Raw genomic sequence first — 461,373 nt, 5'->3', positions numbered from 1 at the left:
TAAGGAGTTGATAGATTGTACCTGTCCTTTTGTTTCCAATGCACAGAAGTGGGCGAAAAAGTTTTATGAAGAAGGTTATGTTGTTATTGTAGTGGGCAAGAAGGACCACCCGGAGGTTGTTGGAATTGTCGGTCATACTGAAGGGAAGGCTATTGTGGTTTCTTCCTCACAGGAATTGGATGTCAATCTTATAAGGAATAAGAAAGTTGGGGTTGTTGCACAAACAACATCAAGGCTTGACATGATTCAAGATGTTATGAATAGGCTTGTTGAAGAGGCCAGTGAAGTTCGTTTTGCCAACACCCGTTGCAATACAACACAAAAAAGGCAGGAGCAGGTTGAGAGGCTATCCAAGGAAGTGGACGTGATGGTTATTGTCGGTGGGAAAAACAGTTCTAATACCAGAAGACTTTATGAAATTGCTTCAAAGAATTGCAAGAAGGCTTATCTTGTTTCATCTCCTGATGAAATATCAGGGGATTGGTTTTATAATGTTAACTCTATCGGAGTTTCAGGTGGGGCTTCAACACCCCCTGAGATGGTAGAAGAGGTTTATGAGAAAATAAAAAATCTTTTGGGAGGAGGAGGATATGGCGGAGGAAAAGTTGATGCAAGACAGTGAGTTCGAAGAACTCTTGCAAAAAAGTATAGTGGTGCCGAGGGAAGGGGAAATTGTAAAGGGTACCATTGTAAAAGTAACACCACAGGAAGTTTTCATAGACATAGGTACAAAGTCAGAAGGTGTTTGCCCCAGGGTTGAGTTTAAAGAGCCAGATATCAAGCCAGGGGACGTGGTTTATGTATACATTGATGCCATTGACGGGAAAGATGGCAGGACCATTGTTTCCAAGCATAAAGCTGATTTTCTAATGGTTTGGGATAGGATTAACGAGGCCTATAAGAATGAGGAGATCATTGAGGCGAAAGTTCTAAGGCAAATAAAGGGTGGACTCATCGTTGAGGTTTTTGGAGTGGATGCCTTTTTGCCCGGTTCACAGATTGACGTAAAGAAGGTTAAGAACATCGGTTCCTTTGTAGGGAAGACGATCCAGGTTAAAATCATTAAACTCAACAGGCAGAGGAAGAATATCGTAGTTTCGAGGAAAGAGGTAATAGAGGCTGAACTCGAAAATCAAAAAATGAAACTTATGTCCATGAAAGTTGGTGATACTTTAGAGGGAGTTGTGAAAAATATCACCGATTTTGGGGTCTTTGTGGATGTTGGCGGTGTAGATGGCTTGATTCACATTTCTGATCTTTCCTGGACAAGAGTTGAAGACATCCATAGCATAGTGAAACCGGGTGACGTAATTAAGGTAAAGGTTCTGGACATAGACTATGAAAATAACAGGTTATCTTTGGGATACAAACAACTTCAGCCCCATCCCTTTGAAAAAGTTGCGAGCAAGTATCCCCTGGGTTCGCTCCACAAGGGAATCGTCAAAAAGATTTTGGACTTTGGTGTCATCGTTGAACTGGAACCCGGCGTTGAAGGCCTTGTTCACATAACGGAGATGAGGTGGGGAAAGCCTCCTGTCCATCCATCTGAGATGGTAAAGGAAGGCGATAAAGTCGATGTGGTGGTCCTTAATGTTGATGTGGAAAAACAGAGGATTTCACTGGGAATGAAGCAAGCTACTCCAGACCCCTGGTCCATGATTGACGAAAAATATCCCGTGGGTAGCATTGTAAAGGGCACTATTAAAGATTTTGACAGCCAGGGTGCCTTTGTAGAGCTGGAAGATGGGATTCAGGGTTATCTCCATGTTGGCGATATTTCCTGGACTAAGAGGTATAAATCGCCAGAGGAAGCCCTTAGACGGGGTCAGAAGCTACGCTTCAAGGTTCTTGCTACGGATAAGAAGGGAAGGATGGTTATGCTCAGTCTTAAGCATACAAGGCCCAATCCATGGGAGGAAATAGAGAAGACCCTGCTTCCAGGAACGGAAATCAAAGCAGTGGTTACTGAGATTACTGACAGAGGAATATATGTTGAAATACAAGGAGCACTTGAAGGTTTCGTACCTGTCAATCAGCTAAATAGAAAGGGCAATCCTGCCGAGGTTTATCAGGTTGGAGAGGAATTGAATCTAAAAGTGTTCAAGGTAGAACCTGCGAAGAAGAGAATTTTACTTTCTGAAAGAGAGTTTTACAGGGCGAAAGAAAAACAGGAAGCGGCTGCAAAGGCTGAAGAGGCAGTAACCCCAACCTTTAAATCTGAACCCGTGAGACTCAACCTTGGAGAGATTTTAAGACAGGAACTCCAGAAACTTGAAGAACTGAAGAATATAATGGAAGAGCCCGAGGAGTAGAAAAGTAGGTCTTTAGAGCCTTTGAAGTTCTTTATAAAGTCTTTTGGATGTAGATTAAATCAGTATTACGCAGACTATTTTGCTAATTCGGTAGTTGAGAGCGGCTTTGAGATCGTTAAAGAAGAGCGAGAGGCTGATGTAGTAGCTATTGCAAGTTGTGTAGTTACCCACAGAGCCGAGAGAGATTTAAGACATTATGTAAGCCATATAAAACGCTTAGTCCCCAAGGCGAAAATTGTGGTTTTTGGTTGTTATCCTAAATACGGAAAAGAGGTTGATGCGGACGTTGCAGGAGAACTGAGGGAGATTCTGAAAGTTCTCAATTTAAAGGACCCCGGTCATTTAGTTAGGCCTTTTTTGAGAGTCAGGGAAAATGTGAGGGTTCAAGAAGGTTGTAACTTCCGCTGTTCCTATTGCGTTGTGCCTTTCGTGAGAGGTCCCTCTCGATCAAGGCCTGAGGATGAGATCTTAAAGGAAATAGAGAGTTTGTATGCGAGTGGCGTTGTTGAGATAGTGCTTACTGGCATTCAAACGGGGGCCTGGGGTCGTGAATGGGGAGATAGGCTTTCAAATTTGATTTTAAGGATTAAGGATCATTTTCCAGAGCTGAGGTTAAGACTCTCTTCCATTTCACCGATTCATATCGACGAAGGCGTAATAGAACTTTTGAAGGCAAAAATTGTATTGCCTCATTTGCATCTTCCAATGCAGCACGGGTCAGAGAAGGTCCTTAAGGAGATGAAAAGACCTTATAAATTGAGTTATTATGTGAACCTTGTAGAGAAGCTCGTGAGCAATGTTCCTGAAATTGCCATCGGGTCCGACATTATAGTGGGTTTTCCCACGGAGACCGATGAGGATTTTGAGGAATCGATTAGATTGATTGAGGAACTTCCCTTTGCTTATCTTCATGTCTTTGAATTTTCAAGGAGGGAAAAGACGGAGGCTTATTTTATGAAGCCTTTACCCTCTGCGGTGGTGAGAAGAAGAAAGAATATTCTCTTGCCCATCGCAAGGCGAAAGAAGCTGGGGTTTTTAAGGAAGAACCTTGGAAAAGAAATCTTCTGTGTAATCGAAAGGGAAGAGGATGGGTTTTTTGAAGCCACCACCGACAATTATATTAAGGTCAAAATCCGTAGCGACAACTTGAAAATTGGAGAGGTGAGGAGGATAAAATTAATTTCTATTAATGAAGATAATGCTACCATGGTGGGAGAAGTTGTAGAAGGTTGATTTAACTTTTGTAAACTTTTTCCATTTTTTCTACTATCTTTTCCCACGAGAAGTTTTCAAGGATGTGTTTTTGCCCCTCTTCAACGAGTCTTTGCCTGAGCTCTGGGTTTTCAATAAGTAAGGTGATTTTTCTTGCCAGGTCCTCGTGGTCACCAGGCTCGAAAAGGAGTCCCGTTTTTCCATCTATGATAATATCGGGAATGCCTCCAACCTTCGAGCCAATAACGGGAATACCATATGAAAGGGCTTCAATTAGAACCACTCCTAAACCCTCCGTTTCGCCCGTCTTAGTTATTATAGATGGTAGGACAAAGATCATTGCCTGTTCGTAGATTTCAAGCAGAGGTTGTCCGATTAAGAAGCCCTTAAAATGGACCTTTTTATCAAGTTTTAATTCTTGGACGAGCTTGACAAGTTCTGACTTCTGGGGGCCGTCTCCCACGATTAATAATTTGGAAGATGGGAATTTTTCACTAACTTTAGCGAAAGCTTTTATTAGTACCGGAACCCCTTTGACTTCGACAAGTCTTCCAACGAAGAGGATGTTTATTTCGTCTTTTCTTTTGTATGGCCTAATTTCAGAAGAGTGAGGGTTGGAAAGGGGGATTATCTCTATTTTTTTCTTGATCCCCAGGCTAACGAGTCTACTTTTGTTAAAGGAAGAGTTTGTTATCACATGATCAGAGAAGATATTGATTAGACAGATGAAAGCTGTCCTGGTGATTTTGCTAAGTTTTTCCAGCATGCCGATTTCTGACCCGTGGAATTGGGCGATGATCTTCGAATTCTGAAAAATCTTAAAGGGGATAGCGAAAATTATGTGGGGCATGGGCCAGTGTACGTGGACTATTTTGAAACGTTTTGAGAAGGAAAGGTAGATGGCATTGGTTAGCCCCAAAAAGATATATAAGAGCGTTAAAAATTTGTAAATTGGGCCCTGTTTTAGTCTTTCGTAAACGCCGGTGTCGTGGGTAAGGAACTCTATCTTTTTGGGGGCATATCTGAAACGATAGACGTTAAACCCTTTATACTTTCTTTGTTTTAGTCCCTTATATGATGATGTGAAAACCGTGAACTTAAAGCCACGTTTTTCCAGGTGCTCCATAAGCTTCACAAGCCAGGGAGTGATTACATCTTCTTCATTTCTGGGGAAGGCGGTGCTGACAACAAGGACCTCTTTTTCCATCGCTTTTAGAATTATAAAGGCACTTTCCTGGAAAGTTTGTTGTGAGGCCATTTTTATTTAGATTTGACTTTTTGCAGGTGCACGGTTAAACTTAATGGGCTTATGAAGATCAAAATTTTCTTTATTTTTATTCTATTCGTCGGTACAACTTGGCCTGCAAGGATTCTCTTTGACTACACCAAAAGTGAGACGGCGGGCAACGCTGATTGGGTTGTGGACCACGATTATCCCTATCCTTATCCGCCAAATCCAACCTCTCCCACTTCCTGGGATGGTGCTATTTCATCGTGGGGGTATACTCTCTATCGCGCTGGACATCAAATTGCAACATTGACAAGGACATACGGAATTACTTATGGCAATTCTAACAACCCCTTTGACTTGTCGAAGTATGATGTTTTCATAATGGTTGAGCCTCAAAATCCTCTTACTACCGCCGAGAGGGACGCTATACTTAATTTTATAAATAACGGCGGCGGTTTTTTTATGGTTGCGGATCATAATTCTTCTGATCGTGATAACGATGGTTGGGATTCTCCAAGGGTATTGAATGCAGCTTTTGAAAACTATTTGGGGGTCCATTTTAATGTAACGGGTGAAAGTCCAAATGACTCGAGTGGAGAGTCGAGCAATATTAATCGTAATCCATCCAATCCTATTTACAATGGACCTTTCGGGTATGTGAATTCTATTGGTTTTTGGAGAGGCACTTGCATAACTTTGAGGCCTAACATAAATCCTCAGGTTTATGGACTTGTCTGGGTTTCCGGGGCTAACAGAGACAACGATAGTATAATGTTTTTCTACGGATATTATGGAAGGGGAAAGTTTGTCGGATTGGGAGATTCATCCCCTTGTGATGACGGGACAGGTGATCCCGCTGATCATCTCTACAATAACTGGGGTATGTATAGTGATTCAGCTTTGATTTTGAATGCTACGGTATGGTTGATAGGGAGTACAACGTCTGTTGGCGAATGTTCCTCCACGGGAGAAGGTATTATAATGAGGAAGTCCGATTTTGATCGGTTTGTAAATCTGAAAAATGTAAGGGTTTTTGATGCTTTTGGTCGTGAGGTAAATTCCGTTAAAGAAGGTCTTTATTTCTTGCAGGATGAAGAAAGTAAGCAATTGCGAAAGGTTGCGGTTGTTAAATGAGGGGCAAGAGAGTTGCCATTAAGTTGCTATTAGTTTTGTTAACTTTTACAAATATTAGGGCGGGGCAGTCTGGTAGCTATTGGACGGTTTATTTTGACTCTGATACCCTTGATGTAAAACTTGCGAGATTTATTGGCGGAGCACAGTATTCCTTAGATATTTGTTTCTACGAGATCTTTAGGGACACCGTAGCTGAATCGATTTTGAATGCAAAAAGAAGAGGGGTTAAGGTTAGGGTGATAACGGATTCCACCTATTTTTACAGGGCCTATTTGGACAGTCTGAGAAATGCGGGTATACCTGTAATTCACGAGGGAATAGGGCCAAACGAGACTTCCCACATCATGCACAACAAATTTATAGTGCGAGATGGGAGAGACCAGGATACGACTAATGACTACGTTTGGACAGGAAGTTACAATGCATCGGATTACACAAGGTTGAATGCGGAGAACGCTATCATAATAAAGAGCAGTGGTGTAGCAAATTGTTACCTTCAAGAGTTTAATCAAATGTGGGGAAGTTCAGGTGACCTTCCCGATTCTTTGAACTCACGAACTGGCACAAGAAAAACCGATGTGTGCTTTCAGCACCTTTTTGTAATAGGTACGGATTCTATCTGGGTCTACTTTTCGCCACAAAATAGGCCAATTCAATACTTGATTAATTTTGTTAATCAGGCGACAGATTCAATTGGTTATCTTATCTATTCTTATACGAGGCGAGACTTGGCAGATGCAATGGCCTCCGCCTTTAGGCGCGGCGTATTTATTGGCGGGGTTCACGATGCCTCTGATACCGGTTCATACTATTCTCAGTTCCATTATTTAAGGGACACCGTTGGGATACCTGTTTACGGCGACCGGCTGCCATCCAATTATAGTCTATTACACCACAAGTTTATGGTTATAGACAAAAGGGTTACGATAACGGGTTCAATGAACTGGAGTAACAACGGAAATCAGGAGAATGACGAAAATGTTATTGTCATTAAGAATAGCCAGATTGCGGAGGCCTATTGGTCGGAGTTCAAGAAAAGGTGGGGTGAAGCAACGGGAATTAGGGAAGAGTTTAATGAAGGCAGAACTTTCATCTTCAAGGGCCCCGGGTTGATTTTTAATTTTAGTGATTTTAAGGTCTTCTCGGCCGATGGCAAACTTTTGAAGGAAGAGCGCAATAATTTCTGGGATGGTAGAGATTCAGAGGGAAAAGAGTTACAACCAGGGATTTACTTTGTTGTTCCTTTAAGGAGCGGCTCACCTATTAAAGTTTTAAAGCTACACTAATTCCTGTGGATCCACATCAATGGTCAGATTGATGTTTGAAGGTGTTTTGTATTCTCTTAGAAAGTTTAGTCTGTAAACAGTCTCTTTAGATTTGTATTTTAGGATGAGCCTTATAAAATAGTTACCACCTTTCTTAGAGATTGGAGAGGGGACGGGGCCCATGATTTGAAGGTCCTCAAGCCCTAAACCGTTAATCCTTTCCTTGATTTTGTTTGCCTCGATAACGATGTTCTCCATGTTTTTTCCTGAAAGCTCAATTAGGGTAAGATAGGAGAAAGGTGGATAGTCATACCTTTCCCTTTCTGAAAGTTCTGATTCCGCAAAACCTTCGTAATTGAGTTCTTTGACGAATTTTATTGCTCTGGAATTTGGATTGTAGGTTTGAATTAAAACTTTGCCACCAGTTCTTATTCTTCCCGCAATCTGAAGAAGTAATTGAAAAACCCTCTCTTCTGCCCTGAAATCCGGCATCCCAAGGCCAATATCCGCATTCACTACGCCGATGAGACCAAGCCCTGGAAAATCGAAACCTTTGCCAACCATTTTCGTACCTACGAGTAGTTTAAGCTTTCCTTCGTAGAACTCCCTGAAGGCATTTTGGTTGACCCCCTCTTTTAGGAAGGAGTCAAGGTCAAACCTTTTTACCTCTAAGCTTTTGAAGAACTTAGATACCGCCTCTTCAACCTTTTGAGTTCCCGTTCCGCGGAGCTGGAGTTTTATTGAACCGCAAGAGGGACAAACTTCTGGTACATCAAGGGTTTTACCGCATACATGACAGTGCATTTTGTTGTCAGTTTTATGGTAAACCATGTTGACAGAGCAGTCTGGGCATTGCATTATGTAACCGCACTCAAGACACATCAAAAAGGTGGAATGCCCCCTTCGGTTAATAAACAAAATTACCTGTCTATTTCTTTCCAGAGTTTTGTTTATTTCACTAATCAAATCGGGAGAAAGAAGGTACTCTCCCTTCACTTTCCTCAAGTCTATAATTTCTATTTGTGGAATTTTGTAGTGTGGTACTCTGTGTTTTAGCTTGTAGAAAGCAAAATCTCCCTTCAAGGCGTTGTAATATGATTCTAAGGAAGGGCTTGCACTTCCAAGTATTACAGGGATGTTGAGAATTTCTGATAATTTGATGGCTACATCTCGAGAGTGATAGGCTGGTATTTTTTCACTTTCTTTGTAAGATGAATCATGCTCTTCATCGATTATTATAACCCCTAAGTTTTGGAGCGGGACGAAGAGGGCAGAACGGGGCCCTACAAGGATTTTCCTCTTTCCTTCCTTTGCCTGCTTGAAAACCCACCTTCTTTCTGCATCTGAAAGTCGTGAATGATAGAACATTACCTCTCCATGAAAGATGTTGATCAAGTAGTTAAAAATTTGAGGGGTGAGTGCAATTTCTGGTACCAGAATGAGGGCTGATTTTCCTTCCTTTATGAATTCTTCGACTATCCAGGAATATAGCCTGGTTTTTCCACTTCCTGTTACACCGAAAATTAAGGAGACTTTTGGCTTGTTTTTAAAGAAGTCCTCGAGAATTTCCTTTTGTGAAGGGGTTGGAATTGCCGGTATTTCTATAGGAAAGGGGGTGTAGAAGTCCAGTTCTCTGTAGCTTTTGACTTTTATGTTGTCGGTAAGGGTGATGAGTCCCTGCGCTTGAAGATCCTTGAGAGTCCTGGAAACGCCGGCTCCAAATAGCTTTTGAAGCCTTTTTAATGAAGCACCACGCGGATGGATCTTTAAGAGGTAGGAGATAACAGGATTGTCTGTAGGCAAATCCTTTTTTCTTGATAATTTGTATATATAAGCCCCTCTTTCCACTACTCCAGGGGGAAAAAGAAGGGGTATTATGTCCGAAAGAGTGCAAAGGTAGTAATCCCGCATCCATTCGGCAAGTTTAAGATAAGGTTCTGCTAATGAAAATTCGGAGCTTATAACTTCCTCTATCGGTTTAATCTTCTCTTCTGGTAAATCGGGAGCATCTATGATATCCCAAACTACCCCCTTTGAACGCGTTTTTTGAAATGGAACAATCACAACAGCACCCGGATAAATTTTTCCTAATAGGTCCTCCGGTATAGAATAGGTGAAGTGGTCCAGATTTGTTCTTGGTATTACAATGTGGGCATATTTTTTAGAACTCATACATATAGTCAAGTCCAACGAGAAGCCTTCGCTCCTCATCTCTCTCCGCGAAAATTCCAAAGTTATTGTTGACTTTATACCGTATTCTGAACATATCTTTCGTTATGTCAAAGATGTCATGAGAGTACCAGAAATAAAGTCGAGGGTTAAGATAGAAACCTATGAGGAGTGATGGATTTTCCGTGGTTTCAGTAGTTGTGAGCCTTAATTCCTGAAATCTTAATGTTCTTCTTAAATTTTGTGATATGAGCGTGCTTGCGAGGGTAAGGGCCCTATTTTTGATCTCTTGAAGTTCTTCTCCTCCTGCTGAAGTTGTGTCACCGTATAATCTCCCGAGAGTTAAAAGGTATATTATGTTTAATTCATCAAGGGGCGGTTCTGAAGTTAATGTAATTTGAGGGTTTCTCATGGTGCCAGATAGTGCTAAATAAACATTAAAGGTATCCACCTTTGAAAAAGCTTTCAGATTAAACTCAGGCTCTGAGCTCACTGAGGAATTGAAATTCACATACCCTGATTGAATTTCAAAGATCCTATCTAAGTAGAGGAAATATCCCTTAACGACATTGGCAGTCCCATCTAAGAGCATTCGTCCATCAGCAATCTGAAAGACAAGATCGCCCTTTATCTCAATGTCTGCCAACTCGTTTACAAAGAAGGTATTACCCTCCGACCTTAAATTCAGAACAAGGTTCAGGTTTTGAGGAAATTGGGAATAGGCCCCTCCTGAAGGCCTTATGCTCTGGAAGATTGTCGCCTCTTTGATGAGTGCATCACCTTTGACGGTGATGCCATTTTCATTGATAAGTAGATTTATTTTAGTATCCCCTGAGGCAAAGATATTGTAGGTTGGATAAAGGGTAACATTGGTTCCAGCAAAAGTGAGACTTATTTCTCTTTCTTTTTTGAATAATCTTTTCCCGTAGCCGTTAATTATTACCGTTCCGTGATCTATGGAGGCAATCCCTCTTCTGATTGTAAAGCCGTCTTTTTCGAGTTCAGCAAGAACTTCACCCCTGCTGAATTCAAGTTGAATTGGAGCGTAAACTCCAGAGACTTTTTCGACTTTTAAAAAACCTGAGAGGTTAGGTACCGAATTGTATGTCCCCTCAATCTGAATATCTCCGTAAACATCCATTGAATTCAAAATTAGCTGTTTCTCCGTAAATTCGTTAATTTTTTCTATTGGCAGACCACTTATCTTCACTACAATTTTGTAATGCTCATTATTGTTGGGTTTCATGTTAAAAGGCAGTAGCGAGAAGGTGAGTGGTAAGAATCCACCCCCCTCAATGTGTAATGAAGGGCCCTGAATTGAAGTGCTATCGACTATTAACCCACTGCCTGAAAGCCTAACAGATGCATAAATGTTTAGGTCCTTATAATCTTTGTATCTAAGGTTTTCTGCATTAATCCATGAATCTATGCTTGGATTTTTCAGGTTTCCTGCAATGTTAATCATGCCTGAGAACGATAAGCTTATTCCAGCAAGGTTCCTAATCTTCAGTTCGTTAGCAGAAGCTTGCATGTTAATCTCTTTGGTTGCGAGGTTTAAGTTTCCCTTTAATGAAAGGGGCTTTGAATTTATTAAGATTTCACCATCGTCAATTAAAACTTTGCTGTCCCTCTTAGTAATCCTAAGTGGATCTTTTATCTCCACGGTATCGGAATCTCCCATCGATAGTTGTAGGTTTCTCACCTGGAAATCAAAATTATTACCTTCCAAATAGCTAAGGAAGAGATCACTGCTTAGAGCTGAGTACCTTTGAAATGCTAAGAGGTTCATTGTAAAACTTTTAAGATTTGCAGAAGCTACTAACGCTTTTAAGGAATCAAGCTGAAAGTCGGCTGCGTTAATTCCCTGGGCCTTTATCTTAATAGTATCAGTTTGCCCTTTTGAGTATAGATTTAAGAAAACTTCTTTTAAACCTATTTTTTTGAAAGTAAGTGCTTTTCCGGAGAAATATGCTTGGCCACTTCTTCCGTCTTTTTTAAGAGCATAATCGATGTTGAAATCGATGAGCCCGTTTTGTTCTCTTAAAAGGTCTGAAACAGAAAGGATGCCTTTCGCATAAATTTTCAATGTTTGATTAAAAAAAGTGACTTTTCCTGTGAGGTTGGAATTCAGTGATTTTAAATGTTGAATGGAAATCTTAAGCTCACCGTTTTTGAAGGAGAAGGCACATAGGATTTGGAAAGGTTCAGAATCTAAATATCTTAAATTTGTCGAAATTATTTTCCCTGAGAGGTCTCCATCATCAAAGTCCATAGACGATGTAATATCTCCTTTTAAGCCTTCCTCGTTTATGGAAATGTCCAGATTTTTGATGGAAAGTCTTCGCCTTTTAATCAAATAGATTCCGTTCCCGTTTATCAAGTTCTCCTTGTATTTAAAGGTAGCTTTTTCAATTAAGAGAGATTCTGGTAATGCCTGCTGAATCTCGGCGGTTACTTCTTTTATAGTGTGGCCATGTAAAATAATTTCTGGTGTGCTGATAAGAAGTTTTCCTTTTTGCATTAAATAGAGAAGACTGAGGTCTCTTGCATTATTTTCTTGCAATTTAAGAAGACTGATTTTGATTTTTACCGAATCTGGAAAGTAGATTGCTCCTGAGGTCCCAGAAACACTCAGTTTTTCGTTTTGAATTTCACAATCCTTTATTAAAACCGAGTTGTTTTTGAGGATTATGTCGCTATAAAAATAAAGGTTTTCACCATTGTATGTGATGCTGTTTATGTAGCTTCTAATTCGATAGGTATTACCTGTTCCTTCTCCAGCAAGGTAGATGAAATTTAGATCAATTTTGTTTGAGTCGAGGATGATGCTACCTTTGTTTATTTTAATTTCGTTAAACTGGATGGGAATCGCAAAGGTCGTAGGGAAGGTGGGGCTTTTACCCTTGCCAGATTTTTTGAATATTTTTGAATTGATTGAAAATTCTTCGGCATGGATGTAGTTAATCGTTCTAAATAGTATAAGCGAAAGAGGATTGTAATTTATGGTTAAATTTTTTATGAAAAGCGCATCTCCTGATTTTAATTCTTTGAACTTCAAACTGCCAAAAAGATTAAACTGATAACCTGTAATTGTGCATTTATCCTTTAAGAGCTTTCCAATATAACTTTGAATTAAGATTTTTGAATATAAGTTGAAAAGGAAATAGGTCGCCCCAGTTAAAGTAAAAACGACGAGGGCGACTATTCCGATTTTCTTAATTTTTTGTAGCACTTTGAGCAAACTTTAGCTTTCACTACATACCCGTCAATTTCTAATTCTACTTTTCTTAAGTTTGGAAGCCAGCGTCTTGGGCTCTTTTTGTTTGCATGGGAAACATTATTTCCAGATAAAGGACCCTTTCCACAAATTTCACATCTCCTTGCCATTTAATCTCCTCCTGTGTGCGTAGGAGATTTTAAAACAAAAGTCTTGAATAATCAAAGCTCTTGATTTTTGAGTTCCAATAAGTGTACCTCTTTTCAATTGACTATCCGTGGGTCTTACTATAAATTTAATATACTATCAAAGGTAGTTCTTTGTTAAAGATGCTGGCGTAGCTCAGTCGGCAGAGCAGGTGATTTGTAATCACCAGGTCGGGGGTTCAAATCCCTCCGCCAGCTAAGGGATTTGGAGGGGTACCCAAGCGGCCAAAGGGGGCAGACTGTAAATCTGCTGGCTTTAGGCCTTCGGTGGTTCAAATCCACCCCCCTCCATATTTTAAAAAAGTTCTTTAAAAATTGGGACAAAAAGCGGGAGTAGCTCAACGGTAGAGCATCGGCCTTCCAAGCCGGTGGTTGCGGGTTCAAATCCCGTCTCCCGCTTTTGTTTTTTATTTGAAGTGAGAAGGGTGAAAGCACCGAAGGGGGCATAATTCAAATTCATTGCCCTGTGGCTTCGGTTTAGCAGCCCTTCAAGATATGCAAATTTGGTATTGAACGAATTTTAAATTGCTTGCTAAAGGCGATGAAAAGAGAAGAAATTTGGAGTAGCTCAACGGTAGAGCCTCCCCTGTCCAGGGGATGGTTGCGGGTTCAAATCCCGTCTCCCGCTTTTGTTTTATTTAAACTGAAAATGGAGGTAGAATTCTCATGACTATTAGCAAAGAAGAGAAGGAAAGGATAATTAAGGAATGGGCAAAACACGAAAAAGATACGGGTTCCGTTGAGGTGCAAATTGCTCTATTAACAAAGAGAATTAACGATCTAACGGAACATCTTAAAGTACACCGTAAAGACGTACATTCCAGGATGGGACTTGTAAAAATGGTTGGTAAGAGGAAAAGACTTCTAAATTACCTTAAGAGAGAAAACTTCGCTCGCTACTCTGAGCTTATAGAGAAGTTGGGTATCAGAGGATGATCTATTCTTTAGAACGCGAGATTGCAGGTCGGATATTAAAAGTTGAGGTTGGAAGGGTAGCAAATCAGGCGACTTCTTCTCTCTTAATTTCCTATGGCGATACTGTACTACTGGTAACAGTTGTAACCCAAGAATCTAAAGAAAAAAGGGATTTTCTTCCACTTCTTGTCGAGTATAGAGAGCAGTCTTACGCTGCCGGCAAAATTCCTGGTGGATATTTAAAGAGGGAGGGTAAGCCTACTGAAAGAGAAATACTACATGGAAGGGCTATTGATAGGGCTATAAGGCCGAGATTTCCCAAAGATATGATGAATGACATAGAGGTCATAGCTTATCTATTATCCTACGACCTTGAAAACGAGACCAACTTCCTTGGAATAATAGGTGCCTCTGCCTGTCTTCACATTTCAGAAATTGAGTTTGATGGGCCTATAGCGGCCTGCAGGGTTGGCAGAATTAACGGTGAATTTGTAATAAATCCAACGAATTCCCAGATTGAGCAAAGCGATTTTGATTTGCTCGTGGCGGGTTCTTCAGGCGAGATCAATATGATTGAATTTGGAGGCAAGGAAGTCCCCGAAGATATCGTTTTGCAGGCCATCGAGTTTGCCATGCCCTATCTAAAAGAGATCGAGGATTTCCAAAATGAGCTTCGTGAGAAAATCGGAAAGGCTAAGGTCCCCTATCAGAAGCTTGTTATTCCCGATGATTTCTACAATAAAATTAAGGAACTGGTTTATCAAGATATCGTTGATGCGATGCACATTACCGAAAAGAAACTCCGTAATGAAAACCTTGATGCGATAAGAAAGAAAGCGGAAGAATTTGTCAAGACTAATTACCCAACGGAAGACTTAACTAATGAGCTTAATCAAACCCTTTATGAACTTGAAAAGAAAGCACTCCGGGAAATGACATTGAATGAAGGTAGAAGGGTTGACGGTAGAGGATTTGAAGAAATAAGGCCAATTTCCTGCGAAGTGGGGGTGCTCCCAAGAACCCACGGCTCTGCCCTTTTCAGGAGAGGAGAAACCCAAACCCTTGTAGTAACAACGCTCGGGACAAAGGAAGATGTCCAAAAACTTTCTGAGCTTGAGCCAGAGGAAGAAAAACGTTTCATGTTGCATTATAACTTTCCTCCCTTTTCAACGGGTGAGGTTAAGCCATTGAGAGGAGTCTCAAGGAGAGAAATTGGGCATGGAAACCTTGCAGAAAAGGCTTTAGCTCCTTTAATACCGTCAGAAGAGGAGTTCCCTTACACTATAAGGGTAGTATCCGATGTTTTGGAATCAAATGGTTCCACTTCAATGGCCACTGTTTGTGGTGGTTCTCTTTCGCTCATGGATGCTGGAGTTCCAATTAAGGCTGCCTGTGCTGGAATTTCCACGGGACTGATTAAGGAAGGCGATCAATATGTTTTGTTAACAGACATTGTGGGTGCAGAAGATCACTACGGCGATATGGATTTCAAAATTGCTGGTACCTCAAGGGGGATTACCGCTATTCAACTCGACCTTAAGATTAGAGGTTTGCCTTTAAACATCATAAAAGAAACCTTTGAGAGGGCTCGGAGAGCCAGGCTATATATCCTCGATATTATGAATGCTACAATTTCGAAGCCCCGGGATAGTGTTTCCGTTTACGCTCCGAAGGTCTCATCGATTACAATACCTACGGATAAGATAGGGCTTGTAATTGGACCTGGTGGTCGAACCATCAAAAAGATAATTGAACAAACAGGGACAAAAATTGATATTGATGATGCCACGGGAAGAGTTTTGATTTCAGGCTATAGTGAAGAAGGCGTTGAAGAGGCCAAGGAACTGATAAGTGGGCTGGTACAGGAGGTTGAACTGGGCAAGGTGTATATGGGCGTAGTTAAAAGGATTGCACCTTTTGGTGCATTCGTTGAGATTTTGCCAAATAAGGAGGGGTTGCTTCATATTTCAGAGATTTCTGACTCGAAAATTTCAAAGGTTGAAGATGTTTTAAAGGTTGGTGATAAAGTTTTGGTTAAGGTAATTGAGATCGATGAAACTGGGAGATTCAAACTGTCAAGAAAGAGGGCTTTAAAAGGCGGTTTGCAGGAACTCGGAGCCGTTGACACTGAATAAGGAATTTAAAATTCCTCTCTTTGAAACCTATTTTGATGAGTCTGATATCGAGTCTGTAGTATCTACACTGAGAAGTGGATGGGTTTCCCTTGGACCTAAAACTGATGAATTAGAAAGGGCCTTTGAACGGTATTTTGGGGTCAATCATGCTCTTTTCGTTTCTTCAGGAACGGCTGCTCTTCACCTTGCTTATATATCTGCAGGTATAGGCCCTGACAGCTTAGTTATCCTGCCGTCATTTACTTATATTTCCACTTTGACGCCTTTGATCTGGATGGGTGCAAAGTTTGTATTTGCAGATATTCAATCTTTGAAAAGGCCTGTTATTTCACCTGAAACCATAGAGAAGGTTAGAGGCAACGCCACTCATCTCGTATACGTGGCATACGCCGGATTTATGGATGGAATTGACGAAATTAAAGCATATTGTGAAGAAAAGGGCCTTATTTTAATTGAAGATGCCTCCCATTGTCACGGTTCCCTTTGGAAGGGGAAAAGAGCTGGAAATTTTGGATTAGTAGCGGGAATGTCTCTATATGCAAACAAAAATATCACAACGGGTGAAGGTGGGGTGATTTTAACAAATGATAAATATGTGTATTCAAGATGTAAGTCTTTAAGGTCTCAAGGAATTTCAAGTACATCTTACGAGAGGTATAAAGGCTTAGAGATAGACTATGACATCCAGGAAATTGGTTTCACATATCGGCCAACGGAGATTCAAGCGGCTCTTGGGTTATCGCAGCTCAGTAAAATCGAATGGATTAATCGCAGGAGGAGGGAGCTGGTTGGGCTCTATAGGGAACTTCTTGCAGATGTTCCAGAGATTATAATCCCCTTTGAAGAATACGAACTTTCTGGAAATTACATTTTTTCTATTTTTACAAAAGTGGACAGGGATGCTTTAAGGTTGTATCTCTTCGAACACGGCATTCAAACAAGCATTCATTATAAACCGTTGCATCTTTTTAGCGCGGTCCAAAAGTATTATCCTTATAAGCCACTTCCTGTAACGGAAGAAGCCTATCATATGCAAATAACTTTACCCCTTTTCCCTACAATGAAGGAAGAGTGGGTTGAGTATATTGTGAAGGTGCTTAAAGATGGAATTGCTAAGTACAAAGGTAATTTCTAATGAATTTCTGGGTGATGGCTTCTTTTTACTGAAAGTAAAAAACTTATGGGGTACTGAGATTTCTCCAGGTCAGTTTTTTCAGATTAGGCCTTCTAAGGGATTGGCGCCCTTCCTTTCCAGGCCCTTTAGTGTGTTTCATGCTGATATTGAAAGTCTTTGGTTTTTGATAAAGTTGGTTGGTTTTGGGACAGAGCTTCTTTTAGAAAAGAAGAAGGGCGATACCATTCAACTTTTGGGTCCCCTTGGTAAAGGCTTTCCTGAACGTTCCGGGGTGACCCTTGTGGCGGGCGGTTCGGGTTTAGGACCTCTTTTTTATTACGCTAAAAGAACTGGGAACTATAAGAGGTTCTTATGGGGGTTAAAAAGTAAGCCCCCAGAGGGATTAGAGAGCCTGCTGAAGGGCCTGAATACTTTTATTGTGACTGAGGATGGATCTAACGGAGGAAAGGGTTTGGTAACGGATTTTGTAGATGATGAGGAAGATAGAATTATATACGCCTGTGGACCAGTGCCCATGTTAAGAAGTTTGAAAAACTTTAAAAAGGCTCAAATATGGGTTTCTGTTGAAACCGTAATGGCCTGCGGAATGGGACTTTGTTTTGGATGCTCTGTAAAGAAGTCTTCTGATACTGGTTATTTCAGGGCTTGCAAGGATGGCCCGGTTTTTAATCTAAGAGACATTAAAATTTAGTTTAGCCTTTTCTGAATTTCTTCCTTTAGCCTTTGAAGAAGTTGTTCCTTTTCTTCTGGAAGAGTAAACCAGCTAACGTTTTCGAAGCTTTTGAAAAACATTTTTTGCCTTCTCGCGTAAATTTTAGTGTTTTTTATGGTCTTCGATATTGCTTCATTAAATGTAAGTTCCCCTCTGAGGTACCTAATGGTTTCTTTGTACCCGATGGTATTTAACGAAGGTAGATTTTCGCTATATCCCATCTCAAGAATCTTTTGAGTTTCTTCTATAAGGCCCTCTTGAAACATTTTCTTGGTACGCTCCTCAATTTTCTTGTAAAGTTCTGGATTTGGTTGAACAATCCCTATGTATTTGGGTTCAAAAATTCTCTTCCTTCTAAGCTTTTTTCTGGCTTCACTGGCAGGAATCCCTGTGTTGTAATAAATTTCGAGGGCCCTTGTTATTCGGAGCCAATCGTTTGGGTGAAGTTTTGAAGCCGTTTCGGGGTCTATGTTTTTTAGTTCTTCGTAAAGTTTTTCAACTCCTTCTTCCTTTAGTCTTTTAATAAGATATTGCCTAACTTCGGGATCCTTTTTCGGTTCCTCGAAAAATTCTGAAAAGAGTGCCCTGTAATAGAGCGGCGTTCCCCCTATTATTATAGGGATTTTGCCATTATCTAAGATTTTCATGATAGTTTTTTCTGCGTCCTTTGAAAAGTCTCCTGCACTGTATATCTCGTCTGGGTTTCTTATGTCGATTAGTTCAAAGAAATCCCTTATGGGCCTTTCTGGTTTGGCAGTTCCAATGTCCATGAATCTATAAACTTTTCTTGAGTCACAGGAGATGAAATGGATCTTATCTCCGAATTTTTCAAGAAGATATTTAGCGATATCCTTTTTTCCGCAGGCCGTAGGGCCGATTATGCAAATTATCTCCATTAATCTACGGTGAGGGTTTTAGAAATATTCTTTGGAAAGTCCGGGTCTATCCCTTTGTGAATACTCATATGGTAGGCAATAATCTGCATCGGGATTACCGCAAGTATAGGGGTAAGATACTCATTACCGTCTGGAATTGGTACAAAAATATGGCTTTCTTTTCTTAGCTCTTCGTCTTCTGGGGCAATGGTAATAATTTTACCGCCTCTGCATTTTACTTCATTTATGTGAGAGAGTATCATATGCTTGTCCTTGAGGGTGGAAACAAAAATCACTGGGTACTCTTCTTCCACAATAGAGAGTGGACCGTGTTTGAATTCCGCAGAGTACATCCCTTCTGCATGGATGTACACCACTTCCTTTATCTTTAATGCACCTTCGAGAGCAATGGGATAGGTTAGTCCAAATCCGAGTACGTAGAAGTCTCTCCAGGGGATTAACGCTTTAATTACTTCGTTTTTATGAGTCTCGGCGATACTAATGGCTTCACTAAGTTTCCTTGGTAATTCTTCAAATTTTATCTTTGGGTAAGGGAGCCCTTTTTTCTTTGCTATTTCAATTGAAAGGTAAAGGAGGGCAATAACCTGATTTACAAAGGTTTTCGTCGCTGGAACACTAATCTCGAGGTCAGAAAGAACCGGTATTACATGATTACACCGGAGGGCGATGCTTGAACCCAAAACATTTATAAGTCCAATGGTTTTCCCACGATTTCCAAAGGAATCCATCGCGTTTTTGACGTCCTTCGTCTCTCCACTCTGAGTGACTACAAAAAGCAGGTCCCCTTCTTCCACAACGTTTCCATATCTTTCGGAAAACTCAGAGGCTGCCACAGGTATAAAGAGTTCTTTAGCAATTTGTGACATGTAGAAACTTCCCAGAATCCCTGCATGTAAGGAAGTTCCACTGCCAGTTATGAATTTTTTCTTTGATGCGAGGATGTCATCAACTATTTGGTCGATTTCTCTAAATTCTGGTAAGAAATTTATTATGTTCCTCGCCTTTTCAGGTATCTCATTGATTTCTTTGATCATAAAATGAGGAAAATTGCCTTTTTCAGCATCTTTAATGTCAAGTTCGGTATATATAGGGTCTCTTGAGATTTTTTCGCCAGTAGTTAAATTGTAAATGCTATACTCTTTCTCTGTAAATTCTACCAATTCGCCGTCATAAAGGGTCACAATATTTTTGGTGAGATCAAGAAGGGCTACTAAATCACTGGATACGGCAATAAAGTCATCACCTACTCCTAAGAATAGAGATGAACCCTTTTTAACCGCGTAAAATTTGTTTTCGTTAATTGCCGTGATAGAGAACGCGTAGTCGCCCTTAAGAGTTTGAAAAGCTTTAAATATAGAATCTTTAAGGTCTCCTGATGTATTGTAAAAGTCTTCAATTACGTGTACTAAGGTCTCACCGTCGTTTTCCCCAATAAAATGATGCCCTTTACTAATTAGATTCTCTCTTAAAAATGGGGAATTAACAATGTTTCCATTATGGGCACCGATTAGCCGTTTGTGGCAGTCGAAATGGGGTTGGGCGTTTTCAAAGGAAGGGGCTCCGTAGGTTGCCCATCTTAATTGTATAGTACCCCTTTTGCCTTCGATTTCTTCAAAATTTAGATCTTTGTAGACTCTGTGTATTTTTCCAGGGGCTTTTCTAATTTCAAAGAACCCGTTATCTTTTATGTATCCAATACCAACGGTGTCATAACCTCTGTATGCGAGCCTGAATCCTGCTTTTGTTAAAATGTTTCCAAGGTCTTTTCTATCCTCTTCAAATACAATGCTAAAAAATCCACACATATTAATCCTCCAGTTTCAAGATTATTAATATTGCAGTTAATTCAATTAATAGATGGCTCCCGCCATAAGTGATGAACGGTAGCGGGATTCCAACTACAGGAAGTAATGAGAGATTTGACAGTATGTTAACTGTGAAATGGAAAAAGAAGTAGGCGAAAATGCCTGCAATTATCAGTTTTTCCTGCCCTTCTTCTAATTCAATTTTTCTTAAAAGAAAACTGAGAAAAGCCATAAAAGTAGTAAGTATAATGATAAGGCCTATTAAGCCGAACTCTTCACCTATGCTCGAGAAAATGAAATCGGTGTGTGCGGCGGGGAGAAAGGCGAGACCCTTTTGAGTGCCTCTTCCAGGGCCTTTGCCAAATATACCACCAGACCCAATAGCTATTTTTGCCTGGTATATTTGCCACCCTTCTTTGCTCTTACTTTTTTCTGGATTTAAGAAGGCGGTTAATCTGTCTCTCTGGTAAGGTTTAAGAACTTTTTGCCATACGAAGGGTGTTGATAGGCTTACAATGGTGAGGAAACCTATGGTTAAAACCTTTTTGTAAATAGCCTCCTTTGAAATTAAAAGAAAAACCAGTAGAAGGAGGTATAGAATTAGTGTTGATACCAAATGGGCGGAAGCTATCATAGTTACGGGAGTAAGAATTATGAGCCTTGTGATAAAAGGGTCTATTCCCGAAAGCAATGACATTAAAAAGGCGATGAATAGAAAAGTTAAAGCAGTTCCAAGGTCTGGCTGCAGCAATACGAGGATAAAAGGAATCAATGTATAAAAGGAGGCTTTAACCAGTCTGCTTTTCATAGGCTTTTTGTTATCAGATAAGATTTTGCTGAGAATTAGAATAAGACCGAGCTTTGCAATTTCTGAAGGCTGTAGCTGCATAAAACCTAAGTTTATCCACCTGTTGACTTTACCTTTGCCAACTATCAAGACTATCACAAGGAGAATCAAGGAAATATGGTAGAGAAAATGTCCGTAGTTTAGTATGTACTCTTTCTTCATAAAAAGGGAAATAGTACCGAGAATGGCAACAAAAATTAGGACTTTTGATAGTTGAGAAAAGAAGTACGATTTTCCTATGAAATATAACTCTGTAAGCCCGATGGCTATTAAAATCAAAGCAGTGATGATTAGCAGGTTATTTCTCCTCATTCATCATCCTCTTTGCAACATTAATGGCAATTGGTGCAGCTGCCTCACTACCATGTCCTGCGTTTTCTACTACCACCGTTAAAACATATGTGGGGTCATCATAGGGGAAGAAGCAAGTAAACCAGGAATGCTCTTTACCATGGGGATTCTGAGCAGTTCCTGTTTTTCCAGCAATTTTAAAGGATGGGTCATAGAGATATCCTGCCGTTCCCTGAGGGCTTTCCACGACCATCCGCATGCCATCTTTAACGATTTCAAAATATTTCTGAGGAAGGTTTAGGTAAAGGTATTTTGGTTTGTCACCTTTTCTTACTATTGGCTCTGGACATTTTCCATTACCGGCAATCAACCCGGTTACTAAAGCCATCCAGGCAGGGGTTACCTGGATTTCTCCCTGACCAATCGACCAATTGATAACAGAACTTGGAAGTAATAGCCTGTTTTTGAGTAGTTTACTCGTTGGAATTAGAACTGTGTATTCTCCTATAAGGTCGATGCCCGTTTTTTCTGGCAAGTTAAAAGAATCGAGGGTTTCGATGAATTTGTTGGTACCGATTCTTGCCCCAACGTTGTTGAAATATACATTACAGGATTGAGCAATTGCTTCTATGAGATTAAGGGAACCATGCCCTTCTGTTCGCCAGCAAAGCCACGTTCTATTTCCGAAGGTAAACCCTCCTGGACAATAATAAACAGTGTTTTCCTTTAATGTTCCAGTATAAAGGCCCACAAGGGTTGTGATAAGCTTAAAGGTAGATCCCGGAGGATAGAGTCCCTGTAAGACTCTGTTTAATAACGGTTTTTCTTTGTCTGAGACATAATTGGTCCATCGAGTAATAAGGCTTTCGGGATTGAAATAAGGTTTTGAATAAAATATTATTACCTCGCCTGTTTTTATATTCATCCCAAAAGCTGCGCCGCGAGGATATTTTTCGAATAAAGAATCCAATAAGGCCTGCAGTTTTATGTCTATAGTAAGGAATATTTCTTCTCCTTCTGCCGGCTCTTCTGGAGGTCTTGGGTTGAGGCTAACGACGTTTCCTCTGGAATCCAATGCGATAAACCTTGCGCCATCTTGTCCTCGGAGTAGAGAATCGAAACTTCTTTCAACCCCGGCTTTTCCTATGAAATCGCCAGGGTCAAGGTTAAATCTTTTAATTTCCTCCTTAGAGGCCTCACTAACATAACCTATAAGGTGAGCTGCATATTTACCATACGGGGTATATACCCTTACAGGGTCCGCATCAATTACAATACTTTTTATGTTTATCGATTTTTCCAATAACTTTATGGTCTCTTCATATGGGAGGTTTCCTTTAATTTCGACGTAATTTCCTTTGTTCTTTAGGGTGTCTGGGTTTATTGGGAGGTCTCCTAAGAGTTCTTGCAGGGTTTTATAGTCTTCATCCTTTAAGAACTTTGGAATTGCCATTATGCGGAAGGCTGGTTTCCAAGAGGCAAGTAATATCCCGTTTCTATCGTAGATTTTTCCCCTCGGTGCATGAATTTTGTATTCTTTTAGAAAATTGTAAGTTGCCTTTTGAAGAAGGTATCTATGTTCAATGACCTGGAATTGCACTAGTCTTATAAAGATGATGGTTAGAATTAACCAGAGCGAGACTCGCAAAAGTCTTATTTTATTCATGCCAGGAATGTTGTTATTATCGCTAATACAAGAGTTAAGAGAAACTTTATCCAGACTTCTGTAAGAGTCAAGTTCCAGAATAATAAATAAACACAAAAGGATGTGAAAATGAAAATTCCGTCGAAAATTAAACGAGCTGGGGCGAAGTTTAAGTTGAAGTTATCTTTTGCCCAGCTGGTGGAGATCACCAATAATGGGAAAAGAATTGGGGAAACCCAGAGCTTGCTAATATTAAATCCATCGTGCGTTAATCCGCTTAAAAAGGCCCAAAAAAGCATTGCGGATGATTCGTATTTGAGGGATAAGTATAATAGGGTAACTAAGGAAAGATCAGGAAAATTTTGGGGAAGGACAACCATCGAAGCTGAAGCTAAAATTAATATGATTATACCGGTTACACTAAGCTTTTGGTTTTCCATATACAATTACCGTCCTGGAGGTAAAGGGTTTAAAAAATGGTTCTATTTTAGCTCTGAAAAAGATGGGGTTATCCAAATCCCTTTGATATTCCTTTACTATTCCAACAGGGATGTAAGGTTTTGCATAGCTTGAAAGTCTCGATGTAAAGAGCGTATCTCCTATCTTAATGTTTGCATCGGTGGGAATATAGAAAACGTAAGGAATTTCTCCACCCTTCAGAACGCCGGTATAGTATGGTCTAAGACATTCAACTCCTACTTTGAAATTATCGTTATAAATTGTTTTTACTGTAAGTTGTTTACCCTCTTGACTTTCTATGACGCCTACCAGAAATCCATTGAGGTTTACTACAGTGCCTTCAGTCAAGTCTTCTATTTTCGAAGATTTGATCCTTACCACAAGTATCTCCGGTATACCGAGGGGCATGTATTGAAGGATTTCCCCGACATAGAATTTGCCAGTATCGGCTATTTGGATCGCTGAAGTGTCGCTTTTAAGGAGCGTCTCTCTTAGCTTTTGATTTTCAACGGTAAGCTCAATTGAGCGTCTTTCTTCCTGGGAGAGTAATAGAATAAGATTCCGGGTGTATAGAAAAGGGAAATAAAAGGATTTTGATAAAACTACTGCGACTTCCTCTTTTACGCTTTTCAGGTTAACAAAGATTGATAATAGCAAAAATAAGACAAGGAGTTTTTTCTGCATTCAATCAATGAATTCTGTTCTTTTGACCATGGTTTTGGAGGAGGCAGTCAAGATTTGCCTATATTTATCCATATTTTCGAGTATTTTCCCTGCCCCAAGCACTACGCAGTGCCTGGGATTTTCTGAAACCTTTATAAGTATGTTTGTTTCCTCCATTAGGAGGTCGGGAAGTCCCTTAAGGAGTGAGCCTCCTCCTGTTAGATAAATTCCCCTGTCTATAATGTCGGCAAGGAGTTCTGGTGGTGTTTGTTCCAGAGCCTTTTTTAGTGCAAATACAATCTCATTAAGTGCGGGTTTTAGAGCGTTTCTAACCTCTGAACTTGAAATTTCTATGGTTTTGGGAGCGCCGCTTACGAGGTCTCTGCCTCTTACTTCCATTTTTTCTTCTGGGTATGTGGGAAATGCATTTCCAAGGCTAATTTTAATTTCCTCTGCCGTTTGTTCTCCAATGGCAATCCTGTACTTCTCTCTTATGTAAGTTGCTATAGCTTCATCCATTTCGTCACCGGCGGTTCTAATGGATTTGTTCACCACGATTCCGGAGAGGGAAATGACGGCGATTTCAGTTGTACCAGCACCTATGTCAATAACCATGTTCCCCACTGGTTCCTCTATGGGGAGGCCAAGTCCTACAGCAGCTGCAACGGGTTCGGATACCATATGAACCTTCTGGACTCCAGCCAGCAGTGCTGCGTCTCTTACAGCACGTCTTTCGACATCGGTAATACCTGATGGGACAGCAATTAAAACTACTGGCCTAATAAGAATATTTTTCTCTAACACTTTATTGAGGAAATATATTATCATTTCCTGGACCATATCAAAATCTGCAATTACGCCATCTTTCATGGGGCGTTTTGCTACAACAGTCTCTGGAGTTTTTCCAAGCATTTTTTTAGCTTCAATTCCACTGGAGATGACTTTTCCAGTATAGAGGTCCATTGCCACGACCGACGGTTCGTCAAGCACGACCCCTTTCCCCTTCACGTAAATTAAAGTAGTTGAAGTTCCAAGATCAATGGCAATTTCATTTTTAAAAAAACTTGAAAAACTTTTTAAGAACCTAAACATTTATCTACTTCCTCCCTGAGTTTGTAAAGTAAGTTTAAAGCCTCTCTTGGACTTATTCCATCAATGTCTAATGATGTTAGCTCTTCGCAAATCTTACAGCTACTCTTTTTTGCCTCAACTCTTTCAAAAAGGTTGAGCTGCTTGACATTTGATCTTACTCTTTCAAGTAATTCAGCTTCTTTCCTCTCCAGTTGGCCTGCAATTTCCTTAGCGCGTTCTATTATTTCTTTAGGAAGCCCCGACAGGGCTGCCACGTGAATTCCATAACTTTTGTTGGCAACACCTTCGACCAGTTTTCTTAAAAATACAATGTTTCCTTCCCATTCTGCTACTTTCATATGGTAATTTTTTACGTGTGGATGTATCCGAGCAATTTCTGAAAGTTCATGGTAGTGTGTTGCGAAAAGAGTTTTTGCTTTTATCCTTTCCAATATGTATTCAGCGCAAGCCCACGCAATGGCGATACCATCGGTAGTAGCGGTCCCCCGTCCAATTTCGTCGAGGATCAAAAGTGAATCAGAAGTGGCATTTCGCATGATTTCTGCAGTTTCGAGCATCTCTGCCATGAAGGTCGAAACCCCCTTTGTGATGTCATCAGAAGCACCGATTCTTGCAAATATTCTATCGGTAAGGGGTATCTCTGCGTATGTGGCGGGAACAAAACACCCCATATGAGCCATAATAACAATTATGGCAACTTGCCTCAAATAGGTAGACTTTCCTGACATATTCGGTCCGGTTATAATGTACATAATGGTATTCTCTGTGTCCAGCACAGTGTCATTAGGGATAAAGGGAGATTTCAGATTCTTTTCTACTACAGGGTGTCTACCATCCTTTATGAGTAGCCTTTTATTCGTCGTTATTGCGGGCTTTATGTATTTATAATTTCTTGAGACTTCAGCAAAAGCTTGAATTAAGTCTAACTCTTTAATAAAATTGGTCAATGCAACGATCTCTCTTGTGAAGTCTAACACCGAATTCCTGAGGTTCTCAACAATCTCCTTTTCAATTGATACAATTTTTTCTTCAGCGGAGAGGAGCTTTTCTTCAAGTTCCTTTAATTCTTCTGTATAGAATCTCTCGGCGTTTTGAAGGGTTTGTTTCCTAATGAAGTAGGAAGGTACTTTATCGAGGTGTGATTTTGTTACTTCATAGTAAAACCCAAAAACTTGGTTGTATCCGATTCGAAGATTGGGAATTCCGGTCTTTTCTCTCTCTTTTCTTTCCATCTCCAGAAGTTTTTCTTTTGAGTGGGACAGAAGGAATTTTAGTTCGTCAAGTTCTTGATTCACACCCTTCTTCACCCATCCAGGCGGAGAGGCTGTGGGATCATCTTCTATTGTGTATTCGATGGTTTTGATTAGCGATTCAAAATCCTTTGAAATTTGAGGAAAAGCAAATAAATCTTCGTTGCCTAAAAGGTTTTGTATTTCTTTGTATGCCTTTACACTTTCAGCAAGTCTCAAAAAGTCCCTTACATGAAATTTCTGAGTTGAAAATCGGGAAATTATCCTTTCCAGGTCAGAAATCTTTCTCAATATTTCACGGACCTTTTGATGCTTATCCCGGTTTGTAACAAAAAACTCGACCTTGCATAGTCTTTCATTGATTAAATTTATGTCCTTTGGAGGTGTTAAAATGGTTTCCTTAAGATACCGGCTCCCCTGTGGGGTTATAGTTTCTTTCAGGTGCTCATAAAGGGTGTCTTCCAGGTCACCGTAGGGTTTTTGTAATAGTTCAAGGTGTTTTGCAGTTTTGACATCGATTTTTAAAACTTTTTCAGTGTTAATGCGTTTTATCGTTTTCAGGTGATTGAGCATGCCTGGTTTCTTTTCTTCGAGGTAGGTTATAAGATTAAAAATGGATCTGACCTCTAAAGGGTCGTCTTGCAAGTTGATGATCTTGATATCGGGGACGCCGAAAAAATTGCAGATTTTCTCTATCATTGAATCTTTAGCAACGAGCGGTGAAGCGATTCTGGTGTAATTCTGCGGGTATCTATCCCGCAGTTCGAAATAAAGTTCATCTTCAACAAGGACCTCTCTCACATTGTAAGTCTCGACGAGATTCATCAATTCTTCAACATTGCCATTTTCTAAAAAGATCTCACCTGTTCCTATGTCACCGATGGCAATAGAACCCCTGCTCTTTAATGCTGTTAAGGACCCGATAAAGATGTGCTCGGTTTCATCGCTAAAGTCTGGATGGTAAAAGGTTCCTGGAGTTAGAACCTCAACGATTTCTCTTTCCATTAATTTTTTACCTTCTCCCAATTGTTCGCAAATTGCTACCTTGAAACCATTCCTGACTAATTTTTCGAAGTATTGCCAGGCTGCTTTTGCTGGAATGCCTGCAAGGGGGGCTCTGTGATTTTTGTAAAGGGGTTTAGAAGTCAAAGTTATACCAAGTACCTTCGAGGCCACTTGATCATCGTCGTATAGAAACTCGTAAAAATCACCAATTCTGAAGGCTAAGAGGGTATCCTTGTTCTTCTCTTTCAAAGATTTGTACTGGGTAAGAAGTGGCGTCTCGGACATGGGATAATTTTAATTTTTAAATTCGAAACTCGCAAAGGTTCTGATTTGTTTGCTTTTCATATCCTTTGCTTTTGAACTTTTCAATTTAGTGCCTGCTTGAAAAAAGGATGCTCTTAACTTATACTTAACTTAATGCAGAAGATTTAAAAATGGAGGTGGAAATATGTCAGGTCATTCCAAATGGGCTCAAATTAAACATAAAAAGGCAAAGGTTGACGCTCAGCGCGGGAAACTTTTCACGAAAGTGATTAGAGAAATCACTGTTGCCGCTAAACTGGGCGGTGGTGACCCGGAGCACAATCCGCGCCTTAGAATCGCTATTGAAAAAGCAAAAGAAATAAATATGCCATGGGAGAATATAGAAAGGGCTATCAAAAGAGGGACAGGAGAACTTGAGGGTGTTGAATATGTCGAAACTGTATTTGAAGGATTCGGGCCTGAGGGTGTAGCTTTTTTAGTGAAAGTTCTTACTGACAACAAAAACAGAACCAGTGGAGAAATCAGGCACATATTTACAAAACATGGTGGGCATCTTGGGGCACCAGGGAGTGTTGCTTGGCAGTTTGAAGAGAAAGGGATCATTTACATTGATAAAGACAAGGTTTCTGAGGATGCGGTTCTGGAAATTGCCCTCGATGCAGGTGCTGAGGATGTAAAAGATGAAGGGGATACTTTTGCTGTTTATTGCAATCCCAAGGATTTTGAAAGGGTTAAAAATGCTTTTAAAGAGAAGGGCATTGAGATTTCAGAAGCAGACATTACTATGATTCCGCAGTCTACTGTTAAAATTGAAGATGAAAAAACTGCTGAAAAAATACTTAGGTTAATGGATGCCCTCGAAGAAAATGACGATGTTCAAAAGGTTTTTGCCAACTTTGATATTCCTGAGAATGTGCTTCAGACAATTGCCGCAAAATCCTGATTAAATGTTGATTTTGGGGATTGATCCCGGTCTGAGGGCGAGTGGGGTTGCGGTTATTGACCACAATTATGAGATTAAGTTTACTGAGACGCTTTATACCGAAACGGGAAGTTTGAGTGAGCGGCTACATATCCTTTATGAAGGGATTTCTAAAATCCTTGATGATTGGAATCCTGATGTGGTCGTCATAGAGAGTACCATTTATTACAGAAATGTGAAAACTGCCCTTACGCTGGGAGCAGTGAGAGGTGCTTTTCTCCTTGCTGTTGCGCAGAAGGGTGTTGAAGTGGCAGAAATTTCACCGACGAAGGTAAAGTTAAGTCTTACGGGTCAAGGAAGAGCAAAAAAGAAGCAGGTTGCCTATATGGTTAAGAATCTGGTAAAACTTAATAGAGAACTTACAGAACACGAATTTGATGCCGTTGGAGTTTGTATTGCTTATTTGAGGAATCTTAAAAATGCTATACGCCTTAGAAGGTAAGGTAATCGAGAAAAAGGATGTTCATGTTTTCCTCAGTGTGAATGGTCTTGTTTTTGATATTTTAGTGACCCCTACTTTTGCTGAAAAACTTGAGGTAGGGACCATTAAGCTCATCTATGTAAGTATGGTAATTTCTGAGGAAAATGTTGCCCTTTACGGTTTTAAAACCCCACAAGAGCGTGATATATTCAATTACCTCATTAGATTGCAGGGCATTGGACCAAATCTTGTCTTCCGCATAATGTCAGCCTTGAGTGTTGAGGAGCTCATAGAGTGTCTTGAAAAGGGTGATACTAAGAGGTTGTCACAGATAAAAGGCGTTGGTGCAAAAAGAGCGGAGCGGATAATTTTTGAAGCTCAGGGGCTTCCAGTGAAAGCAGTTGAAAGAAGGGTAGAGGAATCTGTAAGGTCAAAGGCTATTTCTGCACTCGTTTCTCTCGGTCTAAAGGAGCAGGATGCCGTTAATCTTATTGATAAAACGATAAAGAGTATGGGTAAATCTGTTACTCTTGAAGAACTAATTAAGGCAGCGCTGGGAGGCAGTGGTGAGGATAACTGATCCCAAAAGAATTTTTGATGAGGATAGAGAACTTGATAGAGCCTTAAGGCCCCTTTCCTTTGGAGAGTTTATAGGTCAAGAAAAGATTAAGGAGAACCTGGAAATTTTCGTTAAAGCTGCCAATATGAGGGGTGAGCAGCTTGACCATGTGCTACTCCTTGGTCCCCCGGGGCTTGGAAAGACTACCTTAGCTTATATTATTGCCAATGAAATGGGGGTAAATATCAAAGCCACTTCTGGTCCTATTATTGAGAGGCCTATTGACCTTGTGGGAATTTTAACTTCTTTGAAGGAAAGGGATGTGCTTTTTATCGATGAAATTCACAGACTTCCCCGAGCAGTAGAAGAGTATCTTTATTCTGCGATGGAAGACTTCAAGATTGACATTGTCCTTGACAAGGGGCCGAAAGCTGAATCTATAAGAATCGATATTGCCCCATTCACATTGATTGGTGCTACTACGAGGGTCGGCCTATTGACATCACCCTTGATTTCCCGTTTCGGAATGTCTTTTAGGTTGGATTATTACAGTGTCGATGAGCTTTACAGAATTATAATCCGTTCTTCCAGTCTGTTAAAGGTGAAAATCAGCGAAGAGGGGGCGCTGGAAATTGCGAAAAGGTCGAGAGGGACTCCACGGGTCGCCAATCGGCTTTTGCGGAGAGTAAGGGATTATGCAGAGGTCAAAGCTAATGGTGTTATAGACAAAGACCTTGCCGTTTATGCATTAAACAATCTGGATGTTGATGAAAGGGGCCTTGACGAAATGGACAAAAGGATTTTGAAAACAATTATAGAAAAGTTTAATGGAGGTCCCGTTGGAATAAAAACTTTATCCCATGCGGTTTCAGAAGACCCTGGGACCATAGAAGAGGTTTATGAGCCTTTTCTTTTACGTGAAGGTTTTTTGAAGAGAACAACCAGGGGCCGAGTTGCAACCCCTTTAGCCTATAAACATTTGGGGTATGACCTAAAAGGTATTAACTTTGAGTTGTTTAAGGAAGGGGAGGTTATCGATGAAAATTAAATTAAGGGAAAAAGACGCATTGATTGTTGTAGATTTGCAGAATGATTTTTGCCCTGGTGGGGCACTCGCTGTTCCGGAAGGAGATAAGATAGTTCCAGTGTTAAACGCCTATATTGAGCGTTTTAGCAATAGCAAATCCTTAATTGTTGCTACCAGGGATTGGCATCCCGAGAATCATATTTCCTTCGCAGAGCAGGGGGGAATCTGGCCGAAACATTGTGTTCAAAATACTAAGGGTGCTGAATTTCATCCAGATTTGAAATTGCCTTCGGATTCCATCATAGTGTCCAAGGCAACGGAGCCAGACAAGGAAGCCTACTCTGGATTTGATGGAACCAATCTGGATAAACTACTGAAAGGTAAGGGAGTAACAAGACTTTTCGTGGGTGGGCTTGCAACGGACTACTGTGTAAGGGCTACGGTCCTTGATGCGTTGAGACTTGGTTTTTGTGTGTTTTTACTATTAGATGCTATAAAAGGTGTGAATGTCCAACCAGAGGATTCTGAGAGAGCCATCGTAGAAATGCTGGAGAAGGGCGCAATTGGTATATTTTTTGAGGAAATTAAGTAACACTTGTTTATTCAATGGCCTCTTCCGTTGTCGTTTTGATGAGTGGTGGTGTTGATTCAACCGTTGCGGCACTTGTATTGAAGGAAAAGGGATACGAAGTTATCGGTGTTACCTTCAATTTTAACTCGAGATGCGGAAATGTTCAGGATATTGATGATGCGAGGAAGATGGCAAAAAAGATAGGAATCAGGCATGAGGTTATTGATCTTGCTGATTATTTTAGAAGGGAAATTATTCAGTATTTTCTTGATGAGTACAGAAATGGGCGCACCCCGAATCCCTGTGCCCTTTGTAACAGGAGGGTAAAGCTCCATTGGGGGGTAAAGGTTGCCGATGAATTTGGATGTGAATTTGTTGCAACGGGACATTATGCTCGAGTCACTCATGAAGAGGGAGATGTCCATTTAAAGAAAGCCCTATGGGAGGACAAATCTCAGGAATATTACCTTGCCTTAATTGAGAAGGAGCATCTCAGAAGATTGGCCTTACCACTGGGTGAAATGTCCAAGGATGAAGTTAGAAAAAGGGCAAAAGAGTTTGGACTTGAGGTGCACGACAAAGAAGAGAGCCAGGATGTTTGTTTTGTGGGTAAAGATTACAGAAGTTTTCTTCTAAAGAGGGGTTTTGAGAGGAGAGAAGGTTTGATAGTAGATGAGAAGGGCAATGTCCTCGGTAAGCACGATGGATATTACTTTTTTACCATTGGCCAGAGGAGAGGTATTGGGGTTGCAGTTGGCGAGAGACTTTACGTAAAGGAAATCATCCCCGATAAAAATATTGTTGTTGTTGCCCCCTTAGAGAAATTGTACAGGGATAGCTTTTTCGTCCAGAACGTTAATTTTTTGGAGGGGCTTAGAGAGGGCGAGATATTAGAAGTAAGGGTCAGGTATAGGGGCAAGACTGCTGAATGTACTCTTCATCCTTATGCTGAAAATGTTTACAAAGTCGAACTCAGGTCGGAATTGTTTGCAATCACTCCTGGACAGGTTGCTGTCTTTTACCGGGGAGATACTGTAGTGGGGGGAGGTATAATAAGTGGCTGAGAGGAACGTAAAGGCTTTGGCGCTGCTTTCCGGAGGACTCGATTCCACCCTTTCCGCTTTGCTTATGAAAAAGCACGGTATAGAGGTTAAAGGTATTGTCTTCATCACCCTCTTTTCCTCTTCAGAAGTGGACTTAGGAAAAGTTTCCGAATCTAAGAAAGCTTACTACGATAGTGTTGGGATTGATACAGATGTATATGAAGTTGTGGATGAGTACTTAGAACTGGTGAAAAATCCCCCACATAGTTACGGTAAACAAATGAATCCCTGTATTGATTGTAAAATCCTTTTTCTCAGGAAGGCCAAGGAATTGCTTGACAAGTATGGGGCAAAGTTTATCATAACGGGGGAAGTCTTAGGTCAGAGGCCCATGTCGCAGATGCTAAATGCCCTTTTACAAATTGAAAAAGAGGCGAGTGTTGAAGGGCTTGTCGTTAGACCGCTCTCTGGGAAACTTTTGCCGCCAACAAAACCTGAGTTAGAAGGTATAATAGAGAGAGATTGGCTGCTGGCTATAAAGGGAAGGGGAAGAAATGAGCAAATCAAATTGGCCAAAGAACTGGGCTTGCAAAAATTCCAACAGCCTGCTGGTGGGTGCTTGTTAACGGTGCCTGATTTTGCTGCCCGCTTAAAAAAAATCTTACTAAGGGACGAACTTGATCCCTTCCATGTATCACTAATTAAGCTGGGGAGGCATTTCTTTGTGAAGGGCACCAGATTGGTAGTAGGTCGAAACGAAAGGGAAAATCATGAATTGTTGAAAATTACTGCTGGCAAATTTGTCATTATAGAGCCTTTGAATACTACTGGTCCCCTTGCATCCTATGAAGGGAAGGGTGTGGATGAGGAGACTTTAAAGACGATACTTAGAATCGTTGCAAGGTACTGCGATAAGAAGGAAAACATTGAGTTTTCTGTTAAGTTACCGTCGGGGGAAGCTTTTACCTGCCTAATTGAGAAAGCTTTCGAACCATTGGAAGTTGAGAAGTTCAGAGATTAGTAAATTCTCAGGAGTTTGAGCTTTTCTCGGGCTTTTTTGAAGAAATCCTTAGCGACTTCAGTTTTGTAATCGGGGTATGTCCAGGGTAACTCAATGAACCCCTCTTTTTTTGAATAGATCAATGTCACCTCTGCAAATATTCCATCGCCTATGTAAATTCTGTGGGAGTAATTCTTAGTCGTAAAGAGAATCACATTTGAGAGAGTAACATAGCCGGGATCAATGTTGATGGTTCGCTTGCCAGAAACGGAAAATTTATCTTCAATCTCATTCGAGAGCAATTTGATTTTATGAAGCCCTTCTAAGGGCCTTAGCCCTTTGAATAAAACCCACGCCCTCAGTAAGCCTTTACCCATTTCTTCCGCATAATAATTTGTGAATTCATCGAAAGAGAGGGGTTCAGAGACAAAGTCTACTTCGCCTAAGGGATTCAAGATTTCTCCAAGCTTGGAAAGGTTACTTTCGCTGGTAATAATCCCACTAAAGAGAATAACCGGCTCTGGAACTTTTACTTTGCCCATAGTTAAATTATAAATCCATTGGTTAAAAAGTAAGCCTGATTGCGTGATAACCTTTATAATTAAAGAGTATGAACGATGACGTTTTTTATATGAAAAAGGTTTTTGAGCTGGCAAGGCTTGGAGAAGGGTTTACTTCTCCCAATCCGATGGTTGGTGCGGTTATTGTTAAGGGTGGTAGGGTTGTTGGTATTGGATATCATAAGAAAAAGGGTGATAAGCACGCAGAGATAAGGGCTATAGAGGACGCTGTTGGACATCTTGAAGAGTCTACTCTTTATATTAATTTGGAACCTTGTATTCATTACGGTTCTACACCCCCCTGCGCACCTGTCGTAGCCCAGGTGGGCATTAAAAAGGTGGTCATTTCCAATGTTGACCCGAATCCCCTTGTAAATGGGAAAGGTATCGAATACCTCAGAAGTAAGGGCATAGAAGTGATTACAGGGGTTCTTGAAGAGGAGGGATATTTTTTAAATCGGTTTTTCTTCCATCATGTTAAGACAGGTTTCCCTTATGTGATTGGCAAAATGGCTTTGAGTCTGGACGGTTTCATTGCAGATAAAAATGGAGATTCTAAGTGGATTAGCGGAGAAGATTCCCGAACTTACGTTCACAAAATCAGAGGTGAGGTTGATGCTGTTATGGTTGGAAAGGGTACTGTGGAGAAGGATAACCCATCCCTTCTTCCACGCCTTGTCTATTCCCCAAAGATACCCGCAAGGATCGTTGTAGCTAAAAAACCTTTTATCAATTTTGATTATCAGATTTTTAATTCTGGCGGGATTATTTATATTATCACGACGAAAAACTCTAAATGGCAAATACCTGGCAACTTGAAAGCTGAGGTTGAACTTATTGAAGTTGATGAATTTGAGGATGGCAGGATTAATCTTAAGGAAGCTCTTTTGACTCTCGGAAGTAAGGGTGTTCAGTCAATCTTGTGCGAAGGTGGCAGTTTCCTTATGGGAGAACTTTTGAAGCACGGCTTAGTGCAGGAACTGGTTATTTTTTACTCAAATTTAATTTTGGGCGAAGGTGTAAAACCCTTTGGTAGTGTGTCTGTTTCGATGAAAGATGCAATTAGAAATTTCAAGCTTTATGAGAGATTGAATTTCCAGAATGACACCATGATGAGATTTCTAAAAAATGGCTGAGAAGATAATTTCATATCTTTCAAATGTTATTAGCAGCAAGGAGTTAATTGTTTTTATTGTTTCAATGCTGCCGGTTGTGGAACTGAGGGGTGCCATCCCACTTGCCGTTTTTCAATACCAATTTCCCCTTTACAAGGCCTTCGCTCTTTCTGCTATTGGAAATATTTTGATTACGGTTCCGCTCGTTTTTTTAATAGATTTTGCGGAAAAACATTTCAGAAGGTTTGCCTTTTTGAGCAGGTTGCTGGATAAAGTTTTGGCGAGAGCAAATAAACACAAGGGTTATGTTGAAAAATATGAGTTTTTGGGGCTATTTATCTTTGTCGCTATTCCTCTTCCTGGAACTGGTGCGTGGACAGGTGCTTTGATTGCCTACCTTCTCTCGATGAATAAATGGTTGGCTTTTCTCTCAATTTCCTTAGGCGTTTTGATGGCCGGAGTTCTGGTGAGCTTTTTTACTTCACTGGGCTTTGTGAAAGGATTGCTACTTGCCATTGTCACATTGCTCGTTGTTGACAGAGTGGTTTCTTATTTCTTGGATAAATTTTATAAAAAGGCTTAAAATATTTAAATTAGCAGGAGGTGATGAATGAGAGCAAATCTGAGTTATAGCTATAGGGATGTGTGGAACAGCATAAAATACAGTTTCAGTTTCAAGAAGCTGTGGACCCAGCTGCAAGGACTTGTCATAGGGGTGATGATCTATTCTGCTTTTGCCTATTTGGCACTGATTGTTAGTGGGTATCCCGTCAAGGATATATGGTACTACTGGAAGTTCTTGCCAATTCCCGTTGGTGAGCCGTTGTCAATTCCCGGCTGGATTCTTTTGATTATCGGCCTTGTGGGTTTAGTGGTGTCGATTTACCTTTATGCTGTTGCCGTCGCCAAGATTACTGTGGAGCAGTTAAGAGGAGATGAATTCTACGAGGTTAAAGATGCCGTAAATTATGCAAAGAAAAAGGGATGGCCAGTTATAACAACCCCATTGAGTATTCTATTTGTAATTCTATTTATTCTCTTAGGTGGTGTCGTTCTCGGTCTTCTTGGGAAGATCCCGTATCTCGGGGAGATAATCCTTTTAATAAGTGCTATTCCTGCTATCGTTATGTGCTTTTTCCTCGTTTACCTTTTCCTTGCGTTTATAATTTCTCTGATCCTTCCTACTTCTGTCGTTTCTATTCAAGAGTCCGATACTTTTGATACTCTTTTTGAGGTCTTCTCTACATTGAACGAACAGCCATTCCGCTTTGTCCTTTATCAATTCTACACTCTGATTCTTGCGATCTTCACGCCATCAGTTTTTGCATGGGCCCTTGGAAGGGCCGTATGGATAATGGATAAGGTACTTTCTGCTTCATGGCTTATGGGTGATAAGTTCAGGGCCATTGAAGAGGCAGCTTTATACTTTTTTACATCTTCACCCTTATTTGGGTCCCTTTATCCTTACCTGAGATTCCTTGGTATCCATGGAATTTTGAATGTTCCATCGACCCTTCCAGCATCAGGGTTCCTTGTCCATTTGACCGGTTTCTTCTTTGGGTTGGGACTTTATATAATGGCTTTCCTGGTTGTTGCTCAGGTGCTGAATTCTCTGAATGTAGGTACTTTAATTTCGTACATCGTTATAGTTAAGAAAAAGGACGATTTGGATCTTTTGGAAATCGAGAAGGAAGAGGAGAAAGTTGAGGAAGTCAGTTCTCAACCAAGTGGAGGTGAAGAGGTTAAGTGATAGGTGTTGAACTCGATTTTGAGACCTTCCGCCTCGTAAGGAGGGAGAGGGGACGAATTCTTGAATTTCTTGAGGGTGAAGTAAAGGCTTTAAACAAATTAAAAGGTGAAGAAGTCTATATAACCTTTTCAGCCCCGAGGGCAGTAGGTAAGTTTTACGAAGATAAGGTTAAACCCAAAACTATCGAAAGTGAATTTGGTATCTCCTTCGAAATCCGAAAAAAGACACTCAAAATTGGGAAAAAGAGCTTAACTTTCGTTGGAGCAGTGGAAAAAGAGACTTATGAATCTGCCATGAAATTTATTGATGGACTAAAAATCTCCAGAATCAAAAGGATAGATTTTTCTCCCTTCGTTTTTCACGATCTTTTGTACCTTTCCAGTTTTGCAACGAAGTTTAAGGATTTTCTGGCTATTCACTTTGGGAAGAAATATTTCTACTATGCTGTGTGCAAAGAAGGTATGGTAAAATTGGTTTCTTCTGCAGAGATGGAGAACTTTTCAAACATTGCAGCTGAATTGATCAAAACTTTCTTCGAGGAAGGCCTCACAACAACCGTTGTTTCTGGCGATCACACTAAGGAACTCACCATGGAATTAAAGGCACTTGCTGAAGACGTTGATATTGAGGTATTAAATCCCTTTGTAGATTTTAAAATCGCCACTCCCAAAGAGGTAAAACAACCTCTTTACGCTCTGGCATTGGGAGTTACTTTATGATATTGAAGTTTGACTTTAGAAAAAAGAAGTCCCCTTTAAGACCACTGTTTTTTTTAGTACTTATTGTGATAATATCGTCGTTGGTGGTGACCCAAAGGGGTGATTTGGTCAAGCTAAGTAAATTTTTAAAATCGGGTAAGCCAAGAATAGTAGGTGAGTCTAATAGGCAAAAGCCCGAGGCGCAGAAAGAGGCAACCACCCCCCTTGAGAAACCATCGGTTGAAAAACAGTTGGTTCTCAGTGGTGTCCTTATAGTGGGGGATGAAAAATATGCTTACCTTAGGTCCTTTGATGGTGAGAAGTATATCCTTCGCGAAGGTGAATATGGGGGTAAATTTACTCTGGAACGTGTATTTCCAGATTCAGTGATTCTGGTATGGAATGACGGCAGACGTGAGGTGATAAAATGGTAATTGCTTGTCTCTTGGGTTTTCTTCTCAGCGGCTTTGTTTCTTTGGAACAAGAAATAAGTGTAGTGGAAATAAAAATTAAAGGAAATTTCATGAATGTAGAGGTTTCCGATTTTCCTTACGAGGGAGTGCTTACCGTTGATATCAAAGGCACCATAAAAGATGGTTTATCCGCGGTGGATTACCCGAATTCCTTCGTTAAAAATGTAGAAGTTAAGAAAAGTAAAGGATTCACCAGGATAATTTTCAGGATGGTTGGCCCCTTTGAGATTAGAGATAAATCAACAAGCAGTACTTCTATAAGCATCAGCTTGAAGCCCTTACGTCAAAGAATAGTTGTGGAACCCATGAAATATTCGAAAACTCAGGCACAACCTTCTGGAGAGGTAAAAGTAGTTAAAGAGACCGTTTTTGTGTCTGAGCCAAAGCCGGTTTACCTAAGGTGCAGAGACCTAATTGGAGAGGAGTTATCGGAGTTTGTTAAGATTGCCACAGGCAGGAGCTTAGATCTGAAGAAAGATAAAAGATTTACCGGGGAATACAATTCGGTTTCTTTGGAAAGATTCTTCAGGGAATTTCCGGATTATTTTGAAAAATATGCAAAGTGAAGAGGGAATCCTTTACGTAGTATCCACCCCTATTGGTAACTTAGAGGATATAACTCTCAGGGCGTTAAAAGTACTAACAGAGTCCGATATCATTCTCTGCGAAGACACAAGGGAGACACTTAAGATTCTGAATCATTACAAGATTTCTGGCCCAAGGCTGTTAAGGTACGATGAACATGTAGAGGCACAAAGAATTCCGGAAGTTAAGAAATATTTGCGGGATGGGTTAAAAATTTCCCTTGTTACAAATGCTGGAACCCCCACCATACAAGACCCGGGTTATAGGTTGGTGAGGGCCCTCAGGGAGGAGGGATTTAGGGTTGTGCCTGTACCGGGGCCTTCAGCCCTTATTGCGGCCCTCTCTGTCTCAGGTTGTCCTACGGATAGTTTTGTCTTTTATGGTTTTTTACCGAGAAAGGAGGGTAAGAGAAAGAAATTGATGCAAACTTTTATTAATGAGACAAGGACCATTATCTTTTATGAGTCGCCAGAGAGAATTGCAAGAACAATTGAGGAGCTTAAAGGTTTTGAAAAACTTAATGACAGGTTTATATTTATTGCAAGAGAAATGACGAAACTTCATGAAGAATATGTATTTTGTAAGCTTTCCGATTTAGACGTAAGTTCGTTGAAAACAAAGGGCGAATTTGTTGTAGTTCTGGAGGGTGCCGGTGAATGAAGAATTGAAGAAGACCGGAAGAAATTTACTTTCTCCGGTGGTTAAGATGGCATTAAAACTTAATTTAAGCCCAAATGCAATCACTTTAATAGGTTTGATTATTACCCTTTTGGCATCTTATTTTTATGCCAAGGGTTCTTTTAGAATCGCAGGTCTTATCCTTCTATTGGCTGGGTTGTGTGATGCAATTGATGGCGAAGTGGCGAGAAAGGCTAATAAAGTGAGTAAATTCGGGGCTTTTTTTGATTCTACAATCGATAGGTTTGAAGAGTTTTTCGTCTTCGGAGGCATTTTGTTTTACTACTCCATGGTTAGACAGGATATTTTACTTTCTATTGTGGTGTATCTAATTTTGTTAGGCTCCATAATGACAAGCTACATAAGGGCGAGAGCTGAGGGAATCGGTTTTTCTCCTACTTCAGGTCCCATGGACAGGCCGGGCAGATATATTTACATCGTTTTATTTTCAATAATTGCAGGGAGTGGGGTGTTGTTCAGTGTTGCAATGGTGGTGTTGCTCTTTTTAGTATACTTGACGGTAGTAAATAGGTTTAAGGAATTCAGGATTTTAATCAGCAAGGAGGAAAAAAATGGGTGAAATCCGAGTAGCCATAATAGGCGTCGGAAACTGTGCCTCCAGTTTGGTTCAAGGGGTATACTACTATAGGAACGCGAAGCCAGGGGATTTTATTCCTGGAATTATGCACGTGGAACTCGGTGGTTATCATATCAGCGACATAAAATTTGTAGCGGGTGTGGATATCAATATTACCAAAGTGGGTAAGGACCTGTCGGAGGCTATCTTTGCTGAACCTAATTGCACTTATAAGTTCACTGATGTGCCAAAGTTAAATGCTAAAGTCTACAGGGGAATGACCCACGATGGAATTGGAAAGTATCTGGAAAATGTTATAGTGAAGGCCCCTGGCCCCACTGATGACTTAGTCAAAATTTTCAAAGACCTTGGGGTTGACGTGGTTGTAAACTTTTTACCCGTGGGTGCAGAAGAGGCTACAAAATGGTATGTTGAGCAGGCCATTCAAGCTGGAGCTGCCTTCGTAAATGGAATTCCCGTTTTCATTGCCAGCTCTCCTTACTGGCAGAAGAGATTTGAGGAGGCAGGCCTGCCTGTTTTAGGGGATGATATAAAATCTCAGGTTGGTGCAACAATAGTGCATAGGGTACTTACTCAGCTATTTATTGACAGAGGTGTAAAACTGGAAAGAACCGCACAGCTCAACGTCGGTGGTAATACAGACTTTTTGAATATGCTGGAGAGAGAAAGGCTCGCCTCTAAGAAGGTTTCAAAGACAAATGCCGTTAAATCCCTATTGCCCTATGATATAGGGGATGAGAACATTTACATAGGTCCTTCTGACTATGTTGCGTGGTTAAAGGACAGGAAGTGGGCTTATATAAGGCTTGAAGGTAGAACTTTCGGGGATGTTCCTTTGAACATAGAGTTGAAACTGGAGGTTTGGGATTCACCAAATTCAGCGGGTGTTATGATCGACGCCATTAGATGTGCGAAAATTGCTAAGGATAGAGGTCTTAAGGGGGCTATTATTGAACCATCTTCTTATTTCTTCAAAACTCCACCTCAACAATTCCCTGACTGGAAGGCTAAGGAGCTTACCGAGGAGTGGATAAGGAAATATGGACACGGTAAAAACGAAAAGAACGATTAATGGGTAAATGGGGCTTTTTTATAACGATTGAGGGTCCGGAAGGAAGCGGTAAGAGTACATTAACAGAGGGGATTCTAAGGTTTTTCAGGGAAAAGGGTTTTGATGTGGTTTACACGCGTGAACCTGGTGGTACACCGGTTGGAGAACAAATTAGAGGGATAATACTAAACAACATTGAAGGGATGGATTCTTTCACCGAGGTCTTCCTATTCCTCGCGGCGAGAAGGGAGAATGTCTTAAGAAATATACTGCCTGCTCTAAGGGAGGGTAAAGTAGTTGTTTGTGACCGATATACTGACTCTACCATAGCCTATCAAGGATATGGGAGGGGCTTGCCCATTAAGTTGCTTCGCAGATTGAATAAGCTTGCAACCGCTGGAATTAAACCTGACATTACTTTGTTCGTTGATGTGGACCCTAAGATTGGCTTTCAAAGGATAAACGGCAAAGAACTTGATAGAATCGAAAGGGAAGACATCCAATTCCATGAAAGGGTTCGAGAAGGTTATCACAAAATAGCCAAAATAGCCGGGAAGAGGGTTAAGGTGCTGGACGGCACGTTACCAACAGATGCTCTTTTAGAGAGGGCTATTGATTTGATAGTCGCGAGAATGCGGGAAAAACAAAAAATAAGAGGTGATAAGCTATGAAACTTAAAAGGGCTTTAATAATTTCAGCTATCGTTCTTCTGTCAGTCTTTCTGGGTTACGGCATCGGAGTATGCAAGGAAAGGGCTTCCTTGCGAACGATGATGCAAATCTATTCGAACGTAATAACCTACATACAAATGTTCTATGTTGAGGAGAAAAATCCGTCGGAATTAGTTGAGAACAGCATCAAGGGAATGGTTGGATCCTTAGATCCTTTCTCAGAATTTCTGAATCCTGATGAGAGTGAAGAATTTTCCATTGCTACAACAGGTAAGTTCGGAGGTATAGGAGCCCAAATCGGCATAAGGGATAATTGGGTAACTATTATCGCACCTATTGAAGGAACTCCTGCCTATCGGGCGGGCCTACTTGCAGGGGATCGTATTGTCGAAATCGATGGCAAGTCAACGGAGGGTATGAAAGTAAACGATGCAGTTAAGCTTTTAAGGGGGGAGCCTGGGACAGTCGTAAAGATAAAGGTTTACAGACCCGTGACCCAGAAGGAGTTTTCTGTAGAGCTGGTGAGGGATACTATTTTTATCGATCCAATACCTTACTACGGAAAATTGGATGACAAAACAGGGTACATAAGGATCTCAAGTTTCCAGGATGGGCTCTCAAAGGAATTTTCCTCAGTTCTTGATACATTGAGGATGAAGGGTGTAAACAAACTGATAATTGATTTGAGAGGCAATCCAGGAGGATTGTTAAACGAGGCGGTGAATTTACTCAGCTTTTTCTTCGAACCGGGGACATTGGTAGTTTCCACAAAGGGCAGAACACCGGATAATAACTTTGAGTACAGAACTACGGGAGATGGAAAGTTTAAAGACATTCCAATAGTTGTCCTTGTGGATAAGGGTTCAGCCAGCGCTAGTGAAATTGTGGCGGGTGCACTTCAAGACTGGGATAGGGGAATTGTCATAGGTGATACAACCTTTGGTAAAGGCTCTGTTCAAAGAGTTTTTAAGCTTCAAGAGGGATACGAATTAAAGTTAACCACCGCCAAGTACTACACACCATCAGGTCGGTGTATCCATAGGAATGAGAACAAGGATTCGACCCTGAAGGATACAACTACTTATTTCACAAAAATACTCGGAAAACCACTAAAAGGTGGGGGTGGCATTTCGCCTCACATTTTGGTCAAGCAAGAAGTTGTATCCAATTTTACTCAGGAAATCTACCCACACTTCTTTGGCTTTGCCGTCGAATATAAGTCAAAGAATAAGGTTTATCCAGGGATGAATAGCACAATCATCGCCGAGTTTAAGGAATATTTGAGGAAGAACAAGGTCAAATTTACTGACGAGGAGTTTGAAAAAAATCTCGAGCAGATAAAGAGGTTATTGGATGCAGAAATTTCCGAAAAATACGATGGAAGCAAAGGTAGGTATGCCAGTCTATTAAGGGACGATGTGACCGTTAAGAAAGCTCAAGAAGTTTTGGCAAATATAAGATCGTTAAAAGATTTGAGAGACTATATTTCATCAAAGTTGTAAGAAAAGCCCGATATGAAGAAATTTGTCCATTTGCATCTTCATTCTGAATACAGTGTATTGGATGGGGTTCTATTCATCGATGAAATTGTTGATGCTGCTCTAAATTTTGGCATGCCTGCTGTTGCACTTACCGACCATGGTAATCTCTTCGGAGCAATCGAGTTCTATAAAAAAGCAACGGAGAAGGGAATTAAACCGATCATTGGAATGGAAACCTATGTTACCGATGGCTCGATGCAGGAGAGAGTCAAGGCAGGGGAAATATATCATCTTACTTTGCTGGCAGAAAATGAGGAGGGATATAGAAATCTTCTAAAGATTTCGACCGAGTCTTATTTAAAAGGCTTTTATTACAAGCCAAGAGTCGACAAGGAGTTCTTAAGGCAGCACTCAAAAGGCCTCATTGCCCTTTCAGGATGTCTGCAGGGGGAACTTCCCAGAAAAATATTACTTGGCTATGATGATACTGAACTTCATAAAACTCTGGAATCTTATCTTGAAATCTTTGGAAGGGATAATTTCTTCCTCGAACTTCAGGATATTGGCCTTGCAGAAAATAAAATTGTAAATCGAAAATTACTGGAGCTCTCAAGTAAGTATAATGTAAAGGTGGTAGCTACCAACGATGTGCACTTTCTAAAACCTAAAGACAAGATTCTTCAGGAAATTGTCCTTTGCATTCAAACTGGGACACGTCTTGACGACCCTAAGAGAATGAAAATAGAAACAGAGGAGATCTATTTTAAAAGTCCAGAGGAAATGTGGGCCATCTTTGGAGAGTTAGAAGAGGCTCTCTTAAATACTATCGAGATTGCTAACAGAGTTAACCTGACTCTTGAATTAGATCCTACGAATATCCATCTACCTCATTTTGATATTCCTGAGCCTTATAGCAGTGGCTTTGAAATGTTGTCAGACCTTGCCTTCAAAGGCCTAAAAGAGAGGTTTAAAGGTAAGGATATACCACAGGAATATAAAGAGAGACTTGAAAAAGAATTGAAGGTGATTAATGAACTCAATTTCTCAATGTATTTCCTGATTATTTGGGACCTGATCAGGGAGGCAAAAAGGAGAGGTATTCCTGTTGGGCCGGGAAGGGGATCGGCGGTTGGTTCTTTAGTATTATATGCCCTTGGGGTTACAGACGTTGATCCCATTAAATATAACCTGCTTTTTGAAAGGTTCTTAAATCCCGAGAGGGTCTCTCCTCCCGATGTTGATATTGATTTCGCCGATAATAGAAGGGACGAGATGATCCTTTATTTAAGAGAAAAATACGGTGAAAGCAACGTGGCACAAATCATAACCTTTGGTAGAGCGAAAGCAAAGCAGGCAATTAAAGATGTAGCCAGGGTTATGGGACTCCCTTATAGTGAGAGCGATAAAATTGCAAAGACTATTACTGAAACGGGTTCTCTTCAATATGAGTACGAAACAAATCCTGTTTTTAAGGAGTTGATTGATTCCAGTGAGGTTTACAAGAAGGTTTTTGAATATGCACGTAGAATTGAGGGACGCGTGAGGAATATCTCAACTCACGCCGCAGGGGTAGTCGTCGCCCCTGTTGAAATTTATCAGATTGCTCCTCTGTACAGATCTGAGGATGAGGATACAGTAACCGTCCAATTCGATATGAAGTCGCTGGAGTTGTTAGGTTTGTTAAAAATTGACCTCCTTGGTCTTCGGACACTCACCATTGTCTACGAGACTGAAAAACTTGTAAAACAAAAAGATCCTGGTTTTTCTGCAGATAATATAGAGTTTGACGATATCAAGACTTATAAACTACTTTCTGAGGGTGAAACCACTGGAGTCTTTCAGTTGGAATCCGAAGGCTTTAGAAATGTATTGAAGCGCGTTAAACCGGAAAAAATTGAAGATTTGATAGCTATCTTGGCCTTATACCGTCCTGGACCAATGAAAAGCGGAATGCTTGAAAGTTTTATTAGGAGGAAGAACGGGGAGGAGCGCATCGATTATATAGACGAAAGGTTAAAGGGAATACTTGAAGAGACTTATGGAGTTATAGCGTATCAGGAGCAAGTTATGCTCCTTGCATCAACCCTCGCAGGTTTTTCCCTTGGACAGGCTGATATTTTGCGGAAGGCGATGGGTAAAAAGCAAAAGGAAGTTATGGAGAAGATGATGGAGTCCTTTGTAAGCGGTTGTGTAGAGAACGGCATGGACAGAGAAAGGGCAGAGCAAATTTTCAACTTCATTGCGCCTTTTGCAGAGTATGGCTTTAACAAATCTCATGCAGCGGGGTACGCTAAGCTGGCTTACATAACTGCCTATTTAAAAGCTCACTACCCCCTGGAATTCATTGTAGCTAATCTTAACGCTGAAATGAATACTCAAGATGCCCAGGAGAAGATTTATAAGTTTTTAAATGAAGCCAAAAGTCTTGGTTTTAAGGTTATTCCACCGTCAATAAACAGAAGTGATTATGAATTCAGAATAGAAGGTGGTGATTCCATAAGGTATGGATTGGGTGCAATAAAAAATGTTGGGAGGGCGGCCGTTGAGGAAATATTAAAGGTAAGAAATTCGAAAGGTGAATTTAAGAGCATTGAAGATTTTCTATCGCAGATTGATACGAGGAAGGTAAATAGAAAAACTCTCGAAAGCCTAATTAAGGCAGGCGCCTTTGACGAGTTTTTCCCCAATAGAAAAGCTTTACTTCAAGCCTTAGACGAACTTTTGCAAACTGCTAAGTCTGGAGTGAGTACAGGTACTTTATTCACCCTGGTTCCTGCACAGAGCCCCTTAGATAAGTACAAAGATCTACCTTTTACGTTGGATGATATCATCTATTTTGAAAGGGATTCCCTCGGTCTTTATTTGAGTGTTCACCCCTTGAGTAAATTTCCGTATTCTAAATTCCAGCCCATAAACACATTGAAGATTAAGGAAGAACTGATGGATGGGGATGAGGTAGTTATGGTGGGCGTCATTAGTGAGATCTCAAAAAAGAAAAATAAAAATGGAGAAGTTTATGCCAGTATTAAAATATCTGATTTTGAAGGCGAAGTGAGAGGTTACGTTCATCCGCAATTATTGAAGGAAAAAGGTGAACTGTTGAAGGAAGATGAGGTTGTCCTGGTCTATGGCAGAGTTTCGGAAAATGGAAATGGGAAAGAGTTAAGGGTTGATGATATTAGTCCCTTCAAAGGTGTTAAGGCTTTAGAAATTGACCTGAGTGGGGTTGATGTAAGTAAAATTTTAGTAGACGAACTTTACAAGCTTTTGAGCAGTTACTCTCGTGGAAGCGTTGCTTTATTTATTAAGCTTGGTAGTAAAAGGTACCTTTCTGAGATTAGAATCGATGAAAATGTTGACTTTTTTAACAAAATTTTGAATATTTTGCCAAGAGAGTATATTAAGGCTATCCTTTCGTAAGTTATTCTATTCCAGGTATTTATTAGTTCATCCTCGCAAATTCGACCTTTTCAATGAAAAAAATCTTGACAAAATGTGTACTATGCTTTATTTATTATAATATCTGCAGAAATGCTTGATAAATCAAAAAAGGAGGTTGAGGTATGAACAAGCAAGAACTGATAAACAAAGTAGCAGAAAAAGCGGGCGTAACCAAAAAGGACGCAGCCCTGGTGGTGAATGCATTCATCGATGTAGTAAAAGACTCACTGGCCAAAAAGAACCCAGTGAGAATCATCGGCTTCGGAACCTTCGACGTCAGGAAGAGAGCTGAGAGGAAGGGCAGAAATCCAAGAAGCAAACAGGAAATTAAGATTCCTGCCAGGATAGTGCCTGTATTCAGGGCATCCTCTACGCTCAAAGAGATGGTGAACAAGGGCAAGTAAGACGCAGCGACCTCTTAAAAAAGAAAGGGGCCCGAAAGGGCCCCTTTCTTTTTTAGAGATCGAAGCTGTTTAATAAATGTTTCTAAAGAGTTTTATAAGTATTGCCTTTTCAGAATGTAGTCTGTTCTCAGCTTGGTCGAGGACAATGGAATGAGGTCCATCGAGAACTTCATCGGTTATCTCTTCTCCCCTATGAGCCGGAAGGCAATGTAATACAGCAACGTGAGAAGGAGCAATCTTCAAGAGTTCTGAATCTACCTTGTAATTCTTGAAAATTTGTCTTCTTTGCTCTGCTTCCTGCTCTTGTCCCATGGAAGCCCAAACATCGGTATAAATGAAGTCAGCATCTTTTACTGCTTGCTTAGGATCTCTTACAATCTCTATTTTTGCACCGGTGGTTTTTGAAATCTCTATTGCCTTTTCGTAAAGATTTTTGTTGGGTTCATAACCTTCGGGACATGCAATGGTAAATTTTCCACCGAGCAGAGCGGTCATTAGCATCAGTGAGTTTGCTACGTTATTGCCGTCTCCAATAAACGCCAGATTTACTTTTGTCCTTCCAGATTTTTCAAAAATTGTAAGGTAATCTCCAACTATTTGACACGGGTGTTCAAGGTCTGAGAGTGCATTTACTACAGGTATCCTGACATTTTCTGCCATTTCTATTAGAGTAGAGTGGGCAAATACTCTTGCCACAATGCCGTCAACCCATTTTTCCAGGTTTCTTGAGACGTCTTTAACAGATTCCCTTTGCCCTAATCTAATATCATTGTTAGAGAGGTAAATAGGTTTACCTCCGAGGTCGTAGATGGCTCTTTCAAAGGTAACCCTTGTGCGAAGAGAGGGTTTTTCAAAGATCAGTGCGAGGACTTTTCCGTCCAGGATTTTTTCGTTTACCTTTCCTTTTTTTACTTTTAGTGAGAAATCGATTAATTCGTGGGCTTCTTCCACAGAGAGATCAAGGATAGATAAAAAGTCTTTTCTCACTTTTTACCACCTCCGTTGTTACCTTTTATTTCCTGTAGCTTTTTAATGGTCTCCATAAGCTCTTTGTTCATTTTGAGTTGATTGTAAATAAGGGCTTTAAAGCTATAAGCGTCCTCGTAGTCAGGCTTTAATTCAATTGCTTTGTCAAAGGCACTTAAAGCTTCCTGGAGTTTATTCTCGTTGTAGAGGCATGCCCCCAAGGTGAACCAAATATCGTAAGCATCGGGCTGTTTTTCCAGGTACTCGCGGAATAATTTTTCTGCCTCATCATACTTGGATAACCTATAATACGAAAGAGCGGTATTTAAGAGAGCGTCGAGATTTTCTTTATCAAGTTCATGAGCCTTCTTGAAATAGTAGGCAGATTTTTCAAATTCTTGATTATCAAAGTATAGGACACCTAAATCGAAGTAGGCCTTTGAGAAGGTAGTATCTTTTTCAATTACCTGGAGTAAATCTTTAATTGCCTCTTCTTTTTTCCCAGCCTGTGCGTTGAATTTTGCTCTATAGTAGAGAGCCTGTACGTCCTTTGGATTGAGTTCGATAGCCTTGTTTGCATAGTTAATGGCTTCTTCATAGTTACCTTGTTTGTTGTGAATTATTGCAATAGCTAAGTAGGCCCTCTCATCCTTAGGGTTAATTTTTGTAACATAGGTGAAGTACTTAAGGGCCTTTTGGTCATCACCCTGCTGGAAGAAGGTTTTTCCGGCTGTTAAAATGGTGTTAAGTTCATTTTCTCCAAATTCCTTGAGATATTTTCCAGAGTCAGCGTCCAGCTCGTAGGCTTTTATAAATTCGTCAGCAGCCTTGATATAATCCCTCACGCCAATGTAGGCCCTTCCGAGCCATATGTGGGCCTCTGGGTTATTTGGGTTTTCAGCAACCCAACCTTGGAATTCTGTGACGGCTTTGTTGTATAGGCCCTGTTGCATGTAGATAATTCCGGAAGATTTATGTGGGGTTGTTGCACATGCCGTAAAAAAGAAAAACAACCCCAAGGGTATAAGCTTTTTCATAAATACCTCCTTTGTTTTTGCATAATTATAAAACTTTACCTGTTTTTATTCAAAGACTTTTGTAATTGCCCTGGTATAGTGGCGCGCATGTATAAAAAAACAGGTTTTACCAAGGTGTCGTACTTCCTCAAAATTAGACCTACTTGAACTATTTTCTATTGAAGTTCTGATATCCATTCGAGCCCTCTTTTCTTGTTGTAAGCCCTGTCAAGCTCCCTTTGTAATTTGATTATCGCTTGTGTTATTTTACTATCTTAATGTTAGCCCTCAAACTCACTACTCTCCTTTTTGCTTCTTCACTTACGCCTTCAACTTTTAATACCCTCTCTCATATCACTCTACCTTTTGCCCTTCTTTTCGGAGTTTCCTCAACTTCGACTATCACACTATTTAAAAAAGAATTTAAGGGGTGGAGAGAAAAGGGTAAGCCGGCTATAAACAAGATTATTGACAACTTTTACCTCTCTTACTTTTAAGCTTCATTTTTCCTGCCTGACAATCTCTTAACTTCATGGAAAACTGAGAGCAGCATTGAAGGCAATGATTGAGTATCTTTCATTCATGTTATACGCTTTTGTTACAATCGTACTGTGTTCCTCCTTGGCTTAAGAACGAATAGATGCATTATTGTGGCCGTCTTTTTACTCTGGCATTTTTGATGGAACAATCCCATTTCGAGTGGATTAATCTTGAGGAACGCGGGATTTTTGACTTTCCTTATTGTTTAAAGTATTATTTATAAAGTGAAAGGGCTTTATTCAGGTGCATTTCAAATAGCTACCCTTCCGAACCTCTTAAGTATTACAAGACTTTTTCTGGTTTTACCCCTTTATCCTTTCCTTAAGGACTCGAGAGTTTTTTTAACGACTCTTTTTCTTATTTTGATTGTTCTAACCGACGTCCTTGACGGTTATTTTGCAAGGAAGTTTCATCTCGAAAACCCCGTAGGCAAGATTTTGGACCACGGAGTCGATAAGGTTGTTTCAATGAGTTTATCTTACATCTTCTATAAATTTTCATTGCTCCCCGTATGGGCTTTCTGGTTTTTCTTTTTAAGGGATTTACTTATATTGTTAGTTGGAGGAGTTCTATATTTCGGTTTCAGAGTCGCTTTGGGTTCACTTTGGCTAGGCAAAATTGCGGGTATTTTTTATTTTGGCATGTTCTTTGCCCTTTTGCTCGGGTTCGAGCACCTCGGAAAGCTTCTAATGATCATAAGTGTCTTCTTATTTACGGTCGTTGTTATTGTTTACCCGATAAAATTTTACCCGAGTTTGAAAATAAAGATTTTTGGCGGTGAAGGAGGGGCAGAGTGAGAAGATCCTACATTTTATTTGAGGATGAAGGGGTGAATGGCTTTTTGCCTCTCGTATGGTTAAATCCCTTTCTGAATTTGCGTATTGGCATTTCAACATTATATGAGAAGTGGGAAAAGGTTCTTACGAATATTGACGGCATAATCGTGAGGGATTTTTTAAAGGATTACGCTCACTCGTTATATCCGCAGGTTAAAGTGAACAGTTTGCCCGGTGGAATTTGCGTGTTTCTTAACTCCAGATTGAACCCTTATCAGAGGATGATTTCTACACTTACTGAGATTAACCCTGGAGAAGGGTATGTTGACGAAGAAGGAGTTGTTCTATCCTTTGCTTTAGAGCTGCCAGATGGGTTAAACTTTTCCGAGTTAAAAGAACTGGTAACGAAAGTTCAGTTTTGGAAAAAGGTTAAGGAAGTTGAGGTTTTAAGGAGGCTTGAAGACCTCATAATCCATAATGGCACATTTATAAGTCAGGATTTTTCAAGATTTTATGAGCGTTCCTATTTAAGGATTCCTGCGGATTTAAGAGTTTTAGGGGATGCCGTTTTTATATCGGACGAGGCAAAAATATTCCCTTACGTATTTATTGATGCTACTGAAGGTCCTGTTGTTATAGAAAAAAATGCAGTAGTTTCTCCTTTCGTGTATATCGAGGGTCCTGCCTTTTTGGGAGAGGGTGTTTTGATTAAGCCCTTCAGTAAAATCTTCAAAAACACAACAATTGGTCCCATTTGTAAAGTAGGAGGAGAAGTTGAGTCATCAATTTTTCACTCCTACTCAAACAAGCAACATGACGGCTTTTTGGGGCACTCTTACGTATCTTCCTGGGTAAACTTAGGTGCTGATACGGTGACCAGTGACCTTAAAAATAATTACTCTACAATAAGATTGAGATACAGAAAGAGCGAATGGGATACAGCTTCTCAGTTTATAGGCACCTTTTTTGCAGATCATGTGAAGACAGGTATAAATACCATGCTAAATTCTGGGACGATTGTTGGAGTGTTTACCAACCTATTTGGAAGTGGATATCATCCGAAGTTTATTCCCTCTTTTTTCTGGGGAGGCGGAAGGGAATGGCAGATTCATGATTTAGAAAAGGCAATAGAAACAGCGAAGAGAATGATGCAAAGAAGAAATATCAACCCCAGTGAAGCATACTTGAAGCTCATTGAAAAGGTATTCTCTCTCACTGAAGACGAAAGAAGGGACTTTTCTCTGTAAATGCGGATTGCAACCTTTTCTCCCTCTTCAAAACCCAATGAGGAGCTTTTAAAGAAAGCTATTCAAAACTTAAAAGGCCGTGGTTTTGAAGTAGAATTGTCTCCTAATTTACTGGGTGAAAGGGGACTCAATGAGAGTTCAGACGAAGAAAGGTTCTCAGATTTTAGATGGGCATTTTTTGAATCCAATTCTTCAGTGATTATACCTTCCAGAGGCGGATACGGATTGTCCCGGATTTTGGAGAGGATTTCCCAATTGAACTTTTCTTCAGTTCGCAAAACTGTAATTGGCTTCAGCGATTTAACCTTTGTTTTAAATTATCTCTCCTCCTTTGAAAATCTTAATGTTTTTCATGGCCCAATGCTGGCGACAAATCTTTCGAAGGGAGAAGATGAACATTTCCTGTACTTGGAGAGAGCTGTTAACAAAATACCTTATGAAGTTCAATGGGAAGGTGACTCTTCTGGCGGTAGGTTTCTTGGAAAAATCTATGGTGGGAATTTGACTTGCTTTTCTCTCCTTGTGGGCACCAAATTTTTTCCGGATCTCGATGACGCCATCCTTTTTCTAGAGGAACATAATGAGGCAGAATATCGGGTGGATAGGATGCTTTATTTCTTAAAATATTCAGGAGTTTTTCAAAAAATAAAGGCTGTAATTGTTGGCTTTAGCGACGTTGGTTATGATGTGTATATAAACTTTTTCAGAAAGAACAATATACCTTTTAGCACAAATTTCCCTGGAGGGCATGGTGAGAGGAATTTGCCGTTCCCCATTGGCAAGGTTTGTGAGTTTGACGCAGATAAAAACATTTTAAAGGTTCATTTTGAGAGATAAAAATCGAAGAGAGTTACCTCTTCTGCTGGAATTGCCTTTAAATTTAAGTCCTGGAGGATGAAAATTTCGCTGACTTTGTTATTTGAGGCTTCTTTTAATGCATTCAATATAAGGAGATCTTCAACTTCATATTTCGAATTTTCAAAGAATGTCCATAAAGACAAGACGTAAAGTGAATTCCGGTAGAGGAAGCTGAGCATTGCACCAACTTCCCACCCTTCTATATGTATGGCGGTGTATTCGAACTTGAAGCCTACGGTTTGGAGTTCTAATAGCATTGTAGTGAGTAGATTTTTTGATAAAAGGGGAAGATCAGTTTTTTTGTTTAAAGCTAAATCTACTCTTTGCTGCACCTCAAGGGGGTCTAATATAGATACCGCTTCGATTCTTCCTTTGGAATATTCTTTTATTATTTTGCTAAATTTCTCTTGATTTTTGGGCTTTACTTTGTACACCCAACGATCGAAATCTTCGGGTACCTGTAATTTCCAGTAATGTTTTACGGTCAGTGATGTGCCTAAGGGTGAGGTTTTAAAAAGTTCAGGGTTTGGATTTTTGAAAAGTACATTGGTCAAAAGGACTTCACCAAACTCTGATTTTATGAGGTTGATGATTTCTTCCATTGAAAGGTTATAAAAGTGAGGAAACTCTGGAGGTATGGGAGTTCTGAAAAGGCTGCTCTGGGAATTTTTAAGAATTATAAAATCTGTAGGTACCTCTTCATCTTGAAAGAATGCTAAGTAGGCCTCTTCTGCGCCTATGGTATCGAGGCAAGCCACGAGTAGGTTAGTATCGGTAAAGGGATTTTTAGCGCCGTATTTCTGTCTGACAGTTTCTATCTTTTCTTTGAAGTTAAGAAGCTCTAAGCTATCGTTGAGAGGGTATTTTATTAATTTTATGGCCATGCAACGACCTCCAGTCTTACTAAAACTGTACCTTTAGTTTTCATATCTAATATTTCTGCAGCCTTTTCTGATAGGTCCACAATCCTTCCCTTTTTGTGTGGGCCTCTATCGTTTATTCTCACTACTACAGATTTTCCATTTTCTAAGTTGGTTACTTTAACATAGGTATTAAAGGGTAGAGTGGGATGGGCAGCCGTTAACTTACCGGGGTCGTATCTTTCGCCCGATGCAGTTTTTCTCCCTTTGAATTCTTTTCCATAAAAGGAAGCATAGCCTACTTGAGTGAAAGTCTTTGGTTTTATTCTCGGTGCACAAGCTGAGGCTAAAAGTATAATTGCGATAAAGATTAAAGGAGAAGTTTTAAAAGATATCATCTATCCTTAATGATAAGATATTTTGGCTGGCTTGTCAAAGTTTCTCGCTGTTTGATTGACCCATTATGTTTATGTATAATTTTGCTATGAAAAAGCTTGGATGGTTTTTTTTTGTAGCGACCGTTGGCCTTTTGGGGTACTTTCTTTACTTTTACCAATTTAAATATATTCCCGAAATCAATCGGCTTGAAACTTTGACCAAAGAAAACCAAGTGTTGAGGGATAGTTTACTTAAGCTGTTGCCCAAAGGTATATCGGAAGTTCGGAAAACCGAAAGGACAGTAAATTTGCCCTATGAGGTAAAATACAAAATTGAGGATTTTTTTGTGAAAAATTCCGATAGGCTAACAAGGAGCGCTATATCGCGTCTTGAAGAAATCTCCAGATCCCTTTCCGCGATCCCTTATGATACCATCGAAATTGTTCTTTTCCCGGGTGGCCAATTGCAAGTTAATAGAGCTCTTGCTATAAAAAGGCAACTAATTTCACAGGGGCTGAATGTAGATAAGGTCTTCGCGCGTATAAATAAAACGGGTGAGAAGGATTTAATCATTATAAGGGTCAAATGATTGCTCTAATTGTTAATCCAATAGCAGGTAGGGGGAATGCTCTTACAAAGCTTCCAGAGGTTGAAAAGATTATTAGAAAATTGGGATTAGCCTATGAAGTGTTCATAACAAAAGCTCCCGGTGAGGCAACGCGAATGGCAAAAGAGATTAAGGATTCTGGAAAGTTCGAAAAGATTTTGGTTTTGGGGGGCGATGGTACGGTAAATGAGGTGGCACAAGCCCTTGTAGGAAGTGAGCTTCCTATCCTACCGTTACCTCTTGGAACAGGGAATGATTTTGTCAAATTTTTTTACCCTCGCCAAAAATATGATACCATTTTAGAAAAACATTTACTTTCTGAGAGGACGCTCAGCATCGATGTGGGGCTTTTAGAAGGCGAGAATATAAAAAGGTATTTCATTAACGGTATGGGGATAGGCTTTGATTCAGAAGTCCTCAATAACATGAAGAAAATCAAGCTACTTAAAGGGGATTTTCTTTATACAAGCGCAGTTTTGCTTACCTTTTTGCAATTCAAAGGTACGGAATTGGAAGTCTTTTTGAATAATGGCGAAATATCCCTTTCTGGCAGATTTTTGCTCTTTAACGTGGGTAATGGGCAATATCTCGGAGGCGGGTTCAGATTGTTCCCTAAGGCAAGTTTAAGGGACGGTAAGCTGGATATTTCCATCATAGGGCCTTTAAGACCGATGAGGTTTTTCACTAATTTTTACAAAGCTTTTAAAGGAAGACACGTCACCCTTCCAGAGGTTACATACTTAAAGTCAGATGTGATTACTGTAAGGTCCAATAATCCGTTTAATCTTCAATTAGATGGCGAACTTGCACAAAATCTGAGAAATATAAAGATTACCGTTAAGCCTGCCTCACTTAAGGTTGTAATATGAAATTTATTGTTCTCGGTGTGGGTTCAGTTGGAGGGTATCTTATATCGAAGCTCGCCTTAGCGGGGAATACAGTTGAAGCCATTGTTAGCAAGAGGTCCAATAAGCGATTGATAGAAGTTGAAGGGATTGAATATTTTCAGAAGGATAAACGTTATGTGATCAAAGTTCCTTGCTATGTTTACGAAGATTTAATGGAGATCGATACAGATTATTTCATCCTTGCGACCAAAACGAGAGAGGCACTTCAAATTCTTGGCGACCTAAAGGAAAGGCATTTTAATTTCAATTACATAGTGACTGTTCAGAATGGCATTGAATCTCACTTTAAGGCCTCTCAGATGTTTGGTGAGGATCACTTAATCCTTTCCATAAGGGAAGGCCTTTATGCCTTTGATTTGCACAAAATAAGAAATGTAAGTGATGGCAATGTAGAAAATGTTGTAACGTCCCTCACTGCGACCCGAGAATCTATGCAGAAATTTGCAGAACTATTAAACTCATCAGGGATACCTGCTACCGTTTCTTTTGGGGCTATGACTGTTTTGTACGAAAAGCTTGTTATAAACAGCGTTATAAATCCCCTTGCCTCGATTTTAAAGGTGAAGAATGGTTATCTCATCAAAATGTTACATACAGAAACAGTACTCGGTTTGATTAATGAGGCCCTAAAGGTGTTATCTTACGAGGGTATTTCATTAAGTCCATCACAAGTACTGGAAGATTTGAAATCAGTTATAAAGGCAACTTCAGAGAACAAGTGTTCTATGCTTCAAGATCTTGAAAAGAAGAAAAAAACCGAGATTGATTACATAAATGGATACCTTCTTCGTTTAGCAAAGAAGCATGGAATCGATATTCCCTTAAATCAGATGATATATGAGCTAATCACCAGGATGGAGGAACTTTATGGGGCGCATTGATAGACTTTTTAAACTCCTTGAGGATAAATCTTTGGATGCTATTTTTGTTCTGAAGCCTCTTAACATCTTTTACTTTACGGGGGCTTACGTGAATGGTTTGCTTTACATTGGTGGCGAAAAGCCTGTACTTTTTGTAAGGAGGCCGAAAGAGAGGTCCCTTAATTCGAAGGCTGAAGTTGTTTACATTAACTCCTTCAAGGATATAAAGCCGTTTATATCACTTCCCCTTAATAATGTAGGGCTTGAGCTGGATTCAATACCTTATAACACCGTATTGAAGATAGTTTCAACCTTTGGAATTAGAGAAGTTTTTGATATATCCAATGAAATCCGCCTTATCAGAATGAAAAAGGTCGAGGTTGAGATTGAAAAAATCAAGAGGGCGGGTGAGATTGTGGGTAGGGTGTTTGAGAGGGCAAGAGAGGTTTTTACCCCGGTAATGACGGAGTTTGATTTACTTTTAGAGCTTGAGTATTTTTCAAAAAAACTCGGGAATCTCGGTGTTTATAGAATGCACTCCTTTGGGAATGAGGCGTCCTTTTCCCACATTATTCAAGGCGATGATGCCTTCTTCCCATCCTATCTCGATGCGCCCACGGGAGGTAGGGGTATCTCGGAGGCCTTTCCACAGGGCGCTTCCCTAAAAAAAATTGAGTCTGGTAAACCTTTTACAGTAGATGTGATGATAAATTACGATGGTTACATCGCTGATGCAACGAGGACCTTTATTTATGGTGAGGTGAGTGACGAGATTAAGGATTATTGGGAGAAACTAATTTCGATTTTTCGATTCGTAAGGGATTTACTCGTACCTGGAAATGTTTGCGAGGATATCTACACCAAGACTTTATCCTACGCAGATTCCCTTGGAATGGGCAATCTATTTATGGGGACTGGACAGGATAGAGTGAAGTTTATAGGCCATGGTGTGGGGCTTGAGGTGGACGAATTTCCCTTTATCGCAAAGGGGTTTTCATTACAATTAGAGCAAAGTATGGTGGTTGCTGTAGAGCCAAAAATCTTCGACAGATCTTTTGGAATAATGGGAATCGAAGATACTTTCCTAATTGAAAAGGAAGGCGCTAAAACCTTAATACCCTTTCCTCAGGAATTAACTGTGTTATGAATTTTTTAATTGGCTATTTGCAATATTTCCCAGAAAAGGGTAATCCTGAAAAAAAAATATTGAAAAGGTTGAGGGTTTGCTAAAGGATAAGGAATTTGATATCCTTGTACTTCCTGAACTGGCCTTTTCCGGTTATTTTTACATAAAACCGGAAGAAATTCTCCCCTATGCTGACGAGGGTTTTAGAAGCAGGCCTGCTCAGTTTTTGAAGGAACTTGCAATGCAAAAGAATGCATTAATCCTATGTGGTTTTCCTGAAAAGGCCGGCGTTAAGCTTTACAACAGTCAATATGCCTTTTTGCCCTCTGGAGAGATTGTGGTTTATAGAAAAAGCCACCTTTTTTTCAAAGAAAAACTCGTATTTGCTCCTGGGGACACGGGGCCGGTCATCGTGGAGCATAAGGGTGCTAAGATCGGCATGATGGTGTGCTTCGATTGGTTTTTCCCTGAGTTTTCAAGAGTACTTGCTTTAAAGGGGGTTCATTTATTTGCACTTTCAGCAAATTTAGTGCTCCCTGGCTTGGGTCAAAAGGGTATGTTTATAAGGTCTGTGGAGAATAGAGTTTTTTCCATTGTTGCAAATCGAACTGGATTTGAAAGGGCTTCTGATGGCGAATCTCTACAATTTACAGGGATGAGCCAAATAGTTAGCCCAAAGGGTGAAATCCTTGCTCAAAGTGGTGAAGGGGATGAGGAGGTAAAAATCGTTGAAGTTGATTTAAAAGAGGCGGAAAATAAGAATGTTACAGCCTTGAATAACGTATTTAATGATAGAAGAATCGATTTGTACGGCGAGATATTGAATGGGTAGCCTGCTTCTTTGCGTAGTTTTATTTGCTCAAAGTGACCCGTGGTGGGCGAAAGATAAGGTCAGGCATTTTGCAACCGCTTATGTTTTGACTAAGTCGTCGATGCAGGCAGGTATAGACAGGAGATATTCCGCTGCTATTGTTGTGACTCTATCTGTGGGAAAAGAAGTTTACGACAAAAAAGTTAAGAAGACCTTTTTCAGTTTCAAAGACCTTATTTATGATCTGGCAGGTGTTGCATTGGGTTTACTTTTATGAAGCCTATTAAAGCGACCTTACTTTATATCGTGAAAGAGGGTAAGATCTTACTGGTTTACAAGAAGAGGGGCCATGGCAAGGGAAAGTGGAATGGAGTTGGTGGCAAGATTGCCGATGATGAATCACCTGTAGAAGGAGTAATAAGGGAAGCAAAAGAAGAGGTTGGAATAGATGTCACGGATGTAAAACTCCATGGGATTATTTACTTTTACAACGTTTACGGGAAAGATTGGGAAGTCTGCGTCTTTAGGACATCCCAGTTCAAAGGTGAAATTTCTGAGAGCGAAGAAGTTTATCCTAAATGGTTCAATCTAAGTGAAATCCCCTACGATGAGATGTGGGAGGACGATAGGGAGTGGCTTCCCCATGTAATTAAGGGGAATTACTTTATCGCAAATTACTACTTCAACGAAGATAAGCTTATAAAATCGGAACTTAATTTGGTTAATGAGAAGGAACTTTTAAAAGAATTTTCAAATTTTTCCGTGGATAAAGGTTAGTAAAACCTCAAGAGCTTGTTCCAACGGGGAAAGCAGCTGCATGTAAGAGATTACCTTGGAGGTGGAATATCTTTGTAATTAGGCCTTCTTTGCCTCCTATTAAAACTTCCCCTTCTGTCGGCGATTTATGTTTTTTTACCGTTGTTTCGCCCACGAGGTTCATTACCTCTTCAGGCGATGCGGGCAAAGCGGGACCTTTAACATATCTCCGGATGTATCCATCGAGAACGTAACTTTTTAACAATTTTTTCTCGAATTTTCTGTAGGTCGAGTTTGAACCGAAGATGTCGCATCCTATGAATTCATCCTTTACGTATGCTAAAAATCCGATGGAATTTTCGATGGTGTCAAATCCTTCCATAAATTCTTCAATCACATCATTAAGGGATTTGTAAATGTCATGGAAGGAACTGGTCATACTACTTATCTTTGTTGCTTTGAGGGTGCTGTCGATCTGTGACCAGATTAGTGACTGGTTGCTCTTAAATCCCTGCTTTTTTTCGAGGGAGGTTTTGACGGTTTGAGCTAAGGTACTTCTTAGGGAGGGGGTTATTGTAAATCCACCTTCGCTGAAAATGGGACTTCCAGACCACCGGTGTTGTTCAATGCAGGTAACCGGAACCACATATTCCCTCTGAGGCTCGATAAATGCATCCACATTTATGATCCGGTTTTGCCTTGCTCCGAGAAGTTCTTCACCGTCAATGGCAAAGACAGGACTTCCTCCACTGTTATGAATGGATATTTGGTCAACACCGTAAATATCCTTGAGAACGATATGGTTCTCTTTAATTGCTTCCTCGAGAGTGGTAAAGCCATCGTGCCCCAGTTGTCCTTCTACAGGGTAAATTTTAACGTTATGTATGAAAAATGGACTACCAACTTTTAAAGTTTTAAATGGCCATATTTCGATTGGTTTCATAGTTAAATATTAGTGTTATTTTTGTGAAGAGTCAACTGGGAAAAGTTTTCTAATCCGTTCAATTTTTCTCTGGAGGCGGTCAATGTCCTGAGTAAAAGAGTGCTTCCTGCAATATTTTAGAAGGTAATCCAGAATTTTAAGAGATACATCGCTTCTTCCGAGGTAGGAAAAGGTGTCAGCTATACCTTCCAAAAAACTTATCCATAGGATAGGTCTAAGATGTGGGTCTGCTTTTTCAAGGATCGAAAGTGCTTTTTGTGAAGCCCCCTTAAAGTCTTCCCTTTGTCCGAGGTACAATTTGAATGCCATTTCGGTGGAGTATGCACCTATTTTTATTTCATCGTAAACACTGTTATCAATAACTTTATTGAGGGCATCGAAAAGTTCTTTAACCTTATTATAATCTCTTGCAATAAGAAAGATTTCTATTGCCTGCAAGTACACTAAGAGACTTGCATAGGTTTTGCTGGGTCCACCAATTTCCTCTAAAACTTCGCTTATAATTGGAATTGCCTTGTCTAAGTTTTTGAATCCAACGGCATAACTGTATGCCATATTTCTTCGGATTGAAATTAAGGCGTCTTTCATCCCGAGTTCGCTCGCAACTTCGTATGCTTCTTGAATAGCTTTTAGTGCCTCCTCATGGTATTCCATGTATCTAAGGGTTACAGAAATGTTGTTTAAAGCAAGGGCAAGAAGATGCCTGTCGAAAATCTTTTTAGATTCCGTGGCTGCCTTTTTGAAGTTGTCGAGGGCTTCATTAAATTTCCTTAGATCAAGGTAAATGGAAGCTTTATTATTAAGAACAGTTATAAGGCCAGGTTTGTATCCAGCCTTCCTGTAGTAAAATTCTGCTCTGTCGTATTCTTTAAGGGTTTCTTCGTATTTTCCGATTCTTGATAAGACAAGCGCTCGGTTTACACAGACACTTCCAAGCCCTCGTATGTTTTGTAGCTTATTTCTAAGTTCTTCTGCTTTATCAAGGAGTTCTAAAGCCTTTTCGACTTGATTTAAATCCATTAGATTTAATGCTTGTACAGTGTAAGCGTCTGCAAGGGTTTTTTCGTCAATGGTAAGATCTTTTCGATTTAAAAGATTCTCGAGGAGGTTGTAAGACTCCTGGATTTTGAATTGCCTTTTCAGTATCCATGCTTTAAGGACGAGAGAGTCTGCGCTTTCTTCGAGTTCTAAGGCTCTCTCAATTGCCTCTAAAGCACCCTTAGGATCACCACTTTCAATTAGAAGTTCAGCCAACTTCCTGTAAGAAAGTGCCGTTACCTTGTTATTCTCGATATAGCTTCTAAGGAGTTGTATCGCCCTTTTCAATTCGCCCTTGAAGGAGAGAAGGGTGACGTATTCTGTGAAGGCTTTTTCCCTCTCTGCATCGTTTTCTTCAACCTCTATGTACCATTGCAAGAACTTTATGGCTTCGTCGTAAGCAAAATTTTTCTTTAGCTTGTCTGCAGCATGTTTTGAGTAAAATTTAACTTTTTCTTTTTCCTGTGCACGCCACGCATGGTAGGCACACAGCTCTTCCTTTCCAGAGAAACTGGGAAGTTTATTTTCAAGGACCTCTAAAATCGTCTTCGAGATATACCTTTTCTTAGCTTCGCTGATTTCGCTTAAAATTGCATCTCTTATAAGACCTTCTTTGAAGGCAAAGTAGTCTTCACCTAAAGGCTCTATTAAATTCTCTTTTAAGAGTTTGTTGATAACCTCGTATATGTAACCACGGTTCAAGTTTGTGACACTTGCTAAAAGGTCAATGTGAAACTCCTGCCCTATTATCGCCGCCACTTCCAGAACCTTTTCACCTGAGAACTTTTTTAGTTTATTCTTTATAAGAACTTCAACAGTTTCAGGTAGAAAGTTTGTGCTTATATCTTTTAATTTCCATTCATCGTCTTCGTAGACTATATGGCCTCGGTCAAAAAGTTGTTTTATCGTTTCCTCAACGAATAATGGGTTCCCACCGGTTTTTTGATAAACCAGTTTCTTGAGGTCTTCATTGACTGAAGCTTGCAGGATTGACTCCACAAGTTCGAAGGTCGAGGCTTCATCAAGGGGTAATACTTCGAGTTCTGTAAGGAGTTTTTCATCAGAAAGCTTAGTGAGTATCTCTTTTACCTTTGATCTTTCAAGTTCTTCAGTTCTGGCCGTTCCCAAAATTTTTATATTGTTCGGCATGTTTCTTACGATGTAATTGATTAAGTTTGCTGAGCTGCTGTCAATCCAGTGGATGTCGTCAATGTATACGATTAATTGTTTATTGCTGGCTATTTCTTCCAGTAATTGCATGAAAGTTTCAAAGAATTTGAAAACCCCTATATCAGCGGCTTGTGGCTGAGTTAAATCTGGGATGATGGGGTTTAAGGCCTGTTTTTGGTAAGGGTCCAATTTAGAGTAGATTTCTCTAAACCCTATTTCATTTTTTTCTCTGTACTTTTTTATAAGCTCCTGGAAGGGTACATATGGGATCTCCGAAAGGCTCCCGTAGCACTGCGTACTTAAAATTTTTGTGTCTTCCAGTAGGTTCAGACTTTCGAGTGCAAATCGAGTTTTGCCAACTCCCACCTCTCCTTTAATTAAAATTATAGAATAGTTTTCTTTAAGCAGGTGAGTCAGTTTTGCTTTTTCCTTTTGCCGCCCGACAAAAATTTTAGATGGAATCTTTGGATACAAAGTTTCTTCGATGTAGACGAGAAATCTTCCTTTGCCTGTCTGCTTAGCCCTATACATAGCTTTGTCAGCTTTTTCAATTAAAATTTCCGTTTCGGTTCCGTGGGTTGGGATTTCGACGATACCAATGGAGCAAGAAATCTCCGAATTTTCCTTTTGAAGATTTTTGATAATCCTTTCGGCAACGCTTTCTGCACTTTCCAAAGGTGTGTTAGGAAGTAGAACAATAAATTCATCACCACCGTACCTTGTGATGGTATCGGATTCGCGCAATGTATTTTTTAAGAGCTGAACAAAGGAGACTAATGCTTTGTCGCCTTCAAGATGTCCGTGGAGGTCATTTAAAGCCTTAAAATTATCAAGGTCGATGAATAATAGAGAACTTTTCCCTCCGTATCTTTTAATTCGTTTTATCTCCTGCTCTAAGAGCGAATATATTGCACCCCTTGCGAGTGCGCCCGTTAAATCGTCAACGAAATTTTTCATGGTTTCAGATATCATTTAAAAAGTCCTTTCCAAATTTTCCTTTAGTAGGGTTAGTCTCACAATTTCAAGATTAAACATTTCTTTTTGGGCATTTTCCATTAATCTGGATATCATTTTTTTCATCCCCTCTGTTTTACCTATGGTTCCAAGAAGGATTGCTAAGTACTCAATATATCGAGCCTTTTCATCTTCTCTTAAATCCTTTCGCAGTAATCCAAGTTTCTTCAACGATTCTGCGTAGGCTTGTTTGTCATGGAATTTGTGGCTCAGAATAGCTTTGATAATGTAATATTTCAATCTGAAGTCGAAGGTTTTTGATTCTTCCAGGATGTTCTCGAACTTTTCGATTAGTGGCTTCGCAAGGTCTATCTTTCCAAGTAATAGCAAGCTTTCTGCGGTCTCGAGGACAGCATCAATAAGGGTGGCCCTCGAGTCAATTTTAGGTAGTAGTTCTTTAATCTCTTCAAAAACTCTTAATGCTGTTCCTTCATCTCTATTGCCCTTGCTGTAAAAGGACATGAGTATTTTTTTGACGTAAATATCCAGCGCTTCGATTTGTAGACTTTTTGACATCTGTTCTGCTTCAGTTAGGAGTTTCTCTACTTTTTCAAATTCACCAATTTCGATATATATGGAAGCCAAATTGCATAAACCCAATATCAAAGACATATCATCTCTGATTTGCCTGGCTATTTTTATTGCATTTTCAAGACCCTTTATAGCTTCTTCGTGTCTCCTTAAGTATCTCAAGGTATCGCTATAGTTGTGAATTGCCGTTAGCATCCCTCTTTTGTCGCCGATGGCGTCGTAAGTTTCCTTAGCCTTTTCATATTCCTCTAAGGCTTTGACATGAAGGCCCTGATTTGCATATAAAGTTCCCAGATTTAAGTGGATATTCGCTACGCCTCTTTCATTTCCGAGTTTTTCCCGCAGTTCTAAAGCCCTTTTAAAATATTTTTCGGCTTCTTCGTATTCTTCCTCCTCCATAAGGAGAAGGGCAAAGGTGTTAAAATAATAAGCCTTTTCCTGCTCTGTGAGTTCCTTCTCCCTTTTCTTAAACTCTTCGAGAATATTCAACGCTTCCCTTATCTTTTCTGCATATAGAAGGAGCCAGGCCTTCCTCAAAATGTAAATATTTTTAGGTTCAATTTTAATTGCCTTCTCAATACTTTCAACTGCCTCGTAAAATTTTCCAGATTTTGAATAGGCTTCGGCTAATTTATCCAATATAGCTGCATCTTCTCCAAATCTCAATAAGTATGAGTTCAATTCGTCAATTGCTTCCGATATGTCTCCAGTAAGCAAAAGTAGATCTGCATATTCAATGGCGGCTTCCTTTGCCTTTTGAAGGTCATCTTCATTCCATAAGTACCATTTGTAATATTTTTTCGCCTCTTCGTAAGCATAGAACTTTTTACATTTTCTCGCTGCATTTAGTGAGTATTTTTTCACTTTTTCCTTTTCACCAGCGTAATATGCATGGTAAGCAAGCTTCTCTTCTGGTATCTTTAGAACTTCCGCGTGTTTTTCTAAAACTGATAAGATGCTCCTGTGTATGAATCTTTTTCGAGGTTCATTTAACTGGGATAGTATCATTTCCCGTGTTAATCCTTCCTTGAAAGCGAAGGTATCAACGTTTCTTTCTACAAGGATTCCACTTCTTATCAATTTGTCGATCGTGTCAAAGATTTCACCTAAGTTCGTTTGTGTAACAAGCTCGAGGATTTTAAGATTGAATTCATTTCCAAGGCAAGCCATTATTTCCAGAAGTTTTTCGCTTTGGAAACGTTTTAATCTCTCAGTTAAAATGTTCTGGATAGACTCTGGAACGTGGTCCTTAAAATCGGCCTTGATATTCCAGTTTTCTCCGTCAAGGTAAATGATTTCATGCTTAAAGAACTCTTTAATCGTCTCCTCAAGGAAATAGGGATTTCCATCGCATTTCTCGTATAACCTTTCCTTTAAGTTTTCAGAACATTTCCTCTGGAGAATAGTTTCGATTAAGTCAAAGGCTTCAGCCCGGCTTAATTCTTTTAGTTGCAACTCTTCAATAAGTCTTTCCCTCGTTACATGGGAATAGAACTTCTCAAAACCCTTGTTTTCATGGTCTTCCTTTCTGAATGCAATTACAAATTTAATTTTCTTCAAATCTGCATGCAGTAAATAATACAAGAGTTCAAGGGTTGTAGAATCTGCTAAGTGTATATCGTCTATGAAGGCAACAATTTTCTGGCGGTCAGAAAGTATCGAAATTAGTTTCACGTAGGCGTCGTAAAATTTATATCTATCCACATTCTCTGGTATGTATCCCAGCTCAGGATAGAGTAACCCGAGGGTTACCCTTTCGGTTTCGTCAAGGGTTTCAAAGGCTTCCTTAAAAGCGAAGTAGTCAAACTCTTTAATTTTTTTCAGAATCGTTCTAAAGGGTGAGAAAGGTCCCGATGATTCATCTATCGATGATTTTGCAATAACAACAAGAGTATCTCTTAGATTCTTTAGCGCTTCTTTGATTAGGGTAGATTTCCCTACTCCAGGGGCACCTGAAACTGCTATCAATGAAACCTCTGAATTGTTGATTCTTTCAATTAGCCAGGCCAATTCCTTTTTCCTTCCAGAAATAACGGGAGCAGGTATGATGGGACTAACAGCGTCCTTTTCCTGTAAGACGTAATATGTCCCTTTCCCAGACTTTTTGGCTTTAAATAGTGCCACTTCCAGTCTTGAAAAAATAGTGTGCCAATCTGTTCCGTTGGTTGGAACTTCAACGACCCCTATGGAACAAGACAGTTTGCTGTTTTTAAAATCTTTCTTTTTGAGTTCATTAATTATCCTTTCACACACAGCTTTTGCGTTAGAGGCAGGGGTGTGAGTTAGAATAACAATAAACTCGTCGCCGCTCAACCTTATTACTGAGTCAGTTTCCCGCAAAGATTTAGCGAGAAACTGGGCAAATTCATATAAAAGTCTGTCTCCTTCCCGATGACCGTAAAGGTTATTTATAAGGTTGAAGTCATCGAGATCAATATAGAGAACGGAGAATTGACCGCCATACCTTCTTATTTTCTTCAATTCCTGGGAAAAGATAAAATCGAGATAGCGGCGGTTGTAAACCTGCGTAAGTTCGTCTCGCAGATTGTCTACAAGTTCTAAAAACATAATCTGGCTTATTATAATAAAGAATACCTTTCTATTTGTTCAAGTTTTTTCTTCAGGTCTAAAAACCTTCTATAAACTCAGTTTTTCCAAGAGCTTAGCGTATTCTATTTGTATTTGCGAAGTCTATGAGCTCAACGGAATTTCAACTTCCTCAATCCTTTTTACAGGAAGAATATCGTAGGTTGTGCCAGCGAGGAATGCCCCCTCAAGTTTTCTGATCTCTTCAAGGGCTAAAGGTCTTTCTTCTATCGGTATTTCAAGGTTCTTCGCGATTTGAAGTACCTTTTCCCTTGTTATAGAAGGAAGTATGTCATGGGTGGCAGGGTGAGTAAAGAGCTTCCCGCCAATAATTCCAAAGAAGGAAGAAGAGGTGCTCTCGGTAATATAGCCATTTTTGTAAAACAGGGCATCAAAAAATCCTCTTTCCTTTGCTTCAATTTTTGCAAGTACATTGGGTAAAAGCATAGTGGTTTTTATATCACATCGGGCCCATCGGATATCGGGGTAGAGTATTAGGGACACCCCTTCTTTAAAGAGCCTTGGTGCAAGCGGCCTGAATTCGCTGGTTATTATGATTATTGTGGGTTTTGTTTTTCTTCTTGGTAAGTGGCTTCTTGGCTCCTTTCCTCTCGTTATCTGCAAGTATATTGCCGCTTCTTTTTTCTTAAGTTTTTTTAGCGATTTTTTAATCACCTCCTCAAGGTAACCGCTATCCAGCTTGAGGTCAATCTTTATCTCCTTCAGCCCTTTCTCCAGCCTCGTGAGATGCTCTTCTAAGAAGAAAGGTTTTCCATTTCTTGCTCGGATTACCTCGTATATGCTATCGGCGAAAAAGAATCCCCTATCTTCAATCGTTGAAAGGGGATTTCTTTTAAACTTACCATCGATAAAGTAGATTCTTTTTGCCATAAGAAAATTTTACGGAATGTTGTCGGAATATGCCAGAAATACTTATAATCCTTGACCTTACACGTAAAAAGTTATATACTGAAAGCAGATGGGAGGTGAGAAAATGTCAACTATTTTGACAGGAACATTCAGGTTAAAGGTTGGGCTTGCTGAAATGCTTAAAGGCGGGGTTATTATGGATGTAACTTCCGCAGAACAGGCGAAAATTGCTGAGCAGGCCGGTGCTGTTGCAGTTATGGCCCTTGAGAGAGTTCCCGCCGATATTAGAAAAGAAGGCGGTGTGGCCAGAATGGCTGACCCTGAGAAAATTATTGAAATTATGGAGGCTGTTTCTATTCCTGTTATGGCAAAGGTCAGAATTGGACATTTCGTTGAAGCACAGATTCTTGAAGCCCTTGGAGTTGACTTTATTGATGAAAGTGAAGTTTTGACACCTGCCGATGAAGAGTACCATATTAATAAACACGTCTTCAAGGTACCCTTTGTTTGTGGGGCAAGAGACCTTGGTGAGGCTTTAAGAAGGATTGCAGAGGGTGCAGCGATGATTAGAACGAAGGGTGAAGCAGGTACAGGAAATGTCGTAGAAGCTGTAAGGCACATGAGAAAAATACAGTCAGAAATTAAAAGGTTAACAACCCTTGGGGAAGAAGAACTGGTTACCGAGGCTAAAAAGCTTGGTGCCCCTTACGAACTGGTAAAGTATGTGCACGATCATGGTAAATTACCTGTTCCAAACTTTGCAGCGGGCGGTATTGCCACGCCAGCAGATGCTGCACTGATGATGCAATTGGGAGCGGAATCTGTATTTGTGGGTAGTGGCATTTTTAAATCTGAAAATCCGGAAAAGAGGGCAAGAGCCATCGTTGAAGCTGTTACTTATTACGACGACCCGGAGATCCTTGCAAGGATTTCAAGGGGACTTGGAGAGCCAATGCGAGGTATTGACGTTACAAAGTTGTCTCAGGAAGAGTTGTTACAAACAAGGGGGTGGTAGTGAAGATCGGAATCCTTGCAATTCAGGGTGATTTTGAACTCCATGCACGTAAAATATTAGAAACGGGTAATGAATATTTGTTAGTGAAAAAGGCTACACAGCTGGACGAGATTGACGGAATAATATTGCCAGGTGGAGAAAGTACGACTATCACCAAAATTCTTGGTAGATATGCCCTGGACGAAATCTTAAGAGAGAGGATTGAAAATGGCCTTCCAGTGTTTGCGACTTGTGCTGGTTTGATAATGCTTGCAAAGAGATTCGAAGGGAGTGAAAGGGAAGTTACTCCCCTTGGTGTCCTTGATATTACGGTGAGAAGAAATGCTTACGGGAGACAAAGGGAATCCTTTGAAGCTCCTTTGAAGTTAACCTTAGACGGTAATGAGGTTGAGATTACAGGTGTGTTTATAAGGGCTCCAAAGATTGTAGAAGTTGGGAAAGAGGTTCAAGTTCTCGGGAGTTTTGAGGGGTCGCCGGTCATTGTAAGGCAGGGAAACATCCTTGCTATGACCTTTCACCCTGAACTGGAAGAAGGCACGGAGATTTACGATTATTTCTTAAAATTAGCAAAAGGGAGAAAGTAGCATGTTTGAGAATTTAAGAAGAACAGACCCTGAGATATTTGAGGCCATTTTTAATGAGCTTCAAAGGCAAAGGAATGGCCTTGAACTTATCGCTTCTGAAAATTTCACCTCCGATGCGGTAATGGAAGCGATGGGCAATGTGATGACCAATAAATACGCCGAAGGATACCCGGGTGCAAGATACTACGGCGGTTGCGAGTTTGTAGATGTTGCGGAGAGACTTGCTATTGAAAGGGCAAAGCAGCTCTTTGGCGCTGATCACGTTAATGTTCAGCCTCATTCAGGTGTTCAAGCCAATATGGCAGTTTATTTTGCGGTATTGAACCCAGGAGACACAATTTTATCGATGCAACTTTCCCACGGTGGGCATCTTTCTCATGGTCATAAGGTTTCTTTCTCAGGGAAACTCTACAATGTTGTTCATTATACCGTCCATCCTGAAACCGAGAGAATTGATTTTGATTTAGTGAGAAAGCTTGCTTTAGAGCATAAGCCAAAGCTTATCCTTGCCGGATATTCTGCCTATCCAAGGATTATTGAATGGGATAAGTTCAGAGAGATTGCTGATGAGGTAGGGGCATACTTTATGGCGGACATAGCTCACATTGCGGGACTGGTGGCCGCTGGAATTCATCCTTCACCAATTCCTTACGCCCATTTTGTAACTACTACTACCCACAAAACCCTTCGTGGGCCAAGAGGCGGTATGATAATGTGCAAGGCGGAGTTTGCTAAGGATATTGATAAAGCAGTATTTCCTGGCGCTCAGGGTGGGCCTTTAATGCATGTGATAGCGGCAAAGGCTGTTGCCCTGAAAGAGGCACTTACGCCGGAGTTTAAGCAATATCAGGAGCAAATCGTTAAGAACGCCAAAAAATTGGCTGAAACTCTTATTTCTGAAGGATTGCGTCTTGTAACAGGGGGTACGGATAATCACCTTATGCTCGTGGATTTGAGACCCTTCAAAATTACTGGAAACATAGCTGAAAAGGCTCTCGAAAAAGCGGGAATTACGGTAAATAAGAATACCATCCCCTTTGATCCCGAGAAACCAACGGTAACCAGTGGCATAAGGATAGGAACACCGGCGGTAACTACGAGAGGCATGAAGGAGGATGAAATGGTAAAGATAGGCAAGTTGATTAGCAAAGTTTTAAGGTCACCCGATGATGAGAAAGTGATCTCAGAGGTTAGAAAGGAAGTGCAGGAACTTTGTGATGCATTTCCTCTATACCAGGAGCGTTATGAGAGTATGAGGAGACTTTTATGAGAAAAATAAGTGCATTGGCTCTTTTTATTGCAGTGGGCACACTCTTCGCATCCCATGAAAATGTGGGAATTACTCCTTACTCAAGGTCAATCTCTGAAAGTGGCGTTGCCTCCATTTCCGGTGTAGATGCACTTTTTATTAATCCCGCAGGTATCTCTTCTGGCTCTAAAGTAGAACTCCTTGTTTCTTACGAAGTTCCATATGGCGATATAGAGGGACTCAAGTCCGCAATCCTCGGATTTAAGTACTCTAATTTCGCGCTCGGGATAAGCGAATACTTTTTAAATTTAGAGGGTGAAGGCAGGTACGCCGAAGGAATGTATATACTGTCCTATGGGAGGAACATAGGTGTTATAAACGTTGGTGGAAGTGTAAATGTATACAAGTTTCAGGATCCGAGGTTTGGTACAGACTATACAGGGGGCATTGACCTGGGCATACAGTCCGCTGTCTCCGACTTCGTCTCCGCTGGTGTTTTCTATAAAAATATAACGAGAAGTAGTCTAAGGGGGAATGAATTACCTCAGTACTTAGACATGGGAATGGGCATATCAATCCAGGGATTAAGCTCAACATACTTGAGTTTTCGCATGAGCCCAGGTAATTCACCGATCTTTATGCTGGGTGAAGAGGTCACACTGGCAAATGGATTTCTTAAAATTAGGGGCGGTTTGAATTACGGAGAGGATTATAAGAAGGCTTCTTTCGGACTGGGGATCAATTTGAAGAATTTCATTATAGATTACGCCTATTCGACAAATTTTGAGCTGTCACCGTCTCATTCCTTCGGGCTTAGCTTCAGGAGGTGATGGTGATTAGATATCTTCTCTTTTTCCTTTTATTTTCCCAGGCTGATGGGAAAATTGATCTCAACAGGGCTAATTTGGATGAGCTTCTAAAGGCCCTACCTATTGATAGTGTGAAAATAGTCAAGCTCTACAACTATCGTGAAAGTTATGGACCTTTCCAGAATATTTATGATGTCGCTAATTTGCCTTTTCTTACCTCAGAAGATGTAAAAATTCTAAAGGAGAAGGTTTATTTCAGTCAGAAGGGAAGGGAAGGCTATTTTTCTTATTATGCTGAGGAAGTAAAGGAAAGAACGGTCACAGAAGAGAGCCCTCAAGAAACGGCACTGGATTACTGGTTTAGTGCCCTTGCTAATCCTATTAATGTAAACAAGGCTTCCATTGATGAACTCTACTCCATTTATGGTGTCTCACTTATTGATGCAGTCCAGACCTATAAAAGGGCAAAGATGGTTGGTTTTTTAAGGCCTTCTCATCTCAGAAGGACCCCGGGGCTTTCCTACTATGGATACCGTAATATGCTCCCCTACGTTACTTTTAGAGACCCCAAACCAATTCCCTTCACAGGCTGGATTACTTTAAATGTTAGTCATTATTCAGAGCTTTTCCAAGAAGAGAGTAGCGACATTGAGGCCCGTCTTGAACAGTTAACTTCCTCAATATCAGATACAACTGTAACTTTGTGGTCAAACCTAAAAGCAGCAGGATGGACTGCCCAGGATAGCCTCTGGCTTGCCAATCAACTTACAAAGGAAAAAGAGGAGTCATCTCTTTTAAAACCAGAGCCTTACCTAAGGTTCAAATTTAACGGTCTTGCCTGGGGTAAATTTAGGATCGGGCTTTCTCTTTATGATAATCCTTATTTAACTAAGCCTTTGCCAAAGTATTATGCATCAGTGGAAAAGTTAAAGTTGCCCTTAGGATTGGTTTTGAACAAGGGAGTTCTCGGATACTACCGCGTTACCCTCGATCAGGGACTTCTCATTGACAATAGCGATGAGGGGAGATCCAGGTTGATGGATAGGGTTTTTGGAATTTTTGGTGACCTTTCGAGGTATGATGCTTTTTCACTTTACGGAGGGGCAATTGAGGCAGTTAAGGGGCCATTTAAAGTCTCTCTTTGGCATTCTTACACATTAAAAAACGGTGTTGAGGATAAAAACGGGAACTTGATCTTTTACTATGATGGGGATTTTATACCCTCCACTTTCCAGGACAAGTTTTATGAGAAGGTTCAGGGATTTAACGTAAAACTCGATGTGCTGGAGAGGGTGCCGGGCACACAAATCGGATTTTCAGGCATGAGGATCTGGTATTCTCGCCCAATGGTTTGCAACTTTTCCTTTATGGATATTCCATTGGATAGGGAGGACTTTTCTGACCCTGTTTTTAACTGGATAGGTGGACAGGAAAAGAAATTTGTCCAGTTTTCAGGTAGAACGGTCCTTTATCCCTTTTCTCTTGAGATGGAGTATGCAAAGGAGATACGGGGAGGCGATGCCTTTTGGGTAAAGGGAAGGATCCAGCAGAGCCTCTTTAATCTCACGATCCTTTACAGAGATTACGATGTTGACTATACGAATCCTTATGCAAGGCCTTTCTATGAAGATACCCGTTTCAGGTACACCATTTTAACTCGGAGTTACAGGCTTATCGATCCTTTGTATGCCAGTCTCGGTAATCTCCCCTTTCCCAAACCTGAGCAGGGTGTTTATATTGAAGCAAGGTATCAACCCTTTGCGAGACTGCTTTTCCCAAGATTATACTTGGATTTGTGGCGGGATAAATCGGATTTACAAAATAATTACAGGGCACAATTCCAGGTGGAATACCGGGTCATTAACCAGTTTAGAGTCCGATACACCAATAGGATGCAGATGAAATCAAACATTAGATATCTCGGAATTTCAACCAGCCGGCTTAACGAAAATTCTTTGCAATTTATGATCCCCTTTGGTGGCACCTTTTTTACCGCAGAATATAGGAATTCTATAATGAAATTAACCGAAAGGGGCATCGATTTCAGAACCTCAATTTATGGCTCTTTCTTGTCTTTCTACGTTGACCGAGATATCACTTCAGGCCTCTCAGTCAAGGCAGGTGCCGTGGTATGGGCAACCAATGGTTATTCACTCTGGCACTTTGAAGATACGGGAATCGATTTTCTCTACGGGGATGGTAGCAAGTGGTTTGTATCGATTGTCGAGAGGCTTAAACCAAACCTTGGTCTTCGTTTTAAAATAAAAGACAAGTTGACAACTTACCCGCATACAGGGTTGTTAGGAAGGAAAATTGTTGACGCAGACGGTAATGAGGTTTATTTACCTTTTGTAGATCAAAGGAGGGTGGTTAACCTCCAGCTGAGTTTAGATTACTCTTTTTAAGATGATTTCCGTGGGAGTTGATATTGTGAGTGTGAGAAGAATTTCTTTTTTGATTGAAAGGTATGGGAATCGATTCCTTGAGAGGGTTTATTCGAAAAGTGAAAGGAATTATTGCAACGGCAAAAAAGACCCTCCTATTTGTTTTGCAGGGAAATTTGCGGCCAAGGAGGCCGTGATAAAAGCTTTGTCCCTTAAAAATGTAAGTTTGAAAGATATTGAAATTTTGAATTCAGACGGTGCTCCGTTTGTTGTAGTAAACGGAGAAGTTATTAATGGCGTTTCAATAAGTGTATCCCATGAAAGGGACTTTGCGGTAGCGGTGTGTGCCTTTATTAAGGAGGTTTGAGATGGAGAAGATCATCATAGCTCTTGGCGGAAACGCACTCAGAAGAAAAGGGGAACCTTTTACTATAGAACATCAATATATGAATGCATCAAAGGTAATCAAGCCCGTTGTTGCTCTTGCTGAAGAGGGCTACAAGATCTGTATAACCCATGGAAATGGTCCACAGGTTGGGGTGGAGTTTTTCAGAAATATTTATTCGAGGCATAAGTTTCCCCCTTATCCTCTTGATGCTCTAAACGCTGAAACTCAGGGCTGGATTGGATATGTAATTTCAAGGGCTGTTAGAAAGCAGTTAAGGGAAGACAAAATCGATAAGGAAGTTGTCGCCCTTGTTACGCAGGTAGTCGTTGATAAGGATGATCCTGCTTTTAAAAAACCAACAAAACCGATCGGTGATTTCTTTACAAAAGAAGAGGCTGAAGAATTGATGAAAAATTTTGGCTGGATTATGAAGGAGGATGCAGGGAGGGGTTATAGAGTGGTTGTGCCGTCTCCCAAACCCCTAAGGACAGTAGAAGCTCCTATCATCTCTAAGCTTGTGGATGAGGGAGTTATCGTTATTGCCTCAGGTGGAGGCGGCATCCCTGTCGTTGAAGAAGATGGGGTGTTGAAGGGGGTTGAGGCGGTAATAGACAAAGACCGGGCCTCTGCCCTACTTGGTAGAGAAATAAAGGCTGATCTTTTTATGATTTTAACAGAAGTGGATTACGTTTATGTAAACTTTGGAAAACCAGATGCAAGACCATTGAAAGAGGTGAGTGTGAGTGAATTGAAAAAATATTACGAAGAGGGACAGTTCCCTGAAGGTTCAATGGGGCCTAAGATCGAGGCAGCCTTTGATTTTCTTGAGAACGGGGGCAGTAAGGTAATCATAACCTCCATAGAAAGGGCCCACGACGCCCTTTACAATGGATTTGGAACGCATATTTATAAGTAAGGGATAAACGGGAGACTTTAAAGCCTTTTTAAAATCAAAGCATTTTAGTGACTGCTTTTAACTAAAATTGAGAACAATTTCCTTAGTTTGTTTGGCCAGATTGAATCTAAATACTTACTCGTTTAAAATTATGCCTGCTATGGCAGAGTTGAAGTTTTTATCTCTAAAGTTTAGGGAAAAAGCCCTCGAGCAAAAGTTTCTGGAAGAATATTCTACAAAATCCTTGCCAATTTTCCGATTTGCGCTTCTTTTCGGAATTTTTTTGTATGCGATCTTTGCCTTGCTCGATTCAGTCATAGTCGGGCCCTTAAAGGATATAATCTGGAGAATCAGGTTTGAATTCGTTATTCCAATCGTAATTATCATTGTACTGTTGAGTCTTTTAAAGCCTCTCAAGGTGCATTTTGATTTCCTTGCTTCAGTTGCTGTTTTAATTGGAGGATTTGGCATTCTCGCAATGCTCGCAGTAATAAAACCCCCTTCAATGTACTTGTATTCTCAGGGGTTGACCCTCGTTTTGTTTTTCAACTTTACTCTTTTAAGATTACGGTTTGGTTACGCAGCGATAAACGGTCTTATTCTTTTAGTTGGCTTCCAGTTTGTTAGTTTAAAATTGAATCCATTACCAAAGGAAGTTTTTATCAATAACAACTTCTTTCTCGTTTCCACTTATGTGGGTGGGCTTTTTGTGGCATATGTTTTAGAGAGATTGGAAAGGGAGAATTTCTTGAATACTTTGCTTCTTAAGAAGATAGCTGAAACCGATGGCTTGACTGGTGTTATGAATCGGAATTCCCTTGTCAGCACACTCAAAATAGAAATACAGAAATCGGCTAACAGAGATAATAGTTTGGTCTTTTGTATGATTGACCTTGATAACTTTAAATAGATTAACGATTATTTTGGCCACTTAAAAGGTGATGAATATTTAAAGAATTTTGGCAAGATATTGGCCAAAAGGTTCCGCGCAACGGATTACGTAGGCCGTGTCGGGGGAGACGAATTTGGTGTGATTCTTGTCGGAATGTCTGATACTGGTAGAATAGTTAATGCCTTCAGAGAAATAAAAGAAGAGTATGTGAATTCTCAAATGGACTTACAAAGCAAATCAACTTTTTCTGTAGGTTGTGTTCTTGTGAGCAGCCTGGAAACAAATCAGGATGAGTTCTTCTTTTATGCTTTAGCAGATTTTGCCCTTTTAAAGGCGAAGGAGGAAAAGGATTCTATTTGTATCGTGGATAAAGTTAATAATTGCCTGTATCTCGGGAGAATTTAAATGTTGTTGAGATAATCAGTTTTTGAAGAGGAGGTGGATAGCTAATGTCGCGTGAATTTCTTTTAGCTTTGCTTGTTTTTCTTATAAGTTGTTCCAGGTTGCCTCAATTACCTGAACATACTACAATGCCTGTAATACCCGTTTTTGAAGTCTTTGGCTACGCAAGGTGCTCCAATTGTCCTGTCGTAGAGAAATCTCTTGATACTTTGAAACAGGAATTTGGTGATTCTGTTGTTGTTTTGCAATATCACATGAGAATCCTCGGCGATACCCTATCTCCCGCTTCTATTTCTGAAAGGCAAGCATTATACAACATAGGTTTTTCGGCACCGGTAACCATCGTCCATGGTGAGGAAAGAATTGAAGGCGCTTCCGGGGTTAGTTTGAGTATGTTTGAAAATTACTACAGGGCACTGAGGAATCGAGAAGATTCGGTAGTTTTGAAACTTACTCACATAGATCAAGGTGACACCGCAAAGCTCATCGTAGGCGTGGAAAATCCCATTGATTTTCAAGGTAAAAAGCTGTTTTTGTTTGTTACAAGGGATAGCGTATTTTTCAAGCAATCAGGAGCACCGGATTCTATTTTCAACAATGTGATAAGGTTTTATCTTTCAGCGGAACCCCAATTCCCTTTCGAATTAAAAATTGCTGAAAATATTTTAACGGGAGGGAATTTTGTGGCTCTCTTACAAGATACAATGAATTTAAAAATATTAAGTGTCGTACAAAGGAGGTTTTGATGGGTAACTTTGTTTTTGCAATTATGGTTTCCATTTTTGCCCTTAGACCACTCGGTTCAACCTTTGTCTATCTCGACTTGAATCAATCGTCAAATTTAAGAATAGAACTGGTAAATGACAATTTGCCACGGAGTTTTGTGTTCCACTTTGTAAGATTATCCGTACCGTCAGATTTCCAGTTTATGCAATGCGTACGGGGGATGTGCTATCCTCTTGATAGCGTGCAAGTTTCCGTTCCTGCAGGGGTTACCGATACCATACAACTTGACTTTTATGCTGGTTCCGAAGCAGGTCCATTGAATGCCATATACAAGGTTTACGACGCCAATAGGCCGCAGGATAGGGATTCTATTTTTATAACAGGGCAGGTGCCCGTGAAGGATTTTCCCAGAAAGGTTTACTATAAATCAGGAAAACTTTATGGCGCAGCAATCAAGAAAGTCGAGGTCTACGATGTAAAAGGGGCGCTCCTTTTTACAAGGGATTTTGGTTCGGTAGGATTTGTAACCCTTAAACTCGAAAAAGGTGTTTATTTTTTGAAGGTCTATACGGTTTATGGAATTGAGAACTTGAAAATAGTGGAGGTCGAGTGATGTTGAAAGTGCTGGTTTTATTGACTTTTACTCTCCTTAACGCGAAAGAGGTGAGGACCCTCAATTACGGCGTTGTGAGTATGGATACGGTCTGGGGCAAAAGGCCCGTATACATCAGCTTCTGGGCAATCTGGTGTACTAATTGCATAAAGGAGCTTGATGAAATTAACAGGATTAAAGACTCCTTGGGTATCTTTGTTATTGCAGTAAATGAGGATGGCTTAAGGAAAGAGAGTCGGGTAGCGTCCTTTGTAAAGGCCAAAAAATGGGATTTTCCCATTGTTATGGACGCGGATCAGTCGCTGATGAAGTCTTATGGTGTAAGTGCCCTTCCTACTTCTTTTTTGTTTTCACCTAAAAGGGAACTCCTAAAGAGATTCACGGGATTTGCACCGAAGGATAAAGAGCTTTTAAAATCAATGGTAGAAAGGGAATAACCTATGAGGTTCCTCTTAACCCTTTTGATTCAGTTTAACTTTAATCTCAATGGCGATTACCTGCTGGATAGGAACTCTCTTGAAGAGTATGCTTTAGCCTTTGGTCAGTTGCAGCATTCTTTTCTTGATTTTAAAATTTCGGCCGATTTTTTAGTGCAGCAGCCTTCTCAATGGGATAAGAGGCTTTTAATGTTGAGTCCTCAATTCTCCTTCAAAAATGCTTTTATAGAACTTGCACTTCTCGATTTTCAAGCACAATTTCAGAAAGGCCTTGTTTTTTCTCAGTTGAGTGATTTTCAGTTCAGGAAGTTGAGATACGTCAGGGGAATTGAACTTACCGGGAAACTCAATGGTTTGAGCCTTACACTTTTAAGTGGTCAATTAGCCTCCTACGATTACGAGAATTTTCTTTTCCTTTTAAACAATGACACATCCGATGTTGTGAGGGCTTTAAACCTAAATTATGGGAAGGGGATTACGGGTTTTGAAGCCACTTATGTGAGGCTTAATAGAAAGAATATGCCGGAAAGTTACTCTTTTCAAGAGATCTACGGTCTCCGCAATAAGCTTTCAATGGATTGGGGAAGGTTTGAAATTAACTTGGCAAGGAAATGGGGTGTTGATCCTATTACCTATTCCAGGATTAAAGGGCTTGGGGTAAACGTTGACCTTGCAGGTAGTTTTGATGGTTTGGACCTTGGCCTGTCTGGTATTTACTATGATTCGATAAATTTCTGGAATTACAACCTGCCACCTGTCATTACAGAAAAAGAGCTTTTACCTAATGCAGGGAATGCTGATAAGGGACTCAGTTTTCTGGGTGCATACGGTTTTGGAGACTACTATTTTGAACTCCAGCTTGCCAGTATCGTAAATTTAAAGGATGACAATTTATTAAATCCTTCCCTTGGTAAGGCTTATCAAGAGGGATATTTCAAGTTCGAAGGTGACTTCGGGAAATTTCACTTTGATTTGAAAGGCGCCCGGGAAAAGTATTTGAGGGTGGAGCCAGAATACCAAAAATTGCTCTCCTATTATTTTGAGACCCATTCAAAGGTGGACGCGAAATTGCCAACGGAGTTCTCTGTGAAAGTTACTCGAAATTATGAGGACAGTTTAAAATACTGGATGACCGAATTTACAGGAGGGGTAGATTTACTTAAAGACCTCACTGCCTCTTTCCAGATTGAATACGCTTCTATGAAGATCCCACGCTTCGACAACGACAATTTCTGGGCAAATTTTGAGCTTTTATACCGGTTTGAAAATGGCAGCGTGTCCTTGGCATACGGTAAAAAACGCGGAGGACTTGTCTGCTCTGGAGGAATGTGCAGAATCCTGCCTTCCTTCGATGGATTAAAATTGGGTTTAAATATTGGTTACTAAAAACCCTTGGTGAGTTTGAATCCACCGTAAATTGCGTAGTTTAATTTCCCTTTGTTGATGCTTGATGTAAAGCCTGTTTCCAGTAAAAAGTTGTTGCCAATTACATATCTGTAATCAAGAAGGAGAGTCAAAGTTTTGTTGTCTGAGTCGTAGAAGACTAAAAGATATGGGATTTCAAAGATCTTCTCGGGAAATTTGATTTCTAAGGCAAGCAGGTTTCTCGTTAAAAGGTAGGTTAAAGGGATTGCTGTAAATTCAGGTTGGCTACGGTGAGAGTACCAGAGGGAAATTAAGGTACTTTTTACCGGGAATTCTATATTAGCCGACAATTTCAATAGGGAATTCTCTAAAAAGCCCTGTATTTTTACTACCCGGCTTCCAAAATACCCTACAAAGGCGCCAAGATTTAATTGTTTTGAAAATTCTGAGTATATCCCTATCTCGTATTTTGAAAAACTTCGGCAAAGTTGTGCTTTTAAATTGTAGGTTAGACTATCAAAAGTGGCAAAGAGGGTCGGTGTTGCTACTCTGCTTGTAAATCTCAAAAAGACGCCCTTTTCACCTTCAAGGTCTGTTTCAACGGTTTCGAAGGCTGGTTTGTTAAAGAAGGGATTAAAAAGCCCGGCAAACCCCGGGATGAAGAGGATTTTTCCGCCCTTGATTTCCAGGTTGTTTTTCTGATACTTCAAATAGCACTGGTAGAGTTTCCACTCTGAGTTTAAAGAATCTTCAGTTTTTATAACCTTTAGACCCAGATCTGAGTAGAATCGGAAATCCTGGAAGGTGAGATTCAAGTTGGCCGAAGGTTTCAACATGCCTGTAAGTCTATGGTCCTTAAAGTCATAAAGGCCAAAGGTAGATAAGCCGATCCTTATGGAGGAGAACAATAAAATAACAAAAAATTTCATTTTTTGAGTTCACTCAGCGAGAAGTACTTATCCGGGATGGGGATATCAAAGTCGACTTCTTTAAAAACAAACTTGGTATAGGAGTCTTTTAGTCTCAGGTCACGCATCGCTATCGAGGTCGGATAATGTTTCCCTTTGATGTTTTTGAACTCAAGGGCTTCAATCTCTTTGATTTTCCTTCCGCTTTTTGTAATTAGCTCCTCTCTAAGCCATATGTTTCTATCTAAGTCAACGACCATTCGAACCCTGTAATAAGGGGCATTTCCCGTGGTATCCTCAAGCTCCAGTATAAAATAAATTTTCCCTTCTAAGGTGGTATCTCTCATGGAGACTGGTTTATAATATTTCAATGGGTCTTCCTGCATTAAATCTTCGTAAGATAAGTCGCTTCCCATAAAGGATTGTTTGAGCATGTCTCCCGATAGTCTTACAACATCGTCAATGTCAGGCAAATAGATGTATAAGTCGCCTTTAAGTTTTAGGTATTTTACACCTTTGTCTTCCGGATTTGTGAATTCAAGATAGAAGTTTTCACCCTTGCTGTAACCCTTGAAGGACTTGTTAAGCACCCTTTTGCCTTTTCTGATTTCAAGCTGGGCAGAAAAGGTAGAGGTGTTATACTTTAGATTCTTTCTGAGGCTTAATAAAACCTCAGAGGGGGAAATTTGCTGAAACAATAGCGTTATGATTAAAGCGATATTCATAATATCCTCCTATAAGGTTCTCAGGGCTTCTTGTGGTGATAGTTTCTTAGCCTGCAGAGCAGGAAGTGTTGAAGCTAAAAAAGACATTGACGTTACAATTACAAAGGCAATTAGCAGAGTCCATGGGTTCACGGAGGGTCTTATTACGTAAGGGAAGGGAAACTCAATCCCCTTGATCATGGATTCAAAGTTCATGCCTTTAATATGCAGAATAGCATTGGTAAAGAGGCCCGCTAAACCACCTGCCAGGCCTCCAGCAGTCCCTATTATCGTCCCCTCTAACCCAAAGAGGAGAAAGATCTCGTTGTCGGTCATTCCTAAGGCTTTTAGGGTCCCTATCTCCCTCATCCTTTCAAAGACAGCGACGGTCATCGTATTGACGATAGCAAAGGCGGCAAGAAGGGTGATCAGAATATAAATCGCCATATAAAAGATGTCTGCAAATTTATAAAAGAAGGCAAAACCTCCAAGTACGAAGGTATAGGGGTTAGCCACTAAATTTTCGGGCAACTTTAAGGACCTTATGAATTTATTAATGTCTCCCTCTTTTTTCAGAAAGACCAAGATTTCATGAGCTCCGTCAGCCATTTTCAAGAGTTTTCTGGCGTTTTCGAAGGATAGTATCACAAGGGAACGGTCAAAGGCAGCATAGCCGATGGTGGCAATTCCTGATATTGGAATTTTAATGGCGGATAACCCTCCATAGACACTACGAGAGAGGATTATTATGGTATCTCCAGGCCTCACCCTTAGAGCCCTCGCTAAGTCGATAGCCAAAACACCTCCCTTTGTAAGGTCATTTTCTCCTTCTACAATCTTCCTACTCAAGTCAAAGGTTTTTTTCTCTTTTTGTGGGTCTATGGCAAAAATGTAGGCAGGTTTTGTAGCACCATTCTTAGTGAAGATCATAGAACCCGCTTTAATCCGAAGGGCGTAAAAATCGACATAATTTGAGTTATCAAGAATTTTTTGAACCTCATCAAGATCTTGAATGTATTCTTCCTGTGGTAAAAATATTCTCCTTTCAAAATACTCCTTTGTCGTTATAAGGACATGCCCGGTGTCCAGTTTTATTATCATTTCCTTTGAGGCATCAAGGGCGCCTCTTAAATAGCCATGTAAGGCAACAATCACAAAGCCTGATACGAAGAGGGATAGTGCAGTCAAAAGGGTCCTTCGTTTGTTCCTTAATAAATTTCTAAAGGCAAGTTTTTTTATATCCATCTTAAACACTCCGCCGGCAATAGCTTCTTTGCCCTTTTTGCCGGAAAATAACTGGCGACCAAAGTGGAAACAGGCCCCAGAATTAAAGAAATCCATATACTTTTAAGATTCCAGGTATTTTTAATTATTCCGGAAACCCTGTAACCAAAATTCATGTTTTTGGGAAGGAGGGGCGACCAGTCGATTCCGTACTTCACAAGGAGATAGTTAACTATTACACCGAGTATAACTCCACCAATGGAGCCAGCAATACCTATAAGTGTGCCCTCGATTATAAATAGTTTCATCACCTCGTAGTCTCTCATTCCAATTGCTTTTAACGTCCCAATTTCCCTAATCCTTTCATACACTGCAATCATCAGTGTATTAGTGGTTCCTATTATACCAATCAGGATGATAAAGAAAAGCAAAATGTTCTGTGAAAACTTCTTCGCCTCACTTATAGAAAGGAAGTCTTTCCCTTCTTCCTGCCAGGTCTTTATGGAAAAATCCGGAAGGGCTTTTTCAATTTCTGCCTTATACTGTTGGACTTTGTTAAAATTGGCTGTTTTTATTGAAATTTCTGATATTTCCCCGTCAAATTCGCCGATTTCGTTGATTGTCCTAAGGTCGGCAAAGGCCTGTAAATTGTTGATAACAAAACTGGGGGCATCTATAATGCCTGCTATTTCGAATTCTTTTGAGACGATTGAACCCTTTTTTCCTTTGAAGGTTAAGTAGAGAATGTCGCCCTCCTTGACTTTAAATCGGTCTGCAATCACCGTGCCAATCCAAATCGATTCGGGTCCAAGTGGTTTCTGAACGTATTTTCGAAGATCAAAAACTGTTGCATCTTTCTCGGGATCTATACCGACGATGATTACAGGGTATTCATCTATTCCGTTGTCGAGGAATCCTGAAATTTTGAGCCTCGGAGCTATTCCAACAACATAGGGAAAGGATTTGAGTTTGTTTTCAACTTCATTATAAGTTGGTATTCTTCCCTCAAAGGTCTCAGGATTGTATTCTTTTGATGTGATCTTGATATGCCCGGTTTCTAAGCTCAAAAAATTTTTTATGGATTCGATTTCAAACCCATCCAGCATCCCTTGAATAACAATGTAATACATTATGGCCACGCTGAGAATTGAAAAGGTTAAAAGCGTTCTTCTTTTATGCCTTAACAAGTTTCTGAAGGCGTTTTTTATCATGCTATACCTCTATTTTTCCGTCTCTGAGTTTAATTATCCTCTTTGCGTATTGCATTATTAGTGGATCGTGGGTGGAAAAGATAAAGGTCACACCTCTTTTTTCGTTTAGTTCTTTCATAAGGTGGACTATATTCTTTCCTGTTTCTGAATCTAAGTTGGCAGTGGGTTCGTCGGCCAGGACAAATTCAGGGTCTTTAACCAATGCCCTTGCAATGGAAACCCTTTGTTGTTCACCACCAGAAAGTTCAAGGGGTTTCGCATCCTTTTTGTCCTTTAAACCGACAAGTTCCAAGATCTCAAAGATTTTGCGCTCCTTTTCCCTTTTTGAGAGTTTGGGATACTTAAGGTTTAAAGCTATTTCAACATTTTCGTAAACGTTTAGAACTGGTATAAGGTTGAAACTTTGAAATATGAATCCGAAGTAGTATCTTCTAAGGTTTGCAAGCTCATCAGGGCTCTTCTCGTTTAAAAGGATATCTTCCATTATAACTTTTCCACTGGTCGGTTTATCGATGCATCCGATGATGTTAAGAAGGGTTGTCTTTCCGGAGCCTGAAGGCCCCACAAGGGCGATAATCTCACCTTTTTCCACCTCGAGGTCAACTCCTTTTAGAGCATGAACCTTTACTTTGCCTGCAATATAAATTTTTTCAACCTTCTCCAGCTTTAAAAGAGGCATCGTACCTCCCGTATTAAACAATAATATAATAATGTTGTAACAGGTGTGTTCTTTCAAGTTCTTGAATGCCAGAATACAGAGTTTTGTAATCAAATATCTACCATAGTTAACGAAGGTTGTACAGTTAAACCCGATACCGTATTCGTTCATGATACCACAAATATAAGCGCCACTTTTGTATGTTTTATTAAATCTTACGGACAAAAAGCTTTTCTTTTCTCAGATCCAATTGCGGACTTAACAGTATCAAAGGTCAAGGTCGAATGGGATACAAATCAAGGAAAACATACAAAGTTACTTTAACCTCAAATATTGGAGGTTGCCAGGGCACATGTGTAATCCCTGATACTACGTACATCATTCAGCCTGTCCGGGAAGATACCTTTAGGGTGGGATATGATATCCTTACGGTGTGGAGAAAGGTCCAAAACGCATCTTTTTACTATTTATATTTCCGGATTTATTCTTTTAACAATGCTGGCTATACAATCCATATAATTCAGGCAGATACCTTTGTTGTAGATACCGTCTTTACATTACCTGCAAGTTTCTTTAGCGATTCTAATGCAGCCTATTATGATGTAGGCTTATATGTATTTACTCTTACTGGACCCGTGATTAGAGCTGGAGCTACGTCTAATATGCAAGGTTTTGTTAAAGGATTTTTGTATGGGGGTAACACTCCTGCATATACATATTTTTACGTTGGCACCCCGCTGATTAATAGAATTACTTCGGTAGCAGAACCTGATGTTGAGAATGCCATCTTGAAACGGCTGGGAGTGAAGTAGGGGAAATAAAGACTGAGAGCTAACTAAGTGTAACATTTAGCCGTACTTTGTCTAAAGTTTCAGAGAAAAAAGCGTAGTATTTTGACCTAAGAAGTTCAAATGGGTACCGGCTTTTAAGTCCCAGGATCATATTAGTCTTCATCATGCGCAGAAATTTTCATACTTCGTCGACCTTTTATTAGTGTTGATTATTTAATTTTATCCCATTATTATTTATCTAAGCACAGGAGGTGTGTATGAAAAAGTTGTTAGTAGTTATTGGGTTAGCACTTGCAGTGCCCCTTTGGGCAGAGGGTTATAATATGCTATTGAATCCAGGCTTTGAGCTGTGGGATACATCATCAACTGGACAAGATTCTATGCCGAAATACTGGCATCTATACATAAGAGGTACCGGAGGTGGTGTCTCAGGGTCAGTAGCGAAGGTTCCTGGTTATGAAGGTTTTGGAGTAAAAATAGCTGTGGTAGGAGATACATCCGGCTATGATGCGAGTTTTTACCACTACGTTAACAGGATAGATACCTTACCTTTTGCAAATGATACTTTTCTTGTAAGCATATGGGTTAAAGAGAACTCAACAAATATTGGTGGGAGGCTTTATTGCTACTGGCAAGATTCTGCTGGAAATAATGTGGGTAGTGCAGTCTACAGTGGTTATAGCGCTAACTCTTCAGAGTGGCAAGAAATTAGTTTTAAAACTGTAAGGCCTGCTGATAGTGCCGTTACCTTTAAGTACGATTTCAGGATCTATAAGTATGCTACCACAGAGGATTCAGTATATATCGACAATGCCTACTTTGGACCCCTTGTAGTCTCGGTCCCTGAAAGGGTGAATTTTGACCTTAGGGTACCTGAGATTGTTTTTAACAGCCTTCCTGTGGAATATTCAGTAAATAGAGCTTTAAATATCAACATCTCTCTCTACGGTGCTGACGGAAGAAAAATTAGGGATCTTTACAGCGGCATGGTAAACGGCACTTATAAAAATGAATTCTCTATGAAAGAACTGAAGAGTGGGGTCTATTTCGTCGATGTGAGGGGAGAAGGGGTTAATAGGCAGTATAAGGTAATAAAGTTCTAATTGAAGAAAGGCAGCTCACTACCCTTGGCTTTCTTAAGGAAGCCAAGGGTAGTTTTGAATTTTATAGTTTTTGTTTTTGATTCTTCCTTGCTTTGTTGTTCTAATGTAACTATCTCCAAGATTGGAATAAAGATACGCTTTCTTTGCATTAAAATATTTATGGGAGGATGATTTGCAGGACTTTAAAGAAGTCATAAGCAAACTCGTTAAAGAATTTAACGAAACCCGAAGCCCAGAGTGTGAAGCAAGTGTGGTTTCGGTAGAGCGAGACTCTCTCCTTGTGGAATTCACAGGGACTACTGCTGCCTGTAGTTGTTGTTTCGACGAGCATGCCCAGGATTTTATTTACTACCTTAAGGATTTTACAGGGATGGACTTTGAAATCACGGAGATGAAAAGGCCTACCTTTGGGAAGTTTTTAGTGAGGTTTGAAAGGCTGGAAACCTAAAATCTATCTCGGTATTCCCCTTGGCGGGATTACGCTGTGGGAAATCTTTAACCCAGCAAGGCGGGCACGTTTGACGGTAAAATCGCCATAGGTATCGTTTATTGTATCCAGGGAAAACTCCAGTCTTATTTCTCTTTCTTTGTTTTCAAAAAGGGAAAGTTGCAATCTCAAGGGTTCGAGGTCAAAGATGGAAACCCCTATGAGCCTTATAGGCTTTATCTCAAGGATTCTGTTGAGAAGGAAGAGTGCGTTTTGGTAAATTTCAGTGCTGGTGATGACGGGTTTTGAGAATTTCTTTGAAATTCCGTTGCCGGTGAAGTCTGAATATCTAATGTACACCGATACCCCATAACCCATAAGGTTGTGTTTCCTCATCCGCCTGCCCGTTTTTTCACACAGGTATAGTAGATAGGCCCGGATTTCATCGGGATTTATTACATCTCTCGGAAAGGTCTCAGAATGGCCTATGCTTTTCATCTGAAGGCCATTTTCTAAAAGGGTGAAGTATCCTGCATCCTTTCCCATTGCCATGTCTTTAAACCATTTCCCCCTGATACCAAATTTTCTCACTAAGACCTCTTCATCGGTTATCCACAGATCCCTTACCGTTCTTATGCCTATAGACCTCAGGGCTTCTGCACTCCTCTCGCCTATACCCGGTATTTCTTCAACGTCCAAGTCCCCCAACTTTTCCAGAATTTCATTTTCCTTTATCTCCATTAATCCATCGGGCTTTGCGAGTTCACAAGCCATCTTGGCTATGACCCTCGAGGGACCAATGCCAACGGTTAAAGGTACGTGAAAATGCTCCTTTATGTATTTCTTTATCTCTTTACCCGTTTCCACAGGGTCCGGGATGTCGCTCACATCGATAAAGGCCTCATCCACGGAAAAGACCTCCACCTTATTAAAGTTTCCCCTGAGGTAATCCATTATAGACTCGGAGATGTAGGCATATTTCACTATATCGGCAGGGATTAATACTATGGAAGGGCATAGGTCCATCGCCTTGTAAGTGGGCATTCCCGCCTTGACCCCGTATTTTCTTGCTTCATAGGATACCGATGCGACAACGCCGTGCCTCTGGGCCCCTGTTACCACCCCCACTGGTTTGCCTTTTAACTCCGGACGCGCTGCGACCTCACAGGATACGAAAAAGGCATCCATGTCTACGAGGAGGAACTTTCTACTCATAGATTATCCCCTCCAATTTCCATTCAAGGGTCTCATGGTTAAAGGCGAGGATATACCTGTTTGCACCATCGGAGGAGGAGAACCGGGTGATGAGATTCCTTCCGACCCTCTCTTTCCAGACGGCATCGGGCTTTCTGAGTTTAACGAGGGAACCGGAAAATTCAATATAGATGGGATATACCTCCCCTGTTCCGTTGAACCGAGCTATCACATTGACCTTCCGGTTGAGGTTCTCCATATATACAATTGTATACTATATGCTCCGTTTTGTCAAGAGGGCGGGTTCCTCAAAATTAATCTACTCGAAATGGGATTGTTTCATCAAAAATAACAACATAGTAAAACGGCGACCATACTACATCTTTTGTTCTTACAGCATGAATAAACGCAATGTAGTTGTAGCAAATGAAGGTGGCAAGAAACACAAAATGAACGGTAGAAAGGTAAAGAGGTATGAGATAGGGGCGCCGTTAAACAGGCAAAGTTAAGAGTCGAAGGCGTATGGGAAGTGAAAAAGAATTTGAGAGATTGAGGGATAACATGAGCATAATAAAATTAACGCAAGCGATAATCAAATTATAAATGGAGTTAGACAGGGCTTACGACAAGAAGAGGAGCCTAAAAGGGCGTCGAACCTGCAATAGAAGATCGTTCAATAAGACTTAATGTCGAGAAAGTAGAGCGGTTTTATCACAACTTAAAACAGGGCTTTTTTTTACCCTTTCAGTTTCCTTTCAAGGATTTCCTTCACCTTGATAGGGTCACCGCTTCCCTTCAATTTTTTCATACACTGGCCGAGGATGGCCTGAAAGACACCGGTTTTACCCGAGAGGTACTTTTCTACCAGTTCCCTTTGTTCTTCCAATACCTCATCGATAACCTTTTCCAGTTCCGTTTCATCAAATTTCTTTGAAGATTCTTCAAATTCCTGAATGCTCTTAGAAATGGAAATACCTTTTTCGAAGAACCTTGTAAGAGCCTCCTTTGCCTGGTTGTTGTTTATTTCACCAATTTCTAAGGCGTGGGCGAGTCTCACAAATTCCACAGGATCCAGGTCTTCAAATCGGTGGGTTTTACCGATGTAGGCAGGGAAAATCACGGTGAGCCAGTTGGCCACCAATTTCTTGTCTTTTACTTCCTTTGAGATCCTATCAAAAAATTCGGAATATTCCCTATCGAAGGCGATAAGCTTGGCTTGTTCCGGCGACAATTTGTAATTTTCAACATATCTTGCGTATTTTTTGTCGGGTAATTCGGGCATCTCCCTCTTTACCTCTTCGATGAATTTATCGTCGAGGATCAAGACGGGCAAGTCGGGTTCAGGGAAGTACCGGTAATCCATACTCTCTTCTTTGGTCCTCATCGGTCTTGATTCACCTAAGTATTCGTCCCACATTCGAGTTTCTTGGTGAATTTTCTTGCCTTCTTTTAATAGTTTTTCCTGCCTCTCCTTTTCAAAAGTCAATGCATCATAAACGGCTTTAAAAGAGTTGAGGTTTTTGAGTTCTACCTTGGTGCCGTAAGTATTTGGATCCAGTGAAAGGGATATGTTGGCATCCACCCTTAGCTCTCCCTTCTCCATATCACAATCAGAGATTTTTAAATACCTTATATAATCGCGGAACTTTTCCAAGAATAGTTTTGCTTCAATGGGGGAACTTATACAGGGTTTTGTAACTATCTCGAGGAGTGGAATTCCGCTACGGTTGAAATCGAGGAGAACTTCACCTTGGGGCGTGTGAATTGAGCGAGCGGCCTCCTCTTCAATATTCATGCGTTCGATTTCAATTCTTTTAGACTCGTCGTGAACAGTGATCTCCAAAAAGGCATCTTCTGCTATCGATTCGCTGTACTGGGTAATTTGGTAGCCCTTGGGAAGGTCGGGATAGAAGTAGTTTTTCCTGTAAAATCTTGATCGTTTGTTGATTCTCGCGTTGAGGGCAAGGGCTACTTTGATGGCCATTTTCACCGCTTCCTGATTTAGCACGGGAAGAACTCCGGGGTAGCCAAGGCAAACGGGACAGACGTTGGTGTTGGGGATGGCACCATACTCGTTTTTGCATCCGCAGAAGAGTTTTGTTTTTGTTTTTAACTGAATGTGGATTTCAAGGCCTATCCGCGTGTAATAATTTTCCTGCATGTAAAAATTTTACAGGTCTTTTGAAAGACTTGAAAAAATCATGTAAAATTAAAGCAGTACAGGAGGTTATATGGAAATTCAAAAACCTTTTGAAATAGAGTTAGATGAGAATGTAGCTCAGGGCGTTTATTCTAATATGGTGATGATCTCCTTTTCACCGAGTGAATTTGTGATCGATTTTGCAAAGATTTTACCAGGGCTTCCAAAGGCAAAGGTCCAGGCGAGGGTCTTGATGACGCCACAGCATGCAAAATTGCTTTTAAAAGCCCTCGAGGACAACATCAAGCAGTATGAAGCTAAATTTGGAGAGGTAAAATTGTTCGGTATGGAACAGCGGAAGCTCGGTTTTGCACCTGAGGAAAAATAGTGAATGGTAATAAAGGGTGTCGTGGAATACGACGGAACAGATTTTTTCGGTTGGCAAATTCAGAAAGACCGAAGAACGGTTCAAGGGGTTTTGAAAGAGGCTTTGAAAACCCTGTTTAGGGACGTTGATTTTCGGCTAATCGGTGCATCGAGGACGGATGCCGGTGTCCATGCAGAAAATCAGGTTTTCAGTGTGCACTTTGATTCGGATTTGCAACTTGATCTGAACCAGCTGAAGAGGTCTTTGAATGCGATTTTGCCTCAAGATGTCCATGTTAAATCTCTGGAGCCTGCCCCGGACGATTTTCACGCGAGATTCTCAGCAAAATCAAAGGTTTATCGATACAGAATTCTGGATGGTAAACGCTCTCCACTCAGGTCAAGGTATGTATGGGAGTTGCCGTATCCTTTAGATGAGAAAATCCTTTCACAGTGTTCGGAGCTTATAAAGGGCGAAATTGATTTTTCCTTCCTTGAGATGGTCAAGGAAAAAGAGGATAAAAGGGTACGGTTTTACAATGCTTACTGGCGTAGAGAGGAGGATGAGATCGTTTTCTATGTGGAGGGAAGTCATTTTCTTTACAGGCTTGTAAGGACCCTTGTTGGCAGTATGGTTTATTCCTTTAAAAAGTTTTGCAGCATTGAATTTTTTCAGAATTTTTTAGAGGGGAGAGAAAGGAAGGTCATCGTTGCCCCTGCAAAGGGTTTGACGCTGTTAGAGGTTAAATATTAAAAGGAGGACTGTAATGAAAATCTTTGTCGATACTGCAAACGTTAAGGAGATTGAAGAGCTTGCTCAGTGGGGGATTATAGAAGGTGCAACAACAAACCCCACACTCCTTTCACAGGAGGGTGGAGACCCGGTCAAGGTAATTAAGAGAATTTGTGAGATTTTAAAGGGTCCTGTTTCAGCAGAAGTGGTCTCCACAGATTATGAGGGAATGGTAAAGGAGGCAAGGGAACTGGCAAAGATTGACGAGCACGTAGTTATTAAGATACCGATGACCGCTGACGGATTGAGGGCAGTGAAAACCCTTTCACAGGAGGGGATTAAGACGAACGTTACCCTTATTTTCCAGCCTTTGCAGGCTTTACTTGCTGCCAAAGCTGGAGCAACCTATGTTTCTCCCTTTGTAGGAAGGCTTGATGACATAAGCCACTACGGCCTTGACATTGTTGAGCAAATTTTACAGATTTATGAAAATTACGGGTTCGAAACGGAGGTGATTGTGGCCTCTGTCAGGCATCCACTCCATGTTCTTGAGGCTGCACTGATGGGAGCGCCTATTGTTACAGTGCCTCCTAAGGTTATAAGACAATTGGTCAATCACCCGCTGACAGACATAGGAATTGAAAGGTTTCTAAAGGACTGGGAAAAGTTAAAGGGGAAATAGAAATTAGATGACCCTTGAAGAGAAGGTTGGTCTAACAATTACCTTTCTCCTTTTCCTTCTGATTGGTGGGCTATTTTTGACGAGAGATTTTAATGTTCGCAGAAACAGAGCATATTACGAAGCGGTCTTTGAAGGTCCAGTGAATGTGAGAAAGGGCGATGTAGTAACGGTTCTCGGCGTTCCAATGGGTAGGGTTTCTGATGTTCGAATCGAGGATAACAAGGTAGTTTTAACCTTTTATACGGAAAGATATAAACTCAATGAAGGATCTAACGTTATTCTTGAAACCGTGGGACTTTTGGGTCAAGTGAGACTCCTGATAATTCCAGGAGACGGCAAACCTGTGCCAAGGAATTACCGATTTCAAGGTATAAAGACCAGAAGCTATGATGACCTTGTGAGGGAGCTTCTGAACCTCTCTGATACCCTTGTAAGTTTCTTAGGAGAGTTGAGAACCAGTATGAAGGAATTAAAACCCGTGATCTCAAACTTAGACAGAGCTCTTGTTGAGGTTGATAAGACCTTAAGGGGATTCCGAGATACAGCCCTTGTAGCAATCTCTCAGCAGAATGAGAACCTTACCGTGGTTTTGAAAAGGTTGGATACCGTTCTCATTGAGGCGGATTCAACAATGAAGATTTTGAGAAAAAATCCACTCCTTGCAAATGATACCCTTTACAGCAAAATCGATTCTGTTTTTGATATGTTGCGGTCGATTTCACAGGAGTTTAAGAAAGGCGTCGAGATTAAGGCGAAGTTGAAACTTTTCTGAAATGGGTAGATCTCAAAAATCAAGAACTTATTTTGTTTGCTCCAATTGTGGCTATGAAAGTGTAAAATGGCTTGGCAGGTGTCCTAATTGTGGTCAGTGGAATACCTTTAAAGAGTTTAGAGATGAGCCTACCGGAGCTAAGACTTCCTCAGGGATAGAGAGGGTTAAGAAGATCAGCGAGATTGAAATCAAGGAGTACAGGAAAGTTCCGACGGGTATTTATGAGTTTGACAGGGTATTGGAAGAGGGGATTACACCTTCCAGTCTTATTTTGATTGGGGGCGAACCGGGTATAGGTAAGTCTACTCTTTTGCTTCAAATTGCAAAGGCTTTAACGGACAAGGGGTTAAAGGTTCTTTATGTTTCAGGGGAGGAGTCTCCTGAACAGGTAAAAGGGAGGGCAATAAGAGTAGGCATTTCCAGTAATTTTCTTTACGTAATAGGCGAGCAGGATGTTTCTGAGATTAAGTCTGTTGTTGAAAAAATTGAACCATTTCTACTCATAATAGATTCCATTCAAACGGTTTACAAACCGGAAATTGACCAGGTGGTGGGTAGTGTAACCCAGGTAAGGGAATGCGGAGCTGAGTTTCTAAGAATGACCAAGGAAAGGTTAATGAGTACAATCATTGTAGGGCACGTTACCAAAGACGGAACCCTTGCTGGCCCTAAAACATTAGAGCATATGGTTGATGTTGTCCTGTACTTAGAGGGGGAAAAGGGTTCAGACTTGAGGATTTTAAGGTGTACTAAGAATCGCTATGGAAGTTCTGATGAGATTGGCATTTTTGAGATGACCTCCAGTGGCCTTAAGGAGGTTAGCGATGCGGCAACTTTGTTTATTTCAAAGGATCATGTGAGAAAAGAGGGTATTGCTTATACTGTACTTATGGAGGGTAAAAGGCCCATACTGGTTGAAATTCAGTCCCTTGTGCTACCAACCTTTTTCCCGACACCTCAAAGGGTTACAACAGGTTTTGATACAAAAAGGCTTTACATGCTTCTTGCTGTCGTGGAAAGGTTTACCGGGGTGAATTTAAGGGGTATGGATATTTTCTTAAATGTAACAGGGGGTATGAGGGTAGAGGACTCCTCTGCCGATTTGGCAGTGGTGGCCTCTGTTATATCTTCCTACAAAAAGAGGGCTTTACCCGATAATGCAGTTTTTATCGGGGAAGTGGGACTCGGCGGGGAAGTTCGCCGGGTTGCAAATCTTCAGAGAAGAATTGAGGAAGCGAAGAGGCTTGGTTTTATAAATGTATTTTCTCCATTAGAATTTAAAAGTGTTGAGGAGGTTGTTAAGCTATGTCTTGGTTAAATATACGGCGTATTATCGTATTTTTGGTGCTGTTCGGCCTTATCACCTTCGTAGGTATAAGGGCCCACTTATCTTACTATTTGGCGGTGACTGTTGCCGCGCTCATTTCCTACTCCGTTATAGCCCTTGAAAAACTTCTCTCCCATAGAACCTTTAGAGAGGTGGCTGTTTTTCTTGCGACTATCATAGCGGGAGCCCTTTTTGGAACCTTTATAGGCTTTTTGATCATCCAGTTTCCCGATTTTAGGCGGCCAGAGACCAGGGGATGGGTCTTTCTCATTACAAATACCGCTGCAATTTATCTTTTTGTCGCTTATGTCTTGTCCAGAAAGGATGAGCTTATTAAGTCTAAGGATAAGATCAAAGGCGAGATGAAAAAGTACACAAAGCTTGTTGATACCAGTGCACTAATAGATGGAAGGATCGTGGATATGGTGGAACTTGGATTTCTGGAAGGCAATCTGGCAGTTCCCGCCTTTGTGCTGAAAGAACTTCAAAACATTGCAGATTCAAAGGATCCCGATAAGAGGGAAAAGGGAAGACGGGGGATGGAAATGCTGGATAAGCTAAGGGATTTATTGAAAGATAGACTGATTATCGTTCGGGAGGATGTTCCCGGAAAGCACGATGTGGATGAAAAACTCATAGAGCTGGCAAGGAAAACTGGCACTAAGCTCATCACCACTGATTACAATTTAAAAAAGGTCGCTGAGGTCCAGGGGGTTTCTGTGTTAAATGTAAACGAACTTACAGAGCGACTTAAATTACCATTAAATTCTGGAGACATTATAAAGATCAAGATTGTTCGTGAGGGCAAGGAAAGGGATAAAAAACAAGGGGTAGGGTATCTTGTGGATGGTACCATGGTGGTTGTTGATGGAGCGAGTTCTTATATAGGTCAGGAGATTGAGGTTATAGTTCACTCGGTATTACAGACGGAGACAGGGCGGATTGTTTTCGCCAGATTAAAGGGGGAGGCTTAGTGTGGACCTTTTCCACATTGCATCAGGTGACGAGATAAAGAAAGGATTAACTACAGACATTTATTTTAAGCGGACGGTAGAAATTTTACGGCATAAAAAGGTAAAGAAATCGGTGTTGGCGGAGTTTACCGTTGGTTCTTTACCAGATAAATACCCATGGGCAGTTTTCGCAGGGTTAGAATATGTGGTTAAGCTCCTGGAAGGCCTTCCGATCACTTTGTATTCAATACCTGAGGGCACCCTTTTTACCCCTCGTGATCCAGAGGGTGTTCCGATACCCGTGATGGCTATTGAGGGAGAATATTCGAGCTTTTCTGAGTTTGAAACGCCTGCCCTTGGCCTTATCTGTCAGGCATCGGGAATAGCTACAAAATCTGCAAGGATTAAGAAAGCTGCAGAGGACTCTGTAGTTTTGTCCTTTGGCGTCAGAAGAATGCATCCCGCACTTGCCCCCTTTATTGACAGGAATGCTTATATAGGCGGTTGTGACGGGGTGTCTTCCATACTGGGTGCCGAAGCCATCGGTAAAAGACCAACGGGCACTATGCCCCATGCTTTAATGCTCATTATGGGTGAAGAAGAGGCATGGAAGGCTTACGATGAAATTATGCCGCAGGATATTCCCAGAATTGCCCTGATCGACACCTTTGGTGATGAAAAGTTCGCCTCCTTAGAGGCTGCATCTAAAATAAAGGACCTTCTGGGTGTGAGGCTTGATACCCCTGCATCTCGCAGGGGGAACATGGAAAGAATTGTGAGGGAAGTTCGGTGGGAGCTGGATTTGAGGGGTTATAAAAACGTCAGAATTTATGTTTCCGGTGGCCTTGATGAGGATGACATACCGCCTTTGAAAAAGGCTGGTGCTTTTGGATTCGGTGTGGGAACGTCCATTTCCAATGCTCCTACCATTGACTTTGCTATGGATATCGTGGAAGTAGAAGGTGTTCCCCTTGCTAAGAAGGGGAAATTCAGTGGCAGAAAGAAGGTCTGGAGATGTAAAAAGTGCAAGGCTCTTTATGTTACTCCGTACGAGGCCGATACAGCCACCTGCCACTCCTGCGGAGGAGAAGGGGAACTTATATTGCAAAAGTATTTAGAGAACGGGAAGTTAGTGAGGCCCTTGCCTTCTGTTGATGAGATAAGGAATTACGTTTTGGAGCAACTTAAACAAGTTGAATTCTCGTTATGAAGAGGCTTGTTGTTCTCGCTTCAGGTAATGGTAGTAACTTTGAAGCCATAGTCAAAACAATAAGAAAAAATTCCTGGCCTATCGAATGTGTTGCGATGATCACTGACAATCCAGAGGCTAAGGCAATTAAACGGGCTCAGAGATTAAAGGTTCCCTATTTTATTCTGGATTACAAAAGTTTTGAAGGCAAAAAGGCTTATAATGAAGCGCTTCTTAGGAAGCTTGAGGAACTCAATCCTGACCTTATTGCCCTTGCTGGTTATATGAGAATCTTGCCCCCCTTTATCGTTGAACGTTTTAGATGGAAGATCGTAAATATTCATCCAGCTCTTTTGCCAGCCTTTCCAGGGCTTAACGCCATTGAGCGGGCTTATAAAGCAGGATGCAAAGTTATGGGAATAACCATCCATTATGTGGATGAAGGAGTGGATTCGGGTCCAATTATTGAACAGGCGTGTATTAAAGTAAGGGAAGGGGAAAGTCTTGAAAGTGTCGAGCGAAGGATTCATAGACTGGAGCATCGCACTTACCCTTATGTGATTATAAAACTTCTTGAGTAGCAAAATGCAAAGATTTGCCCTCATTAGTGTGTATTACAAGGAAGGTATCGAAGAACTGGCATCTGCCTTTCAGGATGCAGGTTATCAAATCCTCTCCACGGGTGGCACCTTTGAATATTTGAGAGGCAGAGGCTTTAACGTTGTAAGTGTCGAGGAATTAACGGGATTTCCTGAATCTCCAGGAGGAAGGGTAAAAACCCTTCATCCTGTAATTTTTGCAGGTATTCTCGCCCGCAGGAATAAGGAAGAGGATCTGCGCTTTCTTGAGTCCCACAACATTCCATTAATTGATTTCGTAGTGGTGAATCTTTATCCCTTTAGAGCGAAATTAGATCTCGAACTGGAGTCTCTTCTTGAATTTATCGATATTGGCGGAATTTCGCTGATTAGGGCTGCAGCAAAGAATTATTTCTGGGTAACTCTGGTGTGTGAACCTGGGGACTACAAGTGGGTTGCGGAAAAAGTCAAAAACGGTACATTGAACATTGAAGATAGAAAATTGCTCGCTTTGAGGGGGTTCAGAAAGGCTATTGAGTACGACAGTGCCATTTACTATGAACTTTCCAGGAGATTCGAGGCAGATGAAAACTTCCTTGTGGGGAGTTTTAAAAAGGCCTTTGACTTGAGATATGGGGAGAATCCCCATCAAAAGGCCTCCGTTTATTTTAATACCCTCTTTGAGGATACCTTTTTGAAGAGAGCAGAACTTTTGTGGGGCGCTGAGCTTTCTTACAACAACATTCTTGATTTTTATTCAGCCTGGCAGGTGGTCAACGAGTTTAAAGAACCAGCTTGTGCCATCATAAAGCACAATGTCCCCTGTGGTGTTGGAATAGGAAACGATCTGGAAGATGCCTTCTGGAAGGCTTTAAAGTCCGATGAGGAATCCGCCTATGGTGGCATTGTAGCCTTTAACGGCATCGTTGACGAAAAACTTGCCCAAACCGTTAACGATTTCTTTTTTGAAGTACTTGTGGCGCGAGATTACGAAGAAAAGGCCCTTGAGTTATTAAAAAAGAAGAAGAAGCGAAGGGTCATCAAAGTAAAAGAGGGGGGTTTCTCCTCTTTTGAGTATCGCTTTATTGATAGGGATCTACTCGTTCAAGAAAGAGATACAAGGGAACTTAAGAGAGAGGATTTGAGAGTGGTTGCGGGAGAATTCGATGAGAACTGGTTTGAAGATGTTTATTTTGGAGACAAAGTGATCAAATATGTGAAATCCAATGCTATTATCCTTGTCAAAGAGGGTATGACCGTGGGTATAGGAGGGGGGCAGACAAGTAGGGTAGAAGCCCTTCGAATTGCTTTAAGCAGAGCAGGTGAGAGGGCTCGAGGTTCCATTCTCGTTTCTGATGGATTCTTCCCCTTTACTGATAGTATTGAACTTGCATACAGTCATGGTATAAAGCTAATTGTTGAACCAGGCGGATCGGTAAGGGATGATGAGGTTATTAGAAGGGCAAGGGAGCTTGGCATCAACCTTGTGTTTACGGGTATAAGGAGATTCAGGCACTAAGTTTGAAGTTTCCCAATCAACCTTTAACCTTGAGATATCATGAATGGTAAAAGGTATCTTAAAATAATCTGGATTTTGGGCGTTTTGGCTTTTGCCACCTATTCCCACTCACAGGAATTAATCACCAACGGAAGCTTTGAGGATTGGAGTAATGGGGTCCCTACAGGCTGGTTAAAGGAGAGTGGAGTAAACCTTTCGCAGGCTACTAACCCTGTATATCACGGAAACTATAGCATTGCGTTACAGGCAACAGGTACAACAAATGCGGGTGTCTATCAGAATGTTTCTGTTACTCCAGGGGTATCTTACACCTTTAAGGTAGCACTTTTTGCGGTAAATGGTACAGGGAATAAAGGTGTTGGTTTTTTAATAAGTTGGTTTACATCGAGCAATTCATTTATAACATCAACAGATGTAAAATATGCAAATGTTCTAAATTCATGGGTGGTTGATTCCATTGTTGCAGATGCTCCACCTAATGCTGCATATGCACTTTTAAGGATAAGGTGTTATGCCGATAATGTCCTTGGGGGATATGCGGACAAGGCCTCGTTCTACCGTACCGATTCTCCTCCTCAGGGAACTCCCCCTAGTTTTACCTCTATAGTGAGGAGTCCTGAATATCCTGAACCAAACCAGCCTTTTAATGTGGTGGCTACGGTATCAGACCCAGATAACGATATTGTAGCTTGTAGCCTTTATTATAGTTTAAATTTTGGCTCTTTCCAGGGTATAGTGCCAGATTCCAGTAGAAACAATTCCTATTATTTTGGTATACCCGGCCAAAACAGCGGATTTTTTGTTAGATATTACCTTTTAGCTAAGGACCAGTATCACACTGTCTTTTCCGATACCTTTGGATTTCAGGTTGGGGGTTTTTCCTTTTCTGTATATTTCGAAAATGATAATTTGGTCGAAAGGCTCGGAGAATTCATACACGGTGCTACATATTCACTGGATTGCTGCTACTACGAAATTTTTAACAGTACAATTGTTGATTCCTTGATTGCTGCTAAAGGGCGTGGGGTCAGGATCAGGATTATAACAGATAGCACATATTACGACGAGGCTGGGGTTCAAAGATTGATAAGTAATGGTATCCCTGTAATTCACGAAGGCGTGGGAGCCAACTCCACTGACCACATTATGCATAATAAATTCATCGTTAGAGATTTTGGCGATTCTGATCCATCAAACGATTTTGTGTGGACAGGCAGTTTTAACGCTGGGGATTATTTACACGTGGACAATGTAGTAACCATAAGAAGTACCGAGCTTGCTGATGCCTATACTAAAGAGTTTAATCAAATGTGGGGCAGTTCTTCAATAAGTCCCGATACCCTTGCATCTCGGACAGGGACGAGAAAGAGTGACGTGCTTAGTAAACACCTTTTCATCTCAGGTAGTGATACAATTTGGCTTTACTTTTCTCCGCAAGATAACCCGATTCAATACGTGTGCAATTTCGCCGCAAAAGCGAGGTCTTCTATTTCTTACCTTATCTATAGCTTTACAAGGTATGATTTGAGGGATACTCTGATTTCACTGCACAACCGTGGAATTTCTGTGCGGGGAGTTCATGAGGATAATGCGGGGATCAATCCCGTTTTTGCTGATCTACAAAATGCAGGGATTGAGGTCTATTGGGCTAATATCTCTTCGCCCTATAATCTTTTGCATGCAAAGGTGATGATTGTGGATACCGCTTATGTTATAACAGGTTCAATGAACTGGTCGAATAACGGTACGAGTGATAACGACGAGAACCTTTTAATAATAAGGAATTCCAGCGTCGCAAGGCTTTATTGGGACTGGTTCAAGGCACATTTTGTGGAAGCAGGTGGTTATCTTGGAGTAAAAGACAGTGGGACAGGCGAGGGTGTTGCAATTAAAACCATTCTGTTTTACGACAATGTGAAGTTCCCAGTTGGGAACCTTGTGATATTTGATGCCAGTGGAAAGGAAGTAAAGAAGGTAGGTTCTGAGAAGTATTGGGATGGAAAGGATTCTCAAGGAAGGCTTGTAAAGCCGGGTATTTACTTTGTTAGGGATGAAAAGGGGAACATTACGGGAAGGCTTATAAAGATAAAGTAATTACACTAAAAGGGCGGAAAGTATTCCCGTCAAGAATATCCCATCAAAGACTCCAGCTCCACCTATACTAACAAAGGTGCTTTTAATTTGTTTTATTTTGTGTAAGTTCATAAGGTCTGTACCAATCAAAGTCCCGAGGGTTCCGGTCACGTAGGCGCAGGCTGCAGGGTTTTCGGGATAAAAGAGGTAAGCCAAAAGGATCGCAACGATTGGGGGAATTAGAGCAGGTATCACAAACCCCCTTCCGGGTACTACCCTGGTGAAGGATTTGCATATGAAGGCCGTAAGGAGAACTGGAATCAAGCATTGAAGGGGATTAATTTTGGTCAAAAGGTAAAGGGAAATCGCAAGGGGAATTATAGCTCCACCTGCGTTAATTCCGACTATCGTTTCCTGAACTTCAGGGATTACAAACCAGAAAGTCCTTCTTATGGTGTAAGAGGTCTGTTTAGCGAGGGGTATGTTGATGAAGCTGCCCAGCAAGGTGGCAAGGTATAAAAATATGGCAGTTTGAGAACTTATGCCAAGTTTTGTGAAGGCGAAGGGGATTAAGCCCAGTATCCAGAGGGTAAAGAAAATGCCTGAAAATAGCAGGATTAGAAGAAAGAGGATGATGCCAAAGGGTATGAAAATCATTCTAAGTTTTTCCTTATTTTTGTATAGGCATCCGGTAATCTAACGTAGAAGGGCTCTGCTTCAACGGGATTAACTGGCTTTAAATGGTCCTTTAATTGAATAAAGGCCTCGTAAAGCACATCGGCATCGGGAAAATCAGGGAAATACTCAATTGTACGGTTGCAATGATTATTCTTTAAGTTTTGAAGGTTATCGATTTTTACTTCTGAAACCTGCTTCCCGTTTTCATAAACGGCATAAAAGACCTCACCCTTTTGAGCAGGCAGACAGGGGATATAACAGCCTTTGTCAGGCCCTTTTGTAATGGCAAGGGCATCGAGGGATTTTATCGTGTAAAGTCTATATTCGGGTTTTTTCAGGTAAAAGGCTTTTGCCAAAGCATATCCAATTCTAAGACTGGTAAAGAGGCCGGGGCCCTCAAAAATGATAAGTTCGTCAATGTCGTTGGAAGTCAATCCTTTTAGTTTGAGAAGGGAATCCAGAAGAAGTATGATGTTTTCCTGGTGTGAGTATTTGATAAAGGACTTTATGTAGTATTCCTTTCTGTAATTATCGCTGAGCAACAGGGAAGGGTAACTGGAAAGATTTCCTATAAAAATTGAAATCATTTTGTTGGGGCCCCTTTCGGGCCCCCCCTGTTTTTTATATTCCTGCTACAAAAGGCTCTTCAGCCAGGTCTTTCAAACCGAGCTGCGACAGTTTGGCTTTGGTGGGAATTCCCTCTTTAGACCAGCCTCTTGCCATATAGTATTCGTCAAGCATACTATTAAACTCTTCTTCAGAAACATAAAGACCCTTGGAAGGTCCAGCAGGTATGGGGGCGTTCATGACTTTCCATGGTAAGTGATCGTCTTTTCTTGAAAATCCCTCCCTCACATTGAACATCTTTGTTACGTTGTAAATCCTTTCACCGGCAACCCAGAGTTCTTCTTCGCTCATATCCCAACCGGTAACGGCTTTGAACATCTCCGGGAAGGCTTCGATAAAGAACATGTGTCTTGAAAATTTGCAAGCGCCTGTGGCGTCGTAAAGGCTCATTAAATCTTCTAAGGTTTTTATTTCGAAGCCTTTCCATTCGCCCTTAGTTCTGTCGACGTTCCACATCTTCCACCATTTACCAGTAAGCTCGATTCCGTAAGCTCCGCCGGTGAGATGGCAGCCACCTCTTGTGGAGACTGCAAAGGCAAGGGCAACACCCTTCAATCCTCTGATATCGTAAGCAGGTAATTCGAGCCCTTTGATATGTACCGCGTATTTCCAGGAATCCTTACCGAGCTTTTCTGCAGCCTCCTTTGAACCGTTAAAGAGGAGTTCTCCAAGTTTACCCTCTTTCTTACCCATCATTTCAATGGCCTTCACGGCGGCTTCGTCGTTTCCGAATCTTAAATCAAGGCCGTCAGTATCCTCTTTTGTGAGGAGGCCGAGTTCATAACATTCCATAGCCCATGCTAAGGTTACTCCAGCAGAAATGGCGTCAAGGCCGTACTCATCGCAGAGCTTGTTCATTTTTGCTACTGCACCGATATCGTCGATTCCGAGGACGCCACCAAGGGAATAGAGAACTTCATATTCAACGCCTTCGACCTCAGTACCGGCATATTTCCCATCGGTTATCCTTATGTATCTACCACAGGGCTTAGTGCAATGTGGGCAAGGCCTGTTCTTCACTGTATATTTTGGAGCCCAGTAATATGGGTCGAGGTGCGATCTTTCGCCCTCTTTGAGCTGATCGTAAACAGGCATATAACCGTATCTCCAGTTGAGGGAGGGGAAGGTTCCTCTTTCCCTGTTTACCCACTCATAGAACTCTCCGCTTCCATACTTCATATCGGCTTCCGTGGCGGGATGCTCTTTTAGAATCTTTCCCCACTTAATTATGAGTTCTTTTAGGAGGTTTTTGTCGTAATATTCAATTTCTCCTGTTCCTTTAACGGCAATAGCCTTTAGTTTCTTTGAACCCATAACAGCACCGACGCCGGCCCTTGCTGCTTGCCTCTCTTCAAAATCTACTTCTGAAATTTTCGAAAGCTTTTCTCCAGCAGGTCCAATAATTCCGGTTCTTACTTTACCATGTTTTTCCTGGAGCTTTTTATGAGCTTCACTGGTCAATGTTCCCCAGAGATCGCTGGCATCTTTGATTTCCACTTTATTATCTTCTATTAAAATGTATACAGGCTTTTCTGACGCACCTTCAATAATAAGGCAATCGTATCCTGCTTTCTTAAGTTCTTCACCGAGGTAGGCACCAACCATCGCCCTTCCATAGCCACCGGTGAGGGGCGATTTGAAGTTGAGTGCAGTCTTTGACATTGTTGGAAGGCCTGTGGCTACAAGGCTTCCTGGTGTTATGATCAGCTTATTTTCTGGGCCAAGGGGATTTGCCTTTGCGGGAACTTCGTCGTAGAGTATTTTTGCACCGAACCCCACTCCTCCGATGAACTTTCTTGCAAATTCTTCTTTTAGGGGTTCGGTTTTTATTTCTTTAGTGGTGAGATTGACCCTTAAAATTTTTCCCGCAAACCCTTTCATGAAGAAGCCTCCTGTTTAGTTAAGAAATTATAACGAAGATTCTTAACTTGTTCAAATTTTCACAGATTACTGCGAGAAAATCGGGATAGACAGGGTGATGGAAATGGGAATTAATTAGATTTTCCCTATAGAAGTTGAATTTGTTGTTTGAATAATGGCAGGCGTTCGATTAAAATTATAGTATGCCAGGGCATTTTTTCTCAATTTCTGAGTTACACAGAAAGTATTTAGCCGGTGAGCTGAGCCCAACGGAAGTTGTAAACGAACATCTTAGAGTTATTAGAGAAAATCAGCCGATTTTGAATACCTTTATCAGCATTCTCGATGAGTATGCTTTGCAGAGGGCAAGGGAACTGGAAGGGTATTTACAAAAATACAGAAAAGAAGGCGTTCTCCCGAGACTCTTCGGTGTTCCAGTAGGAATTAAAGATAATATTAACGTAAAGGGCGTTGGGACTACCTGCGCTTCCAGAATCCTTTCAGGTTATATCTCTCTTTACAACGCAACGGTGGTTGATAGATTGCTGCGGGATGGTGCTATAGTTATGGGAAAACTCAATATGGATGAGTTTGCTATGGGCGCCCTTGGTACCTATTCCTTTTATGGGCCAACTAAAAATCCTGTAAATCCTGAATATCTTGCGGGTGGTTCATCCAGTGGTTCTGCTGCCAGTGTATCCGCAGGAGAAGTAGTAGTATCCCTCGGCTCCGATACGGGCGGCTCCATTAGGTTGCCTGCCTCCTTTTGCGGTGTTTTTGGTTTGAAACCCACTTATGGGACCGTTTCTCGGTATGGCCTTGTTGCCTTTGCTTCTTCCTTAGATCAAATTGGTCCCATTGCAAGGAATGTTGATGACCTTGCCAGGGCTTATGTCTCCATTTCGGGTTTTGATCCAAAGGATTCCACTTCCTTAAGTGTTGAAGCACCCTCTTTAGAATCCCTTCTTAGAGAAATAAACCCATCTGAGATAGTCCTTGGTTATCCAGACCTGGTTAAAAAGGCCCGAATGGACGAAGAAGTGAGGGATAACTTTTTTAAGTTGGTTGAAGTTCTCTCTAAGGTGGGTTTTAAAGTTGTGGAAGTCCCCTTACCCCACTTGAAATATTCCGTAGAGGTGTATCAAATTATCGCAACGTCGGAGGCTTCCTCTAACCTTGCAAGATTTGATGGAATACGGTATGGTTACAGAAAGAAGGCCGAAGACTTAGAAGACCTTTACAATTCAACAAGGAGCAGTGGCTTTGGTGCAGAGGTGAAAAGGAGGATTGCAATCGGAACCTTTGCTTTATCTCACGGATATTACGACGCCTATTATTTAAAGGCCTTAAAAGTGAGAAGGCTAATTAAGAATGACCTCGATGAGGCTTTTAAGAAGGTTAATTTAATAATCCTTCCGGTGTCTCCTTTCCCTGCACCGAAAGTAGATGAAATTAAGGATCCGGTGGAACTTTATTACCTTGATCTATTTAGCATCCATGCAAATTTAGCAGGTATTCCTTCAATGGCAATACCATGGGGTAGGACAAAAAATAACCTGCCCCTCGGTTTTCAGGTGGAGGGGCAGGTACTTTCAGAGCCTTTGCTCTTTAATTTCGCTTATTACTTTGAGAAGAACTTTATTTAGGTCTTGAGAGGATTATCGCCTTTTGGACTTTACCATTAGTTCCGTCAGGTTTTGTGTATTCCAGAAGGAGTATGTAGAGTCCGGCAGGCATTAAGCTTTCTCTTTCATCGACCCCTCTCCACTGGAAAACGGCGGGGATATTCTTGGCAGTAGCGAGGGTCTTTATTAGTCTTCCGGATGAATTGTAAATTTTAAGGTTATAAATCGTTCCTGTGGGAACAGAAACTTCGATGTTTAATGCCTCACCAAGATAAGGAGAGAAAACCTTAGGTGTGATGTTGAGAGCAATTTCACCTACAGAAGCCGGGGGTGTAACCAGCTCGATGTCTTCCTGAAATCTCGGAAGGATTTGGTAACCGGAGCTGTAGGGCGTTGTTGCATCGTATTGACCCACAACTCCCGTAACCTTGTAAATTGAACCAGGGGTTATGGAAGTTAGATTGATGCCAGTGGTGTTGTAAACGTAAACGTCAATGGGCGTCATTCCATTATATAGAGTAAAAGACATCCCTGAACCCGATGCGTAAGGTGAGTTGGCAACTGTTCCTTGAACAGTAACTAAGAGGCCCTCAAGACTCTCATTCAATGCCTTCCCTTCTTCTAACTTCATGGGCTCAACGTTGAAACCGCTTCCCAGTCTTACAAGGTCTGTGGAAAGGGTTGGTGAAATTTCGGTCAGGCCGTTGTACTGTAAAATTGTTCCTTTAACTCTAACAAGTTCGCCTACATTAAGGTCTATGTAACTTCCTGAGTAATAAACATTGATTCCGCCTGTTTCATCTTGAATATACATAGAGGTTCTTGTGGTGGAAAAGATTCGTGGAGGAGCGGTAACAATTCCAACGACACTGAAAGTTCTATTTAAAAAGGCGGGTGTAAAGCCATCTTCGCCGTTTTGTCTTGCATAACCAATAGGGGTTGCAACGTAGAGTATGGGAGGTGTTAGAGTGGGTGCAAGGTAGCCTCCAGAATCTACTGATGTTTTTACATTAAAGGTTATGGATTCGACGCTGTCACTGGGTTTAAGGCCAATAAATCTTAATGTATCAGAGGTTAAATCGATGGTGCCGGAAATTTTTAAATAGACGGTCGTGGAATCTTTGTAGAAGGAATCAATGGCAGGATTCTCAAACCCTGAACCTATGAGCCTGAAGGTGTCTATGGAGGCCCCCGTGAACTGGACCTCTAAGGTTTTAATAGGTGCGAAGGGCGACGAGATAAGAAGGTCAACGTCCTTTGACTGGTTATAATAGGTATAGGGTGGATTCAGGGAAAAGGTGCCCGTTCCATTTCCCTTGGCTGTGATGTCTTTAGTTCTCCTGGGCTGGATGTTGTAGTAGGAATCGAATTGATAAACACATCCTACGACATCCATTTTACCCTGGGGGATTGGCTTATAGGCCAAATCGCTGGTCGATGCAACGTAAATCCGGTACTGATTATTCAGCGAATCTCTGAATACTAAAGCACTATCGGGAATGAAATAGGTTACATCAGGAGGTGGAAGAAGGTTTTCTACTTTTATGAGCATACCTTCGTTATTCTCAGTAGGGGGTGAAGTGATTATCGTAGTGTCAACATGGCCACTACCGTATGAAGTAACGAGCTGTGCCGAATAGAGCTGTGAGGAGTTCTTGTACTCGCTAAATTGTCCCTGGAGTTTTACAACTGTATTTTCTGCAAGGCTCGGTGCTCTATAGGCTATTATTCCACCTGTTGAGTCCTGGATATAAGTTCTGTCACCAATTACACCCGAGACTACACCTTTAATGAGAACTGTTTGCCCCATTAGGAAGCCTTTTGTTTCATTAATATGGAAATATTTGAGTTTAATAGTGCTATCTGGTGAGGCAACGAAAATTTTAGGTGAATTCTGGATGGGGGCGATAGAATCAACCGTTCCAGTATATACAATAAACTGGGATAGACCTTCCTGGGTGAAGGAAAAGTTATTTAAGACAATCTGGCCGCTGCGGAGTGAATCTATGGCAACGCTGTCAATGGTTATGGTATCGCCACTTATCGTGTATATAGCATTCTGGAAGCCATCTCCTGAAAGTATTAAGCTACCGTCCCACTGATAAACGCTATCTGGCAAGAGCAATTTAACCTTTCTCAATGTGCCAAAGTTATTGTTGATGGTTATGCTTACTTGTCCTGGAATGGACAATGGAACGATACTTGGAATTATGCTAGCCGTACCACCTCCAACGATGCTGACGACATTTAGTTTCGGAGAATCTGGATTCTTAGAGAAATTGGCGCTTGCAAGGGTGTAGATTTCAAAACCATAAGTACCAGGTTGTGAGGGGGCATAAAGCCTCGTAAACTGTATAAAACCAGCAGTATCAGGTTTTAATTTAGCATTTTCAACGAGAAGAGTGTCATTAGTGAAATTCCACGTTGCCTGTGAGAAGGCAGGGCCTCCGAGTACAATGTCACCTGTAACATGGAAATTTAGGGGTATCACTATTTTGATTTTAGAAATGGTCACTGGTGCCGATGCTTCCGCCCTTAAAATAACTTCTTTTTCTTCTGAGGTTGCTATGATGTTGTTTTCAAAATAGAAATAGCCTGTACCGTCGCCATTGAAGACAAGGTCTTCATTTCTGCGGGGTACGATTTTGAAAGCACTGTAGGAATAATAATCAACACCTACAACGGAGAGGATGAAATCACCGACTTGTGGTGAGTATGAAAATCCTGCGCAATTTTGGACTATGGTAGTACCTCCCTGTGGGTCTCTGATCTCGAATTGATAATTACCTAAGTTGCTATTGGTTACTGTAACACTATCAACCCGGATAAGGACACCTTCATAGGGTTCTGTATTCACTGCAGAGGCTGAAATTTTTAATGGTCTCGGGATTCTTGCACCTTTCTTTAGAACAACTACATCAGCAGCAGATGAAGGCGAGATTTCAGTTAAGCCATAATACTCTGATACGCGGCCAGTTACTTTTACAGAATCCCCTCTTTCAACATTAATCACAAGACTTCCAGTGTAGACATAGATTCCATGCCACGGAGCTTCAGCATCTTGAATGAAGAAGCCTTTAATGTATCTTGTCCAGTCCTGTACCGTTGCTGTAACGATACCAACGGTGGTAACCGTCCGGTTCACATAGGGAGAACTGTCGCCGTAACCCTGTAATGAATCTATCGGTATTATTTGAGCCGAGAGACTTCCCATCGATAAAATTGCAAACCATTTCATTAAACTCTTAAGCATTTTAACCTTTCCTCCTTTTCGTTAGTATTAGCACTACACATGTTATCATAAGACTAATTATAATGATAAAGTCACCAAATTTCGCATAAGGGGTCTTTTTGTAGAAAACACCGATATGAGAAGATATGAAACCCCATTCAAAAAGTCCAAGGGAGGTTACAATTCGGCCCTTGGGGTCGATGACCGCAGAAATCCCTGTTTTAGCAGATCTGGCAATAAATTTGCCCGTCTCGATAGCCCTAAACCTAAGGAGTTCAAAATGTTCCTTAGGTCCAAGAGATCTACCATACCAACCATCGCTGGTGATGTTAACGAGAAAACCTGCACCTTTCAATGCATATTGACGTGAAATATAGGGAAAGATAGATTCAAAACAGATCAGAGTTCCAAAGGGTATACCTTTAGCGTATAACATTACTACGGAATCTCCTGGGGAGAAATCGCCTTGCCCAAATTCTAATTTCTGGAGGAATTTAACCTTATTTTCATAAGGCAACCATTCACCGAAAGGCACTAAGTGGATTTTGTTGTACTGTCCAATAATAGAGTCTCCTTGAATAAGGAGGGCCGTATTGAAAACCCTTCTTTTTCCATTGAAATCTACATCCGCGCTCCCAAGAAGCACTGGAGCATTGGTAATCCGTGAAAGTGAGTCAATAATGGCCTGTGCTTTTAGAGAGAAACGGTAGTATCCTGGAAGAGCAGACTCGGGAAGTAGTACAAGGTCGTAGGTATCTTTTATTTCTGCGAGGAGTTTAGCATAAGACCTTTCTACTTCGACCCATTCACTGTAGTCGTCCTCTTCCCTTGGCAAGACATTTGGCTGAAAAATCAGTACCTTTAACTCCTTTTCCGGCACTTCTTTTTTGTAATAGAGCATGGCGCCTACAAGGTGGGAAGTCAGAATTAACGCCGCGAAAAGGTAAAGGTAAATTTTCCTGGCTGTTTCCCAGAACTCAAATAATAGAGTTGAGGAGAGGATTAATAAAAACCCTGTAAAGAAGATACCACCAATGGAGTTCAGCATTCTAAAATAAGGATTCTCGAGTTGGGAGTACGCAATATTCAGCCATGGAAAGCCGGTATAAAAAGAGCTTCTCAAATATTCGAAGATAACCCAGAGTGAGGGGATAAGCAGAACCCTCCACTTATTCTTTACGCCGAGTATAGGAATAGCATTAAATAGCGAAAGGTAGGCAGGGAGAATTACAAGGCCGGCAACAAGCCAGGGTCTTGTAGAAGGTTCTACTTCCATATTGAGAATCCAGTGGGTATGGAAAAACCAGAAAGGATAAAAGAAGAGAAGGCCCATTAGAATAATGTGTCTTTTTTTAAGGTCTTTTATGGCTGAGAAGAAGGGCACCAGGGAAAAGAAAGCAAAGGGATACAGTTTAAATGGCGGGAAGGATAAAAGATAAAAAACAAAGGAAAGGAAAACTAAAATAAATCTCTGCATTGAAAAAAATGGGGCCCGAAAGGGCCCCATTTTTTACTTCTGAATTTCTTCCTTTCTAAGGATTGAATTAGAGAAGTTTACTTCCCTGAATATCACTTGCATTTCCATGTACTTCTTGACTGTTCTGTCAATTTCGGAGACATCTGTCAGTTCTGTGTACTTCTCGAAAACAGGAATATTCACAGAGAAGGTATCCTGGAGCTCCATATATTTTCTGAGGATTTCCTGTGTTTTCTGTGGCTCTTTTCTTATGAAATCGATAGCCATGTTAAGAGCTTCTGCCAATCTCCTTACGCCTTCTTTATTGAGTTGAACATTAACCTTAGAGGTATAACCTAATCCACAAAGGAATGGTGACATAATTCTTCTTTCCAACACACCGTCTTCAACTATGTTAACGAGTTTATTCCTTATTAGATAGGTTCTCAAGGGCTCTGTTACAAGTAGAGCATCTACAAAGCGAAGTGCCATTGTGTCTTTCATTTCTGCTGGTGTTAAAGCGACTAAACTGTAATTATCTTCTTTAATGTTCTCAGCTGAAAGCATATATCTTAACATATCCATTTGCCTGGAATCCTTGAGATAGCCAATCTTTATTCCCTTTCTTGCGAGATCCCTGAAGGTCCTTACTGGTTTGTTCTTCGGTGCCACGAGGGCAGATTGGGGGTTATCTATCGATGACTTAGCGTTGTATACAATCCTGAAGAGGTCAGGGCTTGCCGATGCCTTTAATGCGAAAAGATCCCAGGTCGTGCCAGCACCTGCACCAAAGGCTCCCCTTCCGACTTTCTCAACTTCTTCGCCTAATTTGTCGGTTTCCTGGAGAGTAACTTTTAACTTGAGGGAGTCAAAGTATCCGTTCTCCATTGCGACATAAAGGGGAAGTGCATTTATGGATTTGTATTGAACAATGGTAATCTCTTTTACCTTAGCAGCTTGGATTTGAGGATAGGAGAGAACGAACACCAGTACTGCGAAGAGCACAATATCTAAGATTATCCATACCTTCCTCATTTTACCTCCTTATTGTGTTAAATTATAAATCCTTCACCTTTTTCAATCAAAGTTCGAAGATGGTACCCTCACGGGTATCTTTCACCTTTATTCCCAACCGTTCAAGGTCACTTCTTATTTTATCTGCAAGCTCAAAGTTTTTGGTTTTTCTTAATTCCTGTCTTACGTCGAGAATTAAACGGACAAGTTCGCTTATCTTTTCCGTGTCAAGCTTTTTCTTAGTAAAGTCGGTGATGCGAAAACCGAGGATTTCTAAAATAAATAGGATAGTAGCTCCTTCATCGGCCGCACTTTCACCTTTCTGTAGCTTAACGTTTCCTTCCTTTAGAAGTTCGAAGACGATTCCAATTGCCTTCGGGGTATTTAAATCGTCTTCCATTGCCTCTTCGAACTCCTTTACCTTTTCCCCGATTACTTTCCCGTCGGCAGGTGTAACTTGATTGAGAAAACTCTTTAGCCTACCGATTGCCCTTTCTGCTTCTTCAAGGTAATCAGGCACATATTCCGCTGGAGATCGATAGTGCTTTTGTAAGATGAAAAGTCTGATGGCTTCTGGAGTATACTTTTCCAGCAAGTCGCTTATGGCGAAGTAAAGTCCTGTAGACTTGGACATTTTTTCTCCTTTGATTAACATTGGTGCTGAGTGAATCCAATACTTTACAAATTCTCGTTCGTAGGCAGCCTCCGATTGGGCTATTTCATCTTCATGGTGTGGGAATATGAGGTCTTGGCCTCCCATATGGATATCAAAAGGCTGTCCCAGGAAATGAGTAGACATTACTGAACATTCAATGTGCCACCCTGGCCTTCCCTTGCCCCATGGTGAATACCAGTAGGGTTCTCCTTCTTTGTGGGCTTTCCAGAGAGCAAAGTCCATTGGGTTTCTTTTGTTTGGATCTGGTTCAATCCTATAAGATTCTTTAAGGTCTTCTATGTTTTTACCCGATAGTTTTCCGTAATCTTTGAATTTTGCTACCTCGAAATATACGTTTCCATTAGACTCATATGCGAATCCTTTACGAACTAAGATTTCGATGAGTTCTATAATTTCCTGGATAAACTGTGTGGCCTTAGGATAGTAAGTGGCTAACTTAACATTGAGTGCTTCTGCGGCTTTTAAAAACTCTTGTTCGTACTTATCCCCAAGAGCCCGCCAATCTACGTTTTCTGATTTGGACCTCTGTATTATCTTATCATCAATATCGGTGAAATTTTGTATGTAGATGACTTCGTAGCCCTTGTATTCTAAATATCTCCTTAACACATCTCCAAATAGGAATGTTCTCATGTGACCTAAGTGGGGCCTGTCTTGAACTGTCATCCCGCACATATAAATGCCTACTTTTGAATCGGAAAGGGGAATAAAATCTTCGTAATCTTTTCGCAGAGTGTTGTAAATCTTGATTGCCATAACTTGATTTTAAAATTAAAGCCTTGTTCAGTCAAAGGGTTATTATTAATAGAACTCAGGTTTTGGTGGTCTGTTTAGTATTGCATTAATGGCCTCTTGTGGAGATATTTCACCGTTCAAAATCTTATGGACATATTCTACTACAGGGACTTCAACACCAACTTTTTGTGCAATTTCCAAAATTACATGGGAAGTTTCAAGCCCCTCTGCCACCATATCCATCTCTTTGAGCACATCCTCGGGCTTTTTACCTTTTGCGATGGCCTCACCTACTATTCTATTTCTTGAGAAGGGTGAGAAGCAGGTCGTTATGAGGTCCCCAATCCCGGAAAGGCCTGAAAAGGTGAGAGGATTTGCCCCCAATTTCTCACCAAGCCTCATCATTTCCCTTGCGCCTCTCACGATTAGGGCCCCCTTGGTGTTTGCCCCAAAACCTAAGCCGTCAAGGATTCCCGCGGCGATTGCAATTACATTTTTTACGGCGCCCCCGAGTTCACATCCCTTCACATCAGATGAATAGTAAACTCTAAAATATCCCGTGTGGAAGAGATTCTGGATTTCCTTAGCGAATTCAATATTTTCGGATGCCACAACCACAGAGGTTGGTATCTTCTTTAGCACTTCTCTTGCAATGGATGGACCTGTTAATACGGCAATGTAAGACGAAGGGAAAAATTCTTTAAGAATTTCTGAAGGTGTTTTGTGACTTTTCGCCTCGACTCCCTTGATCACAGATACGATTTTTGATGGGTTGAGTTTTGGGGCCACTCTAATCAATAAATCCCTCAAATGTTGTGAAGGTACAGCAAAAATGAGGTATTCAGAATCGGCTATTTCTTGAGGTTCGTAAGTGAATCGAATAGAATCGGGGATTTTATATTCACCGAGTCTTTTGGGATCCATTCTTTTTGTTTCCAATTCAATCTTTTTCTCTAAGCGCCTGCAGAGTACCGATACCTGATGCCCCTTTTCATTTAATAAAATTGCAAGAGTTAACCCCCAGCTCCCCGAACCGATTATTGCAACTTTACTCATTGCTTTAATCTTAATTTGTTTTCTGTTTTATTTAAGAGCCTTCGGATGTTATCTTTATGGCGATAGACAATAACAAGCGGTAGTAAGAAGGAAATCAATAAAATGTCTGTAGTTGCTCCTCTTGTGAGAAATGTTACGAAGGGCACTGCAGAGGCTATCATTGATCCTAAGGATACATATTGCGATACAGCTATAACAAGAACCCAGATTACGAAGGTTATGAGTGCCGCAAGTGGCTCAAGGGCTAAAAGCCCCCCGAAGAAGGTGGATACACCCTTGCCTCCTTTTAACTTAAGATAAGGTGAAAAGCAGTGCCCAAGGACCGCAGTCATCCAGACTAAGTAGGGAAATAAAGAATCAGAGAAAAACTTTCTGGCAAGAATAACGGGAATAAAAGATTTTAAAATATCCGATACAGCCGTTAGTAAGGCTATTCCAGCCCCTGCTGCTCTTAGAACGTTGGTAGCTCCAATGTTACCGCTGCCGAAGGTCCTAACGTCCTTTTTGTGAAAGATTTTAACATACAAGAGTCCAAAGGGTATTCCCGAAACCAAAAAAGTTGCTATTAAATATAGTGGCAAAGTAAAGGGTTGCATAGGATAATATTATCCGATATCCTTCAAACGTTCAAAGATTCTCCCCTTTTAGCTTTTCCGCTTCACCAATCACGACAAGTACATCGTTTTCTCTTAAAACTTCATCAGGCGATGGATTAAAGATCGTTTTTTCCCCTCTTCTTATACCGATCACAAGAAGTCCGTGTTTTTGTCTCAAGCCTGCTTCCCTCAATGTCTTATTAACCAGTGGGTGATGTTTGTCAAGAACCAATTGTTTTATTGCATATTGGACTGGTTCTGCATTAATTATAAAATCTACAATCTCTACAATTTCCCTCTTCGTGAGGTATTCTGCTATTTTTATTGCACCTTCTTCGTAGGGGGTAATTACTTTATTTGCCCCGGCTTTTATTAGTTTTTTAACTGAAGACTCGTTTTCGGCTCTTGAGACGATCACAATGTTAGGGTTTAACTCTCTTGCGGTAAGTGCCACATATAAGTTGTCAGCATCTTCTGTGAGTGTGCAAGCAATTCCCTTTGCCTTTTTTATATTAGCCATGAGTAGAGTTTCCTCTTCCGTGGCATCTCCTTCAATGTAAGGAAATCCCTTTTCCTGCAATATTCTTATTTTTTCAGGGTCCTTTTCAATGACCACGAATTTTTCATTCTTTCCATGAAGTTCCTTTGCTACTATGCTGCCTATCCTCCCAAAGCCACAGATAATGTGATGCCCTTCCATTTTTATTTCTTTCCTCCTTTTCAAAAGTAAATTGCTAAAAGTTGTTTCAAACAAAAGTTCGCCAACTGTAAAGAGGGTATAGGATACAAAGGCAATTCCAGTGATGATGTATAGGATGGTGAATATTTTCCCAGTATCGCTCAATGGGTGAACCTCTTTGAAGCCAACGGTGGAAATTGTTATGATTGCCATGTATAGTGCATCGAGGGGAGACATATTTTCGATTTTGATGTAGCCCAGTGTTCCAAGGGAAATAATCAAAAATATCCCCACTAATAAGACTAAAATTCTCCTCTGTTCAGTATGTCCACCTTTCATATTTCAAATTATAATAAGGGGGTTGTAAAAATCAAACTTAGTTGAGGGTTAGAAATTAATGCATTGGGATACGCTGGAAATTGACGCACTTTATCCGATTGGTTTTTATTAAATTTTCGCTTTACTTTAATTTTTTTCTTGAAGAAGCCTATTTCAGGAGTTATAATTAATTCACTATGATAAAGGCTGTTCTCTTTGACCTCGATAATACCCTTGTTGATTTTATGAAGATGAAGGAGATGGCCGTTGAGGGTGCGGTGGATGCGATGATTGACGCAGGACTAAGTATGTCAAAGGAAGAGGCGATTAAAAAGATTTATGAAATTTATGATAGAGAAGGCATCGAGGATCAAAAGGTTTTTGATAAATTTTTGATGGAAGTTTATGGAGAGATAAACTATAAAATTCTTGCAGCGGGAATTGTTGGCTACCGTAGGGCTAAGGAAGGGGCTTTAGTACTATACCCAAAGGTGTACTATACATTGATGGAGCTTCTCAAACGGGGCAAGAGGTTAGCGGTAGTTTCCGATGCTCCAAGGCTTCAGGCATGGACAAGGTTAGTTCAGACAGGTCTGCACCATTTCTTTGAAGTTGTTGTGGCCTTTGAAGATACCAATAAGAGAAAACCTGACCCCGAACCTTTTTTGTTTGCACTAAACAAGTTGGGGGTCAAACCACAGGAAACCCTCATGGTTGGCGATTGGGCTGAAAGGGATATTGTCGGAGCCAAAACCCTTGGCATGATAACGGTTTTTGCGAGGTACGGGAACACTTTTGGCACTGTAGTCTCTGGGGCTGATTACGAAGTAAATTCGGTCAGTGAAATCCTAAAAGTAATTGAGGAGTTAGATAAAAGTGAAGGCAAGTGACCTTGCCCTTGAACTGGATGGAATATTAGAAGGTAACCCCGATTTTCCAGTGAAGAAGCCAGCGCCCATTAAGGTTGCTGGTCCTGAGGATGTTACTTTTTTGTTTGATGAAAAATTCGATGAAGAAAAGGAATTTGGGTTATTAATTGCTACCTTTAGACCCCGGAAATCTAAATATTCTGCGTTGATCTTAGTAAAAAATAAAGATGAAGCGATGATAAAGGTTTTAAGGCATTTCGAAAAGAAGGATGAGTTTGACATCGCGAATCCTGTTTCACCTGAGGCTGAGATTTCAGAAGATGTTAAAATACCTCCTTTTTGTTTCATCGGGAAAAGGGTGAAGATTGGAAAGGGCACGAGAATCCATCCCTTTGTATTCATAGGAAGTGATTCGGAAATAAGGGATAATGTGACAATCTATCCTTTTGTTTATATAGGTCATGACGTTAAAATTGGCAACAATACTACTATTTTTTCTGGGGCTGTGATTGGCGCAGATGGATTTGGTTTTTATCGAACGCAAAGTGGCTACATTAAGATTCCTCAGGTTGGAGGAGTGATTATTGAAGAAGATTGTGAGATAGGGGCCAATGCAACTATTGACAGAGCGACAATTGGATATACTATTATTAAGAAAGGGACCAAGCTTGATGATCAGGTTCACGTTGGCCACAATGTTGAAATTGGCGAGCATACGGTTATTGCTGGACAAACGGGAATTGCTGGAAGTACTAAGGTTGGTAACTGGGTAATGATGGGTGGCCAAGTAGGTATTGCCGATCATCTTGAAATAGGAGATAACATTATCATACTGGCAAAGGCAGGGGTTGCAAAGAGCCTTGAAGGGCCTGGTATCTACGGAGGATACTTTGCTCGGGAAAGATCTAAATTTTTGAAAATAAGGGCCCTTGAGGAAAAGTTACCTGAGATCTATGAAAGGTTAAAGAGGCTGGAGGAAAAAGTTGAAGGAAAGGACAATAAGGAAAAGGATTGATTTTAAAGGAATTGGATTACATTCAGGACAGGAAAGCACTGTAGTTGTTGAGCCGGCAGAGGAAGGCACAGGAATAATTTTCCATAAGTATCCTGAAGATGTTCAGATTCCTGCTCATTATGAGAATCTCCACAGTATAAACCGAGGAGTGAACCTGGGTAAAGGGAATGCAGTGGTTATGACCGTTGAGCATCTCCTTTCTGCTCTGTGGGGGTGTGGAGTTGATAACGCCTATATAGTTGTGGATGGTCCTGAGATTCCTGGATTGGATGGTTCTGCTTATGAATTTTCAAAGGCGATTATGGATGTTGGAATAATTGAGCAAGCTAAGGATAGAAAATACCTTGAAATAAGAAAGCCAATTAATATTGCCTCAACGGATTTTACCATCTCTGCCTTTCCTTCAAGGGACTTCGAAGTGAGTTACGGCATACAATACTCAGGCCATCCATTACTCTCTTACCAGTATGCATATTTTAGAATTACCCCTGAGACTTACTTTAGCGAGATTAGCAAGGCAAGGACCTTTTTGTTAGAGGAGGAAGTGAATACTATTTTAAGCTCAGGGCTGGGGAGAGGTGGAAGCCTCGACAATGTGGTTGTCGTAGGTAGTAATGAATTTAAGGCTAAGGGCGGACTTTATTACCCCGATGAGCCTGTGAGGCATAAGATTCTTGACCTAATTGGTGACATTGCTCTTCTTGGGAAGAGGGTTCGTGGCAAGCTTGTGCTGGAGAGGGCAGGGCATAGGGCCCATCTGGAACTCGTCAAGGAACTTGATAAACTTTTTGGTGGGGCCAATTTTTCCGTCTACGATATTCTTAAAGTCATGCCCCACAGGTATCCATTCCTCCTTGTAGATAAGATTGAATCACTAACGGAAAAAAAGGTTGTTGGTATTAAGAATGTGACCATAAATGAGCCCTTCTTCCAGGGGCATTTCCCAGAATTCCCTGTAATGCCGGGCGTTTTGATCATAGAGGCGATGGCTCAGGTAGGAGGTTTTCTGATTTTAAAACGTGTTAAAGACGTTAACAACGTTCTTGTTTTATTTGCAGGTATTGACAATGCAAGGTTTCGCAAGCCCGTCAAGCCCGGTGATACTTTGATAATAGAGGCCGAGTTGTTAAGGTTTGGTGGGAAGATGGCGAAGGTAAGGGCTGTTGCGAAGTGTCAAGGTGAAGTAGTTGCTGAGGCAGAGCTTATGGCTCAGATTACGGAGGTTGAAAGGTGAAAATTCACCCAACTTGCATAATTGAGGGAGATGTAGTCATAGGTGAAGGCGTTGAAATTGGACCCTATACCGTGATTAGAGGTAATGTTAGTATTGGAAAAGATACTAAAATTGGTTCTCACGTGGTTATCGAAGGAAATGTGGAGATAGGTGAGAAGAATTTGATCTATCCTCATGCGTATATCGGTGGACATCCTCAGGACCTTTCGTACAGAGGGGAGAAGAGTTTTATCAAGATAGGTAATAACAACACCATTAGAGAGTTTGTGACCATTCATACTGCGTCTGGAGAGGGTAACTTTACTAAGGTGGGTGATTCTAATTATATTATGGCATATGCCCATCTTGCCCATAATGTAGAAGTGGGAAACCATTGTATTATCGTGAACGCTGCGCAGCTGGCAGGTTATGTAAAAGTGGATGACCATGCCTTTGTATCGGGACTTGTTGGAGTGCATCAATTCGCAAGAATAGGCGGTTACTCAATTGTTGGAGGCGGGGTAAGGGTTTCTCAAGATGTTCTTCCCTTTATGATGGTAGCGGGGGACCCACCAAAGGTCTACGGCCTTAATATTGTCGGACTAAGGCGGAAGGGCTTCTCTAAGGAAAGGATAGCGGTTTTAAAGAAGGCCTTTGATATACTTTGCAGAAAGGGCCTTTCCTTGCCTTCGGCAATTGATACAATAAAGAGCGAATTGCCATTGAATGACGATATCAAGTATCTTCTCGATTTTATATCCAGTTCAAAGAGAGGCGTGTTGAGGAGACCAGCGAATGAGCGAGAAGAAGATTAGGATCGGCGTTGTTGGCGTTGGGCACCTTGGCGAAATTCATGTGAGAAATTTGAAAAATATAACCCTCGATACACCTTTCGTAGAATTTTCTGGCATTTTTGATGTAAATCTCGCGAGAGCCAATGAGATTGGAGAAAGGTATAAGGTAAAAGTTTTTCCTACATATCATGATTTGCTCCAGAATGTTGACGCAGTGGTGTGTGTAGTTCCAACTCAATTTCATTACCAGGTGGGGAAAGAGGCCCTTGAAAGGGGTAAACACCTCTTCCTTGAGAAACCGATGGCCAAAACTTATGAGGAGGCCGAAGAAATTTTAGACCTATCTAAGAAGAAAGGGCTTATCCTACAAATAGGGCATGTAGAAAGGTTTAATCCTGCTTTTACGGCCGTTGCGAAATACATTGAGCGGCCTCTATTTGCTGAAATCCACCGCCTTTCAATTTTCAATCCGAGGGGTGTTGATGTGGATGTAATATTGGATTTAATGATTCATGATATTGATATCGTTCTGCTTTTCTTTAAGGAAGAACCAGTCTCCATTGACGCAGTTGGAGCTCCAATTATTACAGAAAAAATCGATATTGCCAATTCTCGCTTAGTTTTTTCGTCAGGAGCTATGGCAACGCTTACAGCATCCAGGGTCTCTTTCAAGAAGATTAGAAAGGCGCGGTTTTTCCAGATTAACTCTTACATTGCTATCGATTATCTTCAAAAAACCGTTGAAATGTTTCGCAGGCATAACGATGAAATTCTACCTTATTTTCCTGAGATTGACACCACTGTAGAACCAATTAATCTTGAATTAAGGGCTTTTATCGATTCATTGCGTGAGCTCAAGCAGCCTCCTGTTACTGGTGAGGATGGGTTAAGAGCCCTTAAGGTAGCTCTCGCCATTAGCAAGAAGGTGAATGAAAACTTAGAAAATTACATTAGAAACCACCCTGAGGAATTCGGAATTACTCCAGGTTAGTGGATCCGCAGGCCCGGGTATACCGTCATTTTCTAATTTACTTTTCTCGATCCAGAATTTTTTCCCTTCTTTCGAAAAAATCAGATTATCGTCAATAATTTGTTCGGGCAATGGGAATCTATAGCGGTATTTCACTAATTCTACAGCCATTCTTTTATTTTTCAGCTTCAAAAAGGCCTCTGCAGCCCAGTAGTTCAGTATAAACCACACTCCACCTCCAAAATAAACATCTTTTTCGGTGTTTATAACAAATCTTCTGAGACCTAATCCATCCGGTGAAAGTTCGTTGTAAATCCCCCTTAACGAAGTTTCTAAAAGGTCTAAATCTTTAATTACGTCGAAGAACGTGAATAGCAAAAGGTTGGATGCATCAATACCTGCAGGTTCATCTCTAAAACTTCTTTTCATTTTTAAGATAACTCCATTTTTCTCGAATTTCAGAATTTCATCATGAAGATGTTCCAGAAAATTTGAGTATTCAACGTGTTTAGCGGGCAATCTTCTTAGTTGATCCTTTCTAACATTGAGGCTGTAGTAGATGGCACCCAGGGTATAGGCATGAAGGTACTCATCATGCATTTCCCAAGCATCTGCACATGGCGTATCATATACTTTGAAAAAGTACTCATCGTAAAGTGATTTTAATTCTTCCTTAAGAACCTGCTCATTTTTTAACACTTCATATTTCAACACTGTTGCGTATGCGAGGGCGATGCCATCATATTGCCTTTCAGACCAGGGGTCGTTGTATTTTTTAAAGTTTGGTGAATATCGAGCCCGTGGGTGGAGTTCTTGATCAAGAAAGTCGGGATCGTTTTTGTTTTTTTCTAAGATAACTCGGATTTTATTTTGTTCCAATTCCAGGATAGTTTTAAGCCATTTAACTTCTTTAGTGAGATCTACATCAAACTCCATCAGTGCAAGGGTTATGAAAGAGTGGTCCCTTAGCCATACTTTTTGGTAAGGTTTGTAGGTGGGAGATGCCAAAAAACCTCCATTTATACAGGAGGATTTTATATACTCAATAAATTTTCTCAACCTGTGCACCAGAAAAATAAAATGTTAGAATTTCCTTATAACTTTTTCCACTTGAGGCAAGCCCGGCGGCCCCATACTGACACATCCCGACTCCATGACCAAAACCGGCTCCTCTTATAACGAAGATATCTCCAACCTTGTCAACATAAAAAAGGGAAGAAGGTAACATATTTGTGTCTAATGCCCTTCGAATGTCAAAGTCTCCTTCAATAAAGGTTGATCCGTTTTCTCCTTCAATAAATACAACTTGAGCTCTTCCTGAGGGTCCTCTCTTTGTGACTTTTACATCTAAGATTCTCCCTAAGGATTTTCCAAATTTGTTCCTGATGTTGAGAGAAAGCTCTGTTGAACTTATTGTCCTTTCCCACCTGAAATATCGGTTTCCCTCATTACAATTGGCAGAAGTCGGATAGTCTATGAAATTTCTAACGTCGGCATCAGAATAAAGATAAAGTGGATTGTCCTTGTTATAAATATCGCGTCTTGCCTTATAGTATGGAAGTTTTTTACCAAAAATTTCTTCGGATGAAGCTAATGCCCCACCGCAACTTGAGTGGTAGAAAACCGAAATTAATTTGTTTTCGCATGTGATGACTTCTCCTCGTGTTTCATATACTATGCTTTTCAAATATGGATTGTTGTTGAATCCTTCATAATTTTGGGTGAATATGTCCGCCGTAGCGTCAAAAGGTTCCGAAAATAGGGTGAGTTTCTTTTTCATTGTAGAAATGGCGTTGGTTCTTGCGGCCACTGCTTGAGCTTTCAGGGCTTCCTTAGGGAAAGATAAAGGTACTTCTCCCTTTAAAACACCTTCAACGTAATCTTCAACGGGTAGTTCGTTAATAACGTATATCTTGCCTGAATTTGATGGTCGTACTTCTAAGATTCCTCCAGCAAGGAAAGGCTTTCGATCAGATCCGCCGTAATACAGGTTTTTCCTCTGAAAGTTCATTATTTTCATCGGGGCTTTTGAGACGATCTTAATTATATCATGTGCCTCATAAGATTTGTCTCCAAAACGCAGTATTAACGTTCCTGATGGTGGGGTTTTTAACTCTTTGAAGATAGTTTTTCTCAATGGAGAAGATTTTCTTAGAGCTTCATCCTGGCTATCAAAAGGGCCCTGATAGACGAGGTAGGAGATGGTTGAATAGGTCCCCTTCTTTGTTTTGAAGGTCATCCCGATTTCTTTTACATTTACTTTTATACCATTTCCAGCAATTTCCCTTCCTTTTTCGAGAGCTTCGCTTAAAGTTTCATAATCGCCATAGCTTACATAGTAATAAAAACTTGCAGGCTTTGACTTTGTAATAGTGACTTGTAAGGGGGACTTGGTGCCTTTGTATTTGAGGATATTTCCCTCATAGACATAAAAGGAATCTTCCAGCATTAAATAGACTTCATTGTATTCTCCAAGTCCCACTCTTATGGTAAGTTCCTTAGTGGGCCAAGTAAAAGGAATTTGGGGAAGTTCGAATTTTTCCAATTCCTCCGGTTTTTCTCTAACCGCTTTTCTTTTCGCACAAGTTGAGAAAATTACTAAAATCGAAAGCAGGATTTTTATTAAATTATTTCTTCTCCAACTCACTTATCCTTTCCTTTGCTTTTCTTGCGTAAATAGATCGTGGTGGAGCTAATGTTAGTACTTTGTAATAACACTCGAGGGCTTCCTTTTTATTTCCAATATCTTCAAGAATTTGCCCTTTGATATAATAAGCGTCGTCAAGGTATATCTTTGGTATGCCCCACTGTATGAACTTATCGAGCATTTCAAGGGCATTCTCATACATTTCCTTTTCCATGTAGTCTTTTGCTAAATTGAAGTAAGCTTCCCCAAGTATAAATTGTAACTCTGCGTCTTCTCTGAATTTTACTATTTTGTCAGAGTTCTTAACAATTTCCTCCCATTGGCCAAGCAGGTAGAGACACTTAATATAGTACTGGGCGATTTCGTCAAAATTTCCGCCTTCCGAAACATATTTTTCGAAAAATTTTTTAGCCTCAATGTAGTTGTCATCATCCATTAGCTTCTGGGCAATTAGCTTTGACCTGCGACCTAAAGGAATATCTGGGGATATTTTGTAAGCCTTGTAATAGACGTCTATAGCCATATCTTTATATTTCAGATTGAGGGCACTATCACCAAACTCCAAAAGAAGCTGAACGAGTTTTGACCTGGTTTTACTATCCTCCGGAGGTTCAATGCCCATCAAAGTTTCATAGGCCGATTTCATATTTTTTCTTAGAAAGTAGATCTTTGCGAGGTAAATTTGAATTGATGGAGAAAATTCGCCTTCTGCCTGGGCTTGGTAGATGAGGTTTTCTGCTTGATCAAGTTTACCCTTTGATATTAATTCTTCAAGTTTTCCGGAAATATCCTTTGCCAAAAGAAGAGAGTTAAAAAGGAGAAACACAAGAGGGATTTTAAAACTTTTCGTCATTTTATTATGGAGCCGGGCGGAACGTCTTTATCGGGTGTAAGTAGTACCGGTTTTCCATCGAGATCACAAGCGAGTATCATGCCATTGGAAGTGACGCCTCTCACCGTTTTGGGTTCTAAATTTACTAAAACGGGAACCTTTTTGTGCAAAAGTTCTTCCTTTGTGTAGGATGTCTTTAAGCCAGCTACCAGTTCTACCACTTTATCTCCAAGATTTACTTGTAGTTTGTACAACTTATCTGCTCCAGGAATGTCTTCCACGGAAACGATTTCCCCAATTTTTAGCTCCAGTTTTTTAAATTCCTCAAATTTTATGTATTCCATAGGCTTTTCCTCTTCTTTTTCTTTCTTTGCATCTGTTTTAATCCCTATCTCTAAAGGCTTGTTCTCAACCTTCTTGTAAAGAATTTCTACATCCTGTGGCTCAATATCTTTCGGAAACCTCCAATTTCCCGCATCATCCCAACTTACGGTAATGTCTGAGATGCCAAGCATTTTTCTAATCCTTTTTGCTGAATCGGGGAGGTATGGTTCTATAACGATACTGAGCGCTTTCACCATCGAAGAGCAAAGGTAAAGGGTTCTTTCCGCCTCTTTATAATCTGTTTTTCTTGTACTCCAGGGCCTTTTGTAATCGAAATATTGATTTCCCTTTTGAGAGAATGCCATTATTTCTTTTAATGCTTTCCTGAACTCAAAGTTCTCGATGTAACTACCTATTTTTCCGGGAAGTGCTTCAATTTCCCCAATTACCTCTAAATCCATATCTTTGAAACCGTTAGTGCCTGCAGGAATTTTCCCTAAATAATTTTTAATGAAGGTGAGGGTTCTGTTTACAAAGTTTCCGAGGTTATTAACGAGCTCGCTGTTAATCCTGGTGTGGAATTCCTCGAGGGAGAAGTCTGAATCCTTTGTCTCAGGGATAACATTGGCGAGCCCGTAACGAATGTAGTCCGGAGGATACTCTTTTAAAAGGTCTGGGATCCAAATGGCCCAGTTTCTGGATGTTGATAATTTGGCACCCATCAAGTTCAAGAATTCGTTGGCCGGAACATTGTCAGGTAAATTGTAATCACCATGGGCCATAAGCATTGCTGGCCATATGAGGGTGTGGAAGATAATATTGTCCTTACCGATGAAGTGGATTATCTTTGTTTCAGGGTCAAGCCAATATTTCTTCCATTCATCGGGTTTTCCAATTTTTTCAGCCCACTCAATTGTTGAGGAGATATATCCAATAGGTGCGTCAAACCACACGTACAGTACTTTACCCTTTGCCTCTTCCAGAGGAACGGGAACTCCCCAAGAAAGGTCTCTGGTGATAGCTCTATCCTCAAGTCCATCTCTAACCCAGGAAAGGGCCTGGTTCAGTACATTCTCTTTCCAGTAGGTTTTTGAAGAAAGCCAATCCTTTAAAGGCTTTTCAAATTCTTTTAACTTGAAATAGTAATGGAAGGAAGTTTTCACGACCGGTGTTGCACCACAGATAGTGCATCTTGGATTAATCAAGTCCTTTGGTTCCAGCCATCTGCCACACTGCTCACACTGATCACCCCTGGCCTTTTCGTTTCCACAGTAAGGGCATGTGCCTTCCACATATCTATCAGGTAAAAATCTCTGGCAATTTAAACAGTAAAGTTGTTCAATTTCCTTCTTGTAAATGTATCCCTTTTCGTAAATCTTCAGAAAAAATTCCTGAGATAATTTGTGGTGTAAAGGTTTAGAGGTCCTCGAGAAGTTATCGAAGATTATATTAAGTCCATCGAAGCTTTCCTTAATGTTCTGATGGTAGTAATCGACTATTTCCTTAGGGGTCTTACCCTCCTTATCCGCCTTGATAGTAATCGCGACCCCGTGTTCATCGGTTCCACAGATATGGATGGCTTCTACGCCTTTTAGTTTGAGGTATCGCGTGTAAATATCTGCGGGTAGATAAGCCCCCGCTATGTGGCCAATGTGAAGAGGGCCATTTGCGTAAGGTAATGCGCTTGTAACTAAATATCTTGGCATGCTTTTATTATAAAGAGGATTCTGAATACTTCAAAGGATTTTGTGTTTTGAAAAATTTAAGCTCTACTTTTGAAGTTTTTCAAGTATGCCCGTGAGCGTTTTTAAATGTTTTCTTTCCTCTGCAATTATTTGGCTAAGCAAGGGTCTATTTTTATCAGGTTCTACTTCCAGTAGGAAAGTGTAGTAATTGATGCTGGTGATTTCCATTTCTATAGCAAAGCTAATAATTTTTTCTGGGGTATTGAGGCCTGCGATTTTTTCCTTTAATTCGTTTTTCTTAAATACGGCGAGGTGACCGATAGCTTTTACGTATTGTTCGTAATCTTCATCGTTTATTCTTCTTTCCTCCTTTCCCTCAAGCCCCCTAAGGATTTCTTCAAAGAGTTCCTTGTGCTTTATCTCTTCTTTCGCAATAAATTCAAAAACTTCTTTAAGATCCTTAGGAGCGATCTTTTCTGCCTCTTTGTAAAACTCTAACCCGCTTTCCTCAACCGCTATAGCTATAGTGATTATTTCAGATTGAGTAAACATGCTCACACCTCCTATCTTATTAACTCAATTCTTTTCATTTTTAAAAATCCTTTCAAGATCTTCGAACTTCACAAGAACCTTTCTGGGTTTTGTCCCCTCTTGGGGGCCGATAATTCCGAGTTGTTCCAATTGATCGATTACTCTTGCAGCCCTCGCAAACCCCAGTTTAAGCCTACGCTGCAAAAGGGTTGCCGAGGCTTTGCCTTCAAGGATGACTGCTTTGGCGGCTTCTTCAAGCATCGGATCCCACTCGCCTTCTTCCACACTAATTTCTTCTTCTGCTTCTGTTATCGGAATTTCTGTCATTTCCGGGATTTTCCTATAGTAATTGTCTCTGATTTCGGAAAGCTTCTCCTTTATTGTTTCTGGTTCCAATTCCAAATAGTCTGAAAGGAACTCGATCGCCTTTTCCTCCAATTCAGAAAGTCCCGGTTCGTCAATCCTAATAAAAGGCATGTAAAGGTTCTCATCCATAAGTTCTTCTACAAGTTCCTTAGCTTTAAGAGCGTCAAGGTCAAAGTAACTCTTAATAATTTGTGTGAGGTAGTGTTGGGTTAAGGTTCGTGAAATTTTTTTGGTCTCTTCCTCGGTGATGAGAGGTCCGTGGAGCCTTACTTTTTCGGAAGTCCCTGGAGGTATAAATAACATATCTCCTCTTCCAAGAAGCTTTTCTGCTCCATTCTCATCTAAGATTGTTTTTGAGTCGACTTTGCTTGGGACTTTAAAAGCGATTCTTACAGGGAAATTTGCCTTTATCATACCTGTAATAACGTCTACTGAAGGCCTTTGAGTAGCCACAATCAAGTGGATTCCCACTGCCCTTGCCATCTGTGCAAGCCTTGCAAGAGGTTCTTCAATCTCCCTTCCAGTAGTGATAATAAGGTCGGCAAATTCGTCAATTATGATAACAAGATAAGGAATAGGTTCGCCACCGGATTTAATCATTTTCTCATTGTAACTGGAAATGTCCCTCGCCGTTTCTTTTGCAAATAATTTATAGCGGTAATCCATCCATTTAACTGCCTTTTTAAGAACCTCTACTGCCAATTTCCTGTCCTTTACAACGGGTAAAAGAAGATGGGGTATACCCTCGTAAAGTGACAATTCTATACGTTTTGGATCAATCAGCACAAACCTAACCTGTTCGGGTTTGTTTCTGAAAATGATGCTGGTAATAATCGTGTTAATGCATACCGACTTTCCACTTCCTGTAGATCCAGCGATGAGGAGGTGGGGCATGTTTGAAAGGTCAGCATATACAGGATTTCCAGCGGTATCGACTCCAAGGGCAAAGGCCAAAGGAGAATCTAATTGGAAAAATTCATCTCTTTCTACTAAGGCCCTGAGATAAACTGTTTTTCTATTTTTATTTGGAATTTCAAAACCCACGAGCCCCTTATTGGGTAACGGTGCTATTATTCTAATTGCATTGGATCTCATCCTTAGTGCGATGTCATCAGCAAGGGATGAGATTTTTGAAAGCCTTACACCGGGAGCAGGTTCGTATTCGTATCTTGTAACGACGGGGCCCGGATAATAGTTTACGACTTTTCCCTCTATGTTAAACTCCCGAAGTTTCTCCTCGATTAGTATCTTATTCTTTTCCAGTTCTTGCTTGGATTCTGTAGCATCGAAGGGTTCGGCAGGTTTTAAAAGATTAATTAAGGTATTTGGGTTTAGTTCTTCTTCATCTACCTTAATTTCGGGCTTTTGTACTTTTGCTGCTGTTTTTGTTTTAATTTCCTTCTTTTTTTGCTCCGACTCTGGAGATTCTTGCACTTTACCGATTTCTTCCTTTATTTCTTCTCTTTTCTTTTTCCGGCTTATGAGTTTAGGAAAACTGATGATGAAGGAGGACATGATGACGAATAGAAGGGAAACGATAATTTTACCTGCTATACCAAGGTTATTTAAGAGGAATATAGAGATTCTTACTGAGAGGCTACCTGCAAGAGGAACGGGCAAATATAATGAAAAGGCGAAAAGAATGACGAAGAGGGCTAAAAGTTCTAAAAGGAGGCTCTTTTTTGCCTTGTTTATAAACACCAAGAAACCGTAAAGGGCGAAGATTAAAGAAATTAGGGCAGAAAGCAAGTAACCCAATTTTGTGACAAGGATCGATCCAACTATGTATCCAATTTTGCCTCCCCAGTTTGTAAGTTCACCTTCGGGAAAGTAAGAGGCTATGCTGATTAACAAGAACAAAAAGGCAAAGGAAAAAATTAAAGAAGCGATACGTTCAGTGATTAGAATTTTGTTTTCTGAGCTAATGTATAGAAGATATCCTGTGAAAGCGAAAAGGAAAAGAAGGCTCAAAAGCTCCATATTAAAATAATAAGCTAAAAACCAGGGCTTATCAAACTATTTGTAAGGCTTTCTAAAGAGGAGTACAAGAAGTTCATACTGTTTCCTGAACTCTTTTTCGCCGTCTGGATTTTTGACCTTCTCGCTAAAAATGTTACTTTTCAGCAGCTCGTTCCTAAACTCCCACGCATGAATGTAAACTTTTCCGTGCAACTTCTTTATTTCTGATAATTCTTCCGAAGTAAACCACTTTATGTTTATTTCCTGGAGTTTGGAGGAATCGACTACAATGGAATCAATCCTCATATGATCAAGGATCGTATAAATCTGGTTTTTATCATAACTTCCAAGACTTAAGAGGGTATTTCTGGCATTGGTTGTGTTTTGAAAGATTTTACCTTTAAGGGGTTTAAGAGGCAATGTGTCAATTCCCAATTTTCCAACTTCTTTAATTACCGAGCTTTCAAGACTGTATCTTATCGGGTGCCTAACGGTAAGCTGGAATACATTCTGTGTGAAGAAAAGCATAAAGAAAGAGAGAATTCCAGCGGAAATGGGAGTTATAATCCATGCGAGAACAATGTCCTTAAGGACTCCAAAGTTTATTAGTCTGCCTGCTCCCCTTGCCATACCTATGCCTATCATTGCACCAATAACCACTTGTGAACTGGAGATAGGGACAAGGGGAAGGGTTGGAAGATGGAGTATTAATAAAAGTTTCCTTATTACATCTGAAGAAAAGAGGAGTAAGACAATAGCCTGGGTCAAAACTACCACGAGGCCGGCTAAGGGCGTGAGTTTTAAAATTCTTTCACCAACAGTTTTTATAACCCTTTCTGAACCTGTGAGAATTCCAAGAGCGATTGAAAGTGATCCAACAAATATTAAAATTTTAAAGGCAGAGATTTCAACAGGTCCAATGTTTAGATTTTTAAAGGGGTTCGAGAAGATGTAAACCCCCACTATATTTGCAATATTGTTCGCTCCAAAGCTGAAGGCTGCAAAGGCGCCAAGGATAATGAAGGCTAACCGGAACAAATAATCCATCGTAAAAAGGTTCATTTTTGCTCTAACCTGCCATCTGTGAAAATATTTGTAAAGTAGAAAGGCAAGGACGAAGGCTATAAGTGGCGAGATAATCCAGGCTTTAAGAATTTGTACCAGTGAATTAACGTTAAGTATCTCTCCAGCGAATAGCGTCCATCCGATTATTCCACCCACGAGGGCCTGTGTAATTGATACTAAGAATCCTGCCTTTGTCATCCATATGACTGTAAGGCCCGTGGCGAGACATACGGTAAAAGCCCCCCCTATTGCATTAATTTTTCCCAGTTCCCCTATACTCTTTGTGGTATTCGAGCCCTGCAGTATGGCACCTAAAATGACCGATAGGGAGGCAACGACAAGGGCTGTGCGAAGCCTAACCATCTTAGAGCCAACCGCTGTACCAAAGATATCAGCAGTATTGTTGGCTCCGAGAGACCAGCCAAGAATGAGGCCACCAGCTAAGAGAATGAAGTTCATGCTATCCTTTTGATAACGTAAATGGAGAGCCTGTCACAGACATCTTCGGCCTTGTCAGAGACCTGTTGAACCATTGAGATAAAGTTTGACAATTGGATTTTACAACAGGGCTCAATGGTGGTGTCCACGAAAATTTTTCTTTTTATCTCGTTTCCAATTTCATCACATTCGTGTTCAAAGTGCATGACTGATTTTATATGGTTTCTTACCTCCTGGATGTTTTTAAAATACATACGGATTGCAGAGACCATCTCTTGAACGGAAAATACGGTATTTTCAATTAAAAGCTCAAAGGATTCTTTCAAAGATTCTGGTATTGTGGGCCTTTGAATATCAAATTCAATCATCACCTGTGACATAGAGTTTAGGACAGAATCTGCGTTCTCGATAATTCCAAGCACATCGCCTCTCGACTCGGGAATTAGAAGCTCCATGTAAATCACATTTTCGATTTCTCTCCTTAAGGAGTCTCCACGACTTTCAAGTTCATCCACTTTTTTTACCTTTTCCTCGAACTTTTCGCAATAATTTTTAAGGTACATAAGTAAGCCCTCTTTGAAATTTAGAGAGGCCTCGATGAAAAAATCAAGGTAGGCATCAATTTTCCCTTCTAATTCTTTAGTTTTTTTCCAAACGCTTAACATATTCACCTCCAGGGGATTGATTGTAAATCCTCTGAAAAATCAAGTCAAATGGCAATTTGAAAGTGCAGAATTCTTGACAATACCGAAGGGGGGCATTATATTAAAATAAAACATTTTGAGAGCAAAGGAGGCTTCATGAGGAAAGGATTTACATTGGTTGAACTTGCAATAGTTTTGATAGTAATTGGTCTCATCATTGTAGTAGTCCTCAGAGGGCAAGGGCTTGTGGAAAATGCAAGGATTTCGAAGTTGACCAGAGATTTTCAGGGGATTCAGGCAGCTTTTTACTCTTACTATGATAGATATGGAATGTACCCCGGCGATGATTCAGCTGCTGGAACAAGGTGGCCCGGAGAGGTAAGCGGTAATGGAAATGGGTATGTAGATCCGGGAGAGGCCCCTTACGTCTGGAGCCATATGTTGAAGGGTGGATATGTACAGGGAATGCCAAGAGGCCCTTATGGAAATTACATATTTGGTAGTATGAATTTTGGCTCTACCTATGGATTTGGAAATTTTGTGGGGGGAACCGGGATCCCGGGTAACATTTCTGAACAAATAGATAAGAAAAATGATGACGGAATTTATAACACAGGTTATATTCAGGGGTCGAGGGCCTATACCTCGGACACCCTGACATTATATTGGAAACTTTAGCGCTTGTCTTTAAAAGGAGGTAACATTATGAGGCGTAAAGGCTTCACACTGCTGGAACTGGCCATTGTGCTGGTGGTCATAGGGCTCCTCATAGCCCTTGTGATGAGGGGCATGACCCTCCAATCGAGTGCGAAGGTTAAGAGGACTGCCGGAGACCTCAGAAATATCCACACTGCTGTGATGGTGTACTACAGCAAGAAGAACATATATCCGGGCGATACTACCGGGGATGGTTATATAGATAGCGACGCAGCCGCATGGGATTCCTTAGCTAAGTATAGCATTGCTTTCAAAAAACCCAGTCCGTATGGAACGAATTACAAACTTGATACTTTAACAGTTAGTGGTACTTTAAGAAACATTATTAAAGTTAAGCTAGTGGATCCTGCCGCGAAATCGGATATTGATAACCTTATCGATGACGGTGACACTACAAAAGGAGCTGTGTTTACACAATCAGCTGATACTACTCTGGTTTACGTCATTGAATAGTTACTATCTCAGGGGCCCCTTTAAGGGGCCCCTGAATCTATGAAAATTGCAGTATTTCTTATAAAACAGAATTTCTCCGCAGATCTCTATATCTTTGAAGATGGAGTTTTAGAAGGGTTATTCTTTTTAAGTGGAGAAGAATTTAAGGCGTCGAAATTCCCCTCAAGGATGAGGGGAGTTGACAAAGTTTATGTCTTATTAGATGACCCGGGTATTTATTATTTAAACCTTTTGAGACTCCCCAATTTGAGGTCTTCTGAATTGAAAAAGACGGTGAATTACGAGCTTATTTCAATTTTGGGCGAGAAGGCGCGCTTTGCCTTTGAAACGGTGGCAGTCAAAGAGGATGAGGCGGGTATTTCCTCTTTGGTTTTGGTTAATGGGATTAAAGAGTCTTATTTTAATGAACTTGTTGAATATTTAAAGAACTATCGTGACCTCATTGAGCTTATAGTTTCCTATCCTATTTCGTACTATAACTTTGACACGGGCAAGAGTGCTTTAATAGTGGAACTTTACGAAGATAAGACTAAGATGACCGTTTTAATGGGTGGCGCCGTGGTTCTTTACCGGACAATTCCCGTTGGCTCTCAAAGGGTAACTCCTGAAGACTTAACTTTAAGGTTAAGGGAGGAGATAGAACGAATTACATACTATGTAAGGCAGAATTACGATAGAACCTTTGAACTAAGAAAATTGTACTATTTTGCGGAAGATAAGAAGGCCGGCACTTTATTTGGCAGGTTTGGCGTGGTTTCAGAAGAAATAGAACTCCCTATTTACCGAGGTGGAGATATTGCACCATACATCGTTTCACAGAAGAATCCAAAGGAGTTTATCTTAAATATACTTCCGCCTATTGTGAGCTATAGGGAAATTTCGCCTTACATTTATTTGATTCTACTACTTTCCTTTCTCTTTTACTCGGCACTTTTTGGCTATTCTTACGGACGCCTTTTAAGATACGAACGTACCCTATCAAGAACCCTTGACAACCTTAGGTCAGGGGTTTATCAAAATCTCACCTATATAAGAGAAAACAGGATGTTGATGTTAACCAGTGGGTTGAGTCAAGCAGATGTTCCTTTGGAGGAACTGCTCAAAGCAGTATCTGCCAGTTTAGAGAGAGGGATGAGGGTATCTTATTTCAAAGCGGAGAGACAAGTTACCGGGCTTAACTTTTCATTAACCTTTGATTTTGAAAATGTTCCAGATTTTAAGAAAGCAGACTTGCTCGAATCCTTTATAAATCGTTTAAATTCCCACGGGACATTTCAAAATCTTCGTTACGAAGTCCAAACCCAGGGGGATAAGAGGGAGTACCTTGTTAAAGGCGTGATGGTTAAGGGGAGTAGCTGAGAATGCTAAGAAGACCGATTTACCTTATAGTTTTCTTGCTTATTTTTGGCACCCTTGGTTATATAGAGTATCAGATTGTTCAGAAGCAAAGTTCAAAGATCGAAAGGATGGAGAATGAACTTATAAATCAGTTCAGGGAGTTCAGTACCTATAAGAATTATGTTTATCAATTCAGCCTCCCTGCGAGTAGGAGCTTTTTGTTTATAGATATGCGTGAGTTAGGCGACGACGGCAGAAAGATGAGTTTTCTTAAAGACTATTTTCAGAGTTCGGCAAAACAATACGGCCTTGATACGGAAGTTAAAGTAGAAAGTGGTCAATTTTTCGACTGGATGAATGTTTTATCTTCGGCAGGTGGGTTGCTCAAGGTTTATAGGGTAAATATGGAAATTCAAAACTATAGTAACCTGCCCGCTTTATTAGAGTTTTTAAAATTTTTAAAAAATTTTCCAGTAGTTATAGACAATTTTGAGGCTGGTACAGGTGGTGAAAAAAAGGGGTATATAAAATTAACCTTTCAATTTGTTGAAACCTATGAGGAGTAAAGATGAAGGGTAAGAGCTTATTAATAGCATTGCTCATATTGGCTTTTGTGATTGGGGTAGTTTTAATTATTACCCTTTTCATTCCAACGCTTCGGAGGCCTGTGCCGCCGGTTCCTCAGGTACAGGTCACAGTCCCTGTTGAGACCTCTAAAAAGGAACAGATTCAAACAAAACCTTACACTTTTGAAAAAGCATCTTCCCTATACGACCCTTTCACCTCTAAGGTTCTTGAAGCCACTAAGTTGCAGGAACAGATGGAATTGAGAAATACCGAAATTGAATTACTTAAATTGGAACTTGAGAAGCTGAGGTTGGAGGCCCAGATTGATAGCTTGAGAAAGGAAAGAGGATATTCGGTCTCAAGTATAGGAGGAGTAAAGGTACTTGCTGTTTCGGAGGGTGGAGGAAGCTTTAGGGCACTTCTTGATAATGGTGCAGAAAAACGCTGGATTAGTGAAGGCGGGAGTTTTAGTGGGTACACGGTGTTAAAGGTCGAGTCTGGATATGTTACTCTAAGGGATCCTTCAGGTAAAATATTGAAAATAAAGTCAGGAGAGTAATATGAAGAGACTAATTTTGATTGCAGTTTTGATGTTTGTTTCCTTTAAACCCATTTTTGCTGAGGAGCCTTCGATTCCGAGGGTGGAGGTGGACGAGGTCAAGACATCCTTATCAAAGAGGATCAGTATCCAGGGTAAATCCATTCCTATTGCATCCATAATGGAACTAATTTCGGAAGAGTCGAATCTGAGTTACTATATAGACCCCGGTATTTCAAATTTGGTTGTTGCCAACTTGAATTTCAAGGATGCAACAATTAAAGAGCTTTTGGATTTTTTAGAGGCTAATTACGACCTTGTCTACAGAATTGAAGGTAATAAAATTCTTTTGAAAAATTATGACACCTGGACCTTTGAGATTGATTTCCCTGCAAGATCGAATAAATCTTCTATAAGCATCGGTGGTAGCGTGATACCTGCGAGTGATTTGTCGGGTAGTGCAAAAGTTAGTAGTGAGTTTAGCAGTGGCCAGGCTGACCTTTACAGCGCTATAGAAAACGATGTTAAAGCCCTTTTATCTCCTGCTGGAAAGTTTTCTTTAAATAGGAGCTCCGGGGTACTCTTGGTTTCTGATAGTGCCTCTGCCCTAAAGAGGGTTAAGTATTATATAAATAAGGTACGGGAGTCCAAGGATAGGAAGGTTCGGATTGAGGTGAAAATTGTTGAAGTTTCCTTGGACAATACAGACTCCTACGGGATTGACTGGAGCTTTATGAAGAACTTTTCCGCAAATTCCACTAATTTTAATCTGAAGCTTGATCAGAATACTGCTTTAACTCAAAAGGTTTTCAGTGTTAACTTAGCAGGAGGTGGGTTTACAACACTGCTCAACTTTTTGTCCACTTACGGTAAAGTAAACCTTCTATCCCAGCCTTCCTTGTTGCTTATGAATGGCGAAAATGCGTTACTTTCAGTGGGTCGTCTGCTTACTTACTGGGAACTTACCGCTCAGGCAGCAGGTGCCCAGGTCGGTACACCCGTAGTTTATCCTGTCCAGAAAAGCATTCTAAAGGGGCTTCTATTCTCAGTTACGCCTTTCGTAAGCTCTGATAGTTCTGTTACCATGGAGATTACGCCTATTCTTGCCGATGTTTCTAAGTGGGAATCTTACCAGTGGCAGGGACAGTTACTTGAAGCACCTTCCGTTGATATTAGGGAAGCCCATACGATGCTAAAAGTTAAGTCGGGTGAGACCATTATCCTTGGTGGTTTAATCTCCAATAAAGAAAATACAGTGGAGAGGGGAATTCCGATTATCTCAAAGATTCCCATTATTGGTCACCTCTTCAAGAGTCAGGAGAAGTTTAAAGAGCGGACTGAACTGGTCATTTTTATTACCCCTCAAATTGAATGAAATCACAAGAACTGATTTATTTAAACGAGGCCATTTTAGAGTTTTTCGGCCTTAAGGTTAATCCTTTTACCAATACCCCAAATTTAGATTTTCACTATGAATCTAAGTCCTTTCAGGAAGGATATTCTGCCCTCTACTACGTGATAAGTAGGAGGTTGGGCTTTGCATTGATCACGGGAGAAGTAGGCACTGGAAAAACCCAGCTTTTAAGGTACTTTTTAAAAACTTCACCTTTTAAGATGTCTTCAGCCTTGGTTTTGAATCCTCTTGTTAAGCCTAAGGACCTTTTTAAATTAATTTTGTCAGATTTTGGCGTGAAAGAGGCTTCAAAAGTTAAAGAAATCAGCGTGTTGACGAATCTGCTTTACGATTTTACTTTGAAGAAAGCTCGGGAGGGGGAAAGAGTCGTTGTTTTTATTGACGAGGCCCAGGACCTACCCCTTGATACTATGGAATCGCTAAGGCTTATTTCCAATTTTGAAACAGAGGATTCAAAACTCATCGACATCATTCTCGTTGGACAACCTGAACTTGAGAAGAAATTGGAACGGTATGAGTTGAGACAGCTAAATCAGAGAATTTGGGTGAGGGTGAAACTAAGGCCGTTGGATATTGACGAAATAGAACCTTACCTGGTAGTGCGTTTTGAAAGGGCTGGGGCGGGGAGAATCTTTGATAATTTTATTGTAGGAGAAGTTTACAATTTCTCAAAGGGGATTCCAAGGCTAATCAATGCGCTAATGGAACGAGCTATGCTTGCTGCATTCGTTGACGAGAACAAGATAATCCGTCCGAGACACATCAAAAGGGCAATTGAGAGTTTGATGGGGGAAGGCTAATGAGCCTCATCCATGAAGCCTTAGAAAAGGCCAAGAAAAGCCCGAGTAAGGTTGAGTTTAAAAAGGTTGAGGCTCGAGAAGAAAGAAAAAGGAGGGTCTTTTGGTGGCCTGTGATTCTTGGTCTTTTATTTTTAGTTGTCATAGCCCTTGTGTTTCTGCTCGATACTGGAGTGTTTAAGAAAATGAGAAACTTAAAAACGGGTATCGCTGCTTTTGTGATGTTACACAGGGCAGAAGATTCAAAAAATCAATCCTTAGAGAACGATTCTTTAACATCAAATCAATTTGTTAGTGCTGTGGACTCAGCTCAGACTAATCTTATAAACTTCCGTGAAAGCTTTAATAGAGCTCTCAACACTGGTAATACAGAACTCCTGAAAGAACTTGCCCTTAATAACCCCGATTCCTTATCCTTTGAAGATTTTAAGAGAGTCCTCGGGATCTTTATGACCCTTGATGATTACCGGGTTGTTAATGAAATAGCTCATAAAGCGGATGAAGCGGGGAAACTCGATGCAGATCTACTGCTTGAACTTGCGAAGTATTTTGAACAAAAAAATGGGGTCGTATCAGCCTATTATTACAGAAGATCATATTTTGCAGGAAATTTTGATCCTATTCTCCTTGCAAAAACGGGCTCTCTTTACGACAACCTGGGCCTTAAGGATAGTGCTATAAAGTATTACAGGGCTTATCTTAATGTTGCAGATACAGGGGATTTGTATTTTAATATAAAGAGGAGGGTAGATTACCTTGCAGGTGGAAAGTAAAAAGTACACCTTAAAACTCGGGGAAATATTGCTCAACATGGGTTTTATTACCGAGACAGAGCTTAAGCTTGCTTTAGAGGAACAAACTCGGACAGGGGAAAAACTGGGGGAGATACTTTTGAGGCTCGGCCTTGTTACAGAAGAGGAAATTTCTTATGCTATTGCCCACCAGGCTGGCGTTGAATTTATAAATCTGGAAGAGGTGATAATTAATCCAGCGGTAATTAAGCTCGTTCCTTATAATGTTGCAAGAGAAAATAAGGTTGTCCCGATAACTACCGATGGTAAATCAATTGTCGTAGCCATCCAGGATCCCTTTAATTTCAAGGCTATTGACACTATTGAGCAAATCACTGGACTTAGAGTCATAGTAAAAGTGGCAAGGGAAGAGCAGATTTTGAGAACTATTGAAAATATTTACGGTCTCCATGTTAGTTCCGATGAAGACTTTGAAGCCAATATAAGAGAGGCTATCAGGATCCAACAACTTGGCGCAGAAGTGGCTCCCATTGCAAATATTGTCAATCTGATCGTTTTAAAAGGAATCCAGTTGGATGCTACAGATATCCACATTGAGCCATCGGATAAGGTTTCCAGGATAAGGTACCGTGTTGATGGGGTATTGCATCCCATTTACACCATTCCAAGGAGACTCCATCCCTCCATTGTCACCAGGATTAAAATTATGTCTAACCTCGATATTGGCGAGCAGAGGGTTCCACAGGATGGGGGGTTTAACTTCCAGTTGGGTATGAAAAATATAAACATAAGGGTATCTACCTATCCAACGCCTTATGGGGAAAGTGTGGTTTTGAGGATTCTCGAGAGGACAAATATTATACTGGGGCTTGAGAAACTGGGCCTTTCCCAGGAAAAACTCGTGAGAATAAGAAATTTGATCCAAAAGTCCTTTGGGATTATTGTGGTATGTGGACCAACGGGATCAGGTAAAACTACGACTTTGAATTCCATTTTGTTAGAGCTAAATTCCCTTGAAAAGAACATTATGACCATAGAGGATCCTATAGAGTACAGGTTATCGCTGATAAAACAGTCCCAGGTCAATGAAAAGGCGGGATTTACCTTTGCCAACGCCCTAAGGAGTATTTTAAGGCACGACCCTGATGTTATTCTGGTAGGTGAAATGAGGGACCGAGAGACGGCTGAATTGGCCTTCCAGGCGTCCCTTACCGGGCATTTGGTCTTAACAACTATTCATGCCAATACGGCGATTCAGGCTATTCCGAGACTTTTAAATCTTGGTGTTGATCCATACATAATGTCAGTGGGGCTCATTGCTATCATCGGGCAGAGGTTGGTGAGGAGGGTGTGTGAAAACTGCAAGGTGGCTCAGCCTGTGGATATTAATTTAGTTAAAAAATTTGGTCTCGAAAAGTACTTTGCTAAGGATGAGAAGGAATACGTTGGTAGGGGCTGCTCCCACTGCTTCCACACTGGCTATCGTGGCAGAACGGGAATTTTTGAGATTCTTGAAATAACAGAAGAGGTAAGGGAACTAATCCAGAGAGGTGCTCCCCTTCATGAGATTGAGACTGTTGTCAAATATGAAACGATGTTGGAGGACGGAATAAAAAAGGTAAAAGAGGGGATTACCAATCTAAGTGAGGTTTTGAGAGTCATAGGTTGATATGGAGTTCGTTTACATTGGATTAAACGCAAGGGGTGAAAAGGTAAAAGGTTATATCGAGGCTGAGAATGAAGTGGTCGCCGTAAAAATCTTGAAGGAGCAAGGACTAACCCCTTTACAAGTGAGAAAGTCTACAATATTTTCCTTTAAGCCAAGGTACAGGGTAAAGCGGAAGGAATTAATTTTATTCACAATGCAACTCCATTCTATTATAAGTTCTGGCGTTCCAATTACGGTGGGACTGGAAAGTTTAAGGGATGAAGCGGTGAGCAAAGACTTGAAAAAGGTTATTGAAGAGATACGTCTTGCCCTTCTTCAAGGAAGTTCTCTCTATGAGGCATTCTCTCGTTTTAAAACAGTTTTTCCGCCTTACTACCTTGGGGCTTTGAAAGTAGGTGAGGAGAGCGGAACTCTTCCCAAGACCTTAGAAAGGATTGTGAATGTTATGCAGAGGGAGGAGGAGCAGAAGGATAAGACCATCAAAGCCTTAATTTATCCAGCCTTTGCTGTTACTACGATATCTATCGCGGCTATTTTTTACCTCTTTTATGTGTTACCGAGGGTGATTGATCTGGTTAAGGGTCTTGGAACCAGCCTGCCTTTTATAACGGTTTTCGTAATCACCGTTGTAGGGTTTCTTAAAAAATTTGTTTTCCTTTTTGTGATCCTCTTGATTGTAGTTATAGGGGCTTTGATTTTAATGTATCAGCAAAAATCTACCAGAGTAATCATTGAGAAGGTTTTGGTGGAAAAGTTGGGCATTCTGTCGGATGTACTTGTTAAATCCTTTTATGCCCATTTTACGACCTTCCTTGCCTTAATGTTGGAGGCTGGAATCGATATGAGCACCGCCCTTGAGCTTTTGACCTTCAGTACAGGGAATTTATACCTTGTCAATCTGATCGAGAGATTAAAAACTCTCGTGACTTCGGGACAGAGGCTCGGGGAGGCGGTGAGGAATCTGGGTTTTCCGCCCCTTTTCTGTTCGATGGTTTCCATTGGTGAGGAAACGGGGACTTTACCTAAGCAGCTTAACAGCCTCTCTTTCTATTATGAATCTGAACTGACCCGCACCGTTGAGAGATTACAGGCCATTTTGGAGCCAGTTTTAATTATTTTCATCGGCGTATTCGCCGCATTGATTTTTGTCTCGGTCCTTTTGCCTATTTACCAGACCATAGGGAGTATAAGGTAATTTGACATCTGCGAAATTTTTTCAAATTAATTAATTGTTATCGAGGGTGTAGATCGGCACATCATTGTTTCTTGTTGTAATTCTCACGTCCACAATGCAGTTACCATTCCAGTCAAGGATTATCGGCACAAAGGCGTTGGTCTGATGAGGGGGAAAGTTTGAAGATATCGAAAGAAGAATTACTTCATTTGGTTTCACATTTCCAAAGATCGCACTGGAGTTGTTATTAATGGTTGTATAACCTGTTTGTAGTTGAGTTGGGAAAGCGTAAATGGTTGAACCGCTGGTGTTTCTTACAATTACGAGGTAATTTGGACAGGTAGATGTTCCACTGGTGATAAGTTCTGCTTGAGAGATTGCTATTAAGATGTCATCAAAATCCCCCGTGCCTTTGCTCTGAAAATACCTATCTGGACTTGATATGTCAGAATTCTGACCGTCAAATTTACCGTTTGGTCCTGCCGAAATTATAACCGCTCCAATACTGCCGATAGGGATGCCGTCTATATAAATTGAATCGGAGGTATTGGTTGTATCAGCAAAGTAAAAATATGGTATCCCATTGATTGGATCGTTTAAGAATTTTGTCGGGATTTGTAAAAGAGAAGATGGTAGTCTGTAATTAGTGGTGTGGGAAGGAAGTTTACCGTAGGTTTTGTAATAGGTTATTATACGCTTTTTGTAGGTTTGAAGTTCCTGTTGGGTTTCTTCGATGCCCTTTGATCTCCTTGTCTGTGTTAAGAGGGGTATGGAAATACCGGCTATTATGCCTAAAAGAATCAGGGCGATGGAAATTTCTATTAAAGTAAATCCGCGTTTCATCTGTATAGATCCCTCGTTATAGCGGGTGGGTCACTGCCCGCAACATTATATTGGTCAGTGTAAATCACCACCTCAACTGTACAGTCGGAGCCCTCATTGTAAGTCGCTATATTAAACCAGTAAGTTCTATTTTGCTGATATGTATTATCGGGTGAAAGTTGAATACAAGCCACAGGCGAGATACCGGTGAGAGTGTAACTTGAAAGATAGGCTACTGAAAAGTTGGTTGTAGTTGTTGAAAGCACTCGGCCATATTCAGTTATTTTAGACCTCTGGTTTTTGTTTCGCACAATAAGAGTATAGTTATTGCAGATATTGGTTGAGGTATTAGTTGTGGAGGGGGCTAAGTCCAACTCGCACACATAATATAAAACATCATCAAAGTCCCCTGTTCCTGTGGATGCAAATCTTCGATCTCCCGGCGTCGCATTTTCACCATCGAATTTTCCATTTGGTCCAGCGCTAATAATCACTGCCGAAAGGCCTCCAAGGGGGATGCCATCGACATAAATTGTATCGTTAGACCCTGATACGGTGTCCGCATAATAGAGGTAAGGGATACCTTTTATAGGATCATTCTTGTATTGGTCGGGAATACCGAGCTTTGCTGTGGGAAGGGTATACGTTGCGTCATGGGATGGGAGTTTACCGTTAACATTGTAAGAGGAGATTATTAACCCTCTAATGTTTTCGAGTTCACTTTCTGCTTGCCTTATCTTTTGATTTCTCGTTACACTTAGAGTTATTGGGATGGCAACGGCGGTAAGGAGTCCCATTACTACTAAGGCGACGGAGAGTTCGATAAGGCTGAAGCCTTTTTTAAAATTTGAGGTAGGAGACATTGGAGATTCTCCTGTATCTTCCTGCATCCAGGTCCCCATCATCGATTTTAGCATCAATCAGAGAATCGGCACTAAGGGGAATTCTATCGGAATAAATGTAGTTCCCGCTGTCACTCACGAAGTTTCTCCATAAAATGGTAAAGGTGCCGCCAAAGGGATTGGTAGTTTTCACATCAAAGCCGCTGGCTCGCAAAACAGGTATCGCATCACTTTCGATCTTACCGTCGCTATTATTATCACCCGGGTATTTTCTGTAAGTATTAAAATAGTTTTCAACGGCGTAGAGATTAACTCTATAAGATTCAACAGTCGCGTTGACCTTAGCAGTGTAATTTGTTTGCATACCCCTCACAACAATTCCGATAAGAATGCCAATAAGTATTAACACTATGGCCAATTCCAGCAGAGTGAATGCCTTCCTTAACCTATTAATTCCAGGTTCCATTTTCCCTCTTTTTAATGTTGTACTTTCTCATCTTTGCAATGAGGCTGGTTCTTGAAATCCCCAGCATCTTTGCCGCCTTCGTCTCATTCCAATCACAGCTGAGAAGGGCATCGATCAGAATGTTTTTCTCATAGTTTTCCACGAGCTCGTCGAGGGAGAAGACATGGGATTCCATGGCTGTAATTTTGGGGGACAGTTTGTCAACGGTAATATATCCACCGTCCTCCGTAAAGGCGATCATTCGCTCAACTTCCTTTTCCAGCTCCCTCACATTTCCAGGCCAGTCGTAGGATTTTAGAAGTTCGTAGACAGCAGGTGTGACCCCTTTTATAATTTTGCCTTCTTCAATGGAGTATTTTTTGATAAAGTAGTTCACCAGTTCAGGAATATCCTCTTTCCTTTCTCTGAGGGGTGGTAACTTTATCACCATTCCAGAGATTCTGTAATAGAGGTCTTTTCTAAAGTTTCCCTTTTTAACTTCCTCTTCAAGATCGACATTTGATGCTGAAATTATCCTTACATCGATGGGTATGAGCTCTGTACCCCCCACTCTTCTTATAGTCTTTTCTTCGATGGCCCTTAGTAATTTTGCCTGCATACCTGGCGATGTGGCTTCAATTTCATCAAGGAACACAGTGCCACCGGCTGCGGATTCAAAGAGCCCAATTTTTCTTGAGGTCGCTCCCGTAAAGGCTCCCTTTTCGTGTCCGAAAAGTTCAGACTCTAAGAGGGTTTCGGGTATTGAAGCACAATCAATTATTACGAAGGGTTTATCCCTCCTCGCACTCAATTCATGGATTTTTCTTGCAACAAGCTCCTTACCCGTGCCAGTTTCCCCCAGTATAAGAACGGTCATATCAGTTTGGGAGGCAATTAGGATCTCCTCCTTTATTTTTGCCATCTTGCTGGAGTTCCCGATAATCTCAACGGTGAAAAGGTTTTCCTGAGATTGTGCCTTTTTGCCTTTAGTAGTTAGTTGTAGTAGAGCATTTAGGACGAATTCGTCGTGCTCTAAAGTGTGTAAGTCTTCTGAATTGATGTATCCAAGAGAAAATTTGCATTTTACAGCAGTGTGGTTTATATGAAAGGATTCAAAATTTAGTGCAGAGCTTAACCTTTCTATGAAGGTTTTTGTACCTTCAGATGTTGTGTGCGGCATCAAGATTGCAAGCTTGTCTAAGTCAAATCTGCATAGGATGTCACTTTTTTTTTTCATTCTTGTGATAAAACGTGCAATATCTCTGATGAGAGCATCGAAGGATTCCTCAGGCAGGTTTCTCGAAAGTTCCTCGAAGTTATCTAACTTTATGATTATTAATGAAAAGTCTTCCTTGTACCTTATTTTCCTCTGAATCTGCTCATCAATGCGGTCGAGGAGATATTTTTTCCCTGGAAGCCCCGTTCCTGGATCCACAAAATGGTAATCGAGAAGGCTTAAGAGTTCCGTGATTTTGGAAAAGGTTTCTGAAGCCCTTTCCAAATAGGCAGATTCGGATCCAGCGCCTTCTGCAACAAAGATGTAACCATAAGAGCCCAGTTTTCCTTTTAATGGGTAAATTTTAAATCCGTTGATCTTGAAGGGAGAGTCCTTTGGAGTGGCGGAAAGTTCCAACTGTTGTATGAGTCCATTTAATTCTGCCTCGTTTATTCCCTTTGAAATTATTTGAATGGGCTTTCCTGTTGGCTTGGTTAAAACGACGCCGTATTTAAAATCCTGGAAGACCTCTGAGAGGAGTTGAAAAACGAACTCTATGAGCTCTGATAAGACTTGCGAATAGGAAGACTCCTCAACTTTTAACCTCTTGAGCATGTGTTTACATAAAATATAACACTCCCTTCAGGAAAAATCAACATTTGATTAAATTCATTGTGGAATTTATAATTTTGCAACAAAAAGGAGGCTATATGCTTCGTAGAACACCACTTTTTGATGAACACGTAAAACTGGGCGCAAAGATTGTGCCTTTCGGTGGTTTTGAGATGCCCTTGCAATACTCCTCCATTATTGAGGAACATAGGTGGGTAAGAAAGAGTGTCGGTATCTTCGATGTCTCTCATATGGGAGAAATCATTATCAAAGGTCCTGATGCCCTCGAGTTTGTATCTTATATCACGTCCAATGACCCTTCGAAGCTTGAGATTATGGAAGCTCAATATTCGGCCCTTCCTACCGAGAAAGGGACAATTGTAGATGACCTTTTAGTGTATAGACTGGAAGACTATTTTATGTTAGTGGTAAATGCTTCCAACATTGAAAAAGATTTTAACTGGATTTTAAATCACAAAAGGGGAAACGTTGAGATTATAAATATGTCTTATGAGATTGGTGAAGTTGCCTTTCAGGGGCCCAAGGCTGAAGAGGTTTTGCAGAGGATCGTTGATGGGGACCTATCACAAATCAAGTATTACTGGTCTGCACGGATTAATATTCTGGGGAAAGAAGCACTGGTATCGAGAACTGGTTACACAGGCGAGGATGGCTTTGAAATTTATACTGATAATAAACACATAGTGGAGATTTTTAGAAAACTTCTGGAGTTTCCAGAAGTTAAACCTGCCGGCCTTGGTGCGAGGGACTCATTGAGGCTGGAAATGGGATATTGCCTTTATGGAAACGATATTGATGAAACAACCAATTTGATAGAAGCAGGACTTAAGTGGATTACAAAACTCGAAAAGCCTGATTTTATTGGGAAAGAGGCACTTGTCGAGATTGATCAAAAAGGCGTTTCCAGGAAGAGAGTCGGATTCGTGGTTAAAGAAAGTGGCAATATCCCAAGACACGGCTATAAGATTTTTGATGAAGCGGGTAATGAAATCGGGGTTGTGACCAGTGGCAATATATCTCCGTCCTTGAATGTACCCATTGGTATGGGCTATGTCATGAAGGACTACTCAAAGGCAGGAACTCAAATATTTGTTGAAATTAGAGGGAAGAAAGTCCCTGCCGAGATTGTAAAACTTCCTTTTTACAAGGAAGGGAGCGTCAAAAAGGCTTAAATTGATTGTCTAAGCGCTATTGTTTATAATATTGCCATTAAAATCAGGAGGTTTCAATGAGGAAGCAGGATATAGTAGATGAAATTTACCAGCAGACAGGTTTACCAAAGAAGGATATTCAGCTCGTGGTGAATCTATTCCTTGACACCGTTAAAAAAGCATTTTTCAGGGGCGAGAGAGTTGAGTTGAGAGGTTTTGGGGTTTTTGAGGTAAAACAAAGGAAAAGCAGGGTTGGAAGGAATCCCAAAACTAAAGAGGTTATCAAAATCCCTGCAAGAAAGGTTGTGACTTTTAAACCATCAAAACTTGTTAAAGGGTTGAAGGAGGAAGAGTAATGCCTTGCGGAAGGAAAAGAAAGAGAAAAAAGATTAAAAAGCACAAACTAAAAAAGAGAAGAAAAAGAGACAGGCATAAAAAGAAATAATGAGGATTGTTATCCTATCGGATACCCACATTCCCCATAGGGCGAAAGAACTGCCAAAGGAGATAAAGGCTGAAATTTCGAGCTGTGATGCAATAATACACGCAGGGGATTTTACTTCCTATAATTTTTATCAAGATCTCCAGCTTTTGAAAAAGCCTATTTACGCCGTTAGGGGAAACATGGATGACGACGACCTTTTTTCTCTACTTCCTGAAAAACTTGTTTTTGCAATTGAGGGACTAAAAGTTGGCCTTTATCATGGAATAGGTGCGCCCTGGGGCATTGAGAAGAAGGTGCTGGAGAAATTTCAAGATGATAAAGATTTGAATTTGATAGTGTTTGGACATTCTCACAGGCCTCTAAAGAAGGAGGAGAAGGGTTTAGTTCTTTTTAACCCTGGCTCACCGACGGATACTATCTTCGCGCCGAGAAGGTCCTATGGAGTTATGGAAGTAGAGAATGGTAAGATATTGAGGTTAGATCATGTATTCTTGTAGCGCGCCCGTAGCTCAACTGGATAGAGCGTTGGCCTCCGGAGCCAAAGGCTGGGGGTTCGAGTCCCCCCGGGTGCATTGTTTTAATGTTTGAAAAAATTTGAGGAATACAGGTCATATTTTCCTATAACGCAGAAGTATATCTATTTTAATCACGCCAGTACCACTCCTTTGAATACTTATTCTCTTGGCAAGACGGAACGTTACCTCGAAGTGCTAAGAGAAGAAGGTGAAGTGGGATGGGATTTGCTTCAAGAAATATCGGAAACCACAAGGAAGTATGTGGCCAACCTGTTAAGAGTCGAATCCTCGGAAATAGCCCTTGTTCAGAATACATCCATTGGGATCAACTTGATAATAGAGTCTATTGAATGGGAGCCAGATGACGAAGTTGTTTTGGTGGGCTATTTCCCTGCTCTCCTTTACCCCTTCAGGTACAATAGACATGGTATAAAGGTCGTTGAGGTTAGTGAAAATAAGCTGGAAGAGGCCATTGGACCAAAAACAAGAATGGTTGCAGTAGAATGGATTGACTATTTTTCTGGAAAGAGATTTGATCTCGAAAGGCTAAGCAGTCTCAAGCAGAAGTATGGCTTTTTTGTCCTTGTAGATGCTATTCAGGGATTGGGAGCTGTCCCCCTATATCCTAAGGAATTTTCAGTGGACTTTTTAGTTGCAGGGGCTTCAAAGTGGCTCTTAGGACCTCAGGGTATTGGGATATTATACATAGATCAAAAGGCCTTTGATAAATTGTCGAAGGCTTTTATCGGATGGCTATCTTGTCCCTGGAGTGGGTTCTCAGATTTTTCCCATTTGCCCGAACCCTTTAATGATGCGAGGGTTTTTGAAACAGGTACAAAGAACTATTGGGGACTTTCTTATTTGAGTGGTAACTTGGAGATGATCCTCGATATGGGCGTGGAGAAAATTTTTTCGCGTATAAAGGGATTTTTAGATACCCTTTTTGAAGAGTTAACCTTTGCTGATGTTATTACTCCAAAAAACCCCGAAAGGCGTGGGGGAATCTTTACTTTCAGATTACCTAACTTATCTTCATTAGAGCTCCATCTTGCCTTACAAAGGGAAGGCATTAGAACATCTTTGCGCAACGGTTTTATAAGGGTTTCTCCCCATTTTTACAACACCGAAGACGAGGTAAACACCTTGATTAATTTATTAAAGAGGTTTTAGAGAATGGAAAGGATTAGCTTTTACAAGGCCGATGTGACAGAGCTTGAGAAAAATTTGATTGAAAACGTTCTTGAGTCAAAGATTTTAACGGCAGGGCCTTTTCTTTGGAGATTTCAGGAAGAGGTACGCCGGTATCTGAAGGCCCCTTATTTCCTTGCAACGTCCAGTGGATTTTCGGCCTTGCACATTGCCATTAAGGTTTTAGGTTGGGGACGTGGGGACGAGGTTATTTTGTCTCCTCTTGTTCATGTGGGGGTGCCGAACGCACTTTGTGCCGAGGGGATAGGTCTTCAGGTCGTTGACATTGAACAGGACCGTTTTACATTAGACCCTGAGAAGGTCAGGGAATTTATTATGGACAACTATGAGAAGGATAAATCTGGTTTAAAGAATAAGGTTACAGGGAGGGTTTTAAGAGGGATTGTTCTCTATCACCTTTACGGTATTCCATGTGATCTTAAAGCTTTTTTGAAACTCAAAGAAGAATTTGGCCTTGACCTTTTAGAGGTGTGCTGGGAGAGTTTTGGTAGTACGTATAAGTTTGCAGGGGAAGCGGTTTTAACCGGTATCACAGGTGATGTCGGTGTTTTCAGTTTTACAAGGTATGGCGCTGTTAATGTTGGAGAGGGAGGTGGTATTGCCTTTAAAAGTAGAGAACACTACGAAGTAGGGGAGAGTCTCAGGTACTATGGAGTTCCCACCGAATATGTAGAGTATCAGGCGATTATTGGAGGTTACAATTACAATTTGGACGAGCTTTCCAGTGCCATTGGACTTGGCCAGATGATGAGGATTTCTGAAATTCTAAACAAGAGGAAAAAGATTCGTGAACTATATGAAAAAGAGCTTAGTAAAATCGAGGGTATAAGACTTATCGGTGCACCAAAGGATTCGGAGGTATCGTGGTATAGTCTAACAGTTCTTTTACCAGAGGGAGTTGATAGGGATGGACTTATTAGGCGTTTAATGGAGATGGGGGTGCCTACAAAGGTATTTTACCCTCTTCTTACTGACCTTAAGTTTTACCGTGAAAATTTTAGGGAATTCGATTCCGCTAATTTAAAGGTGGCGAAGAAAATTTCCTCACGCCTTTTGTCTTTACCTTTCCATGGGGATCTAACAGAATTCGATGTTTCGTATGTGGTCGACTCGCTACGGGAGACCCTTATCGCAAAATGAAAGAAATCATCTATTTTCTACTTCTCGTGATTTCTATCAATCTGGATTGCTTTACCTCTTCGGTAACTGAAGGTTTTCTGCTTAAGTCAATAAATTATAAAAGGTTTCTTCAAATTGGCATCACCTTTGGCCTTGTTCACGCTCTCTTCTTCCTCTTTGGTTTTTTGGGAGGAAGATTTGCAGCAAACTGGATTTTTTCCTTTGACCACTGGGTAGCCTTTTTTGTGTTGCTTGCCATTGGAGTTCATATGATCATTGAAGAATTTCAACAGGAAAAGGAGGCGGAAGGTTTTTCCGGAGATTTTAAGACTCTCGTTGGGGTTGCTATGGCAGTTAGCATTGATGCCTTTGCCATTGGACTTGTTACTTCTCTTTTGTTAAAGACCCTTGCCCTCTTTGCCTTTCTGGTTTTTGCTTTAACTTCTTTGATTAGCTTTACAGGGGTTTTCCTTGGGTCCAGTTTTTCAAAGTTTGCAAAGAAAATTAAGTACTCTCAGGCCATTGGAGGAGTCATATTGATTTTGTTAGGTTTAAAGATTCTTCTTGAACACTTGGGAGTTCTTTAATTCACATTCTATCGTCGAGAAATTTTCCCGTATCTAAGTGGTTGAATTCTGGGAGGTATGTTTTAAAGAGGTCTATTATCTCTTCTCTTGTCCAGTTCTTTCTTTCGATCAGACTTTTAAGCCCTTGAATTATTTGTGGAGAGATGGAATCTGCGTAGCTTTTATCGGGTAGTACCACCGAAAGGTTTTTGAACCTCTGGTGATCAACCTTTTCACTTTCGGAGTAAAGTTCTTCAAGTTCCTTTTCTCCGGTGGTATCTGGAGGAGATAGATAAATGGGCCACTTCTTAGCCTTAATTAATTCTCTAACTTTCGATTTCGCCTCCTTTTCATCTTCAGTAAAGAAAGGTTCAAATCCGTAGAATTCCAATAGTCTAACGGCGATATCAACAAGGGGTACGGGCCTCAATTTTTCCAATTTCATGGTGAAAATTTCGCCTGACTCGGCGAGAATGGCAGTAAGGATACAAAAAAGGGCAGATTCGTCGAGGGTAATAAAGTATCTTTTGATTCCTTTTGGAACAGCGATAGGTTGATCTTTTTCAATCCTTCTCAGGAATCCCCATAAGAGGCTCCCTTCTGAAAAAGCAACGTTGACGAAACGGGCAGAGGAGACCCGCAGGTTGTCCATCTTCGAGATAAGCAGAAGTTCCATCACCCTCTTCGATGCTCCCATAAGATTGACGGGGTTTACTGCCTTATCAGTAGATACAGAAAAAAATCTTTTTGATCCCCTTTGAGGTAGAAGCTCAGTTAAAAACTCCACGTTGAGGATATTTACCCGCATCATTCTCATAAGAGTGTAAGGGTCTTTTTCGCTCCTTACATGCTTTAATGCGGAAAGATTGAAAACAAAATCATAGGGTGAGTTACTGTTAAAAAAGTTATAGAACTCGGGTGAACCCACATCCAGTACGTAGGTTTTTAAATCGGACTTAATATCTATGTCCGAACTTCTTATTTCCCTTATAAGCTCGGTTAAGTTGTTTTCATTGATATCAACCACATGTACTTGTTTTGCTTTTAGTTTTATTAACTCCTTTACAACACTTCTACCGATACTCCCTGCTCCGCCAATTATCAGGAAGGAGGTTGCTTCTATTTCCCTTGAAATTAATTCTTTGTATTGGGATTCCTCTTCCTCAAAGAGGGAATTTTCCCTTCCAATGATTTTCAAGGCATCAAAGTCATGGAACATTCTTACTCTCACGGAGTTTTTTGATAAAACGTTTAACTGCATCTCTCCAATCAGGCATTATAAAACCCGTTTCTTCAACAAATTTTGAGGAGTCGAGGGCGGTAAAGAGTGGCCTTTTTGCGGGAGAGGGAAAGTCTTCGGTTTTTGCCGGCAATAATTCACCTTCCCATCCCCAGTCTTTTAATATTTCTTCAGCCCATTCGTATCTCGAACAATATCCACTGTTGGTAAGGTGGTACAATCCGAATTTGCCTTTGAGGATTAGTTCTGTTATTCCCTTTGCGGCGTCGATGGTATATGTGGGGGAATTTGTTTGGTCTGTCGCCACTTTTATTATTTTTTGTTTCTCAGCCATATCAATTAATTTCAAGGGGAAATTTGTTTTTCCAAAACCAAAAACCCAGCTTACCCTTATGATAAAGTACCTCTTTGCAATTTCCTGTACAAAGATTTCCCCCTGAAGTTTGCTTTTCCCATAAGTATTTATCGGGTTGGGAAGATCAAGTGTGGTATATGGGGCACCTTTTTCCCCATCGAAAACATAGTCGGTACTGAAGTGGACTAGGATGGAGTTGTATTTATTAGCGAGTTCTGCCAGATTTCTAACGGCGTAGGCATTTACCTTGAAGGCTTTTTCGGGCTCTTCTTCGGCCTTATCTACATTGTTGTAAGCTGTAGCATTTATGATTACATCGGGTTTAAAATCTTTTAAAACTTCTTCGACTTTTCGGTAATCAGTGATGTCTATTTCCTCGTGTGAAAAGCCAACTACTTCAAAGTTCCTTTCCATTAAATTCTTAGCAAGTTCCCTTCCCAACTGACCTTTTGAGCCAAATATAACAAATTTCATGTTTCGGAATAATAAAAGTTTATGTCCGCCTCTGCAAGTGGGGGTAATTTGCTGTCTTTTTCTGACAAAATCGGGTCTTTGATAGGCCAGTCAATTGCAATTTCGGGATCGTTCCAGATTATTCCCCTTTCATTTTCCCTGTCGTAAAAGGCGGAGGTTTTGTAAAGCACCGTGGCGGTTTCACTAAGAACACAGAAGCCGTGGGCAAAGCCCTCAGGGATAAAAAGCTGAAGCTTATTAGTGCTTGATAAGATAACTCCAACCCATTTGCCAAAGGTTGGTGAACCTTTTCTTATATCTACTGCTACGTCAAAAATTTCACCATGGACTACCATGACGAGTTTTGCCTGAGCGGAGGGCCTTTTCTGAAAATGAAGTCCCCGTAAAACACCCCTTTTGGAAAAGGAAAGGTTATCCTGGACAAAACGCACTCCTAAGTAATCGTAATATATGTTTTCCTTGAAAATTTCCATAAAGTACCCTCGGTGGTCTTCAAAGGCCTTCGGCTCGATAAGGACTACCCCAGGCAGCTCCATGTTATAAAACTTGAAATTTTCCATACTTTAATTATAGACTGTCTCTAACGTTAATGCTCAGTTTGTAAGCATCAGGCTTTTCCTTATCTCAAAGATGAGTTTGAAGGTTGTCAGGAGGTCGTAGAGATTGTGCCTTGAAACAATTTTCAGGTATTTTTCATCCCCTGTTTTTTCGTAGAGCTTAATTATGGTGGGGAGGAGATTTGAGGGGACATCAAACTCTCTATAAATTTCAATTAGATTGCGCTCGAGTATTGTGAGTTTTCTTGATGCGAAAGTTTCTTTCCAAATTGATCTTGCCAGGGGCAGAATATCAAGGTGGAAGGCGGGATTTACAAAATCTAATTTGTGCAATTCACATCGCTTTTTAACAAAGGGAAGGTCAAAAACTGAACCGTTATAGGTTATAACTTTAAACTTCTTAAAGTGGTTAATAACCCATCGTAAAAGATTTTTCTCTTTGCTTAGCGTTTTGGCTACAAATTGAACGGATATTGACTTTTCTTTTCCTGGGAAGTAAAAACCGGCCAGGAAAATTTGACCGTCAGAAAAAATTCCACGAGTTTCTATATCAAAAATTGCGAGGTCTTCGTAAGATGTTCTATGAAGTTCTTCCAGCAGGCTTAACTTTTGGGAATTCTTTTTAGTGGAAGTCAATAGTTCAAGGGAGTTTATTTCATCCTGAAAAATTGGTATTGTATTCTCAACCTCGATTTTGATAATCTGATACCCTTTGTGCTTGTCTATACTTGAAACTTCAAAGAACCGTTCACCCTGGGTTCTTTCTAAGATCTCCTTGATCAGAGCATCAACTTGCTTTTTCTGGATGCTCATCGGGTTTAATTAGCCTTAAGATTGTCTGTGATTCCCTTTGGGCTTCCTCGTATTTACCCAGTTTAAGATATACGTTGCTAAGGATGGCGTGATATACCGCGTTATCTGGTTCTATCTCGATGGCTTTCTTGATTTCTTCTTCAGCATCTTCGTATTTCTCAAGGTCGTAGTAAATTAGACTGAGGTCTGCATGGGCCTGCGAGAAAGAAGGATTTACTTCAATTGCCTTGTAAAGTTCCTTTAAACACTCTTCCACTTCTCCCTTTTCATAGAGCATCATTGCAAGATTATCATAATACTCGGCTTCGTAAGGGTTTAACTCGATAGCTTTTTTTATTGTTTCGATTGCTAAGTCAATTTGCTCATTTTGAAAGTAACTTAAGGCCAGATTGTTAAGGAGAATTGGATCAAAGGGATCGAACTCAACAGCCTCTTTGTAATATTCGATGGCCTTTTCGAAATTTTCCATATCATAATAAAGATCACCCAGGTCCGCATCGACATTCATTGCGCCCTTTAGTGCGTCTTTTACGCTAAGTAATTCTTTTTCTGCCTCTTCAAGATTACCCATTTTGTAAAGAGCAATTCCCTTGTAATAGTGAGAAAAGGGATCTTCAGAGATCTGAAGCGCTTTCTCTAAGTGGTTTAAAGCATTAACGTACTCCTCGAGATCTATTAGAAGTATGGTATAATCCCTTAAAATTGTGGCTGAATCCGGCTCTTCTTCCAAGGCTTTTTGGAAATAATTTTTTGCTTCCTCAAGCTTTCCGTGTTGATGAAGCTCCTTTGCTAATTCATAGTTAATATTTGCCATGGCTGAATTGTAGAGGTAGAGATGCGAAAAACAAAGTTTGAATTTATTTCATCGTCGCATTAAAATTAAATCATAACAGGAGGAAAGACATGCTAAGCAAAAATATAGAGGAAGCGCTCAATAAGCAGGTAAATGAGGAGCTCTTTTCGGCGTATCTTTACCTTTCTATGGCTGCCTACTTCGCCGATAAAAATCTTATGGGATTTTACAACTGGTTGTACGTGCAGTTCCATGAGGAATTAGAACATGCGAAAAAATTTATCAATTACATCATCGAGAGGGGTGGAAGAGTCAAGTTATTTCAAATAAAAGAACCTCAATTCGAATGGAAAGACCCTGTGGACGCCTTCAAGGCCGTCTTGGAACATGAGAGGTACATCACAGGTAAGATTAATGAGCTGGTTGATCTTGCAGAGAAGGAAAAGGACAGGGCGACCTTCGCAATGTTGCAGTGGTTTGTGAATGAGCAGGTAGAGGAGGAGGCCAACGCTTCAGAGATCTTAGCAAGGCTTGAGATGGTTGGTGAAAGTAAGCAGGGCTTACTGATGCTCGATAGGGAATTGGCCCAGAGAAAATTAAAAGACTAAGTAGAATAACGGCTTTTAGAAAAAGTTTTTTTAGTAGGTGTTTTCGTGTTTTCAGTTAGTCTTCAAATTATTCTGGTAATTGCAATTGGTTTTCTTTTTCGTCATCTTCGGATCTTTAAAGCTGGAGATGAGAGGGTATTTAACGCCTATGTATATTACGTAGCACTCCCGGCCTTTATCTTTCTCGAACTTAATCATCTACCTCTTCGCAAGGAAACATTGAAAGTAGTTGCCGTCGTTGCCCTGCCGATAATAATTATTTTAATGGTTTACTGGATTGTTGTTAGACTCTTTAAGCTCGATAGAAAACTATTCACAACCCTCGCTCTATCGACTGCCTTTGGGAGCACGGCATTCTTTGGCATTCCGTATATTACTTTTGCTTATCCTCAGAGAGAATCTTTGCAGCTTGCGGCTTTAATAGCATCAGTTTCAGGAATTTTTGGACTTTCAACGGTTGTTTCCCTTCTTGAACTTTACTATGTGCCCGGCTTAAAGTTAAAAGAGTTGTTGAAAGTTATCATAAACAGATTTAAACGCAACCCTCTTATTCTATCCATAATAGCAGGGTTCCTTTCCAATGTTTTGGGTTTAAAGGTAGGAGGGGGTATTTATAAAGGCCTTGACATGATTGGGAAATCCACAGCAGTTATCGCTATTTTTATGTTAGGCCTTTTCCTTTATGGTAGAACCTATAAGAAAATCTGGCAGGGGGTTCTTCTTAGCCTTCCAAGGATGTTGCTAATGCCTTTTTTAACTTATGTTTTCGCCCACCTTTTTGGGCTTACCTCCACCTCTTTGTCGATAACTGTATTGCTTTCTGCTATGCCCGTGGCCCTTACATTAATAACCCTTACCCAAAAGTACGATTTTGAGGTAGATTTGTTTGCAAATTTGATCCTTGTAAGCACTCTATCGTCTTTAGCTTATCTTAATTTGCTCAGGGTTCTTATATCTAAGTAGAAGGGACTTGACTATTCACCTAAACCCCGGTATAATTCATACTAAACTAATAGGAAATTATGGTTAAGATTTCGCAAAAGACAAGATACGCTGTGCGGGCTCTTATGAGGCTTAGTAGTTACGGGACCGAAGGGGCTACTTTAAAACAAATTTCTTTTAAAGAAAATATTCCATTAAAATTCTTAGAACAGATATTTGCCGCTTTGGTGAAAGCTGACATATTAGAATCAAAGAGAGGTGCCGAGGGTGGTTATAAGTTGAAAAAGAATCTATCCGAAATTTCCCTTTATGATGTTATGAGGGCTTTAAAAGAAGATGTTAAACTTGCAAGGTGCTTTGAATTTGTAAAACAAGAATGCCCTTTTGCAGAGTATTGCTCTGCAGAGGCCTTTTGGAAAGAATTGCAGGAAAAAATTATGAAAATTTTTGAGGAAACGAAACTGGGGAGAAACTAAGATGAATGTTTATCTGGATAACGCCAGTAGTACAAGGGTTGATGAAAGGGTAGTTGAAGCAATGTTGGGGACCTTTTATGAAGACATTGCACTTCCTACCTCTGAATTTGTTCACACACCTGGTCAAAGGGTGAAGGAATTGGTTGAAGAATCAAGAAAAAAGATTGCCGATTTTGTCGGCGCAGAGCCTTCGGAGATAGTTTTTACTTCTGGTGGAACTGAGGCTACCAATCTGGCTATAAAGGGTGTTGCTTTTGCGATGGCAAAGAATGGGAAGCACATAGTAACGACAGCTGTTGAAGGAAGAGCGGTACTGGACTCTGTTAGGAAGCTGGAGAAGTGGGGTTTCAAAGTGGATATCGTACCTGTTGACCGGTATGGTTTTGTGAATTTAGAAGCTTTGGAAAAGGCCATATCAAAGGAGACTATTCTCGTTTCTGTTCAGATGGTTAACGATGAGGTGGGAACCATTCAACCCCTTGAGGAAGTTGTTAAGATTGTGAACTCCAAAAATCCAAACACCGTCGTTCATACTGATGCTACATATGGAATAGGATGGCTTCCCTTTAATGTGAAAAATTTAGGGGTTGATCTTGCCAGCTTTACTGCCCATAAAATTCACGGACCTAAAGGGGTTGGGGCTCTTTACATTAGAAAAGGTATCGCTATAGAGAAGCAAATGGATGGTGGATATGCAGAATTCAATTTAAGAGGTGGTACGCCAAATATCCCTGGTATTGTAGGTTTTGCAAAGGCAATTGAGATCCTTGATTGGGATGATGTGGAAAAGGTTAGGAAATTGAGGGATTATCTCTATGAGGTGATCATTTCAAAGATTCCAGAGGTGATTTTACTTGGCCCTTCAGATTTTACAAAAAGACATCCTGCAAATCTCAATTTATCTTTCAAATATGTGGAGGGTGAATCCGTTGTCCTCTATATGGATATGAAAGGGGTTGCAGTTATTTCGGGGTCTGCCTGTTTTTCAAGGGGACTCGAACCTTCATATGTAATAATGGCGATGGGTCATTCTCATGAAGATGCCCATGGGTCAATCAGATTTTCGTTAAGCAAGTACAATACTAAGGAGGAGATGGATTACACCGTCTCCGTTTTAGAAGAAGTTATAAAACAATTGAGGGAACTTAGCCCTTTGGGAGGAAATTAATATGAGTTTACCATATTCTAAGAAATTGATTGAATTGTTTATTCACCCTAAAAATGTGGGAGAGATTCCTGATGCTGATGCAAAGGCAACGGAAGGCTCTCCTGCCTGTGGTGACATGGTGCAGCTCTTTTTAAAAGTTGATCCCGAGACCAAAAGGATTGTAGACATCAAGTTTAAATCCTACGGTTGTGCCTCTAATATTGCTACAGCTTCTATCGTAACAGAGCTGGCAAAGGGGAAAACCCTTGAGGAAGCCAAAAAGATTACATGGAAAGATGCGGATGCGGAACTGGGCGGTTTGCCTCCTACGAAGATTCACTGTGCGGTGCTCGCTGTTGATGCGCTCCATACGGCCATAGAGAATTATGAACACCAGCACGGACTGTTAAAGGAGAAGGTTCCAACGACGAAAGAGGTTGTTATAAACCGTCTGAAGCATGTTATAGACCCTCGGAAGGGGATTGATGTTATTAGGGCTAAGACTGTGAAAGATGTAGAAGTTCAGGACGGTGTAGCGAAAATATATCTCGATATGAAAGAGGATGAAGAGTTTGCAAAACACTTGAAAGAAGAGATTATTGAGAGGATCTCACCGTTATGGGATATTAAGGAAGTGGAGGTGATCTTTTCCAATGAGTGAGGCGAGGTACAGCTGTATTGGCGAAGGTTGTGTAACAGAACATATTGTGAAATTTAGAAATGCCTATGTAAAAACTCCCGTTGGAGAATCCTTCATTATGGAAGGTGACAATTTTGAGGGGCTCAATGAGATCCTTAAGATTGCTAAGTTCATGAAAACGAAAATAGAATATGTCAAGAACGATGGTAACCGCTGGGAAGTGAAGTTCAAGAAGGAGTAGGTATGGATCAGGAACAATTAAAGAGAGAAATTCTGAGGCTTAAAAAGGAGAAAAAGGCGGTTCTTTTGGTACATAATTATCAGAGGCCAGAAATTCAGGAAATTGCCGACTTTTTAGGCGATTCCCTTGATCTATCGAGGAAGGCAAAGGAGGCCGAAGCAGACATCATAGTGTTTGCTGGTGTAACCTTTATGGCTGAGACGGCGAAGATATTATCACCGGATAAAAAGGTTTTAACTCCGGAGCCGGCTGCCAGATGTCCTATGGCAGATATGGTTAATGTGGAAAGTTTGCTTGAGTTAAAGAGACAGCACCCTGATGCAGCTATCGTCGCCTATGTAAATACCAATGCCGACGTTAAGGCCATTGCAGATGTTTGTGTAACCAGTGCCAATGCAGTTAAAGTTGTACGGGCTCTGGATGCAAAAAAGATTATTTTTGTTCCTGATAAAAACCTGGCTAATTACGTTTCTATTTATGTAAAAGACAAGGAAATTATTCCCTGGGACGGATATTGTTATGTTCATGATTCTTTCACTGAGGAGGACCTTTTCAAGGCAAAGGATGAGCATCCCAATGCAGTGATTATTGCCCATCCCGAGTGCAGGGAAGAGGTTGTGATGAACGCTGATTATGTCGAATCTACTCAGGGGATGATTAGAACTGCGAAACTTTTGAATGCTCCTGAATATGTTTTCTTCACTGAGGAAGGTCTTGTAGACAGGGCAGTCCGTGAAATGCCAGACAAAAGGTTCTATAAACCGCCAAGAACTGCAATTTGCCAGCAAATGAAAAAAATCACCTTGGAAAAAATTTATGAATCTCTCCTTTACGAGAGGTATGAGGTGGTTTTAGAACCCGAGATTATTAAAAAAGCCCAAAGGGCTTTAAATAAAATGCTTGAACTTTCATAAAATAAAAATTTAGGGAGGTAAAATTATGGGATTTCTCTCAGAAGCCGACAAAAAGGAAATAAGGGCGATGTTCGCCGAAATGGTCCATCCTGTCAAGATTATCAATTTCACCCAGACCCTTGAGTGCACTTATTGCCGCGAAACAAGACAAATTCTGGAAGAGGTAGCGGAGCTCTCCGATCTTATCACGCTGGAGGTTTTAAATCATATGGAAAACAAAGAGGAGGCAAATAGTTACGGTATTGAGGACAAAATTCCTGCTATTATTATAGAGGGAGATGAGGACTATGGAATTCGCTACTACGGTATTCCCTCAGGATACGAGTTCTCAACGCTCCTTGAAGATATAATAATGGTTTCTAAAAGGGATTCTGGATTAAAGCCCGAAACGAGGGCAAAGCTTGCTACCCTGGTAAAACCTGTGCATATCAAGGTTTTTATCACTCCTACCTGTCCTTATTGCCCTACAGCGGCGATCACCGCTCATAAGATGGCCTTTGAAAGCGAGATGATAAAGTCTGAAGTTATTGAATCCATCGAATTTCCATTCCTTGCGCAGAAGTATGGAGTCTATGGAGTTCCCAAGGTTGTGATTAACGAGAAGGTCTCCTTCGAAGGAGCTTTGCCCGAAGAGATGTTCCTCGACTATGTGCTAAAGGCAGTCAAGTAAAGTGGAAATTTTTCTAAAAACAAAAAGGCCCCCGAAAGGGGGCCTTTTTGTTTTGGAGACATTTTTGTGTTATCTTGTCACCATTATCTTCTTTATTTCGCTGGATCTTTCCGTTGAGATCCTAACAAAGTAAACGCCGCCTGCAAGTCCTCCATTGTAGGTTATATTGTGTTTCCCTGGATTAAGCTGGCCCCTGAAGATAGTAGCAAGTTCCCTTCCAGACACATCATAAAGGGTGATTTCAACTTTTTGTTTCTTATCAGAATTGATAGCAAATGTGATTACTCCCTTAAAGATCGTGGGCATAGAGACTGAAAGTGGCAGGTTTTCACCTTCGGTTACGCTTGATATGAAATCTCCAAAGATGAAGTCATCAATATACCAACCGGGTCTTGTTACGGAGGCGTCGGAACCGAAGCGGAATCTTATCCTGAAGGTGTCGTTAGTATGGACTTGAGGAAGGTCAAAAATGGCAAGTTCCCAGCCCGCCGTACTGCCGGAATAGCCGGGCTCATTTCCAAGGCCAACTACACTGTTTCGAGGGTAACCTCCCCGGGGAGTTATCAATGTATAAGGTCCTCCGTTGACAGATAACGCTAAGTTCCCACCATCATAAGCAGTAGTAGTATATGCCTCGAAGTTGTACCAGTGGTAGAAGGCAAAAGAAGGGGTGTCCTGGGTTGCTATAAGTAAAGGTGAATACAGGCTCCAGTTTGCACTGTTAGGGTAGTCGCCGGATAGTACCGTTGCCCAACATTTCTGACCAGAGTGTGCGGAGCCAGGACCGGACGTTGGGACTCCCCACTCCCATTGAGTTCCAGCATCAGCGGAAAAGTCTCCATTATGTTCTTCGAAGTCGTAAAGGGTAGTATAAACTATAAAGTTCTTGTTAATAGAGTTGTTAGTTGAATCGTCGTCGGTATAAAGGATGTTTAGAACAGCCTGATAGTCAAATCCAGTGGATGGTGGTGTAAAGAGCTCGAAAGTAAGGGTATCTATTACATTGGTGTCAATGGTAGCTATCGTTACAGTGTCTACATATATAGGTGCAGTTCCTTTTTTGATTAAAAGTTCGACACCTACATTATTTTCAGGGCTTGCACCAATGTTCCTTATAGTTGCCATAGGTGTAATTTGCTCTATTTGCATAAGATCCGGGATATTTAGAAATGCACCGGCGGAAAGGTCATGGCTGCTTATAGGTCGCTTCCAGTAAATAGTGAGGGAATCATGAACCACTGTCGGGTCACCATTATAAGTGTACTTCAAATACCAGTTGTTTTGCCCACCGTTACCCTGAATACCAATGGTAGACGAGTTTAGTGTGCCTACCATTGATAGGTAACTCATTGCGATGTCACCGTTGGGATACAGGATTACCTGCATATTATAAGTACCAGGTTGGGTTGTGCCGTAGTGTGGCACATTTTCAAAATGGATTACGGCGTAATCTGGGGTAGAAAGGTATCTTATCTGGCCTCCGGCGGATGGATTGAGGTCGTCCCAGAAGAAGGCGATCAAGTAAGGGATAGTGTCATAGGGCAAATCTCTGTTTGAGTACGATGTCAAAGTAGAAGTGGACAAAAATCCATTGGAACAGAGGTTTATCTGCGTTAATGTACGGTCGTAGAAGGGGAAAGCGAAGGGTAAGTTAATGGTTGTATAGGCATCGTCACCTAAACTAATAACTTGTCCCCCCTGAGTATCGTACCAAAGGAAATCTGGACCTGTGGGGTAATCGGAATCCTTGAAGGTATAGCCGAATCCATCAGGTCCACCTGCGTGAACGTTGGTTACAACGGTTATGGTTTGAGAGGGATCAGATTCATGGGGCGGTGTTTCATTATCCACAGCTGTAAGGTAAACGGAAACTCGCCCTGGAGTTACAACAACGGTGTCCCGAAAAGTTACACCCGTGTCTGAGATTGGGTATAGGTGATGGAATGAGTTGTTTATGTAAACTTTGATCCCCGACAAGTCGTCTAAGGGTGTTCCATCCCTTTGGGTTCTTGGAGTGACGCCAACAATTTCGATTGTTGAGTCATTAACTACATTTACTGCGTTCAGGGTTGGAGGCGCTGGCCATGGGTCTCCACCTGCGTACCAACTTATAGAAGCAGGTACGCTCAAAGAGTCATCATAAGTCCAGGTTTGGACAATGTATTTGTATCTGACACCATCAGTGAGTCCCGTGTCCACATATTGCTGAATTCCATTTCGTACAGTATCGACAAATACCGTATCGTTTGGATTAGTTTCTGATACCCTAAGGATTTTTATTCTGAAGCTGTCAAGTGGTGTACCATTCACGCGGGTTGTAGGGTCGGTCCAGGTAATTCTCATGCTTGTTGGCATGTTGCAATCAGAATAAGCCGTTAAATTCTCAGGTGGCAAGGGATCACCAGGGTCTCCAGGCAGTTGAACAATTGCCTCTATGTTCCAGTTGTAATCGAGGTTATAATTTCTCAATTCCCCCCATCCGGAGCTTGCGACATAGACAAAATCTCCTTTGCCTGCTACTGCCGGACCTTGGTCCACGGAAATGGGATACTCTCCCGCTGCATGGGTTATCTCAACGGATACCCAAAGGTCTCTTGTATTGTTTATTGTTACAGGAGTGGTAAGAGGGATTTCTATCCACCCCGCAATGGGTGCAGAATAGGCCTGGGTTGTGATAAGACTGCCAGGAGCAGAGGATGTACCCTGATCGTAGATCTTAACTTGACCATTGTGGCTACCCTGGTGGTGGTAAAATCTCACTTTTATTAACTTCCAGTTGTTGTAGGGGCCGAGCTCTGTTGGAGTTAGTCTTATTGCAGCTTCATAAGTTCCACCGTTAGTTAATCCTATGGCAGTGTAATTTACTGAGAGATAGTAGTATAAGGTGTCCGTTGGTTGTTTCCCAGAAAACTCGGCTCGTGGACGAACTATGACACTGCCTCTCCCAGCTTCGCTGAAGAGAGTAATTTCCTCCTTTTTTACTTCTGCCGGCTTTCCCGCAAAAAGGATGCCGGCTACTATTAGTGTGGACAAAAGAAATCTCATAACACCTCCCGTGTGGCAATTATAACGGGAATTATCAAATTTGTCAAGTTTATTATAAGTTATTGACTTTTAGAAACTTACGGACTGCACTATTGATTTTACTTCCCCTGAGAGATAAAAGGAACCAAAAACGAGGATTGTTTTACCTCTTTTCATTGCAATTTCAAGGGCTTGCTGTACACTTTTTGCACTTTCAATTTTTTCCCTTTGTATGCCGTTTTTTAAAAATACCTCAAGAAGCTCTTCACTTTGGAGTGCCCTTGGGCTTTGAGAGTTTGTAACAATGACATAATCTGGATCCACTCTTATTATCTCCCGTACAATTTTCTCATATTCTTTGTCTCTATTGATCCCAAAAATGAAGATACAATCCTTTCCCACTATTTCCAAGGTAGAACTGAGAAACTTTCTTACCGAGTCGAAGTTGTGGGAACCGTCAATTATAATGAGTGGATTCTCTGAGATCACTTCGAATCTTCCCTCGATTTTTACTTTTTCAAAGCTAAAGTTCTTAAAGCCAAGAACCTCAAGGGCCAGTGCGGAAAGTGCCATATTTTTTGCTTGAAAGGTGCCACCTTGATTCAAGGTGAGAATCTTTTCATCAAAAAGACCTTTGTATTTTATAACCGTTTTGTCCAATTTCGCTTCGATCAGTTTGTATTTAGCTTCTTGGTTTAATAGATACAATTTTGCGTTGTGTTTTTCACTGAATTCCCTTATAACCTTGTAAACTGCTGGATGCTGGGAGGCAACGACCACGGGGTTTGGGTTTTTAATTACTGCCGCTTTTTCCTTAGCAATCTGAGTCATTTTGTGTCCGAGAATATCCATATGGTCATAACTTATGTTGGTAATTATAGTTAGAATCTGATTTACAACATTAGTAGCATCGAGTCTTCCACCAAGTCCCGCCTCTAAAACGGCATAATCGACTTTTTCATCTGTGAAATAGAGAAAGGCCATCGAGGTCAAAGTTTCAAAGACGGTCTTAAAGCCCCTTTTGCCAACCAATTGAGGTTTTATAATTTCTACGTATTTTGCGAAAGTTTTTTCTGGTATCTTGATGCCATTTATTTTTATCCTTTCTCTGATATCTACGAGGTGAGGTGATGTAAAAAGCCCTACCTTAAAACCAAGAGATTCGAGACCTCCTGCGACCAGGTGGGCTGTGGACCCCTTGCCTTTAGTGCCAACGATTAAAATTGGTTGTGGGACCCTTAGGTGAGGGTTGTCAAATTCTTTAAGGAAATCGAAAAACGGCTCTAAAGATTCTACATACCCTTTCTTCTTCTCGTAGTCAATAAGAGAATAGAGAAACTGAACTGCCTCATTAAATTCCATGAAGTTTTTTGATGTATGTGTGAGCTTCCAGTAGGAGCTCCCTTGTGTTTTCAAATTTTAGTTTAATGTAGGCAAGCCTGAGTGGAAACCAACCAAAGTCTAAATGTTCCTTGGACAGTTTTATGGGTTCTTTTCTGAAGCAACGTGCAAGAAAATAATGAACATCCTTAGTAACCTCAACATTATCTTTTACAAAAGTGTAGCTTAGAACTTTGTGAAATCCATCGATGATCTCAAAGTTTTCAATCCCCGTTTCTTCAATCATCTCTCTTTTAGCGGCGGTAATAAGGTTATTATTGTCCTTGTGTTCGATATGTCCTTTGGGAAAACTCCAGTGGGTTGGGTGCCTTAATAGCAAATAGAGAATTCTATCTCTATCGATGGTATAAACTACAAATCCGCTTGATACTTCTTTTACCTTTTTCACTGGTTTCATGATTGGAAGAGCCTTTGAATCCCTATGTTGATTTTTCTAATGCAAACTTCCTTTCCCAGGGCCTCCATCAATTCAAATAAGCCGGGTCCAACGGTTTTACCCGTTAGTATGATCCTCAGGGGGTGAATAATGATTTTAGGTTCGATTTTCTCTTCATTCGCAAAGCTTCTTAAGGCAGTCTCTATATTTTCTTTGGTAAATCCTTCAATGTTTTTTAAGACTTCAGAAAACTTTGTCAGGTAAGTTTTGATTTCAGGACTTGAAAGGTACTTTTTGACACCTTCTTCATCATACTCGATGTCGTCGGTGAAGGCAAATTTGCAGGCGTCGGGGAGTTCTGATAAGATCTTTATCCTCTCTTTGTAGAGTTTAAGCAGGTTTTTCAGAAGGGTTGGGTCTATTTTCTCTATGTCAAATCCTTTTTCAACAAAGAAGGGCTTTGATAGTTCAAAGAGTTCTTCTTCCGTCTTTTGTCTTATATAGTAGGAGTTCATCCAGTAGAGTTTGTTGAAGTCAAATACAGATCCCCTCTTACCTACTTTTTTTAGGTCAAAAAGTTCAATCATTTCCTGGAGGGATATAATTTCCCTGTTCCCTCCAGGTGACCAACCGAGAAGGGCAAGGAAGTTGACAAGGGCTTCAGGGAGTACGCCCATTTTCCTGAACTCAAGTACCGATGTTGCTCCGTGTCTCTTTGAGAGTTTTCCCTTACCATCCGGTGCAAGAATTACGGGAAGGTGGGCAAAAATGGGTGGTTCCCATCCGAAGGCCTCATACATAAATACATGGTATGGAGTACTGGGTATCCATTCATCTGCCCTCATTACGTGCGTGATTCCCATAAGATGGTCATCCACTACATTGGCTAAATGATAAGTAGGATATCCATCGGATTTGAGAAGGACTATATCCTCCAGTTCTGAGCCATGCACTTTAATGGTTCCCCGCAAATAATCTTCAAAGACGATTTCCTTATCTAAAGGCACTTTAAGGCGTATCACGTAAGGCATTCCTTCCTTTGCCATTCTATCGGATTCTTCTTGAGTAAGGTATCTACATTTCCGATCGTATCCCGGTTTGAGTCCTCGTTTCATCTGCTCTTGCCTCAATGCTTCAAGTCTTTCTTCAGAGCAAAAGCATCGGTATGCATACCCTTTCTGCAGTAATATTTCCGCATGTTGCCTGTATATGTTTATCCGTTCACTCTGGAAGTATGGTCCTTCATCCCATTGTAAGCCGAGCCATTTCAAACTTTCCTGGATATCTTCTACAGAGCCCGGAACGTACCTTGTTCTGTCGGTGTCTTCTATGCGGAGTATGAAAACCCCTTTGTTTTTCCTCGCAAAAAGCCAATTATATAAAGCTGTGCGCGCCCCTCCTACGTGTAAATAACCTGTAGGTGAAGGTGCAAAGCGGACCCTTACCATCAATACCTTCCTTTTGTCTAAATTTTAAGGCAATGGCTTACGACATTCAATTCTTATTTGGTTTTTCGAATTTTGAAAAGTATAATTTAAACATGAAGCCATTCAAGAGAAGTGAGCGAGTTGCCCGTGAAATTATGAAGATTTTACAAGAGGCTATTTTGCTCGAAGTTAAAGATCCGCGTTTGAGCAGACTTACTATTGTGAGAGTAGATGTTTCAGGGGATTTGAAATTGGCTAAAGTTTATTATGAATCTTCCGTGGAGGATGTAGAGAAAGGTCTGGAAAGTGCCAAAGGGTTTTTAAGGAGCGTAGTTGCAAGGGAGTTAAATATAAGGTTCACTCCTGAGCTTGAATTTATTAGGGTCGAAAATGGATGGATTTCTCAATATTTATAAGAAAAAGGGCCCCACTTCTTACGATGTTATAAGAGCCATTAAAAAGCATTTGAAAATAAAGAGAATAGGCCATGCTGGAAATCTTGATCCGATGGGAGAAGGGGTTCTTGTTGTTGGCATTGGAAAGGCCACAAGATTTCTTGAATTCATAATGAATGAAACCAAAGAGTATCGGGTCAAAGTAAAGTTTGGCATTTTAACTACTACTCTTGACTCTGAAGGAGAAGTGATTCAAGAGATGCCTGTTCCTACCCTCGATCGTGAGAAACTTTTAAGTGTTCTTGCTCAATTTCAAGGGGAAATTAAACAGGTCCCCCCATCCTTTTCTGCCATTAAGTTTGAGGGGAAGAGACTTTACGAGTACGCGAGAGAAGGTGTATTTTTGGTCCCCAAACCAAGAAAGGTAAAGATCCATAAGATAGATTTGCTCGAGATAGGGAATGATTACATTCTTATTGATGTAGAGTGCTCGTCTGGAACCTACATGAGATCCTTAGCCAGGGATATTGGTCAAAAACTCGGGACTGTGGCGATTGTTGAGGATCTTACAAGGCTAAGGGTAGGGGATTACAGGATTGAGAATGCAGTGCAAATAGACGATGGTAAAAAGTTAATCGAATCAATTATCCCAATACACGAGGGATTACCTATGAAGACTTCAGTTTTCCTTAACCCCTCAGGGGCTACGATGTTCATGAATGGTAATAAGGTTCCAAGACGTTTTATTTCCAGGTTGTCGCAGGAAGCAAGGGCATTTTCCCTTGTAAAAGTCTTTGATAACGAAAATAATTTTTTGGGAGTAGGTTTCCTTACATGGGAAGGTTTAGAGCCCAAAAAAGTTTACATACCTGAAGAATGAAATATTCCTGCGTTACCATTGGTACTTTTGATGGAGTCCATATTGGACATAGGGAAATTGTAAGCACCACTTTTAAAATTGCAGGGGCATTGAATTATGAACCCTTGATTCTTGTGCTTAACTACCCCCCGAAGTTTAACCAGATAAATTCCGAAAGGTTTCTCATAACTACAGAAGAAGAGAAGGTTTCATTGTTAAAGGAAATTGCTGATGGGAATGTGGAAATTCTCGAATTTACGAAGCAGATAGAGGAACTGGAACCTGAGGAGTTTTTAAACCTTTTAAAAAAGCGGTATTATGTCAAACATTTAGTTATCGGATTTAATCACACTTTCGGAAAGAATAGAAAAGGGGATGTACACTACTTATCTCAGGTAATAGACAAATTTGACTTAGCAATGACCATTGTTCCACCAGTGAAGATCGAGGATAAGGTTGTAAGCTCTTCCCTTATAAGAAGTCTACTTTATGCTGGAGATGTTAAGTTGGCCTCTAAGTGTCTTGGCAGATTTTACTCTATTTCTGGCATTGTTGTTAAAGGTGCTGGAGTAGCAAGGGAACTTGGATTTAGAACGATAAACTTAGATATACCAGAAAAAAAGATAGTCCCAAAGAGTGGAGTTTATGCCGTCATTGTCTCCATAGGTGGTAAGAACTTTTCAGGTGCCTGTTATATAGGTGAGAGTCCAACACTGGGCCTTTCAAGGTTCAGCATTGAGGTCCATCTCATCAACTTTGATGGTGAACTGTACGGGGAGCTGGTAACTATTCAATTTGTTGATTTTCTGCGAGATGATATGAAATTTTCCTCTATTGACGAGCTTAGAAGTCAGATTTCAAGAGATATAGCTACTGCTGGGAAGTTAATTTCGCAGTTCCTTTAATCTTTGTTCTAAAATTTTCCTTTTTCCTTCTTCGGTAAGCATGTACTCTTTTCTAGCGATGACTGTTAATAACCGTGCCTTGATGTGAAGAGCATCTTTTTGATACTTTTTATAAGTTGCATCAGTATTGAAAAATTCAATAAGGGCACCTACGTAATGGTAAAGCACATAGGCTAACGCTACGTAAATTATATATCGCAGCAGTTTTTTCTTTTGAAATTTAGTCAAATCGTGCTTGATTTTTTACAGCGTTAAGTCCTGGATAAAAGGCGTTCTTTCCAAGTTCCTCTTCAATTTCGAGAAGTCTATTGTACTTTGCAATTCTTTCCGATCTTGATAGCGAACCGGTTTTAATCATACCGGTATTCATTCCTACTGCAAAGTCGGCAATTGTAGTGTCTTCTGTCTCTCCAGAACGGTGCGAAACTACGGCGGTGTATCCTGCTGAGTAAGCTAATCTCACAGTCTCAATGGTTTCTGTGACGGTTCCGATCTGGTTGAGTTTTATAAGGATGGAGTTTGCTATTTTTTCTTTGATTCCTTTTCTTAGAATATTTGGGTTGGTTACGAAAATGTCGTCACCTACTATCTGAATCTTATTTCCAAGCTTTTCTGTGATTTTTTTCCATCCTTCCCAGTCTTCTTCAGCCAGAGGGTCTTCTAAGCTAATTATTGGATATTCTGATACGAGTGCCTCATAATAGGAAATCATTTCATCTGAAGTCAACTTAGCGCCTTCAAAGTTGTATTTTCCGTTTTCGTAAAATTCGCTGGCTGCCGAATCTATTGCAAGATAAATATCCTTTCCCGCTTTATATCCAGCGGTTTCAATGGCTTCCAGCAGGGTTTCAATGGCTTCTTTTGCGGTTTTAATTTGAGGTGCGAAGCCACCTTCGTCACCGACGGAGGTGACTTGTCCCTTGGACTTTAAAATCTTTTTCAGGGTTTGAAAGACTTCAGCACCGTATCTGAGGGCCTCTGCAAAGGTTGGTGCTCCAGCAGGGACTATCATGAACTCCTGGATATCGAGTGGGTTGTCTGCGTGAACCCCACCATTGATGACATTCATAAAGGGAACGGGCAGGGTTTTCGCATTTATCCCGCCGATGTACCTGTATAACGGGATTCCAATGGAATTGGCTGCTGCTTTCATAACGGCTATGGAAACACCCAAAATGGCATTGGCCCCGAGTTTCGATTTATTCTCAGTACCATCTAAATCTATCATGAGATAATCTATTTCTGCCTGGTCAAAGGGTGACTTACCGACGATTTGTGGTCCTATGATTTTATTCACATTTTCAACAGCCTTTTTTACACCTTTTCCACCATATCTTTTCTCGCCGTCTCTGAGTTCCAAGGCTTCCCGTGTACCGGTCGATGCGCCGGATGGGACCATAGCTCTTCCGATGGTCCCATCATCCAAAATACAATCCACCTGAACTGTGGGGTTCCCCCTGGAATCGAGAATTTCTCTTGCTTTAATTGCCTCAATTTTTACCTTTTTCATTTTTGCTCCTCTTGTTTTCCTTAGTACTGATAAAAATAGCTTCTGTAATCCTTGATATCACTTATGTCTATAAACTTTTGCTGGAACTCTCTGAAGGTGAAATCCCAGATTCTTGAATAAGGACCTACGGAGTACTTAGAATTATTTTTGATTTCTTCCTCTGTAGGTTCTATTCTTTCCAGTAATTTTACAATGTAGCCACCGTAAGGCTTAGAGATGAACGGTCCATAAAGTTCACCGGTTTTCTTTAGAGAGTATATGAAACCACTGAATTTGATGTCTCTGCCGATGAAGGGCGATGGTATGGTTTTGGCTGTAAAGTAAGAAGTAGTTTCTACAACACAAGGGATAGAGAGTTTCCCGGGAATAGAGTCTAAATCTACACCGCTCCTAACAAGGTTCATTGCCTTCTGCAGTTCTGCAGAAATAAGTTCCATCTTTTTATCGGAAATGTACATGCCCTTTATCCTGGCCCTAACTTCGTTGTCTTCAAATTCTGGTATGGTGCCTTTGTCTTTCTTATAGAGGTAAAAAACCTTGTAGGTATTCTCGTCCTTTATTACATCGGAAATACTCTTCTTTCTCGATTCTTTAACGAATCTCCTAACGGTTTCGTTTCGGAAGCTGACATAAGGAATGAAGAATCCATCGACATTGAACTCTTGAGTATCAAAAACCTCTAAGTTAAGCTCTTTTGCCGCCTTTTCAAATCCCTTCTTTTTTGCTAACTCAAGAAATTCCTGGGCCTTCCTGTAGACTTCCGCATAGGTATTCTCCGAAGGCTTAATTGCTGCATATATGTCTTTTACTTTGATGCTATCCCTTGTTTTTTCTTCTACTTTGAATAGATAGAATCCGTCTCTGAATTTAAAGGGTCCCGCTACTTCATTAACTTTTAGTACTGTGAGCGCCTTGTAAATTGTATCGAATTTTGTATCGTTCTTTCTTATCCAGCCAAATTCTCCTTGATCATCGGAGAAATCCCTGATAAGGTTTTCAAAGGTTTCTCCCTGTTTGTAAAGGTCGAGGGCGGTATTAATTCTATCAAGGGCTGTTGCAGTATCTTCAGAAGTGGGGTTTACATTAAAGACTACGAGTTTCATTGCAGCCCTTGGAGGTCTCTTGAACTTGTCTTTATTTTTCTTGTAATATTCCTGGAGGTCCTTTAGTTCAACTGGTATCAGGCTGTCTGGAATCTGAAAGGCTTTAATGCCGAGATACTTGATTTTGAATTTTGTGTTTTCCAGTTTATAAAGTTCTGCTTTCTCCGCTTGTGAAATATTGAAGGACAGCGCTACATCTTGATTTGTCAATTCTTGTAGCAGATCTAACCTTATTTTCATAAGTTGGTTTACCACGTAATCCCTATTTCTCGGGTCCTTTAAAACTTCAATGTATTTGTTTTGATCGAATTTGCCATTTGTGTAAAAGTTGGAGTCGTTAAGAACCTCCGCTGGTGGGTTCATAACCAGGATCTGAGTGTAGACATCGTTGGAAAATATCATTTTTCTGTATTTTTCGTCAAACCTGGATAGCTTTATTCGCCTAACAACGTCATAGAAGTTGTATTCTCTAATGTTGTTAAGTTCGTCTGGAGTTAAATTTTTATTGGGCCTTGTTCTTAAGGTCTCTTGAACGGCAAAGGAAACCATTCTTTCAAAGTCGGTGTAATTGATTTTTACTCCTTCAATTTCTGCCATTACACCTTTTTGCCACGGCTTTTGCCTGCCGCCGAAGCCTGTGAGGGCAGCTCCCAATTCAAAGAATAACCATGCTATAAAGGCGATAACTACGATCCACAGGATAGTCTTCGTCGAGGCTCTCAGTTTTTGCATGAACATAAAAAATACCTCCCTTTGTTGATAAGTATAAAAAGAGAACGGCGCTTAATCAAGGAAAGGTTAAACTTTTTGTATTTTGATTCTGTTTTATTTCAACAATTCCTGGACGCCAAAATCCCTGTAGGGTGAGAACTCTTTTAAAATTGTATTTATTTCTTCGCTGGTTTTGCCTTCTAAGTATTCGCTAATGTAATATCCAAGTCCAGGTCCCAACATGAATCCTTGACCGCACATACCGACAAGTTGGAGGAAGTTTTTATAACCTTTGAATCCAACGATGGGATTCCCATCAGGGGTCATAGGATACACGCCTCTCCAGGTTCTTCTAACTCTTATGTGTTTCAACTTGGGCATAACCTTTATCATACGCTTTGCAACCATTGGGAGAAATGCCGAGGTTTCTCTCAGGTCTGTCCCCCATATCGGTGGGTCTGGGGTTAGGCAAAAGATGATCTGCCCTGTTTTGTGCTGGTAGAAGTAGAAGTTCTTGCTCCCTTTTTCAGGTTTAATATCTACGATCATTGGGTTTACAAATCTTTCTACGGGTTCAGTAACACCTCCTTCATGGGAATCGGGTGTAACAGGCAGTTCAACACCAGCGAGTTTTCCAATTTCTGATGCATTTCCCCCTGCACAGTTTATAACTATATCTGCATTGTAAGTCCCATTCGCAGTTTTAACGGCCTTTATTTTTTCTTTATCGGTTTCAAACCCCGTTACTTTTTCGCGAAATTTAAAAATTGCACCGTATTTTTTTGCATGTTTGTAAAAACTTTCAATGGCAAGGAGTGGAGAGGCACTTCCATCCCGCGGAGAATAGGTTCCTCCCAATAAGCCTTCTGGATTTAGGCCGGGAATGATGTTCAAAATCTCTTCTTTCTCGTAAAAATCAATTTCCAGGCCGAATTGTCTTTGATATTTGACCAGTTCCTTTAAAGAGTTTTTATCTTCTTCCCTGTAGGTTACGAAGGCATAGCCGCCTTCGTAGTACTCAATGTCGTCTCCCGTTTCCTTTTCCCAGTTTCTAAAAATTTCGAGGCTTTTGAGACCCACCAGAATTTTTCCTGGTGAAGAGTGAGTAGCCCTAATTCCACCAATGGCTGCTTTATTGGATCCTTGTCCAGGGGAAGCTTTTTCGTCAATCACTAAGGTTTTGAATCCTTTTTTGGCTAAAAAATATGAAAGGGGACCCCCCACACTTCCAGCGCCTATAATAACAACGTCGAATTTATTGCTCATTTTTCTTCTCCTTCGCACCTGCTAATGTTCCAAGGGTAACTTCCATAAAAAGAGGCCTTTTTTCCCATTCGATGAATTCTCCCTCTTTTACACCCTCTTCTTTGAATAACCTCTTGATGAGATTTGTGCAGGTTTTCCCCTGGCATGCCCCCATTCCTGCTCTTGTTAATGCCTTGATTTCGTTCATATCCCTCACACCTTCTCTAATGAGCTTTCTAATCTCACCCGCTGTTACCCTTTCGCATCTGCAAACGATTGCATCATCAGGGATTGCTTCAACTGGTTCTTCATCAAAGGTTGGTGTTTCAACAATTTTTATGCCGCTCACCTTTTCCGCAATTTCCCGTGGCACTTTTACCTTCACTAATTTGGTTTTCACGGGGATCGTCCTTACCTTTTCCACGAATCTGAAACTAATAACTTCTCCTTTTCCAAGGACATTTCCCAGTCTATCAGTAAGTTCTACAGTGTCACCAACTTTAATTTTGTCATCGCCAAATTCGAAAGGTAGCGTGACGATGGGGTCTTCACCTTTTCTGAAGTCAACGAGTGAAATCGCAAGGCCAGGGCATATAGCAACGCACATCTCACATCCTATACATCCGCCTTTATAAACAGGGGGATTCAAAATACTGCCTTCAATAACGATACTATTTTTGGGGCATATGGTGGTACAGGGGTTGCAGGGAATTTCTTGAACACAGTTTAAAACAGGGTAAACGCCTTCTTTGATTTCGGGGTATTTCATTTCATAGATCTTTCCAGGTCTCGACTTCAAGACCTTCTGGGTTTCATACAATTCCTGAGGAATTTCACCTTCGTATAAGCCAAGTTCTTTTAAGATTTCGTAGCCTTTTATCTTGCCAGAAAAGATCGCTGAAGAGGCCTCGGCAATTTCCTCTGCATCTCCAGCAGAATAAGCTTTAAGGCCAAATTTTATAGCCTTTTCGTAAAATTCGCTTACTGGATCAAGTCCAACGGCAACAAGAACAGTATCGCACTTAAAGGTTTTCTCTGTACCGGGAATTATTTCGGATTTTTCGTTTACCTTAGCGATGGTAATCGCTTCCACCCTCTCAGTTCCATGGACTTTGACAACGGTGTGAGAGGTGAAAACAGGAACCCCCAATTTGAGCAGTTTTTCTTTATGGACACTGTAGCCGCCCACTTCTGGCATTATCTCACACAAGCCTACCACATTGATTCCCGCCTGAAGGGCATGATATGCTGCAATTAGTCCTACATTGCCTCCACCAATTACAAAAAGGTTTTCGGCTGCCTTAACAAGGTCTCTGTTTACAAGGGTTTGGAAGGCTCCTGCCCCGTAAACCCCGGGTAGGGTATTTCCTGGGAACAATATCGACTTTTCCCTCGCACCTGATGCAACGAGCAAAATTTTGGGCTTCACAAGAACGTATTCTCTCTGGTCTTTCAGAATGCCGACTTTTTTATCAGAGAATACCCAGATAGCAACAGAATTTAACCATATATCGATAGATGGAAAGCTTCTTACTTCCTCTTCCAATTTTCTTGCAATGTCAATACCTCTCATCCCCGCGTAGCATGCTTCTACAGAACCGAAGAACTTGTGAGTTTGAAGCACGAGTTTTCCACCCAGCTGATTTTTATCGTCTACTATAAGGGTTTTTACATTTTTTTCACCCAGTACCGTTGCTGCTCTGAGTCCCGCTGGGCCCCCTCCAATGATCAGCACGTCGTATTCGTACTCCGGAATATCCTGGAATTCAACCTTTGCGTCAAAATCCCAGTCTGGCAATTTAGGCAATTTCTCCAAGGGATATACTTCCATTCCTTCCTTTACAAGAGTCATACAGGCTTTAACAGTGATTCCATCGGCAATAACTTTACATTGATCGCATTGCCCGTTGGCACAAAAAATGCCAAGGGGGGCCCCATCCTTTTGATGTTTTCCAAAAACTCTAATTCCATTGGCGTAGAGAGCGGAGGCAATGGTCTCTCCCTCTCTCGCTTCCAGCGTTTCGCCGTTAAATTTAAATTTTATGGTTTTTGCAGGGGTTATTTTTAAGATAGGATGTGCAGTTATCCTAAAGTTTTTCATTAGCTACCTTCCTTTTTAGTAAGCCAGGTAAGTAATTCTTGAGCTCTTTGCCTTACCAGGTGATAAAGTTAAGTGATCGTAACAATAAACCTTTTTAAACCCCGCCTTTTTAAGATATTTTTTAACTTCGTCCGGGTCATAGCCTCTTTCCCGGAAAACGGTGTAAATTTTCTTATAAGTGTCTCCTTTATCAATCCTCACAAAAAGGGTAAAGTAGAGATAGACGATTCCGTTTAAATATCTGGATTTCCAGATAGAGACGGTATTGGCCGTTTCTTCGACCCTGGTCATATTGTACCATTCTGTCTTGAAGGACCAATTGGTGTTGAGGTCGAAAATGAAGGGGCCGCCCTTGCGCAACACTTCCCTTACTTCCCTGAAGGTTTCTAAAAGTTCTTCGGGCTCCAGTATGTTGTTTAGACTGTCGAAAGTCGAAATTACAGCGTCAAACAGGTTTTTCCTGAAGGGGAGTTTACGGAAGTCTGCTATTACCATGTGCATTGTGAAAGGTTTATCCACGATCTTTTTCTTGGCAACCCTTACCATTCCTGTTGAATAGTCAAGTCCGAAGACTTCGTAACCTTGATTCCCCAGTTTTATTGATAAATTACCGGTACCGAAAGCAAGGTCAAGAACTCTCTTTATTGGCTTTAATGGCGCTATTGAGAAAAGGGTCTTTATGTATCGTGCCCATTCGTCGTAATCTACTTTTTCCATTACCTCATCGTAGTATTCGGCAATCAGACTGAATGGGTCATTCATTGCTTTAAGTTTAATGGGATTTGTAAGTATCTTCAAACCTTTAGAGGTTTTGTTTTAACCGTCTCACTTTTTCAAATCCCGTTGTTTGATTTTATAATTAAGCAATGATGCCATGTTTTGATGTTCAAAGTGTCCGCAAAGATTTTCCAATATTGCAAAGGAAATTGAGGGGCAAGCCCCTCGTATATTTAGATAACGCTGCTACCTCCCAGAGACCGGTTCAGGTCATTAAAGCACTGGAGGAATTTTATACACTGCACAATGCTAATATTCACCGTGCCATTCATACATTGTCGAGGGAAGCCACGGAGCTTTACGAAGAAGCCCACGAGAAGGTGAGAAGATTTATAAATGCGAGATTTTTTGAAGAGATTATTTTCACCAGGAATACTACTGAGGCAATAAATCTTGTGGCATATTCGCTCTCTTTTAAATTGAAGCCAGGAGATGAGATAGTTACAACGGTGATGGAACACCATTCCAACATGGTGCCGTGGCAAATGTTAAGAGACCATTTTGGAATTAAATTAAAGTTTGCGAGGCTTAATGGAAAGGGATATCTCGATTTAGACCATCTAAATTCACTTATAACAGACAGGACAAAACTGGTGGCGGTGACCCATGTTTCAAACGTGTTAGGAATCGTCAATCCTATTGAAGAGATAGTTAAAATGGCCCATTCAAAAGGTGCGTTGTGCCTTGTGGACGGTGCACAGAGCGTACCACACCTTCCCATTGACGTTCAAAAACTGGATATGGATTTTCTTGCCTTCTCTTCTCACAAAATGCTGGGTCCGACTGGTATTGGGGTTCTTTATGCCAAAAAAGAGATTCTCGAAAAGATGGAGCCTTTCCTCCGAGGTGGTGATATGATCTCTACGGTAACTATTGAAAGGCCTGACTGGAATAAATTGCCCTGGAGATTTGAAGCTGGTACGTCCAATTTCGCGGATGGTTATGCCTTTGGTGTTGCAATTGATTACCTTGAGAGGGTTGGAATGGATTGCATATTTGAACACGAAAAGGAAATTGCGAAACATACTTTAAACAGGCTTATTAATGAGGTAGAAGGAATTAAAATCCTTGGTCCTGTGGAAGATCGTATAGGTGTTATATCCTTTTATTTTGAAGATATTCCACCGGATTTGGTTGGATTGGCCCTTGATGAAGAGGGTGTAGCGATTAGAACGGGTTGCCATTGCGCTCAACCTCTGCACGAACATTTTGGAATCTCAGGTACTGCACGGGCGAGCTTTTATCTATATAATACCTTTGAAGAGGCAGATTATTTCGTAGATACTTTGAAAGCCATTGTCAAGAGGTATAGGAATCTTTAAAGGAGCAGGTCGTGCTTTATAGGGATTCAGGGGTAGATATCGATAAGGGCGACAGCCTGGTAGATTTTTTGAAAAAGATTATTAAACTGAAACCGGAAAATATAGGGCCCTTTGCGGCGATCGTAGACCTTAAAGTGCTAAAAGAGTATAGTGAGCCTGTGTTGGTGGCATCTACCGACGGAATCGGAACAAAGATCGATCTTGCACTTCAGTGGGGAAAACTGGAGGGACTCGGATACGACCTTTTTGCTATGTGTGCCAATGATATAGGGGTTTATGGCGCAAAACCTCTCTTTTTCCTCGATTATTATGCTACAGGGCATTTAGATTTAGAGGTTTCCAAATCGGTCCTTCGCTCTTTAGTAGAGGCATGTGAAAGTTTCAATTGCCCTTTGGTCGGTGGAGAGACTGCAGAACTTCCAGGACTTTTAGAAAAAGGAAAGTTTGATATTGCTGGATTCATTGTGGGCGTTCAAGAAAAATCTAAACTTCCTAATCCTTCCAAGGTAAAGCCAGGTGACCTTTTGCTTGGTCTTCCTTCTACAGGGGTTCATAGCAACGGTTACTCCTTAGTGAGGGCTATCATAGAAAAATGTGGCCTTCAGGCTGATTACAAACTGGGTGACGGGACTTTACGAGAGATACTGCTTAAACCTACAAGAATTTATGTGGGCCTGGCAGAGGAGGTTTTTAGAGAATTTGATATAAAAGGGGCTGCCCATATTACCGGTGGTGGAATCCCTGGTAATCTCTCAAGGGTTATACCAAAGGATTGCGATGCGGTCATAGATAAGAGCTCTTGGGAAGTTCCTGAGATCTTCAAATTTTTACAGGAGAAGGGTGAGGTTCCCGATGGGGAAATGTGGCGTGTTTTCAATATGGGAATAGGGTTTATTTTCATCGTCTCTAAGGACGAGCTAAAGGACCTTGCTCAGTTTTTGCAAAATAGAGGTGAAAGTTATTACATTATTGGTGAAATAGCGGAAGGGTCAGGTAAGGTGGTTCTGAAATAGTTAGTGGCTGAATTTTTTTAACTTTTTGTGCGCAAATTTTCAAAACTTTATTGTTCAATAGGGCAATTCAGGGTGCTTAAAGCCAGCGATTTTCCTTATACCACATTAAGGTTTCGTAAAGTCCTTCTATGATGGAGTAGTTCGGCTTAAACCCTGTTTCTTCGTAAAGGGGTGTGGGATCTCCGATCCAGTATTTCTCAGCGAGCTCATTGGCCTTGTCGCTGTTTGCGATGGTTGGAGATTTTGTAATTTTGGCAATAGTTTCGCTTAATTTTAACGCGGGTCTAAAAATCCATTCAGATATGGGGATTTTCAAAACTCTCCTTTTCCCAGATAGAGATTTGATGTTTTCGATTATCGAAGATAGGGTAGTGTATTCAGGATTCGCCACGAAATATATCCGATTTATTCCGACGTCTTCTTTTTCTAATAGCATGAGTATAAGCTTTACAACGTCTTTTACGTAAATAATGCTGAGATATTTTTCCCCGTTTGGCATGGGGAAAACTCCCCACTTTACGTATTGGAAAAATCGCAAAGTTTCTCTATCGTGGGGGCCGTAAACCGTGGAGAGTCTCAGGATTGTGTAGGGATATTGAAGGGAGTTTATTATATAGTTCTCTGCCATTAGCTTTGATTTTCCGTACCAGCTTACGGGTTCGGGGGTTTGCTCCACTTTTCTTGGCATTAGCTCTTTTGATGGACCCTGGGCACTCTGGCTCGAGAGGAATATGAAACGTTTAAAATTGTTAGGTTTAGCAATATTTATAGCGTCAACGAGATTTTTTGTTGCATTGTAATTTCCCGTTATAAAATCCTCTTTCCTCAGTGCCTTTATTACACCTGCACAATGAACTACGGCCTCAAGGTCTTTTACAAAGTCAACAAGAGAAGATGGGTTAGAAAAGTCGCCGTAATAGGCTTCAACCTCAGGCCAAAGGATCTTTTGATTTTTGGAACGTACCAATATTCTAATTCTGTGTCCGTTTTTTATTAGTTCAGGGACTAAGTTTTGACCTATGAAACCAGAAGCACCAGTAACGCCTACTATCATTAATGTTTACTTATTATATTGGGTTTCCCTTATAATTCAAAATATGCAGGGCTTTATCTTTGATACAAAGGAGTGGGAAGTTGTTGGAATTGATGAAAATGGGTACGGACCACTGCTTGGGCCAATGGTGGTTACAGGCATCAAGGTCAATGTCAAAGGTACTGATCCACTGACAGCTTCTGAAGTAGAAGGCTATAAATTCCCAATCCCTGTAAGGGATAGCAAGGAGCTTTTTAAAAGGAGTAAGGGTAGTTACCGCATAGGGGAATCGGTGGTTTTGACTATACTCAAAATGCTCGGTAGGGAGGTGAGTAGTTTGCGAGGATTGATTAATGAGTTCTCTTTGGATCTGATCGACCTTTCATCTTATGGCATAACTGATATGCAAATACCAATCTTTGGTGGTTTTGCTAATGAGAGGCTTCTCAATTATTTTGAGAATTGTCAAATAAAGTTCACAGATTTGAAGTTCTTAGTTTTGATGGCCGATAAATTTAACCAGCTGATCAATTCTCTTGACAACAAGGCATTGCTGGATTTTAAACTCTTTACTGAGCTTATGGAGAATTTTGATTCTTCTCATTTTTTAATGGGCAAAATTGGTGGGACTTCGAAGTATGGCAGATTTTTTGAAACTCTAAGTTATGATTATGTAGTATTCGAGGAGAGATTCGATTACTCCGCTTATGAAATTAAGGGCTCGAGGCGTCTCTATTTTATAATGAATGGTGACCAAAAGTATTTACCCATTATGTTTGCTGGTATTGTGGGAAAGTATGTGAGGGAAGCCCTGATGTTTTCATTGTCAAGAACCTTAGGATACGAAGATGAAATCCCTTATGCTTCAGGATACTTCCATGATTCCAAAACCTATGAAGTCATCGAAAAGCTTTCGCCTGAGCTCAAGGATAAATGGATAAGAATTCGTTAATTCTATATTAGCCCTTCAGCCCTGTGCTTTTCACCTACGGTTTTTGCCAGTTTTTGGAGGGATTCGTATGCTTTTTCATCGGGTAAGCCTTTGAAAGAAATCACATCAATAATTTCGCCTTTAAAGTTGGAGAAAATATTTTTTAGGTCTTCAGCGGTTTTTCCACCCCATCCATAGGAATTTACAATAGCCAGATATTTAGTTTTTGGTCTAAGGGCATTGGCGAGATAGGTGTAATAAATTGCAAGTGGGTGGGCACTCGCAAGAACGGTTGGAGTTGCAATGATAAGAGTAGCTGCGTCTAATAGAGCCATAGCTATTTCGCCTGTGTCAGCCACTGGTAAGCCAAAGACCTTTACATTAACACCCTCATCAATGAGTTTTTGTTCCAAGAATCTTACCGCCCTTTCTGTGCTGTGATGCATTGAAACATAAAGGAGTAGCACCAGGTTTTTCACCTTGCTGGAAGCCCATTCTTTGTATGCATTTATTATAAATCGTGGGTTAGTGTGGATCGGCCCGTGGCTTGGACAGATCATTTCTGGTCCAAAGTCCTCTATTTTCTCAATGTTCTTTGGGATCATATTTCTAAAAGGCGCCATTATTTCGGCATAGTATCGTTTTGCAGCCTTGTAGAGTTCGGGAGTACCATTGTTTAAGAATTCTGTAGTTGCAAGGTGAGAGCCAAAGAAGTCGCAGGTAAAGGCTATTTTGTCCTCGAGGAGCAGCGTGGTTTGAGTCTCGGGCCAGTGAACCCAGGGAGTCATAATAAATTTTAATGTTTTTCCACCGAGGTCAATGGTGTCATTCTCTTTAATTACTAAGAACTTTTGGGATGGTATTTGAAGGTGTGTTTTAAGGAGTTCGGCACATTTTTCGTTTGTTACCACAACGGCTTCCTTAAACTTTTCGAGGACTGAAGGGATTGCGCCCGAATGATCCTGCTCTGCATGGTTCGATACGATGTAGTCTATTTTCTTTATCCCGATTGTGTCCAAATCCCTTAGGAATTCTTCAGCCTTTAAGGTATCAGAGGTATCGATAAGGGCTGTTTTATGCTCCCCGATTATCAGGTATGCATTGTAGGTAGTGCCATCGGGTAATGGTATTAATTCGTCAAAGAGCCTCCTTTCCCAGTGTAGAGTGTTGATTAAATAAAGCCCTTCTTTTATTTTCTTTACCGCCATTTTTTACTCCTTCTTTTCCTCTTTTATGTAGGTTGAAGCCGTTTTGGGGGTTTTCCCCTTGACTTCTTTATGATAATAATCGTAGGTCATCGGTGGATTTTCTGATAATATGTCGGCGTCAATAACTTCTCCAAGAAAGATAGTGTGTGTTCCGGCATCAAAGCTGTTTACTACCTTACATTCTATGTAAGCACAGGTGTAGTCAAGAACTATTGGTAAGCCGTTGTCAGAAATTCTATAATTTACGCTTTCAAACTTATTTACATCTCTTCCTGTTTTAAAGCCGAACTTTCCGATGAAGGTAAAGGGGGCTTCCTGTGTTAGCACCGAAACGGAAAATTTGCCGGTCCTTGAAACCATTTCATGGGTTAAATTTAGTTTATTAAGGGCAACTGCAACTTTAATCGGTTCTGCAGTGACTTGAAAGACTGTGTTGGCTATTTGCCCATTTATTTTTTCACCCTCTTTTGTTGCTACAATGTAGAGGCCGTAACTTAATTTTGTAAGTGCAAAAGGGTTCATATTTAATGCTCCTTTTTTTTGCAAAAAGGCTTCAAGTTTTTTCTTATATTCACCTAACTCCAGTTCTGAATCCTTTAAAAAGAGGAAATTTTCTGGCTTATTGCCAGTTATTTTGTAAATCTGGTCAACTATCTTTGCGTTCTTTTCTCCAAACCCTGATACCGAAATTAGAGTGATTATTTTGTTTTTTAAATTTTCAGAGTATTTCCTGAGGAAACTCACCACGGGAGCGGGAAGATGACCAGCCCAAACGGGCGTTAATAAATAAATTTCATCGTGTTCAGTACTTAGCTCTGTAGATAATTTGAATGGAACATTTTTCTTTGTCAGAGCATAAAAGGAGTCTCTAAAAAAGTTCCTCTTTAAACTATCCTCGATCTTTGCAATCTCAATGCCTTTTAAACTTGCGATCTCGTAGGCTATCTTTTCATTATGGCCTGTGCCCGAAAAGTAAATCGCTATTTCGCTCATTTTCTCTCACTCTTTTTTAAACAGCTATTGCAGATGCCTTCGAGATAAAGATCTTGAGCCTTTACAAGGTGACCATCTCCCACCTTTTTGTTGATATAATCAGGCATTTCTATTTCGACGTCGTAGATTTTGCCGCACTCCATGCAGCGGAAGTGGGCGTGAGGTTCGATAATTGCGTCCACTCTAAGTTCCCTTGAATCTATATTTAAAGGCTTTATTATCCCCTTTTCCACAAGCGTTTCGATGGTGTTGTATACAGTAGTCTTCGAAAGGGTTGGGAGTTCAGCGCTGAGACTCCTGTAAATTTCATCAGCGGAAGGGTGGGTTCTGTTTATTAACAGATATTCGAGAATTTTTATTCTTTGAACAGAGGGCTGAATTCCGTGTTTCTTTAAAATATTTTTTGCCTTTTCTGTAATTTCGTTTTTCATTTAAAAACCTCCCCGGCTTCCTTCGCCCATAGAAGCATGTCTAAATGGGCGAAAGGAATGCCAATTTGATTTGAAAAATCCTTCATTTTCTCTTCTATCGCTAAATAGTTTTTTGTGCTTAAGCTTTCTGGAACTTTTTCGATAACCCCGAGTTCAAGAAGGTTACGAAGGATATGCCTGTCGAGGATAGCAAGGTCGAAGTGCCCCGTATTCCGGAGGAAGTGGCTTGCTTCCTTCATGCCAAAACCTTTGAAGTTTTTAACGAGAAACATTCTCTTTTCCTGTGAAGGGGTAGAGGAATTTACAAATTTTTTGAGATCGAAATGGTCCTCTTTTATTTTTCTGAGGTTGTTGGCGACAAATTCTGCTTTGTTATTAGGGAATCTGACCCCCTTCAGGAATTTTTTTATGTTTTCTTCCGTTGGATTTACATAGACCTTGTTATTAAAGAGATTTTCAACTGCTTGCCAGCAGACCTTTGCCTTTGATTGGGGTGTTAAAGTGCAGAACACAAATTCTTTTAAAATCTCAATTTCGTTATCGTTTTTTTTAGCGGTGAACTCTTGCAGTCTTTGTTCTATCTGTTTTTTAAGCTTCTCATAAAGCTTTTTAAGATTCTCTATTTCATTCATGTTTTAACTTTGAATAGATTTTAATGTCAAAAACAGGTTGATTCAAATTCAATTTCAGTTTTATGGCGTAAAGGCCCATGTCCGTGTCCGATGGGCGGAGCATTTTTGATAGCCTGTTGAATGTATCTCTTTGCTATGCATACCGCCTTCTGAACACTGTAATTCATAGATAAAAGTGCAGCTATTGCTGAGGAAAGGGTACATCCCGTTCCATGGGTTGAAGTGGTTTGGATTTTTTCATCTTTAAATTTGAAATGGCCTTCTTTCCCAACGAGGATATCAATTACTTCTTCGCTGTCTAAATGTCCGCCTTTGACTAAAACCCATTTTGGCCCCTTTGAGAGAATTTTTTCGCCGGCTTTTATCATATCCTTTTCCGAAGAAATTCTCATTTCTGCTATTATTTCGGCTTCTGGAATATTAGGGGTCACAAGGAATGCAGTAGGTAACAGGGTCTTTACAAGGGCATCGATTGCATCGTCTCTTAGCAGTTTTGCTCCACTCTTCGCTACCATAACGGGGTCTACTACTAATTTTTCCACATTGTATTTTCGCATACATTTAGCAACAACTTCTATTATTTCTTTTGTGAACAACATGCCAGTTTTTACCGCTCCGGGAACTATGTCTTCAAAAACTGTTTCTATCTGAAGTTTTACAAACTCAGGGGTAACGGGATAAATTCCCGTGACGGAGTAGGTGTTTTGTGCCGTTAGAGCGGTTATTACACTCATCCCATAAACGTCAAAGGCTTCAAAGGTCTTTAGATCTGCTTGGATACCTGCTCCACCTCCCGAGTCGCTTCCTGCAATTGTTAGAGCAATACCCTTGTATGGCTTCATTATCACCTCCCGATTTTACGAGTTTGAAGTTCTGGCAAACTGAAGCATATATAGGTGGTAATACATCCCTCTTTTCTCTATTAGCGATTCATGATTACCTTCTTCTACAATTCTTCCATCGTAAATTACAATAATTTTGTCAGCATCCCTTATGGTTGATAATCTATGGGCAATTACAATGGAAGTTCGGCCCTTTAAGACTTTTTTGATCGCCTGCTGAATCAATTTTTCAGTGTATGAATCTACATTTGCGGTTGCTTCATCAAGCACGAGAATCTTAGGGTTAAAGGCCAGTGCCCTTGCGAAGGAGAGGAGTTGCCTTTCACCGACGGAGAGGGAGGCACCCCTTTCTCCGAGGATTGTGGAGTATCCATTTTCCAGTTTTTCAATGAAGGTATGGGCATAAACACTTTTAGCTGCTTCTATAACTTTTTCATCGCCAATTTTCTCATTGTACAATGTGATGTTCTTCTTAAGTTCACCAGAAAAAATGAAAACATCTTGTAGCACCAATCCCATTTGGGATCTAAGATAATCAAGGTCGTATTCTTCCAGTGGAATATCGTCGATAAGTATTTGACCTTTCTGGTAGGGGTAGAATCCAAAGATCGCAGATATAAGGGAGGTTTTCCCTGCTCCCGTTGGACCGACGATGGCCAAAGTTTCTCCGGGGTTCACAATGAAGCTTATATCCTTCAGGACCCAATTTCCAGAGTTATAAGCTAACCAGACGTTCTTAAATTCCACTTTACCCCTGATTTCCTTTCGTAAGCCTTTTCCTTTAAACTCTAAGGGCTCGTCCAGGAGTTCAAAAATCCTGTCACCCGCAGCCATTGCTGATTGCATTATGTTATATTTTTCTGAAAATTCTACGATAGGCTGGAATAGCATATCGATGTAAGATAAGAAGGCAACCAATGAACCGAAGGTTAACATATTCCTGATAACTTCTCCACCACCAATCCAGATAACAAGGGCGACGGTAACTGCCCTTAGAAAATCAATGATGGGCCTAAAGGTTGCGAAAACATAAAGTTGTTCGATATTCGCGTCGAATAATTCCTTATTGTGCTTCTGGAATTTTCCTTTTACAACATCTTCGAGGTTGAAAATTTGAATTATTCTTATTCCCGAGATGCTTTCCTGTAAGAAGGCGTTAAGTTGCGCCAGCTTGGCCCTCACTTTTCTGAAGGCGTTTCGCAGTTTTAATCGGAACACTATCGTTACGATAAGGAGAATTGGAGATACTGTTAGAACCAGGAGGGTAAGTTTTAAGTTCATTTTGATCATAATTATCACGACTCCGATAATGACAAGGAAGTCCTTTATGAGGTAGATTAAGACCGAGCTAAGCATTTCTGCAATAGCAGAAACATCGTTGGTAGCCCTTGTTACTAAGCGGCCAGTAGGGTTTTTGTCGAAGTAGGAAAGGGGAAGGTTCAAAAGATGCTTTGTTATAGCCATCCTCATATCATACATAACCTTTTGGGTCACGTACTGGAGGGTGTAGCCCTGCAAAAAGGAGAAGATAAAGGATAAAAATAACAGTAATACGAGGAATGTTGCAAGTTTATAGACTTCCTGGATGTCTTCCTTTCGAATTTGGAGTAACTGGAGTTTTGAGAATATGTTGATTTTGCTTTGCTCAACGGCGTAAAGTCCATTTAAGGTTTTTACGAATAGGCTCTCTTTCCCTGGGATTATGTTCCTTGTTAAAATGTATCGCGTGGTTCCAAAGGCCCTTACTCTTTCGAGTTCTGCGGAAATTACCCTTGAAAGGGCTGGTCTTCTTATCAAGACCTTTCCGTTCTCCAACCGCACTACATATTTTTCTAAGTTGTATTTCTTGATTAAAGTCGTGTCGGTAAGCTCTACGTAGGATGGAAGGATATAGAAGTCAATTGCCCTTCTGTTAATAGCAGGTATGGCGATCTGAATAGCGCTGGTTATCATTAAAAATAAAAAGGCTAAAACCAGATTCTTTTTGTAAGGCTTTACGAATTGAAGGGTTCTTCTGAGTACCTTTCTATCGAAAAATTTTCCTGTTACTTCTGCTTGTTCACCGTGACCGTGACTACCGAACAAGTCCCTCCTCCAGTTTTTGTAGTTCGAAGATATGTTTGTAAAAACCTTCTCGGGATATTAATTCTTCGTGGGTTCCCCTATCAACAATCTTACCGTCCTCTAAAACGATGATTTCATCTGCATCCATAACAGCTGAAACTCTGTGAGAAACAATGATCGTAGTTTTATCGCTTAAAAATTCCCTTAGATTTTCAAGAATTCTATTTTCAGTTTCAGTATCTACCGCTGATAGAGCGTCATCGATTATGAAGATAGGTGCATTTTTCACGATGGCTCTTGCTATAGCTATTCTTTGCTTTTGCCCACCAGATAGGGTGATCCCCCTTTCTCCTACTAAGGTATCAAGGCCATTTGGCATCTCCATAACTTCATCGTATATTTCAGCGAGTTTTAGTGCCTTTACAATCTCTTCCTCGGTAGCGTCTGTCTTTCCGTAGGCTACATTTTCTCTTATAGTAGCTGAGAATAGGAGACTTTCTTGTGGGACAAAACTAATGGCATTTCTAAGATTGGTTAAATCGTGATACCTTACATCTACATCTTCGATAAAAATTGAACCTTCTGGTGGATCAAAGACCCTCGGTATGAGGTAACAAAGGGTGCTCTTTCCCGATCCTGTTCTTCCAATAATTCCGAGTTTTTGCCCCTTCCTGAGGGTAAAGTTGATATCTATAAGGACAGGGCGTCCTTCAACGTAAGAAAAGGTTAGATTTTTAACCTCTATGCTTCCTTCTATTTTTACTTTTCTGGGTAGTTGTGGGTTTTTGATTTCAGGTTCAACCTTTAATACTCTTTCAATACGATCCATGGAGGCCGAACCACGTTGTAGCATATTGACCAGGAAGCCTATAGCAATCATTGGCCAGATCATCATTCCGAGATAGCTGGAGAAGGCCACGAAGTCTCCAAGGGAAATTTCGTTTAATATAACTTTTCTTCCTCCGAAAAATAAAAGAATTGCAAAAGATAAAGTCGCACCTAACTGGATGCCAGGTTCAAATAGGCTCGAAACTTTTGCGAGTTTCATATTATTTTTAAAGTATATTTCATTGGTGACTGCGATGTCTTTAATTTGGCCATCCACCTGCGAAAATCCCTTAAGAACACGAATTCCAACTATGGACTCCCTTATCTTCTCAGTGAGGTAGGAGAAAGTTTCTTGTACTTCTTTGAAATATTTGTAGTTTAGCCTACCAGAAAAGGATATAAGGAGACTTATAAGTGGCAATGGCAACAAGGCATAGATTGTTAACATTGGCGAAATCTTGAACATTATTGCCAGGGAGAATGTTGAATAGACAATTATGTCGGTAATCTGTACAAGTCCCATACCTGCTGCCATTCTGACAGCATCAGTGTCGTTAGTTACGAGGGCCATGAGTTCGCCAGTTCTTTCTTTGTTGAAGAAATTTGCTGAAAGTTTAACAAGATGAAAATATATTTCCTCTCGGATGTCCCTTTCCACCTTTCTTGCCGTTCCCATAATGAAGTATCTCCAGAAGAATCTTAGTATGGCGATAATTAGCGTCAATCCAAGGATATAGAGTGCGTATCTGCCAAGAATCATCATTGTAGCGTGGCCAGATTGGATCAGATTGATGCTTTTTCTAATGACAAGCGGGATGATTAGTTGTGCTCCATCAACAATAAGGAGACTAAAAATTCCGAGGAAGATAGATAGCTTGTACTTCCAGAGCCTCTTCAGTATCCCTTTCATAGTAAGCCTCTAAGGATTGCAATTGTCTCAATTACTCCAACTGGTAAAAGGATCGTTGAGTAAACATCCTTGAAGGAGATTTTGTAGTACTCTTTGGTAGTTATAAGGCATAGATGGAAGGGTGAGAGCAAGACGCCAGCGATGGCGGAAATATAAGCCACATAGGGGAATGCAGGATTTTGGGCAAATAATATTGATAAAATTGGTGCTGTAGCGCCGATCCCTGCGGAGGTGATACCTGTTAAAATGGCCATGATCATTGGTAAAATTATAACGGGGACGATAGTTGGTACATTATGCATTGATAAAAAATTTGCAAAACTGCTAAGAATACTTGTATTTTCTACTACTCCTTTGAAAATCAAGACAACGAGGACGATGAGAGTTATCTCTGAAATTATTGAATTTTTAACGGTGTAGATTATTTCTTTGAATTCCACTCTCTCGAAAAGGAAGAGCAATAGGAGAACAACAAGGAGGGTTATTTTCATGTCCACTTTCATGAAAGTTAAGGTGATTATTAAAATTACAGGCCAAAGGGCAGAGATTGAGTATCTTATTATTTCGGAGCCTTTAGCCTTTACTTTTTCACCATTTCCATTTCCTTTTACTCTTGTAAAGAGGAAAAATAGACCGATAAGGAGGGCGAGCCCCATATAGGGTAGTGTTGATACAAGGAAGTCCTTGACGGGAATATTGGCAAGGCCCGCTGCAATGATTAACGCGCCGTATAAGGGCCAGGAGAATTCGCAGACGTGCCTAAACCAGTAATTAAAGAAAAATACCCATTTCCTTTCCGCTTTAAGTTCTTCACCCACCTTTCTGCTGAGGTCCGCCGTTAGCATTGCGCCCGCAGGCATTGGCAAAAGTCCAAAGATAATGGGCGGCACAAGTAATGAAAATCTGATGTCGCCGGAAAGAGATGAGATCAGTTTTAGTACCTTCAAATGAAAGTTCTTAACTTTGAAAGTGGATGTAATTGCCTGAACAAGGATCACAAGAATCAAAAGATTAAAGAATGTGTAGTTAAAAATTTTGGGGGTGTCTGAAACTTTAAAATGTCCAAATAGGGCGAATGTCAGTGCTAAGCCGAATATAAATAAAGTGGTGGAAAGAATCCGTCTGTTTTTTAACATTTTTTGGCAGAGGAATACTCCGGCAGTTTATTCTTCATTTTTGTTAGGAGTTCAAGAAATTTTTCCTTTTCTTCTTCCGTAAAATCCATCATAAGCTTTCTTAAAAAGTCAACTCTTTTATCGATAACCCTCTGGATTACTTCTTCCCCCTGAGGGGTCAGAATTACAATTTCACTTCTTCGATCTGCCTCAACCTTCCCTCTTTTTACAAATCTTCTCTTTTCCAGTCTTTCAACGATACCTGAGATGGTACTTTTTGCGAGATACAGGTCTTTTGCCAGGTTAGTTTGGTTGAGTGGTCCACAAAAGTAAAGGTGAACCATCAGGTTGAATTGAGGCGGTGTGAGGTTGATCTCTTTTAATGCCGTTCTACCTTCCTTCGTTATCTGGGAATAGACTTCCCTCATGACCTTTTCAACTTCTCTTTCTATCATAACTAAGCCTCCTGTTCGTATTGCTAACTATTTTAGGTTAAAATTGGTGGTCAGTCAAAATTTGACTTCTAACTAAACAATTTATCCTTGGCTTTGGATTTTTAATCCATTTTCTGAGTTTTATAATTTTTCAAAGACATGGAGTCGATTAAGCTTATTTTAAAGATTGGATATGGCCCTTCCTCTTCCCATACCATGGGGCCCGTTGAGGCTCTTAGGCTTTTCTTGAGGGAATTTCCCGATGTGGTATCTTTAAAAGTCACTCTTTTCGGAAGCCTTGCCGCCACCGGGAAAGGGCATCTTACTAAGGAGGCACTGAAAAAAGCTTTTAATGGTGATCTTGAAATTATCGAGAAACCGGATGTCTATATGACTCTTCATCCTAATGCTTTAAAGTTTGAAGGTTTTGATAGAATTGGAAATTTTGTAGCCGAGAAAGTCTATTACAGCGTTGGTGGCGGAATCGTAAAAACAGAAGATGATTTCTACAAGAAAAACGATGTTTATCCCTCAGGTACCATGGAGGAAGTCTTAGATTGGTGTGAATCCAATGGAAGAAGTTTGTGGGAATTTGTTGAGATCAATGAGGGGATAGAGATCTGGGATTATCTTAAAGAAATCTGGAAGGTAATGGAGGATTCAATAAGTCGTGGCTTAAAAAATGAAGGTGTCCTACCTGGAGAGTTACATCTTCCCCGGAAGGCATGGTCTTATTACATAAAAGCGATTAATTCAAAAAACATAAACTATACAAAGGGAAAGATTTTCTCTTATGCTCTGGCTGTTGCGGAGGAGAATGCAGCTGGGGGCTTGATTGTTACTGCTCCTACCTGTGGTTCCAGTGGTGTTGTTCCTGCTGTGCTCTTCTTTTTAAAAGAGGAATACAATCTTCCTGAAGAGAAGATTCTAAGGGCCCTTGCTACCGCTGGCCTTATTGGGGCACTTGTCAGAGAAAATGCTTCAATTTCGGGGGCAGAGGTAGGGTGTCAGGGTGAGATCGGGGTTGCTTGTGCTATGGCTGCTGCCGCAGCGACGCAGATTCTTGGTGGAACGATATTCCAGATAGAATATGCTGCCGAAATGGGAATCGAGCACCATCTTGGTCTAACGTGCGACCCGGTCCTTGGGTATGTTCAAATTCCCTGTATCGAGAGGAATGCTGTTGCTGCTGTGAGGGCCTTAGAATGTGCAGTTTACGCGCTACTCTCTGATGGAAGACACATGATTTCCTTTGATTCGGTATTGAAAACGATGATGGAGACGGGTAAGGACCTACCATCGGCATACAAGGAGACTGCCAAAGGTGGACTTGCACTCCACTGGAGAGACAAAAAGAAGAAATGAGTTTTCTATTGGCAATTTTTCTTAGCTATTACATTTTTATTCCGATGGACGGATCCCAATTTGACCACCTTAGGGCCTACGGGGTGGTATATAACTCTCTACGTGCTGGAGTCAAAGCCGAGTGGATACTGAATTACCGTGGAGGCTCTTTTATCCTCGAGGATACGAAAATTGTCCGCGAACTTCTATCCATTACAGGGGTCTCCTACGAATTAATGCCCGAAGAAGAAGTGGTTGACCTTAAAGAACGTTCTAAAAATGAAAACTTTGAGTTTGTTATCCTCGAAAATGCACCAAAGATTGCTGTTTACGCGCCTCCATATTATGAACCCTGGGATGACCCAGTGATTATGCTCCTTGAGTATGCACAAATTCCTTATGAGAGGATATATGATGAAGAGGTTCTAAGTGGACGCCTTAAGGATTTTGATTGGGTTCATTTGCACCACGAAGATTTTACTGGTCAATTCGGAAAGTTTTATGCTACTTACGGAAACGCGGATTGGTACAGAAAGCAGGTAGAATTTAAGAAATCACTGGCCTTAAAGCTCGGATTTAAAAGTGTTGCGGAACTGGAAAGGGCGGTTGCTAAAACCTTCTATAACTTTGTAAATGAGGGTAAGTACCTCTTTGCGATGTGTTCTGCTCCGATCACTCTTGATATTGCTCTTGCCTCAGAAGGTGTTGATATTCTTGATGTTCCCTTTGACGGGACTCCCTTTGACCCCGATTGTAATTCCAAACTGGACTATTCAAAAACTATGGCATTCAAGGATTTTAAACTTTTTCCTCAATTCTACATCTATGAACATTCTGATGTGGATATGACCCAGGAGGTGGCACAACTGGGCGAAGAGAACGCATACTTTGTTCTGCACCAGTTTTCCCCCAAAACAGACCTTATTCCCTGCATCCTTACCCAAAATCACAAAACGGTCATAAAGGATTTTCTGGGCCAGGATACGGGTTTCAGGAGGAGTAAGTTAAAGAAGAACACGGTGGTTCTTGCTGATGTCCTGGGTACCGAATATGTCAAGTATCTTTATGGTGAGCTGGGTAAGGGATTTTTTAGCTTCTTAGGGGGACACGATCCAGAGGATTTTCAGCACTTCGTTGGAGATCCTCCCACTGATGTTGCGAGATATAAAAACTCCCCAGGATACAGGTTGATATTGAATAACATACTATTACCTTCCGCTCAGAAAAAGAGATTAAAAACTTAGTCCCAAATCAAAATCTGGTCCTTTAGAACAATTTTTCTCAGTTTCTTCGTTGGATTTACCGCGTAAAACTTTCCAGCAGCTTCAAGAAAGTGTATGTCTGCATGATGGTCTGCGTAAGTAATGGAAAGGGTAAGGTCAATATTTTCCCTTTTTGCTATTTCTTTCATAATGGTCTCCTTATTTTTACCGAAGGGGACCATTCCCTTTATTCTACCAGTATACTTTCCATTTTTAATTTCAAGGAACGAGGCGTAATATCCGTCAAATTTTAAATGATCATTTATTACTCGAGCGATGAAATCAGGGGCCCCTGTGATAATAAAAAGCTTATAATTCTCTTTCCTTCTCTGTTCTACATGATTTTTTGCCTTCTCCGAGATTGCTTCTATTATTTGATTGTAACTTGCTTCCAGGATTTTTTGCAAGTCTTTAACCCTTATTCCTTGATAGTATGCCTTTGAATTTTTGAAGTTCTTGTATTTGAACAAAGATTCCAGAAACCAGATTATTATTCCTGAGGGTGAGAGGGGGATTTTTCTAAAAAGTACTTTTAGAAATCTTGTTTCTGAGGAGGGATTGGGTATCAAAGTACCATCGAGGTCGAAAAAACAAGCCTTGTTCATTTATTTTTAAGGTATGGCCAGGCGTCCAGAATCACGGGTAGCCCACGCACTATGCAGATTAGGAGAGAGAGCCAGGCAAAGGCAAGGGCGAAACCATGGATGTTGAAAGATAACTTTCCATGGATTGTTAATAGGTCCACCCCCAGAAGGGTGAAGGCAATCGCCTTCGACAGCGCATATCCTGTCCTAAAATAGCCCGATGTTACAATGAAGTTTGCTATCCTGTTTTTGTGCATTTCATAAGGTTTTACGCCTTTCTTAAAGGCCGAACTTCTTATAGTGTCGACGAGGACATCCCTGGTAATAACAATCACTGGAAACCAAAAAGAGATTAATCCTTTCGACGCGAAGAAGATCCAGAAGATGAATTCTACGATTCTGTCGCCAGTTATGTCGAGGATGGCACCGATTTCCGATTCTGCCTTCAGGGTCCTTGCGAGAAAACCATCGAGAAAGTCGGTGAAAATTATGACTACGATTAATATGCACGCTGTGAAGGTTGTCCCATACCTCCCCAGGTCCAAAAGGTAAAGAGTTAAAAAGCTAAGGAGGATTCTAACAATACTTATTATATTGGGCAAATTTTTTTTCATCGGACTACCACTACCTTTTGGGTTGTTTCAAAGTTGTCAGTGTGTATCTGGATAAAGTATACTCCAGGGGTTGCATTTTCAAAAGGAATGGAGGTGTTGAAGTTTTTACTATTCAACGGAATTTCTATCTTTTTCAGGACTCCACCATAGGCGTTGTATATTGTGCAGGATATGGTGCCTGGAATTGAAGATGACAACCTTAATTTTAAAGGCTGGCCCGCTTTTACAATGGAACTTACTATTATTTTTTTCGAACTCAGGCTGTCACCCACATAGGATGAGTCAAGGAGAAGTTGGTAATATTCGTCCGATTCGATATCGCCGTTTTGGGTTCTTGGCATTGGTACCTGCCACTGGAGAGTTCCACCATCTTGAGTTGCGTAGGAACCCACCGCAATGTAAATTACACTTGGATTGCCAAAGGGTGAAAGGTTTATTACTCCTTCGAGGTATCCCTGGTCACTTACATAAGATGCACATTTAAAATTTACTGTGTCTGTAATTAGAGTTCCCGTTGAATCAAACCAGCCAACAAAATCATTGTTGTCTTCGTCGGCAAGGAAAAAGTTAAACCTCCCAACCTGTCCCTGCTTTGCCCAAGGGGCGTTTACCATAGCGCTTGGGTTAAAGGAGATGAAAATGAAATGGTCGTTGTAAAAGTAGCCTGATTGATTAGCTGATGCATTGCCTGCCGACTCCGTTGCCACGTAGAGCCTCTTCGTGTTTCTATCGTAATATCCATAAAGGTGCATATTCTCGTTCTGCGATAAAAGCACGGCAACCCTATCAAGTGCCCCATCCATCACAAAATCCTGAAATCCAACAGTGTATGAATAGTTTTGTCCATTGTTGTTGTCCCAGCTTTCATTTTGATAAGGGGAGTTGTCTTTAGCCCGAATTGCAAAGTACACCCTTGTCCCATTTGGCTGTGGCGGGATGAAAACACCATAAAGAGAAGGGTCTGGTTCATGATTTCCGTTGTAATCTCTACCGAGCCCATCATCAGGTAACATTTGAAGGTCTGTAAAGCTCTGCCAGTTATTGTTTGTGTATCTAACCCACACACCGAGTATTCCAGAGGGGTCTAAGACGTTAGTTGTCACAAGAACACTATCGCTCTCAAGAATGTTGAAATTTGGGCTAAAAGTGGTATTCCAGATTCTTGGCCCTTCTCTATCTCCCGGCCCTGTAAGGTCTATATCAGGACTACCTTTTCCTGCGTAGAAGTAAATAGTATAAGCACCGTTTTTTCCTCCAATTTCAATGAGCTCCGCGCCTGAAGACATCTTACCGAGGAAGTTGAAGGTTAGACCAGTGCCTGAAGGATATAGGAAAACCGCTTTTACTGAATCGTAAAGGCTTTCGTATCCTCCGTAAGTCCAACCATTCTGACTCACCCCGTAAATCGGCCTCATATTGTAGCCTTTGAGTATCTGTTTGTAAAGGGAAGGAGTTACACCTGCCTTAGTCCAGTTGGTGTATGTGGAATTATACGTGACGGAAATGAAGTTTTTATTAGGTGTAATCTTTATTGTTTTCCTTAAGTCGCTTTGAGGATTCCCGCTCCAGTCGTATCTTTCAGTAAAAGTAAGAATCGCCGTGTCTCCAGAGTAAGAAACATTCACGTCAAACCATGAATTTTCACCCTGAGAATCGTTTAAAAGGCCTGGATGACCCCCATCATTATAATCGCCTTCACCACTCCAATTACTCATCAGATTGCCTACGACACAAGATGTATCCGATGTGAAGACCGCAAGGGCACGTCCACCTCTTCTGTCAAAAATCAAACACATTTTGTCATTATAAATAGTGAATTCTTTAACGCCGTCTGCATCAAGGTCTAAACTGTCTATTTTAGGAACTTGTTGAAATCTCAAAGAGTCAAGCCAGATTGCACCGTAGGAAAAGATTCCTCCGTACCTTGCGTGGTTCCAAAGATTTTTTCCCCAAAAAACCAAATAGCCGCCAGGGCCCGTGTGCCATGCAGTTTCGTAAAGCATAGACGAGAGGGTAGTCCAGCCCAGTTTAGCAAACTCGTTGTCGGGAACGTTCATGAGCTTGTTGTAGGCAAATTTCCACAAGTCTTCGTAATCCCCTGTCACTCCGTTTCCGTTTAAATCTGGACCATACTCACATCCCCAGCCTCTTGTGTTTTTAAAATCATTATACCAGTTGTCATAGTTACCACCGGTCCAATCGTGAAGTTCCTGATAAGCTGCATAATTGATAGTAATTACTGGGGGGTCATTATTGGGATCGTTATCATAAATTTTGTCAACCCCCCACCATTTTACGGCTTCGGCTATGTGAACAGGCTGAATCCAGGATTGTTGTTTAATGAATCTGATATTCCAGTCGTAACTGGAGGCTGGTGCTCCCGGGTTACCGAAGTCCCATCCTGCAACTCCCGCTGCCTTTTCCCAATCATCACCGTATATCACTAATTGTTCTTGATCTGGATCGTTTGCAAGGGACAATAGTAACTGATGCAGAGGGTTTGAGGGATTGGAGACATCGTTCCATACCATCTGGTCCCGTGCAACCTTTTGTATGAACACAACAAACACATAGTTACCCTCGTTGTCAAACATCCGGTGTACCTTCCTTGAATTATGACATTCCGTTCCATTAGGATAGGTGTGAGAAAACCACTCGTGGACGTTATCGTCTAACACAATGCATGGTGCAAGGTATCTCCCTTGTGAATCGTATTTCCCATATTCTTCGTTTAGAACCTTTATTAAAGAGTAGGGCATTAATAGTTCTGATTTGAAAACCCTCTCTGGAATCCATATCACATTTGGATAATCCGGCCATCCCACTCCCTTAATCGAGTTTTCGTAAAGGGTTTTTGCATACCAGAGGGAAAATTTGTTTAAACTGCTATCGACATAGGGCATTATATGCTCTGCATATGTTCCTCCCACGATATAGACCAGGTCTCCACGAAGTCTATTTAATAACCCCCTGTCATTTTGCATCCAGGTGTAGGACTGGGTAAGGGTTCCCGAGATGTGGATGTCAATGGGACAATTGTAATATTCGTGAGTATCGAGGGTTCGATGGAAAGAGTTGCCATTGTAACCGTAATCTCCAGGCCTTAGAACATAGGCACCGTTGTCGGAAAAATGTTGATTTCCATGGTGTAGGAAGGCTATTTTTGCGGTTCCACTTAACAACAGTACCTTTATTAACAGATACGTCAAAAGCATGAATTTATTATGTTCCATCGCATGTAAATATTCAAACCCCAAAGCCCGTTTAAGGTTTTTTAAACGCTCGTTATTATGAGCACCTTAGTGCGTATTTTGAATTTTTAAGGTTTTGTTTTAAAATTTAGTACAGGAGGTCCTATGGAGGATATTATCAAAAAGATCAAGGATGCCGAGAAGGAAGCCGAAGAAATGATTAAGAAAACTCAGGAAGAGGCGAATCTAATCATAAGTGAAGCCCAGAGACTGGCAACGCAGAGGATTGAAGAAGCTTTAAGCAAAAGGAAGGAAATTCTCCTTACGGTTGAGGAAGAGGCCCAGAAACAGGCGCAAGAGAAGATAAAAGAATTAGAAAAGGAGTTGGTAGTTGAGGTACAGGAATTGAAAAACAGGGCCGAGAGAAAAGAGAAAACGGCCATTGAATTTTTGTTAAGTAAACTTTCTTGATTTATGGCTAAAATACCTTTAAAGAAGGTTGTTTTTTACGTCCATTATTCGGAGAGGGAGAAGTTACTGGAACGGCTTCAAGACGAGGGACTCATTCACTTCACGGAAATAAGAAAGGATTTAAAAGAGGAATTTGGTGTTACTCATTTGTCTGAAGTTGAGTTTGAATCTCACCTTGAAGCGGTTATCACAAGGCTTTCCAATGCCATAAATTTTCTTGAGAGCTTCGCGAAAAAGAAGTCGTTAATTGAAAGCTTATACGAAGCAAAGAAAGCCTTTGAGAAGAAAGAGTTTTTCAAAATTGCCAACTGTGTTGAGCCTGGTACAATTTTAGTTCAGGTTGAGACCTTAGAACAGGAATTGGCTCAGCTGGCTCAGGAGGAATCTAATCTAATTGCACAGAGGAATTTTATTTTGCCCTGGGTAAACCTGAATTACAATCTTGAAGAAATTAAAAGTACAAATGAACTCATAATGCTCCCTGGTTCTATTCCCAGTAATAAACTCCCGTCTCTTGAGGATTATCCTTTGGCTTACCAGCTCGTCTCTGATGATGGGAAGAGGGCCTATGTTGTTATAGTTTACCATACGAAAGATGAAGATTTAGTTCGTCCTATATTGCAGGAAAAAGAGTTTGAGCAGATCGAGTTTCACGGTTATACGGGGCGTCCTGCAGATATTCTTGAAGAAATTGACAATCGAATCAAAGTTCTTGAAGAGGAAAAGAAAAATTTGAAGCAAGCGATAGAAAAGGTCTCTGCGCATTATGATTCTCTTCTTGTACTTCACGACTATTACCTTGCAATATATAATAGGGAATTGACAGATAATCGAGGGCTTAAGACCGCCTGTATTTCAGTCTATCAAGGCTTTGTGAGAGAAAGAGATCTCTCGAAACTTGACAAAATTTTTTCTGAGTTTGAAACCGCTTATTATGAGGTAGTAAATTTGGAGGACGGTGAAGAACTTCCCGTTGAATTAGAAAACAGTAAGATTTTTAAGCCCTTTGAGGGATTGGTGAGGATGTATGGACTTCCGTCCTATATAGATCCCGACCCCACTGCTTTGATAACTCCATTCTTTGTTCTATTCTTTGGTATTTGTTACGGTGATGCTGCTTATGGACTTCTTCTTGCTATTTTCTCGATCTGGTTAATGAGAAAACTAAAAATTTCGGCTCCTCTTTTGTGGATTCTGTTTAGTGGCGGGATCGTTTCGATGATCTTTGGGGCTTTAACTGGTGGTTGGTTTGGTGATTTCTTTGAACGAGCTAATATTGGACCCCTTAATGCTTTCCGGAAAAAGATGATGCTATTTGATCCCATGACCGACGTAATGACCTTTTTCGCATTGACAATTGCTTTAGGATTCATTCAAATAAATGTAGGGCTTGCAGTAAACGCTTATAAGAGAATAAAAGAGGGTGATACCCTTGGTGCCCTTTCTCAGCCCATCGCCTGGATTGTGATTTTACTCTCCCTTGCGTATATGGGGCTTTTTGCAGGAAAGGTTTCAAACCCGTTATTAAACAATGCAGTGAAAGGGGTTGCTTTGCTCTTTGTTTTATTTATGGTCTTGTTTAGTTCGAGACATAGCAGGAATTTCATCATACGCATTATTAAAGGTGCCTATAATGTATACAATGGAGTAGGTTTTATTGGAGATCTTCTCTCTTATGTTCGTTTGATGGCTCTTGGTCTTACCTCTTCGGGAATTGCAATGGCGATTAATATTTTAACTTTGCTTGTCTGGCAGATCCCAATTGTTGGTTATATATTAGGTCCGATTGTTTTTGTCTTCGGTCATTTGTTTAGCTTTGCGATAAATATTCTTGGTTCTATTGTTCATCCTCTACGTTTGCAATATGTTGAATTTTTCAAACAATTTTATGATGATGGAGGAACACCATTCCTTCCATTGAAGTGGGAAGGGAAATACACTGAAATTGTAGAAATTAAAAAACAGGAGGTGTAAGTTGACTGCAGGACTTTGGTTATCAATACTTGGTGCTGGACTGGCGACTTTTTTACCAGGCCTTGGTTCAGCGATCGGTGTAGGAATGACGGCCAGAGCAGCCGCAGGTGTGTTGTCTGAAGACCCGAGCAAGTTTGGAAGGTTGTTCCTATTAGTTGCGCTTCCGGGTACACAGGGTTTTTATGGATTTATTGCTGCCCTCCTTGTCATTATTAAAGTTGGACTTCTTGGGCAGGTTAAACCTCTCGAGTTTATGCAAGGTCTCCAAATCCTTCTCGCCGTTATTCCTGTGACTTTTCTTGGATATTTCTCGGCGATCCATCAGGGTAAAGTGTGCACTGCAGGTGTTGAAATGGCAGCGAAGAAGCCGGAATCTTCAATGCAGCCTGTGATTTATGCAGGTCTGGTAGAGACCTATGCCGTTCTCGGGCTTCTTGCAACAATATTTATACTAATTGGAATCAGGGTCTAAGGAGGTCGATATTGGGCCTTCAAGAAATATTGAATAAAATAAAAGAAGAAGCTGACCTTAAAAGGCGTGAAATTCTGGATAAAGCAATATCTGAAAGAGACAGAATTCTTCAAGATGCGGATAATAGGGTCAAAGAAATTCTTGCAAAGGCTCAACAGGAAAAGGAAAAGCTGGTTATCCAAAGGCTAAATGCCCTTATCGCCGATTATGAGATAAAGTCGAACGTTGAGATTGCAAAGGTTAAAAGGGATATTTTGAAGGAGATATACGGAAAGGTCCAAAGACACATTCTTGAAGACAAGGGTATTTATAGTGAGATCGTGAAGAGACTCTTTGAAATTGTTGATCTTAATGGTGATGAGGAAATCTTTGTGTCAGAGAACGAGCCTGTGATCACTAAGGATTTTATTGAGAAACTAAACAGGGAAAAAGGCTGGAACTTAAGAATTTCTGAAAAACCGGTAAAAATCAGCGGTGGATTTATTGCGAAAGGATCCCACTCTACAATTGATGCATCGATAGAAAAGTTAATGGAAATTTTGCAGGAAGAAACAGAAGTTCACGTTTCCAATATCTTGTTTTTCTAAATTATGCTAAGACTGCCTTTTACAAAGTATCCTTCCTTTGGAAGGGATAATCCTGAATACGCTTATGCCTGTGGAAGAGTAAAAGCCCTCGAGACTAAACTGTTTGATCGGGTTAGATTTGAACGTTTGGCTTCCTCTAAAGATATAGAAGAACTTTTCAAGATGCTCCAGGATACCGATTATTCTAAGTACTTAAGTGATATACACAAGCCGTCGGACTTTGAAATCCTCCTCAAAAAAGAAAACGAAAAACTTCTGTCCCTGATTTCTGAATTAGCGGTTGAACCTTCTTTAGTCAAGGATTTAAGGTTACCTTATGATTTTTTGAACTTAAAAGTGTTGGTGAAGTCCCTTATATTTGAGCGTGATTTTTCCTATTCATATTCTAAGTACTCCTATTACCCTGTAACCCTTTTCAAAGTTGCGCTGGAATCTGGTAAAGGCGAAATGCTTTCAAAAGAGATTTACGATGCGTACGAAAGCGCCGTTGACTCTTATTATGAGTCAAAAGAAATTTTCAGGATTGATGCTGCTATTGATAATGTGATGTACAGGTATTTTGTCAACTCTTCTGGTTTTGAGTTTTTAAGAGTTTATTACAACCTAAGTGCTGACCTCAAGAATATGTTATCCTTTCTCAGGCTTGAGAGAATGGGTAAATTATCCATTCTGAAAAATGTGCTTCTTGACGCTGGTTACTTACCAAGGGAATTATTCCTTAAAGCTCCTGACTTTAATACCCTTCTATACGAAGTGAGACAAACCGTTTATTACCAAGTTCTTCAGCCAGGATATTCCCTTTATCAGAAGTCAGGGAGTTTTGTAAAAATGGAAAAGGATATCTCTAATTACTTGAATGGGCTTATAAAAGAGGCATCTAAAAAGGACCTCGGGGTGGAGGTTTTGATATCATACTTTTTCAGGAAGAAAAACGAAATATCTTTGCTCAGAATGATTATGGTATCGAAACTGAACCAGCTGCCCAAGGAGCTTGTAATAGAAAGAATTCCGGAGGTGTTATGAAAAAGGTAATTTGCCTTGGAAAATATGAGACCGTTTTCCCTCTAAAGGCAATAGGGATGGAATACAGAGTGTGTAACACCGGAGAAGAAGCTAAGGAAGCATTAAAAAGTCTTATTTCTGAGAATTATGGTTTGATTTTTATAGAAGAGGATTATTTTCAAAGTGTTCAAGAGATCGTGGAAAGCGTGAGGGAACAGGCATCACCTGCAATTACTTTTATACCTGGTGCAGGTGGTAGTACTGGCCAGGCGCGAGAAAAGTTGAGATCAATTTTACTTAAGGCCATTGGCATTGATATCTTTTAGGAGGTAGAAAATGAAAGCTGGAAGGGTTGTTAAAGTTTCCGGTCCCCTTGTGGTAGCCGATGGGATGCTTGGAACCAAGATGTATGATGTTGTTTATGTTGGAGAAATGAAACTTTTGGGTGAAGTTATCGAATTAAAGGGGGACAGAGCGTATATTCAGGTGTACGAAGATACCCATGGAGTAGGTCCTGGTGATCCCGTTTATGGAACGGGTTATCCTTTAATGGTTGAGCTCGGTCCCGGGCTTATTGAGTCTTTCTTTGACGGTGTTCAAAGGCCTCTTGATAAAATAAAGATTTTATCAGGCGATTTCATTTCACGGGGTATCCATGTACCTGCTTTACCAAGAGATAAGAAGTGGTTTTTTGTTCCCAAGGTGAAAAAGGGTGATATTGTAGAGGAAGGGGATATTATAGGCGAGGTTGATGAAACCACTTTAGTGAAACATAAGATAATGATTCCACCGGGAATAAATGGTGTGATTGAAGAGATTAAGGAAGGTGTATTTACTGTCGAAGACGTTGTCGCAATAGTGAAAGATAAAGAGGGCAATTTGCACGAGATCAGGATGATGCAGAAATGGCCCGTCAGGATTCCAAGGCCCTATAAAGAAAAACATTTACCTAATGCCCCTATGTTTACTGGTCAAAGGGTTATTGATACCTTCTTCCCCATTGCCAAGGGAGGGACTGCTTGCGTTCCAGGACCTTTTGGTTCGGGTAAAACGGTCATCCAGCACCAGCTTGCTAAATGGTCTGATGCGAATATTGTTGTTTATATTGGTTGCGGTGAAAGAGGAAATGAGATGACGGATGTACTTATTGAGTTCCCAGAGCTAAAAGACCCTTATAGCGGTGAACCACTGATGAAAAGAACAGTTCTAATTGCCAATACATCTAACATGCCAGTGGCTGCAAGGGAAGCGTCCATTTATACCGGTATTACTATTGCAGAGTATTTCAGAGATATGGGATATTCAGTGGCCCTTATGGCCGATTCTACTTCCAGATGGGCTGAGGCGTTGAGAGAGATTTCAGGGCGTTTGGAAGAGATGCCCGGTGAGGAAGGTTATCCTGCATACCTCGCAGCGAGGGTTGCCAGTTTTTATGAGAGGGCAGGAAGAGTTACGTGTCTTGGAAGTGAGAATAGGGAAGGTTCTCTTACAGTTATAGGTGCAGTCTCTCCACCGGGAGGCGATCTTTCAGATCCAGTAGTTCAGTCAACTTTGAGAGTTGTTAAAGTTTTCTGGAGTCTCGAAGATAAACTTGCTTATCGAAGGCATTTTCCTGCGATTAACTGGTTGACAAGCTATTCACTTTATAGGGAGGATTTGAAAGCTTACTATGAAAGGAATGTGGCCCCTGATTTTTATGACATGGTCCTTGAAGCAATGAAGATACTTGAGAAGGAAGCAGAATTAGAGGAAATTGTTAGACTCGTAGGTGCAGAAGCGCTTTCTCAAGATGACCAATTGCTTCTTGAAATTGCAAGGAGTATACGCGAGGATTTCTTGCATCAAAACGCTTTCCATGAGGTAGATACCTTTGCCTCCATTAAGAAGCAATACCTCATGCTTAAAGTCATTTTGAAACTCTACGACCTTTGTAAGGAGATTATCGCTAAGGGTGAAGCCACGGTTAGAGATTTGAGGAAAAGACCCATCTGGGAAAAGGTAGCAAGGATGAAGTATTTCTCTGAACAAGAATTAAAGGAGATTGAAAAATTGTTAAAGGAGATGGATTATGAAGTTAGACAGCCAGTTAGTTAGGAAGAGGCTCTCTAAGTTTAATACCGTTACAAATATTTCGGGCCCGTTAATGCTTGTTGAAGGAGTTCGTGGGGTAAAATATGGAGAACTTGTGGAGATTGAGCTACCTTCCGGTGAAAGACGTAGAGGCGAAGTTTTACAGGTTGAAGAGGACAAGGTCCTTTTGCAGGTCTTTGAAGGTACTTCCGGGATTGATATTCCTAAAACTTCTATAAGGTTCCTTGCAAAAGGTCTTGAAATAAATCTTTCCTTAGACATGCTGGGTAGGGTTTTTGATGGTCTCGGTCGTCCCATTGACGGCGGTCCCGAGGTTGTTCCAGAAGAGAGGGCGGACATCAATGGAGCCCCTATAAACCCTTATGCCAGGGATTATCCAAATGAGTTCATTCAGACAGGTATATCCGCAATTGACGGATTAAATACTCTTGTAAGGGGACAGAAACTGCCGATATTCTCAGGTTCTGGTTTGCCTCACAACAGGCTCGCTACACAGATTGCAAGGCAGGCAAAAGTGAGGGGAGAGGGAGAAAGCTTTGCGGTGGTCTTTGCAGCGATGGGAATTACTTTTGAGGAAGCCGAGTTCTTTATAAAAAGCTTCAGAGACACCGGAGCTATTGGAAGGGCAGTTCTCTTTATTAACCTTGCAGATGACCCTGCGATCGAAAGAATAGCAACCCCAAGAGTTGCTTTAACAACTGCGGAGTATCTTGCCTTCAAGAAAGACATGCACGTGCTTGTTATCTTGACCGATATGACAAATTACTGCGAAGCGCTGCGTGAAATTTCGGCGGCGAGGAAGGAAGTTCCCGGAAGGAGGGGGTATCCTGGATATCTTTATACTGACCTGGCAACGATTTATGAGAGAGCTGGTAGAATTAAAGGTAAAAAAGGTTCTATTACATTAATCCCAATCCTCACGATGCCCGAGGATGATAAAACCCATCCCATTCCAGACCTTACTGGATACATCACTGAGGGACAGATTATCCTTTCAAGGACCCTTCACAGAAAGAAGATTTACCCACCTATTGATGTATTGCCTTCGCTTTCAAGATTAAAGGATAAGGGTATTGGAAAAGGCAAGACAAGGGAAGATCATGCGGATGTTTTCAACCAGCTTTTCGCCTGCTATGCGAGGGGTAAGGAAGTTCAAGAATTGGCAGTTATTCTCGGTGAAGGTGCGCTTTCAGAAATTGATAAGATTTATTTCAAATTTGCTGATCTTTTTGAGGAAAGGTACGTCGGTCAAGGGGAATTTGAAGATAGAAGCATCGAGGAGACCCTTGACCTTGGGTGGGAATTGCTATCTATGTTCCCAACGTCGGAGCTGAAGAGGATAAGGCCTCAATTCATCGAAAAGTATTTGAAGAAGGCGGGAAGTTGATAAACTTCCTCACGCTACTTACAATTGTGAGGTTTTCCCATGCTTAAGCTATTTTTGAGTTTGTTTATATTTGTGAAGTTTGGATATGTCGTGGAGCTTGATTCCACTTATGAAGTCTATTATCAGAGTGGGATCAGTGAGAGGTTCGAATATCTTCGATACAAAATTTTAAGCGACCAGGTTCCTGAAGGATTAAGTTCTTTAACTGTTTCTTACACCCCTTACTATAACACCGCTGATTTTGATTACGTGAGGATTATAAGGGGTAAAGACACATTGTATCTGGATACGAAGAACATTGTTGATGTTTTAGCACCACCTGATCTTGGTGGAACTATTTTCTGGGGCGAAAGAGAAAAAATTCTTGAAGTCAAAGATTTGAAGAAGGGTGATATCCTTGAGAGTAAAGTAAGAAAATATGGAGGAAACTGGCTCGGGCCAACGGGCAGTGAAAAATATAAGACGCCCTATTTAGGGTATTTTAATCAGATAATGCTCTTTGGGTCACCGGTCCCGATAAAAAAGAAAGTTTACGTGCTGGAGGAATTAAAGGAAAAGCCTGTGAGATATGGAATTTTCAATGGTAAAATTAAGCACCGTATCCTGAATAGGGATGGGAAAAGACTTCACGTGTTTTACCTGAAAAACATTAAACCATATAAGTCGGAGCCTTTTTCGCCAAGTCAATATGACTACCTGCCAAAGCTTATTGTAACTAACATCCCTTCCTGGAGGGAAATGTCCCGCATTGAATTCCAAAGAGCGGAGCCCAATGTTACTCCTGATGAGAGGGTAAAAAGTTTTGCTGACAGCCTATGCCAGGGGATTACCGACGAAAATGAGAAAATAAGGAAACTATTCTATTTTGTAGCGGATGAAATAAGGTATCTCGGTTTGATGGAATCGGAGATGGAAGGGTATGAACCCCACCCGGCCTCCTTGACTCTCGAGAAGAGATCGGGGGTTTGTAAAGATAAGGCCGCTCTGCTTGTTGCACTCCTCAGAGCTCAAGGTTTTAAAGCATATTATGCAACCACAGCAGCGGGAATGAGGATGGAGAATATCCCCGCAGATCAGACTAATCACGCTATTGTGGCTTTGGAGAAAGGGAATGACTACGAATATCTGGATCCAACGATTGGGGCTGGTGGAAGAGACTTGATGCCAGCATCGGAAGGTGGGCAAAGTGTTTTGGTGTCAAGGGAAGAGGGAGATACTCTGAGGACGATTCCCTTGTCCTCTTCTGACAGCAATAAGGTCTCAATTTTCCTGTTTACTGATATAAAAGGGGATACTGTTTATTTTAATTATCTAATGAAGTTTAATGGTGGTTTTGATCAGCAGTTTCGTAGAATTGCACAGGGCGGCAGAAAAGGGATCGAAAGATTTGTCCGTAACAGTTTGAGTAATGTTTATACCGGCACCCTGGTGATCGATTCTCTTAGCTTTACAGAGCCTCAGGATTATTTCGATTATTTCAAAGTGCAGATTTTTGGCAAAGTTTTTAATGAGATTGTTAAGACGCCTGATTTCAAGCTTTACAGGCCAGTAAGTTTTAAAATTGGCAAGAGTTTTGTCTATTTCTTAGAATTCTTAACATTGGAAAGGAAACTGGATTTCAAGATCAGATTTCCCCAATCGGTTGAAGTGACAGAGTATATACCTTACAGCAAAGTGGAGGAACCTTTTGTAAAACGTCAGGTTCTTGGTAAAGAGAATTCTTACCGGTTAGAATTCGTGAGTCAAAAGGCCGATGAGAGAGCCACCAAGGAACTAAAAAATGTTGCAGGGAACAACGGGATCCAAGATTGGTACCTGGTGTCAACTATGCTTAGGTTCGACAAAAGGCAATACTCTCCGGATGAAGTCAGGACAATGTACAGAGATTATAGAGATTTTCAGGAAAATGAAAGCCTTTGGCTGATTTTAAAAGGAGAATAAGGTATGGTGCTTTTTTATATAATTTTGTTTGGGCAATTTATTGCAGGTAGAGGAGATCTTGTAAAGTACAGCTACAAGGAATACCGGCTTGGGGACAGTTTGCTAACTATAAAAGAAGAGAAGAAGATCTTGATAAAGACCGAGGATGCAAAAGAAGAGTTCGGTACTTTGGTTTTCCCTTATGACGATTCAACAGAGAATATCAAAATAATTTATGCTCGCACTATTAGTCCAGATGGTGACACGATAAACGTTCCTGAGAATGCTATAAACAGAGTGGCAGATCCCACCATTGATGCTTATCCTTTCCTTAAAAGCAGAAAAGAGCTTCACATTTCCTTTGTCTCTATTAAACCTGGTTCAACTATCGAATATTGCATAGAGAGAACTGTGCGAAATTTCGAATATGTTGATGGAATCGAGTATTTCAGGACTACTATACCCGTTGAATATAGCAAAATGGTTTTTTACTTTAGTCCTGATGCAGGTTTAAGGTTTCAGAAAGGTAATGTCGAGGGTTACGACCATTCCGAAAGATTAAGAGACTCATCAGGGTGTAGAATCTATGAGTTTGAAGTTAAAGATCTCCCTGAAATCTTTAGAAACCGATGGGGTGGATACCCTCCACAATATTTAATATCGCCCTATGTGATCTTTTCTACTTTTCCCACATGGGATTCCTTAGCCCATTATTTGCTGGCACACTACAAAAGGATTGAGTCTATAAAACCACAGAAATTTGATCTTTGCCGGCTTGAAGAACTAAGTAAAAAGATAAATTCACCTGAAGATGAAAGCTTCAAGATCCAGGGATATGTTCCTTTAAATAGGGAACGTTCTGCATCCTTTAATTCTATGACCTATCCCGAGGAAATTTTAAAACTCATCTCCTCCTTTGAAGGGCTTTCCCCTGCTTTTGTATTGCGTTATGGGTTTGACACTTTAAAGGTAATTCCTGCTTTGTCAGCCATAGAAAGTATAATTCTTTATGATGGTAAAAGCTTTTTATATCCCTTTCAGGGAGAAAAAAAGATACTGAGCACCCCTTACGAAGGCCATGTTGCGATTGTACTTTCCCCCGACTTAAATAGCTATTCTGTTCAGGAAGTGGAAGGAAAAGATGTGTACGCTGAAACACTAATTGTTAATATTCCCAAAAAATTGATCTCGTTTTCCAAGTGGATCCCTTCTTATAGGTTTCTCGGCTCCTTCTCCCGCAGTTGGAGTGAAGAGGAGGAAGAGCTTGAAAACATAAAAAACTTTGTTTCGCCTAATGAGTTTGCTGAATATGGTGTTATCAAAGATTTTAAGGCTGTTCTAAGAAACCAGAAGGATGTAGAGAAACCCTATTATATTAACGGGAAAGTCAGGTTAAAGAGCATTGGTTCACAGAGTGGAAGATATCTAATTTTAAACATCCCGGAAATGCCCAAAATCGACCCCGAGTTATTTAGAAATGGCTTCTATTTGGGCTTTCGGAATGTTTTAAAAAGAGAAGTTTGCTTCATTGTCAAAATACCCAATGGGTACATAATAAAGTATGTTCCTCCATCCGTTTCTTATTCGGATAGAAATCTATCCCTGGAAAGAGATCTGAAGGTTGACCAAGACAGGGTCACGATACAACAGCGTATCAGGTATTTGAAAAGGTATATTGGCTATAGCGATTTGATTAAAATCAATGGGACACCTGAAGTTAAAGATTTTTGGTCGACACACGTGGTTATTCTCGAACGTAAACATTGAATTCAAGGTGATTTAGCATTAAAATTATTTAGTTACCTAAGGAGTATGATATGGCAGGAGTTTCGGTGGAGAAAGTTATAGAGGAGTTTAATAGTAAGAGAGATTTGAGGTTAAAAGCCGAATTGATGAAAGTTGAAAGTTATCGGTTGACAGTAACCTTTTGTACCAAGGGCAATCATAATAACAGTAATTTCGATGAAGATATCGTGGAGTTTGGAAATATCTTAAGCTCCCACTCTGGTACCGACTATGATCTTGTTAGGCTTTTCAGATTGGGAGATGGTCGATTTGTCGGAGTTTTTGTCCCCGATGGTGATAGAATGAAAGAAGTGGTTGATTTTGGGTTCGACCCCTTTGACATGCTTTTATGAGCATCAATTTTTTCCTTGTCCTCCTTTTGAATTTTTCTTTTTATGATCCGGTTTTTTTGAAGGACTATTCTGTTCAGTTTTTTGAGCTTAGGAGAAACTTTCTGTTAAAGGGCACTGATACTTATGTTTGGACCTTCGACGATACCGCTGATAACAAGCCCTTTCTGAAATTTAGTCCGGGCTTAAAATTGGTAAACATAACAAAAAGTAGTGTAAATTATACCAATAGTTACCTTGATCTCGAGTTCGATGCCGGGGTTCGTTTTGACAGCATCCTGGTTTATACACGAGTCAATTTCTTCAATTTCGTAACCCCATACAAATTCAATTTTTACGAACCATTGTCAGATAATAGGTATAACCTCTATAGTTTTGATGAACAGCCAATCGTGGGTGGCACAAGCCTTTTTGATATAAATGTTGAAAAGGCTTACATCAAATATGCCAATGATAATTTTGGTATTCTTGTGGGTAGAAATAATGTAATGATAGGCGAAGGTCTACTCTTTAGTGGGCTTTGCTACCCATTAGACCATGTATACCGCTTAAATTTCCGGTTCAGTAAATTTCAGGTAGTTTCAGCCTTTGCCGTTACCCAGGATACCTTTCCTGAGAAGACCATTTCTTATCAAACCTTAGAGTGGAAACCCTTTAGCAATTTCATGGTAACTTTTTATGAAGCCGTATCCCATACAGGAAAGGATTATTTCAAGTATTTTAATCCCGTTTCCCTTTATTACGAAAGACAGAGAAGAGGCATTTCTAATTCCGATAACCTATTAGGTGGCATTGCCTGTAAGCTTAACTTTAGTAAAAAGGTTAGTGTCTTTTTAGATTTTCTAAACGATGATTTTATCGTCTTCAAGGGAGGGACGAGCAAATACGGAATCTGTGCCGGGGTGGAGGCTTCACCTAACTCCTGCTCCTTCTTGAGATTTTCTTTTGTGGCTATCCCTCGTTTTACCTACACCCATGTATCTGATACCAATGCCTGGCAATTTATGGGGCTCCCGATTGGCTATCCAAGAGGAAATGACCTCCTGGATTTTTATTTTAGCTATTTGAGAAAGTTCAATAATGATGATTATGTGATTCTGAGGGTTGCTCAATTGAATAAGGGAGAGGGAACTTTAAAAGAGCATTGGGAAAATAGCGGCTATCCCAAGAATATGCCTTTCCCTACAGGTAAAGTGGAAAGAGAGCTATTCACAATGCTTGGCTATCAAAGAAAATGCATTTATGCAGGTTTCTTTTTAGATTGGAAATATAAGCTTTCCAGTTCCTTTGGTGCCTTCCTTTATTTTAAGCCTGATGTGTTTAAGGTGGCTTTTTAGTTGATGGATCCCATTCTTCTCGAAAAATTCATTAAGGCCGTGAAGAAGTACAATATGATTCAGAAAGGGGATAAAATTTTAGTGGGTTTTTCAGGGGGGCCTGATTCTGTCTTCCTTGTGGAAATCCTGAAGGAAGTTAGGGACTACTTTGGTATAGGCTTTAGCTGTCTTCATGTGAACCACATGCTCAGGGGTGAAGAATCTTTTAGAGACGAGGCCTTTTGCAAGGAATTTTGCAGTAAGGAGATGATGGATTTGTTTATTGAAAGAGTAGATGTCAGGAGTTTAAAAAGAGATAGAGAATCCATTGAAGAGACTGCGAGGAGGCTCAGGTATGAAAAGTTCAATGAATATTTGGAAAAGGGTGGTTTTGATAAAATTGCTCTCGCTCACACTGCCTCAGATTCCGTCGAGACTTTTCTCATCAACCTTTTGAGGGGCACGGGGGTTATGGGATTAAAAGGAATTCCGCCTGTGCGTGGAAGAATTATTAGACCTTTGATATTTATAACCCGGAAAGAAATTGAACAATACCTTGAGTCGAAAGGAGTTCCTTATGTAATAGATTCGTCAAACCTTGAGACAACTTATTTGAGGAACCGCATAAGATTGGAACTTATCCCTTATTTGGAGACCATTAGGCCAGGGTCCTTTGACAAAATAAGGGAAACTGCAGAAATTTTGGTGGATTTTACTAATTTTCTCGAAATCGAACTGGAAAGGATGGAAAAGGAGGCCCTTAAGAACACCTTTCCATGGGCCACTTTAATTGATTGTTCGAAGTTTAGAAATTATCATTATTTTCTGCAAAAACTTTTTATTCAGCGGAGGTTAAATTTGAGTTTTCAGGAAGTGGAAAACTTTGAAAGTATAATAAATCAAGGGAAGTCTGGAAAAGTGAGAGGTTTTCAAGTTTTTGCGAGTTCAAAGGAAATCTTTGTTGGTCCTGAAGAGAAGAGGTTCCCAGAACTGCAAATTGATTTGGAAGATTTACCTTTAAAACTTTACGATTTCAACCTTGCGATAGAGCGTTCTCAAAGTTTTTCAGCGGGTACTTTTGTGATGGGTTTTAGAAAGGCTGACTTTCCTCTTACAATTAGGGCCTGGAAAGAGGGTGATGTTTACAATGGAAAGAAACTTTCCGATTTATTTTATTCTAAGGGAGTAGAGGCCTGGAAGAGACGATATTATCCCGTTTTTGAAAGTAAAGGCCAAATTCTGTGGGTCCCCGGTTTTAGAAAGGAGGAGGTCGTAGGCGACATTTTTTTGGAGGTAAAGAAAATCCATGAAGGAGAATACTGGATTTTTGATAACTGAAGAACAAATCAAGAAAAGGATTAAGGAAATAGCTTCACAAATAAGACGAGACTACGAAGCCACTGTTCCTATTCTTGTCGGCGTATTAAAGGGGTCTTTTATTTTCCTTGCCGATCTAATAAGGGAGTTAAAGGATATGGCTTTAGAGGTTGATTTCCTCGCCGTTTCGAGCTATGGAAAATCTACAAAGACTTCTGGTATTGTGAAGATTTTGAAGGACCTCTCCACTTCAATCGAGGGTAGGGATGTAATCCTCGTGGAGGATATTTGTGACAGTGGGTTGACCCTGAAGTATCTGATCGAATTGTTGGAGGGAAGAAAGCCGAATAGCTTAAGAGTTTGCGTTTTATTAGACAAGAAAGAGAGAAGGGTGGTGGATATAGAGCTACACTACGTGGGATTCGAGGTCCCGGATAGATTTCTTGTAGGATACGGCCTTGATTACGCCGAGAAATATAGAAATCTCCCTTACATAAGGGAACTTATGCCGGAGGAAATAAGAGAGGTGGAGAATAATGAAAAGTGACATTGTTAGAAATTTGGTTGTTTGGATATTGATTTTTCTTGTGTTTTTGACTCTTTACAATTACCTTTCATCGGAAAAGGACATTGTAGAAATATCCTTTACCGATTTTTATACCCAGGTTGATAAGGGTAATGTATCCCAGGTTCTTATATCTGGAAAGAGCGTGGAAGGTCTTTTTAAAGAGCCTTTTAAAGTTGACAACAAAGAATACTTGAGATTTAAGGTTACATTGCCCTTTGAGGATGCAGAGCTTGTTAAACTTCTTGCCTCGAAAAATGTTCAAGTTTATTCTAAGGAAAAAAGCCTTGGCTGGAATTTGATTGCGGGTTCAATTCCCTGGCTTCTAATGCTTGCCTTTTTCTGGTTTTTCTTTTTTAGACAGATGAATGCAAGTCAGCGAGAAGCAATTCGATTTGGAAAGAGCAGAGTGAAAGTCCTGAAGGAATCAAAGCCTCAAGTAACCTTTAATGATGTTGCAGGTTGTGATGAAGCTAAAATCGAGCTACAGGAGATCATTGAGTTTTTGAAAAGCCCTCATAAATTTGCAAGAATCGGTGCGAGGATTCCCAAAGGTGTTTTGCTTGTTGGACCGCCTGGTACCGGTAAGACTTTGCTGGCAAAGGCAGTTGCGGGAGAGGCAGGAGTGCCTTTTCTTTCAATTTCTGGTTCTGAATTTGTAGAGCTTTTCGTAGGTGTTGGAGCGGCAAGGGTAAGAGACCTTTTTGAGCAGGCTAAGGCTAATGCACCTTGTATAGTTTTTATCGATGAGATTGATGCCGTTGGAAGACTTAGGGGTGCAGGACTTGGTGGTGGACACGATGAAAGGGAGCAGACCCTAAATCAACTTCTTGTGGAGATGGACGGATTTGACTCTTCGGAAGGTATTATTGTCATGGCGGCTACTAATAGGCCTGATATCCTTGACCCTGCGCTTTTGAGACCGGGGAGGTTTGATAGAAGAGTTTATGTCCCCATTCCGGATGTTAAGGGCAGAGAGGAGATTTTAAAGATACATACGCGAAAGATCCCCCTTGGCCCCGATGTGGACCTTAAGTTAATTGCTCAATCTACACCAGGTTTTACTGGTGCTGATTTGGCTAACCTTGTCAATGAGGCTGCTCTTCTTGCTGCGAGGAAGAACAAGCAAGTAGTTGAAATGCAGGACTTTGAAGAGGCCAAGGACAAATTAATAATGGGAATCGCGCGAAGAAGTATGGTTATTTCTGAGGAGGAAAAGAAAAGGATTGCTTATCATGAAACGGGCCACGCACTTGTTGCTAAGTTTTTGCCAGGTGCTGATCCTGTTCATAAAATAACTATAATTCCTCATGGAAGGGCCTTAGGAGCGACCCAATCTCTCCCCAGTGAAGACCGGTATCTTTATACCAGGTCTTACATTCTGACCCAGCTATCTGTACTTCTTGGTGGCCGAGCAGCAGAACTTCTTGTATTTAACGAAGAATCCACCGGTGCGGCCGATGATCTCTCAAAGGCTACCGAGATCGCGAGGAGAATGGTTACCGATTGGGGAATGTCGGAAAAGATTGGACCTGTAACTCTCGGGAAGGAAGAAGAGGAAATCTTTCTCGGTAGAGAGCTTGGTGTGAGAAAGTATTATTCAGAAGAGACTGCCAGATTGATTGATAATGAGATAAAAGAGATTGTAAAAAATGCCTTTGATAAGGCAGTGGAAATTCTCAGGTCAAAAATGGAGCTACTTCATCAAGTAGCAAATTATCTCCTTGAGAAGGAAACTATTACAGGTCAGGAACTTGACGAGATAATAAGTAAGAGTGCTGCTTAGCTTTTAGTGCTCAGCTATCCCGCTCTTATAGAAAGGTTTACGTGGCTTACTTGACATTTTATTTTTCTACATCCATAGTATATGACTGACTGGTCAGTCAGGGGTGTAAATATGGAAACAAGGGAAAAAATACTTATTGCAGCAAGGGACGTCTTAGGTAAAAAGGGGTTCTACGAGACCAAAATGGAGGATGTCGCTAAGGAGGCTGGGGTAGCGAAGGGAACCCTTTATCTCTATTTCCAGTCCAAGGAGGATCTTTATCAGTGCTTGATAAAAGAAGGTATTAAATACTTCATTCAGAGGCTAAAAGAGGCTCTTGAGACTCAGAATTCTTTTGAAAATAAAATTAGGGCGCTTATAAAAACCCTTGTGTTGCTAATCGACGAAAACAGAGATTTTATCATACGAATGATGTATGAAATACCATTGGCAAACTTGTGGAACGAGAGGATAAAAAACGCAATTATTGAGGAACAGAAAGAATTTACGCGGTTTATAAAAGATCTGTTTGAAGATGCAATCAAACAAGGGATTGCCTACGAAGGGAATGTAGAGGTCTTATCTAATGCTTTCGTGGGCATGGTTGTGAGGCCCATTTTTAATAGTGTAATAGAGGGGACGCTTTCTGAAAGCGTCGAAGAGGAAGTGTTTTCAATCTTTAAAAGGGCATTTATTAAAAAGTAAAGGAGTGCACTATGGTTGCGCTAATTCTTCTTATAATTTCCATAAGTGATACACTGTACCTCACTCAAAAAGGTGCAGTAGAAATAGGACTTCAAAGTAGTCCGCTTCTCCAGGCTTCAAAGGCACAGGTCAAAGCTGCTGAATCTCAAAAGTTGCAGGCTCGCTCAGTTTTTCTACCTCAGGTAAAGCTGGATGCAAGCTATAGAAGGGTATCCATTGTTCAGGAGATGAAAAGCTTTCAGCTCGATAGTCTTGTACGAACTCCCTCTGGTGCCTTCATCCCCGTTGGTCATAGTGTTTCGATCCCCTTCGGTCAAAAGGACAATTACAATATAAACCTGGGAATAAGCCAGGTCATTTTTACCTGGGGGACTCTCCTGAGAACCTACAAAATTGCGGCATTAAATCTCTACGATAAGATTCTGTCTGACTCTGCGAGCTCAGAAAATTTGGCTTTCCAGATTAAACAACTCTACAGCTATGCGTTGGTTATGAGGGAGTTTGTCAATCTCTCAAAAAAGGTCGATGAAGAGCTCCTTGAACATTATGAGACAACTAAAAGAAAATACTCCGTTGGAACTGCAACGGAAGTGGAACTTCTCCAAGCCGAGGCTAAATATAAGAACAACAGGGTTCAGGTGATGGATGCTGAGAGGTCTTATAGAGATGTTCTTGATATGCTAAGATTGGTCATAGGCCTTTCTGACTCTGTCGAGATAGTACTCGTGGATTCTCTTACCATTGACACAGCTTACTTCAACACCCTTCTCGGTTCAGAGCTCAATGTAGACTCAAGGTACGATTTAAGAAGCCTTGCCCTAAAAGAAAAGATTCTTGATTTAACAATGAAAAACTATTCTGCAGCCAATCTTCCCAGCGTCTTTTATTCCTTCAATTATCTTATGCAAAAACCCTTTGGCTTTGAAAATATATGGAAAGACTACTGGGCCTTTACCGTCGGTTTATCTTTCCCTATCTTTGACGGTTTAAAGGGTAATTATCAGATGCAAGAGGCTTACTATCAGAAGAAGGCCCTTTCTTACACGATGGCGTATCAAAAGAATGCTGCTGTTCTCGAGTTTGAGAAAGCAAAGAGGAACTTAAAGATAGCTTTAGAGAAGTATGAGGCTCAGAAAGAAAATCTTCGGGTGGCTGAAGCCCTTTATAACACAGTTAAGACGCAATATGAGAGGGGGCTTGCTACGCAACTTGATTTTGTTGATGCTGAAACCAACTATTTTTCTCAGAGGACGTTGCTATTACAGTCTCTTGCGGATTGTATCTTTAAGGCAATGGACCTGGAAAAAACCTTGAAAGGAATAAAATAAGGAGGTAGCTATGAAGGTTTTTAATAAAATTGTAATGTCTCTTCTGATTCTTGGGGTTCTTCATGCCCAAAGTGAAAGTGTAAGGAAATTTCTTGTGAAAGCTGATAAGGTTAAGCTTGGCGAAATTAGCGAGTATATTTATACATACGGTAGAGTTACTGGATTGGAAGAGGCTCCAGTTTTTCCCGTAATGCCTGGAAGAGTTGTTAGCATATTGAAAAATGAAGGTGATAGGGTGAAGAAAGACGAAGTGATTGCCCTTCTTGATAGAGAAATACCCGGTGTGAAGACTGAATACTTGCAGATTACTTCTCCGATTGATGGGATTATTACCTTGATAAATGGTAAGGTAGGGCAGATGGCTTTGCAGACGCAGCCCTTTGCCTATATCGTATCTGAGAAGCAGGCTATTGAAGTTGGGCTTTCCTCGGAAGATTTGGGCAAAGTGCGAGTTGGATCCCTCGCCTATGCAGTTCGTGATAATAAGGTTGTTGCAGGAAAAGTAGTTACGAGGTCTCAGGGGGTTGATCCAATGAGCTTCACAGGGAAAGCGAGGATTGCTCTAAATGAAAATGCTTTTGAGTACGGTTCCGTTGTAAAGGTTAAAATTGTCGTAAGAAGAAAATCTCAGGTTTTAATCGTACCTGAAACTGCTCTGGTGCAGAAGGGTAATAAAACCGTCGTCTATGCTGTCAAGGATGGCATAGCGAAAGAAATTCCTGTCGAGGTTGGTATTGTAAGCGAAGGACGAGCAGAGGTGAAAGGGGATCTTAAGCCGGGTGATTTTGTTGTAACTCTTGGAGCCGAAGGCCTCTACGATGGCGCACATGTTGAAATTGGAGGGAAATAAGTTATGATTAAATTTTCTGTCAGGCATCCTGTAACGATTTTAATGTTCATTGGCGTCCTTTTAGTTCTCGGTGCAGTTTCACTATCGAGGATGGGCCTTGACCTTCTGCCTCAGATGACCTACCCTGCAGTGACTGTCGTTACTCGATATGAAAACGTTGCTCCGGAGGATATTGAGCAGTTAGTAACAAAACCCATAGAGAGCGTGGTTTCGACGGTCTCTGGCGTAAAGAAGGTAACTTCCCAGTCCTTAGAAGGCATATCATTAGTTATAGTGGAGTTTGAATGGGGAACGAATCTGGATTTTGCAGCTCAAGAAGTTAGAGACAAAATCGGTCTAATTGAAAGGTATTTACCACAGGATGTCCAAAAGCCGATTGTTTTTAAGTTTGATGCCTCAATGATGCCAGTGGCTCGTTACGTTGCTACCTCTGACAGATACACGTTGACCCAACTTAAGAAGCTCCTTGAGGATGATATAGCACCCTATCTTGAAAGGGTCGAGGGCGTTGCGACAGTTGATGTTCTTGGTGGAAGGGATATTGAGTACTGGGTCGAAGTAGACATACCAAAGCTCATTGAGGCTGGTGTTTCCTTCTCCCAGATTTCACAGATGCTCCAGCTTAACAATTTCAACTTTCCGTCAGGGAAGGTCGATATAAGACAGAAGACACTCTTGATAAGGACCATAGGAGAGTACGGTGGAGTAAAAGACCTGGAAAATCAGGTGGTTGGTTTCAGGAAAAATGGACTTCCTGTATTCTTAAAGGATATTGCAAAGGTATATTCCACAGAGTCGGAAAGGCTGGGCTTTGCGAAGTCCTTCAAAAATGAAGCTATAATTGTCTCTGTTTATAAGAGGTCTGGTGCAAACACGGTTCAAGTTGTCCAGCGGGTGGATAAAGCGATCAGCAGGCTTTCGAAATGGTATAAGGATATAAAACTGGAAAAGGGATTTGACCAGTCACGTTTTATAACAAAATCTGCTTCAGAGACTATAAACAGCGGGATTATTGGTGCAATTCTTGCTGCATTGATGATTTTCCTTTTCCTCATCGATCTTAGGCCAACGGTTATCATCAGTTTAGCAATTCCTTTCTCGGTTATCATATCTTTTACAATTCTTTATTTCTTAGGCTATTCTCTCAATATGATGACCCTTGCAGGAATATCACTGGGTGTTGGAATGTTAGTGGACGCGGCCGTTGTAGTAGTTGAGAATATTTTCAGACACGAAGAGCTCGGTGAAGACAGGTATAGTGCCGCTATTAGCGGTACTGAGGAGGTCTGGACCGCAATATCTGCGTCAACTTTAACAAATATTGTAGTATTCCTTCCCCTCATTTATATTGGCGGTTTGATAGGACAGTTCACAAAACCCCTTGCAGTAACTGTTACTATTACTCTTCTGGTTTCACTTCTTGTTGCTGTAACGATTATTCCGGTAATAACTTCAAGCTACATTACTCAGACGGTCGCCCTTAAAGAAATGAGAAAGCGTTACTGGTTTACTCCTATCAGAGAGTTTTACCAGAAATTGCTTACAAACTTCGTTTTGCCAAAAAGAGGCCTCGTTTTAATCGGCACTATTGTTCTGTTCCTGGCTTCCATTCCCCTTCTTAAATTCATTGATAAAGAATTTTTGCCTCCAATGGATATGGGAACTGCAGTAATCTCCATTGAACTTCCTCCGGCAACCAATCTTAAGGAGACGGAGCACTACGTGGATCAGATTATTGATATTGCTAAAGAATACCCTGAAGTTCAGAGAGTAATGGCGACAGGTGGATCTTCGGAAACAGGGATGATGTTTGGCACCTCGCAGGGGAGCAACTCTGCAACATTACTTATTAGACTTGTTGACGCTTCAAAAAGAAAGAAGAGCGCAATGCAGATCGCAAATGAGATTTTAGAGAAAGCACCCGTTTATCAGGGCGCTACTGTAAAGTCTATGGATCTTGTTAATATTTTGGTCTTTGGGGGCGCAGGTAAACCGGTGGAAATTTCTCTTTATGGTGAAGACCTTGAAGAACTATCATCCCTTGCAAACAGAGTGGCTGAAGAGATTGGAAAAATCAAAGGGATAACAGGCGTTGAGATTTCACTTAAAAAGGCGAAACCTGAATTAAGAATGAATATTCTTAGAGACAAGGCGGCGTACTTTGGGCTTACTCCCATTCAAATTCAGAGGGAACTCCAGATCGCCCTCCAGGGAATGACCACAACAAAATTAAGATTGAGGGGGAAGGATTACAATCTCGTTTTGAAAGCCGATACGACCTATTTGAAAGAAAATGTCGAAAAGCTCTATTACTTCCCCATACTGACTCCGACAGGGGCTGTAATTCCTTTGAAGGAAATAGCAGATTTTTCCTATGATTATGGGCCAGTACAAATTGATCATGAGAACCAGTCGAGGGTCATAAAAGTTCTTGCTGATATTCAGGGTAGAAAGAAAAGCGAGGTGTTCACTGAAATTAGGGATCGGCTGTTTAAGCTTTCTCTTCCGGAAGGCTACAGCTTACAGATTAAGGGCGAGTTTGAGCAGGTTCAGGATATGATAAAGAACCTTGGAATATCTATCCTTGCAGCAATAGTTCTCGTTTATATGATTTTGGCGGCCCAACTGGAATCCTTAAAAGATCCGATAATTATTATGCTAACTATTCCCCTTGCTTTCATCGGTGTGGTTCTGGCTCTGTGGATATCAGGCACTACAATTTCGGTTTCCTCAATGGTTGGCGCTTTGATTCTCGTAGGTGTTGTGGTAAACCAGGCGATTGTCATGTTGACATTCTATAAGGAGCTAAGGGAAAAAGGCGTTGATCCGCTGGAAGCGGTTATTCAAGGTTCAGTCGTAAGATTAAGGCCTGTACTTATAACAAACTTAACTACTATTTTTGGATTAATACCAATGGCTTTGTCTGGTCATACGGAAGGTGGCGCTTTAAGGCAACCCTTGGCCGTGGCCATGATTGGCGGACTCACCGCTTCAACAATTATGACGTTTTTCGTTGTACCGGTGATTTATGCCTATTTTGAGAAAATCAAGGCGAAGAGGGAAGAGTAAAGAGTTGGCTTGTCGGAGGCTTTGATTAATTGGAACTGGGGCCGCCCCGTGAAACGGGGCGGCCCCAATTTATTAATCTAAGACAAGTTTTTTAAAATTCCTAAGTTTTCTCTTCGGTGGGAGTTTTCTTGAGTTTATTGATTTTAAACTTTTGAAGTCTAACGGGGGCTCGCTTTTCAAAATTCTTTTGAATCATCGAAACCAGTTTGGTCTAAAAAAGTTGTAGAGCTATAAATTTTTACAGTTCAATGTGATGTTTTTAAAAATTTAGGATTTTTTAATTGGTCCGGAAATAAGACTGGTGGAGGTGGCGGGAATTGAACCCGCGTCCAGGGGCCTTGAACCATAGAGCCCTACATGCTTAGCCTGTCTTTGAATTTCTCCCTCTCGCACCGACAGGCAGGTGCTTTGAGGGATAGCCTTCTTGGTTCTCGACCCGAACCCTGAAGGCGTGGGCCCGAGTCCAGCTCCTGTGTATCACGCCCTCTTTTCGGGCAGGAGCACCCCGAAAAGGGACGGCTGCTTTAATTAAGCAGCGTATGCGTAGCTGTAGTTGGCAGTTGTTTTTTGTGGCCTTATTAACGAGGTGGCCACACCCCGGCATGCGCTCTATGATTCAAACCGGCCCTGTCGAATCCAATACACCCCCTCTTGAGTAAGAACAAGTATATTATAATTGCATAAGACCGAAAAGTAAATAGTCATCCCTCGATTAGTTCATAATACGAACAATCTGCCTTACAATAATCATGTGGAGAAGCAGACTGCGTTTAAACTCTATAGCCTTGCGGTGATTCGTGGATTGCAATCTGCAAGCTATGCGATCAGTATTCCCTTTTTAAGCATTTATCTTTACAACGTACGGGGCGTGCCCATGAGCCTCGTTGGTTCTATTATCGGTTTTGCGTCTATACTGGGATCCTTTCTAAGATTTTACGCTGGTAAACTGTCTGATACCCTGCCCACTGATACCGTGATGAAACTTGGTTTGCTTTTCAGGGCAACAGGCTTTTTAGGTTTTTCAATTTTGATTCTACTAAAGGCGAATCCACTTTTGTTTTTCTTTTTCTTTCTACTCAACTCTGGTGGAGCCAGCTTTTTTATGTCTGCCTCCGATGTCTTTGTGGCGAAAAATATCGATGAGCCAGATAGGCCTTTTGCCTACAGCGTGATAAGAGTGGGAGGTAACTTGGGGTTTGCCATTGGTCCATCCATTGGTGGATTTATTTCTCGCTATTCATACGCTCTAACTTTCTTTGCCTCTTTTTTGCTCCAAATAATTTGTGTTTTCTTGATTGTGTACCTTGTCTCCTCTAAGGGAGAAAGTGTCAATGTTGATGTTAAAAAGGAAGTTTCCTTTGGTGAAGTTTTCAAACACAAAAATTTCATTGTATTTATCGCCGGAACTTTCATTCTTTCTCTTCTCATGGGCCAGCTTATCTCTACCCTCTCTGTATATGCCAAGTCTAAGGGTCTGGATAACGTTCAGATCGGTTATCTTTACAGTATCAATGGTTTTATGGTGGTCTTCTTCCAGATGCTCATTATCAAAATTGTTGATTACGTTGGGTACAAAAAGGGCTTGATCCTTGGCTCGCTTCTATATTCTGTGGGGTATTTTTATTTTACCTTTTCAAGGAATTTTGTAAACTTTGCGGTTGGAGTCGTCCTTTTGACCCTCGGTGAAATGCTGGCTATGCCCCTTTTGACCACTATAACTTCGGCAATGGCGCCAGAAGACAAGAGGGGTCTATATATAGGTTTTCTCGGGTTTATTGAAGGTCTCTCATGGGCGGTAGCACCCTTTATCGGTGGAGTTTTAATTGATATGTTCCTTAAGACTCCCATTTTGATCTGGGGTACGGTTGCCTCCTTCGGCCTTTTATCCAGCCTTATATTTATGAAGGTAAAGTTTAATTGACGCACACTTTCCTTTATAATCAAGGAAAGGAGTCAGCATGAAAAAGTTAATTTTATTGGCGCTGTTATTTTCTATGTCCTGTCAAGCAAAGAAGGCACAGCCTCCTGCAACTTCAGATTACCTTTTCAGAAGAGCTAAAGAATATTTTGATAAGAAGAAGTACAATCAGTCTGCGGAGCTCTTCAAGGAGTTTGTTTTTAAATATCCGCTCAGTGACAGCGTTGACGCAGCTCAATATTACCTTGCCAAAAGCTATAAAGAGGCGAAAAACTACGATGATGCAATAACTGAATATATCTTTTTAATCAATACCTTTCCTACCAGTGAGTATGTGGCGGTTTCTTACTTGGAGTTAGCAGAGTGCTATATGGAAAAAAGTAAGACGATCTCAAGGGATACAGAATCCATCAACGAGGCCAAGAGGTATATTGAAGAGTTTAAGAGCAGGTTTCCCGATTCTCCAGAGATGGCAAAGGCAAGAGAACTCGAGAAGACACTATACAGGCGTAAGGGTCTGAAATATTTATACATAGCAGATACTTATTTAAAGATTGGCCAACCAAGGGCCGCCGATGTTTACATAGATCTTGTTTTTGAAGAGTTTCCTGAGGATGACAGTCTGATTACTGCGGCGAAAATCCTAAAAGTAAGGAGTTATTTATTAAGGAAAGAGTGTGATTCAGCGAGGGTTCTCTTTGACGATATTGGAAACTTAAAGGATAAAGGTTTTCAAAAGAGTATCAAGATCTTAGCAAAGGCAATCGAAAAATCATGCAAAAAATAGGTATCTTTGGTGGTGCCTTTGATCCCATTCATATTGGACACATTATTCTTGCTCAAGATGTTTGGGAGAATGTGAAATTGGACAAAATTGTCTTTTTAGTGAATTACAAGCCGCCCCACAAAGGAACCTATGCCTCCTTTGATGATCGCTTTAATATGGTTAAGCTCGCTACGTCCGGCTTTGAATATTTTGAGGCTTCAGATTTTGAAGCTGTGGAGAATATTGTCCCATCCTATACTGTAAATGTGCTGGAAAAATTGAAAGAAAAACTTAACGAGGCAGAATTCTATTTAATAATCGGTGCGGACCAGTATCGAGCTTTGCCAAGCTGGTATAATTATGACAGGCTTCTTGAAATGGTGAATTTTATTGTTTTGAAAAGACCTGGCTGGGAGCTCAAGCCCATATTCTCAGAGAAAGTCATTTTTTTGGACGAAAGGCTCATTGACATTTCTTCAACGGAAATAAGGGAAAGGGTTAAACAGGGCAAAAGTATAAGATTCTTTGTCCCGGAAAGGGTTTCTGATTATATTTTAAGGAAGGGATTGTATCGTTAGTAGATTAGAACACCGGCAGAGCGACAAGACCATAAGCACCGGGACCTACATGAAGGGAGAGTAAAGGTCCAGCCTCATTTACAATTAGTTTTCTGACTGAAAATTCTGATCTTACGAAGGCCTCTAAACGCTCAACAAATTCACTTTTCCCAACGTACGCGATTCCAAAGTCATAAGTCTGGAAAGGATTAAGTCTTTCCTTTGCAATTTTGACGATCTTTTTAAATGCCTTTTCTTCTCCTAAGGCTGTTCCGATGTTTTCCAGTTTACCTTCAGAATTTACTGCGATAATAGGTTTTATTTGCATTAGCTCAGCAATTCCGCCTTTGAGGTTAGAAATTCTACCAGATTTCATAAGATATTTCACGGTTTTCAAAGTGAGGATGAAAAGCGATTTCTTTTGAACTTTCCTGAGGTATTCCAAAATATTCTCGATGTCATAACCCTCTTCAAATTTTTCCAGCGCCCTGAGCGCGAGGAGGGTTGTACCGAGGGATGCCATTTTTCCATCGAAAAGGTATACATTTGGGTGTTTTGAAGCTACTATTCTTATTGCGTTGAAGGTTCCAGATAGTTGGGAACTAAGGGTTACGATCATAATTTTTTCGTGTTTTGAAAGTGCTTCCTTTATTGTTCTTTCAATGGAAATTGGGTCAGGCTGAGAGGTAGAGAGTCGGGTTTTGCCTTCTACCAAAAGTTCAAGGACCTGTTTTTTGTCAATCTCAATCCCTTCCAGATAGGTTTTCCCATTCATAATGAGTTGTAGTGGAATTATATTTATCCCGAACTCCTGGGCGATATCGAGAGGTATGTCCGCTGTTGAATCCACAACCACGCCAAATTTTTTCTTTCTGGCCTTTAGATTCATCTCTATCATATCATCAATCTTTTGTTTTAGTATGATGCCCTTTCCCTTCAGAGCTTCAAAGACCTTGTGAGGCCAATTAGTATGGATGTGAATTTTGAAAAGTCCCCCAGCACCTGCAATCAAGAGGGAACTTCCCAGGGCCCCGAGAATAAGGGCCAGTTTTTTCTTGTCGAGTCCTTCACTTTTGATAACTGCTTCTGTGCAGTATCTATGTTCTATGTTCTCTTCTTCTATTATTTTTCGGGTCTCTTTTGAAGGGACTTTGCTGAGTTCGATTTTGCCTGTATCTATGTACTCCACAATACCTTTTAAAATTAAAACAAAACCAAAGGCTCCGGAGTCCACGACGCCTTTCTCTTTGAGTTTTGGAAGCAAATCAGGGGTTCTGGCTAAGGACTTTTCTGCCTTATTCAGAAGCAGCCTTAAGAATTTGATAAAATCCCTTTCCCTCTCGGAAATTTCCACAGCGTATTCGGCAACTTCTCTCATCACCGTTATGATAGTTCCCTCTACGGGTTTCTCTAAGGAGGCGTAGACTGTGTCTGTTGCGTGTTTTAATGCTTCAGCAAATTCCGAGGTGGTAATGCTCTCTTTTCCTTTCAAAGCCTCGGCAAATCCAGTAAAAAACTGAGACAAAATTGTACCTGAGTTGCCTTTAGAGGTAAAAAGAATTGCCTCTGCGAATCTTCTTACTATTTCACACAACTTGAGACTTGAAGACTCGATTAGGATGTTTACACCACCCGCAAGGGTTTCAGCGAGGTTAGTCCCAGTGTCACCGTCGGGAACAGGGAAAATGTTGATCTTGTTTAATTCATCTTTAAGGTCTTGAACTTTTATGATTCCAGCTAATAGTGCCTTTTTTAATTCCTTTCCCCTTAGCCTTGTTAACTCCATAATGCTATTATTTTAACTTTTGCTCCTCAAATTTTTTAGTACCTTTTATTTCTGGTAGGAAGTCCCAAAGGTAAGCGATTAAGAGAAAGGTTGCGGTATAAAGGAAAAAGCCTGCGGTAAGCCTTTGTAAGGGGGTACGCAAGTGTATGAAATAGCATGGTAAAAGGGAAATTAAGCTTGCCACCATAACCTTGATTACTTTCTGTAAATATTCCGGCGTCATAGGGCTCTCTTTAGAGACCGTTGCAGTCAAAAAGAGTGCCTGCGTTGACATCCCAGCAGATACGGCAAGGGCAAGGGCTGGAAAATCAAGGTATTTTGAGAGTGTAAGTGCTATCGTAATATTTACTATGGTCCCGAGAGCCACGCTTATATTGGGAATCTTGATTTCTCCCTTAGAGAAGTAATAGTTTAGAAATATCTTTGATACACCGATAGCGAATACGTGTGGTGTGTATAAAATCAAGGCCTGGGTGGTGTTGAGAGTGTCAAGATATGTAAAGGCGCCTCTTTGAAAGAGTATTTGAACTATTTCACCGGAGTAAAACATCATGAAAATAGAGGAGGGAAGGGTTAAGAACACTGCATAGAAGAAAGACTTCCATAAAGCTTCTCTAATTTCTTTGTTCCTTGCGACGATCCGTGAAAAGGAAGGCATCGAGACCGTTTGTAGTCCCACTGCAAAGAGGCCTACCGGTACCTGCATCAAACGATAGGCGTAGGTCAGATAAGAAATTGAGCCTTCTCTTAAAAAAGTTGCTATAAGAGTGTTTATAAAGGGTGCAATCTTAGAAAAACCAACGCTTATTAAAACGGGGATGAGTAACTTTCCAAAATCCCTTAAATATGGATGGTGGAAATTAAAGGTAAGTTTCGGGTAAATGCGGTGCACCTCGAGCCTTTGTGCTAAGTATAAAAGTTGCAGCAGGCCACCAAAGAGGACAGAATATCCAAGCACTCTCGTATATTCTTCTACTGGGATAAAGTATTTTGCAGCGATTGTAATTACAATAATTCCGAGGCCGAATAAGGCAGGGGAAAGTGCAGGGTGGAAAAATTCGTTTTTCGAATTTAAAACAGCCTGAAAGAGGGCGGAAATAGAAACGATAATAAGGTAAGGAAAGGTTATCCTTGTGACTTCAACGGTTTTATAAAACTTTTCGGGTATGCTGGTATAGCCGTATGCAGTAACGAGCACGATCTGCTTTGAAAAAATAATACCAAGAACAGTGATTAGGAGCGATGCGAATAAAAAGATGGTGAATATTAAGTTTAAGAAGTGATCTGGGTCTTCGTTTTTTTCTAAGGCCCTTACGTAATTTGGTACAAAGGCTGTTTGCATTGCGTTTTCCGCCAGCATATCCCTCAGAAAATTTGGAATTCTAAAGGCTACGTTAAATATGTCTGCAAATCTCCCTGCGCCTACTAAGTATGCGATCGATGCATCCCTGATAAATCCGAGAATTCGGGAAACAAAGGTTGCAATTGCAAATTGTAAAAGGGACTTGAACTTAATGGCTTTGCTCCTTTAGAAAATTGCTGATTATTTCAGATATTCTTTCCGATGTTTTCCCATCCCAAAATTCAATTTTCGATGGTTTTCTCGCAACCTTTTCACCCTTTGGTTCTCCGCTCAGGATTTTGTCGACGATTCTTTCTATAAGGTCAATATCGTATCCTACAAGGTGATTGGTGCCCTTTTTAAGGGTAATAATCCATTCAGTATTTTCTCGAAGGGTTAAGCAGGGAATGCCAAGGTAAGTAGATTCCGTTTGCACGCCCCCTGAGTCGGTGAGGACTATTCTGGAATTTTTTAAGAGGGCAATGAATTCGAGGTATCCGAGAGGTTCAAGGAATTTGAGCCCTTTTTCAGGTTTATATCCCATTTCCTCGATTTTTTTCCTTGTCCTTGGGTGAACTGGGAAGACGATGGGTATTTTTTGAGCCAATCTTTCTAAGATGTTCATAATTTCCTTTAATCTTTTTTCTTCGTCAACGTTTCCAGCCCTGTGTATCGTTGCAACGGCGTATTGTAGGGGGTTCAACTTCGCTTTATTCAGTACATCTTTTTCGATGGATTCCACTTTACCTTGATATTTCACGAGAGTATCAATTACAATGTTTCCAACGAGAAAGATTTTATGTTGCGGTATGCCTTCCTTTTTTAGATTCGAATTAGCGTATTTGTCAGGGATGAAGAGTAGATCGGAAATTCTATCCACGAGAATCCTGTTTACTTCTTCCGGCATTGTCATATCGAAACTTCTCACACCCGCTTCAACATGGGCAACTTTTATTCCAAGTTTTACAGCGGATAGTGCACCTGCTAAGGTCGAATTGGTATCACCAAAGACGACCACCAAATCAGGCTTGGAGCTGGTATAATGCTCTTCAAGTTTTATCAACATCTCACCTGTCTGTTTACCATGGGATTTGGAACCGACTTCAAGGTTAACATCGGGGATGGGCAATTCTAATTGGCTGAAGAAAACATCAGACATATTCACATCGTAATGCTGTCCTGTGTGGACTAATTCGACTTCAATGGATGGGATTTTTTTCAAAGCATAAAAAAGTGGAGCCGCCTTAACGAAGTTTGGTCTCGCACCTACTACTAATGAGACTTTAAACATTCCAGAAATTCTATGAGATGAGTCCCAGCTCTCGGCCTGCTTTCTTAAAGGCCTCTAATGCTCTCTCCAGTTGTTCAATGGTGTGTGTTGCCATAATACTTGTTCTTATAAGCTGTCTTCCAGGTGGAACAGCGGGGGTTATAACGGGGTTGGTGTATACCCCATACTCCATAAGTTTTTTCCAGAACATGAAGGTCTTCATATCATCGCCTATGATTACAGGTACAATTGGGGTTTGGGTTTCTCCAATGTCAAATCCAAGGCTTCTCAAACCGTTGTGCCAGAACTTTGTGTTTCTCCAGAGGTTTTCCCTTCTCTCGTGGTCATTTTTCATAATTTCGAGAGCTGCTCTGGCAGCAGCTACCTGACCCGGAGCTAAGGCAGCACTGAAAATCATTGGCCTTGCGAAATGTTTAATATATTCAATTACTTTTGCATCTCCTGCAACAAAACCACCGATGGAAGCGAAGGACTTACTGAAAGTCGACATTATTAAGTCTACTTTCTCCGTTAAACCAAAGTGTTCGGCGGTTCCAGCCCCTGTTTTTCCCAATATGCCAACGGAATGGGCATCATCAACCATTAACCTTGCTCCGTATTTTTCCTTTATTTTCACGAGTTCTGGTAGATTTGCAATGTCGCCTTCCATACTGAAAACGCCATCTACTACGATCAGGATGCCCCTCTCCTCGGGAATGGCTTTTAAAATCTTTTCTAAATGTTCCATATCGTTGTGTTTAAACCTTAAAACATGGGCATAGCCGAGCCTTGTACCATCTACAATACTTGCATGATCCCACTTGTCAAGGACCACGACATCGTGTTTGCCAAGGAGTGCCGACATTATCCCGAGGTTTGTTTGGTAACCAGTGCTGAAGACCAGTGCCTTTTCTTTCCCAACAAATTTTGCCAGTTCTTCCTCAAGTTCTTCATGAATATCAAGAGTTCCGTTCAAGAATCTTGAACCACAGCTTCCTGTACCGTATTTTTCAATAGCCTCCTGGGCTTTTTTCTTTACGTAAGGATGGGTGGTGAGCCCAAGGTAATTGTTGGACCCCAACATTACAAGGGTTTTGCCATCCACCACTACTTCTGTATCCTCAGCGGAAGAGACAGGATGAAAATAAGGATAGTAGCCTAATTGTTTTGCTTTCTCCGCTTCTTTGAATTCATAGCATTTTTTGAATATATCCATTATTAAACCTCCTGAGTAAAAAGTTTTCCTGTTCTTATCAGATCTAAAACTTCTCCTATTTTTGAAGGGTCCTTGCCACCGCCTTCAGCCTTTGTTTTACTCCCACCGCCACCACCTTTTATATGTTTTCCGATAATTTTCACCAGTTTTGATGCATCAATACCTTCAATGTTCCCAAGAATCTCTACCATGAAGGAGACGTTGTTTTCTCTACTGCCAATCAGGATCACAACTCCATGGTCTTGGGTTACTCTGATTCTATCAGCTAAGGCCCTCAGCGCATGTATATCCGCGTTTTTAACATATTCTGCAAAAACTAAAAAGTTATTGAATTTTAATGGCTTTTCCAAAATTTTTTTAACTTTTAGGTCCGCCCATTTGGTCAAATAAGTTTTAACTTCGTCTTCTAAGGATTTCATAAGCTCGAGGTTCTTCTCAATTTTTTCAGTCAGCTTATCCGGAGTAGTAGATAGCAATTCGGCTGAACTTATAATTGTTTCCTCCATTTTCTGAACATATTGAAGGGCTTTGAGCCCTGTGTAGGCTTCAATCCTTCTAATATTGGCACTGGAGGCCTCTTCCTTTACTATTTTGAAAAATCCTATGTCTCCGGTTCTTTCCACATGGGTACCGCCACATAGCTCCCGCGAGAAATCGCCGATGTAAATTACCCTAACGATTTCACCGTATTTCCCCTCGAAAAGCGCCATTGCGCCATCTTTAACTGCCTCATCATATTTTAGGTATTTTATCACAACAGGAATATTTTCAACGATCTTTGTGTTAACAATTCTTTCAATTTCTTCAATCTCATCCTTTCTTAGTTTTGAGAAATGTAAAAAGTCAAATCTCAGCCTATCAGGTTCCACCAAGGAACCCTCTTGCCTTACGTGTTCACCAAGAACTTCTCGTAGGGCAGCATGGAGAAGGTGAGTTGCGGTATGGGCTCTTTGAGCACCCTTCCTGAGTTTTTCGTCAACAACTAACCTGACCTCTACATCTTGAATCTTACCTTCAACCAACTTTCCAATATGTATAATTTGATTTTCTAACTTTTTCGTATCTAAAACCTCGACGAAGAAATGCCCTTCAGGACCTTCCCCTTCTATAAATCCCTTGTCACCAACTTGACCTCCACTTTCCGCGTAGAAAGGCGTTTCTTCGGTTATTATGTATATTTTCCCGCCTTTGAACCCGTATTTTAGAATTCTTGAGAGGGTTTCGAGTTTTTCGTAACCTACAAATTTCACTTGACCTTCTCTGAAAGTTACCCATTCCTCGGGCAAATCCACTTTGAATATTTCCGTTTTTCTTGCCTTTTCTCTCTGGATGTCCATCTCCTCTTCAAAGGAGGACCAATCTATTGAGAGCCCCGCATCCTTGGCATACTCTTCGATTAAATCGAGAGGGAGTCCATAAGTGTCGTAGAATTTAAATACCACCTTACCGCTCAAGACACCCGATGGCTTAGCATCTTCGATTTCCTGCTCCAGCTTCGGAAGGGTTCTGGCAATGTTTTCAATAAATCTTTCTTCTTCTCTTTTAATGATAAATTCCAATTCCGTTTTTCTTTCCGTTAATTCAGGATAGGCGTCTTTCATTATTTCCACTACTACGGGGACCAATCTGTAAACTATGGGCTTGTCTCCGTATCCAATCTTCTGGGCAAAACGGTGCGCTCTACGGAGAATCCTTCTTAATACATAACCTCTACCGTAATTGGATGGGTAGATCCCGTCAGAGATAGCAAAGGTCAAAGCACGAGAATGGTCTGCTAATACCCTGTGTGCGCTTCCTCGCTCGTCACAGGAGTATTTTACCCCAGTTATCCTTTCCACCTCTTCGATAATGGGCATGAAAAGATCTGTATGGAAGTTGGAATCTGCACCATTTAAAACCCGTAGGAGTCTTTCGAGCCCCATTCCTGTGTCAATGTTTTTAGTGCTCAGCTTTTCCAGTTCACCCTTTTCATTTCTATTGTACTGCATGAATACGAGATTCCAGATTTCAAGGAAGCGTTCTCCTTCCATTTCAGGTGTCTTTTGTTTAGGATCGGCCTCTTCTCCGAGATCGTAGAGAATTTCTGAGCAAGGCCCTGCAGGTCCTTGTTCACCCATTTCCCAGAAGTTGTCTTTTTCGCCAAGCTTTACGATTCGATTTGCAGGCACGCCAATGATATCTTTCCAGATATTGTATGCCTCGTCATCTTCCCTGTATACCGTAACCCAGAGTTTTTCTTTTTCGAGTCCGTATATCTCTGTAAGAAGTTCCCAGGCAAATTTAATGGCTTCTTCTTTGAAGTAATCATTGAAGGAAAAGTTCCCGAGCATCTCAAAAAAGGTATGGTGCCTTTTGGTAAAGCCGACGTTATCGAGGTCATTGTGTTTTCCACCAGCCCTTAAACACTTTTGGCAAGAGGCAGCGCGGGTAAAAGGTGGTTTAACGACCCCAAGGAAGAAGAGTTTGAACTGGTTCATGCCCGCGTTGGTAAAGAGAAGGGTTGGGTCGTTCTTGGGTAATAATGAAGAACTGGGGACTATAACGTGGTCTCGTTCTCTAAAATATTGCAGAAAAGTTTCCCTGACCTTGTTAGAACTCCACTTCATATTACCAATTCCTTTAAAATTTTAATTTTGGTGTCGAATTCCAGGAGTTCCAGTCGGTTTAGTGCTTCAATCAGGTCTTTTCCTGCAACAAGGACCCCGTGTTTTTGAAGTATTAAAATATAGACCCCTTCCGTTGAACCTTTATCGGCGACGTCTTCTTCAAGTTCCGGAGAGCCTGCCTTTTTATAAGGTATGGAGAGGAGTTTCTGTCCAAGAATGTCAGCCAATTCTGTCATCAATGGTTTTGATTCCACCGGAGTATAGAAAGACGCAGCGGTGGTGTAGGGAGGATGTGCATGGATGATCGCACGAATGTCGGGTCTAACCCTGTACCAGGCGAGATGGGTCCTCAATTCAATAGATGGAATCAGTGTGCCTTCAATCACATTCCCGTTTATGTCAACGAGAAGAATGTCTTCTGGGTTTAATTCGGCTTTCCTTTTACCGCGGGGCGTGATAAGAATTTCTGTCTCGCTTACCTTTACACTAATGTTGCCCACATTAGCCTGGATGAAATCTTTTTCATATAAAATTTTTAAAACTCGTAAAATTTCTTCCCTTTCATTTTGGTAGGATGACATTTTTACCCCCCATGTAGGGTCTCAGCACCTCAGGAATTTCTACACTTCCATCCTCTCTCTGGAAATTTTCAAGGATTGCTATAAAGACCCTCGGCGTTGCAAGTCCTGAACCGTTTAAAGCATGAGGATATTCAATTCGGCCATCTTTTCTTCTGAACCTCATCTTGGCCCTTCTTGTCTGGAAGCTTTCTGTGTTAGAACAGGATGAAGCCTCCAACCATCTTCCAACACCAGGTGCCCAAACTTCTATATCGTAGGTTTTTGATGAGGCAAAGCCCATATCGCCGGTGCAAAGTAAAACGACGCGATAAGGGATCCCTAATAACTTTAAGAGATCTTCAACATCTTGAACCATCTTTTCCAGCTCATCATAGGAATCTTCAGGTTTGGTGAATTTAAAGAGTTCCACTTTGTTGAATTGATGTACTCTTATAATTCCTCTCACATCTTTCCCGTAAGATCCTGCTTCCCTTCTGTAACACGGGGTATAGGCCATGTAATATTTTGGAAGTTCTTCTTCGTTTAAAATCTCATCTCGATGCAAATTCGCTAAGACTGTTTCGGCCGTTGGAATTAAAAAGAGTTCATCTTCCGGGATGTAATACATTTCCTCTTTAAATTTTGGTAAATGCGCCGAAACATACATCGATTCCTCTTTCACTAAGGTCGGTGGTAGTATTTCTTCATAACCTTTTTTCTTGTTTTGATCTAAAAAGAAGTTGATCAGCGCCCTTTCTAGTTCTGCACCTTCGTTTTTGTAAATTGCGAATCGTGACCCTGAAATTTCACCTGCCTTCTCAAAATCAATGATCTTGAGATTTTCGGCAATATCCCAATGAGGCTTAGGTGTAAAACTAAATTCTCTTAGCTTACCGTGTTGCCTTACTACTACGTTATCTTCTGAGCTTTTACCCACAGGGCATGATTCATGAGGAATGTTGGGCAAGTACAATATCTTTTCGTTTAGAATCCTTTCCTTTTCTTCTAATACTTCTTCGAGTTCTTCGAGTTTTGTGTCGATTTCCTTTGCCTGATTTAACAGTTGTTCGGGATTTGAATTTTCTCTCCTTGCCCTGGAGATCTCCTTGCTAATTTTATTTTTTTCCGCTCTTATAGTTTCAATTTCTTTTCGCAGGGTACGTGTATCTTCATCCAGTCTTATTAATTCTTCTAAAATTCCAGTGTCATAGTTTCTTTTTGTAAGGGCCTCTCTCAATAAATTTGCATTTTCTCTCAACAACTTTCGATCAATCAATTGAACCTCCTTTGAGCAGGTTTAATTTTAATATTTAGTGCATGGAAGTTCAAAGTAAAACAGGCTTCTAAAAACATCTTGCCTTTAAGTAAGTTTTGCTACATAATAAAGGCATGGACGCTCAGAGGTTATTGGTCGAAAGAAGGAGTATAAGGAAATACAAAAGAGATCCTATTCCCGATGAAATTTTCGAAAAACTTTTTGAACTCTGTAGATGGGCTCCCACGGCCAGGAATTCACAATCCTACTATTTCATAGTGATTAAGAACCCCGAAATAATTCAGTTTCTCGGCAACATAAGAGAACCTGCAAGGCCAATCCTTGAAGCGCCTTATGCTGTGGCAATTTGTTCTGATCCGTCAAAGTCAAGGCGCTACGTGCAGGATGGTTGCATTGCTGCTTATCATTTTATGTTAGCTGCCTGGACCCTGGGTTTAGGGACCTGTTGGATTGCTGACATGGACAGGCCTGAAGTTAAAGAAAAAATCGGTGTGCCTCTGGATCACTATGTGGCCACGGTTACTCCCCTTGGGTGGCCTATGGAGATTCCTGCAGCCCCTCCGAGGAAGCCAGCCAGGGAATTTTACAGAGTCATTGAATAGGTTGGGTATTTAATATGGGAAAGATTGGCATAAGAATTGTGGCTTCGTTTGTAGTTGTGCTATTATCAGCTGCGACTTTTAAATTGTTTGAGAGACTCTACGATACAAGAAGTATAGGGTGCGGAGATTGTATATTTGTATCTTCTTTTCAAAGTGGCGATTCGACGATTTCGGTACCTTTCTTCTCAGAATCACCAGGGACTCACATTTTTCGATTCAATTTGAGAAGAGTTCAATGTAATAGACCTTCTATCTTCATTCCTTTCATTGATGGAAATTATTTAGCAGTTTATCTTAACGGCCATCTCATAGGGACGTCTGGAAATTTACTGGGTCTTGCTTCGCTTAGGTGGAATAAGCCTGAACTCTTTCTGATGGAAAAGGACTTACAACGTGATTCCAACGAGGTGAAATTAGTGGTTAAAACTGAGAATACTGTTGGGGTCTTTTACCCTATTTTTGTAGGTGATCTAAGGTATGCCAAGACTCGTTACATTTTATTGGGGTTTTTAAATCAGGTTTTGAACCAGTTTTATATAAGTGTCTTTGTGGTCCTTGGGATTTTTATGATACTTTTGCCTTTCATGATTGGCTTAAGAAAACACAGGGCAGTTGTCGGAATTTCACTTATCCTTTTTGCCCTTTATCTTGTTGATTACCTCTACATTCCCTATTTACCTTTGCCATATGCTTTTTACAAAAAGATCGTGGTTTCTAGCCTTTACTTATCAATGTCATTGTATGCCCTCGGTTTTATTTATGAATTTGGCTATAAGGGGGCACTGAGGAATGCTGGGTATGTTCTTGTAATTATCAATGCGGTGCTTTCCCTCCTTCTGCTCGCAACCAAAAACGACAGCGTTATCGTGCGTCGTACTTACCTCAAATTGGATGTGACGGTTTTCCTGAGTATGGCTTTTATCCTGCTTTTATTTTTTAAAAGGGCTTTGGTGCCACCCGAAACCAAATCATCAGATTTTCTGACAACTTTAAGTTTTTACGCAGTGCTCTTTTTACTACTCTATGTTTTCAGGGATGTTTACGTTTTAATCACTAATTCGCCAGTTCCTCTGCTCACGCAGTTTGTGTTACCAGTATTCCTTTTGATCAATGTTTCTTACATAGTGAATGATTTTACCACTCTATACCGTAGGCTCGTTTTGGAAAAAAGAAGGGCAGAGTTTCTGGAAATGGAATCGATGAGGGACCCATTAACAGGTGCCTTGAACAGGAGATTTCTTTGGAAGATCAGGGAAATTGTGCCAGAACTTTATACCGTTTGCCTCATTGATATTGATGGCTTTAAAGAATTTAACGACCAGTTTGGACATCTTTTGGGGGATTGTGTATTGAGAAAGATGGTTTCAAAGATGACAAGTTCACTTAGAAAGGATGATCATATTATTCGCTATGGAGGAGATGAATTCGTTATTTTGCTTTATAAAACATCAGGGAGAGATGCAGAGCAGGTAGTAGGAAAAATTAGAGACCAATTCTTAAGCGAAAAGATAGTCTGTGAGGGAAAAGAATTTACGCTGTCTTTTTCTTATGGAATTGCTGCGATTGGGGAGGGTAATAGTTTAGAAGATCTCCTTAAGATTGCTGATTCGAGACTTTATGAAGCGAAAAATTCAAAAGCAAAGGCTTAATCCCCTATAAAAATGGAAGGTTTACTCGCTTTTGCTCGTTGGAGGTAGTTATCAGTCCTTTTTAATATTCTATAGAAACTGTCATCTTCTCGAACTACAGCGCCTCCAATGGAGGCTGAAACCGATATCTCTTGACCCTCGCAAGTTACTTCTGAACTTTTTATAAGTCTCCAAAGTTTCTCTGCGATTTTTTTAAGTTTTGACTTAGTTACATCCTGTAAAATAACTACAAGCTCGTCTCCGCCGTATCTTCCCACAGTATCTATAGGTTTGATGTTCATCAAAATTGTCTGGCTGATGGCTTTCAATACCTTGTCCCCGCAAAGATGCCCAAATTTGTCATTTATACCTTTGAAGTTATCGAGGTCAATAAAAAGAACTCCAAACTTTTTCCCGTCGTAACGATATCTTTTGAAGGCCTCCCTCAACTTTTTCTCCAAATACCTCCGGTTTGGTATCGCTGTTAAGGGGTCAAGAAAGGCCTCTTTTTCTAAATTTTTTATACTTTCAAGGGTTAATGATGTCCCAAGGTTTATGTTAAATCTCTCTACTGCCCCTATGACTTTACCTTCGGTGTTTTTTACGGGGTAAACTACCACGTGAACTGGAATCCTTGCCCCTTGCTTATCGTGAAGAAAAACGTCAGCTTCCTGAATTTTCCCCGTTTCTACTGCTTTCACTACGGGACATTTGCCCGTGCACAGGTTGTTACCTTTTTCATCTATGTGTCTTAAAATGTTATCATAGCAATATCTTCCTACGACTTCCCTCGCTTTATATCCTGTCAGCGTTTCTGCCGATTTGTTCCAGAAGAGAATTTGTCTTTCAGGGGATAAAAAATAGATGCTATCTACAGCGTTTTGCGCGGCAATCTCAAAAAATTTTTTCGGCAAATTCATATTCTTTAATTTCACTTAAAGGTTACAGCATTTTCAATGGGAGTTCAAGTTTCTCAATTTGTATCTTTACAGTTCGCACAAATTGGCTTAAATTTATGCATGAAAGGAGGAATTTATGTCCATTAAGAAAAATACGTTAAGGATTTCCAATAGGGCGAAGGAGATGCAGGCTTCACCAATCAGGAAGCTTTATCCATACGCAGTGGAGGCAAAAAAGAAAGGTATCACTGTCTATCATCTAAATATAGGTCAGCCAGATGTTCCAACGCCAAGGCAAATATTTGAAGGAATAAGAAATTTTAGTGACCCCGTTCTCCCCTATGGTCCTTCCGATGGTATTCCTGAGTTGAGGGAGGCAATTGCCCATTATTTTGAAAGATTCGGTGTTAAAGTATCGCCTTCTGAGGTCTTTATAACTACAGGAGGTTCTGAAGCGATTTTATTTGCCTTTCTCTTGGTGGGTGACTATGGAGATGAGGTCTTGGTGCCGGAGCCTTTTTATACCAATTATCAAGGATTTGCCCAGCAAGTTGGGATATTCTTAAGGCCTATTCCAACTTCGGTGGAAGATGGATTTCATCTGCCATCCTATGAAGTCATAAAAAAATTGGTGACTGATAAAACCAGGGCCATCCTCCTTTGCTCCCCCAACAATCCTACGGGTACAATTTATGAAGATGAAGAATTTGAGAATGTTATAAAAGTGGTAAAGGAATTTGGGTTATATCTGCTTGTGGACGAAGTCTACAGGGAGTTCGCCTTTGATGGGCGTAAGCCTACGACAACATTAAAATTTGAAGATGTACATGATCAACTAATCGTTCTTGATTCAATCTCTAAGAGGTTTAGCGCTTGTGGTGCCCGTGTGGGCTTTATAGTTACGAAAAATAAAGAATTTCTTGAAGCCTTTTTAAAGATGGGTCAAGCAAGACTATGCCCACCTACCATAGAGCAATGGGGAGCAGTCAACGGATTTAGGCATATCGATGAATTTATAGGACCTATGATAGCAGAATATGAAAAGAGAAGGAATGCGGTTTTTGACGAACTCGCGAAAATTCCCGGAATTGAGGCAAGAAAACCCGAGGGTGCCTTTTACACCGTTGTGAAACTCCCTGTAGAAAATGCGGAAGACTTTGCACTTTGGCTTTTGAAAGATTTTAATGTTGATGGGAAGACATTGATGGTAGCCCCTGCTGAATCCTTTTACTTAACGCCTGGTAAGGGAGTGGATGAGGTTAGAATTGCCTATGTCTTGGAAGAGGATAAATTGAGAGATGCAATTAGAATTTTAGGGACGGCTTTGGAAGTATACAATTCGCGGAGGTGAAATATGTGGGAAGGCAGGTTGGAAAAAATTGACAATTTTAGGTGGAAGATTAGTCAAGATTATAAAAGGTGCATGAGGGTTCCAGGTATCATTTATGCTTCTGAGAAACTTCTGGACTCCATTAAGAAGGACAATGCACCTGAGCAGGTAGCGAACGTAGCCTGTCTTCCCGGGATTCAAAAGTATTCCATTGCTATGCCGGATATCCATTGGGGATATGGTTTCCCCATTGGCGGAGTTGCTTCCTTCGATGTGGAAGAGGGGGTAATCTCACCTGGTGGAGTAGGATACGACATAAACTGTGGAGTTAGAATACTAAGAACAAATCTGAAGAAATCGGATATTGAAAAACATTTGGAAAAGATTCTGGATGCTGTTTTCCACAATGTCCCTGCAGGTGTGGGTAAGGGTGGAATTTACAAAGTCACAGAAAAGGAATTGAGGGATGTGATGCTCAATGGTGCCCGCTGGGTAGTGGAACGGGGCTTTGGCTGGAAGGAAGACCTGGAGAGGATTGAAGAAGGTGGGGCAATGAGCGGTGCAAATCCTGACAAGGTCTCAAGGAGGGCAATCGAAAGGGGACTTCCTCAGCTTGGGTCTCTTGGTGCGGGTAATCATTTTCTTGAAATCCAGGTGGTTGAGAGGATCTTTGATAGGGAGGCAGCAAAAATCATAGGGATTGAGGAAGGTACTATTACAATCATGATCCATACAGGCTCCAGGGGTTTTGGCCACCAAATTTGCGACGATTATGTTAGGCAGCTTCAGAATGCAATGAATAAGTATGGCATTAATGTACCCGATAGACAGCTGGCATCGGTGCCTTTCAAGTCCCCTGAGGGGCAGGCCTACTTTGGTGCAATGGTATGTGCTGCCAATTTTGCCTGGGCAAATAGGCAGTTTATTACCCACTGGATAAGGGAGTCCTTTGAAAAAGTCCTTGGCGAGAGTGCAGAAAAACTGGGTATGCAGATCATTTACGACGTTGCTCACAACATCGCTAAGGTTGAAGACCATGTGGTGGATGGGCAGGTTAAAAAGGTTGTTGTTCACAGAAAGGGTGCTACAAGAGCGTTTCCGAAGGGGCACCCTCAAGTTCCCGCAGTTTATAAGGAGATAGGCCAGCCTGTTTTAATCCCCGGTGATATGGGAACTGCCTCTTACATACTTCTTGGAACCCAAAGGGCGATGGAAGAAACCTTTGGCTCAACGGCACATGGCGCAGGAAGGGTCCTTTCCCGGAGTGAGGCTATAAGACAAACAAGGGGAAGAAATATAATTGAGGAGCTACGAAGACAAGGTATCCTTGTGAAGGTTCATTCTATGGAGACTTTGAGCGAAGAGGTTCCCGATGCTTACAAGGATGTTGACGTGGTGGTCGATGTGGTTCACAATGCAGGGATTTCTAAGAAAGTGGCAAGGATGGTCCCTATAGCGGTTATTAAAGGATAAAAAGGAGGGGAAATGGCTAATTACAGAATTTTATTGGTGGACGATGAGCCTGATATAAGGGCGGTATATGGAGAGATGCTGCGGAGAGAAGGGTATGATGTGGTAACGGCGGAAAATGCTGAAGAAGCCCTTTATAAGATATCAACAGAGCAGGTAGACCTTGTCATCCTCGATATTAAGATGAAGGGAAAGTCAGGGCTTGAAGTTCTTGAAAGCCTTGAGAAAGAAAAGAAAAAGAAGGACATCCCCGTTATCCTGTTTACAGCTTATAGTTCCTATCAGGACGAGTATACCGCCTGGTTCGCCGATGCCTACGTAGTGAAATCAGGTGATCCTACGGAGTTGAAAAACGAAATTAAAAAGCTGCTTCAGAGAAAGAAAGAGACCGCTAAATAACAAATTTCCATAGGAAGTCGTTTAGTTTTTTGAAGTTTTCATTTTTGTCTATTTGATGTGCTTAAAAGGTGTGATTGGGGTGAAAAAGTTTCAAGAATTTCATAATGCGGGGAAGTGTGGTAGATCTTGCGGACGCAGTCATAATTGGTAGCTCCTTCGGGCAGGTCGTTAACCCCTTAATGGCAGATGTACTAACTCCTTTGATTTGTGCCATCTAAAAAAGTCTGACTTTTCTGCTATAATGCGCGGGCCTATGCAAATTGTAAAGTTTATTAATGCGACTACCAATTTTCTACTTGTTTCAGCAGCCATTTACTTTGCAGCAGTTTTCCCAATGCAAAAACTCCAGGAAATCGTGAGGAAAAAGAAACGCCACCTCCAGAGTCCTTGGAAGAGGTAAACTTTTGAGACAGATCCTGGAGGTTTTAAACAAGAAATCCCAAGAGTAAGAGAGACTGGAAAGTAATTAGAAAAGTAAAATTTTTAAAGCTTTTTGCGCGGCATTATAGTGTCAAATCTCGCTGTCCACTTGATTATTGTTCATATTGCTTTTAATATTTACAGTAACACAGGAGTGTCGTTATGAAGTGTATTGTTATGGCAGGCGGTTTTGGTACAAGGATAAGACCTTTAACTATGAGTATACCTAAACCTATGTTGCCACTGGTAAACAAACCGATCCTTGAAAGGATTGTTTCGCACCTTAAAAAACACGGAATTGAAGATCTTATCATGCTCCTTTATTTCCAGCCCGAGGTTATAAAGAACTACTTTGGGGATGGCTCTGATTTCGGGGTTAAGATTACCTATGTAGTACCTCAGGAGGATTACGGTACTGCTGGCGCCTGCAAAATGGCTGAGGAATACCTTGGTGATGAGGAAAGGATTCTTGTAATAAGCGGTGATCTACTTACCGATTATAACCTTAAAGCTATGATGGATTTTCATGAAAAGAAAAAGTCAATGGTTACCATTGGACTCACCAGGGTTGCCGATCCGTTGCAATTTGGTATCGTAATCACTGATGAGAATTCCAGGATTGTCAAATTTCTTGAAAAGCCAACATGGGGAGAGGTCTTTTCTGATACAATAAACACCGGTATCTATTTGCTAAATAGGGAAGTTTTCAATTATATCCCAAAGGGGAACGCCTTTGACTACTCTAAGGACCTTTTCCCATTGCTTCTAAAGGAGGGAAAGCCACTCTATGGCTTTATCGGAAAAGGGTACTGGAGAGATATCGGAGACCCCGATGCCTACCGTTATGCCCACTATGATGTTTTTGATGGTAAGGTGAATATTGCTATTGAAGGGACGAAACTGGACCTTGTGGGTCGCGATGTACGAGTTGGAGAGGATGTTAAAATAGGTGAAGACGTTGATTTTAAGGGTACTGTTATTATAGGTAAAAACACTACTATCGGTGATAGATGCAAAATACAGAGGTCTTCGATTGGGAATAACTGTGTGATAGAGCAGGGAGTGGAGATAGTTGATTCAATAATCTGGGATAACGTCTATATAAAAAGAGGCGCAAAGATACATGGTGCCGTTTTGATGAACGGAGTGAGCGTGCTCGACGAAGCTGAGATTAATGAGGGGGCAGTTATTGCCGATGAATGCATTATCGGGAAAAATGCGGTAGTTAGGGAGAATGTTAAAATCTGGCCTCGGAAGATCGTTGAAGACTCAGCGGTGGTGATTTCTAATGTGGTGTGGGGTGAAAAGTGGAAAAGGTCCCTCTTCCAGGGGTCAAAGATTACTGGTTTGACCAATGTGGAACTTACTCCAGAGATGTGCGCGAAACTCGGTGCGGCGTATGGTGCCTTATTGACCAGAAATTCGTGGGTTATTTTGGGGCGGGATGCCAGCCCCTCTGCACGGAATTTGAGACGCGCTTTTATTGGTGGTCTTGGAGCCAGCGGTGTGAATATCAAAGACGCCCAGATGATTCCATTGCCCATTTTGAGATTCAAACTCAGTACCTTTGGTGAAATCGGAGGTGTATATTTCAGGCAGACTCCTGACGATCCCCCTTCAACGGATATCATATTTTTTGATTCTAACGCTTTTCAAATTTCACCAGACTTTGCTAAATCTATCGAAAGGGTTTTCTATAGGGAAGACTTCCGAAGGGCACATTACAGTGAAGCGGGACAGATTGTAGTTGAAAACAGGATTTTCGAATTTTATCGGGAATCTTACCTCAAGTCATTAAATCTCGATGTAATAAAGGGAACACCCTTGAAGGTGGTTTTTGACTATGCCCACGGTGAGATTGCCGACTTTTTCCCCTATATCGTTAATGAATTTCTCATTGAATATATAAGCCTTAATGCCCATATTGATGTTGAGCGAAAGCCAAAAAACGAGGAAGATTTAAAACGTTCCTTAGAGCGAATCTCCCATTTGATAGTAAATTTGAAATATGACCTTGGTGTCTACTTTTATCCTGGCGGTGAGAGGCTTGCCCTGTTTGACCCCACAGGTAGAGTCTGGAGTGGAGTAGATTTGCTTGTTTTTGTCCTATACCTTGTCATTAGTGCGGGTCTTAAAGGAACCGTTGTCCTACCGCCCTTTGTTCCTGATGAAGTAGCAAAAGTTTGTGAAAGAAGTGGTGTTGAGATAAAATTTGTTCAGTCGTCTTCCCGTATATCGGAGATTGAGGCGGGTAAGCACGATGTTATTTTCGCGGGAACTGGAGAAGGGCATTTGATATTCCCTGAGTTACACTGCGTTTCAGATCCAATGTTTGCCTTTGGGAGGATTCTTGAAATTGTCTCCTCTTCAAAAATCGACATTGCAGAACTTTCCAGAAGTATTCCTCCTTTTGAAATTTATCAAGAGAGAATCCCATGTTCTTTTGAGAAAAAAGGGACCGTCATGCGAGAAATTGCGGAATCCATCAAGGGAGAAAATGCCTCTTTGTAGATGGCATTAAGATCTTTAAAGATAGTGGATGGATTTTGATAAGGCCGGAGGAGTATCATCCTTCTATAAGCATATATGCACAGTTTAAAGATAAAGAGGAATTGGAAAAGGTTTTAAAGACCTATAAGAGGATTATCGAGAAAGCTAAGGAACAATGAGGGTACTTTTCCTCTGGCACATGCACCAGCCTGCCTATTTTGTGAATGAAAATGGCAGACGTGTATACTATTTGCCTTGGGTCCTTCAGCATGCCCTGAGAGAGTACTATGAGATGCCTTATATTCTTTCAAAGTTTGATGAAGTTAAGGTAACCTTTAACCTTGTCCCCGTTCTTATTGAGCAACTTCTTGACTATGCGGAAGGCAAGGCAGAGTGCAAATTTACAAATCTTGCGTTAAAGCCTGCAGATTCTTTAACGGAAGAAGAGATTAAATTTATCCTCTTTCATTTCTTTAACGTAAGCGAAAAGACCAGAATTAGGCCATATCCCCGTTATTACTATCTTTTAAGAAAAAGGGGGAAACCCCATGAAATTGAGTCCCGGTGGAAATATTTTACCCTTCAGGATCTTCGTGATTTGAAGTTTTACTGGCTATTTAGTGCTGTAAGTCCCTTGATTATCGAGAATCATCCCGTTTTAAAAGAACTTGGAAAGAAAGGCCAAAAATACAGCGATGAAGATGTCAAACTGCTCTACCAGGAGATGGTTCCGCTGATTAAAAAGACCGTTGATCTTTATAGAGAATTGCACGAATCTAAACATATTGAGATATCAACGACTCCTTATTACCATCCGATTCTCCCTGTAATTTGCAATTCTAAGAATGCAGAAATTTCAAACCCTAATACCCGTAAGCCCGACTTTACCTTTTCTGAACCTGAAAATGCAAAGAGGCAAGTAGCCAAGGCAGTTCAATTCATGGCTGAAACAATGAAGGTAAAGGTCCAGGGTATGTGGCCTGCGGAAGGCTCGGTTTCTATGGACACTGTAGATATTTACAGGGAGTACGGAATTAAATGGATTGCAACGGACGAGGAAATCCTTTTCAAATCTCTCAGAACCCTTGATAGAGAAAAGATTTACAAGCCTTATCTCGTAAATGGTATAAAGATTTTTTTCAGGGATCGGATCCTTTCAGACAAAATAGGCTTCGAATATACAAGACAGGGTGAGGTAGAAGCTGCCCTGGACCTTTTTGAAAGGTTAAGAGACCTCTCCAAGGTTGAGGATAGGATAGTGTCTATAATTCTCGATGGTGAAAACCCATGGGATAATTATCCCAATGGGGGTCTTAAATTTCTAGAAACATTATACAGTCTTTTGAACAAATGCACCCGTATAAAAACCGCTACCTTCAGTGAAGTAGCAGAGGAGGGGGCGGAGCCTTTACATTATCTGCATCCAGGTTCCTGGATCCGGGGAGACTTTACCACCTGGGTAGGGCATGAAGAGAAGAATAGGGCATGGAAATATTTAGCGCAGGTTAAATCGATGTTAAAAGGTCATTTAAACCCACAGGCAGAAGAGGAATTGATGTGTGCCGAGGGGTCTGACTGGTTTTGGTGGTATGGAGACGACAATTTTACCCTGTATTTTAGGGAGTTTGATGAACTTTTTAGAAAGCATTTAAAAAGAGCGCTCGAACTTGCAAATCTCCAGGTTCCCGATTTCCTTGAAGAACCAATCAAAAAGGAGATTCAAAGTATTACCCCTTCTGTCTTGGCAGTATCTTATATCAATCCCAAAATCGATGGTCTCGTGGAAAGTTATTACGAGTACTTAGGGGCTGGTGAATTTGATGTTTCCACCTTTTCAACAGGTCAAATGGTTGTGAAAAGTTACTTTTTGGAGAAAATTGTTTACGGCTTTAATGATGAAAAGATCTTTTTAATGCTCAGGTTACAACCAGGGCGTTCCATCGAAAGATTGGAGCTCTACTTCGAGGGCGGGAGCGACATCGTTATAGATTTGAAACAGAATAGTTCTAATTATGAGGGCGTTGAATTTGCGTACCGGAAGGTTCTGGAAATTGCCCTGCCCCTGGGTTTGTGCGGTAATTCAAAGGAATTGAAGTTTTATTTAATTGTAAGAGGTGAAGAGGTTGCTGAAAGGTATCCACGAGTTGGCTCCTTTAAAATTAATAAGTTGCAGAAGGATGAAATCGATCAAATCTGGTAGGAGGTGAAATGAAGAAGAAACTGCTATTTGGAGTTCATAACCATCAACCCGTTGGAAATTTCAAACACGTTTTTGACCACTCCTTTGAGCGCAGTTACAAGCCTTTCCTCGATATTATGTATGAATACCCACAGTTCAAGTTTTCGATGCACACAACCGGTCCTCTTTGGGAGTATTTTGAGGCAGAGCACCCTGAATACATCGAAAAGGTAAGGGAGATGGTCTTGAGGGGACAATTAGAGCTGGTGATTAGCGGTTTTTATGAGCCTGTACTCGCCTCTATTCCCCACAGGGATAGGATTGGGCAAATAAAGCTTGCCAAAGATTATATTAAAGACCGTTTCAACTACGATGCAAAAGGCCTGTGGTTGACTGAAAGGGTATGGGAATCAGATATTGTCCAATCCCTCGTTGAGAGCGGGATAAAATATGTCCTTGTGGACGACTTTCACTTTCTCTCTGCGGGAAAAAAGAAAGAGGAGCTGCACGGGTATTATGTAACAGAAGGGGAAGGGAAGACCTTAGCCATTTTTCCCATTGATGAGACCCTCAGGTATTTAACCCCCTTTAGAGAGGTTTATCAAAGTATCGACTACATAAAGAATATTCCAGGCCAAATGGCTATAATCTTCGATGATGGCGAAAAATTTGGGCTCTGGCCCGGGACTTATGAATGGGTTTATGAAAGAGGATGGCTTAGAAATTTTGTTGAGGCAGTTTTAAATAGCGACGATATTGAGCCCATGACCTATTCTGAGGCAATGAAATTTTTCTCTCCTCTTGGTAGGATTTATCTTCCCACCGCTTCCTATTTTGAAATGGGTGAGTGGTCTCTTCCGGCGGATGGGGCCGTGGATTTCATTAAGTTTGTAAACAGGCTACGAGCAGAGGGCATTTTCGATGAGTACAGGAGGTTTGTAAGGGGTGGTATTTGGAAGAACTTCTTAGTAAAATATGAAGAGTCCAACAACATGCACAAGAAGATGCTATATCTTTCAGAACTTCTCTCTACAAGTAAGGTTCGAAAATTAAAGATTAATCTTTACAGAGCTCAGTGCAACGATGCTTACTGGCATGGAGTTTTTGGGGGCTTATACCTTCCCCATCTAAGAAAAGAGATATATTCCAACCTCATTGAAGTTGACAGGAATGTGAAGAGTCCTGAAAGACTGGTGGAGGACCTGAATAAAGATGGTAGGCCGGAGATCAGCATAAAAAGTAAGGATTTGAGGCTTACAATAATACCCCATCTTGGTGGCTCTATTTATGAGATTTCCAGTTTTAAATACCTTTATAATTTCCAGGACACCCTGACAAGGCGTTTTGAGCACTATCATGTGGGTGTGAAAATCGGAGAGCCACCTAAGGAAGGAGTCGCTTCCATTCATGAACAGGAGAAATGGATTGATGAACAAAGTGCCAAAGAGATGGTCTATGACAAGTATCCTCGTTACTCCTTCTTCGTCCATTTCCTTCCTAAGGAATTGGATTTGCAGGGCCTTAGATATAACCGTTATGAGGAGTTAGGCGACTTTGTTGCGGGAGAATTTGATTATAAATTTAATCGAAACGTGCTTCAATTAAGGCGCCAGGGAAGAGTAAAAGGGGAAAGGGAAGTGAAGGTGAGTGTTGTTAAGACTATTGCACCGGTTAAGGGTGGATTTGACTTAGGGTTGACAATAAAGAGCGAGGGGGATTTGGATCACCTTCTTGGTGTTGAGTTGAATTTAAAGTTTGAAGTGCCAACTCTTGTTTTTGATGGCAGTAACGTAAACATAAGCCACAGTGAATACCTTTTAAAGGGTAGGAATCGTTTGGAAATCGCAGATGAGATTTTAGGAGTGATCGTATCCATAGAAGGTTCCCATTTTGAGGATATATACCTTTACCCTATCTTGACTATTTCCCAGTCAGAAAAGGGGTTTGACTTAGTATATCAGGGAAGCTCAATTTTTCTATTAGCTAAACTGATGGGCAAGAATTACAGGGATTTAATCAGAGTGAGGTTCAAAGGAGGGAAAAATGCCTGAGCTGAGATATGATGTCTTCAGAGTTAGATGGACGATTATTTCAACGGAGAGGGGTAGAAGGCCATCAGATTACGTGACGACAAAGGAAGAAATTAAAGGGGGAGTTTGTCCCTTTTGCTATGGGCATGAACACACAACACCACCAGAGATTTTTGTTATTGGTCCGAAGGATCGTGCCCCCAATACGGAGGGTTGGGAAGTAAGGGTTGTACCTAATAAGTTTCCTGCTCTTCGAGTCGAAGGCGAATTAACTCGGGAGGCAGTTGGACTTTTTGACAAAATCAATGGAATTGGTGCCCATGAGGTGATTATTGAAACCCCGGAACACGATAAGAATTTAGGAGATCTAAGTGTTGAACAGATAAAAAAGGTGTTGATAGCCTATAGAGAGCGTATTAAGGATCTACGGAAGGACGTTCGCATTCGTTATGTGCTCATCTTCAAGAATTATGGGAGAGAGGCGGGAGCCTCACTGTCCCATCCCCATTCTCAATTGATTGCAACACCTATGATTCCAACGGTAGTAGTCACTGAGCTTCAAGCGTCGAGGGACCATTTTAGGACCAAGGAAAGATGTTTAATGTGTGACATTATAAGTCAGGAGCTTCAATATGGTTCTCGCATTGTAATGGACAGGGATAACTACATTGTTTGGGAACCTTTTGCCTCATCCTTCCCCTTCGAAACCTGGCTAATTCCTAAGAAACATCTTCACGATTTTGCCCTCCTTGAAGATCATGAACTGGAAGTCCTTGCCAGCGTTTTAAAGGAAATGCTGCTGCGTATTAAAGTGGTTTTGAATGACCCTCCCTTTAATATGGTTCTTCACACTGCGCCAAGCCCCCACGAGAGGCCAGGCAGGCCTGATTACTGGTCAACAATTGAGTACGATTATCACTGGCACATAGAACTTATTCCGAGGATTACAAAGATTGCTGGATTTGAGTGGGGTTCTGGCCTTTATATAAACCCCACACCGCCGGAAGAGGCAGCAAGGTATTTGAGAGAAGCTGACATAAGCTTTTAGGGGAGATTATGGCTAAGAGGGGTTATTTTTCTTTAGTGTTACATTCCCACTTGCCTTACGTTCTTGGGCATGGTATATGGCCCCACGGTGCGGAGTGGCTTTATGAAGCGGCAACGGAAACCTACATTCCACTCCTTATGGCCTTGGAGAGGCTCGTGTCCAAAGGTGTTAGGGTACATTTTACCATAGGGATTACTCCAGTTTTGCAAGAGCAGCTTAAAGACGTGAGGTTTAAAGAAGGAGTTAAAGGTTACATTGAACAGAAGATTGACTCGGCGAAAGAGGATGAAGTCTATTTCTTAAAAACGGGGTATAAACATAGGGCGAGTCTTGCCGTTTTCTGGCAAAGGTTTTACGAACAGGTTGGTGAATATTTCGATAGGATAAATAAAGACATTCTTGATAAATTCGCAACTTATTACAAAGCAGGTCACATCGAAATGATTACCTCTGGAGCAACTCATGGATATCTGCCTCTTTTGTTAAAGGACGAGTCCTGCTATGCCCAGGTTTTGGAAGGCAAGAGGGCTTTTTCAAAAAATGTGGGCTTAGAGCCTTCTGGTATCTGGCCACCTGAACTGGCTTACCGATTTTCCTACGAATGGAAATCGCCCGTAGGAAATTACCCAAAGTATGTTAGGCTTGGCCTTGAAGAAATTTACAACAAATTGGGGATCGAGTATTTCCTCGTTGATCACCACCTGATTGAGGGCGGTAAAGCGGTTGGAACTTACATTGGGCTTTTCGATGCCCTTAAGCTTTTGTGGGAGACCCAGGCCTCTGCCTATAAGCCGCTCGAAATTGAAAAGAAAGACACCCTCCGAAACTACTATGTAGTTTCACCTGGTAAAAAAGCCGGGGCGGGTGTATTTGCAAGGGATCCGAGGACTGCCCTGCAGGTATGGTCAAGGGATATTGGTTATCCCGGTGATTTTGCATATCTGGAATTCCATAAAAAGCACTTCCCTGGGGGCCATCGTTACTGGAGAATTACTGGGAAAGATGTAGACCTCGGAAACAAGGATGAGTACCGAAGGGATTGGGCTGAAATGGCCTTGCAGAGCCATGCAAATCATTTTGTAGGTCTAATCGAAAAGATCATTACTGAGAGTGAACTGGAAAATCCCGTCATTGTAGCACCCTTTGACACAGAGCTTTACGGTCACTGGTGGTTTGAGGGTATAGAGTGGCTTGAAAAGGTTTTCGAAAATATTAGTAAAAGCAACTTGGTAGAAACTATTACCCTCGGTGAATATCATCGGAAATACCCACCCGAAACTGTTGTTAATCTTCCAGAGGGATCATGGGGGGAAGGAGGTTTTCACTGGGTTTGGTTAAACGATTGGACCTCCTGGACCTGGGAAAAGATCTATGAGGTTGAGGACAGGTTTTTTAAAGAGGCCTTAAATGAAGATTTCGCAAAGGAACCGATGTATTTCAGAATTCTAAAACAGCTGGGGAGGGAAGTCCTCCTGCTTCAATCCTCTGACTGGCAATTTCTCATAACTACGTGGAGCGCCAGGGATTACGCTGAACAGAGGGTGGCGATTCACTATGAATACTGCAAAAGGCTTCTTGATATGCTAACTAAATTGAGGGAAAAGCAAGGCTTAAGTGCGGAAGATTTAAATCTTCTCGAGACCCTTGAAGATAAGGACAGACTTTTTGAGGATATTAATCCCATGGATTGGAGACTACAATGAAGGCGGTAATTCTGGCGGGCGGAAAGGGAAAGCGGCTTGAACCCTATTCCCTCGTAATTCCTAAGCCTCTTATGCCCGTTGGTGATATGCCCATAATGGAGATCATTGTGAAGAAGCTGGTAAAAAGCGGATTTACAGAAATTTACGTTGCCTGTGGCCATCTTGCAGAACTTATTAAATCGTACTTTAACAATGGAAAGAAGTGGGGGGCAAACATCGAATATTCCCTGGAAGACAGAGAGCTTGGTACTGTAGGGCCTTTGAAACTTCTAAGGGATAAACTGGATGAATCCTTTCTCGTGGTTAATGGCGATACCCTCACGGACCTTGACTTTCAGAAAATCTATAGATTCCATCTAATACAGGGTAAGCCACTAACCATTGGTGTTGTAAAACGAGAGATTGCAACGGAATTTGGGGTAGTTAAATTTGAGGGGAATGTTCTTAAGGAGTATCAGGAAAAGCCCACCCTTGAATATTACGTTTCCATGGGGGTTTATGTTTTCAATCCTTACATTTTGAGGAGAATCCCTGAAAACCAGAAGTACGACTTTCCTGACCTGGTCAATGACCTTTTGAAGGATAATCTTGAGATCGGAATTTATTTACACGATGGGTTCTGGCTTGACCTCGGAAGGAAAGAAGACTTCGAGGTTGCTCTCGAGGAATTCGAAAAAAGGCGAAAAGAAATTTTACAGGAATAGGGAACTTTATTCTATTTGTGATAGTGGTTAACGATTAGTCCTAAAGAGGCTAAGCTGTTTACACAAGCAGAGTTTTGTAAAGCTGTTATGATCTCTACTCGGGGCGGTTTGTCGGGTAATAACATAAAACTTAATATGCCGCCCTTTTTAGTGTAATATCTAAATCGAAAGTCCTTGGCTTTTCCCCATCCGCCTTTACCCGCTCTTACAATTTGATTTCCATAAATTCCATATAACAGGCCATTGGGTATACATCCCAGCACTATTGCGTGGATCTTATCTGATAGTTGTTCGTGAATAACTTGTACCACATAAGTTAGGGTTATCTTTTCATCCACATACCTGGGCGGGAGGTTTGCTGTGAATGTATTAGGAATTGAATAGCTTGTTTGATTTTGGCCGATGTTTATTACCCCTTTGTAATCTGATTCGTTAGAAATAAGTGCAGTTTTTATGTCAATATGGATTCTAAAACCTTCATCTGAATCGAAAACCAAATCAGAGCCTATAGGAGTAGAGTTGGGGATCGAAAAATAGCTACTCGCCCATTTGTGAAAAACCCTCTCTGAACCTTTGTCAAGGTCACTTTGCTTATAACCTTTCCTTGCCGTACTAAGAAATACATTTACCCAATCACTTTTTATTGGGATTCTCGAGTTTAATTGATTAATTATTTCGTTTATTCTCGTAAGCATGTTTGTTTTAATAGTTACGAAATACCTGTGTTCAGCTAATTCTATGTTATTCAATGAATTCGACATTTCCACATCTTCCCAGGATTAATTTTTTATAGTCGGGATTTATTTCTATTAAGATTGCCTTCCGGTTTAGTTTTTGTGCCACTTCACCAACGGTGCCAGAACCTGCGAAAGGATCAAGAACCGTTCCACCTGGTGGACAACCCAATTTTATGCATCTTTCGACCAGTTTTTTCGGGAAAACTGCAAAATGTTCCCCTTCATAAGGTTCAGTGGGGATTTCCCACACATCCCCAATGTTTTTACCTTTTGGGTGTGGGCGGACTGTAGAAATCATCGCTACAACATCAGTTAAGAGTCTGTCGTATCGGCTATCCAACTTTAAAACATCTTTTAACTTGCTCCAGTCTGAAGGCCTTGGCAAGCTTCCGCCTTTGCCCCAGTGCGAGAAATCCTTTCTGAGCCAATGTGCTGCAGTATAATTGTAACCTAAGAGTTTTTCTAAGGCTTCGATGGTTATATTTGATTTTTTTAGGTGTCTCTTTAGATAGTCTGCAATAAGTGGCTGGGGAAATATCCATTTTCTTTTTAAAACCAATTTTTCTCCAGTAATTGCAAGTCTTCCAGCTGGCGAAGAGGTAAGAAGCTTAGCTTTTTTGTATTTTTCGCTCCCTTTTGCATAGGTCAATTTGCTTTTTGTGGACAAGTTGGTAGAAAAAAACCATTCTCTTTCTTCTTGCACTTCATTTTGAAATTCTGGTATAGGTAAATTAGTTGTCTTGCAGTTTGGACAAAGGAAATTCCCATAATTTGCGTAGGAGAGTAAAATGTCCCAGTAGCTAACTTTGTGCGAACAATTCTCACATCGAAAAGTCGCTTCTTTTTGCTCCTCTGCAAACTCTATGTTCTCTTCCTGACCGTCATCCCATAAAACCTTTATGAATTTTTTATTAACTCCTGTGACAATGCCTTCTCTTTTACCTCTTGATGTTAAGTTGTCTTCAATTTTCCCTGAGAGAAGACTTTCAATGTTTGTGCTAAGGCGCGGGGTAAATAATTCACTCCTTTCATATAGCTCTGCCAGATTGAAATAGAATACCTCTTTCCCCACATTTTTTACGAAAAAGAATACAGCTTCATAAGTGTTGTTTAATCTGTTCCTTGCTGGTGTTGGCATTGCGTTAGGCTTGTACCAGATAATTTTGTTTTTTAACATGTAGCCTAACTTTCTCATTTCAAAGGCAACAAGTTCTGGTATCAGCAAAAATTCCTCATTTTGAAATTTGTAACCTATATTTAAGAAAATAGTAGCAGTGGTTTTTAACTTTGGCCACAATAGCTCAAATACGTATGCAATCTCCTTGGCGTAGTCCTCAGGTGATGTTTCTTGTCCTATTTGCCCCTCAATCCCGTAATCTCGTTGTTGCCAGTACGGGGGAGAGGTAATAACACAATCTATACTATTGTCTTCAAGCAAATTGTAAACTTTTCTAACGTCTCCAATTATCGCTTTTACCATTGTGCGGTAGTCTTAAAAACATTCAATAAACTGACATCCGTTTTTTAATTATACTATTCTTCAGCTGCATCTTCAATGTCTGTTTTAGAGGAGTTTTCTTTTTCCGTTTGAAGGTTTAGTTTCTTTTCAATTCTGCTGACGAGCTGGTTAAATTTCTGTTCTGAGTTCTTACCGAGCAGGGAAGCTAAGAATTGGGAATATCCAAGGATCTTCTCTATTATCTTGGGAGCTGACTCACATCCTGGCCAGTAGGATTTTATTTTTTCCTCGTTGAGGTGTTTCATAAGTCCATTTAAAATATAGGCAGCAAGGAATATATCATCAACATAACCGAGAATGCCAAAAAACATCTCCGAAAAGATATCAATAGGAATAATCCAGTATGCGAGAACTGACGCAAGGCCTGCCTTAAATTCTAAGGGAACTTCCGGATCTCTATAAATCCTGAAGAGAAAGATGAAAAGATCTGGACCTGTGAGGAGGATCTCCACTGCTGTTCTGCCATATTTGCCTAAGATTTTCTCTGCATCCTCAGCGATTTTTCTGCGCAAAAACTTATAAAAACTTAAGTAACCCTCAACACTCCGTACCTTCTTTATGTTTTCCATAGCAGATAAATTATAATATTGCAATAAGAAAAAGCAAAACTCTGGAGGTTGGTGATGAAGTTTTTTGATGCTGTGATTCTTGGTGCTGGACCTGGAGGGTACGTTGCAGCAATCCGCCTGGCACAACTGGGCAAGAAGGTTTGTGTTGTGGAAAAAGATCAGGTTGGTGGAGTTTGCCTGAATGTTGGTTGCATTCCCACTAAAGCCCTTCTTGAAGTTACTTCTATTATAGAAAAGGTTGAAACTTTCAAAGGGAAAGGAATTTGGGTTGATGGCTTTAGATTCGAGCCCGAAAGGATGCGGGAGTGGAAGAAGAGTGTAGTTACGAGACTTGTAAAGGGTGTGGAGTATCTCTTTAAACAGAACGGCGTTGAACTCCTTCGAGGGTATGGTGAACTTTTAAACGAAAGGCAGGTAAAGGTCGATGGTGAGATAATTGAGGCAGATTCCATTATCCTTGCAACTGGCTCTTCTCCAAAGACCATCCCCGGCTTTGACTTTGATGGCGTAAAAGTTCTCGATTCCACCTCAGCCTTAGAAATAAACGAAATTCCCAAGCATCTTTTAATTGTGGGCGCTGGTGTAATTGGTGTAGAAATGGCAACCATTTACAGAAGACTTGGTTCGGAGGTCACTGTAGTGGAAATATTGCCCCAAATCCTGACGGGTTTTGACACGGAGACGGTGAGTGTTTTGAAGAGAAATTTGGAAAGAAAGGGCATCAAGTTCCACCTTAGCTCTAAATTGATTAAGGAGGATGGTAAACTGTTTGTTGTAAAAGGCGAGGAGAAAATCTCTATTGAGCCTGATAAGATTTTGATTGCGACGGGTAGAAAACCTAATACCGAAGCCTTTGTAAATGCTGGTGTAGAACTTGATGAGAGGGGATTTGTAAAGGTTGACGAAAACTTCTCAACAAATCTAAAAAGTGTTTATGCCATTGGTGATATTATTCCGGGACCTCAGCTTGCCCATAAGGCGTCAAGGGAAGGCATTATGGTCGCTGAAATTATCGCTTCGGGTAAGCCTTCTAACCGTGCAAAATTCATTCCTTCCGTAGTTTACGGTGACCCTGAGATTGTTAAGGTTGGCTACACTGAAGAGGAATTGAAGGAGAAGGGTATAAATTATAAAGTAGGAAAATTTCCCTTCCAGGCAAATGGCCGTGCATTGACCCAGGAAAATGTGCAGGGATTTGTGAAGATCTTAGGTGATGAGAGGGATAATGTTTTAGGATTCCATATTGTAGGACCTCATGCCTCGGAATTTGCAGGTATCGGAGCTTTGGTTCTTGAAAATGGCCTTAAGGTTGAGGATATTGCGAAGGTCGTTTTCCCTCATCCAACTCTCTCTGAGGCTATAATGGAGTGTGCTGAAAATTACTACAAAAAGGCGATCCACATCATCAATCGATGATTGAATTAATAGACTTGGGGTTTAAGCATTACAAAGATACTTGGGATTTCCAGAAGGAACTTGTGGAAAAGAGGATCAGAGACGAAATTCCTGATACCCTTATTTTCGTTGAACACGAACCGGTGTTTACACTTGGCAGAAATAGAGATTGGAAAAATCTCCTTTTTCCCGAGGATTATTTGAGAAGGATGGGATATTCCCTTTATAAAGTGGAGAGGGGAGGGGATATTACCTACCATGGTCCTGGGCAACTCGTTGGATACCCCATTTTTAAATTAAACAGCGCCCTTGCCGGTGTTAAAAAATTTGTTTACAATGTGGAAGAGGCCCTTGTAAGAACGTTAAAAAGGTACGGTATTGAAGCCTACAGGCACAAGGAGTACACTGGAGTTTTTACTCCTCAGGGCAAAATAGCATCCATTGGCCTTGCTTTTAGGAAATGGGTTTCCTTTCATGGTTTTGCCCTGAATGTGAATAATAGTCTTGACCCTTTCAAATTCATAATTCCCTGTGGTATATCCCATATTCCTATGGTGTCAATGAGTTTGATTCTCGGTAAAGAAGTTCCTATGGGGGAACTTAAAAAGTGTGTCTACGAAAGTTTCTTAGAGGTTTTTGGGTGATAAATTTAAAGGCAGCGGCCTGTTCAAGTTTTTGTGAAGCCTTTTGGAACTTTTTAATTAGTTGAAAGTTGAGCAATCTTGTTGAATAATTAAAATCAGATGGAGAAATGAAGTTGAAACGAATATTATCCTTTGATATTGGGGGCACCAATGTAAAGTATGGGGTTGTTGAAGACGGAAAGATTTTGGAGAGGGGTTCTTTTCCAACGGATGTGGATAAGGGAAAGGATTTTTTAATCTCAAGACTGGTTGAACTTGCTAAGGAAAAGATTGATAGAATTGATGGGATTGGGCTTGCTGTTGCAGGACTTGTTGACCACGAGAAGGGAATTGTTTACGAACCACCCAATTTACCGGGTTGGAATTATGTCCCGATTAAGGAGATTATCGAAAGTAAGACTGAAAAACCTACCTTTGTATTGAACGATGCCAATGCCTTTGTGCTCGGAGAATGGCAATTCGGAATTGGCAGAAAGGTCTCTAATGTAATTGGAATAACCTTAGGAACGGGTGTTGGCGGTGGAATTATTGCCCATGGAAAATTACTTTTAGGCGGTGTTCATTTTGCTGCAGAAATAGGCCACATGGTCATTGATCCTTCTGGTCCTGTATGCAATTGCGGGCAAAGGGGATGCTGGGAGGCTTTTTTAGGGAGTGCTTATTTTTCTCAAAGGGCAAAGTTATTCTTGCAAAAGTATGGCATTGTCCTTAAGGAATATTCTCCTAAGGAGTTAAGCGAACTTGCAAAGCAGGGCAGTGAACCAGCTAAATTACTGTGGGAAGAGTTTGGATATTTCCTTGGAATTGGCCTTACAAATCTTACCCACATCTTCGACCCAGAGGTTTTCGTTATCGGTGGAGGTGTATCCAACGCCTTTGAACTCTTTATTGAAAGTGCTACGAATACGATGAAGGAGAGGGTTATGGGGTATGCCAAGCGCAGAATAGAAATCAGAAAATCTTCCTTAGGTGATGATTCTGCCCTGTTAGGAGCCTACTATTTTGCCCATGAAGAAGGTAAAGTCTGGTAGGATACTGGCGGTAGATTATGGCAGGAAAAGGGTAGGACTTGCCTGGAGTGATGAGATGAGGGTAGTGGTGTCACCGCTTAAGGCTTATGACAACGATGAAAATTTGCTAAATAAATTGGTCTCGTTGATTACAGAAAACAATGTGACAGAGGTCGTCTTTGGAATTCCTTTGAGAATGAGTGGAGAGGAAGGTGAACTTGCAGAAGAGATAAAAAATTTTGCAAAGGAACTTTCTAACAAATTGCCAAATATTGCTATTTGTTTCTTTGATGAAAGCCTGACTTCAAAGGATGCCGAAGCTCTCTTCAAATCCAAGCACGGAAGGTATCCAGTAGAAAAAAGGGATAAGTATATAATCGACAGTTATTCGGCGGCGATTTTGCTGGAAGAATACCTTAGGAAAGATGAAAACTTTTAAGATTTTTTTAGTGGTCTTTACCATCCTTTTACTTGCAGCATGTATTTATTTTATTGAGTTTTTTTACCCTATTAAAGGGGAGTACGAATTCCTGGTTTCCAGAAAGGTTCCAGCTTCCGTTGTAGCTAAGTCTCTTGAAAAAGGGGGTTTTATAAGAAATGCATACAGTTTCTTGATTTTGTCAAGGATAACGGGCTGGGATAAAAAAATAAAGGCAGGAAAATATAAATTGTCCCGTCCCCTTCCGACCTTCCGGCTTTTATATGCGATGGTATATAACGGACTATATGTTCTCGAGAACCCTGTTACCGTTAAAGAAGGTGAAACCATTGCCGACATCGCAAAAACTCTCGCCACGATTGAAGTTGATACCGCTGAATTTCTGAGACTTACAAGAGATCCTTCCTTTTTTGAGTATCTGAAAAAATACTTTCCGAGACTTGATGCGAGGGAGACCCTTGAAGGTTACCTTTATCCCGAGACCTATATGTTTTACTGGGCCGAAGACCCAAGACAGGTTATTTTTAAGATGGTTTCGCAGCTTTTCGCTGTTATACCTGATTCCTTCTATGACAGGATGAAGGAGTTAAAGTTCACTTTGAATAAGACATTGATTCTGGCCTCTATCATCGAGAAGGAGGCTCAAGTTGACTTTGAAAGGCCCCTTATTTCTGCAGTATTTCATAATCGCTTGAGGCTCCGCCGTCCTTTAGAATCGAATGTAACCTTAGAGTATTACCTGAGAGAACGCCGGGCCTGGCTAAAGGGAAGTGAAACAAGGCTTGATACTCCCTACAACACTTACAAGTATACTGGACTTCCGCCAACTCCAATATGTTCTCCGTCAATCAAGTCGATAACTGCTGCACTCTATCCTGCAATGGTGAACTATCTCTATTTTGTTGCAAAAGGTGATGGTACCCACCACTTTTCCAGGACTTTCGCTGAGCACCGTCTCTACACAATGAAAGTCAGATCACTGTATAAACAAAAAATACAGAATTCACAGTCGCAGTAACCTGTTGTAATATTCCCTTATTATTTTTCTTTCTTCTGGCGGAAGCTTTTCTATTTCCTTTAGAGTTTCGCTGATTTTTTCCGTATTGATGATCTTTTCGCCTTTTGGTTCCACGAAAGGATAGGGCTTTGCCGGTTCAGCATACCTCTTTTGGGTGTACTCCTCTTTCTTATACGTGCCATAGGCGTCGAGAAGGTGTTTCAATGTCTTCCTCTGGGACTCGATGAGCTCATTGTCGAATTCCCGCTTTCTTAATTTATCCTCCACCTTTTGAAGTTCCTTAAGGGCCTGTTCGATTTTTTCTCTAACTTCTTGATTTTGGGATTTCATATAGAGAGAAAGCATCTGGCTCTTCATCTCTGATATTTTATCGAGCATAGAGGAGGTGAAATTTTGAGGAATGGGAATTGGTATTTGCATCATTTCCCCTGTCTGTCTTATCATAGAAGCCTGTTCTTTCATCAATTTTTCCAGCATTTTCATTGCTTCCATACCGCCACTTTGAGAAGTGGATTTTGCCGTAGCCTCCATCCTGAAGAGTTCAAAGATTGCGTAATTTAAGTAATTCAAAGAGGCCCAAGGCTTCACATAGAGTGAATCCATGGCCAGATCGATGAGCTTTGGAACCCTTGATGAAGTTATGAGAATGAGTATACCTGTCTTTCTCAGCTCCTCCCGGCATCGCTGTAGTGACCTCATAACGTAAGGTAAAAATTGTTCATTTTTTAAGTTGTCTTCCAGAGCTAAGGAAGCTATCAGAAGTTTTCTTCTGAGGCTTCCTACCATTTCAATTAATTTCGAGATCTCTTGGTCAATGGCAGATTGCTTTAAATCCTTCATATAGGAAAGCATCTCCTTAAGCTCTTCCTCCTGGGCTTCTTGAGATTTCAATGTCTGCTTCCGATTATTGCTTGCGACCGATTTTAGAATCTCTTCCTGTAATTTCTGTATTTTGCTTAAATTCTCATTTAATTCTTCGGGTGATATCAAGTCTTTTAGGCTTTCCTTAATTTGAAAGAAATTCTTGGAAAGTTCGGAATTGAATTGCTCCTCTAATTTTTTGAGTTCTTTAAGGTCTCCCGTTTTTGCGAGTTCATGCAGGTTTTCTCTCTTTTCCAAAAGTTTCTGGATTCTTTCTGTGGCGTCGTTGATAGCCAATTCTTTTTTCGCCAATTCCAACAGTTGCTCTAAATAGCTGAGCCTTTCCAGAAGCTCTTCACTTTTCTTATTGAGTTCCTCTGCCTTCTTACTATCAAACCTTTTTGTGGAATCGGCTAAGGATTCAAATTTCTTCAAAAGGTCTGGAAGATCTTTCTGCAGAATTGAATAGAGTTCTTCTCCGACCTTCTGGAGCTTCTGAAGAAGCTCGGGGGAGAGGGATAGAGTTTGAAGATTCTCGATAGATTCCTGGATTTTCGAAAACTGCTGAATAGCTGATTGTAGCTCTTCAAGGATCTTATCTGTTTCAACGCTGGTTTCTCCTTTAAGGGACTGGATTTTCAGTGAATCAATGATATCAGAGACTTTACTTTTGAGATTACTGAAGTTTTCTGCACTTTTTTCAAATTCGGCGGTTACTTTTTCCATTTTTTCAAATTCCTCCTGGTAGGTCTGCTCAAGGGTGGGGAACACAACGGTATAAACCTGAGAGGAATCGATAAGTCCCGTTCTATCTTCTGCGATTACATAAAACTTTAACTCATCTCCGGGGAGCATTGCCTCTTTCTGAAGGTCTATTTCGTACCTCAGGAATTTTTCAACCTGGTTTTCTCCGAGGAACTTTATCCTTCTTATGCCTCCCCTCAAGGTGTAGTGTAAGTAAACGACCTTGATGCCATCTTCGTCAAAGATGTGTGATGAAATTTTGAGTTTCATATCCTCTGGAATGTAAGAGTAAGGGTCCTGTGGTTCGAGTACCTCAATCCTTGGGGGAAGATTTGGAACTACCGATAAACTGAAAAGGTGGATTTTGTTTTTAAGCGTTTTATACTCAATTTCTGCCGTGATGTCTAAATCTACTGAAGGGCTTAGGGTAAATTCAACGGATTTGTTTCCTGATTTTATAAGTTTGTCGTTGGCGAATACTTTTAACTTGTAGGAAGGATTTGCAAAAATCTTTATTTTTACAGGTGTCTTTTCCGTGATTGCAATCCATTCAGGACTAAGATAAGATGTTTTGGCAACAAAGACCCGAAAGGAATCAATCTGGGGCTTTTCCAGAATTTTTACTAGGGAGGGTATAGTGGTAAATCCATTAAACTTCCCAAAAATCTTATATGTTCCTGGGGATTGGAAGCTAATCGGCACAGTGGTATCCTTAGCCACAAAAACTGGCTTTGAATTTTCTTTGAGAAGATAAAATCGCACCTTTTTGTTTGCTTTGAATGTTATTGTGGTATCTTTGAATGCTAATGCAAAGCGAGGCAAAATTTCACCTTGTGGAACATTTTTTAAACCGGAATAAACGGAGGGGAAGAGGGTAATCGCTGTGAGAACGAAAAGGATTGAGTACGGCAACAACCTCAGTTCGGAGAGTATATTCACACGTGTTTTGATCTTCCCCTTGAGTTTTTCTTTTATCCGATTTTCGAGGATTTCTAAGTAAGGCGTTTTGCTTTTCTTTAATTCATAGTAAGAAATCAAGGACTCCTGAAATTCGGGGTTTGATTTTTCTAAGGTCCAGAGGAAATTTTTAAAGGTAAGTTTATTTGCCTGATTCTTTGCAAAAAGGGCAAAGATAAAGGCAAGTACAAATTTTGCTAAAGTATATAATGCGGGGAACGGTTTTAAGGTTAAAAGAATCAAGACAAAGGTCAAAAGCAAAAGGGCGCATTTCAAGAGGATTTTAAGGATGTAAACTGTATAAAGCGGAATTAACTTTTTATGCATTAATTAGAATTCTAAACCAGGTGGCGCGTAGTTTTCAAAGCGGGTATACTCTTTGATGAAGGTAAGCTTAACTTCACCAACTGGCCCATTCCTGTGTTTTCCCACAATTACATCCACCACATCCTCTTCTGGAGGTTCTGCTCCACGAAAGTCTAATTCGTCTTCTATGCGGGGTTTGTGAAGGAAAATTACAAGGTCGGCATCCTGCTCGATGGCCCCGGATTCCCTCAGGTCTGAGAGTTGAGGCCTTTTGTCGGCGCGTTGTTCAATAGCTCTGGAAAGCTGAGAAAGCGCTATAACGGGGATTTGCAACTCTTTTGCAAGGGCTTTAAGAGACCTTGAGATTGCTGAAATTTCTTGCTGTCTGTTCTCGGCGTTCTCTGGTCCCCTTATGAGTTGGAGATAGTCTATAAAGATTGCCTTTACGTCGTGTTCTCTTTTGATCCTTCTTGCTTTTGCCCTTAGCTCCAGAATTGGTATTGAGGGGGTATCATCGATGAAGATTGGGGCTTTTTTGAGTGCGCCTGCCGCCATCGTAATCTTTTCAAAATCTTCTTCCCTTATTATTCCTTTTCTAAGCTTTGAGATGTCTACCCGCGATTCCATACACAAGAGTCTGAGTCCTATCTGGTCTACCGGCATTTCAAGGCTGAACATCGCCGTTGGTATACCTTGTTCGACGCTTAAATAACGCATTATGCTCAGAGCAAGGCTTGTTTTTCCTTGAGAGGGCCTTGAGGCGATGATTATCAGGTCTCCGTTATGAAAACCTGTAGTGAGTTCATCAAGGTCTTTAAATCCTGTGGGTAGACCTGTAATAGTCGAACCAGTGTTTTTTATCCTTTCTATGAGTTTGACGTTTTCGCTGACCAGAGTTTCCATTGTGATGAAACCTCGTCGAATTTCTCTTTCCCTCACACTGAGAATCTGTTGCTCTGCGTAGTCCAGGAGTTCTTCGGCAGGAAGCGCTCCTGTGTAGGCTTCCTTTAAAATCTCTGTGGCATTTTCGATGATTTTTCTGTAAATTGACTTCTCGAGGAGGATTTTACAGTGGTTATCAATTAAGGCAGGCGAGATTACGCTTTCGGCAATTGCCATTATATACTCGGGCCCTCCAATTTCCTCTAAATAGCCCTTTTTCTTTAGCTCCTCAACTAATGTAAGTGGATCAACGGTTTTTTTAGTTTCAAAGATCTCAGATATGGTGTTAAATATCTTCCTGTGGGCATCAAGATAAAAGTCATCTTCCTTTAAAGTCTCGAGACCCTTATAAAGAGCCTCTTCACTCATAATCATTGCACCGAGGACCGACATCTCTATTTCCCTTGCAAAGGGGAGTTCCTGGGTTAGATTCTCCGTGGTTTTCTTCTGCTCTTTTTTTCTTCGTTCTGTCATACTATTATTCTCGGAAGTTTTGGTGACAGTTTCGTTACAATTTCGTAATTTATAGTACCGCTTTTTTCTGCTAACTCTTGAACGGTGATCTCTTCTGCCCCGTCACGTCCAATAAGCGTCACCTTGTCACCGATTTTAATATAATTTACAACCTGTGAAGCGTCAAAGATTATATGGTTCATGCAGATTTTTCCCACTACTGGAACTCTCTTCCCTTTTACAATGACTTCTGCCTTTCCTTTAAGATTCCACATATAACCATTGCCGTAACCGAAGGGGATAGTAGCTACATACATATCTCGCTTTGCTTTAAAGAGGTGATCGTAACTAACCCCTTCTCCTTTTCGTATTTTTAGTACATCTATTACAGTGGAGTAAAGGCTCAGGACCGGTTTGAAGTGGCTCGTTGTTGAATTGTTAGTTAAAAGACCATAAAGGGAAATCCCAGGGCGTACACTATTCGTAAAATCGAGGAGGAGTTTGAGAATTCCCGAACTATTTTCCATATGAATTAACAGATCTTGTTTTTGAGGAATTTTCTCTATGACAGATTTGAACTTCTCTGCCTGCTTTTGTGCAAACTTTGTGTTCTCGGGGAGCGTTGCATAATGAGAAAAAATTCCTTCTAACTTTAAATTTTTTGAGTTATAGATGATTTCTAAAGCTTCAGAGAGTTCCTCGGGTGTTAAGCCAGAGCGATTCATTCCGGTGTTGATTTCGAGATGCACCTTTACAGGCCAGGGTAAGCTTAGGGAGTTTAACCATTTTAGATACTGAGTGTTCCCCACAAAAATGCTAAAATTTAACCTCGAAGTTTCAACGATTTCCCTTTCCTCTAAAGGTGGTAGTGATACCATTATTTTAATGTCTCTCGTGTGTTCGTAAAGCTCTAATGCTTCCTCAAAGTCCCCTACAACGAAAGCATCAACATGGTCTTTTAAAATCTGCGCTACCGGTAGAAGTCCATGTCCGTAGGCATTGGATTTTATAACAGCAAGTATCTTTTTGCCTTTTGCTTTTTCTTTTATTAAACTTACGTTGTTTATCAAGGCCTCTTTTGAAATTTCAATCCAGTTTAAGGGCATATCACATCCTCAGGGCAAAGCCTAAGTTGTAAAACGAGAATTTCTTATCAATTCCACGGTAGTTCGAGTAATTTACAGAGATGTACAATTTTAAAGGTTTGTCTGTGATCTTGATATCGGTACCGAGGCTGTACCCTGTAATATAGTAGACATTGGTGTAAGAAGGGTTTTGGATTTGAAAACGAGTAAAAAGGGGCCTTCCTTCAAAGGAACAAATATTTCTTAAAAGAGGTGGGACTAAGGTAATGAGGGGGGCTATGCTGGCCAGTTTAATTTCAGAGTTTCCACTGCCTGACATCACAAAGGAAGAGCCTTCAAAAGAAATTCCTGCTGCCAAAAATCGCCATTGATAAATGGTGGCATCAAATCCCACCGTCCCTCCACCTTTCAGCAGGTTCCTTGTCTCTCCCGAAGGTATGCCAACTGCAATATAGCCCTTTAAATTGGACGTCAAAAAGCTCATAAGAATTAAGAGCAAGTTCATTTTGTAGTTACTGAGATACCGTCAAGTAGAATGTAAGGAATTCTTGCAAAACCGCCTGTCCCCATACTGGGCATTGCTTCCACATTGCTTGATATTTCAATTACTCTCTGATAATCTTCGTAGACGTTGCCGGAAATCATCGTGTCCTTTACCCTGCCGACTATCTCACCATTCTCGATGTAATAACCAAGCCCTACGTTCACCGAGTAGTCTCCCATCATTATGTTTGACTGGCCTGCGCCAATTGGGAAGAGGAAGAGAATGCCTTTATCGAGGTTTTTAATGATTGTGTCTAAATCAGATTTTCCTTCTTTTATTATCAGATTGTGAAAGGCAGGGGTAGGAAGGGATGCGAAGCCCCCTCGCTTACCATTTCCCGTAGGCTTCATATTGAGATCTGCCGAGGTGTCCAAATTAAGCACGAAATTTTTTAATATCCCGTTTTCTACGATGGGCTTTTTCTCCGCTTTGATACCTTCATCGTCAATAGTACACTTACCCGGCATATCGTATTCAGGGTCATCGGTTATTGTGATGCTTTCATGGAGAATCTTTTCATTGAGTTTATTCTGAAGGGGTGACATTTTCCTTGCAATACTAAGGCCATTGACTCCAGAGCCGATAGATAGTCCAAGGGTGGAGCCAACGGCAAAAGGCGAAAAAATCACCTTATATTTGCCTGATTCCAATTTAGCAACGCGGTCGAAGCCAATCAAAGTTTTTTCTAATTCTTTAACCACATTCCATAATTCTTCCTTTGAAAGCTTGCTTTTTGACCATGTCCATTTCCAGGAAAAAGTGAAGCCTGCCTCCGTTATGGTGAAAAGGCTCAAGGAAAAGTCAAAATATTTTATCCTGGAACGTGCTACATTGTTGTTTTTGTAGTTGGTCAAAAGATTTTCCCTACTTATTTCTTCCAGTGAAAGGTCAACCTTGCCGTGGTATTTTCCCTCTAAGTAGGTGATTATTTCTTTCACTTCATAAAAAACGGATTCGAAGTCGATTTCGCTCTGCAGGTTCCCATATTCGAAATTTACCCCTTGTATTTCTGGGAAATCAAATTTTGCTTCCTTTGCATATTTTGCAGAATTTATAGCATAGTCAAGCACATCTACATTGTCCAACTGGTTTGTACTGCTAAAACCTATGTGTCCATCTTTCAGTATTCTAACCCCTACGCCTTCGACAATTTTATGGGAGATGTCTTTAAGCTGGCTTTGCTCAAAATTTATGCTCTTTGTTTCAACCTTAGAGAAGAAAATTTCGTATTTTAAATCTCTTTTCTTTGCCTCGCTAAGGATTTTTTCCATTATTTCCCTCCTATTATTACATTTCTGATGCGGATGTGAGGAGCCCCATCGGAGACTGGAAGGGGCATCTGGCCACCTTTACCACAACCTCCAAGGCCTCCAAAGATTTTAAGATCATTTCCCACTGCATCAATGTTTTTCAGTGTTTCGAAAAGGTTTCCAGAAAGCACCACATCTCTTACAGGTTCAGTAATCTTTCCTTTTTCTATTTTGTAGGCCTTTGCAGCAGAGAAGGTAAACATCTCAAGTTCTGTTTGTCCACCCAGTGCACCAACTACATAAAGGCCCTTATCAACGCCTTCCAGGAGCTCTTCAAAGGTTTTATCTCCATTTTCGATGTAAGTATTAGTCATTCTAACAAGGGGCATGTAGTTGAATCTGATGGCTCTTGAATTTCCGGTAGGTTCCTCGTTCATAAGGGCAGCAGTGTAACGGGAATGGAGTCTACCTACCAATTTCCCATTTTTTATGAGGTAAGTTTTTCTTGATTTTACCCCATCATCGTCATAAGCGATATAGCCTCTCTCTCCTACCATTGAGCCGTCATCAACGACAGATAAAATTTCTGATGCCATCGTTTTGCCAAGGGTCATAATTTCCTTTAACTTTTCATTCCCATAAACATGGTCTGCCTCTGAGAGGTGACCAAAGGCTTCGTGAATGAAAACACCAGCAATCTGAGGGTCAAGAATTACGGTGTAAACACCACCTTCGACTTTGTCGGCTTTCAGGAGGTCCAGAACATCTTTTTTAATTTCTTCAAAATCTTTTTCTCTGTTCAGAACCGTTTCATAACCTCTTAAATCTCCGAAACTTCTATATGCTCTCTGAAGGATGTTTCCCTCCTTGCCTACGACCGTTGCCGCTACACCGCAATAGGGCCTCTCTTCAATAATTTCCGTTCCCTCGGTGTTGAGATAGTATCTTGTGAGCAGTTCCTCACGATATACCACGGATACCGCTGAAAATTTTTCGTTTCCTGTGAAGATGTTGTGGTATCTTTTGACCAGTTCCACTTTTTCGTCAAAGGAAACCGTCTCAGGGTGGATTGAAACGTAGGGGATGACTTTGTCTTTTTTGGGCTTATCAGGATACAATCCTACCTCTTTGTCCGTTTTGATTAGTTTCGACATCTTTTCTGCACTGCTTAAGGCTTTTTCTGCATCCTCTGGCCTTGTGAAAGTTGCGAATCCAAAAGTTCCTTTGTTAAAGAATCTCACTGAGCCTCCGGAAATGATGTTTGTAGAGGAACTTTCAATCCGCCCATTCACCATGCTTATATCGGTTACTTTCCAGATCTCGAAGCGGATATCCGCATATCCACTTGAGACCTTTCCAAGAATATCTCTAAGTTTTTCCAGCATAAATTGACTCCTTTTAATTCAATACTTCAATTCTGTAAGCTTTGATCTCTTCCTTGCCACGGAAGGTTGTTTTCTTACCCTCAACTTTTATTCTCATCCCCGGCAAGAGGTCGTAATGGCCCGTTATAAAGATTTTAGTGCCATCTTTCAAGTATATTATCGTGTAGGGCCTGCCTTTCTTTGAAACCTTTCTTTCAACACTTCTAATAACTCCCGCAAAATAGGATTTTTCAGTCTCGAAATAGGATGGTGCTTTTTCCTCGGACTCTTTCCACAATTTTTCAAAGTACTTTTTGAATTCCTTTGCAAGGGCTTCGCTCTCAATCAGGACATTGCTTTCATTATTTGCCTGTAGTCCGAAGTAGGTCCAATTTGTAGACCCAAGAAGAATGTATTTTGAATCCACAACGATGAACTTTGCATGGGTAGTCTTATTCCTCTTGTCGGTTTTTACTTCGATATTTGCCTGTTTTAAGAGCCTCATGATTTCACTTACAGATTCGTAAAAATCTTTGCCTAAGAAAGGCTCCCCGCCTTCCAGGATTATTTTTATCTTGACGCCTTTCTTGGATTTTTCTATTAATTTTGAAAGGAGCTTATTGGAGAAGCTCTCCGGTTTGTCGGCATAGTAGGAGAATTGGAACATACATATTAAAATCTCTTTCTGAGCATTGTCAATAAGGTTTGATACTACATCACAGTAAGAGGAATCATAGACCGCCTTAACTTTTGCACTTTCATCGGTAAAATTTGTTATAGAATTAGGCTGTAGCGCCAGTTGAAAAAACAAGAACCACGCAAGCATGGTTTAATTTTAAAGGCGTGAATTTGAATATAAAATAGAATCTGAGTTGCAGCTTTTGGAAATGGTTTTGAGAAAGGCTGAATTATAAAGAATTACGGGTTGGGAGTCCTTGTAAGGGTTTTTTAAGCATTCTTCGCCTTCCATATTGTTTGGATAGCACCGTTCTTTAAGTATTCTATGCCTTCCCGGAATTTTGGTTTGATTTGAAAGGAGTGAGCCTAACTTGGCTATTATTTACCGCTAAATTTCGGTGTGGGTTTGATGCTTGAAGAGGGTACTAAGTTCTGTGTTTATAGGACAAGAGACGCTGACAGGAGAGGGGTTATAGGTTCATTGCCTTTATTCAGTTTAACTCGTTTCGGGGGGAAAGAAATGCTTAAATTAGTGGCGATCTCTTTTTATTTAGAGGGAAAACCGATTTATAGGGACGAAAAAGCATTAAAGGTCGCGTGTTAAGACTATTTTGGGGTATCATTATAGACATGCGGGGCTCTTTCGGAGCCCCGCACAAGAGTGTGATTCTTTTTCTCAATCAGCTTCCGGATTTACAATCTCTATTATTCTACTCCCAATACCCCCCTTATCCTCCAGGTAAGGGTGCTCCACATCGCATAAATAAATACCCGGTGTCAGAACTTTAATCTCTTAATCTGCTTTATTAAAAGAAAGTTCAACGATAATCAGTTCACATACGACTTCTGGCTTAGTATACAATCACTATCCTTTCATAGCTCTGCGGGCTCCAATGGCAGGTTATCAAGCCAGCAAATAGCAAAGCTACCTAATCTTCCCACTTGAAGTTATTAGATTGGCATTGAATTTTAGAATGAAGGGATCCCAATAACCAGCATAACTTCCCTGAAAGTAAGCACCACCACCTGGATTGTAAACAGGAAAATCGGTAGAATAAGTATTACCTACCACATAAACATTACCCTGTGCGTCTGTCGCTACAGAACTGGCAACATCAACACTACTTCCCCCACAATAAATAGCCCATTGTAGCTTTATTCTGCGGGGATTAAATTTGAGAATGAAGACATCACAAGAATCTATACAAGCCCTACTTATATAAGGATAAGCACCACGTAGTTTGTAAACAGGAAAATCGGAAAAGTAAGTCTTGCCTACTACATAAACATTCCCCTGTGGGTCTGTCGCTACAGAACTGGCATCATCAACACTGCTTCCCCCATAATAAGTAGCCCATAGCCTTACTCCACCGGAATCGAATTTGAGAATGAAGGCATCCCGATAACCAGCGTTACTTCTCTGGTAATAAGCACCACTGAGCACTAAAAGATTGTAGAAGAATTTAGCCAGGCCAACAAGACTTCTCCTATAGTGAGCACAACTACGTGGATTGTAAACAGGAAAGTCTAAAGAACAAGTCCAACCCACTACATAAACATTCCCCTGTGGGTCTGTCGCTACAGAATAGGCACGTTCATCACAACTCCCCCCATAATAGGTAGCCCATTGTCTTCTTCCACGAAAATTGAATTTGAGAATGAAGGCATCATCATAACCGGCAAAACTTCCCTGATAGTAAGCACCATCACCTGGATCGTAAACAGGGAAATTGGTAGAACGAGTATGACCCACCACGTAAACATTACCCTGTGGGTCTGTTACTACAGAAGAGGCACAATCATTACCACTTCCCCCATAATAAGTAGCCCATAGCCTTGCCCCACTTGAATCAAATTTGAGTATGAAGGCATCATCACCACCAGTTTTACTTCCCTGAAAGTAAGCACCACATCCTGGATCGTAAACAGGAAAATTGGTAGAACGTGTATAACCCACCACATAAACATTACCCTGTGCGTCTGTTACTACAGAATTGGCCCTATCAAAACCACTTCCCCCATAATAAGCAGCCCATAGCCTTACTCCACTGGAATTGAATTTGAGTATGAAGGCATCAAAATTACCACTTTCCTGATAGTAAGCACCACCACCTGGATTGTAAACAGGAAAATCGGTAGAATAAGTGCCACCCACCACATAAACATTACCCTGTGCGTCTGTCGTTACAGACAAGGGCTCCTCCCACAAACCACTTCCCCCATAATAAGTAGCCCATAACCTTGCTAAAGGCGGGTCTATGACAAGATTTTCATTCCTGCTCCAGTCTCTTACATCATAGGCCAAAAGCCCATCATCAAAAACATAGTTCACCTTCACCCTTCTATCACCCTCATAAGCATAAATACTACCATCAAGAATATCTCCTACCGGTGTGGATAAAATGATCTCACTCCCATCATCATTTAACTTTACATCTGCCCACTTCACCTTTAGTTTTATTTCATCAGGATTACCCTCAGGCTTTACCACAAACTCATGGTGTAAGTTCCCATCGGCATCGTACCTGAAGACCCAGTCTATACCAGGATAAACCTCCTTCACTCTTACAACCCTGTAAGTCTTTAGATTTGTTATCCCCTCAGGGCAACTGGGAAGATAGTAGTTCACATAACCCGGCAGTTCATCTTCAAAGACAATCTTTGATCTGTCAATGTTTCCACCTACCAGTTCAAGATCAACACGGGCATAATTTACAGGAGAAGAATCTTCTTTATTGAGCCTCTCTTTCAAATCAAAGCCTTCGAAAGAATTTAATTCTTCTTCTGTTTTTGTGTAAATCACATAACTAACGCCATCTTTCTTAAAGAACAAATTGAGTCCCGGAGCCTTTGTTGAGAAGATGATGTCTTTTACAGGTCTCCCTTCAAAGTCCTGCACCTGGCCATAGTTGGGTTCAAAGCCCCTGTAGACCTTTATCAGTTCACCTGTAGGGACATAGGCATAGAGGGGAAAAAGCCAAAGAAGCACCCCTAATACTACCCCCTCAAGATATTTTTGCATTAAACACCCCCTCATAAGCAAGATAATTATAATTTAGGCTTTTTATGTCGTCAAGTTTTCGGCGTTCCTCAAGGTTAAATCTACTCTCGCAATGGGGTAGTCTCTTGAAAAGTAAAAATAGGAAAAGAGAGAGGGCAGCTGTCCTTTAAAAACAAGAAGTAGCGAAAAGTTCTTACACACAGTTTCTTCAAAAAGTGTTTTCTTGATACAAAAGCGGCTTTAAGTCGTGGTATTGCATTTCAACGTTGGTGCCGGATTTGGTCTTCAAATATTTTGTGCTCTAATCGTTAAACTTCGTGTTTCGAGTAGCTTGGTGCACAAAGTTAACCGCCGGAATCTTTGAAGTTTGGACCCTCGAATTTATAATCTTCCCAAAGGAGGTTGTAATGATTTTTCTTTTAGCTATCTTAATGGCTCAATTCAATCCTGCTTCTTGCGTATCAGACTTTTACTCTGGGCGTTATTTTGCAACGGGTTTTTTGATGAAAGGGCCACAGGAACTCATTCAGGATCCTTCTTATCTGCTTCTTGCAAGGAATTCCTATTTATTACTAAATTTGAGTAATTTTTCCGATAAAAACAAGCTCTTTGTATTCGGTGGAAATGTAAGGACCGAGCAGCTTATGGAAGGTGGTCTTATTAAAATCGGAGAAGAAAAGTTTCCATTAGCTAACGCCTTTGGGACTTCTGGATATTTCAGAAAAGATACACTCCAATATGAGGATGCAGACCTTAACGGCTCTTATGACAGAGCCAAGTTAGTGAAGTTTGAGGTTAATGGAGATTCCACCGTTTTTAACTTGTCTGCCCTTGTTGGCTTTCAGTTTGTTTATGAAAACTGGTTTGTTTCTGCCTCTTTCTTAAAGTCACAATTTAATACCCAATATCAGAAGCCCGGTGATACTTTGAGGAATTTTGGCTACTTCAACTATTCAATGACGGAGGCTACTTATCCTGACAATCGTTTTGTTTTGCAAAGGATTGGGCGAGGGGATTTTGCGAGTAAAATCATAGATAATCTAAACTTTGTCCAGCTTGGTGGTGGCATAATTCTCAGTGATTCATCCTTTGTAAGCTTGCTTTTAGGATATAAGACCTCGGAGGAAAGGAATTTAAGTGATGGATATTTTTCTTGGGCTATTGACTCGGATACTACGAGACGGGAAACCCACGTAGCCTACGATCAGGGCAGGTTAGACGAAGAGACTTCTTTTGCGGGCAGGGGTTATTCTTTAAATCTCGATTATTGTCTTCCGAAGGACCACAATACATACAGAGAAGCAGGGCTTTTCTTTATAAGGGATAACATGGCAGTAGATAACATCTCAAAGGTCAATATGAGCTACTTCGGAAATTTCAACACGGTGGTTGATACTTTTATGTCAAAATATGATAGCGTGACTTACAACGAGGAAAATTTCACAAGTTCAAAGGGCAAAACTGAGGATTACTTTAAGGCTTATTATAGTGAAGTCTTTGAATTAAATCCCTTTGCAAGATTTGCCCTTGGGATCAATGGTTATTACCGTTACAGCTATATGAATCTCTCTTATTCTGGACTGGATTCTTTATACGTGGGGTATTCAGATGGCGATACCGTATTCCATGATTCGGATGACTATGAAAGGGTTGTAATGCAAAACAAAGTTGGCTGGAAGACGACGGAAGAGAAGGAGTATGCAATTCAAATCCCCACTGCAGTTGAAGTAAATCCCTTTAACTTAAAAGGGGTGACTTTGTGGTTTGGTAGTCTTTTTAATTTCACCCACAAATTTTCTGCTGAGGAATTAAAAATTGTCCCCTTGGGTGAGAAGATCGATTCGACCCTTAGAGGCGATTCTACGGTAATAGTGGTTAGGACTCCAATTTCTCAATTAAGGCAGAGAACATCCTTTGTCAAAGAGAATATAATGGTCTTTTTGACTTATGGACTAAGTCTCGAGATTAATGAGAACATCGCTGTTGAGGCTTACTTCAGGAATAAATTGAACCGCTTCGATTCTGTGAACTTTTCAGTGGTTATAAAGTTTTAAGTTAGTCGATTCATATTTACAATTTTAGTTCGCCTTATCAATTAAAACCAATGTTTGGTGCTATTGCTACTTAAATGTCAAGATTTGTAACAAGAGTTGCGTGTTCCATTATGTAATTCTTACGAGGTTCGACTTTTGGCCCCATTAGGATGCTAATTAGCATACTTGCTTGGGCAGCATCTTCAAGGGTTACTTTCTTTAAAACTCTGCGTGCAGGATCCATAGTCGTTTCCCACAATTGTTCGGGATTCATTTCACCAAGACCCTTGTACCTCTGTATGGTTACATTTTCAATCCCGTGGATTCTTATAAATTCTTCTTTTTCTTCCTCGGTGTAAGCGTATTTTTCTTCTTTCTTGGCCTTTAGTTTGTAAAGAGGTGGTTGGGCGATGTAAATATACCCGTGTTCGATAAGGGGCTGCATATACCTGTAAAAGAATGTTAGGAGAAGGGTTCTGATGTGAGAACCATCGACGTCTGCATCGGTCATTATGATGATTTTAGAATAGCGTGAGTTCTCTGGTACGCAGTTGTCTTTAATGCCCGTGCCAATAGCCTGAATCAATATCTTAATCTGTTCGTTTTCAAGGACCTTTTCGAAGGATGCCTTTTCAATGTTTAAAGTTTTACCCCTAAGGGGTAAAATGGCTTGAAATTCTCTGTTTCTTCCCTGTTTGGCTGAACCACCTGCTGATTCGCCCTCAACAATAAATAGTTCTGCCTTGGACCGGTCTTTGGTGGTACAATCGGCGAGCTTTCCTGCAAGCCCGTTCGCATCCCAGGAAGATTTTCGCCTTTCTATTTCCTTCGCTTTTCTCGCTGCTTCTCTTGCCCTCTGGTTTTCAAGGCATTTTCCAATAATAACTTTTGCATCGTTAGGGTTTTCTTCAAGGTATCTTGTGAATTCTTCATAGACTGCAGAAGAAACAAGGCCGGTTATATAAGTGTTGCCCAGTTTTGTTTTTGTCTGTCCTTCAAATTGTGGGTCAGGTAACTTTACATGGATAATGCAGGTAAGTCCCTCTCGTAAATCCTCACCTTGAAAGGCCTGATTCTCCTTTATTAGGTTATTTTTTCTTGCAAAGTCGTTAAGAGCTCGGGTAAGCCCCTGGCGCAGCCCAGTGACATGGGTCCCGTGTTCTGTGGTGTTTATCGTGTTAACAAAAGAGATAAGTACTTCTTCATAGCCTTTATTATATTCTAAGGCAACTTCGACTTCGACCTTTTCATTTTCAAATCTCCTATGGAAGTAAAAAGGCTTTTCATTCAGTACATATTGGCCCTCATCAAGTTCTTTAAGGAATTCTTTTAATCCACCTTCAAATTGATACTCTTTGTATTTCCCTGTTCTCTGATCTTCGATGGATATTTTAATTCCCTTTACAAGGTAGGCAAGTTCCTTCAGCCTTTCACTTAACAATTCAAAATCGAAGTTTATATTCTTGAAGATTTCAATATCGGGTTTGAAGGTGACCTCAGTACCGTGTTCATCGGTTTCTCCTATAACCTCAAGGTCCTTAATCTTTTTGCCTTTAGAGAAGGCCATGTGATAAATTTTCCCGTCTCGGAACACCTTGACTTCGAGGTATTCTGAAAGGGCGTTTACAACGGATGCACCCACACCATGTAAACCACCGGAGATTTGATATGCCTTAGATCCAAATTTTCCTCCAGCATGCAAATAGGTAAAAACTATCTCTACAGCAGGGATTTTCTCTTCAGGGTGCATGTCTACAGGAATTCCTCTACCGTTGTCTCTTATCGTAATCATTCCATCTTTTCTTATTGTCACTTTTATTTCTGTGCAAAAGCCAGCCAGTGCTTCATCTATAGCGTTATCCACAATTTCGTAAACTAAGTGGTGCAGGCCCTGTTTAGACGTATCTCCGATGTACATTGCAGGGCGTGTTCTAACCCCTTCAAGACCTTTAAGAACTTTGATTTCTTTCGCAGTGTAGTTATTTTGCTCTTGCTCAAAGATTTTTTCGTCCATTTACAACCTCCCTACGATGACAATATTTTCTGGGTTATTTTGCAACTCTTTTCCATTTATGATGGAAAGGAGTTCCGCCCTCCTCATAAAAAGTTCATTTCTAAGGACAGGACTTTTAATCTCAATGAAAATTTTTCCCTTTTTAACTTTCACTTTTCCTATGTTTTCCTCCCCGTAAGTTTTTACCAAATATTCTCGCAATTTTTTTGCCTTCTCAGTAAGGTCTACATTTCTTTCAATCCCGAGATTCTCCAAGATTTTTTTTACGGAATCGTCCAGGTTTCTCATAATTTTATGACTCTCGTAATTCTTTGATGCTCTAAGTCAAGATATGGTGCGCTGATAAAGGATTGGTTTCTTAGGCGTGACAAGACCAGCTCGACCCCCCTTTTATCCAGGACACTAAAGGGCTCATCCAGTATCACTATAGAATTTGGGTTGAATATGTTTAAAAAGGTAAAGTAAAAGGCCAGAATTATCAAGCGCTTTTCTCCTTCTGAAGCAAAAATTTTGGCAGGTTTCCCATCAATTAAAAATTCGATCAAGTCCCTGTGCGGGCCATGAAAGGAGTACCCTCTTTCTAATTCTTCTTTAACAAAATTGTCAAAAGAAGCCTCCTCTTCTATAGAAGGGTTGTATGTTATATCTGCGGTTTTGCCTCTCAGGAACTCCTGAGAAGTTGCCGAAAAGTGGTCCTTAATCTTTTCAATGAAATTTTTTCTGTAGCGAATAATTTCATGGGAAAGTTGTTCCTGTTTCTGATTCCAGGGCTTTAGCTCTTCAACTTTGCGATTTCTTAGTAGGTAGTTCTTGTTTTCGACAACCTTTGTGTAATCAAGGATAAGCCTCATGTATTCACTGTTTGTTATAGAAATTAGCCTATTTATAACCCTTCTTCTTTCCCTTGGTGGACCGTCAATTATGTCCTGGTCTCGATCCGATGAGATCAAACTCGGTAGTATTGAAAAAAGAGTTGCCACTCGGTCCAAGGCTTTATTGTTGATGAAAATCTTTTTCATTCCTGTTTCACTGTCGTAAAATACTACAATGTTATGTGTTAATCCATCTTTCTCGAAAGTGGCTTCAATTCTAAAAAAGTTTTCTCCCCAGGTAACTAAATCTCTGTCAGAAACTCTCCTAAAGGATTTGGCCTGTGACAAATAGCAAATTGCTTCCAGCAAATTGGTTTTTCCACTTCCGTTTGGGCCTAAAATTAAATTTATTCCGCTGTCAAAGTCGAATTTTTTGGCTTTGAAATTTCTGAAGGATGACAGAGTTATCTCTTTGATCATTTGATAATTTTACGGCAAAATCCTTGAAATTTCAATAAAAAGACGCTATTATTAGCATATGAAAACGGGATATATGACCCTTCCCCTTCACGGCGGAAAAGCCCCTCACTGGCTGATGGAAAGAATGACTAAGCTTGCGAGGAGCATTATATCCATAATGGTGATGGAATTTGGAAGAGAAGAGGTTCTAAGAAGACTTTCAGACCCGGTCTGGTTTCAATCCCTTGGGTGTCTACTTGGTTTTGACTGGCATTCTTCAGGGGTGACAACTACTGTAACTTACGCTATAAAGTCCGGCCTTAAAGGCCTTGAAGGGGAATTGGGTATTTTTGTAGCAGGTGGGAAGGGTAAGCACTCTTTGTTAGTGCCTGAGGAGGTTAAAAAAACGGGTGATGCCTTTGGTTTCGATGCCGAAAGGATCATTTATGCCAGTAGACTGAGTGCAAAGGTCGATTCTGTGTTGTTGCAGGATGGATATTCTCTGTACCATCATGTGATCATTTATACAAAAGAAGGCAAGTGGAGTGTAATTCAGCAAGGGATGAACGAAGAGTCCCGCACTGCGAGGAGATATCATTGGTTTTCGGAAAAGGTGCAGGATTTCACTTTGGAACCGCATACTGGAATCATTTCTGAGAGAAGAGAACGGAGCGTCCTTGACATAACATCGAGGAAATCAAAAGATGCGCGAAAGGTAATCCTTGACTTAGTGGGGACTGCACCCGACAAAGTTATTTCGCTTTACCAGAAGGCTATTTCTTACAAAATGCCGTCAAGGCACTACATTACTTTAAAGGATATGAGACCGGAAAATTTGAAAAAGGTTCTCATAAAAACCTATGAGACAATTCCACAGGATTTTGAAAGCCTTCTGGCGGTAAGGGGGCTTGGCCCTATGAGTATGAGAGCACTGGTCTTGATTTCGGATGTGATTTACGGTGCGAGGCCAAGTTATGAAGATCCAGTCATTTATAGTTTTGCACATGGAGGTAAGGATGGATATCCTTATCGGGTAAGAAGGGACGTATATGACAAATCCATCGAAATTTTGGAGAAGGCAATCAAAATGGCTAAATTGGGTCACAGGGAAGAGTTGGAAGCCTTAAGAAGATTGCAAAAGTATTTTCTTTAGCGCTTCTTTCTGGACTTTATAAGCTTCCTTAACACTTTTAAATTCTCTTCGTAGAATTCTTCAGCTCCAGGTGTCTCAAGGATCATCGGGTGTTCTTGGAACCTCGGATCATTGACTAAAAGTTCGAAGGCTTTGAGCCCAATTTCACCTTTACCTATGTGTTCATGACGATCTACGTTGGATCCCAAAGGGGTCTTAGAGTCGTTCAGGTGAAAGCATTTCAGATAGTGGAGCCCGATAATTTGGTCAAAGTTTTCAAAGGTTTTATGATAAGATTCCTCGTCTCTTATATCGTAGCCCGATTCAAAGGCATGGGCCGTGTCAAAGCAGACACCAATTCGAGACTTTTCTTCAACCTGTTCAATAATTTCCGCAATTTCTTCAAATCTTCTACCTATTGCATTTCCCTGCCCAGCTGTTATTTCAATAAGAAGAATTACATCTTTTACCTTGGAGATTGTTATGTTGAGCGCCTCGGAAATTCTTTTGATTCCTTCTTCAATATCGGGATTCGAGCCAGGATGAAAGACAAGGTAGGGTATCTCCAGCTGGTAAGCCCGATACGCCTCGTCTATAAAAGCTTCCCTGGATTTTTCATAGGTCTCTTTATTAGCGGAGGCCAAATTTATTAGGTAGGAGTCGTGAACTACGGGTTTTTGAAGATTGTAAAGTTTTATTTTTTCTTTAAAAGTTTTAATCGATTCTTCGGAGAGTTCCTTTGCGATCCATTGTCTCTGGTTTTTCGTAAATATCTGAATTGTGTCACATTTTAATTCATGACCCCTGTCTGGGGCATTTTCAACACCACCTGCAATGGAAACGTGAGCACCCAAGAGTCCCATTTTTATTCCATACTAAATTCTGGAATGTCAAACCAGAAACCTGTTCCTTTTATGTAATCGATTTGAGCCATTATGAGCTCATAATGGGCTTTTTCGGTCTCATAGAGTTTTTTTAGCAAAGCTTTTAAAGAATCGTCATCAACCGATTGGTAATGGGTTTCATAAAATTCCATCGATTTCTTTTCTTGCTCTAATGCTATTTCAAGGGCATCCAGTTCGTTTAACTCAGATTTTCCATGTTTTTTCTTTTCTCTTGCCTTTATGTCTGGGAGTAGTTTTTCAATTTCAGATTTGGGAACTTCAAGGGTCTTTATGTGGACCTCTTTACTGAATAGATCCTTGACTTCTAAGAGAGAAAGGAGGTGCCTAACTTCCTCGCTTGCGAGGGTTATGAACATATTTTTACCACTGGTATCCTTTGTTTTTCTCGCAATTTCCAGGTAAGTAAAAATAGCACCCTTTTCGTTTTCAATGGCAATGTCAACTATTGTAACTTTATCCATTCAACCTCCTTTTTAAAATTTTCATGGATTTTTTGCGTCACTTCAAGTGAGATTATTGAAAATCAACTGAAAGGCGTGATTCAATGCGAATATTTGTTAAGGAAAACCTGCGGGTATTTACTTCACCGAGACAAATTTTCCAGTATATCTGTTTTCCCCCTTTAATACCAAAAGGTACACTCCTGAGGCCAACGGAATTTTGAGGGTTTGCAAGCCCGAGCGATTCAGGGTGGTAGAATAAATTCTTTTTCCGTCGATGGTAAAAATCTCTATGCTTGCTGGAAGTCCAACCTGTGGAGGTACCTCCAATTTTAATGTGCCACTGGAGTAGAGGGCGTTTATTTTAATATTTTTGCAAGAAACACGTTCTTCAACTCTTACCGACCTCTCTCTCAATATGTATATCCCTTTATTATCAGCACCTATAACGATGGTAGAATCATCAATGATATCACAGCTTTCCACGGCTCCGTACCAGGTAGTATCTGGCTGGAAAAATCCTATAAGCTGAAATTCGCCTGCACTATAAAGGTATTTATGGATTCCCTGGACCTCCCAGCATACGTAAAGATAAGGTGATCTGGCTGTGCCTGCGTACGGATAGACCATTCCGTAATCGTGTTCATAGGAACCACAGTTGGTTCCATCCTCCTTGAATAGTGAAAATCCCATCAAGGGAGTCCTTATAACAAATAATGTATCGTGATTCCATGCTCCGACATCGAAATAATCCCCGGGGGAGATAATGGAGTCGAGGACTATGAGGTTTGGAGGATTTGAAGCATCAAAGATTCTCACCATTGAGTATCTATGACTGAGGTAAACTTTTTGAGTAGCGGGGTTGTATGCAATGGTGTAGTTGCGCTCCCCGCTGTCACTCCAGGTATAGGCGACATTAAAGTCGGATTTGTTAATAACCGCAAGCCCTGTTCCTGAAGCAACATATAGGTATTGGTCATCTCCGCAGATGTCGTGGGCTCTTATACCTGAGATAGTGAGGGTTTCTGGAGATTCTGGGTTACTGAAGTTTACAACTTTTATGCCATATTCCCTCATACCTACATAAACAAAGGGAGGGTCTGCAAAAATGCGAGTTGTCCATGGCAGGTTTAGATCAAGTTTAAGTGATAAATTTTGGCTCTCTGGAAAATATTCGATTATTTTAAATCTAAACTGGAGCGGAGTGGTATATTGTCCAGTTAGAGCTATGAAATTTCTATTATTGATTGAAAAGAACTTAACATCAAAAACACTAAACCCTGAATCAGACCAATTGCATAAGGGATAGAAATTAATGGTACAATTTTTTCTTGCGTTGCTGTTATTATCTGCTGTAAAAAGCGATACATCACTTTCAAAATCAAAGGTTTGATTTGTTGAGGTAGAAGGGAAATACGGTGGATTACCTTCTAAAATCAAGGGCTTTGCGCCGGAGACAGGAACTAACTGCCCATCAATGTAGCGGTAAATGTACCCCCATGCGATGGGGTAATCTTTTGCATGCAATATCGAAATTATGGAAGTGATAAGTACAATAGCAAATTTACGTTTTATTTTACCCCCTCACACTCTAATTTGAGTGTACAATGGATTTGCCGAAATGTCAAGGGCTGAATATTGTTCAAATTTTCGATAAAGTTGTTTATTTGCTTTGGAGTTTTCAGCTTTTTGTTTCAAGAGGATTGAAAATTTCTTTGTTTGGATTCGGTTTTTGGCCGTTATTTCGTTAGTACAATAGAAGAGGGTTATTTACGAGCTTTAGGGCTTTGCATTAAAAGAAAAGCAGGTTTAGTTTTGTGTGCCTTCTTACTGCTAAATCAACGTGCAAAAACGTCTCGTAGGTTTTAAAATTAAGATAAAAAGGAGGGTTGGTAATGTTTTTACTTTTTCTGTTAGTTTCTACAAGAACTATCTCGGTTTCAATTCCACCTCTTGCCTCGATGGTTAGCTATTTGGCAGGTGAACGGTACAAGGTGGTTTCTATATTGAATCAAACTCAAAATCCTCATACTTACGAGATTAGGCCTTCGGATTTAAAAACCGCTATTACTTCAGATCTTTATATTGAGGTTGGAGACCATTTAGAGGGATGGGGCAAAAGGATTTGTGAGAAACACAAAAACTGTTTGAGAATTTACGATGAGCTCGAAAGTCGAAATATCAAAGTCTCTAACCCCCATATATGGTTAGATTTAACCCTCATCCACGAATGTGCGAGAATTATTGAGAAGAGACTTGAGAAGACTTTTCCCCAGGATTCTCTTCTTTTTAGAAAAAATCTTAATCAATTTCTTTTAAATTTCGATTCTTTGAAAACAGAGCTAAAAGATCTATTTAAAAATTACTCCGGGACCAAGGTCTTATTGTATCACCCCTCCTGGAATAATTTTGTCGAGCCCCTTGGCTTGAAAGTGGCGGGTGCCCTCGTTCATCATGGAGAGAAAGAGGTCTCAGCCGGTGATTTTGCAAAGTGGGTCCAAAGGATTAAGACTGAAAATATCCGCCTCATTATCGCGGAGAAAAATATGCCTTCTCGAATCTGTGAAAACCTCTCTAAGGAGTCGGGGACTTGTTACGTTCTCCTTAACCCATTGTTTGGTGGTGACTTTCTTGAGGGGTTAAGAGAGCAAGCTGTTTTAATTAAAAAAGGTTTAGAATGCCGGAAATAGTCTTTTACAAAGTTGCAATTGGTTATCCTGGTAATGTTATTGCTGAGGATATTACTTTTACCGTCGAAAAAAACGACTTCCTTATCATTTTCGGGCCAAACGGAGCAGGTAAAACTACCCTTGCGAAAACGATTCTTGGAATTTTGAAACCACTAAAGGGTGAAACTTACATCTTCGGCTGTCCGGTTACTGGAGTGTGTCCTCACAAAAAGATGATTGGATACGTCCCTCAGATTTATAACATAGATAAAGATTTTCCCGCCACCCTTTACGATGTGGTAATTTCAGGTTGCTATCCTCTTTTAAAGCCATTGCAGAAGATTCCATCCCATTTTAAGGAAGAGGCTGTTGAAAACCTTAAAACTGTTGGACTAATTGATTTTAAAGATAAACCCTTCGCCCATCTCTCAGGAGGGCAGCAGAAAAGAGGACTAATTGCAAGGGCTCTGATAGGACCCCCAAAGGCTTTACTTCTGGATGAACCCACTTCTGGTATAGATATGGCCAGCGAGATTCAGGTAAATGAGGTGATTATAAATACTCACAGAACATTTCAGATTCCCGTAATCCTTATTACCCACGACATAAATCCATATCTTGAAGTAGCCACTAAATTTATTTTGATGGGGTATGGCAGGTACTTCTTCGGTTCTTTCGAAGAGGTTATACGACCTGATGTTCTCTCTGAAGTATACAAAACCAAGGTTGATGTTGTAACAAAGGGAGGATTTAAGTTTATCAACGTAAGGGACTTTCACCATGATCGAAATGCTTAAACTTTCGGTCATACAAAGGGCACTCATAGCGATCTTGATTACAGGTGCCTTTCTACCATTAGCTGGCTCTTTTTCCCTTCTCTCTGGTACTTCTTTTCTTGCGGCTGGTTTTGCCCACATTGCTTTTGCAGGAGTTGCCTTAGGGTACCTTCTTCGTTTTGATCCGCTTTTGGGAGCCCTCGTTGTAACTGTGCTTTCTGCCTATTCTCTGTGGTATTTGAGCGAAAAGAAAGAGGGCAAATACGAACAGACCCTGAGTATTCTGTTTTCTTTCTTTATGGCCTTAGCCATTTTGTTTTTTGGGCTCACTAAGACATACACTTCTGATGCCATGTCTTACCTCTTCGGTAGCCCTTTAATGGCGAATAAAATTGATATAACACTTCTTCTTGTCGCCTTCCTTTTTTACCTTGTTTTTGTTATTTACTATCATAGAGTTTTGTTTCTAATTGTTTTTTCAACTGAGCTTTCCTTAGCCTCTGGTGTAGATGTTAGCAGGTTCAGGCTTTACTTTTTCCTGTTTACAGCCCTCGCTGTGGTTTTCAGTATGAAATCCGTCGGTGCCCTTGTGGTTTATGGTCTTATGATTATCCCACCTTCTTTGTCACAAAGGGTCTCAAGGCATTTTAGTCAAATGATTTGGATATCGGTTTTGGTCGGAATAGTGAGTGCATTTGTTGGGTTTATTCTTTCCCTTGTGGTTGATGTACCGGTGGGTGCTGCGGTGGTCGTGACTGCGACAATGTTTTATTTAGGGTCCTTTATATTCAAGAAATGAAGATTTTACAAGTAAGTGACGCCTATCTGCCTTTTCCTGGAGGCGTTGGTGAACATATATATAACTTAAAAAAGTATCTTGAAAGGCTCGGACATGAGGTTTTTGTTCTCACATCAGGGTTTCCTGAACTTACGGAGGAGGTCGATACCAACGTTATAAGGAGGGGTAGGGTAGTACTTACTCCTGCTTTGAAGATTTTTAATAATACCCAGCTCACCTTAACTTTTGATCCTGGACTACCCTCTTTTTTGAAAGAATTTTACAAGGAGAATAGATTCGATGTGGTACATCTTCACGGTCCCCTTGCACCTAATCTTCCTGGACTCGCCCTTCATTATTCACCTTATCCCTCGGTGGCAACCTTTCACACCGCCTTTGTTGGTTTCAACTGGAATAAAGTTGCGAGGATATTTTTTGAAAAAGATGCAAGAAAGTTAAGAAAGTTTATTTTTGTATCAAAAACCGCTAAAGAGGCCGTTATCCCTCCTTATCATGGCGACTGGGTTATCATACCGAACGGGGTTGATTTGGAGCTTTTTTATCCGGAGGAGAAAGGTCGTTTTGTATACGGGAAGATTAATGTGGGTTTTTTAAGCAGGCACGAGCCACGAAAAGGTTTGCATATCCTCCTTGAGGCCTTTGCAAAGGATAGGAAGCTCGGAGAGGACGCACACTTAGTAATAGGAAGTTCGGGGCCCCTTACTGAATATTACAAAGAATTTTGTGAGGAGCACAATATACCTGCCACTTTTCTTGGAAAGATTCCGAAGAGTGAACTTCCAGATTTTTATAGGAAAATTGACATCTTTGTAGCTCCTGCGACGGGTGGTGAAAGTTTCGGTTTGATCTTACTTGAGGCGATGGCCTGCGGCACCCCTGTAATTGCTTCTAACATAGAGGGTTATAAAAATGTTGTTATCGATGGTGAAAATGGCCTTCTTTTCGAAAAGGGAGATGCCTTTGATTTGGCGGAGAAAATTAAAGAGCTTATTTCTGATGAAAATTTAAGATTGAAGATTGTCAAAAATGCTTTAGAATTTGTGAAACCATATCACTGGCTTGAAGTTGCAAAGCAAATAGAGAAAGTTTATATGGAGATTGTTTGAGATGTTGGTGACGTTGATTGCTCAGTTTGTTGCTTTTTTTGTGCCGCAAAAAGTAGCCGAATTTATCGCTGTAATTCTCGCTGATGCCTTCCGAATTTTTGATTGGCGCACAAAGGCTGTTATGAGGAATCTCGAAATCTTCTTTCCTGACAAACCATTAAGGGAAAGAAAAGTGATTATGAGGGATACTTTTCGTAAGTTGTTCCTGAGTTACGTGAGGGTTATGAAGCTCAGTAGAAAAAAGTGGGAAAACTATATGGAACTTACAGACCTTGAGGTTTTTAAAGGCAAAAAGTCCGTAGTTTTCTCTATTCATATGGGCCCCTGGGATATAGCCTCTAAATACATAAACTTGTACGGGTTTGAATTCTACGCGCTCATGGAAAATCTTCCTAAGTTTTATTTGTGGATGTGGTTAAGGTTTCGCAAAGGTATTAAAGTTTTTCTTGTGGGTACTGGGACTATAAAGGCTCTTCAAAGATTGAAGAGGGAAAAGGAGTATGCCCTTGTGGTCCTCGTTGATCGGGTTACCTCCGGGAAATATGTGGTTAGAAAATTCCAGGGACAGGATGTTATTTTTGCCGAGGGGATTTTTAAACTTCCAAAAATTTTGGAGAGTGATGTCTACTTTTTAACTTGCCATTGGGACGAAGAGATGAGAAAGGTTAGGTTTGATATTGTGCCTCTTGAGAGAGAAAATATTGAGAAGCAAATCTTTGAATTATTTGCGGAAAGTGTAAGAAAATACCCCGATCAGTGGTTTAATTTTTACTTTTTCACTACTCAAAGGCCGATCTGAGAATGTACAGTACTACCTCATCGTAAGAGATCCCCATGTGCTCAGCTTCCTTTGGCAAGTCAGAAAGATCTGTCATACCGGGAAGTGTATTTATTTCTAAAACATAGTAGTTATCGCTTTCGTCCACTATCCCATCTACCCTGGAAAAGCCACGACATCCTATCTCTCTATGAAGTTTTACGGAAGCTTCCTGGAAGGCTCTTGTAGTCTCTTCAGAAAGGCGTGCAGGTATTATAAAATTTGTTAACCCCTTAGTATATTTTGCGGTGTAGTCGTAGAATTCTCTTCCAACAACTTCCATTTCAAGAATTGGTAATGGGAAGCTTTCCTCGCCGGTCCCCAATACCCCACAGGTTATGGTTTTACCTTTTATGTATTTTTCAATGTAAAAATCGCCAAACTTCTCGCGGGTTTCGTAAACTGCTTCAAAGAACTCTTGATCATTATGAACTATTCTGACTCCGAGGCTGGATCCTTCATATCTCGGTTTTACAACGGCGGGTATCCCCAGGGTTTTTAAGGCGATTTCTGCTTCTCCCCTTAAGTTTTTTTTGTGCGACGGTATGAAATAATAGGGTGGAGTGTTTATGTTCGCGTAGTGCATGATTTTCTTTGTCATTATCTTATCCATTCCGATAGCCGATGCGAGGACACCTGAACCGGTATAAGGAATTCCCATTATTTCGAGCATTCCTTGAATAGTCCCGTCTTCGCCTGGCTTTCCATGAAGGATTACGAAGGCGACATCAGTGAAGCCAGGTTTAATTTCAGAGATATTCTCCCTGGTTAGATCAAAAAGAGTTGCGTTAAAACCTTGTCTCAGTAAGCTCTCGTAAACCTTTCTACCAGATCTAAGAGATACTTCCCTTTCGCCAGACCAACCGCCACAAATTACAGTTATTCTCTTGTCTTTTAAAATCTCTTTTAGCTCTGAAAAATCCATAAACCTTAGAAACTATTAGGCATCAACCTTCTTACTTTTTTAAGCTCCGTTTTATCCACTAAGGTTGGCTTTCTGAGATTTCTTCTTCTCTTTGCGTTTTTGCCAATAAGAAGGTGGCTTTTGAATGCTTTGAATCTCTTAACCTTTCCTGTGGCGGTCACTTTAAATCTCTTTTGAGCAGAACGTTTACTTTTAACCTTAGGCATGGTCATCCTCCTTTGTTTTCTTTGATACAGCTTTTAGAAGGAAGGTTAAGTTTTTCCCTTCCATTTTTGGGGGTACTTCTACGACGGCTTCACCTTCTAATTGCTGTACGATTTTTTCGTATATTTCATTTCCCCACTCTGGATGGGCCAATTCCCTTCCTTTGAACATAATTATTATACGAACTTTGTTTCCTTCTTCTAAAAACTCTCTGACTTTTTTGAGTTTAACTTCTAAGTCGTGATCGGAGATTCTTGGACTCATCGTAATTTCTCTTACTTCGCCCTGCTGCTTCTTTTTTGCCTCTTTTTGCTTTTTCTGCTCTTCGTATTTTAATCTTCCGTAGTCGAGTATCTTGCATACAGGGGGATTTGCGTTGGGCGAGACTTCCACAAGGTCAAGTCCATATTCATAAGCTAATTTCAGAGCATCTTTTGTCTTCATGATACCGAGGTGGGAACCGTCAGGTCCAATGACTCTCACTTCGTAGGCCTTGATTTTCTCATTTACCCTGTAAGGCTCTTCCTTGTTTCTCTTTTTAAAGTTTGGCGCTAATGGGGGTTGTGTATCTCTGCTAATGGGTGTAACCTCCTTTTATCTCTTCTTTTATCAAGTTTAAAAATTGTTCCAGTGTCATTTTCCCCAGGTCACCAACACTATGTTTCCTGACAGAAATCAAGTTTTGTTCCCTTTCTTTCTTTCCAACAATAACCATATAAGGGATTTTTTCAATTTCAGCATCTCTGATTTTTGCGTTTAACTTCTCGTCTGACCGGTTGATAGTAACTCTTATTTCGTTATCCTTCAGAGCTTTATAAATCTTGTCTGCATATTCTACGTTTTCCTCAGAGATTGGCAGTACAGCGACCTGAATAGGTGCTAGCCAAAGCGGGAAGTTTCCACCATAATATTCAATGAGGGTTGCAAAAAATCTTTCAAAGGACCCTAAGAGGGCTCTGTGTATTAGATATGGTCTTTTGTCAATACCGTCTTTATCTCTATAAGTTACGTCAAATCTCTCTGGTAAATTGAAGTCAAATTGTATTGTAGTGCATTGCCAGGAACGACCAAGGGCATCTTTTATTGTAATGTCGATTTTTGGTCCGTAAAAGGCGCCTGCCCCTTCGTCGATTTTGTAAGGAATATTGAGCTCGTTGAGGGCATTCATCAGGGCTTTAGTTGCTTCCTCCCACATTTCAGGGCTTCCTACGCTGTTCTTCGGCCTCGTTGATACAAAGACTTCGTATTCTTTAAATCCAAATCTGTTCAAAATAAAATAGGCAAATTTTACTACTTCCTTAATTTCGCCTAATATTTGGTCGGGACGTGCAAAAATGTGGGCATCATCCTGGGTAAATCCTCTTACCCTCAGGAGTCCGTGCAAAACCCCAGATCTTTCATACCTGTAAACCGTGCCAAGTTCACAGTATCTGATTGGTAAATCTCTGTAGCTTCTAACCTTGGTCTTGTAGATCATTATGTGGAATGGGCAATTCATCGGCTTTATATAATATTGCTGATTGTCCAGCTCCATTTGAGGGTACATATTTTCTTTGTAATAGTTTAAGTGACCAGAAATTTCCCACAATTTTGATCTTCCTACGTGAGGGGTATATACCAGCTGGTAATCGCGTTTCAAGTGTTCTTTTATCCAGAATTCCTCGATGACTCTTCTAATGGCTGCTCCCTTGGGGTGCCAGAGGATAAGTCCTGGCCCAATTTCTTCATGCACTGAAAAAAGATCAAGCTCTTTTCCAAGGACTCTATGATCTCTCTTTTTTGCTTCCTCAAGTTTATTCAAGTACTCCTGTAGCTGTTCTTCTGTTGGAAAGGAGATTCCGTAAATTCTTTGCAATCTTGCATTGTTTTCGTCGCCTCTCCAGTAGCTTCCCGATGAGCTTAAAAGTTTTATTGCCTTTACATAAGAAGTGTTAGGTAGATGAGGACCACGGCAAAGGTCTGCAAAGTCTCCCTGCTTGTAGATTGATACAATTTCATCTGGAATTTCATTGAGAATTTCGATTTTGTAGTCTTCACCTATTTTTTTGAAATACTCGATAGCCTCACCCTTCGGCAATTCGATACGCTCAATGGGGAGACTTCGCTTGATTATTTCCCTCATTTTATTTTCTATGTTTCTTAAATCTTCCTCGGTAAAGTTGTAACCGTTGGTGTCGAAATCGTAATAGAAACCGTTTTCAATTGCTGGACCTATCGTTACCTTGAATTGTGGAAAAAGCTCTTTAACTGCTTGAGCCATAATATGGGAAGTGGTGTGCCAGTAAGTCTCTCTTCCTATCTCCGAATTAAAATCTAAAAGAACAACTTCTTTTTCATTTCCGGTGAGACGGTAAGTTAAGTCTTTGGGGATTCCGTCCACTAAAGCGACAAAGTAATTTTGGTCTTCACCGGCAAGTTCCAGTATAGACCTCCCTACAACTTCGCTTTGCAAAAAATCCTTTACTTTTTGCCCTTTTACAAGCTTCATACAGTTCTATATATTAACGCATTTTCCTTGTTTTTCAAAATAGGGAAAAACCACCCCCCTCCCGTTTTTCCCGAACTATTTTATTATCAACTGAATCATGAATTTCTCGAAGGTGATTAGAAGTGCGTACTGCAAAATTAAAATCACAAGGCCGGCTTTGAACATATCCACAACTTTAAGTTCTCCCGAGCTGTAGACAATGGCGTTCGGTGGAGTGCTAATGGGGAGCAACATAGATGCGGATGCAGCAAGCCCAATAGCGATCACTAAAATAGCCTGGTGTACGGGATCTAAGTTTAATCCCATGGCAAGAGGTATTATTAGTGCTGCTGTACTGGTATTGGACATGAAGTTGGTGATTATGGCGGTCACACCGGCAAGAAGGGCAAGTTGGGCAGCGAAAGAGAGGTTGCTTATTCCAAGAGAGTTTACTATATAAGTACCAAGTCCGCTTGCCTTGAAGGCTTCACCCAGGGAGAGTCCACCACCCATTAAAATGAGTACATCCCAGCTAAGGCTGTTGAAATCTTCTCTTTTTAGTATGCCAAAGGAGAAGTAAATTAAAACCGGCACGAGGGCTACGTATGCCGCATCTATTTTGTGAATAGACTCAGTAAGCCATAATAAGGCTGTAATGATCGATACGATTATTATAACTTTTACCCGTGGATCATTTCTCTTTGATGCATCGGGGGAAACATGCATTTCAACTTTGTCAACCTTGTGCGGGAAGAGGAAGTATAACACAAGCCATGCCAATACCGTTAAGATTACCACATAGGGAAACGCAAAGAAAACCCATTTAGCAAAGTTAACATTGCTACCAGCCTTTTTGATATAGTCAAGGGCTATTGCATTAGGTGGAGTTCCAATTGGCGTTCCCATTCCACCAATGTTCGAGCCGAAGGCAATAGCTATTAAGAGGGCCTTTGCATAATTTTTATCTGTGAGTTTTCTTACGACAGGGAGAGTTACTGCCAGCATGAGCGCGGTGACTGCTGTATTTGACATCCACATTGATAGGAAGGCGGAGACTGCGAGAAATGCAAAAAGGGTAATTCCGGGTTTTCCACCTGTGTTTTCCAGTATTTTTTCTGCAACAAGTTCGTCTATTTTGTAGGCTTCAAGACCTTTGGCAAGGACAAAACCGCCCAAGAAAAGGAGAATTGTAGTGCTGAAGAAGGGAGATAGGAATGTAGTCGCTTTAGCCCCTTCCATTTTCGGCATTAACCACAGTACTTCGAGAACAAGAATCACAAAGGAGGTGACATAGAGTGGTATGATCTCAAAAATCCACAGGATTGCAGCGACGATGAAAATGATAGCGGTTATTTTTTGTGGAATGGTCATGGATGTCATGACAGGCAATTTATATAATAGCACCGCGATTAAAGCGGTAAGTAGGAGACCAAATAACCTTTTCCAGGTGTTCATATAACCTCCTTCATTTTGAGTTCAAAAATGCCTTATACCCTTTATAAGTCATGTAAACATCAACTTTTGATGCAATTTCAAAGGGTGAATGCATCGAGAGAAGGGGAGTTCCTGCATCTATTACGTCCATCCCGTATTTTGCGAGATATTTTGCAACGGTACCTCCACCTCCTTCATCTACTTTACCAAGTTCAGCCACTTGCCATGCGACGTTATCTGAGTCAAAAATACTTACTATCTTTGCCACAAATTCGGCATTTGCATCGTTTGTAGAATACTTTCCGCCTGAGCCAGTATATTTTGAAATAGCAATTCCATAGCCAAGTTTAGCTGCATTTTTAAGTTCATGAACTTCTTTCCAGTTGGGATCAACACCTGCTGTTACATCTCCTGAAATGGCTTCACTTTTTGCGAGGATTTCTCTGATCTGGGAGTACTCCTCAACTCCGTTTTCTTTGAGGATTTTGCTAATAATATTTTCAATAATTAGTGACTGAGCCCCTGTGTTTCCGTCAGATCCAATCTCTTCTTTATCAAAAAGTACAACTAAAAGGTGTTTCTTTGGGTTTTCTGCGTCTAATAGGGCTTTCACAGCAGTGTAGGCACAAACCCTGTCATCCTGACCGTATCCACCGATCATCGAACGATCGATACCCACATCGAGGGCCTCTCCCTGTGGAACTATTTCGAGTTCGGCAGCGACAAAATCCTTCTCTTCTATGTTGTATTTTTCTTTTAGTATCTGCAAAACATTCTGTTTGACCTTTTCTTTAACCTTTTCGTCCTCCGTCTCGAGGGGAATATGCCCAAAAAGTAAGTCCAATTTCTCACCATGAATGGCTTCGGATATGTTTTTGTTTGCCTGGACATTCCTGGCAAGGTGTGGTAAGATATCCGTAAAAGTAAAGACAGGGTCTCCGGGTTCATCACCTATGTTTACCTTCAGAACCGTTCCATCCCCTTTCACTATAACACCGTGAATCGCCATAGGTTTTGTAACCCACTGATATTTTTTGATGCCTCCATAATAGTGGGTTTCAAGTAGCACGAGATCAGTGTCTTCGTAAACGGGATTTTGCTTGATATCGATTCTTGGGGCATCAATGTGAGCGGCTACGATTTTAAATCCCTCAGAAATACTCTCAGTACCTTTTTTGTAGAGGATGAGGCTCTTATTCTTTATGTTGTACGCTTTAATATCAGGTCTGTTTTTAACAAGATTTTCAAAGAACTCTACTACTTCCCTTTCGGTTTTGGCCTTTGAGAGGAATTTTCTGTAATCTTCGCAGAAAGCAAAAACTTCTTGAAGGTTTTTTCTACTCCATGCGTTTTTAAATTCCATAATGTCTCCTCACTTATAAAATTCTGGTCTCGGGATGTTTTCAAGCGTGCCGTGGGTTAATTCATGCTTTTTGAGGAGGGTTTCCAGATTTTCGTCAACCATTTGCTGGATGTACTCAACCTGGGATTCGTTAAGGTGTTTGAATCTACCCTGAAGCTTTAGGTATTCGATAACCGGGAGTTTCTTCGGTGGTAAGTAGTTTATTGTGTAATTTTTCCCATTTTCGACTTCGTACAATGGAAAAACGCCGGTTTGTGTCGCGAGTCGTGCCACTTGAATGCTTATATCTGATGGCATTTTCCACCCTGGGGGACATGGAGCGAAGATGTGGATGAATCTGAAACCTTTGATCTCTTTGGCTTTTTTCACCTTTCTTATGAAGTCCTCCGGGTATGCAACATTAACGGTTGCTAAATAAGGTATTTTGTGAGCAGCCAGGATCTCATCAATGTTTTTCTTTGGCTTGTCTTCTGGATGTTTTACAGGAGTTGTAGTCGTCCAGGCACCCCATGGGGTCGCACTGGACCTCTGAATTCCTGTGTTCATGTAAGCTTCATTATCGTAAACAAAATAGATTATATCTTCATTTCTCTCTGCAGCACCAGATATTGCCTGAATCCCAATATCGAAGGTCCCACCATCTCCCGCCCAGGCAAAAACCGTAGTGTCTTTAAAGCCTCTCATTGTCAAACCGGCTTTTAACCCTGTGGCGGAAATCGCCGCGGTTTCAAAGGCTGTATGGAAAACGGGTATTTTTAAAGCGTGATAAAGCACATCTCCGGAAATAATCGTCCAACAGCATGCAGGAATTGTTGCAACCGCGTTTTCTCCGATGGCTTTTAAAGCCAACCGCATTGCGAGAGCACCACCACAGCCCTGGCATGCGGCATGTCCACTGTATAACAATTCATCCTGTGGAATGTTCCAGTTTTTCATTATCATAGTTTTACCCCCTTCCAGATTATTTCTACCATATCTTCGCGATTTTTCATGTCGTGGTAGATATCGATGAAGTCCTTTACCGTAATGTCCCTTCCGCCTAATCCCGCAATGTAGCCATAAACTTGTGGCCTTTCTTTGAGTGGATAGAGTGCAGATTTAATTTCCTGGTAGAAAATTCCGTGATGGCCAAAGGAGATATTTCTGTCAAGAACTGCGACTTTCTTCCTGCCTTTAAGTACTTCTCGAACTTTATCGAATGGGAATGGCCTTATGACTCTGAGTTTTAAAAGGCCAACTTTCTCTCCCTGTTTCCTGAGTTCCTGAATGGCTACTCTTGCTGTCGATGTCGTAGCCCCAACGGTTACGATGACGTAGTCTGCATCGTCCATCATGTACTCTTCTACAAGTCCGTAAGTCCTACCAAACATCTCTCCAAAGAGTTTTCCTTCTTTTTCGAAGAGTGTTATGGCTTTTTCCATTGCTTTCTGCATTTTATACCGGAATTCCATGTAGGTGTCCGGAGCAGCAAGAGCACCATACCCAAAAGTCTTTCCAGGTTCTATTGCTACCATGGGTTTGTAGGGCGGAAGAAACTCATCCACCTTTTCCTGATCATAAATTTCAACGGGCTCTGACGTGTGGGAAAGGACAAAGGCGTCAAGGACCACCATACAGGGGAGATAGACCTGTTCTGCAACTTTGTATGCAAGGATTACGCTGTCAAAGGCTTCCTGGTTGGATTCCACATAAATTTGCATCCAGCCTGTATCTCTTTGCGAAAGTGAATCGTTTTGATCTGTCCAGATGGACCACGGAGGAGCCATTGCCCTGTTTATCTCTGCGAGTACTATGGGCAGCCTTGCTCCCGCTGCCCAATGGAGCATTTCGTGCATTAGTGCAAGGCCTTGAGCTGAAGTGGCTGTGAATGCCCTTGCTCCGGCAGCTGAGGCCGAGACGCAGGCAGACATGGCGGAGTGTTCAGATTCGACATTCACAAAAATGGCATCTAAAATGCCATCCGCCACCATTTCTGATAAGAGTTCCACTACCTGTGTCTGAGGTGTGATGGGATACGCAGAGATTACCTGGACCCTTGAAACCATCGCTCCATATGAGATTGCGTGGTTTCCTGTTAACACTTTTTTAATGGACATAAAGGTCCTCCCTTATTTTTCTGGAATAAGTTCAAGAACGCCCCTCGGGCATTCGTTTACACAAACGCCGCAACCTTTGCAGTAGTCGTAGTCAAAAGACGGAAAGTTGTCGATCCACTTAACGGCGTTGTCAGGACAAAATACGTAACAATTTCCACAGGAGTTGCAGGTTCCACAGGAAAAGCACCTCAGACCTTCTTTTATCGCGTCTTCAATGGTTTTTATTTCTTTGACCGCTGTTTCGTGGTTGAAATAGTCGGTAATAACTTCTTTAAAAGAGACAACCCGAGGGAGTTTTTCTTCCTGAAACTCTTTCCCTTCGTCCAAAGAGGTTATAAAATTCGCTACCGTCAGCCCGTTCTTTATGCTTCTTGAGATGTCTTGATCTTCTGCAACTATGAAAACCTTTTCGTCGTTGGTTTTTCCTACCTTTGGATCAACGACGTTTACCTCTGGGGCATCTTCTGCAGAAGTTACAATGTAATTGAATGAGGCTTTTAGCTCTGAAATGGAGGGCGGCTTATCGGCTATTAGTTCAATCTTTGCGTTAATCAATACTTGCTCTTCTTTTTGGAGAATTTCCCCTGGGATGCTCTCTTTTTCATCACTAAATAGGCTTTGTCCTTTAGCAAAAATTGTCACCTCGAAACCGTTTTCGCGGAGCCTGTATGCAGTGCCCATTAAAGAGGTTGATGTTCCAAGAACCGCTACTTTCGTTTTTTTCTGGCTTTTCACTTCGATTTTTTTCTTTTCTAATATGAGGTCTCCAAGGAATCTCTCGAGTTCCCTTATTGATATTTTTTCGTCGTATTTGTTCCTGTTGCAACCAGTTTCACATTTTGCTGGGCAAAGTCTTCCCGTTATGCTTGGGAATGGATTCCACTTTAAAATCTCTAACGCTGCCTTTTCCGGCTCTTTTTTTGTAAGATAATCTATAAACTTGGGGATTCTTATTTTTAAGGGGCATGCATTTTCGCAGGGTGCACTGCGTTCACCTACGACAGGTCTTACGTTCTTCCAGCTCCCCGTTTTTCGGACAAGGGTAATACCTTGGGAAACCGGGGCTTCTGGAAGATCGTTTATGGAGTTAACTTTAATGGGTTTAACGTCCATGAAGCCTCCTTATTTTCTAATCTTAGTCAAATTGTATGCTTCTTCGCATGCCTTTTGATTAGCTTCAGGCTTTATAGGTACTTCCTCGGGTATCGATTCTAATATGGCTTGGAGTGGGATCAAAGATTCCAGAACCCTCGAAAATGCACCGAGTATTGCGGTATTTACTATAGGTTGGGCCTTAGAACCGAGTCCATATTTTAGGGCTATTGCTGTGGCGTCTACGGTAGCAACTCTAAATTTGTCAGGGATGTCAAGTTTTTCTGGGTCTTCAGGAGTATTAACTATAATCCAACCGCCTTCTTTAAGGCCTGCAAAGGTATCTGGAATTGTAAGAAGAGTAGGGTCAAGAACGATTATGTGATCTGGTTCATAAATATTTGACCGAACCGGTAGCTCATCTTCTTTTTCGGCTATCCTTGTGAAAGCTACTACAGGGGCTCCTCTTCTTTCCACCCCGAATTGGGGAAAGGATTGAGCGTACTTACCAACCCTGAAAGCTGCATCAGCGATGATTTTTGAAGCTATGACTGCGCCCTGTCCACCCCTTCCATGGGTCCGTATTTCAACCATCGAGCCCTCCTTGATTTAAAAATAGTTTAATCCCAAAACGTTGTGTATTCAATTGATTGAGGTGTATACCTATCTGCAGCAAAAAGTAGCACTTTATAAGTTTATTTTTTTCGCGTATTTGGGTTTATAATCATTGCAAGTAACAAAGGAGTAGAAATGGTTGAAATTAGGTGGCATGGAAGAGGGGGATTAGGAGCCAAGACGGCAGCTTTGCTTTTTGGGGAGGCCATGATGCATGCAGGTATGTATGTTCAGGCGTTCCCCGAATACGGTCCAGAAAGAAGAGGAGCACCAGTAACTGCTTATAATCGCATTGATACTAAGCCTATTAGAATTCACTATGGTGTTCAAAATCCCCAGGCGGTTTGCGTGCTGGATCCCACATTACTCGCTACTGACCAAGTTAAAGAGGGAACTGATGAGAATACTGTTTTTATTGTGAATTCCTCTTTGGATCCTAAGGTTATCAAGGAAAAGTATGGTCTTCCAGGCAAGGTTTACACGGTGGATGCCTCAGGTATCTCGGAAGAAATTCTCGGTCGAAATCTCCCTAATACACCAATGCTTGGCGCTTTGATGCGGGTGTTAAATCTTATGGATTTTGAAAAATTTATTGAAGCTGTTGAATCGAGATTAAAGATGAAGTATAAACCTCAGGTGGTAGAAGGTAATATAAAGGCCATACGTAAGGCCTATCAGGAGGTCAAGGGGTTATGAAAAAGAAAGGATGGAAAGAATTACCGGAGGGTGGAATTATTAAAAACGTTCCGACATCCCAGGAGCTAAAAACAGGTAGCTGGAGAACGCAAAAACCTGTCTGGGATCCCAACAAATGCACAAATTGTTTTCTGTGCTGGTTGTATTGTCCCGATTCTGCCATAATCTTGAGAGAAGTAAATGGCGAGCCTAAGGTTTCAGGAATTAATTATGACTACTGCAAGGGGTGCGGAATTTGTGCAGAGGTATGTCCGCCAAAGGTGAAGGCCATCCATATGGAAAAGGAGGAGTTGTAAATGTCTGAGATTTTGAAAACAAGACAGGCTTTAACTGGGAATGAAGCTTTCGCTTATGCTATGAAGCAGATTAATCCTGATGTAGTTGCTGCTTATCCCATTACTCCTGCTACTGAAATTGTGCAAATTTTCTCAAAATATGTGGCAGATGGCGAAGTAGATACTGAATTCGTTGCCGTGGAATCTGAACATTCTGCCATGTCTGCGTGTATAGGTGCTTCAGCCGCGGGCGCAAGGGTTATGACCGGTACATCCTCACAGGGATTAGCTTTAATGCATGAGATGTTGTATATTGCATCAGCTCTTAGGTTACCTATAGTTCTTGCAGAAGTGAATAGGGCCCTTTCTGCACCGATCAACATTCACTGTGATCACTCAGATACCATGGGTTCAAGAGATTCTGGGTGGATTCAGATTTACTGCGAAAATGCGAATGAAGGTTATCACTCGCTGATTCAGGCTGTTAAAATTGCAGAGACAGTGAATTTGCCGGTAATGGTAACCCTCGATGGTTTCATTATCAGTCATGGTATGGAAGTTGTAGAAACCCTTGATACCGATGCGGTAAGACAGTACCTTGGTAAGCGTAAGCCTATGTACAATGTTCTTGACTATGAAAACCCAATAATGGTAGGTCCTCTTGACCTTCCCGATTACTATTTCGAACACAAAAGACAACAGATAGAGGCTATGAGAAAGGCAAAAGCGGTAATTGAAGAAGTTGTTACGGATTATAACAAGCGTTTTGGTTTTGACTTTCCTGTTTTTGCTGAGGCTTACAGGATGGAAGATGCGGAGTATGCCATTTTGGTAATGAGCTCGGCGGCAGGAACTATGAAAGAAGCTGTGGATATAATGAGAGAGAAAGGGAAGAAAGTGGGGTTGGTAAGGCTAAAGGTCTTCAGACCGTTCCCCTTCGAAGTGCTCCAGGAACTCTTTAAGAATGTTAAGGCAATTGGTGTTATGGACAGGGCAGATTCTGTAAATACGATGGGTGGGCCTGTTTTCAACGAGGTAAGGTCGGCTCTTTATGACCTCAATTCAAGACCAAGGATAATGAATTTTGTGTTTGGACTCGGGGGTAGGGATTTTCCTCTAAGTGATGCCCTTTATATAATCAATCGGGTTAAGGAACTCAAAGAGGGTAAGTCTTTAGATTTTGTTGAATATGTGGGTGTGAGAGAATAGGAGGTAGAAAATGGCTGATAATTTTTCTATCAGTTTGAAGGAACTCGCTAAGAGGAATAAAGGACTTGCATCAGGTCACAGAGCTTGTGCAGGGTGCCCATTTCCCGCAATTATAAGGATGACTTTAAGTGCTTCCGATTACCCTGTGGTTGTTGCTAATGCTACGGGGTGTATGGAAGTTACGACTTCTATTTTCCCCTTTGGTGCCTGGCCTGTCCCCTGGATTCACAGTGCTTTTGAGAATGCGGCGGCTACAATTTCAGGTGTAGAAGCTGCCTACAAGGCCCTTGTAAGGAGAGGTGAAATTCCATCTGACAAGAAGGTAAAATTTATTGCCTTTGGGGGCGACGGTGGTACCTATGATATCGGACTTCAGGCTTTATCGGGTGCAGTAGAGAGGGGGCACAATTTCCTCTATATTCTTTACGACAATGAAGGTTACATGAATACAGGGATACAGAGATCAAGTTCAACACCTTACGGTGCAAGCACTACCACCTCCCCTGCAGGAAAGGTGTTACCTGGGAAACTGCAGCATAAGAAACCTATTGTAGATATAATGGCAGCTCATGGTATGCCTTATGTCGCACAGGCATCGGTTAGTCACTGGAATGACTATGTGAAAAAGGTACGGAAGGCACTTTCAATCGAGGGACCAACTTTTATCGCCGTTTATTCGCCCTGTGTACCGGGCTGGGGCTACCCAGAAAATAAGAGTATTGAAGTTGCAAAAATTGCCGTGGAAACAGGCTTCTGGCCTCTTTACGAGGTTGAAAACGGTTATTACAAGATAAACTACAGGCCGAGAAATCCTCTTCCAATTGAGGAATTTTTGAAGTCCCAGGTTAGGTTTGCTCATCTCTTAAATCATCCGGAAGCTATTGAAGAGATCAAGAAGTTTATTGAACAAAGGTGGAAGTTCCTTGAGTTCATGGAAAAAAGAAGGGAAATTGAAGGGATAAAGGAAGATGTTTAAAAAGATTCTTGTACCCATAGATTTTAGTGATGCATCGAAGGCCGCTTTAAACTATGCTGTAGAGCTGACTCAGGGGAAAAAGCAAATAGTGTTAATACACGTTTTCCCAGCTAAAATAAGAGAGATGATTGCTTTTCATGATGTCCCTGAAAGGGTAAAGGCCCTTGAAGCGGAGGTAGAGGAGCTCAGGAAAAAGGCGGCCTCGGAACTTGAGAAGATAACAGAATCCCTTAACGAAAGGGGAATCCATGCGAAGTATATCTTCATTGAGGGAGAACCTGCCCAGACAGTTGTTGAAGAGTCTTCAAAGGGATACGACCTTGTAGTAGTTGGGATTCCTTCAAAGAAAACTCATGTTGCAAACACTTGCTACAACATTATAAAAGGCGTCAAGACAAACTGTTTAGTTGTTAAAGAAGAAAAAGCCAAATTTTCTTTGAAGAAGGTACTTTTCGCAGCAGATTTTTCAGAAGCCTCCAAAAAGGCTTTTAACGAATTTGCCATTGGATTCAAAAAAGAATTTAGTGTTGAAATGGCGGTCCTCAATGTATTCGAGCTTTATCCTTTGCCATATTTAGAGCAAGGGATTACCTGGATGCTTGGTGACCTTGAACAGGTTAAAAAGAACCTGGAAAAGAGATTGGTGTCAGAGTACGGTGCAAAGGATGTCTCATATTACGTGATTGAAGGTGCCGACGCGGGAATCGAGATTGTTGATTTTGCGGAGAAAGGGAAATATAATTTAATAATACTTGCAAGGGAAGAAAAAGATTGGATGGAAAAGGCTTTTTTAGGCTCTGTTTCAGCAAAAGTAGTAAGATTAGCGAAAATACCGGTACTTATCTATCAAACTAACTTTAAAGGTTAATGATAAGCGGGTGTAGCTCAGGTGGTAGAGCATCAGCTTCCCAAGCTGAGGGTCGCGGGTTCGAGTCCCGTCACCCGCTTTTTTTGATGGAGGAAAGGCCTTGAGTCTTATTGAAGAGATTTCACAGCATTACAATATTTCTCTTGACTTAGCAAAGGTTTTGGTGGAGAAAGGTGTAAGGAATCTGGATCTTGCTGAAGCGACCTTCAATCCCATCCTTGAAAATCTGCAACCTCCTTCCACTCTTCCTAATTTAATACCTGCTGTAGAAAGAATACTTAAGGCTGTAGGAAAAGGCGAGAGTATAGTGATTTTTGGACACGAGGATGCCGATGGTATAACTTCAACAGCAATTATGGTAAAAACTTTAAGGGCCCTCGGCTCTAATCCTTCACATTACATTCCTTCTAAAAAGAACGAAGCATATGGTCTAACAAAATCAGCAATCGATTACATAAAAGAAAAGTATAATCCGACACTTTTAATTACCGTTGATTCGTGCACTTCCTGTTTTGAGGGCGTTGAATATTGCAAGGAACAGGGTATAGATGTAATAGTTACAGACCATCACGAGATTAAAGAAACACTTCCTGATACACTGGTGATTAATCCCAAAATCGGAGGTGATTCCTTCCCTTATCTTGCAGGATGTGGAGTGGCCTTTAAAGTAGCTTGGGAACTACTTTCATTAAAATTCGGATGGGACCTAAGCCGCATAAGAGATGAAATGCCAGACCTATTCATCTTTGCTGCAATAGGGACCTTAGCGGATCGTGTTCCACTCTTCTGCGAAAATAGGATCCTTTACGAGGAAGGTAAAAAGGCCTTCGAGTGGTACCGAATGAATTTCGTTAAGGCCTTTGAAGAAATAAGAAGGCAAAATGGCTATTCTAATGAAAGGCCCACAATGGAAGAGCTTATTCCCATCATTTCCTCGGGCAAGTCAGTAAATGGTGAGAATTCAGGTGTGCATCTATTGTTGTCTGAAGATGTCGCCTCCGCAGAAGAGCTTTTAAAACCGCTTTGGGAGGCATCTACTAATTGGCAACTGAAGGCTCAAGCATATTTAGAGAAGGCAAAGAGTTTGATAAAAGTTGTTAGAGATTATATTGCTATTGACCTTAAAGATGCAGAACCCCAGTATATTGGTTATGTAGCGAGTCAGTTGAAAGATGCTTTTAATGTGCCCGTGATTGTGATGGGTAGAAGGGAAGACGGAATAGTTGTAGCTGAAGTGAGAGCGCCCTATGGATTTAATTCCCTTGATATGCTTAATTATCTGAGTGACCTTTTTATTGATTATGGAGGTCACAAGCCAGCCAGCGGATTCAGCATGTATGAAAGAGATATTCCCGAGCTTTTCGAGCAGCTTGAAAGTTATTTTAAATTACATCCTTTTGAAAATGTTGAGCTTTTTTACGACCTTTCTTATGATAAGGTCGATGGTAACCTTTTAGAGGAGTTAAACAGGCTCGGTAATGTAGGGGTTGAAATAAGGGTGCTTTTTAACTCCATTAAAATTGGTGAACTACGCGAAGCTCTGAGAAAGTACACCATTGTCGATCCAGAAAATCTCCTGGACCTTTACCACGGAGACACAAGGGTCAAGGCTTTACTGATTACTTCACCTAATGGGTTTAAGGTCGATAAATTAATCCTGGCTTAGCTTTTTAATGTGATCATATCCGAGCCCTGAAATTTCAAAAAATTGACCATTTAGCTTTCCGTAGACTTTTCCTGAACCTTCCTTCACTTCTCCTATCTTTGTTACTTCTGGAGATTCAATTTCATTTTTGCAGGAAAAGCAAACTTCGTATTCCTCCCCACTGGAAACCAGATTCAAATAAAAGTCTTTGCGGTTTTTGTAATAGTTCAACTCCTCAACATATGGTATCTTATCCAGTTCAATTATAATATCGACCCCTGATGCTTCAGCCACGCGTTTGAGATCAATACCCAATCCATCTGAAATATCAATAGCGCCACCCAAAAGGTATTCGTTTTTAATTTTTCTTATTTCTTTAATTCGAGGGGTAGGGTAAGACACTTTCTCACGTAATTTGCTAAAAATTTCTGAGTTTCGATCGGGATTTTTGAGCTCTTCGAAGAAGTAAAAGACCCTTCCTATATCTCCAGTGATGTAAACCTTGTCTCCCGGTCTAAAACCATTTCTTCTTAGAATGTAATTCCTTTCTACAATGCCTATGACTGTGGTTGTTATTCTCCAGCGATTACCGTGGACAATATTCCCACCTCCTATTGAAAAGTGAAATTTGGTCTGTAGGGCACTTATGCCTTTATATATCGATTCAATCTTTTCCGTTTGGGGAGCAGGTATTTCTAAATCTATAAGTATGGTAACCGGTTCTCCACCCATTGCAGCGATGTCAGATAGTGCACCCGCCACGGCCCTGTAACCTATTTCTTCGAAGGTAAGAATTTCTTCGGTGAAGTGAACGTTTTCAAGACTGGTGTCTACCGTTACCAAATATGCTCTATCATCGTACCCAGGAATTGCAAGAGTATCGTCTCCATTGGGAACGATTAGATTGCTTTCGTTACCCCAGTATTTTGAAAGGATCTTAAGCAATTTGTCTTCATTCATGTTGCTCTGGCTTCTGGTAGAGCTTGTAAATTAACTCCAACTTGTCTAAAAACGCCTTTGCGACATCCGGGTCAAATTGTTGACCTTTCATGTCCTTTATGTAATCTGCAGCATCATCAAAGGTCCAGGCGGACTTGTAGGGTCTCTCGGAGACGAGGGCATCAAAGACATCTGCAACTTGAACAATTCTTGCTTCTAACGGAATTTTATCACCCGAAAGACCGTAAGGGTATCCAGTTCCGTCAAAGCGTTCATGATGGAAAAGGGCAATATTTTTCGCCATTTTGAAAAGCGGATATTTAGATTCTCCAATAATTTGTGCCCCAAAGATAACATGTTTTTTCATTAATTCCCATTCTTGAGGGTTAAGCCTGTCGGGTTTATTTAAAATGTAATCGGGGATCGCAACTTTTCCTATATCGTGCATTGGACTTGCGTATAGGATCAACTCGGAGAATTCCCGGCTGGTTTGCAAAGTTCTTGCAATCAAAAAGGACACCTTCGAAATCCTTTTAATATGATCACCGGTGACCTTATCTTTGAATTCCGCAGCGGTCGAAAGCATATATATTGATTCCAATTGTACCTCTTTGAGTTCCTCCATAAGTCTTGCATTCTGAAGGGCGGCAGCTGCTTGGGAAGCGAAAAATTTCATCAATTCTATCGTTTCTTCCTTAAAAGGTACAATCTTATCACCTTCTCGTGCATTTATGAGTTGTAAAACCCCGACTATCTCACCTGTGGAGGAAACGAGGGGCATTGTTAATGAGGATTCTACGGCATAATCAACTCCTGAGAGTGCTACAAGGTCAAAGGCGAATCCCCTTTCATGGGCACTTTTTCTATCTGGAAAATGCAAAATTTCCTTTGTTAGTGCGGAATATCCTGATAGGCTGCTTTTAGAAAGGGGAATTTTTTTAACCGAAAAGAGGTCAGTAATGTCGTCAGCAAAAAATTGCTGCTTTAAAACTTTGTTTTTCGAGACCTTGAATATGAGGTGATTGTCTTTTAAGGTGTAAATCGTTCCTCCATCACATTTCGCAAGCTCAATAGCCTCATCAACTATCCTCTCTAATAATTTGTTGATATCTGGTTGGGAAGAAAGCGATATGCCAATATCGTACAAAATTTTATAAATTCCAGAGTTGTCCATGTACTTAAATTTAACGTATGCGGTTTGGTTTTTCAAACTCAGCGAATTATCATTAATTTGATGGAAGTTCTCAAAGAAAAATATGACGTAATTGTTGTCGGCGCTGGACATGCGGGTATCGAAGCTGCCCTTGCCGCAGCAAGAATGGGTGGTAAAGTCTTAGTTGTTACGATAAATATTGATCAGATTGGTCAGATGTCCTGCAATCCAGCCATAGGAGGCCTTGCAAAGTCGCACCTTGTAAAAGAGGTGGATGCCCTTGGTGGGGAAATCGGTGTCGCTGCGGATGAAACAGCGATTCAGGTTAAACTCCTTAATACTTCCAAAGGCCCTGCGGTTTGGTCATTGAGAAGTCAGAACGACCGAAAAAAATATAGAGAGAGAATGAAGCGTGTTTTGGAAAATGAGAAAAACATAACCATTGTTCAGGATGAGGTTACCGAGATTTTAGTTGAGGGGAGGAAAGTAAAAGGTGTTAGGACAAAATCGGGCATGGAATATTATGCCCACTCGGTTGTTATAACAACTGGAACCTTTTTAAATGGTTTGATACATGTAGGACTTGTCTCTTTTCCTGCAGGGAGGGCAGGAGAGTTCCCCTCCATTGAGCTTTCAAATAGTTTAAGAAATCTTGGGTTTAAACTTGGCAGGTTTAAAACAGGGACCTCTCCAAGGATTGATATCCGAAGTGTAGACCTTTCAAAGATGGAGATCCAGGAAGGGGATGTCCCTCCCCGAGGATTTTCCTTCAGAAATCCGATTCTCAATATTGATCAGTTGCCGTGTTTCGTGACGAGAACCACTCCTGAGACCCACAAAATAATAATGGAATCTTTAGCCTTCTCACCTTTATACACAGGTAAAATTGTCGGAATAGGCCCCCGGTATTGCCCATCCATTGAAGTCAAAGTCGTGCAATTTGCAGATCGCGAATCCCACAGAGTGATTCTCGAACCTGATGGACGGGATACCTTTGAGTATTATTTGAATGGTGTTTCTACATCAATTCCTGTAGAATATCAATTGAGAATGTTGAAGAGCATTCCAGGCCTTGAAAATGTGAAAGTGCTAAGATGGGGCTATGCTATCGAATACGATTATGTTTTGCCTCATCAACTTTATTCTACCTTAGAGTCGAAGCTTATAGAAAATCTCTTTTTTGCAGGTCAGATAAATGGAACCTCAGGTTATGAAGAGGCAGCTGCACAGGGTATAGTTGCCGGCATAAACGCTTTGTTGAAGATAGATGGTAAAGATTTTGTCCTATCGAGATCCGAAGCGTACATTGGAGTTTTAATTGACGATCTTGTAACCAAAGGGACTGATGAACCCTACAGACTCTTTACATCCCGTGCAGAATTTAGATTGGTTCTTAGAATGGATAACGCCTGCGACAGGCTTATGAAGTATGGATATCGTTTCGGCCTCATTAAAGATTCTGAATACCAGCAGTTTTTAAGGCAAAGGGAGACCTGGCTTGGCCTCATTGAAAGATTAAAAAGCATTATATTGAGACCTAAAGAATTTAACCAAAGGCTTGAAAGCCTCGGAAAGCCTGCTTTGGAGAATTCACTTTCCGCCTATGAACTCCTGAAGAGACCTGAATATAGCTATGATGACCTTGTGAAACTCGGTGTTGTGGAGGACTACCCTTATTACATTAAAGAAAGGGTTGAGACAGAAATAAAGTATGAGGGGTACATTAAACGAATGGAGAAGGAGATTGAAAGATTTCAAGAACTTGAAAGATTTAAAATCCCGGAGGATTTTGACTACGACCAGATTCCTGGAATTTCTAAGGAGGCCTTGACAAAGCTTAAGGCGATTAAACCACAGAATCTTGCACAGGCTTCCAGAATTTCAGGAGTTAATCCATCAGACATAATGGTTTTGTACTACTACTTTGAAAATTTGAAAAGTAAGAAAGGATGAAAGACCCCTTAAAGTATGCCTTTACCCTTTTGAAATTCCGATTCAGGAGCGAAAATGAGCTGAGAAAACGAATGAAACAAAAAGGTTTTACCGACGAAGAAATTGAATCTACCGTGAATTATTTAAGGGACAAAGGGCTGTTGAACGAGCGGCTCCTCGCCGAAGAATTGACAGAAAAGTATCAGTCTAAAGGGGTATCACCCAGAAAGATTGAGAGAATTTTAAGGGGTTTAGGTGTAAAGGGCGAAGTAATTGATGAGACACTTCCGGTTCTGGAGATTAATGAAGATGCTTTAATTAAAGTAGTCGAGAAGATAACCCGTGGTTCTAAGAAACTTGATCAGAGAACTTTAAGACGAATTTTGAACAAATTTGCATACCTTGGCTACACACCACAAGAAACCTTCGAGTTTTTGAAGAGGCAGGGTTTCGACTTAAATTTCTCTGATTTCTCGCAGTAAGAAGATAGCACCCACCACAGCGGCGAAGTGATGGGTGAAAAACCTCCAGACAATAACAAATATGCCGAGGATTTCTTGATTCATAAAATCTTTAAAAATAAAATATCCAACACTCTCTGCTATCCCTGTTCCCCCAGGTGTCGGCGTCCATAAAAGTCCTCCTTGAATTAAGGATTGAAAAGAGAAGGCCCTACCAAAATCTATAGGTGAATTAAAGGAATAGGAGAGAAAAAACGGAATGAGGCAGATGGAAAGGTGGGACGCAAAGGATGATAACATCGCCAGAAGAAGGATTTTCTTGTCCGAACTCTTGACAAAGGCAATGGTTGTTTCTCTGAGGGAAAAAATTTCCTTAATAATTCTCTCGCTTTTTATGATTTTTTTGAGTAAATTAGGCAAAAACAAAGCAACAGAATAGAGGAGAAAAATTCCTGCAACCAGTATAGTAGCATAAATGATAATTCCTCTAACAATTCCTGAGGGTGGGGGCCATATGTATTTTAATGAAATTAACACGGCAATTAAAATGGTTAAGTAGCCAATAAAGCCTCGTGCTGCCAAAAGCGCTGTGGACCTTCCCAACCCAATTTTTCTTTTGTTTAAAAGCATAATTTGAACGGGTAAACCAGCGACTTGAAATGGCGAAACTGCTGCCAGGAAGATGCCGACGGTTATAACTTTTATTGCGGTAAGCAAGTTAAGTTTGTGCTCTCCAATGCTTAAACTGGCAAGGGCAAATCTCAGGCCGTCAAAGAATACATAGGAAATCCAGGCTAATAGAGCTAAAAATAAATAGGAAGGCTGTGCGCTTTTTAAAGCCTCAAAAGTTTCCTTAGAGGTCGTTTTTAGGAGGATGATTAGCAAAACCAAAACGATAAGACTTGCTGAAATAATCAAATTCTTCTTTGATAACCCCGGTATTTTCACGAAAATATTATACTCTCGAGATGGCGGTATTCCAAAGAAAGCTTTTAATATTCAAACAGCGGCTAATTGCAATAGGCCCCCCTTAAGGAAAGACGAAAGCTTGACAGAAATTTAAAAAATCTGTATAATCTAAACCGTCTCAAACTTATATCTTGAGTCCCGGATCTAAGTTTGAGGCTAAAGGAGGTTATATGTCAAGGTTAAAGGTACTTATAATAATGGGTGTAGTCTTGTTGTTGTCGAGCTGTATTAAGTTGCCCGATAACACGCCAGAACTTAAAGAGTTGCGGCTCTTGGGTGACGCTGTCCCTCAATCGGATTTCCAGTCCACCGGAAAATTCAATCTTAATGTTATAGCGCTGGATAATGAAGACAATGTGATAAGGCTCTCTGATAATCAAGCTCATGTTATTTTAGATTCAGTTAAACCTTCGATTGGTTCTTATAAAATCCAGCTTGTTGATGTTACCTACGTCCAGCCGAGTTCTACCGGGAAAATAAAAGTGGCCTTGTTACTCGATTCCAGTGGCAGTATGGAATGGAATGATCCAAATAGGGTAAGAGTTACGGCTTCAAAGGATTTTATAAGACTGCTTTTATCGAATAATAACTTACACAAGGCCGGAATCTTCGATTTTGCAGGAAGTAGTGGGGACGCCAATGGTGATGGGATAGATGACTACTATTTGAGAGTTCTGCAGGATTTTGTTTATGTTTCAGATACTACTGGCCTCTTTACTGCCGCCGATAGTGCAACTGAATTAGGTGGGACTCCCCTGTATTTGTCTCTCTGGTATCTTCTCGATTATGTATACAATAGAAGAGAGTCGGGATATGGTCACGCAATTCTTGTGCTGACAGACGGTGAAGATAATGAAAGTGACCCAATTACCAGTGATAGCGTAATAAACAAGGCGAAAAACTATGGAATTCCTATATATGCGGTGGGACTTGGAGATACCGGTAGTGTTGATTTTACTGAATTAAAGCGGGTTGCAAATTCTACAGGCGGTGTTTTCGCTAATGCAGTTGAGGCAAATGCTCTCGAAACCGTTTTCAATTCGATGGGATTTGGCTTATCGCAAGGATATAGCAAGGTGATTGCTAAGATAACTCCCATCCCTGGTACGGGCTCTTCAATATTTGGGAAGATTAAAATTACTTCTGGTGGAAATACGTTGACTAAGATATGGCAATTTGTTGCACCATAAACTTAATATCAACTAAAAAACAAAGGGGAGGGGTTAACCCCTCCCCTTCTATTTTCCACCAAGAATTTTTTATTGTTTCGCTAAGTAATTCTGTATACCCATCTGTTTGATTTGATCAAGTTGCTCTTCTATTTCGTCAATATGGTTTTCCTCGTCGTTTAAAATTGACTCTAACAAGGTCTTTGTCCCATTGTCACCAAGATCTGCACAGAGCTTAACAGCTTTGTTATAGGCCTCGATAGCATCATATTCTGCTTGCCAGTCATTTTTGAACATCTCCTCCACTGTAGAGCCTATCATTACCTTTTTCAATTTTGTAACTGTCGGATTTCCTTCGAGGAAAAGGATTCTCTTTATAAGCATTTCCATATGTTTCATTTCTACTTTTGCTCTATCTTCGATCATCTTGTTTAGTTTCTCGTAGCCCCAGCTTTCACACATTTCAGCATGTACAATATACTGATTTATGGCCGTTATTTCATCGGCCAGTAAATCATTTAGTACTTCCAGTATTTTCTCATTTCCCTTCATTGCTCACCTCCTGTAAAAAGTTTAAGGATTTGGAGCTGGATTTGCAAACATTTTAAAGACTGATGGTTGTAGTTTAATATATTTCTACAGTAAAATGGACCGCGTATCAAAAGTCAAACTTCTCATCGAATCAGCTAAGTATGACTTATGTGGTGACTGTTTCCTTTCAGAAGATGTAAAGAGAGTAAAAGACATATCCCACTCTAAATGGATTTACCCTGAACTTCTACCCGATGGTAAAAAAGTTCGGCTTTTAAAGGTTCTATACTCCAACTACTGCGAAAACGATTGTGCCTATTGTTCTATATCCAAATTTATGAACATAAGGAGAGTTTCTTTTACTCCCCAGGAACTGGCTGACGTTTTCATTAATCTTTATCATAGAGGAATTGTGAGCGGTTTGTTCCTTTCTTCAGGGGTCAAAAGAGATCCTGAAAGGACTATGCAGGAACTCATTGATACCGTTTGGCTTTTAAGAAATAAATATCACTTCAAAGGTTTCATCCACCTGAAAATCCTGCCCGGGGTTTCCATTCAGAGTGTTGAAGAAGCAGTAAAGTTGGCGTCGAGGGTTTCTGTTAATTTAGAAGCACCGGACGATGTTTACTTAAAGAGAGTCTCGTCAAAAAAAGACCTTGCAAAGGATCTATTAGAGAAGCTCAGCAAAATTTCCGCTATAAAAGAGAGTCACCCTGATATTTTGAAGGATGGGTTCACAACCCAGTTTGTTGTTGGAGCTGCAGGAGAAAATGACCTTCAAATTTTTAAAAGGGTTTATGATCTTTATAGAAATCTTAGGCTTTCAAGGGCTTATTATAGCGCTTTCCAGCCCGTTCCAGGAACTCCGCTGGAAAACAAGCCACCTACAAATATAACAAGAGAAGTAAGACTTTACCAAGTAGATTATTTATTGAGGAGGTACGGGTTTAACCTTGAAGAAATTGTTTTCGATGAGGCGGGGTTTCTGCCATTAACGAAGGATCCAAAGGAATTGTGGGCTTTGCAACATATTGATTTCTTTCCTGTAGAAATCACTAAGGCTGACTATTTTGAACTTTTAAGGATCCCTGGAATTGGCCCAAAGACTGCAAGGTGGATACTAAAAGTGAAGGAAAACCTTTCTGTCCATTCGCTGCTTAATGCTTTAAAGGTTTACCCAAACCTGAGGAAGGCTTTGCCTTATATCACTGTTAAAGGCAAAAGACCTGCCAGGATAGCCTTACAGGGTGCGCTTTTCCAAAGTGAAACTCAGGAGGTTTAAATATGTGGCCTTTGATCCTTGTAATACTCATTCAAAATAGTTCATTATTAAAGAAGGCTGATGAAATGAGAGTAGGTGAGTGGGCTAAATTTATTTGGGAGTATTCTGCTCCTGTGGACCGAGCCAATTTTAATGAAGAAAACTTTTTAAAGCACCTTTTAGCGATAAAAGTAAACATGGAGAGGCTCCCCTGGGGGAAAAATTTGACAAAGGAGCTTATTTATCCTTATGTTATACCGCCACGGGTTTCCCAAGAACCTCTGGAAAACTTTACCTGGCTTTACAGAGATACTCTCTATAATCTGGTAAAAGATTGTAGCTCCATAGAAGAGGCAATTCTGAAGGTTAACGAATGGTGTTTTATTCACATGGAGTACAAACCTACCGATCCATGGGATCAATCGGCAACAGCAACTCTGAAAAGGGGATTTGGAAGATGCGAGGAAATGACGATCCTTTTTATGAAGGCTCTGAGAACAGTGGCAATTCCCGTTCGTTATGTTTATACGCCCTGGTGGCCCTTCACCGAGTCTAACCATGCATGGGTAGAGGTCTGGACTGAAAAGGGGTGGAAGTTTCTTGGATCGGCAGAGCCAACGGACCTGAATTTTGCCTGGTTTCGAGAACCTTCTAAGAAGGCGGGAATCGTACTTGCTGTTGCCTTTGGCAATATCAAAGGCTCTACTGATGAAATTATAAGAAGGTACAGAAATTACACGGTGTTGAACATAACAAAGAATTACACAAATCCTTTTGTTTTGAAAGTAAGGGTTTTTGATGGCGGTAGACTCGCAAAGGATGTTTCATTCTCCATTAATGTGTGGAACTATTCTGCCTTTGTACCCGTTTGGGCCTGCAGTTTAAGTAAAGGTGTTGGATCTTTTGCTCTCGGTAGAACCGATTTTCTTCTCTATGCTCAAAAAGGTGATAAAAGGGCTTTTTACTTTTTGAGACCCACGAGAGATACCGTTGAAGTTAAATTAAAACTCGGCAAAAATTTAGAACTTGATACATTGTTTACGATGCGGACAGTTCGGACTCTTCCAGATACTGAGAGGCCTAAGTATTCACCGGATTTAGAGCATCTTCAGCAGGCGCGTGCGGAGTATTTCGAAAAGCTGGAGTTTCCATTCAGGGACTCAATAAACGACACAATTTTAATCAAGATTTTCACCGAATCAAGGGGAAACTGGCCTGCATTGTGGAATTTTTACAAAAATCACGGCAATTTGGCGTCTGTTTTTAAGGTTTATCTATCAAGATTTGAATCTAAGGACCTTGTAATGCTTGATACCGTTGGGCTTTGTGATGAACTCTGCTATATGGATAGCGCTTTAAAATTGTCAAGGGCGCCACAAGTTCTTGTGGACAGCTTTGTTATCCCGCCCAGGATTTATTACGAAGAATTTGGATTTTATAGGAAAGCATTGTACAGCAGGTTTAAAGCAATGTATGATGAAGAGTCTTTTGATAATAAGTTGCTGAGTTGGGTTAAGAAAAACATCAGGAGGGTTAATTCAAAGGAGTTTTACAAGCCTTTTCAGAGCCCAGTTCAGACGCTATTGCTTAAGCAGGGGAGTGACAGGGAAATATATGTGTTTATTTCTGCCGTCTTTAGAACCTTTGGCATCCCTGCAAAGCTAACCGATGATTTAAACGGAGTACAATATTATGTCAATGGGTGGAAAGTTTTTACCTTTGAAGGCAAGACCCCTAAAAAACTTGAGACTGGAAAGATAAAGTTGACCTTTTCCAGAGACGGCATTGATGTGACAAAGGAATTGCAGTACTACTACAACTTTTCTATCCAGAAATTTAAAGATTATCCTGTGAGGCTTGATGTTGAAGGAAGTAATGAAGATTCAGCTGTGTTTTTTGAGCTTGTCCCAGGTGAATATTATTTGATGTACGGTTTTAGGAATGCATTGGGTGATGTTTTTGGCAAAAGCCGGAAATTTAATGTCAAGAAAGATAGTACTCAGTCGATTTTTCTTGATGTCTCCTTCCCCTTGGAATGGCTAAAAGAGGGAGACTTAGTCGTCAGGACCGTAAACCTTGATAGGCTTAAAGAGTTACTTGAGGGTTACGAACTCGAAAGGGGAAATTATTTGATCGCATGGGTTAATCTTGCATCTGAAGCCTCTAAGTCTTCATTAAATTCCGCTGTGACAGAACTTCGAAACTTTACAGGAAGACTGGTGATAATGACTTCGGACACACTTTCTGCTATCTCGTACCTGAAGGATAAAAATCTCTACGGTGATGTGTTCAAAATCGATTCTGAAGAGTTGAGCAAAGCGGGATTTATGAAGGAACCTTCTTTTATCCTCCTCCTTAATGGAAGAGTTGCATTTTTTGTAGAAGGCTTAACGTTGAACTTGGGAGACCTAATTAGAAAATTTACTCCGAGATAAAGAAAATCCACTTTTCTAAAGGTGTAGAATTCGCTTTTTCTTGCCAATCTTTGTCCGTCATCCTTTCTTTCATCGGCTGTTTGAACTCATAGTAGGAAAACATCGCACCTCTATAGGTCTTCCCCTTTCCCTTAACATAAATTTCCAGTGGATACCCTATTGCCACTTCAAGAACTTGTCCTGAATTTACATCAGTGTGTACATCGGCAACTAATGGTAATAGTGCATCTTCTTCATTCTGAGCAAAGGAGGATGGGAAGGTGTAAATTCTGTCCAGTATCTCGCCGAAGGAGTAGAGATACTTGGCTTTATCTAAGGGTAAGGGTTTGTTAGAGGACTGTAATTCGCAAGCTTCCAAGATATTCTGTGTCAGTTCCTTTAACTCGTCTATTTTCTCAAGAATAGTTTCATTTTCAAAGCCATAGGTGGTGAGCTTGTTTTTGAAGGAATCTAAGAAGCTCAGGATTTCGCGATAGCTCTTTGGCAAGGGCTCTACCTTTACATCTGGGATAAGAGGCTCGGGTCTAAAGGCCGTCACCTTTGCTGTATAACTTTGCTTTGCGTAAAGAATTGTATCATGCCTGAGTTCTGCCCAAAATCCCTGCTGAGTTACTAAAAGTTTATCCCGATAAGCAACGGCATTCACATTTAAAGAAGCAGGGAAATGAGGTGTCTCATTCATCGTTTTTATTATGTATAGCCAGTGCCAGTAGGCATTTTTATGCCACTCCTCAATTTTGATGGCCTTAGACCATTTTTCGAGGCTGTCCAGCATCTTTGTATAATTTGCATATTGGTTCTCTTTGTAATAGTTTATGAGTATATCCTTTGCTCTGTCATTCCCGAGAACAGCTAATAGGTCCAATCCCCTCGGGAAGAGGCGTGGCTTTGCTCTTGTTCCGACCTTGGAATAAACAAGATTTTGAAAGATATAGGCATCGGGAATGAATCTCTGAGACATGAATTTACAAGAGAGGAGGACCGCTTCTGGTTTGTCAACATCTCTGAACCATGTCGAATAAATTGAAGGTTTTCTGAGAGTGGAAGCCAACTTCATAAATTCTAAAATCTGAGAATCATCGGAAAACCCTACTGGGAACCCAGGAAACTGTTTATATACAAAGGGTGTTAACTCGATGAAATTCAGGTCATCGCTTTCTCCCACAAGATAGGATGTCATTTCGTAAATGCGACTGTAAAGTTTTTGAACTTCCGAATCCTGAGAGATAACCCATGCCATCAAAATTGCACACCTTGTCAGGAAAAGGTTACGCTTAAAGTTTTCTTTGTCTATGGAAATGTAGAAGGGCATTCTTCCAAGCCACATCATACTGAGGAAATATCTTTTGAGGGTATCACTTCTTGTATAGTGTCCACGAGGAATGTATTGGGAGTAATCCTCAAGAACCTTTAATACCTTTGAGGTGTCAAATCCGGAATGTTCAAAAATTAAGTTTAGTTCCGCTTCAACAATTTCTTTCACGTCATTATCTACCTTAAATTCTGGGTCCAAGAGCTTGTTGGCAACTTCAATGTAGGCGAGGTTTGTCATCGAGGCTTCTTTAATTTCCCGATTTTTTGCCTCTTTAAGTTCTCGGAACCTTGCATCTAATTTGTAGAGTATTGTTTTTAAATCCGCATAAAATTGCTCTGTTTCAAGGGTTCTAAGAGTGAAATCATAAATTAGGTGGACGCCGTGGAGAAGGGGATCGATAGTGATATACATTGGCTCATTTTTATCTTTGATTCGTTTGTAAATTGTGGTGAAATGATTCTCGTTGCTCTTTACTGCTACGAATCCCTTTTCTTTCAGGATGGCCTCCCTTTTACTATCATTGTTGCCTAAAATTAAGGATGCGAAAACAATTATTGCCAGCATAGTGGATAAATTATAATGCTGTTTTTTCGTCAATTAATTTTTGCTCATGCAAGCGGGAAGCTTTAATATTTCTGCATGTTGTTGACCCTTGTACTTGTTTCATACATCTTTAATGCCCGGTATTTTACAAATTTTCACAATGCCTTTTCTTTTGTAAAGGTTGAGGACACGATTTACGCTGCGACGGTTGGTGGGGTTGTAAGTTTTTCCCCCTCGAGTATAAAACTAAATGAATCAACTTTCGATTTTCCTTATAGAGTCTTTACCACCGTTGACGGGCTTCGTCGGAATTATATTTTAGATATCGATGCTGATAGTGGAGGTAATTTGTGGGTTGCTGTGAAGGATGTGGGGATTCAGGTTAAAAGGAGAAATTCAGACAAATTTGAAACCTATGAATTGCCAATTGTCACTTTGAGAAAGGCTAAAATTCTAAAGTACTACGGAGAAGATTATTATTTGATCGGCACGAATTATGGACTTTTAGTTCTTAAAACCAATAGCAACTTTGATCCTTCCGATGACCGGATCTATCCACCTTTGTTAATTCGTGACACCGTTAAGTTTATTTCTAAGGGAAAGAACTTTGCTTACATCGTGACTCCATCTAACATATATGGATGGACACCTGATAGTACTTTCAGGGTAAGTGTGCCTCTGAATTTCGGTGAATTCGGAATTGTGCAGGAATTAAACGAAGGAATTCTTTATTCTTCAGGCATGAAAGTGATTTTCAATTCGGCGGAGACAACTTTAGTTTACGATGCTGGGACAATTTATACTTCAACTAAGAAAGATGAGAAAATTTACATTGGAACTAGTTGGGGAACTTATGTTTTCGAAAATAGACGACTCAGAAAAATTTTGAACTATCCTTCTGCCTGCATTATTCCCGTCGGAGATTCTGAGGTTGTATTTACTTTCTTTTCCTCAAATCGCGAGTTCTCTTATTATGGGCCTCCCTGGAGACTTTTTGACGGAAGTAAGGTCTACCAATTTAGAAGTCCTGTTCTTTTCAATTTGATTACAGCTTTAAAGGTAAAAAATGGAATTTACGCCGCCGGTATTCTTGCCTGGACCTCCGATACCCTTTCTTTACCCTCGAAACTTCTTATTTTTGACGGAAATGAGTTTTATAATGGCGAAAGTTTGAGGACCATAAATCACGCGATCAGAACCTTAGACATAGATGATTCTGGTAACGTTTGGGTTGGTCTTTATTCGGACAACAGCCCGGGGATTTTCATATTTGATAAGTTTGGAAGGCTCACTCACATTATTAACGATTTGCCAACAACAATTATATGCCATATTTCAATTGCAAAGGATACGGTCGTAGCGCTGTGGTTAAACGGTATATACAGGATTCACAAAAAAGGTTCAGAGTTTTCGGCAGAGGAAGTCTATAGAGTTGATTATCCATTTTACATAGAACAGCCAGGTGATGGCTCTTATCTTATTGGAACAGAAAATGAAGGACTTATAGTAATCGACACCCTTGGAACGGAATTATTGAGGCTTACACCTTCAGAACTTGGTTCTTCATTAGTGAGCGTTGCCAAAAAGAAGGGCGAAAAAATATACTTGGGTACCAGTAACGGTTTGTTGGTCTATCAAAGTCAGAATATTAAGAAAATTGCTAATGGTTATGTGAGGGACATGGAATTTTATAAAAATTTTGTGGTGGCTTTGACCGACTCTGCAATTCTTTTAATAAGTAATGATTCGGTTTTATACTCCTTTAGAGATTTAAACTCACCTTTTACGCCTATAGATGAGCCATACTACCAGGTTAGGGATGTTCTCGAAATTTTGGGTGATGGCACAATCGTGGCTGGAGGCGAAGAGGGTATTCTCGAAATTAAAGTTCTGTTTCCAGAACTGCGAAAGAAGACTTTCCGCGTTTTTCCAAATCCCGCGAGAGTTGGAGATAGAGTCTATGTAGGAACAGTAGAGGAGCCTTCAGTTTATGACCTAACCATGAGAAGACTACCCTATAAGGCTCAAAAAGAAGGTGATCTTTTTTATTTTGACACTTCTGGATGGGCAAAAGGAATTTATTTGATCGTTTCTGACGAAAAGGAGCCTGCTAAGATTCTTTTAAGGTAGTTTTTATCCTCTGTGTTTCTTGAGTGTTCGAATCTGTGAATCTATAATTAATTTAAAAGGAGGTTTTCAATGGCGAAGAAATATGTATACTTTTTTGGTGGTGGAAAGGCTGAAGGCAACAAGGATATGAAGAATTTACTTGGCGGGAAGGGCGCCAATTTACACGAAATGACAAATATCGGCATACCTGTCCCTCCTGGATTCACAATTACTACTGAAGCATGCGTATATTATTTTAAAAATGGTTCTTTCCCACCAGGTCTTGAAGAGGAAGTTAAGGAGAATCTTAAAAAGTTAGAGAATTTAACCGGCAAGACCTTCGGTTCTATCGACAATCCATTACTGGTTTCCGTGAGATCTGGTGCCCGCACATCGATGCCAGGCATGATGGATACTATTCTAAACCTCGGTCTTAATGACCAGTCGGTCCAGGGGCTTGCGAAGAGGACCAATGATGAGCGTTTCGCCTATGATTCTTACCGTAGGTTTATCCAAATGTTTTCCGATGTGGTTTTGGGTGTGGATAGAAACCTATTTGAAGAGCGGCTAAGAGCTAAGAAGGCGGAGGTTGGTGTACGGGAAGATTTTGAGTTACAGGCAAAACATCTTAAAGAACTTGTTGAAGAGTTTAAGGACATAGTTAAGAAGGTCACGGGTAAGCCATTCCCTCAGGATCCTTATGAGCAGCTCTGGCTTGCCATTGAAGCGGTCTTTAAGTCTTGGAACAACAAGAGGGCTATTGAATACAGAAGACTTCATAAGATCCCCGATGATTGGGGTACTGCTTGCAATGTACAAACAATGGTCTTCGGAAATATGGGATTCGATTCAGCGACAGGTGTCGCCTTTACCAGAGACCCATCCACTGGTGAAAAGACCGTTTACGGCGAGTATCTTCCCAACGCTCAGGGTGAAGATGTAGTAGCGGGAATAAGAACTCCGAAGAAATTACAGCTTCTTGCTAACGAGATGCCAGAGGCGTATAAAGAGTTGCTCGAAATCTTTGATAGACTCGAAAAGCACTATAGAGACATGATGGACATTGAGTTTACCATCGAAAAAGGAAAAGTCTATATACTTCAAACGAGGGTGGGGAAGAGGAGTGCTCGTGCGGAAGTTAAGATCGCTGTTGACATGGTGAAGGAAGGATTAATTACGAAAGAAGAGGCAATTTTAAGAGTTGATCCCAGAAGAATTGAACAGCTGTTGCATCCGATGATTGATCCTAAGGCTGAGAAGGTTGTGCTTACCAAAGGACTTCCTGCTTCACCTGGCGCAGCCTGGGGTAAGGTAATTTTTGATTCTGATGAAGCTGCTGACCTTTCCGAGGCTGGGGAACCTGTTATTCTGGTCAGGGATGAGACTTCTCCCGATGATATTCGCGGAATGGCGAGGTCAAGAGGCATTCTCACCGCGAGGGGTGGAATGACATCCCATGCAGCGGTAGTGGCCCGTGGTATCGGAAAACCTTGTGTAGTGGGGGCAGAGGAAATCGAGGTTGACTATGAAAATAATCTGTTCAAGGTGAGAGATGTAGTTGTTAAAAAAGGTGACATAATAACCATTGATGGTTCAACTGGCGAGGTATTGTTAGGCAAAGTGCCCACGGTAGACCCTGAACTCTTCGAAGAATTTAATGAACTTCTTAAGTGGGCTGATGAGATCAGATGGATTGGCGTACGTGCCAACGCCGATACTCCTGCAGACGCTCAAAGGGCGAGAAAATTCGGAGCAGAGGGGATAGGCCTTTGCAGAACTGAGCATATGTTCTTTGAGGGCGAAAGAATCTATGCTATGCAGGAAATGATTCTGGCGAAGACTAAAGAAGAAAGAGAACGGGCTCTTGCCAAATTACTGCCTATGCAAAGAGAAGATTTCAAAGGCTTGTTTAAAGCTATGGACGGATTCCCGGTGACGATCCGCTTACTGGACCCACCACTCCACGAGTTTGTACCAAAGACAAGGGAGCAAATGGAGGAGCTTTCCAAGAGGACGGGGATCCCGGTAGAGGAAATTGCAGCGAAGTCTGAAGCTCTCCGTGAGGCTAACCCTATGCTGGGTCATAGAGGTTGCCGTTTGGGCATAGTTTACCCTGAAATAACAGAGATGCAGGCAAGGGCAATTTTTGAGGCGGCTTGTGAATGCATTAAAGAAGGAATAAAGGCGATACCAGAAATAATGGTCCCGATAGTCTCCATGAAAGAGGAGTTGGACAATCAAAAGGCGATTATTGATAGGGTTGCAGAAGAGGTGATGAAAGAGAAGGGCGTCGAAGTTGAATATACTGTTGGTACAATGATTGAGTTACCCAGAGCCTGTGTGACTGCTGATAAAATAGCACAGACAGCAGAATTTTTCTCCTTTGGAACCAATGACCTAACACAGACGACATACGGCTTTTCAAGAGACGATGTGGGTAAATTTGTACCGAAGTATATCGAGCTTGGCATTTTGAAGGATGATCCATTCCAGGTCCTTGATCAAGAAGGAGTCGGTGCGCTTGTGAAAATTGGTATCGAAAAGGGGAGATCCACAAGGCCAAATCTAAAAGTGGGTATCTGTGGTGAACATGGTGGCGAGCCATCTTCAGTGGAGTTCTGTCACAGAGTTGGAATGGATTATGTCTCCTGCTCGCCCTTCCGTGTACCCGTGGCCAGGCTTGCTGCTGCTCAGGCTGTTGTGAAAGAAAAAATGAAGAGACAGAGGTTACCACATTAAAAATACTAAAAAAGCTGGCGTAGCTCAATCGGCAGAGCAGCGCATTCGTAATGCGCAGGTTGGCGGTTCGAGTCCGCCCGCCAGCTTTTTTAATTAATTATGGAAAATAAAGCTTTGTTTTCAGTGTCTGGTCTAAGGGGTATAGTCGGTGAAAGTCTCACCGTTCCTCTCATAATAAAGTACACATCAGCCTTCGCAAAGCATAATGGCGGCAACCTATATTTTGTTGCCCAGGATACAAGACCCCATAGTTTTGCAATAAAACTTGCGGTAATTTCAACCTTGCTTTCGATGGGTAAAGAAGTCGTGGATCTTGGAGTGGTGCCTACTCCCACACTTTTACTCACAATCCGCGAGAAAAAAGCGGATGGCGGAATAATGATCACTGCCAGCCATAATCCGATTGAATGGAATGCCCTGAAATTTGTAAATAAAAATGGGCTTTTTATCTCAAAAGAAGATATCGATGAAGTTGAGAAGTTAGCGCAGGAAGAGCCTACATGGTCAAAGTTTGACGAATTTAAACCATTGAGGCAGAATGTGAATGCTATAAAGGACCATATAGAAAAAATCGTGGAAAGCCCTTTCATTAATGTGTCATTAATAAGGAAAAAGAAGTTTAAAGTTGCCTGTGATTGTATCAATGGTGCCGCTTATCAAGCTATACCGACTCTGCTCAAAGAACTTGGTTGTGAAGTTGTGTGCATTAATTGCGATGATTCTGGAGAATTTACAAGGAACCCAGAACCAAAGAAAGAGCATTTAACAGAGCTTGAGAATCTACTCTTTGAAAAAGATGCAGATGTTGCCTTTGCTACTGATCCCGATGGGGATAGGCTCTTAGTTGGTTTTAGAGATACGGGACTACTCTCTGAAGAGTACACCGTTCCATTGTGCGCTTATCAGATTTTAGGCAAAAAGAAAGGGGATATTGTAGTTAATCTTTCAACATCTATGATGATAGAACATGTGGCTGAAGCCTTCAAAGTGAAAGTCTACCGTACCGCTGTTGGGGAGGCTAATGTTGTTAATACGATGATGGAAAAAAACGCCATCATTGGGGGAGAAGGTAATGGTGGAGTCATCTTCCCATCTATAAATGCCTGCAGAGATTCTTTAACAGGAATAGCGATAATTCTTTCCCTCCTTGCGGAAAAGGACATTTATTCTGTTTATTCCTCTATACCTAAGTTTTGTATGAGAAAAAAGCAGGTAAAATTTGACTCAGAATTGCCAAAAGAGAAGTTTGAAAAAGCCTTTAAAGGTTTCAAGATAGACCTCACCGATGGAATTTATTTAAGGAAGAAAGATGCATGGGTTCATATCAGGAAATCCAATACCGAGCCGATTGTTAGGATTTATGCTGAATCTCCTACAGAGGAGGAAACTCTTTCTTTGATTGCCAAAGCAGAAGAAGTACTTTCTTCGTAGTTTTTTATTTTCCCTTGATTATGCGTGGTTTCCGTTGTAAAATTTAGAAGTATGGACGAAATTTTAAAAGTTCTAATAGCAATTCAGAATTTGGACAGTGAAATTGAAAAGTTGAGACACAAAAAAAATAGCCTTCCTAAGGAAATTCAGGAGCTGGAGAACGAAATTCGGAAACTGTCAGCGGAAAAGGAAAAGATAATAGCGAGTTTCAAAAAGGAAGAGATTAAACTGCGAGAGCTCGAAGTAGACCTGAAAGAGATTCAGGAAAAGATCAGGAATTTTCAGGAAAGATCGAGGCAGGTAAAGAGCAACGAGGAATACCGTGCAATGATCTCCCAAATTGAGCATGCGAACATGGAAAAGTTAAAAAAGGAAGAGGAAATAGTTGTACAAATGGAGTTGGTTGAAAAACTTCAAAGGGAGTTACCGGAGAAGACGAAATCTTTAGATGAAAAAAAGCAAGAATTGGAAAAAACCGCAAATATTTCCAAACAGCAATTGGCAGAAATAGAAGAGCAACTAAAATGGAATGAAGAAAAGAAGAAGGTGCTTCTTGAAAAATTACCAGACAAGGAAAGGCAATTGTATCTTAAACTACAGTCCCGTTTTGGAAGTTATGCGATTTGCAAGGTCGTTGAAAATGATGTGTCCAAATCTGAAAAAGACTATGTGTGTTCAGGATGTTACAGTGTATTGCCCCTTTCCTTTGTGCAAGAGTTAAAATCAAAACACACTTACTCCAGATGCCCAAATTGTGGGCGTATTATTTACTATCATGAGGAAATGTGAGCTTTACATTGATGGTTCCTCCAGAGGTAATCCCGGTGAGGCAGGGTGTGGATTCGTAATATACTCTGAAGGTAAGAAATTACTTGAGAAAAGCATCTATCTTGGTGTTAAGACAAATAACGAGGCTGAGTATTTTGGCTTGATTGAGGCTTTAAAAGCTGCAAGGGAAGTGGGGTGTGAGGAGATAATGGTTTATTCAGATTCAGAGCTTCTTGTAAATCAGATTAATGGTGTTTACAAGGTAAGGGCATTAAACCTAATACCATTAAGAGATGAAGCTTTAAGTTTGCTAAAATTTTTTAAAAAATGGCGGATAACCCATATAAATAGAGAGCAAAATTTTGAAACAGATTTTCTTGCAAAAAAGGTTTCCAAGGAGGGAAAGGATGGTAAAGAGTAAATTCAGAGTTCTTGATGAGTTAAAAGAAAGATACGGTTCAAGGTACTTAGTTATTCTGCTTGCCTCTAAAGTTGCTAAGGTAATATCGGATACCAAGCAAGAGAAAGAGGTTGCTGCGAGGCTCGGTATTAGTGACGAAGATGTTAAGCCCACGGTCCTGGCATTATATAGAATCCTCCGCGAAGGTGTAAAGTTTAGACTTGAACAAGAAAAAACAGCCGAAGAATAGGATAAACTAAGTGGCCAAGGTATTAGTTGGTCTGACTGGCAGTGTTTCAGTCTATAAGTCTATAAATGTCCTTCGTCTTCTTGAAAAAAGAGGGCATAGCGTTAAAGCGGTTTTAACTGAATCAGCGCAGAAATTTGTTAACCCTTTGCTTGTAAGTTCCACTATTAAAGGGGAAGTTTATACTGATGTTGATTTCTGGGGAAAAGGCAAGAGCATTCATATTGATCTTGCGAGATGGGCTGAGTTGATTGCGGTAGTGCCTTGTACTGCGAATACAATTTCTAAGATACGTTACGGAATAGCAGATAATTTATTGACTTCTACAATCCTTGCCTTTAAAGGGCCTTTGCTAATTGCCCCTGCTATGCACCAGGAGATGTGGTTAAATCCCGAAATTCAGAATTCTGTGGAATACCTCAAAGAGTTTAGGGGAGTTTTGGTTTCGGGTCCAGAAAGAGGAGTGTTGGCATCCGGAGAAACAGGTTGTGGCAGGCTTTTACGGGAGGAATTCATTGTTGAGGATATTGAAGCCGCTTTAAAAGGGTCTCCTTTAAAGAGTTATAAAATCCTTTTGTGTTATGGAAGGACTGAAGAACCAGTCGATGCCGTGAGGGTTATAACGAACAGGTCTTCAGGCTTGATGGGTTATTACATAGCAAAAGCGGTTAAAGAATATGGTGGGAAATTGATTCAAGTAGTGGGTGAAACTTCAGTACCCCCCTATGAAAGAGACGAGGTTGTAAGGGTAAAAACGGCAGAGGAAATGTTAAACTCCGTTGAAAAATATTTAGAACAGGCTGATGTTTTTATCATGGCGGCCGCGGTTTCCGACTATCGCTCAGAACATCAATATTCAGAGAAATTGAAAAAGGGTGAAAAATTAACAATTGAACTTGTGCCTACAAAGGATATTTTGAAAACAGTTGCACCTTTAAAACGGGAAGGGCAGATTTTTGTGGGGTTTGCCCTTGAGACTTCGAATCTTGAAAGTTACGCCAAGAAGAAGTTAGAGGAAAAGAATCTTGATATTATTGTTGGAAATTATGCGAGTGCGATGGGCTCAGAATTCTCCAGTGGTTTAGTTATTGATAAGAATGGGGGAATTGAAGAATTCTCGAATTTATCCAAAGAAGCCCTTGCGATAAAAATTGTTAAGAAGATCATCAAATTGGTAAAATGAAGGACCCACGGGTTATTATTTACAAGGAAGCTCTTGGATTTGACAGGGTTTGGCTTCCGGATTCCAATAAAAATTTAAAATTGTTCCTTTTGGAACAGCAAGCAAGTAAATGCAGGAAGTGCCCACTGTACCGTACACGGGATAAATTTGTGTTCGGATGGGGAAATCCATATTCTGGAATTATGGCTGTTGGAGAGGCTCCTGGGCCAGATGAAGACAAACTTGGAAAGCCTTTCGTAGGAAGGGCAGGGGAATTTTTAAACTATGCCCTTAAGGAGGCAGGTATTGACAGGGAGAGGGATATATACCTCGCAAACGTTTTAAAATGCATACCCGTTGAATTAGCAACGGGTTCAAATGGAAATCCTGTCGCGTTAGTTAATAATTATGGCAAAAAATCTTTTAGGGCTCCGAGCAATTCCGAGATTGAAGCCTGTTCTCAGTGGCTTGAGGCCCAAATTTCCATAATTAAACCCAAGTTCATACTCGCTATGGGAAACCCTTCTGTTAGGTACTTTCTGGGTAAGAATGTAAATGTCACAGCAGTTTTGGGTACACCCAGAAAAATAAGGGATGGGAGCATAACGGTATTTCCTGTCTTGCATCCGTCCTATATTATTCGTAAGAAAAGCCCTGATCTCGAGAAAATGTATATTGAGCAACTTAAAAAGTTTAAAGAATTGATCTCGGGGCTCATTCCAGATTGAGGTTTTCCGAGTTTTAAACCCTCTTTATCTTACTAAATTTTTCGGATTCTTAAAAGGTTTATTTATCGAGACTTTCAGCCATTCGAGATGAAATTCTTGACATAATCAACAGATGCCATTAGAATTTTGTTATACAAAAAGGAGGTTTAAAAGTGAAGGTCCTAAAATATGTGCTAACAGGTGTGGTTGCATTGGGTTTCATAGCAAACCCAATAGTCATCAATGCCGCTGAGTCTGAAGTACTTGCCAATGCTTGTAAGCAGGGTGAATTCGATGCCCATAGGGATGTCAATGGGACTTTGTGGTTGGCAATTGGTTTCTTTGGAGGTATTTTCGGCGTTGCAGCCGCTTATTTGATTGAGCCTACGCCTCCGGCATCGAGACTTTTGGGTAAGTCTCCAGAATACATCCAGGCATATACAGACTGTTATACAAGTGCGGCTAAAAGCATTCAGACCAAGAAAGCAATAACTGGCTGTGTAGTAAGTGGTTTAGTTGTAGTCGCTTGGGAAGTGCTCTGGTGGCTTGTTTGGGCCGGGTCTGCTTCCACTGCGTACTAAAACTCGAGTTTGCTTTACACAAAGGGGCCCGTAGGGCCCCTTTGTGTTTTAAAGAGACGTCATGTTTTTATCGGTTTTACTTTTTTAGTGATTCACGTTGATACCTTTATCGTATTTGATTTTACCCATATTTTGAAAGACCAGGTAAAATCAGATACAGCTCGCGGCCAAATTTATAAAGGCGACACTCTTTTCTACATCAGCGTTGAGTATCCTTTAAAACAAGTAATTTATTTTTCCACTGATACAATGATCGTAAATTACCCGGAATCAAAGCGAGCTTTCAAGGTGAAATCAGGTATTACTTTTAAATTCCAGACTCCAGGAGGCCCTTTAGGAAAAACTGGCTCCAATCTTAAGAAAGCCGGCTTTATGTTTTTAAAAAGGGAAAGAAATGGTAACCGGAAAAGTGAGATCTGGATTCATCCGAAAACCAAATTGAAGCTAATTTACACCTTTGAAGGGGAACACTTACTTGAAATGGCTTCTCTTTCAGAGAAGGGGGACACTTTGATTAAGGTGAGTTATGGTGATTATCAAAGGATCAAAGATAAAGACCTGCCAATGATGATGAAGATTACGTCTCCAGACTATCAGGAAATTTACAAACTCTCTAACCCAAGGTTTGTACCCTTTACCGATTCACTGAGGTCTTATCTTGAGGTGGGTAAAGACACAAAGGTAGAATGCAAAGGTTTTGAGAAATGAAAGAATTGCTGCTTTTTCTCACACTCTTAACCTTTGATATTCCTGAGATCTTGCAAAATAGAGCCGATAGTGTTTTAAAATCGGAATACTCGTTGTATTCGAATCCTCTAAAGTTTCTAATCTTAAAGTCAATACGAATTTATCAGGGCACCGTTTCAAAGGTTCAGGGAGATGTTTGTAATTTTATTCCATCTTGCTCCCATTACGGCTATGAGGCAATAAGGAAACACGATATTATCAAAGGGTTACTTATGGCTTCCGACAGGGTTCAGAGGTGCCACGGCTTTGCCATCTTGTATTATCCGGACTACTATGGCTTAAAGGAAGATTCAATAAGAGGGGCCAAGGCTTTTGACCCGGTGAAATGATAGCGCTTCTTTTATTAATTTTTGGACAATCTATTGAGTTTGCAAAGCATTTGGAGGAAGAGGGAGACCTTTTCAGGGCTATTTACGAATATAAAAGAGTCTATTTTGAAATAAAGGATTCAACCTTAAGAGATTCAGCGGCTACTAAAATTGCCTATTTATCCCTTAAGATTGGATCTTTTAACGATGCCCTTTTATATGCTGAACGCATCTCTGAAAAGGATCCATTAAAAAGGATAAAATTAGGCTTTCCCAATTTGTATCTTGGTAACTATAAAATTGCAGAAAATTACTGGCAGGATAACGACACCCTCCTAACCTGGTTATATTTAAAAAGTGGACAGCTTGATAAAGCAAAGTTGTTGTTTCCCAACATTTCTGTTAATAGGAAATCCCCTTTTCTTGGGGGCTTTCTGTCTGTCGTAGTGCCTGGTGCTGGCAAGATTTACGCTGGAAGGGTTTTTGACGGGATTGTTTCACTCATTGTAAATGCCTCCACTGGCTATTCTGCCTATAGGGCTTATAGAAATGGCAGAGGTCTTGAATTTTACCTATATTCGAGCTTGTTTTTGATCTTTTACCTCGGGGATGTATATGGTTCCTATGTGGCAGTTAATGAGTATAACAGTGTAAGCCTTGAAAAGACGGTTAAGGATTTTGAAGTCAGGTTCAATGTATGGAAATACTGGTTTTAATTTCTCTCCTCTCTTTAAACATCGGTGATTCGCTATTTAAGGAAGGTGATTTTTTCAACGCAATAACGGAATACAAGAGGGAACTGTATTTTGCATCTTCAGATTCGAATTTACTTCTTAGAAAGATGGCACTTTGTTATGTAAAAAGAGGGCTTTTTGAGGAAGCGGCAAGCTATTATTCTGATATTCTCTACGAAAACCCTTCTACTGAGGTACAAAGGCTCTTTGCTTTGTGCTTAATAAAAATGAAAAAGTACAGCGAAGCTCGAGAATTGCTTGCAGGTTTAAAAGATAGCTTAGCGATGACCCTGCTAACTATATCTGAAGGATTAAATGGGAATTATTTTGATGCTTTTCGGTCTCTTGACTCTTTTGGCATTAATTATCCTAAATATATGAGCCTAAATAAATTAAAGACTGCCTCGATGATTTTACCAGGTTCAGGCCTTTTATTTCTTGGGGATGTCCCGCTATTTCTCGGAACCCTCACTTTGAGCACCCTCGGAGCCTATGTAGTTTATTATTATTTGAAAAAGGGACTTGTATACGAAGCCCTTTTTTCAGGCTATCCCATTATTGAAAGATTTTACAGGGGCGGAATAAGAAACACTAAGGTTAAATACCGACTTTATTACGATAAATTTTTCAAATCTCTTTTAAGGCAAGTGGAATCTCAACTTATTAAAGAGGAAGAAGCCCAACTTTTCAGCCAATAGTCAAAACAGCAGAGCCGTCTATCTTTGAGTGTTTTACATCTTGCAGTGCCTTATTAGCCAGTTCCAATGGGTAAGTGGTTACTACAGGCCTTATTGGAATTTCAACGGCGAGTTTTATTGTTTCTTCTACATCTTCCCTTGTGCTATTTGCCGTAGATTTTAGGGTTCTTTCTTCATACAGAAGGCTGTAGGGAAAGGATGGGATATCGGTCATATGGATGCCTGCACTTACAACTGCGCCACCTTTGTCAACATATTTCAAGCTTTCAACTAATGTATCTCCAACAGGCGCGAAAACAATTATTCCGTCAAGTTTCTCTGTTAAAGCATCACCCAACTTTCCTGCCCACTTTGCGCCCATTTCCAGAGCTTTTCTTCTATGGGTCTCCGATCTCGAGAATACGTAAACTTCCATATTTTTGTAGAGAGCTATTTGTAGAACGATATGAGCAGAAGAGCCAAAGCCCACAAGCCCCAGTTTTTGACCTTCTTTTACATTAGTTAGTTTTAATGCCCTGTAGCCGATTACTCCACCGCATAGGATGGGAGCGAAGCTTGTAATATCGACAGTATCTGGGATTTTATAAATGGCGGTCTTTTTAGCGACCATATATTCTGCATAACCACCGTTTACGTGGAATCCTGTGAAGAGGATGTTTTTACAGAGGTTGCTGAGGCCCTTTTTACAGTATTTGCACTGGCCGCAGTTGTAGTGAAGCCAGGGAACTCCAACGAGGTCGCCTTTTTTGAAGCCTTCCACTTTTTCTCCGATCTCTTCTATTTTTCCAATTACTTGATGACCTGGAATGAGAGGGTATCTTGGAGGCACAATGTCCCCTTCTACGATGTGCAAATCGGTGTGACATACACCACAAACTAATACCTTTATAAGGACTTCATCTTCCCGAGGTTCTGGGATTTCCAGTTCTTTCAAAACTAAAGGGCTTTTCTCTATATAGTCAGGCTTCTCTAAAACCATTGCCTTCATAAAAGATTTGCCCCTCCTGTTAATTCTCTCAAAATCCACCGTTTTCTAAACATACCCTTTGAGAAGTTAAAAGATGCTGGCTCCATTGTGATAAAAAGGTATGGAACAGGTTCTCCAAATTTCTTTAAAAGTCCCGTTCTTAATGCCACTTTGAAATTTCCGTTCAATATGCTCATAAGGTGATCGAGGGTTAGAAGCATACCCCTTCCAGAGGTGCTATCCGTAGATACATTAACCAGTTCCAGGGTCAAAAAGTTTCTCTCATAAAAGAAGTGGATAATCGCATCATTGCCCCAGTTTATCCTTACAAGGGGTAATGTCATTTTGAGGTCTTCGACGTGTTCTATTTTTTTCGAGTAATGGCAGTAATTTACTCCAAGTTCCCCTGAAATTAGAAGGGTCCGAGCTACCGGTAGTCGAGTGGAGTGGTAATAAGAAGTGGTGAACTTTTTGTTTTCGTATTGCAGGCCAAAAGAATAGGTTTGATGTATATCCGGGTATATTTTTCCCAACAATACTGTCGAAAAACTGCCTCGGGCCGACCAGGGAAATAGTTCTCCATAAAGGTTTATTTGCCTCCAGTAGCCATAATTTCGCACATATAGTATATGCCCTATACCAAGGCCTATGTTATTTCGAATTCCCGAGATAGAGAAGGAGATACTTGTTGCAGGTATGCCGTTGTAGTAAGAGGTAAAAATGCTTTTTCTTAGTTCTCTGAAATTCGCCAATGCTGAGTATTCTAAGAGATTAAGAGGCGAGTGCCCCTGGAATTGAATGCCTTCAATGGATATTTTAGCATTGTACAGGTTCTGCGGATATTCAGAACTAATGTTTATCACCGGTAAAATGAGATCAGGGTAAAGAATTTCTTTGAGATAACTCAGGTTAGTAGTTTTTTCTATAGTGGTAACGAATTCAGTTTGCGTTGATCTCTCGGCGTTTTTAGGGGTTATTTCAAAATCGGTGAAATCCTTTATTGATGCTGTTTTTATATATTCTCCATCGATGTCAACCGTAACATAGTAGACCGTTTGAGAATCGAGGGCAGGGTAATAGGCAAGAATGGGTTCATCAAAGATCTTCAATCTATGGTTTTCCGTGTCAAAGGTGAATAGGCTCCATTTTCCGTCATAATTACCAGGGAATATGAATTCCTTTCCCTTCCTTTCGAAATATCCAATTTGAAATGGTAGGCTGACAACTTTTTCTACCCTTCCCTCCGAAAGTCTGTATATTTGATTACCTTCTAATTCCTTTTGGGCTAAGAAATAGAAATCCTCGCCCTCACGCTTAACCTGCTGAATCTTTAAGTCTTTGAATTCCGCTATTTTTTCTTTAGTTCCATCCTTGTATTTCCATAGAGAGGAGCCTTCAGTTTCATCAATCACATAGAAAATGGTGTCATTAGAAACATCAAAGGCCCTTATTCTACCGCTTAAAAGATATTTGGGCTTTCCTGAGCCGTCAACTTTTACTATGGCATTGGTAAATTGGAGGCCATAAAAAGAAATGTTTGAGTTCCCCTTTTTTACATCAGAAATTCCAAGGTATATGGAGGTTCCGGATACTACAGGTGGTAGCGAAATGTCACCGGTGTAAATTTTCTCAATTTTTACATATTTAGGGTCAAAGACGCATAGGACCGATTCGTAGTAAGTGTCATTCCAGGAAAGCCTCTTGTAATTTGTTTTAACATAGTAAATTTTCCCGTTAAAGTTTCTGAGGTACTTGATGTAATATCCCCGATCCACATAAAATCTAAGTGGAAGAAAATATTTTTTGTGGAATCTTAAATCTTTCTGCCATTCCCTCCAAATAGAGCTCAGTGGCTTTTTAAAGGTTAAAAGTGCGGGAACATCAATTAGGGGGACAGTAAAAGGCATCCTTCCAATGGTTGTATAGTATTCTTTTAGCTTTTGTTCGCCATATTTCTTCGCAATAAATTCCGTGAATTCTGAGCCCATCAAGTAAACAATTTCGCCCTTTGGGTAATCCACCGGGTCATGGTTGAGATAAACGCCTTGTCTCAATTTGTTTCTCGCATTTAGTATCTTTAAATAAGCGTCAAAATAACCTTCATTAAGCCTACCATCATCAGGCTCGAGGTTAGACTCGTTGTAAACTGCAATCCCTTCATGCATATATCCTGGCAAAAACAGCATATTGGGTAAATATATTTTCCCAAAAATGAGCCTCAGAAGGCTTGCAGGAAAACCTATATTAGAGAGTTGGGCATGGTGTGTGTATTCGTGCACTGATACCGTTCTCCACCAGGATTTCATTGTTCCAAAGTGAAAGTCAGGCTCTGGCGTGTGGTTAAAAATTGAGATGGTCTTAGATGTGGGATCGGAATAGCCGTTGGACATTGTACCCATATCCTCTATGAAAATGTAAGGTTTTGGAGGATTTCCTCCGGTAATATTTAGAATTTGATCTCTGTTTTGTTCCAGATAGTTGCAGATTTTAACTGCGTTTGTAGAATCTTCACGGTAGTACACAATGAAATTCTTGCTCTTTAAGGCGTTAACAAAAAGGTAATTAGTTACGAACAATATTAACAGCATTTTTTGAGCCCCTTTTAGTATGAAGATATTCCTGAAGAAGCACCCCTGAAATTATGAGGACAAGCCCTATGATTGTTGATGTATAAATTTTCTCCTTTAGAACTAATGAAATGAACAGTAACGAAAGAAAGGGGGCAAAATAGATAAGATTGCTTACCCTTGCTGTGTCTTTGATGGTGCTCAAGGCTTTAAGCCACAGCAAAAAGGTGATCCCCATCTCAAAGAGTCCAACATATATTCCCCCAAGTAAGGCAGTGGTCGAGCTTATTTTAACGGGCCTTAAGATAAGTGTAAAGATCAACAGGTAGAGATCGCCGAACAAGAAGTTATAAAAGAGTTTTGTTTCTGTTTCCCTTTTATCGGTCATATTTAGAAGCCAGTAAAGTGCCCATATAACTGTACTCAATAGAGCTAAGATAACTCCCAATGGGTTTTTAAAGGAGAGGTTTTTTACGTTACCCTGGGTTATTGTTATGAAGGCACCAGAAAAACTTAAAAAGAGAGCAATTAGCTTTACGGGGGTCAAAGGCTTTTTTAAAAGTACAGAGCTCAAAATAGTTAAAACTATTGGCCATAAATAATTGAGGACGAGGGCCTCTTGAGCCTTTAGCAAACTATAAGCGGTAAAGAGGACGATATAATAGAGGAAAGGGTTTAGAAAGCCGAGGATTAGGGATTTTGTATTTCTTCCAAAGTTTTTGACCTGATCGGTGAACTTGTTCGTAACTGTAAGCCATATTAGATAAACTATTAAAGATGTAGAGGAAGAAAGGACAAGCAAACCAAACTGGTTTGTATACCTTAGGGTAAGCTTAAAAGCGGTTGCTTGTGTCGACCATAAGAGAACAGAAAGTATAGCATAGATCATTTATATGAAAGTTAATACTTAAGTTTTTTTAAGCACCTATATGGAAGCCGGGCCACTCAACCTCGTAATCTTCGAATTTCTTTGCATAGTCTCTTTCTATTTCCAGGAGCTTGTAATGTGAAAGCTCAACGGTCGAAATATATTCTAAGGTTTTCCTTATCATCTCATCGGAAAACAGTTCCATCATAGATTTGTAAAACTCAGAGGCTTTTAGTTCTGCTTTCATTGCGATTTCAAGGACCTCAGAAATGGGTAACTTTTCGACCTCGGGTCCGATTTCTGGGAGTGGGACAGGGGATTTATCTGGGAGCGCTACTGTTTCGCCGGGAAAGTTTTGTGTGAACATTTTCTCGAAAAAGACTCTGTGTTTTTCCTCTTCCTTTGCAAGGAAATCGAATTTGTCTCTCAGTACGAAATTTGAGACCCTATTTTTCATTTTTTCATAAAGGTCTTTCGACTCCACTTCGCTTTTAAGCGCCGTAAGAATGATATCCTTTAATGTGTATTTGCTCAGATCCATAATGCCTCCTTTTCTTAACTTAATTATAACCTCAAAATTGTGAATTTTTACAGCAGGGTGTTTAAAATCTTTGCCAACTCCTGGGCGTTTTTTAACATTGCATAGTCATTGTTGAAAAATACATAAACCTTTTCAGGATTCGTCTCGAGGATTTTTGTAGCCACTTCTTTTAATTCCCTTTCTGAATATTCGTAGGAATACCACCTATCACGTCCATGCATTCTTAAATAGACAATACCATTTACATTGAAAATTGTCCTCGGTAAATTTGGTGCATCGACTGAAACCAATGTTATACCAAGGGATTTCGCCCAACCAATAGTCTCATCAGAAAACCATGTTAGGTTTCTTGGCTCAAGGGCAAACCTTTGACCAAGATTCGCAAAAGTGGCAAATTTCTGGATTTTATCAATTGAATCTATTTTGAGAGAGGGCGGAAGCTGAAAGAGATAAAAATCAACGCAAAGGTCAAGTGGTTCAAAAAGCTTTTTAAAATCTTCCCATATACCCAAAGATTCGTCGTTGAATTTATGTATATGGGTTATCCTTCGGGTGACCTTTACTGCCCATCTCAATTGACTACAAGTTTTTGACCAGCCTTTAACCTGTGACGGGAAGGGGAACCTATAAAAGGAGGCATTTAGTTCTACCGCGTTGAGATTGGAGTTCTTAATGTACCAATCTAAGGAATTACCAAGGTTCCAGGAATATCTCCAACCCGATGTTCCTATGAAAATTTGCATAAAAGAATTTTTAATCAAATTTTTCGTAAAGTAAACTGCTTGTTAATTTATTGGCGTACCTTGGCTCAGAAGTTCAGCCTCACTATCTCTCCGTACCTTGCCAGTTCATTAAGATTTAATTTGGTGCTGTCCCCCACTACGACAAGGGAAATTTCGTCGGGTTTTAGATACCTTTTTGAGGCCTCTTTAATGTCATCCAAGGTGATTTTGTCAATGGCCTTTTGCATTTTGACAAAGTAATCATCGGGGAATCCAAAGAGGCTTCTTAATGCAAGTCTTTGCACGTAGGCCCAATCACTTCTTATGGAAGTAACAGTTGAATTCAAAAAAGAGTCTTTGGAGAATTTAAGTTCTTCTTCCGATATTTGACCGTTCACCATTTGATTTATGGCGTCAAAGATATAGTAAATCGAGGTGCCCACCGCATCGCTCCGCGTAGCCGTGAAAGAGTAGAATCCTCCCTTTATGTTGCTCAAAATACTGAAATAAGCGTAAGTTTCATAAGCTAATCCCAGTTCATTCCTGACCTTTGAAACTATTTTGGAGTTAAAGCCACCTCCGAGAATGTCACCGAGTATAAATAATTTGAATACATCTTCAAAGTAGCCATTTGGAGCTTCGCCCACCAGCATAACATAACCTTGCTCTATGGGTCTCTGGCAGAAATAGACCTTCTTACCTTCGACAGGTAAAGCCTTTGGTGAAGTTAGCTCGAGGGTATCATTTAGCGAATCACTAAAAGCGAATTGTGCAAAGGCTTGTGGCCAGTCTTTAACGAAATCTCCAACAATGGAAACTGTTATATTCTTTGGCTGGAAGAGTGTTCTGTGAATTTTCAACAATTCTTCGCGGGTTATATTTAGTACTTTCATCGTATCGGGTGGACTTTCAAGGGTTGTGCCTTTGTATAAGATCATTGTGCTAAGAGTGTTTATCACTTCATCAGGGTCGTCAAGGGTTCTCCTCCAATCGTCCATTAATCTCGATTTTTCTACTTTCAATACCTTTTCGTCAATCCTTGGTGCGAAAAGGATTTCGTAAATAAGCTTTTCAGCGATGTCTTTAACCTTTGGATCGAAGGTAAAAGTAATAGAGCAATATTCATTCTCCGCACGGTGATTAATTTGAATAGCGTTGTACTCTATGGAGTCGATCAATTCTTCGGGGCTGAAACTTCTCGTACCGCCCTTTAGCATATTTCTTATTAGTAGTTCTGGGATTAGCCCATATCCCTCGGGTAGATAGGCTGGTCCACCTTTAACAAAGACGGTAACTTCAATGAGGGGAAGGGTATGATTTTCCTTAGAATAGACGGTCACACCCGAAGGAAGCACAATTTTGTTTATATCTTTTCCAACTTCAGGAACCTCCCACTTTAACGGTTTGAATTTCATTTTTTTGATTTCTCGTGACATCGGAGATTCCTGATTTCCACCGAAAACAAAAGAAAAGAGAAGTAAAACACCAAGCAAAATTCTAAACATCACTCACCTCCTAAGGTTACTATGGATGCATTGTCTTTTCTTAGGTACTTTTTAACGGCGTTTATTACGTCCTCAGACTGAATGGATTCAATAATTTCGATTTCTTTCTTGTAAAATTCAGGGTTGTTGAATAGCCTTACGCCCCTTGAGATCGTAAAGGCAAAGCTTAGAGGGTTTCTTTGCCTTGTTACATAATACATCTTGTAGTTATTCTTCGCCTTTTTAAGCAAATGCTCATCGATCCCGGCATTTTTGAGGGAATCTATGAGTTCGAATACTCTTTTTTCTAATGAATCCATTGAAATTCCTGGGGCAGGGTAGAGGTAGATGCCGAATAGGGAAGGACCTTTCCCGTCCCAATCTATGTTGAAAGAGTAGGTATTTGAGGCCATTCCTTTCTCCTCAAGGGACTTTTTCATAATTGATGCGTCGGATTCGCCAAATATAAAGGAGAAAATAGAAAGGGCGTAGTACTCCTTTTCGGGATAATATGGCCCTTGAAAGCCGATTGCTATTGTGGGTTTTCCATAAGATTTTACGCTAACACGCCTCACACCCCTTTGAGGAGGTTCCTTCGTATATCTTGAGATTTTGAGTTTTTTACCGCTCCAGTCTCCAAAGTATTTCTTAATAAGTTTAATATCTTCTTCTGGTTCCACATCTCCAACTAAAACGATGACACAGTTGTCAGGAGTATAATGGGTTTTGTAGTACCACATAACTTGGTAGGGCTTGACATTCATTATATCATCTTCCCATCCAACAACTGGCCACCTCAATGGCGATGCATAGTACACCGTAGCCATCAGAGCATCCCATATCTTATTGTAAGGATTGTTTTCTCCCATCCTCCTTTCCTCATTTACAACGTCCCTTTCGGAGTAAAATTCGCGTAATACGAGGTTTTTGAACCTATCCGATTCCACTTTGTACCACAATTCCTTTTTGTTCGATGGTAGCATTACATAATACTGAGTGCTAACCTTTGATGTGGATGCGTTCATCATTGAGCCGCCGTGGGATAGATAAATTCGCCAGATTTCTTCAGAGACTATATATTTTTTAAGTTCCTGTTTAATGCTGTCGATTCGCGATAACAAAACCTTCTTAGAAGAGTCGTCTTTTGCAATCTCTAACTGCTGGTAGAGCTCATCCAATTTGCGGTTCAGTTTTTCTTCTTCCTTATAGTTGGTGGTTCCCAGTTTTTTTGTCCCCTTAAAAAGCATATGTTCCAACAGGTGAGATGTACCTGTGAGTCCAGGGAATTCGTCGGCAGAGCCGGTATTGAACTGAATAAAGCCTAAGAAGACCGGGAGTGTCCTGTCCTGCACGAAGACCACTCGCAGGCCGTTTTCTAAGGTATACATAGTTATGGGTTTACCAGAGGTTGTAAGTGTTAGTAAAAGAAGTAAAATCCTCATTTAGCCTCCTTTTGCTCTAAATTATATTGTTTGTATCACGAACTATCTTTTAGGGCTATTCGATGGTTAATCATTATAATAAATTACAACAAGGAGGGATTATGGTGAATTTTGATGAACTCAAAAAAATTGCCGAAAAAATCGAAAAGGGAGAATATGAAAAAATTGAACCTTCGCGCCTTGCTAAGATGATTGACCACACGAATTTAAATGCTTTTGCAACGAAGGCTGATATCGAAAAACTTGTAAAAGAGGCAATAGAGTATGGTTTCTTTAGTGTCTGTGTTAATCCTGTCAATGTTAAACTGGCAAAGGAACTTACTAAGGGGAGCGAGGTAAAAGTTTGTTCTGTTGTGGGCTTTCCATTGGGCCAGAACACTATGGAATTGAAGATTAGGGAGGCCGAAAGGGCGGTAGAAGACGGTGCAGATGAAATTGATATGGTGATCAATATAGGTAAGCTGAAGGAAAGGGATCTTGACTATGTTTCAGCTGAAATTGCGGGAATAAAGAAAATCATAGGGGATAAGATTCTTAAGGTCATTATTGAAACGTGCTATTTGGAAGACGAAGAAAAGGTGATAGCAACGAAACTTTGTGCCGATAGTGGTGCCGATTTTGTGAAGACCTCAACGGGTTTTGGGAAGGGTGGTGCAACGGTGTACGATGTGTTAATTTTAAGCAATACTGCGGGTGACAGGGTAAAGGTAAAGGCTGCAGGTGGCATCAGAACCTACGAGGATGCTCTCAAAATGGTAAAGGCGGGAGCCTCCAGAATTGGCGCTTCAAAGAGTGTTGATATCGTCAGGGGGACAGGTAGTTCCTCAGGGTCACAGTATTAAGGAAGTTAACAGCTGCATCTGAGTTAATACTTTACCAGCCCAGCGATCAAAATGAGCTTTGATTAATTAGTGCCTTTATCCGTCTGGACTTTTAAAGTGCCTTTAATTTCGCATGTCGAGAAATTTCAAAACGGAAAATGTCGTAAAAAGGTTTCGATAATAGAACCCTATTTTTGTTTCTTTTCAGGCAACTGGATATTAAATAGTTGCCTTACTAAGTTGTCGTTTTCTTTTTCTAATTCCTCAATTTCTTTTTCTTTGCCTTCAGCTTTAAGCTCGTGGCATTTTTTGGAGATCTCGGCGAGTTTTTGGTGAAGCGGATTTTGGGGGTCAAATTTTGGAATGCCAACATGCTCCATCACCGAAGGTGTGCCAAAACCCCGACCAGCAGAAGAAAAGGATTTGATAAAATCGCGAACCGGTTTTGAGTTGATAATGGCACAGAGATAATGGGCTTCGGATTCGGAGTCAGTGGCAAAAAACGCTGAAGGATCAAGTACAACTACTGTTTTGTATCCAAATGGGGTTTTATGTTGAACGACCACGGCCGCATTTATATCGTTGGCTTGTCTTCTCCATACAACTTTATAAGGAGAGAATATATGCTTCCCGATATTACGCTCACCATAAAATGGGCCACCCACAGGTTCATGGAAATGCTTATAGAGAGCCATCTGCATTAAGATATCCTTAAAATTTAGCAGATAGCTGTAAGTTTTCGGCCACTTATTTTTCATTGTTGTCTCACTGTATGGAATTTGTGATGCTGGATGAGTAATTAAAACAAAAATTTCTGGAGTCGCTGACCATCTATGAATATCAGAACTTCTTATTGCAGGAAAAACCAAATCTTGCTCAACTATTGCTTCAACTTTTGGAATTTTGACTTTTCCCTCTTCGTTAAAATTTTCTATCAGTAAATCGCCATTCGATAGAACCTGTTTTACATTCAACCAAAATACTCCATAAGGGGAAACAACGACACCTATATTAGCTTGATAATAATTTTTACCTTGGATTTTTAGTAATTCTTCTAATTCTGATAATTGTGTTTGCCAAGGACCAACAAATGAACCAATCGGTTGCGCAATGAGTCTTTTCTTTTGTAAAAGCGGCAATACTTCATCTAATAATTTGTCAGTAGCAATTTTGCCAACACCTTTCTTTTTGGTCCAAAGAATATAAGGTACAGGGTATTCTGTTTTCTCTCCTTTTTTAAGAATAATTGCAGCGGTTTTATTAGCTGGTCCCTCGAATGGTTGGATAGAAACCAAATCGTGAGCCTTTAATACCTTTAGATATTTACCTTCGCCAAGTTGGAATCTTCTAAATCCCTCACCAGCACCTTTTGATTTAAAAACTTCTTGAGTTATAAGAAATCCTAATTTTGCGCCATCTTTTAAGTAATAATCAGCAGAAGTGTAAACAAAAAGCATTGAAAAATCTCTTCTGCCCCTAATGAGAACATTTCGTGTTTCTCCAATTTTAGTCAATCCATAATTCTCCCATAGATTTTGTGTAGCTTCTCTATATTCTTTCGATAAATATTGCCACATAATCCACGGCGGATTGCCGACAACAAAATCAAATTTGCCAGCGATCATTGGCGCAAAAGCGTTTTTCAGAAATCTTGCCCAGATGCCGTTTTTATTTTGTTTTTCGAGTTCTAAAATTTGATTATAAAAATCCCTTACAACTTGTTTATTGTATGGTAAAACTAATCCTTCTTTTTCGAATCTTTCCATTGCTTCATCAACCGAGTATTGATTCTTTACCATTTCTTCAACAAGCGGAGCAGCACGGTTTAATGTAAAACTATCTTTTACCCATTCCGCTGGTATCCTGAATTTTCCAACAGAGGTCGAGACAAGTAAAGATTCTCCGTAAATTTCTCTGGTTATCGTTGTTGGTGTTAAAACAGAATCACAAAGATAAATTGGAATCTCTATCGTTCCTCCTTTATCTAATACTTCATTCACTAAATCTCCCAAAGCAAACAGGTAATTTGTACGTGCAGCAATAACAGCCAGAGGATTCAGATCGAAGCCCCAGATATTGGCTTTTATGCTTTTTGCTATTTCTAAATCTGGTCGACCATTTTCTCTTCCCCACTTTATGGCTCTTTGTATTGCTAAAACTAAGAATGTCCCTGAACCGCAAGCTGGATCTAAAAATCTTTTGAAGTTATTTCCGTCATAACCTACCTCGTTTAGTAACAATTCCGCTAACCAATCGGGAGTATAGTACTCACCGAGGCGATGGCGGACTTCTTGTGGAACTAAATACTGGTAAAGTTTTTTGAGAAGATCTCGGGTTGAGATGGGCTCTAATGTGCTGGTCGCCGGTTCAAATTCAGAAAGGGTTCTGGCAGTTTCTCTTATTGCATCTCTTAATTCTGGCGAATCAAAAGCGTCAAGATACCAGCGGAAAAAGTCGCCTTCCAAAAAATTGGTAATCCCTTTTTGGGCATAAATTCCACCGTTCTCTATATCTTCAAGCTTTCTCTTGAGTTCGTCATCAGAAATATGGACGAGTTCGTAAGCGAGGGAAGAGCTAAAAGATGTTTCTCTTAAGGTTAAAATTTCTGCGGCGATAAGTTTCATTAGAAAGGCAAAGTAAGTATGAACAGAAAATAAAAGTTCTTGAAAATCGGTATCTTTGCCGACTTTGTAAAGTTTCGAGAGTGTTTCGTATTCTTTCCCTTGTTGGCCGCTGGTAAATTGTTCGCCATAAACGATACCAAATATTCTTTTCCATTCGTTAAAAAATGTTCTAATATGTGTTTGATTTCCCCAGTATTCTAAAGCGTTGGCAAGAGCAGAAACCATTTTAGTTGCCAGTTCACTTTGGGGACCAAATCTTTGTGCAAGGTTCTCAGCAGTAAGGGGAAGCCGCGATAGAGCCCTCAAATGTATCAAAAATGTTCGGGCACTTTCGGGATTAAAGTCATAGGGCCCTCGTCTAATAAATTTGGTTCTATCTATTGTTTTCCAATCGTTATCTTGATATTGAACAAAGAAAATCTGTTCACCATCGAAGCCCACTCCCACTAATTGAGTTAATTTTGTTTCTTTTGCTTCGTCTGATAAGTAATTTACCAACTGCTCGTAGGCATGCTCTACATTCTTCTTTGATGAAAATGATCCTGGAGGCTCGTATTCAATTATTACCTGCCCATGTACCGCATCGGAACGGCCGCTATAAACCGACTTTTCATATTTAGGGGTTGATTTTAGATTTAACTTTGACCTAATCGGTTCCAAAAGTTTTTCAAAGCCTATTCTTAAATCTTCTTCAGTTTTAGCTTCACGGAGTAAATTTCTTGTTTCAGAAACAAGACTATCAGCTAATTTAATGAGTGAATCGTGATTTGAATTTTGTAAAGATTTTTTGTCCATAGCCTTTTACTTCGTTAAATCATCAAAAAAAATAAGGTTCTTTGCTAATTTTTTGAATGTGTTAATCTGAAGGGTGGTGATGCCAGCAGAAGCCGACTCTTTCGCTGCCTTATAGGAGACAACAGCCGATTTAGGAAATCGGGCTTGCAAGAGGCCCTTTTGTTTTCGTAATTTTCTTATATTTTGGGCGATGTCCGATTTAACATTTGAATAAGATCTCATTGTTTTTTGATGATTTATAATACTATAACAGAGGCGAAAAATAAAATCAACGAAACGGCGTTCTCAGAACAGTTTGCTTGAAATTCTATAGTCTCTTTGAAATAAGGAAATTGGAAAACGGCACGCTGAACCTTTTATGCTCTCGATGCTAAAGGAGGCCGTTCACCAGCTGGACTTGCCAGGTCAGCAGCCCTGATGCCATTGGGGGATTACTACCCAATATAGTGTTACATGTATTTTTGAATAGTGACTTTTATGCACGATGCGACTATCTTGTTCGAACTAAAAACTTCAATTCAATTTGACCGCATACGGTCATTGTATTAATATTAAATGCTTAAAAGGAGGGCTGATGTACAAAACTTTACGTTACCTTATTATAACCACGATTTTCCTGAATTTCCTTTACGCGCAAGGGAAAATTGTGGGGAGGGTTTATGATGCGGTAACAGGAAAGGGCCTCCCCCTTGCCAATGTTCTAATTCAAGGGACTAAGATTGGTACATCCTGTGATCTCGAGGGAAACTACATTATACCAAAGGTTCCCCCTGGAGAATATCTTCTTGTCGCTTCAATGGTGGGATATAAGCCGCAAACGATAAAAGTTACTATTCGCGGTAATGAAACGAGGGAGGTCAATTTCTATTTGCAGGAAGAAGTTTTTAAAGTTGAGGAGATCGTCGCTGTCGGTGAGAAGCCTGCAATTGAAAAGGAAGTCTCGTCATCAAAGACTGTAGTGAGGAAGGAGAGGTTAGATATTATACCCTCAGAAGATGTAAAGGGAATCCTTGAAAAACAGGCGGGTTTTCAAGGACAGGGTACCGATATTCATGTAAGGGGTGGACGCTCGAACGAAGTTATGGTCTTAATTGACGGACTTCCTATCAAAGATGTTCTCTCTGGCAGTGCTTTTGGCCTTTATATTCCAAGTTCTGCTATTGAAGAGCTTGAAGCCTTGACTGGTGGGTTTAACGCCGAATACGGTCAGGCGATGTCAGGGGTAGTGAATCTGAGCTTAAGGGAAGGCTCATCACGGTTCACTGGAACCGTTGATTATGTAAGGGACAACTTTGGACAGTATAATGACCTATTGAGGATTAAGAACCACCAAAATAAAGATGTGCTTAATGTTAGTTTGAGCGGTCCAGAGCCTCTCTCTTTTGCCCTCAAAAATTTCTTGAAAGTTAATATTCCCGGTAATATCACTTACTATGTGAGTTTTCACTCTGACCTTGAAGATACCCATTTGCCCCATGCGGATAGCCTGTACACATCGATTTATAAAACCTGGAAGCTTTCACCACGGGAAGAAAACGACTATTCACTTCTTTCAAGAATTTCCTGGAAGGTCACGAACAATTTCCGCGTTTATTTTATGGTAAACAAATCCTTAGAAATCAATCAGGGTTATTACCTATCTTCTTCCGACTATCCCTTTGCCAATGGATTTCCTTATCGTTATATCTATAACCTTCAGAATTATCTAACCTTTACAAGAGATGCTATTCAGCAGGCCATTTCTATAAATCATGCCCTTTCCCTTAAAAGCTTTTACGACCTTAAAATTTCGAGGTTTTTTACGAATCTAAGAGCAGATGTGAATGGTAAACATTGGTCACAATACGTGGAAACCGTTGATACTATACCTCAGGATTTGTTCTGGGATTACGGGGATGCACCTTACTGGCATGACCATTATGTAGAAACCTGGACAGCGAAATTCGATTTTACTCGGATCTTCTCTAAGATCTGGAAGATCAAAACCGGCTTTATAGCTAATAGAAATGAATTGCAGTGGCTTGACATCCATTATCCCTGGTATGGCACACAAAATGGGCTTGGCCTCAACTACGACCTTTATAAGATTTACTCCTTTGATGGTGGTGCTTACGCCCAGACGGAAATAACCTTTGCAGGGATGATAGCAAACCTTGGAATTCGTGGAGACTTCTGGGTACCTGGTAAGTATGTTGACGATGCAGTCAAAAGAATCCTACAAGAACCTGATTTACCTCCAGCGATTAAATCCGAATATACAAAATATTTGAACGATAACGCTTCAATCCGGGGAAGGATTGTAAAGTTCCATGTAAGCCCTCGTCTTGGTTTCGCATATCCAATTACTGAGAATACAAAGTTTTTTGCCTCTTATGGCCATTTTTCTCAGCTACCCGATCTGAAGTATGTCTATTCTAAACTGGGGGTGAGGGCTTCATCCTCTTACGAACTTGTGGGAAATCCCAACTTGAGACCTACGGTTACCGTTGCCTATGAAATTGGTGTTGAACAACTTTTACATCAGAAAAGTAAACTAAAGGTTACCGCTTACTACAAGGATGTGTTCAATTATCCTACTGCGAGAAAAGTCCCTGGTATACCTCCCAATCCATCCTTCTGGATGTACTTTAACTCCGACTATTCACGCTCGGTGGGGCTCGAAGCAGACTTGAGTTATTATACCCCTTATCACATCTATGGCTCTCTATCTCTTACCCTTTCTCAAAGTAAGGGTAGGTCCTCTTCCTCTGAAGATTGGTACTGGAGTGGTGGCGTAGAAACGCTAAAAGAATGGTATTTGAAGTGGGATAGGCCCGTTAAATTTTATGGGGATATCGCTTATTCATTGAGAAAGGGAGAATATTTAAGGATCTCTAAGTTAAAAATAGATGATCTGCTCATTTCTGCTGGTTTGTCTCTTCAATCCGGCGTAAGGTACACGCCTCAGGATACCCTTGGAAATACAGGTGAGATAAACTCAAAACTCGGGCCTATGTGGAAGAGGGCAGATATAAAATTTGAAAAAGGTCTTTTCAAGACTGGAAAAGTAGATTTCCGATTTAAGTCAGAGATCCGGAACGTTTTCAACTGGCGAGATCATAGAATAATAAATCCTGTGACTGGCAGGGCGTATGAACCTGGCGACCCCCTTCCTCCAAGAACCACTCCTGAAAGCATGTTGAATCCAGCAAGATATGGCGAACCAAGGGAGATTTTTGTGGGGGTGTTGATAAGATGGTAAAAAGAATTCTTGTCCTACTTCTATTAGCAAGTGGATCACTAAAAGCCCTCACTATTTTCGAATTCTTAGGAGGGCAAAAGATAGGTACAACCACGATGGCATTTCTTAAGATTCCAGTGGGGGCAAAGCAAGGAGCCCTGGGAGAAACAGGGGTTGCCATTGCCAGTGATGCTACCTGCATGTACTGGAATCCATCAGCGATTTCCTTTATTCCATCGGGAAAGAGTACTGCTTTATTCTCTCAACGGTGGATTGCAGATGCTTACTATACTTTCGGTGGAGCAGTTTATGAATTTGGGAAATTCACAAGGGCGGGTATTATGCTCGGGAATCTTCACTCTGGGTACATACAGAGGACTGATGAGTATCATCCCTTTGGCCTCGGTACCTATTACAGAGTATCGAGTTCCTATGTAGGAATTTCCCTTTCAAGGAAGTTGATCGATAGATTTGCCTTTGGGATTACCGTCAAATACTTAAATGAAGTTCTTGACGACTATACCCAGTATACCGTTGCACTGGACGTTGGTACTTTTTACCTCATAGGTTATCGAGACCTTAGCCTCGGTATTTCCATCTCCAATATAGGGCCTGACCCTATTGTTAAAAGTCCAAATCCAGCGGAGACGCCTTCTACCTTTTCATTACCCGTGATATATCGTCTTGGATTTTATGGAAGCCCCTTTAGTACCTTTTATATTTCGGCACAGCTTGAAAAGAGTACTGACAATGTTGAAATCTTCAGGGCAGGCGTTGAATACATTATCGGTGAGGTTTTGGCTTTGAGGTTTGGCTACAGATTGAATGCCAATTTGCCTGGAGAATATTCTGGATTCACAGCCGGAATTGGACTCACAAAGAGCATTGGATTTAAAAAGGATATTCACATTGACTATGCGGCCACCTCTATGGGGTTTGCAGGGATTGTTCACAAGGCGCAAATGGGGGTGAATTTCTGATGAGATACTTAAAATTTGGTGCGTTTATTGTCTTTATTTTGGGCTTGAGTTGTGGGTATAAATATCCCCTACCACCAGAAAATCCAGGTTCATTACCTTACGAAGAGGATTACATCGAAGTGAGGAACACCTCCTGGGATAACCAGACCTTTAATGGGATAAGGGACATCATCGTGGGAAAGGATGGTTACATCTATGTTCTTGAAGCACACGCACTTTTAAAATTAAACTTTAACGGAGACCTTGTTGATACCTTTTATTCAGATTTTGTGAATGCAAAAAGTGTGGCTCAGGATGTTAGCAGAAATCTTTATATCACAGATTCTTGTATGATCTATGTTTTTGACAGAGATAAAAACCTTTTGCGAGTTATAAATTTTGCCGATACTTTGAAGCCCTATGGGATAGATGTGGATAGCCGCAAATACCTTTACATCACAGAGCCGGAACTTCATAAAGTTGTAAAACTCGATTCCCTCGGAAACTTTGTTGAACTTATTGCCTCTTATGGAAGCGGAATTTTGAGTGTTAATAACCCTCATGGGTTATTTGTTAACGAAAAGATGGGAGCTGTTATAGTGGCCAGCACAGGAAACAACTGGGTTGAGGCACTCTCCATAACAACTCCAAGGGTGAATATAGTTCACTTAGGTGGTACAACCCACGAAGGTGGTGATACGGCTGGAGTTTTCAATACACCAACGGATGTTTGGTCAGATACCCTTGGTAATATTTATGTTCTGGATTACGGAAACAATAGAGTGCAGAAGTTTAGGCAAACAGGGGAATTCGTGACGCAGGAAGGATTTTCGGTAGCGCCGGTGAGCCTCGCTACATCAAAGGATGGAGCCTATCTTTATGTTGCTTTTTCAAACAAGGTATTGAAGATGAAAAAACCTGAGCTTCCCCAAAATCCAGGAGGTGGAAAATGAAGAGGACATTATTTGGCTTATTGTTGACTTTTGGCCTTTTGAGTAGCAAAATCGTCTCCTTTAAATATACATCCATCGGTAATATGCGACTGAATGTTACGAATTTTGGCCTCTTTGGTACGAGCTTTTCGCGGTACATCGATCCCTCCACAGGGCAACCCTATCCTTCAATGGAATATCCAAAATTCAGCAAAATAGAAAGACTTTACAAGGGGGGACTTTGGGTAGGTGCAAAGACACCACTGGGTAAAACGGTAACAACAGGAGCGGTGGATGAGACCAGCGTTACACCAGGTTCAACCCAGGGGTTTGAGTTCCTTCCGTCACCCTCCATTTCCGACACGATTATTGAAAAGTCAAGTATTATAACATCGCCTTACTATTCCCCCGATGCCATTTCGGAGCAGGATTTTTACTGCTCTTATACGGATTACAGAGACTTCACCACCTTTCCACCGGAACATATCCCCCTGGGTTTAAGAGTTTCCCAAACGGTACTGGTTTGGAGCTATCCTTATATCGACGATGTGGTGATAGTGAAGTTTGTTCTATACAACGACGGCTACGCAGGTGACTGGGATAGCGTGTACATAGGATTTTATGGAGAACTTGCCTCAGGATCGAGGGACTTCTGGGGTGACGATTTTGGAACAACCCCTTATTTCCAACATAAAAGGCTGTTTTACGATCCTCAAAACTATCTTGTTTATGAAAGAAATGATGGATACGATAATCTGGCAACGGGCTATGGCGCCTTTAAGTTTCTCGGTATGTACTGGGATAGTGTACGGGTAGATTTTGACACGATGAGAGTAAGTTATAACTGGTGGACCTGGAGGGATATGAGAGGAACAGTTCCGGACACAATTAGATATAAAATTATGTCCAATGGCGAAAGAGACCCCGATGTGGACGATAACTATGTTTATACGAGGGGTTACCCAGATCCAATTCCACTACTTTCTGTCGGTCCTATACCCCATGTAAATATTGGCGATTCCATTGTATTTGTAATGGCTTTCATAGGTGGGATGGACTTGCAATCTTTGTATGAAAACGCTTCCTGGGCTCAAAAGGCCTTCGAAGCCAATTTTATTTTGCCTGCTCCACCCCCGTCTCCAAATCTTGTGGCAGTACCCGACAACAGAAAAGTTACCCTCTATTTTGACAATATACCAGAGTTTTCCCGGGATCCCTTCCCTCCCCATTTGAGGGACTTCGAAGGATATAGAATTTACAGGGGAACGACTTACAACATTGAAGATACATCCTGGAAGTTGGTTGCAGAATTTGATAAGACGCCAGATGATTCCATCAGGGATGTGGATCATTCCATAGGTTTCAATACAGGACTGCCACAGGTAGAGACAGAGGGTCTATTCAAAGGCTGGTATAAGTTTGAAGATACAGGGGTTAAAAATGGTTTTACCTATTACTATGCAGTTACATCCTACGATGTAGGTGATACTTTACTCGGCTTACCCAGTCTTGAAAGTTCTAAATTGCTAAATATGGTAAAGGTAATCCCTGGTACACCTGCAACTTCTGAGTCTCCTGTAGGCGTCTATCCTAACCCTTACCGATTAAGCTCGGTATGGGAAAAGGGGAATGAGAAGATTATAAGGTTTTACAATTTACCCAAGAAATGCACTATCTACATTATGAATGTTGCAGGGGATGTGGTAAAAACTATAAGTCACGATAGTGATTACGGTGAAGAAACCTGGGATTTGCTCTCCGATAAAAATCAACCAGTTGCCACAGGGCTATATTACCTCGTTGTCAAAGACGAAGACACGGGTAATGTGAAGATTGCAAAGTTTACCATTGTGAGGTGAGTTATGAAGAGGCTTTTTATTCTAAGTATTGCTCTAACTTTTGGGCTTCTTGTATCATCCTGTATTAAGAAGCCCATTGAAAGCCCCGTCGGAAATCTACCACCTGAAACCTATTGTTTCATAGCCCACGTGGATACCGTTGATACAGTGCCTGCGAAGGTTACACTTTACTGGATGGGTAATGACCCCGATGGTGAAGTGGTGGGGTTCTACTATGCCATTGATGGAAAGGATACCACTTTCACTACGAAAACCAGTGAAACCTTTACATTTAATGTGCCCAGCGGTGACACCTTTGCGACACATACCTTTGAGGTATGGGCAGTAGATAATGAAGGTGCAAAGGACCCTACACCCGCAAAGGTTACAATACCTGTGAGGAACACTCCTCCTGTTGCCTTTTTCATTACGGAAAAACTTCCACCCGATACCACTTTGCCCGTCGCCACCTTTTACTTTGGCGCTACCGATGTTGACGGCGATTGGACCGTCATTGGTTTCCTTTATAGACTTGACTATGAGCCCGATACCGTGATGCATTTTGTAAGTAAAGACAGTGCCTCAGTGTTCTTGACTGACATTCCCGAAGGTCAGAGAACGATATATTTGTGGGCGGTGGACGAGTCCTACGCCCTCTCTGATACGGTATCTCATAACTGGTATGTGAAGCCGAAAGTTGGTGATATTTTGTTGATCGACGATGCAAATGTGACACAGGCGGATCAATTTTACACTGCCTTTCTTGATGGCTATTATCCTGGGAATTATACGGTTTTCATGGTGGAGAATGGGTTGCCATACTCTTCCTTGGATGTAGACTATATGATCAATGGAATGGGATTTAGGCTTATAATCTGGTATACTGCCGATCAGACTGAGCATTTCTCTCCTGCTTTACCTTCCTTTACACGATACATTGACAATGGAAACAAACTGGTGCTTATCAGCCCCCAAATCCTCGATGTACTTTTAAACCCTGCCTTTACTCCTTCTCCCTTTGCAAGAAATTACTTGGGTGTCGATACGGTGCTGGCATGGAATAAGCTTCTTTTAAGAAATGAAAAACTTTACCCCATGGCAGTGGGCTACGATACCCTTAGTTGTGGATCTCCCATAATTTCAAGGTTTGATGGATTTTTAGCAGATCAAAATTCAAAGGTTCTTTATGTGCTTCCAACGGTGCCTTCTCGTTGGCCTGGTAATCCACCCGTGATCATTGCCTATCCTTCCTCTAATCCGAAGGTAATCTTCTCTTCCATTCAACTTCATGCTTTGAATGGCCGCGGAAACGCCTTCACTATCCTGCACAAGATGATCAGCGAGGAACTGGGATATACTAAGTAACTGGATATGGCTATTGAATTTAAATTGCGCCAAACAGACGATCATTTTAAGCAGCAGAGGATTTGTAAACGGGGCCTGACATATTCTTAACACATGTTTGAAATTTTAACTTTACAATTTTTACAAGTCAAAGATTCAAAACATAAAAACAGGAGGTGTTTATGAGGGTCAAAAGTATAGTAACAGTACTCCTCCTGGGCTTCACAATGCTGAGCGCCCAGGCGGTGGATACCACCATATATGCGATCCAGTACGAGAGGGATCCAAACACCCAGGCTTCCCTTTGGGTATATCAGACCGTTACCCTAAGGGGTATTGTTGTTGCTAAGACGGGGGTTACAGGCACTCGTAACATCTTCGTCGAAATGAATCCAGGAGGCCCTTGGCGTGGTATAATGGTTTACTTCCCAGCCTCTGCTGGAACTTTGCCCCCAATAAACGTAGGTGACAGTGTGGTTTTCACAGGCGGTGTATTAGAGTATTATGGTAATACGGAAATTCAAGTTAACAGTATAAGCGATTTTCAGATTGTTGATACAGGACATACACCACCTGCACCAGCACTCATTACCTGTGCCCATCTTGATACAACATCCACTTCTGCTTTCCCTGTCGACTCCGCTGAGGCCTACGAAGGTGTTCTTGTGAGAATTGAAAATGCCTACGTAACGAGAACTGGGCTTGGAACCAATAACGAATTTGAGATCTCTGATGGCACTGGTTATGTTATTGTAAGGAACAATTACTCATACACTCCTACCGTTGGCGATGCGATGAACATTCAAGGGATTGTAGAAACCAGAACACTTGGTGGTATAACCTATTACATGCTGAGGCCAAGGTCTATTGACGATTATGAATTCTTACTCCCTGGTGTCGCTGACATTTACTCCATCGATAGAAACAAGGTATTGATCAAGTTCAAGACCCCAATGAGACCTTCTACTGCTCAAGATCCAACAAAGTATATTTTGCAGGATAGTGCAACTTCAACCCCTCTCAATGTGATTTCAGCGGAGGTATCAACCAGTGATAGCCATTATGTGACCTTGACAACTGACAACATGGTTGATGCACTTAAATATAGATTCTTTGGACAGAACCTAACAGACACCTACGGACAACAAGTTACCGATACAGCCTATTTCTACGGTGGCTTTACCCCGATAACTTTAATTGAGTCTGATACTATGCCGAATGATTCTGCCAATGGTTTCAGGAGTAACTGGATGGGAAGAACTGTGACGATCACAGGTATAATCACGGGCTGGAAGGACAAATTCCTTTATCCAATCTTCTTTGTGCAGCAGGGTGAAGGACCCTGGACGGGTATTCACGGATTTGATAGCCCCAATTTCATCCCTGTAAATGCGATGCAAGAAGGGGATTCGGTGATAATTGCAGGTGATGTTGCTGAATACGGTGCCAATGCAATAACAGAACTTATCAACATAAGGTATTATAGGGTTGTAAGTAGTGGGCATACTGTAAATCCAGTAGTGGTTCCTTTACCGGATCTTAGAAACGAAGCGGGTGCCGTTTCTGAACAATGGGAACACGTATTGGTGGCTGTTCAACCACCGGTGTTTGTGTATGATGTTGGTACTGGTGGCGATTGGAGAGTATATACTTATGTTGAGCCAGATACCTTTGTCTTAACGGTCGAGGGGGATCAGGCGATTGGATATACCTGGAGGCCCACTGAAGTTCATCAGCAGATTGATATGCTCGTAGGTATTTTAAGGTACAGAGGGACCCTCTATCCGAGAACTGATGCAGATATTGTACCTTCCAGTGTTAGAGAGACTGGCTTAGTGACATTGAAAAACTCGATTGCAAAATCAAGCTTAGAGCTTAGTATACCGACAAATGCGAACATGGTAAGGGCTGAACTTTACAATGTCGAAGGTAGAAAGGTGATAACGCTTTATGAAGGCAAAGGGTTTGGAAAGAGCGTGAAGGTTGATGTATCCAATGTGAGACCTGGTGCCTACTTCTTAGTTGTCAATGCGGATGGTAAGGTGGCTACTCAGAAGGTAGTGATAGTAAAGTAAGGAGTGTGGCTTTTGTTTTCAATTTGCGCGCGCCCCTTCGGGGCGCGCGCAAATTTTTGAAAGAGTTTTTTTAAATCCCCTTGTAATATCAGAAAGAGCCAATTCACCGACAATTTTAAAGAAGCCTTTTAAGGCAAAATTTTGGGATTTATATAAACATTGCGGCTGTGTTTGCGGACTTTTAAAATTTTAAAACCGGTTAGACCAGCTACTGCCGATGCAAGGTGAAAGCAGATCTTCTATCCGAAAGCTTCACAAGAAGTTGTAAGTGCCAGCCATAGTCGATGCACGACGAAGTGGCTCTAATTTAATTTTAACCTTTTGAAACCATTAGTTTTGAAAGATGTTTTTCTTAAATTTGAATCATAAGGTTTCAAAAGATGCCTTGGCCTGCATTACTAAATTGCCAATAAATCTATGGCAATCTAACTTGCAATTATACAGTTATTAGTTTCATGATAGCTCATCCACTAAGAGTAACTTAACTTTACTGGGCTCCCATAAATTTTTTCCTTTAAACTCCAAACACCCCCTGATTTTGAACTTCTCCCTGCCCCATCTATTTGCTGGCCCACTTGCCTTTTCCTTTCCCCTTTCAAACCCTATAATTTTACTGCTTTAAAAAGGGAGGTTTTTATGTTATTTTTTCTAATTCTTTCATCTTTTTTCAATTTAAATTCTGTGGCTCTCTCTGAGCGGAGTCTCGCAACTACAGTTAATCCGGCGGGCCTTGCTTTCTCTCAGGGCTTTGAGTTATCTTATTTTGGCAATAAAGATAATTACCGTTTAAACCTCTATTCAGGAACCCTTGGTTTTTCCTGGGATAAAGGTTCGAATTCCTATTATGTGGCTGACGGCATCAAACTTGCGGAGAATGTATACTTAGGATTGGGCTTAAAATATGCAAAAGACTCTGGATACGGTTATTACGGTGGAATACTTTTAAGACCCGCGGATTTTCTGTCCTGTGGCTATACATACAATAACTATAAAAATAATAGATTTGGCCTTGCTATAAAACCCTTCAAGGAATATGTCAAGGTCTATGTTGATGTTACAAATGGCAAGCATTTCGAAGGCGGGATTGAGCTTGAGCCGGTGAGCGGAATTAATTTATATGCAACAACTGTTAAAGATGGAAAACCTTCTTTTGGAGTTGAAATAAGCCTTGGAAACCTCGTGTTCTCTGGATCGCGGGAAGATAATAAAACCACTTATGGTGCCATAATATCTGCCAACCCTTACCCTTCTCTCATGAAGATGCCAAAAGTCCATATTGTTCGTCTGAGCGGGGAATATGATGAAATGAGGGCGGAGGGTTCCTTCGCAATGAGAAGAAAAATGTCCTTTTTTGATTTAGTTACTGCCCTTGATTCCCTTTCTTCAGATAAATCGGTAAAGGGTCTTTTCCTAATTTTAGACAATGTTGCCCTTTCTATTAATCAGATCGAAGAACTCAGGAATGTCATTTCGAAACTCAGGCAAAATGGAATTAAAGTTTATACCTACTCCGAAAACTATTTCTTAGGTTCATATCTTCTTGCAAGAGCTGGAGATAAGGTCTTTCTAAACCCTTCGGGCGACATTTTTATACCCGGTTTGGGCACAGTTAGTATGTATTTCAAGACCGCTTTAGAAAGGCTCGGTATCAAGCCGGAGTTCCAGAGAATTGGTGAATACAAGTCGGCGGCGGAACCCTTTATTATGGACACAATGAGTTCTTATAACAGAGAGCAGCTTATGGCTTATCTTAATACAATCTACGACTATGCAAAGGAAGCCATCCCGGAGATTGATTCCATTTTTGAATACGCTGTAATTAACGCAGATAAGGCTAAAGAGAAGAAGTATGTTGATTCGTTAATTTTTGAAAGCGATATTCAGGACATTATAAGGAAAGAATTTGGAAAAAAGGTTCAAATTGTACGAGGATTAAGAAATCCTTGGCAACCCGTGAGAACAGCCTGGTATGAACCAAAGTATAAAGTTGCCTATGTAGTGGCAGATGGGAGCATAGTGGAGGGGGAGAGTAGTGACAATCCACTCCCACTTCCTTTTATCGGCGGAAGAAACCTCGGCTCTTCGACAATTGAAAAAACCTTTTCGAAGCTCGAAAAAGACAGGAGAGTAAAAGCCGTAATTCTCAGGGTAAATTCACCCGGCGGTTCTGCCCTCGCTTCCGATATTATGTGGAATGCAATAAGAAAGGTGTCCAAAAAGAAACCTGTGATAGTAACAATGGGCTCTGTTGCTGCATCGGGAGGATATTACATCTCCTCAGCAGGAACAAAGGTACTTGCTTCTAAAACGACATTAACGGGTTCAATAGGCGTTCTCAATGGTAAATTTGTGACCACGGGGCTCTTTAACAAATTGGGAATAAATTTATATTCCGTTAAAATTGGAAAATATGCCCTATCTTTTTCATCCTATGAAGAGCTCGGACCTGAGGGTGAAGAGATAATGAATAGAGAAATCCAATGGGCATACCAGAAATTCCTGAAGAGAATCCAGGAGGGTAGGGGGCTTGATCCGGATAGCGTTGACAAAATTGGAAGGGGTAGGATATGGAGTGGAAGAGATGCAAAAAGGATTGGAATTGTTGATGAGAATGGTGGAATTTTGGATGCGATAAAACTTTCTAAAGTTCTTATAAAATGTGAGGACGTTAAAGTTATCTATTACCCGACTCGCAAGCCTTCCTTGCCCTTTGCTAATCTGATGCCTCAAACAACGGTTTTGGATATGCTGTTAGAGGGACCATCTTACATTGAGTTTACAAAACCTTTGATTGTAAGATAGAAAGGAAGTAAAATTTTACTATGGAAAAAATCGTTATTGACACCAGTGTATTTACAAATCCTGATGTTTACAGCCTCTTTGGTAAAAGCGCAAAGGATGCCTTCAGGAATTTTTTAGAACTCGCAAAGAGCTTTAAGAATGAATTTGAATTTTATATGCCTCCTTCGGTGTTTGAGGAGTTGAATCTCATTCTGGGAGAAGATAGTATACCCCCTGAAGCGGACCTGACTATAAAATTGAAATCCCCTAAAAGGTTCAATATTGAGGTCCCCGGATTCCTCCTTTATGAGCTAATTGAAGAGGTCAGAAACCGAATTAATAAGGGTTTAAGGGTTGCTGAAGAAGCGGTTCAGGTTGCCGAGAAACAGAGTAAGGAAAAGATCATCAATCGTTTAAGGAACAAGTATCGTGAGGCACTAAGAAGTGGCATTATAGATTCAACGGAGGATGTAGATTTGATTCTTCTCGCTATGGAACTTGGTGCTGCCATTGTCTCTGCCGATGAGGGTGTAAGAAAGTGGGCAGAAAAGCTCGGAGTAAGATATATCAACCCAAAGGCGTTAATTTCAGTACTTCTCTCTAATCGTAAAGAGGATAACCTCTGATAAGCCTGTAAAGCCGTGAGGTTGCTTTAAGGAAGGTTTTCTCGATGGTAACTTTGTATTTGTTTTGTTCCCTTTCGACTCCAATGAGTTTTACTTTAATCAAGTCCGAGGCCCTGTTTTCCAGTTTCAAAAATTCCTCAATGTTTTCCTCTTCATTGAAATAGAGCACGTATTGGCGCGATATTTTACCTGACTCTTTAAATTCCTGTACAATCTTCTTGAAGTTTTCAATGAAAATTTCACCCAATCTATTAGCCATTTCTTTTCCATCGTAACCAAGTTCAAGGGATGAGAGGGCAAACCTTATGATTCTTTGAATAAAAAATTCACCGGGGAGTTCAAGGAGTAAATCTACATCGGCTTCAATGTCCTTAATGTTGATAATGGGGGTGGCGTACTTGAAATATCTTAAATGCCTTTGGGCGGACTTGATTACAACTCCCTCAATCTCTTCAGCGTTGAGTTTTAATATAAGTTCCTTGATCCTTTCAATATCCCCGGTTGTGTAAAGTCCGTACCTGGTAACCTGTGGTATCTGAAAGGTATCAGCAATTTTATAACGCTCTTCAGGTAGTAAAAACCTATTTTCTTTCAAATCATAGATGTCAAATAGCCTAAAGGCAACGTCAAAGGTGATGTAGGGTGGATGCAATTCCATATAAGGGTTATTGGGGCCTACGATTTCTCCACAGAGGACAAGTTCTGGGTATTTTCTAAAAAATTCATTGAAGTCATAAAAATCTTTAAGTCTGTCAGTACTAAAGGGACAGATGAAGCCTCCTCGGGTAATGGCAAGAGGCCTCTCTTTGTAATATATTACCCTTATATTGTAACCATCGGCCTTTTCCTCTATGTAGAAGGGCTCTTTGAAAAAACGCTTAAGACCTTCTTCTAAAACAAAAAGACGCCCAATTTTAGGGTAAGGAGGAATAATTGTGTCCCCAATTACTATAGTGCCCCGCTTAAAGATTTTCGAGTCATCAACGAAACGAATATATTGAATATCTCGATAGGTTTCGTAGACGGCCTTTTTCAAGTCAAGGGCTTGCTTGACCGCTTCTTGCATGAGCTATTCTTTTAGACCGCTTCTGGCATAACTTTCGATTATCTGTTTTTGGGCAATGAAGAATAAAATCACAAGAGGCAGAATGGAAAGGGTTGAAGCTGCCATAAGGGCAGGGTAGTTTGTGGATTCGCCCTGGGCAAAGTATGCAAGCCCAACCTGAATGGGTCTCAGATTGTCTTTGTTTATAACCATAAGGGGCCACATAAAGGTGTTCCAGCTGGAAATGAACTCGAAGATGACCATCGTGGTTATAGCAGGTTTAATAAGAGGAACAATTATTTGAAACAGAAATCTCAGTCTACCGCACCCATCAATGACCGCTGCATCGTATAAATCCTTGGGAATGGAGCGCATATTCTGCCTGAGTAAGAAAATGCTAAAGATACTTACTGTCCAGGGGACTATCATAACCTGCAGGGTATCGAGCCAGCCAAGTCTCTGTACTATGAGAAAGAGCGGTATAATGTAAACCGGCATCGGCACCATCATTAGAGATAAGAAGCCCATAAAAATAGTATCTCTACCCTTAAACTGAATCCAGGAAAAGGCATAGGCGGCAAGAAGCGCCGTTATAAGAGAGCCAAGGATGGTGAGAATAGAGGTGATAAGGGAGATATACATGTACCTGAGAAAGTGAATTTTAGTAAGGACGGTTTTATAGCCTAAGAGGGTGAAGGTTTTTGGAATCCATGTAGGAGGAACGGCAATGGATTCCGCAGGCGTCTTAAAGGAGGTTGTTAGCATCCAATAAAATGGCAATATAGAAAGTATAGCAAGGGCAATGAGGATTGAATAGACAATGATTTTCCAGATTATGACACTTCTAAACTTCATAATAGACCCTCTTTTCGCTCACTTTACGCTGGAAGAGAGTTATTAAAAGTATAATTACGAAGAAAACGAAGGCAATTGCAGAACCGTATCCAACCTGGTACTCTTCATATCCCTTTCTATAAAGGTAGTAAACCACTACTGATGTTGTACCAAGAGGACCTCCCGTTGGAGGCCCCGTCATCATCCACACAGGGGCAAACACCTGAAAAGAAGAAATGGTAGTCATTATAAACACATAAAAGGTCGTGGGAGAGAGAAGGGGCAACATCACGTGCTTTATTATCTGCCATCTATTCGCCCCATCAATCCTTGCAGCTTCATAATAAGTTTCCGAAATATTTTTGAGACCCGCGATAAAAATCACTATATTGTAACCAAGGGATTTCCATACGCTTAAAATAACGAGAGAGAATAAAGCCAGGGAAGGCCCTTCAAGAAGATAAGGCAAGTCTTTTCCCGTTAAAAGTTCAAAGATCCCTCGTGGTTCTTCAAGCCATTTTAGGGTTGGAAGTTTTAAGAAGGCAAGGATAGCGTTAAAAAGGCCCCTCTGGGGATTGTATAACCATTTCCACACCACAGAAACAGCGACCAAAGATGTAATAACTGGTAAGAAGAATACCGTTCGGAAGAGTCCAACGCCTTTTATATTTTGGTTAAGGAGATAGGCGATAAAGAGGGCAAGTACAATGCTAAGGGGAACGGAAAATATGGTATATAAGACGGTGTTCCACAAAGCTTGCCAAAAGTACCTATCCCGGAGTAAAAACTTGTAGTTCTGGAGGCCAACAAACCCCTTATCCCCTGCGATTCCCCATTCGTGGAAAGAGATGTTAAAGGCAAAGAGGATAGGCAGAACCTTAAAAATAAAAAGGATTACAAGGGCAGGAAGCAGGAAAAGAAGACCATAAATAATCTCCCTTCGTTCGTTTGGCATTGTTAAATTTTACCTTGAAATCTGCAAAAAATCAAACATTTAAGTGTCGTTGGAATTTGTAACAACATGGGAAGAAATCTCGAGAATATCTGCAAAACAAATTGAGAGATTGGCACCATTACCAAACAGGAGGAAATTTTAAAATCCTTGTGCAGTTCCTACAAGCCCGTTGGAGCTGGTAAAAACACGTAGTCTAAGGAGAATTTTTCTTTGAGATGTTCAGCTAAGGCAATAAGTCCAAGAGTTTCCGATTGATAGTGGCCAAGGAAAACTACATTGATATGGTTATCTATAGCAATGGAGTAGGCATAATGCCTTGGCTCACCAACGACTAAAACGTCAAGACCCTTTTCTATTGCTTCTGGTAGAACTGATACCGCATCGCCCGAGACGAAGGCGCCCCTTACAATCTCTTTATTTCCAAAATCCCAGTAAAGGAGGACCTTTCCGATTTTGGACTCTAAAAGCGAAATGAAATCTTTGAATTTTAAAGGCTCCTTAAGTTGAAATTCCCTTCCTATTTTTATCCCATGGTAGTCTCCGAATTCCTTATGGTCTTCAATACCCAGCAATTTCATTGCATAGGCGTTGTTTCCGAATTCAGGATGCATATCAAGGGGGAGATGTGAAACATAGACTGCAATGTCGTGCTGAAAGAGAAGTTTGAATCTTTCATACAATGCTCCTACAAAGGGTAGAGGAGTGCCCCAAAATGGTCCGTGATGGAAGAGAACCATATCAACCTTTTCTTCAACTGCTTTTCTGATGGCTGGAAGATTGAAATCCACCGCAAGGCCAATTCTTCTTATGTGATTGGAATTTTCGAGAATTAAACCGTTTAGCGATGCATCTTGAATTTCCTTGGTTCTTAAGATACTATCAAGGTATTCAGCGATTTCTCTTGCTCTCATTTTGCCCCCCGAAATTAAGCAAAGGTTTTTTCTCATAAAAAACAGGGCCCCTTGCGGGGCCCTGCGAGGGTTCTTAACCTTTGGATTTATTACAGTGCACCATAGGCAAGCATAGCCTTGGCCACTTTAACAAATCCAGCAATGTTGGCACCCGTGAGATAGTCACCTGGTCTGCCGTAGGCGGCAGCAGCATCGAGACAGCTCTGATGTATTCTCTTCATGATTTCCTGGAGCTTAGCATCGACTTCTTCTCTTGTCCACTGGAGTCTAATGCTGTTTTGTGTCATTTCGAGTCCTGAGGTTGCAACGCCGCCTGCATTGGCAGCCTTAGCCGGCCCGTAGAGAATTCCGTGTTCCTGGAATACTTTAATAGCTTCAAGAGTAGATGGCATGTTGGCACCTTCTGCAACGGCGATAACACCATTCTTGACAAGGGCTATAGCGTGGTCCTCGTAAATCTCATTTTGAGTCGCGCAAGGCAGGGCAATATCTACTTTGATACCTTCGTCTCTTATGACATCCCATACTGACTTCTTTTCGTAATATTTGGCCTTTGGATATTTTTCAGCGTATTCTTTAATTCTTCCTCTTCTTACGTTCTTGAGCTCCATAACATAGGCGAGCTTATTGGCATCAATTCCTTCCATATCTACGATGGTGCCATCGGAGTCAGAAAGGGTTATAACCTTTCCACCAAACTGGGTTACTCTTTCACAAGCATACTGGGCAACATTACCAGAACCACTTATGGCAACGATCTTCCCTTGGAGATCCATGCCCTTAGTCGCAAGCATTTCAAGGGTAAAGTAGGTTAATCCGTAACCGGTGGCCTCTGGCCTTATTAAGCTTCCACCATATTCAAGCCCTTTACCCGTCAAGACGCCTGTATGCTCATTTATAATCTTCTTGTAGAATCCATACATGTAGCCAATTTCCCTTGCACCGACGCCGATGTCACCAGCCGGAACATCTGTGTCGGGACCAATGTGTCTATAAAGTTCACTCATAAAGGCATAGCAAAATCTCATTACTTCTGCATCTGACTTGCCCTTAGGATCGAAGTCCGAACCGCCTTTTCCACCACCCATTGGGAGTGTAGTAAGGGCATTCTTGAAGATCTGCTCAAAGCCGAGGAACTTGATTATCCCAAGGTTAACGGAGGGATGGAATCTCAAGCCACCCTTGTATGGACCTATGGCGTTATTGAATTGTACTCTGTAGCCCCTGTTAACGTGAATGTTGTGGTTGTCATCTTCCCAGACTACACGGAATTGAATTATTCTATCAGGTTCCACAATTCTTTCGAAGATCTTCGCTTTTACAAACTCTGGGTGCTTCTCCTCTACAGGTCTGAGGGTGGAGAGCACTTCCGTTACAGCCTGTATAAATTCAGGCTGATCTTTATCCTTCTCCTTTATTTTTGCTATGACATCATCTATTTGAGACATTTTTGACCTCCTTTCAACTAGATTATCTCTTCTATTTTGTATCCTTCCTCATACACTGCTTTGTTAATCTTAATGGTAATACCTAAATCATTGATAATGGTCCCCTCTTTGCCAGCAACGGAAAAATAGGGGACCTCAATGTCTGCATATTCGCTCTTTCCAAAAACAACTGTCATTCCACCCAGTTTTTTATGTAAGTTCCCAAACACAATATATAAGGAAGCTTGAGGTAAATCCTCGTCGAACCCAGATTTTAAAAGGCCAGTTTCGTTATATTTATTATGAAGAACAATTGTAGGAACCCTTGATTCATTAGCTGGTGCCTCGGTTATTAAGAGGTCTTCGTCTGAATCGACAATTGCAGCATTTCTATATTTCCTTAGCTGGAATAGTAACACTTTAAGGTAGGGATACTTGTTTACATCGCATGTTAACTTTATTTTTTTTGCGTTGAGCAATTCTTGTAATGATGCTGTTGAAATTCCTTTGTCAACAAGAACGCCGAATTTAATTCCCCTGGTGTGGGCCAATTCTCTCAATTTTTCAGCTTCTTCAAGGGTCACATCTCCAGTAATCACAATCGCTAAATCGCTGTAATTTTTGAGAATGAGGTCTTTCAATTCTTTAAGACTCATTGCGCTGTTTTCTATCTTATTTATAATTTTCTCTACTCTATCGGCCCATGGTTTTGCATATCTTCCAAAATCACATATGTGGCCGTTATTCCAGGAAGGTAGTTTTGATGATGCCCTAACAACCATATTTTCGTACACTTCGATGTTGATTTCGCATCCTAAACCGCATCCGTTGCACACAGAAGCGACCGGTTTTGTTTTCCACGGTCCTGGTTTAGAGAAGTTAAGTTTATCCTGAAAACCTCCGGTTGGGCATACATCTACCAGATCTCCAAAATAGAGGCCATCCATATCTGCAAGTTTCTTATCAAAGGGAACGGAAATCCTCGTAGAAAATCCCCTGTAGAAATAATCGACGATCCCCTCTCCTGTGAGATCTTGAGTCAAATTGACACATCTACCACACAGAACGCACTTATTGTTATCAAGCAGAACATTTTTGTGAGATTTGTCAATTTCAAACTTGTTCAACTTACCTTGGAACTTCGTTTGTTTTGCATTGTATATGGTCGCATATTCCCTTAATTTGCATCTGAAGACCTCCGAACAACCGCAAGACATACATCTTTCAGTTTCCCGCTTAATTTCCTCTTCGCTTAAAGGTAATTCCACTTCATTGAAATCCTTTCTACGCTCTTCGGCTGGTCTATATGGAGTTTGTACTCTTGGAATACGATTTACATCTTTGTAGTCTTCAGGAGTGACCGCTTTCCAATGATTATAAGGCTTCAGATCAAAGAACACCTTTTTGATTTCTTCATTTTCAACAATGTCGACCAAGTTTTGATCGGGAGCTATTAGCGCCTCCCTCAATTTTTCCAGATTTCCCTTGAGATATTGGTCAATCATCAGCGCTGCAATTCTTCCTTGAGCTATAGATTCTATAACGGTTGATGGACCTAAAACAAGGTCTCCGCCTGCGAAAACACCTTTAATATTAGTCATTAATGTTACTGGATCAACAACGATTGCGCCTTTCTTCACCTCTAAGCCATTTTCTTTCAGAAGGTTTTCATCTGCGTACTGACCTATGGCAAGAATAATGTTGTCGCAATCTATCGTAAATTCAGAACCCGGTATTGGCTCTGGAGCTCTCCTTCCGCTTGCGTCAGGTGCGCCAAGTTGCATTCTAATTAGCTCCACCTTTTCAACCTTATCATTACCAATCACCTTCACCGGGTTAGTAAGAAATTCAAATTTCACTCCTTCCTCAATAGCTTCTTCAAACTCGATTTTGTTAGCTGGCATCTCGTCCCTTGATCTTCGGTACACTACGGTCACATCGCAACCCATTCTAATACATGTTCTTGCCACATCCATAGCCGTGTTTCCACCGCCAACCACAACCACCCTCTTGCCAATTTCAACCGGCTCATCGCTGTTTACTTTTCTCAAAAATTCTATTCCGTGAATAACTCCGGGAAGCTCTTCACCTTCCACACCCATTTTCCTTGATTTCCAAGCTCCAATACCCAGAAAAACTGCATCATATTGCTTGGTAAGGTCTTCAATACGGAAATCTTTTCCCAGCTTTTTGCCTGTTTCTACTTTTATTCCAGTTCCTATAACGGTATCTATGTCTTTATCAAGAATATCCTTTGGTAATCTGTATTTTGGTATACCATATCGAGTCATTCCACCCAGTTTAGGCATAGCCTCGTAAATGGTTACATCGTGCCCCATTGTTCTTAGATAGTAAGCGGCTGAAAGACCCGCAGGACCACCTCCAATAACTGCGATCTTTTTCCCTGTGGAAGGTGGAATTTCAGGCATCCAGGGTCCGTGTTCTAAATCGTAATCTGCAGCAAACTTCTTTGCTTGTCTAATTGCAACTGCACCGTCTACAAGATTCCTGCGGCATTCATTTTCACAGAAAGCTGGACACACTCTGCCAAGAGTCGCTGGTAAAATGTATTTTTCTTTCATCAATTTTACTGCCTCATGATATTTACCCATATTTATGAGAGCAAGATACCCCTGGATATCACTGTGGGCGGGACATCCCTTTTGACAAGGACCAATGCAATCGCCGTAGTGGTCCGAAAGCATAAGTTCTAAAGCAGTTTTACGCATTGATATGATTTTTTCAGTCAATGTGTTTATTTCGAGATTTGGTTGAGGGGTTAATGTACAAGCAGTGGATATCCTTCCATTTGCTTCCACTAAACAAAGGCGGCATGAACCGTAGGGATCAAGCTCAAAGTCATAGCACATACCAGGTATGTGCTGATTGTTTTCCCTTAGAAACTGGAGTATGTTTTTGGATTTAACTTCAACTTCTTTATTGTTAAGTTTAATTTTGCTCATTTTTCACTCCCTGGAAAGCATCTACAATCTCTATTGCGTTGAACCTGCACACTTCATAACAAGTACCACACTTGATACAAATATCCTGGTTTATGTAATGGGGTTTTCTAACCTCCCCTGTGATTGCTTTAACAGGGCAATATCTTGCACAGGCTGTACAACCGGTGCATTTGTCGGTAATTATTCGATAAGCAATTAAAGGCTTACATACCTTAGCACGACACTTTTTATCAACCACGTGTTCTATATACTCGTGCTTAAAGTATCTAAGGGTTGTGAGTACGGGATTCGGAGCAGTTTGACCCAGGCCACAGAGGGAACCAGCTTTCACTTCGTATGCCAATTTTTCAAGATTTTCAAGGTCTTCTAAAACACCATTTCCCTTTGAAATCTTATCAAGAATTTCCCACATTCTCATTGTTCCAAGCCTGCAGAAGGTACATTTCCCACACGACTCTTTGACTGTAAAATCCAGAAAGAATTTAGCAACATCAACCATACATGTGTCAGCATCCATCACCACCATCCCACCTGAACCCATGATCGCTCCCGTTTTGTTTATAGACTCGTAATCGACTGGAATATCAAGCATTTGTTCGGGAATACAACCACCTGAAGGCCCGCCGAGTTGGACTGCTTTGATTGGTTTTCCTGTTTTCGTCCCTCCACCGATCTTTACCAGGATATCGCGTAAAGAGAGTCCCATGGGGACCTCTACATTACCGCCCCTGGAGATTTTCCCAGCCAAAGCAAAAACTTTAGTTCCCTTGCTCTTTTCAGTTCCAATTGAAGCGAAAGCCTCTGGTCCATGTCTTATTATCCAAGGAACATTTGCCCACGTTTCAACATTGTTTATGTTTGTCGGTTTGCCAAAGAGTCCCTTCTGAGCAGGGAATGGTGGTCTTGGCCTTGGCATTCCCCGTTTTCCTTCAATAGAGGCTATTAAAGCTGTTTCCTCTCCACAAACAAAGGCGCCAGCACCTTCTTTTATTTTTATATCGAATGAGAAATTACTTCCCAAAATATTTTCACCAAGGAACCCTTTTTCTCTTGCCTGAGCAATTGCTATTTTAAGTCTCTTAATTGCAAGCGGATATTCAGCACGCACGTAAATGTATCCTTCACTGGCACCAATTGCATAGGCCCCAATGATCATTCCTTCTAAAACTCTGTGTGGGTCTCCCTCTAAAACGTTTCTGTCCATAAAAGCACCAGGATCGCCCTCATCAGCATTACATACTACGTATTTCTTTTCTCCTGGTGCTTCTCGGGTAAATTTCCATTTTAAACCCGTTGGAAACCCCGCGCCTCCACGGCCACGAAGCCCTGATTTTTCAATGATTTCTATTATCTCTTCAGGTTTATGCTTTAGGGCGATTCTCAATGCTTCATACCCATCCCTTGCAATATACTCATCAATATTTTCAGGGTCTATGTATCCTGAATTTTCAAGAACAATTTTCTTTTGCATAGCAAAGAAACCATCAACATCCCAAGTTTCAAGGATTTTTGTACCATTGATTTTATCGGTTTTGACTATCCATTCTTGAATGGGTACATTGTTTATAATATGAGAATCAATCAGTTTTTCAACTTTTTCTTGAGTCAAATTCCCGTAAGTAATGATAGTATCTTCGTATATAATATCGACCAAAGGTTCTCTATAGCACATTCCAACGCACCCTGTTACCTTCAGAGGAATATTGATATTTTTCTCTTTTAAAAACCTCTGAAGGGCATTAAATGTTTCCTTTGCCCCTGCAGCAATTCCACATGAATTCATACCAACAGCAATTGCCTTAATCATTAAGCTCTCCTTTCTTTAATTTTCTAATTAACTTTCTGACAGCTTCGCCGTTAAGCTTACCATAAACTTTATCGTTAATCATAATAACCGGAGCCAAACTGCAACATCCCAAACACGCGACTCTTTCGATCGTTATAAGTCCATCAGGAGTTGTTTGTCCTTCATCGATGCCTGTCTCCTCACGAAGCGCTTGTGCAATATTTTCAGCACCATTCACATGACATGCTGTTCCGTGACAGATTTTGATAACATACTTACCTAAGGGTTCAAAGCGGAATTGAGCGTAGAAAGTTGCCACTCCTAATACCCTTGTAAGGGGAATTTCAAGATGACGCGAAATTTCCTCCAGAGCCTCTTTTGGCAAGTATCCAAATGTTTCCTGAGTTTTTTGGAGGAGTGGAATCAGTGAGCTCGGACTTTTTTCGCTGGTTCTAATAAAATTTAGTTTATCCTCCATAATACCTCTCCTGTGTTTTTACCTCTGTGGTTGTATTAGTTTGCATTTTTGCTGAACATTTTTGAACTAAGTATATCAGAAATTGCATTGTTAAAATTATACCTTCGGTTATTAAAACAGTCAAAAAAAACAGCGTTCCTCAAAATTAATCTAATCGAAATTGGATTGTTTCTTCAAAAATAACAAAGTAATAAAACGGCGACCATACTGCATTTTTTATTCTTCAAACAAGGAGGAACGCAATGTAGTCATAGCAAATGAAGGTAGCGAGAAACACAAAATAAACGGAGAGAAAGGTAAAGTGGATATGAGATAGAAACGCCGTTAAACGGGTGGAGTTAAGAGTTGAAAGCTTATGTAAAGAAGTAAAAAGGAGAATTGAGAGTTTGAGGGATAACATAAAGATAGTAAAATTAACACAAGCGATAATCATGTTGCAAAGCGAGCTTGACAGGGCTTACAACAAGAAAAGGAGCCTCGAATGGGCATCAGAACTACAATAGATGATCTTTCAAGTAGACTTAATTTTGAAGAAGTACTAAAATCACAAGAAACTTCTAATCCCTGCAAGTTTGCATAATTTGTATTTTGCAGTAGAAGGTTTTTAGTTTAAAATTAATCCTAATATGCGAAGGAGGTGGCAATGCTTTTAAAAACTATCCTTTTTATGCTATTCCTGTCACCACCAAGGGTCTTTAGCCCTGATGGAACAGGTAAAAAACTCACTATAGTACTGGATATACCTGATACAATTCGACCTCAAATTACTACTCTAAATCTTGTGAGAAAATGTAGCGATGGAAAGATTGATACTTTAGATATTTTACCATTTCTAAAGGCGTATACAGATAATAGCCTCAGCCACAAAAAGGATTACCGGTATAAGATCCTTGCTTATTCCAATGGGAATCTCATCTTTGAAAGTGAGTGGAGTGAATATACCAGGCCTACCGCAAAGTGGTTTGACAAGGACAAACTCCCGCTATTTATAGCAATGATGCTATTTACAATTATTATGATTTATTACATTGCACAGGCAAGGGCAAACAAACCGCTTTATCTACGACCAATAGCGGGATTAGAGGCTGTGAATGAGGCAATTGGACGTGCCACGGAAATGGGTAGGCCTATAATTTATGTAAACGGATTGACGGGCATTTCAGATATTGCTACCATTGCAGCCCTCAATATTCTCTCGCATGTGACGAAGAGGGCAGGTCAATTTGAGACAAGAATAGTCGTACCATGTTACGACCCCGTCGTTTACACCATAGCGAGAGAAATAGTGAAGGAAGCATACACAACGATTGGCAGGCCAGACTTATTTAATCCTGATGATGTTTATTTTGCCACTGATAGCCAGTTTGGTTACGCAGCCCATGTTGCTGCAAGGATGGTAAGGGAGCAAAGTGCTACTAACTTCTTTATGGGATATTACTATGCGGAATCCCTAATTCTATCCGAAACTGGCGCCTCAACGGGGGCTATTCAGGTTGCAGGTACGGATTCGGTTGCTCAGTTGCCATTCTTTGTCGTTACCTGTGACTATACACTAATCGGTGAGGAGCTTTACGCAGCAAGCGCATATTTATCAAGGGAACCTCTTCTCACAGGTACTATTAAAGCCCAGGACCTCGCTAAGTTACTTCTGGTTGTCGTCATGGTTTTGCTAAGTATATTAAGCCTTTTTAAAGTGAATATCACCTTAGGTTTGTTCTAAGGAGGTTATGAGATGAGACCTTTATTAGAAAAGAAAATACCTTTGGCCCTTGTTTTCATAATAGGTATTATTATGACCTTACAGTATTTCGTACCGCACCCGATATCTCAGACTATATATGACAACTCACTTATGTGGGACCGAGCAATAGCTTCAATGGCTTACATAATGGCTATAGTTAGCTTTTTAAGGTTCCATTCGAGAAGACTCAAAGACAAGAATTACGCCCCCTACAGTTTGGTAGCCATTCTATCTTTTGCAGCAATGGTGTTAATCGGCTTTATTGGCGGTACAGGTTCCGATTCCCTCTTCCAGAAAATGTATAATAACATGATGGTGCCTTTGCAGGCAACGACCTTTTCCTTGCTCGCCTTCTACATGTCCTCTGCGGCATATAGGGCATTCAGGATTAGGGGAGTTGAAGCGACGGTCCTTATGATTACTGCTTTTATAATAATCTTCGGAACAACTACCATAGGTAACTATGTTCCAAAGATGAATGAAATAGTTGAATGGATTATGGCTGTCCCCAATTTGGCTTCTAAGAGGGGTATTATGATTGGCGTTGGACTTGGAGTGGTAGCAACTTCCATCAAAATAATCCTTGGAATTGAAAGAAACTGGGTAGGAGGTTGATATGTCAGTAAGGGATTTCTTTATTAAACTTAGCAAGATTGACAGAAAATACATTTATCTTGTGATTTTAATTGGACTCATAATTCCTTTAATCTTCCCACCGCATTTCCCTCAAAAAATGTCACCCCAGGTGAAGAGGGTATTTGAATATATAGATACTCTTCCCAAAGGCTCTTATGTTATCTTGTCCGCTGATTATGATCCCTCGGTTGCTCCTGAAGTACACCCAATGTATAAGGCCGTTGTAAAACACTGTATCCTAAGAGGGGTAATTCCTATCGGCATGACCTTAGGAGTTCAAGGAGCCGGCTTAGCACTGGATGCCTTTACCGAAGCCGAGAGAGTTCTTGGGGCTCGTCGAGATACTGACTATGTCTTCTTAGGCTACCAAGCTGGTGGTGCTGTAGTGATTTTAGGGCTTGGAGAAGACATTAAAAGCGTTTATAAGACAGATTACTTTGGAACTAAGACCACAGATATTTACGCTCTAAAGCCTGTAAAAAATTATAGAGATATTGCCTTAGTTATAAGTTTTAGTGGATCAGCAATTCCTGCTACATGGGCAGTTTATGCTTATACAAAATACGGGGTTAAAGTTGCAGCAGCAGTAACTGGTGTTAGCGCAGGTGATTTTTATCCATATATACAGGCGGGCCAGTTTATAGGCATGCTGGCTGGGATGAAAGCAGCAGCCGAATACGAAGATGCCGTTAATCGCATTTTGAAAGAGAAAGGAATAGGTAAATTTTCTACTTCAGCGATCAGGATGATGGATGCTAATTCAATAGGGCAATTACTCATTATCTTGTTCATAATAATTGGCAACATAGGTTACTTTTTATCAAGGAGGAGGAAGTAACATGCACATTTCGACAAACCTTTGGATATGGATTCAGGCTTTGCTCACTTTAGCAATTTTCACTTTTTTGTATAAGGATAATCCACTCTTCAGGATGGCCGAGCACTTATTCGTTGGGCTTGCTACAGGGTACGGACTTGTGGTGGTTTATAAAAATGCCTTTTATCCTAATGTGTGGGTTCCCCTATTTCAAGAGAAGCAATTCATTTTCATAATACCATTTGTTCTCGGACTTCTTTATCTCACTTCGGCTTTCCCAAAGATTTCCTATATGATAAGGTGGCCCATGGCTGTTCTACTCGGTATTGGTTCGGGTTTAAGTATTCCTTTAACTATTCAAACTTACATAATAGAGCAGAGCAAAAGTTCAATTTTGAGACCTCCTTACCCTAATTTAATAAGTTGGATCAATGCTTTGATTCTGTTCGTAGGAGTAGTTTCTGTACTGGTCTATTTCTACTTCTCAATTCCCCATGATAGGCCGGGCGTAAAACAGATTTCCAAGGTGGGGCTATTCTTGTTGATGCTTGGATTCGGTGCCTCCTTCGGTTATACGGTAATGGCGAGGTTCTCCTTACTTGTAGGGAGACTTGATTTCTTATTGAACAAATGGCTCGGAATCAGGCCTTTTTAGAATGAACTTGAAATTCTTTTAAATCCCTTTCCGAGGACCTCACGGACGTGAGTTATTGTAACAAAGGCCGTGGGGTCCTCTTCTTTAACTATCTCCTTAAGTTTCACTATTTCCCTTGGAGATTTTAAAATAACCCATAGGGCAAGTCGCTCTTCACCGGTAAAACCACCTATCGCTCTTATCAAAGTTACTCCTCGTCCTATCTCCTTTAATATCCTTTCTTTAATGGCCTCGTGCTCCTTTGATATTATGAAGGCCTGGAAGGACGTAGTTATACCTTCAAGAACGTAATCAATGGTGTTCGTATTTATAATGACGGCGAGGAGCGAATACATCCCAATTATCTTACCAAAGAAGATTCCTGCAAAGAGAGTGATAGTGAAATCTATTACCATAAGAGCTTTTCCCATATCGATGTTGGTGTATTTCTTAATGATCATTGCCACAATATCGGTTCCACCGGTGGAAGCCCCCCTCGAAACGACCAGGGCAATCCCAAATCCCGTTAAGAGATCACCAAAGAGTGTTGCTATCACAAGGTCATTAATATACAAGGACTTTGGAAGAAGGTACTCCAGTAAATCGACGAATACACTTAGCATGACTGTGGCATAAATGCTTTTCAATCCGAATTCACTTCCAAGGAGTACAAAGGCGATTACAAACAGAATAGCATTTATTATGAGCATTGTGAGTCCTATTGGAAAGTGGAAAAGGTGAAATAATATAATGCTTATACCTGACACCCCACCTGCTGCGATCTTGTTAGGTGCCAGGAATAGAACGATCCCAACGGAGGTAATGAGTGTCCCGAGGGTAATGACGGCGACATCCGCCCAGTTTATTTTCAGAAATAGACTTTTATTCCACTCTCTCAAGTTTTGCATACTCGATCACCAATGTTTTTAAACCAACCTTAAAAAAGTTCACTTTGATTTTATCCTCATAGACTTCTACTACCTTACCCATGCCAAAAACTTGATGATGCACTAAGTCACCAGGTTCAAATTCACCTCTCTTTTTTTCTTTAAAATGGTATTTTTCTATGACAGTTTCAGCCTCTGACTTTCCGACGTAATCAATTACTTCTTCTGGCAGTTCATAAATAAACCTTGATGGTTCGAGGAAACCCTTGCGCAAGTATCTATTCTTTGTAAAGGTAATATATACCTTTTCTTTAGCCCTTGTCAAGGCAACATGAAAAAGCCTCCTTTCTTCTTCAAGTTCGAGGGGGTTATCTTTTGATCTATAGTGAGGGAAAATTGACTCTTCTAATCCGGTAATTATAACTACTGGAAATTCTAAACCTTTTGCATTGTGTACCGTCATTAACGTAACAAAATCAGGGGATGCATTATAATCATCGATATCGGAGCGCAGGGAGATCTGAAGCACGTAATCCATTACACTCTTTGAGTTTTCTTCAGAAAACTTCTTAATCTCCCCAATTAGTTCCCTAACATTTTCTATCTTTTCCTGAGCCTTTTCAGGTTCGGTAGATCTAAGAAGGTAATCATAATAACGAATTTCGTCCACCAGAAAGGTAACCATTTCGTAAGCACTAAGTTCCGAAACCTTTGACTCCAGGGCGGTGATTAAGCCAAGAAAATTGTCTAAAGCCCTGTGAATCCTCGAATTCAGTGAAATTTCCTGATGGTTTTTAATAATTTCAAAGAGTGGTAAGCCGAGTTCATGAGATTTTTCCTTTAGAACTTTAATGGTCTCCGGACCTATTCCCCGTGGTGGAACGTTTAATATTCTCTCGAGGGAGATATCGTCCTTTGGGTTGACAAGAAATTTTAGGTATGCGAGTATATCTTTTATCTCTTTTCTTTCGTAGAACTTTATTCCACCAACGATCTTATAATTAATTCCGTTTCTCTGAAGTGCAGATTCCAGTGACCTTGATTGGGCATTTATTCTGTAAAGGATAAGAAAGTCACCAAAAGGACGTTTTGAAGCCCTAATTATTTCAACCACTTTTTGTGCCTCCTCATCCTCGTCTTCTGTCTCTATTATAACAAGATTTTCTCCTGGTGGGTTTGAAGTCCATAAGGTTTTTCCGATTCTGTATCTATTGTTTTTAATCACGGTGGAGGCTGCGTGTAATATTTTTTGAGTGCTTCGGTAGTTTTGTTCCAGTTTTATAATTTTGCAATCAGGGAAATCCTTTTCAAAATTGAGAATATTTTGTATGTCTGCTCCTCTGAAGGAGTAAATAGACTGGTCTTCATCTCCGACAACAAAAACGTTTCTGTGAATATGAGATAGGGCCTTTATGAGTAAATACTGCAAATGGTTTGTATCCTGGTACTCATCTACCAGAACATGCTGAAATTTAGTTGAGTAGTATTCAAGAACTTCTGGAAATTCCTTAAAGATCCTCAAGGGAAGAAGGAGAAGGTCATCGAAATCAAGGGCATTGTATTCCAGTAATTTTCTCGAATAGTGTTTGAAGAGGGTTAAAAAATATTGATCTTCCGCTTCAAATAAACCTGTCTTATAACGGGAGATGCTTTCTGCTAAACTTTCGAGTTTCGAGCTTTCTTCGCCGATCTCGCCCAGGACCTCTTTTAAAATCTTCTTCTGATCTTCTCGATCCAAGATTGTAAAGTATCGTGTGTAAGTTCCAAGTCTCTCAATCTCCTGCCTAAGAATGCGTGCACAAAGCGAATGAAAAGTACCTATCCAAAGGTCTCTTATATCGGAGCCAATAAGGTTTCTTATTCTTTCCTTCATCTCATCAGCCGCTTTATTGGTAAAGGTAGCAACAAATATCCTATGAGGAGGAATTCCCTTAACGCCTATTAAATAGGCGACCCTATGTGTTAGAACTTTCGTTTTACCCGAGCCTGCACCTGCAATTACAAGAACTGGTCCACCTTCAACGGTAACAGCTTCTCTTTGTTTTTCATTTAATCCAAGGAATAAATCCATGACAGATTTAAGCCTTTCCCTGAGAGCCAAACAACCTGATTTTTTCTTTAACTTTTTCTTTAACTCTTAGCCTTGCCTCTTTTAGATGAGTTCTTGGGTCAATATCCGAAGGATTTTCTTTGATCTTTTTCATAAATCCTATGAGGTAGCTGATTCTTAGGTCGGTATCGATGTTAATTTTTCTTATCCCCGCTGTAATGGCGAGCTTTATTTCGTGATCCGGTACGCCCTTCGCTCCTGAAAGGTTAAAACCGAGGGAATTGGCCTCATTTACCATTTCCTCAGATACTCCAGAGGCGCCATGTAAAACTAAAGGGATCTTCACGAGCTCTTTGATTTTTTTGATTCTTTCAATATCCAGCTTAGGTTCACCTTTAAATTTATAGGCCCCATGGGATGTTCCACAAGCGATGGCAAGGGCATCACAATTTGTCAGTTCAACAAATTTAACTGCATCTTCAGGTTCGGTGTAAATTGCTACTTTACTTTCGACCTCTTCCTCCTTTCCCAGTAGGCGCCCGAGTTCTGCTTCAACAGTAATATTGAGTGGTCTTGCAATTTTAATTACTTCCTGGGTAATTCTAACATTTTCTTCGAAGGGCTTGTCAGAAGCATCAATCATAATTGATGTAAAACCATGCCTGATTGCAAGAAGGATTTTTTGAAAATCCTTACCGTGGTCAAGATGGAGAGCAAAGGGTACTTTATACCTTTTCACCCCTGCATTTACAATGGCCTCAATGAACTCTATCCCCGCATAATTAATAGCGCCCTCAGAAACGGCGATAATAACCGGTGATCTCTCTTCTTCAGCAGCTTCCATGATTGCTTGGAAAAACTCCATGTTATTTATGTTGAAAGCCCCAACGGCATAACCCTGTCTGTCTGCTTCTAAAAGAAGGTCTTTCATTGATAAAAGTGGCATTTTAATCCTCCCACTTTATAGTATCCATCATTTTTAGCAGGGATTCGTCGAGGGTTTTCTTATGAGAGACCACTTCTTCGAGTGGAATTTCAGTAACTAAGCTATCCTTTTTCGCGACCATAACCCCAAATTTTTCTTTTTTAATTAACTCGATGGCGTGAGCTGCAAATTCAAGAGCAAGCTTCCTATCTCTGAAAGTAGGAGAACCTCCCCTTTGCAGGTGGCCTAAAACGGTGACCCTCAACTCATATTTTACCCCTTTCTTTTCAAGCAATTCCTTGACCTTGTAACCTGAGCTGTATCCTTCAGCTACAATGATAATGGAATTGGATCTACCTTCAATGAATCTCTGGTTCAACCTCTTTACTACTTCATCAATATCTGTTTCGTATTCCGGTATGAAGCAAGCCTCTGCTCCGGTTGTAACAGAGGAATTTAGAGCCAAGTAGCCTGAAGTGTGCCCCATTACCTCTATGATAAAAGCTCGGTCAAGGGAAGACGCGGTATCCTTTATTATATCAACGGATTTTACAATGGTATTTAGTGCTGTGTCTGCGCCGATGGTCTCATCGGTTCCATAGATGTCATTATCAATTGAGGCAGGTATCCCGATGACCTTCATACCCATTTGACTTAGCGCGTGTGCTCCGTGCATAGAACCTTCTCCGCCAACAATTATGATTGCATCTATTCCCATTTCCTCGAGATTTTTTACCGCCATCTTTTGAACTTCTTTCTTTACGAAATCAGGATATCTCGAAGTACCAAGAATAGTCCCACCTTTTTGAATTATACCACCCGCATCTTTTTTAGAGAGTTTCTGGTAATTCTTTTCAATTATACCTTTGAAGCCCTTGTAGATGCCAAAAACCTCGTAGTTCTCGTCAATAAGGCCTTTGATTAAAAATCTAAGGCACGCATTCATGCCGGGAGCATCACCGCCCCCAGTTAATAGACCTACTTTCTTTATGGCCATTCTCTTTCACTCCTTTTTCTTACCTACAATAAACCTTATCTTTTTGGTCACAGATTTACCATTGATATCAAAAATCGCCTTTAATGTATAAATGTCAGTTCCAAGGTCTCCCACATAAATGGGTTTTTCTTCAACAACCTCGCCATTAAAAACAAAACTTGCTTCCTTGACCTTTTTCCCGGAGAAGTCATAGATCTTGACATCAACTTTCCCACCTTTTAGCGCTTTAAATCGGAAAGTAATGTATGGAACAAAAACAGGATTAGGGTAAACGTAAATAAGGGAAACCAGCTCGTTTTCGGCGGGAGGCAGATTGGCCTCAGTAGGTAAGGATATAAATGGATTATGTTCCGATGTGTGACCATAATGTCTCCATGAGCTCCGCAGGGTGGGTAATGGATAGGCATAGATATAGCCATCTGCAGTGATGTACATGAGCTCAGGTTTATTGTCTTTATTTATGTCTTCTATGAATGGCGAAGAGTTAAGCCCCTTTGAGACAGGATAGTAGTTCAAAGAATCACTTTGCAAGTAACCATAAAGGTGTATACCTTTATCTGTGGGCAATATAATTTCCTCGAAACCATCACCATCTACGTCCGCCAATAACGGTTGAAAAGTTGTTGTAGAGTCGATTCTAACTGGGAACTTACTAATGAGCGCCAGCTCTTTGTTAGTAGCCACAAGATACTTTTCCGTTACATAAACGATATCCTCATTTCCATCGGCATCAATGTCTCCAATTGCAATGCCATGGAGGGGTTTTTCGGCGATTTTGCGTGTATTGATAGTGGCACCCCGTTCATTATAGATAGTAAGATAGCCGAGACCGTTTACAGATATTACTTTATAACCTCCGCTTGTAGAATCGTAAACTAAAACGGGCGAGCATGCCGAAGAAGTCAAATTAGAAGTACCGACTGTGTAAACATCAAATCTGTCAGTTAGGATAAGCAGCCTACCATCTACAGATTGGTAGAATAGAATCGAACCATTCGTGGCTGGTACATTTTGAGCGGGGGCACCTGTATTCAAAACAAAAAGGGTATCACCATTGGAACGAAGAATATAGTATTTGTTGTCAAAGAGCCCAACACCTAAGACTTTCTGGCCATTGAAGGTAAAAAATGATGGCACGCTAACTATTTCTTCGGGCAATACCTTGCTAAACAACATATCAGGTCTTCCATTGCCATCAGCATCTTTTGTAGTGTAAAGAATTAATCTTCGTTTATCCGCTGCACAAAGAAAATCTAAATATCCATCGTCGTTAATATCTCCGATGGCCGGCTCTTTTATAAAGCGCGTATTTTTCAAAGTGTCCGTCTGGATCACGAGACCACTGTAGTTAACAACAGAAACCAATCCAAAGGAATCTATTACAGTGGTGTCAAGGGTAGAAAGGTTAATTGATTTTCTGTATATATTTTGCAAAGCGATGAGCAAAGTATCCTTCCCTTCGAGGTAACTTTCATAAGGTTCATCGATAACCATTCGGGAAGAGTTGGAATCCACAACACTGTATCCAATTCTAACAGGGAAGGGTGGAAGGTTTTTTTCAAGCCTCACTTTAAACTTCATCTCGTATCCTTTGGGGGAAATGTCAAAGATTTCGATATATGTTTTATTGCCCTGGTTGTCAACAGAGGAGGGGAGTGTTGTAGAGGAAATTAGGGTATTGTTTCCTTCAAAATACAGGTCGTAAGGGCTTCCAAACCAGCAGTAAGAATAAGGAGTGAAGTCCCAGTTGAATCGCTGAAAATCCTGGACATGATCAGCCTCGAGAATATATACCCCCATAGGTCTAACTGCATTCACAGTGTTTGTTGCGTAGTTATTCCAGATAATCTGATCATCAATGTGAAAGACCAGGAGTCCATCACCTGGTAATAGATAATCATTTTCACCCCTGAAATCAACGACAACGCCGTTACTCCATCTTCCAGATACCTTTATGGTGTCCCCACAGTTTACAAAATCATTAGACCCAATGTTGGTCTCCAAATTTTGTATTAAAAAGTACTCTTTTGAATTTATTGGGATTTTTACAATCCTCGGCTTTGAGTATGGATTTTCTAAAAAGTTCCCATAAACGTAGTAGAGACCTGAGCGCTGTTTCTCCATTACAAAGGAATCAACAGGTATCTGAAGGGGATAGAGGCTTACTTCCTGAAATACTTGTCCCGGTTCTACCGTAACCACTACATTATTATCTAGGAAGCCCTCTCCATAGATAACCTTCAGAATGAAATCCATGAATGTTCTCTCCCATGCGTTGGGGAGAGGAGGTATGATCCCTGAAGGGACCCCTTCTGCTTCAAGGTAAGGCCCCGTTGTCATTATTCCAAAGGCACCAATGCCTGCGCCCCTTCCATAGGTGTCATAAAGGTCGGGTAATAAAAATAGATTATGCCCACTTTCGTGGAATAAGGTGCCCTGCAACCTAATTTCCAACCCGTCCTGTGACATAGTTTCAGGTAATATACAGGCATCGTAAACTGTATCAACTCCCCCGTTAAGCACAAGATAGCCCCTCCCGAAGTAATACTCCAGTGCCCCGGGCGGTATGGTTACCGCAGCAAGGTCGTAAGGGGAGTCTCCAAGGATATCGGTTTGCCATGCAGAACCTGCGTGAAAGATTATATATCTAACCCATACACCTTCGAGGTAATCTTTAACACCGTTTCTATCGAGGTCTTCAAAAGAAATAGAGGGGTCTTCGTCTGCACTTCTAAAAGCATCCCTCACGAAGGTCACGAGACCGAGCTCCATATTATTGGGGTCCCCATAATAAGAAATGGGATGGGGCACTTTATAAGGAGGCAAGCCCGAATCGGGTTTCACTATCCATTCAAGCCTTACCTTGCCGTAGGTGGCTGCGTATACATAAGAGGCAAGGGCCCGCATCTGATTATTGAAATAGGTCCAATCGTGTGGCGGATCGTAATAGGGATTGTAATAGGGTCGTCCATTACAATCTAAACCAAGAATAGGATCTTGTCCATTCGAATTATTTCTAAAAAGGCCATTACCTGTAGTCCTTGGATCATCTGGATTTTCCTCTTCAAATTCGACTCTTAGAGCCAGAACCCTCATTACAATTTGCTGTTTATCTTTGCGGAATTTAGCATATTTTTTTACCTTCTGAAGCTGGGGATGAAATTCAGGATTTGTTAATCTAAATCTTGAAAATACACTTTGAACTCTGGCCTCTTTTTGATAAAAGTTTGGTAAAAGCCTTACTTCCCGATAAAGGTCATAGTTCTTGTGAGGCATAAACCAATAGTTTGCAATAAGAAGTAGCAAAAGCATCAAATCCCCCTTTTTAAAACTTAATTTTAACTCACTTTGCCTGTAATTCAAAACTTCAAAACCATTGATTTTTAGAGGAAAATGCCTTAAAATTTTAATATGGCAAAGTTTGAACTTGTTACGAACCTGGTGCCGAAGGGTGATCAGCCGAAGGCCATAAAGGAGATTGTCGAAAATTTTAGACAAGGGGCAAAGTATCAAGTTCTTTTAGGAGTAACGGGTTCTGGTAAAACCTTTACCATGGCTCATGTCATAAAAGAGTTGGGCCTTCCAACTCTTGTGATTTCACACAATAAAACACTCGCAGCACAATTATTCGGAGAATTTAAAAGCTTGTTCCCTCACAATGCCGTTGAATATTTCATCTCTTATTATGACTATTACCTACCTGAGGCGTATATCCCAGAAACCGACACCTATATTGAAAAAGAGGCTGATATCAATGAAGACATTGAACGTTTAAGATTGAGAACAACTTCTTCTTTGCTTTCCAGAGACGATGTGATCGTAGTAGCCAGTGTTTCGGCGATTTATGGACTTGGTGATCCTGAAGATGTGTTAGAACTTTACCTGGTTTTAGAGAAAGGACAGGAGATTAACATAAGGGACCTGGTCGAAAGGCTTATAGACCTTCAATATACACGAAACGACGTAGATTTGAGGAGAGGAAACTTTAGAGTGAGGGGTGGAAGGATAGATATTGTGCCGGCATACGAAGATTATATTGTGAGGATTGAAGTTCCTGAAAAGACCATTGATTCCATAAAAATAGTTGATATCCTGACCAACAAGGTACTGGAAGTAAGGGATAAAATCGTCATTTATCCTGCAGGACATTGGGTTACAACCAAAAGCAAGCTTGAGAGGGCAATTGAGTCAATAAAGCAAGAACTTGAAGAAAGGCTTGAAGAACTTTACAGGCAGGGAAAGATACTGGAAGCTCAGAGATTGGAAAGGAGAACGAAGTTTGACCTTGAGATGCTGAGAGAGGTTGGGTATTGTCCGGGGATTGAAAACTATTCCAGGCACTTATCAGGCAGAAAACCAGGTGAAAGACCTTTCTGTCTTATTGATTACTTCCCTGACGAGTATTTAACAATAATTGACGAATCCCATGTTACAATACCTCAGCTTATGGCTATGTACAATGGTGATAGATCGAGGAAAGAAACCCTCGTTGAGTATGGATTCAGACTGCCCAGTGCCCTGGACAACAGACCATTAAAGTTTGAAGAAATTGAAGAGCTTTGGGATAAGGTCTTATTTGTTTCCGCAACCCCCGCTGAGTACGAAATTAAGAAATCCAACGGGATAGTAGTTGAACAAATTATCAGACCCACTGGCCTCGTAGATCCGGAAATAGTAGTAAAGCCATCATCCAATCAAGTAGAGGACATGATCGAAGAGATTAGGAATGTGGTAGAACGTGGAGAAAGGGTATTGATATCGACAATCACAAAAAGAACAGCAGAAGATCTCGCAGAGTATCTTACTTCGCTGGGGTTTAGGGTAAAATACCTTCACTCAGAGATTGATGCCTTAGAAAGAGTAGAAATAATCAGGGGACTAAGATTGGGAGAATTTGATGTACTTGTAGGTGTAAACCTGCTCAGGGAAGGTCTTGACCTCCCAGAGGTATCCCTCGTTCTTATTACAGATGCAGATAAGACGGGATTTTTAAGGTCGGAGACGGCACTCATACAAATGGCAGGAAGAGCAGCGCGAAATGCCTGCGGTAGAGTAGTTCTTTACGCTGATGTGGTGACGGAAGCAATGGAGCGGGCAATTAAGGAGACTAATCGAAGAAGGGAAATACAAATGGCGTACAATCGTGAACATAATATTATACCTCAAACGATTAAGAAAACTCCGGAAGAGATTATGAGGACAACCATTGTGGCGGATGAGAGGATTATGAAGAGAACGGAAGAAGATGATATCGAAAAAGAGGTAGCTGAATTGCGCTCGATGTTCACCATATATGAGGTCATAGAGGAACTCGAAAGACGTATGTTCAAGGCTGCCAGTTTATTGGACTTCGAAAAGGCTGCAAAATATAGAGATACAATAAAGCAGATAAAAAACGAGTTAGAGAAGAAGGAGAAAAAAGTTGCAAAAGCTTCGAAAAGGGGAACAAAATAATTCTATTGAAATTTCGATAGTTGGCGGTGGATTTGACGTGGTTGCATTGCCGTATCATGTGGATTTTTCCCCGGGTAGCTATATCTTTTTGAAATATCCAGAAATAGAAGAGGAGATTTTGGTAAAAGTGAGGGGGTTCTCCAAAAAGGTTGCGGATAAAATATTGGATAGGTTCAGGATTGCTGGTAACGACGAAGTTATCTCGACAATGAAAAAAATAACGAAAGGATTCCTTTTTGAGAACAATCTAAGGGATATCAAGATTGTTAAAGAAGACTTCGACGTAGGCAAGGGGATAATCACCTTCACATATACAGCTGAAAGAAAAGTTAAACTCGATAAGGTCGCAGCAGCGCTTTCAAAAATTTTGCATGTTCGTGTGGAATTTCAGCAGATAGGCGCGCGGGATCTTGCAAGGGTTATGGGTGGGGTTGGTGTTTGTGGATTTGAGATATGCTGTAAAAGGTTTCTAAATAAACTCCCCTCGATCACACTCGAGACTGCAAAGGAACAGTTCATCTTTGCCTCCCCCGACAGGATTTCGGGTATATGCGGAAGGTTAAGATGTTGTTTAAGGTACGAACTCGAATACTATCGAGATCTTAAATCAAGATTTCCAGAGGTGGGAAGCGTTATTGAAACTGACAAAGGACCTGGCATAGTAACGGAAGTAAACTACATTACAAAGAAAATAAAGCTTGTTTTTGAGGATGAAACTGAGGAAGAAATGTACTGGATACCTACGGAAGTAGAGAGTGGTGAGGAAGAAGAGGATGAAATTTAAAGAAGCCTTTAAGAAATTCGAAAGTAGCAAAGTGGGCAAGATCTTTTTTACGATCCTTTTTACTGGTCTATTCCTGCTAATTTATTCGCTAATACTTGCTATTTTTGTTGACCGGGTAATTCTTGAAAAATATGTGGGTTCGCGGAAAACTACTGAAGTGCCATATTTAGCAGGTCTTAAGGTAGAAGAAAGCATAAAAATACTGAGTGAGAGAAAACTTAAATGGAATATGGTTGGTTCAGGTAAGTATGTTTGGAAAACGGAGCCTCCCTCAGGGATGCTCGTCAAAGAAGGCCGGATAATTCACCTTTATCTCAGCGATAATCCTCGCGGAGAAACTCCTTAACCATCTCGTCGATCCGTTTGATCTGTATGAGGAGCGATTCAAGTTGATTAAGGGGCAGCATACTTGAAGCATCTGATAAAGCATTCTGAGGTTCTGGGTGTGTTTCAATAAATATCCCGTCAATGCCTATGGAAACCCCTGCCCGTGCAAGGGGGAATATAAATTCGGGATTTCCACCTCTCGGGTCCTTAGAGGGGATTCCATAAACTCTTACAGTATGAGTGACGTCAAAGATAACCGGATAGCCGGTATCCCGCATTATCTTCATTGATCGCATATCTACAATGAGATTGTGATAGCCAAAAAAGGTTCCTCTTTCGGTAAGTAAGATTTTTGTATTTCCCGTACTTTCAATTTTTTTTACCACATTTTTTATATCCTGTGGAGCAAGAAATTGACCCTTTTTCACATTGACCACTTTTCCCGTCTTTGCGATTTCTAAGGTTAACCTCGTCTGCATGCATAGAAAGGCGGGAATCTGGATAACATCAAGGACTTCAGCAGCAACCGGTACCTCATCAGGGTAATGCACATCAGATAAAACGGGGATGTTAAATTCTTTTTTTACTTTTTCGAGGATTTTTATGCCCTTTTCGACACCAGGACCATAGTAGTATTCTACAGAGGATCTGTTGTCCTTAGCGTACGAGGACTTGAATATGAATGGTATTTTTAATTTCTCGGTGATTTTTTTGATCCTCTCTGCGGTCTTGAGAGTTATCTCTTCGCTTTCAATCACACATGGTCCTGCTATCAAGACAATTGGATTGTTTCCGCCTATTTTTACATTACCAACCTCAATGACTTTTGTCATATTCTCGCTCCTATAAGCTTATGAATAATTTCCTCTGGAACAGAATGTTTCTTGTATTCGCTGACAATCTTTGAAACATCATATTCAACATATTGGATTTTAAACTGCCCATTTTCTAAGATCGCATAGCTTGGGTACCTATCTTTTCCCCTTGGAAAACCCAGACTACCGGGGTTAAAGATTGTAACGTTATTTATCTTTAACATGCCAGACTGGTGGGTGTGTCCGTAAAGAATTACATTTACAAGTTTATCTGGGAGCATCCTCTTTTTTATAATCTCTGGATCCTGATCAAACGTCACATAGTCACCAAGGGGGTCTTCGGCAGAAGAATGGAGCAATAGGAAAGACTGGCCTTCAATCATAACCTCCTTAGTAAGTGGAAGAGTTTTAAGAAAGGCTATATTTTCTGGCGAAAGTCTATATTTAAAGTAATTTCTTATCTCATATGTAATTTTGCGAAACTCAGGTGTGGTACCGGGGCAATCGTCGTCAAAGGCAAAGCTGTAATCGTGGTTCCCCAGTACACAATAATTTGCCTTTTCTCTGATTATGGATGTTACTTCATCGGGAAAAGGTCCATAATCCACAAGATCCCCGAGACAAATCATAAGGTCATAAGTTTCTGTTTTTAAAACCTTTTGAAGGGGATAAATATTTCCGTGGATATCGGATATTATAAGTATTCTCATTTCTACTCCCATTCTATGGTTGCAGGAGGCTTTGTAGAAATATCATATACAACTCTATTTACGCCCTGCACACTATTCAGGATGCTAGTTGAAATTTCAGCAAGCACTTTGTAGGGCATCCTGTACCAATCGGCAGTCATGCCATCAACGCTGACAACCGCTCTTATAGCTATTACGTTTTCATAACTTCTCTTGTCTCCTTTGACGCCAACGGTTTTTACCGGTAGTAGAACCGGGAAAGCTTGCCAGATTTCATTATAAAGTTTGTGTTTCTTTATGATACTTTCTACCAAGTAATCGGCTTCTTGTAGTATTTTTACTTTCTCAGGTGTTACTTCGCCGATAATCCTTACGGCCATTCCAGGGCCTGGGAAAGGGTGCCTCTGTAAAATTTCGTCGGGGACATTCAAAAGTTTGCCTATTTTTCTGACTTCGTCTTTAAAGAGCTCTCTAAGCGGTTCAATTAGCTTAAGGTGCAACTTTTCAGGGAGCCCACCCACATTATGATGAGACTTTATTACCTCGGAGGGACCTACCACCGATGTGGATTCTATAACATCAGGATAGAGGGTGCCTTGAGCCAGGTATTCGAATTTTATCCCTATCTTTTTAGCTTCATTTTCGAATACTTCGATAAACTTTTTACCGATGATTTTCCTTTTTCTTTCAGGATCTTCAATACCTTTGAGGGCGTTGAAAAATTCGTGAGATGCGTCAACAATTCTGAGATTGGGATTATGGCCAAAATATCTGTGGATACGTTCTTTTTCTCCCTTTTTGAGAAGCCCTGTATCGACAAATATGGGGTAATAGTTATTGCCAATAGCCTTGTAAAGCATATAGGCAACGACAGAGGAATCAACCCCACCCGACAAGGCTAAGAGTACTTTGGAATCTCCGACTTCCTCTCTGATTTTCTTGATCTGTAAAGTTAGGTAATCCTCTAAGTTCCAGGTAGCCGATGTACCGCATATCTTTTTCACAAAATTGCTAAGCAGGACAAGGCCATCTTCAGTGTGTGCTACTTCTGGATGGAATTGAACCCCAAAGATTTTCTTTTCGGGATTTTCTATAACAGCGAAGGGGGAATTTTCTGTGGATGCTGTAACAACAAAACCTTCTGGGATTTGCTTTACTATATCTCCATGGGACATCCACACTGTGCCGCCGTCTCTCACATTTTCTAAAAGTTCTGAATTTTTAATAATTTTCAACTTCTGAAATCCATATTCTCTGTTCTCAGCAGGCTCGACCTTCCCACCAAAAAGGTGAGCTATTACTTGAAGCCCATAGCAAATACCAAGGATCGGTATACCTAAACGAAATATCTCTTCGCAGGGTAACGGAGCATTTTCGTCGTAAACACTGGAAGGGCCCCCAGAAAGAATAATTCCCTTTACGTTGTCACCCAAATCCTTTGGTGTTAGCCAGTAAGGTAAAATTTCCGAATATGTCCCGATTTCCCTTATTCTTCGGGCAATTAGTTGAGTATACTGAGACCCAAAATCAAGAATTACTATCTTCTCTTTCAATACCACCTTCTCCCTTTTGGTAACTGATTTTTAACCTTGCCGTTGACATATAGACCGCTTCCCAAATAATCATCTCCGCATTTTATAATTACTTGACCATTTTCCGCATTGCAAGAACCTACTGAGAGGTCTTTCCCCTCAAGATAGTCTTTGACCTGCTCAGCACTTATTTCCATTACATTTTTTGTAGCATATTTACCAAAAATCTGTATTCCCGCTGTCGTTAGCTTGTATCCATCACGGTATACTCTCACCAACCTAATACCTTTCCTGGAGAAATTCTTTATAGGAAACTTGAACGCCTCTTCAGACATTATCCACAAATCCCCAGCTTCAACTATTTTCCACTTAGAAAAAACTTCTTCAGGTATTCCAAATCGATTCCTTATCTCTTTAAGGATTTTCTCAACCATCTTTATTATTTGTCTATTTTAAGGCAATTTACTTGTTTATTCTATTTCCGTCTCTATGTTTGACATTTTAAAACTTGACGTTTAAAATTCAGAATTGATAGAGGAGGTGAGTATGGCATTTCCGACTGTTAGACCGGGTATCGGATGGTTTACCATCCCCGAAATGTTTGAGAGGTCTCATAGGCTTTATAAAGACCGGATGGCTCTCATGATGAGGGAAGGGGATGAATGGATTACTTTTACATATGATGAGATGTATGATCATGTTACCCGTCTTGCTAAATACTTAAAAGAAGAGCTTGGGCTTAAAAAAGGCAACAAAGCAGCGATTATTGGAGATAACTCTCCCTATTGGGCTATTACTTATTTTGCTTACCATTGGTTGGGTTTAACGGTTATTCCTGTTGACGCTCGCCTTAAAACCCCTGAAATTAAATATATTTTGAAGGATTCAGAGGCAGTGCTTATAACCGCTCAGGACAGATTCCTTGAGGACCTCTTGGAAATACAGAAAGAAGTTCCGACATTGAAATACATTATTTCTAAACAGCCCAACAAATTTAACATTGTGTCTCTTAAAGATATCTTTCAGAAAGTCAAAACTGGAATTCCTAAAGAAAACGTCGCCTTTGAAGACCTTGCAGTTATCCTTTACACATCAGGAACAACTGGAGTTTCTAAGGGTGTAATGCTTTTACACAAAAACATTATGTCCGATGTAGATTCTCTATATCAGTGCCTTGAGTACGGGCCTGGCGATACCTTCTTCTCTGTTTTACCAATTCACCACGTCTACGAACAGACTTGCGGACTGGTGGTTCCAATAGCTGGAGGAGCCGCAATTGCATACGCAAGTTCACTCAAGTCTAAAGTAATGATAGAAGAAATGAAGTATGTTAAACCTACCGCGATGTTAGTTGTTCCTTTACTGCTTGAGAAAATTGTGGAAGGAATTTTCAAAAATATTGAGAAATCAGGCATTTTAACAAAAGCTGTCTTTAACGGATTGAGAGGGACTTCAAAGGCGCTGGATACCTTTCTCAAAGGCAAAGCTTCCAAAGCACTGTTTAAAAGTGTTAGAGCAAAACTTGGGATGGATAATTTGAGATATCTTATTTCTGGTGGTGCAGCCCTCCCCAGGTGGGTATCGAGGGCCCTCGAAGAAATGGGATTCCCGATTCTCCAGGGATATGGTCTTTCTGAAACTTCTCCTGTTATAACTCTGAATCCCATCTGTTGTCCTAAGAACGATAGCGCAGGCTTACCTGTCCCTTATGCAGAGATTAAGATTTATGAACCTAATGAAGAAGGAGTCGGCGAAATCGCCGTTAAGGGGCCTATGGTAATGGCTGGATATTATAAAAACGAGGAAGCCACTAAAGAAGTATTTACCGAGGACGGATGGTTCCTTACGGGTGACCTGGGCTATATCGACAAGGATGGCTATGTATATATTACGGGTAGGAGGAAAAATGTAATCGTAACCGCTGGCGGAAAGAATGTATACCCTGAGGAGGTTGAAACTGCACTTCTACGCTCACCATACATTGCCGAGGTTCTGGTACTTGGTGCCTACGACCCCGACACCAAAAAAGAAGAGGTTCACGCTATAGTATACCCGAACTTTGAAGCAGTCCAGCAATACTTCGAAGAGCAGGGCATCAAAAATCCAACTATCGACGATATTTACAAACTTATTGACAGAGAAATTGACACCTACTGCAATGATCTGGCTGAGTACAAACGGGTAAAGAAGTTTACTATTCGTGAAGAAGAATTTCCCAAAACAACATCGATGAAGATAAAGCGTTATCTATTCCAGCAACAGTATAGAGATACTAAGAAAAAATAGCATTTAAACAGAAGCCAAAGTTATAAATACTAGTCACACTTTTACAAATCTATAAAGCTTACAAATTGTAGAATCTGCTCTAATTAATTGCCTTCGATACTGCTTATTACAAGCTTTATCTCATGTAAAAGGTGCGCGGGATTTTTGATTGGGAAATGCAATTTTTCAATGACCTCTTCAGAAGGAAGATTCTTAATCTTCAAGCCCGTTAGTCTCTCTTTGAGGACAGAGCCTTCTTCGATTGGGTATTTTATTCCTTTTGTGCATTTAAGAACAGCATATGCCCACGGTATATCAAGGGCCTTTGCCACATCTTCAGCAGCCAACCCATAATATTGAACGAGAGTTTCTGCATCATTCCCTTCTTTTACCATCTTGTAAGCGAGTTTTGCTATCCCACCAGCAGTGTGCACCTTCATCTCCCTGATCTCTTCCTTGGCAAGTTCTTCAAGCTTTTTGATCTTCTCCATGGCAAGGGTTGGATCGGCTCTTAGTATATTCCTAACGGTATTTCTCGTAAGCCCAACCCTTTTTGCTATTTCGTCTTCCGTTCTTAGATATTCATCTCTTAGAACTATTACGTATGCTGCTCTTGCTAAGCTTGGAAGCCATGTAAGAGTCCTGAATTCCGCAAGTTTATTTAGTCCACCAAGAAGGTCTATAGACTTGAAAAAGACCCTACTGACAAGATACTCAAGGTCCTTTTCATTCATTTCTGCTTGTGGTAACCCCGTAATTTCTATCACCATTGTTACCCTCCTATTGGTTCCTTAATTATAAGCAAACCTGTATCTGTAATTTCTAAAAAATGGGTTCTTGTATCATGTCCCGACATTCTGCATCCATCGATTCTAAATAATCTAACAATGTCACCCAATGGTTTTCTATATAACCGTGCTTTATAGACCGAATCCACTAATTCCTTTGCCAGTACCATCGTTCCATCTACTATGTGCCCCACAGCATATCCCCCAGCTGCCTCAGCCGTCAGTTCCTCATGTCCACTTCTTTTCTGCGATACAAAAAGGGCAGTTTGATACCACTTTTTCATGTAGTTATACATTCTTCTCACCACTGCACGAGCCATCATTTCCTTATTCTCAAAGAGTCCGGTAATTGAATCTACAACAGTGAACTTAACTTTATAAGTCTTTATCACGTAGGTTAGAGTTGCAAGTAAGTCTGGTATATTCTCTCTGATTCGAGTAGAAGAGGCAGCATCAATCAATATTATGTTATCTTGAAACTGGTCAAAATTCAACCCCATTGCCATAGCCCTTAATTTCAGTGAGGCAACAACAAAATTTGCCGGAGATTCTACTGTTATGAAGGCCACTTTGTCGCCCTTGCTTGCTCTGTATACTGTAAATTGCTCAACTATAAGCGATTTTCCTGTGTCCGAAACCCCTGTGATATTCATTACCGAGTAAGCAGGTATACCTTTTAAAGACTTCTTTTCCAGCCGATTCTTTCTGGATTCAACTATATAAAATAGATCATCAAGCCCCTCAATACCCGTTTCTACACCATAAATTTCGGGTGCCTTTTCCAGCGCCTCCGTACCAGTATACACCGCTGATAAATCGGGCTCAATCCTTTGTTCCTCCTGATAATCTTCAGGCATAATCTTACTCCTTTTATTTAATAATAGCGGAGAAAATCTGATAAGTCAAGAATTCGGCGTTCCTCAAAATTAATCTACTCGAAATGGGATAGCTTCTTGAAAAACAATAAAACGGAGACCAAATTGCATTTTTTATTCTTCAAAATCGACGCAGATGAAGGTGGTGGGCAGGGTGTTAAGAGTTGGGGTGTAAGCTAAAAGGGAAAAAGTAGGTAAGTAAGTCTGAGAGGTAATATAAAGGTAATAAAATGAACACAGGTCGCAATTAGGTTACAAAGGGAGCTCGACAGGGCTTACAACAAGAAAAAAGCCTAAAATGGGTATCAAAACAAAAGTAAAAGATCGTTTAAGTAAACTTAATTTTGATAGAGTACGTATTCCCACGAATCCCAAGCCCCAGTGTTTCACATAAAAGTTCAATCTGACAACTAATTGGAATAAGAATCAAACTTAGTCCATCTAATTTGAAAGGTAAAACTCTCTGTTTAAAGGCTTTTTAATTTAATGAATCAATCCTTTACGATTAATCCGTCACGGATTCTTATTATTTTTTGGGCCCTTTTGGCCACTTCAGAGTCGTGGGTTACAACTACGATTGTTCTTCCATCTTTATGTAATTCGTCAAAAATATTCAGAATTTCAGTAGCGGATACTGAATCAAGGTTTCCCGTTGGCTCATCAGCAAGGATTATTTTGGGGTCATTAGCTAAGGCCCTCGCAATAGCAACCCTTTGCCTTTCGCCCCCTGAGAGTTCTGTGGGCTTGTGATTAATCCTGTGGCCTATACCTAATCTTTCTAACAATTTTATTGCTCTGGCCCTTCTTTCGGCCGGCGGAACTTTTGCATATATCATTGGAAGTTCGACATTCTCGACGGCAGTAAATCTGGGTAGTAAATTGAAGTTCTGAAATACAAATCCAACCTTTCTTTTTCTTATTTCAGCCAGTTTGTCCTCATCGAGGGTATGGACTGGAACACCTTCGAAATTATATATTCCCGAAGTAGGGGTATCAAGACAACCAATTATATGCATCAAAGTGGATTTACCAGAACCAGACGGTCCCATTATGGAAATATATTCCCCTTCCTTTATTTCCAAAGAAATTCCCCTTAAAACTTCAACGGGCACTTCGTCAAGAAAATAGGTTTTCTTAATGTCAATTAGCTCTATTAAAGGCTTCATGGTCTTCTCTCGAATCTTCTGCCAGGCTTTTTACCTTCGAAAGACTTTTCCCTTATTTCAAATTTAACTTTTTGGCCATCTTTTAAAGTCCGCAAAACAGTGTAAGGTCCCGTGGCAATGGTATCTCCCTCCGCAAGTCCTTCTACAATCTCCGCTTCGTTAGATGCTATTATTCCGAGTTTAACAGGGGTTTTATAAACTTTTCCACCTCTTATTACAAAAAGATAATCTTCTCCAGTTTTTTCTTTTCCAAGAGCCTGAACAGGTACTTTAAGGACTGAATCCCTTCTGTTTGTGATTATTTCACAGGTTGCAGTCATTCCAGGGTACAATATTCCAGTATCTACTATGGCAATTTCAACAGAATACTGGACTCCACCGGTCGCGGAAGATGTAGTGGTCCCTTGATAAGGGGCGGCAGATATTGCCCGCACAATTCCTTTGAAGTTTTTATCAGGGTAAGCAGTAACATTTATATTGACGGGTTGTCCCTCTTTCACTTTAACAATTTCTGACTCATCTACATAGGCATTGACCTTCATTTTCGAAAGTTCAGCGATCGTCATAATAACGGTTGCAGGATTGTTAACGGTTCCCATCACTACTATTTCACCTGCTTCTTTGTTTAAGCTTACCACTTTTCCAGTAATTGGTGATGTAATAACTGTCTTACTTAGTTGATATTCGGCGTCTTTTAAAGAGTAATAGGTCGATTGATATTGGGCCTTTAAACTTTCGAGTTGAAGTCTGGAGTTTTCATAATCTGTTTCGGCTACAAGACCCTTATCATATAGACTCTTAATCCGTTCAAAATCCTTTTGGGCTTTGTCAAGTTTATTTTGTAAATCGTTCAAACTCATTTTTAAACTGTTGACCTTTGCTTCGTAAGACTGCCTATCAATAAGGCAAAGGGTATCCCCCTTTTTCACGTAATCGCCTAATTTAACATAAATCTTCTCAATCCTCCCCATTATATCGGACCCGATATCTACCTGTTTTTCTGCTTTAATTTCACCATCTGCCCGGACAACTTCCTGAATTCGTCCTCTTGTTACAATTTGAGCTTCAACAGTAGGTGTATTTTTGCCAGCTTTTATAATATTAGCAGCAACTATAATTCCCAGCACAGTGATTACTGCAGCAATAATAACTATTCTTTTTGTTTTCATTTACCAACCTCCATTCCTGTAAGGTAAGATAAGTTTTCAATTGCTATTAAATAATTGTACTTTGCTTCTATAAGACCAACTTCACTTTGCAGATAACTTGTCTCTGCGTCCATTAATTGCAAAAGGGAAATTAAACCCTCTTTGTATTGTTCACTTGCAAGAGAATAGGCTGCCTTAGCCTGTTCAAGCCTTAATCTTGCAAGTTCAAAGGTTTTTGCGTTGTAAAGGAGGTCTTCGTAGGCACTCTTAACCTTTGCTGTTATGTCCAGTATCGTCTTTTTGTACCTATAAGTGTAGGCCCTTTCAAGCTGTGACTTCTGAGCTACAGCAAAGGGATAATTCACAAGGTTTATATAGGCCTGTATTGTCCACTGTTCTTTTTCACTATAATCTTCGAGGCTTTTGGGCAAATCCTTACCGCTGTAATACCAGGTCTTTCCAAAGGAGATCTGTGGAACAAAGGAAAGAGTTGAATACAACAAATTAACTCGACTTGAATTCATAATTGCCGAAAGGGTTTTGACTGTGAGATTGTTTTTCAATGCATTCTCTATGTAAAATCCTCTCTCTCTAACCTGGAAGCTGTCCAGGGATGGTTCGTAATCCGCTAAAATAATAAAACTATCGTCCTTTAGACCGAGCAAAGATTTTAGCTGTTCGAGGCTTTTCTGATAGGCATTCTGTGCATTTAGAAGATTTATCTCAGCGTTTTTTATTTCTATTTCACCCTTAAGAGAGTCAGTTTTGGACACCATTCCCAGTTTATACCGTTCAACAATAAGTTCGTAATAAAGTTTGCTTCTCTCTAACGCCTTCCCATAAGCTTCCACGGTCTTTTTCAACTTTAGAGTGTTTAAAAACAAGGTTTTTAAATTCAGCAAGAACTGGAGCTTTGCATCTTCTTGAGAAGACATGCTATTTTTGAAATCGAGATAAGAGCCCACCACTCTAAAGAGGTTATTTGTAGCAAGTATGCTGGTAGTTAAAGAAAGGGTAGACCCATATTGTGGGGACAAAATTGGAGCAGGGGGATTCTGGTAAGTAATTTCATTCTTGTTAATTGAGAAATCTGCACTTCCAATAGCACTGGCAATGTTAGCTGCAAAGCCGATGGCGGAAGCATTCTGGTTAAACTTTATCTCTTTATATGTCGGTGAAAATTTTTCAGCAAGTTCTGAAAGATTTTCATACCTAACTACGATGGTATCGGGCGTATTAATCAAAAAAAAGAGAGAAAATAAGAAGAGTATCATCTTAACCTCCTTATCATCATTAGCGGATGTACCACGAAAATGTATGCGAGCCATAGAATGCCTACTAATGCTATAGCATTCTCTCTTTTCATTTTTGCATACTTTTCCAGACCAATGGCAGCCACTACAAGGGACCAGATCGTGAAGAGGTCAACCTGACTGGCAACGTTTGCTATATAACTTGTCTTATCAGAGAAAAATATGCCCAAATCAGTTCTTACAAAAGGATTTCTTGTTAGAATCGCAACAGGGAGTTTTATGATAGCAGAAAGGGAGGATATGTAACGGGAGAAAGAGAAAATTGTAAAGGCTTTAAAGTATGGCAATTCCCCTCCAAGAATGGGAGCAGCAATGTTGTAAATCAGCGCAAGCAATGCAATTTTTATTGGATAAACAATAAGAATTGAGGCTGATCCAATGATGACACGTCTCGGGGAATACAATATCTTAAGTGCCCGCGACTGTTGCTCCTCCGGAAGCTCTGCAATGCGTTCTAAAGCGCTTGAGAGAATTTCCTGTTTTAGAAATATTTGTATTGCGATGAAAAACAGAATGCTAATAAGCAAGCCGACAATGAGCGGAGTCCAGGGCTTTTGCTCCTCTTCAAAAACCTTTTCAGGTGCATATATTACCCATAGTAGATTCTTCATAATTCCACCCTTTTTACTCGTACCTTAAAGCCTCAACAGGATTGAGTTTTGAGGCTTTTCTCGCAGGATAAATACCAAAAAATAAACCAACAGCTGATGAAAAACCTAACCCCACAATTACACTCCATAGGGGTATAGAAGCGGGTAGAGGAGTAAGTAAGGAAACAACCTTACCAAAAATGAACCCAAGTACAACGCCAATAAGCCCCCCAATAGTGGTTAATAAAATAGCCTCTATAAGAAACAAGAGCATTATGTCTTTAGGTGTTGCGCCAACAGCCTTCCTCACCCCGATTTCTCTTGTCCTCTCTGTTACCGAAACCAGCATAATATTCATAATTCCAATACCACCTACAATCAGAGCCATTGAAGCAATTGCAACCATTGCGATAAATATTCCACCTGTTATCTGCTTATAGGCAGAAATCAGCATCTCTGAAGTGTTAAGGAAGAAATTATTGTCCTCCGTAAACCTTATGCCTCTTCTTGCCCTCATAAGACTTTCAATGGCGCTCATCCCCTTTTCAAGCGGAACGTCATCCCTTATTTTGGCAACGATTTGAAGACTTCGGAATATTCTGTAAGGACCAAATCTGCCACGCACAGGAAAATATTTTAGTGCTGTTGTGATAGGTATTAATAAAACATTATCCATATTTTGCCCAAGGAGTTGTCCCTTTGGTTTTAAAACACCTATGACGGTGAACTTATATCGATCAATCCAGATTTCCTTGCCGACGGGATCCTCATCGGGAAAGAGCCTTTGCTTAATAAAATCGCCAATGATCACATTGTTAGTTTTATAGAGCACGTCATTCTCGATGAATGGCCTTCCTGAGGCTAACTCGTAACCTGTAATAGCTAAGTAATCCGGCTCCACTCCGGATGGGTCTGCATCAACTGTTCTTTCCCTATACCTTGCAGTGACACCCCTTACAGGCTGAACAGCGGAGACGAGTTCGACCTCATCTAAACTCCTTATGGCTTTAGCATCCTCAATGGTTAAATCCGGTGTATTCATAAGCTTTCTTAACTCTTCCGGTGTTAATCTACCAGTAAGAATCCATTTATATTTCTGAACATACACCGTTGAAGTTCCCAAACCTCCAAGCACTTTATAGACATACTTATTAATACCATCGATTACAGAAACCATAGCGATAACCGTTGAGACACCCACAACAACTCCCAACGTCGTGAGAAGGGAACGAAGTTTATTGCTATTAAAAGTTAACCATGCCGATTTCAATAATTCAAGAATTCCATTCATAAAACCTCCATACTATTAGACGAAATTATACAACAAACTGTTCGCATCTTAAAATATAGTTATGGACATTAGAATTCTTGCAACGGAGAGTTTCGGTGTTAGATCGTTCTGCACCTTCGTGAAGACAAAGGACGTTAAGATCATAATAGACCCCGGTTGTGCATTGGGGCCAGATAGATTCAATTTGCCGCCTCATAGACTTGAGGTCGAATCCCTCTGGGAATGTTGGCAAAAAATAAATGAACACTTAAAAGAATCAGATATTGCCATTATAACTCACTACCATTACGATCATCACCACTACTGCAATGCTTATCTTTATGAAGACAAGATTCTCCTTGTGAAGGATTTTTCAAATATAAACACAATGCAGAGGCGGAGGGCTGAAAAGTTCATAAAGGAATTAAAAAGTCCAAAATCAATAATACCTGCTGACGGCAAAAGCTTCCGGTTTGGAGAAACTGAAATTCAATTTACCCCTGCCTTGTCTCACGGTTATGGGAGAGAGGATATAAAGGTCATTGGAGTTTATATTAAGGAAGACGACGAAAGTGTATTTCACACATCCGACATTTCCGGTGTAATAGAGGATTCGTTATTTGGCTTTTTGAAGAGAAGGCAGATATCGACCCTTATTTTCGATGGATTTCCACTGTATTTAAAAGGTTCAGTGTTAAAGAACAAATGGTTTGTTGAATCTTTAAAGAGACTAGAGCACCTTATTGACATATGCGGAATAAAAAATTTAATTATTGACCATCATTCATCCCGGATTTCAGACTGGAAAAAGTTTTACGAAAAAATTTTAAACCATCGAGGACTTTCCTTTGCAGGAACCGCTGCGGAGTTCTATAGAACTGAACCAAAATATTTAGAGTCAATGAGAAGGGCTCTTTTTTCCAAAGAGTAGATTTTTCCAGCTATTGATGAAAATCTTTATCTGTTCTTTAAGCCGAGACCACTTTAAAACAATGACTACTAATGTCCATATAAGAACCCGAAGAAACCACCCTCTGTCTATTATATAAAGGGCTCTAAAACCCATAAGGATGTAAAGGAAGTGAAAAGCCTGGTTAACTTCCAGGTTCTTGGTAAGGAAAACCGCTAAGAAATTGATCACAAGAATAATGAAGAATAACCTGAAGGAGTATAGCCCTAATGAAGTACTATACAAAAGGGTAGTTACATAAAAAGCACTATCCACCCATCCGTCCCACTTACCAAGATAACCAAGCCTTTTACTCTTACGGGCAAAAAATCCATCAAGGATATCCGTTAACCAAGACCCAAAAACAAAAAACATAAAGGTATTAAGGGATGATCCCCCTTCGGGAATAAGTGATAGCATAAGAAGAACGAATATCAGTCTTAAGAACGTGAGAAAATCGGCAACTTTATAACCGAACTCGTATAAAAAATTCATCTTTTTTTTATTATATTCCTGAGCAACGAAATTGCCAAATAGCTCTACGAACTCAACCAATTTTCCACTTTTATTGCGACACTTAACACAACTAAATTGTATAGTAATTTTATTATCCGCAGCAAAACTTTTAAAATTAACACACTTGAGTTAAGGGCGAAATATGAAAATTGAATTTGGTGTCCGCACTTTAATAATGGGCATTTTGAATGTAACGCCTGACTCCTTTTACGACGGAGGAAGGTATAACCTCACTGAATTAGCGGTAAAGAGAGCAGAGGAGATACTAAAAGAAGGGGCAGACATAATCGATATAGGAGGCGAATCGACACGGCCCGGCGCTGATCCTGTAACTTTACAGGAAGAACTGGATAGGATAATCCCTGTAATCGAGAAGTTAAAAGGATTTCCAATTCCTATATCCATTGACACCTATAAATCCGAGGTGGCAGAGGAAGCATGTAAACAAGGTGCCTCCATTATCAATGACATTTCAGGGCTAACCGCCGATGAAAAAATGGTTGAAGTTGCAAGAAAATACGGCGCTTATGTGATCATCATGCACATGAAAGGTACTCCCAAAAATATGCAGTTAAATCCCACTTACTCAGATGTAGTTGGAGAAATAAGGGAGTTCCTTATTAAGCAATCGAATTACGCTCTATCTAACGGCATACCAAGGGATAAAATAATCATTGACCCTGGTATTGGCTTTGGTAAAACTTTAGAACACAATCTGGAAATCCTAAAAAATATCGACGAGTTCAAAAAAATCGGATTCCCACTACTCGTAGGACATTCGAGGAAGTCGATGATCGGGATGTTATTAGGCAATATTCCGCCTGGGGAGCGGCTTTACGGTACTCTTGGGGTGAGCGCCTATCTTATAATGAGAGGTGTTGATATTATTAGGGTCCATGATGTTAGACCTCATGTGGAGTTAAGGAGAGTCATTGAAGCGTTAAAATGTTGAAATACCTTTGCGTGTTTCTATTTTCAGTTATTATTGTAGACAGCTGTACCAGACCAAGAGATAATGAATATCAAAAAGCCCTTTTAAGGGTCAAAGACTTTTTAGCCTTTTATGATTCTTTAACTAAAAATTCAGCATCTATACACCAGCTGCAATACATTAATGCTCAGGCTAAGGAATCGGTAAAAACAAGAATTATCCCTTACCTTGACTCCATTAGCAAAAAGTTAAAGGAGCCTAAAAGAGAGAATATTCAGATTTTAAAAGCCTATTTAGAACTTTATTTCAAGGAAGCAAAGAGTGCAGAGGAGTACAATAAACTGAAAGCGTTGGAAAAGGATGTTGAAAAGATCTTAAAGGAGGCGCGGGGAAATGAACGTGATTTCAAGAGATGAGGCGATAAAGTGGATCGAGGAATACATAAGTAAGAAAAATCTTATTAAACATATGCTCGCTACAGGGGCTTGCATGAAAGCCCTTGCAAGAAAATTCAACGAAGATGAAAATCTCTGGGAACTTGCCGGCCTTTTACACGACATTGATTATGAAAAAACCGTTGACAATCCGGAGCGCCATGGCTACATTAGCTTAGAAATTTTAAAAGACAAAGGACTTGATAACCAGATTATCTTCGATGCCATTTTGGCCCATTGCAATAAAAAGCCTTTAGAAAAGAATATTGAGAAAGCCATATACGCTGTTGATCCCACAACAGGATTTATCGTAGCATGCGCTCTAATGCATCCTTCAAAATCACTGGATGGTCTCGATTTAGATTTTATGATAAAGAGATTCAAAGAAAAAAGATTTGCAGCGGGTGCTTCCCGCGAGCAAATGAAAAGCATTGAATCCCTTGGAATCTCCCTTGAAGAATTTTTAGAAATTTGCCTTGAAGCAATGCGATCAATCAAGAACGAGCTTGAGCTTTAATGATGCACATAGTAGGCCTAATATTTATTCTCTACAGTGAAAGTTTTAAGAACAGCCTTCTCTCTTTTAGAAATCTGGATTTTGGAAAGGGCGATAGCCTTTTAAACGTTGCCTTTTTTGAATCGGACAGCCTTTTAAAAAATGACATCCTCTTTATAAAGGAAATCCTGACGAGGTATAGAAGCTCCGATGAGGTAAAAAGGCTTGCAGAATACTACTTGAGATTTTATTTTGCATACACTATTAAAAGCCAGTTGCCTGAAAAGTCAGAAGGAAATACAAGTGATTTTCTAAATTATTTGAAGCTTCTTGATAACCTGTCTCAAAAAGATGTAAGTTTCCAAACTTGCAAAAAACTTCTCGACACGATGAGTGACACCCTTTTATTGTTTCACGGGGCCTTCCTGACGGCCAAAAGATTTAAAAGTTACAACAAGGATGAATGCATAAATCTATTAAACGAACTGATAAAAAATTACCCTCAAACTCCTTACAGCGAAATCGCCTCAGGGTATCTGAGGGTAATTAAAGGAAATTAATTGCTTGTTAAAGTTATCATATTTTCTTCCTGAAAGTCCCAGTAAAGGTATACATCTCAAGACAAACTTCAATTCATGTCACAAAGTAAACAAGCACCCCCTTTAAGAACACAATAAAAAGCTTAGAATGGATTAATTATACAAACTAACGCAATTAAAGAGAGAATAATAGAAGCTCGGAGGTAAACCTTTATAGCTCAAATCCTTCTCAAAATAAAGTCTTGAAAGGCGCCAACCTTGATAAACTTCGCTTTCTCGAAGACTTGCTTCTTTCTTATTTTTGCAGATTTTGCAGTGATAAATCTCCAACTTTAGCAAAATTAAACTCTTAGCAATACTATAAATGCCGCAGAATTAGATTCCTTAAGTTTTCAGCTCTTTTTCACGTTACTCGTCAATTCAGATACGAGCCAGGCAAGAAATAGCGTTACGAAAAAGATGGGTACGAGGTTGTAAACCTTAATGTAATTAGAAAGCTTAAATAGGCCCCACAGATAGGTCAAAAGCGAGCCAGAAACTAAGGAGGTGATCACACCCCATTTATTAAACTTTTTATAATGCAGTGCCAGTAAGATGGCTGGCCCAAAGGAAGCACCAAGGGCACACCAGGCATAATCGAGTACGTATCGGTAGATAAATTGGACCTTTAGAAGAGCAAAAACAATTGCTATAACTGCAATTATAGCAATTATAATTCGGATAATTAGGACCATCTTTTTGTCTTCCAGCTTAATTCCGCGTTTCTCCAGAAATTTTTTCAAAAGGTCGTTAACAAAGGCTGTTGCACTGTACATTAACTGGGAATCTGCAGTGGACATAATGGCGGCAGTAATCGCAGAAAGGGCTATACCGGCTATTATAGGATGTGTATATATTCTTACGAAAGTAGGCATTGCTTGTTCGGGATCATTCAAATTGGGAATTAAGGCCCTTGCGATGATACCAATTATAACAGAGCCAAAAAAGGTTATTATCCCCCAGGTGAAGGCTATCAGAGCGGCCTTTTTAGCCTCTTTTACATTTTTTACCGTAATGTATCTTACAACGTAATGCGGCATTCCTATATATCCTAAGGAAATGCCGAGTTCGCCGATAATAAATCCCAAAGCAAAGTGTCCTGTATTATCTATCCATGGATTACCCAGCCCGGTGCCATAAAGTTTTGAAGCAAGCCCTGAAAAGCCGCCTGCTTTAATGACGCCCCATATTGGAAGAATTATAAACAAGGCAGTCATTAAAAGGCCTTGTAGCAAATCTGTCCAGCATACTGATGCATACCCACCCATAAGAACATAAGCACCTACGATGATTCCCCCTATAAGTACGCCCATTTTATAAGAGGCTATCCCCATACTATCCATAGTTTTTCCCGAACCCACAAACTGAGCTATCACATATGAGGTAAAAAAGATGATTATGATCACCGAGGCAATTCCTCTTATCAAAAAAGTATTATCACCAACCTTATCAGCAAGGAAGTCAGAAACGGTATAAGAACCCAGTTCACCAGATTCTTTGCGCAATTTCTTGATAACCAGGACGGCGCTCAGAAAATAGCCGAGAAGGCAACCAAGAGCAGCCCAGAGGGCTCTCATCCCGTGAATATAACCATAACCTGAAAGGCCAAGCATTACCCAGGCACTTTCAGCGGAAGCTGAGGCAGAAATCGCGGTCACGAGAGCACCTAAGCCTTTACCCGCTGCAATAAAATCTTCAAATTTTTTCGAATACTTGAGATCTGCAATGTACCCTATGACAAGGAGAACAACAAGGTAGATAATAAAAACTATTAAAACTACGAGGCTATTCATTGGTATCCTCCTTTAGGTAGGATATTAGAATGATCGCCCACATGAGCAAAGAGGGAAGTAAAAACACGAGCACAAAGTTAATGATGTGTTTTGAAACCATAAAATCCTCCTTTTTAGCCAAACTTTAAGGGCCTACCGAATAGGAAACCCTGCATAAATTCGATTCCAAGTTTCAAAGCAAATTCATAGTCTTCGTTATTTTCCACACCTTCTACGATTAACTTAGAGTTTATCTTTTTTGAAAAATCAAAAATTGTCTTCAAAAGTTCCTGTTTCACCGGATCTTTATGTATGTTTTTAAATAAAACTCTGTCATATTTGATATAATGTGGATTCAGGGAAGCTACCCTTTCAAGGGTAGAATACCCTGTACCAACATCATCTACAGCGATCTCAAACCCCAGTTGTTTTACTACCCTCTTAAGGATATCAAAATAAGCCTCGTTCTCTTCTGAGCTGTATGATAAGAATTTTTCTGTCAACTCTATGACTACAAAGTTTGGAGAAATTTTGTAATTATTTATCTTATCCAAAAATTCATCTGACAGAAGCACCGTAAAAGATGGCGGCGAAAGATTAATAAAGAGCTTTTTATTATCCAACTTTTTACTTTTCTGGGCAAAATTAAAGAACATATCGATGGCATTTAAAGCACAAACCTTTTCCAGATCTTTTAATAAGTTAAGACTTTCTGCCAAAGCAAAAAGTGCTTCCGGTTCATTGTATCCCGAACCCAGAGACCCCCTCGCAAGGGCTTCAAAGCCAAATATCAGTTTTTCCTTAACATTTACAATAGGTTGGAAAACAAAACTAATGTTCCTTTGCTCAATCATCCTAACAAGAGCAGATCTCTTGTCGTAATCTTCTCTTTCCAAGATTTTTCTAGCCTCATATTTTAATTTATCCATTTCTCTTGCAACTTGCCTTTCACTCCTTATAGTTGGTGCAGATTCTATTATCCTTTCAATGACCAAAACAATGGGATTTGGAGCATTTAGTTTTTCCCTCCTGATGTAATTATTAAGCCTCTGTTGCAACTCCTCTCTTATTATTTCTCTGTTCCTCTCCAAAAACTCTTTATCAATCCTTATTTGACCTTTTGTATCGTATACAAGGAGGGCAAGGGCTTCACCTCCCGGTGATAGAGAGGCCAGGATGTACTCTTCGATTCCAATTTTGCTTAACAGAAGCCTTAATTTAGAAGCAGCTTCATAAAGAAGCTGATCGAGATGCTGAAAGGTTAATATCTTCTCCAATTCTTCCCCATTCAGTATGGTGATGTAATAAAAGGCTACAGGGAGCCTTCGATCCAAAATTTTTGATATATCTTTGTAAAAAAGATCAATCAATGGCAAACCATTCACATGATCATAGAGGGCACTTTTTAGCTTCAAATATTCTACGTTCAGATCCACATTTAACTTAGGGTTCATTTTGCCCTTTCTTTCAGAATTTCCTCAACTCTGTTTATAAGCTCATTCGGCAAAAAAGGCTTTACAATGTAGTCCTTGACGCCTTCTTTCAAGCCAATGAGCTTATCTTCTGCATCAGCCCTTGCGGTTACAATTATAACTGGGATCTCTCGGTATTTTTCGCTACCTCTTATCATCCAAAGAAAATCCCATCCATCAATTTGGGGCATCATAATGTCGAGTATTATAAGGTCAATTTTTATCTTCTCGAGAGTTGAAACCGCCTCTTTTACATTTTTAGCAGTGTATACCTCGTATTTGCTCTTTAGGATATCTTTGATCAATTCAAGAATATCGGGTTCGTCATCAACCACGAGAATCTTCCTCATCACAGGCCTCCATTAATGGTAAATAGACCTCAAATTTAACGCCATTCTCGCAATTCAAAGCTCTAACAAATCCTTTGTGGAGCTCAACGGCTCTTTTTACAATGTATAGCCCAAGTCCAACGCCACTTTTTTCCTTTTTAGTCCCGTGATTTACCTGGTAGAAGGGCTCAAATATTTTATTTAAGTCCGATTCTGGGATCTTAGGGCTTGTGTTAAATAAACTTATTTTGAAGTAACCTTTATCTCCAATATTTTCAGAATTGGTTTTAACTTCTATTAGACCGCCATCAGGCGTAAATTTTATGGCGTTAGAGATCAAATTTTCGATGATTGAACGAAACTGATCATAATCAGCACAAACTTCTTTAGCTTCAAATTCGTTAATTAACCTCAGGTTTTTTTTCTTGATCTCATTATGAAAGATTTCTTTCACTTCTGCAAACACTTTTTCTATTTCGATTTTTGAGAGGTTGATCTTTATATTTTCGATTGCTATTTTAGAACTATATAGCAGTTTTTTTGTCTCCTCTTCGAGTCTATTTAAATTTCTGGAGATAATCTCAAGAGCCCTCAATTGCTCTTCGGACAAAGGTCCCATATTTCCAGAAAGCAAAAGTTCTACATAACCCTTACTCGCTGTGAGAGGAGTCCTCAGTTCATGTGAAATATTTGCTAATATTTCATTGCGAGCCCTATCCCTTGCTTCGAGCTCTTCAACCATCGCTTTTAAATTATAAATATAGGTGTTGATTGATTCAAGCATCGAATTCATCGTATCGGAAAGGTACATGATTTCATCGCCTGAATTTATAAAAGCTCTGACCGAATAATTACCGCTTTGCACGGACTCAGCGACTTGTTTTAATTTTTCAATGTTACTTACAAACCGCCCCATCAGAAGATTATCGATAAGTAAAGTGATCAAAAACAATATCGAGTAAATTAAAAATCCAAAAATAGCAATTAATCTTCTAAATTGAAATTCCTTTTCCCGTGAAAAACTATATAGGATGCTATGGACATTTCGCCCGGTTTCGTTTAGAACAGGAACGAGAACATAATATTCTTTGTCCAGTTTATCTTTGATTTCATAGCTTTTAATAAGGCGCGGTGATAGGGGCAAGTCTTCATTTTCCCTCTCCTTGGAAAACAATTGGGTGGTTGAGAAGACCATATTTCCAAGTGAATCAAAAATAACGATTTTAGATAAGTCCGGTATAGAATTTAAAACAAGGTTGATTTTTTCAGCAAATCGTAAGGGATTTGTAGAATAATAATCAAGATAAGTTTCGGAAACCTCTTTAAAGGTTAACTTCACAAAGGAAAGGGCATTTCTTTTCATATTTTGACTAAAAAATCTACTTGCCAATAGGAACAAAATCGAAATCAGTAGGGCATAAAGAACAGAAAAGGTTATACCAAAGGATGAAAGCAATTTTACCCTTATGGAACGGTATTTCATTTCCGTTTTATCCTACTAAGATATATTCGGCCGTCTATCGACGGTGTCCATTCAATATCTCTTTTCGTTCCAAAGTAAGTGCGCTCGAACGTTATTGGGCAGAAGGGCATATCTCTCATTATGATGCCCACAGCCTCACTCACCATTTGAACCCTGACTCTGGAATCTGCTGTTCTCATAGCCATCTCGACCAAAGAATCAGCAACACTATTAGCATAGGAAGATCTGTTAGAGATTCCAAAGGATGTTGCCTCCTTCGGACTGTGATAGTAGTTCAGCAAGTGTGAAAATCCTATACGGCTCTCAAAAACTACAGCAGCAAGGTAAAATTGAAATTTTTTAGCCTTTACCTTCTCCCAGAATTCAGGAGAGGGGAGGGGATTACCTCTAACATTCAACCCCGCCTCTTGCAGTTGACTTACAATCCTATCCCCCAAAGGTTTAACTGCACGTCCATAAGACAAAAGGTAAGGGGTTTGATTGTTGTACTTCTGAAAGATTTTTCTTGCTTTGACTGTATCGTATTCCAAGGGGGGAAGATTCCCAATATGTTCTACTATACTTGGTGGAAATATCTGATTTGCTGATGAAGCAAGGTTTTTATAGTAATCCTTGATGAGTTCTTCCCTGTTTATGGCCATTGAAACTGCATGGCGAAATTCGAGTCGATCAAAGGGATACGTTTCAAGATTGAAGGTAATACCTCTTACTGAAGATTCGGGTGTATAAACGAGTTTCCCATATTTTATTATAGTATCCGAAAGTTGTAAAGGGACATAATCAATAATATCGACTTCCCCAGCGATGAATTTTCTAATGCGCTCTTCCAGGTTTTCAACAAAAATAATTTTCGCTTCATCAATATAAGGTCTTTCGCCCCAATATTTTTCCCATCTTTTTACAGTAACAAAACTCTCACCTGATGCAATAACTCTGTAAGGTCCTGTACCACAAGGAAGACCAGTATCGGGGTTGAATCCCTGGGGGATTATGAAATAACTTATTAAATCGACAAGGAGATATTCATATGGAAACTTCGTTTTAAAAACCACAACAGAATCGTTCAAAGCGTAAACAGTATCAACGAAGACTTCAATTCCTCGAAAGTCTGATTTATCAAGTAACCTCAGATAGTAAAAGGAATAAGCAACATCGAAAGCTGTAAGGGGTTCCCCATTGTGAAATTTAACCCCTTTTCTGATATAAAACAGCCATGTGGTCTCATCTTTTCTTTCCCAAAATTTTGCAAGAAGCGGGCGTATATTATAGGCTTCATCTTCTGTCACAAGTGGTTCATAAATATTGCAAAGTATCGTCAGACTCGCCAATTCTTTGTATCTAAGGGGGTTTAAACTGCGAGGCGTGGATGCAAGTGCAATTACTATTTTTTTCTGGGGAGCCTGACAACTAATTAAAATCATAACTATTAATGGCACCAACATTTTCATCTTATTCATAGTCTAAATTTTAACTCCATACTTGTCGAGCTTCAACTTTTTCATAGAGTGCATTTTTATACTAAAAAGAACCGTAAATTGCAATTTTTTCGAATCTTCAATATAATTTAGTCTGTAAAAAGGAGTGTTGTATGCGTGTTTTGTTCGCTTCATCAGAAATTGACCCATTGGCAAAAACTGGTGGACTGGCTGACGTTGCGTCTTCTTTACCAAAGGCTTTGAAAAAAGCGGGAATCGAAATATTTTTGATAATGCCCTACTACAAAAAATTTGTCGCTAAAAGCGGTGCATCTGTCAACCCAACTGATTACTCAATTACCGCGAATATTGAAAATGAAAAAGTGATTTCGAGAATTTATAAGACAGTATTACACGGTGTAGAGGTTTTTTTAATTGAAAAGGATGATCTATACGATCGAGAACAGTTGTACGGAACGCCGGAGGGTGATTACCCCGACAACTGGAAAAGGTTTGGTTATTTCGCTTACGCCGTTTTAGAACTCGCAAAATTGCTCGGGAATATAGATATAATTCACATCAATGACTGGCAAACTGGACTTGTACCCCTTCTGAAATTAAGGAAATATCCCGAATTGATGCAAACTAAAACCATAATAACCATCCATAACTTAGCCTACCAGGGGCTTTTCGAAAAAGATATACTTCCGAAGCTCGGGATCGGCATAGAAGATTTTACCATGGAAGGTCTTGAGTACTACGGCAAAGTGAACTTCTTGAAGGCCGGGATTATTTATTCTGACTTTATTACTACGGTAAGCCCAACTTACGCTGAGGAAATCCAAACTCCAGAGTTCGGCTATGGTCTTGATGGAGTTCTGAGAAAAAGAAAAGACTACCTCAAGGGCATATTGAATGGGATCGATTACGAGGTATGGAATCCATCTACTGACAAAGAGTTATACGTGAACTTTAGCGAAGACTATGTAATTGAAGGCAAAAAAGCAAACAAGAATAGGCTTTTAGATGAAATAGGGCTTGTGGGTGAAGAGAAGCCACTTTTCGGAATTGTATCGCGACTTGCCGAACAAAAAGGCTTTGATCTTTTCCCAACGATTATCGAAGAAATAGCCAGAAGAAACATAAATTTAGTTGTCCTTGGTGCGGGCGACAAAGTTTATCAAGACATGTTTATTAACATAGCTAAAAGATACAATAATATTTATGTGAAAATTGGCTTTGACCCCATACTGGCTAAAAGGATTTATGCTTCGTCAGATTTCTTCCTTATGCCATCGAAATATGAGCCTTGCGGCCTTGGACAACTGATTGCTATGAGATATGGAACTATTCCCGTTGTTAGAGAGACAGGCGGTTTGAAAGACACAGTAAAAGATATTAATGAAGGTGGATACGGAATTGTATTCAAGGAATACGAGCCTACTGAATTGCTTAACGCGATAGATAGAGCAATTGCTTTTTATTCCGATAAATCCGCCTTCATTAAGGCTGTAAATTATGTTTCGAGACTTGATTTTTCCTGGGAGAGTTCAGCAAAAGAGTACATAAAATTGTACGAGAAAGTGAGAAATGGTTAAATATATCTTTGTAACCGGTGGTGTTGTTTCCGGGCTGGGAAAGGGGATCACAACAGCATCTATAGGGATGCTACTTAAGGCGAGGGGATTCAGGATTCAACCCTTAAAATTTGACCCTTATCTTAACGTGGACCCCGGAACTATGAGCCCTTTCCAGCATGGTGAAGTATTTGTAACGGATGACGGGGCAGAAACCGACCTGGACCTGGGCCATTACGAAAGATTCCTCGACGAAAACCTAACAAGAGAAAATAACGTCACAGCAGGTCAGTTATATTACTCAATAATAGAAAACGAGAGGGAAGGTAAATACCTTGGCGGTACCGTTCAAGTTGTTCCCCACTTAACGGACGAAATCAAAAAAAGAATCAAGAAATTAGCAAAGGAAAACGTAGATATCGTCATCGTCGAAATTGGAGGAACCGTTGGAGACATTGAAAGCCTTCCATTTCTTGAAGCCATAAGGCAAATGAGATTGGAAGAAGGACCTTACAATACCCTCTTTATCCATGTAACTCTCGTTCCTTTCTTAAAATCGTCAGAGGAGCTTAAAACCAAGCCCACTCAACACAGCGTCCAAAAATTAAGGGAAATAGGAATTCAGCCCGACATAATCATTTGCCGAACAGAGAAGCCTTTAGGAGAAGATGTGATAAAAAAGATCGCACTTTTTTCAAATGTTCCAGAGAAAGATGTAATTGAAGCCAGAGACACCAACATAATTTACGAAGTCCCGATTATGTTGTACAATCAGAACCTGGATGTGGAGATCATGTCAAAACTCCACTTGCAGGGTAAGGAACCTGACCTGAGAGAGTGGATCGATTTTATTAAAAGGTTCGATAACCCAACAGAAGAAGTTACTCTGGCTTTCATTGGTAAATACGTTAAGCTAAAAGACGCATACAAGTCAATTATAGAAGCCTTGAACCATGCATCGTCTCACTCAAGGATAAGGATAAAAATAAACTTCATTGAATCGGAAGATCTTGAGAGGGGTAGCCCTGACGTAATATTTTCAGGTGTAAACGGTATACTTGTAGGGCCTGGCTTTGGAGAAAGGGGCATTGAAGGCAAGATCATAGCTGCAAAATATGCACGCGAGCGAAAGATTCCCTACTTCGGAATCTGTCTCGGCATGCAAATCGCAGTTATAGAATTTGCTCGCAATGTATTGAACCTTAAAAAGGCCCATTCAACGGAATTTGATCCAAACACCCCACACCCAGTGATCACCATACTACCAGAAAAGAGCAACGTTACCGCAATTGGGGGAACATTGAGAAGAGGGGCATACCCCTGTATAATCAAGGAGAACACCCTTACTTTCAAAATTTATAATGCTCGGGAAATCTACGAAAGACACAGACATAGATACGAATTTAATCCTGAGTACTTGGACCTTTTTGAAAAAAATGGTTTTGTTCCAGCGGGAATGTCCCCTGACGGAAGATTAGTGGAAATTTTTGAATATAAAGAGCATCCATTTTTCATCGGGGTCCAGTTCCATCCAGAGTTTAAGTCGAGGCCTTTAAGACCCCATCCTTTATTTTTAAGTTTTGTTGAAGCGATGAAAAAACATAAAGGAGGTCTATTATGAGACCATGGGCTTTAATACTCGGTGCCTCCAGTGGATTTGGCAAGGCAACCGCCCTCGAGTTTTCAAAAAATAGTGTAAATATCATAGGAATTCACCTCGATCGAAAGCAAACGATGAAGGATGTTGAAGAACTCATTTCTAATATTCAAAAAAATGGTGTAATGGCCAGATTCTACAACATAAATGCAGCTGACCCCGACTCAATGAACAAAGTATTAGATGATGTAAAGAGCTTCTTTGAGAGTGAGCAAAAAGGCGATTATATTAAGGTCTTGCTACATTCCCTTGCTTTTGGTACTCTAAAAAAGTTTATCTCTGAAGATGAGAATGAAATGATAAATAAAAATCAGCTTGAAATGACCCTTGATGTGATGGCTAACACCCTCGTCTATTGGGTCCAAGGATGTTTCAAAAGAAAACTTTTCGGAAATAACGCAAGAATATTTGCTATGACCAGTTCAGGCGACCAAAGAGTTATGCCTTATTATGGGGCAGTCTCAGCAGCAAAGGCGGCTATCGAATCCTATATAAGGCAGTTAGCCCTTGAACTTGCCCCATATGGAATTACTGCAAACGCAATTAAAGCAGGAGTTACAGATACTCCAGCCCTGAGAAAAATCCCTGGGCACGAGGAATTAATCGAGCTAGCCCTTAGAAGGAATCCCCACAAGAGATTAACAACTCCGGAAGATGTAGCAAAGGCAATAGTTGCTCTCAGTAATAATGACCTCTATTGGATGACTGGTAACGTTATAAACGTAGATGGAGGAGAGGATATTACAGGTTGAATGCATTCCTTCTCTTACTCGTTCTTGAGCAGAGCTATAAGGTGAAGAAAGTAACAATTAGATTTGATGTTGAAGTGCCTTCCTATATACCTGTAAACTCAAGGATTTATATCGCGGGAACTTTTAATGGATGGAATCCCGGCGACCCCAATTACCTTTTAGAAAAAGAAGATACAAACAGGTACACAATTACGCTAGAATTTCCAGAAGGATCACAAATTGAATACAAGTTCACAAGGGGGTCCTGGGATTACGTTGAAAAGGGGGAAAGAGGCGAGGAAATTCCCAATAGAGCACTTAAAATTACAAAAGACACGGTAATTTATACTAAAATATACAATTGGCGCGATTTTGTCGAAAATGTTAAAAGCAAAAAGCACACTGTAATTGGCAATGTGAAAACTTTCACCCTGTCGTCCAAATATTTGAAGTATTATAATCCCAGAACGATATGGATTTATCTTCCACCTGACTACGATTCCACTAATAAAAAATATCCTGTTCTTTACATGCATGATGGGCAGAACCTTTTTGACGAAGCAGAATCCTTTGCAGGAGAATGGAATGTGGACGAAACACTCGAAGCAATGTATAGAGAAAGTAATTTCGGCATAATAGTAGTAGGCATTGAAAATGCCAGAGAACACCGTATGGATGAATATACCCCATTTTTAAACAAGGAATATAAGCGGGGAGGTGAGGCGGATTCTTATCTCAAATTCCTCGTTGAAGAATTAAAACCTTATATTGATTCAACTTATAGAACATTAAAAGATAATACCGCTTTACTGGGCTCTTCCTTAGGAGGACTTGTATCAATTTACGCGGGATTCAAATACCCTGAAATTTTTAAAAAAGTGGGGTCGATGAGTGGGGCTTTCTGGTTTAATCCAGAAATTGTCGATTTTATAAAAAGAGCAAAACAATCTCCAGAGAAAATTTACTTGGACTACGGAGAACGGGAAAGCGAGGATCCACAAAAATACATTGGAGAAAACGAGAAAGTAGTAAAGGCGATTATGGAAAAGAAATGGCATAAAAAACCACAATTTTTAGTAATTGAGGACAAGGAAGGTATTCATCACGAATCCTCCTGGAGCAAAAGATTTAAGAAAGCTGTCGAATTTTTATTCAAAAATTGAATTTTGAAAAGCCTTATTTGATAGTAAGGCCTAAATCCTTTAAAATTCTATAACTATGAGATGGAGTAGGGCGTTAATACCAACATTGAAAGAAAATCCGAGGGAAGCGGAAACTCCTTCGCATAGGCTTCTTTTAAGGGGTGGTTTTATTACCCAGCATCAATCAGGAGTTTATACATTCCTTCCTCTCGGTTGGAAAGTAATGTTAAAAATCCAGAATATTATTAGAGAAGAAATGGATGCTATCGGGGCTCAGGAGTTATTGATGCCGGCTCTCACTACGGGCGATGTTTGGAAACAATCTGGTAGATGGGAAAGTTTTGGGAAAGATATGTTCAAATTGAAAGACCGGAAAGGTAAGGATATAGCCCTCGCACCAACTCACGAAGAAATTATCAGTCTATTGGCAAAGGACTATATCAAGTCTTATAGGGATTTACCACAAATCTGGTATCAATTGCAAACCAAATTCAGAGATGAACCTCGCCCTCGTGGAGGGATTCTAAGGGTCAGAGAATTCATAATGAAAGATTCTTATAGCTTTGATAGAGATTGGGAGGGGTTGGAAGTTAGCTACCAAAAGCATAAAGAAGCCTATACTAAAATTTTCCAGAGGTGTGGTTTAAAGTTTGTAGTTGTTGAAGCCTCTTCTGGACTTATGGGAGGTAAAAAGTCTGAGGAGTTCATGGTCATTACTGAGGCTGGTGAGGATGCCATTGCGGTCTGCGAGAATTGTGGTTATCATGCTAACGTTGAAGTAGCGAAAGCTAAATTGCCTAATAATGTTAAAACGGGGCCATTCAAAACAAAGGAAATGGTTCATACACCTAACGTTAAAAGTGTTGAAGAAGTTTCGGCATTTTTAGGTGTGGAACCATCTTTAATTGTTAAGAGTATTCTTTTTAATAACGCCGAAGGAAGAACAACACTGGTCCTAATAAGAGGAGACTACGAAATAAACGAAGCCAAATTGAAGCAAGTATTAGGAGATGGTTACGAGCTTGCCTCCCCCGATTTTGTAATGCAAAAGTTTGGAGTAGAAGTAGGTTTTGTTGGGCCAATCGGAATAAATGTTGACAAAATAATTGCCGATGAAAGCGTCAGACTCATCGACAACTTTGTGATCGGTGCTAATAAAAGTGACCATCACATTGTGGGTGTCAAAATTTCTGATCTAAAGATCGACGAGTTCGCTGATCTTAGAATAGTGAAAGATGGAGAACTATGTGAAAGATGTGGTGCTCCGTTAAAGGTAAAAAATGCCCTTGAAGTAGGTCACATTTTCCAGTTGGGAACGAAATATTCTGATAGCCTTGATGTCAAATATGCAGATGCCGATGGAACGTTGAAACCTATAATAATGGGCAGCTATGGTATCGGAGTAGGGAGAGTAATGGCAGCCGCCGTTGAACTTTATCACGATGAGAAGGGCATAATCTGGCCTTTCTCCATCGCACCCTATCACATCAACATTGTTGAAATCAATCCCCAAAAAACCGCAGAAACAACGGAAAAAATTTACAGAGAACTAAAAGAGAGCAAATTTGAAACGTTATGGGATGATAGAAATATTTCTGCTGGGGTTAAATTCAAGGACGCTGAATTAATTGGGATTCCAATTAATATTGTGGTGAGTGAGAACAACTTAAGTAGAGGCGAAGTTGAAATACAGGTTAGAAAAGATGGCTCTAAATTCAACACGAAATTAGAAGTATTGCGGGAAACCATCGAAAGTGTTGTAAAGGATAAAGAGCTATGAAGGAAGAGGATGTCAAGAAAATAGAGGAAAAAGTAACGAATATCGTAGAGAAGCTTATTAAAAATACGAATTACATTCTTGTTGATGTCTCTTTTAAAGGTATAGGAGGAAGGAAAAAACTGGAAATAGCCCTTGACAAACCAGGAGGAATAACACTGGACGATTGTGAAAAGATTTCCAATGAAATTTCTCTGATGCTGGACGCAGAAGATTTTATAACAGGGCCTTATATTCTAGAAGTCACAAGTCCTGGACTGGACAGAGTTTTGAAAACTGATAGGGAGCTTAGTTGGGGAAAGGGTAAAAAGGTTATCGTGTACACTGAGAGCGGAGAATATAAGGGTATTTTGAAAGATTTTGATGAAGATACGCTTTTTATTGAGCCAGAAATAAAAATTTCAAGAAAAGAGGTAAAAAAAATAAAACTGAACGAGGTGTAAAATGCAAAGGAAAGAGAGTATAGATCAATTGATCCTTCAGGTTGCATCAAGCAGAAAATTACCAAAGGAATTTGTTATTGAGAAGTTCAAAGAGGCAGTGGTCGAGGTGCTTAAAAAGAAGAAGGGACCAAATTTTGCCTTTAGAGTGAATTACGATCCGAAGGAAGGTTTTACAATCATAACGGAAAAGACTGTTAAGGAAAAGGTGACCGATCCATCTACAGAAATCAGTCTTGAAGAGGCGAAGCAGATAAATCCAGATGCTAAGCCTGAACAAAAAATCGAGATAAAAGAAGATTTTAAAACAATTGGTAAACGTTTTATTAACCTCATATCCGAAGCCTTTCTGAGAAAACTGACGGAGGAGACCAAGAGAAAAGAATATGAAATCCTGGCGAAGAAAATAGGTGAAAAGGTTGAGGGAAATGTACTCAGAATCGAAAGAGACGAAGTCGTTGTAAGTCTTGGTAATGTAGAAGCATCTTTGCCTTTCACTGAACTTCTCCCTGGCGACAAGGTTGCTAACCTGAAAAACGTAAAAAGAATAAAGGCGGTAATCCTGGAGGTACAGGATTGGAAAGAAAAGAAGGATAAAAAGAGGTATACCTCACCCATCATCCTTTCAAGGACTCATCCAAACTTTCTTAAGAAATTATTAGAAGATGAGATTCCCGACATTGCCACAGGACTTATTGAGATAAAACAAATAGCCCGAATACCAGGTAGAAGGGCTAAAGTTTCAGTAAAGCCAAAGAAGCCTGAGAATATTGATATTGGATCCATTATCGGGATAAAAGGGCAAATTATAAAGTCGATAAGTGAGGAATTGGGCGGCGAAAAGATTGATATAATCAGATATAGTGAGAACCCCTATAAGCATGTAGCGAATGCTTTATCTCCAGCAAAAGAAGTACTGTGTGTTTACGACGAAGATGATAAATACATTGCCATCGTGCCCGATTCTGAATTGCCAGTGGCGAAGGGTGAAGACGCCATTAATGCAATTCTTGCTTCAAAATTAGTGGGCAGAGAAGTTTTAGTTTACCCGTTAAAGGAATTCGATAAAGTCAAACCTAAGAAAGGCGTCACCATCCTCGAACTCGGCGATGAGGTTCCTTCAAGTGTTATTTCAACGTTAAGAGAAGCAGGACTTTACTATTTCAAGGATTTAAAGTCTCTACCTACCCTCTCTGAACTAAAAAGACTTGGATTCAGGGAGGACCAGGCAATAAAACTACTTGAAATCCTTGAAACAAAAATAGCAGAAAAGGAGAAAGATGGACAATAAGGAGCCTAAAAAAGTCGGAGATTTAGCAAAAGAGCTGGACTTATCAGCGAAAACGATCATTTCCATTCTTTCAGAAATGAACTTCAAGGTCACTTCGCCTCGGGATCCATTGACCCCTGAAATGGAAAAAGCGGTAAGGGAATATCTTAAAAAAGAAAAAGAAGAAGCCCAAAAGGAGCTTGAAAGAAAAAAGCAAATATGGGGAGAAGTAGAGCAACAAACTCAGATTCCAAAGGCGAAGCACCTTCAGGGACAAAAAACCCAGTTGAAGCCTGAAGAAAAGCTAAAAGAAACAATGGCAAAGATGGTCAAAAAGCACGAAAAAACCAAAAAGAGACCAGCGGAGGCTCAGGAAGAAGCAGAAGAAGAAACAGCGCAAAAACTCGCCCTTTACACCAAATCTATCACCGTAGGAGAACTTGCTAAAATGCTGGGAGTTCCACCTGCTGAGATTATTCAAAAACTATTCTCAATGGGAATGATGGTCACTATAAACCACACACTGGATGAGGATACTATAAATATCATTGCAGACGAATACGGGTACCAAGTGGAGTTTCAGGAATCTACCAGCTTCGTTGAGGTCTCTGAAGAAGAACTAACCGAAGAAAGGCCACCTGTTGTTGCAGTGATGGGGCATGTGGATCACGGAAAAACAACTCTTCTTGATTACATACGACATACAAATGTTGCAGAAAAAGAGGTTGGCAAAATTACGCAGCATATTGGTGCATACCAAATTGAGTATCAAGGCAAGAAAATTACCTTCTTAGATACACCGGGACACGAAGCTTTTTCGGCAATGAGGGCGAGAGGAGCCCAGGTAACGGATATCGTTATACTTGTGGTCTCTGCAGTTGAAGGCGTGAAGGAACAAACTATTGAGGCAATTAACCACGCGAAGAGTGCAAGGGTTCCTATAATAGTGGCTATCAATAAGATCGACTTACCGAATGCTGATCCTGAGAGAGTAAGAAGGGAACTTACCCAGTTTGGACTTATACCGGAAGAGTGGGGTGGCGATACTTTGATGGTAGAAATATCAGCGAAAACTGGCAAGAACGTGGATGAACTGCTTTTGGGCATACTTCTGAAAGCAGAAGAATTGAAACTGAGATCCACTTCAAAAGGTCCAGCGAAAGGGGTTGTTATTGAATCACGTATTGATAAGGGAAAAGGACCGCTTGCAACGGTTCTTGTACAAAAAGGCACATTAAAGGTTAGGGATTTCTTCGTTGCTGGAGTTACTTATGGAAGAGTTAGGGCCCTTTTCAATGAATGGGGCGAAAAGGTAGAAAAAGCAGGCCCCTCTGTTCCCGTTCAAGTACAGGGGTTTGAAGAATTACCCCAAGCAGGCGACATTTTTGAGGTTGTTTCAAGCGACGATGAAGCAAAAAGAATTGCTGAGGAGCGAAAAAAACTTAAGAAAGAACAAATTCAGAGGGGAGAATACACTCTTATTTTAAAATCCATCCAGGAAAAGATCAGGGCTGGCGAACTAAAAGAACTGCCACTTGTTATAAAGGCTGACTGTTACGGCTCCGTAGAGGCAATACAGGATAGTCTATCGAAAATGTCCGTTAAAGATGTTAAACCCGAGATAGTATTTGCAGGTGTGGGAGCTATAACTGAAAATGACGTCGAACTTGCTCATACAGCGCAAGGTGTGGTAATTGGCTTTAATACTGCTATAGACCCTAAGGCGAAACTAAAAGCTAAGGAACTAGGTGTAACCATCAAAATGACCAAGTTAATATATGAACTATTGGAAGACGTAGAAAAAATGCTTAAAGGCATGGTAGAACCTGTTGTGAAGGAGGTCGTCCTCGGTAAGGCGGAAGTACGAAAATTATTTAGAATCGCAAAAATTGGAATAGTAGCAGGATGCTATGTGATAGATGGCGTTATTCAAAGAAATGCAAGGGTAAGAGTGCTGAGAGATGGAGAAGTTATATTTGAGGGAAAAATTGCAAGTCTGAAGCGATTCCAAGAAGATGTTAAAGAGGTCCAAAGTGGTTTTGAATGTGGAATAAAGATAGAGGGCTTTGACAAAATCAAAGAGGGCGATATAATCGAGTGCTACAATATAGAGCAAGTCTTTGAGTTCTAAAAATGTTGGTAGGTATCTTAGTTGTTGATCTTTACTTACCCAATTGCAATTCTCTGAAGGAAAAAAGGAGCATTTTGAAGCGCCTGAAGGACCGAGTTCGCAATAATTTCAACGTTTCAATATCCGAAATCGATGATCAGGATATCTGGAGAAGAGCACAACTTGGTATTGCCTGCATTTCAAACAACGGAAAGGATGCCAATCAACTTCTCAATAGAGTGGTCAATTTCATTGAATCTGAGGCAATTGCGGAAATCCTGGATTACAAGATTAACTTCGTATGAAAGAGGTAAAGCTTCAAATCAAAAATAAACTTGGTATCCATGCAAGACCTGCAATGCTTTTTGCTCAAACCGCCAATCAATTTGAAAGTGATGTATACGTAACCAAGGATGACCTTGAAGTGAACGGTAAGAGTGTACTCGGACTTATGATGCTGGTTGCTCCTCAAGGTTCAGAGATAACCATAAGATGCGAAGGCCCTGATGAAGAAGAAGCGATAAAAGCACTTACAAAAATCGTTGAGGAAGGATTCGGTGAAGAGTAGCCAGGAACTTAAACTCAAAGGCATTCCTATATCACCAGGAATTTTAATTGCCCCGGTAAAAGTAATTAGAAAAGAGAAAGTAAAGATCAAGGAAAAAATTCTCAGAAGTGATACGGAAATAGAAGAAGAAATCAATAAGTTTTTGAACGGAATTGAAGAATTAAAAAGGGTTTTGCTCGACCTAAGGAGGGAAACGCAGGAACAGAATTTGAAGGTACTTCTCGATGTGCAAATCGCCATTCTCAGTGACCAGGATATGCAAAGGGATGTTATTACCTACATACGCAACAAACGGAGAAATGCGGAAAGTGCAATTTTATACGTTTTAAATTTAAAGAAAGAGGCTCTATCAAAACAAGAATCTTCCTATTTTGCGGAAAGGGCAAGAGAATTAGAGAGATTAGCGTGGGATTTAATCTCTGTTATAAACAAAAGTTATACCATCGCTGATTATAATTTCGATGGAATAATAGTCGTTGAAAGCCTTTCCATCGAAGAGGCCCTTAGGATAATTAAAAGCAGTGTAAAAGGGGTAATTACAGAAAAGGGTGGACGGACAGAGCATTCAGCAATAATCCTCAGAAATTTTAAAATCCCAGCCGTATTTGGAATTGAGAGAATTACAAGGTTAGTTGATGATAATGACATCGTGATCCTTGACGGTGGTAGAGGTGTAGTCATAGTAAATCCAATGGAATCTACCCTTCAGAGATATCACCTAATAAAAGAGGGCTACGAAAGATATGAGTCTGAACTTGTTAGTGAAAAAGAACTACCTGCTATAACCACCGACGGGAAAGAAATTGGTCTTTTTGCAAATATTGATGTTCCGGAAGAAGTCGATGAATTGTTGAAAACAGGGAAGTACGGAATAGGTTTATTTAGAACAGAAATGATTTTCAGGGAGTACGCAGAAAATGAAGAAGCACAATATAAAATCTATTTAGAAATTGCAAAGAAGATTTATCCAAACTCCGTTACAATAAGGGCGTTCGACATTGGTGGAGATAAATTATATTCCGACTACCAAGAGGAAAATCCCTTCTTAGGACTAAGAGGCATCAGAGTACTCCTTGATGAACCGGCGATTTTTGAAAAACAGATCCGAGCGGTAATAAGGGCAAATGAACTGAGTAATATACGGTTTATGTTGCCCATGGTCGCAACCGTCGAAGAAGTTGTAGAAGCCAAAAAATTGTTTATTCAAGCCAAAAAGATGTTGGAAAAAGAGTACCAAAAAGTTAATCAGCCCCGTTTTGGTGTTATGATTGAAATCCCATCTGCTGTACTTTTACTGGAACACATAGCAGACATAGTGGATTTTGTTAGTATCGGCACCAATGATCTTACACAGTACACCTTAGCTGTCGATAGGAAGAATCAGCGAGTTTCTAAAATTTTTGACCACTTAAATCCAGCCGTTTTAAAACTAATTAAAATGACTACCGATGTATGTCGAGAAAAAAATATCATGGTTGCATCCTGCGGTGAAATAACTTCCGACCCTTACGGTGTAGTGGCCCTTGTAGGGCTTGGAGTTGATGAGCTATCCTGTCCCCCATCACGTATTCCAGAAGTGAAATCACTAATAAGGAGAATTAACCTACAAGATGCTGAAAATATTGCTTCAGAAGTTATAAAATTTTCCAGCTCAAAGGAAGTGAAAAGCGCAATAAAAAATTATATAAAGAAAATTATGCCTGAGCTTCTCGAATTTTATGATTAAAAGGGAAATTGTAACGAACTCTCCTGAGGAGACAAGGGAAATCGGATGTAGGTTGGCCAGAGTTCTTTTGCCACCTTTCGATGTACTTCTTATAGGAGAGTTAGGTGCAGGTAAAACCGAGCTCGTGAGGGGGTTTTTAAACCACTTCGGGCATAAGATCGTGAGGAGCCCTTCCTTTACCGTGGTAAATTCCTTTAAAACACCCAATTATACAGTCCACCATATTGACCTTTTTCGAATAAAAGACGTGGAAGAGATTGAAGTTAGAGGGATATTGGACCTACTTTCGGAGCCAGATTCAATTAGATTTATTGAATGGCCAGAAATAATTAGAGAGTTAATAAAATCGGAAAATTCTATAATTTTCGACATAAAAGTCACTGGCGAAAGACAAAGGCTTATCACTTTAGAATGTAACTCTTTCGAAATATGTAATAAAATCTTCCAAGATGAAGCTTAGTGACGCCATAAGTAGTTTCTTAGCATATGTTCTCGAGGAAAGGGGACTTTCTTTAAATACTGCAGAAGCATATAGACGTGACCTTGAAAAATTTTTAGAATTCAGGGGCGATGTAGAGCTAAGTGTAATTACATTGGAAGACATCGATGCTTTCGCAGAGTTTTTATCCCACCAAAAGTACTCGCAAAATACCCGCTCGCGAACCTTTTCGGCCCTAAAATCTTTCTGTACCTTTCTTGAAATAGAAGAAAAAACAAAGCTCGCCATATCTTCTGACATTCAGATACCCAAAAAAGAAGTCAAGCTCCCCGAATTTTTAACCATCGAGGAAGTAACCAAACTCCTGGAATCACCAGATACTTCAACTCCCAAAGGGCTAAGAGACAAAGCAATGTTAGAACTCCTTTATGCAACAGGAGTTAGAGTTTCAGAGTTAACTAATTTAAAAGTTCAAAATATTATGTTAGACGAGAAAATTGTCAGAGTTGTAGGAAAAGGCAGTAAAGAGAGAATAATCCCCTTTAACGATTATACGGAAAAATATCTAACCATATACCTCTACGAAGTTAGACCTAAATTACTGAAGGAAAGAGGAGAGGATAGAGTCTTTTTGAACCTGAGAGGGACACCCATCTCCAGGATTTCAGTATGGAAGATCCTTCAGGAATACGCAATCAAGGCAGGAATAAATAAAAAGATCTACCCTCACATTTTAAGACACACCTTTGCAACCCATATGCTAAAGAATGGCTGCGATTTGAGAACACTCCAGATCTTTCTTGGGCACTCATCACTTATGACAACACAGATTTATACACATCTTGACAAAGACTACCTCAAAAAGGTGCACAAGACCTATCATCCCAGGGGATAAGCAACGGTTTAATTAATCTTCGATTTTTATATGTAATTCTTCGAGCTGTTTTTTGTCCACTTCACTGGGAGCGTTCTCAAAGAGTGCTTGAGCGCTGGTCGTTTTAGGAAAGGCTATACAATCTCTAATACTTTCAATGCCCAGTAACATGGCAACAATTCTATCAAACCCTAAAGCAATTCCTCCATGTGGGGGTGCACCATACTCAAGAGCCTTTAGGAGGAAACCGAAATTTCTTTCAATCCTTTCCTCGCTCAAACCTATTATCCGCATTATCTTTCTTTGCAAGTTTACATCATGGTTTCTAATTGACCCTGAGGCTATTTCAACTCCATTCAACACAAGATCGTATTGCTTTCCTATTACTTTAAGAGGATCTGTATCCAAAAGCGGTATATGTTCTTCCTTTGGCTGGGTAAACATATGATGGCAAGGTTCAATTCTCTGTTCTTCCTCGTTCCACTCGAAGAGTGGAAAATCATAAATCCATAAAAATCTAAACCCTGTCTCTTCTGGTTTTAAAACCATACTTCTCAATTTACCTAAGTAGTTGTAAGTTCTGTAATTATCAGGCCCTGCTATTACGAAGTAAAAACCATTTTCGAGATTTATTCCTTCAGGTATAAATTTTGCCAATTGCCCTGAAAATTGACCATCTTGAACCTTAAAATATAGTACACCTTTCGCACCCTCTTTGATCATGGATTGCCTAATATCCTCAATTTCTTTCCTGCTAAAATCCCTGTCAGACCTTATAGCAAGTACCTTTCCACCATCTTCTATAGTCTTCCTCAATATTTCGTTTGAAGTGCCCTTAAAAATACCGGTTAAATCCCTAATCTCCTCCTTAATTCTTAAGTCGGGCTTATCGCTTCCGAAGCGAGTCATTGCCTCATGATAAGTCATTCTCTCAAAAGGAGTTGGCAAGTCAAAATTAAGAAGTTCTTTAAAAATCAGTTTAAACATTCCTTCAATAAGAGAAAATATATCTTCTACTTCTGGAAAACTCATCTCCAAGTCGATTTGTGTGAATTCTGGCTGCCTATCCTGCCGTAAATCTTCATCTCTGAAACACCTCACTATCTGGAAATACCTATCAAAGCCAGCGGACATTAGAATCTGTTTATACATTTGAGGGGATTGGGGCAATGCATAAAACTTCCCCGGAAAGTTCCTGGAAGGCACTATAAAATCCCTTGCACCTTCAGGAGTACTCTTGGTTAAAAAGGGAGTTTCTATTTCAAGGAAACCCTTACTGGAAAGGTAGTTTCTTACAAGCTGAAGCATTTGATGTCTAAAGATCAAATTCCTTTGCATAAATGGTCTACGGAGATCAAGAAATCTCCACAATAATCTCGTCTCTTCCTGCACCTTGATATCGTCTTCCGGCAGGAAAGGTAAGGGCGGAGTAGTGTTCAATACCTCCAGATCGTGCGCTTCAACCTCAATATCGCCGGTAGGCATTGATGGATTTACCATTTCCGGCGGTCTTTTCCTTACGATACCAGAAACTTTTATAACATAATACAAGCCAATATCTTTCGCTTTTTTTATTAAATCTTTTCTGTCAGGTTCAATTACGACCTGAATACTTCCGTATCTATCTCGTAATTCAATGAAAATAACCCCACCAAGGTCTCTAAGACGCCTAACCCAACCTGCTAAAGTCACCTTTTGACCGCAGTGGCTTAAATTTAATTCACCACAAGTATGTGTTCTCAGCATAACTTCACCTTCCGAGCATTGCTGGATAATCTAATCCAAAGCGGGATTTGTAATATTTTCTTAACAAGAAGAGCAAAATTAAATTTATTATCAAAAATATCGGGAATTTTATCGATACTAATAATATGAACAGGAAAGCTGGCACACGGTATGAGAGTTTAGTGATAATCAAATCATCCGTATTATCCCAGAGAGCTAAGACAGAAAAAATCGCTCCAAGTAAGGATGGGACAATGAGCAAAATGTCCATCTCAAGAAAAGCAAAGAGAAGTGCCAATACAAAGAGAGAGGATGATAGAATCAAGGATAATTTGTTACCCAAAAACACGCCCGTTGTGATTTTCCCAGTTTTTTTATCTCCGGGTATATCGGGAAGAGTTGTGTTTATAAAAATGGCGCACACAAGAATAAAATAACCAAAAGAAACAATCAAAGTGTGGAGCGTTAATTTTTCTGCAGTATACCAACCAACAAGAAGGGCAATACAGGCATAGCCGAGTCCATTAACAACAAAATCCAAAAAAGGCCGGCCTTTAAGTTGAAAAGGAGGCAGAGAATAAAGAAGGCCAAGAATTAAGGAAAGTAAATATAAAAGGAATAAGACAAATCCACCCAGGAAAAAAGAGAGAATTAAACTCAAAACTGCTAGCAAAACGGCAACAATAACAGCGTTTCTTACCGAAATTATTTCATAAGGAAGTAAGAATAGCTTTTCGTTAATTTTATCAGACTCCTTGTCAATAATCTGGTTTACAACATAAACAGAGCTCATAAGCAAAGTATAAGTAATCAAAACCAACCAGAATCTTTTAGGAAGAACGAAATGAATCGAAAAAAGCTCAAGTCTGGCACCGTACATATAACCTATGAAAAGGAAGACCCACACCGGGACCCATAAAATGGGCCTTAACAGGAAAAAATAATCATACCACTTCGTTTTTAAGTCAATATTTTCACCCTTAATCATAGCTTAAAGATAACTGAAAAAAGGCGTATATTCAAGCGAGTTATCTTCGCAAACAAACCCGCAATTACTTTTCCAAACTTCCCATAATGTATCTTATGTTAACTAATATAAGTTCGCACAGCATCAGATGTTAGTAAAATATTGAAATGTACCTCTCTCCTCAAAAGCAGATAACTATTTTGTTTAAATTTCGCAAATAAACATTCTAATCCCATTATCATTAAAAAGAATCTAAGCATTACAAATTCTTAATTTGTTTTAACAGTTTTAAGACAATAAAATAAACTCTTGGATGTTGCTTCTACTTCAGTATCATCACATTTCACCAAATATCGCCTTTAATCCAGGAACCGTTCATAAAAGAATATTCGAGAACCACGTTAAATTATTGAAGAACTATGGATTTTTCAATTTGAATTTAGAAAAAGGTTTCGATAAGAATAACCTTAAAAGGCAAGTGCTCTTCACCTTTGATGATGGGTACAAAAGTGTTTTCGATTACGCATATCCTATTCTTAGTAATTATGGATTCACCGGTATTGTGTTTATAGTTACCAAATATATTGGTCAGAAAGGCGATTGGGAGGTTCCACTCCTCTCTTCGCTTCCGCACCTTAGCCAGCATGAGATAAGGACTCTTTACAAGAGCGGTTGGATTATAGGTTCCCACTCTCATACCCATAATGACCTAACAACATTATCAACTACACGACTTAAAGAAGAAATAAGAGCCTCTATTGGAACTCTCGAGGATATATTGGGAGACAAGGTTTATACCTTCTCTTATCCTTTCGGGAAGTATAATCAAAGGGTCAAGGAAACGTTAATGGAATACGGAATCAAATTCGCTTTTAAATCCAGTGGAAAGTTAAAATCTCCTTTAGATCCATTGGAGATTCCACGAAGGTCGATATACCTTATCGACCTCGACCTCTCTTATAAAATTGATACCTTCTACAGCTTCTTTGAATATCCTAAGGAACTTATCTCCAATAAGCTTGCCTACTTAAGTCCTATTGTTTTAAAATTATTAAAGTCTTTTAAGGGTAACCCATGTGATTAAAAGGGAACTAACCACCTGAGCCAATGTTAAATAATCCTCAAACCATTTTAATTTAACTTCAGGGACAAAAATTATATCACCTGGCTGAACAGTCCCAATTTTCCCCTTAGGAACCTTCCTGTTAGCTCTAATAACATAAATCCTGTGAGAAGCCGCACGGTTAGTAAAGCCACCGCAGTAGGATAAATAGGTTTCCAGCGTAGCACCTGGCAAATAAGGAACATATCCCGGATTCCTGACTTCGCCTGCAACGAAAACTTTATCTGTGAAAGGAGGCACATACAATGTGTCCCCAACCGGGAGATAATCATATAGGGTTACTTTTCCTCTTTTACTGCTGTAAAGTTCAGATAATAGTGCAAAAGATTTTACTCCACCTGCTTCATTTATTGCATCTCTAACCCTTAGGCTATCATAAGCTGGCACTTTTATAACATTTGCTTCAAAGGAGACAGTAAAATTACCTCCAAGGGCTTGAATAACTTGCTTCTGGAACATTTTTACCGGATAGCCTTTTACTGCACCAAAAATTACAATGCCCTTTTTAATCTCCGGAACAAAAATTGACTTCACCTTTGCAAGAAGTGGATTATATCGAAGCTCTCCAGTTTTATAATATTTCTCAAGATCGACCTCAAGTGTCTCACCCTTCGAAGTCTCAACCAAAATAGAATTTATATCGGCATCATAACCACAACTATAAGTTTCCATCGAGAGAAGACTTGCTAATCTTGAAGACGCCCTTACATTAGCAGGTCCATTGGTATTCGTATTACCTTTAACAAGGACCGTTAACCATCGTGGAGAGATGACCATCACATCGATTTCATTAACCCTCAGAAGAGAACTATACCATATCCTCAAACTATCTTTCAATTCCTTAATTGAAATATTATATACCCGTTTCAAAGCAACTGGCCTAAATTGAACCGAATCTTTAACAAAAAATGGGACCATCAAGGGCATTACCCCACCAAAGTTAATGGCAGTTAAATATCCCAAAGACAAATCTTTTAGTACAACCATCAAAGAGTCGCCTGGCCCCAAAAGATACTCCTCTTCAGAAAAAAGCTCCGAGGCAAGAATATTTTCAGCACCGCTCTGCTGTCCTCCAATTCCTTGCGATATCAAAACAAGAAGTACTGCGAGTTTAACCATTTGTCCCTCCTTCCGATTGAATCAAATTTAAAAGCTCCTCAATAATTTGCTCATAAGGAACTTTTTTTACAACAACACCTTTTTTAAATATCACTCCTCTACCCGGCTCTGCAGCCACGCCAATGTCAGCGTCTCGAGCTTCACCAGGGCCATTCACTTCACAACCCATTATCGCAATTTTTAACGGTTTCTTAACATCCCTTAACCTTTCTTCTACCTGGTGAACAAGTTCCATTAAATTAACCCTTGTCCTTGCACAGGTTGGACAGGAGATAATAACGGGCCCGTTATACCTCAAATCAAGGGATTTAAGTATTTCCCAGGCAACCCTTACTTCATAGACAGGATCCTCAGTAAGAGAGACCCTTATCGTGTCGCCTATACCCTTGTAAAGGAGATAACCCATCGCAATGGAAGACTTTACTGTTCCCGGAATCAAGGGGCCTGCTTCCGTAACACCTAAATGTAAGGGAAAATCAATCCTTTGGGAAAGTAGTTCATAAGCTTCTATGGTGTCCCTCACCGAAGAGGATTTTACGGAAACAACAATGTCGTAAAACCCATGATTTACGAAAAAATCAACCCATCGAATTGCACTCTCCACTAAGGCCTCCGGTGTAACTCCACCATATTTATTTATCAAATCTTCTTCCAAGGAACCAGAATTCACTCCAATCCTGCAAGCTTTTCCGTTTAATTTTAGGGCTTGTATAATCTCTTTTACCTTTTCTTTTTCTCCAATGTTCCCGGGGTTTATTCTAACCTTATCCGCACCCGCCTCTATAGCGCCAATAGCAAGTCTATAGTTAAAATGAATATCTGCAACTAATGGTATACTAATGGCTTTTCTGATTTCTTTAAAAGCTTTTAAAGATTTTTGATCAGGTACTGAAATTCTAACGATTTCGCAATCCTCTTTAATTAGTGCTTCTATCTGCTTAAGTGTTGCATCAATATCAGTAGTTTTAGTTGATGTCATAGATTGTACTCTTATGGGAAACTCTCCACCAAGGGGAAGCGAACCCACTTTTACAACTCTTGTCTTTCTTCTCATTGTGGATGATTCTAAACTTTGAAGGTGGTAAATTCAAGCAAAATAAGCGGTTTATTTGAATAAATAAGCCTTTGAACTCATAATTAAGAAAAGCCAAGGAGGAAGTATGGTATTTGAAAAGTACGTCCTTATGGAAGAGGAAGACATGAAGAAAACCCTGAAAAGGATAGCCCACGAAATCGTTGAGAAGATCAAAAATATCGACAATCTTGTTATAATTGGCATTAAAACCCGCGGTGTTCCTCTGGCAAGAACAATAAAGGAGGAGATTGATGCTATTACAGGTAAACACATCCCCCTTGGCGCCGTCGATATCACTTTCTATCGAGATGATCTCTCAATGGTGGGTGAAAAACCCCAGGTAAAGGGCACTGACCTACCCTTTAGTGTTGACAATAAAGATGTCATTTTGGTAGACGATGTTTTGTACACTGGTAGAACTACAAGAGCTGCACTGGATGAGATTATGGACTATGGTCGACCCGCTTCAGTGAAACTTTGTGTACTTATCGATAGAGGGCACAGGGAACTTCCTATCTGTCCCGATTTCGTTGGGAAATACATTACCACAACAAAAAGTGAAATCGTTAAAGTAAAGGTCAAGGAAATTGATGGTGTAAATCAGGTGGTGATTTGCGAGAAAAATGATGGTAAGTAAAACTTTTGAAATAATTGTTAAGTCATCAAGAAGAAAGGAGTTTATAGAGATAACATCACAAATCGAAAAAGTTATAAGAGACTCTAATGTAAACAGCGGAATTGCAGTACTTTTCGTGCCACATACCACTGCGGGAATAACTATCAACGAGCATGCTGATCCCTCCGTTAAGACTGACATTGAGGGCCATCTTTCGTCACTCGTTCCAGAAAATAAACATTACAAACACTTAGAAGGTAATGCTGATGCCCATATTAAGTCAGTGTTGGTTGGAAATTCATTGACCCTTCCTGTTGAAAACGGAAAACCTGTGCTGGGAACGTGGCAAGGAATATTCTTTGCAGAATTTGATGGACCTCGTACCAGAAAAGTCCTGGTGAAAATTTTGGGGGAATGAATATGCTTTATACACTAATAACGTTAATTTTTCTTAACTTTCCTTCCTGGTACACAAAACCGGTTTTTCAATTTCACAAAGATACTCTAATAGTTACTGTAAAAACTCAAAATCCCTCTTCAGGGGTGAAACTGGTTTACGGGAAGCTCAGCGATCCTTTAAATTTTAACTTCGAAAATTATAGAACGTCAAGGAGCACAGACACTATACATACTTTCAAAATCACAGGCTTAAAAGAGAACTCTCAGTATGCTTTTAAAATTGCCTTTTTTGACACAGTAAACAAGATTTTTTATGCTACTCAGACATATTATCTAAAACCCAAAAAACATGGTGAAGAATTTACCGAGGGTCTTACTTATGACGTATGGCCTTATTTGTCCATGGTAGATAGCAATTCTATCGGAATATCCTTCTACACCAACAGACCTTGCAAAGCAAAGCTTTATGTCAAGGGCAAAGAAACAATTTTTGATACCTTAAAAATCCTTAAGCACGAATTTATCATTAAAAATCTAAAACCGCAAAAGTACGAATATTACTTGGAGATTTTTGATGAGTACGACACCACAGCCAGTTTTGTTTTTAACTTCTATATACCCCACAAAAATTGGAAAATAGGAATCTTTGGTGATACAAGGGGAAATCCCAATAACATAAATCCGGTCTTCTTTGTTGATGGCGTGAATGAAGAAATAACAAGACAAATAATGCATCTCTTATATGAAGAGCATGCTAATATAGTTTTCGTTTTAGGCGACCTAATAACAGGTCGAATGAAAAGTTTTGAATACGCTGAGGAAGAGTATAAATCGTTTCTCAAATCTTGCTGGCCGTATAGCTCCTATATCCCCATAATGCCAATCCCTGGAAACCACGATATGATTGCGCCGGTAATGGAAGATGATGAAAAAAGATACGATCCTCCTCCACCCTACAGTGCAGAGAATTTGTGGACTAATGTGTTTGTTCTCCCGCAAAATGGCCCTCAGGAAGATAGCGGGATGCCCCCATACCGGGAGAATGTCTATTTTATTAGCCTTGGAGATATTGCTATTTACGCTTTAAACTCAGACTACAATTATGTGCTATATAAAAATAAGCCCAATCCCTCTGTAAGATTGCCAGACCAAAACCAGAGAAAATGGTTGACAAAGGTGAAAACATTAAATAGTTCTAAAAAATACCATGTTTTAATGTTTCATGAACCACTCGTCGGTTTAAGCTCTTACGAAAGGGGCATTAAGAGTACAGAGGTGGATTCCTTTGCATCTTTCCTAAAGAGCTTGAACTTTAACTTTTACATTGCTGGACATGACCACCTCTATGCCCGTTGCACCCTATATAATGGACTTACCCAAATAGTTAGTGCAGGTGGGGGTGCCCCATTGTACGACCTTAACGAAGAACTGTTAAAAGACTCCTCTTTAAAAATACACAGCTGGAAAAAGACCTTCAATTATTTGATCCTTGAAAAAGATAAAAGAGACAACTTAAAACTTACAGCAAAAAATCTGAATAAGGAGATCATAGACACAACAATCTTGAAATGAAAAACATCAGAAATTTTTCGATTATTGCGCACATAGACCACGGTAAGTCCACTCTCGCAGATAGGATGCTCGAATATACCCATACTATTAGACCAGAAAAATTACAGGAGCAATACCTCGATTCTATGGATTTAGAAAGAGAAAAGGGAATTACGATAAAAATGCACCCCGTTAGAATGGAGATGGAATTAGACGGGGAAAGATACATTCTAAATCTCATCGATACGCCTGGCCATGTGGATTTCAATTACGAAGTCTCTCGATCCCTCGCAGCCTGTGAAGGCGCAATATTACTTGTTGACGCCTCACAGGGCGTTGAAGCACAAACCATCACCAACTTTTACCTTGCATTAGCCCAAAATTTAGAAATAATACCAGTTATCAACAAAATTGACCTACCCAACGCACAAATAGAAAAGGTCGAGAAGCAAATTTACGACCTAACTGGGGAAATTCCCCTTAGAATTTCAGCTAAGCTCGGTTGGGGCATTGACGAACTGATGAGAGAGATTGTAAAAAGAATTCCGCCTCCAAAGGGGGATCCAGAAGGGAAAACGAGGGCTTTAATCTTTGACGCGAAATATGAAGATTACAGAGGAGTAATTGTATTTGTAAGGGTTTTTGATGGAGTGATTAAGCCTGGAATGAAGATCATGATGAAATCATCGGGAAAAACTTACGAGGTAGTTGAAGTTGGCTATTTAAAACCCGATATGGTTAAAACCTCTGAATTAAAAGCAGGTGAAGTAGGCTATTTAACCGCAGCAATAAGGGAGATAACGGAGGCCCGAGTTGGAGATACAATAGTAGATGCAAATTATCCCGAAACTCCGGCCCTTCCTGGATACAGAGAACCTAAACCCGTAGTTTTTGCTGGTATTTATCCAACAGTCCCTTCAGATTACGAACTATTAGCCAAAGCAATTAATAAACTTAAATTGAATGACGCCTCACTCCAGTTTACCCCTGAATATTCTCCCGCTTTAGGCCCTGGGTTTAGGTGCGGTTTTTTAGGGATGCTACATATGGAAATTTTTAAGGAAAGGTTAAAGAGGGAGTTCGGGGTTGATATAGTCATCACGACACCTAACGTGGAATATAAAGTGATACTTGAAGATGGAAGGGAAATGCTGGTTGACAATCCTGCCGATTTTCCTGATGTTTTTGAAAAAGCTTTAGAACCTTATGCAAAAGTAGAAATTATTACCCCAAAGGAGTTCCTCGGAGCTGTGCAAAAATTGTGTATCTCACGCCGTGGCACACAAACCAAATTTAACTTTCTCGACGAAGATACCGTTTTCTTCGAATTTGAAATGCCTCTAAGTGAAATAATTTTCGATTTTCACGACAAACTTAAAAGCATCACGAGAGGATACGCCTCTTTCGACTACGAGATAATAGATTATAGAGAATCAGATGTTGTCAGGTTAGATTTCCTTGTAGCGGGAGATAAAATAGACGCCCTATCCTTAATAGTCCATAAAGACAATGCTTACTATGTAGGAAGAAAAATTGCCGAAAAACTCCGTAAGGAAATCCCAAGGCAACTTTTTGAGGTTACTATTCAGGCCGCTATTGGCAAAAGGGTAATAGCTAAGGAAAGGATTCCACCCATAAGGAAAGATGTTACAGCAAAGTGCTATGGCGGAGACATTACCAGAAAGAGAAAGCTTCTCGAAAAGCAAAAGGAAGGTAAGAAAAAGCTAAAGAAAATCGGAAAGGTGGAACTTCCACAAGAGGCCTTCTTAAACATAGTTAAAGTTGAGGAATAAATTATGCGTGTATTAATGGCAACAGACCATTATTATCCTTACCCTGGGGGTATCACAGAGCATACCTATCACCTCTCAAAGGAACTCATAAAACTGGGAATCGAGGTTGAAATCTTGACCTCCAATTTTCCCCATAAATTTGTGGAAGAGCCTCCGGATGCGAAAAGCATTAAAGTCTACAGGGTTGGGAGATCTTATTACATAAGGGCAAACAAATCACAAACCTGTTTTTCTTTCTCGAGAAAAATCACAAGTCAAATACGAAATATTGTGGAGAATGGAAATTACGATATTGTGCACTCTCAAAATTCCGTTGTTCCTACAATACCTTTCCTGAGCCTCTTATACTCAAAATCAGTTAATTTTGCTACCTTCCATTCCTATCATGGATTCTCCTTAGGATACGAACTTTTTAAGCCCCTCCTCCTCCCTATTTATAATAAGCTTGATGGAAAAATTTTCGTTTCGAAACCCGCCTTAGAGGCTATTGCGAGACACTTCCCCGTTGACGAATTTAGAATAATCCCAAATGGCATTGATGTGGAAAAATTCAATCCAGTCGGTGATATATTTACTTTTCCCTTTGGGAGGAGAAACGGAGAAATTTACATCCTCTTTGTTGGAAGACTCGAACTAAGAAAAGGAACAAAATATCTTATCCAAGCATTTAACATCATCGGTAAAAAATATCCCGAAACCAGATTGATAATTGCCGGAGATGGACCCTTGAGAAAGTCACTCGAGAAGATGGTAGACGCGGACGTTGCAGATAGGGTCCATTTTTTGGGCTTTGTCTCAAGCCACCAATTACCTGCTCTCTACCGAACCTGCGACATATTTGTCTCACCAGCTATTGGCGGTGAGAGCTTCGGTATCGTTTTATTGGAAGCCATGGCCTCGGGTAAGCCTGCTGTCGCATCTGACAATGAGGGGTATAGAGAATTGGTCTCTGATGGGGTAGATGGATTTCTTTTCGAAAGAAAAAATGTTCCCGACATTATACAAAAGCTGGAATTACTGATAAGAAATCCAGATTTAAGAAAACAACTGGGAGAAGCGGCACGCCTTAAAGCCCTGAACTATTCATGGTCGAAATTAGCAAGGAAAGTATTGGATTATTACGAGTATGCATTAAAGAAGAAGGCATGAAAATACACATTATTGACGGCTATAACGCCATACACTCTTCACAAGCCTTGTCAAAAATTTTGTCAAAGGAAGAAGGCATAAAACTTGCGAGAGAGGAAATCGTTAGGAAATGCGCTGAAAAATTCAAAAATTCTTTCATTGTTGTATTTGATGGCAAACGTGGAGGAAAAACTTCCGATTATCCCAACACAATATTTACCTCAGAAGGAGTAACCGCCGACGAGGTCATATTAGACCTCGTATCCAGATATTATTCTAAAAAATACGTAGTTTATGTGTACAGCAGGGATAAAAGTTTAAGAGAAAAGGCAAGGTCAAGAGGTGCAATACCCTGTGATCCAGAGGAAATTTTTAATGAAACGAGGAAAGTAAAAGCGGACCAGAAATCTTTAGATATCAAAAGTAAAAAACTAAAAAAGTACAACTGGGAAAAGGAATTTGGAATTTCAGAGGAAAAGTCAAAATGAAAGAGTTTGATGAATTATATGAATTAGTAAAGTATCTGAGGTCTGATAAAGGTTGTCCCTGGGATAGACAGCAGACCTCAGAATCCATTGCCTTCGACCTAATAGAAGAAGCATACGAAATCAACGATGCCATAGAACAAAAGGAAAAAGAAAAGATCCTTGAAGAATTAGGGGACCTTTTATTCCTCGTGCTTATGCATATCCGTATAAAAGAAGAAGAGGGAGCATTCACCTTAGAGGAAGTCCTGAAAAGGGTTAAAGAAAAAATGATTCTAAGGCATCCCCATGTTTTTGGTAATAAGAGTTCAGCACTTTCAGATGTTCTCGAAAATTGGGAAAAATCTAAAAAGAACCCCTTTACCACGATACCAAACTCTTTACCGGCTTTACTAATGGGGCAAAAAATAATCGAGAAAGTAAAGAGGCTGAATAAAGGAAATCAATGTGAATCTGTATTGAGAAAAGAATTAGAAGAGGCAAAACTCCCTGCTCCCGAAGAAATCAAGAAAATATTAGAGGTATTAACTACATATACCTGCAAAGGGCAAAACGCAGAAAAAGAACTAAGGAATTATTTAATCCAACTCAAAAAAATTCTCAGCGATAAATACTCCAACTCTGAGGACCAATAAAGCTTAAAAACCTTATTTTACCTAATAAGTGTATTCTTCGTTTAATCTCTCCAGTTCGAAAACCGTTGGATTGGCGGGATCGTAGCAACAGAGTCTTATTCTATGTTCATTTTCTCCATCGCCTACCTTTCCACCATAGGAAAGCACCCTAATTACAGGATATAGCGTGTTAAAGGCAGCAGGGCAGAGATTGGCGATGGGCCATCCCTGATAAACAAATTCATCGCCCACTTTGTGCCCAAGGGGGCACTTCCCACTTCCCTGAATTTCAACTACTTTAAGCTTTACTTTGTACTTTGTCATATACCCTCTCCTCCTTAATACTCAAAGGAACTCCCACCGATAAATTCGCGAATTATAGACGTTGGTGGGATTTCAAAAGGCATAACTCCCATAAAATGAAACAGAAAATTTAAAAGCCTTAAAGCTTCACTATAGCTTTCATCATCACACTTAACAGAGCGTAAAAGCGGTTCGGCATAATTCTTTAAGACTGCAAGTTCGTAAGTAAGAGCACTGTTGAACATTACATCTGCCTCTTCTTGATAGGGGAAAATATACAAATCCTCTCCCCTCGCAACCTTAGGCCACATAGAAATAGTTTCAGACGCAGAATGATTCCTGTATTTATAATCTCTTACAATTCTTCTTATAATTCTGGCGTCTCTTGTGGGTATTCTATTTAGCCTGTCAATGTTAAGTTGCGTTAGACTGGACACATATATTTTGAATTTATTTTTCTCAGAAATACCTTCAGTGAGCTCTGGATTCAGACCATGGATTCCTTCAACAATGATTATATCATTTGCTCCCAGGGTCATCTCTTCTCGGATTCCGTCCCTTCTCCCTTTAGCAAAACTGAACTTCGGTATTTGAACCTTTTCACCCGCGATTAGTCTTCTTATGTGCTCGCGAAATAACTTGTAGTCCAAGGCATAAAAACTCTCATAATCGGGTTCGCCATTCTCATCTACTGGTGTAAACTCCCTATCGACAAAATAGTCATCCAACGAAATCGTCTTTGGGATAAGCCCATTGACAATTAACTGAATCTTGAGTCTCTTTGAAAAGGTAGTTTTGCCTGAGGATGAAGGACCGGCAATCAAAACTAATTTAATTTCATCTTTACGCTTAGTTATTAAGTCCGCGATTTGGGCTATCTTTTTCTCATGGAAACCTTCCTGTATTTTAATAAGGTCCGAAATCCTGCCATCCTCAATTGCTTCGTTGAGGTGCCCTACATCCTCTACGCCGAGAATTTCTGCCCAGGATTTAGACTCCTGAAAGGTTTCAAATAATTTATCCCTCTTCACAGGATCAGCGAGTTTCATTGGATCGTTAACATCTGGTAGGAATAGGAGAAATCCGTGGTTATAACGTTGTAGCTTGAAAACTTTAATGAAACCTGTGTGGGGAACAAGGGGGCCAGCCATATAAGCCATATAATCATCTATCTTATAAAAAGTAAAGATGTTCTTGGACATGTATTGAATTAATCTAAGCTGTGAGTAAAGTTTCTCCTGTCGCAGGTATCTAATAGCTTCTTGCTTAGTAAGGTCAACCATCTCGATGGGCACTTCCTTCTTTGACAATTCGTAAAGCCCCTTTTCAATAATTTGAACTGCTAAATCAGGATCCACTCCCCTTGCTTCTCCGTAAAGGGCTTCACCAAGAGAATGCTCCATCTTCAGTGCGTTTTTATAACCTGCTTTGGCAAGAAGATAATCACTCAAAAAGGCCAGCGTTCTTTCGTAGGTTCTCCGCCCCTCTCCTTCCGTAACGCTAAGCAATTTTATATTTGGACTTTCTGGAAATTCCATTCCAAACCCTACAAGCTGATTATCAATTATGCATGCGGTATAGGGATAAGAAACCCTGTTTACCATATCCCATACTTTCTTTCCCATAGTTCACCTCTCAAATTTTGATGCCAGCTCCTCAAGGGCAATAAAGTATATAGTGGGTCTTCCGTGCGGGCAATAAAAGGGAACATCCGTGGCTAAAAGCTCATCCACAAGCTTTGACATTTCTTCCCTAGATAACTCATCTCCAAATTTTATTGCAGACTTGCAAGCAACAGTTTTTAGAAAGTTCTCCAGCCTATCAGGCAAACTTGCTGATTCTTCGAGAGATGCTATTAAATCCCTTATGTCTTCTTTGCTTACACTTCTAAAAATAGTTGGAACCTTATCAATTACAAGGGAATTTGACCCCAAAAACCTGTATTCAAATCCAAAGGAGCTGAAAAGTTCCTCATACATCTCAAATAATGCCTTTTCTTTAGCAGAAAGTTCTATAAGTATTGGAAACATCAGCGCCTGACTCGAGTATTCCTTTTTGCGTAATTTATCGTAAAGGATCCGTTCATGAGCTGCATGCTGGTCGATAACCATAACTCCATTACTGGTCTGAACAAAAATGTAAGATTTGTGAGCCTGCCATACATTCAAAAATTCTACTGGTACCTCCTTGGGGGTATTTCTATCCGGTTCCGAACGGAAGGCCTCACCAAATTCAAGCTGCTTTACGGTAACGACCTGCTCGTAGGTCTTGTTAGCCTTTAATGAATCGCTGGAAACCTTCATTGAATCAACAATTTCCTCTGAATATTCTTTAAATCTGCTATCTAAAGCCTTAAATAATTTCTCGGTTATTCTAACATATGGTGCTATCCTTACTTCCCTCTTTTGTGGGTGGATATTAAAATCGACAAATTCTGGCTCTAGTTCGACCTTCAAAATGAACTCGGGTTGTCCATAAGGCTTTTCGTAGGCTCTGTAAATTACTTTTTTCAGTTGATCCCCTTTCACCCTCCTTCCGTTTATCAGCAAAATTTGTTTGTATCCCTTCTGATCAACTACTTCGGGCTTTTCAACAAAGCCCGTAAAATTGAGGTAGTCGTCCCTGTAATCCAAAAAAACCGACTTTTCCAGGAATTCCCTGCCAAATATGGCCATAATCCTCTGAGCGAAATCTCCAGGTGGTAAATCCAGCTTTTTGGACCCATCTTCATAATATTCAAAGTAAACATTTGTATGCCAAAGGGAATAGGATATAACCTCGTCTAAAACTCGTTTGCCTTCTTCTCTTTTAGAGAGTAAAAATTTCCTTCGAACAGGCAAATTGAAAAACAAATCCTTAACAATAACAGTAGTGCCTTTCTTTCTCGGCGCAGGTTTTGAAGAGATAAGCTCTCCGGCATTAAAATTACATTCCCACCCGAGGGTAGCATCATCACTTGTACACGATGTAATCGTGAGATCGGAAACCTGAGCAATGGCGTATAAGGCCTCGCCCCTAAATCCCAAGGTTTTAAGGCGTTTCAAATCTTCAAAAGATGAAATTTTACTGGTAGTAAAACGCTGAACTGCTATTGGAATCTCCTCTGGGGACATTCCAACCCCGTCATCCTCAACTTCAATAGCATCGATTCCACCACCCCAGATACTGATCTTAATGTGTCTTGCACCAGCATCAAGGCTATTTTCAATAAGCTCCCTCACGCAAGAAGCAGGATTTTCAATAACTTCCCCAGCTGAAATCTTCTTAATTACGCCCTCAGGTAACTTTTTTATCACTTTCTCCCCCCAATACCTCCCTAATCACCTTTCCAGTTTCATAACCAAATTTTTTGAGTTTGTATCCCAAAATGGAAGTCTCTATGCGAGTCGGTATTAATCCTCTTTCCTTAACTGAAAAGGTAAAAAAAGGAATGTGTTTACCAAAAATTTGAACAGTCTTTTCTCTATCAATGGATCTTTCTTTCACATCTTCAGTAGTTATCTCAACAATCATTGCAAGTTCGCTCTTAACTTTAACCTTAGAAGGTCCAAAAGTTCTCAAAACATCAATTATGCCAACACCTCGAAGCTCCATAAAGAATTTGAAACGATCACTTTGTGATCCTGTCATCAAAAGTATTGAAGAGGGTGGATAATTTACCAGCTTTATCAAATCATCGGCAATAAAAAGATGACCCCGCTCTACCAGCTCAAGAACGCACTCTGACTTACCTGCTCCTGACTCGCCAATTACCAGTACCCCTTCTCCAAATACTTCAACTGCACTGCCGTGGCAAAGGGCAAAGGGCGAAAAACAGAAATGTAGGTAGGACTTTAGCCTGTTTTTGAAATAGGATGTTTCTTCATTCTTGTAAACGACAACAGGTAATTTCTTGACCAAATCTCCAAACGTATCAAAAGTTTCCTTTAAAATATCAGCGTTCACTACAAGTACGGTAATTTCGCCTTTATTTACCCCATTAATCAACCTTTCAAGTGCTTTCTCTTGTTGTTTCAAAACGGAAAAGGCGCTCGTTGTTAAATACAAAACACCACCTTTGTAAAAGCCTTCGGGTGAGTTTATGACCTCAGGAAGTTCTAATAGATTCTTTTCAAAAATTTTAATCTTTTCGAATTCTCTGTCTTTAAAAATTAACTCGGCGTCATGTTCCTCAGCCAAAAAACTGGCAAAGTCCTTAAAGAGAGCATAATCAGGCTCTTCTATCTTGAAGTTTTTCTTCATACTTAACCATCTGGTGTTTAATACGGTCCTTTATTTCGTCTACTAAAATGTATGGATCCTTTTCTGTAGCCTTTACTGTAAGGGTTTGTCCCTTTACTTTTACGACAAGGGTTCCTGAGTATCTTCCCCTTTGCTCTTCCATAGTGAGTTCAACACTTACTATATAATTGGCAAACTTATCGAGCACCCCAAGCCTCTTTTCGATATATTCCTTGAGTGCATCGGTAACTTCAAAGTTTTTGGCTGCGATTACAATATCCATGATACCTCCTTCTTCGCATTTATCAGAGTTTATTACAAACTGTTTAAAATGTCAAGAATTCTATTCGAAACCCTCACTGGTGAAAGATTATTAATCTCATAAAGATCATTGGCAGAACCTGAAACAGAGTAATTTTCCAACCCAAACTTATAGAGTCTTACAAACTTACCCTTTGAAAGATAAAAGTCAGCAAGAATAACCCCTAGTCCGGTATTGACGTTGTGATCTTCATATACGAAAATTGGCCTGCTTATGATTTCGTCCTTCAATAGAACTTCTTCGTCCAGCTTGAAAGGTGTGGAAATATTAACCACATAAAGTTCTTTTCCATTGCTCTTCAGTATTTCGAATACCTCAAGAGCACGGCCCAAGGTCGGCCCATAGGCAATCAGAGTACCATAATCCCCTTCTCTTATAATATCAGCGACCCCGTATCTAAATTCATAACTCTCACCGTAATATGGAGAACCGTTTTTATCAGTAATCACAGGCCAATTTGACCTACCAACAGCTATGGCAAAGTTTCCATACTCCCGCATGGCGTAATTTAATGCCTTTTGAGCCTGATTAGCATCCCCTGGCACAATCAGCTTAAAATTATAAAGATTCCTCAGCACACCTATATAATCGATACAATGGTGGGTTTTCCCATCTTCTCCAACATCTATTCCAATGTGGGAAATAATTAATTTTAGATTGGTTTTATTTATATCGTTGAGCCTGTGCTGATTATAGGTCTCATCAACTCCAAAAACTCCAAAATCACCGAATACTCCGATCACCCCTTGGGAACTTAGTGCACCCGCAACGGTAGCCGTAGAGTGTTCCTGAACACCAAATTCAAAGAAATAATCGGGAAATTGTTTTGAAAACTCTACAAATCTTAATGATTCAGCCAAATCGCAATCAAACACCGCAAAAGGGGTATAATTTCTATTGCCCAAGTTCGCTTTGCCTATCCTTGTAAGTTGCTCACCAACAGCAACCCTTGTCGCGACCTTTTCATCTGTTTTATAAATCTTGACTTCGGCACCGTTCAAGTTAATTTTATATTCGCCTTTTCTTTTGAAAACTGGAAATTGTTTAAGCTTTCTCCTCTCGGCGTAATATTCTAAATTGTCCTCTACTCCAAGTTCAGAAATGGCCCTTTTATATTCATCGAGGGTTAATGGTTTCCCATGATATACTTCCTTGTCTTCCATGAAAGAAACGCCTTTCCCCATAACTGTTTTAGCAATGATACAAACCGGATTTTCCTTATCATTTAATGCCGTCCGTATAGCTTGATAAATTTCCTGATAATTATGACCGTCAATCTCAATGACTCTCCAACCATCAGCTTCATAATTTGCCTTAATGTTAACAGGCATTATCTCATGGGCATTCCCGGATATCTGCTTATCGTTATAATCTATTATTACAGTTATGTTAGTCAGGTTATACTTTCTCGCAATCCTTCTGGCTTCGGCGACCTGACCTTTTGCCTGTTCGGCGTCACTCATCAACACAAAAACGTGATAACCTTTTTGAAGAATTTTTGCTGCTAAGGCAAAGCCAACTCCTGCAGAAAGACCTTGACCCAGATTTCCCGTCGTCCACTCCACCCCTGGAACTTCCCTTTCAATGTGGCCTTCAAAAGGCGAACCTGCCAATCTAAAATAAGCAATGGCATCATCTATATTAAAAAAACCAAGCCTTCCCAAAACTGCATAGACTCCCGGGGAAGTATGTCCATGCGATACCACAATTCTATCCCTATCTTCCCAGTCGGGATCCAAAGGGTTCACATTGGCATATTTCCAGACCGTTAAATAAATATCACAGGAAGACATAGACCCCCCAGGGTGACCAGACTGGGCAAGGGTGGTCATCTTCAATATATCACCTCTGACTAATCTACCCAATGTCTCAAGTTGTAAAATATCCTCCTGTGATAAGAATTCTCTATCAAAGGGCATAATGACTCCTTTTTGTGTTAATTATAAACTGCTGTTTTCAAACAAAAAAGCCAACTTAAAAACAGAAACAACAAAGGTAAAAGCTAAATCCCATGATTTGCAAAGGATTCGACAAATCTAATTGTAGCTTGACTAAATATGGATTAAGCCTTATAAGTTTAAACATGAACATAGCAATCAGTGTGTTACTCATAATAGCATTAACAATTTTCATCGGAATGCAGGTATACTTAATTGTTCTGCTATTCCGATTGAACGAAAGCATCAAAAAGATTAACAGACTTGCAGATACCCTCGAGGCTCAGCTGCCAGAAATTCTTGAAAACCTCAGGATAATAACCCTAAAAGCAAGGATTATTAGCCAGGATTTTGAAAAAGGCGTAAGACAAGTATCAAAAATTTCGTCCTTTTTGTTACCAGTAAACTCACTGCTGAAGTTTATAAGTGGCTTAATTAAAAAAAGAAGGGAGGAATAAGATGTGTAAAGAAAAAGAAAATCTCGTATTGCCCTTTATCGGGGGCGTGCTGGTTGGTGCAGTTTTAGGTTTACTTTTCTCGCCTGCCTCCGGAAAAGAAAATAGGGAGAAAATAAAAACATTCGCTCAAAACATTGCAGAGCAAATTAAAAGGAAAATCGAAGAAAAAACTGAAAATGTTTAATTTTATAGCAAGGAGGGCAGTATGCCGGTAAAAGTAGCAATAAATGGATTTGGAAGAATTGGAAGACAGGTCTTGAAAATAGGACTTGAAAGGAAGAATCTTGAATTTGTTGCAGTTAACGATCTTGCAGAGCCCGAAATTTTAGCCACACTTCTTAAATATGACTCCGTTTTCGGCAAATACGAAAAGGAAGTAAGGGTGGAAGGGGACTATATTATTATAGACTCCCATAAAATTAAAGTTTTCAAAGAAAAAGACCCTGCTGCAATAAACTGGGGTGAAGTGGGCGCCCAAATCGTTGTAGAATCGACAGGGCTATTTACGAGCCGTGATAAGGCTTCGGTCCACTTGAAAGACACTGTAAAGAAAGTAATAATCTCAGCCCCTGCCAAGGGTGAAATCGACGCCACAATTGTTATGGGTGTAAACGAGCATATTTATAACCCTGAAAAACACCATGTGATATCCAATGCATCCTGCACAACAAACGCCTTTGCCCATTTAGTAAAAGTTCTTCATGAAAACTTCCATATTAAAAGAGGCGTTATGACCACTGTCCATGCTTATACCAACGATCAGAGAATCCTTGACCAACCTCATAAAGATGTACGAAGGGCAAGGGCTGCTGGGCTTTCCATAATCCCTACCTCAACAGGTGCAGCAAAAACCATCTTTGAGATTTATCCTGAATTAAAAGGGAAAATCGAAGCCCACGCTTTAAGAGTGCCTGTTGCAGATGTTTCAATTGTTGACTTCGCCTGTGAGGTTGAAAAAGAAACATCTCCTCAGGAAGTTAACGAAGCTTTCAAAAAGGCAAGTTCTAAATACCTGATGTATTGTGAAGAGCCCCTCGTTTCCATTGACTTTGTAGGCGATACCCACTCGGTAATTTTCGACGCTACCCTCACCCAAGTAGTTAACGGCACGCTGGTAAAGGTCTTTGGATGGTATGATAATGAATGGGGCTATTCAACGAGGTTAGTGGACTTAATTGAATACGTTGGGGAAAGATTATGAGCCTTCAAAAGCTCTCCATTTTAGATGTACCGGATGATGTATTTAAAGGGAAAAGGGTTTTTGTAAGAGTAGACTTCAATGTACCTCTGGGCAGCGATGGAAAGATCGTTGATGATACAAGAATAAGAAAGACTCTTCCAACGATTACTTATCTGGCTGATCGGGAAGCAAATGTTATACTGGCATCTCACCTTGGCCGTCCGAAAGGAAGGGACTTAAAATACTCGTTAAAACCCGTAGCAGAACATCTATCCAAAATTATCAAAAGGGATGTAAAATTCGTTGACGATTGCATAGGAGAAAAGGTTGAAAAAGCTATTCAAGAGCTAAATAACGGCGAAATTTTATTACTGGAAAACGTTAGATTTTACGAGGAAGAAGAGAAAAACGATCCCGAATTTTCAAAGAAGCTCGCCTCATATTTTGACGTTTATGTAAATGATGCCTTCGCTACCGCCCACAGAGCTCACGCTTCTACCTATGGTATGGCAGAACTAATGCAGGTACGCCTCGCAGGTCTCTTAATGAAAAAAGAAATTGAAGCACTTTCAAAGGTCAGGGATAATCCGGAGCATCCCTTTGTAGTAATCCTGGGCGGTGCCAAGGTAAAAGACAAAATAGGTATAATAAAATATCTCCTTCCCAAAGCCGATGCATTGATGATCGGCGGAGGGATGGCATACACTTTCCTCTATGCAATTGGTCAAAACATTGGTAAATCCATCCTGGATAAAGAGATGGTAGAGCAAGTGAAAGAATTCCTTGCAACTGAAAAGATCATACTTCCAGAGGACCATGTGGTAGCTGACAAGCTGGAAGAAGGTTGCAATTACAAAGCGGTAAAAGAAATCCCTGACGATATGATTGGTGTTGACATAGGTCCTACAACAATCACACGATATATCTCTGCACTCCCGGATTCTGGTACGCTATTTTGGAATGGACCTCTCGGGGTTATAGAAATTGATGAGTTTGCAAAAGGTAGCATTGAAGTATTGAAGGCCGTAGCCTATAAAACATCAAAAGGCCTATTCTCAGTTATCGGTGGAGGAGATACTCTCACAATTCTAGAAAAGGCAAAAATTGACGAAGACGCCTTCAGCCACGTATCATCGGGTGGAGGTGCCACCCTTGAATTCCTTGCGGGTATAGATCTACCCGGGATTAAAATTCTTTTAGATAAAAAGTAAGAATAAACCCGAGAACGTAGGCATTTTAGATCATTGAGCTGAGATTTCTTAGGTTTTTGTATATTTTGCGGCTGTAATGCTAATCTTCTTGATATAATTCTCTAAAAAGCTCTACGATACGATCTCCAAACTTCTCTTTAAGCCGCTTCAAAGCTCTATCCCGTAGTTGAGACACTCTTTGCTTTGAAATCCCTAATTTCTCTCCAATCTCCTCAAGGGTGTGTCTTTTCCCATCCTCAAAACCGAAGTAAAGCTTTATTATATCAGCTTCTTTTTTACTCAGGAAACCAAAGATTTCTTTGATAAGTTGTTGCATTTTTATCTCAGCATAGTATTTTTCAGGTGAAGGAAGTGCCTTCTGTTCCAGTATGTCAACTAAATTTTCTTTACTCTCTTCCTCCTCACTTTCAAAACCACGGTCGAGGCTTTTCGAAGTTAGATAAATAGCACGCAGTGCCCTTATTTCATGGGGAGAGAGATCCAGTATTTCCGAAAGTTCTTCATCGGTGGGCTGTTTACCATTTTTTGCCATGAGCTCTGCTTCAGCCTTCCTTATTTTTCTCAACTTTTTGAGAGTAGCTTCTGGAAATTTAACATCCCCAAAGTAACTTCTTATAAATTTCATCATATAGTCCCGTACCCAATACCAAGCATAGGAAAAAAATCTGTTAGACTTGGAAAAGTCGAACTTCTTTATAGCAGTCAAAATTCCCCGGTTTCCCTCGTTTACGAGATCGGGTATTACATCATTGCCTAACTGAAATATATTTGCAAAATATTTCGCTATCTCGAAAACTTGTGGAAGGGACGCTACAACAATCTTTTCAATGGCCTCTTTATCCCCTGCTTTAGCCCTTTTCAGATATTCTCTTTCTTCTTCGGGGGTAATGCTTTTAGAGACATGTTCCAATTCATCCAATAAATATTCAAAGGAACTATCACTCTGCTTTGCCGACATTATTTAAAAGCCTTGCTAAGTGAGCGTATTCTCAAAACGCCTTATCTTTTTAGAAGCCTTTCATAAGGTTCCATTGGGTAGACGTCAAGGGCTCTTACCCAGGAAGATAACTTCTCTACCCTCTCCTTGGGATCAGATGGGATATTTAAAGGCCTTCCACGGCAATCGATTATAACGCCTACAACTCCACCTTCAACTTCTGTTTCTAATCTCTTCCCTTTACCTGCGCCTACGTCAAAGTTCTTAGTGGGCTCAATAATGGCCTTTGCTTTTTCACCCACTCCCAATGGTATTCTTATCAGTTCTCCAAAATTAACGCTTTTTTCTATCTTTGTCCCGTCGTTCTTTGTAATCACAATGTCTATGCATTTCTTTCCTTCTTTATCCAATCCAACAGGGCAAATAGAAGAACCAAGGCGAATTAGGCAATCCCTGTCAAACACTTCAGTAGCAGCCTTTTCATTAACTTCCGACAATACACCAAGATGAGGCATCATAAAGATGGAGTCAACCGATAGCATCGTTACACCCTCTGGCTGGAAAGCATCAAGCATCATAAGAGCAGATTGCACTCTCCTGGGTGCATGGGAAAGCACTCCACCAGATCCTATGATTAAAGCAAGAGACATCATATCCACTAACGTTGCGCCAGATAGAGTTTGTGCAAAGGCTTCGGATATTGTTCTTTCCTGCTGAACTCCTTTAAGTCCCACAGCCATTGTTTTGTGATGTTCAAAGGCTAACCTGAGTGCTTCTCTTGCAATTGCCTGCTCAATTATTAGCTCTTCAAGGGTCTGAGGAATCGTGGTGGGCCTAATCATCTTATTTCTGATTCTGTTCTTCAAATCATTTTCGTCAATGGAGAAAGGTACCCATCTCAATATATTTTCAACGCCAGCGGAGACAAGCACATTAGAAATGGAATAACTCATTCCTAAATTAGCCGAAACGGTCCTGTTAAACACCCCTCCAAAAACTGAAAAGACATCAGTAGTCGCACCACCGATATCAACTCCAAGTACATCTATATTTTCGCTCCTCGCCACTTTTTCAACGAGAAGCCCAACCGCTCCAGGGGTTGGCATTATGGGATGATCAGTCCAGTTCATCAACTTCTTATAACCTGGAGCATGTTGCATCACATGCTCCATGAAGAGATCATGTATCTTATGCCTTGCAGGACCTAAATTCTCACGTTCAAGAACAGGCCTTATGTTGTCAACGATATAGAGAGCTACTTTATCACCAAGGATCTTTTGAATTTCTTCCCTTGCATCCTTATTCCCTGCATAAATTACTGGCAACTTATAACCAGTTCCAAACCTTGGCTTTGGATCTGCGGCCTTGATAAGTTCAGCAAGTTCAACTACATGCTTAATGGTACCACCATCAACACCACCCGCAAGTAGTATCATATCGGGTCTTAACCTTCTAATAAGTTCAACCCTTTCGTGGGGCATCCTTCCGTCATTAGATGCGATAACCTCCATGACAATCGCACCAGCCCCCAAAGCCGCCCTTGCAGCACTTTCTGCCGTCATGCTTTTTACGACACCACAAACAAGCATCTGAAGTCCGCCACCCGCAGAGGATGTGGAAACGTAAATGTCAACGCCTGTCTTTTCATCCTTTTTGGGTTTAATTATCGTTTCACCATCGAGAATTGTAATTCCTGTTAACTCTTCCACTTCTCTAAAGGCATTTAGGACGCCCCTCGTAACGTCTTCATATGGAGCTTCTACCGTAGTGGGTGCCTCTCCCCTTGTAATTAATCTATAACCTTCCTCTTTCTTTTCGATTAAAATGGCCTTAGTTGTCGTACTTCCACAATCAGTTGCGATAATCCTTTCAAGTTCTTTTCCATTTGCCATACTAACCTCCTGAAGTCACATTTAAATATTTACTTGCTTTAATTTTAACGAACGATCCTCAAAATATCAAAAAATGCTATCACAACCATCAATATTAAAAGTAAAGTAAATCCAATAAGCTGAACGATCCTCTTTATTTCTGGTGATAACTCCCTCTTGGTAATTCCTTCAATAAGATAAACCCAAAAATGCCACCCATCTAATGCGGGAAGTGGTATTAGGTTTATTATGAAAAGGTTTATGGATATTAGACCTAAAAGATACAGAAGCTGGAAAAGCCCGTAACTCGATGCGGTGTATATCACCTTCCCGATCATTATAGGCCCACCAAGATTTGAGATAGGAACTTTGCCTATGAATAACCTCAACAGATACACAATGTAAATCCATGTTATCTCAATACTCCTCGTAACAGAAACTTTTACAGCCTCAAAGATGTTCAACCTTTTCTTTATAGACGGTGCAGTAATTCCAATTCTTCCAATTTTCTCATTATCAGGGGTGACTTGAATTTCCGGAGTGAGGAGAAATTCTAAGGTATCGGAACCTCGCTCCACAACTAATTTTATCTCTTTACCCGGATAATTCCTTATAGAGTCAAAAAGTTCCTGCCACAATAAAACAGGTGTATTATTAAATCTTATAATTCTATCTCCCTTTCTCAAGCCCATTTTGTGGGCAGGACTTCCCTTCTCAACCCGATTAACAACCGGTGGAATTAAAAAAGTTACTTTAAGGGAGTCGAAGTTTCTACCACTTAATTCTATGGCCAACCTCTGATCATTACGCTCAACCAATAAAAGGTGCTTATCCCTTTTCGAAAAGTAGTAATACAGGTCTTCAATAGTATTGATATATCGGCCATCTATAGCAATTATGCTATCACCTTCTTGAAAGGGGACTCCAGCATTTTCCACTCTATATATCCTATACAGTGGAATTGTCTCATAACCGACTAAGGAGTACCCGATCACAAAAGCAACAAGGGCAAGGATAAGATTAAAAATAGGGCCGGAAATAACAACTAAAATCTTTTTGTAAAAGGGTTGAACCCAGAAATCGTAAGGTGCTGGGTTATCCGACTTCTCTTCCCCTTTGATTTTTACATAGCCACCAAAGGGAATTATTGATAAACTGTATCTAGTGCCCTCTTTATCTTTAAAAGTTATTATCCTGGGCCCAAAACCTATTGAAAACTCCTCAACCCCAATATGCTGAACTCTGCATGCAATAAAATGACCAAACTCGTGAACGGCGATAAGAATTCCCAAAAACAACAGAACTAAAAGGACCGTTAGCATTTAATCTTTTCTTCCTTCAACAAGGGTTTCTTTCATAATATTCTTCCAGTTTGAAACCCCCCCTCTCAGGATATAGGAATTACTATATCCGAGGTTCTTTAAAGAATCGAGAAAACGCCTATCATCCTCCCTATCTGTTACTAAAACTACTAATGTATTTTTGGGTATCTTCAAGTTTTTTATGGAACTTGTGAATTTGCCCTTGTCCACCCAAACTGAACCCACAAGATGTTCCTTTTCGAATTGGACTTTATCCCTAACATCTATTAATACAATCATATATCTCATAAGTTCATCAGGTGACAATGTCGATTTCACAACTTCACCTTTAAGTTTAAGGTATATCTCCCCACCGCCATTTCCATCGTACTTCACTTTTACAAACTGAACTACATCACCAGAATAACCTTTAGTGTTAAACTGAACATCAACGGCAATGGAATCACCTGGATTCACGAGATTTGATGCTTGCAAAGCATAGGTGCAACCACAGGATGGCCTTATCGAAAGGATTGTAACGGTGTCTTTGCTCTCATTTTTTAGCCAGAATTTGGCTGAAACTAATTCCCCCTCTTCCACTCTCCCAAAGTTAAACCATTCCGGAATAGGAATTAAAGAAAAAAAGAGCAAAATCAAAAAATGCACAATCATAGTTTAATTTTAATGCTTATAAATAGCATCGGCAAATGCCTTAATCCTCACCTTGATTTGCTTATTTTAAGGCAACGTTATACACTATATTTACTAAAATGAAGTGTCCAAATTGTGGGTTTGAAAATGTAGAATCCGCGAATTTCTGCATCAATTGCGGTATCCCCTTAAAACAAATTATGATCCCAGAAAGACGCATCGTTACAGTCCTTTTTGTAGACCTTGTAAACTTCACCAGAATAAGTGAAAACAAAGATCCTGAAGATGTACTTAATATGCTTAATAAAATCTTCGAAACGATCGAACAAATCGTTTATAAATACGAAGGCTTCATAGATAAATACTTAGGAGACGGTGTAATGATCTTGTTTGGTGCCCCAGTTGCACATGAAGACGACATGGAGAGAGCGATCAGATGCTCACACGAGATTTTATCAAACGTTGATAAACTTACAGAGGAACTTAAAGAGGACATTAAGGTAAAAATTTCAATAAATAATGGATATGTCATTAGTGGATACACAGGTGGCTCCAGAAAGCAAATGTACACAGTAATAGGCGACACTGTTAATGTCGCAGAAAAAATGAACGATCTTGCCCCTCCAAATTCCATAATCGTAACAGAAAAAATCGTTGAGTATACAGATCATCTCTTCGAATATAAACCATTAGGGCAGTTTAACATCCCCGGCAGAGAAGAACCTATTTTTCTTTACGAATACGTAAAACCAAAACTCTTGGAATATGGTTCAATCCCTACCTTCAAGGGTAAATTGGTACCGCTTGTGGGAAGTAAAAAAGAATTTGAAAGACTACAGAACCTCTTGACCATGGTTGAAAATGGAAACGGCGTCTCAGCTGCTATAATAGGGGAGGCTGGCGTTGGAAAGTCAAGAATGAAGTACGAAATTAAAAAATTTTGCAAAGAATATAAAGACTTTTTAATACTTGAGGCCCTTTGTAAAAGCCAAAGCAAAGAGTCTGCATATGAACCTTTTATGGAGATAATAAAAGCACTGGCTGAAATAAAACCCGAGGACAGCAAAGAAGTAAGAAAAATAAAACTACACCGCATTTTTGGAAAATACAATGTACCCTCAGTTAGTGAGCAAGTGATCCTAAACCTCTTAGGTCTCGAACATGACTTCAAGTTAAAAGAGAAATCAGACATTTTTGAAGCGTTCTTTGAGATTTTTAAGAGCCTTTCACAAAATAAGCCCGTATTTTTAATATTCGAGGATATTCACTGGATAGATGAAGCCACATTAGATTTACTCAAATTTTTAATCGAAAAAACAGCTAATTTAAGAATATTTTACCTTCTCACTTACAGGCCTACAAAAACAATCCTGCTGCCGGAACTCTCGCTTACAGAAAACATCATGCTACAAAATTTGACAAAAGAAGAATCAGAGGAGCTCATCAAGAATCTTCTTGAGGTGCAAGAGTTACCCGCCGAGTTTGTTAACCTCGTGTACAGTAAAACAGAAGGTAACCCTCTATTTATAGAAGAGCTTATCGAAAGGATTTTCAGGGACGGCTTTTTCCAGATAAAAGATGGAAAACTTTTGCTTACCAGAAGCTTGAGTCAAGCATCAATCCCTGATAAAATCACAAACCTGTTCCTGCAAGAAATTGACAAATTGCCAACCGACACAAAACAAGTAGCTAAAATAGCGTCGGTAATAGGGAGAGAATTTAACAAAAGAATTTTACAGGAAATTTGGCAACGCGAAGACCTCGAATTTCATCTTAGAAAATTAGAAGAATCAGGTATTGCCTATGCAGATAAAACTAAAGAAGACTATTATATCTTCAAACATTCTTTTGTTCGAGATGCTGCTTACAGTTTGTTGCCGAAAAAAGAGCAAAAAGAGTTGCATAAAAAGGTTGGAGAAGCAATCGAGAAATTGTACAGTAACCACCTCGAGGAATTCTACGAGAGCCTTGCTTACCATTTTGAACTGGGAGAAGCCCTACAAAAGGCCTTCTACTATAATTACAAGTCAGGAGTTAATTTAACTAATATCAGAATGTATTCCGCAGCATGTTCAAAATTTAGAAAAGCAGAAGAGATCTTCCAAAAATTGTCAGATTTAAGGTTAGAGATCGACAAAGAGACAATTTACGACCTTTTTTATCAATACGCCGAATCTCTTATGAAAGTAGGGCTTTTCCACGAAGCTGAAGAAAAAATCCAAAAAGCAATTCTCATTGCGAGTGAATTAAAGGAATCTTATAAACTTAGCAATTGTTATCAAATGAAAATCCAGATCAACTATCTCAGTGGACACATAAACAATCTATTGGCAAATCTTGAGACCTTTAAAAATTATTTACCTCTAACTTTCTATGAAATTTTCAAAACCTATGCAACCCTTGAAAAGAATCCCTACGAATTCGAAGAGCTTTCTACTGAAACAATCATCAAAAAAATGAAAAATGCAAAGCCAGTGGAGTTTGCAAAATTTATAGAACTAAACATAGAACATATCCATAACCTGGGCGGCAAAGAACTAGTGAATAACTTACTGACTTTATTAGATGATATCGAGTTCAAAGTCGACGAGCGCTCTTTTCCCGAGTTCATGCTTAGCAAAATTAGGATCCTCTTGGATTCCAGCCAGTATGATTCCGCGCGTGAAAAAATCGAAGCTTCTAAAAATATTATAAAGAAAGAATACGACGAGATTAATTACGTGAGGCTCTTAATTTTTGATTCCATTGTAAAGAGAGAGCAAGGTGAATTTGCTCAGGCGCAAAAATTACTAAATATGGCCCGAAGCATTGCCGAAGAGATACCAAACCAATTTTTCCGCGGGAATATTCTATACAATTTGGGAGTTCTAAATTTAGGATACCTTGGGGAAAGGTTTGGTGCCTTAACAAACTTCGCATCTTCTATTGAAGTCTTACAGCAAATTGGAGAAAGAAAACTATTAAACTTGAATAGAATCTATTCGTGGGCGACGAACCTATTCATAGGTAACACCTATCTTTATGATGAACTTCCCACAACACTGAAAATCACGGAAAACCCCGAATGGTACAAAATAAACAACATGCTTGAAATTCTTAAAGGAATAACTGAGTTTCTTGCAGGAAACCCAAAAATGGGCATTAACTACTTAAAGAAGGCCGATTTTGCATACGCAAACTCGGAAATACTTATCTTACTGCTCTATGCCCTCCTCCTATATCTGGCTTTAATGAAAGATGAAACCATCGACGAGCTTATAAATAGGCTGCTTTTCGTTTTGTCAGAACGCACTGAAAATATATTAGACTTTGCCCACTACAATTCGGTCCTGCTAATTTACCATTACCTCAAAGGAAGCTTGGATAAAGGGAATCAAATCTTGAGACAAAGAAGAGATAATATCAAAATCAAGGCAATTCGTGAAAGTTCAATAATTTTCGAATTTGGAAATGTTGTCTATAACAATGATATTGATAAGCTCGAGAAATTTCTAATAACAGAGGAAACTCTCGCTCAACTTGATATTCTTCGTCTCCCAATCTATAAAATATTGCTTAGCGTGATCCAATACGGTTTTATTGAAGATTCAGATACCACTGTCAGAAATGCCAAAATCAAACAAATTCAAGAAGAGATGAGAAAGTACAATTATATCAACCTAATCCCATACCTTGAAAACTTGAATAAAAGTGAAACTTGATATAAAATTTTAGCAATATGAACGTGGATATAAAAGGTGTATTCAATTTATTAAATAAGACCTTCCGAGCCTACAAAATTTATCCAAAAGGACATGAAATACCTAAATATTTTTTAACTCAGCTGTGGGAAAATTTAAAAACAAGTATTAAAGCACAAAACATAGAGTTCGTTTTAGAAAGGGGAGAAGTTCTCAACATCGAAGGGAAGACTATTTGGAAAGAAAATGAGGACGATGACAACTTAGCGTGGGTTCTTTATAAACACGGAATCAGAGGTGTTACAATAACTCCAGATATTACAGCAACAGATCTCCAAAATTTCTTTGAGGCAATTCAAAACGCTTATATATCTAAGGACAAATTTGCCCTAATATATGAGATAAATCAGAAGGAATACAGCGGCATAACCTTCGAGTTCATGCCAGAATTTCTACAAGACCAAAATGTAGTAGTACCTGAAACGTACCAGGATCTTTTAAAACTCAAAGAAACAGAGCCCACCTCAGAACCTGTAGAAGTTGAAGGCCAAATTTCAACGACCATTGAAATACCAATCATAATCGAGTCAAGGGAGGTCTTTACAATATCTTTCGAAGAAGAGCAAAAACTGAGCGAAGAAATTTCAAAAGAAAGAGAAACAAACCATCTTGAAAAGGTATTGCATTACCTTTATACCATCATAGTATTGGAAGCGGCAGAAGAAATTGAGCCACTGCTTAAAGCAATTGAGGAGTTTATACTGCTGGAGATAAATGACTCGGGTATAAGCAGGGTATCCAGGGTTATTCATGACCTCAAGGCGCTGAAAGCAAATTTAGAAAATGCGGATAAAGCAAAGGCAATCGATTCACTGCTAAAAAGGCTTTCCGAACCCTCGTTAATAGAAAATGTAATCAAAAATCACATCGATAATAGGCCAAAAGAGCTAGAATTATTCCTGACAGGACTTGATTCTAGTGCAGCACTTACACTTTTTAAAATTGCTACGGAATTACCCCAAAAGAGTCAGAGACAGCTCATATTCAGGTCCATGATAAACATGCAAAATTTTGACCCACAAAGAATATTAAATTACATAATAACTAACAAGAAAAACGAAAAAATCCTCATAGCCGGTCTTGAGTTTATATCAGTTGGGAAATACAGTCAGGCAAAAGATTTCCTAACAGACCTTCAGCTGACTGTAGACAAAAATCTAAAAAAGAGCCTATTGGAAGCACTTTCTGCTATTGAAGGCGATTTAACCCCCTTCTTTTACGACAATGACATTTCGGTGAGGATGAGTACTTACCTTGAAATGAAAAGAAACCCGAGAAAATCTTTCGTTAATCTGATTGTTGAAAGACTCAAAAGCGAAGAATTATTTTATAAATTTGACGTTTTAGAAAAGAAACAATTTATGAGCCTAATACCTGAATATATCGATTACCCTGCAGTTGAAGAAACCGTCAGAAACATCCTTACCCAAAATTTATCCCTATTGAATAAGATTACAAAAGCAAAAAAATACTATGAGACAATCCAGTTTCTCGTAAACTCTATGGTAGAATCAAACAAAAGAAAAGTTTACCTGCTCCTCATTGAGGCTGTCAAAAAAACAAAAGATAATAAGATTAGAGAAATGTGCTCAGAGGCATTAAAACAATTTAAGGAGTAAAGGATGGCGCTCTTCGATGAAAACTATTTAAACAGAATCTTAGTAAAGCTTTTGGCTGCATATAACAATGTGAAACTTTATGGTAGTAAACACAATGTCAGCGAAAAAAGCCTGGACGAATTGTTCGAAATACTTTCCGAGGCACTTAAACAGTCAGAGGAATTCAACATAGTCCTTAGAGGATTGCATATATATATCATGGGCGAAAGGCTCAAAATATCCTCTACCAATTTCCCTGTTATTAAGCAAATAGTCGATCTATTCAAAGAAAAAGAAATTGGAGGGCTAAAAATCAGTCGTAACTTTACCAAGCAAGAGTTGGGAACATTTTTTGAACAACTTTCCAAAGAGGGTCTAAAATACGAGAACCTGAAAGAAAATCTCGCCAGCATGGGGATTATGTCTATAAAAATACTTCCCATGCTCGTTCAACCTACTGAAATAGTAGATCCTAAAAAGAGAGTAAAACAAGTTTACTTCGAAACGATAAATTTAGTTAAAAATCTCTCCACACAAGGGAGTCTGTCTAAACCAAGTTACACCAAATTCACCGTCGGAGTTCTTTATCTCATCGATACACTAAAAACCTCTGAGAGTCTGCTTCTTGGACTAACGGTGGTAAAAAATTATGATGACTTTCTTTATAACCACTCTGTTAACACGGCAATCCTTGCCCTTTCCCTTGGAGTCCGTATCGGTTTAAAAAGTAAAGAATTACTGAAATTAGGTCAGGCAGCTTTGCTTCATGATATTGGGATGATAAACATTCCAAGAAACATTCTTAAAAAAGAATCACTTCTTACTGAAGAAGAATGGAAAATTGTAAGAACTCATCCTATCAACGGGTTTAGAATCACTCTTGACTTAATGGGGCTTTCAGAAGAAACCGCACCCATATTACTTTCAATCTTAGAACATCAAAAAGGATATGATGGCTCAGGTTATCCTGATTTTATCAAAAATGGCATATCACTGTATTCAAGGATCATTCAGATCGCAGATTTTTACGATGCGGTTACTACACCGAGGTTTTACAACCCAATTCCTATGTCACCAGCAGAAGCTATTGCCTATCTTGTAAAATATTCTGGAAAACTTTTTGATCCCCTTTTATCGAAACATTTCATAAACTTACTTGGTTTATACCCAATGGGAAGTCTTGTTTTCCTGTCTACGGGTGAATGGGGACTCGTGGTAGGGCAACCCCAGGACCCCGAAAAGCTCCACAAGCCAGTAGTGCTCGTTATAAAAGACGCAGAGGGTAAAGACCAAAGGCACAGAACGCTCGATTTGAGCCAATCAGAAATTGAAATTGTGAAAGTCGAATCCCCCTGGAAATATGGAATAGATCCAGCGGAATACCTTATTTAAATTTAATCTTCAACAACTCCACAACTTCTGAAAGATTCCTTGTGTTCACCACATCTTGTGGACCGAGCCATGCCCTTCTCGCCTGTCCTATACCAAGTCTTATCATCGGAAGTTGCCCAACGTGGTGGGCATCTGTATTAATAACAAGCAATGCCCCTTTTTCTTTAGCCTTCCTCGCATTAACGTCATTAAAGTCCAGCCTTTCATAGTAGGCATTCATCTCTAAAAAGGTTTTCGTTTCTACAGCTTTATCGATAATTGTATCGATATCCACGTGATAGCCTTCCCTCTGTCCTATGAGTCTCCCAGTTGGATGACCAATTATTGTTACATAAGGATTTTCCATAGCCTTTATAATTCTTTGAGTCGCATCTTCATTTTTCTTCCATATGTGTATAGAAGCAACAACGAAGTCAAGTTCCCTAAGTACTTCATCTGGATAGTCTAATTGACCATCACTCAGAATATCTACCTCAGCGCCTTTCAATAAAACGAAATCCTTGAAGGACTTGTTTATTCTATCAATTTCTCTATTTCTTTCTCTAAGCTCATCGATTTCTAAACCACCAGCATACTTAGCTGACCTCGAATGGTCGCATATACCCAAATATTGATACCCCATTTTCCTCGCAAACTCCACCAGTTCCTCAAGGGATGAAGTTCCGTCGGAGTAATTTGAATGGACATGGAGATCACCCTTTACTTCGTTATACCCCAATAAAACCGGCAGATCACCACTCATTGCAGCCTCAATTTCCCCCTGATCTTCTCTCAATTCCGGGGGTATCCATGGTAACCCGAGGGATTTATAAACATCTTCCTCTTCTGCACCTGCTATAAGCTTTTCCTCTCTAAATACCCCATACTCCGATATTTTCAACCCTTTAGCCTTCGCAATAGTCCTCAACTTAATGTTGTGATTCTTTGAACCGGTAAAATACTGCAATGCAGCACCCCATGATTCCCTCCCTACTACCCTCATATCAACCTGATACTTACCTTCGACAATTACAGAGCCCTTAGTATCTCCAGAGGCCAAAACATCAGTAACAGATGGAAATTTTGTGAAATGTTCAATTAACTTAGCGCCGTCTTCTCCAACAACCAGTATGTCAATATCCCCCACTGTCTCTTTCATCCTTCTATAAGAGCCACAACCAGATATCAACTCCACTTTTTTGGATTCTTTCATATACTCTATGATATCTTCAACAATATTAACTGCTATACCGAGAGGAATCCTCTCCTGCATACTTAAATAAAGTTCGAGGCCTCGTTTAATATTCTCAATCTTTTTCTCACCCATGCCTGGAAGGGTAAGGATTCGAGGGTCATCGAGGATCTTAATAAATTCGTCCATCGTTGTGACCTTAAATTTGTCGTAAATTAACTTCAATGTTCTCGGCCCGACCCCTGGCACATCCATCAATTTCAAGAGATCTGCGGGGACCTTCGACATCACCTCTTCATATTTTTCAAAGGTACCTTTTTCAATAAACTCAACTATCTTCTTCGCAATGCCTTCTCCTATACCAGGGATCCTTTCAAGACCTTCAAAACCCTGCGTCTTATAGATTTCAGTAACATCTTCAGGTAATTCTTCCAATACCCTGGCCACTTTCAAATAGGCTCGAACCTTAAAGGGATTTTCACCCAAAAAATCAAGGGCATTGGCAAGCTCCTCAAATTTTTTTGCAAGAACTTTATTTATTTTCATGTTATTTAATTTAACACCACTTTGAAAATTTTTCAAGCCGAAACTCTAAACCTTCCACATTCATTGTTTTTTGTTTTCTTGAGCTTGAATGTATAATTATTTACATGAACAACGAAGAATTTAGCCTTGAGGATTTAAAAGAAGCATTATTCAGAAAAGGCAAATATGGCCTTTTAGCCTTTACTATAACCATCATCTTAGCTGTACTCTACATAGTTTTTAAACAGCCGGTATACGAATCGGAAACCAGGGTAAGACTGTCTGGCGCCTCATCAGTTACAGAAATGGTGCTTGCCGGTGTTACAACTCCATGGAATGACATCCCAACTCAGCTCGAGCTAATAAAGTCAAAAATCATTTTGAAAAAAGTAGTCGATCAGCTAAACCTGAGATTTGACCCCATTGATAAAAAGTTTTACAACTACCTAAGAATAGATACCCTTGCAATATCCGATTCAGCACCCAGTGGAATCTACACTATCAAACTCCTTGATATCGGGTTCGTGATATTAGACCAAAAAGGGGCAAAAATTCTCGAAGGGCAATACGGTGTAATCACCTCTTCTAATTGTATGACCCTTAAGGTCAACCCAGTATCCCCAAAGGCATATGGGAAAACTCTAAAATTCGCAATAAAACCTATAAACATAACCATTAAAAACCTTTATAGAAACATAAAAGTTTCACAAGAAGGTAAATCCTTTGTAGCGGTTATAAAGGCACGCGCAAAGGATCCAGTTCTGGCAAAAGAGATAGCGGAGCGTGTAGCACAGGGTTACTATGAATTCACCTTAGAGGATGCGAGGTTCCAAGCCAGTTCTCTAAGACTGTTTTTAGAGGAGCAAATAACCAAAATCGAGCAGGAGTTAACAGATTACGAAAAAGATTTGGCGGAAATCAAAAATAAGTTGGGGACTTATAACTTCATAGCCCTCGAAAATATCTCCGAAAGTTTGAAAGACATTTTTGCAAAACTGAACGATTTGGAATTCGAAAAAACAAAGACCATCATTGAAAAATCGCAAGTTGAAAGAGAAATATCCATAATAAAGGACGAAATCCAGGGTAAAGGATACTTTAAAGAATATGCAAAAATAGCAACCAGTTTAGAAACCGGCGGTGATCCTCGAATCCTCTCTTTACAAAACAAACTTTATGAACTCGAACTTAAAAAGGCTTCGCTTCTGGAGAAATACAATTCCGAAAACCCAGAGATAAGAGCCATCGAAAATCAAATAAACGAAATAAAAACGTCATTGAGTAAGACCCAGCAAGAAGTAGTCGAACAATCAATTCCCTCTACTTCTGATCCGGTATTTCAACAATTAATCCAGCAACTAATTAAAAATCAGGTAGAATTAGTGACACTATCTGCTAAAAGCGCTGCCATAGATTCTGCCTTGAGAGTATTTGAAGGTAAAATATCTACACTACCAGAAAATGCATTAATGTATAGCAAAATTAAGAGAAAAATACAGGCACTCTCAGGAATTTATAACCTTCTCCTGGAAAAGCTTGAACAGACTAAGATCGAAGAAGCATCAAAGATTTCAGATGTTAGAATTGTTGACTATGCAATGATCCCCACAGCACCAGTTTTACCTAAGAAAGTTCAAACAATATTCATCAGCATAATTTTGGGCAGCTTATTGGGACTCTTCCTCACACTTTCTCTCTATTACATTGACGACTCCGTCAAGTTTTCAACTGAGGTAGAAACAATTTTGGGCAAACCCTGCGTTGGCAAAATACCGCCTTTTTCCAACCATGACGGAGGAAAATATAGTACTTTAATTATTCACAAAAACCCTTTGAGCCCTGAAGCAGAAGCCTTCAAGAAACTGAGATTCAACGTAGATATTTTAACGAAAGGCTTCCCCAAAATAATTGCCGTTACGAGTATTATTGAAAATGAAGGCAAATCGACAATAGCAGCAAATCTTGCGTTAGCTTATAGCCTTGCTGGCTATAGAACTTTAGTAATTGATGGTGACCTTAGAAAGCCCTCTCTCCACAAAATTTTTGAAGTACCAAACGAACATGGATTTACCGAACTTGTAACCAAAAGCATCTTAAAACCCTATCCATCAGCACAGCAGAATTTGTTTGTTTTGCCTGCTGGGGAAAACTCACTGAATGTACTCAAAATACTCGACGCCTTTGATCTTAAAAAGATCAGAGAATTATTAACGGAGAATTTTGACATTGTTATCCTTGACACACCACCAGTTCTTCCAGTCGCTGAAGTTAACACCCTCGCAGACTTTGCAGGACATATGTTACTCGTAGTTAGGGCAGATTATACGCCCAAGAGACTACTAATAGAATTCACCTCCTCCCTTCCCGAAAACATACAACTCGTAGGATTTGTTTTAAACTTTTACAAAAGGGCAGAAAGGCATTATTACAAGTATTACAAATATTACCACCATGAATCTAAGGATGAAAATAACTCTATAAACAAACTGCTCAAGAAGCTTAGAATTTTTAAGGAGGGGTAATGTTTCTCACACTGCTAATCGTTTTAACCAATTTGATTCCGGGAGATGCAATAGCCATAAGATCAACAAATTACAAAGAACTTAACGACACAATATTTGTACTTGGCGACACCACAGCCGAATTACCATACATTGGAAGAGTCAAAGTAAATAACATTAATGAAGATAACTTAAGAGATTACTTCGTTGAAACCTATTCGAAATATTTGAAAAACGCGGACATAGCTGTTTTTGTTCTTTACAGAATTTCGGTAATTGGACGTATAAATAGACCTGGAATCTACTACCTACCGTCCTTCGCAAGCTTTGGTGATCTCATCGCCATAAGTGGCGGGCCTTTACCTGATGCAAACCTCTGCAGAATTAGAGTTTATTCAGGATCTAAAAAAACCTATTTAAACTTTGGAAAGGTAATGAAAAAAAATTTAAAGCTAAGCGATCTCGGAATTACCTCTGGAACAGTTGTAGAAATTCCAAAAAAATTTACAATTGGCCTCGAAGACATTTATAAATTTGCAGCCACAACGGGAATTCTTTGGTCTGTATACAGGGAAATAATAGCTAAATAAAGGAGGCTCATGGTAAACGAACTGAAGAATAAGATAATCAAGAAGGAAGCAAAAATTGGAGTAATAGGGTTAGGATACGTAGGATTACCACTGGTTAGGGAGTTTCTCAAAAATGGCTTTAAAGTTGTCGGATTCGATATTGATCCTAACAAAGTAGAAATGTTAAATCAGGGAAGGAGTTATATAAAACACATACAGAGTGATTTTATCGCAAGCGCCGTAAAGGATAAAACCTTTGAAGCTACAACAAACTTTGCAAGACTTAAAGAAGTTGACGCTATAATAGTTTGTGTTCCAACTCCACTTGGGGAACATATGGAGCCAGACTTATCCTACGTTTTAAATACTGCTAAAACAATATCAGAGAATATTCGGAGAGGTCATATCATAGTACTTGAAAGCACCACTTACCCAGGCACTACCGACGAAGAGGTTCTTCCAATACTTGAAAAATCAGGACTTAAAGTGGGAGAAGACTTTTTCTTGGGTTTTTCTCCAGAAAGGGAAGACCCTGGAAACAAACAGTATACAACAGCCACTATACCTAAGGTAGTCAGTGGGATCACTCCACAATGTCTTGAGTTAATAAAAACCCTTTATGACCAAATCGTTGTTACTACAGTGCCTGTCTCCTCCACAAGGGTTGCTGAAGCTGTAAAGCTCCTTGAAAACATTTACAGGGGTGTTAATATTGCTTTAGTCAATGAGTTAAAAATGATTTTCGAAAGGATGAACATCGACATCTGGGAGGTAATCGAAGCTGCAAAAACAAAACCCTTCGGGTTCCAACCTTTCTACCCAGGACCCGGCCTTGGTGGGCATTGCATACCCATCGACCCCTTCTATCTCGCATGGAAGGCAAAGGAATACGATATGACTGCGAGATTCATAGAACTCTCAGGTGAAATCAACACCTTCATGCCATACTATGTAGTGGATAAGGCTATAAGGGCACTTAACGCCCACGGAAAAAGCATAAAGGGCGCAAAAATTCTCATCCTCGGAGTTTCTTATAAGCCCGACATCGACGACATGAGAGAAAGTCCCGCCCTGAAAATCATAAAGATTCTCTTAGATGAAGGAGCTCATGTGGAGTACAACGACCCCTTCTTCCCTGAACTTGTCCCTGTAAGGAAATATCAAATTCCTTTGAAGTCCGTTGAACTAACAGCAGAGAATCTTAAAAAATTTGACCTTGTTATCGTCGTTACAAACCACTCAAGTTACGATTACGAATTTATAAGAAAACATGCCAATTTGATACTGGATACAAGAAACGCATTCAAAATCAGAGGGTTAAAAGAAGGAAATATAATTAAGGCTTAACTCTTTCAAATACTAATTCAAGAAAACTTTCTTTAAAACGAATATCGGTTAGTTTAACTTTGTTACGCAGAGCGTAAGTAATACCGTTCCACTGAGGTTTAAGGTTCGATAACTTCTCGAAATCGATGTAGATCTTTCCCTCTTCTTCACTTATTACCCCCTTCGTCATATCTCTTAAAGATTGCAAAGGGCCTCGGATAAACTTATAAACCAAGTCCGAAACATCAATCTTGAAAACCACAATTTTTTCTTCTTTATCCCACTTTAATTCACTTATTTTCAGGTTCATGCTGACCGGCAAGATGTTTATACCCCTTATCTCCAATGACCTTTCAAAAAATTTGACTTCCATCTCCGAAAGATAAGGCGAAAGATAAAATTTTAAAATATGTTCAATTAGATCCTGAGGTATCCTTACCTTAAATATCCCCTCTGCAGCTCCATCAACCTTTTTAGAAAAATAATCCGACAATATTTGCAAAATATCCGGCATGTTACTCAAACCTCCTGAAAAGCGCAATGACCTTACCAAGAATATAAAGTCTTGACTCTTCTTTACGAATTTTTATTTCCTTATAATTGGGGTTTTCCGGAATCAGATAAACAAATTCACCATCCTCTCTAAAACGTTTACAGGTGACTTCATTGTCAACAAAAGCAACCACAATGTCCCCATTTTTAACAACTGATCCAATCTTAACCACTACAATGTCTCGATCTAAAATTCCTGCACCAATCATACTGTCACCCTTAATTCTCAAAGCAATTGTATTGTGGGCATCTTTCACGAAAAGGGCATCCAGAACCACATTGCCTTCGATCTCCTCGATAGCAGGAATTGGAAATCCAGCAGATACCTTCCCAACAAGTGGTATCATAGCTGCATTTGAAAGTTTAAAGTGTAAAAGCTCAATTCCCCTTGGTTTCCTTGGATTCCTTTTTATGAATCCCTTTTCTTCTAAAACTTTTAAATGCCGTTGAATGCTGTAGATATTGTTTATGCCAAGATTTAAACCTTCTGCGATCTCCCTAATCGTTGGAGGATATCCCCTTGTAAGTATGAACTGCTGAATAAAATCAAGAACCTCTTTCTGACGCTTAGTTAAAATCAAAATACCCTCACCCTAAGAAATAATATTTGACTATTATGTAGGCAAGAGCAAGCACAAAAGTAAAGACAGTCGTTGGGAACCCATATTTTAAATAGCTACTAAAAGTAATTTTCTTATCTGTCTTTTCTGAAATGCCAGCGACCACAAGATTTGCCGCTGCTGAAATCAATGTTGCATTACCCATAAAGCAAGCTGTTAAAGAGAGCGTCCACCACAAGGAATTCCCATTAACACCTGGCATTTTCTGTATTATCGTATTAATAATCGGCACCATAGTCACAACAAATGGGATTGCACCCATTATACTTGTAAACACAAAAGAAAGGCCGCTTATAAGTAGAATAAGACCCAACTCATTTTTTGTGAACTTTAGTAAGAAAAGGGCTATATCCTTTATAATCTCATATTTTTCCAGGGCTCCCACCAATATAAACAACCCTCCGAAGAAGAATAACGTTGTCCACTCAACTTCATGAAAGTACTCCTCTGGATTCTCATTATTTATAAACAGAAGTAAAATTGCACCGGACAAAGCCACAACCGAAGGTAAAATCTCTAACCTATCATGAAGAACAAATCCCATAAGAACGAGCCCAAATACAACAAATGTCTTTATTAGCAATTTTTTATCCTTTATAGCGCTCTTTTCATCTATTTTTAAAATGGACAAATCGAATTTGCCGGTAATTTTGTAAGTCTTCCCAAAAATTGCCTTCATAAAAAATATTGTTGCAATCATTACCAAAAGAACAGGTAAACTCAAGTTTGCCACAAAATCATTAAAAGACAACCCTGCCGCACTTCCAATTATGATGTTAGGCGGATCTCCGATCAGTGTAGCCGTACCCCCAAGGTTTGAAGCGATAATTTCACCTATAAGGTAAGGGAAGGGAGACACACCCGTCATTCGAGTAACCAGAATTATAATCGGTGAAAAGATCAAAACGGTAGTTACGTTATCAAGGAAAGCCGATACAACACCTGTCAAGATAAAAAAGAAAGCGAAAAGAGCGAAATAATCGCCCTTCGAGATTTTTACTGCTTTAATGGCTAAATACTCAAAAAATCCTGTACGTCGGAAAAAGGACACTATAATCATCATACCAAGGAGCAGTCCCAGGGTGTTAAAGTCTATGAAATTCCAGGCTTCGAGCGGAGTTAGATATCCCAAAAGAATAACCGCAATTGCAGCAAGCATCGCAACAACAGTCCGATGCCATTTTTCCCATGCAATAAGGGCAAAGCTAATAGTAAAAATCGCGATTAAAATAAATTTACTGTTCACCATTCCCATACAATCTCTTTAAAATCGAGAGTCTTGAGACAACACCTTTGTAATAACCTTTATTATCCGTCACTACTAAACAAGTTCTCTTCTCCTTAACTAAGTAGAAAATTGCTTTTAAAACTGAATCTTCTGGCTTTAAAGCCCTATACTTTGTCTGCATTAAATCAGCGGCAAGGAACAACTTGTGGGTGAAATCGGAAAAGACCTCGTGGTCCAAAACACCAAAGGTGGTTATGTAATCAAAATCTTCAATAAGGTCAAAAAACTCTGGAATAAATGGAGCAAGAAGGTCTTCAGCATAAATCACACCGAGTAATTTCCCTTCATCATCAACAACGGGAACAAGGGAAGTGAATTCCTCCCGCATTGTATGGGCTACCTTAGAAATGGGGGTATCAAGTTTTACGGGATAAACGTACGTTAAAACATCCTGAACCCTAATCAATTCAGACATGTTAAAAATTATAAATTGGGTAGTTTAAACTTACAACTTGCCCTTTTTAAACTTGCCCAGCATTTCTTTAAAATAGGTGTTCTCAGGATCAAGCTTTACTGCTCTTTCTTCAAGTTCAATAGCCCTTTTCTTATAACCTAATTTGAAGTAGATAAGGGCGGCTGTGTCCAGAATATTCGCATCCTCCGGCTTAATCTTCAACGCCTTATCGATCAATTCCTTTGCCTTAGGAAGATTAATATCCCTTAGGACCATAAACCATGCCACCTCATTTAACATATCAGGATCATCGGGATTCTCAGCAATTACTTCATCCAGGATCTTCATAGCGCGTGAATACTCCAGTTGTGCTAATTCACTCTTACCTTCTTTCATGTAACTATCCCCCAATCGTCCATGCGCATCGATAAGGAAAAATCTCTCCCACAACTTATAAATCCTCTTCAATTCTGTAATGGGATCAGGATGATCATCAACCCTTATGTCAACATATTTATCAGAATAACCTCCATACCCTCCATTCTTTCTCATAACAAGGAGGGCTGCAGACTGCCTGCCCCTTGCATCGCCACCTGCCTTGTCCCCTGCTTCGAGAGCAGCTATTAGTCTCTCGGGAAGGTCTCCTGAGGTATTCAAAAAAGCCGATTCCATTGCCTTTAAAACCGTATCACCAACTAAGATATTCCCCTGTATGGCATAGCAAAATCCATTTACATGACCCGCATATGCCATACATCCCTTTCCGGTCCAGGAGGCAGAGGCACCCTTTGCAGATACAATTCCTACTTGTCTTCTATCAAAAAGCGTGTCTATGCTTTGGAGATATTTTAAAATACTGTCAACGGAATAACCCCTCTTCAAAAGATCAAGAGCAATGGGTCCAAAGGTCGGATTACCATATGCTTGAGATGCGACAGCTCCAACCTCCGCCTCGCCAAAGGGAACAACTGATCCGACAGCAAGGAATTTAGAAGCTACTGCGACTCCAACCTCACCTGTAAGAGTATCACAGGCAACTATGGAGAAGGTTCCATACACCTTCGAAGGCATGTACATCAAGATTGATAGAAAAGAAATCTTTAATAACATACGACCTCCTTCACGAATTCAATAATATACCTCTGAAAACAGAGGTTCAAACTGCCTCACCAGGAAGCATAAAAATTCCCTCGAAACTGGAACATTCCTCTACCCTGCCATAAAATTTAAAAAATGACAAAGAAAATTAACAATTTAGTAAACTTAATCAAGAACGCAAAGGGCGAAATTGGAGTTGTATCCCACTTAAACCCTGACGGAGATGCCGTTGGTAGCCTCCTGGCACTTTATCTCTTTCTCAAAAAGATAGGAAAAAAAGTTACCCCTTTTTTGAAGGATAACGTCCCTTATTTCCTCGATTTTTTGCCTGGGATAAAGGAAATAAAAAAAGAAATAACTCCCAATCTGGATTTGATTTTTTTGGTTGATGCCAGTGAATACTCCCGAACAGGATTTCCTGAACCTTCCAATAAAATAATAGTGAGAATTGACCATCATATCTCGGGCAAATTCTACTCAAATTACGATCTTGTTGTGCCTGAAGCACCCAGTACAACGAGCTTGATCATGAAAATAGTAAAGAAATACGATCCATCCCTTATTGATAAAGATATAAAAACTTGTTTATACACCGGGCTGTTGACCGACACTTCTTCTTTTAGACACTCCAACAGTTTTAGATGGGCTTTCAAGGATGCATACTACTTAGTAAATAACGGCCTCGATGTGACTGATATCGCATCCCTTGTCTACGAAAGAAAAAAGCTAAAGACTCTTCAGCTTCTTGCCAAGTCGCTTTCTACTATTACTGTAAAAGATGAAGTTGGAATAATTTTAATTAAGAGAGAATTTCTTGAGGAATTTGGACTTGATAAATCCGAAACCGAGGGTTTCGTAAACTACCCTCTCTCAATTGATGAAGCCATTGTTGGTATGAGTATGGTAGAAGTAGATAAAAATATATGGAGAGTTAGCTTGAGAGGAAAAAATAAGGTAAACCTCGCTAAGGTAGCAGAAACCTTTGGCGGCGGCGGACATTTTAACGCCGCTGGTTGCACGATAAAAGGATCAGAAGAAGAAGTTATTAATTCTGTGGTCGAAGCCGTTAAAAAATACAAAGTTGGATAAAAAAGGAGAAAATTTATGGAATTAATTTTTGAAATTTCAAAGCCAGGGAAAAAAGGCTATACAATAAAAACCTTCGAAAAAACCGCTGAGTTAGCAATCCCAGAAAAATACCTGAGGAAAGAAGAGCCAAAACTTCCCGAATTAGCAGAGAACGAAGTTGTAAGGCACTTCATTGCACTTTCAACTCTAAACCACCATGTTGATAAGGGATTTTATCCTCTCGGTTCGTGCACTATGAAATACAACCCCAAGGTGAATGAATATACGGCGAATCTCCCAGGTTTTACGCACCTCCACCCATTGCAACCTGCGAGGTCTGTTCAGGGTGCTTTAAAACTTATGAAAGAATTGGAGTATTTACTTGCTGAAATTAGCGGAATGGACGCAATTTCCCTCCAACCAGCGGCGGGAGCCCATGGAGAGTATACTGGAATCAAGATTATAAGAAAATATCACGAGAAGAAAGGCAATCCCAGAAAATATATTTTAATTCCTGATTCAGCTCACGGAACTAATCCTGCTTCCACTACCCTTTCAGGATATCAGGCAATAACTATCAAATCTGACGAAACCGGAAGAATTGATGTCGAAGATTTGAAGAAACACCTAAATGAAGAAGTGGCGGGTTTTATGGTAACAAATCCCAACACCCTCGGAATTTTCGAGAATAGAATTCATGAAATTTCTGAATTAGTTCATTCCGTAGGCGGCTTGATGTATATGGATGGTGCTAACTTGAACGCTTTTGTCGGACACATAAGACCAGGGGACCTCGGATTTGATGTTATGCATTTCAACCTTCACAAGACCTTTTCAACTCCTCACGGCGGAGGTGGCCCAGGGAGTGGGCCTGTAGGTGTTAAAAAATTCCTCGAACCCTACCTACCCGTTCCCAGGATAGTTGAAAAGGATGGAAAATTTGAATTGGACTATAACTACCCAGACTCCATAGGGAAGATTCACTCTTTCTATGGAAACTTCCTCGTGATGATAAGGGCTTACACATACATAAGGATGATGGGAAAGGAATATCTGAAGAAAGTAAGTGAAGATGCTGTTCTAAATGCTAACTACCTTAGGAAGAAATTAATGGAGCACTATGAATTACCCTACAAGAGCACTTGCATGCACGAATTTGTTCTATCTGGGAGAGAATTCAAAAAATATGGAGTAAGGACACTGGATATTGCAAAAAGAATTCTTGACTTTGGAATGCATGCCCCGACCATTTACTTCCCATTAATTGTACCTGAAGCTATTATGATTGAACCTACAGAAACCGAGAACAAAGAAACCCTCGACCGATTTGTAGAAGTCATGTTACAAATAAAGGAAGAGGCCGAAAAGAATCCAGAAATTTTAAAGACTGCTCCTCATACCACCCCTGTAAAGAGATTGGATGATGCTCTTGCTGTAAAACTCTCAAAGGTAAGATACACAGAAGAATAGGTTAAAGCCAGCTTTTACTCAACAATACAGCGAGCTTCCGCTACATTGTCATCCCAATCTTCTGCTTTTAAATCTCCATCTACAAAAATCTGTACTTTGACCGAATCAGAACTCCACGCACTGATGTAAACCGTATCGCCTCTATCTGCCAAGAAGGAATAATTCCACGGAATCGGGGCATTAATTATCGTGGAAGATTCTCCGGCACTATTTGAAACAAAGGTAATTGTGTATGCTTTTGAAGCTTTGCCGGTAACTCTATATTCAACCGTTAGTTGATCCTTTTCACAGGCAATAGACAAAATTCCAAAGGCAAGTACTGCTATCAGATATAACTGACGCTTAACAAACATTTTGCATGCCCCCAGTTCGTTCAAATATTACTCCTACTTATTTCTCTTTATTTCCAACCCACGGGAAAGAGGTATAGCGGTTCCTCTTTTATTCCAAGGACTCTTTTCACTTCATCATCAATAAAGGCCCCTACTGCAACGGTTCCAAGTCCAAGGGCTGTTGCCTGCAAGTAGATGTTCTGGCCAATATGCCCAGCCTCCATATACACGTATCTTTCTGCTCTTGCTCCATACCTTGCCCTTGTCCGTTCAAAAACAGCGGAAATTACTATCGTTATAGGAGCCTTCAAAATCATATCCTGCCTGAGGGCTCTTTCGGAAACCGCTTTTCTTAAATCGCCTTCCTTTACCAAGAGTAGAGAGTGATCATCAAGTATATACTTATATAAGCCAGGGCTTAAATCTTCAACGTTCCCAGCAACAAGATAGATCTCCATAGGATAAGTAGCACCAGCGGAAGGAGCCGCCCTCTTTCCACTCGCCACTTTACCCTGCGCCGCCCACAATAATTGGGAGACTTCTTTCAAAGTTAAAGGAGCATCCTTATAGGTTCTAATAGATCTCCTTTCGTTAATAGCCCTTTCAAGGGAAAAATTACTATCTTTTCTTGGCTCAGGAAGTTTAACCATTTTTATCTCTCCTGTAAGAAGTAAAAGTATTAACAACCACATGAAGTTCCCCTCCAAATTTAGAGCATGTTAAAGGTATTGCACGCCACTTTAAATGCACAATTTTTGCACCTATTCAAAAGTTTCCTCTTATCCTTGGATATATAAGGCAAATAAAAATTCACATCGGGATTTAAAATCTCACGCAGTATCGCTTTTATTAGTTCATCAGTGTTTTTGAAAATATAGTCTTCTGAAAGGCCTACTAACTTAGGTTTCTCGCCACTACCTCCCCTCAGAGGGAAGATGGTCGCAAACACTCTTTTGCTGCTATTTCCTTCCACCTCTCCAAGTTTAGAGTTTTTCCACAACCACAAATAGACAAGAAGTTGGATTTTCGGCTTTTTAATAATCTCAGAGACAAGACCTCCCTGGCTCTCTAATTCATCTACTTCACTTCTCAAATTTTCTCCCGTTTGGTAATCTTGAACAGATCTCCCGCTTTTATAATCAATAATCACTAACCCGTTAGTGTAAAGATCTATACGATCTATTTTACCTGTAAAGTTTAAGGTAATACCATTGCCAAGTTCAACTTTTGTATCGAGTTTCTTCTCAGTGTAATATCTGTCAAAGTCACCAATTTGATTTTCGCTTAATTCTTCTTTCAACTTACTTTGTAAGTCCGACAATGAAACCCATAACCTTTCAGTAATCGCAGTCTTTAAAATCGTTATTCTCGGGGTTTCAACAGGATATTGCTTTTCCAGTACTTCTCTGGCAACATCAGAGAAACTGTTTTTCTCCTTTTCATCCCCTTTAAACTCACCATCGAGACCAGCAAAAAATTTCTGCAGAATTTCGTGGATAACATTACCTATTACCCTATTATCGTATTCATCCTCCAACTCTTCTCTGAATCCAAAAACATAGGTGAGTGCAAACTTCACCGGGCATTCGAGATAGGTTTCCAGGTGGGAGTATGAATATTCTATTTTCCTCAACTTCTCAATGATTTGGGAATTTTTCTTAATGCCACCTTCGAAATTGAAACCCCTCAAGCTCGAGGTAGAAATAATATTGTAGAAACTATTATGGGGCACTGACTTTTGGGGTCGCCCCATTGCCTCAAGGTATTCTTTCAAAATCAAAATCAAGTAAGAGGGATCATCAAAATTAGAATCTTTATAAACTATCGTGCAATCATTAGAAGACTGTAAAAGGGTAAAGAATACGTATTTTGCGAGTTTGTTTTTGGAATCCACATCACTAAGATTGAGCCTGGACCTTAAACCAAAGGGTAACAAAGTATCATATTCAAAATTTTGAGTAACTACCCCTTCTTGGACATCAAGAATGACCACTCTCTTGAAACTCAAAAGCCTGGTCTCGAGAAATCCAATAATCTGAAGTCCCTTAAGTGGTGTTCCTTTTAAAGGAACAGAAAGACTCTGAATAACCTCCACTACAAAGTTGGCAAAATCTTTCACATACTCTATTTTATCTTTTGAACCGTTTAAAGGAAGTTCAGACAGTAACGAATTTTTAAGAGCCAGCAGCTCTTCGATAAGACTTTCCCGAAGCCCTTCTATATCTTCCTTAATACGGAAAGAGAAATGGCTATCCTTTGCCTTCCCAAAGAAATTTACAAAAAAGTCAACAAAGTCGGAGAAAGATTTTGGTGATAAAATAGGATTCCAGAATTCAGACAAAAAGTCGTTCCAAAAAGCCTTTGACTTCTTTATTGAATTTTCATCCACTACAAGCTTATCAATCATAGCTTCAACATTCTTATCGCTCACTAACGAGTAACCTGAAGAGGAAAGTTCCTTCAGAAACTTCAAGAATTCCTCTACACCTTCTGCCTCGATATTCCTCTCAAGAAAATTCTTAAACTTTTTAACATTTATCAAATATGAACTGGACCCTGAATCATATTGAGTGAACTGCAATAGCTCCTGTAGGTCTTTGAAAAAAGTAAAATACTCTGTGAGTTTTAACGGATAACCCATCGATACATTAAATTCAATGCCTTCGGGGATTGCGAATTCAATAAGGGGAAATAGTTTCGAAGGATCGGGTAAAACAATAGCAGTATCTATAGAATTCAACTCATCCTTTTCAACCTTAGATAGCCTATCAGCGATGGTGAATATTTCTGAAATATCATCATCGGTGGATATGAGCTCGACCCTTAAATCTTGAGGCAAAGGGGGTTCTTCAAAAGTAGAGTCCCTGCCAAGTAAATCCTTCCCAAATTGAATGGTGAACTCCTCAAGAACAAACTTCGATTTTTGAAGAACAAGTAAAAAGTTTACAGAATTGAAGGCTTTTTCAAGGAACAACCTCTCACTTTCCGTCAAAAGATAAGGCGGGCACAAAACTATTTGAAATTCCGGGAAATCCCTCTCTAAGTTAATCCTGTCAGCGACAACAAAGTACCTCGAAGACCTTGTGGAATACCCCAGTTCATTTATTCTATTATAAAAATCCTCGTAAACGGTAGGATAATTCTCAAGCAAGATTTTGGTTTTTGAATTTTCGGGCAAATCAAGGTCGTGCAAAACTAACTTTAACTCTTCTTTCGTACGCCTATGGATCTTTAATTCCTCAAAATCATTGTAAATTCTCCTTCCAAGGGTCGCAAAATCCCAGAAGTCAAGCTCCTTAAGAAAATCCTTGTACAGTGTATACAAAATATACAGGGCATCGTGCTCCGCCAGTTTTTTGTCCATCTTGACGAAATTTTCGTAATAATAATCCACAAAATCGTCTATAGAAAAGATCATAGGTAAAATAACAGGGTTGCCAATTTTCTGACTAATAAAATACCTCAAGTATACCCCTGAACGCCTGTTGGGCAAGATAATGACAAAATTAGAAAGTTTTTTATCCTGTTCAGCGTTTTTAATCAAATATTCAGCCAAATTGGAGAGAAAATTTCGAGGTTCAAGCAAAACTACTTTTTCATCCATACTAAGAGACCACCTCCAATTTATCTTT

General features: G+C 40.4%; 408 protein-coding genes, 6 tRNA genes, 1 other RNA gene and 2 pseudogenes (2 of these 417 running past the window's edge). 235 read left to right on the top strand and 182 right to left on the bottom strand.

Annotation, left to right across the window (positions count from 1 at the left end; genetic code table 11):
- The 3 genes in view from ABIM45_03935 to ABIM45_03925 are tightly spaced (at most 21 nt apart) and all read left to right on the top strand, a layout consistent with a single transcriptional unit that may run on beyond the window.
- A protein-coding gene (locus ABIM45_03935) for a 4-hydroxy-3-methylbut-2-enyl diphosphate reductase (GenBank protein ID MEO0239060.1) crosses the window boundary here: on the top strand, positions 1–622 show its 3' portion. Its footprint begins 260 nt before the window's first position; only the last 622 of its 882 coding nucleotides appear in the window; its start codon lies off the left edge, out of view; its stop codon occupies positions 620–622.
- Positions 591–2,312, top strand: a complete 1,722-nt coding sequence (locus ABIM45_03930) for a 30S ribosomal protein S1 (GenBank protein MEO0239059.1) — start codon at positions 591–593, stop codon at positions 2,310–2,312. The genes ABIM45_03935 and ABIM45_03930 overlap by 32 nt, the downstream gene beginning before the upstream one ends.
- 21 nt (positions 2,313–2,333) lie before the next feature.
- Positions 2,334–3,545, top strand: a complete 1,212-nt coding sequence (locus ABIM45_03925) for a MiaB/RimO family radical SAM methylthiotransferase (GenBank protein MEO0239058.1) — start codon at positions 2,334–2,336, stop codon at positions 3,543–3,545.
- A 1-nt stretch (position 3,546) separates the two neighbouring features.
- Here the strand turns inward: ABIM45_03925 and ABIM45_03920 are convergent, their stop codons facing one another.
- Positions 3,547–4,731: a glycosyltransferase family 4 protein gene (locus ABIM45_03920; protein ID MEO0239057.1), complete on the bottom strand. Its 1,185-nt coding sequence runs from the start codon at positions 4,729–4,731 to the stop codon at positions 3,547–3,549.
- A gap of 102 nt (positions 4,732–4,833) precedes the next feature.
- Between ABIM45_03920 and ABIM45_03915 the strand changes: the two genes are divergently transcribed.
- Both ABIM45_03915 and ABIM45_03910 read left to right on the top strand, forming a co-directional pair.
- Entirely contained in the window at positions 4,834–5,889 is a 1,056-nt protein-coding gene (locus tag ABIM45_03915) for a hypothetical protein (protein ID MEO0239056.1), read from the top strand.
- On the top strand, positions 5,886–7,175 hold the full coding sequence (locus tag ABIM45_03910) for a phospholipase D-like domain-containing protein (protein ID MEO0239055.1): 1,290 nt from the start codon (positions 5,886–5,888) through the stop codon (positions 7,173–7,175). The genes ABIM45_03915 and ABIM45_03910 overlap by 4 nt, the downstream gene beginning before the upstream one ends.
- Here ABIM45_03910 and priA read toward each other — a convergent pair.
- The 3 genes from priA to rpmB are packed head-to-tail and all read right to left on the bottom strand — an operon-like array spanning position 7,167 to position 12,710.
- Positions 7,167–9,326, bottom strand: a complete 2,160-nt coding sequence (priA, locus tag ABIM45_03905) for a primosomal protein N' (protein MEO0239054.1) — start codon at positions 9,324–9,326, stop codon at positions 7,167–7,169. The genes ABIM45_03910 and priA overlap by 9 nt on opposite strands.
- Positions 9,316–12,555, bottom strand: coding sequence for a translocation/assembly module TamB domain-containing protein (locus tag ABIM45_03900; protein MEO0239053.1), 3,240 nt, complete (start codon positions 12,553–12,555; stop codon positions 9,316–9,318). Before ABIM45_03900 ends, priA begins: the two co-directional genes overlap by 11 nt.
- Entirely contained in the window at positions 12,525–12,710 is a 186-nt protein-coding gene (rpmB, locus tag ABIM45_03895) for a 50S ribosomal protein L28 (GenBank protein ID MEO0239052.1), read from the bottom strand. Before rpmB ends, ABIM45_03900 begins: the two co-directional genes overlap by 31 nt.
- Positions 12,711–12,871: 161 nt before the next feature.
- On the opposite strand from rpmB, the gene ABIM45_03890 reads away from it, so the two are divergent.
- The 7 genes from ABIM45_03890 (at position 12,872) to ABIM45_03860 (ending at position 17,622) form a co-directional block, all read left to right on the top strand.
- Positions 12,872–12,944 (top strand) — tRNA-Thr (locus tag ABIM45_03890).
- Between the two features lie 9 nt (positions 12,945–12,953).
- Positions 12,954–13,037 (top strand) — tRNA-Tyr (locus ABIM45_03885).
- Positions 13,038–13,073: 36 nt separating this feature from the next.
- Positions 13,074–13,145, top strand: a tRNA-Gly gene (locus ABIM45_03880).
- A gap of 267 nt (positions 13,146–13,412) precedes the next feature.
- On the top strand, positions 13,413–13,682 hold the full coding sequence (gene rpsO / locus ABIM45_03875) for a 30S ribosomal protein S15 (protein MEO0239051.1): 270 nt from the start codon (positions 13,413–13,415) through the stop codon (positions 13,680–13,682).
- Entirely contained in the window at positions 13,679–15,796 is a 2,118-nt protein-coding gene (locus tag ABIM45_03870) for a polyribonucleotide nucleotidyltransferase (protein MEO0239050.1), read from the top strand. Before rpsO ends, ABIM45_03870 begins: the two co-directional genes overlap by 4 nt.
- Positions 15,783–16,931: a DegT/DnrJ/EryC1/StrS family aminotransferase gene (locus tag ABIM45_03865; protein ID MEO0239049.1), complete on the top strand. Its 1,149-nt coding sequence runs from the start codon at positions 15,783–15,785 to the stop codon at positions 16,929–16,931. Before ABIM45_03870 ends, ABIM45_03865 begins: the two co-directional genes overlap by 14 nt.
- A complete protein-coding gene (locus ABIM45_03860; GenBank protein ID MEO0239048.1) occupies positions 16,900–17,622 on the top strand; it encodes a dihydroorotate dehydrogenase electron transfer subunit in 723 nt (240 codons plus the stop codon). The genes ABIM45_03865 and ABIM45_03860 overlap by 32 nt, the downstream gene beginning before the upstream one ends.
- Here ABIM45_03860 and miaA read toward each other — a convergent pair.
- From miaA to mutS, 8 genes are read right to left on the bottom strand one after another with little or no spacing between them, the layout of a single operon-like run.
- Complete coding sequence (gene miaA, locus ABIM45_03855; protein MEO0239047.1) at positions 17,619–18,539, bottom strand: tRNA (adenosine(37)-N6)-dimethylallyltransferase MiaA; 921 nt, start codon at positions 18,537–18,539, stop codon at positions 17,619–17,621. The two genes, ABIM45_03860 and miaA, sit on opposite strands and share 4 nt — an antisense overlap.
- The gene (gene glmS, locus ABIM45_03850; GenBank protein MEO0239046.1) at positions 18,539–20,344 is read right to left on the bottom strand and encodes a glutamine--fructose-6-phosphate transaminase (isomerizing); all 1,806 of its coding nucleotides are present in this window, start codon (positions 20,342–20,344) and stop codon (positions 18,539–18,541) included. The genes miaA and glmS overlap by 1 nt, the downstream gene beginning before the upstream one ends.
- Before the next feature lies 1 nt (position 20,345).
- Positions 20,346–21,503, bottom strand: a complete 1,158-nt coding sequence (rodA, locus tag ABIM45_03845; GenBank protein ID MEO0239045.1) for a rod shape-determining protein RodA — start codon at positions 21,501–21,503, stop codon at positions 20,346–20,348.
- The gene (mrdA, locus tag ABIM45_03840) at positions 21,490–23,148 is read right to left on the bottom strand and encodes a penicillin-binding protein 2 (protein ID MEO0239044.1); all 1,659 of its coding nucleotides are present in this window, start codon (positions 23,146–23,148) and stop codon (positions 21,490–21,492) included. The genes rodA and mrdA overlap by 14 nt, the downstream gene beginning before the upstream one ends.
- Positions 23,145–23,567, bottom strand: coding sequence for a hypothetical protein (locus tag ABIM45_03835; protein MEO0239043.1), 423 nt, complete (start codon positions 23,565–23,567; stop codon positions 23,145–23,147). The genes mrdA and ABIM45_03835 overlap by 4 nt, the downstream gene beginning before the upstream one ends.
- Positions 23,548–24,270 carry a rod shape-determining protein MreC gene (locus ABIM45_03830; protein ID MEO0239042.1) on the bottom strand — a complete coding sequence of 241 codons (723 nt, stop codon included), beginning with the start codon at positions 24,268–24,270 and terminating at the stop codon, positions 23,548–23,550. Before ABIM45_03830 ends, ABIM45_03835 begins: the two co-directional genes overlap by 20 nt.
- A complete protein-coding gene (locus ABIM45_03825) occupies positions 24,271–25,341 on the bottom strand; it encodes a rod shape-determining protein (protein MEO0239041.1) in 1,071 nt (356 codons plus the stop codon).
- Positions 25,326–27,881: a DNA mismatch repair protein MutS gene (gene mutS / locus ABIM45_03820; GenBank protein MEO0239040.1), complete on the bottom strand. Its 2,556-nt coding sequence runs from the start codon at positions 27,879–27,881 to the stop codon at positions 25,326–25,328. The genes ABIM45_03825 and mutS overlap by 16 nt, the downstream gene beginning before the upstream one ends.
- 163 nt (positions 27,882–28,044) lie before the next feature.
- Here mutS and ABIM45_03815 point away from each other — a divergent pair, with 163 nt between their 5' ends.
- The 7 genes from ABIM45_03815 to ABIM45_03785 are packed head-to-tail and all read left to right on the top strand — an operon-like array spanning position 28,045 to position 33,484.
- Positions 28,045–28,803, top strand: a complete 759-nt coding sequence (locus ABIM45_03815) for a YebC/PmpR family DNA-binding transcriptional regulator (protein MEO0239039.1) — start codon at positions 28,045–28,047, stop codon at positions 28,801–28,803.
- Between the two features lie 4 nt (positions 28,804–28,807).
- A complete protein-coding gene (ruvC, locus tag ABIM45_03810) occupies positions 28,808–29,284 on the top strand; it encodes a crossover junction endodeoxyribonuclease RuvC (GenBank protein MEO0239038.1) in 477 nt (158 codons plus the stop codon).
- On the top strand, positions 29,262–29,843 hold the full coding sequence (gene ruvA, locus ABIM45_03805) for a Holliday junction branch migration protein RuvA (GenBank protein MEO0239037.1): 582 nt from the start codon (positions 29,262–29,264) through the stop codon (positions 29,841–29,843). The genes ruvC and ruvA overlap by 23 nt, the downstream gene beginning before the upstream one ends.
- Positions 29,830–30,870 carry a Holliday junction branch migration DNA helicase RuvB gene (gene ruvB / locus ABIM45_03800; GenBank protein MEO0239036.1) on the top strand — a complete coding sequence of 347 codons (1,041 nt, stop codon included), beginning with the start codon at positions 29,830–29,832 and terminating at the stop codon, positions 30,868–30,870. The genes ruvA and ruvB overlap by 14 nt, the downstream gene beginning before the upstream one ends.
- Positions 30,860–31,441 (top strand): bifunctional nicotinamidase/pyrazinamidase, encoded by a 582-nt coding sequence (gene pncA, locus ABIM45_03795; protein ID MEO0239035.1) that lies wholly within the window; start codon positions 30,860–30,862, stop codon positions 31,439–31,441. Before ruvB ends, pncA begins: the two co-directional genes overlap by 11 nt.
- 14 nt (positions 31,442–31,455) lie before the next feature.
- On the top strand, positions 31,456–32,484 hold the full coding sequence (gene mnmA, locus ABIM45_03790) for a tRNA 2-thiouridine(34) synthase MnmA (protein ID MEO0239034.1): 1,029 nt from the start codon (positions 31,456–31,458) through the stop codon (positions 32,482–32,484).
- Positions 32,477–33,484 (top strand): tRNA 4-thiouridine(8) synthase ThiI, encoded by a 1,008-nt coding sequence (locus ABIM45_03785; GenBank protein MEO0239033.1) that lies wholly within the window; start codon positions 32,477–32,479, stop codon positions 33,482–33,484. The genes mnmA and ABIM45_03785 overlap by 8 nt, the downstream gene beginning before the upstream one ends.
- Here the strand turns inward: ABIM45_03785 and ABIM45_03780 are convergent.
- Complete coding sequence (locus tag ABIM45_03780) at positions 33,481–34,005, bottom strand: DUF4416 family protein (GenBank protein MEO0239032.1); 525 nt, start codon at positions 34,003–34,005, stop codon at positions 33,481–33,483. The genes ABIM45_03785 and ABIM45_03780 overlap by 4 nt on opposite strands.
- 68 nt (positions 34,006–34,073) lie before the next feature.
- On the opposite strand from ABIM45_03780, the gene ribD reads away from it, so the two are divergent.
- The 13 genes from ribD to ABIM45_03715 all read left to right on the top strand — a co-directional run bounded on the left by ribD (position 34,074) and on the right by ABIM45_03715 (position 46,968).
- Positions 34,074–35,159 carry a bifunctional diaminohydroxyphosphoribosylaminopyrimidine deaminase/5-amino-6-(5-phosphoribosylamino)uracil reductase RibD gene (gene ribD / locus ABIM45_03775; protein ID MEO0239031.1) on the top strand — a complete coding sequence of 362 codons (1,086 nt, stop codon included), beginning with the start codon at positions 34,074–34,076 and terminating at the stop codon, positions 35,157–35,159.
- Entirely contained in the window at positions 35,152–35,721 is a 570-nt protein-coding gene (locus ABIM45_03770) for a small multi-drug export protein (GenBank protein MEO0239030.1), read from the top strand. Before ribD ends, ABIM45_03770 begins: the two co-directional genes overlap by 8 nt.
- A gap of 27 nt (positions 35,722–35,748) precedes the next feature.
- The gene (locus tag ABIM45_03765; protein MEO0239029.1) at positions 35,749–36,888 is read left to right on the top strand and encodes a hypothetical protein; all 1,140 of its coding nucleotides are present in this window, start codon (positions 35,749–35,751) and stop codon (positions 36,886–36,888) included.
- The gene (locus tag ABIM45_03760) at positions 36,885–37,607 is read left to right on the top strand and encodes a hypothetical protein (protein MEO0239028.1); all 723 of its coding nucleotides are present in this window, start codon (positions 36,885–36,887) and stop codon (positions 37,605–37,607) included. The genes ABIM45_03765 and ABIM45_03760 overlap by 4 nt, the downstream gene beginning before the upstream one ends.
- Positions 37,604–38,020 (top strand): hypothetical protein, encoded by a 417-nt coding sequence (locus ABIM45_03755; GenBank protein ID MEO0239027.1) that lies wholly within the window; start codon positions 37,604–37,606, stop codon positions 38,018–38,020. The genes ABIM45_03760 and ABIM45_03755 overlap by 4 nt, the downstream gene beginning before the upstream one ends.
- Entirely contained in the window at positions 38,014–38,625 is a 612-nt protein-coding gene (locus ABIM45_03750; GenBank protein MEO0239026.1) for a hypothetical protein, read from the top strand. The genes ABIM45_03755 and ABIM45_03750 overlap by 7 nt, the downstream gene beginning before the upstream one ends.
- Positions 38,615–39,304, top strand: coding sequence for a 16S rRNA (cytidine(1402)-2'-O)-methyltransferase (gene rsmI / locus ABIM45_03745; protein MEO0239025.1), 690 nt, complete (start codon positions 38,615–38,617; stop codon positions 39,302–39,304). The genes ABIM45_03750 and rsmI overlap by 11 nt, the downstream gene beginning before the upstream one ends.
- Positions 39,297–39,902, top strand: a complete 606-nt coding sequence (locus ABIM45_03740; GenBank protein ID MEO0239024.1) for a CDP-alcohol phosphatidyltransferase family protein — start codon at positions 39,297–39,299, stop codon at positions 39,900–39,902. Before rsmI ends, ABIM45_03740 begins: the two co-directional genes overlap by 8 nt.
- Positions 39,895–40,992: an inositol-3-phosphate synthase gene (locus tag ABIM45_03735; protein MEO0239023.1), complete on the top strand. Its 1,098-nt coding sequence runs from the start codon at positions 39,895–39,897 to the stop codon at positions 40,990–40,992. Before ABIM45_03740 ends, ABIM45_03735 begins: the two co-directional genes overlap by 8 nt.
- Complete coding sequence (gene tmk, locus ABIM45_03730) at positions 40,992–41,642, top strand: dTMP kinase (protein ID MEO0239022.1); 651 nt, start codon at positions 40,992–40,994, stop codon at positions 41,640–41,642. Before ABIM45_03735 ends, tmk begins: the two co-directional genes overlap by 1 nt.
- Positions 41,639–43,144 (top strand): S41 family peptidase, encoded by a 1,506-nt coding sequence (locus tag ABIM45_03725; protein MEO0239021.1) that lies wholly within the window; start codon positions 41,639–41,641, stop codon positions 43,142–43,144. Before tmk ends, ABIM45_03725 begins: the two co-directional genes overlap by 4 nt.
- 12 nt (positions 43,145–43,156) lie before the next feature.
- Positions 43,157–46,543, top strand: a complete 3,387-nt coding sequence (dnaE, locus tag ABIM45_03720; protein MEO0239020.1) for a DNA polymerase III subunit alpha — start codon at positions 43,157–43,159, stop codon at positions 46,541–46,543.
- Positions 46,544–46,686: 143 nt separating this feature from the next.
- Positions 46,687–46,968: an HU family DNA-binding protein gene (locus ABIM45_03715; GenBank protein ID MEO0239019.1), complete on the top strand. Its 282-nt coding sequence runs from the start codon at positions 46,687–46,689 to the stop codon at positions 46,966–46,968.
- Between the two features lie 69 nt (positions 46,969–47,037).
- On the opposite strand, the gene argF is transcribed toward ABIM45_03715, so the two are convergent.
- Positions 47,038–47,955 carry an ornithine carbamoyltransferase gene (gene argF, locus ABIM45_03710; protein MEO0239018.1) on the bottom strand — a complete coding sequence of 306 codons (918 nt, stop codon included), beginning with the start codon at positions 47,953–47,955 and terminating at the stop codon, positions 47,038–47,040.
- The gene (locus ABIM45_03705; protein MEO0239017.1) at positions 47,952–48,971 is read right to left on the bottom strand and encodes a tetratricopeptide repeat protein; all 1,020 of its coding nucleotides are present in this window, start codon (positions 48,969–48,971) and stop codon (positions 47,952–47,954) included. The genes argF and ABIM45_03705 overlap by 4 nt, the downstream gene beginning before the upstream one ends.
- 743 nt (positions 48,972–49,714) lie before the next feature.
- Here ABIM45_03705 and ABIM45_03700 point away from each other — a divergent pair.
- Genes ABIM45_03700 through ABIM45_03690 form a run of 3 tightly spaced genes read left to right on the top strand, consistent with a single transcriptional unit; the run spans position 49,715 to position 52,350 of the window.
- Positions 49,715–50,287 (top strand): CDP-alcohol phosphatidyltransferase family protein, encoded by a 573-nt coding sequence (locus ABIM45_03700; GenBank protein MEO0239016.1) that lies wholly within the window; start codon positions 49,715–49,717, stop codon positions 50,285–50,287.
- Positions 50,284–51,513: a putative sugar nucleotidyl transferase gene (locus tag ABIM45_03695; GenBank protein ID MEO0239015.1), complete on the top strand. Its 1,230-nt coding sequence runs from the start codon at positions 50,284–50,286 to the stop codon at positions 51,511–51,513. Before ABIM45_03700 ends, ABIM45_03695 begins: the two co-directional genes overlap by 4 nt.
- A complete protein-coding gene (locus ABIM45_03690; protein ID MEO0239014.1) occupies positions 51,514–52,350 on the top strand; it encodes an LD-carboxypeptidase in 837 nt (278 codons plus the stop codon). It begins immediately after the preceding gene.
- Here the strand turns inward: ABIM45_03690 and ABIM45_03685 are convergent.
- Complete coding sequence (locus ABIM45_03685; GenBank protein MEO0239013.1) at positions 52,335–53,255, bottom strand: hypothetical protein; 921 nt, start codon at positions 53,253–53,255, stop codon at positions 52,335–52,337. The two genes, ABIM45_03690 and ABIM45_03685, sit on opposite strands and share 16 nt — an antisense overlap.
- On the bottom strand, positions 53,246–53,629 hold the full coding sequence (locus ABIM45_03680; GenBank protein ID MEO0239012.1) for a septal ring lytic transglycosylase RlpA family protein: 384 nt from the start codon (positions 53,627–53,629) through the stop codon (positions 53,246–53,248). The genes ABIM45_03685 and ABIM45_03680 overlap by 10 nt, the downstream gene beginning before the upstream one ends.
- An 86-nt stretch (positions 53,630–53,715) precedes the next feature.
- Here ABIM45_03680 and ABIM45_03675 point away from each other — a divergent pair, with 86 nt between their 5' ends.
- From ABIM45_03675 to ABIM45_03645, 7 genes are all read left to right on the top strand, one after another.
- Positions 53,716–54,198, top strand: a complete 483-nt coding sequence (locus ABIM45_03675; GenBank protein ID MEO0239011.1) for a hypothetical protein — start codon at positions 53,716–53,718, stop codon at positions 54,196–54,198.
- On the top strand, positions 54,195–55,085 hold the full coding sequence (locus ABIM45_03670) for a diacylglycerol kinase family protein (protein ID MEO0239010.1): 891 nt from the start codon (positions 54,195–54,197) through the stop codon (positions 55,083–55,085). The genes ABIM45_03675 and ABIM45_03670 overlap by 4 nt, the downstream gene beginning before the upstream one ends.
- The gene (locus ABIM45_03665) at positions 55,082–56,005 is read left to right on the top strand and encodes a 2-dehydropantoate 2-reductase (protein MEO0239009.1); all 924 of its coding nucleotides are present in this window, start codon (positions 55,082–55,084) and stop codon (positions 56,003–56,005) included. The genes ABIM45_03670 and ABIM45_03665 overlap by 4 nt, the downstream gene beginning before the upstream one ends.
- Complete coding sequence (locus ABIM45_03660; GenBank protein ID MEO0239008.1) at positions 55,992–57,131, top strand: Xaa-Pro peptidase family protein; 1,140 nt, start codon at positions 55,992–55,994, stop codon at positions 57,129–57,131. The genes ABIM45_03665 and ABIM45_03660 overlap by 14 nt, the downstream gene beginning before the upstream one ends.
- A 76-nt stretch (positions 57,132–57,207) precedes the next feature.
- On the top strand, positions 57,208–57,942 hold the full coding sequence (locus tag ABIM45_03655) for a nitrilase-related carbon-nitrogen hydrolase (protein ID MEO0239007.1): 735 nt from the start codon (positions 57,208–57,210) through the stop codon (positions 57,940–57,942).
- The gene (locus ABIM45_03650) at positions 57,935–58,198 is read left to right on the top strand and encodes a hypothetical protein (protein MEO0239006.1); all 264 of its coding nucleotides are present in this window, start codon (positions 57,935–57,937) and stop codon (positions 58,196–58,198) included. Before ABIM45_03655 ends, ABIM45_03650 begins: the two co-directional genes overlap by 8 nt.
- On the top strand, positions 58,195–58,698 hold the full coding sequence (locus ABIM45_03645; GenBank protein ID MEO0239005.1) for an 8-oxo-dGTP diphosphatase: 504 nt from the start codon (positions 58,195–58,197) through the stop codon (positions 58,696–58,698). The genes ABIM45_03650 and ABIM45_03645 overlap by 4 nt, the downstream gene beginning before the upstream one ends.
- A gap of 7 nt (positions 58,699–58,705) precedes the next feature.
- Here ABIM45_03645 and ABIM45_03640 read toward each other — a convergent pair whose 3' ends face one another.
- From ABIM45_03640 to ABIM45_03625, 4 genes are all read right to left on the bottom strand, one after another.
- Positions 58,706–59,620 carry a DUF6569 family protein gene (locus ABIM45_03640; protein MEO0239004.1) on the bottom strand — a complete coding sequence of 305 codons (915 nt, stop codon included), beginning with the start codon at positions 59,618–59,620 and terminating at the stop codon, positions 58,706–58,708.
- Between the two features lie 15 nt (positions 59,621–59,635).
- Positions 59,636–62,800 (bottom strand): diguanylate cyclase, encoded by a 3,165-nt coding sequence (locus ABIM45_03635; protein MEO0239003.1) that lies wholly within the window; start codon positions 62,798–62,800, stop codon positions 59,636–59,638.
- Positions 62,801–65,941, bottom strand: coding sequence for a diguanylate cyclase (locus ABIM45_03630; GenBank protein ID MEO0239002.1), 3,141 nt, complete (start codon positions 65,939–65,941; stop codon positions 62,801–62,803). It lies immediately after the preceding gene.
- Positions 65,942–66,064: 123 nt separating this feature from the next.
- On the bottom strand, positions 66,065–66,850 hold the full coding sequence (locus ABIM45_03625) for an aminotransferase class IV (protein MEO0239001.1): 786 nt from the start codon (positions 66,848–66,850) through the stop codon (positions 66,065–66,067).
- Positions 66,851–66,953: 103 nt separating this feature from the next.
- Here ABIM45_03625 and pdxS point away from each other — a divergent pair, with 103 nt between their 5' ends.
- The 12 genes and pseudogenes from pdxS to ABIM45_03565 all read left to right on the top strand — a co-directional run bounded on the left by pdxS (position 66,954) and on the right by ABIM45_03565 (position 78,609).
- Positions 66,954–67,844, top strand: a complete 891-nt coding sequence (gene pdxS, locus ABIM45_03620) for a pyridoxal 5'-phosphate synthase lyase subunit PdxS (GenBank protein ID MEO0239000.1) — start codon at positions 66,954–66,956, stop codon at positions 67,842–67,844.
- Positions 67,844–68,428, top strand: coding sequence for a pyridoxal 5'-phosphate synthase glutaminase subunit PdxT (gene pdxT / locus ABIM45_03615; GenBank protein MEO0238999.1), 585 nt, complete (start codon positions 67,844–67,846; stop codon positions 68,426–68,428). The genes pdxS and pdxT overlap by 1 nt, the downstream gene beginning before the upstream one ends.
- Before the next feature lies 1 nt (position 68,429).
- Positions 68,430–69,698, top strand: a complete 1,269-nt coding sequence (gene glyA, locus ABIM45_03610; protein ID MEO0238998.1) for a serine hydroxymethyltransferase — start codon at positions 68,430–68,432, stop codon at positions 69,696–69,698.
- The gene (locus tag ABIM45_03605; GenBank protein ID MEO0238997.1) at positions 69,695–70,507 is read left to right on the top strand and encodes a hypothetical protein; all 813 of its coding nucleotides are present in this window, start codon (positions 69,695–69,697) and stop codon (positions 70,505–70,507) included. The genes glyA and ABIM45_03605 overlap by 4 nt, the downstream gene beginning before the upstream one ends.
- Positions 70,508–70,509: 2 nt before the next feature.
- Positions 70,510–72,891, top strand: a complete 2,382-nt coding sequence (locus ABIM45_03600) for a hypothetical protein (protein MEO0238996.1) — start codon at positions 70,510–70,512, stop codon at positions 72,889–72,891.
- A gap of 1 nt (position 72,892) precedes the next feature.
- Entirely contained in the window at positions 72,893–73,237 is a 345-nt protein-coding gene (gene acpS, locus ABIM45_03595; protein MEO0238995.1) for a holo-ACP synthase, read from the top strand.
- Position 73,238: 1 nt separating this feature from the next.
- A complete protein-coding gene (gene arcC, locus ABIM45_03590) occupies positions 73,239–74,174 on the top strand; it encodes a carbamate kinase (GenBank protein ID MEO0238994.1) in 936 nt (311 codons plus the stop codon).
- Positions 74,175–74,304: 130 nt separating this feature from the next.
- A pseudogene (locus ABIM45_03585) lies at positions 74,305–75,450 on the top strand (GGDEF domain-containing protein).
- 44 nt (positions 75,451–75,494) lie between these two features.
- Positions 75,495–76,193: a hypothetical protein gene (locus ABIM45_03580; GenBank protein MEO0238993.1), complete on the top strand. Its 699-nt coding sequence runs from the start codon at positions 75,495–75,497 to the stop codon at positions 76,191–76,193.
- Positions 76,193–76,786, top strand: a complete 594-nt coding sequence (locus tag ABIM45_03575) for a T9SS type A sorting domain-containing protein (protein ID MEO0238992.1) — start codon at positions 76,193–76,195, stop codon at positions 76,784–76,786. The genes ABIM45_03580 and ABIM45_03575 overlap by 1 nt, the downstream gene beginning before the upstream one ends.
- The gene (locus ABIM45_03570; protein ID MEO0238991.1) at positions 76,786–77,223 is read left to right on the top strand and encodes a TlpA disulfide reductase family protein; all 438 of its coding nucleotides are present in this window, start codon (positions 76,786–76,788) and stop codon (positions 77,221–77,223) included. The genes ABIM45_03575 and ABIM45_03570 overlap by 1 nt, the downstream gene beginning before the upstream one ends.
- A gap of 3 nt (positions 77,224–77,226) precedes the next feature.
- Positions 77,227–78,609, top strand: a complete 1,383-nt coding sequence (locus ABIM45_03565; GenBank protein MEO0238990.1) for a DUF6029 family protein — start codon at positions 77,227–77,229, stop codon at positions 78,607–78,609.
- On the opposite strand, the gene ABIM45_03560 is transcribed toward ABIM45_03565, so the two are convergent.
- Genes ABIM45_03560 through ABIM45_03540 form a run of 5 tightly spaced genes read right to left on the bottom strand, consistent with a single transcriptional unit; the run spans position 78,606 to position 83,314 of the window.
- On the bottom strand, positions 78,606–79,517 hold the full coding sequence (locus ABIM45_03560; protein ID MEO0238989.1) for a hypothetical protein: 912 nt from the start codon (positions 79,515–79,517) through the stop codon (positions 78,606–78,608). The two genes, ABIM45_03565 and ABIM45_03560, sit on opposite strands and share 4 nt — an antisense overlap.
- The gene (locus ABIM45_03555; protein MEO0238988.1) at positions 79,514–80,221 is read right to left on the bottom strand and encodes an outer membrane lipoprotein-sorting protein; all 708 of its coding nucleotides are present in this window, start codon (positions 80,219–80,221) and stop codon (positions 79,514–79,516) included. Before ABIM45_03555 ends, ABIM45_03560 begins: the two co-directional genes overlap by 4 nt.
- Positions 80,222–80,230: 9 nt before the next feature.
- A complete protein-coding gene (locus ABIM45_03550) occupies positions 80,231–81,445 on the bottom strand; it encodes an FtsX-like permease family protein (protein MEO0238987.1) in 1,215 nt (404 codons plus the stop codon).
- Positions 81,436–82,635, bottom strand: coding sequence for an FtsX-like permease family protein (locus ABIM45_03545; protein ID MEO0238986.1), 1,200 nt, complete (start codon positions 82,633–82,635; stop codon positions 81,436–81,438). Before ABIM45_03545 ends, ABIM45_03550 begins: the two co-directional genes overlap by 10 nt.
- Before the next feature lies 1 nt (position 82,636).
- The gene (locus ABIM45_03540; GenBank protein MEO0238985.1) at positions 82,637–83,314 is read right to left on the bottom strand and encodes an ABC transporter ATP-binding protein; all 678 of its coding nucleotides are present in this window, start codon (positions 83,312–83,314) and stop codon (positions 82,637–82,639) included.
- A 263-nt stretch (positions 83,315–83,577) separates the two neighbouring features.
- Between ABIM45_03540 and ABIM45_03535 the strand changes: the two genes are divergently transcribed.
- From ABIM45_03535 to ABIM45_03525, 3 genes are all read left to right on the top strand, one after another.
- Positions 83,578–84,105, top strand: coding sequence for a hypothetical protein (locus ABIM45_03535; protein ID MEO0238984.1), 528 nt, complete (start codon positions 83,578–83,580; stop codon positions 84,103–84,105).
- A gap of 236 nt (positions 84,106–84,341) precedes the next feature.
- The gene (locus tag ABIM45_03530) at positions 84,342–85,187 is read left to right on the top strand and encodes a T9SS type A sorting domain-containing protein (GenBank protein MEO0238983.1); all 846 of its coding nucleotides are present in this window, start codon (positions 84,342–84,344) and stop codon (positions 85,185–85,187) included.
- A 172-nt stretch (positions 85,188–85,359) separates the two neighbouring features.
- Complete coding sequence (locus ABIM45_03525; GenBank protein MEO0238982.1) at positions 85,360–85,635, top strand: hypothetical protein; 276 nt, start codon at positions 85,360–85,362, stop codon at positions 85,633–85,635.
- Positions 85,636–85,638: 3 nt separating this feature from the next.
- On the opposite strand, the gene ABIM45_03520 is transcribed toward ABIM45_03525, so the two are convergent.
- The 3 genes from ABIM45_03520 to gatB all read right to left on the bottom strand — a co-directional run bounded on the left by ABIM45_03520 (position 85,639) and on the right by gatB (position 88,969).
- Positions 85,639–86,829, bottom strand: coding sequence for a DNA polymerase IV (locus ABIM45_03520; GenBank protein MEO0238981.1), 1,191 nt, complete (start codon positions 86,827–86,829; stop codon positions 85,639–85,641).
- Positions 86,822–87,067 (bottom strand): hypothetical protein, encoded by a 246-nt coding sequence (locus ABIM45_03515; GenBank protein ID MEO0238980.1) that lies wholly within the window; start codon positions 87,065–87,067, stop codon positions 86,822–86,824. The genes ABIM45_03520 and ABIM45_03515 overlap by 8 nt, the downstream gene beginning before the upstream one ends.
- A gap of 477 nt (positions 87,068–87,544) precedes the next feature.
- Positions 87,545–88,969 (bottom strand): Asp-tRNA(Asn)/Glu-tRNA(Gln) amidotransferase subunit GatB, encoded by a 1,425-nt coding sequence (gene gatB, locus ABIM45_03510; GenBank protein MEO0238979.1) that lies wholly within the window; start codon positions 88,967–88,969, stop codon positions 87,545–87,547.
- A gap of 70 nt (positions 88,970–89,039) precedes the next feature.
- Between gatB and ABIM45_03505 the strand changes: the two genes are divergently transcribed.
- Genes ABIM45_03505 through ABIM45_03460 form a run of 10 tightly spaced genes read left to right on the top strand, consistent with a single transcriptional unit; the run spans position 89,040 to position 99,161 of the window.
- Positions 89,040–89,336, top strand: coding sequence for a DUF3467 domain-containing protein (locus ABIM45_03505; protein ID MEO0238978.1), 297 nt, complete (start codon positions 89,040–89,042; stop codon positions 89,334–89,336).
- 3 nt (positions 89,337–89,339) lie between these two features.
- On the top strand, positions 89,340–90,068 hold the full coding sequence (gene truA / locus ABIM45_03500) for a tRNA pseudouridine(38-40) synthase TruA (GenBank protein MEO0238977.1): 729 nt from the start codon (positions 89,340–89,342) through the stop codon (positions 90,066–90,068).
- A 13-nt stretch (positions 90,069–90,081) separates the two neighbouring features.
- Positions 90,082–90,729, top strand: a complete 648-nt coding sequence (gene fsa / locus ABIM45_03495) for a fructose-6-phosphate aldolase (protein MEO0238976.1) — start codon at positions 90,082–90,084, stop codon at positions 90,727–90,729.
- Between the two features lie 7 nt (positions 90,730–90,736).
- On the top strand, positions 90,737–91,501 hold the full coding sequence (locus ABIM45_03490) for an MlaD family protein (GenBank protein ID MEO0238975.1): 765 nt from the start codon (positions 90,737–90,739) through the stop codon (positions 91,499–91,501).
- Between the two features lies 1 nt (position 91,502).
- The gene (gene radA / locus ABIM45_03485) at positions 91,503–92,819 is read left to right on the top strand and encodes a DNA repair protein RadA (protein MEO0238974.1); all 1,317 of its coding nucleotides are present in this window, start codon (positions 91,503–91,505) and stop codon (positions 92,817–92,819) included.
- A complete protein-coding gene (locus ABIM45_03480; protein MEO0238973.1) occupies positions 92,807–93,802 on the top strand; it encodes a PIN domain-containing protein in 996 nt (331 codons plus the stop codon). Before radA ends, ABIM45_03480 begins: the two co-directional genes overlap by 13 nt.
- A 1-nt stretch (position 93,803) precedes the next feature.
- Complete coding sequence (locus ABIM45_03475; GenBank protein MEO0238972.1) at positions 93,804–94,991, top strand: nicotinate phosphoribosyltransferase; 1,188 nt, start codon at positions 93,804–93,806, stop codon at positions 94,989–94,991.
- The gene (gene purN / locus ABIM45_03470) at positions 94,988–95,551 is read left to right on the top strand and encodes a phosphoribosylglycinamide formyltransferase (GenBank protein MEO0238971.1); all 564 of its coding nucleotides are present in this window, start codon (positions 94,988–94,990) and stop codon (positions 95,549–95,551) included. The genes ABIM45_03475 and purN overlap by 4 nt, the downstream gene beginning before the upstream one ends.
- A gap of 4 nt (positions 95,552–95,555) precedes the next feature.
- Positions 95,556–97,067, top strand: coding sequence for a bifunctional phosphoribosylaminoimidazolecarboxamide formyltransferase/IMP cyclohydrolase (gene purH, locus ABIM45_03465; GenBank protein MEO0238970.1), 1,512 nt, complete (start codon positions 95,556–95,558; stop codon positions 97,065–97,067).
- Positions 97,068–97,106: 39 nt separating this feature from the next.
- Positions 97,107–99,161 carry a phospholipase D-like domain-containing protein gene (locus tag ABIM45_03460; protein ID MEO0238969.1) on the top strand — a complete coding sequence of 685 codons (2,055 nt, stop codon included), beginning with the start codon at positions 97,107–97,109 and terminating at the stop codon, positions 99,159–99,161.
- Here ABIM45_03460 and ABIM45_03455 read toward each other — a convergent pair whose 3' ends face one another.
- The 3 genes from ABIM45_03455 to ABIM45_03445 are packed head-to-tail and all read right to left on the bottom strand — an operon-like array spanning position 99,162 to position 102,326.
- Entirely contained in the window at positions 99,162–99,797 is a 636-nt protein-coding gene (locus tag ABIM45_03455; GenBank protein MEO0238968.1) for a DUF1614 domain-containing protein, read from the bottom strand.
- Positions 99,794–100,405 (bottom strand): tRNA (adenosine(37)-N6)-threonylcarbamoyltransferase complex dimerization subunit type 1 TsaB, encoded by a 612-nt coding sequence (tsaB, locus tag ABIM45_03450; protein ID MEO0238967.1) that lies wholly within the window; start codon positions 100,403–100,405, stop codon positions 99,794–99,796. The genes ABIM45_03455 and tsaB overlap by 4 nt, the downstream gene beginning before the upstream one ends.
- Positions 100,406–100,439: 34 nt before the next feature.
- Positions 100,440–102,326, bottom strand: coding sequence for an aldehyde ferredoxin oxidoreductase family protein (locus ABIM45_03445; GenBank protein MEO0238966.1), 1,887 nt, complete (start codon positions 102,324–102,326; stop codon positions 100,440–100,442).
- A 182-nt stretch (positions 102,327–102,508) separates the two neighbouring features.
- Between ABIM45_03445 and gatA the strand changes: the two genes are divergently transcribed.
- Positions 102,509–103,951 (top strand): Asp-tRNA(Asn)/Glu-tRNA(Gln) amidotransferase subunit GatA, encoded by a 1,443-nt coding sequence (gene gatA, locus ABIM45_03440; protein ID MEO0238965.1) that lies wholly within the window; start codon positions 102,509–102,511, stop codon positions 103,949–103,951.
- Here the strand turns inward: gatA and ABIM45_03435 are convergent.
- From ABIM45_03435 to ABIM45_03405, 7 genes are read right to left on the bottom strand one after another with little or no spacing between them, the layout of a single operon-like run.
- On the bottom strand, positions 103,944–107,183 hold the full coding sequence (locus ABIM45_03435; protein MEO0238964.1) for a hypothetical protein: 3,240 nt from the start codon (positions 107,181–107,183) through the stop codon (positions 103,944–103,946). The two genes, gatA and ABIM45_03435, sit on opposite strands and share 8 nt — an antisense overlap.
- A gap of 1 nt (position 107,184) precedes the next feature.
- Positions 107,185–108,639: an apolipoprotein N-acyltransferase gene (lnt, locus tag ABIM45_03430; protein MEO0238963.1), complete on the bottom strand. Its 1,455-nt coding sequence runs from the start codon at positions 108,637–108,639 to the stop codon at positions 107,185–107,187.
- A 33-nt stretch (positions 108,640–108,672) separates the two neighbouring features.
- Positions 108,673–109,653: an ABC transporter substrate-binding protein gene (locus ABIM45_03425; protein ID MEO0238962.1), complete on the bottom strand. Its 981-nt coding sequence runs from the start codon at positions 109,651–109,653 to the stop codon at positions 108,673–108,675.
- 46 nt (positions 109,654–109,699) lie between these two features.
- A complete protein-coding gene (gene cysS, locus ABIM45_03420) occupies positions 109,700–111,058 on the bottom strand; it encodes a cysteine--tRNA ligase (GenBank protein ID MEO0238961.1) in 1,359 nt (452 codons plus the stop codon).
- Positions 111,059–111,109: 51 nt separating this feature from the next.
- The gene (locus tag ABIM45_03415; GenBank protein ID MEO0238960.1) at positions 111,110–112,099 is read right to left on the bottom strand and encodes an NAD(P)H-dependent glycerol-3-phosphate dehydrogenase; all 990 of its coding nucleotides are present in this window, start codon (positions 112,097–112,099) and stop codon (positions 111,110–111,112) included.
- Entirely contained in the window at positions 112,096–112,695 is a 600-nt protein-coding gene (gene plsY, locus ABIM45_03410; GenBank protein ID MEO0238959.1) for a glycerol-3-phosphate 1-O-acyltransferase PlsY, read from the bottom strand. Before plsY ends, ABIM45_03415 begins: the two co-directional genes overlap by 4 nt.
- A gap of 31 nt (positions 112,696–112,726) precedes the next feature.
- On the bottom strand, positions 112,727–113,713 hold the full coding sequence (locus tag ABIM45_03405; GenBank protein ID MEO0238958.1) for a potassium channel protein: 987 nt from the start codon (positions 113,711–113,713) through the stop codon (positions 112,727–112,729).
- 176 nt (positions 113,714–113,889) lie between these two features.
- Here ABIM45_03405 and ABIM45_03400 point away from each other — a divergent pair, with 176 nt between their 5' ends.
- The 5 genes from ABIM45_03400 to ABIM45_03380 are packed head-to-tail and all read left to right on the top strand — an operon-like array spanning position 113,890 to position 118,574.
- Positions 113,890–114,582, top strand: a complete 693-nt coding sequence (locus ABIM45_03400) for a TIGR02253 family HAD-type hydrolase (protein MEO0238957.1) — start codon at positions 113,890–113,892, stop codon at positions 114,580–114,582.
- Positions 114,569–115,576, top strand: coding sequence for a UDP-3-O-(3-hydroxymyristoyl)glucosamine N-acyltransferase (gene lpxD, locus ABIM45_03395; GenBank protein ID MEO0238956.1), 1,008 nt, complete (start codon positions 114,569–114,571; stop codon positions 115,574–115,576). Before ABIM45_03400 ends, lpxD begins: the two co-directional genes overlap by 14 nt.
- Positions 115,545–116,810, top strand: coding sequence for a UDP-3-O-acyl-N-acetylglucosamine deacetylase (gene lpxC, locus ABIM45_03390; protein MEO0238955.1), 1,266 nt, complete (start codon positions 115,545–115,547; stop codon positions 116,808–116,810). Before lpxD ends, lpxC begins: the two co-directional genes overlap by 32 nt.
- Positions 116,807–117,604, top strand: a complete 798-nt coding sequence (gene lpxA / locus ABIM45_03385; protein MEO0238954.1) for an acyl-ACP--UDP-N-acetylglucosamine O-acyltransferase — start codon at positions 116,807–116,809, stop codon at positions 117,602–117,604. The genes lpxC and lpxA overlap by 4 nt, the downstream gene beginning before the upstream one ends.
- Complete coding sequence (locus ABIM45_03380) at positions 117,585–118,574, top strand: Gfo/Idh/MocA family oxidoreductase (GenBank protein MEO0238953.1); 990 nt, start codon at positions 117,585–117,587, stop codon at positions 118,572–118,574. Before lpxA ends, ABIM45_03380 begins: the two co-directional genes overlap by 20 nt.
- On the opposite strand, the gene ABIM45_03375 is transcribed toward ABIM45_03380, so the two are convergent.
- From ABIM45_03375 to ABIM45_03340, 8 genes are all read right to left on the bottom strand, one after another.
- The gene (locus ABIM45_03375; protein ID MEO0238952.1) at positions 118,521–119,621 is read right to left on the bottom strand and encodes a glycoside hydrolase family 15 protein; all 1,101 of its coding nucleotides are present in this window, start codon (positions 119,619–119,621) and stop codon (positions 118,521–118,523) included. The two genes, ABIM45_03380 and ABIM45_03375, sit on opposite strands and share 54 nt — an antisense overlap.
- Positions 119,596–121,200, bottom strand: coding sequence for a SpoIID/LytB domain-containing protein (locus tag ABIM45_03370; GenBank protein MEO0238951.1), 1,605 nt, complete (start codon positions 121,198–121,200; stop codon positions 119,596–119,598). The genes ABIM45_03375 and ABIM45_03370 overlap by 26 nt, the downstream gene beginning before the upstream one ends.
- Positions 121,181–122,026, bottom strand: coding sequence for a hypothetical protein (locus ABIM45_03365; GenBank protein MEO0238950.1), 846 nt, complete (start codon positions 122,024–122,026; stop codon positions 121,181–121,183). The genes ABIM45_03370 and ABIM45_03365 overlap by 20 nt, the downstream gene beginning before the upstream one ends.
- 23 nt (positions 122,027–122,049) lie before the next feature.
- Positions 122,050–124,062, bottom strand: coding sequence for a methionine--tRNA ligase (metG, locus tag ABIM45_03360; GenBank protein ID MEO0238949.1), 2,013 nt, complete (start codon positions 124,060–124,062; stop codon positions 122,050–122,052).
- Positions 124,063–124,125: 63 nt separating this feature from the next.
- Positions 124,126–124,593, bottom strand: coding sequence for a ferritin family protein (locus ABIM45_03355; GenBank protein ID MEO0238948.1), 468 nt, complete (start codon positions 124,591–124,593; stop codon positions 124,126–124,128).
- A 24-nt stretch (positions 124,594–124,617) separates the two neighbouring features.
- A complete protein-coding gene (locus ABIM45_03350) occupies positions 124,618–126,918 on the bottom strand; it encodes a DNA translocase FtsK (GenBank protein MEO0238947.1) in 2,301 nt (766 codons plus the stop codon).
- 36 nt (positions 126,919–126,954) lie between these two features.
- A complete protein-coding gene (locus ABIM45_03345) occupies positions 126,955–128,421 on the bottom strand; it encodes an inorganic phosphate transporter (GenBank protein MEO0238946.1) in 1,467 nt (488 codons plus the stop codon).
- Entirely contained in the window at positions 128,418–129,065 is a 648-nt protein-coding gene (locus tag ABIM45_03340) for a DUF47 family protein (protein MEO0238945.1), read from the bottom strand. Before ABIM45_03340 ends, ABIM45_03345 begins: the two co-directional genes overlap by 4 nt.
- A gap of 135 nt (positions 129,066–129,200) precedes the next feature.
- Here ABIM45_03340 and ABIM45_03335 point away from each other — a divergent pair, with 135 nt between their 5' ends.
- From ABIM45_03335 to ABIM45_03290, 10 genes are read left to right on the top strand one after another with little or no spacing between them, the layout of a single operon-like run.
- Positions 129,201–129,722, top strand: a complete 522-nt coding sequence (locus tag ABIM45_03335; protein ID MEO0238944.1) for a prepilin-type N-terminal cleavage/methylation domain-containing protein — start codon at positions 129,201–129,203, stop codon at positions 129,720–129,722.
- A 27-nt stretch (positions 129,723–129,749) separates the two neighbouring features.
- Complete coding sequence (locus ABIM45_03330) at positions 129,750–130,214, top strand: prepilin-type N-terminal cleavage/methylation domain-containing protein (protein ID MEO0238943.1); 465 nt, start codon at positions 129,750–129,752, stop codon at positions 130,212–130,214.
- Between the two features lie 39 nt (positions 130,215–130,253).
- Positions 130,254–131,573, top strand: a complete 1,320-nt coding sequence (locus tag ABIM45_03325; protein MEO0238942.1) for a hypothetical protein — start codon at positions 130,254–130,256, stop codon at positions 131,571–131,573.
- A gap of 2 nt (positions 131,574–131,575) precedes the next feature.
- Positions 131,576–132,118, top strand: coding sequence for a hypothetical protein (locus ABIM45_03320; protein MEO0238941.1), 543 nt, complete (start codon positions 131,576–131,578; stop codon positions 132,116–132,118).
- A 2-nt stretch (positions 132,119–132,120) separates the two neighbouring features.
- A complete protein-coding gene (locus ABIM45_03315; protein MEO0238940.1) occupies positions 132,121–132,678 on the top strand; it encodes a hypothetical protein in 558 nt (185 codons plus the stop codon).
- A 1-nt stretch (position 132,679) separates the two neighbouring features.
- A complete protein-coding gene (locus ABIM45_03310; protein MEO0238939.1) occupies positions 132,680–134,032 on the top strand; it encodes a hypothetical protein in 1,353 nt (450 codons plus the stop codon).
- Entirely contained in the window at positions 134,029–134,871 is an 843-nt protein-coding gene (locus ABIM45_03305; GenBank protein ID MEO0238938.1) for an AAA family ATPase, read from the top strand. Before ABIM45_03310 ends, ABIM45_03305 begins: the two co-directional genes overlap by 4 nt.
- Positions 134,871–135,641 (top strand): hypothetical protein, encoded by a 771-nt coding sequence (locus ABIM45_03300; protein MEO0238937.1) that lies wholly within the window; start codon positions 134,871–134,873, stop codon positions 135,639–135,641. Before ABIM45_03305 ends, ABIM45_03300 begins: the two co-directional genes overlap by 1 nt.
- Positions 135,631–137,289 (top strand): ATPase, T2SS/T4P/T4SS family, encoded by a 1,659-nt coding sequence (locus ABIM45_03295; protein ID MEO0238936.1) that lies wholly within the window; start codon positions 135,631–135,633, stop codon positions 137,287–137,289. The genes ABIM45_03300 and ABIM45_03295 overlap by 11 nt, the downstream gene beginning before the upstream one ends.
- A 1-nt stretch (position 137,290) precedes the next feature.
- Complete coding sequence (locus ABIM45_03290) at positions 137,291–138,484, top strand: type II secretion system F family protein (protein MEO0238935.1); 1,194 nt, start codon at positions 137,291–137,293, stop codon at positions 138,482–138,484.
- Between the two features lie 30 nt (positions 138,485–138,514).
- On the opposite strand, the gene ABIM45_03285 is transcribed toward ABIM45_03290, so the two are convergent.
- Genes ABIM45_03285 through ABIM45_03270 form a run of 4 tightly spaced genes read right to left on the bottom strand, consistent with a single transcriptional unit; the run spans position 138,515 to position 142,403 of the window.
- Positions 138,515–139,306 carry a type II secretion system protein gene (locus tag ABIM45_03285; GenBank protein MEO0238934.1) on the bottom strand — a complete coding sequence of 264 codons (792 nt, stop codon included), beginning with the start codon at positions 139,304–139,306 and terminating at the stop codon, positions 138,515–138,517.
- Positions 139,303–140,175, bottom strand: coding sequence for a type II secretion system protein (locus tag ABIM45_03280; GenBank protein ID MEO0238933.1), 873 nt, complete (start codon positions 140,173–140,175; stop codon positions 139,303–139,305). Before ABIM45_03280 ends, ABIM45_03285 begins: the two co-directional genes overlap by 4 nt.
- Positions 140,126–140,593 carry a prepilin-type N-terminal cleavage/methylation domain-containing protein gene (locus tag ABIM45_03275; protein ID MEO0238932.1) on the bottom strand — a complete coding sequence of 156 codons (468 nt, stop codon included), beginning with the start codon at positions 140,591–140,593 and terminating at the stop codon, positions 140,126–140,128. Before ABIM45_03275 ends, ABIM45_03280 begins: the two co-directional genes overlap by 50 nt.
- Positions 140,577–142,403 carry a sigma 54-interacting transcriptional regulator gene (locus ABIM45_03270; protein ID MEO0238931.1) on the bottom strand — a complete coding sequence of 609 codons (1,827 nt, stop codon included), beginning with the start codon at positions 142,401–142,403 and terminating at the stop codon, positions 140,577–140,579. The genes ABIM45_03275 and ABIM45_03270 overlap by 17 nt, the downstream gene beginning before the upstream one ends.
- A 95-nt stretch (positions 142,404–142,498) precedes the next feature.
- Here ABIM45_03270 and gcvT point away from each other — a divergent pair, with 95 nt between their 5' ends.
- The 7 genes from gcvT (at position 142,499) to ABIM45_03235 (ending at position 147,447) form a co-directional block, all read left to right on the top strand.
- Positions 142,499–143,593, top strand: coding sequence for a glycine cleavage system aminomethyltransferase GcvT (gene gcvT / locus ABIM45_03265; protein ID MEO0238930.1), 1,095 nt, complete (start codon positions 142,499–142,501; stop codon positions 143,591–143,593).
- Positions 143,594–143,649: 56 nt separating this feature from the next.
- Entirely contained in the window at positions 143,650–143,928 is a 279-nt protein-coding gene (locus tag ABIM45_03260) for an HU family DNA-binding protein (protein ID MEO0238929.1), read from the top strand.
- An 88-nt stretch (positions 143,929–144,016) separates the two neighbouring features.
- On the top strand, positions 144,017–144,514 hold the full coding sequence (locus tag ABIM45_03255) for a metallophosphoesterase (protein MEO0238928.1): 498 nt from the start codon (positions 144,017–144,019) through the stop codon (positions 144,512–144,514).
- 1 nt (position 144,515) lies between these two features.
- Positions 144,516–144,589, top strand: a tRNA-Arg gene (locus ABIM45_03250).
- 12 nt (positions 144,590–144,601) lie between these two features.
- A complete protein-coding gene (locus ABIM45_03245) occupies positions 144,602–145,702 on the top strand; it encodes an aminotransferase class V-fold PLP-dependent enzyme (GenBank protein MEO0238927.1) in 1,101 nt (366 codons plus the stop codon).
- Between the two features lie 3 nt (positions 145,703–145,705).
- Complete coding sequence (locus ABIM45_03240; GenBank protein ID MEO0238926.1) at positions 145,706–146,881, top strand: DegT/DnrJ/EryC1/StrS aminotransferase family protein; 1,176 nt, start codon at positions 145,706–145,708, stop codon at positions 146,879–146,881.
- Positions 146,878–147,447 (top strand): manganese efflux pump, encoded by a 570-nt coding sequence (locus ABIM45_03235; GenBank protein MEO0238925.1) that lies wholly within the window; start codon positions 146,878–146,880, stop codon positions 147,445–147,447. The genes ABIM45_03240 and ABIM45_03235 overlap by 4 nt, the downstream gene beginning before the upstream one ends.
- Position 147,448: 1 nt before the next feature.
- Here the strand turns inward: ABIM45_03235 and ABIM45_03230 are convergent, their stop codons facing one another.
- The 5 genes from ABIM45_03230 to ABIM45_03210 are packed head-to-tail and all read right to left on the bottom strand — an operon-like array spanning position 147,449 to position 151,679.
- Positions 147,449–148,687: a polysaccharide biosynthesis protein gene (locus tag ABIM45_03230; protein ID MEO0238924.1), complete on the bottom strand. Its 1,239-nt coding sequence runs from the start codon at positions 148,685–148,687 to the stop codon at positions 147,449–147,451.
- The gene (rfbD, locus tag ABIM45_03225; GenBank protein ID MEO0238923.1) at positions 148,635–149,495 is read right to left on the bottom strand and encodes a dTDP-4-dehydrorhamnose reductase; all 861 of its coding nucleotides are present in this window, start codon (positions 149,493–149,495) and stop codon (positions 148,635–148,637) included. Before rfbD ends, ABIM45_03230 begins: the two co-directional genes overlap by 53 nt.
- On the bottom strand, positions 149,492–150,055 hold the full coding sequence (rfbC, locus tag ABIM45_03220) for a dTDP-4-dehydrorhamnose 3,5-epimerase (protein ID MEO0238922.1): 564 nt from the start codon (positions 150,053–150,055) through the stop codon (positions 149,492–149,494). The genes rfbD and rfbC overlap by 4 nt, the downstream gene beginning before the upstream one ends.
- A gap of 33 nt (positions 150,056–150,088) precedes the next feature.
- Positions 150,089–150,865 (bottom strand): ribonuclease H-like domain-containing protein, encoded by a 777-nt coding sequence (locus ABIM45_03215; GenBank protein MEO0238921.1) that lies wholly within the window; start codon positions 150,863–150,865, stop codon positions 150,089–150,091.
- The gene (locus ABIM45_03210; GenBank protein MEO0238920.1) at positions 150,840–151,679 is read right to left on the bottom strand and encodes a tetratricopeptide repeat protein; all 840 of its coding nucleotides are present in this window, start codon (positions 151,677–151,679) and stop codon (positions 150,840–150,842) included. The genes ABIM45_03215 and ABIM45_03210 overlap by 26 nt, the downstream gene beginning before the upstream one ends.
- Positions 151,680–151,768: 89 nt before the next feature.
- Between ABIM45_03210 and ABIM45_03205 the strand changes: the two genes are divergently transcribed.
- From ABIM45_03205 to ABIM45_03170, 8 genes are read left to right on the top strand one after another with little or no spacing between them, the layout of a single operon-like run.
- Positions 151,769–152,266, top strand: coding sequence for a ferritin (locus ABIM45_03205; protein ID MEO0238919.1), 498 nt, complete (start codon positions 151,769–151,771; stop codon positions 152,264–152,266).
- A gap of 45 nt (positions 152,267–152,311) precedes the next feature.
- Positions 152,312–153,229 (top strand): AEC family transporter, encoded by a 918-nt coding sequence (locus ABIM45_03200; GenBank protein MEO0238918.1) that lies wholly within the window; start codon positions 152,312–152,314, stop codon positions 153,227–153,229.
- Positions 153,230–153,288: 59 nt separating this feature from the next.
- A complete protein-coding gene (locus ABIM45_03195; protein MEO0238917.1) occupies positions 153,289–153,684 on the top strand; it encodes an Rrf2 family transcriptional regulator in 396 nt (131 codons plus the stop codon).
- Between the two features lies 1 nt (position 153,685).
- Positions 153,686–154,852 carry a cysteine desulfurase family protein gene (locus tag ABIM45_03190; GenBank protein ID MEO0238916.1) on the top strand — a complete coding sequence of 389 codons (1,167 nt, stop codon included), beginning with the start codon at positions 153,686–153,688 and terminating at the stop codon, positions 154,850–154,852.
- Position 154,853: 1 nt separating this feature from the next.
- Positions 154,854–155,492 (top strand): iron-sulfur cluster assembly scaffold protein, encoded by a 639-nt coding sequence (locus ABIM45_03185; protein ID MEO0238915.1) that lies wholly within the window; start codon positions 154,854–154,856, stop codon positions 155,490–155,492.
- On the top strand, positions 155,485–155,712 hold the full coding sequence (locus tag ABIM45_03180; protein ID MEO0238914.1) for a hypothetical protein: 228 nt from the start codon (positions 155,485–155,487) through the stop codon (positions 155,710–155,712). The genes ABIM45_03185 and ABIM45_03180 overlap by 8 nt, the downstream gene beginning before the upstream one ends.
- 2 nt (positions 155,713–155,714) lie before the next feature.
- Entirely contained in the window at positions 155,715–156,626 is a 912-nt protein-coding gene (gene nadA / locus ABIM45_03175) for a quinolinate synthase NadA (GenBank protein ID MEO0238913.1), read from the top strand.
- Between the two features lie 25 nt (positions 156,627–156,651).
- Positions 156,652–157,296 carry a thioredoxin family protein gene (locus ABIM45_03170; protein MEO0238912.1) on the top strand — a complete coding sequence of 215 codons (645 nt, stop codon included), beginning with the start codon at positions 156,652–156,654 and terminating at the stop codon, positions 157,294–157,296.
- 69 nt (positions 157,297–157,365) lie between these two features.
- Here ABIM45_03170 and ABIM45_03165 read toward each other — a convergent pair whose 3' ends face one another.
- From ABIM45_03165 to gltX, 4 genes are all read right to left on the bottom strand, one after another.
- The gene (locus ABIM45_03165) at positions 157,366–160,341 is read right to left on the bottom strand and encodes a T9SS type A sorting domain-containing protein (GenBank protein MEO0238911.1); all 2,976 of its coding nucleotides are present in this window, start codon (positions 160,339–160,341) and stop codon (positions 157,366–157,368) included.
- Positions 160,342–160,410: 69 nt separating this feature from the next.
- Complete coding sequence (locus tag ABIM45_03160; GenBank protein ID MEO0238910.1) at positions 160,411–161,682, bottom strand: Mur ligase family protein; 1,272 nt, start codon at positions 161,680–161,682, stop codon at positions 160,411–160,413.
- Positions 161,672–162,118, bottom strand: coding sequence for an NUDIX domain-containing protein (locus ABIM45_03155; GenBank protein ID MEO0238909.1), 447 nt, complete (start codon positions 162,116–162,118; stop codon positions 161,672–161,674). The genes ABIM45_03160 and ABIM45_03155 overlap by 11 nt, the downstream gene beginning before the upstream one ends.
- Positions 162,115–163,545 (bottom strand): glutamate--tRNA ligase, encoded by a 1,431-nt coding sequence (gltX, locus tag ABIM45_03150; protein ID MEO0238908.1) that lies wholly within the window; start codon positions 163,543–163,545, stop codon positions 162,115–162,117. The genes ABIM45_03155 and gltX overlap by 4 nt, the downstream gene beginning before the upstream one ends.
- Positions 163,546–163,637: 92 nt before the next feature.
- Here gltX and rbfA point away from each other — a divergent pair, with 92 nt between their 5' ends.
- The 3 genes from rbfA to ABIM45_03135 are packed head-to-tail and all read left to right on the top strand — an operon-like array spanning position 163,638 to position 165,683.
- Entirely contained in the window at positions 163,638–163,940 is a 303-nt protein-coding gene (gene rbfA / locus ABIM45_03145; protein MEO0238907.1) for a 30S ribosome-binding factor RbfA, read from the top strand.
- Positions 163,915–164,799, top strand: coding sequence for a tRNA pseudouridine(55) synthase TruB (gene truB / locus ABIM45_03140; protein ID MEO0238906.1), 885 nt, complete (start codon positions 163,915–163,917; stop codon positions 164,797–164,799). Before rbfA ends, truB begins: the two co-directional genes overlap by 26 nt.
- Positions 164,796–165,683, top strand: coding sequence for a bifunctional riboflavin kinase/FAD synthetase (locus ABIM45_03135; protein MEO0238905.1), 888 nt, complete (start codon positions 164,796–164,798; stop codon positions 165,681–165,683). The genes truB and ABIM45_03135 overlap by 4 nt, the downstream gene beginning before the upstream one ends.
- Here ABIM45_03135 and ABIM45_03130 read toward each other — a convergent pair.
- From ABIM45_03130 to ABIM45_03105, 6 genes are all read right to left on the bottom strand, one after another.
- Positions 165,663–165,911: a hypothetical protein gene (locus ABIM45_03130; GenBank protein ID MEO0238904.1), complete on the bottom strand. Its 249-nt coding sequence runs from the start codon at positions 165,909–165,911 to the stop codon at positions 165,663–165,665. The two genes, ABIM45_03135 and ABIM45_03130, sit on opposite strands and share 21 nt — an antisense overlap.
- Complete coding sequence (gene eno, locus ABIM45_03125; GenBank protein ID MEO0238903.1) at positions 165,904–167,193, bottom strand: phosphopyruvate hydratase; 1,290 nt, start codon at positions 167,191–167,193, stop codon at positions 165,904–165,906. Before eno ends, ABIM45_03130 begins: the two co-directional genes overlap by 8 nt.
- A gap of 20 nt (positions 167,194–167,213) precedes the next feature.
- Positions 167,214–169,028: a peptidyl-prolyl cis-trans isomerase gene (locus tag ABIM45_03120; GenBank protein MEO0238902.1), complete on the bottom strand. Its 1,815-nt coding sequence runs from the start codon at positions 169,026–169,028 to the stop codon at positions 167,214–167,216.
- A gap of 93 nt (positions 169,029–169,121) precedes the next feature.
- Complete coding sequence (locus ABIM45_03115) at positions 169,122–170,273, bottom strand: FAD-binding oxidoreductase (GenBank protein ID MEO0238901.1); 1,152 nt, start codon at positions 170,271–170,273, stop codon at positions 169,122–169,124.
- Positions 170,263–172,353 (bottom strand): FAD-dependent oxidoreductase, encoded by a 2,091-nt coding sequence (locus ABIM45_03110; protein MEO0238900.1) that lies wholly within the window; start codon positions 172,351–172,353, stop codon positions 170,263–170,265. The genes ABIM45_03115 and ABIM45_03110 overlap by 11 nt, the downstream gene beginning before the upstream one ends.
- Before the next feature lie 15 nt (positions 172,354–172,368).
- Complete coding sequence (locus tag ABIM45_03105) at positions 172,369–173,115, bottom strand: class I SAM-dependent methyltransferase (protein ID MEO0238899.1); 747 nt, start codon at positions 173,113–173,115, stop codon at positions 172,369–172,371.
- A gap of 104 nt (positions 173,116–173,219) precedes the next feature.
- Here ABIM45_03105 and ABIM45_03100 point away from each other — a divergent pair, with 104 nt between their 5' ends.
- Positions 173,220–174,452 carry a cysteine desulfurase gene (locus ABIM45_03100; protein MEO0238898.1) on the top strand — a complete coding sequence of 411 codons (1,233 nt, stop codon included), beginning with the start codon at positions 173,220–173,222 and terminating at the stop codon, positions 174,450–174,452.
- 11 nt (positions 174,453–174,463) lie between these two features.
- Entirely contained in the window at positions 174,464–175,465 is a 1,002-nt protein-coding gene (gene purM, locus ABIM45_03095; GenBank protein ID MEO0238897.1) for a phosphoribosylformylglycinamidine cyclo-ligase, read from the top strand.
- A 76-nt stretch (positions 175,466–175,541) separates the two neighbouring features.
- On the opposite strand, the gene ABIM45_03090 is transcribed toward purM, so the two are convergent.
- A complete protein-coding gene (locus tag ABIM45_03090; protein MEO0238896.1) occupies positions 175,542–176,519 on the bottom strand; it encodes an NAD(P)-dependent oxidoreductase in 978 nt (325 codons plus the stop codon).
- A gap of 43 nt (positions 176,520–176,562) precedes the next feature.
- Here ABIM45_03090 and ABIM45_03085 point away from each other — a divergent pair, with 43 nt between their 5' ends.
- A complete protein-coding gene (locus ABIM45_03085; GenBank protein MEO0238895.1) occupies positions 176,563–177,450 on the top strand; it encodes a hypothetical protein in 888 nt (295 codons plus the stop codon).
- Between the two features lie 2 nt (positions 177,451–177,452).
- Here the strand turns inward: ABIM45_03085 and ABIM45_03080 are convergent, their stop codons facing one another.
- The 9 genes from ABIM45_03080 to ABIM45_03040 are packed head-to-tail and all read right to left on the bottom strand — an operon-like array spanning position 177,453 to position 186,907.
- On the bottom strand, positions 177,453–178,637 hold the full coding sequence (locus ABIM45_03080; GenBank protein MEO0238894.1) for an FprA family A-type flavoprotein: 1,185 nt from the start codon (positions 178,635–178,637) through the stop codon (positions 177,453–177,455).
- Between the two features lie 3 nt (positions 178,638–178,640).
- The gene (locus tag ABIM45_03075) at positions 178,641–179,630 is read right to left on the bottom strand and encodes a flavin reductase (protein ID MEO0238893.1); all 990 of its coding nucleotides are present in this window, start codon (positions 179,628–179,630) and stop codon (positions 178,641–178,643) included.
- Positions 179,627–180,061, bottom strand: a complete 435-nt coding sequence (locus ABIM45_03070) for a Fur family transcriptional regulator (GenBank protein ID MEO0238892.1) — start codon at positions 180,059–180,061, stop codon at positions 179,627–179,629. The genes ABIM45_03075 and ABIM45_03070 overlap by 4 nt, the downstream gene beginning before the upstream one ends.
- Positions 180,058–180,693 carry an N-glycosylase/DNA lyase gene (locus ABIM45_03065; protein MEO0238891.1) on the bottom strand — a complete coding sequence of 212 codons (636 nt, stop codon included), beginning with the start codon at positions 180,691–180,693 and terminating at the stop codon, positions 180,058–180,060. The genes ABIM45_03070 and ABIM45_03065 overlap by 4 nt, the downstream gene beginning before the upstream one ends.
- A gap of 26 nt (positions 180,694–180,719) precedes the next feature.
- Positions 180,720–181,535 carry a bifunctional hydroxymethylpyrimidine kinase/phosphomethylpyrimidine kinase gene (gene thiD, locus ABIM45_03060; protein ID MEO0238890.1) on the bottom strand — a complete coding sequence of 272 codons (816 nt, stop codon included), beginning with the start codon at positions 181,533–181,535 and terminating at the stop codon, positions 180,720–180,722.
- A gap of 15 nt (positions 181,536–181,550) precedes the next feature.
- Entirely contained in the window at positions 181,551–183,620 is a 2,070-nt protein-coding gene (locus ABIM45_03055; protein MEO0238889.1) for an ABC transporter ATP-binding protein, read from the bottom strand.
- On the bottom strand, positions 183,610–185,337 hold the full coding sequence (locus ABIM45_03050; GenBank protein ID MEO0238888.1) for an ABC transporter ATP-binding protein: 1,728 nt from the start codon (positions 185,335–185,337) through the stop codon (positions 183,610–183,612). Before ABIM45_03050 ends, ABIM45_03055 begins: the two co-directional genes overlap by 11 nt.
- The gene (locus tag ABIM45_03045; protein ID MEO0238887.1) at positions 185,334–186,473 is read right to left on the bottom strand and encodes a DUF401 family protein; all 1,140 of its coding nucleotides are present in this window, start codon (positions 186,471–186,473) and stop codon (positions 185,334–185,336) included. The genes ABIM45_03050 and ABIM45_03045 overlap by 4 nt, the downstream gene beginning before the upstream one ends.
- Positions 186,467–186,907 carry a MarR family transcriptional regulator gene (locus ABIM45_03040; GenBank protein MEO0238886.1) on the bottom strand — a complete coding sequence of 147 codons (441 nt, stop codon included), beginning with the start codon at positions 186,905–186,907 and terminating at the stop codon, positions 186,467–186,469. Before ABIM45_03040 ends, ABIM45_03045 begins: the two co-directional genes overlap by 7 nt.
- A gap of 138 nt (positions 186,908–187,045) precedes the next feature.
- Between ABIM45_03040 and ABIM45_03035 the strand changes: the two genes are divergently transcribed.
- Together ABIM45_03035 and ABIM45_03030 are read left to right on the top strand one after the other, a co-directional pair.
- On the top strand, positions 187,046–188,251 hold the full coding sequence (locus ABIM45_03035) for an L-serine ammonia-lyase (GenBank protein ID MEO0238885.1): 1,206 nt from the start codon (positions 187,046–187,048) through the stop codon (positions 188,249–188,251).
- On the top strand, positions 188,248–189,474 hold the full coding sequence (locus ABIM45_03030; GenBank protein ID MEO0238884.1) for an asparagine synthetase B: 1,227 nt from the start codon (positions 188,248–188,250) through the stop codon (positions 189,472–189,474). The genes ABIM45_03035 and ABIM45_03030 overlap by 4 nt, the downstream gene beginning before the upstream one ends.
- Here the strand turns inward: ABIM45_03030 and ABIM45_03025 are convergent.
- From ABIM45_03025 to ABIM45_03015, 3 genes are read right to left on the bottom strand one after another with little or no spacing between them, the layout of a single operon-like run.
- Positions 189,471–190,097 (bottom strand): HAD-IB family hydrolase, encoded by a 627-nt coding sequence (locus tag ABIM45_03025; GenBank protein ID MEO0238883.1) that lies wholly within the window; start codon positions 190,095–190,097, stop codon positions 189,471–189,473. The two genes, ABIM45_03030 and ABIM45_03025, sit on opposite strands and share 4 nt — an antisense overlap.
- The gene (locus ABIM45_03020) at positions 190,094–190,690 is read right to left on the bottom strand and encodes a CDP-alcohol phosphatidyltransferase family protein (GenBank protein MEO0238882.1); all 597 of its coding nucleotides are present in this window, start codon (positions 190,688–190,690) and stop codon (positions 190,094–190,096) included. Before ABIM45_03020 ends, ABIM45_03025 begins: the two co-directional genes overlap by 4 nt.
- On the bottom strand, positions 190,687–193,905 hold the full coding sequence (locus ABIM45_03015) for a T9SS type A sorting domain-containing protein (protein MEO0238881.1): 3,219 nt from the start codon (positions 193,903–193,905) through the stop codon (positions 190,687–190,689). The genes ABIM45_03020 and ABIM45_03015 overlap by 4 nt, the downstream gene beginning before the upstream one ends.
- A 141-nt stretch (positions 193,906–194,046) precedes the next feature.
- Here ABIM45_03015 and ABIM45_03010 point away from each other — a divergent pair, with 141 nt between their 5' ends.
- The 19 genes from ABIM45_03010 to ABIM45_02920 all read left to right on the top strand — a co-directional run bounded on the left by ABIM45_03010 (position 194,047) and on the right by ABIM45_02920 (position 216,835).
- Positions 194,047–194,352 carry a V-type ATP synthase subunit H gene (locus ABIM45_03010; protein ID MEO0238880.1) on the top strand — a complete coding sequence of 102 codons (306 nt, stop codon included), beginning with the start codon at positions 194,047–194,049 and terminating at the stop codon, positions 194,350–194,352.
- Between the two features lie 3 nt (positions 194,353–194,355).
- Positions 194,356–196,326, top strand: a complete 1,971-nt coding sequence (locus ABIM45_03005) for a V-type ATP synthase subunit I (protein MEO0238879.1) — start codon at positions 194,356–194,358, stop codon at positions 196,324–196,326.
- A gap of 1 nt (position 196,327) precedes the next feature.
- On the top strand, positions 196,328–196,798 hold the full coding sequence (locus tag ABIM45_03000; protein MEO0238878.1) for a V-type ATP synthase subunit K: 471 nt from the start codon (positions 196,328–196,330) through the stop codon (positions 196,796–196,798).
- 11 nt (positions 196,799–196,809) lie between these two features.
- Positions 196,810–197,385 (top strand): V-type ATP synthase subunit E, encoded by a 576-nt coding sequence (locus ABIM45_02995; protein ID MEO0238877.1) that lies wholly within the window; start codon positions 196,810–196,812, stop codon positions 197,383–197,385.
- Positions 197,386–197,388: 3 nt separating this feature from the next.
- A complete protein-coding gene (locus ABIM45_02990; protein MEO0238876.1) occupies positions 197,389–198,408 on the top strand; it encodes a V-type ATPase subunit in 1,020 nt (339 codons plus the stop codon).
- A complete protein-coding gene (locus tag ABIM45_02985; protein ID MEO0238875.1) occupies positions 198,405–198,713 on the top strand; it encodes a V-type ATP synthase subunit F in 309 nt (102 codons plus the stop codon). Before ABIM45_02990 ends, ABIM45_02985 begins: the two co-directional genes overlap by 4 nt.
- 10 nt (positions 198,714–198,723) lie before the next feature.
- A complete protein-coding gene (locus ABIM45_02980) occupies positions 198,724–200,481 on the top strand; it encodes a V-type ATP synthase subunit A (protein MEO0238874.1) in 1,758 nt (585 codons plus the stop codon).
- Positions 200,456–201,865, top strand: a complete 1,410-nt coding sequence (locus ABIM45_02975) for a V-type ATP synthase subunit B (protein ID MEO0238873.1) — start codon at positions 200,456–200,458, stop codon at positions 201,863–201,865. Before ABIM45_02980 ends, ABIM45_02975 begins: the two co-directional genes overlap by 26 nt.
- A 39-nt stretch (positions 201,866–201,904) precedes the next feature.
- Entirely contained in the window at positions 201,905–203,806 is a 1,902-nt protein-coding gene (locus ABIM45_02970; protein MEO0238872.1) for a DUF3857 domain-containing protein, read from the top strand.
- A gap of 3 nt (positions 203,807–203,809) precedes the next feature.
- Entirely contained in the window at positions 203,810–205,552 is a 1,743-nt protein-coding gene (locus ABIM45_02965) for a DUF3857 domain-containing protein (GenBank protein MEO0238871.1), read from the top strand.
- A 50-nt stretch (positions 205,553–205,602) separates the two neighbouring features.
- Positions 205,603–205,923, top strand: a complete 321-nt coding sequence (locus ABIM45_02960) for a hypothetical protein (GenBank protein MEO0238870.1) — start codon at positions 205,603–205,605, stop codon at positions 205,921–205,923.
- Positions 205,920–207,257, top strand: coding sequence for a hypothetical protein (locus tag ABIM45_02955; protein ID MEO0238869.1), 1,338 nt, complete (start codon positions 205,920–205,922; stop codon positions 207,255–207,257). The genes ABIM45_02960 and ABIM45_02955 overlap by 4 nt, the downstream gene beginning before the upstream one ends.
- A 3-nt stretch (positions 207,258–207,260) precedes the next feature.
- On the top strand, positions 207,261–208,574 hold the full coding sequence (gene tilS / locus ABIM45_02950; protein MEO0238868.1) for a tRNA lysidine(34) synthetase TilS: 1,314 nt from the start codon (positions 207,261–207,263) through the stop codon (positions 208,572–208,574).
- The gene (hpt, locus tag ABIM45_02945) at positions 208,543–209,100 is read left to right on the top strand and encodes a hypoxanthine phosphoribosyltransferase (protein ID MEO0238867.1); all 558 of its coding nucleotides are present in this window, start codon (positions 208,543–208,545) and stop codon (positions 209,098–209,100) included. Before tilS ends, hpt begins: the two co-directional genes overlap by 32 nt.
- Positions 209,090–210,904, top strand: coding sequence for an ATP-dependent zinc metalloprotease FtsH (gene ftsH, locus ABIM45_02940; GenBank protein MEO0238866.1), 1,815 nt, complete (start codon positions 209,090–209,092; stop codon positions 210,902–210,904). The genes hpt and ftsH overlap by 11 nt, the downstream gene beginning before the upstream one ends.
- 111 nt (positions 210,905–211,015) lie before the next feature.
- Positions 211,016–211,588, top strand: a complete 573-nt coding sequence (locus ABIM45_02935; GenBank protein ID MEO0238865.1) for a TetR/AcrR family transcriptional regulator — start codon at positions 211,016–211,018, stop codon at positions 211,586–211,588.
- 11 nt (positions 211,589–211,599) lie between these two features.
- Positions 211,600–212,916, top strand: coding sequence for a TolC family protein (locus tag ABIM45_02930; GenBank protein ID MEO0238864.1), 1,317 nt, complete (start codon positions 211,600–211,602; stop codon positions 212,914–212,916).
- Positions 212,917–212,926: 10 nt separating this feature from the next.
- Positions 212,927–213,766, top strand: a complete 840-nt coding sequence (locus tag ABIM45_02925) for an efflux RND transporter periplasmic adaptor subunit (GenBank protein ID MEO0238863.1) — start codon at positions 212,927–212,929, stop codon at positions 213,764–213,766.
- 3 nt (positions 213,767–213,769) lie between these two features.
- A complete protein-coding gene (locus tag ABIM45_02920) occupies positions 213,770–216,835 on the top strand; it encodes an efflux RND transporter permease subunit (protein MEO0238862.1) in 3,066 nt (1,021 codons plus the stop codon).
- A gap of 299 nt (positions 216,836–217,134) precedes the next feature.
- Here ABIM45_02920 and ssrA read toward each other — a convergent pair.
- Positions 217,135–217,484, bottom strand: a transfer-messenger RNA (tmRNA) gene (ssrA, locus tag ABIM45_02915).
- A gap of 102 nt (positions 217,485–217,586) precedes the next feature.
- Here ssrA and ABIM45_02910 point away from each other — a divergent pair.
- Genes ABIM45_02910 through nadD form a run of 3 tightly spaced genes read left to right on the top strand, consistent with a single transcriptional unit; the run spans position 217,587 to position 220,097 of the window.
- Positions 217,587–218,756, top strand: coding sequence for an MFS transporter (locus ABIM45_02910; protein MEO0238861.1), 1,170 nt, complete (start codon positions 217,587–217,589; stop codon positions 218,754–218,756).
- Positions 218,757–218,793: 37 nt separating this feature from the next.
- Complete coding sequence (gene bamD / locus ABIM45_02905) at positions 218,794–219,540, top strand: outer membrane protein assembly factor BamD (GenBank protein ID MEO0238860.1); 747 nt, start codon at positions 218,794–218,796, stop codon at positions 219,538–219,540.
- A complete protein-coding gene (nadD, locus tag ABIM45_02900) occupies positions 219,528–220,097 on the top strand; it encodes a nicotinate-nucleotide adenylyltransferase (protein ID MEO0238859.1) in 570 nt (189 codons plus the stop codon). Before bamD ends, nadD begins: the two co-directional genes overlap by 13 nt.
- A gap of 4 nt (positions 220,098–220,101) precedes the next feature.
- Here nadD and ABIM45_02895 read toward each other — a convergent pair whose 3' ends face one another.
- The 7 genes from ABIM45_02895 to serS are packed head-to-tail and all read right to left on the bottom strand — an operon-like array spanning position 220,102 to position 230,132.
- Complete coding sequence (locus tag ABIM45_02895) at positions 220,102–221,862, bottom strand: DegV family protein (protein MEO0238858.1); 1,761 nt, start codon at positions 221,860–221,862, stop codon at positions 220,102–220,104.
- A 7-nt stretch (positions 221,863–221,869) separates the two neighbouring features.
- Complete coding sequence (gene murJ, locus ABIM45_02890; protein ID MEO0238857.1) at positions 221,870–223,378, bottom strand: murein biosynthesis integral membrane protein MurJ; 1,509 nt, start codon at positions 223,376–223,378, stop codon at positions 221,870–221,872.
- A complete protein-coding gene (gene wecB, locus ABIM45_02885) occupies positions 223,374–224,495 on the bottom strand; it encodes a UDP-N-acetylglucosamine 2-epimerase (non-hydrolyzing) (GenBank protein ID MEO0238856.1) in 1,122 nt (373 codons plus the stop codon). Before wecB ends, murJ begins: the two co-directional genes overlap by 5 nt.
- Positions 224,496–224,505: 10 nt before the next feature.
- On the bottom strand, positions 224,506–225,690 hold the full coding sequence (locus tag ABIM45_02880) for an aminotransferase class I/II-fold pyridoxal phosphate-dependent enzyme (protein ID MEO0238855.1): 1,185 nt from the start codon (positions 225,688–225,690) through the stop codon (positions 224,506–224,508).
- A gap of 2 nt (positions 225,691–225,692) precedes the next feature.
- The gene (gene alaS, locus ABIM45_02875; GenBank protein ID MEO0238854.1) at positions 225,693–228,296 is read right to left on the bottom strand and encodes an alanine--tRNA ligase; all 2,604 of its coding nucleotides are present in this window, start codon (positions 228,294–228,296) and stop codon (positions 225,693–225,695) included.
- The gene (locus ABIM45_02870; protein MEO0238853.1) at positions 228,293–228,877 is read right to left on the bottom strand and encodes a class II aldolase/adducin family protein; all 585 of its coding nucleotides are present in this window, start codon (positions 228,875–228,877) and stop codon (positions 228,293–228,295) included. The genes alaS and ABIM45_02870 overlap by 4 nt, the downstream gene beginning before the upstream one ends.
- Positions 228,858–230,132, bottom strand: coding sequence for a serine--tRNA ligase (serS, locus tag ABIM45_02865; protein MEO0238852.1), 1,275 nt, complete (start codon positions 230,130–230,132; stop codon positions 228,858–228,860). The genes ABIM45_02870 and serS overlap by 20 nt, the downstream gene beginning before the upstream one ends.
- A gap of 113 nt (positions 230,133–230,245) precedes the next feature.
- Here serS and ABIM45_02860 point away from each other — a divergent pair, with 113 nt between their 5' ends.
- Entirely contained in the window at positions 230,246–230,734 is a 489-nt protein-coding gene (locus ABIM45_02860; GenBank protein ID MEO0238851.1) for a nitroreductase family protein, read from the top strand.
- A gap of 14 nt (positions 230,735–230,748) precedes the next feature.
- The gene (locus ABIM45_02855) at positions 230,749–232,383 is read left to right on the top strand and encodes a GGDEF domain-containing protein (protein ID MEO0238850.1); all 1,635 of its coding nucleotides are present in this window, start codon (positions 230,749–230,751) and stop codon (positions 232,381–232,383) included.
- Here the strand turns inward: ABIM45_02855 and ABIM45_02850 are convergent.
- A complete protein-coding gene (locus ABIM45_02850; GenBank protein MEO0238849.1) occupies positions 232,380–233,282 on the bottom strand; it encodes a sensor domain-containing diguanylate cyclase in 903 nt (300 codons plus the stop codon). The two genes, ABIM45_02855 and ABIM45_02850, sit on opposite strands and share 4 nt — an antisense overlap.
- A gap of 115 nt (positions 233,283–233,397) precedes the next feature.
- Here ABIM45_02850 and ABIM45_02845 point away from each other — a divergent pair, with 115 nt between their 5' ends.
- The 12 genes and pseudogenes from ABIM45_02845 (at position 233,398) to ABIM45_02790 (ending at position 247,034) form a co-directional block, all read left to right on the top strand.
- Positions 233,398–234,612 carry a pyridoxal phosphate-dependent aminotransferase gene (locus ABIM45_02845; GenBank protein MEO0238848.1) on the top strand — a complete coding sequence of 405 codons (1,215 nt, stop codon included), beginning with the start codon at positions 233,398–233,400 and terminating at the stop codon, positions 234,610–234,612.
- Positions 234,613–234,615: 3 nt separating this feature from the next.
- On the top strand, positions 234,616–236,064 hold the full coding sequence (locus ABIM45_02840; GenBank protein ID MEO0238847.1) for an RtcB family protein: 1,449 nt from the start codon (positions 234,616–234,618) through the stop codon (positions 236,062–236,064).
- 12 nt (positions 236,065–236,076) lie between these two features.
- Positions 236,077–236,460, top strand: a complete 384-nt coding sequence (locus ABIM45_02835; GenBank protein ID MEO0238846.1) for a response regulator — start codon at positions 236,077–236,079, stop codon at positions 236,458–236,460.
- Positions 236,461–236,555: 95 nt separating this feature from the next.
- A pseudogene (locus tag ABIM45_02830) lies at positions 236,556–236,678 on the top strand (MscL family protein).
- A 35-nt stretch (positions 236,679–236,713) separates the two neighbouring features.
- Complete coding sequence (locus ABIM45_02825; GenBank protein ID MEO0238845.1) at positions 236,714–236,860, top strand: hypothetical protein; 147 nt, start codon at positions 236,714–236,716, stop codon at positions 236,858–236,860.
- 182 nt (positions 236,861–237,042) lie between these two features.
- A complete protein-coding gene (locus ABIM45_02820) occupies positions 237,043–239,391 on the top strand; it encodes a sugar phosphate nucleotidyltransferase (protein MEO0238844.1) in 2,349 nt (782 codons plus the stop codon).
- A 35-nt stretch (positions 239,392–239,426) separates the two neighbouring features.
- Positions 239,427–239,549 (top strand): hypothetical protein, encoded by a 123-nt coding sequence (locus tag ABIM45_02815; protein MEO0238843.1) that lies wholly within the window; start codon positions 239,427–239,429, stop codon positions 239,547–239,549.
- Complete coding sequence (locus ABIM45_02810; GenBank protein ID MEO0238842.1) at positions 239,546–241,570, top strand: glycoside hydrolase family 57 protein; 2,025 nt, start codon at positions 239,546–239,548, stop codon at positions 241,568–241,570. Before ABIM45_02815 ends, ABIM45_02810 begins: the two co-directional genes overlap by 4 nt.
- Positions 241,571–241,578: 8 nt before the next feature.
- Positions 241,579–243,600: an alpha-amylase/4-alpha-glucanotransferase domain-containing protein gene (locus ABIM45_02805; protein ID MEO0238841.1), complete on the top strand. Its 2,022-nt coding sequence runs from the start codon at positions 241,579–241,581 to the stop codon at positions 243,598–243,600.
- Complete coding sequence (gene galT, locus ABIM45_02800; protein MEO0238840.1) at positions 243,593–244,627, top strand: galactose-1-phosphate uridylyltransferase; 1,035 nt, start codon at positions 243,593–243,595, stop codon at positions 244,625–244,627. The genes ABIM45_02805 and galT overlap by 8 nt, the downstream gene beginning before the upstream one ends.
- An 8-nt stretch (positions 244,628–244,635) precedes the next feature.
- Entirely contained in the window at positions 244,636–246,330 is a 1,695-nt protein-coding gene (locus ABIM45_02795; protein ID MEO0238839.1) for a 1,4-alpha-glucan branching protein domain-containing protein, read from the top strand.
- Positions 246,327–247,034 carry a sugar phosphate nucleotidyltransferase gene (locus ABIM45_02790; GenBank protein MEO0238838.1) on the top strand — a complete coding sequence of 236 codons (708 nt, stop codon included), beginning with the start codon at positions 246,327–246,329 and terminating at the stop codon, positions 247,032–247,034. The genes ABIM45_02795 and ABIM45_02790 overlap by 4 nt, the downstream gene beginning before the upstream one ends.
- 11 nt (positions 247,035–247,045) lie before the next feature.
- On the opposite strand, the gene ABIM45_02785 is transcribed toward ABIM45_02790, so the two are convergent.
- Genes ABIM45_02785 through ABIM45_02775 form a run of 3 tightly spaced genes read right to left on the bottom strand, consistent with a single transcriptional unit; the run spans position 247,046 to position 249,859 of the window.
- Positions 247,046–247,795 carry a hypothetical protein gene (locus tag ABIM45_02785; GenBank protein ID MEO0238837.1) on the bottom strand — a complete coding sequence of 250 codons (750 nt, stop codon included), beginning with the start codon at positions 247,793–247,795 and terminating at the stop codon, positions 247,046–247,048.
- Entirely contained in the window at positions 247,776–249,251 is a 1,476-nt protein-coding gene (locus tag ABIM45_02780; GenBank protein ID MEO0238836.1) for a DNA methyltransferase, read from the bottom strand. Before ABIM45_02780 ends, ABIM45_02785 begins: the two co-directional genes overlap by 20 nt.
- A gap of 53 nt (positions 249,252–249,304) precedes the next feature.
- Positions 249,305–249,859, bottom strand: coding sequence for a DUF1232 domain-containing protein (locus tag ABIM45_02775; GenBank protein MEO0238835.1), 555 nt, complete (start codon positions 249,857–249,859; stop codon positions 249,305–249,307).
- Positions 249,860–249,913: 54 nt separating this feature from the next.
- On the opposite strand from ABIM45_02775, the gene lpdA reads away from it, so the two are divergent.
- From lpdA to mltG, 5 genes are all read left to right on the top strand, one after another.
- Complete coding sequence (gene lpdA, locus ABIM45_02770; GenBank protein MEO0238834.1) at positions 249,914–251,275, top strand: dihydrolipoyl dehydrogenase; 1,362 nt, start codon at positions 249,914–249,916, stop codon at positions 251,273–251,275.
- On the top strand, positions 251,272–251,898 hold the full coding sequence (gene lipB, locus ABIM45_02765; protein MEO0238833.1) for a lipoyl(octanoyl) transferase LipB: 627 nt from the start codon (positions 251,272–251,274) through the stop codon (positions 251,896–251,898). The genes lpdA and lipB overlap by 4 nt, the downstream gene beginning before the upstream one ends.
- Positions 251,899–252,005: 107 nt before the next feature.
- Positions 252,006–252,929 (top strand): ROK family protein, encoded by a 924-nt coding sequence (locus ABIM45_02760; GenBank protein ID MEO0238832.1) that lies wholly within the window; start codon positions 252,006–252,008, stop codon positions 252,927–252,929.
- Positions 252,907–253,347: a Holliday junction resolvase RuvX gene (ruvX, locus tag ABIM45_02755; protein ID MEO0238831.1), complete on the top strand. Its 441-nt coding sequence runs from the start codon at positions 252,907–252,909 to the stop codon at positions 253,345–253,347. The genes ABIM45_02760 and ruvX overlap by 23 nt, the downstream gene beginning before the upstream one ends.
- Positions 253,334–254,365 carry an endolytic transglycosylase MltG gene (gene mltG, locus ABIM45_02750; protein MEO0238830.1) on the top strand — a complete coding sequence of 344 codons (1,032 nt, stop codon included), beginning with the start codon at positions 253,334–253,336 and terminating at the stop codon, positions 254,363–254,365. The genes ruvX and mltG overlap by 14 nt, the downstream gene beginning before the upstream one ends.
- Here mltG and ABIM45_02745 read toward each other — a convergent pair.
- From ABIM45_02745 to ABIM45_02710, 8 genes are all read right to left on the bottom strand, one after another.
- The gene (locus ABIM45_02745; protein ID MEO0238829.1) at positions 254,351–257,254 is read right to left on the bottom strand and encodes a hypothetical protein; all 2,904 of its coding nucleotides are present in this window, start codon (positions 257,252–257,254) and stop codon (positions 254,351–254,353) included. The genes mltG and ABIM45_02745 overlap by 15 nt on opposite strands.
- Before the next feature lie 3 nt (positions 257,255–257,257).
- The gene (gene dnaB / locus ABIM45_02740) at positions 257,258–258,649 is read right to left on the bottom strand and encodes a replicative DNA helicase (GenBank protein MEO0238828.1); all 1,392 of its coding nucleotides are present in this window, start codon (positions 258,647–258,649) and stop codon (positions 257,258–257,260) included.
- Positions 258,646–259,734, bottom strand: coding sequence for an alanine racemase (alr, locus tag ABIM45_02735; GenBank protein ID MEO0238827.1), 1,089 nt, complete (start codon positions 259,732–259,734; stop codon positions 258,646–258,648). Before alr ends, dnaB begins: the two co-directional genes overlap by 4 nt.
- Before the next feature lies 1 nt (position 259,735).
- A complete protein-coding gene (locus ABIM45_02730; protein ID MEO0238826.1) occupies positions 259,736–260,197 on the bottom strand; it encodes a hypothetical protein in 462 nt (153 codons plus the stop codon).
- Between the two features lie 17 nt (positions 260,198–260,214).
- Positions 260,215–261,528, bottom strand: a complete 1,314-nt coding sequence (locus ABIM45_02725; protein MEO0238825.1) for a TldD/PmbA family protein — start codon at positions 261,526–261,528, stop codon at positions 260,215–260,217.
- Entirely contained in the window at positions 261,528–262,892 is a 1,365-nt protein-coding gene (locus ABIM45_02720; protein ID MEO0238824.1) for a TldD/PmbA family protein, read from the bottom strand. The genes ABIM45_02725 and ABIM45_02720 overlap by 1 nt, the downstream gene beginning before the upstream one ends.
- Before the next feature lie 13 nt (positions 262,893–262,905).
- On the bottom strand, positions 262,906–263,697 hold the full coding sequence (locus tag ABIM45_02715) for a phospholipase D-like domain-containing protein (protein ID MEO0238823.1): 792 nt from the start codon (positions 263,695–263,697) through the stop codon (positions 262,906–262,908).
- A 777-nt stretch (positions 263,698–264,474) separates the two neighbouring features.
- Positions 264,475–266,571 carry an SBBP repeat-containing protein gene (locus ABIM45_02710; protein ID MEO0238822.1) on the bottom strand — a complete coding sequence of 699 codons (2,097 nt, stop codon included), beginning with the start codon at positions 266,569–266,571 and terminating at the stop codon, positions 264,475–264,477.
- Between the two features lie 386 nt (positions 266,572–266,957).
- Here ABIM45_02710 and ABIM45_02705 point away from each other — a divergent pair, with 386 nt between their 5' ends.
- The gene (locus tag ABIM45_02705) at positions 266,958–268,604 is read left to right on the top strand and encodes a hypothetical protein (GenBank protein ID MEO0238821.1); all 1,647 of its coding nucleotides are present in this window, start codon (positions 266,958–266,960) and stop codon (positions 268,602–268,604) included.
- 70 nt (positions 268,605–268,674) lie between these two features.
- Here ABIM45_02705 and gyrB read toward each other — a convergent pair whose 3' ends face one another.
- From gyrB to recF, 3 genes are read right to left on the bottom strand one after another with little or no spacing between them, the layout of a single operon-like run.
- Positions 268,675–270,597 carry a DNA topoisomerase (ATP-hydrolyzing) subunit B gene (gene gyrB / locus ABIM45_02700; protein ID MEO0238820.1) on the bottom strand — a complete coding sequence of 641 codons (1,923 nt, stop codon included), beginning with the start codon at positions 270,595–270,597 and terminating at the stop codon, positions 268,675–268,677.
- The gene (locus tag ABIM45_02695) at positions 270,598–270,885 is read right to left on the bottom strand and encodes a hypothetical protein (GenBank protein MEO0238819.1); all 288 of its coding nucleotides are present in this window, start codon (positions 270,883–270,885) and stop codon (positions 270,598–270,600) included.
- Complete coding sequence (gene recF / locus ABIM45_02690; GenBank protein ID MEO0238818.1) at positions 270,882–271,889, bottom strand: DNA replication and repair protein RecF; 1,008 nt, start codon at positions 271,887–271,889, stop codon at positions 270,882–270,884. The genes ABIM45_02695 and recF overlap by 4 nt, the downstream gene beginning before the upstream one ends.
- A 58-nt stretch (positions 271,890–271,947) precedes the next feature.
- On the opposite strand from recF, the gene ABIM45_02685 reads away from it, so the two are divergent.
- On the top strand, positions 271,948–273,021 hold the full coding sequence (locus ABIM45_02685) for a DUF763 domain-containing protein (GenBank protein MEO0238817.1): 1,074 nt from the start codon (positions 271,948–271,950) through the stop codon (positions 273,019–273,021).
- On the opposite strand, the gene nfo is transcribed toward ABIM45_02685, so the two are convergent.
- From nfo to ABIM45_02670, 3 genes are all read right to left on the bottom strand, one after another.
- Positions 273,018–273,863, bottom strand: coding sequence for a deoxyribonuclease IV (gene nfo, locus ABIM45_02680; protein MEO0238816.1), 846 nt, complete (start codon positions 273,861–273,863; stop codon positions 273,018–273,020). The genes ABIM45_02685 and nfo overlap by 4 nt on opposite strands.
- Positions 273,864–273,865: 2 nt before the next feature.
- Entirely contained in the window at positions 273,866–274,366 is a 501-nt protein-coding gene (locus ABIM45_02675; protein MEO0238815.1) for a ferritin family protein, read from the bottom strand.
- Positions 274,367–274,483: 117 nt separating this feature from the next.
- Entirely contained in the window at positions 274,484–275,872 is a 1,389-nt protein-coding gene (locus ABIM45_02670) for a T9SS type A sorting domain-containing protein (protein ID MEO0238814.1), read from the bottom strand.
- A 368-nt stretch (positions 275,873–276,240) separates the two neighbouring features.
- Between ABIM45_02670 and ABIM45_02665 the strand changes: the two genes are divergently transcribed.
- From ABIM45_02665 to ABIM45_02645, 5 genes are read left to right on the top strand one after another with little or no spacing between them, the layout of a single operon-like run.
- Positions 276,241–277,035 carry a metal ABC transporter substrate-binding protein gene (locus ABIM45_02665; GenBank protein ID MEO0238813.1) on the top strand — a complete coding sequence of 265 codons (795 nt, stop codon included), beginning with the start codon at positions 276,241–276,243 and terminating at the stop codon, positions 277,033–277,035.
- A complete protein-coding gene (locus tag ABIM45_02660; protein MEO0238812.1) occupies positions 277,023–277,811 on the top strand; it encodes a metal ABC transporter ATP-binding protein in 789 nt (262 codons plus the stop codon). Before ABIM45_02665 ends, ABIM45_02660 begins: the two co-directional genes overlap by 13 nt.
- Positions 277,795–278,589: a metal ABC transporter permease gene (locus ABIM45_02655; GenBank protein MEO0238811.1), complete on the top strand. Its 795-nt coding sequence runs from the start codon at positions 277,795–277,797 to the stop codon at positions 278,587–278,589. The genes ABIM45_02660 and ABIM45_02655 overlap by 17 nt, the downstream gene beginning before the upstream one ends.
- The gene (locus tag ABIM45_02650) at positions 278,586–279,695 is read left to right on the top strand and encodes a glycosyltransferase family 4 protein (protein ID MEO0238810.1); all 1,110 of its coding nucleotides are present in this window, start codon (positions 278,586–278,588) and stop codon (positions 279,693–279,695) included. Before ABIM45_02655 ends, ABIM45_02650 begins: the two co-directional genes overlap by 4 nt.
- Position 279,696: 1 nt before the next feature.
- Positions 279,697–280,494 carry a hypothetical protein gene (locus ABIM45_02645; GenBank protein ID MEO0238809.1) on the top strand — a complete coding sequence of 266 codons (798 nt, stop codon included), beginning with the start codon at positions 279,697–279,699 and terminating at the stop codon, positions 280,492–280,494.
- On the opposite strand, the gene ABIM45_02640 is transcribed toward ABIM45_02645, so the two are convergent.
- The 10 genes from ABIM45_02640 to ABIM45_02595 form a co-directional block, all read right to left on the bottom strand.
- Positions 280,475–281,437 (bottom strand): D-alanine--D-alanine ligase, encoded by a 963-nt coding sequence (locus ABIM45_02640; protein ID MEO0238808.1) that lies wholly within the window; start codon positions 281,435–281,437, stop codon positions 280,475–280,477. The genes ABIM45_02645 and ABIM45_02640 overlap by 20 nt on opposite strands.
- Before the next feature lie 5 nt (positions 281,438–281,442).
- Positions 281,443–281,643: a 50S ribosomal protein L35 gene (gene rpmI, locus ABIM45_02635; protein MEO0238807.1), complete on the bottom strand. Its 201-nt coding sequence runs from the start codon at positions 281,641–281,643 to the stop codon at positions 281,443–281,445.
- On the bottom strand, positions 281,636–282,220 hold the full coding sequence (infC, locus tag ABIM45_02630; GenBank protein ID MEO0238806.1) for a translation initiation factor IF-3: 585 nt from the start codon (positions 282,218–282,220) through the stop codon (positions 281,636–281,638). The genes rpmI and infC overlap by 8 nt, the downstream gene beginning before the upstream one ends.
- Positions 282,216–284,129, bottom strand: a complete 1,914-nt coding sequence (gene thrS / locus ABIM45_02625) for a threonine--tRNA ligase (protein ID MEO0238805.1) — start codon at positions 284,127–284,129, stop codon at positions 282,216–282,218. Before thrS ends, infC begins: the two co-directional genes overlap by 5 nt.
- Before the next feature lie 75 nt (positions 284,130–284,204).
- Positions 284,205–285,563 carry an SLC13 family permease gene (locus tag ABIM45_02620; GenBank protein MEO0238804.1) on the bottom strand — a complete coding sequence of 453 codons (1,359 nt, stop codon included), beginning with the start codon at positions 285,561–285,563 and terminating at the stop codon, positions 284,205–284,207.
- 10 nt (positions 285,564–285,573) lie between these two features.
- A complete protein-coding gene (locus tag ABIM45_02615; protein MEO0238803.1) occupies positions 285,574–286,905 on the bottom strand; it encodes an aminopeptidase in 1,332 nt (443 codons plus the stop codon).
- Between the two features lie 9 nt (positions 286,906–286,914).
- On the bottom strand, positions 286,915–287,841 hold the full coding sequence (locus tag ABIM45_02610; GenBank protein ID MEO0238802.1) for a 3-methyl-2-oxobutanoate dehydrogenase subunit beta: 927 nt from the start codon (positions 287,839–287,841) through the stop codon (positions 286,915–286,917).
- 2 nt (positions 287,842–287,843) lie between these two features.
- Entirely contained in the window at positions 287,844–289,001 is a 1,158-nt protein-coding gene (locus ABIM45_02605; protein ID MEO0238801.1) for a transketolase C-terminal domain-containing protein, read from the bottom strand.
- A 12-nt stretch (positions 289,002–289,013) separates the two neighbouring features.
- Complete coding sequence (locus ABIM45_02600; protein ID MEO0238800.1) at positions 289,014–290,114, bottom strand: 4Fe-4S binding protein; 1,101 nt, start codon at positions 290,112–290,114, stop codon at positions 289,014–289,016.
- A 9-nt stretch (positions 290,115–290,123) separates the two neighbouring features.
- Positions 290,124–290,687, bottom strand: coding sequence for a 2-oxoacid:acceptor oxidoreductase family protein (locus ABIM45_02595; GenBank protein ID MEO0238799.1), 564 nt, complete (start codon positions 290,685–290,687; stop codon positions 290,124–290,126).
- A 156-nt stretch (positions 290,688–290,843) separates the two neighbouring features.
- Here ABIM45_02595 and ABIM45_02590 point away from each other — a divergent pair, with 156 nt between their 5' ends.
- The 7 genes from ABIM45_02590 (at position 290,844) to ABIM45_02560 (ending at position 296,398) form a co-directional block, all read left to right on the top strand.
- Positions 290,844–291,404 (top strand): 2-oxoacid:acceptor oxidoreductase family protein, encoded by a 561-nt coding sequence (locus ABIM45_02590; protein MEO0238798.1) that lies wholly within the window; start codon positions 290,844–290,846, stop codon positions 291,402–291,404.
- Positions 291,401–291,700, top strand: coding sequence for a 4Fe-4S binding protein (locus ABIM45_02585; protein MEO0238797.1), 300 nt, complete (start codon positions 291,401–291,403; stop codon positions 291,698–291,700). The genes ABIM45_02590 and ABIM45_02585 overlap by 4 nt, the downstream gene beginning before the upstream one ends.
- Positions 291,701–292,888: a pyruvate ferredoxin oxidoreductase gene (gene porA, locus ABIM45_02580; GenBank protein MEO0238796.1), complete on the top strand. Its 1,188-nt coding sequence runs from the start codon at positions 291,701–291,703 to the stop codon at positions 292,886–292,888.
- Between the two features lie 10 nt (positions 292,889–292,898).
- Entirely contained in the window at positions 292,899–293,864 is a 966-nt protein-coding gene (locus ABIM45_02575) for a thiamine pyrophosphate-dependent enzyme (GenBank protein ID MEO0238795.1), read from the top strand.
- A complete protein-coding gene (locus ABIM45_02570) occupies positions 293,857–294,732 on the top strand; it encodes a universal stress protein (GenBank protein ID MEO0238794.1) in 876 nt (291 codons plus the stop codon). The genes ABIM45_02575 and ABIM45_02570 overlap by 8 nt, the downstream gene beginning before the upstream one ends.
- 6 nt (positions 294,733–294,738) lie before the next feature.
- A tRNA-Gly gene (locus ABIM45_02565) sits at positions 294,739–294,811 on the top strand.
- 21 nt (positions 294,812–294,832) lie between these two features.
- Positions 294,833–296,398 carry a DHH family phosphoesterase gene (locus ABIM45_02560; GenBank protein MEO0238793.1) on the top strand — a complete coding sequence of 522 codons (1,566 nt, stop codon included), beginning with the start codon at positions 294,833–294,835 and terminating at the stop codon, positions 296,396–296,398.
- On the opposite strand, the gene thiL is transcribed toward ABIM45_02560, so the two are convergent.
- Entirely contained in the window at positions 296,384–297,337 is a 954-nt protein-coding gene (thiL, locus tag ABIM45_02555) for a thiamine-phosphate kinase (GenBank protein MEO0238792.1), read from the bottom strand. The genes ABIM45_02560 and thiL overlap by 15 nt on opposite strands.
- Positions 297,330–298,526: an HD domain-containing phosphohydrolase gene (locus ABIM45_02550; GenBank protein MEO0238791.1), complete on the bottom strand. Its 1,197-nt coding sequence runs from the start codon at positions 298,524–298,526 to the stop codon at positions 297,330–297,332. Before ABIM45_02550 ends, thiL begins: the two co-directional genes overlap by 8 nt.
- A 24-nt stretch (positions 298,527–298,550) precedes the next feature.
- Here ABIM45_02550 and mnmG point away from each other — a divergent pair, with 24 nt between their 5' ends.
- On the top strand, positions 298,551–300,422 hold the full coding sequence (gene mnmG, locus ABIM45_02545; GenBank protein ID MEO0238790.1) for a tRNA uridine-5-carboxymethylaminomethyl(34) synthesis enzyme MnmG: 1,872 nt from the start codon (positions 298,551–298,553) through the stop codon (positions 300,420–300,422).
- Complete coding sequence (locus ABIM45_02540; protein MEO0238789.1) at positions 300,419–300,883, top strand: regulatory protein RecX; 465 nt, start codon at positions 300,419–300,421, stop codon at positions 300,881–300,883. Before mnmG ends, ABIM45_02540 begins: the two co-directional genes overlap by 4 nt.
- Here ABIM45_02540 and ABIM45_02535 read toward each other — a convergent pair.
- Positions 300,857–301,810, bottom strand: a complete 954-nt coding sequence (locus ABIM45_02535) for a lysylphosphatidylglycerol synthase transmembrane domain-containing protein (protein MEO0238788.1) — start codon at positions 301,808–301,810, stop codon at positions 300,857–300,859. The two genes, ABIM45_02540 and ABIM45_02535, sit on opposite strands and share 27 nt — an antisense overlap.
- Positions 301,811–302,001: 191 nt before the next feature.
- Here ABIM45_02535 and ABIM45_02530 point away from each other — a divergent pair, with 191 nt between their 5' ends.
- On the top strand, positions 302,002–303,021 hold the full coding sequence (locus ABIM45_02530) for a vWA domain-containing protein (GenBank protein MEO0238787.1): 1,020 nt from the start codon (positions 302,002–302,004) through the stop codon (positions 303,019–303,021).
- 69 nt (positions 303,022–303,090) lie between these two features.
- Here the strand turns inward: ABIM45_02530 and bfr are convergent, their stop codons facing one another.
- Entirely contained in the window at positions 303,091–303,552 is a 462-nt protein-coding gene (bfr, locus tag ABIM45_02525; GenBank protein ID MEO0238786.1) for a bacterioferritin, read from the bottom strand.
- Positions 303,553–303,646: 94 nt separating this feature from the next.
- On the opposite strand from bfr, the gene ABIM45_02520 reads away from it, so the two are divergent.
- Together ABIM45_02520 and ABIM45_02515 are read left to right on the top strand one after the other, a co-directional pair.
- Positions 303,647–304,813, top strand: a complete 1,167-nt coding sequence (locus ABIM45_02520; GenBank protein MEO0238785.1) for a radical SAM protein — start codon at positions 303,647–303,649, stop codon at positions 304,811–304,813.
- A 2-nt stretch (positions 304,814–304,815) separates the two neighbouring features.
- Positions 304,816–307,227, top strand: coding sequence for a transglutaminase-like domain-containing protein (locus ABIM45_02515; GenBank protein ID MEO0238784.1), 2,412 nt, complete (start codon positions 304,816–304,818; stop codon positions 307,225–307,227).
- Here ABIM45_02515 and ABIM45_02510 read toward each other — a convergent pair.
- On the bottom strand, positions 307,214–309,106 hold the full coding sequence (locus ABIM45_02510) for a DUF3160 domain-containing protein (protein MEO0238783.1): 1,893 nt from the start codon (positions 309,104–309,106) through the stop codon (positions 307,214–307,216). The two genes, ABIM45_02515 and ABIM45_02510, sit on opposite strands and share 14 nt — an antisense overlap.
- A 75-nt stretch (positions 309,107–309,181) precedes the next feature.
- On the opposite strand from ABIM45_02510, the gene ABIM45_02505 reads away from it, so the two are divergent.
- The 14 genes from ABIM45_02505 to ABIM45_02440 all read left to right on the top strand — a co-directional run bounded on the left by ABIM45_02505 (position 309,182) and on the right by ABIM45_02440 (position 321,716).
- Complete coding sequence (locus ABIM45_02505; GenBank protein MEO0238782.1) at positions 309,182–311,215, top strand: hypothetical protein; 2,034 nt, start codon at positions 309,182–309,184, stop codon at positions 311,213–311,215.
- 69 nt (positions 311,216–311,284) lie between these two features.
- Positions 311,285–313,933, top strand: a complete 2,649-nt coding sequence (gene ppdK, locus ABIM45_02500) for a pyruvate, phosphate dikinase (protein ID MEO0238781.1) — start codon at positions 311,285–311,287, stop codon at positions 313,931–313,933.
- A gap of 13 nt (positions 313,934–313,946) precedes the next feature.
- Positions 313,947–314,019: transfer RNA gene (locus ABIM45_02495), tRNA-Thr, on the top strand.
- Positions 314,020–314,032: 13 nt separating this feature from the next.
- Positions 314,033–315,364, top strand: a complete 1,332-nt coding sequence (glmM, locus tag ABIM45_02490) for a phosphoglucosamine mutase (GenBank protein MEO0238780.1) — start codon at positions 314,033–314,035, stop codon at positions 315,362–315,364.
- 51 nt (positions 315,365–315,415) lie between these two features.
- A complete protein-coding gene (locus ABIM45_02485) occupies positions 315,416–316,153 on the top strand; it encodes a C4-type zinc ribbon domain-containing protein (protein ID MEO0238779.1) in 738 nt (245 codons plus the stop codon).
- Positions 316,140–316,553 (top strand): ribonuclease HI family protein, encoded by a 414-nt coding sequence (locus ABIM45_02480; protein ID MEO0238778.1) that lies wholly within the window; start codon positions 316,140–316,142, stop codon positions 316,551–316,553. The genes ABIM45_02485 and ABIM45_02480 overlap by 14 nt, the downstream gene beginning before the upstream one ends.
- Positions 316,540–316,782, top strand: coding sequence for a DNA-directed RNA polymerase subunit omega (locus ABIM45_02475; GenBank protein ID MEO0238777.1), 243 nt, complete (start codon positions 316,540–316,542; stop codon positions 316,780–316,782). Before ABIM45_02480 ends, ABIM45_02475 begins: the two co-directional genes overlap by 14 nt.
- A gap of 10 nt (positions 316,783–316,792) precedes the next feature.
- Complete coding sequence (coaBC, locus tag ABIM45_02470; GenBank protein ID MEO0238776.1) at positions 316,793–317,962, top strand: bifunctional phosphopantothenoylcysteine decarboxylase/phosphopantothenate--cysteine ligase CoaBC; 1,170 nt, start codon at positions 316,793–316,795, stop codon at positions 317,960–317,962.
- Positions 317,959–318,669 carry a uracil-DNA glycosylase gene (locus ABIM45_02465; GenBank protein MEO0238775.1) on the top strand — a complete coding sequence of 237 codons (711 nt, stop codon included), beginning with the start codon at positions 317,959–317,961 and terminating at the stop codon, positions 318,667–318,669. Before coaBC ends, ABIM45_02465 begins: the two co-directional genes overlap by 4 nt.
- Before the next feature lie 152 nt (positions 318,670–318,821).
- Positions 318,822–319,229: a hypothetical protein gene (locus ABIM45_02460; GenBank protein MEO0238774.1), complete on the top strand. Its 408-nt coding sequence runs from the start codon at positions 318,822–318,824 to the stop codon at positions 319,227–319,229.
- 9 nt (positions 319,230–319,238) lie between these two features.
- Complete coding sequence (locus tag ABIM45_02455) at positions 319,239–319,937, top strand: hypothetical protein (GenBank protein MEO0238773.1); 699 nt, start codon at positions 319,239–319,241, stop codon at positions 319,935–319,937.
- Complete coding sequence (gene yidD / locus ABIM45_02450; GenBank protein ID MEO0238772.1) at positions 319,934–320,305, top strand: membrane protein insertion efficiency factor YidD; 372 nt, start codon at positions 319,934–319,936, stop codon at positions 320,303–320,305. Before ABIM45_02455 ends, yidD begins: the two co-directional genes overlap by 4 nt.
- Positions 320,302–321,000, top strand: a complete 699-nt coding sequence (locus ABIM45_02445) for a hypothetical protein (GenBank protein ID MEO0238771.1) — start codon at positions 320,302–320,304, stop codon at positions 320,998–321,000. The genes yidD and ABIM45_02445 overlap by 4 nt, the downstream gene beginning before the upstream one ends.
- Positions 320,982–321,716: a CDC27 family protein gene (locus ABIM45_02440; GenBank protein MEO0238770.1), complete on the top strand. Its 735-nt coding sequence runs from the start codon at positions 320,982–320,984 to the stop codon at positions 321,714–321,716. Before ABIM45_02445 ends, ABIM45_02440 begins: the two co-directional genes overlap by 19 nt.
- On the opposite strand, the gene ABIM45_02435 is transcribed toward ABIM45_02440, so the two are convergent.
- The 7 genes from ABIM45_02435 to ABIM45_02405 all read right to left on the bottom strand — a co-directional run bounded on the left by ABIM45_02435 (position 321,706) and on the right by ABIM45_02405 (position 330,307).
- Positions 321,706–322,704: a zinc-dependent alcohol dehydrogenase family protein gene (locus ABIM45_02435; protein ID MEO0238769.1), complete on the bottom strand. Its 999-nt coding sequence runs from the start codon at positions 322,702–322,704 to the stop codon at positions 321,706–321,708. The genes ABIM45_02440 and ABIM45_02435 overlap by 11 nt on opposite strands.
- Positions 322,701–325,271, bottom strand: coding sequence for a hypothetical protein (locus ABIM45_02430; GenBank protein MEO0238768.1), 2,571 nt, complete (start codon positions 325,269–325,271; stop codon positions 322,701–322,703). Before ABIM45_02430 ends, ABIM45_02435 begins: the two co-directional genes overlap by 4 nt.
- A complete protein-coding gene (locus tag ABIM45_02425) occupies positions 325,246–326,139 on the bottom strand; it encodes a DMT family transporter (GenBank protein ID MEO0238767.1) in 894 nt (297 codons plus the stop codon). The genes ABIM45_02430 and ABIM45_02425 overlap by 26 nt, the downstream gene beginning before the upstream one ends.
- Positions 326,140–326,167: 28 nt before the next feature.
- Positions 326,168–326,659 (bottom strand): ferritin family protein, encoded by a 492-nt coding sequence (locus ABIM45_02420; GenBank protein MEO0238766.1) that lies wholly within the window; start codon positions 326,657–326,659, stop codon positions 326,168–326,170.
- Positions 326,660–326,706: 47 nt separating this feature from the next.
- Entirely contained in the window at positions 326,707–327,402 is a 696-nt protein-coding gene (locus ABIM45_02415; protein ID MEO0238765.1) for a DUF72 domain-containing protein, read from the bottom strand.
- 65 nt (positions 327,403–327,467) lie between these two features.
- A complete protein-coding gene (locus ABIM45_02410) occupies positions 327,468–328,886 on the bottom strand; it encodes a pitrilysin family protein (protein ID MEO0238764.1) in 1,419 nt (472 codons plus the stop codon).
- Entirely contained in the window at positions 328,886–330,307 is a 1,422-nt protein-coding gene (locus tag ABIM45_02405; protein MEO0238763.1) for a pitrilysin family protein, read from the bottom strand. Before ABIM45_02405 ends, ABIM45_02410 begins: the two co-directional genes overlap by 1 nt.
- A gap of 188 nt (positions 330,308–330,495) precedes the next feature.
- On the opposite strand from ABIM45_02405, the gene deoC reads away from it, so the two are divergent.
- On the top strand, positions 330,496–331,149 hold the full coding sequence (deoC, locus tag ABIM45_02400) for a deoxyribose-phosphate aldolase (GenBank protein MEO0238762.1): 654 nt from the start codon (positions 330,496–330,498) through the stop codon (positions 331,147–331,149).
- Between the two features lie 167 nt (positions 331,150–331,316).
- Here deoC and ABIM45_02395 read toward each other — a convergent pair whose 3' ends face one another.
- Positions 331,317–334,547 (bottom strand): N-6 DNA methylase, encoded by a 3,231-nt coding sequence (locus tag ABIM45_02395; protein ID MEO0238761.1) that lies wholly within the window; start codon positions 334,545–334,547, stop codon positions 331,317–331,319.
- A gap of 574 nt (positions 334,548–335,121) precedes the next feature.
- Here ABIM45_02395 and ABIM45_02390 point away from each other — a divergent pair.
- The 8 genes from ABIM45_02390 to ABIM45_02355 all read left to right on the top strand — a co-directional run bounded on the left by ABIM45_02390 (position 335,122) and on the right by ABIM45_02355 (position 348,322).
- Positions 335,122–337,788, top strand: coding sequence for a TonB-dependent receptor (locus ABIM45_02390; protein ID MEO0238760.1), 2,667 nt, complete (start codon positions 335,122–335,124; stop codon positions 337,786–337,788).
- Positions 337,782–338,747, top strand: coding sequence for a PorV/PorQ family protein (locus ABIM45_02385; GenBank protein ID MEO0238759.1), 966 nt, complete (start codon positions 337,782–337,784; stop codon positions 338,745–338,747). Before ABIM45_02390 ends, ABIM45_02385 begins: the two co-directional genes overlap by 7 nt.
- Positions 338,747–339,679, top strand: a complete 933-nt coding sequence (locus ABIM45_02380; protein ID MEO0238758.1) for an NHL repeat-containing protein — start codon at positions 338,747–338,749, stop codon at positions 339,677–339,679. Before ABIM45_02385 ends, ABIM45_02380 begins: the two co-directional genes overlap by 1 nt.
- Positions 339,676–341,517, top strand: a complete 1,842-nt coding sequence (locus tag ABIM45_02375; protein ID MEO0238757.1) for a hypothetical protein — start codon at positions 339,676–339,678, stop codon at positions 341,515–341,517. The genes ABIM45_02380 and ABIM45_02375 overlap by 4 nt, the downstream gene beginning before the upstream one ends.
- Positions 341,518–341,520: 3 nt before the next feature.
- On the top strand, positions 341,521–342,861 hold the full coding sequence (locus tag ABIM45_02370; protein ID MEO0238756.1) for a hypothetical protein: 1,341 nt from the start codon (positions 341,521–341,523) through the stop codon (positions 342,859–342,861).
- Between the two features lie 161 nt (positions 342,862–343,022).
- Entirely contained in the window at positions 343,023–344,915 is a 1,893-nt protein-coding gene (locus ABIM45_02365; protein ID MEO0238755.1) for a T9SS type A sorting domain-containing protein, read from the top strand.
- A gap of 636 nt (positions 344,916–345,551) precedes the next feature.
- Complete coding sequence (sppA, locus tag ABIM45_02360; GenBank protein ID MEO0238754.1) at positions 345,552–347,717, top strand: signal peptide peptidase SppA; 2,166 nt, start codon at positions 345,552–345,554, stop codon at positions 347,715–347,717.
- Between the two features lie 20 nt (positions 347,718–347,737).
- Entirely contained in the window at positions 347,738–348,322 is a 585-nt protein-coding gene (locus tag ABIM45_02355) for an RNA ligase partner protein (protein ID MEO0238753.1), read from the top strand.
- On the opposite strand, the gene ABIM45_02350 is transcribed toward ABIM45_02355, so the two are convergent.
- The 8 genes from ABIM45_02350 to nuoE form a co-directional block, all read right to left on the bottom strand.
- Entirely contained in the window at positions 348,297–349,388 is a 1,092-nt protein-coding gene (locus tag ABIM45_02350; GenBank protein MEO0238752.1) for an RNA ligase, read from the bottom strand. The two genes, ABIM45_02355 and ABIM45_02350, sit on opposite strands and share 26 nt — an antisense overlap.
- Before the next feature lie 3 nt (positions 349,389–349,391).
- Positions 349,392–350,222 (bottom strand): carbohydrate ABC transporter permease, encoded by an 831-nt coding sequence (locus ABIM45_02345; GenBank protein ID MEO0238751.1) that lies wholly within the window; start codon positions 350,220–350,222, stop codon positions 349,392–349,394.
- Entirely contained in the window at positions 350,212–351,156 is a 945-nt protein-coding gene (locus tag ABIM45_02340; GenBank protein MEO0238750.1) for a sugar ABC transporter permease, read from the bottom strand. The genes ABIM45_02345 and ABIM45_02340 overlap by 11 nt, the downstream gene beginning before the upstream one ends.
- Before the next feature lie 158 nt (positions 351,157–351,314).
- Positions 351,315–352,067 carry a Nif3-like dinuclear metal center hexameric protein gene (locus ABIM45_02335; protein MEO0238749.1) on the bottom strand — a complete coding sequence of 251 codons (753 nt, stop codon included), beginning with the start codon at positions 352,065–352,067 and terminating at the stop codon, positions 351,315–351,317.
- A gap of 89 nt (positions 352,068–352,156) precedes the next feature.
- Positions 352,157–353,515: an NADP-specific glutamate dehydrogenase gene (gene gdhA / locus ABIM45_02330; protein MEO0238748.1), complete on the bottom strand. Its 1,359-nt coding sequence runs from the start codon at positions 353,513–353,515 to the stop codon at positions 352,157–352,159.
- A gap of 17 nt (positions 353,516–353,532) precedes the next feature.
- Positions 353,533–356,457: an NAD(P)-binding protein gene (locus ABIM45_02325; protein ID MEO0238747.1), complete on the bottom strand. Its 2,925-nt coding sequence runs from the start codon at positions 356,455–356,457 to the stop codon at positions 353,533–353,535.
- The gene (gene nuoF, locus ABIM45_02320; GenBank protein ID MEO0238746.1) at positions 356,444–358,264 is read right to left on the bottom strand and encodes an NADH-quinone oxidoreductase subunit NuoF; all 1,821 of its coding nucleotides are present in this window, start codon (positions 358,262–358,264) and stop codon (positions 356,444–356,446) included. The genes ABIM45_02325 and nuoF overlap by 14 nt, the downstream gene beginning before the upstream one ends.
- A complete protein-coding gene (gene nuoE, locus ABIM45_02315) occupies positions 358,257–358,721 on the bottom strand; it encodes an NADH-quinone oxidoreductase subunit NuoE (GenBank protein MEO0238745.1) in 465 nt (154 codons plus the stop codon). Before nuoE ends, nuoF begins: the two co-directional genes overlap by 8 nt.
- Positions 358,722–359,364: 643 nt before the next feature.
- Here nuoE and ABIM45_02310 point away from each other — a divergent pair.
- From ABIM45_02310 to ABIM45_02295, 4 genes are read left to right on the top strand one after another with little or no spacing between them, the layout of a single operon-like run.
- Positions 359,365–360,441: a DUF6754 domain-containing protein gene (locus ABIM45_02310; protein MEO0238744.1), complete on the top strand. Its 1,077-nt coding sequence runs from the start codon at positions 359,365–359,367 to the stop codon at positions 360,439–360,441.
- A gap of 12 nt (positions 360,442–360,453) precedes the next feature.
- Positions 360,454–361,077 (top strand): hypothetical protein, encoded by a 624-nt coding sequence (locus tag ABIM45_02305; GenBank protein ID MEO0238743.1) that lies wholly within the window; start codon positions 360,454–360,456, stop codon positions 361,075–361,077.
- A gap of 1 nt (position 361,078) precedes the next feature.
- On the top strand, positions 361,079–361,936 hold the full coding sequence (locus ABIM45_02300) for a hypothetical protein (GenBank protein ID MEO0238742.1): 858 nt from the start codon (positions 361,079–361,081) through the stop codon (positions 361,934–361,936).
- A 1-nt stretch (position 361,937) separates the two neighbouring features.
- Positions 361,938–362,570 (top strand): hypothetical protein, encoded by a 633-nt coding sequence (locus tag ABIM45_02295; GenBank protein ID MEO0238741.1) that lies wholly within the window; start codon positions 361,938–361,940, stop codon positions 362,568–362,570.
- On the opposite strand, the gene ABIM45_02290 is transcribed toward ABIM45_02295, so the two are convergent.
- From ABIM45_02290 to ABIM45_02270, 5 genes are read right to left on the bottom strand one after another with little or no spacing between them, the layout of a single operon-like run.
- Positions 362,567–363,457, bottom strand: coding sequence for a YitT family protein (locus ABIM45_02290; GenBank protein MEO0238740.1), 891 nt, complete (start codon positions 363,455–363,457; stop codon positions 362,567–362,569). The genes ABIM45_02295 and ABIM45_02290 overlap by 4 nt on opposite strands.
- Complete coding sequence (locus ABIM45_02285) at positions 363,432–365,507, bottom strand: UvrD-helicase domain-containing protein (GenBank protein ID MEO0238739.1); 2,076 nt, start codon at positions 365,505–365,507, stop codon at positions 363,432–363,434. Before ABIM45_02285 ends, ABIM45_02290 begins: the two co-directional genes overlap by 26 nt.
- A 7-nt stretch (positions 365,508–365,514) precedes the next feature.
- Positions 365,515–366,432 (bottom strand): class II fructose-1,6-bisphosphate aldolase, encoded by a 918-nt coding sequence (fba, locus tag ABIM45_02280; GenBank protein ID MEO0238738.1) that lies wholly within the window; start codon positions 366,430–366,432, stop codon positions 365,515–365,517.
- A gap of 1 nt (position 366,433) precedes the next feature.
- On the bottom strand, positions 366,434–367,408 hold the full coding sequence (locus tag ABIM45_02275; GenBank protein MEO0238737.1) for an ATP-dependent 6-phosphofructokinase: 975 nt from the start codon (positions 367,406–367,408) through the stop codon (positions 366,434–366,436).
- A 6-nt stretch (positions 367,409–367,414) separates the two neighbouring features.
- Positions 367,415–370,720: a hypothetical protein gene (locus tag ABIM45_02270; protein MEO0238736.1), complete on the bottom strand. Its 3,306-nt coding sequence runs from the start codon at positions 370,718–370,720 to the stop codon at positions 367,415–367,417.
- A gap of 99 nt (positions 370,721–370,819) precedes the next feature.
- Here ABIM45_02270 and uvrB point away from each other — a divergent pair, with 99 nt between their 5' ends.
- From uvrB to ABIM45_02255, 3 genes are read left to right on the top strand one after another with little or no spacing between them, the layout of a single operon-like run.
- Positions 370,820–372,862: an excinuclease ABC subunit UvrB gene (gene uvrB / locus ABIM45_02265; GenBank protein ID MEO0238735.1), complete on the top strand. Its 2,043-nt coding sequence runs from the start codon at positions 370,820–370,822 to the stop codon at positions 372,860–372,862.
- Positions 372,831–373,646: a regulatory iron-sulfur-containing complex subunit RicT gene (gene ricT, locus ABIM45_02260; protein MEO0238734.1), complete on the top strand. Its 816-nt coding sequence runs from the start codon at positions 372,831–372,833 to the stop codon at positions 373,644–373,646. Before uvrB ends, ricT begins: the two co-directional genes overlap by 32 nt.
- Entirely contained in the window at positions 373,636–373,992 is a 357-nt protein-coding gene (locus ABIM45_02255) for a PASTA domain-containing protein (protein ID MEO0238733.1), read from the top strand. The genes ricT and ABIM45_02255 overlap by 11 nt, the downstream gene beginning before the upstream one ends.
- Here the strand turns inward: ABIM45_02255 and kdsA are convergent.
- From kdsA to ABIM45_02235, 4 genes are read right to left on the bottom strand one after another with little or no spacing between them, the layout of a single operon-like run.
- The gene (kdsA, locus tag ABIM45_02250) at positions 373,961–374,806 is read right to left on the bottom strand and encodes a 3-deoxy-8-phosphooctulonate synthase (protein ID MEO0238732.1); all 846 of its coding nucleotides are present in this window, start codon (positions 374,804–374,806) and stop codon (positions 373,961–373,963) included. The genes ABIM45_02255 and kdsA overlap by 32 nt on opposite strands.
- Positions 374,803–375,498, bottom strand: coding sequence for a metallophosphoesterase family protein (locus ABIM45_02245; protein MEO0238731.1), 696 nt, complete (start codon positions 375,496–375,498; stop codon positions 374,803–374,805). The genes kdsA and ABIM45_02245 overlap by 4 nt, the downstream gene beginning before the upstream one ends.
- A 2-nt stretch (positions 375,499–375,500) precedes the next feature.
- The gene (gene guaA, locus ABIM45_02240) at positions 375,501–377,030 is read right to left on the bottom strand and encodes a glutamine-hydrolyzing GMP synthase (GenBank protein MEO0238730.1); all 1,530 of its coding nucleotides are present in this window, start codon (positions 377,028–377,030) and stop codon (positions 375,501–375,503) included.
- The gene (locus ABIM45_02235) at positions 377,027–377,443 is read right to left on the bottom strand and encodes a hypothetical protein (GenBank protein MEO0238729.1); all 417 of its coding nucleotides are present in this window, start codon (positions 377,441–377,443) and stop codon (positions 377,027–377,029) included. The genes guaA and ABIM45_02235 overlap by 4 nt, the downstream gene beginning before the upstream one ends.
- 112 nt (positions 377,444–377,555) lie before the next feature.
- On the opposite strand from ABIM45_02235, the gene ABIM45_02230 reads away from it, so the two are divergent.
- Complete coding sequence (locus ABIM45_02230; GenBank protein ID MEO0238728.1) at positions 377,556–379,295, top strand: AMP-binding protein; 1,740 nt, start codon at positions 377,556–377,558, stop codon at positions 379,293–379,295.
- 83 nt (positions 379,296–379,378) lie between these two features.
- Here ABIM45_02230 and ABIM45_02225 read toward each other — a convergent pair whose 3' ends face one another.
- The 7 genes from ABIM45_02225 to ABIM45_02195 form a co-directional block, all read right to left on the bottom strand.
- Positions 379,379–380,044: a bacterio-opsin activator gene (locus tag ABIM45_02225; protein ID MEO0238727.1), complete on the bottom strand. Its 666-nt coding sequence runs from the start codon at positions 380,042–380,044 to the stop codon at positions 379,379–379,381.
- A 2-nt stretch (positions 380,045–380,046) separates the two neighbouring features.
- A complete protein-coding gene (locus ABIM45_02220) occupies positions 380,047–380,919 on the bottom strand; it encodes a KaiC domain-containing protein (protein ID MEO0238726.1) in 873 nt (290 codons plus the stop codon).
- A gap of 509 nt (positions 380,920–381,428) precedes the next feature.
- Positions 381,429–382,103, bottom strand: a complete 675-nt coding sequence (locus tag ABIM45_02215) for an ABC transporter ATP-binding protein (GenBank protein MEO0238725.1) — start codon at positions 382,101–382,103, stop codon at positions 381,429–381,431.
- Positions 382,100–383,272, bottom strand: coding sequence for an efflux RND transporter periplasmic adaptor subunit (locus ABIM45_02210; GenBank protein ID MEO0238724.1), 1,173 nt, complete (start codon positions 383,270–383,272; stop codon positions 382,100–382,102). The genes ABIM45_02215 and ABIM45_02210 overlap by 4 nt, the downstream gene beginning before the upstream one ends.
- Complete coding sequence (locus ABIM45_02205) at positions 383,269–384,525, bottom strand: TolC family protein (GenBank protein MEO0238723.1); 1,257 nt, start codon at positions 384,523–384,525, stop codon at positions 383,269–383,271. Before ABIM45_02205 ends, ABIM45_02210 begins: the two co-directional genes overlap by 4 nt.
- On the bottom strand, positions 384,522–385,175 hold the full coding sequence (locus ABIM45_02200) for a YIP1 family protein (protein MEO0238722.1): 654 nt from the start codon (positions 385,173–385,175) through the stop codon (positions 384,522–384,524). Before ABIM45_02200 ends, ABIM45_02205 begins: the two co-directional genes overlap by 4 nt.
- Before the next feature lie 13 nt (positions 385,176–385,188).
- On the bottom strand, positions 385,189–386,445 hold the full coding sequence (locus ABIM45_02195) for an ABC transporter permease (protein ID MEO0238721.1): 1,257 nt from the start codon (positions 386,443–386,445) through the stop codon (positions 385,189–385,191).
- 61 nt (positions 386,446–386,506) lie between these two features.
- Here ABIM45_02195 and ABIM45_02190 point away from each other — a divergent pair, with 61 nt between their 5' ends.
- Entirely contained in the window at positions 386,507–387,355 is an 849-nt protein-coding gene (locus tag ABIM45_02190; protein MEO0238720.1) for an MBL fold metallo-hydrolase, read from the top strand.
- Here ABIM45_02190 and ABIM45_02185 read toward each other — a convergent pair.
- On the bottom strand, positions 387,323–387,868 hold the full coding sequence (locus tag ABIM45_02185) for a CDP-alcohol phosphatidyltransferase family protein (GenBank protein MEO0238719.1): 546 nt from the start codon (positions 387,866–387,868) through the stop codon (positions 387,323–387,325). The two genes, ABIM45_02190 and ABIM45_02185, sit on opposite strands and share 33 nt — an antisense overlap.
- Before the next feature lie 163 nt (positions 387,869–388,031).
- On the opposite strand from ABIM45_02185, the gene folP reads away from it, so the two are divergent.
- Genes folP through ABIM45_02165 form a run of 4 tightly spaced genes read left to right on the top strand, consistent with a single transcriptional unit; the run spans position 388,032 to position 390,310 of the window.
- A complete protein-coding gene (gene folP / locus ABIM45_02180; GenBank protein MEO0238718.1) occupies positions 388,032–388,841 on the top strand; it encodes a dihydropteroate synthase in 810 nt (269 codons plus the stop codon).
- Entirely contained in the window at positions 388,835–389,236 is a 402-nt protein-coding gene (locus ABIM45_02175) for a hypothetical protein (protein ID MEO0238717.1), read from the top strand. Before folP ends, ABIM45_02175 begins: the two co-directional genes overlap by 7 nt.
- Positions 389,220–389,771: an HD domain-containing protein gene (locus tag ABIM45_02170; protein ID MEO0238716.1), complete on the top strand. Its 552-nt coding sequence runs from the start codon at positions 389,220–389,222 to the stop codon at positions 389,769–389,771. Before ABIM45_02175 ends, ABIM45_02170 begins: the two co-directional genes overlap by 17 nt.
- The gene (locus tag ABIM45_02165) at positions 389,771–390,310 is read left to right on the top strand and encodes a hypothetical protein (GenBank protein MEO0238715.1); all 540 of its coding nucleotides are present in this window, start codon (positions 389,771–389,773) and stop codon (positions 390,308–390,310) included. Before ABIM45_02170 ends, ABIM45_02165 begins: the two co-directional genes overlap by 1 nt.
- Positions 390,311–390,681: 371 nt before the next feature.
- Here ABIM45_02165 and ABIM45_02160 read toward each other — a convergent pair whose 3' ends face one another.
- From ABIM45_02160 to ABIM45_02140, 5 genes are all read right to left on the bottom strand, one after another.
- The gene (locus ABIM45_02160; protein MEO0238714.1) at positions 390,682–392,121 is read right to left on the bottom strand and encodes a sodium/proline symporter; all 1,440 of its coding nucleotides are present in this window, start codon (positions 392,119–392,121) and stop codon (positions 390,682–390,684) included.
- 113 nt (positions 392,122–392,234) lie between these two features.
- Complete coding sequence (locus ABIM45_02155; GenBank protein ID MEO0238713.1) at positions 392,235–393,554, bottom strand: EAL domain-containing protein; 1,320 nt, start codon at positions 393,552–393,554, stop codon at positions 392,235–392,237.
- Positions 393,551–393,922: a response regulator gene (locus ABIM45_02150; GenBank protein MEO0238712.1), complete on the bottom strand. Its 372-nt coding sequence runs from the start codon at positions 393,920–393,922 to the stop codon at positions 393,551–393,553. Before ABIM45_02150 ends, ABIM45_02155 begins: the two co-directional genes overlap by 4 nt.
- Entirely contained in the window at positions 393,900–395,384 is a 1,485-nt protein-coding gene (locus ABIM45_02145; protein MEO0238711.1) for a HAMP domain-containing sensor histidine kinase, read from the bottom strand. Before ABIM45_02145 ends, ABIM45_02150 begins: the two co-directional genes overlap by 23 nt.
- Positions 395,381–396,841 (bottom strand): ABC transporter substrate-binding protein, encoded by a 1,461-nt coding sequence (locus ABIM45_02140; protein MEO0238710.1) that lies wholly within the window; start codon positions 396,839–396,841, stop codon positions 395,381–395,383. Before ABIM45_02140 ends, ABIM45_02145 begins: the two co-directional genes overlap by 4 nt.
- Before the next feature lie 131 nt (positions 396,842–396,972).
- Between ABIM45_02140 and glgA the strand changes: the two genes are divergently transcribed.
- From glgA to xerD, 13 genes are read left to right on the top strand one after another with little or no spacing between them, the layout of a single operon-like run.
- On the top strand, positions 396,973–398,397 hold the full coding sequence (gene glgA, locus ABIM45_02135) for a glycogen synthase GlgA (protein MEO0238709.1): 1,425 nt from the start codon (positions 396,973–396,975) through the stop codon (positions 398,395–398,397).
- Complete coding sequence (locus ABIM45_02130) at positions 398,390–399,997, top strand: CTP synthase (GenBank protein MEO0238708.1); 1,608 nt, start codon at positions 398,390–398,392, stop codon at positions 399,995–399,997. The genes glgA and ABIM45_02130 overlap by 8 nt, the downstream gene beginning before the upstream one ends.
- Positions 399,994–400,785 (top strand): SDR family oxidoreductase, encoded by a 792-nt coding sequence (locus tag ABIM45_02125; protein ID MEO0238707.1) that lies wholly within the window; start codon positions 399,994–399,996, stop codon positions 400,783–400,785. The genes ABIM45_02130 and ABIM45_02125 overlap by 4 nt, the downstream gene beginning before the upstream one ends.
- Positions 400,782–401,927, top strand: a complete 1,146-nt coding sequence (locus tag ABIM45_02120) for an alpha/beta hydrolase-fold protein (protein ID MEO0238706.1) — start codon at positions 400,782–400,784, stop codon at positions 401,925–401,927. Before ABIM45_02125 ends, ABIM45_02120 begins: the two co-directional genes overlap by 4 nt.
- Before the next feature lie 55 nt (positions 401,928–401,982).
- Positions 401,983–403,686, top strand: coding sequence for a proline--tRNA ligase (locus tag ABIM45_02115; GenBank protein MEO0238705.1), 1,704 nt, complete (start codon positions 401,983–401,985; stop codon positions 403,684–403,686).
- Positions 403,683–404,126 (top strand): ribosome maturation factor RimP, encoded by a 444-nt coding sequence (gene rimP / locus ABIM45_02110; protein MEO0238704.1) that lies wholly within the window; start codon positions 403,683–403,685, stop codon positions 404,124–404,126. Before ABIM45_02115 ends, rimP begins: the two co-directional genes overlap by 4 nt.
- 1 nt (position 404,127) lies before the next feature.
- Entirely contained in the window at positions 404,128–405,414 is a 1,287-nt protein-coding gene (gene nusA / locus ABIM45_02105) for a transcription termination factor NusA (protein ID MEO0238703.1), read from the top strand.
- A complete protein-coding gene (gene infB, locus ABIM45_02100; GenBank protein MEO0238702.1) occupies positions 405,404–407,524 on the top strand; it encodes a translation initiation factor IF-2 in 2,121 nt (706 codons plus the stop codon). Before nusA ends, infB begins: the two co-directional genes overlap by 11 nt.
- A gap of 2 nt (positions 407,525–407,526) precedes the next feature.
- Positions 407,527–407,808, top strand: coding sequence for a DUF503 domain-containing protein (locus tag ABIM45_02095; protein MEO0238701.1), 282 nt, complete (start codon positions 407,527–407,529; stop codon positions 407,806–407,808).
- Positions 407,805–408,071: an HPr family phosphocarrier protein gene (locus tag ABIM45_02090; protein MEO0238700.1), complete on the top strand. Its 267-nt coding sequence runs from the start codon at positions 407,805–407,807 to the stop codon at positions 408,069–408,071. Before ABIM45_02095 ends, ABIM45_02090 begins: the two co-directional genes overlap by 4 nt.
- Positions 408,061–409,797: a phosphoenolpyruvate--protein phosphotransferase gene (gene ptsP, locus ABIM45_02085; protein MEO0238699.1), complete on the top strand. Its 1,737-nt coding sequence runs from the start codon at positions 408,061–408,063 to the stop codon at positions 409,795–409,797. The genes ABIM45_02090 and ptsP overlap by 11 nt, the downstream gene beginning before the upstream one ends.
- A complete protein-coding gene (tsaE, locus tag ABIM45_02080) occupies positions 409,790–410,257 on the top strand; it encodes a tRNA (adenosine(37)-N6)-threonylcarbamoyltransferase complex ATPase subunit type 1 TsaE (protein ID MEO0238698.1) in 468 nt (155 codons plus the stop codon). The genes ptsP and tsaE overlap by 8 nt, the downstream gene beginning before the upstream one ends.
- Positions 410,247–411,131 carry a site-specific tyrosine recombinase XerD gene (gene xerD / locus ABIM45_02075; GenBank protein ID MEO0238697.1) on the top strand — a complete coding sequence of 295 codons (885 nt, stop codon included), beginning with the start codon at positions 410,247–410,249 and terminating at the stop codon, positions 411,129–411,131. The genes tsaE and xerD overlap by 11 nt, the downstream gene beginning before the upstream one ends.
- 12 nt (positions 411,132–411,143) lie before the next feature.
- Here xerD and aspS read toward each other — a convergent pair whose 3' ends face one another.
- The gene (gene aspS, locus ABIM45_02070; GenBank protein MEO0238696.1) at positions 411,144–412,856 is read right to left on the bottom strand and encodes an aspartate--tRNA ligase; all 1,713 of its coding nucleotides are present in this window, start codon (positions 412,854–412,856) and stop codon (positions 411,144–411,146) included.
- Between the two features lie 4 nt (positions 412,857–412,860).
- Positions 412,861–413,823 (bottom strand): UbiA family prenyltransferase, encoded by a 963-nt coding sequence (locus tag ABIM45_02065; protein ID MEO0238695.1) that lies wholly within the window; start codon positions 413,821–413,823, stop codon positions 412,861–412,863.
- 292 nt (positions 413,824–414,115) lie between these two features.
- On the opposite strand from ABIM45_02065, the gene ABIM45_02060 reads away from it, so the two are divergent.
- Entirely contained in the window at positions 414,116–414,886 is a 771-nt protein-coding gene (locus ABIM45_02060) for a polysaccharide deacetylase family protein (protein ID MEO0238694.1), read from the top strand.
- Here ABIM45_02060 and ABIM45_02055 read toward each other — a convergent pair.
- On the bottom strand, positions 414,854–416,044 hold the full coding sequence (locus tag ABIM45_02055; protein ID MEO0238693.1) for an SLBB domain-containing protein: 1,191 nt from the start codon (positions 416,042–416,044) through the stop codon (positions 414,854–414,856). The two genes, ABIM45_02060 and ABIM45_02055, sit on opposite strands and share 33 nt — an antisense overlap.
- Positions 416,037–417,098 carry a flavodoxin-dependent (E)-4-hydroxy-3-methylbut-2-enyl-diphosphate synthase gene (gene ispG / locus ABIM45_02050; protein MEO0238692.1) on the bottom strand — a complete coding sequence of 354 codons (1,062 nt, stop codon included), beginning with the start codon at positions 417,096–417,098 and terminating at the stop codon, positions 416,037–416,039. The genes ABIM45_02055 and ispG overlap by 8 nt, the downstream gene beginning before the upstream one ends.
- 106 nt (positions 417,099–417,204) lie before the next feature.
- Here ispG and pyrR point away from each other — a divergent pair, with 106 nt between their 5' ends.
- The 7 genes from pyrR to ABIM45_02015 are packed head-to-tail and all read left to right on the top strand — an operon-like array spanning position 417,205 to position 423,726.
- Positions 417,205–417,756 carry a bifunctional pyr operon transcriptional regulator/uracil phosphoribosyltransferase PyrR gene (pyrR, locus tag ABIM45_02045; GenBank protein ID MEO0238691.1) on the top strand — a complete coding sequence of 184 codons (552 nt, stop codon included), beginning with the start codon at positions 417,205–417,207 and terminating at the stop codon, positions 417,754–417,756.
- Positions 417,746–418,153, top strand: coding sequence for a secondary thiamine-phosphate synthase enzyme YjbQ (locus ABIM45_02040; protein MEO0238690.1), 408 nt, complete (start codon positions 417,746–417,748; stop codon positions 418,151–418,153). The genes pyrR and ABIM45_02040 overlap by 11 nt, the downstream gene beginning before the upstream one ends.
- A gap of 2 nt (positions 418,154–418,155) precedes the next feature.
- A complete protein-coding gene (locus ABIM45_02035) occupies positions 418,156–419,706 on the top strand; it encodes a metallophosphoesterase (GenBank protein MEO0238689.1) in 1,551 nt (516 codons plus the stop codon).
- Positions 419,703–421,478: a translation elongation factor 4 gene (gene lepA / locus ABIM45_02030; GenBank protein ID MEO0238688.1), complete on the top strand. Its 1,776-nt coding sequence runs from the start codon at positions 419,703–419,705 to the stop codon at positions 421,476–421,478. Before ABIM45_02035 ends, lepA begins: the two co-directional genes overlap by 4 nt.
- Before the next feature lie 3 nt (positions 421,479–421,481).
- Positions 421,482–422,627 (top strand): glycosyltransferase family 4 protein, encoded by a 1,146-nt coding sequence (locus ABIM45_02025; protein MEO0238687.1) that lies wholly within the window; start codon positions 421,482–421,484, stop codon positions 422,625–422,627.
- Positions 422,624–423,094 carry an NYN domain-containing protein gene (locus ABIM45_02020; protein ID MEO0238686.1) on the top strand — a complete coding sequence of 157 codons (471 nt, stop codon included), beginning with the start codon at positions 422,624–422,626 and terminating at the stop codon, positions 423,092–423,094. The genes ABIM45_02025 and ABIM45_02020 overlap by 4 nt, the downstream gene beginning before the upstream one ends.
- Positions 423,091–423,726: a MazG nucleotide pyrophosphohydrolase domain-containing protein gene (locus tag ABIM45_02015; GenBank protein ID MEO0238685.1), complete on the top strand. Its 636-nt coding sequence runs from the start codon at positions 423,091–423,093 to the stop codon at positions 423,724–423,726. Before ABIM45_02020 ends, ABIM45_02015 begins: the two co-directional genes overlap by 4 nt.
- Before the next feature lie 21 nt (positions 423,727–423,747).
- Here the strand turns inward: ABIM45_02015 and ABIM45_02010 are convergent, their stop codons facing one another.
- The 6 genes from ABIM45_02010 to ABIM45_01985 are packed head-to-tail and all read right to left on the bottom strand — an operon-like array spanning position 423,748 to position 430,470.
- Positions 423,748–424,029 carry a TIGR04076 family protein gene (locus tag ABIM45_02010; protein MEO0238684.1) on the bottom strand — a complete coding sequence of 94 codons (282 nt, stop codon included), beginning with the start codon at positions 424,027–424,029 and terminating at the stop codon, positions 423,748–423,750.
- A gap of 14 nt (positions 424,030–424,043) precedes the next feature.
- Complete coding sequence (locus ABIM45_02005; protein MEO0238683.1) at positions 424,044–425,633, bottom strand: nucleoside kinase; 1,590 nt, start codon at positions 425,631–425,633, stop codon at positions 424,044–424,046.
- Positions 425,634–425,636: 3 nt separating this feature from the next.
- A complete protein-coding gene (gene mutL / locus ABIM45_02000; protein ID MEO0238682.1) occupies positions 425,637–427,304 on the bottom strand; it encodes a DNA mismatch repair endonuclease MutL in 1,668 nt (555 codons plus the stop codon).
- Positions 427,285–428,250 (bottom strand): hypothetical protein, encoded by a 966-nt coding sequence (locus ABIM45_01995; GenBank protein MEO0238681.1) that lies wholly within the window; start codon positions 428,248–428,250, stop codon positions 427,285–427,287. Before ABIM45_01995 ends, mutL begins: the two co-directional genes overlap by 20 nt.
- Positions 428,219–428,512: a ribosome-associated translation inhibitor RaiA gene (raiA, locus tag ABIM45_01990; protein MEO0238680.1), complete on the bottom strand. Its 294-nt coding sequence runs from the start codon at positions 428,510–428,512 to the stop codon at positions 428,219–428,221. The genes ABIM45_01995 and raiA overlap by 32 nt, the downstream gene beginning before the upstream one ends.
- Before the next feature lie 32 nt (positions 428,513–428,544).
- Complete coding sequence (locus ABIM45_01985) at positions 428,545–430,470, bottom strand: transketolase (GenBank protein MEO0238679.1); 1,926 nt, start codon at positions 430,468–430,470, stop codon at positions 428,545–428,547.
- 164 nt (positions 430,471–430,634) lie between these two features.
- Between ABIM45_01985 and ABIM45_01980 the strand changes: the two genes are divergently transcribed.
- The 4 genes from ABIM45_01980 to ABIM45_01965 are packed head-to-tail and all read left to right on the top strand — an operon-like array spanning position 430,635 to position 433,337.
- Positions 430,635–430,946 carry a DUF948 domain-containing protein gene (locus tag ABIM45_01980; GenBank protein MEO0238678.1) on the top strand — a complete coding sequence of 104 codons (312 nt, stop codon included), beginning with the start codon at positions 430,635–430,637 and terminating at the stop codon, positions 430,944–430,946.
- Position 430,947: 1 nt separating this feature from the next.
- The gene (locus tag ABIM45_01975; protein ID MEO0238677.1) at positions 430,948–431,130 is read left to right on the top strand and encodes a YtxH domain-containing protein; all 183 of its coding nucleotides are present in this window, start codon (positions 430,948–430,950) and stop codon (positions 431,128–431,130) included.
- 21 nt (positions 431,131–431,151) lie between these two features.
- Complete coding sequence (gene gap / locus ABIM45_01970) at positions 431,152–432,147, top strand: type I glyceraldehyde-3-phosphate dehydrogenase (protein ID MEO0238676.1); 996 nt, start codon at positions 431,152–431,154, stop codon at positions 432,145–432,147.
- Positions 432,144–433,337, top strand: coding sequence for a phosphoglycerate kinase (locus tag ABIM45_01965; protein MEO0238675.1), 1,194 nt, complete (start codon positions 432,144–432,146; stop codon positions 433,335–433,337). Before gap ends, ABIM45_01965 begins: the two co-directional genes overlap by 4 nt.
- Positions 433,338–433,416: 79 nt before the next feature.
- Here ABIM45_01965 and ABIM45_01960 read toward each other — a convergent pair whose 3' ends face one another.
- The 4 genes from ABIM45_01960 to ABIM45_01945 are packed head-to-tail and all read right to left on the bottom strand — an operon-like array spanning position 433,417 to position 438,118.
- A complete protein-coding gene (locus ABIM45_01960; protein MEO0238674.1) occupies positions 433,417–434,295 on the bottom strand; it encodes a sigma-70 family RNA polymerase sigma factor in 879 nt (292 codons plus the stop codon).
- Between the two features lie 41 nt (positions 434,296–434,336).
- Positions 434,337–436,166: a glutamate mutase L gene (locus tag ABIM45_01955; protein MEO0238673.1), complete on the bottom strand. Its 1,830-nt coding sequence runs from the start codon at positions 436,164–436,166 to the stop codon at positions 434,337–434,339.
- Between the two features lie 44 nt (positions 436,167–436,210).
- Positions 436,211–437,467, bottom strand: a complete 1,257-nt coding sequence (rseP, locus tag ABIM45_01950) for an RIP metalloprotease RseP (GenBank protein ID MEO0238672.1) — start codon at positions 437,465–437,467, stop codon at positions 436,211–436,213.
- Positions 437,468–438,118, bottom strand: coding sequence for a DUF1573 domain-containing protein (locus tag ABIM45_01945; GenBank protein ID MEO0238671.1), 651 nt, complete (start codon positions 438,116–438,118; stop codon positions 437,468–437,470). It abuts the gene before it with no gap.
- 179 nt (positions 438,119–438,297) lie between these two features.
- Between ABIM45_01945 and ABIM45_01940 the strand changes: the two genes are divergently transcribed.
- The 3 genes from ABIM45_01940 to ABIM45_01930 are packed head-to-tail and all read left to right on the top strand — an operon-like array spanning position 438,298 to position 444,827.
- Positions 438,298–441,798, top strand: coding sequence for an adenylate/guanylate cyclase domain-containing protein (locus tag ABIM45_01940; protein ID MEO0238670.1), 3,501 nt, complete (start codon positions 438,298–438,300; stop codon positions 441,796–441,798).
- A gap of 23 nt (positions 441,799–441,821) precedes the next feature.
- Positions 441,822–443,456 (top strand): hypothetical protein, encoded by a 1,635-nt coding sequence (locus ABIM45_01935; protein ID MEO0238669.1) that lies wholly within the window; start codon positions 441,822–441,824, stop codon positions 443,454–443,456.
- 3 nt (positions 443,457–443,459) lie between these two features.
- A complete protein-coding gene (locus ABIM45_01930) occupies positions 443,460–444,827 on the top strand; it encodes an HD domain-containing phosphohydrolase (GenBank protein ID MEO0238668.1) in 1,368 nt (455 codons plus the stop codon).
- Here ABIM45_01930 and polX read toward each other — a convergent pair.
- Positions 444,820–446,544 carry a DNA polymerase/3'-5' exonuclease PolX gene (gene polX / locus ABIM45_01925; GenBank protein ID MEO0238667.1) on the bottom strand — a complete coding sequence of 575 codons (1,725 nt, stop codon included), beginning with the start codon at positions 446,542–446,544 and terminating at the stop codon, positions 444,820–444,822. The two genes, ABIM45_01930 and polX, sit on opposite strands and share 8 nt — an antisense overlap.
- A gap of 104 nt (positions 446,545–446,648) precedes the next feature.
- Between polX and ABIM45_01920 the strand changes: the two genes are divergently transcribed.
- The 3 genes from ABIM45_01920 to ABIM45_01910 are packed head-to-tail and all read left to right on the top strand — an operon-like array spanning position 446,649 to position 450,940.
- The gene (locus ABIM45_01920; protein ID MEO0238666.1) at positions 446,649–449,045 is read left to right on the top strand and encodes a polysaccharide biosynthesis tyrosine autokinase; all 2,397 of its coding nucleotides are present in this window, start codon (positions 446,649–446,651) and stop codon (positions 449,043–449,045) included.
- Positions 449,045–449,614: an SLBB domain-containing protein gene (locus tag ABIM45_01915; protein ID MEO0238665.1), complete on the top strand. Its 570-nt coding sequence runs from the start codon at positions 449,045–449,047 to the stop codon at positions 449,612–449,614. The genes ABIM45_01920 and ABIM45_01915 overlap by 1 nt, the downstream gene beginning before the upstream one ends.
- A gap of 9 nt (positions 449,615–449,623) precedes the next feature.
- Positions 449,624–450,940, top strand: coding sequence for a nucleotide sugar dehydrogenase (locus tag ABIM45_01910; GenBank protein MEO0238664.1), 1,317 nt, complete (start codon positions 449,624–449,626; stop codon positions 450,938–450,940).
- Here the strand turns inward: ABIM45_01910 and ABIM45_01905 are convergent.
- From ABIM45_01905 to ABIM45_01885, 5 genes are read right to left on the bottom strand one after another with little or no spacing between them, the layout of a single operon-like run.
- Positions 450,930–451,433 (bottom strand): hypothetical protein, encoded by a 504-nt coding sequence (locus ABIM45_01905; GenBank protein ID MEO0238663.1) that lies wholly within the window; start codon positions 451,431–451,433, stop codon positions 450,930–450,932. The genes ABIM45_01910 and ABIM45_01905 overlap by 11 nt on opposite strands.
- Position 451,434: 1 nt before the next feature.
- The gene (lexA, locus tag ABIM45_01900; protein MEO0238662.1) at positions 451,435–452,052 is read right to left on the bottom strand and encodes a transcriptional repressor LexA; all 618 of its coding nucleotides are present in this window, start codon (positions 452,050–452,052) and stop codon (positions 451,435–451,437) included.
- Positions 452,053–452,059: 7 nt separating this feature from the next.
- Positions 452,060–453,340, bottom strand: coding sequence for an ArsB/NhaD family transporter (locus ABIM45_01895; GenBank protein ID MEO0238661.1), 1,281 nt, complete (start codon positions 453,338–453,340; stop codon positions 452,060–452,062).
- Positions 453,327–453,794 (bottom strand): CBS domain-containing protein, encoded by a 468-nt coding sequence (locus tag ABIM45_01890; protein MEO0238660.1) that lies wholly within the window; start codon positions 453,792–453,794, stop codon positions 453,327–453,329. Before ABIM45_01890 ends, ABIM45_01895 begins: the two co-directional genes overlap by 14 nt.
- Positions 453,795–453,824: 30 nt before the next feature.
- Positions 453,825–454,883 carry a DUF1028 domain-containing protein gene (locus ABIM45_01885; protein MEO0238659.1) on the bottom strand — a complete coding sequence of 353 codons (1,059 nt, stop codon included), beginning with the start codon at positions 454,881–454,883 and terminating at the stop codon, positions 453,825–453,827.
- Between the two features lie 123 nt (positions 454,884–455,006).
- Between ABIM45_01885 and ABIM45_01880 the strand changes: the two genes are divergently transcribed.
- On the top strand, positions 455,007–455,960 hold the full coding sequence (locus ABIM45_01880) for a bifunctional oligoribonuclease/PAP phosphatase NrnA (GenBank protein MEO0238658.1): 954 nt from the start codon (positions 455,007–455,009) through the stop codon (positions 455,958–455,960).
- 15 nt (positions 455,961–455,975) lie between these two features.
- On the top strand, positions 455,976–457,409 hold the full coding sequence (gcvPB, locus tag ABIM45_01875; GenBank protein MEO0238657.1) for an aminomethyl-transferring glycine dehydrogenase subunit GcvPB: 1,434 nt from the start codon (positions 455,976–455,978) through the stop codon (positions 457,407–457,409).
- 14 nt (positions 457,410–457,423) lie between these two features.
- On the opposite strand, the gene ABIM45_01870 is transcribed toward gcvPB, so the two are convergent.
- The 4 genes in view from ABIM45_01870 to ABIM45_01855 are tightly spaced (at most 47 nt apart) and all read right to left on the bottom strand, a layout consistent with a single transcriptional unit that may run on beyond the window.
- A complete protein-coding gene (locus tag ABIM45_01870; GenBank protein ID MEO0238656.1) occupies positions 457,424–457,762 on the bottom strand; it encodes a hypothetical protein in 339 nt (112 codons plus the stop codon).
- A gap of 47 nt (positions 457,763–457,809) precedes the next feature.
- Positions 457,810–458,433 carry a SagB/ThcOx family dehydrogenase gene (locus ABIM45_01865; protein ID MEO0238655.1) on the bottom strand — a complete coding sequence of 208 codons (624 nt, stop codon included), beginning with the start codon at positions 458,431–458,433 and terminating at the stop codon, positions 457,810–457,812.
- A gap of 17 nt (positions 458,434–458,450) precedes the next feature.
- Complete coding sequence (locus tag ABIM45_01860; GenBank protein ID MEO0238654.1) at positions 458,451–461,345, bottom strand: PD-(D/E)XK nuclease family protein; 2,895 nt, start codon at positions 461,343–461,345, stop codon at positions 458,451–458,453.
- 1 nt (position 461,346) lies between these two features.
- A protein-coding gene (locus ABIM45_01855) for a UvrD-helicase domain-containing protein (GenBank protein ID MEO0238653.1) crosses the window boundary here: on the bottom strand, positions 461,347–461,373 show its 3' portion. It continues 3,156 nt past the right edge of the window; 27 of the gene's 3,183 nt are visible here — the last part of the coding sequence; the start codon falls outside the window, past its right edge — the gene reads right to left on this strand; the stop codon is at positions 461,347–461,349.

Source organism: candidate division WOR-3 bacterium, assembly GCA_039803545.1.
In the GTDB taxonomy this organism is placed as follows: domain Bacteria; phylum Hydrothermota; class Hydrothermia; order UBA1063; family UBA1063; genus UBA1063.
The sequence above is the reverse complement of the archived record's forward strand: the minus strand, read 5'-3'. Positions and strand labels throughout refer to the sequence as shown.

Bases quoted from the DNA above. Each gene is read 5' to 3' on its own strand.
- ABIM45_03930 (MEO0239059.1), top strand. From the start codon at position 591: ATGGCGGAGGAAAAGTTGATGCAAGACAGTGAGTTCGAAGAACTCTTG.
- ABIM45_03920 (MEO0239057.1), bottom strand. From the start codon at position 4,731: ATGGAAAAAGAGGTCCTTGTTGTCAGCACCGCCTTCCCCAGAAATGAA.
- ABIM45_03915 (MEO0239056.1), top strand. From the start codon at position 4,834: ATGAAGATCAAAATTTTCTTTATTTTTATTCTATTCGTCGGTACAACT.
- ABIM45_03910 (MEO0239055.1), top strand. From the start codon at position 5,886: ATGAGGGGCAAGAGAGTTGCCATTAAGTTGCTATTAGTTTTGTTAACT.
- priA (MEO0239054.1), bottom strand. From the start codon at position 9,326: ATGAGTTCTAAAAAATATGCCCACATTGTAATACCAAGAACAAATCTG.
- rpmB (MEO0239052.1), bottom strand. From the start codon at position 12,710: ATGGCAAGGAGATGTGAAATTTGTGGAAAGGGTCCTTTATCTGGAAAT.
- rpsO (MEO0239051.1), top strand. From the start codon at position 13,413: ATGACTATTAGCAAAGAAGAGAAGGAAAGGATAATTAAGGAATGGGCA.
- ABIM45_03870 (MEO0239050.1), top strand. From the start codon at position 13,679: ATGATCTATTCTTTAGAACGCGAGATTGCAGGTCGGATATTAAAAGTT.
- ABIM45_03860 (MEO0239048.1), top strand. From the start codon at position 16,900: ATGGAATTGCTAAGTACAAAGGTAATTTCTAATGAATTTCTGGGTGAT.
- miaA (MEO0239047.1), bottom strand. From the start codon at position 18,539: ATGGAGATAATTTGCATAATCGGCCCTACGGCCTGCGGAAAAAAGGAT.
- glmS (MEO0239046.1), bottom strand. From the start codon at position 20,344: ATGTGTGGATTTTTTAGCATTGTATTTGAAGAGGATAGAAAAGACCTT.
- rodA (MEO0239045.1), bottom strand. From the start codon at position 21,503: ATGAGGAGAAATAACCTGCTAATCATCACTGCTTTGATTTTAATAGCC.
- mrdA (MEO0239044.1), bottom strand. From the start codon at position 23,148: ATGAATAAAATAAGACTTTTGCGAGTCTCGCTCTGGTTAATTCTAACC.
- ABIM45_03835 (MEO0239043.1), bottom strand. From the start codon at position 23,567: ATGGAAAACCAAAAGCTTAGTGTAACCGGTATAATCATATTAATTTTA.
- ABIM45_03830 (MEO0239042.1), bottom strand. From the start codon at position 24,270: ATGCAGAAAAAACTCCTTGTCTTATTTTTGCTATTATCAATCTTTGTT.
- ABIM45_03825 (MEO0239041.1), bottom strand. From the start codon at position 25,341: ATGTTTAGGTTCTTAAAAAGTTTTTCAAGTTTTTTTAAAAATGAAATT.
- mutS (MEO0239040.1), bottom strand. From the start codon at position 27,881: ATGTCCGAGACGCCACTTCTTACCCAGTACAAATCTTTGAAAGAGAAG.
- ABIM45_03815 (MEO0239039.1), top strand. From the start codon at position 28,045: ATGTCAGGTCATTCCAAATGGGCTCAAATTAAACATAAAAAGGCAAAG.
- ruvC (MEO0239038.1), top strand. From the start codon at position 28,808: ATGTTGATTTTGGGGATTGATCCCGGTCTGAGGGCGAGTGGGGTTGCG.
- ruvA (MEO0239037.1), top strand. From the start codon at position 29,262: ATGCTATACGCCTTAGAAGGTAAGGTAATCGAGAAAAAGGATGTTCAT.
- pncA (MEO0239035.1), top strand. From the start codon at position 30,860: ATGAAAATTAAATTAAGGGAAAAAGACGCATTGATTGTTGTAGATTTG.
- mnmA (MEO0239034.1), top strand. From the start codon at position 31,456: ATGGCCTCTTCCGTTGTCGTTTTGATGAGTGGTGGTGTTGATTCAACC.
- ABIM45_03780 (MEO0239032.1), bottom strand. From the start codon at position 34,005: ATGGGCAAAGTAAAAGTTCCAGAGCCGGTTATTCTCTTTAGTGGGATT.
- ribD (MEO0239031.1), top strand. From the start codon at position 34,074: ATGAACGATGACGTTTTTTATATGAAAAAGGTTTTTGAGCTGGCAAGG.
- ABIM45_03770 (MEO0239030.1), top strand. From the start codon at position 35,152: ATGGCTGAGAAGATAATTTCATATCTTTCAAATGTTATTAGCAGCAAG.
- ABIM45_03765 (MEO0239029.1), top strand. From the start codon at position 35,749: ATGAGAGCAAATCTGAGTTATAGCTATAGGGATGTGTGGAACAGCATA.
- ABIM45_03755 (MEO0239027.1), top strand. From the start codon at position 37,604: ATGATATTGAAGTTTGACTTTAGAAAAAAGAAGTCCCCTTTAAGACCA.
- ABIM45_03750 (MEO0239026.1), top strand. From the start codon at position 38,014: ATGGTAATTGCTTGTCTCTTGGGTTTTCTTCTCAGCGGCTTTGTTTCT.
- rsmI (MEO0239025.1), top strand. From the start codon at position 38,615: ATGCAAAGTGAAGAGGGAATCCTTTACGTAGTATCCACCCCTATTGGT.
- ABIM45_03735 (MEO0239023.1), top strand. From the start codon at position 39,895: ATGGGTGAAATCCGAGTAGCCATAATAGGCGTCGGAAACTGTGCCTCC.
- tmk (MEO0239022.1), top strand. From the start codon at position 40,992: ATGGGTAAATGGGGCTTTTTTATAACGATTGAGGGTCCGGAAGGAAGC.
- ABIM45_03725 (MEO0239021.1), top strand. From the start codon at position 41,639: ATGAAACTTAAAAGGGCTTTAATAATTTCAGCTATCGTTCTTCTGTCA.
- dnaE (MEO0239020.1), top strand. From the start codon at position 43,157: ATGAAGAAATTTGTCCATTTGCATCTTCATTCTGAATACAGTGTATTG.
- ABIM45_03715 (MEO0239019.1), top strand. From the start codon at position 46,687: ATGAACAAGCAAGAACTGATAAACAAAGTAGCAGAAAAAGCGGGCGTA.
- ABIM45_03705 (MEO0239017.1), bottom strand. From the start codon at position 48,971: ATGAAAAAGCTTATACCCTTGGGGTTGTTTTTCTTTTTTACGGCATGT.
- ABIM45_03690 (MEO0239014.1), top strand. From the start codon at position 51,514: ATGCGGATTGCAACCTTTTCTCCCTCTTCAAAACCCAATGAGGAGCTT.
- ABIM45_03685 (MEO0239013.1), bottom strand. From the start codon at position 53,255: ATGGCCATAAAATTAATAAAATACCCTCTCAACGATAGCTTAGAGCTT.
- ABIM45_03680 (MEO0239012.1), bottom strand. From the start codon at position 53,629: ATGATATCTTTTAAAACTTCTCCTTTAATCTTTATCGCAATTATACTT.
- ABIM45_03675 (MEO0239011.1), top strand. From the start codon at position 53,716: ATGAAAAAGCTTGGATGGTTTTTTTTTGTAGCGACCGTTGGCCTTTTG.
- ABIM45_03670 (MEO0239010.1), top strand. From the start codon at position 54,195: ATGATTGCTCTAATTGTTAATCCAATAGCAGGTAGGGGGAATGCTCTT.
- ABIM45_03665 (MEO0239009.1), top strand. From the start codon at position 55,082: ATGAAATTTATTGTTCTCGGTGTGGGTTCAGTTGGAGGGTATCTTATA.
- ABIM45_03660 (MEO0239008.1), top strand. From the start codon at position 55,992: ATGGGGCGCATTGATAGACTTTTTAAACTCCTTGAGGATAAATCTTTG.
- ABIM45_03650 (MEO0239006.1), top strand. From the start codon at position 57,935: ATGGGTAGCCTGCTTCTTTGCGTAGTTTTATTTGCTCAAAGTGACCCG.
- ABIM45_03645 (MEO0239005.1), top strand. From the start codon at position 58,195: ATGAAGCCTATTAAAGCGACCTTACTTTATATCGTGAAAGAGGGTAAG.
- ABIM45_03640 (MEO0239004.1), bottom strand. From the start codon at position 59,620: ATGAAACCAATCGAAATATGGCCATTTAAAACTTTAAAAGTTGGTAGT.
- ABIM45_03635 (MEO0239003.1), bottom strand. From the start codon at position 62,800: ATGATATCTGAAACCATGAAAAATTTCGTTGACGATTTAACGGGCGCA.
- ABIM45_03630 (MEO0239002.1), bottom strand. From the start codon at position 65,941: ATGTTTTTAGAACTTGTAGACAATCTGCGAGACGAACTTACGCAGGTT.
- ABIM45_03625 (MEO0239001.1), bottom strand. From the start codon at position 66,850: ATGGCAAAAAGAATCTACTTTATCGATGGTAAGTTTAAAAGAAATCCC.
- pdxS (MEO0239000.1), top strand. From the start codon at position 66,954: ATGTCAACTATTTTGACAGGAACATTCAGGTTAAAGGTTGGGCTTGCT.
- glyA (MEO0238998.1), top strand. From the start codon at position 68,430: ATGTTTGAGAATTTAAGAAGAACAGACCCTGAGATATTTGAGGCCATT.
- ABIM45_03605 (MEO0238997.1), top strand. From the start codon at position 69,695: ATGAGAAAAATAAGTGCATTGGCTCTTTTTATTGCAGTGGGCACACTC.
- acpS (MEO0238995.1), top strand. From the start codon at position 72,893: ATGATTTCCGTGGGAGTTGATATTGTGAGTGTGAGAAGAATTTCTTTT.
- arcC (MEO0238994.1), top strand. From the start codon at position 73,239: ATGGAGAAGATCATCATAGCTCTTGGCGGAAACGCACTCAGAAGAAAA.
- ABIM45_03580 (MEO0238993.1), top strand. From the start codon at position 75,495: ATGTCGCGTGAATTTCTTTTAGCTTTGCTTGTTTTTCTTATAAGTTGT.
- ABIM45_03575 (MEO0238992.1), top strand. From the start codon at position 76,193: ATGGGTAACTTTGTTTTTGCAATTATGGTTTCCATTTTTGCCCTTAGA.
- ABIM45_03570 (MEO0238991.1), top strand. From the start codon at position 76,786: ATGTTGAAAGTGCTGGTTTTATTGACTTTTACTCTCCTTAACGCGAAA.
- ABIM45_03565 (MEO0238990.1), top strand. From the start codon at position 77,227: ATGAGGTTCCTCTTAACCCTTTTGATTCAGTTTAACTTTAATCTCAAT.
- ABIM45_03560 (MEO0238989.1), bottom strand. From the start codon at position 79,517: ATGAAATTTTTTGTTATTTTATTGTTCTCCTCCATAAGGATCGGCTTA.
- ABIM45_03555 (MEO0238988.1), bottom strand. From the start codon at position 80,221: ATGAATATCGCTTTAATCATAACGCTATTGTTTCAGCAAATTTCCCCC.
- ABIM45_03550 (MEO0238987.1), bottom strand. From the start codon at position 81,445: ATGGATATAAAAAAACTTGCCTTTAGAAATTTATTAAGGAACAAACGA.
- ABIM45_03545 (MEO0238986.1), bottom strand. From the start codon at position 82,635: ATGATAAAAAACGCCTTCAGAAACTTGTTAAGGCATAAAAGAAGAACG.
- ABIM45_03540 (MEO0238985.1), bottom strand. From the start codon at position 83,314: ATGCCTCTTTTAAAGCTGGAGAAGGTTGAAAAAATTTATATTGCAGGC.
- ABIM45_03535 (MEO0238984.1), top strand. From the start codon at position 83,578: ATGGGATACAAATCAAGGAAAACATACAAAGTTACTTTAACCTCAAAT.
- ABIM45_03530 (MEO0238983.1), top strand. From the start codon at position 84,342: ATGAAAAAGTTGTTAGTAGTTATTGGGTTAGCACTTGCAGTGCCCCTT.
- ABIM45_03520 (MEO0238981.1), bottom strand. From the start codon at position 86,829: ATGAGTAGAAAGTTCCTCCTCGTAGACATGGATGCCTTTTTCGTATCC.
- ABIM45_03515 (MEO0238980.1), bottom strand. From the start codon at position 87,067: ATGGAGAACCTCAACCGGAAGGTCAATGTGATAGCTCGGTTCAACGGA.
- gatB (MEO0238979.1), bottom strand. From the start codon at position 88,969: ATGCAGGAAAATTATTACACGCGGATAGGCCTTGAAATCCACATTCAG.
- ABIM45_03505 (MEO0238978.1), top strand. From the start codon at position 89,040: ATGGAAATTCAAAAACCTTTTGAAATAGAGTTAGATGAGAATGTAGCT.
- truA (MEO0238977.1), top strand. From the start codon at position 89,340: ATGGTAATAAAGGGTGTCGTGGAATACGACGGAACAGATTTTTTCGGT.
- fsa (MEO0238976.1), top strand. From the start codon at position 90,082: ATGAAAATCTTTGTCGATACTGCAAACGTTAAGGAGATTGAAGAGCTT.
- ABIM45_03490 (MEO0238975.1), top strand. From the start codon at position 90,737: ATGACCCTTGAAGAGAAGGTTGGTCTAACAATTACCTTTCTCCTTTTC.
- radA (MEO0238974.1), top strand. From the start codon at position 91,503: ATGGGTAGATCTCAAAAATCAAGAACTTATTTTGTTTGCTCCAATTGT.
- ABIM45_03480 (MEO0238973.1), top strand. From the start codon at position 92,807: ATGTCTTGGTTAAATATACGGCGTATTATCGTATTTTTGGTGCTGTTC.
- purN (MEO0238971.1), top strand. From the start codon at position 94,988: ATGAAGAGGCTTGTTGTTCTCGCTTCAGGTAATGGTAGTAACTTTGAA.
- purH (MEO0238970.1), top strand. From the start codon at position 95,556: ATGCAAAGATTTGCCCTCATTAGTGTGTATTACAAGGAAGGTATCGAA.
- ABIM45_03460 (MEO0238969.1), top strand. From the start codon at position 97,107: ATGAATGGTAAAAGGTATCTTAAAATAATCTGGATTTTGGGCGTTTTG.
- ABIM45_03455 (MEO0238968.1), bottom strand. From the start codon at position 99,797: ATGATTTTCATACCCTTTGGCATCATCCTCTTTCTTCTAATCCTGCTA.
- tsaB (MEO0238967.1), bottom strand. From the start codon at position 100,405: ATGATTTCAATTTTTATAGGAAATCTTTCCAGTTACCCTTCCCTGTTG.
- ABIM45_03445 (MEO0238966.1), bottom strand. From the start codon at position 102,326: ATGAAAGGGTTTGCGGGAAAAATTTTAAGGGTCAATCTCACCACTAAA.
- gatA (MEO0238965.1), top strand. From the start codon at position 102,509: ATGCCAGGGCATTTTTTCTCAATTTCTGAGTTACACAGAAAGTATTTA.
- ABIM45_03435 (MEO0238964.1), bottom strand. From the start codon at position 107,183: ATGCTTAAGAGTTTAATGAAATGGTTTGCAATTTTATCGATGGGAAGT.
- lnt (MEO0238963.1), bottom strand. From the start codon at position 108,639: ATGCAGAGATTTATTTTAGTTTTCCTTTCCTTTGTTTTTTATCTTTTA.
- ABIM45_03425 (MEO0238962.1), bottom strand. From the start codon at position 109,653: ATGAGGAAGGTATGGATAATCTTAGATATTGTGCTCTTCGCAGTACTG.
- ABIM45_03415 (MEO0238960.1), bottom strand. From the start codon at position 112,099: ATGAGTAAAGTTGCAATAATCGGTTCGGGGAGCTGGGGGTTAACTCTT.
- plsY (MEO0238959.1), bottom strand. From the start codon at position 112,695: ATGCAACCCTTTACTTTGCCACTATATTTAATAGCAACTTTTTTGGTT.
- ABIM45_03405 (MEO0238958.1), bottom strand. From the start codon at position 113,713: ATGAAAGGTGGACATACTGAACAGAGGAGAATTTTAGTCTTATTAGTG.
- ABIM45_03400 (MEO0238957.1), top strand. From the start codon at position 113,890: ATGATAAAGGCTGTTCTCTTTGACCTCGATAATACCCTTGTTGATTTT.
- ABIM45_03380 (MEO0238953.1), top strand. From the start codon at position 117,585: ATGAGCGAGAAGAAGATTAGGATCGGCGTTGTTGGCGTTGGGCACCTT.
- metG (MEO0238949.1), bottom strand. From the start codon at position 124,062: ATGCCAAGATATTTAGTTACAAGCGCATTACCTTACGCAAATGGCCCT.
- ABIM45_03355 (MEO0238948.1), bottom strand. From the start codon at position 124,593: ATGTTTACTCAATCTGAAATAATCACTATAGCTATAGCGGTTGAGGAA.
- ABIM45_03350 (MEO0238947.1), bottom strand. From the start codon at position 126,918: ATGGAGCTTTTGAGCCTTCTTTTCCTTTTCGCTTTCACAGGATATCTT.
- ABIM45_03345 (MEO0238946.1), bottom strand. From the start codon at position 128,421: ATGAACTTCATTCTCTTAGCTGGTGGCCTCATTCTTGGCTGGTCTCTC.
- ABIM45_03340 (MEO0238945.1), bottom strand. From the start codon at position 129,065: ATGTTAAGCGTTTGGAAAAAAACTAAAGAATTAGAAGGGAAAATTGAT.
- ABIM45_03335 (MEO0238944.1), top strand. From the start codon at position 129,201: ATGAGGAAAGGATTTACATTGGTTGAACTTGCAATAGTTTTGATAGTA.
- ABIM45_03330 (MEO0238943.1), top strand. From the start codon at position 129,750: ATGAGGCGTAAAGGCTTCACACTGCTGGAACTGGCCATTGTGCTGGTG.
- ABIM45_03325 (MEO0238942.1), top strand. From the start codon at position 130,254: ATGAAAATTGCAGTATTTCTTATAAAACAGAATTTCTCCGCAGATCTC.
- ABIM45_03320 (MEO0238941.1), top strand. From the start codon at position 131,576: ATGCTAAGAAGACCGATTTACCTTATAGTTTTCTTGCTTATTTTTGGC.
- ABIM45_03315 (MEO0238940.1), top strand. From the start codon at position 132,121: ATGAAGGGTAAGAGCTTATTAATAGCATTGCTCATATTGGCTTTTGTG.
- ABIM45_03310 (MEO0238939.1), top strand. From the start codon at position 132,680: ATGAAGAGACTAATTTTGATTGCAGTTTTGATGTTTGTTTCCTTTAAA.
- ABIM45_03305 (MEO0238938.1), top strand. From the start codon at position 134,029: ATGAAATCACAAGAACTGATTTATTTAAACGAGGCCATTTTAGAGTTT.
- ABIM45_03300 (MEO0238937.1), top strand. From the start codon at position 134,871: ATGAGCCTCATCCATGAAGCCTTAGAAAAGGCCAAGAAAAGCCCGAGT.
- ABIM45_03290 (MEO0238935.1), top strand. From the start codon at position 137,291: ATGGAGTTCGTTTACATTGGATTAAACGCAAGGGGTGAAAAGGTAAAA.
- ABIM45_03285 (MEO0238934.1), bottom strand. From the start codon at position 139,306: ATGAAACGCGGATTTACTTTAATAGAAATTTCCATCGCCCTGATTCTT.
- ABIM45_03280 (MEO0238933.1), bottom strand. From the start codon at position 140,175: ATGCAGGAAGATACAGGAGAATCTCCAATGTCTCCTACCTCAAATTTT.
- ABIM45_03275 (MEO0238932.1), bottom strand. From the start codon at position 140,593: ATGGAACCTGGAATTAATAGGTTAAGGAAGGCATTCACTCTGCTGGAA.
- ABIM45_03270 (MEO0238931.1), bottom strand. From the start codon at position 142,403: ATGCTCAAGAGGTTAAAAGTTGAGGAGTCTTCCTATTCGCAAGTCTTA.
- gcvT (MEO0238930.1), top strand. From the start codon at position 142,499: ATGCTTCGTAGAACACCACTTTTTGATGAACACGTAAAACTGGGCGCA.
- ABIM45_03260 (MEO0238929.1), top strand. From the start codon at position 143,650: ATGAGGAAGCAGGATATAGTAGATGAAATTTACCAGCAGACAGGTTTA.
- ABIM45_03255 (MEO0238928.1), top strand. From the start codon at position 144,017: ATGAGGATTGTTATCCTATCGGATACCCACATTCCCCATAGGGCGAAA.
- ABIM45_03240 (MEO0238926.1), top strand. From the start codon at position 145,706: ATGGAAAGGATTAGCTTTTACAAGGCCGATGTGACAGAGCTTGAGAAA.
- ABIM45_03235 (MEO0238925.1), top strand. From the start codon at position 146,878: ATGAAAGAAATCATCTATTTTCTACTTCTCGTGATTTCTATCAATCTG.
- ABIM45_03230 (MEO0238924.1), bottom strand. From the start codon at position 148,687: ATGCAGTTAAACGTTTTATCAAAAAACTCCGTGAGAGTAAGAATGTTC.
- rfbD (MEO0238923.1), bottom strand. From the start codon at position 149,495: ATGAAATTTGTTATATTTGGCTCAAAAGGTCAGTTGGGAAGGGAACTT.
- rfbC (MEO0238922.1), bottom strand. From the start codon at position 150,055: ATGGAAAATTTCAAGTTTTATAACATGGAGCTGCCTGGGGTAGTCCTT.
- ABIM45_03215 (MEO0238921.1), bottom strand. From the start codon at position 150,865: ATGAGCATCCAGAAAAAGCAAGTTGATGCTCTGATCAAGGAGATCTTA.
- ABIM45_03210 (MEO0238920.1), bottom strand. From the start codon at position 151,679: ATGGCAAATATTAACTATGAATTAGCAAAGGAGCTTCATCAACACGGA.
- ABIM45_03205 (MEO0238919.1), top strand. From the start codon at position 151,769: ATGCTAAGCAAAAATATAGAGGAAGCGCTCAATAAGCAGGTAAATGAG.
- ABIM45_03195 (MEO0238917.1), top strand. From the start codon at position 153,289: ATGGTTAAGATTTCGCAAAAGACAAGATACGCTGTGCGGGCTCTTATG.
- ABIM45_03190 (MEO0238916.1), top strand. From the start codon at position 153,686: ATGAATGTTTATCTGGATAACGCCAGTAGTACAAGGGTTGATGAAAGG.
- ABIM45_03185 (MEO0238915.1), top strand. From the start codon at position 154,854: ATGAGTTTACCATATTCTAAGAAATTGATTGAATTGTTTATTCACCCT.
- ABIM45_03180 (MEO0238914.1), top strand. From the start codon at position 155,485: ATGAGTGAGGCGAGGTACAGCTGTATTGGCGAAGGTTGTGTAACAGAA.
- nadA (MEO0238913.1), top strand. From the start codon at position 155,715: ATGGATCAGGAACAATTAAAGAGAGAAATTCTGAGGCTTAAAAAGGAG.
- ABIM45_03170 (MEO0238912.1), top strand. From the start codon at position 156,652: ATGGGATTTCTCTCAGAAGCCGACAAAAAGGAAATAAGGGCGATGTTC.
- ABIM45_03165 (MEO0238911.1), bottom strand. From the start codon at position 160,341: ATGAGATTTCTTTTGTCCACACTAATAGTAGCCGGCATCCTTTTTGCG.
- ABIM45_03160 (MEO0238910.1), bottom strand. From the start codon at position 161,682: ATGGAATTTAATGAGGCAGTTCAGTTTCTCTATTCTCTTATTGACTAC.
- ABIM45_03155 (MEO0238909.1), bottom strand. From the start codon at position 162,118: ATGAAACCAGTGAAAAAGGTAAAAGAAGTATCAAGCGGATTTGTAGTT.
- gltX (MEO0238908.1), bottom strand. From the start codon at position 163,545: ATGGTAAGGGTCCGCTTTGCACCTTCACCTACAGGTTATTTACACGTA.
- rbfA (MEO0238907.1), top strand. From the start codon at position 163,638: ATGAAGCCATTCAAGAGAAGTGAGCGAGTTGCCCGTGAAATTATGAAG.
- truB (MEO0238906.1), top strand. From the start codon at position 163,915: ATGGATGGATTTCTCAATATTTATAAGAAAAAGGGCCCCACTTCTTAC.
- ABIM45_03135 (MEO0238905.1), top strand. From the start codon at position 164,796: ATGAAATATTCCTGCGTTACCATTGGTACTTTTGATGGAGTCCATATT.
- eno (MEO0238903.1), bottom strand. From the start codon at position 167,193: ATGAAAAAGGTAAAAATTGAGGCAATTAAAGCAAGAGAAATTCTCGAT.
- ABIM45_03120 (MEO0238902.1), bottom strand. From the start codon at position 169,028: ATGCAAAAACTGAGAGCCTCGACGAAGACTATCCTGTGGATCGTAGTT.
- ABIM45_03115 (MEO0238901.1), bottom strand. From the start codon at position 170,273: ATGAGCAATAAATTCGACGTTGTTATTATAGGCGCTGGAAGTGTGGGG.
- ABIM45_03110 (MEO0238900.1), bottom strand. From the start codon at position 172,353: ATGAAAAACTTTAGGATAACTGCACATCCTATCTTAAAAATAACCCCT.
- ABIM45_03105 (MEO0238899.1), bottom strand. From the start codon at position 173,115: ATGAATGACCCATTCAGTCTGATTGCCGAATACTACGATGAGGTAATG.
- ABIM45_03100 (MEO0238898.1), top strand. From the start codon at position 173,220: ATGATGCCATGTTTTGATGTTCAAAGTGTCCGCAAAGATTTTCCAATA.
- ABIM45_03090 (MEO0238896.1), bottom strand. From the start codon at position 176,519: ATGATAGTAGGCGTTACTGGTGCTTCTGGTTTCATAGGTCAAAACTTA.
- ABIM45_03085 (MEO0238895.1), top strand. From the start codon at position 176,563: ATGCAGGGCTTTATCTTTGATACAAAGGAGTGGGAAGTTGTTGGAATT.
- ABIM45_03080 (MEO0238894.1), bottom strand. From the start codon at position 178,637: ATGGCGGTAAAGAAAATAAAAGAAGGGCTTTATTTAATCAACACTCTA.
- ABIM45_03075 (MEO0238893.1), bottom strand. From the start codon at position 179,630: ATGAGCGAAATAGCGATTTACTTTTCGGGCACAGGCCATAATGAAAAG.
- ABIM45_03070 (MEO0238892.1), bottom strand. From the start codon at position 180,061: ATGAAAAACGAAATTACAGAAAAGGCAAAAAATATTTTAAAGAAACAC.
- ABIM45_03065 (MEO0238891.1), bottom strand. From the start codon at position 180,693: ATGAATGAAATAGAGAATCTTAAAAAGCTTTATGAGAAGCTTAAAAAA.
- thiD (MEO0238890.1), bottom strand. From the start codon at position 181,535: ATGAAGCCATACAAGGGTATTGCTCTAACAATTGCAGGAAGCGACTCG.
- ABIM45_03050 (MEO0238888.1), bottom strand. From the start codon at position 185,337: ATGAAAGGGATACTGAAGAGGCTCTGGAAGTACAAGCTATCTATCTTC.
- ABIM45_03045 (MEO0238887.1), bottom strand. From the start codon at position 186,473: ATGTTAAAAAACAGACGGATTCTTTCCACCACTTTATTTATATTCGGC.
- ABIM45_03040 (MEO0238886.1), bottom strand. From the start codon at position 186,907: ATGATAGAAAGAGAAGTTGAAAAGGTCATGAGGGAAGTCTATTCCCAG.
- ABIM45_03035 (MEO0238885.1), top strand. From the start codon at position 187,046: ATGGAGTCGATTAAGCTTATTTTAAAGATTGGATATGGCCCTTCCTCT.
- ABIM45_03030 (MEO0238884.1), top strand. From the start codon at position 188,248: ATGAGTTTTCTATTGGCAATTTTTCTTAGCTATTACATTTTTATTCCG.
- ABIM45_03025 (MEO0238883.1), bottom strand. From the start codon at position 190,097: ATGAACAAGGCTTGTTTTTTCGACCTCGATGGTACTTTGATACCCAAT.
- ABIM45_03020 (MEO0238882.1), bottom strand. From the start codon at position 190,690: ATGAAAAAAAATTTGCCCAATATAATAAGTATTGTTAGAATCCTCCTT.
- ABIM45_03015 (MEO0238881.1), bottom strand. From the start codon at position 193,905: ATGCTTTTGACGTATCTGTTAATAAAGGTACTGTTGTTAAGTGGAACC.
- ABIM45_03010 (MEO0238880.1), top strand. From the start codon at position 194,047: ATGGAGGATATTATCAAAAAGATCAAGGATGCCGAGAAGGAAGCCGAA.
- ABIM45_03005 (MEO0238879.1), top strand. From the start codon at position 194,356: ATGGCTAAAATACCTTTAAAGAAGGTTGTTTTTTACGTCCATTATTCG.
- ABIM45_02990 (MEO0238876.1), top strand. From the start codon at position 197,389: ATGCTAAGACTGCCTTTTACAAAGTATCCTTCCTTTGGAAGGGATAAT.
- ABIM45_02985 (MEO0238875.1), top strand. From the start codon at position 198,405: ATGAAAAAGGTAATTTGCCTTGGAAAATATGAGACCGTTTTCCCTCTA.
- ABIM45_02980 (MEO0238874.1), top strand. From the start codon at position 198,724: ATGAAAGCTGGAAGGGTTGTTAAAGTTTCCGGTCCCCTTGTGGTAGCC.
- ABIM45_02975 (MEO0238873.1), top strand. From the start codon at position 200,456: ATGAAGTTAGACAGCCAGTTAGTTAGGAAGAGGCTCTCTAAGTTTAAT.
- ABIM45_02970 (MEO0238872.1), top strand. From the start codon at position 201,905: ATGCTTAAGCTATTTTTGAGTTTGTTTATATTTGTGAAGTTTGGATAT.
- ABIM45_02965 (MEO0238871.1), top strand. From the start codon at position 203,810: ATGGTGCTTTTTTATATAATTTTGTTTGGGCAATTTATTGCAGGTAGA.
- ABIM45_02960 (MEO0238870.1), top strand. From the start codon at position 205,603: ATGGCAGGAGTTTCGGTGGAGAAAGTTATAGAGGAGTTTAATAGTAAG.
- ABIM45_02955 (MEO0238869.1), top strand. From the start codon at position 205,920: ATGAGCATCAATTTTTTCCTTGTCCTCCTTTTGAATTTTTCTTTTTAT.
- tilS (MEO0238868.1), top strand. From the start codon at position 207,261: ATGGATCCCATTCTTCTCGAAAAATTCATTAAGGCCGTGAAGAAGTAC.
- hpt (MEO0238867.1), top strand. From the start codon at position 208,543: ATGAAGGAGAATACTGGATTTTTGATAACTGAAGAACAAATCAAGAAA.
- ftsH (MEO0238866.1), top strand. From the start codon at position 209,090: ATGAAAAGTGACATTGTTAGAAATTTGGTTGTTTGGATATTGATTTTT.
- ABIM45_02935 (MEO0238865.1), top strand. From the start codon at position 211,016: ATGGAAACAAGGGAAAAAATACTTATTGCAGCAAGGGACGTCTTAGGT.
- ABIM45_02930 (MEO0238864.1), top strand. From the start codon at position 211,600: ATGGTTGCGCTAATTCTTCTTATAATTTCCATAAGTGATACACTGTAC.
- ABIM45_02925 (MEO0238863.1), top strand. From the start codon at position 212,927: ATGAAGGTTTTTAATAAAATTGTAATGTCTCTTCTGATTCTTGGGGTT.
- ABIM45_02920 (MEO0238862.1), top strand. From the start codon at position 213,770: ATGATTAAATTTTCTGTCAGGCATCCTGTAACGATTTTAATGTTCATT.
- bamD (MEO0238860.1), top strand. From the start codon at position 218,794: ATGAAAAAGTTAATTTTATTGGCGCTGTTATTTTCTATGTCCTGTCAA.
- nadD (MEO0238859.1), top strand. From the start codon at position 219,528: ATGCAAAAAATAGGTATCTTTGGTGGTGCCTTTGATCCCATTCATATT.
- ABIM45_02895 (MEO0238858.1), bottom strand. From the start codon at position 221,862: ATGGAGTTAACAAGGCTAAGGGGAAAGGAATTAAAAAAGGCACTATTA.
- wecB (MEO0238856.1), bottom strand. From the start codon at position 224,495: ATGTTTAAAGTCTCATTAGTAGTAGGTGCGAGACCAAACTTCGTTAAG.
- ABIM45_02880 (MEO0238855.1), bottom strand. From the start codon at position 225,690: ATGGATATATTCAAAAAATGCTATGAATTCAAAGAAGCGGAGAAAGCA.
- alaS (MEO0238854.1), bottom strand. From the start codon at position 228,296: ATGAAGTGGAGTTCTAACAAGGTCAGGGAAACTTTTCTGCAATATTTT.
- ABIM45_02870 (MEO0238853.1), bottom strand. From the start codon at position 228,877: ATGTCATCCTACCAAAATGAAAGGGAAGAAATTTTACGAGTTTTAAAA.
- ABIM45_02860 (MEO0238851.1), top strand. From the start codon at position 230,246: ATGGACGCTCAGAGGTTATTGGTCGAAAGAAGGAGTATAAGGAAATAC.
- ABIM45_02855 (MEO0238850.1), top strand. From the start codon at position 230,749: ATGGGAAAGATTGGCATAAGAATTGTGGCTTCGTTTGTAGTTGTGCTA.
- ABIM45_02850 (MEO0238849.1), bottom strand. From the start codon at position 233,282: ATGAATTTGCCGAAAAAATTTTTTGAGATTGCCGCGCAAAACGCTGTA.
- ABIM45_02845 (MEO0238848.1), top strand. From the start codon at position 233,398: ATGTCCATTAAGAAAAATACGTTAAGGATTTCCAATAGGGCGAAGGAG.
- ABIM45_02840 (MEO0238847.1), top strand. From the start codon at position 234,616: ATGTGGGAAGGCAGGTTGGAAAAAATTGACAATTTTAGGTGGAAGATT.
- ABIM45_02835 (MEO0238846.1), top strand. From the start codon at position 236,077: ATGGCTAATTACAGAATTTTATTGGTGGACGATGAGCCTGATATAAGG.
- ABIM45_02825 (MEO0238845.1), top strand. From the start codon at position 236,714: ATGCAAATTGTAAAGTTTATTAATGCGACTACCAATTTTCTACTTGTT.
- ABIM45_02820 (MEO0238844.1), top strand. From the start codon at position 237,043: ATGAAGTGTATTGTTATGGCAGGCGGTTTTGGTACAAGGATAAGACCT.
- ABIM45_02810 (MEO0238842.1), top strand. From the start codon at position 239,546: ATGAGGGTACTTTTCCTCTGGCACATGCACCAGCCTGCCTATTTTGTG.
- ABIM45_02805 (MEO0238841.1), top strand. From the start codon at position 241,579: ATGAAGAAGAAACTGCTATTTGGAGTTCATAACCATCAACCCGTTGGA.
- galT (MEO0238840.1), top strand. From the start codon at position 243,593: ATGCCTGAGCTGAGATATGATGTCTTCAGAGTTAGATGGACGATTATT.
- ABIM45_02795 (MEO0238839.1), top strand. From the start codon at position 244,636: ATGGCTAAGAGGGGTTATTTTTCTTTAGTGTTACATTCCCACTTGCCT.
- ABIM45_02790 (MEO0238838.1), top strand. From the start codon at position 246,327: ATGAAGGCGGTAATTCTGGCGGGCGGAAAGGGAAAGCGGCTTGAACCC.
- ABIM45_02785 (MEO0238837.1), bottom strand. From the start codon at position 247,795: ATGTCGAATTCATTGAATAACATAGAATTAGCTGAACACAGGTATTTC.
- ABIM45_02780 (MEO0238836.1), bottom strand. From the start codon at position 249,251: ATGGTAAAAGCGATAATTGGAGACGTTAGAAAAGTTTACAATTTGCTT.
- ABIM45_02775 (MEO0238835.1), bottom strand. From the start codon at position 249,859: ATGGAAAACATAAAGAAGGTACGGAGTGTTGAGGGTTACTTAAGTTTT.
- lpdA (MEO0238834.1), top strand. From the start codon at position 249,914: ATGAAGTTTTTTGATGCTGTGATTCTTGGTGCTGGACCTGGAGGGTAC.
- lipB (MEO0238833.1), top strand. From the start codon at position 251,272: ATGATTGAATTAATAGACTTGGGGTTTAAGCATTACAAAGATACTTGG.
- ABIM45_02760 (MEO0238832.1), top strand. From the start codon at position 252,006: ATGAAGTTGAAACGAATATTATCCTTTGATATTGGGGGCACCAATGTA.
- ruvX (MEO0238831.1), top strand. From the start codon at position 252,907: ATGAAGAAGGTAAAGTCTGGTAGGATACTGGCGGTAGATTATGGCAGG.
- mltG (MEO0238830.1), top strand. From the start codon at position 253,334: ATGAAAACTTTTAAGATTTTTTTAGTGGTCTTTACCATCCTTTTACTT.
- ABIM45_02745 (MEO0238829.1), bottom strand. From the start codon at position 257,254: ATGCATAAAAAGTTAATTCCGCTTTATACAGTTTACATCCTTAAAATC.
- dnaB (MEO0238828.1), bottom strand. From the start codon at position 258,649: ATGACAGAACGAAGAAAAAAAGAGCAGAAGAAAACCACGGAGAATCTA.
- alr (MEO0238827.1), bottom strand. From the start codon at position 259,734: ATGCCCTTAAACTGGATTGAAATTTCAAAAGAGGCCTTGATAAACAAC.
- ABIM45_02730 (MEO0238826.1), bottom strand. From the start codon at position 260,197: ATGAGCTTTTTGACGTCCAATTTAAAGGGCTATATTGCAGTTGGCATA.
- ABIM45_02725 (MEO0238825.1), bottom strand. From the start codon at position 261,528: ATGGAAAAAATCCTTAGCGAGGCAAAGAAAAGAGATTTAAAATACGAA.
- ABIM45_02720 (MEO0238824.1), bottom strand. From the start codon at position 262,892: ATGCTGGAAAAACTTAGAGATATTCTTGGAAAGGTCTCAAGTGGATAT.
- ABIM45_02715 (MEO0238823.1), bottom strand. From the start codon at position 263,697: ATGCTTGCGTGGTTCTTGTTTTTTCAACTGGCGCTACAGCCTAATTCT.
- ABIM45_02710 (MEO0238822.1), bottom strand. From the start codon at position 266,571: ATGCAAAAATATCTTGAGGGGGTAGTATTAGGGGTGCTTCTTTGGCTT.
- ABIM45_02705 (MEO0238821.1), top strand. From the start codon at position 266,958: ATGATTTTTCTTTTAGCTATCTTAATGGCTCAATTCAATCCTGCTTCT.
- gyrB (MEO0238820.1), bottom strand. From the start codon at position 270,597: ATGGACGAAAAAATCTTTGAGCAAGAGCAAAATAACTACACTGCGAAA.
- ABIM45_02695 (MEO0238819.1), bottom strand. From the start codon at position 270,885: ATGAGAAACCTGGACGATTCCGTAAAAAAAATCTTGGAGAATCTCGGG.
- recF (MEO0238818.1), bottom strand. From the start codon at position 271,889: ATGATCAAAGAGATAACTCTGTCATCCTTCAGAAATTTCAAAGCCAAA.
- ABIM45_02685 (MEO0238817.1), top strand. From the start codon at position 271,948: ATGAAAACGGGATATATGACCCTTCCCCTTCACGGCGGAAAAGCCCCT.
- nfo (MEO0238816.1), bottom strand. From the start codon at position 273,863: ATGGGACTCTTGGGTGCTCACGTTTCCATTGCAGGTGGTGTTGAAAAT.
- ABIM45_02675 (MEO0238815.1), bottom strand. From the start codon at position 274,366: ATGGATAAAGTTACAATAGTTGACATTGCCATTGAAAACGAAAAGGGT.
- ABIM45_02665 (MEO0238813.1), top strand. From the start codon at position 276,241: ATGTTTTTACTTTTTCTGTTAGTTTCTACAAGAACTATCTCGGTTTCA.
- ABIM45_02660 (MEO0238812.1), top strand. From the start codon at position 277,023: ATGCCGGAAATAGTCTTTTACAAAGTTGCAATTGGTTATCCTGGTAAT.
- ABIM45_02655 (MEO0238811.1), top strand. From the start codon at position 277,795: ATGATCGAAATGCTTAAACTTTCGGTCATACAAAGGGCACTCATAGCG.
- ABIM45_02650 (MEO0238810.1), top strand. From the start codon at position 278,586: ATGAAGATTTTACAAGTAAGTGACGCCTATCTGCCTTTTCCTGGAGGC.
- ABIM45_02645 (MEO0238809.1), top strand. From the start codon at position 279,697: ATGTTGGTGACGTTGATTGCTCAGTTTGTTGCTTTTTTTGTGCCGCAA.
- ABIM45_02640 (MEO0238808.1), bottom strand. From the start codon at position 281,437: ATGGATTTTTCAGAGCTAAAAGAGATTTTAAAAGACAAGAGAATAACT.
- rpmI (MEO0238807.1), bottom strand. From the start codon at position 281,643: ATGCCTAAGGTTAAAAGTAAACGTTCTGCTCAAAAGAGATTTAAAGTG.
- thrS (MEO0238805.1), bottom strand. From the start codon at position 284,129: ATGAAGCTTGTAAAAGGGCAAAAAGTAAAGGATTTTTTGCAAAGCGAA.
- ABIM45_02620 (MEO0238804.1), bottom strand. From the start codon at position 285,563: ATGAACACCTGGAAAAGGTTATTTGGTCTCCTACTTACCGCTTTAATC.
- ABIM45_02615 (MEO0238803.1), bottom strand. From the start codon at position 286,905: ATGGAATTTAAAAACGCATGGAGTAGAAAAAACCTTCAAGAAGTTTTT.
- ABIM45_02610 (MEO0238802.1), bottom strand. From the start codon at position 287,841: ATGAAAAACTGGAACATTCCACAGGATGAATTGTTATACAGTGGACAT.
- ABIM45_02605 (MEO0238801.1), bottom strand. From the start codon at position 289,001: ATGTCCATTAAAAAAGTGTTAACAGGAAACCACGCAATCTCATATGGA.
- ABIM45_02600 (MEO0238800.1), bottom strand. From the start codon at position 290,114: ATGGACGTTAAACCCATTAAAGTTAACTCCATAAACGATCTTCCAGAA.
- ABIM45_02595 (MEO0238799.1), bottom strand. From the start codon at position 290,687: ATGGTTGAAATACGGACCCATGGAAGGGGTGGACAGGGCGCAGTCATA.
- ABIM45_02590 (MEO0238798.1), top strand. From the start codon at position 290,844: ATGGTTGAAATTAGGTGGCATGGAAGAGGGGGATTAGGAGCCAAGACG.
- ABIM45_02585 (MEO0238797.1), top strand. From the start codon at position 291,401: ATGAAAAAGAAAGGATGGAAAGAATTACCGGAGGGTGGAATTATTAAA.
- porA (MEO0238796.1), top strand. From the start codon at position 291,701: ATGTCTGAGATTTTGAAAACAAGACAGGCTTTAACTGGGAATGAAGCT.
- ABIM45_02575 (MEO0238795.1), top strand. From the start codon at position 292,899: ATGGCTGATAATTTTTCTATCAGTTTGAAGGAACTCGCTAAGAGGAAT.
- ABIM45_02570 (MEO0238794.1), top strand. From the start codon at position 293,857: ATGTTTAAAAAGATTCTTGTACCCATAGATTTTAGTGATGCATCGAAG.
- thiL (MEO0238792.1), bottom strand. From the start codon at position 297,337: ATGAATGAAGACAAATTGCTTAAGATCCTTTCAAAATACTGGGGTAAC.
- mnmG (MEO0238790.1), top strand. From the start codon at position 298,551: ATGGAAGTTCTCAAAGAAAAATATGACGTAATTGTTGTCGGCGCTGGA.
- ABIM45_02540 (MEO0238789.1), top strand. From the start codon at position 300,419: ATGAAAGACCCCTTAAAGTATGCCTTTACCCTTTTGAAATTCCGATTC.
- ABIM45_02530 (MEO0238787.1), top strand. From the start codon at position 302,002: ATGTCAAGGTTAAAGGTACTTATAATAATGGGTGTAGTCTTGTTGTTG.
- bfr (MEO0238786.1), bottom strand. From the start codon at position 303,552: ATGAAGGGAAATGAGAAAATACTGGAAGTACTAAATGATTTACTGGCC.
- ABIM45_02520 (MEO0238785.1), top strand. From the start codon at position 303,647: ATGGACCGCGTATCAAAAGTCAAACTTCTCATCGAATCAGCTAAGTAT.
- ABIM45_02515 (MEO0238784.1), top strand. From the start codon at position 304,816: ATGTGGCCTTTGATCCTTGTAATACTCATTCAAAATAGTTCATTATTA.
- ABIM45_02510 (MEO0238783.1), bottom strand. From the start codon at position 309,106: ATGCTGGCAATAATTGTTTTCGCATCCTTAATTTTAGGCAACAATGAT.
- ABIM45_02505 (MEO0238782.1), top strand. From the start codon at position 309,182: ATGTTGTTGACCCTTGTACTTGTTTCATACATCTTTAATGCCCGGTAT.
- ppdK (MEO0238781.1), top strand. From the start codon at position 311,285: ATGGCGAAGAAATATGTATACTTTTTTGGTGGTGGAAAGGCTGAAGGC.
- glmM (MEO0238780.1), top strand. From the start codon at position 314,033: ATGGAAAATAAAGCTTTGTTTTCAGTGTCTGGTCTAAGGGGTATAGTC.
- ABIM45_02485 (MEO0238779.1), top strand. From the start codon at position 315,416: ATGGACGAAATTTTAAAAGTTCTAATAGCAATTCAGAATTTGGACAGT.
- ABIM45_02480 (MEO0238778.1), top strand. From the start codon at position 316,140: ATGAGGAAATGTGAGCTTTACATTGATGGTTCCTCCAGAGGTAATCCC.
- ABIM45_02475 (MEO0238777.1), top strand. From the start codon at position 316,540: ATGGTAAAGAGTAAATTCAGAGTTCTTGATGAGTTAAAAGAAAGATAC.
- ABIM45_02465 (MEO0238775.1), top strand. From the start codon at position 317,959: ATGAAGGACCCACGGGTTATTATTTACAAGGAAGCTCTTGGATTTGAC.
- yidD (MEO0238772.1), top strand. From the start codon at position 319,934: ATGAAAGAATTGCTGCTTTTTCTCACACTCTTAACCTTTGATATTCCT.
- ABIM45_02445 (MEO0238771.1), top strand. From the start codon at position 320,302: ATGATAGCGCTTCTTTTATTAATTTTTGGACAATCTATTGAGTTTGCA.
- ABIM45_02440 (MEO0238770.1), top strand. From the start codon at position 320,982: ATGGAAATACTGGTTTTAATTTCTCTCCTCTCTTTAAACATCGGTGAT.
- ABIM45_02435 (MEO0238769.1), bottom strand. From the start codon at position 322,704: ATGAAGGCAATGGTTTTAGAGAAGCCTGACTATATAGAGAAAAGCCCT.
- ABIM45_02430 (MEO0238768.1), bottom strand. From the start codon at position 325,271: ATGCTGTTAATATTGTTCGTAACTAATTACCTTTTTGTTAACGCCTTA.
- ABIM45_02425 (MEO0238767.1), bottom strand. From the start codon at position 326,139: ATGATCTATGCTATACTTTCTGTTCTCTTATGGTCGACACAAGCAACC.
- ABIM45_02420 (MEO0238766.1), bottom strand. From the start codon at position 326,659: ATGGATCTGAGCAAATACACATTAAAGGATATCATTCTTACGGCGCTT.
- ABIM45_02415 (MEO0238765.1), bottom strand. From the start codon at position 327,402: ATGCAAATTTTCATAGGAACATCGGGTTGGAGATATTCCTGGAACCTT.
- ABIM45_02410 (MEO0238764.1), bottom strand. From the start codon at position 328,886: ATGTTTAGAATTTTGCTTGGTGTTTTACTTCTCTTTTCTTTTGTTTTC.
- ABIM45_02405 (MEO0238763.1), bottom strand. From the start codon at position 330,307: ATGAGGATTTTACTTCTTTTACTAACACTTACAACCTCTGGTAAACCC.
- deoC (MEO0238762.1), top strand. From the start codon at position 330,496: ATGATTGACCACACGAATTTAAATGCTTTTGCAACGAAGGCTGATATC.
- ABIM45_02395 (MEO0238761.1), bottom strand. From the start codon at position 334,547: ATGGACAAAAAATCTTTACAAAATTCAAATCACGATTCACTCATTAAA.
- ABIM45_02390 (MEO0238760.1), top strand. From the start codon at position 335,122: ATGTACAAAACTTTACGTTACCTTATTATAACCACGATTTTCCTGAAT.
- ABIM45_02385 (MEO0238759.1), top strand. From the start codon at position 337,782: ATGGTAAAAAGAATTCTTGTCCTACTTCTATTAGCAAGTGGATCACTA.
- ABIM45_02380 (MEO0238758.1), top strand. From the start codon at position 338,747: ATGAGATACTTAAAATTTGGTGCGTTTATTGTCTTTATTTTGGGCTTG.
- ABIM45_02375 (MEO0238757.1), top strand. From the start codon at position 339,676: ATGAAGAGGACATTATTTGGCTTATTGTTGACTTTTGGCCTTTTGAGT.
- ABIM45_02370 (MEO0238756.1), top strand. From the start codon at position 341,521: ATGAAGAGGCTTTTTATTCTAAGTATTGCTCTAACTTTTGGGCTTCTT.
- ABIM45_02365 (MEO0238755.1), top strand. From the start codon at position 343,023: ATGAGGGTCAAAAGTATAGTAACAGTACTCCTCCTGGGCTTCACAATG.
- sppA (MEO0238754.1), top strand. From the start codon at position 345,552: ATGTTATTTTTTCTAATTCTTTCATCTTTTTTCAATTTAAATTCTGTG.
- ABIM45_02355 (MEO0238753.1), top strand. From the start codon at position 347,738: ATGGAAAAAATCGTTATTGACACCAGTGTATTTACAAATCCTGATGTT.
- ABIM45_02350 (MEO0238752.1), bottom strand. From the start codon at position 349,388: ATGCAAGAAGCGGTCAAGCAAGCCCTTGACTTGAAAAAGGCCGTCTAC.
- ABIM45_02345 (MEO0238751.1), bottom strand. From the start codon at position 350,222: ATGAAGTTTAGAAGTGTCATAATCTGGAAAATCATTGTCTATTCAATC.
- ABIM45_02340 (MEO0238750.1), bottom strand. From the start codon at position 351,156: ATGCCAAACGAACGAAGGGAGATTATTTATGGTCTTCTTTTCCTGCTT.
- ABIM45_02335 (MEO0238749.1), bottom strand. From the start codon at position 352,067: ATGAGAGCAAGAGAAATCGCTGAATACCTTGATAGTATCTTAAGAACC.
- gdhA (MEO0238748.1), bottom strand. From the start codon at position 353,515: ATGTCTCAAATAGATGATGTCATAGCAAAAATAAAGGAGAAGGATAAA.
- ABIM45_02325 (MEO0238747.1), bottom strand. From the start codon at position 356,457: ATGAGCAAAATTAAACTTAACAATAAAGAAGTTGAAGTTAAATCCAAA.
- nuoF (MEO0238746.1), bottom strand. From the start codon at position 358,264: ATGATTAAGGCAATTGCTGTTGGTATGAATTCATGTGGAATTGCTGCA.
- nuoE (MEO0238745.1), bottom strand. From the start codon at position 358,721: ATGGAGGATAAACTAAATTTTATTAGAACCAGCGAAAAAAGTCCGAGC.
- ABIM45_02310 (MEO0238744.1), top strand. From the start codon at position 359,365: ATGCTTTTAAAAACTATCCTTTTTATGCTATTCCTGTCACCACCAAGG.
- ABIM45_02305 (MEO0238743.1), top strand. From the start codon at position 360,454: ATGAGACCTTTATTAGAAAAGAAAATACCTTTGGCCCTTGTTTTCATA.
- ABIM45_02300 (MEO0238742.1), top strand. From the start codon at position 361,079: ATGTCAGTAAGGGATTTCTTTATTAAACTTAGCAAGATTGACAGAAAA.
- ABIM45_02295 (MEO0238741.1), top strand. From the start codon at position 361,938: ATGCACATTTCGACAAACCTTTGGATATGGATTCAGGCTTTGCTCACT.
- ABIM45_02290 (MEO0238740.1), bottom strand. From the start codon at position 363,457: ATGCAAAACTTGAGAGAGTGGAATAAAAGTCTATTTCTGAAAATAAAC.
- ABIM45_02285 (MEO0238739.1), bottom strand. From the start codon at position 365,507: ATGGATTTATTCCTTGGATTAAATGAAAAACAAAGAGAAGCTGTTACC.
- fba (MEO0238738.1), bottom strand. From the start codon at position 366,432: ATGCCACTTTTATCAATGAAAGACCTTCTTTTAGAAGCAGACAGACAG.
- ABIM45_02275 (MEO0238737.1), bottom strand. From the start codon at position 367,408: ATGGCCATAAAGAAAGTAGGTCTATTAACTGGGGGCGGTGATGCTCCC.
- ABIM45_02270 (MEO0238736.1), bottom strand. From the start codon at position 370,720: ATGCTTTTGCTACTTCTTATTGCAAACTATTGGTTTATGCCTCACAAG.
- uvrB (MEO0238735.1), top strand. From the start codon at position 370,820: ATGGCAAAGTTTGAACTTGTTACGAACCTGGTGCCGAAGGGTGATCAG.
- ABIM45_02255 (MEO0238733.1), top strand. From the start codon at position 373,636: ATGAAATTTAAAGAAGCCTTTAAGAAATTCGAAAGTAGCAAAGTGGGC.
- kdsA (MEO0238732.1), bottom strand. From the start codon at position 374,806: ATGACAAAAGTCATTGAGGTTGGTAATGTAAAAATAGGCGGAAACAAT.
- ABIM45_02245 (MEO0238731.1), bottom strand. From the start codon at position 375,498: ATGAGAATACTTATAATATCCGATATCCACGGAAATATTTATCCCCTT.
- ABIM45_02235 (MEO0238729.1), bottom strand. From the start codon at position 377,443: ATGGTTGAGAAAATCCTTAAAGAGATAAGGAATCGATTTGGAATACCT.
- ABIM45_02230 (MEO0238728.1), top strand. From the start codon at position 377,556: ATGGCATTTCCGACTGTTAGACCGGGTATCGGATGGTTTACCATCCCC.
- ABIM45_02225 (MEO0238727.1), bottom strand. From the start codon at position 380,044: ATGGTGATAGAAATTACGGGGTTACCACAAGCAGAAATGAATGAAAAG.
- ABIM45_02220 (MEO0238726.1), bottom strand. From the start codon at position 380,919: ATGCCTGAAGATTATCAGGAGGAACAAAGGATTGAGCCCGATTTATCA.
- ABIM45_02215 (MEO0238725.1), bottom strand. From the start codon at position 382,103: ATGAAGCCTTTAATAGAGCTAATTGACATTAAGAAAACCTATTTTCTT.
- ABIM45_02210 (MEO0238724.1), bottom strand. From the start codon at position 383,272: ATGAAAACAAAAAGAATAGTTATTATTGCTGCAGTAATCACTGTGCTG.
- ABIM45_02205 (MEO0238723.1), bottom strand. From the start codon at position 384,525: ATGATACTCTTCTTATTTTCTCTCTTTTTTTTGATTAATACGCCCGAT.
- ABIM45_02200 (MEO0238722.1), bottom strand. From the start codon at position 385,175: ATGAAGAATCTACTATGGGTAATATATGCACCTGAAAAGGTTTTTGAA.
- ABIM45_02195 (MEO0238721.1), bottom strand. From the start codon at position 386,445: ATGAATGGAATTCTTGAATTATTGAAATCGGCATGGTTAACTTTTAAT.
- ABIM45_02190 (MEO0238720.1), top strand. From the start codon at position 386,507: ATGGACATTAGAATTCTTGCAACGGAGAGTTTCGGTGTTAGATCGTTC.
- ABIM45_02185 (MEO0238719.1), bottom strand. From the start codon at position 387,868: ATGAATTTTTTATACGAGTTCGGTTATAAAGTTGCCGATTTTCTCACG.
- folP (MEO0238718.1), top strand. From the start codon at position 388,032: ATGAAAATTGAATTTGGTGTCCGCACTTTAATAATGGGCATTTTGAAT.
- ABIM45_02175 (MEO0238717.1), top strand. From the start codon at position 388,835: ATGTTGAAATACCTTTGCGTGTTTCTATTTTCAGTTATTATTGTAGAC.
- ABIM45_02165 (MEO0238715.1), top strand. From the start codon at position 389,771: ATGATGCACATAGTAGGCCTAATATTTATTCTCTACAGTGAAAGTTTT.
- ABIM45_02160 (MEO0238714.1), bottom strand. From the start codon at position 392,121: ATGAATAGCCTCGTAGTTTTAATAGTTTTTATTATCTACCTTGTTGTT.
- ABIM45_02155 (MEO0238713.1), bottom strand. From the start codon at position 393,554: ATGAACCCTAAGTTAAATGTGGATCTGAACGTAGAATATTTGAAGCTA.
- ABIM45_02150 (MEO0238712.1), bottom strand. From the start codon at position 393,922: ATGAGGAAGATTCTCGTGGTTGATGACGAACCCGATATTCTTGAATTG.
- ABIM45_02145 (MEO0238711.1), bottom strand. From the start codon at position 395,384: ATGAAATACCGTTCCATAAGGGTAAAATTGCTTTCATCCTTTGGTATA.
- ABIM45_02140 (MEO0238710.1), bottom strand. From the start codon at position 396,841: ATGAATAAGATGAAAATGTTGGTGCCATTAATAGTTATGATTTTAATT.
- glgA (MEO0238709.1), top strand. From the start codon at position 396,973: ATGCGTGTTTTGTTCGCTTCATCAGAAATTGACCCATTGGCAAAAACT.
- ABIM45_02130 (MEO0238708.1), top strand. From the start codon at position 398,390: ATGGTTAAATATATCTTTGTAACCGGTGGTGTTGTTTCCGGGCTGGGA.
- ABIM45_02125 (MEO0238707.1), top strand. From the start codon at position 399,994: ATGAGACCATGGGCTTTAATACTCGGTGCCTCCAGTGGATTTGGCAAG.
- ABIM45_02115 (MEO0238705.1), top strand. From the start codon at position 401,983: ATGAGATGGAGTAGGGCGTTAATACCAACATTGAAAGAAAATCCGAGG.
- rimP (MEO0238704.1), top strand. From the start codon at position 403,683: ATGAAGGAAGAGGATGTCAAGAAAATAGAGGAAAAAGTAACGAATATC.
- nusA (MEO0238703.1), top strand. From the start codon at position 404,128: ATGCAAAGGAAAGAGAGTATAGATCAATTGATCCTTCAGGTTGCATCA.
- infB (MEO0238702.1), top strand. From the start codon at position 405,404: ATGGACAATAAGGAGCCTAAAAAAGTCGGAGATTTAGCAAAAGAGCTG.
- ABIM45_02095 (MEO0238701.1), top strand. From the start codon at position 407,527: ATGTTGGTAGGTATCTTAGTTGTTGATCTTTACTTACCCAATTGCAAT.
- ABIM45_02090 (MEO0238700.1), top strand. From the start codon at position 407,805: ATGAAAGAGGTAAAGCTTCAAATCAAAAATAAACTTGGTATCCATGCA.
- tsaE (MEO0238698.1), top strand. From the start codon at position 409,790: ATGATTAAAAGGGAAATTGTAACGAACTCTCCTGAGGAGACAAGGGAA.
- xerD (MEO0238697.1), top strand. From the start codon at position 410,247: ATGAAGCTTAGTGACGCCATAAGTAGTTTCTTAGCATATGTTCTCGAG.
- aspS (MEO0238696.1), bottom strand. From the start codon at position 412,856: ATGCTGAGAACACATACTTGTGGTGAATTAAATTTAAGCCACTGCGGT.
- ABIM45_02065 (MEO0238695.1), bottom strand. From the start codon at position 413,823: ATGATTAAGGGTGAAAATATTGACTTAAAAACGAAGTGGTATGATTAT.
- ABIM45_02060 (MEO0238694.1), top strand. From the start codon at position 414,116: ATGTTGCTTCTACTTCAGTATCATCACATTTCACCAAATATCGCCTTT.
- ABIM45_02055 (MEO0238693.1), bottom strand. From the start codon at position 416,044: ATGGTTAAACTCGCAGTACTTCTTGTTTTGATATCGCAAGGAATTGGA.
- ispG (MEO0238692.1), bottom strand. From the start codon at position 417,098: ATGAGAAGAAAGACAAGAGTTGTAAAAGTGGGTTCGCTTCCCCTTGGT.
- pyrR (MEO0238691.1), top strand. From the start codon at position 417,205: ATGGTATTTGAAAAGTACGTCCTTATGGAAGAGGAAGACATGAAGAAA.
- ABIM45_02040 (MEO0238690.1), top strand. From the start codon at position 417,746: ATGGTAAGTAAAACTTTTGAAATAATTGTTAAGTCATCAAGAAGAAAG.
- ABIM45_02035 (MEO0238689.1), top strand. From the start codon at position 418,156: ATGCTTTATACACTAATAACGTTAATTTTTCTTAACTTTCCTTCCTGG.
- lepA (MEO0238688.1), top strand. From the start codon at position 419,703: ATGAAAAACATCAGAAATTTTTCGATTATTGCGCACATAGACCACGGT.
- ABIM45_02025 (MEO0238687.1), top strand. From the start codon at position 421,482: ATGCGTGTATTAATGGCAACAGACCATTATTATCCTTACCCTGGGGGT.
- ABIM45_02020 (MEO0238686.1), top strand. From the start codon at position 422,624: ATGAAAATACACATTATTGACGGCTATAACGCCATACACTCTTCACAA.
- ABIM45_02015 (MEO0238685.1), top strand. From the start codon at position 423,091: ATGAAAGAGTTTGATGAATTATATGAATTAGTAAAGTATCTGAGGTCT.
- ABIM45_02010 (MEO0238684.1), bottom strand. From the start codon at position 424,029: ATGACAAAGTACAAAGTAAAGCTTAAAGTAGTTGAAATTCAGGGAAGT.
- ABIM45_02005 (MEO0238683.1), bottom strand. From the start codon at position 425,633: ATGGGAAAGAAAGTATGGGATATGGTAAACAGGGTTTCTTATCCCTAT.
- ABIM45_01995 (MEO0238681.1), bottom strand. From the start codon at position 428,250: ATGAAGAAAAACTTCAAGATAGAAGAGCCTGATTATGCTCTCTTTAAG.
- raiA (MEO0238680.1), bottom strand. From the start codon at position 428,512: ATGGATATTGTAATCGCAGCCAAAAACTTTGAAGTTACCGATGCACTC.
- ABIM45_01985 (MEO0238679.1), bottom strand. From the start codon at position 430,470: ATGCCCTTTGATAGAGAATTCTTATCACAGGAGGATATTTTACAACTT.
- ABIM45_01980 (MEO0238678.1), top strand. From the start codon at position 430,635: ATGAACATAGCAATCAGTGTGTTACTCATAATAGCATTAACAATTTTC.
- ABIM45_01975 (MEO0238677.1), top strand. From the start codon at position 430,948: ATGTGTAAAGAAAAAGAAAATCTCGTATTGCCCTTTATCGGGGGCGTG.
- gap (MEO0238676.1), top strand. From the start codon at position 431,152: ATGCCGGTAAAAGTAGCAATAAATGGATTTGGAAGAATTGGAAGACAG.
- ABIM45_01965 (MEO0238675.1), top strand. From the start codon at position 432,144: ATGAGCCTTCAAAAGCTCTCCATTTTAGATGTACCGGATGATGTATTT.
- ABIM45_01960 (MEO0238674.1), bottom strand. From the start codon at position 434,295: ATGTCGGCAAAGCAGAGTGATAGTTCCTTTGAATATTTATTGGATGAA.
- ABIM45_01955 (MEO0238673.1), bottom strand. From the start codon at position 436,166: ATGGCAAATGGAAAAGAACTTGAAAGGATTATCGCAACTGATTGTGGA.
- rseP (MEO0238672.1), bottom strand. From the start codon at position 437,467: ATGCTAACGGTCCTTTTAGTTCTGTTGTTTTTGGGAATTCTTATCGCC.
- ABIM45_01945 (MEO0238671.1), bottom strand. From the start codon at position 438,118: ATGATTGTGCATTTTTTGATTTTGCTCTTTTTTTCTTTAATTCCTATT.
- ABIM45_01940 (MEO0238670.1), top strand. From the start codon at position 438,298: ATGATCCCAGAAAGACGCATCGTTACAGTCCTTTTTGTAGACCTTGTA.
- ABIM45_01930 (MEO0238668.1), top strand. From the start codon at position 443,460: ATGGCGCTCTTCGATGAAAACTATTTAAACAGAATCTTAGTAAAGCTT.
- polX (MEO0238667.1), bottom strand. From the start codon at position 446,544: ATGAAAATAAATAAAGTTCTTGCAAAAAAATTTGAGGAGCTTGCCAAT.
- ABIM45_01920 (MEO0238666.1), top strand. From the start codon at position 446,649: ATGAACAACGAAGAATTTAGCCTTGAGGATTTAAAAGAAGCATTATTC.
- ABIM45_01915 (MEO0238665.1), top strand. From the start codon at position 449,045: ATGTTTCTCACACTGCTAATCGTTTTAACCAATTTGATTCCGGGAGAT.
- ABIM45_01910 (MEO0238664.1), top strand. From the start codon at position 449,624: ATGGTAAACGAACTGAAGAATAAGATAATCAAGAAGGAAGCAAAAATT.
- ABIM45_01905 (MEO0238663.1), bottom strand. From the start codon at position 451,433: ATGCCGGATATTTTGCAAATATTGTCGGATTATTTTTCTAAAAAGGTT.
- ABIM45_01895 (MEO0238661.1), bottom strand. From the start codon at position 453,340: ATGGTGAACAGTAAATTTATTTTAATCGCGATTTTTACTATTAGCTTT.
- ABIM45_01890 (MEO0238660.1), bottom strand. From the start codon at position 453,794: ATGTCTGAATTGATTAGGGTTCAGGATGTTTTAACGTACGTTTATCCC.
- ABIM45_01885 (MEO0238659.1), bottom strand. From the start codon at position 454,883: ATGTTATTAAAGATTTCTTTTCTATCAATCTTGATGTACATGCCTTCG.
- ABIM45_01880 (MEO0238658.1), top strand. From the start codon at position 455,007: ATGACAAAGAAAATTAACAATTTAGTAAACTTAATCAAGAACGCAAAG.
- gcvPB (MEO0238657.1), top strand. From the start codon at position 455,976: ATGGAATTAATTTTTGAAATTTCAAAGCCAGGGAAAAAAGGCTATACA.
- ABIM45_01870 (MEO0238656.1), bottom strand. From the start codon at position 457,762: ATGTTTGTTAAGCGTCAGTTATATCTGATAGCAGTACTTGCCTTTGGA.
- ABIM45_01865 (MEO0238655.1), bottom strand. From the start codon at position 458,433: ATGTGGTTGTTAATACTTTTACTTCTTACAGGAGAGATAAAAATGGTT.
- ABIM45_01860 (MEO0238654.1), bottom strand. From the start codon at position 461,345: ATGGATGAAAAAGTAGTTTTGCTTGAACCTCGAAATTTTCTCTCCAAT.